The sequence below is a fragment of the Ruegeria sp. E5 genome, assembly GCF_056534105.1.
Map to the genome: position 1 here is coordinate 171,399 of NZ_JBQFPA010000003.1, position 387,132 is coordinate 558,530.

At 57.6% G+C, this 387,132-nt stretch carries 383 protein-coding genes, 6 tRNA genes, 1 other RNA gene, 3 pseudogenes and 1 riboswitch (1 of these 394 cut by a window edge); of the genes and pseudogenes, 200 read left to right on the top strand and 193 right to left on the bottom strand.

The genetic code is table 11. The features are described 5' to 3' along the window. Together ACR0BI_RS12780 and lgt are read right to left on the bottom strand one after the other, a co-directional pair. Nucleotides 1-306: the 5' end (the start) of an SAM-dependent methyltransferase gene (locus ACR0BI_RS12780; protein ID WP_170512487.1), read on the bottom strand. It extends 762 nt beyond the left edge of the window; only the first 306 of its 1,068 coding nucleotides appear in the window; its start codon is at nt 304-306; the stop codon falls past the left edge of the window. After that, entirely contained in the window at nt 303-1,190 is an 888-nt protein-coding gene (gene lgt / locus ACR0BI_RS12785; RefSeq protein ID WP_170512485.1) for a prolipoprotein diacylglyceryl transferase, read from the bottom strand. The genes ACR0BI_RS12780 and lgt overlap by 4 nt, the downstream gene beginning before the upstream one ends. A 97-nt stretch (nt 1,191-1,287) precedes the next feature. On the opposite strand from lgt, the gene ACR0BI_RS12790 reads away from it, so the two are divergent. The 5 genes from ACR0BI_RS12790 to ACR0BI_RS12810 all read left to right on the top strand — a co-directional run bounded on the left by ACR0BI_RS12790 (nt 1,288) and on the right by ACR0BI_RS12810 (nt 4,481). Then, a complete protein-coding gene (locus tag ACR0BI_RS12790) occupies nt 1,288-1,536 on the top strand; it encodes an accessory factor UbiK family protein (protein ID WP_170512483.1) in 249 nt (82 codons plus the stop codon). A 314-nt stretch (nt 1,537-1,850) separates the two neighbouring features. After that, nucleotides 1,851-2,351: a type III secretion system chaperone family protein gene (locus ACR0BI_RS12795; protein ID WP_010441802.1), complete on the top strand. Its 501-nt coding sequence runs from the start codon at nt 1,851-1,853 to the stop codon at nt 2,349-2,351. Nucleotides 2,352-2,384: 33 nt separating this feature from the next. Continuing rightward, nucleotides 2,385-3,200, top strand: a complete 816-nt coding sequence (gene proC / locus ACR0BI_RS12800; RefSeq protein WP_480562430.1) for a pyrroline-5-carboxylate reductase — start codon at nt 2,385-2,387, stop codon at nt 3,198-3,200. Continuing rightward, the gene (locus tag ACR0BI_RS12805; protein WP_170661813.1) at nt 3,193-3,531 is read left to right on the top strand and encodes a tRNA-binding protein; all 339 of its coding nucleotides are present in this window, start codon (nt 3,193-3,195) and stop codon (nt 3,529-3,531) included. Before proC ends, ACR0BI_RS12805 begins: the two co-directional genes overlap by 8 nt. Beyond that, nucleotides 3,531-4,481: a 2-hydroxyacid dehydrogenase gene (locus tag ACR0BI_RS12810; RefSeq protein ID WP_480562429.1), complete on the top strand. Its 951-nt coding sequence runs from the start codon at nt 3,531-3,533 to the stop codon at nt 4,479-4,481. The genes ACR0BI_RS12805 and ACR0BI_RS12810 overlap by 1 nt, the downstream gene beginning before the upstream one ends. Here ACR0BI_RS12810 and ACR0BI_RS12815 read toward each other — a convergent pair. Continuing rightward, complete coding sequence (locus ACR0BI_RS12815) at nt 4,478-5,056, bottom strand: thymidine kinase (RefSeq protein ID WP_480562428.1); 579 nt, start codon at nt 5,054-5,056, stop codon at nt 4,478-4,480. The genes ACR0BI_RS12810 and ACR0BI_RS12815 overlap by 4 nt on opposite strands. 355 nt (nt 5,057-5,411) lie before the next feature. Here ACR0BI_RS12815 and ACR0BI_RS12820 point away from each other — a divergent pair, with 355 nt between their 5' ends. Beyond that, nucleotides 5,412-5,873 carry a hypothetical protein gene (locus ACR0BI_RS12820; protein WP_170392365.1) on the top strand — a complete coding sequence of 154 codons (462 nt, stop codon included), beginning with the start codon at nt 5,412-5,414 and terminating at the stop codon, nt 5,871-5,873. Between the two features lie 121 nt (nt 5,874-5,994). On the opposite strand, the gene ACR0BI_RS12825 is transcribed toward ACR0BI_RS12820, so the two are convergent. Then, nucleotides 5,995-6,561: a hypothetical protein gene (locus ACR0BI_RS12825; RefSeq protein WP_480562427.1), complete on the bottom strand. Its 567-nt coding sequence runs from the start codon at nt 6,559-6,561 to the stop codon at nt 5,995-5,997. 157 nt (nt 6,562-6,718) lie between these two features. Further along, on the bottom strand, nt 6,719-7,843 hold the full coding sequence (locus ACR0BI_RS12830; protein WP_480562426.1) for a beta-ketoacyl-ACP synthase III: 1,125 nt from the start codon (nt 7,841-7,843) through the stop codon (nt 6,719-6,721). A 154-nt stretch (nt 7,844-7,997) separates the two neighbouring features. Between ACR0BI_RS12830 and ACR0BI_RS12835 the strand changes: the two genes are divergently transcribed. The 3 genes from ACR0BI_RS12835 to ACR0BI_RS12845 are packed head-to-tail and all read left to right on the top strand — an operon-like array spanning nt 7,998 to nt 12,551. Further along, the gene (locus ACR0BI_RS12835) at nt 7,998-8,465 is read left to right on the top strand and encodes a MarR family transcriptional regulator (protein ID WP_170564090.1); all 468 of its coding nucleotides are present in this window, start codon (nt 7,998-8,000) and stop codon (nt 8,463-8,465) included. Next, nucleotides 8,462-9,499, top strand: coding sequence for an efflux RND transporter periplasmic adaptor subunit (locus tag ACR0BI_RS12840; protein WP_480562425.1), 1,038 nt, complete (start codon nt 8,462-8,464; stop codon nt 9,497-9,499). Before ACR0BI_RS12835 ends, ACR0BI_RS12840 begins: the two co-directional genes overlap by 4 nt. Nucleotides 9,500-9,509: 10 nt before the next feature. After that, nucleotides 9,510-12,551 (top strand): efflux RND transporter permease subunit, encoded by a 3,042-nt coding sequence (locus tag ACR0BI_RS12845; protein WP_170594597.1) that lies wholly within the window; start codon nt 9,510-9,512, stop codon nt 12,549-12,551. On the opposite strand, the gene ACR0BI_RS12850 is transcribed toward ACR0BI_RS12845, so the two are convergent. After that, nucleotides 12,552-12,962 (bottom strand): VOC family protein, encoded by a 411-nt coding sequence (locus tag ACR0BI_RS12850; RefSeq protein ID WP_480562424.1) that lies wholly within the window; start codon nt 12,960-12,962, stop codon nt 12,552-12,554. It abuts the gene before it with no gap. A gap of 102 nt (nt 12,963-13,064) precedes the next feature. Further along, a complete protein-coding gene (gene carB / locus ACR0BI_RS12855) occupies nt 13,065-16,409 on the bottom strand; it encodes a carbamoyl-phosphate synthase large subunit (RefSeq protein WP_480562423.1) in 3,345 nt (1,114 codons plus the stop codon). Between the two features lie 177 nt (nt 16,410-16,586). On the opposite strand from carB, the gene ACR0BI_RS12860 reads away from it, so the two are divergent. From ACR0BI_RS12860 to aspS, 4 genes are all read left to right on the top strand, one after another. Next, nucleotides 16,587-17,714 (top strand): aminodeoxychorismate synthase component I, encoded by a 1,128-nt coding sequence (locus ACR0BI_RS12860; protein WP_480562497.1) that lies wholly within the window; start codon nt 16,587-16,589, stop codon nt 17,712-17,714. Beyond that, a complete protein-coding gene (locus ACR0BI_RS12865; RefSeq protein ID WP_480562422.1) occupies nt 17,669-18,316 on the top strand; it encodes an aminotransferase class IV family protein in 648 nt (215 codons plus the stop codon). The genes ACR0BI_RS12860 and ACR0BI_RS12865 overlap by 46 nt, the downstream gene beginning before the upstream one ends. Continuing rightward, entirely contained in the window at nt 18,313-18,984 is a 672-nt protein-coding gene (locus tag ACR0BI_RS12870; RefSeq protein ID WP_170609478.1) for a CPBP family intramembrane glutamic endopeptidase, read from the top strand. Before ACR0BI_RS12865 ends, ACR0BI_RS12870 begins: the two co-directional genes overlap by 4 nt. 79 nt (nt 18,985-19,063) lie before the next feature. Then, complete coding sequence (gene aspS / locus ACR0BI_RS12875; RefSeq protein WP_480562421.1) at nt 19,064-20,839, top strand: aspartate--tRNA ligase; 1,776 nt, start codon at nt 19,064-19,066, stop codon at nt 20,837-20,839. 232 nt (nt 20,840-21,071) lie between these two features. Here aspS and ACR0BI_RS12880 read toward each other — a convergent pair whose 3' ends face one another. Beyond that, nucleotides 21,072-21,788: a response regulator gene (locus tag ACR0BI_RS12880; protein ID WP_480562420.1), complete on the bottom strand. Its 717-nt coding sequence runs from the start codon at nt 21,786-21,788 to the stop codon at nt 21,072-21,074. Nucleotides 21,789-21,922: 134 nt separating this feature from the next. On the opposite strand from ACR0BI_RS12880, the gene mce reads away from it, so the two are divergent. Then, complete coding sequence (gene mce, locus ACR0BI_RS12885; protein WP_480562419.1) at nt 21,923-22,327, top strand: methylmalonyl-CoA epimerase; 405 nt, start codon at nt 21,923-21,925, stop codon at nt 22,325-22,327. A gap of 5 nt (nt 22,328-22,332) precedes the next feature. Further along, entirely contained in the window at nt 22,333-22,608 is a 276-nt protein-coding gene (locus tag ACR0BI_RS12890) for a DUF1467 family protein (protein ID WP_170392343.1), read from the top strand. A 1-nt stretch (nt 22,609) separates the two neighbouring features. On the opposite strand, the gene ACR0BI_RS12895 is transcribed toward ACR0BI_RS12890, so the two are convergent. The 3 genes from ACR0BI_RS12895 to ACR0BI_RS12905 form a co-directional block, all read right to left on the bottom strand. Continuing rightward, a complete protein-coding gene (locus tag ACR0BI_RS12895) occupies nt 22,610-23,308 on the bottom strand; it encodes an EI24 domain-containing protein (protein WP_170422392.1) in 699 nt (232 codons plus the stop codon). Next, nucleotides 23,305-23,883: a nitroreductase family protein gene (locus ACR0BI_RS12900; protein ID WP_170661835.1), complete on the bottom strand. Its 579-nt coding sequence runs from the start codon at nt 23,881-23,883 to the stop codon at nt 23,305-23,307. The genes ACR0BI_RS12895 and ACR0BI_RS12900 overlap by 4 nt, the downstream gene beginning before the upstream one ends. Nucleotides 23,884-24,019: 136 nt before the next feature. Beyond that, entirely contained in the window at nt 24,020-24,268 is a 249-nt protein-coding gene (locus ACR0BI_RS12905) for a hypothetical protein (protein WP_170392337.1), read from the bottom strand. Nucleotides 24,269-24,389: 121 nt separating this feature from the next. On the opposite strand from ACR0BI_RS12905, the gene ACR0BI_RS12910 reads away from it, so the two are divergent. The 5 genes from ACR0BI_RS12910 to ACR0BI_RS12930 all read left to right on the top strand — a co-directional run bounded on the left by ACR0BI_RS12910 (nt 24,390) and on the right by ACR0BI_RS12930 (nt 26,322). Continuing rightward, a complete protein-coding gene (locus ACR0BI_RS12910; protein ID WP_480562418.1) occupies nt 24,390-25,091 on the top strand; it encodes a M48 family metallopeptidase in 702 nt (233 codons plus the stop codon). Next, complete coding sequence (locus tag ACR0BI_RS12915; protein WP_170818817.1) at nt 25,091-25,459, top strand: YigZ family protein; 369 nt, start codon at nt 25,091-25,093, stop codon at nt 25,457-25,459. The genes ACR0BI_RS12910 and ACR0BI_RS12915 overlap by 1 nt, the downstream gene beginning before the upstream one ends. Nucleotides 25,460-25,527: 68 nt before the next feature. Further along, the gene (locus tag ACR0BI_RS12920) at nt 25,528-25,779 is read left to right on the top strand and encodes a DUF6455 family protein (RefSeq protein WP_170420623.1); all 252 of its coding nucleotides are present in this window, start codon (nt 25,528-25,530) and stop codon (nt 25,777-25,779) included. A gap of 17 nt (nt 25,780-25,796) precedes the next feature. After that, nucleotides 25,797-26,060 (top strand): DUF6455 family protein, encoded by a 264-nt coding sequence (locus ACR0BI_RS12925; RefSeq protein ID WP_480439149.1) that lies wholly within the window; start codon nt 25,797-25,799, stop codon nt 26,058-26,060. 4 nt (nt 26,061-26,064) lie between these two features. Next, on the top strand, nt 26,065-26,322 hold the full coding sequence (locus ACR0BI_RS12930) for a DUF6455 family protein (protein ID WP_170512454.1): 258 nt from the start codon (nt 26,065-26,067) through the stop codon (nt 26,320-26,322). Nucleotides 26,323-26,325: 3 nt separating this feature from the next. Here ACR0BI_RS12930 and ACR0BI_RS12935 read toward each other — a convergent pair whose 3' ends face one another. Next, nucleotides 26,326-26,568, bottom strand: coding sequence for a CDGSH iron-sulfur domain-containing protein (locus ACR0BI_RS12935; RefSeq protein ID WP_010441831.1), 243 nt, complete (start codon nt 26,566-26,568; stop codon nt 26,326-26,328). 215 nt (nt 26,569-26,783) lie between these two features. Between ACR0BI_RS12935 and ACR0BI_RS12940 the strand changes: the two genes are divergently transcribed. Both ACR0BI_RS12940 and ACR0BI_RS12945 read left to right on the top strand, forming a co-directional pair. Beyond that, entirely contained in the window at nt 26,784-26,972 is a 189-nt protein-coding gene (locus tag ACR0BI_RS12940; protein WP_255611743.1) for a hypothetical protein, read from the top strand. A 135-nt stretch (nt 26,973-27,107) separates the two neighbouring features. Beyond that, the gene (locus ACR0BI_RS12945) at nt 27,108-27,464 is read left to right on the top strand and encodes a diacylglycerol kinase (RefSeq protein WP_170401735.1); all 357 of its coding nucleotides are present in this window, start codon (nt 27,108-27,110) and stop codon (nt 27,462-27,464) included. 16 nt (nt 27,465-27,480) lie between these two features. On the opposite strand, the gene rimO is transcribed toward ACR0BI_RS12945, so the two are convergent. Next, a complete protein-coding gene (gene rimO, locus ACR0BI_RS12950) occupies nt 27,481-28,878 on the bottom strand; it encodes a 30S ribosomal protein S12 methylthiotransferase RimO (RefSeq protein WP_170564063.1) in 1,398 nt (465 codons plus the stop codon). Between the two features lie 93 nt (nt 28,879-28,971). Between rimO and ACR0BI_RS12955 the strand changes: the two genes are divergently transcribed. After that, complete coding sequence (locus ACR0BI_RS12955; RefSeq protein ID WP_170647865.1) at nt 28,972-30,900, top strand: AsmA family protein; 1,929 nt, start codon at nt 28,972-28,974, stop codon at nt 30,898-30,900. A 51-nt stretch (nt 30,901-30,951) separates the two neighbouring features. On the opposite strand, the gene ACR0BI_RS12960 is transcribed toward ACR0BI_RS12955, so the two are convergent. Genes ACR0BI_RS12960 through ACR0BI_RS12975 form a run of 4 tightly spaced genes read right to left on the bottom strand, consistent with a single transcriptional unit; the run spans nt 30,952 to nt 35,526 of the window. Further along, a complete protein-coding gene (locus tag ACR0BI_RS12960; RefSeq protein WP_480562417.1) occupies nt 30,952-32,448 on the bottom strand; it encodes a phosphomannomutase/phosphoglucomutase in 1,497 nt (498 codons plus the stop codon). A gap of 15 nt (nt 32,449-32,463) precedes the next feature. Beyond that, nucleotides 32,464-33,297, bottom strand: coding sequence for a 3-deoxy-8-phosphooctulonate synthase (gene kdsA / locus ACR0BI_RS12965; protein ID WP_480562416.1), 834 nt, complete (start codon nt 33,295-33,297; stop codon nt 32,464-32,466). A 5-nt stretch (nt 33,298-33,302) separates the two neighbouring features. Then, nucleotides 33,303-34,889 carry a capsule biosynthesis protein gene (locus ACR0BI_RS12970; RefSeq protein WP_170512443.1) on the bottom strand — a complete coding sequence of 529 codons (1,587 nt, stop codon included), beginning with the start codon at nt 34,887-34,889 and terminating at the stop codon, nt 33,303-33,305. Further along, nucleotides 34,867-35,526, bottom strand: a complete 660-nt coding sequence (locus ACR0BI_RS12975; RefSeq protein ID WP_170392311.1) for an ABC transporter ATP-binding protein — start codon at nt 35,524-35,526, stop codon at nt 34,867-34,869. Before ACR0BI_RS12975 ends, ACR0BI_RS12970 begins: the two co-directional genes overlap by 23 nt. A 208-nt stretch (nt 35,527-35,734) precedes the next feature. On the opposite strand from ACR0BI_RS12975, the gene ACR0BI_RS12980 reads away from it, so the two are divergent. Both ACR0BI_RS12980 and ACR0BI_RS12985 read left to right on the top strand, forming a co-directional pair. Next, nucleotides 35,735-36,322 (top strand): uracil-DNA glycosylase family protein, encoded by a 588-nt coding sequence (locus tag ACR0BI_RS12980; RefSeq protein ID WP_170512441.1) that lies wholly within the window; start codon nt 35,735-35,737, stop codon nt 36,320-36,322. Next, nucleotides 36,315-37,103 carry an SseB family protein gene (locus ACR0BI_RS12985; RefSeq protein WP_170401714.1) on the top strand — a complete coding sequence of 263 codons (789 nt, stop codon included), beginning with the start codon at nt 36,315-36,317 and terminating at the stop codon, nt 37,101-37,103. Before ACR0BI_RS12980 ends, ACR0BI_RS12985 begins: the two co-directional genes overlap by 8 nt. Nucleotides 37,104-37,112: 9 nt before the next feature. On the opposite strand, the gene yghU is transcribed toward ACR0BI_RS12985, so the two are convergent. Next, complete coding sequence (yghU, locus tag ACR0BI_RS12990; protein ID WP_480562415.1) at nt 37,113-37,988, bottom strand: glutathione-dependent disulfide-bond oxidoreductase; 876 nt, start codon at nt 37,986-37,988, stop codon at nt 37,113-37,115. 242 nt (nt 37,989-38,230) lie between these two features. Between yghU and ACR0BI_RS12995 the strand changes: the two genes are divergently transcribed. Beyond that, nucleotides 38,231-38,749, top strand: coding sequence for a YHS domain-containing (seleno)protein (locus ACR0BI_RS12995; RefSeq protein ID WP_480562414.1), 519 nt, complete (start codon nt 38,231-38,233; stop codon nt 38,747-38,749). Between the two features lie 61 nt (nt 38,750-38,810). On the opposite strand, the gene ACR0BI_RS13000 is transcribed toward ACR0BI_RS12995, so the two are convergent. Next, complete coding sequence (locus ACR0BI_RS13000; protein WP_170818809.1) at nt 38,811-39,473, bottom strand: J domain-containing protein; 663 nt, start codon at nt 39,471-39,473, stop codon at nt 38,811-38,813. A 203-nt stretch (nt 39,474-39,676) separates the two neighbouring features. Then, nucleotides 39,677-40,543, bottom strand: coding sequence for a methylenetetrahydrofolate reductase [NAD(P)H] (gene metF / locus ACR0BI_RS13005; RefSeq protein ID WP_170392298.1), 867 nt, complete (start codon nt 40,541-40,543; stop codon nt 39,677-39,679). 94 nt (nt 40,544-40,637) lie between these two features. Between metF and ACR0BI_RS13010 the strand changes: the two genes are divergently transcribed. Both ACR0BI_RS13010 and ACR0BI_RS13015 read left to right on the top strand, forming a co-directional pair. Continuing rightward, nucleotides 40,638-41,543 (top strand): LysR family transcriptional regulator, encoded by a 906-nt coding sequence (locus ACR0BI_RS13010; RefSeq protein WP_170392297.1) that lies wholly within the window; start codon nt 40,638-40,640, stop codon nt 41,541-41,543. A gap of 95 nt (nt 41,544-41,638) precedes the next feature. Then, a complete protein-coding gene (locus tag ACR0BI_RS13015; protein ID WP_170392295.1) occupies nt 41,639-42,424 on the top strand; it encodes an inositol monophosphatase family protein in 786 nt (261 codons plus the stop codon). A 59-nt stretch (nt 42,425-42,483) separates the two neighbouring features. On the opposite strand, the gene bhcD is transcribed toward ACR0BI_RS13015, so the two are convergent. The 4 genes from bhcD to bhcA form a co-directional block, all read right to left on the bottom strand. Beyond that, the gene (gene bhcD, locus ACR0BI_RS13020; RefSeq protein WP_170392292.1) at nt 42,484-43,449 is read right to left on the bottom strand and encodes an iminosuccinate reductase BhcD; all 966 of its coding nucleotides are present in this window, start codon (nt 43,447-43,449) and stop codon (nt 42,484-42,486) included. 72 nt (nt 43,450-43,521) lie between these two features. Beyond that, nucleotides 43,522-44,685, bottom strand: a complete 1,164-nt coding sequence (gene bhcC, locus ACR0BI_RS13025) for a 3-hydroxy-D-aspartate aldolase BhcC (RefSeq protein ID WP_170392290.1) — start codon at nt 44,683-44,685, stop codon at nt 43,522-43,524. After that, nucleotides 44,682-45,668, bottom strand: a complete 987-nt coding sequence (gene bhcB, locus ACR0BI_RS13030; protein WP_480562413.1) for a beta-hydroxyaspartate dehydratase BhcB — start codon at nt 45,666-45,668, stop codon at nt 44,682-44,684. Before bhcB ends, bhcC begins: the two co-directional genes overlap by 4 nt. 11 nt (nt 45,669-45,679) lie before the next feature. Further along, nucleotides 45,680-46,870: an L-aspartate--glyoxylate aminotransferase BhcA gene (bhcA, locus tag ACR0BI_RS13035; RefSeq protein WP_480562412.1), complete on the bottom strand. Its 1,191-nt coding sequence runs from the start codon at nt 46,868-46,870 to the stop codon at nt 45,680-45,682. Between the two features lie 203 nt (nt 46,871-47,073). Between bhcA and ACR0BI_RS13040 the strand changes: the two genes are divergently transcribed. Beyond that, nucleotides 47,074-47,895 carry an IclR family transcriptional regulator gene (locus tag ACR0BI_RS13040; RefSeq protein WP_170401678.1) on the top strand — a complete coding sequence of 274 codons (822 nt, stop codon included), beginning with the start codon at nt 47,074-47,076 and terminating at the stop codon, nt 47,893-47,895. A 7-nt stretch (nt 47,896-47,902) separates the two neighbouring features. On the opposite strand, the gene ACR0BI_RS13045 is transcribed toward ACR0BI_RS13040, so the two are convergent. Beyond that, nucleotides 47,903-48,646 (bottom strand): rhomboid family intramembrane serine protease, encoded by a 744-nt coding sequence (locus tag ACR0BI_RS13045; RefSeq protein ID WP_170392282.1) that lies wholly within the window; start codon nt 48,644-48,646, stop codon nt 47,903-47,905. A gap of 42 nt (nt 48,647-48,688) precedes the next feature. Continuing rightward, nucleotides 48,689-52,087, bottom strand: a complete 3,399-nt coding sequence (gene putA, locus ACR0BI_RS13050) for a bifunctional proline dehydrogenase/L-glutamate gamma-semialdehyde dehydrogenase PutA (protein ID WP_480562411.1) — start codon at nt 52,085-52,087, stop codon at nt 48,689-48,691. A 103-nt stretch (nt 52,088-52,190) separates the two neighbouring features. Between putA and ACR0BI_RS13055 the strand changes: the two genes are divergently transcribed. Then, a complete protein-coding gene (locus ACR0BI_RS13055; RefSeq protein ID WP_170401672.1) occupies nt 52,191-52,667 on the top strand; it encodes a winged helix-turn-helix transcriptional regulator in 477 nt (158 codons plus the stop codon). Nucleotides 52,668-52,707: 40 nt separating this feature from the next. Further along, on the top strand, nt 52,708-53,268 hold the full coding sequence (locus ACR0BI_RS13060) for a tetratricopeptide repeat protein (RefSeq protein WP_170392277.1): 561 nt from the start codon (nt 52,708-52,710) through the stop codon (nt 53,266-53,268). A 61-nt stretch (nt 53,269-53,329) separates the two neighbouring features. Here the strand turns inward: ACR0BI_RS13060 and ACR0BI_RS13065 are convergent, their stop codons facing one another. After that, a complete protein-coding gene (locus ACR0BI_RS13065) occupies nt 53,330-55,219 on the bottom strand; it encodes a PhoX family protein (protein WP_480562410.1) in 1,890 nt (629 codons plus the stop codon). Between the two features lie 142 nt (nt 55,220-55,361). Beyond that, a complete protein-coding gene (locus ACR0BI_RS13070; protein WP_170818802.1) occupies nt 55,362-56,894 on the bottom strand; it encodes a hypothetical protein in 1,533 nt (510 codons plus the stop codon). A 135-nt stretch (nt 56,895-57,029) separates the two neighbouring features. Between ACR0BI_RS13070 and ACR0BI_RS13075 the strand changes: the two genes are divergently transcribed. From ACR0BI_RS13075 to ACR0BI_RS13090, 4 genes are all read left to right on the top strand, one after another. After that, a tRNA-Gly gene (locus ACR0BI_RS13075) sits at nt 57,030-57,103 on the top strand. 156 nt (nt 57,104-57,259) lie between these two features. Next, nucleotides 57,260-59,080, top strand: coding sequence for an ABC transporter transmembrane domain-containing protein (locus ACR0BI_RS13080; protein WP_170392269.1), 1,821 nt, complete (start codon nt 57,260-57,262; stop codon nt 59,078-59,080). Nucleotides 59,081-59,240: 160 nt separating this feature from the next. Beyond that, entirely contained in the window at nt 59,241-61,130 is a 1,890-nt protein-coding gene (locus tag ACR0BI_RS13085) for an acyl-CoA synthetase (RefSeq protein ID WP_480562409.1), read from the top strand. Nucleotides 61,131-61,142: 12 nt separating this feature from the next. Continuing rightward, nucleotides 61,143-62,066: an alpha/beta hydrolase gene (locus ACR0BI_RS13090; RefSeq protein WP_170512444.1), complete on the top strand. Its 924-nt coding sequence runs from the start codon at nt 61,143-61,145 to the stop codon at nt 62,064-62,066. Nucleotides 62,067-62,072: 6 nt separating this feature from the next. On the opposite strand, the gene ACR0BI_RS13095 is transcribed toward ACR0BI_RS13090, so the two are convergent. From ACR0BI_RS13095 to ACR0BI_RS13160, 14 genes are all read right to left on the bottom strand, one after another. Next, nucleotides 62,073-62,909 carry an alkaline phosphatase family protein gene (locus ACR0BI_RS13095; protein WP_480562408.1) on the bottom strand — a complete coding sequence of 279 codons (837 nt, stop codon included), beginning with the start codon at nt 62,907-62,909 and terminating at the stop codon, nt 62,073-62,075. A 162-nt stretch (nt 62,910-63,071) separates the two neighbouring features. After that, the gene (locus ACR0BI_RS13100; RefSeq protein WP_480562407.1) at nt 63,072-64,709 is read right to left on the bottom strand and encodes an ABC transporter ATP-binding protein; all 1,638 of its coding nucleotides are present in this window, start codon (nt 64,707-64,709) and stop codon (nt 63,072-63,074) included. Beyond that, the gene (locus tag ACR0BI_RS13105; protein WP_170402849.1) at nt 64,706-65,521 is read right to left on the bottom strand and encodes an ABC transporter permease; all 816 of its coding nucleotides are present in this window, start codon (nt 65,519-65,521) and stop codon (nt 64,706-64,708) included. Before ACR0BI_RS13105 ends, ACR0BI_RS13100 begins: the two co-directional genes overlap by 4 nt. After that, on the bottom strand, nt 65,521-66,477 hold the full coding sequence (locus tag ACR0BI_RS13110; protein ID WP_170392259.1) for an ABC transporter permease: 957 nt from the start codon (nt 66,475-66,477) through the stop codon (nt 65,521-65,523). Before ACR0BI_RS13110 ends, ACR0BI_RS13105 begins: the two co-directional genes overlap by 1 nt. A 15-nt stretch (nt 66,478-66,492) precedes the next feature. Next, a complete protein-coding gene (locus ACR0BI_RS13115) occupies nt 66,493-68,079 on the bottom strand; it encodes an ABC transporter substrate-binding protein (RefSeq protein WP_170392257.1) in 1,587 nt (528 codons plus the stop codon). Nucleotides 68,080-68,413: 334 nt separating this feature from the next. Next, on the bottom strand, nt 68,414-69,517 hold the full coding sequence (locus ACR0BI_RS13120; RefSeq protein ID WP_170661879.1) for a DUF4147 domain-containing protein: 1,104 nt from the start codon (nt 69,515-69,517) through the stop codon (nt 68,414-68,416). Further along, on the bottom strand, nt 69,517-69,954 hold the full coding sequence (gene dtd / locus ACR0BI_RS13125) for a D-aminoacyl-tRNA deacylase (RefSeq protein WP_480562406.1): 438 nt from the start codon (nt 69,952-69,954) through the stop codon (nt 69,517-69,519). Before dtd ends, ACR0BI_RS13120 begins: the two co-directional genes overlap by 1 nt. A 22-nt stretch (nt 69,955-69,976) precedes the next feature. After that, a complete protein-coding gene (locus ACR0BI_RS13130; protein WP_170401643.1) occupies nt 69,977-70,645 on the bottom strand; it encodes a nitroreductase in 669 nt (222 codons plus the stop codon). A gap of 63 nt (nt 70,646-70,708) precedes the next feature. Continuing rightward, nucleotides 70,709-71,800, bottom strand: a complete 1,092-nt coding sequence (locus ACR0BI_RS13135) for a TFIIB-type zinc finger domain-containing protein (RefSeq protein WP_170392249.1) — start codon at nt 71,798-71,800, stop codon at nt 70,709-70,711. Nucleotides 71,801-71,835: 35 nt separating this feature from the next. Then, nucleotides 71,836-72,984, bottom strand: coding sequence for an SPFH domain-containing protein (locus ACR0BI_RS13140; RefSeq protein ID WP_170563990.1), 1,149 nt, complete (start codon nt 72,982-72,984; stop codon nt 71,836-71,838). Nucleotides 72,985-73,006: 22 nt separating this feature from the next. Further along, the gene (locus tag ACR0BI_RS13145) at nt 73,007-73,978 is read right to left on the bottom strand and encodes a DUF2927 domain-containing protein (protein ID WP_170609448.1); all 972 of its coding nucleotides are present in this window, start codon (nt 73,976-73,978) and stop codon (nt 73,007-73,009) included. After that, nucleotides 73,978-75,168 (bottom strand): toxic anion resistance protein, encoded by a 1,191-nt coding sequence (locus tag ACR0BI_RS13150; RefSeq protein WP_170392243.1) that lies wholly within the window; start codon nt 75,166-75,168, stop codon nt 73,978-73,980. The genes ACR0BI_RS13145 and ACR0BI_RS13150 overlap by 1 nt, the downstream gene beginning before the upstream one ends. A gap of 29 nt (nt 75,169-75,197) precedes the next feature. Then, the gene (locus ACR0BI_RS13155; protein ID WP_223116816.1) at nt 75,198-76,112 is read right to left on the bottom strand and encodes a 5-bromo-4-chloroindolyl phosphate hydrolysis family protein; all 915 of its coding nucleotides are present in this window, start codon (nt 76,110-76,112) and stop codon (nt 75,198-75,200) included. 175 nt (nt 76,113-76,287) lie between these two features. Beyond that, nucleotides 76,288-77,103 (bottom strand): pseudouridine synthase, encoded by an 816-nt coding sequence (locus ACR0BI_RS13160; RefSeq protein WP_480814335.1) that lies wholly within the window; start codon nt 77,101-77,103, stop codon nt 76,288-76,290. A gap of 61 nt (nt 77,104-77,164) precedes the next feature. Between ACR0BI_RS13160 and ACR0BI_RS13165 the strand changes: the two genes are divergently transcribed. Further along, entirely contained in the window at nt 77,165-77,617 is a 453-nt protein-coding gene (locus ACR0BI_RS13165; protein ID WP_170420696.1) for a nucleoside deaminase, read from the top strand. Here the strand turns inward: ACR0BI_RS13165 and ACR0BI_RS13170 are convergent. Both ACR0BI_RS13170 and ACR0BI_RS13175 read right to left on the bottom strand, forming a co-directional pair. Then, complete coding sequence (locus tag ACR0BI_RS13170; protein WP_170420698.1) at nt 77,614-78,780, bottom strand: M24 family metallopeptidase; 1,167 nt, start codon at nt 78,778-78,780, stop codon at nt 77,614-77,616. The two genes, ACR0BI_RS13165 and ACR0BI_RS13170, sit on opposite strands and share 4 nt — an antisense overlap. Continuing rightward, nucleotides 78,780-79,472 carry a metal-dependent hydrolase gene (locus ACR0BI_RS13175; RefSeq protein ID WP_480562405.1) on the bottom strand — a complete coding sequence of 231 codons (693 nt, stop codon included), beginning with the start codon at nt 79,470-79,472 and terminating at the stop codon, nt 78,780-78,782. The genes ACR0BI_RS13170 and ACR0BI_RS13175 overlap by 1 nt, the downstream gene beginning before the upstream one ends. 57 nt (nt 79,473-79,529) lie before the next feature. Here ACR0BI_RS13175 and ACR0BI_RS13180 point away from each other — a divergent pair, with 57 nt between their 5' ends. Further along, nucleotides 79,530-80,213 carry a ceramidase domain-containing protein gene (locus tag ACR0BI_RS13180; protein WP_480562404.1) on the top strand — a complete coding sequence of 228 codons (684 nt, stop codon included), beginning with the start codon at nt 79,530-79,532 and terminating at the stop codon, nt 80,211-80,213. Nucleotides 80,214-80,243: 30 nt separating this feature from the next. Here the strand turns inward: ACR0BI_RS13180 and ACR0BI_RS13185 are convergent, their stop codons facing one another. Continuing rightward, entirely contained in the window at nt 80,244-80,807 is a 564-nt protein-coding gene (locus ACR0BI_RS13185) for a DUF4202 domain-containing protein (protein ID WP_480562403.1), read from the bottom strand. A gap of 154 nt (nt 80,808-80,961) precedes the next feature. Continuing rightward, entirely contained in the window at nt 80,962-81,120 is a 159-nt protein-coding gene (locus ACR0BI_RS13190) for a hypothetical protein (protein ID WP_170401611.1), read from the bottom strand. 224 nt (nt 81,121-81,344) lie between these two features. Between ACR0BI_RS13190 and gatC the strand changes: the two genes are divergently transcribed. From gatC to rnpB, 5 genes are all read left to right on the top strand, one after another. Next, nucleotides 81,345-81,632: an Asp-tRNA(Asn)/Glu-tRNA(Gln) amidotransferase subunit GatC gene (gatC, locus tag ACR0BI_RS13195; protein ID WP_170392224.1), complete on the top strand. Its 288-nt coding sequence runs from the start codon at nt 81,345-81,347 to the stop codon at nt 81,630-81,632. Between the two features lie 3 nt (nt 81,633-81,635). Continuing rightward, nucleotides 81,636-83,123, top strand: coding sequence for an Asp-tRNA(Asn)/Glu-tRNA(Gln) amidotransferase subunit GatA (gene gatA / locus ACR0BI_RS13200; protein ID WP_170512419.1), 1,488 nt, complete (start codon nt 81,636-81,638; stop codon nt 83,121-83,123). Between the two features lie 41 nt (nt 83,124-83,164). Then, a complete protein-coding gene (locus ACR0BI_RS13205) occupies nt 83,165-83,869 on the top strand; it encodes a hypothetical protein (RefSeq protein WP_480562402.1) in 705 nt (234 codons plus the stop codon). After that, entirely contained in the window at nt 83,853-84,524 is a 672-nt protein-coding gene (locus ACR0BI_RS13210) for an N-acetylmuramoyl-L-alanine amidase (protein WP_480562401.1), read from the top strand. Before ACR0BI_RS13205 ends, ACR0BI_RS13210 begins: the two co-directional genes overlap by 17 nt. Nucleotides 84,525-84,648: 124 nt before the next feature. Then, an RNA gene (gene rnpB / locus ACR0BI_RS13215) (RNase P RNA component class A) lies at nt 84,649-85,042 on the top strand. A gap of 6 nt (nt 85,043-85,048) precedes the next feature. On the opposite strand, the gene ACR0BI_RS13220 is transcribed toward rnpB, so the two are convergent. Continuing rightward, entirely contained in the window at nt 85,049-85,381 is a 333-nt protein-coding gene (locus tag ACR0BI_RS13220) for a GYD domain-containing protein (protein ID WP_170392216.1), read from the bottom strand. 380 nt (nt 85,382-85,761) lie between these two features. Here ACR0BI_RS13220 and rpmG point away from each other — a divergent pair, with 380 nt between their 5' ends. After that, nucleotides 85,762-85,929 carry a 50S ribosomal protein L33 gene (gene rpmG / locus ACR0BI_RS13225; RefSeq protein WP_010441901.1) on the top strand — a complete coding sequence of 56 codons (168 nt, stop codon included), beginning with the start codon at nt 85,762-85,764 and terminating at the stop codon, nt 85,927-85,929. A gap of 207 nt (nt 85,930-86,136) precedes the next feature. Continuing rightward, a complete protein-coding gene (locus ACR0BI_RS13230) occupies nt 86,137-86,643 on the top strand; it encodes a membrane lipoprotein lipid attachment site-containing protein (RefSeq protein WP_170392214.1) in 507 nt (168 codons plus the stop codon). Between the two features lie 294 nt (nt 86,644-86,937). On the opposite strand, the gene ACR0BI_RS13235 is transcribed toward ACR0BI_RS13230, so the two are convergent. From ACR0BI_RS13235 to ACR0BI_RS13270, 8 genes are all read right to left on the bottom strand, one after another. Further along, a complete protein-coding gene (locus ACR0BI_RS13235) occupies nt 86,938-87,993 on the bottom strand; it encodes an ABC transporter ATP-binding protein (protein WP_480562400.1) in 1,056 nt (351 codons plus the stop codon). Then, the gene (locus tag ACR0BI_RS13240; protein WP_480503505.1) at nt 87,993-89,240 is read right to left on the bottom strand and encodes an MGH1-like glycoside hydrolase domain-containing protein; all 1,248 of its coding nucleotides are present in this window, start codon (nt 89,238-89,240) and stop codon (nt 87,993-87,995) included. Before ACR0BI_RS13240 ends, ACR0BI_RS13235 begins: the two co-directional genes overlap by 1 nt. A 5-nt stretch (nt 89,241-89,245) precedes the next feature. Further along, a complete protein-coding gene (locus tag ACR0BI_RS13245; protein ID WP_480562399.1) occupies nt 89,246-90,454 on the bottom strand; it encodes a carbohydrate ABC transporter permease in 1,209 nt (402 codons plus the stop codon). Continuing rightward, on the bottom strand, nt 90,454-91,686 hold the full coding sequence (locus ACR0BI_RS13250; protein WP_480562398.1) for a carbohydrate ABC transporter permease: 1,233 nt from the start codon (nt 91,684-91,686) through the stop codon (nt 90,454-90,456). The genes ACR0BI_RS13245 and ACR0BI_RS13250 overlap by 1 nt, the downstream gene beginning before the upstream one ends. A gap of 57 nt (nt 91,687-91,743) precedes the next feature. After that, on the bottom strand, nt 91,744-93,099 hold the full coding sequence (locus ACR0BI_RS13255) for an ABC transporter substrate-binding protein (protein ID WP_480562397.1): 1,356 nt from the start codon (nt 93,097-93,099) through the stop codon (nt 91,744-91,746). After that, nucleotides 93,096-94,256, bottom strand: coding sequence for a LacI family DNA-binding transcriptional regulator (locus ACR0BI_RS13260; RefSeq protein ID WP_480544541.1), 1,161 nt, complete (start codon nt 94,254-94,256; stop codon nt 93,096-93,098). Before ACR0BI_RS13260 ends, ACR0BI_RS13255 begins: the two co-directional genes overlap by 4 nt. 439 nt (nt 94,257-94,695) lie before the next feature. Next, nucleotides 94,696-95,433 carry a Bax inhibitor-1/YccA family protein gene (locus ACR0BI_RS13265; protein ID WP_010441904.1) on the bottom strand — a complete coding sequence of 246 codons (738 nt, stop codon included), beginning with the start codon at nt 95,431-95,433 and terminating at the stop codon, nt 94,696-94,698. Between the two features lie 195 nt (nt 95,434-95,628). Further along, the gene (locus ACR0BI_RS13270) at nt 95,629-95,847 is read right to left on the bottom strand and encodes a YjiS-like domain-containing protein (RefSeq protein WP_170512406.1); all 219 of its coding nucleotides are present in this window, start codon (nt 95,845-95,847) and stop codon (nt 95,629-95,631) included. Between the two features lie 127 nt (nt 95,848-95,974). On the opposite strand from ACR0BI_RS13270, the gene ACR0BI_RS13275 reads away from it, so the two are divergent. Continuing rightward, entirely contained in the window at nt 95,975-96,853 is an 879-nt protein-coding gene (locus ACR0BI_RS13275) for a LysR family transcriptional regulator (RefSeq protein WP_170392200.1), read from the top strand. On the opposite strand, the gene ACR0BI_RS13280 is transcribed toward ACR0BI_RS13275, so the two are convergent. Continuing rightward, nucleotides 96,837-97,805, bottom strand: a complete 969-nt coding sequence (locus ACR0BI_RS13280) for an NADPH:quinone oxidoreductase family protein (RefSeq protein WP_170392198.1) — start codon at nt 97,803-97,805, stop codon at nt 96,837-96,839. The two genes, ACR0BI_RS13275 and ACR0BI_RS13280, sit on opposite strands and share 17 nt — an antisense overlap. Before the next feature lie 337 nt (nt 97,806-98,142). On the opposite strand from ACR0BI_RS13280, the gene ACR0BI_RS13285 reads away from it, so the two are divergent. The 3 genes from ACR0BI_RS13285 to ACR0BI_RS13295 all read left to right on the top strand — a co-directional run bounded on the left by ACR0BI_RS13285 (nt 98,143) and on the right by ACR0BI_RS13295 (nt 100,799). After that, nucleotides 98,143-98,514, top strand: a complete 372-nt coding sequence (locus ACR0BI_RS13285) for a helix-turn-helix domain-containing protein (RefSeq protein ID WP_170343628.1) — start codon at nt 98,143-98,145, stop codon at nt 98,512-98,514. Nucleotides 98,515-98,558: 44 nt separating this feature from the next. After that, nucleotides 98,559-99,350: a histidinol-phosphatase gene (gene hisN, locus ACR0BI_RS13290; RefSeq protein ID WP_170392196.1), complete on the top strand. Its 792-nt coding sequence runs from the start codon at nt 98,559-98,561 to the stop codon at nt 99,348-99,350. Nucleotides 99,351-99,464: 114 nt separating this feature from the next. Beyond that, entirely contained in the window at nt 99,465-100,799 is a 1,335-nt protein-coding gene (locus ACR0BI_RS13295; protein ID WP_480562396.1) for an 8-oxoguanine deaminase, read from the top strand. A gap of 62 nt (nt 100,800-100,861) precedes the next feature. Here the strand turns inward: ACR0BI_RS13295 and guaD are convergent, their stop codons facing one another. Beyond that, a complete protein-coding gene (guaD, locus tag ACR0BI_RS13300; protein ID WP_170392193.1) occupies nt 100,862-102,154 on the bottom strand; it encodes a guanine deaminase in 1,293 nt (430 codons plus the stop codon). Between the two features lie 138 nt (nt 102,155-102,292). Here guaD and mgtE point away from each other — a divergent pair, with 138 nt between their 5' ends. The 5 genes from mgtE to ACR0BI_RS13325 all read left to right on the top strand — a co-directional run bounded on the left by mgtE (nt 102,293) and on the right by ACR0BI_RS13325 (nt 107,888). After that, a complete protein-coding gene (gene mgtE / locus ACR0BI_RS13305; protein ID WP_170401569.1) occupies nt 102,293-103,687 on the top strand; it encodes a magnesium transporter in 1,395 nt (464 codons plus the stop codon). Further along, nucleotides 103,684-104,250 carry a 5-formyltetrahydrofolate cyclo-ligase gene (locus ACR0BI_RS13310; RefSeq protein ID WP_480562395.1) on the top strand — a complete coding sequence of 189 codons (567 nt, stop codon included), beginning with the start codon at nt 103,684-103,686 and terminating at the stop codon, nt 104,248-104,250. Before mgtE ends, ACR0BI_RS13310 begins: the two co-directional genes overlap by 4 nt. A gap of 112 nt (nt 104,251-104,362) precedes the next feature. Further along, on the top strand, nt 104,363-105,175 hold the full coding sequence (locus tag ACR0BI_RS13315) for a TIGR00282 family metallophosphoesterase (RefSeq protein ID WP_170594671.1): 813 nt from the start codon (nt 104,363-104,365) through the stop codon (nt 105,173-105,175). A gap of 91 nt (nt 105,176-105,266) precedes the next feature. Then, nucleotides 105,267-107,045: an SLC13 family permease gene (locus ACR0BI_RS13320; protein WP_170392185.1), complete on the top strand. Its 1,779-nt coding sequence runs from the start codon at nt 105,267-105,269 to the stop codon at nt 107,043-107,045. Nucleotides 107,046-107,141: 96 nt separating this feature from the next. Then, nucleotides 107,142-107,888, top strand: a complete 747-nt coding sequence (locus ACR0BI_RS13325; RefSeq protein WP_480562394.1) for a YbaY family lipoprotein — start codon at nt 107,142-107,144, stop codon at nt 107,886-107,888. On the opposite strand, the gene ACR0BI_RS13330 is transcribed toward ACR0BI_RS13325, so the two are convergent. The 4 genes from ACR0BI_RS13330 to ACR0BI_RS13345 form a co-directional block, all read right to left on the bottom strand. Continuing rightward, on the bottom strand, nt 107,889-109,550 hold the full coding sequence (locus ACR0BI_RS13330) for an FAD-binding dehydrogenase (protein ID WP_170625250.1): 1,662 nt from the start codon (nt 109,548-109,550) through the stop codon (nt 107,889-107,891). A gap of 11 nt (nt 109,551-109,561) precedes the next feature. Then, nucleotides 109,562-110,419, bottom strand: a complete 858-nt coding sequence (locus ACR0BI_RS13335; RefSeq protein WP_480562393.1) for a bile acid:sodium symporter family protein — start codon at nt 110,417-110,419, stop codon at nt 109,562-109,564. A gap of 72 nt (nt 110,420-110,491) precedes the next feature. Beyond that, on the bottom strand, nt 110,492-111,226 hold the full coding sequence (locus ACR0BI_RS13340) for a glutamine amidotransferase (RefSeq protein ID WP_480562392.1): 735 nt from the start codon (nt 111,224-111,226) through the stop codon (nt 110,492-110,494). Between the two features lie 16 nt (nt 111,227-111,242). Then, complete coding sequence (locus ACR0BI_RS13345) at nt 111,243-113,015, bottom strand: SLC13 family permease (RefSeq protein WP_170732952.1); 1,773 nt, start codon at nt 113,013-113,015, stop codon at nt 111,243-111,245. Between the two features lie 110 nt (nt 113,016-113,125). Between ACR0BI_RS13345 and ACR0BI_RS13350 the strand changes: the two genes are divergently transcribed. Both ACR0BI_RS13350 and ACR0BI_RS13355 read left to right on the top strand, forming a co-directional pair. Continuing rightward, nucleotides 113,126-113,866: a YebC/PmpR family DNA-binding transcriptional regulator gene (locus ACR0BI_RS13350; protein ID WP_170392173.1), complete on the top strand. Its 741-nt coding sequence runs from the start codon at nt 113,126-113,128 to the stop codon at nt 113,864-113,866. 172 nt (nt 113,867-114,038) lie between these two features. Next, nucleotides 114,039-115,313 carry an MFS transporter gene (locus ACR0BI_RS13355; RefSeq protein ID WP_480503498.1) on the top strand — a complete coding sequence of 425 codons (1,275 nt, stop codon included), beginning with the start codon at nt 114,039-114,041 and terminating at the stop codon, nt 115,311-115,313. Here the strand turns inward: ACR0BI_RS13355 and ACR0BI_RS13360 are convergent. Continuing rightward, nucleotides 115,310-116,203: a LysR family transcriptional regulator ArgP gene (locus ACR0BI_RS13360; protein WP_170392170.1), complete on the bottom strand. Its 894-nt coding sequence runs from the start codon at nt 116,201-116,203 to the stop codon at nt 115,310-115,312. The genes ACR0BI_RS13355 and ACR0BI_RS13360 overlap by 4 nt on opposite strands. An 84-nt stretch (nt 116,204-116,287) precedes the next feature. On the opposite strand from ACR0BI_RS13360, the gene ACR0BI_RS13365 reads away from it, so the two are divergent. The 6 genes from ACR0BI_RS13365 (at nt 116,288) to ACR0BI_RS13390 (ending at nt 122,115) form a co-directional block, all read left to right on the top strand. After that, on the top strand, nt 116,288-116,887 hold the full coding sequence (locus tag ACR0BI_RS13365) for a LysE/ArgO family amino acid transporter (RefSeq protein WP_480562391.1): 600 nt from the start codon (nt 116,288-116,290) through the stop codon (nt 116,885-116,887). 40 nt (nt 116,888-116,927) lie between these two features. Next, nucleotides 116,928-117,860 (top strand): DMT family transporter, encoded by a 933-nt coding sequence (locus ACR0BI_RS13370; protein ID WP_170392166.1) that lies wholly within the window; start codon nt 116,928-116,930, stop codon nt 117,858-117,860. 57 nt (nt 117,861-117,917) lie between these two features. Next, entirely contained in the window at nt 117,918-118,490 is a 573-nt protein-coding gene (gene betI / locus ACR0BI_RS13375) for a choline-binding transcriptional repressor BetI (RefSeq protein ID WP_170392164.1), read from the top strand. After that, nucleotides 118,487-119,995: a choline-sulfatase gene (betC, locus tag ACR0BI_RS13380; protein WP_170594688.1), complete on the top strand. Its 1,509-nt coding sequence runs from the start codon at nt 118,487-118,489 to the stop codon at nt 119,993-119,995. The genes betI and betC overlap by 4 nt, the downstream gene beginning before the upstream one ends. Before the next feature lie 88 nt (nt 119,996-120,083). Continuing rightward, nucleotides 120,084-121,742, top strand: a complete 1,659-nt coding sequence (gene betA / locus ACR0BI_RS13385) for a choline dehydrogenase (RefSeq protein ID WP_170392160.1) — start codon at nt 120,084-120,086, stop codon at nt 121,740-121,742. A 133-nt stretch (nt 121,743-121,875) separates the two neighbouring features. Continuing rightward, complete coding sequence (locus ACR0BI_RS13390; protein ID WP_170392158.1) at nt 121,876-122,115, top strand: HP1242/YdcH family protein; 240 nt, start codon at nt 121,876-121,878, stop codon at nt 122,113-122,115. A gap of 56 nt (nt 122,116-122,171) precedes the next feature. Here the strand turns inward: ACR0BI_RS13390 and ACR0BI_RS13395 are convergent, their stop codons facing one another. Next, nucleotides 122,172-123,572 carry a helix-turn-helix transcriptional regulator gene (locus ACR0BI_RS13395; RefSeq protein ID WP_170392156.1) on the bottom strand — a complete coding sequence of 467 codons (1,401 nt, stop codon included), beginning with the start codon at nt 123,570-123,572 and terminating at the stop codon, nt 122,172-122,174. Between the two features lie 64 nt (nt 123,573-123,636). Then, on the bottom strand, nt 123,637-124,842 hold the full coding sequence (locus tag ACR0BI_RS13400) for a multidrug effflux MFS transporter (protein WP_170563891.1): 1,206 nt from the start codon (nt 124,840-124,842) through the stop codon (nt 123,637-123,639). A gap of 181 nt (nt 124,843-125,023) precedes the next feature. Here ACR0BI_RS13400 and ACR0BI_RS13405 point away from each other — a divergent pair, with 181 nt between their 5' ends. From ACR0BI_RS13405 to ACR0BI_RS13415, 3 genes are all read left to right on the top strand, one after another. Continuing rightward, the gene (locus tag ACR0BI_RS13405) at nt 125,024-126,556 is read left to right on the top strand and encodes an acyl-CoA carboxylase subunit beta (RefSeq protein ID WP_170392153.1); all 1,533 of its coding nucleotides are present in this window, start codon (nt 125,024-125,026) and stop codon (nt 126,554-126,556) included. Between the two features lie 28 nt (nt 126,557-126,584). Then, nucleotides 126,585-127,064: a DUF6497 family protein gene (locus tag ACR0BI_RS13410; protein WP_480562390.1), complete on the top strand. Its 480-nt coding sequence runs from the start codon at nt 126,585-126,587 to the stop codon at nt 127,062-127,064. Between the two features lie 136 nt (nt 127,065-127,200). Next, nucleotides 127,201-127,554: a hypothetical protein gene (locus ACR0BI_RS13415; protein ID WP_170392151.1), complete on the top strand. Its 354-nt coding sequence runs from the start codon at nt 127,201-127,203 to the stop codon at nt 127,552-127,554. Nucleotides 127,555-127,640: 86 nt separating this feature from the next. Here the strand turns inward: ACR0BI_RS13415 and ACR0BI_RS13420 are convergent, their stop codons facing one another. Next, nucleotides 127,641-128,792, bottom strand: a complete 1,152-nt coding sequence (locus tag ACR0BI_RS13420) for a DcaP family trimeric outer membrane transporter (protein WP_480562389.1) — start codon at nt 128,790-128,792, stop codon at nt 127,641-127,643. Nucleotides 128,793-129,442: 650 nt separating this feature from the next. On the opposite strand from ACR0BI_RS13420, the gene ACR0BI_RS13425 reads away from it, so the two are divergent. Together ACR0BI_RS13425 and ACR0BI_RS13430 are read left to right on the top strand one after the other, a co-directional pair. Beyond that, nucleotides 129,443-129,646 (top strand): hypothetical protein, encoded by a 204-nt coding sequence (locus tag ACR0BI_RS13425; RefSeq protein WP_170392147.1) that lies wholly within the window; start codon nt 129,443-129,445, stop codon nt 129,644-129,646. Between the two features lie 117 nt (nt 129,647-129,763). Continuing rightward, nucleotides 129,764-131,809 carry an acetyl-CoA carboxylase biotin carboxylase subunit gene (locus ACR0BI_RS13430; RefSeq protein WP_170401528.1) on the top strand — a complete coding sequence of 682 codons (2,046 nt, stop codon included), beginning with the start codon at nt 129,764-129,766 and terminating at the stop codon, nt 131,807-131,809. A 76-nt stretch (nt 131,810-131,885) separates the two neighbouring features. On the opposite strand, the gene ACR0BI_RS13435 is transcribed toward ACR0BI_RS13430, so the two are convergent. Beyond that, nucleotides 131,886-132,332 carry a DUF4174 domain-containing protein gene (locus ACR0BI_RS13435; protein ID WP_480562388.1) on the bottom strand — a complete coding sequence of 149 codons (447 nt, stop codon included), beginning with the start codon at nt 132,330-132,332 and terminating at the stop codon, nt 131,886-131,888. Nucleotides 132,333-132,502: 170 nt separating this feature from the next. Between ACR0BI_RS13435 and ACR0BI_RS13440 the strand changes: the two genes are divergently transcribed. From ACR0BI_RS13440 to ACR0BI_RS13470, 7 genes are all read left to right on the top strand, one after another. Then, entirely contained in the window at nt 132,503-133,318 is an 816-nt protein-coding gene (locus ACR0BI_RS13440; RefSeq protein ID WP_170647969.1) for a hypothetical protein, read from the top strand. Continuing rightward, complete coding sequence (gene scpA / locus ACR0BI_RS13445; RefSeq protein ID WP_480562387.1) at nt 133,315-135,441, top strand: methylmalonyl-CoA mutase; 2,127 nt, start codon at nt 133,315-133,317, stop codon at nt 135,439-135,441. Before ACR0BI_RS13440 ends, scpA begins: the two co-directional genes overlap by 4 nt. A 109-nt stretch (nt 135,442-135,550) precedes the next feature. After that, nucleotides 135,551-136,153 (top strand): VOC family protein, encoded by a 603-nt coding sequence (locus tag ACR0BI_RS13450; RefSeq protein ID WP_170732941.1) that lies wholly within the window; start codon nt 135,551-135,553, stop codon nt 136,151-136,153. Continuing rightward, complete coding sequence (locus tag ACR0BI_RS13455) at nt 136,150-136,674, top strand: N-acetyltransferase family protein (protein WP_480562386.1); 525 nt, start codon at nt 136,150-136,152, stop codon at nt 136,672-136,674. Before ACR0BI_RS13450 ends, ACR0BI_RS13455 begins: the two co-directional genes overlap by 4 nt. A 9-nt stretch (nt 136,675-136,683) precedes the next feature. Continuing rightward, nucleotides 136,684-137,364 (top strand): molecular chaperone DjiA, encoded by a 681-nt coding sequence (locus ACR0BI_RS13460; RefSeq protein ID WP_170392133.1) that lies wholly within the window; start codon nt 136,684-136,686, stop codon nt 137,362-137,364. Between the two features lie 3 nt (nt 137,365-137,367). Further along, the gene (locus tag ACR0BI_RS13465; protein ID WP_170594704.1) at nt 137,368-138,360 is read left to right on the top strand and encodes an endonuclease/exonuclease/phosphatase family protein; all 993 of its coding nucleotides are present in this window, start codon (nt 137,368-137,370) and stop codon (nt 138,358-138,360) included. Between the two features lie 37 nt (nt 138,361-138,397). Continuing rightward, on the top strand, nt 138,398-138,769 hold the full coding sequence (locus ACR0BI_RS13470) for a hypothetical protein (protein ID WP_170512319.1): 372 nt from the start codon (nt 138,398-138,400) through the stop codon (nt 138,767-138,769). Here ACR0BI_RS13470 and ACR0BI_RS13475 read toward each other — a convergent pair whose 3' ends face one another. The 5 genes from ACR0BI_RS13475 to ACR0BI_RS13495 all read right to left on the bottom strand — a co-directional run bounded on the left by ACR0BI_RS13475 (nt 138,770) and on the right by ACR0BI_RS13495 (nt 144,590). Then, on the bottom strand, nt 138,770-140,314 hold the full coding sequence (locus ACR0BI_RS13475; RefSeq protein ID WP_170732939.1) for a Ppx/GppA family phosphatase: 1,545 nt from the start codon (nt 140,312-140,314) through the stop codon (nt 138,770-138,772). It abuts the gene before it with no gap. 50 nt (nt 140,315-140,364) lie between these two features. Then, complete coding sequence (locus tag ACR0BI_RS13480; protein WP_170392125.1) at nt 140,365-141,054, bottom strand: HdaA/DnaA family protein; 690 nt, start codon at nt 141,052-141,054, stop codon at nt 140,365-140,367. Beyond that, nucleotides 141,055-142,128, bottom strand: coding sequence for an AI-2E family transporter (locus ACR0BI_RS13485; protein WP_170392915.1), 1,074 nt, complete (start codon nt 142,126-142,128; stop codon nt 141,055-141,057). Between the two features lie 90 nt (nt 142,129-142,218). Then, nucleotides 142,219-143,193 (bottom strand): isopenicillin N synthase family oxygenase, encoded by a 975-nt coding sequence (locus ACR0BI_RS13490; RefSeq protein WP_170401499.1) that lies wholly within the window; start codon nt 143,191-143,193, stop codon nt 142,219-142,221. Beyond that, complete coding sequence (locus tag ACR0BI_RS13495) at nt 143,193-144,590, bottom strand: FAD-dependent oxidoreductase (protein WP_170401496.1); 1,398 nt, start codon at nt 144,588-144,590, stop codon at nt 143,193-143,195. Before ACR0BI_RS13495 ends, ACR0BI_RS13490 begins: the two co-directional genes overlap by 1 nt. A gap of 132 nt (nt 144,591-144,722) precedes the next feature. Here ACR0BI_RS13495 and proS point away from each other — a divergent pair, with 132 nt between their 5' ends. Next, nucleotides 144,723-146,063, top strand: a complete 1,341-nt coding sequence (proS, locus tag ACR0BI_RS13500; RefSeq protein ID WP_170465087.1) for a proline--tRNA ligase — start codon at nt 144,723-144,725, stop codon at nt 146,061-146,063. A gap of 30 nt (nt 146,064-146,093) precedes the next feature. Here proS and ACR0BI_RS13505 read toward each other — a convergent pair whose 3' ends face one another. Continuing rightward, nucleotides 146,094-146,450, bottom strand: a complete 357-nt coding sequence (locus ACR0BI_RS13505; RefSeq protein ID WP_170392119.1) for a hypothetical protein — start codon at nt 146,448-146,450, stop codon at nt 146,094-146,096. Between the two features lie 392 nt (nt 146,451-146,842). Here ACR0BI_RS13505 and ACR0BI_RS13510 point away from each other — a divergent pair, with 392 nt between their 5' ends. Further along, nucleotides 146,843-148,129, top strand: coding sequence for a lipoprotein-releasing ABC transporter permease subunit (locus ACR0BI_RS13510; RefSeq protein WP_170512314.1), 1,287 nt, complete (start codon nt 146,843-146,845; stop codon nt 148,127-148,129). Next, a complete protein-coding gene (locus tag ACR0BI_RS13515; protein WP_170392116.1) occupies nt 148,122-148,808 on the top strand; it encodes an ABC transporter ATP-binding protein in 687 nt (228 codons plus the stop codon). Before ACR0BI_RS13510 ends, ACR0BI_RS13515 begins: the two co-directional genes overlap by 8 nt. Here the strand turns inward: ACR0BI_RS13515 and ACR0BI_RS13520 are convergent. Next, nucleotides 148,792-149,229, bottom strand: coding sequence for a DMT family transporter (locus ACR0BI_RS13520; protein ID WP_170661955.1), 438 nt, complete (start codon nt 149,227-149,229; stop codon nt 148,792-148,794). The two genes, ACR0BI_RS13515 and ACR0BI_RS13520, sit on opposite strands and share 17 nt — an antisense overlap. A gap of 97 nt (nt 149,230-149,326) precedes the next feature. Here ACR0BI_RS13520 and ACR0BI_RS13525 point away from each other — a divergent pair, with 97 nt between their 5' ends. Then, complete coding sequence (locus ACR0BI_RS13525) at nt 149,327-149,734, top strand: c-type cytochrome (RefSeq protein ID WP_170392112.1); 408 nt, start codon at nt 149,327-149,329, stop codon at nt 149,732-149,734. A 5-nt stretch (nt 149,735-149,739) separates the two neighbouring features. On the opposite strand, the gene ACR0BI_RS13530 is transcribed toward ACR0BI_RS13525, so the two are convergent. Next, nucleotides 149,740-150,426: a hypothetical protein gene (locus tag ACR0BI_RS13530; RefSeq protein WP_170392110.1), complete on the bottom strand. Its 687-nt coding sequence runs from the start codon at nt 150,424-150,426 to the stop codon at nt 149,740-149,742. Between the two features lie 42 nt (nt 150,427-150,468). Next, the gene (locus tag ACR0BI_RS13535) at nt 150,469-151,131 is read right to left on the bottom strand and encodes a DNA-3-methyladenine glycosylase I (protein WP_170563841.1); all 663 of its coding nucleotides are present in this window, start codon (nt 151,129-151,131) and stop codon (nt 150,469-150,471) included. 334 nt (nt 151,132-151,465) lie between these two features. Between ACR0BI_RS13535 and ACR0BI_RS13540 the strand changes: the two genes are divergently transcribed. The 6 genes from ACR0BI_RS13540 (at nt 151,466) to ACR0BI_RS13565 (ending at nt 158,547) form a co-directional block, all read left to right on the top strand. Continuing rightward, the gene (locus ACR0BI_RS13540; RefSeq protein WP_170392106.1) at nt 151,466-152,416 is read left to right on the top strand and encodes an ABC transporter substrate-binding protein; all 951 of its coding nucleotides are present in this window, start codon (nt 151,466-151,468) and stop codon (nt 152,414-152,416) included. A gap of 10 nt (nt 152,417-152,426) precedes the next feature. After that, on the top strand, nt 152,427-153,476 hold the full coding sequence (locus ACR0BI_RS13545) for a betaine/proline/choline family ABC transporter ATP-binding protein (protein WP_170392104.1): 1,050 nt from the start codon (nt 152,427-152,429) through the stop codon (nt 153,474-153,476). Next, entirely contained in the window at nt 153,473-155,536 is a 2,064-nt protein-coding gene (locus ACR0BI_RS13550; RefSeq protein WP_480562385.1) for an ABC transporter permease, read from the top strand. Before ACR0BI_RS13545 ends, ACR0BI_RS13550 begins: the two co-directional genes overlap by 4 nt. A gap of 105 nt (nt 155,537-155,641) precedes the next feature. Next, the gene (locus ACR0BI_RS13555; RefSeq protein ID WP_480562384.1) at nt 155,642-156,307 is read left to right on the top strand and encodes an NnrU family protein; all 666 of its coding nucleotides are present in this window, start codon (nt 155,642-155,644) and stop codon (nt 156,305-156,307) included. A 72-nt stretch (nt 156,308-156,379) separates the two neighbouring features. Further along, the gene (locus ACR0BI_RS13560) at nt 156,380-156,916 is read left to right on the top strand and encodes a DUF2478 domain-containing protein (protein ID WP_480562383.1); all 537 of its coding nucleotides are present in this window, start codon (nt 156,380-156,382) and stop codon (nt 156,914-156,916) included. A 158-nt stretch (nt 156,917-157,074) separates the two neighbouring features. After that, complete coding sequence (locus ACR0BI_RS13565; protein WP_480562382.1) at nt 157,075-158,547, top strand: ArnT family glycosyltransferase; 1,473 nt, start codon at nt 157,075-157,077, stop codon at nt 158,545-158,547. An 86-nt stretch (nt 158,548-158,633) separates the two neighbouring features. On the opposite strand, the gene ACR0BI_RS13570 is transcribed toward ACR0BI_RS13565, so the two are convergent. Then, a tRNA-Tyr gene (locus tag ACR0BI_RS13570) sits at nt 158,634-158,717 on the bottom strand. 116 nt (nt 158,718-158,833) lie between these two features. Here ACR0BI_RS13570 and rlmB point away from each other — a divergent pair. From rlmB to ACR0BI_RS13595, 5 genes are all read left to right on the top strand, one after another. Beyond that, complete coding sequence (gene rlmB, locus ACR0BI_RS13575; RefSeq protein ID WP_170625271.1) at nt 158,834-159,607, top strand: 23S rRNA (guanosine(2251)-2'-O)-methyltransferase RlmB; 774 nt, start codon at nt 158,834-158,836, stop codon at nt 159,605-159,607. 12 nt (nt 159,608-159,619) lie between these two features. Next, nucleotides 159,620-159,895: a hypothetical protein gene (locus tag ACR0BI_RS13580; protein ID WP_255612144.1), complete on the top strand. Its 276-nt coding sequence runs from the start codon at nt 159,620-159,622 to the stop codon at nt 159,893-159,895. Between the two features lie 175 nt (nt 159,896-160,070). Beyond that, a complete protein-coding gene (locus tag ACR0BI_RS13585; protein WP_255611718.1) occupies nt 160,071-160,442 on the top strand; it encodes a YHS domain-containing (seleno)protein in 372 nt (123 codons plus the stop codon). A 291-nt stretch (nt 160,443-160,733) separates the two neighbouring features. Further along, nucleotides 160,734-161,204: a CoA-binding protein gene (locus ACR0BI_RS13590; protein ID WP_170392089.1), complete on the top strand. Its 471-nt coding sequence runs from the start codon at nt 160,734-160,736 to the stop codon at nt 161,202-161,204. Nucleotides 161,205-161,324: 120 nt separating this feature from the next. After that, the gene (locus ACR0BI_RS13595; RefSeq protein ID WP_170392087.1) at nt 161,325-161,741 is read left to right on the top strand and encodes a VOC family protein; all 417 of its coding nucleotides are present in this window, start codon (nt 161,325-161,327) and stop codon (nt 161,739-161,741) included. Nucleotides 161,742-161,794: 53 nt separating this feature from the next. Here the strand turns inward: ACR0BI_RS13595 and ACR0BI_RS13600 are convergent, their stop codons facing one another. The 3 genes from ACR0BI_RS13600 to hisF all read right to left on the bottom strand — a co-directional run bounded on the left by ACR0BI_RS13600 (nt 161,795) and on the right by hisF (nt 163,488). After that, a complete protein-coding gene (locus ACR0BI_RS13600) occupies nt 161,795-162,343 on the bottom strand; it encodes a hypothetical protein (protein ID WP_170661969.1) in 549 nt (182 codons plus the stop codon). Between the two features lie 69 nt (nt 162,344-162,412). Continuing rightward, nucleotides 162,413-162,730, bottom strand: coding sequence for a phosphoribosyl-ATP diphosphatase (locus ACR0BI_RS13605; RefSeq protein WP_480562381.1), 318 nt, complete (start codon nt 162,728-162,730; stop codon nt 162,413-162,415). Then, on the bottom strand, nt 162,727-163,488 hold the full coding sequence (hisF, locus tag ACR0BI_RS13610) for an imidazole glycerol phosphate synthase subunit HisF (RefSeq protein ID WP_170392081.1): 762 nt from the start codon (nt 163,486-163,488) through the stop codon (nt 162,727-162,729). Before hisF ends, ACR0BI_RS13605 begins: the two co-directional genes overlap by 4 nt. A gap of 120 nt (nt 163,489-163,608) precedes the next feature. On the opposite strand from hisF, the gene ACR0BI_RS13615 reads away from it, so the two are divergent. Then, a complete protein-coding gene (locus ACR0BI_RS13615; RefSeq protein WP_255611717.1) occupies nt 163,609-164,055 on the top strand; it encodes a DUF302 domain-containing protein in 447 nt (148 codons plus the stop codon). A 1-nt stretch (nt 164,056) separates the two neighbouring features. Here the strand turns inward: ACR0BI_RS13615 and hisA are convergent, their stop codons facing one another. Then, the gene (gene hisA, locus ACR0BI_RS13620; RefSeq protein WP_170401433.1) at nt 164,057-164,776 is read right to left on the bottom strand and encodes a 1-(5-phosphoribosyl)-5-[(5-phosphoribosylamino)methylideneamino]imidazole-4-carboxamide isomerase; all 720 of its coding nucleotides are present in this window, start codon (nt 164,774-164,776) and stop codon (nt 164,057-164,059) included. 134 nt (nt 164,777-164,910) lie between these two features. Between hisA and ACR0BI_RS13625 the strand changes: the two genes are divergently transcribed. Then, complete coding sequence (locus ACR0BI_RS13625; protein WP_170563813.1) at nt 164,911-165,312, top strand: DUF2147 domain-containing protein; 402 nt, start codon at nt 164,911-164,913, stop codon at nt 165,310-165,312. A gap of 3 nt (nt 165,313-165,315) precedes the next feature. Here ACR0BI_RS13625 and hisH read toward each other — a convergent pair whose 3' ends face one another. Next, nucleotides 165,316-165,954, bottom strand: a complete 639-nt coding sequence (gene hisH / locus ACR0BI_RS13630; RefSeq protein ID WP_170401427.1) for an imidazole glycerol phosphate synthase subunit HisH — start codon at nt 165,952-165,954, stop codon at nt 165,316-165,318. Beyond that, complete coding sequence (gene hisB / locus ACR0BI_RS13635; RefSeq protein WP_480562380.1) at nt 165,955-166,542, bottom strand: imidazoleglycerol-phosphate dehydratase HisB; 588 nt, start codon at nt 166,540-166,542, stop codon at nt 165,955-165,957. 154 nt (nt 166,543-166,696) lie between these two features. Between hisB and ACR0BI_RS13640 the strand changes: the two genes are divergently transcribed. Then, nucleotides 166,697-166,936, top strand: coding sequence for an Lrp/AsnC family transcriptional regulator (locus ACR0BI_RS13640; protein WP_170325761.1), 240 nt, complete (start codon nt 166,697-166,699; stop codon nt 166,934-166,936). On the opposite strand, the gene ACR0BI_RS13645 is transcribed toward ACR0BI_RS13640, so the two are convergent. From ACR0BI_RS13645 to ACR0BI_RS13655, 3 genes are all read right to left on the bottom strand, one after another. Further along, nucleotides 166,933-167,799: a GNAT family N-acetyltransferase gene (locus tag ACR0BI_RS13645; protein ID WP_480562379.1), complete on the bottom strand. Its 867-nt coding sequence runs from the start codon at nt 167,797-167,799 to the stop codon at nt 166,933-166,935. The two genes, ACR0BI_RS13640 and ACR0BI_RS13645, sit on opposite strands and share 4 nt — an antisense overlap. 85 nt (nt 167,800-167,884) lie before the next feature. Then, a tRNA-Gly gene (locus tag ACR0BI_RS13650) sits at nt 167,885-167,959 on the bottom strand. Between the two features lie 33 nt (nt 167,960-167,992). Further along, a tRNA-Gly gene (locus ACR0BI_RS13655) sits at nt 167,993-168,067 on the bottom strand. Between the two features lie 118 nt (nt 168,068-168,185). On the opposite strand from ACR0BI_RS13655, the gene ACR0BI_RS13660 reads away from it, so the two are divergent. Then, the gene (locus ACR0BI_RS13660; RefSeq protein ID WP_170512283.1) at nt 168,186-168,368 is read left to right on the top strand and encodes a hypothetical protein; all 183 of its coding nucleotides are present in this window, start codon (nt 168,186-168,188) and stop codon (nt 168,366-168,368) included. A gap of 6 nt (nt 168,369-168,374) precedes the next feature. Here ACR0BI_RS13660 and ACR0BI_RS13665 read toward each other — a convergent pair whose 3' ends face one another. Together ACR0BI_RS13665 and ACR0BI_RS13670 are read right to left on the bottom strand one after the other, a co-directional pair. Then, the gene (locus ACR0BI_RS13665; RefSeq protein ID WP_170401416.1) at nt 168,375-168,758 is read right to left on the bottom strand and encodes an MAPEG family protein; all 384 of its coding nucleotides are present in this window, start codon (nt 168,756-168,758) and stop codon (nt 168,375-168,377) included. Nucleotides 168,759-168,829: 71 nt separating this feature from the next. After that, on the bottom strand, nt 168,830-172,267 hold the full coding sequence (locus ACR0BI_RS13670; RefSeq protein WP_170609399.1) for a pyruvate carboxylase: 3,438 nt from the start codon (nt 172,265-172,267) through the stop codon (nt 168,830-168,832). 293 nt (nt 172,268-172,560) lie between these two features. On the opposite strand from ACR0BI_RS13670, the gene ACR0BI_RS13675 reads away from it, so the two are divergent. Further along, the gene (locus ACR0BI_RS13675; RefSeq protein ID WP_170401408.1) at nt 172,561-174,957 is read left to right on the top strand and encodes a UvrD-helicase domain-containing protein; all 2,397 of its coding nucleotides are present in this window, start codon (nt 172,561-172,563) and stop codon (nt 174,955-174,957) included. 3 nt (nt 174,958-174,960) lie between these two features. Here the strand turns inward: ACR0BI_RS13675 and ACR0BI_RS13680 are convergent, their stop codons facing one another. Both ACR0BI_RS13680 and ACR0BI_RS13685 read right to left on the bottom strand, forming a co-directional pair. Next, entirely contained in the window at nt 174,961-175,251 is a 291-nt protein-coding gene (locus ACR0BI_RS13680) for a DUF1330 domain-containing protein (RefSeq protein WP_170401405.1), read from the bottom strand. Between the two features lie 374 nt (nt 175,252-175,625). Then, nucleotides 175,626-175,850, bottom strand: coding sequence for a DUF1127 domain-containing protein (locus tag ACR0BI_RS13685; RefSeq protein ID WP_170563787.1), 225 nt, complete (start codon nt 175,848-175,850; stop codon nt 175,626-175,628). Nucleotides 175,851-176,786: 936 nt separating this feature from the next. Between ACR0BI_RS13685 and mraZ the strand changes: the two genes are divergently transcribed. From mraZ to ACR0BI_RS13735, 10 genes are all read left to right on the top strand, one after another. Further along, nucleotides 176,787-177,254, top strand: a complete 468-nt coding sequence (gene mraZ, locus ACR0BI_RS13690) for a division/cell wall cluster transcriptional repressor MraZ (protein ID WP_480439182.1) — start codon at nt 176,787-176,789, stop codon at nt 177,252-177,254. Between the two features lie 4 nt (nt 177,255-177,258). Further along, nucleotides 177,259-178,251 (top strand): 16S rRNA (cytosine(1402)-N(4))-methyltransferase RsmH, encoded by a 993-nt coding sequence (rsmH, locus tag ACR0BI_RS13695; RefSeq protein ID WP_170662797.1) that lies wholly within the window; start codon nt 177,259-177,261, stop codon nt 178,249-178,251. Then, nucleotides 178,248-178,616 carry a cell division protein FtsL gene (gene ftsL / locus ACR0BI_RS13700; RefSeq protein ID WP_170392057.1) on the top strand — a complete coding sequence of 123 codons (369 nt, stop codon included), beginning with the start codon at nt 178,248-178,250 and terminating at the stop codon, nt 178,614-178,616. The genes rsmH and ftsL overlap by 4 nt, the downstream gene beginning before the upstream one ends. Then, on the top strand, nt 178,613-180,400 hold the full coding sequence (locus tag ACR0BI_RS13705) for a peptidoglycan D,D-transpeptidase FtsI family protein (RefSeq protein WP_480562378.1): 1,788 nt from the start codon (nt 178,613-178,615) through the stop codon (nt 180,398-180,400). Before ftsL ends, ACR0BI_RS13705 begins: the two co-directional genes overlap by 4 nt. 22 nt (nt 180,401-180,422) lie before the next feature. Then, the gene (locus ACR0BI_RS13710) at nt 180,423-181,904 is read left to right on the top strand and encodes a UDP-N-acetylmuramoyl-L-alanyl-D-glutamate--2,6-diaminopimelate ligase (RefSeq protein WP_480562377.1); all 1,482 of its coding nucleotides are present in this window, start codon (nt 180,423-180,425) and stop codon (nt 181,902-181,904) included. After that, complete coding sequence (locus tag ACR0BI_RS13715) at nt 181,901-183,319, top strand: UDP-N-acetylmuramoyl-tripeptide--D-alanyl-D-alanine ligase (protein ID WP_170563775.1); 1,419 nt, start codon at nt 181,901-181,903, stop codon at nt 183,317-183,319. The genes ACR0BI_RS13710 and ACR0BI_RS13715 overlap by 4 nt, the downstream gene beginning before the upstream one ends. After that, nucleotides 183,319-184,401 carry a phospho-N-acetylmuramoyl-pentapeptide-transferase gene (gene mraY, locus ACR0BI_RS13720; protein WP_480562376.1) on the top strand — a complete coding sequence of 361 codons (1,083 nt, stop codon included), beginning with the start codon at nt 183,319-183,321 and terminating at the stop codon, nt 184,399-184,401. The genes ACR0BI_RS13715 and mraY overlap by 1 nt, the downstream gene beginning before the upstream one ends. Then, nucleotides 184,398-184,928 (top strand): AAA family ATPase, encoded by a 531-nt coding sequence (locus tag ACR0BI_RS13725; RefSeq protein WP_170420824.1) that lies wholly within the window; start codon nt 184,398-184,400, stop codon nt 184,926-184,928. The genes mraY and ACR0BI_RS13725 overlap by 4 nt, the downstream gene beginning before the upstream one ends. Before the next feature lie 13 nt (nt 184,929-184,941). After that, a complete protein-coding gene (murD, locus tag ACR0BI_RS13730; RefSeq protein WP_480562496.1) occupies nt 184,942-186,336 on the top strand; it encodes a UDP-N-acetylmuramoyl-L-alanine--D-glutamate ligase in 1,395 nt (464 codons plus the stop codon). Between the two features lie 106 nt (nt 186,337-186,442). Further along, the gene (locus ACR0BI_RS13735) at nt 186,443-186,823 is read left to right on the top strand and encodes a glycine zipper family protein (protein WP_170392045.1); all 381 of its coding nucleotides are present in this window, start codon (nt 186,443-186,445) and stop codon (nt 186,821-186,823) included. Here ACR0BI_RS13735 and ACR0BI_RS13740 read toward each other — a convergent pair. Continuing rightward, complete coding sequence (locus ACR0BI_RS13740; protein WP_170594759.1) at nt 186,820-187,998, bottom strand: BaiN/RdsA family NAD(P)/FAD-dependent oxidoreductase; 1,179 nt, start codon at nt 187,996-187,998, stop codon at nt 186,820-186,822. The genes ACR0BI_RS13735 and ACR0BI_RS13740 overlap by 4 nt on opposite strands. A gap of 193 nt (nt 187,999-188,191) precedes the next feature. Here ACR0BI_RS13740 and ACR0BI_RS13745 point away from each other — a divergent pair, with 193 nt between their 5' ends. The 17 genes from ACR0BI_RS13745 to ACR0BI_RS13825 all read left to right on the top strand — a co-directional run bounded on the left by ACR0BI_RS13745 (nt 188,192) and on the right by ACR0BI_RS13825 (nt 205,506). Next, on the top strand, nt 188,192-188,527 hold the full coding sequence (locus ACR0BI_RS13745) for a cupin domain-containing protein (RefSeq protein WP_170392042.1): 336 nt from the start codon (nt 188,192-188,194) through the stop codon (nt 188,525-188,527). Nucleotides 188,528-188,779: 252 nt separating this feature from the next. Then, nucleotides 188,780-189,943: a putative lipid II flippase FtsW gene (gene ftsW / locus ACR0BI_RS13750; protein WP_170625282.1), complete on the top strand. Its 1,164-nt coding sequence runs from the start codon at nt 188,780-188,782 to the stop codon at nt 189,941-189,943. Continuing rightward, the gene (locus tag ACR0BI_RS13755) at nt 189,943-191,040 is read left to right on the top strand and encodes a UDP-N-acetylglucosamine--N-acetylmuramyl-(pentapeptide) pyrophosphoryl-undecaprenol N-acetylglucosamine transferase (protein WP_170625283.1); all 1,098 of its coding nucleotides are present in this window, start codon (nt 189,943-189,945) and stop codon (nt 191,038-191,040) included. The genes ftsW and ACR0BI_RS13755 overlap by 1 nt, the downstream gene beginning before the upstream one ends. Then, a complete protein-coding gene (gene murC / locus ACR0BI_RS13760; protein ID WP_170512296.1) occupies nt 191,037-192,443 on the top strand; it encodes a UDP-N-acetylmuramate--L-alanine ligase in 1,407 nt (468 codons plus the stop codon). The genes ACR0BI_RS13755 and murC overlap by 4 nt, the downstream gene beginning before the upstream one ends. A 4-nt stretch (nt 192,444-192,447) precedes the next feature. Then, on the top strand, nt 192,448-192,696 hold the full coding sequence (locus ACR0BI_RS13765) for a DUF2484 family protein (protein WP_170420832.1): 249 nt from the start codon (nt 192,448-192,450) through the stop codon (nt 192,694-192,696). After that, entirely contained in the window at nt 192,693-192,959 is a 267-nt protein-coding gene (locus ACR0BI_RS13770) for a DUF2484 family protein (protein ID WP_170392032.1), read from the top strand. The genes ACR0BI_RS13765 and ACR0BI_RS13770 overlap by 4 nt, the downstream gene beginning before the upstream one ends. Before the next feature lie 23 nt (nt 192,960-192,982). Then, nucleotides 192,983-193,276 (top strand): hypothetical protein, encoded by a 294-nt coding sequence (locus ACR0BI_RS13775; protein WP_170392030.1) that lies wholly within the window; start codon nt 192,983-192,985, stop codon nt 193,274-193,276. After that, the gene (gene murB / locus ACR0BI_RS13780; protein WP_170420834.1) at nt 193,273-194,199 is read left to right on the top strand and encodes a UDP-N-acetylmuramate dehydrogenase; all 927 of its coding nucleotides are present in this window, start codon (nt 193,273-193,275) and stop codon (nt 194,197-194,199) included. The genes ACR0BI_RS13775 and murB overlap by 4 nt, the downstream gene beginning before the upstream one ends. Nucleotides 194,200-194,307: 108 nt before the next feature. Next, entirely contained in the window at nt 194,308-195,225 is a 918-nt protein-coding gene (locus tag ACR0BI_RS13785; RefSeq protein ID WP_170392026.1) for a D-alanine--D-alanine ligase, read from the top strand. Continuing rightward, nucleotides 195,213-196,217, top strand: coding sequence for a cell division protein FtsQ/DivIB (locus ACR0BI_RS13790; RefSeq protein ID WP_170512290.1), 1,005 nt, complete (start codon nt 195,213-195,215; stop codon nt 196,215-196,217). Before ACR0BI_RS13785 ends, ACR0BI_RS13790 begins: the two co-directional genes overlap by 13 nt. Nucleotides 196,218-196,225: 8 nt before the next feature. Next, on the top strand, nt 196,226-197,560 hold the full coding sequence (ftsA, locus tag ACR0BI_RS13795; protein WP_170392023.1) for a cell division protein FtsA: 1,335 nt from the start codon (nt 196,226-196,228) through the stop codon (nt 197,558-197,560). Further along, nucleotides 197,547-197,966, top strand: a complete 420-nt coding sequence (locus ACR0BI_RS13800) for a hypothetical protein (protein ID WP_480562375.1) — start codon at nt 197,547-197,549, stop codon at nt 197,964-197,966. Before ftsA ends, ACR0BI_RS13800 begins: the two co-directional genes overlap by 14 nt. A 349-nt stretch (nt 197,967-198,315) precedes the next feature. Next, entirely contained in the window at nt 198,316-199,917 is a 1,602-nt protein-coding gene (gene ftsZ / locus ACR0BI_RS13805; RefSeq protein WP_170392019.1) for a cell division protein FtsZ, read from the top strand. A gap of 214 nt (nt 199,918-200,131) precedes the next feature. After that, nucleotides 200,132-201,052, top strand: a complete 921-nt coding sequence (gene lpxC, locus ACR0BI_RS13810) for a UDP-3-O-acyl-N-acetylglucosamine deacetylase (RefSeq protein ID WP_170392017.1) — start codon at nt 200,132-200,134, stop codon at nt 201,050-201,052. 126 nt (nt 201,053-201,178) lie between these two features. After that, nucleotides 201,179-202,042, top strand: a complete 864-nt coding sequence (locus tag ACR0BI_RS13815; protein ID WP_170392015.1) for an outer membrane protein assembly factor BamD — start codon at nt 201,179-201,181, stop codon at nt 202,040-202,042. Between the two features lie 36 nt (nt 202,043-202,078). Next, the gene (gene recN / locus ACR0BI_RS13820) at nt 202,079-203,728 is read left to right on the top strand and encodes a DNA repair protein RecN (protein ID WP_480562374.1); all 1,650 of its coding nucleotides are present in this window, start codon (nt 202,079-202,081) and stop codon (nt 203,726-203,728) included. 92 nt (nt 203,729-203,820) lie between these two features. Beyond that, nucleotides 203,821-205,506 (top strand): chloride channel protein, encoded by a 1,686-nt coding sequence (locus ACR0BI_RS13825; protein ID WP_170392011.1) that lies wholly within the window; start codon nt 203,821-203,823, stop codon nt 205,504-205,506. Here the strand turns inward: ACR0BI_RS13825 and ACR0BI_RS13830 are convergent, their stop codons facing one another. Then, nucleotides 205,507-206,877: a DUF3179 domain-containing protein gene (locus ACR0BI_RS13830; protein ID WP_480562373.1), complete on the bottom strand. Its 1,371-nt coding sequence runs from the start codon at nt 206,875-206,877 to the stop codon at nt 205,507-205,509. It lies immediately after the preceding gene. Nucleotides 206,878-207,067: 190 nt separating this feature from the next. Here ACR0BI_RS13830 and speB point away from each other — a divergent pair, with 190 nt between their 5' ends. Next, nucleotides 207,068-208,039 carry an agmatinase gene (gene speB, locus ACR0BI_RS13835; protein ID WP_170609383.1) on the top strand — a complete coding sequence of 324 codons (972 nt, stop codon included), beginning with the start codon at nt 207,068-207,070 and terminating at the stop codon, nt 208,037-208,039. Between the two features lie 30 nt (nt 208,040-208,069). Here the strand turns inward: speB and ACR0BI_RS13840 are convergent, their stop codons facing one another. The 8 genes from ACR0BI_RS13840 to ACR0BI_RS13875 form a co-directional block, all read right to left on the bottom strand. Then, nucleotides 208,070-209,290, bottom strand: coding sequence for an aminopeptidase P family protein (locus ACR0BI_RS13840; protein ID WP_170563736.1), 1,221 nt, complete (start codon nt 209,288-209,290; stop codon nt 208,070-208,072). A gap of 160 nt (nt 209,291-209,450) precedes the next feature. Then, nucleotides 209,451-210,662 (bottom strand): ABC transporter permease, encoded by a 1,212-nt coding sequence (locus tag ACR0BI_RS13845; protein WP_170392003.1) that lies wholly within the window; start codon nt 210,660-210,662, stop codon nt 209,451-209,453. Between the two features lie 5 nt (nt 210,663-210,667). After that, nucleotides 210,668-211,942, bottom strand: a complete 1,275-nt coding sequence (locus ACR0BI_RS13850; protein ID WP_170392001.1) for an ABC transporter permease — start codon at nt 211,940-211,942, stop codon at nt 210,668-210,670. A 70-nt stretch (nt 211,943-212,012) separates the two neighbouring features. Then, the gene (locus ACR0BI_RS13855) at nt 212,013-213,104 is read right to left on the bottom strand and encodes an extracellular solute-binding protein (protein ID WP_170391999.1); all 1,092 of its coding nucleotides are present in this window, start codon (nt 213,102-213,104) and stop codon (nt 212,013-212,015) included. Between the two features lie 101 nt (nt 213,105-213,205). Next, the gene (locus ACR0BI_RS13860; protein WP_480562372.1) at nt 213,206-214,306 is read right to left on the bottom strand and encodes an ABC transporter ATP-binding protein; all 1,101 of its coding nucleotides are present in this window, start codon (nt 214,304-214,306) and stop codon (nt 213,206-213,208) included. Between the two features lie 132 nt (nt 214,307-214,438). Continuing rightward, nucleotides 214,439-215,152 (bottom strand): aspartate racemase/maleate isomerase family protein, encoded by a 714-nt coding sequence (locus ACR0BI_RS13865; RefSeq protein ID WP_170401345.1) that lies wholly within the window; start codon nt 215,150-215,152, stop codon nt 214,439-214,441. Next, nucleotides 215,149-216,294 carry a M24 family metallopeptidase gene (locus tag ACR0BI_RS13870; protein ID WP_480562371.1) on the bottom strand — a complete coding sequence of 382 codons (1,146 nt, stop codon included), beginning with the start codon at nt 216,292-216,294 and terminating at the stop codon, nt 215,149-215,151. Before ACR0BI_RS13870 ends, ACR0BI_RS13865 begins: the two co-directional genes overlap by 4 nt. Further along, a complete protein-coding gene (locus ACR0BI_RS13875; protein WP_480562370.1) occupies nt 216,291-217,334 on the bottom strand; it encodes a pyridoxal-phosphate dependent enzyme in 1,044 nt (347 codons plus the stop codon). The genes ACR0BI_RS13870 and ACR0BI_RS13875 overlap by 4 nt, the downstream gene beginning before the upstream one ends. A 203-nt stretch (nt 217,335-217,537) precedes the next feature. On the opposite strand from ACR0BI_RS13875, the gene ACR0BI_RS13880 reads away from it, so the two are divergent. After that, nucleotides 217,538-217,623, top strand: a tRNA-Leu gene (locus ACR0BI_RS13880). An 8-nt stretch (nt 217,624-217,631) separates the two neighbouring features. Here ACR0BI_RS13880 and ACR0BI_RS13885 read toward each other — a convergent pair. Together ACR0BI_RS13885 and ACR0BI_RS13890 are read right to left on the bottom strand one after the other, a co-directional pair. Next, nucleotides 217,632-218,129 (bottom strand): hypothetical protein, encoded by a 498-nt coding sequence (locus tag ACR0BI_RS13885; protein ID WP_170391988.1) that lies wholly within the window; start codon nt 218,127-218,129, stop codon nt 217,632-217,634. Beyond that, nucleotides 218,122-218,883 (bottom strand): helix-turn-helix transcriptional regulator, encoded by a 762-nt coding sequence (locus ACR0BI_RS13890; protein ID WP_480562369.1) that lies wholly within the window; start codon nt 218,881-218,883, stop codon nt 218,122-218,124. The genes ACR0BI_RS13885 and ACR0BI_RS13890 overlap by 8 nt, the downstream gene beginning before the upstream one ends. 613 nt (nt 218,884-219,496) lie before the next feature. Here ACR0BI_RS13890 and ACR0BI_RS13895 point away from each other — a divergent pair. From ACR0BI_RS13895 to ACR0BI_RS13920, 6 genes are all read left to right on the top strand, one after another. Further along, nucleotides 219,497-221,944 (top strand): hypothetical protein, encoded by a 2,448-nt coding sequence (locus ACR0BI_RS13895; protein WP_170391975.1) that lies wholly within the window; start codon nt 219,497-219,499, stop codon nt 221,942-221,944. A 128-nt stretch (nt 221,945-222,072) separates the two neighbouring features. After that, the gene (locus ACR0BI_RS13900; protein ID WP_480562368.1) at nt 222,073-224,019 is read left to right on the top strand and encodes a type I secretion protein; all 1,947 of its coding nucleotides are present in this window, start codon (nt 222,073-222,075) and stop codon (nt 224,017-224,019) included. Nucleotides 224,020-224,055: 36 nt separating this feature from the next. Further along, nucleotides 224,056-226,362 (top strand): type I secretion system permease/ATPase, encoded by a 2,307-nt coding sequence (locus ACR0BI_RS13905; RefSeq protein ID WP_480562367.1) that lies wholly within the window; start codon nt 224,056-224,058, stop codon nt 226,360-226,362. A gap of 3 nt (nt 226,363-226,365) precedes the next feature. Next, the gene (locus ACR0BI_RS13910) at nt 226,366-227,706 is read left to right on the top strand and encodes an HlyD family type I secretion periplasmic adaptor subunit (RefSeq protein WP_170391969.1); all 1,341 of its coding nucleotides are present in this window, start codon (nt 226,366-226,368) and stop codon (nt 227,704-227,706) included. Between the two features lie 72 nt (nt 227,707-227,778). Continuing rightward, the gene (locus ACR0BI_RS13915; protein WP_170391967.1) at nt 227,779-228,171 is read left to right on the top strand and encodes a rhodanese-like domain-containing protein; all 393 of its coding nucleotides are present in this window, start codon (nt 227,779-227,781) and stop codon (nt 228,169-228,171) included. 83 nt (nt 228,172-228,254) lie between these two features. Beyond that, nucleotides 228,255-228,440 carry a hypothetical protein gene (locus ACR0BI_RS13920; RefSeq protein ID WP_170391965.1) on the top strand — a complete coding sequence of 62 codons (186 nt, stop codon included), beginning with the start codon at nt 228,255-228,257 and terminating at the stop codon, nt 228,438-228,440. On the opposite strand, the gene ACR0BI_RS13925 is transcribed toward ACR0BI_RS13920, so the two are convergent. Beyond that, complete coding sequence (locus ACR0BI_RS13925; RefSeq protein WP_480562366.1) at nt 228,441-229,199, bottom strand: alpha/beta fold hydrolase; 759 nt, start codon at nt 229,197-229,199, stop codon at nt 228,441-228,443. An 89-nt stretch (nt 229,200-229,288) separates the two neighbouring features. Here ACR0BI_RS13925 and ACR0BI_RS13930 point away from each other — a divergent pair, with 89 nt between their 5' ends. After that, on the top strand, nt 229,289-229,663 hold the full coding sequence (locus ACR0BI_RS13930) for a hypothetical protein (RefSeq protein ID WP_170391953.1): 375 nt from the start codon (nt 229,289-229,291) through the stop codon (nt 229,661-229,663). 69 nt (nt 229,664-229,732) lie between these two features. Here the strand turns inward: ACR0BI_RS13930 and glyA are convergent, their stop codons facing one another. Then, on the bottom strand, nt 229,733-231,028 hold the full coding sequence (gene glyA, locus ACR0BI_RS13935) for a serine hydroxymethyltransferase (RefSeq protein WP_480562365.1): 1,296 nt from the start codon (nt 231,026-231,028) through the stop codon (nt 229,733-229,735). A gap of 168 nt (nt 231,029-231,196) precedes the next feature. Here glyA and ACR0BI_RS13940 point away from each other — a divergent pair, with 168 nt between their 5' ends. Then, nucleotides 231,197-231,958: an NAD kinase gene (locus ACR0BI_RS13940; protein ID WP_170391948.1), complete on the top strand. Its 762-nt coding sequence runs from the start codon at nt 231,197-231,199 to the stop codon at nt 231,956-231,958. A 271-nt stretch (nt 231,959-232,229) separates the two neighbouring features. On the opposite strand, the gene ACR0BI_RS13945 is transcribed toward ACR0BI_RS13940, so the two are convergent. The 3 genes from ACR0BI_RS13945 to ACR0BI_RS13955 form a co-directional block, all read right to left on the bottom strand. Continuing rightward, nucleotides 232,230-233,669 carry an amidase family protein gene (locus ACR0BI_RS13945; protein WP_170391946.1) on the bottom strand — a complete coding sequence of 480 codons (1,440 nt, stop codon included), beginning with the start codon at nt 233,667-233,669 and terminating at the stop codon, nt 232,230-232,232. A 180-nt stretch (nt 233,670-233,849) separates the two neighbouring features. Continuing rightward, nucleotides 233,850-235,739 carry a propionate-CoA ligase PrpE gene (gene prpE / locus ACR0BI_RS13950; protein ID WP_480562364.1) on the bottom strand — a complete coding sequence of 630 codons (1,890 nt, stop codon included), beginning with the start codon at nt 235,737-235,739 and terminating at the stop codon, nt 233,850-233,852. Nucleotides 235,740-236,026: 287 nt separating this feature from the next. Continuing rightward, on the bottom strand, nt 236,027-238,300 hold the full coding sequence (locus ACR0BI_RS13955; protein WP_170401318.1) for an NADP-dependent malic enzyme: 2,274 nt from the start codon (nt 238,298-238,300) through the stop codon (nt 236,027-236,029). A 469-nt stretch (nt 238,301-238,769) separates the two neighbouring features. On the opposite strand from ACR0BI_RS13955, the gene ACR0BI_RS13960 reads away from it, so the two are divergent. From ACR0BI_RS13960 to upp, 7 genes are all read left to right on the top strand, one after another. Beyond that, a complete protein-coding gene (locus ACR0BI_RS13960) occupies nt 238,770-239,201 on the top strand; it encodes a hypothetical protein (protein ID WP_170420879.1) in 432 nt (143 codons plus the stop codon). Continuing rightward, nucleotides 239,164-240,267: a cupin domain-containing protein gene (locus ACR0BI_RS13965; RefSeq protein WP_170609371.1), complete on the top strand. Its 1,104-nt coding sequence runs from the start codon at nt 239,164-239,166 to the stop codon at nt 240,265-240,267. Before ACR0BI_RS13960 ends, ACR0BI_RS13965 begins: the two co-directional genes overlap by 38 nt. Before the next feature lie 104 nt (nt 240,268-240,371). Beyond that, nucleotides 240,372-240,764 carry a cytidine deaminase gene (locus ACR0BI_RS13970; RefSeq protein ID WP_170391936.1) on the top strand — a complete coding sequence of 131 codons (393 nt, stop codon included), beginning with the start codon at nt 240,372-240,374 and terminating at the stop codon, nt 240,762-240,764. A 4-nt stretch (nt 240,765-240,768) separates the two neighbouring features. After that, nucleotides 240,769-242,076, top strand: coding sequence for a thymidine phosphorylase (locus ACR0BI_RS13975; RefSeq protein ID WP_480562495.1), 1,308 nt, complete (start codon nt 240,769-240,771; stop codon nt 242,074-242,076). Next, complete coding sequence (locus ACR0BI_RS13980) at nt 242,073-243,284, top strand: phosphopentomutase (RefSeq protein ID WP_480562362.1); 1,212 nt, start codon at nt 242,073-242,075, stop codon at nt 243,282-243,284. Before ACR0BI_RS13975 ends, ACR0BI_RS13980 begins: the two co-directional genes overlap by 4 nt. Continuing rightward, nucleotides 243,281-244,267 carry an adenosine deaminase gene (locus ACR0BI_RS13985; protein ID WP_480562361.1) on the top strand — a complete coding sequence of 329 codons (987 nt, stop codon included), beginning with the start codon at nt 243,281-243,283 and terminating at the stop codon, nt 244,265-244,267. The genes ACR0BI_RS13980 and ACR0BI_RS13985 overlap by 4 nt, the downstream gene beginning before the upstream one ends. Continuing rightward, nucleotides 244,264-244,896, top strand: a complete 633-nt coding sequence (gene upp, locus ACR0BI_RS13990) for a uracil phosphoribosyltransferase (RefSeq protein ID WP_170391930.1) — start codon at nt 244,264-244,266, stop codon at nt 244,894-244,896. The genes ACR0BI_RS13985 and upp overlap by 4 nt, the downstream gene beginning before the upstream one ends. Before the next feature lie 3 nt (nt 244,897-244,899). Here the strand turns inward: upp and ACR0BI_RS13995 are convergent, their stop codons facing one another. Continuing rightward, nucleotides 244,900-245,913 carry a hypothetical protein gene (locus tag ACR0BI_RS13995; RefSeq protein WP_170420887.1) on the bottom strand — a complete coding sequence of 338 codons (1,014 nt, stop codon included), beginning with the start codon at nt 245,911-245,913 and terminating at the stop codon, nt 244,900-244,902. A gap of 147 nt (nt 245,914-246,060) precedes the next feature. Between ACR0BI_RS13995 and ACR0BI_RS14000 the strand changes: the two genes are divergently transcribed. Both ACR0BI_RS14000 and ACR0BI_RS14005 read left to right on the top strand, forming a co-directional pair. After that, on the top strand, nt 246,061-246,999 hold the full coding sequence (locus ACR0BI_RS14000) for a DMT family transporter (protein ID WP_480562360.1): 939 nt from the start codon (nt 246,061-246,063) through the stop codon (nt 246,997-246,999). 209 nt (nt 247,000-247,208) lie between these two features. Beyond that, nucleotides 247,209-247,985, top strand: a complete 777-nt coding sequence (locus ACR0BI_RS14005; RefSeq protein ID WP_255611709.1) for a Hint domain-containing protein — start codon at nt 247,209-247,211, stop codon at nt 247,983-247,985. 53 nt (nt 247,986-248,038) lie between these two features. Here the strand turns inward: ACR0BI_RS14005 and ACR0BI_RS14010 are convergent, their stop codons facing one another. The 8 genes from ACR0BI_RS14010 to ACR0BI_RS14045 all read right to left on the bottom strand — a co-directional run bounded on the left by ACR0BI_RS14010 (nt 248,039) and on the right by ACR0BI_RS14045 (nt 255,643). Next, nucleotides 248,039-250,240, bottom strand: coding sequence for a 3-hydroxyacyl-CoA dehydrogenase NAD-binding domain-containing protein (locus ACR0BI_RS14010; RefSeq protein WP_480562359.1), 2,202 nt, complete (start codon nt 250,238-250,240; stop codon nt 248,039-248,041). Next, the gene (locus tag ACR0BI_RS14015) at nt 250,233-250,721 is read right to left on the bottom strand and encodes a cupin domain-containing protein (RefSeq protein ID WP_170391922.1); all 489 of its coding nucleotides are present in this window, start codon (nt 250,719-250,721) and stop codon (nt 250,233-250,235) included. The genes ACR0BI_RS14010 and ACR0BI_RS14015 overlap by 8 nt, the downstream gene beginning before the upstream one ends. Further along, nucleotides 250,721-251,932: an acetyl-CoA C-acetyltransferase gene (locus tag ACR0BI_RS14020; protein WP_170625318.1), complete on the bottom strand. Its 1,212-nt coding sequence runs from the start codon at nt 251,930-251,932 to the stop codon at nt 250,721-250,723. The genes ACR0BI_RS14015 and ACR0BI_RS14020 overlap by 1 nt, the downstream gene beginning before the upstream one ends. A 12-nt stretch (nt 251,933-251,944) precedes the next feature. Next, nucleotides 251,945-252,583, bottom strand: coding sequence for a glutathione S-transferase family protein (locus tag ACR0BI_RS14025; protein ID WP_480562358.1), 639 nt, complete (start codon nt 252,581-252,583; stop codon nt 251,945-251,947). Between the two features lie 31 nt (nt 252,584-252,614). Further along, nucleotides 252,615-252,827: a hypothetical protein gene (locus tag ACR0BI_RS14030; protein WP_170391916.1), complete on the bottom strand. Its 213-nt coding sequence runs from the start codon at nt 252,825-252,827 to the stop codon at nt 252,615-252,617. A 53-nt stretch (nt 252,828-252,880) separates the two neighbouring features. Beyond that, nucleotides 252,881-254,662 carry an acyl-CoA dehydrogenase C-terminal domain-containing protein gene (locus ACR0BI_RS14035; RefSeq protein WP_480562357.1) on the bottom strand — a complete coding sequence of 594 codons (1,782 nt, stop codon included), beginning with the start codon at nt 254,660-254,662 and terminating at the stop codon, nt 252,881-252,883. Nucleotides 254,663-254,700: 38 nt separating this feature from the next. Continuing rightward, the gene (locus ACR0BI_RS14040) at nt 254,701-255,102 is read right to left on the bottom strand and encodes a MerR family transcriptional regulator (protein ID WP_039536426.1); all 402 of its coding nucleotides are present in this window, start codon (nt 255,100-255,102) and stop codon (nt 254,701-254,703) included. Nucleotides 255,103-255,274: 172 nt separating this feature from the next. Beyond that, entirely contained in the window at nt 255,275-255,643 is a 369-nt protein-coding gene (locus ACR0BI_RS14045) for a MerR family transcriptional regulator (protein WP_170391912.1), read from the bottom strand. Nucleotides 255,644-255,760: 117 nt separating this feature from the next. On the opposite strand from ACR0BI_RS14045, the gene ACR0BI_RS14050 reads away from it, so the two are divergent. Genes ACR0BI_RS14050 through ACR0BI_RS14060 form a run of 3 tightly spaced genes read left to right on the top strand, consistent with a single transcriptional unit; the run spans nt 255,761 to nt 258,019 of the window. Further along, nucleotides 255,761-256,180: a PaaI family thioesterase gene (locus ACR0BI_RS14050; RefSeq protein WP_010438901.1), complete on the top strand. Its 420-nt coding sequence runs from the start codon at nt 255,761-255,763 to the stop codon at nt 256,178-256,180. A 1-nt stretch (nt 256,181) separates the two neighbouring features. Continuing rightward, complete coding sequence (locus ACR0BI_RS14055; RefSeq protein ID WP_170391910.1) at nt 256,182-256,700, top strand: PaaI family thioesterase; 519 nt, start codon at nt 256,182-256,184, stop codon at nt 256,698-256,700. A 2-nt stretch (nt 256,701-256,702) separates the two neighbouring features. Then, nucleotides 256,703-258,019 carry an MATE family efflux transporter gene (locus ACR0BI_RS14060; protein ID WP_170391909.1) on the top strand — a complete coding sequence of 439 codons (1,317 nt, stop codon included), beginning with the start codon at nt 256,703-256,705 and terminating at the stop codon, nt 258,017-258,019. Here the strand turns inward: ACR0BI_RS14060 and arsC are convergent. Genes arsC through ACR0BI_RS14080 form a run of 4 tightly spaced genes read right to left on the bottom strand, consistent with a single transcriptional unit; the run spans nt 258,016 to nt 260,175 of the window. Further along, a complete protein-coding gene (gene arsC, locus ACR0BI_RS14065) occupies nt 258,016-258,357 on the bottom strand; it encodes an arsenate reductase (glutaredoxin) (protein WP_170420902.1) in 342 nt (113 codons plus the stop codon). The genes ACR0BI_RS14060 and arsC overlap by 4 nt on opposite strands. Next, complete coding sequence (locus ACR0BI_RS14070; protein WP_480562356.1) at nt 258,354-259,412, bottom strand: quinone-dependent dihydroorotate dehydrogenase; 1,059 nt, start codon at nt 259,410-259,412, stop codon at nt 258,354-258,356. The genes arsC and ACR0BI_RS14070 overlap by 4 nt, the downstream gene beginning before the upstream one ends. Further along, nucleotides 259,409-259,840: a DUF1330 domain-containing protein gene (locus tag ACR0BI_RS14075; protein WP_480562355.1), complete on the bottom strand. Its 432-nt coding sequence runs from the start codon at nt 259,838-259,840 to the stop codon at nt 259,409-259,411. Before ACR0BI_RS14075 ends, ACR0BI_RS14070 begins: the two co-directional genes overlap by 4 nt. Next, the gene (locus tag ACR0BI_RS14080; protein WP_480562354.1) at nt 259,837-260,175 is read right to left on the bottom strand and encodes a DUF952 domain-containing protein; all 339 of its coding nucleotides are present in this window, start codon (nt 260,173-260,175) and stop codon (nt 259,837-259,839) included. The genes ACR0BI_RS14075 and ACR0BI_RS14080 overlap by 4 nt, the downstream gene beginning before the upstream one ends. A gap of 108 nt (nt 260,176-260,283) precedes the next feature. Between ACR0BI_RS14080 and ACR0BI_RS14085 the strand changes: the two genes are divergently transcribed. Continuing rightward, nucleotides 260,284-261,867 carry a bifunctional metallophosphatase/5'-nucleotidase gene (locus ACR0BI_RS14085; protein ID WP_480562353.1) on the top strand — a complete coding sequence of 528 codons (1,584 nt, stop codon included), beginning with the start codon at nt 260,284-260,286 and terminating at the stop codon, nt 261,865-261,867. Between the two features lie 51 nt (nt 261,868-261,918). On the opposite strand, the gene ACR0BI_RS14090 is transcribed toward ACR0BI_RS14085, so the two are convergent. Continuing rightward, nucleotides 261,919-263,571 carry a tetratricopeptide repeat-containing sulfotransferase family protein gene (locus ACR0BI_RS14090; RefSeq protein ID WP_480562352.1) on the bottom strand — a complete coding sequence of 551 codons (1,653 nt, stop codon included), beginning with the start codon at nt 263,569-263,571 and terminating at the stop codon, nt 261,919-261,921. A 151-nt stretch (nt 263,572-263,722) separates the two neighbouring features. On the opposite strand from ACR0BI_RS14090, the gene mnmH reads away from it, so the two are divergent. Beyond that, nucleotides 263,723-264,775, top strand: a complete 1,053-nt coding sequence (mnmH, locus tag ACR0BI_RS14095) for a tRNA 2-selenouridine(34) synthase MnmH (protein ID WP_480562351.1) — start codon at nt 263,723-263,725, stop codon at nt 264,773-264,775. Here the strand turns inward: mnmH and selD are convergent. Genes selD through ACR0BI_RS14130 form a run of 7 tightly spaced genes read right to left on the bottom strand, consistent with a single transcriptional unit; the run spans nt 264,766 to nt 272,852 of the window. Then, entirely contained in the window at nt 264,766-266,925 is a 2,160-nt protein-coding gene (gene selD, locus ACR0BI_RS14100) for a selenide, water dikinase SelD (protein WP_480562350.1), read from the bottom strand. The genes mnmH and selD overlap by 10 nt on opposite strands. Nucleotides 266,926-266,930: 5 nt before the next feature. Continuing rightward, on the bottom strand, nt 266,931-267,317 hold the full coding sequence (locus ACR0BI_RS14105) for a Na+/H+ antiporter subunit G (protein ID WP_170401276.1): 387 nt from the start codon (nt 267,315-267,317) through the stop codon (nt 266,931-266,933). A gap of 7 nt (nt 267,318-267,324) precedes the next feature. Continuing rightward, nucleotides 267,325-267,594, bottom strand: a complete 270-nt coding sequence (locus tag ACR0BI_RS14110) for a K+/H+ antiporter subunit F (protein ID WP_170391889.1) — start codon at nt 267,592-267,594, stop codon at nt 267,325-267,327. Further along, nucleotides 267,591-268,088 (bottom strand): Na+/H+ antiporter subunit E, encoded by a 498-nt coding sequence (locus ACR0BI_RS14115; protein WP_170392908.1) that lies wholly within the window; start codon nt 268,086-268,088, stop codon nt 267,591-267,593. The genes ACR0BI_RS14110 and ACR0BI_RS14115 overlap by 4 nt, the downstream gene beginning before the upstream one ends. Then, on the bottom strand, nt 268,088-269,626 hold the full coding sequence (locus ACR0BI_RS14120; protein ID WP_170420919.1) for a monovalent cation/H+ antiporter subunit D: 1,539 nt from the start codon (nt 269,624-269,626) through the stop codon (nt 268,088-268,090). Before ACR0BI_RS14120 ends, ACR0BI_RS14115 begins: the two co-directional genes overlap by 1 nt. Beyond that, nucleotides 269,623-269,982, bottom strand: coding sequence for a Na+/H+ antiporter subunit C (locus ACR0BI_RS14125; RefSeq protein WP_170391885.1), 360 nt, complete (start codon nt 269,980-269,982; stop codon nt 269,623-269,625). The genes ACR0BI_RS14120 and ACR0BI_RS14125 overlap by 4 nt, the downstream gene beginning before the upstream one ends. Then, nucleotides 269,982-272,852 (bottom strand): monovalent cation/H+ antiporter subunit A, encoded by a 2,871-nt coding sequence (locus ACR0BI_RS14130; RefSeq protein WP_170420921.1) that lies wholly within the window; start codon nt 272,850-272,852, stop codon nt 269,982-269,984. The genes ACR0BI_RS14125 and ACR0BI_RS14130 overlap by 1 nt, the downstream gene beginning before the upstream one ends. 220 nt (nt 272,853-273,072) lie before the next feature. Here ACR0BI_RS14130 and ACR0BI_RS14135 point away from each other — a divergent pair, with 220 nt between their 5' ends. Beyond that, nucleotides 273,073-273,546 (top strand): rhodanese-like domain-containing protein, encoded by a 474-nt coding sequence (locus ACR0BI_RS14135; RefSeq protein WP_480562349.1) that lies wholly within the window; start codon nt 273,073-273,075, stop codon nt 273,544-273,546. Further along, entirely contained in the window at nt 273,543-274,358 is an 816-nt protein-coding gene (locus tag ACR0BI_RS14140; RefSeq protein WP_170391879.1) for a PHB depolymerase family esterase, read from the top strand. The genes ACR0BI_RS14135 and ACR0BI_RS14140 overlap by 4 nt, the downstream gene beginning before the upstream one ends. Here ACR0BI_RS14140 and mdoH read toward each other — a convergent pair whose 3' ends face one another. From mdoH to cbiE, 13 genes are all read right to left on the bottom strand, one after another. Further along, on the bottom strand, nt 274,359-276,230 hold the full coding sequence (gene mdoH / locus ACR0BI_RS14145; RefSeq protein ID WP_480562348.1) for a glucans biosynthesis glucosyltransferase MdoH: 1,872 nt from the start codon (nt 276,228-276,230) through the stop codon (nt 274,359-274,361). It lies immediately after the preceding gene. Next, a complete protein-coding gene (locus ACR0BI_RS14150) occupies nt 276,227-277,726 on the bottom strand; it encodes an OpgD/OpgG family glucan biosynthesis protein (protein ID WP_480562347.1) in 1,500 nt (499 codons plus the stop codon). The genes mdoH and ACR0BI_RS14150 overlap by 4 nt, the downstream gene beginning before the upstream one ends. Beyond that, entirely contained in the window at nt 277,723-278,940 is a 1,218-nt protein-coding gene (locus tag ACR0BI_RS14155; protein WP_170594865.1) for an OpgC family protein, read from the bottom strand. Before ACR0BI_RS14155 ends, ACR0BI_RS14150 begins: the two co-directional genes overlap by 4 nt. Before the next feature lie 33 nt (nt 278,941-278,973). Beyond that, nucleotides 278,974-280,344, bottom strand: coding sequence for a tetratricopeptide repeat protein (locus ACR0BI_RS14160; RefSeq protein ID WP_170609350.1), 1,371 nt, complete (start codon nt 280,342-280,344; stop codon nt 278,974-278,976). Nucleotides 280,345-280,524: 180 nt separating this feature from the next. Then, nucleotides 280,525-281,709, bottom strand: a complete 1,185-nt coding sequence (locus ACR0BI_RS14165) for a CoA transferase (RefSeq protein WP_170662080.1) — start codon at nt 281,707-281,709, stop codon at nt 280,525-280,527. Beyond that, complete coding sequence (locus tag ACR0BI_RS14170; protein WP_480562346.1) at nt 281,696-283,315, bottom strand: thiamine pyrophosphate-binding protein; 1,620 nt, start codon at nt 283,313-283,315, stop codon at nt 281,696-281,698. Before ACR0BI_RS14170 ends, ACR0BI_RS14165 begins: the two co-directional genes overlap by 14 nt. A gap of 79 nt (nt 283,316-283,394) precedes the next feature. Beyond that, nucleotides 283,395-283,859, bottom strand: a complete 465-nt coding sequence (locus ACR0BI_RS14175; RefSeq protein ID WP_170512176.1) for a DUF302 domain-containing protein — start codon at nt 283,857-283,859, stop codon at nt 283,395-283,397. Between the two features lie 76 nt (nt 283,860-283,935). After that, nucleotides 283,936-284,679 (bottom strand): precorrin-6A synthase (deacetylating), encoded by a 744-nt coding sequence (gene cobF, locus ACR0BI_RS14180; protein WP_480562345.1) that lies wholly within the window; start codon nt 284,677-284,679, stop codon nt 283,936-283,938. Beyond that, nucleotides 284,672-285,400 carry a uroporphyrinogen-III C-methyltransferase gene (cobA, locus tag ACR0BI_RS14185; protein WP_480562344.1) on the bottom strand — a complete coding sequence of 243 codons (729 nt, stop codon included), beginning with the start codon at nt 285,398-285,400 and terminating at the stop codon, nt 284,672-284,674. The genes cobF and cobA overlap by 8 nt, the downstream gene beginning before the upstream one ends. Beyond that, nucleotides 285,397-286,719 carry a cobyrinic acid a,c-diamide synthase CobB gene (locus tag ACR0BI_RS14190; RefSeq protein ID WP_480562343.1) on the bottom strand — a complete coding sequence of 441 codons (1,323 nt, stop codon included), beginning with the start codon at nt 286,717-286,719 and terminating at the stop codon, nt 285,397-285,399. The genes cobA and ACR0BI_RS14190 overlap by 4 nt, the downstream gene beginning before the upstream one ends. Continuing rightward, nucleotides 286,706-287,500, bottom strand: a complete 795-nt coding sequence (gene cobM / locus ACR0BI_RS14195) for a precorrin-4 C(11)-methyltransferase (protein WP_480562342.1) — start codon at nt 287,498-287,500, stop codon at nt 286,706-286,708. The genes ACR0BI_RS14190 and cobM overlap by 14 nt, the downstream gene beginning before the upstream one ends. Next, nucleotides 287,497-287,865, bottom strand: a complete 369-nt coding sequence (locus ACR0BI_RS14200) for a cobalamin biosynthesis protein (protein ID WP_480562341.1) — start codon at nt 287,863-287,865, stop codon at nt 287,497-287,499. The genes cobM and ACR0BI_RS14200 overlap by 4 nt, the downstream gene beginning before the upstream one ends. Next, nucleotides 287,862-289,061 (bottom strand): precorrin-6y C5,15-methyltransferase (decarboxylating) subunit CbiE, encoded by a 1,200-nt coding sequence (gene cbiE, locus ACR0BI_RS14205; protein ID WP_480562340.1) that lies wholly within the window; start codon nt 289,059-289,061, stop codon nt 287,862-287,864. Before cbiE ends, ACR0BI_RS14200 begins: the two co-directional genes overlap by 4 nt. Between cbiE and ACR0BI_RS14210 the strand changes: the two genes are divergently transcribed. Next, on the top strand, nt 289,060-289,791 hold the full coding sequence (locus ACR0BI_RS14210; protein WP_480562339.1) for a cobalt-precorrin-6A reductase: 732 nt from the start codon (nt 289,060-289,062) through the stop codon (nt 289,789-289,791). The genes cbiE and ACR0BI_RS14210 overlap by 2 nt on opposite strands. On the opposite strand, the gene cobJ is transcribed toward ACR0BI_RS14210, so the two are convergent. Genes cobJ through ACR0BI_RS14245 form a run of 7 tightly spaced genes read right to left on the bottom strand, consistent with a single transcriptional unit; the run spans nt 289,788 to nt 297,752 of the window. Further along, a complete protein-coding gene (cobJ, locus tag ACR0BI_RS14215; protein WP_480562338.1) occupies nt 289,788-290,546 on the bottom strand; it encodes a precorrin-3B C(17)-methyltransferase in 759 nt (252 codons plus the stop codon). The two genes, ACR0BI_RS14210 and cobJ, sit on opposite strands and share 4 nt — an antisense overlap. Next, nucleotides 290,543-291,271: a precorrin-2 C(20)-methyltransferase gene (locus ACR0BI_RS14220; protein WP_170401239.1), complete on the bottom strand. Its 729-nt coding sequence runs from the start codon at nt 291,269-291,271 to the stop codon at nt 290,543-290,545. The genes cobJ and ACR0BI_RS14220 overlap by 4 nt, the downstream gene beginning before the upstream one ends. After that, nucleotides 291,268-291,897 (bottom strand): precorrin-8X methylmutase, encoded by a 630-nt coding sequence (locus ACR0BI_RS14225; RefSeq protein ID WP_480562337.1) that lies wholly within the window; start codon nt 291,895-291,897, stop codon nt 291,268-291,270. The genes ACR0BI_RS14220 and ACR0BI_RS14225 overlap by 4 nt, the downstream gene beginning before the upstream one ends. Next, entirely contained in the window at nt 291,897-293,024 is a 1,128-nt protein-coding gene (cobG, locus tag ACR0BI_RS14230) for a precorrin-3B synthase (protein WP_480562336.1), read from the bottom strand. Before cobG ends, ACR0BI_RS14225 begins: the two co-directional genes overlap by 1 nt. After that, entirely contained in the window at nt 293,021-296,314 is a 3,294-nt protein-coding gene (cobN, locus tag ACR0BI_RS14235; RefSeq protein WP_480562335.1) for a cobaltochelatase subunit CobN, read from the bottom strand. The genes cobG and cobN overlap by 4 nt, the downstream gene beginning before the upstream one ends. 5 nt (nt 296,315-296,319) lie before the next feature. Then, on the bottom strand, nt 296,320-297,375 hold the full coding sequence (gene cobW / locus ACR0BI_RS14240; RefSeq protein ID WP_480562334.1) for a cobalamin biosynthesis protein CobW: 1,056 nt from the start codon (nt 297,373-297,375) through the stop codon (nt 296,320-296,322). Beyond that, nucleotides 297,372-297,752, bottom strand: coding sequence for a DUF1636 domain-containing protein (locus ACR0BI_RS14245; RefSeq protein ID WP_170609338.1), 381 nt, complete (start codon nt 297,750-297,752; stop codon nt 297,372-297,374). Before ACR0BI_RS14245 ends, cobW begins: the two co-directional genes overlap by 4 nt. An 85-nt stretch (nt 297,753-297,837) precedes the next feature. Next, a riboswitch (cobalamin riboswitch) is annotated at nt 297,838-298,044 on the bottom strand. Nucleotides 298,045-298,149: 105 nt separating this feature from the next. Here ACR0BI_RS14245 and ACR0BI_RS14250 point away from each other — a divergent pair. From ACR0BI_RS14250 to ACR0BI_RS14260, 3 genes are all read left to right on the top strand, one after another. Then, entirely contained in the window at nt 298,150-299,136 is a 987-nt protein-coding gene (locus ACR0BI_RS14250) for an NAD(P)-dependent oxidoreductase (protein WP_480439222.1), read from the top strand. A 114-nt stretch (nt 299,137-299,250) separates the two neighbouring features. Then, complete coding sequence (locus tag ACR0BI_RS14255; RefSeq protein ID WP_480562333.1) at nt 299,251-300,258, top strand: glycosyltransferase family 2 protein; 1,008 nt, start codon at nt 299,251-299,253, stop codon at nt 300,256-300,258. Continuing rightward, entirely contained in the window at nt 300,251-300,862 is a 612-nt protein-coding gene (locus tag ACR0BI_RS14260; RefSeq protein ID WP_170735385.1) for a class I SAM-dependent methyltransferase, read from the top strand. Before ACR0BI_RS14255 ends, ACR0BI_RS14260 begins: the two co-directional genes overlap by 8 nt. 124 nt (nt 300,863-300,986) lie before the next feature. Here the strand turns inward: ACR0BI_RS14260 and ACR0BI_RS14265 are convergent, their stop codons facing one another. The 3 genes from ACR0BI_RS14265 to ACR0BI_RS14275 are packed head-to-tail and all read right to left on the bottom strand — an operon-like array spanning nt 300,987 to nt 303,989. Continuing rightward, nucleotides 300,987-301,985: an ABC transporter substrate-binding protein gene (locus ACR0BI_RS14265; protein ID WP_170512179.1), complete on the bottom strand. Its 999-nt coding sequence runs from the start codon at nt 301,983-301,985 to the stop codon at nt 300,987-300,989. Beyond that, nucleotides 301,964-303,331, bottom strand: coding sequence for a sensor histidine kinase (locus ACR0BI_RS14270; protein ID WP_170420953.1), 1,368 nt, complete (start codon nt 303,329-303,331; stop codon nt 301,964-301,966). The genes ACR0BI_RS14265 and ACR0BI_RS14270 overlap by 22 nt, the downstream gene beginning before the upstream one ends. Continuing rightward, entirely contained in the window at nt 303,321-303,989 is a 669-nt protein-coding gene (locus ACR0BI_RS14275; protein WP_170391826.1) for a response regulator transcription factor, read from the bottom strand. The genes ACR0BI_RS14270 and ACR0BI_RS14275 overlap by 11 nt, the downstream gene beginning before the upstream one ends. 108 nt (nt 303,990-304,097) lie before the next feature. Between ACR0BI_RS14275 and ACR0BI_RS14280 the strand changes: the two genes are divergently transcribed. The 24 genes from ACR0BI_RS14280 (at nt 304,098) to eno (ending at nt 327,595) form a co-directional block, all read left to right on the top strand. After that, complete coding sequence (locus ACR0BI_RS14280) at nt 304,098-305,075, top strand: tripartite tricarboxylate transporter substrate-binding protein (RefSeq protein WP_170391824.1); 978 nt, start codon at nt 304,098-304,100, stop codon at nt 305,073-305,075. A 66-nt stretch (nt 305,076-305,141) separates the two neighbouring features. Then, a complete protein-coding gene (locus ACR0BI_RS14285) occupies nt 305,142-305,624 on the top strand; it encodes a tripartite tricarboxylate transporter TctB family protein (protein ID WP_170401217.1) in 483 nt (160 codons plus the stop codon). Between the two features lies 1 nt (nt 305,625). Further along, on the top strand, nt 305,626-307,137 hold the full coding sequence (locus ACR0BI_RS14290) for a tripartite tricarboxylate transporter permease (RefSeq protein WP_480562332.1): 1,512 nt from the start codon (nt 305,626-305,628) through the stop codon (nt 307,135-307,137). After that, complete coding sequence (locus ACR0BI_RS14295; protein ID WP_480562331.1) at nt 307,127-308,314, top strand: CaiB/BaiF CoA transferase family protein; 1,188 nt, start codon at nt 307,127-307,129, stop codon at nt 308,312-308,314. Before ACR0BI_RS14290 ends, ACR0BI_RS14295 begins: the two co-directional genes overlap by 11 nt. After that, nucleotides 308,311-309,084, top strand: a complete 774-nt coding sequence (locus ACR0BI_RS14300) for a citryl-CoA lyase (RefSeq protein WP_480562330.1) — start codon at nt 308,311-308,313, stop codon at nt 309,082-309,084. Before ACR0BI_RS14295 ends, ACR0BI_RS14300 begins: the two co-directional genes overlap by 4 nt. Nucleotides 309,085-309,638: 554 nt before the next feature. Beyond that, complete coding sequence (locus ACR0BI_RS14305) at nt 309,639-310,502, top strand: hypothetical protein (RefSeq protein WP_170449437.1); 864 nt, start codon at nt 309,639-309,641, stop codon at nt 310,500-310,502. 97 nt (nt 310,503-310,599) lie between these two features. Then, the gene (locus ACR0BI_RS14310) at nt 310,600-310,845 is read left to right on the top strand and encodes a helix-turn-helix domain-containing protein (protein WP_170449439.1); all 246 of its coding nucleotides are present in this window, start codon (nt 310,600-310,602) and stop codon (nt 310,843-310,845) included. Then, entirely contained in the window at nt 310,845-312,137 is a 1,293-nt protein-coding gene (locus tag ACR0BI_RS14315) for a type II toxin-antitoxin system HipA family toxin (protein WP_170449441.1), read from the top strand. The genes ACR0BI_RS14310 and ACR0BI_RS14315 overlap by 1 nt, the downstream gene beginning before the upstream one ends. A gap of 321 nt (nt 312,138-312,458) precedes the next feature. After that, the gene (locus ACR0BI_RS14320) at nt 312,459-312,656 is read left to right on the top strand and encodes a hypothetical protein (RefSeq protein WP_170449443.1); all 198 of its coding nucleotides are present in this window, start codon (nt 312,459-312,461) and stop codon (nt 312,654-312,656) included. A gap of 457 nt (nt 312,657-313,113) precedes the next feature. Further along, entirely contained in the window at nt 313,114-313,290 is a 177-nt protein-coding gene (locus ACR0BI_RS14325; protein WP_170449445.1) for a hypothetical protein, read from the top strand. 38 nt (nt 313,291-313,328) lie between these two features. Then, the gene (locus ACR0BI_RS14330; RefSeq protein WP_170449447.1) at nt 313,329-314,003 is read left to right on the top strand and encodes a GntR family transcriptional regulator; all 675 of its coding nucleotides are present in this window, start codon (nt 313,329-313,331) and stop codon (nt 314,001-314,003) included. Between the two features lie 290 nt (nt 314,004-314,293). Next, complete coding sequence (locus ACR0BI_RS14335; protein WP_170449449.1) at nt 314,294-315,331, top strand: TRAP transporter substrate-binding protein; 1,038 nt, start codon at nt 314,294-314,296, stop codon at nt 315,329-315,331. 6 nt (nt 315,332-315,337) lie between these two features. Continuing rightward, nucleotides 315,338-315,937, top strand: coding sequence for a TRAP transporter small permease subunit (locus ACR0BI_RS14340; RefSeq protein WP_170449452.1), 600 nt, complete (start codon nt 315,338-315,340; stop codon nt 315,935-315,937). Continuing rightward, complete coding sequence (locus ACR0BI_RS14345; RefSeq protein WP_170449453.1) at nt 315,930-317,273, top strand: TRAP transporter large permease subunit; 1,344 nt, start codon at nt 315,930-315,932, stop codon at nt 317,271-317,273. The genes ACR0BI_RS14340 and ACR0BI_RS14345 overlap by 8 nt, the downstream gene beginning before the upstream one ends. Before the next feature lie 10 nt (nt 317,274-317,283). Further along, nucleotides 317,284-318,102, top strand: coding sequence for an SDR family oxidoreductase (locus ACR0BI_RS14350; protein WP_480470252.1), 819 nt, complete (start codon nt 317,284-317,286; stop codon nt 318,100-318,102). A gap of 19 nt (nt 318,103-318,121) precedes the next feature. Next, nucleotides 318,122-319,063, top strand: a complete 942-nt coding sequence (kce, locus tag ACR0BI_RS14355) for a 3,5-dioxohexanoate:acetyl-CoA acetone transferase (RefSeq protein WP_170452987.1) — start codon at nt 318,122-318,124, stop codon at nt 319,061-319,063. 79 nt (nt 319,064-319,142) lie between these two features. Beyond that, on the top strand, nt 319,143-319,796 hold the full coding sequence (locus ACR0BI_RS14360; protein ID WP_170449455.1) for a 3-oxoacid CoA-transferase subunit A: 654 nt from the start codon (nt 319,143-319,145) through the stop codon (nt 319,794-319,796). Further along, on the top strand, nt 319,797-320,474 hold the full coding sequence (locus tag ACR0BI_RS14365) for a 3-oxoacid CoA-transferase subunit B (protein ID WP_170449457.1): 678 nt from the start codon (nt 319,797-319,799) through the stop codon (nt 320,472-320,474). A gap of 108 nt (nt 320,475-320,582) precedes the next feature. After that, complete coding sequence (locus ACR0BI_RS14370; RefSeq protein ID WP_170449459.1) at nt 320,583-321,524, top strand: 3-hydroxyacyl-CoA dehydrogenase; 942 nt, start codon at nt 320,583-320,585, stop codon at nt 321,522-321,524. 69 nt (nt 321,525-321,593) lie between these two features. Next, a complete protein-coding gene (locus tag ACR0BI_RS14375) occupies nt 321,594-323,120 on the top strand; it encodes an altronate dehydratase family protein (RefSeq protein WP_170449461.1) in 1,527 nt (508 codons plus the stop codon). 76 nt (nt 323,121-323,196) lie between these two features. Continuing rightward, nucleotides 323,197-323,712: a gamma carbonic anhydrase family protein gene (locus ACR0BI_RS14380; RefSeq protein WP_170449463.1), complete on the top strand. Its 516-nt coding sequence runs from the start codon at nt 323,197-323,199 to the stop codon at nt 323,710-323,712. A gap of 22 nt (nt 323,713-323,734) precedes the next feature. Continuing rightward, the gene (locus tag ACR0BI_RS14385) at nt 323,735-324,883 is read left to right on the top strand and encodes a DUF4147 domain-containing protein (protein WP_170756581.1); all 1,149 of its coding nucleotides are present in this window, start codon (nt 323,735-323,737) and stop codon (nt 324,881-324,883) included. Further along, complete coding sequence (gene pyk, locus ACR0BI_RS14390; protein ID WP_170449468.1) at nt 324,880-326,307, top strand: pyruvate kinase; 1,428 nt, start codon at nt 324,880-324,882, stop codon at nt 326,305-326,307. The genes ACR0BI_RS14385 and pyk overlap by 4 nt, the downstream gene beginning before the upstream one ends. 10 nt (nt 326,308-326,317) lie before the next feature. Further along, nucleotides 326,318-327,595 (top strand): phosphopyruvate hydratase, encoded by a 1,278-nt coding sequence (eno, locus tag ACR0BI_RS14395; RefSeq protein WP_170449470.1) that lies wholly within the window; start codon nt 326,318-326,320, stop codon nt 327,593-327,595. On the opposite strand, the gene ACR0BI_RS14400 is transcribed toward eno, so the two are convergent. Beyond that, nucleotides 327,596-327,760 carry a hypothetical protein gene (locus ACR0BI_RS14400; RefSeq protein ID WP_170449472.1) on the bottom strand — a complete coding sequence of 55 codons (165 nt, stop codon included), beginning with the start codon at nt 327,758-327,760 and terminating at the stop codon, nt 327,596-327,598. Nucleotides 327,761-328,219: 459 nt separating this feature from the next. Between ACR0BI_RS14400 and ACR0BI_RS14405 the strand changes: the two genes are divergently transcribed. The 8 genes from ACR0BI_RS14405 to ACR0BI_RS14440 all read left to right on the top strand — a co-directional run bounded on the left by ACR0BI_RS14405 (nt 328,220) and on the right by ACR0BI_RS14440 (nt 334,904). Further along, nucleotides 328,220-328,507, top strand: coding sequence for a hypothetical protein (locus ACR0BI_RS14405; protein WP_170449474.1), 288 nt, complete (start codon nt 328,220-328,222; stop codon nt 328,505-328,507). 383 nt (nt 328,508-328,890) lie between these two features. Further along, nucleotides 328,891-329,769 carry a zincin-like metallopeptidase domain-containing protein gene (locus ACR0BI_RS14410; protein WP_170449475.1) on the top strand — a complete coding sequence of 293 codons (879 nt, stop codon included), beginning with the start codon at nt 328,891-328,893 and terminating at the stop codon, nt 329,767-329,769. Beyond that, nucleotides 329,766-329,969 (top strand): hypothetical protein, encoded by a 204-nt coding sequence (locus ACR0BI_RS14415; protein WP_050673793.1) that lies wholly within the window; start codon nt 329,766-329,768, stop codon nt 329,967-329,969. Before ACR0BI_RS14410 ends, ACR0BI_RS14415 begins: the two co-directional genes overlap by 4 nt. After that, a complete protein-coding gene (locus ACR0BI_RS14420) occupies nt 329,966-330,190 on the top strand; it encodes a hypothetical protein (protein ID WP_170449477.1) in 225 nt (74 codons plus the stop codon). Before ACR0BI_RS14415 ends, ACR0BI_RS14420 begins: the two co-directional genes overlap by 4 nt. After that, nucleotides 330,177-330,458 carry a hypothetical protein gene (locus ACR0BI_RS14425; protein ID WP_170449479.1) on the top strand — a complete coding sequence of 94 codons (282 nt, stop codon included), beginning with the start codon at nt 330,177-330,179 and terminating at the stop codon, nt 330,456-330,458. The genes ACR0BI_RS14420 and ACR0BI_RS14425 overlap by 14 nt, the downstream gene beginning before the upstream one ends. 175 nt (nt 330,459-330,633) lie before the next feature. After that, the gene (locus ACR0BI_RS14430) at nt 330,634-331,224 is read left to right on the top strand and encodes a hypothetical protein (RefSeq protein ID WP_170449481.1); all 591 of its coding nucleotides are present in this window, start codon (nt 330,634-330,636) and stop codon (nt 331,222-331,224) included. Further along, complete coding sequence (locus tag ACR0BI_RS14435; RefSeq protein WP_170449483.1) at nt 331,211-333,019, top strand: relaxase/mobilization nuclease domain-containing protein; 1,809 nt, start codon at nt 331,211-331,213, stop codon at nt 333,017-333,019. The genes ACR0BI_RS14430 and ACR0BI_RS14435 overlap by 14 nt, the downstream gene beginning before the upstream one ends. Beyond that, nucleotides 333,012-334,904 (top strand): type IV secretory system conjugative DNA transfer family protein, encoded by a 1,893-nt coding sequence (locus tag ACR0BI_RS14440; protein ID WP_170449484.1) that lies wholly within the window; start codon nt 333,012-333,014, stop codon nt 334,902-334,904. The genes ACR0BI_RS14435 and ACR0BI_RS14440 overlap by 8 nt, the downstream gene beginning before the upstream one ends. A gap of 96 nt (nt 334,905-335,000) precedes the next feature. On the opposite strand, the gene ACR0BI_RS14445 is transcribed toward ACR0BI_RS14440, so the two are convergent. From ACR0BI_RS14445 to ACR0BI_RS14510, 14 genes are all read right to left on the bottom strand, one after another. Beyond that, the gene (locus ACR0BI_RS14445; protein ID WP_170449486.1) at nt 335,001-337,028 is read right to left on the bottom strand and encodes an ATP-binding protein; all 2,028 of its coding nucleotides are present in this window, start codon (nt 337,026-337,028) and stop codon (nt 335,001-335,003) included. Between the two features lie 226 nt (nt 337,029-337,254). After that, entirely contained in the window at nt 337,255-338,253 is a 999-nt protein-coding gene (locus tag ACR0BI_RS14450) for a TrbL/VirB6 family protein (RefSeq protein WP_170449488.1), read from the bottom strand. A gap of 20 nt (nt 338,254-338,273) precedes the next feature. Next, nucleotides 338,274-338,450, bottom strand: a complete 177-nt coding sequence (locus ACR0BI_RS14455; RefSeq protein WP_170449489.1) for a DUF4177 domain-containing protein — start codon at nt 338,448-338,450, stop codon at nt 338,274-338,276. Then, the gene (locus tag ACR0BI_RS14460) at nt 338,443-339,438 is read right to left on the bottom strand and encodes an ATPase, T2SS/T4P/T4SS family (RefSeq protein WP_170449491.1); all 996 of its coding nucleotides are present in this window, start codon (nt 339,436-339,438) and stop codon (nt 338,443-338,445) included. The genes ACR0BI_RS14455 and ACR0BI_RS14460 overlap by 8 nt, the downstream gene beginning before the upstream one ends. A 2-nt stretch (nt 339,439-339,440) precedes the next feature. Then, nucleotides 339,441-340,754: a TrbI/VirB10 family protein gene (locus tag ACR0BI_RS14465; protein WP_170449493.1), complete on the bottom strand. Its 1,314-nt coding sequence runs from the start codon at nt 340,752-340,754 to the stop codon at nt 339,441-339,443. After that, complete coding sequence (locus tag ACR0BI_RS14470; protein ID WP_170449495.1) at nt 340,747-341,442, bottom strand: TrbG/VirB9 family P-type conjugative transfer protein; 696 nt, start codon at nt 341,440-341,442, stop codon at nt 340,747-340,749. The genes ACR0BI_RS14465 and ACR0BI_RS14470 overlap by 8 nt, the downstream gene beginning before the upstream one ends. Nucleotides 341,443-341,445: 3 nt before the next feature. Beyond that, the gene (locus ACR0BI_RS14475) at nt 341,446-342,096 is read right to left on the bottom strand and encodes a VirB8 family type IV secretion system protein (RefSeq protein WP_170449497.1); all 651 of its coding nucleotides are present in this window, start codon (nt 342,094-342,096) and stop codon (nt 341,446-341,448) included. A gap of 3 nt (nt 342,097-342,099) precedes the next feature. After that, complete coding sequence (locus ACR0BI_RS14480) at nt 342,100-342,879, bottom strand: type IV secretion system protein (RefSeq protein WP_170449499.1); 780 nt, start codon at nt 342,877-342,879, stop codon at nt 342,100-342,102. Next, on the bottom strand, nt 342,876-344,024 hold the full coding sequence (locus ACR0BI_RS14485) for a lytic transglycosylase domain-containing protein (RefSeq protein ID WP_170449501.1): 1,149 nt from the start codon (nt 344,022-344,024) through the stop codon (nt 342,876-342,878). Before ACR0BI_RS14485 ends, ACR0BI_RS14480 begins: the two co-directional genes overlap by 4 nt. 143 nt (nt 344,025-344,167) lie before the next feature. Further along, nucleotides 344,168-346,534, bottom strand: coding sequence for a VirB4 family type IV secretion/conjugal transfer ATPase (locus tag ACR0BI_RS14490; protein WP_170449503.1), 2,367 nt, complete (start codon nt 346,532-346,534; stop codon nt 344,168-344,170). Beyond that, entirely contained in the window at nt 346,524-346,802 is a 279-nt protein-coding gene (locus ACR0BI_RS14495) for a VirB3 family type IV secretion system protein (protein WP_024096577.1), read from the bottom strand. The genes ACR0BI_RS14490 and ACR0BI_RS14495 overlap by 11 nt, the downstream gene beginning before the upstream one ends. A gap of 7 nt (nt 346,803-346,809) precedes the next feature. Beyond that, nucleotides 346,810-347,100 carry a TrbC/VirB2 family type IV secretion system protein gene (locus ACR0BI_RS14500; RefSeq protein ID WP_170449505.1) on the bottom strand — a complete coding sequence of 97 codons (291 nt, stop codon included), beginning with the start codon at nt 347,098-347,100 and terminating at the stop codon, nt 346,810-346,812. Continuing rightward, complete coding sequence (locus ACR0BI_RS14505) at nt 347,100-347,678, bottom strand: lytic transglycosylase domain-containing protein (protein ID WP_170449507.1); 579 nt, start codon at nt 347,676-347,678, stop codon at nt 347,100-347,102. The genes ACR0BI_RS14500 and ACR0BI_RS14505 overlap by 1 nt, the downstream gene beginning before the upstream one ends. 64 nt (nt 347,679-347,742) lie before the next feature. Further along, on the bottom strand, nt 347,743-348,060 hold the full coding sequence (locus ACR0BI_RS14510; protein ID WP_226892621.1) for a hypothetical protein: 318 nt from the start codon (nt 348,058-348,060) through the stop codon (nt 347,743-347,745). A gap of 202 nt (nt 348,061-348,262) precedes the next feature. On the opposite strand from ACR0BI_RS14510, the gene ACR0BI_RS14515 reads away from it, so the two are divergent. Next, nucleotides 348,263-348,520: a hypothetical protein gene (locus ACR0BI_RS14515; RefSeq protein WP_170449509.1), complete on the top strand. Its 258-nt coding sequence runs from the start codon at nt 348,263-348,265 to the stop codon at nt 348,518-348,520. A 759-nt stretch (nt 348,521-349,279) separates the two neighbouring features. On the opposite strand, the pseudogene ACR0BI_RS14520 reads toward ACR0BI_RS14515, so the two are convergent. Beyond that, nucleotides 349,280-349,375, bottom strand: a pseudogene (locus tag ACR0BI_RS14520) (IS630-like element ISSpo6 family transposase); the annotation flags it as partial. Between the two features lie 10 nt (nt 349,376-349,385). Here ACR0BI_RS14520 and ACR0BI_RS14525 point away from each other — a divergent pair. Next, a pseudogene (locus ACR0BI_RS14525) lies at nt 349,386-349,644 on the top strand (integrase core domain-containing protein); the annotation flags it as partial. Here ACR0BI_RS14525 and ACR0BI_RS14530 read toward each other — a convergent pair. The 10 genes and pseudogenes from ACR0BI_RS14530 to ACR0BI_RS14575 form a co-directional block, all read right to left on the bottom strand. Then, entirely contained in the window at nt 349,641-350,708 is a 1,068-nt protein-coding gene (locus tag ACR0BI_RS14530; RefSeq protein ID WP_170449511.1) for an AbrB family transcriptional regulator, read from the bottom strand. The pseudogene ACR0BI_RS14525 and the gene ACR0BI_RS14530 sit on opposite strands and share 4 nt — an antisense overlap. A gap of 9 nt (nt 350,709-350,717) precedes the next feature. After that, a pseudogene (locus ACR0BI_RS14535) lies at nt 350,718-350,978 on the bottom strand (hypothetical protein); the annotation flags it as partial. 149 nt (nt 350,979-351,127) lie between these two features. After that, nucleotides 351,128-351,955: a citryl-CoA lyase gene (locus tag ACR0BI_RS14540; RefSeq protein ID WP_170449515.1), complete on the bottom strand. Its 828-nt coding sequence runs from the start codon at nt 351,953-351,955 to the stop codon at nt 351,128-351,130. Further along, nucleotides 351,952-353,148, bottom strand: coding sequence for a CoA transferase (locus ACR0BI_RS14545; RefSeq protein WP_170449517.1), 1,197 nt, complete (start codon nt 353,146-353,148; stop codon nt 351,952-351,954). Before ACR0BI_RS14545 ends, ACR0BI_RS14540 begins: the two co-directional genes overlap by 4 nt. Next, a complete protein-coding gene (locus tag ACR0BI_RS14550) occupies nt 353,148-354,593 on the bottom strand; it encodes an aldehyde dehydrogenase family protein (RefSeq protein ID WP_170449520.1) in 1,446 nt (481 codons plus the stop codon). The genes ACR0BI_RS14545 and ACR0BI_RS14550 overlap by 1 nt, the downstream gene beginning before the upstream one ends. After that, entirely contained in the window at nt 354,590-355,282 is a 693-nt protein-coding gene (locus tag ACR0BI_RS14555) for a hypothetical protein (protein ID WP_170756582.1), read from the bottom strand. The genes ACR0BI_RS14550 and ACR0BI_RS14555 overlap by 4 nt, the downstream gene beginning before the upstream one ends. After that, nucleotides 355,282-356,292: an agmatinase family protein gene (locus tag ACR0BI_RS14560; RefSeq protein WP_170449524.1), complete on the bottom strand. Its 1,011-nt coding sequence runs from the start codon at nt 356,290-356,292 to the stop codon at nt 355,282-355,284. Before ACR0BI_RS14560 ends, ACR0BI_RS14555 begins: the two co-directional genes overlap by 1 nt. Beyond that, the gene (locus ACR0BI_RS14565) at nt 356,289-357,164 is read right to left on the bottom strand and encodes an arginase family protein (protein ID WP_170449527.1); all 876 of its coding nucleotides are present in this window, start codon (nt 357,162-357,164) and stop codon (nt 356,289-356,291) included. Before ACR0BI_RS14565 ends, ACR0BI_RS14560 begins: the two co-directional genes overlap by 4 nt. Further along, complete coding sequence (locus ACR0BI_RS14570) at nt 357,164-357,838, bottom strand: arginase family protein (protein ID WP_170449529.1); 675 nt, start codon at nt 357,836-357,838, stop codon at nt 357,164-357,166. Before ACR0BI_RS14570 ends, ACR0BI_RS14565 begins: the two co-directional genes overlap by 1 nt. After that, a complete protein-coding gene (locus ACR0BI_RS14575) occupies nt 357,831-358,580 on the bottom strand; it encodes an arginase family protein (protein WP_170449531.1) in 750 nt (249 codons plus the stop codon). The genes ACR0BI_RS14570 and ACR0BI_RS14575 overlap by 8 nt, the downstream gene beginning before the upstream one ends. 106 nt (nt 358,581-358,686) lie before the next feature. On the opposite strand from ACR0BI_RS14575, the gene ACR0BI_RS14580 reads away from it, so the two are divergent. Beyond that, nucleotides 358,687-359,394, top strand: coding sequence for an IclR family transcriptional regulator (locus tag ACR0BI_RS14580; RefSeq protein ID WP_170449533.1), 708 nt, complete (start codon nt 358,687-358,689; stop codon nt 359,392-359,394). Nucleotides 359,395-359,402: 8 nt separating this feature from the next. On the opposite strand, the gene ACR0BI_RS14585 is transcribed toward ACR0BI_RS14580, so the two are convergent. The 8 genes from ACR0BI_RS14585 to ACR0BI_RS14620 form a co-directional block, all read right to left on the bottom strand. After that, nucleotides 359,403-360,206, bottom strand: coding sequence for an ABC transporter permease (locus ACR0BI_RS14585; RefSeq protein WP_170449536.1), 804 nt, complete (start codon nt 360,204-360,206; stop codon nt 359,403-359,405). A gap of 10 nt (nt 360,207-360,216) precedes the next feature. Continuing rightward, nucleotides 360,217-361,119 carry an ABC transporter permease gene (locus tag ACR0BI_RS14590; RefSeq protein WP_170449538.1) on the bottom strand — a complete coding sequence of 301 codons (903 nt, stop codon included), beginning with the start codon at nt 361,117-361,119 and terminating at the stop codon, nt 360,217-360,219. Continuing rightward, nucleotides 361,116-362,204: an ABC transporter ATP-binding protein gene (locus tag ACR0BI_RS14595; protein WP_170449540.1), complete on the bottom strand. Its 1,089-nt coding sequence runs from the start codon at nt 362,202-362,204 to the stop codon at nt 361,116-361,118. The genes ACR0BI_RS14590 and ACR0BI_RS14595 overlap by 4 nt, the downstream gene beginning before the upstream one ends. A gap of 57 nt (nt 362,205-362,261) precedes the next feature. Next, the gene (locus tag ACR0BI_RS14600; RefSeq protein ID WP_170449542.1) at nt 362,262-363,320 is read right to left on the bottom strand and encodes an ABC transporter substrate-binding protein; all 1,059 of its coding nucleotides are present in this window, start codon (nt 363,318-363,320) and stop codon (nt 362,262-362,264) included. Between the two features lie 675 nt (nt 363,321-363,995). After that, complete coding sequence (locus ACR0BI_RS14605) at nt 363,996-365,030, bottom strand: zinc-binding dehydrogenase (RefSeq protein ID WP_170449544.1); 1,035 nt, start codon at nt 365,028-365,030, stop codon at nt 363,996-363,998. 127 nt (nt 365,031-365,157) lie between these two features. Beyond that, nucleotides 365,158-366,663 (bottom strand): tripartite tricarboxylate transporter permease, encoded by a 1,506-nt coding sequence (locus ACR0BI_RS14610; RefSeq protein ID WP_170449546.1) that lies wholly within the window; start codon nt 366,661-366,663, stop codon nt 365,158-365,160. Between the two features lie 3 nt (nt 366,664-366,666). Then, nucleotides 366,667-367,155 (bottom strand): tripartite tricarboxylate transporter TctB family protein, encoded by a 489-nt coding sequence (locus ACR0BI_RS14615; RefSeq protein WP_170449549.1) that lies wholly within the window; start codon nt 367,153-367,155, stop codon nt 366,667-366,669. Next, nucleotides 367,155-368,129: a Bug family tripartite tricarboxylate transporter substrate binding protein gene (locus tag ACR0BI_RS14620; protein WP_480470251.1), complete on the bottom strand. Its 975-nt coding sequence runs from the start codon at nt 368,127-368,129 to the stop codon at nt 367,155-367,157. The genes ACR0BI_RS14615 and ACR0BI_RS14620 overlap by 1 nt, the downstream gene beginning before the upstream one ends. Nucleotides 368,130-368,221: 92 nt before the next feature. On the opposite strand from ACR0BI_RS14620, the gene ACR0BI_RS14625 reads away from it, so the two are divergent. Next, on the top strand, nt 368,222-368,899 hold the full coding sequence (locus ACR0BI_RS14625; protein WP_170449553.1) for an IclR family transcriptional regulator: 678 nt from the start codon (nt 368,222-368,224) through the stop codon (nt 368,897-368,899). A 189-nt stretch (nt 368,900-369,088) separates the two neighbouring features. Here the strand turns inward: ACR0BI_RS14625 and ACR0BI_RS14630 are convergent, their stop codons facing one another. Beyond that, complete coding sequence (locus ACR0BI_RS14630; protein ID WP_170449555.1) at nt 369,089-369,289, bottom strand: hypothetical protein; 201 nt, start codon at nt 369,287-369,289, stop codon at nt 369,089-369,091. 2 nt (nt 369,290-369,291) lie between these two features. Then, a complete protein-coding gene (locus tag ACR0BI_RS14635; RefSeq protein WP_040103945.1) occupies nt 369,292-369,504 on the bottom strand; it encodes a helix-turn-helix domain-containing protein in 213 nt (70 codons plus the stop codon). 158 nt (nt 369,505-369,662) lie between these two features. Between ACR0BI_RS14635 and ACR0BI_RS14640 the strand changes: the two genes are divergently transcribed. Continuing rightward, entirely contained in the window at nt 369,663-370,304 is a 642-nt protein-coding gene (locus tag ACR0BI_RS14640; RefSeq protein WP_170574424.1) for a hypothetical protein, read from the top strand. Between the two features lie 2 nt (nt 370,305-370,306). On the opposite strand, the gene ACR0BI_RS14645 is transcribed toward ACR0BI_RS14640, so the two are convergent. Continuing rightward, the gene (locus ACR0BI_RS14645) at nt 370,307-370,621 is read right to left on the bottom strand and encodes an Arc family DNA-binding protein (RefSeq protein WP_040103946.1); all 315 of its coding nucleotides are present in this window, start codon (nt 370,619-370,621) and stop codon (nt 370,307-370,309) included. Between the two features lie 84 nt (nt 370,622-370,705). On the opposite strand from ACR0BI_RS14645, the gene ACR0BI_RS14650 reads away from it, so the two are divergent. From ACR0BI_RS14650 to ACR0BI_RS14660, 3 genes are all read left to right on the top strand, one after another. Then, nucleotides 370,706-370,900: an Arc family DNA-binding protein gene (locus ACR0BI_RS14650; protein ID WP_024096636.1), complete on the top strand. Its 195-nt coding sequence runs from the start codon at nt 370,706-370,708 to the stop codon at nt 370,898-370,900. A 24-nt stretch (nt 370,901-370,924) separates the two neighbouring features. Beyond that, entirely contained in the window at nt 370,925-371,116 is a 192-nt protein-coding gene (locus ACR0BI_RS14655; protein ID WP_024096637.1) for a hypothetical protein, read from the top strand. 83 nt (nt 371,117-371,199) lie between these two features. Then, nucleotides 371,200-372,144 carry a site-specific integrase gene (locus ACR0BI_RS14660; protein ID WP_480470250.1) on the top strand — a complete coding sequence of 315 codons (945 nt, stop codon included), beginning with the start codon at nt 371,200-371,202 and terminating at the stop codon, nt 372,142-372,144. Nucleotides 372,145-372,212: 68 nt separating this feature from the next. On the opposite strand, the gene ACR0BI_RS14665 is transcribed toward ACR0BI_RS14660, so the two are convergent. Further along, a tRNA-Cys gene (locus ACR0BI_RS14665) sits at nt 372,213-372,286 on the bottom strand. Nucleotides 372,287-372,511: 225 nt separating this feature from the next. Between ACR0BI_RS14665 and ACR0BI_RS14670 the strand changes: the two genes are divergently transcribed. From ACR0BI_RS14670 to ACR0BI_RS14680, 3 genes are all read left to right on the top strand, one after another. After that, nucleotides 372,512-373,165 carry a protein-L-isoaspartate O-methyltransferase family protein gene (locus tag ACR0BI_RS14670; protein ID WP_170401191.1) on the top strand — a complete coding sequence of 218 codons (654 nt, stop codon included), beginning with the start codon at nt 372,512-372,514 and terminating at the stop codon, nt 373,163-373,165. Between the two features lie 95 nt (nt 373,166-373,260). After that, complete coding sequence (locus ACR0BI_RS14675; RefSeq protein ID WP_480562329.1) at nt 373,261-374,679, top strand: TolC family outer membrane protein; 1,419 nt, start codon at nt 373,261-373,263, stop codon at nt 374,677-374,679. Nucleotides 374,680-374,752: 73 nt separating this feature from the next. Further along, nucleotides 374,753-375,490, top strand: a complete 738-nt coding sequence (locus tag ACR0BI_RS14680) for a hypothetical protein (RefSeq protein ID WP_170563579.1) — start codon at nt 374,753-374,755, stop codon at nt 375,488-375,490. 3 nt (nt 375,491-375,493) lie between these two features. Here the strand turns inward: ACR0BI_RS14680 and ACR0BI_RS14685 are convergent, their stop codons facing one another. Then, the gene (locus ACR0BI_RS14685) at nt 375,494-376,951 is read right to left on the bottom strand and encodes a cobyric acid synthase (RefSeq protein WP_480562328.1); all 1,458 of its coding nucleotides are present in this window, start codon (nt 376,949-376,951) and stop codon (nt 375,494-375,496) included. A 60-nt stretch (nt 376,952-377,011) separates the two neighbouring features. Between ACR0BI_RS14685 and ACR0BI_RS14690 the strand changes: the two genes are divergently transcribed. Continuing rightward, complete coding sequence (locus ACR0BI_RS14690) at nt 377,012-377,581, top strand: cobalamin biosynthesis protein CobQ (RefSeq protein WP_170391803.1); 570 nt, start codon at nt 377,012-377,014, stop codon at nt 377,579-377,581. 73 nt (nt 377,582-377,654) lie between these two features. Here the strand turns inward: ACR0BI_RS14690 and ACR0BI_RS14695 are convergent, their stop codons facing one another. Further along, the gene (locus tag ACR0BI_RS14695; RefSeq protein WP_008757056.1) at nt 377,655-377,975 is read right to left on the bottom strand and encodes a DUF6280 family protein; all 321 of its coding nucleotides are present in this window, start codon (nt 377,973-377,975) and stop codon (nt 377,655-377,657) included. A 219-nt stretch (nt 377,976-378,194) separates the two neighbouring features. On the opposite strand from ACR0BI_RS14695, the gene efp reads away from it, so the two are divergent. Further along, nucleotides 378,195-378,758 carry an elongation factor P gene (gene efp / locus ACR0BI_RS14700; protein ID WP_170391801.1) on the top strand — a complete coding sequence of 188 codons (564 nt, stop codon included), beginning with the start codon at nt 378,195-378,197 and terminating at the stop codon, nt 378,756-378,758. A gap of 44 nt (nt 378,759-378,802) precedes the next feature. On the opposite strand, the gene ACR0BI_RS14705 is transcribed toward efp, so the two are convergent. After that, nucleotides 378,803-379,738, bottom strand: coding sequence for an ABC transporter transmembrane domain-containing protein (locus tag ACR0BI_RS14705; protein WP_170391799.1), 936 nt, complete (start codon nt 379,736-379,738; stop codon nt 378,803-378,805). A 106-nt stretch (nt 379,739-379,844) separates the two neighbouring features. Further along, on the bottom strand, nt 379,845-380,582 hold the full coding sequence (gene ygfZ, locus ACR0BI_RS14710; RefSeq protein WP_480562327.1) for a CAF17-like 4Fe-4S cluster assembly/insertion protein YgfZ: 738 nt from the start codon (nt 380,580-380,582) through the stop codon (nt 379,845-379,847). A 73-nt stretch (nt 380,583-380,655) separates the two neighbouring features. On the opposite strand from ygfZ, the gene ACR0BI_RS14715 reads away from it, so the two are divergent. Continuing rightward, nucleotides 380,656-381,330, top strand: a complete 675-nt coding sequence (locus ACR0BI_RS14715; protein WP_480562326.1) for a TIGR04283 family arsenosugar biosynthesis glycosyltransferase — start codon at nt 380,656-380,658, stop codon at nt 381,328-381,330. An 844-nt stretch (nt 381,331-382,174) separates the two neighbouring features. Here ACR0BI_RS14715 and ACR0BI_RS14720 read toward each other — a convergent pair. After that, nucleotides 382,175-383,038, bottom strand: coding sequence for a MurR/RpiR family transcriptional regulator (locus ACR0BI_RS14720; protein WP_255611699.1), 864 nt, complete (start codon nt 383,036-383,038; stop codon nt 382,175-382,177). 128 nt (nt 383,039-383,166) lie between these two features. Here ACR0BI_RS14720 and ACR0BI_RS14725 point away from each other — a divergent pair, with 128 nt between their 5' ends. The 4 genes from ACR0BI_RS14725 to ACR0BI_RS14740 are packed head-to-tail and all read left to right on the top strand — an operon-like array spanning nt 383,167 to nt 386,941. Continuing rightward, nucleotides 383,167-383,958 carry an N-formylglutamate amidohydrolase gene (locus ACR0BI_RS14725; protein WP_480562325.1) on the top strand — a complete coding sequence of 264 codons (792 nt, stop codon included), beginning with the start codon at nt 383,167-383,169 and terminating at the stop codon, nt 383,956-383,958. Then, nucleotides 383,955-384,539, top strand: a complete 585-nt coding sequence (locus ACR0BI_RS14730) for a TRAP transporter small permease subunit (RefSeq protein ID WP_480562324.1) — start codon at nt 383,955-383,957, stop codon at nt 384,537-384,539. The genes ACR0BI_RS14725 and ACR0BI_RS14730 overlap by 4 nt, the downstream gene beginning before the upstream one ends. After that, on the top strand, nt 384,536-385,855 hold the full coding sequence (locus ACR0BI_RS14735; protein WP_170391787.1) for a TRAP transporter large permease: 1,320 nt from the start codon (nt 384,536-384,538) through the stop codon (nt 385,853-385,855). The genes ACR0BI_RS14730 and ACR0BI_RS14735 overlap by 4 nt, the downstream gene beginning before the upstream one ends. Before the next feature lie 51 nt (nt 385,856-385,906). Further along, nucleotides 385,907-386,941 (top strand): TRAP transporter substrate-binding protein, encoded by a 1,035-nt coding sequence (locus ACR0BI_RS14740; RefSeq protein ID WP_170391784.1) that lies wholly within the window; start codon nt 385,907-385,909, stop codon nt 386,939-386,941. The last annotated feature ends 191 nt before the right edge of the window (nt 386,942-387,132 follow it).

A 387,132-nucleotide genomic window follows, 5' to 3' on the forward strand; every position in this document is an offset into this window, starting at 1 on the left:
AGGAACACTTTGAGTGGCGCGCAGGATGTCTGCCATCAGGGTGCCACGACCAGGGCCAAGCTCGGCCAGAACAAACTTTTCGGGTTTGCCTTGTACCAGCCAGCATTGCGCCAGACACAGTCCTATTAGCTCTCCGAACATCTGACTGATTTCAGGCGCTGTAATGAAATCGCCCTGAGCGCCCAGCGGATCGCGGGTTATGTAGTATCCATGTTCCGGATGCATCAGACACTCGGTCATGTAGTCAGCGATGGTCATAGGGCCATCATTCTGGATGCGCAGGAGCAGACGATCCTTCAGGTTCATGATCTGCGTTGTGCCCGAAATGCGAACCAAAGGCCAAGTGCAATCATTGGTAGCGACAAGAGTTGCCCCATCGTCAATCCATATCCGCCAACATGCCACGCCAGCCCTAGCGGATTACCGGGCGATACAAATTGCGCATCGGGTTGACGGAAGAATTCGACAAAAAACCGCGATGCGCCGTAGCCAGCCAGAAATACGCCCATAACCAGACCTGGTTTTTGAAACGCGCCGCGCCGGTAGGCCAGCCATATCAGAATCGCCCCGAGGATCAGACCCTCGAGTGCTGCCTCATACAGTTGCGACGGGTGGCGGGCGCACATCCCCGCAACAACGCCGGGACAATCCTGGGCCGCAGTTCCGGGAAAGATCACCGCCCATGGCAATTCACTGGGTCGACCCCAAAGCTCGGCATTAGTGAAATTCGCCAATCGTCCCAGCAACAACCCGGGCGGCACTGTGTAGGCAACCAGATCTCCCAGCGAAAGAATCGGTATAGCGTGGCGCCTGCCGAACAGATAAGTGGCGATCACCACGCCCAACAGGCCGCCATGGAAGGCCATGCCACCCTGCCAAACCATCAGAATTTCCAGTGGATACGCAAAATAATATGCGGGTTGATAGAAAAGGACGAACCCCAATCGACCACCAAGAATTACACCCAGTATGATCCAGGTGACCAAATCCTCAAGCTGATCGGGTTGCATCGGTGGTGTGTCATCAGCCCAAAGCATAGGCCGCCTGAGCGCCATCAGCGCCATGCGCCAAGCAATCAGGATGCCGACGATATAGGCCAGCGCGTACCACCTGAGAGCAAACTCCATCCCGAACAGAGAGATCGAGAAAATTTCGGGTGACAGATCGGGGAAATTCAAAACAGCCTGCATGTGCGTCTCATTGCCCGGGGTTTGCGTGGCAAGTCAACCTTGAGCCCGGGCAAATCTTTACCCATATAGAGAGCAATCGCGAAATCGGAGAAAGCCCATGCAAACCCGTAACAAGATTCTGGACGATATGTCTCAACTGATGACCAATGCCATGGGTGTGGCGCAGGGGGCACGAGAAGAGGCCGAAAATGCGATGAAATCAATGATGGATCGCTGGCTGGCCGACCGGGATTTCGTAACCCGTGAAGAATTTGATGCTGTGCGTGCCATGGCGCAGAAAGCGCGCGAAGAGAACGGTGCACTTGAACAGCGAATTGCCGCGCTCGAGGCGAAGCTGGACAAATAACGTACGCAGGAATTTAAGATTTTGGGTAAAAGCATCCGCCGCGCAATCCGAACTTGGATTGTGCGGTGTTGTGCATTTTGCCGCTCTGCAGAAATTTATCAAGACAAAGCTGCATCCAATGCCAATATTTTGATCGGCGTTGCCAACTGTCCACAACTTATTGCTGTTATCCCCAATAAATAGGGTTGCCAGACCTGTGCTCACATCGCACCATATTTAGTACAGGCAGACTGGGGAAGCCCGGCTTGTAGAGCAGGCAACTAGCGCTGGGGCGCTGCCAGCCCCAAAATGCTAGAGATTAGTGAGGTGGCATTATGGCCCTTTCCGAGCAGTATCTCGAAGAAGACCTTCATCCGATCGACATTGTTGAACATCTTGCAGAACATCACGACTGGGATTTTGACCGGATCGGGGATGATCAGATTGCCATGGCTGTCGAAGGACAGTGGCGCACATATTCGATAACTTTGGCCTGGTCGAATTACGATGAAACGCTCCGCATGGTGTGTTCCTTTGAGATGGAGCCTCCGGCCGAGCGCGAAACCGAGCTTTATGAGCTACTGAACAAGATGAATGATCAGTGTTGGGCCGGGGCGTTTACCTACTGGGCCAATCAGAAATTGATGGTCTATCGCTATGGCTTGGTGCTGGCCGGTGGTCAGACGGCCAGCCCGGAACAGATCGATACCATGATCACCGCGGCGGTACTGAGCGCCGAGCGCTATTACCCCGCGATCCAACTGGTGACCTGGGGAAACCGAGACCCCGAAGAAGCGATGCAGGTCGCCATTGCAGAGGCCTACGGCCGCGCGTAAAGCTTTGCCCCGAACCATAGGGGAGGGGCAATCATGGATATCTCGCGCGTCGCCGAACAGGGGTTGGTGCTTCTGGGATGCGGCAAGATGGGTTCAGCAATGCTTGCGGGTTGGTTGGAACATGGCCTGCCCGCAGCATCTGTTTGGGTGATTGATCCTTACCCCTCGGATTGGCTGAAGGCGCAGGGTGTCAACATCAATACGCCTTTGCCCGAGTCTCCTGCGGTAGTTCTGGTCGCTGTCAAACCTCAGATGATGGGTGATGCATTGCCCGCCATTCAGGCGCTGGGCGGTGGTGATAGTCTGTTCATTTCGGTCGCGGCAGGTACCTCACTGGCCACCTTCGAAAACGTCCTCGGCGCGAACACACCGATCATCCGTGCGATGCCAAATACGCCTGCGGCGGTTCGGCAGGGGATCACGGCGCTGATTGGGAATGCCAACACCTCGAACGCGGATATCCTACTGGCTGAAGACCTGCTTTCGGCCATTGGTGAGACGGTTCGATTGGATGATGAGACGCAGATGGATGCCGTCACCGGGGTCAGCGGTTCGGGCCCGGCCTATGTATTCCACCTGATCGAAACACTGGCGCAAGCTGGCGAAGCGCATGGTCTGCCACCTGAACTGGCGATGAAGTTGGCCAAATCAACCGTCGCCGGGGCAGGGGCGTTGGCGATGGCCGCTGACGAACACCCCTCGCAATTGCGAGTTAACGTCACGTCTCCCAACGGCACCACTCAGGCCGCACTGGAGGTGTTGATGCATGAAGAAGAGGGTTTCCCAGACCTGCTACATCGTGCCGTCAAAGCTGCAACCGACCGATCCAAGGAGCTGTCTCGTGAGTGAGATTTCATTCGACGAATTTCTCAAAGTCGACATTCGTGTAGGTGAGGTGATACGCGCCGAGCCGTACCCGGAGGCCCGCAAGCCCGCGATCAAGCTGTGGGTCGATTTTGGCGGTGAGATCGGTGAGCGCAAAACTTCAGCCCAGATCACCGCGCACTACGATCCGGCGACGCTGGTGGGCAAGCAGGTGATGGCCGTGGTCAACTTTCCCCCGCGCCAAATCGGTAAATTCATGTCCGAGGTTTTGGTGTTGGGTCTTCCTGACGAAAACGGTGAGATCGTGTTGATAGGCCCCGATGGCGCTGTGCCCATCGGTGGAAGGATGCATTGATGAAACTGCTGATTGCCCGACCGATGACTTCGGCTGTCCAAGTGCGCGCCCGTGCCGAATTCGATGTGGAATTCCGCAGTGAAACCACGCCTATGACGCATGAAGAAATGTTGCGGGCGCTGACTGAATTTGACGTCGTGGTCCCGACGTTGGGCGATCAGTTCGTGGCAGAGATCTTTGCTCAGGTGCCAGAGCCTCGCTGTAAACTGCTGGCAAATTTCGGCGTTGGTTACAATCATATCGACGTGGACGCCGCACATGCTGCCGGAGTCGCGGTTACCAACACGCCGGGTGCCGTCACCGATGCCACCGCCGATATTGCCATGACACTTTTGCTCACGACGGCCCGCCGTTCAGGTGAGGGGGAAAGGTTGGTCAGGTCAGGCCAGTGGCAGGGGTGGCATCCCACACAGATGCTGGGCCAACATGTGACCAGCAAAAAGGTGGGCATCATCGGAATGGGCCGCATAGGTCAGGCCATTGCCCGGAGGTGTCATTTCGGATTCGACATGACCGTTGCCTATCAATCACGCAGTCCAAAACAGCTGGACTTCCAAGCAGAGTACATCCCTGAACTCAATGCATTGGCTGCGGCAGTGGATTTTCTTGTCATAGCCGTCCCCGGAGGAGCTGAAACACGACACTTGGTCAACGCGCAGATTTTGGCCTCGATGAAGCCCTCGGGCATTGTGATAAACATTGCGCGCGGTGAAGTTGTGGATGAAGCCGCCTTAATCCAAGCGCTTCATGCGGGTCAGATTGCTGGCGCTGGGCTGGATGTCTACGAGTTCGAGCCCAAGGTGCCGCAGGCCTTGTGTGACATGGAAAATGTGACTCTGCTGCCCCACCTCGGCACCGCGACCGAAGAGGTACGCACCGATATGGGTCACATGGCGTTGGACAATGTCGCGGCGTTCGTGGCCGGGCGAACGTTACCCAACCCGGTTTAGGAACCCACCGCCTCGCGCCAGTGTTTGCGGCAGAGCGAGACATAAGTCTCGTTCCCGCCAATCTGGACCTGCGCCCCTTCGGTGATGGTGTTTCCGTTTTCATCCTGACGAATCACCATCGTCGCCTTGCGCCCGCATTCGCAGATGGTGCGTACTTCGCGCATCTCATCGGCCAGAGCCAACAATGCTGCCGACCCGGGGAATAGTTTACCCTGAAAATCCACCCGCAACCCGTAGGTCAACACTGGGACCTTCAGATCATCTACGGCGCGCGCAAGTTGCCAGACCTGCTCTTCCGAAAGAAACTGGGCTTCATCAATGAATACGCAGGCGATGCCCCCTTGCGTAAGGCGGTTTTCGATCATGGCAAACACATTGTCGTCGGGACGAAACCTGTCCGCTCGTTCCGAGATTCCGATTCTTGATGCGATCCGCCCCTCACCGGCGCGTCCGTCAATGGCGGCTGTTATCAGGTAGGTATCCATGCCGCGTTCGCGATAGTTATGCGAGGCCTGTAGCAACACGGTCGATTTGCCCGCGTTCATAGTCGAATAGTTGAAATAGAGCTTTGCCATGCCGTGGGTCTAATTCGCATGTGCTGCCTGGGCAAGACGTCTCATGGGGGTAAATCGACGCCACCATCGCTACAGCTGAGGTTGAGCAAATGCTCTTGGGGATGGATTACCTCGCCTTCGCGACAGCGGCGTCGTCGGCCTACAAGTGGCCTATACAATGCAAGGCTAAAATCCTGCCCCGCATACACTCTTTACCGGCTCGAACGGCCGCCACTCACTCACAAAATCCCTGCATATCTGAGGGATAGTCAATTATTGCCATTTCAATTATGAATCGAATATGGGAAATTTCCCTACCCTTTCCCCCAGCATGGACAGGCAGAGGGGGCAGGGCGCAGGTAACAAGGGTAGCAAAATGGCAGATATCGGGGCCTATCTGAAAAAGCATACCGAAGCATTGGTTAAGGATGTCGGAATCGAAGCAGCGTGCGAGATCACCGGGAAATCCAAAGCCACGCTTGGCAGGTACTATTCAGACAACGCAGAACATTCTGACCGGTTCATGCCGGTGGATGCTGTTGCCCGGTTGGAAAACGCGGCTGCCTATCCGCACGTGACTGCGGCATTGGCGGATTTGAAGAATATCACGCTTTCTTACGATGGACGAAACTCGGACAGCCCACGTACGGGCGGGGTAAATTCCGATGTCATTGCGCTGAGCCAGCGGTTTGCCATGCTGATGACGGAATATCAGTCGGCGATAGAAGATGGCATCATCACGGTGAACGAGGCGAAGCGACTGTTGAAAGAAACCAGTATGCTGCAGCAGGTGCTGATTGAGATGAAGCTGCATCTGGAAGAGGAAAGCGTTAGCTGAATGTCCCGCACAGGGCAAATGGGAGAGCGCTATCTCGGTAAGTCGTCCCCATTCGTGACCAATAATGGGACCTGAGCCACTCGCGAGGCACAGATCCTTTCATTTCTGTCTTGGTTTCGGGCTACTTTTTACCCTTTCCCCCGCCTTTTCCGGGCTTGTCACCCCCGTGGTGACCACCTTTGCCACCGCCTTTACCGGGTTTGTCACCTCCGCCGTGGCCACCTTTGCCTCCACCGTCGCCTGGACTGTTTCCGCCATCACCCGGATCACTACTGCCGCCAGAGTTTCCTCCGCTGTTGCCTGGGCTACCTCCACTGTTGTCCGAACTTCCGCTTCCGTTTGCGTCACCCGAGTTGGAGGATGGATCGCTGCTGCGATCTTCCCCGGCATTCGTGTTAGAGATCGATGCTGTGGGCAGATCGCTCAATAGCTGGGTCAGCCCGGGACATTGCGCCGAAGTGTTCTGCAGAATCGAAGCAAAATCAGATCGTGTTTGCAGATGTGATACAAATCCTCGCGTTACCTGCGAACAGCCGCAGAGCGTGTCAAAATCGCCTTCATTGGCGGCAACACGCGCGGTGTTGACTGTACAGGTTTGCGGTTCTGCGATTGCCGCGCCGGTCGCCATGACCCCAATGAAAGGTGCAGCAACCAGCGCGGCCAGTCCAAAGCGAATATTATTTCCCATAACAGCGGGCTCCCATAACTACATCACTCGGATGCACAGGGCATCCGGGTTTCGATGTGTCGGTCAGAGATGAAGGAGCGGTTGAGCCCGTCTGAATAATTCTTGAGAAAGCGGTTTGGTCTTGCAGCGATTCCAGCAGCGCAGTTAAGGCGCGCGCTTATTGATGCCGTTTGACGATCACAGATCCCACCGAATACCCGGCCCCGAACGAGCAAATCAGGCCCACATCGCCCGCATCCAGATCATCGGAATGCTTTGAGAAGGCGATAATCGACCCGGCGGATGAGGTATTGGCGTAGTCTTGCAGAATGTTGGGTTGCTCACCCGGTTCTGGCTCACGCCCCAGAACCTTCTTACCGATGAAGTCGTTCATCGTCTTGTTGGCCTGATGCAGCCAGAGGCGTTTTAGATCATCACTACTGATGCCCTCTGCCTCCATATGGTCACTGATATGTTTGCTGACCATGGGCAGGACCTCTTTGAACACCTTGCGACCATTCTGCGTGAACTGCATGTCGCGGCGATCCACCAGACCATCGGGGCGCGATCGGCGGAGGAAGCCGTTATTGTTGCGGATATTGTTGGAAAACGCAGTTGCGCACCGAGTCGATACTATCTCGAAATGTGGGCCTCGGGCGTCTTCGATCCGCTCGATCAGAGTAGCGGTCGCGACATCGCCAAATATGAAATGGCAATCCCGGTCGCGCCACTCGAGATGACCCGAGCAGATCTCGGGGTTGACGACCAGCGCCGCCCGGACCGAGCCCGAGCGCACCATATCCGCCGCCGCCTGAATGCCGAATGTGGCCGAGGAACAGGCCACGTTCATGTCAAACCCGAATCCGCTGATCCCCAGTGCCTGCTGAATCTCGATCGCAATTGCAGGATAAGCACGTTCATGGTTCGAAGCGGCGCAGATCACCAAATCGACATCCTCGGCGCTGCGCCCCGCTTGTGCTAGCGCCTTAAGGCACGCATCCACCGCCATCTCGGTCATGATCCCAGGCTCGTCGTCGCTACGCTGGCGCAGCGCGGGATGCATGATCTCGGGGTTCAAAACACCGGTCTTGTCCATCACATACCGGTTTTCGATGCCTGATGCCTTCAGGATGAACTCTTCCGAGGAATACTGCATCGGTTCTATGTCGCCCGCTGCAATCGCATCCGCGTTTTCGACGTTCATCCGGTCGGCATAGGCATTGAACGCTTCCACCAGTTCAGCGTTGGTGATGATGTTTTCTGGTGTATAGACACCGGTCCCGGTGATGGCAGGAGTGTACATGGCTGGCCCTGAGTTCATGATCTGCACAAAATGCAGTCCCCATTAGTATTGATCAAGATGTGTTGACCCAAGGGAATGCATCGCCCCTCGCTTCATAACTTGAATAGTTCAAAATTCGAAGTATATTTCGCCGCGACTCGCTCGGAAAAGATTCATGTCAGACGATATCAGCATGCGGTTAGGACGCCTCAGCCCTGAGATTCAGGCGATGATGGGGGTCTACGCGCTTTATTGGAAACTGGAAGAGAGCTTTGACAGCATCGAAACAGACCTGAGCCATCAAGAATGCCACATGCTAATCAAGCTCGATGTGCCCAAACGTATGGGAGTGCTGGCCGCAGATATGTTGACAGTGCCGTCAACGATTACGGCGACCGCCGATGCACTTGAACTGGCGGGGCACCTGACCCGACAGCGTGATCCCGAAGACCGTCGCGCCTGGCTTTTGGTGCTGACCGAACAGGGCGAAGAGGCCCGCAATATGCTGGTGGCCGTGGCGGGTGAGCTTTTCCACAACGCATCGGGTCTGAACACCGAAGAAACCGCCGAGTTCGCACGGCTGGCTCACAAAATCCGTGACAACATTCTGAAAACCGGAATTCCCGAGGGATTGACGAAATGAAACTCCTGACCTCTGTTTGCCTCGCACTGTCCTTGTTGACTGCGCCTGCCATGGCGCAAGAGCCTGCCAAGCCTGTGAAACTGATGCAGGTAAGCGAAACCTCTCCCGGCTTTTCGCGCCAATTCTTTGGTCGGATCGCCGCTCGTCAGACCGTTGATCTGGCGTTTCAGGTCGCAGGGCAGATCGTTGAGATGCCTGTGACCGAAGGCTTTGTAATCCCAAAGGGTGAGTTGATTGCCCGCCTTGATCAGGAACCGTTCGAACTGCAGCGCGACCGGACGCGCTTGCAAAAAGATCAGGCGGATCGAACACTCGCCCGCCTGTCGCGTCTGCGTGGAACCGCAGCCAGCCAGGTTGCCGTCGATGATGCCGAAACAGCTGCGCAATTGGCTGCGATTGCTGTTCGAGATGCAGAGTATGAACTGGAGCATGCGACGCTGACCGCTCCGTTCGACGCGCTGGTTTCAAGCCGTGCAGTTGAGGCGTTTACAACTGTTTCTGCGGGTACTCCGATCGTGCGGATTCACGATATGTCTGAACTGCGTATTGAGGTGGATGTGCCCGAAATCCTATTTCAGCGGTCCGGACAGCAGGACGACATCACGATTACTGCCAAGTTCCCTGTCAGCGATGAGATCTTTCCGCTGGAAATAAGGGAATTCGATGCTGAATCCTCAAGCGTGGGCCAGACCTTTCGCATCCAGTTCGGTTTGACACCGCCCGAGGGATTGCAGATTCTTCCCGGTTCCTCCGTTACCGTCACGGTGCAGGTGCAGGATGAACGCACCGGTATCATCATCCCGCCAACGGCTGTAGTTGCTGTTGCCAGCGGCGCGCTGGGCGTTCTGGTCTTCTCGCCTGCTGGCGCCGACGAAGGCACCGTCCGCCGGGTTCCCGTGACTGTTGAACCTACGCAGAGCGGTGATGTCCGCGTGCTCACCGGCCTGATGGATGGAGACGAAATCGTCGTCGCCGGTGGGGGTGCATTGTCCGATGGTCAAACTGTCCGCCGCTTTGTCGGCTTCTCGAACTGAGGGCGGTTTCATGAGCATCGCACGCGCTTCGATCGACCGGCCTCTCTATACGTGGCTGTTCATCCTGATTGCCCTGTTCGGCGGCATTTGGGGTTTCACGTCGCTAGGTCGCCTTGAAGACCCGGCCTTCACCATCAAACAGGCGGTGATCGCCACGCAATACCCCGGTGCGACTGCCGAACAGGTGGCGCTGGAGGTTTCAGAACCGCTGGAATCTGCCATTCAGCAGATGGGCGAGGTGGATGTCATCACCTCGGTCAACCAGCCGGGACAGTCGCTGATCGAGGTTGAGATTAAATCCACCTATGACGGCAGTGAGTTGCCCGACATCTGGACCCGTCTGCGCGCCAAGGTGCGCGATGCAGCACGCGGTCTGCCTTCGGGCGTGGGTGCGCCTTATGTGAATGACGGGTTCGGGGATGTGTTCGGCCTGTTCTATGCCGTTACGGCAGAAGGGTTTTCTGACGCCGAGAAGCACGAACTGGCGACCTTCCTTCGCCGCGAATTGCTGACGGTAAGCGGTGTTGCAGATGTCGAGGTTCAGGGCTTGCCGGATGAGGCGATCTTTATTGAGCCGGACCTGTCGATCTCGGTCAATCAGAACGTTCCGCTGCAGGCGATCAACGAAGCTATCGCAAACGCGGACTCGGTCAACGCTTCGGGTTCGCTGCGATCCAATAGTGACCGCACCACGATCTTGACGGCCGAGGGCTCGGACAGCGTGTCGGCGATCGCCGGCCTGTCGGTTGGATCGCAGGGGCAGGTGATCAATCTGTTTGATATGTCAGATGTCTATCGCGGGCGGCAGAATGATCCCGATATCATGATCCGATTCAACGGCGCTGAAGCTTTCACGCTAGGTATCGCTGGGCTGGCCACTGAAAACATCGTCGAAGTCGGGCAGCGTGCAGATGCCAAACTGGCCGAACTGGATTCCGAAATCCCCTTTGGTGTCGAAATCCTGCCCATCTATCAGCAGCATGTTGTTGTCGATGAGGCCTCGAACGCCTTCCTGCTGAACCTCGCCATGTCAGTCAGCATCGTGGTCGCGGTTCTGGGCATTTTCATGGGCTGGCGCGCGGCCATCGTCGTGGGTTCCACACTGTTGCTGACCGTTGTGGGTACTTTGCTCTTCATGTCGATGTTCTCGATCGAGATGGAACGGATCTCGCTGGGCGCTCTGATCATCGCCATGGGGATGCTGGTCGACAACGCCATCGTGGTGGCCGAAGGAATGCAGATTTCGATGTTGCGGGGAAAATCCTCGCGCGATGCTGCGGAAGAGGTTGCGTCAAAAACGCAGATCCCACTTCTGGGCGCGACGGTGATCGGGATCATGGCTTTCGCCGGGATCGGGCTCAGTCCTGACGCGACCGGGGAGTTCCTGTTCTCGTTATTTGCCGTGATCGGCATTTCACTACTGCTGAGCTGGGTTCTGGCGATCACGGTGACACCTTTGCTCGGACACTATTTCTTCAAGCAGGGCAAAGAGGGTGAGGTGGATGCCTATGGCGGCATCCTGTTCCGCGTCTACGGTGCAATCCTGAACTGGGCGCTTCGGTTCCGATGGCTGGTAGTGGCCGGGTTGATCGGGGTCACAGTCGTCTGTTTTGCGGGCTTTGGACTGATGAAACAGCAATTCTTCCCAAACTCGAACACGCCGTTGTTCTTCGTGCACTACAAGCTGCCACAAGGCACGCCGATCGCCCGCACGGCGGAAGATATGGCCGTATTCGAGGGCTGGCTGGCCGAACGTGATGACGTCGTCTCGGTTGCCACATTCGTCGGGCAGGGGGCCACGCGGTTCATGTTGACCTATGCTGCCGAGAAGCCAAACCCAAGCTATGGACATATGATCATCCGCACCGAGGCTTTGGACGACATTCCTGCCTTGCAAGCCGATCTTGAGGAGTTCGGTTCAGCCCAGTTCCCCGAAGGCGAGTTCCGCACCAAACGCCTGATTTTTGGTCCCGGTGGCGGCGATCCAATCCAGGCTCGGTTCTCGGGTAGTGATCCGGTTGTTCTGCGTCAACTGGCCGAAGAAGCGGTACAGCGCATGTCAGCCGCATCTCCGAATGCGCTACATGTGCATCACGACTGGCGTGAGCAGGAATTGGCCGTGCAGCCGATCTATGCCACGGAGCGCGCCCAAACAGCAGGCGTATCGCGCGAAGACATTGCGGCTACGTTGCAGTTTTCGACCGATGGCATCACGGGCGGCGTTTTGCGCGAGCGCGACCGCCAGATCCCGATCATCTTGCGCCGTCCGGCGGATGGGGACTATTCGATCGTCGATCAGGTGGTTTACTCCGATCAGTCGGAACGTTTCGTTCCAATCGAGCAGATGGTGGATGGCTTCGACTACAAGGCGCTCAATACGTTGGTTCACCGCCGTGACCGAGTGTTGACCATCACGGTTGGAGCGGACATCCCCCCTGACATGACCGCCGCGCAGGTCCACTCCGAAGTACGCAGTGCCATTGAAGCGATGGAACTGCCGATCGGCTATCGTATGGAATGGGGGGGCGAGTTCGAGGATTCAGGCGATGCGCAGGCCAGCCTTGGGCGGCAGTTGCCGCTGAGCTTGCTGATTATGGTGTTGATTTCCGTATTGCTGTTCAATGCAATCCGGCAACCGGTCATTATCTGGCTACTGGTCCCGATGTCCGTAAATGGCGTGGTTATCGGTCTGCTTGGAACAGGCCTGCCCTTCACCTTCACAGCGCTATTGGGGCTGTTAAGTCTGTCAGGGATGCTGATCAAGAACGGCATCGTACTGGTGGAAGAAATCGATCTGGTCCGCGCTACTGGCAAAGCCCTGCGTCCTGCGATTGTTGAGGCCTCTGTCTCGCGTCTGCGCCCGGTAATGTTGGCGGCGATCACGACGATTCTGGGGATGGCACCGCTTCTGACGGATGCGTTCTTTGTGTCCATGGCAGTCACGATCATGGGCGGTCTGGCCTTTGCCACGATCCTGACCATGGTTGCCGCACCTGTCTTCTACATGTTGTTTTTCAACCGTGAAGAAAAGCGACGTCTGGCTGCTGGTTGATCAACCGCCCGCATCCTCCTTTGGATCATAATGGTAGTAAAAACAGGATAGCTTGTTGCCATCAGGATCACGCAGATAGGCCACATAGAAACCGGGCTCGTAATGAGGTCGGACGCCCGGTTTGCCTTCATCCGTGCCGCCGTTTTCCAGACCCGTGGCATGGAAATGCCGAACCTGAACGGCACTCTGAGCGGGAAAGGCGATCATCGTGCCATTGCCGGTACTGGCGGGGGCTCCATCAAAAGGTCTGCAGATCCAAAAGCCGGTCCCGCTGTCGGGATCGGCGCCCCATCCAGCCCAACCGTCGATCCATCCGGGCAGGCGTGGCTGACCAAGAACTGCGAAGATCGCATCATAAAAGCGGATAGCCCGCGGCAGGTCGTTGCTTCCGTATGTGGTGTAGAGGTCCATGAGCACTCCTTCCCCGCCCATCATGTGGGCGATGGGCAAGGAGGGGAAGAAAAAAGACCCCGGCCGAGGCCGGGGTCCATTCATTCATACCATTGCCGGGGCTTAGCCCTGCAGCGATTTCACCTCAACATCGCCTTCGGCCTGCGCCTTGATCGCCAGCGCGGCGGCATAGCTTGCTGCGGCTGTGGTGTAATAGGGGATCTTGTCATACAGCGCGATCGACCGGATTGATCGGCTGTCTTCCACCGCCTGTGCGCCTTCGGTCGAGTTCATGACCAGCTGCACGCCGCCGTCCTTCATCAGGTCGGTCACATCCGGGCGGCCTTCGTACACCTTGTTGACCACGCCGCACGGCACACTTTCTTCAGTCAGCCAGGCTTGTGTGCCGCGGGTCGCAACAAGCTCAAAGCCTTGCTCAACCAGAACACGCGCTGCTTCGAGCATATCCGGCCCTTTGTCCGCATCCTTGATCGAGATAAACGCACGACCTGCGCTGGGCAGCACCATACCGGCCCCCATTTGTGCTTTCAGGAAAGCGCGCGGGAAGTCGCGATCCCAGCCCATGACCTCTCCGGTCGAACGCATTTCAGGGCCCAGGATGGTGTCAACGCCGGGGAAGCGGGCGAAAGGCAAAACGGCTTCTTTCACCGAGAACCACGGCATGTTCGGGTCGGCCAGCGTCATCTGGTCGGCGATTTTGGTGTCATCGACCGTTTTGTACGGAGGGCGTTTCGGGAAGTTCGCCAGTTTCTCACCGGCCATTACACGCGCAGCGATAGAGGCAATGGCGCTGTCAGTGGCTTTAGCCACAAAAGGCACGGTGCGGCTGGCACGAGGGTTGACCTCAATCAGGTAAATCTCGTCATCCTTGATGGCGAACTGCACGTTCATCAGGCCGACGACATTCAGCGCCTTGGCCAGCTTGAACGCCTGATCCTTAATCTGTTCGATGATCTCTTTCGACAGCGAATAAGGCGGCAGCGAACAGGCCGAGTCGCCCGAGTGCACGCCGGCCTCTTCGATGTGCTGCATGATGCCTGCAACATGCACGTCGTTACCGTCGCACAGCGCGTCCACGTCCAGTTCGACCGCACCGGCCAGATAGCTGTCCAGAAGAACCGGGCTGTCGCCGGATACCACTACGGCCTCATTGATGTAGCGGCGTAGCTGATCCATATCGCGCACGATTTCCATCGCGCGGCCGCCCAGAACATAGGAGGGGCGGATGACCAGCGGGAAGCCGATATCTTCGGCAATCTCCAGCGCCTTTTCGTCGGTCGAGGCGATGCCGTTCTTGGGCTGCTTCAGGCCCAGTTCATTGACCAGCGCCTGGAAACGCTCACGATCTTCGGCGAGGTCGATCGCGTCGGGCGTGGTACCGAGGATCGGGATACCTTCAGCCTCCAACGCATTGGCCAGTTTCAGCGGGGTCTGCCCGCCAAACTGAACGATCACTCCATGCAGCGTGCCGGCTTCCTGTTCCTTCGTAAGGATTTCCATGACGTGTTCGAAGGTCAGCGGCTCGAAATACAAACGGTCCGAGGTGTCATAGTCCGTTGAGACCGTTTCGGGGTTGCAGTTGACCATGATGGTCTCATATCCGGCTTCGGTCAGCGCGAAACAGGCGTGGCAGCAGCAGTAATCGAACTCGATGCCCTGGCCGATCCGGTTCGGACCACCACCAAGGATGACGACCTTTTTGCGGTCGCTTGGACGTGCCTCGCATTCGACCTCACCCATCATCGGGGCTTCGTAGGTCGAGTACATATAGGGGGTCTGCGCCTCGAACTCAGCCGCACAGGTGTCGATGCGTTTGAAGACGGCGTTCACACCCAGATTGCGGCGGGCGCGGCGGACGTTGTCTTCGTCACGGCCGGTCAGATTGCCCAGACGCGCGTCGGTGAATCCAAGCATTTTCAGTTTGCGGATACCGTCCTCGGTAACCGGCAGACCATCTTTGCGCACCTGACGCTCGGCCTCGATGATCTCACGAATGCGGGCCAGGAACCACGGGTCGAACTTGGTGACGCCGAAAATCTCATCGTCGGTCAGGCCGTGACGCATGGCCTGCGCGATTGTGCGCAGACGATCGGGGGTCTGCTGGCTGATCGCCTTGATCACGGCGGCCTTGTCGTCGGCTTCTTCCCAGACTCCGACGTTCAGACCGGGGATTTCGATCTCATCAAAGCCTGTCAGACCCGACTCCATCGAGGCCAGAGCCTTTTGCATCGATTCGTGAATGGTGCGGCCGATTGACATCGCCTCACCCACCGACTTCATGGCGGTGGTCAGATAGGGTTCCGAACCGGGGAATTTCTCAAAGGCAAATTTCGGGATTTTGGTGACAACATAGTCGATGGTCGGCTCGAACGAGGCCGGGGTGACCTTGGTGATGTCATTGTCCAGCTCGTCCAGCGTGTACCCAACGGCCAGTTTTGCGGCGATCTTGGCAATCGGGAAACCGGTCGCCTTCGAGGCCAGCGCAGAAGAGCGCGATACACGCGGATTCATCTCGATCACGACCATGCGGCCATCTACCGGGTTGATCGCCCATTGCACGTTCGAGCCGCCGGTTTCGACGCCGATTTCGCGCAACACGGCAATCGAGTGATTGCGCATGATCTGGTATTCTTTGTCGGTCAGCGTCAGGGCAGGGGCCACGGTGATCGAGTCACCGGTATGCACGCCCATCGGGTCGACGTTTTCGATGGAACACACGATGATGGCGTTGTCAGCGGTGTCGCGCACCACCTCCATCTCGTATTCTTTCCACCCCAGAAGACTTTCATCGATCAGGATCTGACCGACGGGGGACGCATCCATACCCGAGCGGCAAATATGGATATAATCCTCGCGGTTATATGCGACACCGCCGCCGGTGCCGCCCAGCGTAAAGGCGGGGCGGATGATGGCGGGCAAACCAACTGTTTCGAGGGTTTCAAGCGCCAGTGCCACACCGGCGTCGAGATCTTTCTTGCCGTTCTCATCCTTGGGGGCCGTCACGATCTCGGCCTTGGGGTTTTCGATGCCCAACCTATCCATCGCCTCGCGGAACAGGGCGCGGTCTTCGGCCATTTCGATCGCGTCGCGCTTGGCGCCTATCATCTCGACGTTGAACTTATCCAGCACGCCCATCTCTTCCAGCGCCAGCGAGGTGTTCAAGCCGGTCTGTCCGCCCATAGTGGGCAGTAGGGCATCGGGGCGTTCTTTTTCGATGATCTTGGCGACAACTTCGGGCGTGATCGGCTCGATATAGGTCGCATCGGCTAGCCCCGGGTCGGTCATGATCGTTGCAGGGTTCGAGTTCACCAGAATGACCCGATAGCCTTCCTCGCGCAGCGCCTTACACGCCTGAGCGCCGGAATAGTCGAACTCGCAGGCCTGACCGATAACAATGGGGCCTGCCCCGATGATCATGATCGACTGGATGTCGGTTCTTCTCGGCATGGCTTGGCCCCTTCAATTGTCCGCGAGTCAGGGCACCGCCCCAGCGCCCAAATTGTCCTGCGTTATAGGGACCGCGCGAAAAGGTGCAAGAGGTATCGGAAACGGGTTTGAAATTGCCGCTTTCCCCTCTTTCCCTTGGCGCGCTATTCTCTATACCGCGCAGCACGGCAAATGAGGATGCAATTGCGTATTCGTTTCGATCAAGGACCAGCTGGGCGCGGAACCCGGTTTGAGCGTCCGTCCCGGATTATCCGCGCGGATAACGCGGCGGAGGTGCCCCAGGCTCTGGCAGCGCTGGATCAGGCGCGCGCGGATGGGGCCTGGCTGGCAGGGTACGCAAGTTATGAGCTGGGCTACGTGCTAGAACCACGTCTGGCAGACCGGCTGCCAGAAGGACGACGCCTGCCACTACTGTGTTTCGGTGTGTTTGACGCACCGGATCGCGTTGGACTGCCAAAGGCGTCGGGCAGTGTCACTGCGTTTCAGCCCCGCTGGGACGAGGCGCGATATACGCAGGCCTTTCGTACAGTGCATGAGGCGATTGGTGCGGGTGACATTTATCAGGCAAATCTGACCTTCCCAATTGATCTCGATGTAACCGGAGACAGCGTCGCGCTTTATGCGGCGCTTGCGGCTGGTCAACCCGTCGGCCACGGCGCCTTGGTTGAGCAGGAGGGGCTGCCTGATCTGCTGAGCCGCTCGCCCGAACTGTTTTTCCGAACCGACGCCGAGGGCCGGATCGAAACGCGCCCGATGAAGGGAACTCAACCGCGCACCGAGGACCCAGTCGAAGACGAGCGTCGACGCGCTTTTCTGTCTTCGGATGAAAAGAACCGGGCCGAAAATCTGATGATCGTTGATCTGCTGCGCAACGATATTAGCCGGGTCGCGCTGGCCGGATCGGTGAAAGTACCCGAGCTGTTCAAGGTTGAGACCTATGCGACTGTCCATCAGATGGTCTCGCTTGTGCAGGCGCAGTTACACCTTGGCGTAGGCCTTTCGGATATTCTGACCGCCCTGTTCCCGTGCGGATCAATCACCGGAGCGCCAAAGATTCGAGCGATGGAGATCCTGTCCGAACTGGAACCTTGGCCTCGCGATGTTTATTGCGGAACCATCGGTTGGGCGGCCCCGGACGGTCGGTCGGAATTCAACGTGGCCATCCGGACCCTCATGGTTGAAGGCGGCAAGGCGACCCTTAACGTAGGCGGCGGGCTGGTCTGGGACAGCACCGCGCCATCGGAATATGAGGAGGCGCTATGGAAAGCCCGCTTCGCCAACCAACTGAGCCTGATTTCCGTCTGATCGAAACTTTGGCCTACAGGCCGGGGCAGGGGTTCATCAGGCTTGATCGTCATTTGGCCCGCATGGCGCGCACAGCACAGAAGTTCGGCATTGATTTTGACCGAACCGCCGCTTGGACGATTTTGGATGCGAGTTTGGGTGAGATTGCATTGCGCTGCCGTTTGACCTTGGACGCGGATGGCAAATTTGAACTGACGTCCGGAGAATTGGCTGCCAATCCGTCGGTCTGGCGTGTGGATTTGGCCAAACAGAGACTATCATCATCGGATATCTGGCTGGGTTACAAAACGACCCGACGGGCCGTCTATGACATGGCGCGGGCGGGCTTGCCGCTAAGAGTTGATGAGCTTTTGTTTTTGAACGAACGGGATGAGCTTTGCGAGGGCACTATCACGAACCTGTTCCTGACCATGCCCGACGGCAGACGACTGACGCCCTCACTGCGATGCGGATTGCTTCCCGGGGTTTTGCGCGAGGAATTGTTGGATAATAAAGAAGTTACCGAATCCGTTCTGACCTTGACCGATCTAAAAAACGCGCAATCTATCCACTGTGGAAATTCCCTTCGGGGGCTGATCCGTGCGGAGCTTGTGGCACCTTGAGCAAAAATACCGAATGGGTGGAGACCCCTGTTACCAACTCACGCCTCAGGATTGAGTTTGTGCTCTTCTTTGTGGCGGTTCCCATAGCCATCGCGACATTGTTCCCGCCAAACTGGATGTTCCCCTCGCTTTTTGCGTTTACCGGACTGGGCATACTGCTGCTGCAGGATACGCCCGGTTTTTCCTGGGCGGAGCTTTGGTATGGCTGGCGAAACTGGTCGTGGACCGAAGTCTTTGCATTTACCCTGTTCATGGCTACCTTCTGTTCCGCCCTGGTGCTGTGGGCGCGACCGGATGCAGCCTTTGTTTTGCTGCTGCATCGGCCAGAGATGTTGATATTCATCTGTATCGGCTACCCGTTGCTGTCCGCTCTGCCACAAGAGCTGCTTTTCCGCTCTCTCTTTTTCCGACGCTATCACGCGATCCTACCTGAAGGGCGGGCCGCATACCTTTTGAACGCTGGCCTGTTTTCGCTTGCGCACCTCATGTACTGGAGCTGGGTCGTAGCCATCATGACTTTCTTCGGAGGCCTCCTGTTCACCTGGGCCTACCGCAAGCGCGGATCATTCTTTTATGCAGTTCTTCTGCACGCAATTGCCGGTAATATTATCTTTGCGGCAGGGCTGGGCGTCTATTTCTACTCGGGCAACGTGCAAAGGCCGTTTTGACGGCGCGACCCGCCTTGACTTTCCAAGCCTGACGGGGTGTATCGGCGCGACGAATTCTGCGCCCGAAGGGATATGATCCATGCACGCCTATCGCAGCCACACCTGCGCCGTTCTGACCGCCGCCAATGTCGGTGAAACCGTCCGCCTGTCCGGTTGGGTGCATCGTGTCCGAGATCACGGCGGCGTACTGTTCATCGACCTGCGCGACCATTTCGGTGTGACCCAGGTTTTGTGCGACGGCGATAGTGCGGCATTTGCTGAACTGGAAAAGGTACGGTCCGAGTGGTGCATCCGCATCGACGGCACTGTCAAAGCCCGCGACGCTGATCTCATTAACCCGAAATTGCCGACAGGCGAGATCGAGGTTTATGTGCGTGAGCTGGAGGTTCTTGGTGCTGCCGACGAATTGCCGTTGATGGTGTTCGGCGATCAGGAATACCCCGAGGAAACACGTCTGCGCTATCGCTACCTCGACCTAAGACGCGAGGCGATGCAGCAAAACATGACCCTTCGCTCGGACGTTGTCGCATCTATGCGCCGCCGGATGTGGGATCAGGGATTCCGTGAATATCAGACACCGATCATTACCGCATCGTCGCCCGAAGGCGCACGCGACTTTCTGGTCCCCTCGCGACTACATCCGGGCAAGTTCTACGCCCTACCGCAGGCCCCGCAGCAATTCAAACAGCTGATCATGGTGTCGGGCTTCGACAAATATTTCCAGATTGCACCCTGCTTCCGCGATGAAGACCCGCGTGCAGACCGATCGCCCACCGATTTCTATCAACTCGACCTAGAGATGTCGTTCGTCGAGCAGCAGGATGTGTTCGACACCATCCAGCCCGTGCTGACTGGTGTGTTCGAAGAGTTCGGGGGCGGGCGCAAGGTCGATCAGGAGTGGCCGCAGATTTCCTACAAGGACTCAGCCCTATGGTACGGCACCGACAAGCCTGACCTGCGGAACCCCATTAAGATGCAAGTGGTCTCTGACCACTTCCGCGGTTCTGGCTTCGCGATTTTCGCGAAGCTGTTGGAGCAGGAAGGCACCGAAATCCGCGCTATCCCAGCGCCGAGCGGTGGCAGCCGCAAATTCTGTGACCGTATGAACGCATTTGCCCAGAAAGAAGGTCTACCCGGCATGGGCTACATCTTCTGGCGTGATCAGGGCGAGGGTATGGAGGCCGCAGGTCCACTGGCCAAGAACATCGGCCCCGAACGCACCGAGGCGATCCGTCAGCAATTGGGTCTGGGCGTCGGTGATGCCGCGTTCTTCCTGGGTGGTAAGCCAAAAGCCTTTGAAAAGGTGGCCGGAAAGGCCCGTGACGTGATCGGAGATGAACTGAATCTCACCGAGAAAGACCGCTTTGCCTTTGCCTGGATCGTCGATTTCCCGATCTACGAGCAGGACGAAGAAACCGGTGCGATTGATTTCGAACACAACCCCTTCTCGATGCCGCAGGGCGGGATGGACGCTTTGCAGGGCAACCCTCTGGACGTACGCGGGTACCAATATGATCTGGCCTGTAACGGCTACGAATTGGTTTCGGGTGCCATCCGGAACCACAAACCCGAGATCATGCTGAAAGCCTTTGAACTGGCGGGCTATGGTGAAGACGAAGTGAAGTCCCGCTTTGGCGCACTGTTCAATGCCTTCCACTACGGCGCCCCGCCGCACGGCGGCTGTGCCGCAGGTATCGACCGGGTCGTGATGCTGCTGGCGGATGAGGCCAACATCCGCGAGGTCATGATGTTCCCGATGAACCAGCGCGCCGAAGACCTGATGATGGATGCGCCATCCGATCCGACCTCGGATCAGTTGATGGAACTGGGTCTCAGGATCATCCCGCAAGACTAAATCTAGCCGCCCGCCCTGAGCGGGCGGTTTACGTTTGGGGCAGTGCAATACAATCGGTGTATTCGCCGCGCCACGCAAATCTGAGTTGCGTGGTGGTCTCAAAACAAGCTCAACTCAATCCAGTGGATTTGCGGCATCCCGACGATTGCGGATGCTCCTGGCCGTCTGTCGTGTCAGGCGGTAGACCCAGATGCAAAGGATCGATGCGGTAATAAAGTACGCGGTCAGCATCTCAGATCGCCTCTTGCCGCTCGAGCCGATCCTGAACCAGACCCGCAATCCGTGCAGCCTGGGCGGTGACCGGTGTCCCCTGCGCACGAGATTGGGCAAGGTCCCGGGCTGCTTCGGCAAGCACAGTATCTTCGGCGTCTCGCGCAACGCTTTGCAGGAATTGTACCGCATAATCCAACGTGCGCTGATCAGTGGGGCCGGTAAGCACGTCGGCGATATGGGCCATGTCGTCCCGATAGGCCAGCGGATCGGGCTGAACGATATTATCCCTGACGGAATCCAGACCTCCTGGGCGGCGATCTTTGGGCAGAAGTTCAAGTATGGAGGTCTGGAAATAAGCGACCGAGGTCAGGGGTTTGGCCAGAAACCCATCTGCACCTGCGCGTCTGGCGATAACCTGCATGCTGTCATCGCCAGACAGCCCGAGAATGACACCGATGCGGGGTACAGCGTGGGTCATTTCGGCTATCAGGTCAGCGCCGGACCCGTCAGGAAGACCCATATCGACGATCAGGACCGAGGGACGATAGATTTGCAGATGGCGCCGCGCTGATTTCAGACAATCCGCACGACGGATACGCGCACCGCTATGCAAGCACATCAATCGTATTGCATCGCACGCATAGCGGCTGTCTTCGACCACAAGGATTGTTTGGCCCAGCAGCGGTCGCATCTTGGTGGCCAGCGCTGGAGAGGCGAAAGGTCCCGAATCGTCCATGGCAGAACTCCTGTTTAGCAGATGCCTCACGCTAGGAACTTCTGGCTAATACAGGGTTAACGACGATTTGGCGCACTTGTCCTTTGGGTATACTGCCCCCATAACCGCTGCAACGCAGAAGGAAGGAGAGTCCCATGATTGGTTGCCTGAACCACGTAGCCATTGCTGTTCCCGACCTAGAGGCCGCATCGGCCCAGTATCGCAATGCGCTTGGCGCCAAAGTCGGCGCTCCACAGGATGAGCCGGATCATGGGGTCACCGTGGTCTTTATTGAACTACCCAACACCAAGATCGAATTGCTGTATCCGCTGGGTGAGAACAGCCCGATCAACGGGTTTCTGGAAAAGAACCCATCAGGCGGCATCCACCATGTCTGCTATGAGGTCGAGGATATCATCGTAGCACGCGATCATCTGAAAGAGACCGGCGCGCGCGTTCTGGGATCGGGTGAACCCAAGATCGGGGCGCATGGCAAACCGGTGTTGTTCCTGCACCCGAAGGATTTCAACGGCTGCCTCGTTGAGCTGGAGCAGGTCTGAAGTCGATGACCATTACCGCCGCTCTGGTTCTTTTCGCTGTAATTTGGTTTCTGACCTTGCTGATTGTTCTGCCTGTGCGCATCAAAACGCAGGGGGATCTGGGGGATATTGTTCCGGGCACTCATGCGGGTGCGCCGGAAGTCCATCACATGAAGAAGAAGCTGTGGATTACCACCGGGATATCGGTGGTGCTGTGGGCGATCATTGCAGGCATCATTATCTCCGGCGTAATCAGCGTGCGCGATTTCGATTGGCTGAACCAACTGGAACCACGCGAGTAGCTCAGGTTCGGCTACCCGACAGACCGTGATAAATGTGTGTGAAGGTCGCCGCTCCTAGGATCGGGATCAACAGGTTGACCAATGGCACAGAGAGCGGGACCGCCATAAGAATACCGGCGACCCAAATGGTTGTCGCGTGCTTCGCGCGCAGCTTTCGCGCCCCCTCGCGCCCCAGTCGGCGCATCGCAGCCAGGGTGAAATATTCTCTCCCCAGAAGAAACCCGTTCATACCCCAAAAGATAAACAACGCGAATGGCGTGAAGAGTGCATAGAGGATCAATGCCAACAGGTTGGCAACAATCAGTACACCCAGAAAATTGAGCGTATCCCTTAGCGCATCGCCAAAGGGGATGCGCTGAGCCGGCGGCAGACCGGGGTAATGCTTATCCTCAACCGCCTGTGCGACCTCATCCAGAAACATCGAGGTGATGGCTGACGCAACGGGGACCATCAGAAACACCGACAGCACCATCATCAGCAGGAATGATGACACGCTGAGCAGGTCGTTCAACCATGTCACCTCACCCAGTATTGGCAAGGTGGCCTGATCGCCGACCAGCGCGTTGATCAGCCACAAAAATCCGGCATAGGCAGCCACCAACAACGCGAATGTCAGGCCAACACCCAACAGAAGTACCTTGCGGAATCTTGGGTCGCCGATCTGTCCCAGCGCCTGTAGAAACGACTGGATGATGATCATTCGGAAACCCATTGGGTTAGTGCCTCCACATTGGGGCGCGGTCGTTCGGGAGGGGTCGTACCTTCGGTTGCGATATGGATAAAGCCTGCAATCTTCTCGTTTTCGGCCAAGCCAAGCCCCTGTTCGCAAAACTCGCGATCATGCGATTGCCAGCCGGACAACCAATTGGCCCCCCAACCTGCGGCCAGCGCTGCGTTCAGCAGAGCCAGACATACCGCACCCGCTGAATAGGTCTGTTCAATTGCCGGTATCTTGTCAGAAGGTTTCTGCACCTCAATAACAGCAACCGCCAAATGGCCCATTTCGAATTGGCTGCGCGCCTTGGCGATATCTTCGGGCGATTTTCCCAAGGCGAGACCACAAGTTTCTGTAAGATCTGCAAGGCGTTGCATGGCCCCATGCTCGACAACAACAAAACGCCAGGGTTCCAGCTTTCCATGGTCCGGGCTGCGCGCTGCAGCAGTCAGCAGCGGCCTCAGCTCTTCCCGGGTTGGGGCCGGGGCTACCAGCGTTTTGGCCGGACGAGACCGGCGCGCGTGCAGAAAATCCAGCGCAGCTTGGTTCTTCAGGGTCATATGTTAACTTCCTTCACATGGCAGTCTGTATGTCGGAGGCATGCCGTTCTCTTTCAAGGGCAAACTGCTCATCAAAAGGCGACAAATTCAATCTGAATTGCTGCTTGTGATCAGACGCAAGATCCAAAAGGAACCATTAGTCTTTGGTGCTCTCGGACTCACGTATCTGATAAACGCCCTCGGGCAAATCCAGCGCAGCGGCCAGATCGCGTACCTGCTCTGGTGACAGGGTAATCTTCTGGATCTGATCGGTCCGCGGGTCCAACTGCTCAAGTGTGACGCATTCAGCGAAGTTGTTGATGACGACATCCTCTTGCAAAGGCTTTGCGCCTTCGTCCACCAGCGTAATCACCGTCGAGTCGAATTCGTGTTCAATTGAAAACATATGTGCAGAGTGCAGGGCATAAGATCGCAATGCAACCCGTTGCAAGCTGTAATCGGCTGTGGCCCGGCCTTAAATGCCGCGCTATGCTTGTCTGCCGACAGAGTGACCGAAAGGAATGTGAATGCGCCGTCTTGCCCTGTTGCTGGTGATGCTGTTGGCGGCTTGCGATATGTCGCCTGTTATCGCGATCCCGGCCGATCAATGGCAGCCATCGTCATCAGAACAAAAGGACAGGGCGCGCGTATTCGAGCAGGTCAGCCGGGCTGTCGGAACGACCGCAAGCCGGGAATGCCGCCGCCAATCGAGGACTGCCAATTGTGATTTTGTGATTTTGGTTGATCTCTCGTCAAAGGCCCCAGCGAATGCGTTTCAGACCTTGGACAAGGATGGGCGGCCGCTAGTCGTTTTTACACAGCCGATGATCGATGCAACGCAGAACGCGGACGAGATGGCCTTTGTCATGAGCCATGAGGCCGCCCACCATATTTTGGGTCACATCGCCCGGCAGGCGCAGAACGCCAAAGAGAGCGCGCGGATATTCGGTGAACTCGCGCGCAATCAGGGCGCGGACGATGCAGGGATTGAGCGCGCACAGGCGCTGGGTGCTGAGGTCGGGGTGCAGAACTACACGCGTGAGTTCGAATTGGAAGCGGATCGTCTGGGGACACAGATCACTTACGCGGCGGGGTATAATCCGCTGGTCGGGATGGCTTTCTTCCAACGCATTCCTGATCCGGGTGATCGTTTCCTTGCCACGCACCCTCCCAATGCCCAGCGGGTCGACGTTGTGTTGCAAACGGCGCGGGAACTGGGATTACGGTAATGGTCAACTTAACCCGATTGGGTGTCGTTCTCAGTGATCGCGGGTCGAAATATGCTGTGACCGGCGCGGGGGTCACCAGTCGTGCTGATGTCGATGCGGTGCTGGCGGAACTGAAATCCGACAAGGCATATGCGAAGGCAACTCACAACATGTGGGCAGCCATCTTGCCAAACGGTGCGCTCAAGGCCGATGACGGAGAGTCTGGCGCGGCAATGGTCATTTTGCGGATGATGGAGCGGGCCGAGCTGACGGATCACGTAATCATCGTGACACGCTGGTACGGTGGCAAGAAGCTGGGCGGGGACCGCTTTCGCCGCGTGCAGGACGCCACGCGGGCCTATCTGGACCAGCTGGCAACCGGGCATTGACCTGAGTCAAGGGCACTGTGCGGGGCATGCGTTACCCTTTCCATAGAGTGAATGGAAAAGGAAACCGCATGTCTGATCGTGAAACGCTGCGACGTCACGCCGACCTTGTAGATCGGATGGCCACGACGCTGGGCGTAGATTTGCAAGAAGTTGCCATCGAAGGGGCCTTACAGTTCGACGAAATCTCGGACGCGGTATTGCGGTGTACGGAATGCCCGAATCCGGGCCATTGCAAGGCCTTTCTGGCCAAGAACCTGACAGCGCCCGACACACCTGAATACTGCCGCAATCACGAGCTGCTGAACAGGCTCAAGCCGTAACGCCAAAGGGGGGTACCGTGCCACGACTTGGACGGATCATGACCCATCTTCGCCTTGTATTGCGAATGGCACAGGCGACGGGAACCGACCTTGCCACCGCACATCGCGACGGGCACCTGAGCCAACAGGAATGGGCAGATATGGTTCAGCTCTGCCGCGGGTGCGAATGGGCGCGGGCATGCCCAGACTGGTTGAACGAGAACGAAACGGCGGAAAGCGCGCCCTGCACCTGCCCAAACCGGCACAGGTTCGCCACCTTGAGGGTCAGCAAGCAAAGGTGATCAAATGGATCGAACATCACTGGGCGAGATCGAAAAACACTTTTGGCTGACACGCTCGGTCGCGCGATCCTTAGGGATTTCTCTGACCGAAGCAATGGCCGAAGGGAAACTGACACCTGCCGACTACGCTCAGATGGTGACCCGATGCCGGGGCGCAATATGCGACGAACGTTGTCAGATATGGCTTGCCGCACAACAAGGAATGGCTGAGAAAGCACCTGATTTTTGTGCCAATGCTCAGGTTTTGAACGACTTGACCTGACTTTCAGAGCTTATTGTGCGTTCCGTCGCACAACGGAGGATTGGCGCAGTGCTTACAGCCACAAAAAAACACCTTTTTGCTGGCCTCAGCCGTATATTTTACGGGTTCGAACGACGTATCTTTGTGCGAACCGTCGCAAAATGGTTGCCGCTTGGACTTGCCACAGGCGCACCAGAAATAGGTTTTTCCTTCGGTCACTTCGACCGGATAGGGCGATTTCTGGGCGATGATCGGGGCGTCTGACATGTGGCTACTCCGTCTTTGGCTGATGTCGAAGTCAAAGTTTAGGGCTCTTTGTCAAAAAAGGTAGACTGCGAATGAAAACCCGCCTTCCAGCGTGGTTTCGCCTTTATTCACGAATGCGTTATCGATTCGGTTGCCATATGAAATTCTTGGTCCTATTCTGATACCGGCCCCGAAAAACTGGGCAATATCAGAAAAGTAATAGAGGATTGATGGACATGAAACTGAAATTTGCTGCTATCTGCGCCACGGCCGTTGTATTGACTGCGTGCTCGCAGCAAGAGGAACCGACCCCGGTTTACATCCAGCCCGACTATGACAAGTTTGGTACACCCAGTTGCTCGGCAGGCTATGAACTGGCCACAACCGAAGCAGGCCAGACCGTATGTAACCCGGTCACCCAATAAGTATTAAGCAGGCGGTTCTGATCGCAGGGCCGCCTGCGCACCTCTAAAAAGAACACCGCCTTCGAGGCGGTTTTTTCTTGCCTTTCTGCTGTGGGTCGCGGACGTCTTCTTGCAGGACGACTGATAGGAATCCCCATGCGCAAATTCTTTGACCACCTAAAGGATCGTACCCGCTGGAGCTGGCAGGGCCTGGCTGCAACCTGGCGGCAAGAGTATTCGTTTCGTGGGTGGGTTTGGGCCAACCTGATTTCTGCTTTATTGGCGCTTGCACTCCCCCTAGGTACGGCAGAACGGGCGCTGATCCTTGCTCTGGGCATTCTGGTCTTGGTGGCCGAGCTATTTAATACGGCCATCGAGCGTGCCGTCGATCACACCTCGACCGAGCACCACGCGTTGGCGGGGCAAGCCAAGGATGCAGCAAGTGCAGCGGTGGCGTTGTCTGCAGTCGCTGCCGGAGTGGCGTGGATCGTGATTTTGATCGGCTTGCTCTAGGGACAGACGCCTTTCGTTACGCCGAGGGGTGCAAACGCCCCCACAAGTCGTATTCTCCGGCTTCATCTACCTCGACCGTGACGATATCCCCGGGTTTCAGGCCTTCGAAGCCTTCGTCGATAAACAAGTTACCATCGATTTCTGGAGCATCGGCCTTGGTGCGGCAGGTCGCGGCCTCTTCATCCACCTCGTCTACGATGACATCGAGTTTTTGGCCAACCTTTGCTGCCAGCTTGGCCTCAGAAATGGCCTGAGCTTTCTCCATGAAACGCTCCCATCGCTCTTGCTTGACCTCGGCCGGGACATGATCCGGCAGGTCGTTCGAGCGGGCGCCATCGACATTTTCGTACTGGAAACAGCCGACACGATCCAACTGCGCTTCGTCCATCCAGTCCAGAAGCGTCTGGAACTCTGCCTCGGTTTCTCCGGGGTAGCCGACGATGAACGTGGACCGCAAAGTGATATCCGGACAAATAGCGCGCCAGTTGGCAATCTCGTCCAGAGTTTTTGCCCCTGCGGCAGGGCGGGCCATGCGTTTCAGAACATCGGGATGCGCATGTTGGAATGGAATGTCGAGATACGGCAGCACATTGCTACCCGCATCTGCCATCAGCGGGATCAAATCGCGCACATGGGGGTAGGGATAGACGTAATGAAGCCTGACCCACGCATCGAATTGGCCGAGTTCCCGTGCCAGATCGGTGATATGGCTGCGCACCTCCCGATCTTTCCATGGGTTCACGTCATACTTACGATCCAGCCCATAGGCCGAGGTATCCTGTGAGATCACCAGCAGTTCGCGCACGCCGCTGTCGACCAGTTTCTCGGCCTCGCGCAGCACTGCATGGGCCGGGCGGCTTGCGAGTTTACCGCGCATGTCGGGGATGATGCAAAACTTGCACTTATGATTACAGCCCTCGGAAATCTTGAGATAGCTATAGTGGCGCGGGGTAAGTTTGACGCCCGAGGCGGGTAGCAGATCGACATAAGGGTTTGGGTCGGGTGGTACGGCTGCATGTACTGCGTCCAGCACCTGTTCGTACTGATGCGGTCCTGTAACCGCCAGAATGCGCGGATGGTGTTCCCGGATATAGTCAGGCTCAGCCCCCAAACAGCCGGTCACAATGACCTTGCCGTTTTCAACCAATGCCTCGCCAATTGCGTCCAGCGACTCGGCCTTGGCGCTGTCCAGAAACCCGCAGGTATTCACAATAACGGCATCAGCACCCGTGTAGTCCGGCGAAATACCGTACCCCTCGGCCCGCAACCGGGTCAGGATGCGTTCGCTGTCAACCAGCGCTTTTGGACAACCCAGCGACACCATTCCAAGGGTCGGTTGGCCACGGCGGGGTGTCTCGGCGATCCGGGCCTCTGGGGCTAGATCGGGGCGGAGGTTCGGTGGGTTCGTGCTCATGGCCGGGCATATAGAGGGGAAAGCTTCCCCTTGCAAATCCCGCCCGCTCGGGGCTGACTTGAAACAGAGCAGAAAGGCCGGAAAGGCAGACCCATGAAGTGGCTCATTCGTTTTCTATTTCTCATAGTTGCAGCCTTCGGGCTGGTCATTGGTGCCTTGCTGCTGATGCCAGGCGAAAAACTGGCGACAATACTTGCTGAACAAGTAAAGGCGCAAACAGGCCGCGATCTCGCGTTGACCGGTGACGTCAAACTGTCATTTTGGCCGGTATTGGGGATGGAAACCGGCCCTGTGACATTTGGCAATGCGCCTTGGGCCGGGCCGGAACCGATGCTAAGCGCCCAAAGCCTCGCGGTTGGGGTCGATGCCTCGGCGTTGTTGTCTGGGAATATCCGGATCAAACGGGTGTTGGCCGATAGCCCGGTTCTACGCCTTGAACGCGCCGATGGGCGCGGCAACTGGGAGCTGCATCAGCCAGGTAACTCCTCGCAAACGGGCGCTACGGCGCAAGCCGTTGAAAGCCGACCCATCACGCTCGAGCGGTTGGAACTGACCAATGCGCGCCTAATCTATCTTGAGAATGGCGCGGTTAGTATGGATTTTGCCGATGTCGATCTTTCGGCCCGCTGGCCTGACGTAACGGCCCCAATGGAAATGCAAGCCAGTATGTCCGTCCCCGGAGGCAGCGTCGCAGTGGACCTTACTATCCCCGACTTGCCCGCATTTTCCAGCGGCGCTGTCACGCCGTTGCAGCTGAGCCTAACCGCGCCTGGCGGAGATATTCAGTTCTCGGGCCGGGTGAATCTGGCCGGCGAAATGGATGGCAAGACGACGGTCACGGCCAAGGACACCCAAAGGATGCTGGCCGCGTTTGGTCAGGGAGGAGTCACCGTTCCGGAGGGACTAGGACAGGTCGCGAGCGTATCCGGGCAGATGACCTATACCCGGGACGGGCGGATTTCATTGCGCAACATGATCGCGGTTCTGGATCAAAACCGGCTTGAGGGCGAAGCTGATATCCAGATTTCAAATCCGCCCCAGATGACTGCGCGTCTGAACGCAGGTGATCTCGACTTATCGAAGGTAAGCGGAGGCAACGCTTCTGACGGCACCTCAGATACGGAAGGGTGGTCAAAAGCCCCAATTGATGCGTCGTTTCTGGCGCTGGCAAATGGCAAGATCCGCTTGCAAGCCACCTCGATTGCGGTTCCGGGTATGACCTTTGGCAAAAGTGATCTGACACTCAGCCTTGATCGGTCGCGGGCTGTATTGCAGATGCACCCGGCCTCGCTGTTCTCGGGGCAATTGAACGGCCAGGTGGTCGCCAATAATCGCAACGGTCTGTCGGTTGGTGGAAATCTGAAAGCCGCCAATATCGATATCAACGAAGCGCTCGAAACGCTTGGGGATATCAAACGGCTTTCGGGCACCGGTTCAGGCAATCTTGAATTTCTGGGCGTCGGACAGAGCGAAGATCAGATCATGCGATCGCTCAGCGGTAAAGGAGATATCGAGGTCGGGCGGGGCGTTATCTCGGGGCTGGATCTTGACCGCCTTATGGGGCGGGGAAAGGGATCGGGTGGTACGACCGTATTCAACAGCCTTACGGCCAGCTTTACGATGAAGAATGGCGACTTGACCAACAAGGACCTGTTGATGCAGCTGGATAATTTCCGGGCGGACGGTACGGGCCGCATTGGCTTAGGAGCTCGCGATATCGATTATCTGTTCACACCAGTCGCCCTGCGCGCCAACTCAGGGCAGGGGATATCGGTGCCTGTTCGGATCAAAGGCCCGTGGAGCGACCCGTCGATCAAGCCGGACCTTACCAAAGTCATAGAGGCAGCAGCCGAAGGCAAAGTTAAAGAACTGGAAGACGACGCAAAGAAGAAGGTTTTGGAAAAGGTTGGTAAAGAACTGGATACCACGGTGACGGATTCCGATCACATCGAAGACGCGCTGAAGAACAAGCTTGAGGATGAGGCCAAGAAAGGCCTGCTCAAGCTGTTTGGCGGGGATTGATCTAAACGCGATAACAAAGGGCGCCGAAATGGGCGCCCTTCATAGTGTCATTTAGATTGTCTGATCGTATTCGCCCACGCCGGGTTCAGTTCGAATGACGGCGTCGATATCTGCGAAGATCGCGCGCATTTCATCCTCGCTTTCGCTGCTTTCGCAGACGACGACCAGATTGGGTGTATTGGATGACGCGCGAACGAGGCCCCAACTGCCATTGTCCAGAATGACCCGGGCTCCATTGACGGTCACGACCTCTTTGATAGCCCGCCCTGCGAAGTGTTCGCCGGCGTCGGCCTTGGCAACCAATTTTCCGACCAGGCGCTGCAGTATATCGTATTTCTCCGTATCCGCTGCGTACGGAGACATGGTGGGTGTCGACCATGTCCTTGGTAGTGCTTTCCGAAGGTCTGACATGCTTTTGTCCGGGTTGCGGTCCATCAGTTTGCAGATTTCCACCGCCACGCGCATTCCGCAGTCGTATCCGCGCCCGACCGGTTCGGCCAAGAAATAGTGTCCCGATTTCTCAAACCCAGCCAGCGCACCGATTTCCTTGACGCGGCGCTTCATATGGCTATGGCCGGTTTTCCAGTAGTCGGCTTTGACCCCAAGCGCTTGCAACTCGGGATCGCTGGCGAACAGCCCAGTGGATTTCACATCGGCTACAAAGGTCGAACCTGGATGCAGCTTGGCCAGATCACGGGCCATGATGACGCCGACCTTATCGGCAAATATCTCTTCGCCTTCGTCATCCACAACACCGCAACGATCGCCATCCCCATCAAACCCTAGCGCCAGGTCCGCGCCGCTGGATTTGACTGTGTCGGCCATGTCATGCAGCATTTCCATGGCTTCCGGGTTCGGATTGTAATTGGGGAAGGTGTAATCCAGCCGTGTATGGCTGGGCACAACCTCAACCCCGATCCTTTCGAAAATCTCGGGCGCGAAGGCGGCGGCGGTGCCGTTGCCGGTGGCACAAACCACTTTCAGCGGACGCGACATTTTGAAGTCACCGACCAGATCGTCGACATAGGCTTCCTTCACGCCATCGACGAATTCATATGACCCGCCCGGGCGTGCAACACCTTCCCCGTTCAGGACGATGTCGCGCAGTTCCGACATTTCGTCAGGGCCGTGGGTCAATGGGCGGTCAAAGCCCATTTTGACGCCGGTCCAACCGTTCGGGTTATGGCTTGCCGTGACCATCGCAACCGCCGGTACGTCCAGATGGAATTGCGCGAAATACGCCATCGGGCTGAGCGCTGGGCCGATATCTTTCACCTGAATACCCGCCTGCATAAGTCCAACGATCAGAGCGTTTTTGATCGACAGGGAATAATCGCGATAGTCATTTCCCACTGCAATCACGGGTTCGATCCCGCGTATGAGCATCTGTGTGCCCAGACCCAAACCCAGGGCCGTCATGCCTGGCAGATTGATCTCATCGGGGTATTTCCACCGCGCGTCATATTCGCGAAAGCCCGTGGGCTTGATCATCGGATCGCGTAGAAAGCTCCAGGTGTTTGGGGTCACCTCAGGCAAAGGCTTGGTCATCACAAATCTCAATCGTTAAATCTGAATTGGGTTTTCTTTGGCCAGCGCATCAAATCGCATCAATGTGTCAACCAGATGGCCCATTTGATCCAGAGGGATCATGTTCGGCCCATCTGAGGGGGCGGTGTCGGGATCCTGATGGGTTTCTATGAAAACGGCTCCGACGCCCAGAGATACAGCGGCTCGCGCCATCACCGGCGCAAACTCACGCTGTCCACCCGAGGAACCACCTTGGCCGCCGGGCTGTTGCACCGAGTGTGTCGCATCCATGACGACCGGATATCCGGTTTGCGCCATCTGCGGCAGCGATCGCAGGTCCGCGACCAGCGTATTGTAGCCAAACGAAGTTCCACGCTCGGTCAGCAGGATGTTCTGATTGCCGGTGCTTTCGATCTTAGTGACGATATTCGGCATTTCCCACGGGGCAAGAAACTGCCCTTTTTTTACGTTGACCGCTTTGCCGGTATTGCCCGCCGCCAGCAGCATGTCCGTCTGACGACACAGAAACGCAGGGATTTGCAGAATATCGACGGCCTCAGCCGCAATCGCGCATTGCGCTTCGGTATGGACATCGGTCAGTACCGGTATGCCCATGGTTTTGCGGATATCTTCCAGCACCTGCAGCCCGGACTCAATGCCCATGCCGCGCTTGCCGGACAGCGAGGTCCGGTTGGCTTTGTCATACGAGGCCTTGAACACATATTGCGCACCTACGGTGTCGCATGCCTCTTTCATGGTGCCGGCGATCATTTGGGCGTGATCGGCGGTTTCAAGCTGGCAAGGGCCGGCAATGATGGTCAGCGGAAGGTCGTTGCCAACCGTCAGGTCGGCTATTTTTACATGTTTCATGAGTCTTACGAGGATACCTGTTCACGAAGGACCGACGCGGTAAGCGAGATCATCAGGTAGATACCAGCAAATAACAGGAATGCCAAAATCGTATTTTCGAACTTGCGCGGATAGCTGGGCTCCTGGCTGGCGACCGGGTTCACCGAGACGGTCAGATACCGCACTTTCCGATTGGCCTCGGTCCGCGTGGCTTCCATTTGCTGCATTGCCGTTTGCAGCATCATGTCACGCGCCGCCAGATCGGCCTGAGCCATCTGGATTCGCACGCTCAAACGCGCCAGCGAATTTTCGCCCGCTGATACGTCCAGCATCTCGGCATTCAACTCATCAAGGACCGCTTGCAGCCGCGCGATATCTGCCCGTGTACCATCCACCTTGGCCTGGTTGGGGCGCGTATTATCGAGAAGCGCGGCCAATTGTAGTTCTTTGTCCTGCAGCTCGAATTCGAACTGATCGATCCTTCCTCGCAGGCTGGCGATCACACTTTGCGGGTCCAGTATCGCACCTTGTAGCTGCAGTTCGATCAGGTCTTCCTGAGCCTGTCTGCGTGCCTCTTGCGCAGCCTCAAAACTCGCCAAGGCATCGCGCATCTGGTCTTCGCGTTTCAATTCAGTCAGACCATTGATGGTCTCTTCCGCGTAAGAGATAAGCCGCCTGGACAAATCGACCGCTATCTCGGGGCTCGGCGCTGCGACCTCCATTCGGATGACGCCGTCACTAGGATCATATCCGATTGTGATCATACGCTTATAAAGCTTGTAGGTTTCTTCAAGCGTCGCATCAGCCGGCAATCGTTGGATCGGGTCTATCCAATCCTGCCGAAAAAACTCAGTAAATCCGACATCACGCTCAAGCCGTTCCAATGCATCCTTGGATTCCAGAAATTCCTGAGTGGACACGGAATCCTGCGCCGTCGCAAACTGCGTGCCCGCCAGAAATCCACCGAACGAGGCACCGCCGCCATCCGCTTGCAGGATCGAAAACACCGAGTCGCTGGCATACATCGGTGTCGCCACGCGATAGAAATAGTAGCCCACGATGAACGTTGGAATGAATACGAACACCGTCAATCGTGCGAATAACCCGGCAAGCTTGCGGCGTCGGCGGCGGGCGATGTCTTTCTGAATCTGCCCGATTTCATATTCACGGCGTTCAGCCGGGCTGAGTTCCGGCCCCGGCAGGTTCTTCTGCGAGTCCCTGGTCGTTTGCGGCAGGTGAATCTTTATATTGTCTTGCGCGGCGTCATCACCAGTTGGCTTGCCTTTGTCGGGAGCTGCCAGATCAAGCAGGTTTGTGCGCTGAAACGGATCAATTCCTTTCTTTCGTAACAGCCGGACCGCATCGTAGTCAGACGTCGCCGCCAGCCCGTTCTTGTGCGCCAGACGCCGCGCGACGCGCAATTGCCTCCCTGTCAGACCTTCGCGTTTGATCGCATCCAACTCGTTGCCCGGTTGCTGAGTGTCGTCAGCCGAGTCTGTGCCTTGGGTCGCCTTTCGGATGCGCGAAATGGCGTCCGAGCGTGCCTCGGCAGTGCCAGAACCGCGTGCCGTGCGGTCGGGATTGTATTTCCTAGCCTTGGGTTTGGTAGTCATAGAGCTGCTTTGCCTCTTCCAAGGTTTCAAACATGTAAAGCTGGCCGTCTACCAATACCGCAGCCTGCCGCGCGAATTTTTCAAGAAGCGAAGGGTTGTGCGATACAATCACCAAGGTTGTCGTGCGCAGCTTCTCTTTCAGAATGTCGCCCGCCTTCTTGTTGAACTCGACATCGGTTGTCGAGGGCATCCCCTCGTCAATCAGATACATATCGAAATCTAGGGCCAGCATCAGTGCAAATGTAAACCGGGCCCGCATTCCGGACGAATAGGTTCCGAGCGGCTGGTCGAAATACTCACCCAAGTTGCACAGCCATTTGCAGTAGGCTTCGACATAGTCGGGATCCATGCCGTAGATCTTCGCGATATAGCGTGCGTTCTCCAGCGCGGACAGGCGCTTGGCCACACCTCCTGCAAAGCCCATGGGGAAGGATACGCGGCAGTCGCGCCGAATCACGCCTTCGTCGGGCTTTTCCAGCCCTGCCATCATGTTGATCAACGTGGTCTTGCCGGTTCCGTTCGGGGCCAGCACGCCAAGAGATGTTCCAAGCTCGACCCGGAACGAGACCCGATCCAGAATCACCTTGCGGCGGGTTCCGGTCCAGAAAGACTTGCTGACATTTTCGAATTCCAGCATGTGCGGCCTGCAGATCGCTCGGGGTTTTGACGGTTTGAGGATCGGTGTGCTACCGATCCATGTTGGCCACATTATGTCGAAATATGAAACAAATGATCAATGCGCATCCGCGTTCATGACATTGATGTGTTGCAAGGACGGTTTCATTGGCTCGAGGGTAGATGATGCCTATCCTCATCGATGAACATTGCGAAAGCCTGTTGATCCGATGAATTCGCTGATTGAGGACATCCAAGCCTGCCGTTTGTGCGCGGATAGGTTCGCGCAGACCACGACTGCGCACCAGCCGCGCCCGGTGGTCTGGTTTCGCCCCGGTGCGCGCATTTTGATCGCAGGTCAGGCACCGGGCGCGCGCGTCCATGCTTCAGGGAAGCCTTTCACCGACCCTTCGGGTGACCGGCTACGGGATTGGCTGGGACTGGATGAGAACGCATTTTATGACCGTTCGCGCGTATCCATCGTGCCGATGGCGTTTTGCTTCCCCGGATACAATGAGCGCAAGGCCGACCTGCCTCCGCCGCCGATATGCGGGCGCACCTGGCATGACAAGGTGATGGCTGCGTTGGGAGAAGTACCGTTGACGATCCTCGTCGGGGGTCATGCCCATAAATATCATCTTGGCGTGAACACACCGGTCACCGAGACTGTTAGTCTTTGGCGAGACCATGCGCCGCGCGTCTTTGCCTTGCCTCACCCGTCCTGGCGCAATACGGCTTGGCTGAAGAAAAACCCCTGGTTCGAGGCCGAGCTGTTGCCGGTGCTACAGAAACGGGTGCACGAGGTTCTGAATGACTGAAGCCACAGCTTTGGATGCTGCACATGACGCCATGCAGGCGGCCCCGGAAGACGACAACGCTCGACTACGCTTTTTCGAAAGACTGGCCGATAGCGAGCTGTTCCTGATGCTGACCGAGGAAGCGAAGGATGAAAACATCTCGCCCGAGCTGTTCGATGTGGCGGATGGTCGTTTTGTTCTGGTGTTTGATCTTGAAGAACGACTGGCGGCATTTGCGGGTCGGCCGGTCCCCTATGTCGCTCTGTCGGGTCGTGTTCTTTCAGGGATGTTGTCGGGGCAGGGGGTCGGGCTGGGTCTGAACCTTGATGTTGCACCGTCGTCGATGTTGATCCCCGCTGAAGCGCTCGGTTGGTTGTCTGACACGCTGCAGCATGGTCCTAAGGAGGTGCAGCAGCGACTTGCCGAATTCTATCCGCCCTCCGGTCTGCCAGATGTTCTGTTGACCGCGCTTGATGCAAAGCTGGCGACGGCTGCAGGTCTGGCTGCGGCGGCGTTTCTGGTTGGGACAAAGACTGAAGATGGGGGGCAGGGCCATTTATTGGGTTTTGTTTCAGCGGTCGAAGGTGCGCAGCCAGCGCTTGCACGCGCCGTATCCGAGGCATTGACCTTTTCGGGGATCGAGGCCGGAGCGCTGGATGTTGGCTTTTTTGAAGTGCAGGATCCGGCTACTTCTGCCTTGGCAAAGGTTGGGCTGCGGTTCGATTTGCCCCAGCCTCAAGCGCCCAAAATGGAAAGGGCCGCGCCGGGCAGTGATCCCGAGCGGCCCCCAATATTGAAGTAGCGCAGGACGTTAGTCTGCCGCTTCCAGTTTATCCTGCGTGCGCGTCTCAAAATCGCTGGCGTCATGGCGTTCGTGCAACTGCGTATGCGGCTCTCCAAACGCACGATTGACCATCCGGCCGCGCTGAACGGCGGGGCGAGCATCGATGGTTTTGGCCCAACGCATCACGTTTTCATAGCTTTCGACATCCAGGAATTCTGCCGCATCATATAGACGGCCCAGAACAAGCTGCCCGTACCACGGCCAGATCGCCATGTCGGCGATGGTATAGTCCTGACCTGCAATATAAGGCTTATCGGCAAGTTCCAGTTCCAGCACATGCAACTGGCGTTTGGCCTCCATCGCGAAACGGTCGATCGGATATTGCCATTTCTCAGGCGCATAAGCGTAGAAGTGGCCAAAGCCACCGCCCAGATATGGCGCGCTGCCCATTTGCCAGAACAACCAGTTCATCACTTCTGTCCGCTCGGCACCGCTGGCGGGCAGAAACTCACCGAATTTCTCAGCGAGATGCAGCAAGATGGAGGCGCTCTCGAAAACGCGCACAGATGTTTCACCTGAATGATCCCACAGCGCCGGTATCTTCGAGTTAGGATTGGCCCCGACAAAGCCCGAGCTGAACTGATCACCTTCACCGATGTTGATCAGCCACGCATTGTATTCGGCCCCGGAATGGCCCAATGCCAAAAGCTCCTCCAGCATGACCGTAACCTTGACGCCGTTTGGGGTGGCGAGCGAATACAGTTGAAGCGGGTGCTTCCCGACCGGAAGATCCTTTTCGTGGGTCGCACCGGCTATGGGCCGGTTTATATTGGCAAAGCGTCCTCCGCTTTCGCTGTCCCAAGTCCAGACCTTTGGGGGTGTGTAAGTGGATTGTTCGCTCATCTTTTGCCTTTCTGCATCATTTGGCCAAAACGCGCCGCCTTCACAGCTAATATTGCAAAACTCAAAGTCCAACCCCGGATGTGGCGAGATATTTGTAACATTGCGCCTCGTTCACCTCACAAAACCCCTCTGGTTTTCACAGCGGCGCGAGGGGGTCTTCGCGCCGGGCCAAAATTACCTATTGTTTGACCAGACCCGCAGTTCGGGTGACCAGAAACCGTAAGGACATGAGGACCAATCACATGAAACGCTTTGCGCTGACCCTTGCCGCGACGATGGCTTTTGCCGTGCCCGCGTTCGCCGGAGAACAATATGTTGATGGCACCGGATTTGCCGTATCGGGATACGACGTTGTTGCTTACCGCAGCCTGGATCAGGTTCCTGTAGGCCAGTCGCAACCCGAGGCTGTTCGCGGTCGGGCCGACATCACCGCAGGCTATAATGGTGTTACCTGGGCGTTTGCGACCGAAGAGAACCGTGACAAGTTTCTGGAAAACCCGACCTTTTACGCACCGCAATATGATGGCCATTGTGCATACGGCGTGTCGAAAGGCGGCAAGGTTCCGGGCAACCCAAATCTGTGGCGTATTGTCGATGACAAGCTCTATCTGAACATCACTGATGTTGTTGTTGGTTTCTGGGAAGAGGATGTTCCGGCCAACATCGACCTGGCGGAAGGCAACTGGCCCGGAATCGAAGGGGATGCCGCTTCGACCAGCGTGATCCCGAAATTCACATCAGAAGGCCCGATTTCCAACTGATTCCGATTAATGAAAGAAAGCCCGGCCACTAAGGCCGGGCTTTTTTCGCTGGCGGGTTCTCTCACCCCGCCAACTCGAACATATCCCGCATGTGTTGATCCGCTTCGAACCGTATTGTTACACTCTTGGCACCGGGAAATTTCCTCTCACGTATCGGGTCAGGAATGACAATCTCACCGGAGCCCGAGCCCTTGGACCGAAAGGTCAGAATCTCTGTTTCTGACTTGCGGTAGCCGGAAAGGACCGAGGTTGGCAATGCAACGCGGTTAGACCCTTCGCAGACTGACGATGCAACGAAGTAGGTAAGATCGCGCCCGAAGCATCCGATTGCATCAGGAACATGGTCCGAAGATTCGCGGGCGCTTTTGGCGGCGTCCGGTTCACCTAGTTCCGATAAATCCTTCAGCGCGCGTTCGGGTTTTAACAGATCGTGACAAGCTTTGATTTCATCTGCGGCCAGTTCGATTACGCGTTTCTTCAGACGAGGACGACGCGGTGTAGAAGAATCTAAACCGTTTTTGCGTGTCCTCCCTTCTTTACGCAAAAAATCATAGGCTGATTTAGCATCCGAAAAACCGGAATAATCACCGTCGGTATGATCAGGATGATCGTGGAACGCGATTTTGCGCCAGGCTTCACGAATCTCGTTTGCGTTTGCATTTGGGGGCAGACCAAGAACCTGCAACGCTTCGGCCCGAGCCTGTACCTTGCTCACTGGCTTCATACTCAAAACACTCATAAAAACTACAACGGGGTCAGATTGCCATTGATCACATTTTTGTCAAATTTTTTCAGGAATTAGACTGAGGTAGGGCAACAGTTGACGGGTGCATATCGAGATTGTCGCCTGCGCAGCGGTTGTCGCAAACGAGCATGACAGACGACTGCCATGCCCGGCGATACAGGGCAAACGCAAAAACTGTGGGATCAGGCGACGTTCTGCAATTCGGTCTGGGGTGTAATGCCCAGGGCAAAACAGACATCCCGAGTAAGCTCAGGTCGGTTGAGCGTATAGAAATGCAGTTTGTCCACGCCGCCTTCTATCAGGTCCGAGCAGAGTTCGGTGCATAGCGCCGTCGCCAGAAGATCTTCGCGATCGTCCCGGATTGCTTTGTCAAATGCGTTCTCGATCCAGTCGGGAATGTGGGTGCCACAGCGTTTTGCAAAGTTACGCGCACCCTTCCAGTTCTCGATGGGAAGAATGCCCGGTACGATAGGCTTGTCGATCCCCGCTTTTTCGCAGGCATCGCGAAACCGGAAGAAGGTTTCAGCCTCGAAGAAGAATTGGGTCAACGCCTCGTCCGCGCCCGCATCCAGCTTGGCCTTTAACCAATCCACATCAGCGCGAGCATTGCTTGCTTCGGGATGTTTGTCCGGATAGGCGCCGACACGGATGCTGAACATCTCGGTCTCGGCCAGTGCAGAAATCAGTTCTACCGAGTTGGTGAAACCATCAGGGTGGGGGGCGAACCGGTCTTGACCTTTAGGGGGGTCGCCACGCAGGGCAACGATATCCTGAACGCCTGCGCGCGCGAATGTGTCTGCGATCTCAAGCGTCTCCTGACGCGAGGCATCGACACAGGTCAGATGCGCAGCAACAGGCAGCCCCGAGGATTTGTGCAAGGTTGCAACTGCATCACGCGTCAGCTCACGTGTTGTACCACCAGCACCATAGGTCACCGATACAAACCGTGGGTTCAGCGGCGCCAAGGTCTGAACCGTATCCCAAAGGCGAAACGAGGCCTCCAGAGTCTGCGGCGGGAAGAACTCGAATGAAATCTCAGGCTTGGTCATGTTGGCCTCGTAGCTGTCATTTATGCCCTTGTGCCATCAGATGCATTGTGAGACAAACTCATATTGTTCAACAACAACATGAGTTGCGTGAGTAATGCATATCGAATTTCGCCACTTACGGACGATCAAAGCTATCCACGAATGCGGTGGGCTTGCGCGTGCAGCTGATCAGCTAAACATCACGCAATCCGCACTAAGTCACCAGATCAAGGGGTTGGAAGATCAGGCCGGGGTCGAGCTGTTTTTACGTCGATCCAAGCCGATGAAGTTGTCGGCAGCTGGTTTGCGGCTGCTGCGTCTCGCTGAACAAATTCTGCCTCAGGTCGAGGCGATGCAGGATGAGTTTTCATCGCTGCGCGACGGTCGCACCGGTCGGATGCACATTGCGATCGAATGTCACGCTTGTTTCGAGTGGCTGTTTCCGGTGCTTGAAGCTTTCCGTAAATCCTGGTCAGACGTTGATGTGGATATCCGCCCGGGCCTTGCATTCGACGCGTTGCCCGCCTTGCAGAAAGAAGAGGTTGATCTGGTGGTGTCCTCTGACCCCGAAGATCTGCCGGGTGTCGAATTTGTCGAACTCTTTGACTACCAGGCCGTATTTGTCGCGGCGTCTTCGCATCCATTGGCTGAAAAGCCCTATATCGAAGCTGAAGATTTCCGAGGTCAGACACTGATTACCTACCCGGTCGAACGAACCCGGTTGGATGTTTTCAGTCAGTTGCTGATCCCGGCCCGGGTCGAGCCTGCCACCATCCGACAGGTTGAACTGACCGCTGTGATCTTGTTGTTGGTGGCTTCGAATAGGGGCATATCCGTTCTTCCGGACTGGGTGGTGCGCGAGGTAAAGTATAGCTCGGACTACGTCACGCGCCCGCTTACCAAAGATGGGATTACCCGCAGGTTATATGCTGCGGTCCGCAGCGAAGACCTTGAAAAACCCTTTGTGCAAGAGTTGGTGAAACTGGCGCGGACCGAGGCGCGTAAGCTTCAGACTCATTAACACCGGACGCAGATCAGCCATGCGCATCATTCCTCTTGGCAAGGGCGCGTTGCCCCAGTATACGCGCGGCTTGACCGGACAGGAGCCTATGGAAAATGGTTGGCAGTGCAAATCTCAACATCATGATCAAGGCCGCGCGCAAGGCGGGGCGTTCTCTGGTCAAGGATTTTCGTGAAGTCGAGAACCTGCAGGTGTCGATGAAAGGTGCGGGCGACTTTGTGTCGAAGGCCGATATCGCGGCCGAAGCCATCCTGAAAGAGGAATTGCTGGGTGCCCGTCCGACCTATGGTTGGCTGGCCGAAGAGGGCGGCGCGATTGACGGCGAAGACCCGACTCGTCGCTGGATCGTCGACCCGCTGGATGGGACCACCAACTTCCTGCACGGTCTGCCGCACTGGGCCGTTTCTATCGCGTTGGAACATAAGGGCAAGATCGTTTCGGGTGTGATCTATGACCCTGCCAAGGATGAGATGTTCTTTGCCGAAAAAGGCGAAGGTGCGTGGATGAACGACATGCGCATCCGTGTGTCGGGCCGCCATCGCATGATCGAGTCGATCTTCGCGACAGGTCTGCCATTCGGTGGCCGTTCGGACCTGCCTGCGACCTTGCAGGATCTGGCCCGTCTGATGCCTGCCTGTGCAGGTGTTCGTCGCTGGGGTGCTGCCGCGCTGGACATGGCCTATGTGGCCGCCGGTCGTTACGAAGGCTTTTGGGAGCGTCGCCTAAACGCCTGGGATCTGGCCGCAGGCATCATCATCGTGAAAGAGGCGGGCGGCTTTGTTCAGGCGCTGAACCCCGAAGGCAGCGTGCTTGAGGATGGCGAAGTGATCTGCGCCAATGAGCCGATCTTTGACAATTTCGCAAAGGTAATTCGGGGCTGATATTCAACCCCGGTCATTTGATCATGGTACGCGCGTCCGGTCCGGGCGCGCGTTTTGGTTTAGAAGTCGACCTCGATCGCGATCCCTTGCTGGACCGCCAGATCAACTGCCGCGCTGGCCACCGCAAGATCTTGCAGCCCCACGCCAGTACCGTCGAACACGGTCACCTCAGCCTCGGACACACGCCCGGAATGGGTGCCGTTGATGACCTCTCCGATCTGCCGGATATCGCCTTCGGCTTTCATTCCGGCAGCCACGGCATGCTGGCTTTCACCCAATGTCACGGCCTGCGCGACCTCGTCGGTAAAGACGCTTGCGCGGGCGATCAGGTCTGTGGCGACCTCTTGTTTGCCGACGGTATCAGTGCCCATACATGCGATGTGTGTGCCGTCGGAGACGTGCTCGGACATCAGTGTTGGCGCGAAGGAGGAGGTGATGGTGACAATCACGTCCGCCTGCACCATGCCGGGCATATCCACAGCCTCAAAAGGCAGCCCCGCTTCAGCCGCGACCTTTTCGAGATTTGGCAGCATTTCTGGATGCAAGTTCCAGCCTATGACTTTCTCAAAGTCCCGCTGTTCCAATGCCGCGCGCAATTGGAATGTCGCCTGATGCCCGGCGCCAACCATTCCGATCACCTTGGCATCCTTGAGTGCCAAATGGTTGATCGAAACCGACGAGGCTGCAGCCGTGCGCAGCGCGGTCAGCAGGTTGCCCCCAACGATGGCCCGAACGCGACCCGTATCTGGATCAAACAAAAACACGGTGGATTGGTGATTGATCAGCCCGTGCGTTTCCAGATTGTTTGGCCAATACCCGCCTGCTTTCAGGCCAAGGTTCATGCCCGCGCGATCAAACCCGCCCTTGAACCCATAGAGCGCATCCGCATGACCTATGGCCTCGCGCACGACCGGGAAGTTATAGGCATCCCCAGCCGCCATCGCGGCAAACACCTGCTCAACCGCAGTATAGCTTTCCTGTCGGCCTAACAGAGCGCCGATTTCCTTTTCAGGAACGATGATCATCGCGTTTGTCTTTCTTTTTGATGGCATTAGTAAGGGCGGTGCTAAACGTCCGCCCTTGCATTCATCTGTAATTCAATAGGCCTTGCCACGGGCAGAGACCGGCCAAAGCGCTTCAACCTTGCCGCCGCGCACACCCACGTACCAGTCATGAACGTTGCAGGTCGGGTCACAGTGGCCGGGCACCAGCCGCAGCTTGTCGTTAACCTTCAACACCCCATCCGGGTCACCAATCACGCCGTGTTCGTCCGAACACTTTAGGTATTCCACATCGTCCCGCCCAAAGATGAAGGGCAGGCCGCTATCGACGGATTGCGCCTTCAGGCCCGCATCGCAGATTGCCTTGTCCGCTTTGGCGTGGCTCATAACGCTGGTCAGAATGAACAAGGCGTTTTCCCATTCACCCTGATCGATCCGTTGACCGTCCTTGTCCAGAATCCGACCGTAATCGGCATCCATGAAGGCATAAGAGCCGCACTGCAGCTCGTTATAAACGCCCGAGTTGCTTTCGAAATAATAAGACCCCGTACCGCCGCCCGAAACCAGCTCGCAGTCGATCCCTTCAGCCTTCAATCCGTCGACGGCATCCTTGACCATGGCGATTGCGGTATCCAGTTTTTCTTTGCGTGCCTCATACGTATCCAGATGCTGCATCGCGCCTTGATAGGCCTGAATGCCGGTAAATTTCAGGTTAGGGGCGGCCTCAACCGCCTTGGCGATTTCGATCACGGCGGGGGTCGTGGTGACACCACAGCGGCCCGCGCCGCAGTCGATCTCGACAAAAACCTCCAATTCAGTGCCATGCTTAGCGGCAGCAGCAGAAAGGTCAGCGACGTTGTCCACATCGTCGACGCAAACGATTGTGCGTGCACCAAGCTTCGTCAGGCGCGCCAGTCGGTCGATCTTGGCCGGGTCCCGCACTTGGTTCGAGACCAGAATGTCTTTGATGCCGCCGCGCGCAAACACCTCGGCCTCAGACACTTTTTGGCAGCAGACGCCGACTGCGCCGCCCAGTTGTTCCTGCAATTTCGCGACGTCCACGGATTTGTGCATTTTGCCATGCACCCGGTGCCGCATCCCATGTGCCTTGGCATAGTCGCCCATCTTCTTGATGTTACGCTCGAGCGCGTCCAGATCAAGGATCAGGCAAGGCGTCTGGATTTCGGATTCATCCATGCCGATCGCGGCAGGGATGTCATAGCCAACTTCGAATTGATCACTGTTCATCGGTTTGTTCATCCTGTTTCTCCTTGCCCTTTCAGCCAGGGCAGCTTGTCCAGATCCACGTTGCCGCCGGTGATGATGACGCCGACGCGCTTGCCCCGGAAGGTGTCGGGGTTCTTGAGAATGGTGGCCAGAGGAACGGCCGAAGACGGCTCCATCACCACGCGCAAGTATTTCCAGGTGAGTTTCATTGCGTCGATGATCTCTTGCTCGGACGCCGTGAAGATGTCGGTCACATTGTTCGACACAAAGTGCCATGTGTTTTCCTTGAGCGGGACCAACAGCCCGTCCGCCACCGTTTTGGGGGCATCGTCCGCAATGATATGACCCGCTTTGAAGGAACGGTACGCATCGTCCGCCTGCTCAGGCTCAGCCGCATAGATCGCGGTTCCTGGTGCCAGGTTCGAGACCGTCAGACAGGTGCCTGAGACCATCCCGCCACCGCCGATTGGCGCGATCAACGCATCCAGGCCATCGGTCTGCTCAAGCAATTCAGCCGAACATGTGGCCTGACCAGTGATAACACGAGGGTCGTTGTACGGGTGCACGAACTCTCCGCCTGTTCGGGCCTGCACCTCGGCAAACGTTGCCTCGCGGGAAGAGGTGGATGGCTCACATTCAGTGATCGTACCACCAAAGCGTCGTACCGCGTCTTTCTTGGCCTGCGGCGCGGTGCGCGGCATCACCACATTGCATGGAATGCCCCGGCGACCAGCCGCATATGACAGCGACAGGGCGTGGTTCCCGCTTGAGTGGGTGCAAACACCCTTGGTCGCCATTTCATCGCTTAGGCCGAAGACCGCATTACTGGCACCGCGCACTTTGAATGCACCTGCTTCCTGAAAGTTCTCGCATTTGAAGAACAGCTGTGCGCCGGTCAATTCATTCAGATAGTCCGAGGTCATTACCGGTGTGCGTCGGATGTGCGGCCCGATCCTTTCGTGCGCAGCCTGTACGTCGGCATAGGTCAGTTCGGCGACGGGGATTTGATCCAACATGACTGTCCTTCCTAAGCTGCGGCTTTTGCGTGGCTGGTTGAGCTGGCGCGATAGAATTCCTGCGCCGCAGCAACCCCGCTGCCAAGCTTCACTGGGTAGTTCAGATCGGCCATGGCCATCTCGACCGTGGCCAGCCCCGACAGGACCATAACATCGGTCAGGCTGCCCAAGTGGCCAATGCGGAACGCTTTGCCATTCAACTCACCCAGACCAATGCCGAAGGATACCCCATAGGTGTTGAAGGCATGGTCAGTCAGTTCGTTGCTGTCGAAGCCTTCGGGCACAAAAATGGCGCTGACGGTATCCGAGTAGAGGTCAGGAGATTGTGCGACCAACTTCAGGCCCCAGGCCGCAGTCGCGCGGCGCACACCTTCGGCCAGACGGGTGTGGCGGGCATACACATTGTCCAACCCTTCCTCGAACAACATCTTAAGGCTTTCGCGCATACCGTAGATCAGCTGCAGCGGCGGAGTATAGGGAAAGCCGCCAGACGCATTTGCCGACATCATATCACGGAAATCAAAGAAGGTGCGTGGCAGTTGCGCGGTCTCTATCGACGCCAGTGCCTTGGGGCTAACGCATAGGATTGCCATGCCGGTGGCCAGCATGAACCCCTTTTGCGACCCCGAGACCGCAATATCCACGCCCCACCGGTCAAACTCGAACGGCATTGAGGCCAGAGAGCTCACGCAATCCACAAACATCATGGCCGGGTGATGTGCCGCATCCATCGCATTGCGCACAGCGCTGATATCGGAACGCACACCTGTCGCGGTTTCGTTATGCGTCACCAATACGGCCTTGATTTCATGCGCTTTATCCGCGGACAGGATGGCCTCGAACCTGTCGGCTGGCGCGCCTGCTCCCCATGGGCATTCAACAATCTGAACGTCCAACCCGTGTCTTTCGCACAGATCGATCCAGCGATGGCTGAAGACGCCGTAGCGGGCGACAAGAACCTTGTCACCGGGGCTGAGCGTATTTGTAATCGCTGCCTCCCAACCGCCCGTTCCGCTGGCTGGAAAAGTGACGATCTGGCCTTCGGTGGTTCCAAAGACCTGTTTTGTATCCTCCAGTACCGGGGCGAAGGTTTCAACGAAGTCCGGGGCGCGGTGGTCTTGCGTCTGAACCTGCATGGCAAGGCGCAAACGATCAGGAATATTGGTTGGGCCTGGGATAAAGACCGGGTTTTGATGCGACATAACTCAATCCTCTGCTTTGGACCCAAGTGTCGCTTGAACGGTTGTGTGTTGCAATTTTCTTGAAAAATATTTTCATTTTATCCGTTAAATTGATAAGGTGCTGAAACGGATAGGAATTCAGTTTATCAAAATGATCTCGGAGAATTCCGGGCCAAAAAAATTGGTTCGGGTTTACGGGGGAAAGTCCGAAAGCCAGGTGAGAAATGGAAACGCAAAAGCGACCGCGCGGCAGACCCAAATCGCTGTTTAAAGAAAGTTCGGCCGGGACCATGCAATCATTGGATCGGGCGCTGGGCGTACTTACCACCGTTGCCCGGCTAGAGCGCGTCGCGCTAAGCGATCTTGCCCGCGAGGTCGATGTACCGACGGCCACCACGCATCGCATTCTTGTGACACTGCAAAAACACGGATTCGTATCCTTTGATGAGGAACGGCAGGAATGGCTGGTCGGGATCGAAGCATATCGGACCGGTGCGTCTTTCCTGCGGCGCAACAGCGTTCTGGAAATCGGCAGGCCGATCCTGCGGCGTCTGATGCAAGACAGCGGTGAGACCGCAAATCTGGCCGTACCCGATGGAGCAGAGGTGGTCTTTGTCGGGCAGGTCGAAACTCAGAACCCCATCCGGGCCTTCTTTCCACCCGGTGCGCGGACGCCCATGTATGCGTCCGGTACAGGAAAGGCTATTCTCGCTGCGTTGAGCGAAGAGAGTTTAGGCAAAGTTCTGGGCCGGATTGATCCGGTTGCTTTCACTGAAAATACGCAGTTGCCCGCTTCGGGCCTGTATGCAGATCTGGCTGAAACTCGTACCCGAGGTTGGTCTTACGATCACGAAGAACGGTATGAAGGTATGTCTTGCATTGGTGCGGCCATCTTCAATGACAGGGCTGAGCCTTGCGCCGGTATCTCGGTATCCGGACCCACCGTAAGGTTCAGCCGTGAACGCGCGCCCGAGTTGGGCGATCTGGTTATGCGCGCGGCGCAAGAGATCACCCACCTGAGCGGCGGTAGGCTACCCAAGAGCTGACGCTTGATTATTTGCGCGGCACTCTGGGGATGCGTGATTGCGAGAGTTTGTACTTGTGTTCCGGATGCGGTGGATGGCCGTGGGTGCGGTTCCAGAACCCAGTCCCTCCGCGCCTGAGCCATAGGGGGATGCACAGGATCAAACCAACAAAGAACCCTCCGGTATGCGCCCAATAGGCAACGCCACCTTCATCGGGATTGCTGGAGAGGCTGCCAAGGAATTGCAGGCCCAGCCAGACACCCAGCATGATAAAGGCCGGGATAGTGAAGATCCGGATATAGACGATCAGAATCAGCAGGATATCTACGCGCGCTTTTGGGAAAAGCAGAAGATAGCCGCCCATGACACCAGCAATCGCTCCAGACGCGCCAATTGTTGGCACCACCGAATCCGGTGCCGAAATGACGTGAATCAGCCCCGCTCCGATTCCCGCCAGCAGATAGAACACGAGAAACAGCACATGCCCCATTTCGTCTTCGAGGTTATCGCCGAATATCCACAGAAACAGCATGTTTCCCGCCAGATGCATCCAGCCCCCATGCAGGAACATTGACGTCACGAGTGTCTCGAACCCATAGCCGTCAGTTATCCGGGCAGGAATGACCGCGTAGTCAATATAAAGCTGATTGATCAGCCGCGCATTCTCCATGACACCCACATAGCTGAGGAAGATCAGTATGTTCGCAGCCATAAGGGCATAAACAACAAACGGAGTACGCCCCGAAGGGTTATGGTCTCGGATCGGAAACATGGCGCGACGCTGGGCTTTTCGCCGCCCAGCGTCAAGGTCCGGTTATGCCGCACCTCCCAGAAGGGCGGCGTTGCCTCCGGCGGCGGTGGTGTCGACACAGACATGGCGTTCCCCCAGCACCCGAGCACGGTCGGGCTGCCCGGGGATCAGCGGGATGATCGGGCCATCGCGCCGGGCCAAATGCTGTTCGATCTGGCGGGCAGTGTCGTCGTCGCCCCACCACAGAACGCCCGAGAAACCGGTCAGGTTTTCAAGCCGGTGCAGATCCAGCATGCCCGTCATACGGATCGCTGGGCCGCCCAACGCTTTGACCGCATCCGCCTGTGCTTCGGCTGCCTCAGGCCCCGGACCCATGCACAAAAGCGGGGGGCGGGCATATTCGGTCAGGCGGTTCGATTCACCGGTGGGGCCAGGCAGCGATTGGGTGCTGGGCGTTGCAGGTTGCCCTTCGGGCGCACCTGGTTCAGCCGAACTGTCCCAGCGTCCCGAAGCATTCTGCCGATCAGGCGCGCAGAATCGCGCCATATAGTTCGGGCCGCCGGCCTTGGGGCCGGTACCGGACAGACCTTCGCCACCGAAGGGTTGCGAGCCGACGATCGCGCCGATCTGGTTGCGGTTGACGTAAATATTACCGGCATGGATCGCCTCGGTCACATGCTGCACCCGGTCGTCGATCCGAGTGTGCAGGCCGAAAGTCAGGCCGTACCCCGTGGCATTGATATCCGCAATGACCTTGTCGATATCTTGCGCCTTGAACCGGGCGACATGCAGAACCGGACCGAACACCTCGCGCTCTAGCGCCGAGATGCCGGGTATCTCGATCAGAGTCGGTGCGATAAATGTACCCTCAGGAGGCGTTGTCATCTCCTTCAGTACCCGTCCTTCTGAGCGGGCCTGGGCCACGTGGTCCGCGATGATTTGCCGGGCTTGCGCGTCAATGACCGGGCCGCAATCAGTTGATATCAGCCAAGGATCGCCCACATGCAAAGCGCCCATCGCCCCTTGCAACATGGTCAGAACGTCCTCGGCAATATCCTCTTGCAGATAAAGACAACGCAGGGCCGAGCACCGCTGGCCTGCCGATTGGAACGCGCTTTCGATAATCGATTGGACCGCTTGTTCCGGCAAAGCGGTGCTGTCTACGATCATGGCGTTCAGACCGCCGGTCTCGGCGATCAATGACGTACCCGGCCGCATGTGCTGCGCCATTGCTGATCGGATTTTCAGCGCGGTCGCGGTGGAACCGGTAAAGGCCACACCAGAGACGCGTTCGTCCGAAGTTAGCGCCGCACCCACCTTCGGCCCGCCCGGAAGAAGTTGCAGCGCATCGCGTGGAACGCCTGCTTCATGCATCAGTTGAATGGCACGATGGGCGATCAATGGCGTTTGCGGGGCAGGGGCTGCCAGCACAGCGTTGCCGGTGGCCAACGCAGCCGATATCTGCCCGGTGAAGATCGCCAGAGGGAAGTTCCATGGGCTGATGCAGGTGAATATTCCGGCGGGTTTGGCGGCAGGAATATTGGCGGCGTAGTAGCGCAGGAAATCAACCGCTTCGCGCAGCTCGGCTACCGCATCGGGCACGGATTTTCCGGCTTCGCGGGCGAGCAGGGCAAACAGCTCTCCAAAATGCGCTTCGTAGAGATCGGCTGCTTTATTTAGAATGTCAGCGCGCTTCTCGGCTGAGGCCTGCCATGGGCAAGCGCTGGCCAATGCCAGTTCCACGTCTTCGGGGCTGGCCGCAGCAACCGAACCGGGACGATCCAATGGTTGCGCGGGATTGATCACGGGAGTGTCTGCCAAAGGCAGTGCATCATCCGACAGCAAAGGTCGGGCGTACCAATGATGGGCGCGGAAGGCGTCGCGTGCGATGTCAATCTGGTCCAGCGTCGGCGTATGGCGCAGATCAAAACCTTTCGAGTTTGGGCGTTCCGGTGCGAACAACTCAGGCCCGGTTGGCAGCGGTTTGCCAGGTGTTTGAACGGCCACGAACGGATCTGCGGCAACGGTTTCTGGGGCGACTTCCTCATCAACGATCTGATTGACGAACGAGGAATTTGCCCCGTTTTCCAGAAGGCGACGCACCAGATAGGCCAACAGATCCCGATGTGCGCCGACCGGAGCATAGATACGGCAGCGCGAGGTCCGCTTGTTGCGCACGATCTGATGCAGGGTCTCACCCATCCCGTGCAGGCGCTGGAATTCGAATGGCTGGCCGTCCGCCATATGTAGGATAGCGCTGACCGTATGGGCGTTATGCGTGGCAAATTGCGGATAGACACGGTCGGTCATTCCCAGCAGCTTGCGGGCGTTGGCGATATAGGACACATCCGTCGCCGCCTTATCGGTGAAGACCGGAAAACCATCGACGCCCTCGACTTGCGCGCGCTTGATCTCGGTATCCCAATAAGCGCCCTTGACCAGCCGTACCATCAGCTTGCGGTCGTGCCGCTGGGCCATCTCATAGAGCGTATCCAGCACCAACCCGGCGCATGGGCCGTAGGCTTGCACGACGATGCCGAACCCGTCCCAACCGGCCAGTGCAGGCTCTGCCATAACTTCTTCGATCACCTGCAGCGAGAGCGACAGGCGATCTGCCTCTTCCGCGTCAACGTTCAGCCCCATGCCCGCTGCCTTGGCCAGCAAAGCCAGCGCGCGCAGCCGGGGCACCAGTTCGTCCATCACCCGTTGTTCCTGTGCCAGCTCATAACGGGGGTGCAGGGCCGACAGCTTGACCGAGATGCCCGGATTTTCGCGAATGTCTTTATGGGTGCAGGCCTCGGCAATAGCGGCGATCGCGCGCGAGTAAGACAGGTGATAGCGGGCAGCATCGGCCTCGGTCCGTGCCGCCTCGCCCAGCATGTCGTACGAGTAGGTATAGCCCTTATCTTCCATTCCTTTGGCGCGCTTCATGGCGGATTGAATGGTTTCGCCCAAAACGAACTGACGCCCCATTTCTTTCATCGCACGACCAACGGCGGTGCGGATCACTGGTTCACCCAGCCGCTTGATGGCCCCGCGCAGCGCGCCGACGGGCGAGGATTTGTCTTCGTCCAGGACCCGGCCTGTTAGCATCAACGCCCATGTCGACGCGTTCACCAGTGACGAGGATGATTGTCCCAGATGTTTTCCCCAGTCTGACGGGGCGATCTTGTCTTCGATCAGTGCGTCAATGGTATCCGCATCTGGCACACGCAACAGCGCTTCGGCCAAACACATAAGCGCAACGCCTTCATCAGTGGATAGGCCGTATTCAGCCAGAAACACTTCCATCATGCCAGGCGACGTGCTTGAGCGGATGTCGCGCACCAGCTGTGCTGCAGCCTCACAAATGGCCGTTCGGTCGGCCTCTGACAGCTTGGCCTGAGAGATCAGCGCGTCCAGTACAGTGGACTGGTCGGCATAAGTTTGAGTGTCGATTTTGGTGCGTAGGCTGTGTGACATGTGTACTCCGGGGCTTTTGCCTAATATAACCGCCTATAGTCAGGAGAATGGACCGAATTTTCTCGAATTCTGGTCGAATTGGCTGAAATATAGGAGCTTAATCATGCAAAACGACTTGTCCAGCCTTGATCGCTTTGACCGCGCGATCCTTACGGCATTAGCTGAAGATGGCCGCATCTCAGTGACGGACCTTGCGCGCAGGATCGGCTTGTCAAAATCGCCGACACAGGCGCGGCTCAAGCGGCTTGAGGCTGACGGGATCATCACAGGCTATCGCGCCATGTTGGACCCGATCCGTCTGGGCCTTGACCATGTGGCCTTTGTCGAGGTGCGTCTCACAGATACTCGTGAAAAGGCACTGGCCGAGTTCAATGCAGCGGTGCGCAGAGTTGCTGAGATTGAACAGGCTCATATGATCGCGTCCAACTTTGATTATCTGCTTAAAATCCGCACCCGATCGATGACGGAATACCGCACGGTGCTAGCCGAGAAAATCTCATCCCTGCCGCATGTTGCCAACACCTCCACCTTCGTTGCGATGGAGGCGGTGAAAGAAACCGGGTTGCTGGCTCCGCTATAAAGCAGTTGACCTAAACGACTGATGGATCAGGTTAGAGAGGATGAAAAACGTACTTATCGTTGCCATACTCGCTGGTTCTGCCGCTCAGGCTTCTGCAGATTGCCCGGTTGCGCCGGATCATATCTCTGGCGTCGACGCCCTGATTACGCAAGCCCAAACCGCGTCGTCTGAGCGCGAGGCGCGGGGCATTTCGGGACGGATGTGGCAACTCTGGACCGATGCGCCGGACGCCCGATCTCAAACCCTGTTGGATCGCGGGATGTCTCTGCGCGAGTCTTGGGATTTGACCGGTGCGCTGGCCGAGTTTGACGCTCTGGTCGCTTATTGCCCGGATTATGCCGAGGGGTACAATCAACGGGCATTCGTCAACTATTTGCAGCAGGATTACGGTGCGGCCCTGATCGATCTGGATCGGGCCATTGAGCTGTCCCCGAACCATGTAGCGGCGCTTAGCGGGCGGGCATTATCGCTGTTGGGTCTCAAGCGGCTGGACGAAGCGCGAACGGCGCTGAACCATGCACTCGAACTGAACCCGTGGCTTTCAGAGCGTGCCTTGCTTGCGCCGGGCGGGCTGCTTGATCCACCGGGTGAGGATATTTGAATTGAGACGAAAAAGCGCCCCGGAACCGAAGTTCAGGAGCGCTTTTGATGCAAGGACTTGATTAGCCGACCAGCCCGTTGTCGGTGCGTTTGATCGCAATCACCGACGAACGCGGCGTACCGCCATCGGGCCAATTGCTGCCCGGATGCTGGATGCCAACAAACATGGTGCGCAGGTCGGTCGACCAGGCCAGACCGGTGACTTCACAGCCATTCGGGCCGGTCATGAAGCGCACAATCTCCCCGGTCACGGGATCGCCAACTAGCATCTGGTTATTGCCGTTTCCTGCGAATTCTCCCTCGTTGTCATCATTCCCGTCTGTCTGAATCCAGACCAGACCGGTCGAATCGATGGCCATGCCGTCGGGTGAGTTGAACAGGTTGCCTTCGTTCACATTTGCCGATCCGCCACGGTTATCCGAATGAACAGTTGGGTTTCCGGCCATGACATAGAGATCCCAATCAAAGCCAGTGGCCGCGTGATCTTCATCCGCTGGACGCCAGCGCACGATCTGGCCGTATTTGTTGGCCTCGCGCGGGTTAGGGCCGTTTACCGCAGTGTCATCGCCCCCAGCATTTGGCTTAACTCCACGGTTCTTGTTGTTGGTCAGGCAGCAATATGCCTCGACCGCAACAGGGCTTGAGGCCACCCATTCCGGGCGGTCCATTGTGGTGCCGCCCGCAGCCGATGCGGCCATACGGGTAAAGATCAGAATTTCGGCCGCGTCCATGCCGGTTGTTTCCGGCGTCAGCGGCAGCCATTCGCCGCTCATGTCGTCATTGAACTTGGCGACATATAGCGTGCCGTCATTCAACAAGCCCTGAGTGTCGACACCGGGCGCATAGGCCGCGTTCGAGACAAACCTGTAAAGATACTCGCCACGTTCATCGTCGCCCATATAGACCACGACACGACCGTCCGCAGCCAGCGCGACCTCAGCATTTTCATGCTTGAAGCGACCAAGGCCGGTGTGCTTGACCGGAGTGCTGTCGGGTTTGGTCGGGTCGATTTCAACGATCCAGCCTGCGCGGTGCGGCTCATTGGGGTTTTTTGAGGTGTCGAAGCGGGGATCAAACAGCTCGTAGCCATTCCAGCTTTCGGCCTTGATGCCATAGCGTTTCATGCCGTCTGCGACCTTCTGGTCATAGCTGGCGTTTTCGTCAGAGGAACCAAAGTAGCCGTTGAAATTTTCTTCACAGGTCAGGTAGGTGCCCCATGGTGTCTTGCCGGAACCGCAGTTGTTCATGGTGCCCAGCGACGCGGTTCCTGTCGGATCGGCCTCGGTCTTCAGTAGGTCATGACCAGCGGCGGGGCCGACGATCTTCATCGGAGTGTTATGGTGGATCCGGCGGTTGAAGGGGCTGTCCTTAACGACCGCCCAGCCCGTAGGGCCTTCCTTGATCTCCATTACTGTCACGCCCTGGATGTTCTGCAACTTCAAAACGTCATCGGCACTGGTCGGAACACCTTCCTGCGCGGCAGGCAGGTTGATCTTGCGGTTCGGGTACTCGTGGTTGATCGCAATCAGCTCGTGACCCCGGAACGAGAATGTCTCCATCCCATCCGTATTCTCGCCAAAAACCTTGTCCGAGTTTTCAACCTTACCGCCATCGGTCAAATCGTATCCATCGGCCTCGGAAAACAGCGGATCGCCCCAGCGCATTAGCATCTTCCACTCATAACCTTCCGGAACGTGGACTGTCCCATCGGTCTGGGCGGGAATCGGCGTGAAGGCAAAGCGTTGTGCATCGACCGCCTGTGCTGAAGTTGAGCCCAACAAACCAGCGCCCATCGCCGCAGCGCCCGACCCAAATGCCACAACTCCTGACAGGAAACCCCGTCGCGAGATAGCGCTTTCAACCACGCGGTCGAAGTCGTGTTCATCCGGGCGGGGGAAGTGCAACTCATCCCAATCGTCGGCGGAAAGGGTGGTGAGATCGACGTCTGTCATGGATAGCTCCTGGCTGTCTGAATTGGGTTTTGGTGAACAGCGTATATTCACGTAACATGACAGTTTGTTTTCAAACCGCAGGTTGAGTTATTCTCCATTTCGAAAACATCAGTTCAAAACAGGTAGTTTTCAATTGCTCCGCTCAATTTGGGTTGGCTGAGAACACTTGATATCCGCCCTCGTTGGCGAAAATAAGATTGATATCCCAGCCCGCAGTCTTGAAACTGTCTTCGATACGTCGCCAAAACGGTCGATCCAGAACAATGATGTAATCAATCTTACGTTCCCGCCCCAACACATCAAATGCTCGCCATCGTTCTTTACCATTCGAGGGGGCAGTGAATTCCTCGTGAAATTTGATCGCGGAAGGCGACTTCAAGCCGACAAGATCAACGAACCGAATGTTTTGATTCGAGACTGTTGAGGCGATCTTCCAGGGTATAAAGCCTGCGTCGTGAACACCTACTACAGAATTCGACGGTAAATTCTCAGTCATCCATTCCGCTGTAATAAGACGCTCTTCGCTACCCGATTTCCATTGTATGGTGTAGACTGGCCAACTGCTTGTCGCAAAAGCGTATACCGACAGGAGGGCACCGATCACAAAGACCGGGGCCGAAGAAACTTGACGCGCCGTCAGGACCGCTGTCCAAGATGCAATTGCAATTGGTAGCAACGGATACAGGTAGCGGAAATCGTTGTGATACAGAGCACCCGGTAGTTTCAGAGCTGATGAGAGCACAAAAATTCCGAAAAAAGCTAAGGCAACCCAGCCTCCCCTAAGGAATGGTGCGAAGACCAAGCCCGAGAAAACCACAAGCAGATTGGTCTCGACCACGGCGCGCAGAGCGACCATCAGTCGACTAGAGAAAACTTCACCTTTCTCTGCAAAAAAAGCCTCTTTCGCGCCGGCGGTATCAGGCCAAACACTGCCTAGAATCAGAACGCTCACAAGTGCCAAGATTATGTAGGCGGATGCGGAAATGAAAAAAATCTTGACGCAGTACGCGTAGTTGATCGGCTTCACGACGATGATAGAAATGAACAAGAGAGCAGAAAGAACGTAAAACTCCGGTCTGATAAAAGGCATTATGCCAATCAATATCGATAGCGCGACGTGGCGATTGGTTTGGCGTAGAAAAAAGGCCCAAGTGATGGCTGCCATTGCCATACCAGTCTCTAGGCCATTCATAAGGTGGAGCCACGCGAATCCTAATAAGAGACCCGCAATCGACCCAGATGCTGCAACAATCCGAGAGCCTGACACGGAACACAGTAACAACCATAACCCAATCATATATGCGCCGGCGCTTAGAACGCTCAAGGCCAAGCTGGCCTCTGGTGTAGTGGTGAATTGCGATAAAAAGGCCAGCACGAGAAAATGAACCAAGCTACTTGCGCCGGTCGGACCATCATTGCCGTAAAGATCTGAGCGCCCCGAAAGAAACAGATCCACGTTTCCGATTGTTATATAGGCATCATCCAAAGGCATCCATACGGGCGACTGCTGCGAGAGTGTCAACACGATCAGGCAAGTGAACACTAAGGCTGGGATAAGCACACATAGTGTTTTTCTCCAGTGTGAGTTAGATGCCGGAATCAAGTTACTTCCCTTGCGTTTGGTGGTGACCCAGATCTGTTTTCCATCGCTAATTAACGACCATTGAATTGCCACGACTTCCCTTTTTGCCGCCCATCTGAAAATTTCTTGAAGATCGTGTCATTGATGTCGTGCGCCGTATCTGAGGCTGAAAACACAACTTCGCGCTTGACGATGGTTGGTACATAAAATAATCAGCGCAAGCACTGAGCGGGTATAGCTTAATGGTAAAGCCCCTGCCTTCCAAGCAGGCTATGTCGGTTCGATTCCGTCTACCCGCTCCAACTCAGCCCCTCCATCTCTAACATTCTGGTCGAATGCGTCAAAAGGCCCGGATCGTGCCCCGAATTGCGCCCAAAGCTTGACCCCATTGTCCCACGCCGCCATGAAACGTTGATTGACGCCTGATAAAGGCTGCGACCAGAATACAAGGGCCAGATATGGCAAGAACACGCTCCGCCAATCCAGCAAATGCACAAGCGCCCGGCGCCTACGATGAACGGGCTAGGTCTAAAAAAATTGGCGTGCTGCGGTCATTGTGGCCGTTTATGAAGCCCTATCGACTGCTGATGATCGGCGCGACACTGGCGTTGATCCTGACGGCCAGCATGACGCTGACATTGCCCTTGGCTGTGCGGCGTGTGGTCGACAATTTCCGCATCGAAGATGGTGATTTGCTTGAATGGTACTTTCTGGCCGCCCTCGGTATAGCCGGGATTCTCGCCGTGGGTACGGGTATTCGCTATGCTTTGGTGACCCGGTTGGGTGAACGTGTGGTGGCCGATATCCGAAAGGCGGTTTTTGACCGCGTGATCGGGATGAGCCCCGAGTTTTACGAGCGCATCATGACCGGCGAAGTTCTGAGCCGTATCACCACCGACACAACGCTGATCCAATCGGTGCTGGGATCGTCTGTGTCCATCGCGCTCCGCAATCTTTTGATGTTCGTCGGCGGACTGGTGCTGATGCTGCTGACATCGGCTAAGCTGACTGGGATGGTGTTGCTACTGATTCCGCTGGTGGTTGTGCCAATATTGGTACTGGGCCGCAGGTTACGGGTGATCAGCCGGGAAAATCAGGACTGGATTGCGGCGTCCTCTGGAAATGCCGGCGAGGCGTTGGGTGCGGTGCAAACCGTGCAGGCTTTTACTCATGAGGACGCCAGCAGGACGCAGTTCGGAGAGATGACAGAAACTTCGTACGAAGTTTCTCTGCGTCGGATCCAGACCCGTGCGATTCTGACCGTCATTGTGATCTTTCTCGTCTTCTCGGGCATCGTTGGCGTGCTGTGGATGGGTGCGAATGATGTGCGTAACGGGGTTATGACCGAGGGCGTGTTGATCCAGTTTGTGATCTATTCGATCATCATGGCGGGTTCAGTCGCGGCATTGTCCGAAATCTGGAGCGAGTTGCAGCGCGCTGCAGGTGCGACGGAGCGTTTGGTCGAGCTGCTGAACGCTGAGGATACCGTCAATGATCCGTCGCAGGCCAAGGATTTGCCTGTACCCGTACGCGGAGAGATACGTTTTGACGATGTGACATTCCACTATCCCGCGCGCCCGGACGTCGTTGCGCTGGATCACTTGTCACTTCAAATCAAACCCGGGGAGACAGTGGCCTTTGTCGGCCCGTCTGGTGCGGGCAAGACAACAGTCATCCAGATGATTCAGCGGTTCTATGATCCCGATGCGGGACAGGTCAGTCTTGATGGGCTCGACCTGCGCGAGTTGAACCGTGACGACTTCCGTCAGCACATCGCGCTGGTCCCGCAAGACCCCGTGATCTTTGCCGCTTCGGCGCGCGAGAATATCCGCTTTGGCCGTCTGGACGCCTCAGATGCCGAAGTCGAGTCCGCCGCCCGAGCCGCCGCCGCGCATGAGTTCATCTCGGCTTTGCCCGAAGGGTATGACAGCTTTGTGGGCGAACGGGGCGTAATGCTGTCGGGTGGTCAGAAGCAACGTATCGCCATCGCACGTGCCATCCTGCGCGACGCACCGGTGCTGCTGCTGGACGAGGCGACCTCGGCTTTGGACGCAGAAAGCGAACGTGCGGTGCAGGGTGCGGTCGATAACATGAGGGCAGGGCGCACCACTCTGATCGTGGCGCACCGTCTGGCGACCGTTAAGAAGGCAGACCGGATTGTCGTGCTGGAAGCCGGGCGCATTGTGGCGCAGGGTACCCATAACGATCTGGTGGCGCAGGACGGTTTGTATGCCCGCCTCGCACGCTTGCAGTTCACCGACGGGGTGGCTGCAGAATAAAGTGACGCTCCGGCACATCTCGTTTCGCCGTAGCGTCATTCTACATAATCCCGAACCTGATCGCTAAGCCCTTGCTTGCGCATGGTGTGTTTTGCTTCCATCTTGGAGGTGACAAACAAGCCTGTGCGCGACACGGGAGACAGATCAGGGGAGGAGCCACATGGCCTTTGTGGGATTGGAAGACAAGGCGCGCATCGAGCAGGAGATGGCGTGGGAAGATCGGGACGTACCCGTCACCTTCCATCAACTGTTGTCGCGGACGGCGGGCAAGTTCCCGAACCATAAAGCGATCAGCTTTCAGTTGTTGTCCGGCCCGAGCGACAAAGCCGAGACGCTGACATGGTCCGAACTGCTGGGAAAAGTCAACCAAGCGGCCAATCTGTTCCGTTCCCTTGGCATCGGAGAAAACGATGTGGTGGCTTATGTGCTGCCCAACTGCAACGAGACGCTGGTCACCATGATGGGCGGTGCGGTGGCCGGGATCGTGAACCCGATCAACCCGTTGCTGGAGCCGGAGCAGATCGCGGCGATCCTGCGTGAGACCAAGGCGAAGGTCGTGGTCACGCTGAAATCCTTCCCCAAAACCGATGTAGCCCAAAAGGTTGAAGAAGCTGTGCGTCACGCTCCGGGTGTCAACACGATCCTTGAGATCGACCTGAATCGCTATCTGACGCCGCCCAAATCCTGGCTTGTACCGTTCTTGCGCCCAAAGATGGGTGATAAAGAAAAGCTGGCCCATGCGGATTACAAGAACTTCCTTGATGAGCTGAACAAGCAGCCTAAAACGCTGAACTTTGAGGATAGCCAGGAAGATCGGGTGGCGTGCTACTTCCACACGGGCGGCACTACGGGCATGCCGAAAGTAGCGCAGCACAAATACTCGGGCCTTATCTACAATGGCTGGTTGGGCAACACGCTGCTCTTTGACGAAAACGACGTCATCATGTGCCCTCTGCCGATGTTCCATGTCTTTGCGGTGCATGTCATCGTGATGGCGGCGGTGTCGTCTGGTGCACATGTGGTATTCCCGACGCCTGCCGGGTATCGCGGTGATGGCGTATTCGACAATTTCTGGAAACTGATCGAGCGCTGGAAGGTTTCGTTCATCATCACAGTGCCGACAGCGATTTCAGCCAAAATGCAGCGACCTGTGGATGCGGATATATCCAGCGTTAAAACAGCATTTTCGGGATCAGCTCCGTTGCCGGTCGAACTGTTCCGTCGGTTTGAAGAAGCGACTGGCGTTACTATCGTCGAGGGCTACGGCCTGACCGAGGCCACTTGTCTGGTGTCATGCAACCCCGTGGATGGGGAAAAGAAGATCGGCTCGATCGGCATCCCATTCCCCTATACGGACGTCAAAATCCTGCAGGACGGGCCGGATGGACCAACCGAGTGCGGCGTAGATCAGATCGGTGAAATTTGCATCTCGAACCCCGGCGTATACGCGGGAAATACTTATACCGAGACCGACAAGAATACGAACCTCTATCATTTCGATAAATACCTGCGCACGGGCGATCTGGGACGGTTTGATGAGGACGGCTATCTGTGGATCACCGGTCGCGCGAAGGATCTGATCATTCGGGGCGGACACAATATCGACCCTGCAGAAATCGAAGAGGCCTTGCTGGGCCATGACGCGGTCGCCTTCGCTGGGGCTATCGGTCAGCCCGATGCGCATTCGGGTGAGGTGCCTTGCGCCTTTGTTGAACTGGTCGAGGGGGCCTCAGTCACTGAACAGGAGCTGATGGACTATTGCAAGGTCCACGTCCACGAACGCGCGGCACAGCCCAAGCACATGACCATTCTGGATGAATTGCCGAAAACCGCCGTTGGCAAGGTTTTCAAACCCGAACTGCGCAAGCAAGCCATCACTCGCATCTACAACGGTGCATTGGACGCCGCAGGCATTGAAGCGCGGGTCGTTTCGGTAATCGACGACAAGAAGAGGGGTCTTGTCGCGCAGCTTGACGCGAATGGGTCTTCCGAAGACGATGTCTCAAAAGTACTGGGTTCGTTTACCCGGCCATGGGAGTGGTCTGAATAATTCGGAGGAACAATGGACTATGAACGTCTGATCGACGAGGAGACCTGGGGTTTCATCCGGCGCACAGCCGAGAGCTATCCGGATGATACAGTAGAGATGTCCATTGCTGACCAACGCCGGGTCTATGACGCGATGTGTCAGGACTTCCGCCAGCCGCGCCCACCTGGCATCGAGGTGCGCGACAGGTCCGCCGATGGCGTAGCGGTTCGCATTTATAGCGCCGGTGACCCCACCCGGACCGTCGTCTACATACATGGTGGTGGGTTTGTCGTCGGGGGCTTGGATAGCCACGATGATGTTTGTGCGGAACTCTGCGCCCAGACGGGCTATCGAATCGTTTCGGTCGACTATCGGTTGTGCCCTGAGCATGTGCACCCGGCGCAGTTTCAGGATAGCTGGACCGCCACGAACTGGGTGGTTCAGGAATACGGCGAGCCGATCGTGCTGGCCGGTGACAGCGCGGGTGGCAATCTGGCAGCAGCCGTTTCGCACCATGGTCGGAGTCGGTTGGAAAATGTGCTGGGGCAGGTCCTTATATATCCCGGCTTAGGCGGAGATATGTCGCAGGGGTCGTATATCGAACATGCCAATGCCCCGCTGCTGACATTGGACGATATCCGGTTTTATGAGACTGTTCGGTATCAAGGTACCACGCCCCAGAACGATCCTACCTATGCACCGTTGCATGACGTCGATTTCTCGGGGCTACCGCCGACGGTGGTGGTGACCGCCGATTGCGATCCGCTGCGCGATGACGGGCAAGCTTATTGCGACCGGATCACAGCCGCAGGTGGGCAGGCCCATTGCATCAACGAGGCCGGTTTGGTCCACGGATATCTGCGCGCCCGAACATCGGTCAGGCGCGCCGCGGACAGCTTTGAGCGGATTTCCGTGGCGATTGAGGCTTTGGGGCAGGGGATTTGGTCCTACGACTGAACCGCGTCAGGTCAGGAACGGCTTGGCTTTCATCGTATCCGCCACCGGTGCGCCCATGCGCTGAAGTATGGTTGGTGCAAGCTGTAGCTGGTCTATCACGGTATCGGGATCAGGGCCTTTGGCCTCTCCAAAGTAGTAAAGCGCTGTTTCCTGCTGCAACGGGCTGCGCCCTCCGTGATGGCCACGTTCGTCTTGTCCATGATCAGCCGTCACGATGACGTCATAGCCCAACTGCTGCCAGCGCGGAATGAACGGGGCCAGCATTTCGTCCATGACAAAACAGGCATGGTCCATCTCGGCGCAATCGTGGAAGAAACGATGCCCCATGCTGTCCAGTGTGCAAGTGTGCAGGATGCCATAATCCAGCCCAAAGCGCAGACACAGATTGGTCAGCAAGGCAAACAGATCGACATCACTGGGCGTCATCTGGTTCGCTTTGCCGTATCCCGTCATCGAATGAAATCGACCATGGTTGATGGTCAGGCTGTCGGGCTCGTCATATTCAACGTCGCGGACGTAGTCGAATGGGTGGCGATTGAAGAATTGAGACCAATAGCTGTGGGTGACCGCGCCGGTTATGCCACCTGCCTCACGCACCTGACTGAACACGTCCTTGTGGCTTAGTCGGAAGACGTTGCCGTTGCCTGTACAGCCATGCTCTTGCGGTGTAACGCCGGTATGGATCGACGCATAGCAACTGGCAGAGGTCGAAGGCAGTACAGAGCGAAGTTTCCAAACCCGGGCAGCACCGCTGTCGACCCACCCTTCAAGATTGCCAAACAGTCGACGAAAGTTGCGCCAGGGGACGCCGTCGAGGATGATCAATAGCAGTTTGCGGTCCATGTTCCGGCCCTTGTTTCTGAGTATTCGTTCCGGCGAACCTATGAGATTCGTCCGGCTATGGCTGCGCATTTGCGCCCCAAATAGCAAAATCCCGACGTCTGCTTGTGTTCAAAGCGCCGGGAATTTGAATGGTCTTCGGTGTTTCTTTGAGAAGGGTGCGGATCAGTTCCCCGCGCTCTCCATTTTGCGGTGAGCGACAACCTCTTCCAGCCAGCCAAGATGCATCTCAGGCACCGAGCTAAGCAGCAAGTCTGTATAGTCGTCGAATGGAGGGCTTAGCACCTGGCTCTTGGGACCGTAGCGAACCACCCGACCCTGGTACATCACCGCGATACTATCGCTGATCGCACGGACTGTCGCCAGATCGTGGGTGATGAACAGGTATGCCACATCCTCGATCTTTTGCAGATCCAGCAGCAGCTTGAGGATACCGTCCGCGACCAGCGGGTCGAGCGCCGAGGTGACCTCATCACAGATGATCATCTTTGGCTTGGCCGCCAGTGATCGCGCGATACAGACACGCTGTTTTTGACCACCCGACAGTTCCGCCGGATAACGATCGATGAACTTCTCGCCCAGTTCGATCTCATCCAGCAACTCGATGATCCGCTTGCGTTTCTCGGCGCCGCGCATGTTGAAGTAGAACTCGAGTGGGCGGCCGATAATCGTACCGACGGTCTGACGCGGGTTCATTGCCACGTCGGCCATCTGGTAGATCATTTGCAGCTCACGCAGGTCTTCACGCGTGCGGCCTTTCAGATCAGAGCTGAGCTTGCGGCCCGCAAAGGTAATCTCACCATCACGGGGTGGAAGAAGCCCGGTGATGACCCGTGCCAGCGTAGACTTACCCGACCCGGATTCACCCACAACCGCCAGTGTCTGGCCCGGATGAAGCTCGACGTTGACATTATGCAGCACGTCGAAATTCAAGCCTTTGTAGCGCGCGGTGATACCATCGACGCTCAGCACGGGTTCAGGAGTTGGTTTTTTCTCTTCGTGCTCGATTGAGCGGACCGAAACCAGCGCCTGTGTGTACTCTTCTTGCGGGCGGTTGATGATCTGGTCGGTATTTCCGTATTCGACCGTATCGCCCATCCGCAGCACCATGATGTCATCACTGACCTGGGCCACAACTGCCAGATCATGGGTGATATACAAGGCGGCAACGCCCGAGTCGCGAATGGCGTCTTTGATGGCCATCAGCACATCGATTTGGGTAGTCACGTCCAGTGCCGTGGTAGGTTCGTCAAAAACCACCAGATCAGGCTCAGGGCAAAGCGCCAGCGCCGTCATACAGCGCTGCAGCTGTCCGCCCGAAACCTGGTGCGGGTAACGATCACCGATATTGTCAGGGTCGGGCAGACCCAGCTTGGCAAAAAGCTCACGCGCGCGGGATTCAGCCTCTTTGCGCGAAAACTTCTTCTGCTCAACTGCGGCCTCGACCACTTGATCCATGATCTTCTTTGCGGGGTTGAACGATGCGGCGGCGGATTGGGAAACATATGTTACCTCACCACCGCGCAGTTTGCGGATGTCCCCATGAGATGTCTTGAGGATATCACGCCCGTTTACCCAAACCTCGCCCCCGGTGATTTTCACACCGCCACGGCCATAGGCCATCGAGGCCAGACCGATGGTAGATTTGCCGGCCCCGGATTCGCCGATCAGACCCAGCACCTTGCCTGGAGCGAGGTCAAAGCTGACCCCGTGCACGATCTCGATGTCATGGGGCTTTTCACCCGGCGGATAGACGGTCGCGCCGATTTTGAGGTCGCGGACCTTGAGAAGGATATCACTCATCCCCGGCCTCCTTTCAACGATGTGGTACGATTCAGGACCCAGTCAGCCACCAGGTTGACCGAGATGGCCAGCGTCGCAATGGCCACAGCGGGATAAAGCGCTGCGCCGATGCCATAGACGATGCCATCCTTGTTTTCCTTCACGATACCGCCCCAGTCAGCCAGCGGTGGCTGGACGCCCAGTCCCAGGAACGACAGGGTCGAGATGAACAGAACCATGAAGATGAACCGTAGCCCGAATTCGGCCACAAGCGGCGACAGCGCATTGGGCAGGATTTCCCGGAAGATGATCCAGGCGCGCCCTTCGCCGCGCAGCTTGGCGGCTTCAACATAGTCCATCACGTTGATGTCCACCGCTACAGATCGCGATAGGCGATACGGGCGGGTGGCATCCAGTAAGCCCATAACAAGGATTAGGATCGGGACGGTCACCGGAACGATGGCCAGAATGACCAGTGCCAGGATCAGAGTCGGGATTGACATGATCAGATCCACCGTACGGCTGAGCGCCTGATCAGCCCATCCGCCCAGTACAGCAGCCAGCAAGCCCAGCGACGTACCGGTCAGAAAGCTGAGCAGCGTCGCCGCTGCCGCGATGAAGATTGTCGTGCGCCCGCCATAGATCATGCGGGTCAGCAGATCGCGACCGATATTGTCAGTGCCTAGCAGATGTTCTGGGCTGCTCGGCTCCCAGACGTCGCCGACGACTTCTGCCATTCCATAGGGTGCAATCAACGGGGCGGCGATCGCCACGAAGAAATAAGCGAAGGTGAAGATAAGGCCAATCAGAGCCGAAAGAGGAATGTTCTTTATCATTTCGGATGCCTCAGTCTTGGGTTGGCAAGGATCGACACGATATCTGCAACCATGTTCAGACCGATATAAACGGCCGCAAACACCACGCCGCAGGCCAGAACAACCGGCACATCACGTTTGGTCACGGCATCCACAAGGTATTGCCCCATACCGGGATAGACGAACACAACCTCGACCACGACAACACCCACGACCAAATAGGCCAGGTTCAGCATGACGACGTTCACGATCGGTGAAATCGCGTTAGGAAAGGCATGGCGGGCAATAACCTGAAATGTGCTGAGGCCTTTCAATTCAGCGGTTTCGATATAGGCCGATTGCATGAGGTTCAGAATGGCCGCGCGCGTCATGCGCATCATCTGCGCCAGCACGACCAGCGTCAGAACAAAGGCAGGCAGTGCGATTGCATTCAACTTTTGTCCAAACGACATAGAATCATTGATCATCGCAAGCGACGAGAACCACCCCAATTTCACTGAGATATAGTAGATCACCACATAACCGATCAGAAACTCGGGGATCGAAACCGTCGTCAGGGTGATGGCTGAAATCAGTTTGTCGGGCCAGCGATTGCGGAACCGCACGGCAAGCAGCCCCAGAAAGATTGCAAGCGGTACGGAAACTATTGCTGCCACGCAAGCCAGGAACAGAGTGTTCCCAAGGCGTTTTCCAATACTCTCGGAGATATCAAGTTTGTTGGTCAGGGATTGACCCAGGTCACCCTGAAGTATGCCGCCCAACCACTCGAAATAGCGTGTAAGGGCAGGCCGGTTCAGGCCCATTTCTTCGCGTAGGTTTGCCAAGGCCTCTGGAGTTGCGGACTGCCCCAGGACGGCTTGCGCGGCGTCTCCGGGTAGGGCTTCGGTTAGGCCGAAAATCAGGGCCGAAGCGCCGAGCAGCAAAAGGAGTCCCAGCGCCAGGCGCTGGGAAACCAATTTGATGATGGGATGCATTATCCGTAGCCCGTTTTAGACGAACCACATTTTGCGGGATATGTTGCCGTTCATCATCTCTTGCGTTGGGTCAGATTCCCAGCCATCCAACTGGTTGCTGACGCCTTCGACAAAGTCGTTGAACATCGGGCAGATCAGGCCGCCTTCGTTGCGGACCATTTGACCCATCTGGCTATAGATGGCTTTGCGTTTCTCAGGGTCGAGTTCCGCCTTTGCTGCAAACAATAAGTCGTCAAACGCCTGAACCTTAAACCTCGTGTCATTCCAGTCTGCGGTCGACAGATACGCAGTCGAGTACATCTGGTCCTGAACCGGACGGCCGCCCCAGTAAGACGCACAGAAGGGTTGAACGTTCCAAACCTCGGACCAGTAGCCATCATTGGGCTCACGCTTGATTTCAAGCGGAATTCCAGCCTGTGCAGCAGTCTGCTGGAACAGAGCAGCAGCATCTACAGCACCTGGGAACGCACCATCGGCAACGCGCAAAATAATCGGAGAGCCATCATGTCCAGATTTCTTATAGTGCTCTGCAGCCTTTTCAACGCTGAATTCGCGCTGTTCGATGGTTTCATCAAACAATGGATAGGCTGAATTGATCGGCATATCATTCCCGATCGAGCCATAGCCGCGCAGAACTTTGTCAACCAATTCCGCTCGGTTGATGGCGTACTTCAGTGCGGTGCGCAGTTCATTGTTATCAAACGGAGCCGTGTCGCAATGCATGATGAAGACATAGTGACCGCGACCAGCGGTTGAATGCACCGTCAGGTTAGGCGCACGGCCCAACAGGTCGGCAACTTTGGGTTCAACGCGGTTGACGGCGTGGACCTGTCCGGACTGCAGTGCAGCGGTCCGTGCCGTCGCATCGTTGATCACAACAACTTCTACGCTGTCAAAATTGCCGAAATCGCTGTTCCAGTGGTTTTCGTTCTTGGTGAACAAGTGGCGGACGCCGGGTTCGTCCACTTCTAGTTTGTACGGGCCGGTGCCGATACCTGCCGCAGGATTATCCATGCCGCCATCGGGCTGAATGATGAGGTGATAGTCGGCCATCAGATACGGCAGGTCGGCGTTCGGCTCGGTCAGTGTGACCTGGAAATTGTCTCCATCGGCCTTCATCGACTCGATGCCTTTCATGATGCCCAAGGCACCTGATTTGGAATCCTCGTTCGAGTGGCGCTGCATAGTTTTCAGCACGTCTTCGCTGGTCATGGTCTTGCCGTTGTGGAACTCGACCCCTTGACGCAGCTTGAACGTCCAAACTTTGGCGTCTGCACTTCCTTCGACGCTTTCAGCAAGGCGCGGTTCGATGGTTCCGTCGGGCGCCACTTCGACCAGTTGGTCTCCGAACTGCTTGCCGTTCTGGAACGGGACTGAGCTTGCGTAGGTTGCCGGATCAAGTGAGTTGGTCGATTCACCACCCTGCAAACCGAATTTCAGATCGCCGCCCTTTTTCGGACCAGCGGCACGTGCGGCATCGGCAAACATAGTGCTTGCCATTGCGGCCGAGACACCCAGTGCCGCTGCTTTACCCATGAATTCACGGCGGGTCAGCTTTCCAGCTGTGACCTGCTTTGACATGTGAGTGAGTTGTTCGTTCATCCAGATTTCTCCCAGTTGATAGGATGTTCAGCCCGTTGGTGGGCTTTTTATTGACGCATGAGTCAACTTAGGTGCAATTCAGGGCAGCGGGCAAGTGCAAATCTCTTGAAATAATGGGGAGGTTCCGCCTTTGATCGCGCCAGTTGATCTTGTTATGAGCCTTTGGAAATCCAAAACCCCTTATTCCTAACTACTTACTCTGACCTGAACAAATTATCCGATAGTTGCCTGGTCAGTTTAGCATGAACTTTCGTTCCACAGATCAAACGCCATTCCGGCCTTTAAGTGATTCTATCTGGTGGGTTTTTCGGATGGGCGGGGTCAGGGTCTGGGATCAGTTTTTTATTGCAACAATCAGATCCATTACGTTTGTGCCTGTGGGTCCCGTGACCAACAGCGCCCCCGCCTTGTCGAGGAAACTGCCGCTATCTGCATTGTCCAGATACGCTTGCGCCTTATCAGACCAAGTGTCACCGGTAACGATGGCGCCTGCTGCATCTGTTGGCCCGTCGGTGCCATCTGTTCCTCCGACGATGACGGTCAAATCAGATTGCCCTGCGATTTCGCGCGCGAGTGCCAGAGCAAGGGCCTGATTGCGCCCACCGCGCCCTGGCGCATCAGGTAGGACCACGGTTGGTTCGCCGCCAAATACCATGGCGCCCTTGGGCATATTCCGCAGCCGATCTCCTAATTTAGCTGCAACCGAGAGATAGTCATCGTGCATCGCTTCTTCGTTGTCGAGGACCTTGATGCCTGAGTTCTCGGCCGCAAATGCTGCGGCGTCACGCGCGTGTGCATTTGATGCGATTATAGCGGTGTGGGCAGAAAACTCCGGTTTTTCGGGCAATGATCCGATACCGGAGCCAATAACGCCCAGATCATCACCCGGGACGTCGGAGATCGCCAGAACGATCACGCTTTTCCCCGAGAATGCCGACAACAAACCGCCACCCTTGATCCGGGACAGCTTGCGCCGTTCCGTGTTCATTGCACCGATGTCGAGACCTTCACTCAGCAGTCTTTGGTTGAGGGCCTCAAGATCATCCAATGTCGTACCGGCCACGAGGTCCTCGGCAAGCGAAGAAGCCCCTCCCGAAACTAGCAGAAGCAGTTTGCTGTCGGGTTTCATCGCCTCAACCGTTTCGCGCAATGCCTGCCCACCCTTCAGACTGCGGGCATCGGGAACCGGGTGTGCAGCTTCAATCACCACAATATGCTCAGGCAGGTCGTGGCCATGGCCATCCTTGGTAACCACCAGAGTGGGCATTGGGCCAAACCGTTCGACGGCGGCACGGGCCATGGCACCTGCGGCTTTTCCAACGGCCAATATCTGATCTGGGGCTTCGATCGCCTGAGTGGCCTCCAGCGTTGCGCGATATCCATCAACCGCCGCCACACCTGCGCGCCAAATGTCCTGTGCCTGTTGCGAACTCTGCATCAGCTTTCCATCCAAATTGTGACTGGTCCGTCATCGACCAACTCTACCGCCATGTCAGCTCCGAACGCACCTGTCTCAACCGGAATGCCCCGCGATGAAAGGTTGTGTACAAACGCCTCGTAGAGGTGTTCGCCCTCAGCCGCCGGGGCGGCCCCGGAAAACCCAGGCCTGTTTCCACGCGATGTGTCAGCTGCCAAGGTGAACTGGCTGACCACTAGGGCCGAGCCCTCAATATCCAATATCGACCGGTTCATCTTTCCCGCGTCGTCCTTGAAGATACGAAGCTTTGCGATCTTTTCAGCCAATTGATCAGCTTGTGTCTCTCCATCCCCCTGCATCGCACAAACCAGAATCATCAATCCGGGGCCCGATCGCCCGATCACTGATCCATCGACTTTGACCGAGGCACTGGAAATTCTTTGAAGTAAGGCGCGCATCTGCAGGTCCTGTATTTTATTGCTATTCGTGCCAATCGATCACTTCATCCAGCGCGGCACGTTCCGTTCTGAACGCGTTCGCCGGGTGATCCATATCCGCATATCCGAACGAAATCGCGCACAGAATCAAGCGATCTTCTGATATCCCGAAATAACGGTGAAGAAATGCGCCATGTGCCGCTACCGCTGCCTGCGGGATACAAGCCACACCCAGGGCCTGCGCCGCCAGTGAAAATGCGGTCACGAAGCCACCACAATCCATCGCGCCGTAAGGGCCCAGTTCAGCCGGGCTGGACAGTATGGCGCAATGTGGGGCGCCGAACAGAGCATAGTTTTCCATCATCTGTTGCGCCGAGGCCCTGCGATCACCTTTTTCGATGCCAACCGCTTTGTAGAGGGCCCAGCCACAGGCGCGACGGCGCTCTTGATAAACACCGGAATAGCCGGTTGGAAAGGGTAGGTCCGGAGCGGGCGCAACGTGCGAGGCTTCGTGTTGCAACGCGTCCCGAAAATGGTCTGTCTCGGCCCCGCTGGTGATGACGACCTGCCAGGGTTGCGCGTTGCACCAGCTTGGAACACGCGCAGCACTGGCGACGATCTGTTCAATCTGTTCGCGAGGCACCAGGTCCGTGCGAAAGGCACGGCAAGAAAAACGATCGGCCAAGAGCGCGTTCAGAGCGTCAAGGTGCAATTCAACATCTCCTTTCAGGCATGCCGAGGAGTAGGTTCCATGAGCGTGCTCTGTTTATCAGCGTTATTGCTGTCCAGTTGCCACCAGATACCCGACGCCGGCCGCAACGAGAAGGCCCAGAACCACGGCGATCGTAATCTTGATTGCGGACCAGGGACGCTCACCCTGAACGCGGCCGGTCCGGCCATTGACCACAAAACGATAGGTCTGGCCGCGGTATTTGTAGGCCGCCATCCAAACCGGCAAAAGGATGTGTTTGAATGTGACATCTCGCACTTCGGTGTCGACAGCGTGAATGCGCTGACGATCGCCTCCGATATCGAACCGCACGTCACGCTCGATCACCCGTGCCATGTGCGCGCGGGCCTCTTGATAACCTTCTCGCAGTTCGACCGTGTATGCCTCGGCGCGGAAACCGGCCAGATATTCCGGCTGATACGGTTCAAGCGCAGGCAAGTCCCATGGCTCCAGCGCATCGGTATAGGATTTGGGCAGCGATTGTGATGCCAACACCAGAACATCGTCAAAGAACCGTGCAACCCGTCCGGATTTTGGCGTCCAGCGCACTTTGGGAACCTGTTGCTGCACGCGCTTTCCATCACGCATCACAGTGCGAGTTTCGTAATACACCACACCGCGTTCCCCACGATAACTCGACTTGGTATCAGCGTCGAAGGTCCAATACGGGACATAAATGCCCTGCATCTTGCGTCCCTTTCGGGCGTATTCCTTCAACCCGTTGGGTGCAAACCACAGTCGGCCCAGCCAATCCCCCATTGCCTTGTGGGCCGAGCGTTCATCCAGTGCAAAGGGCAACACTCCTCGAGGTTTGATATGGCGGCTAACGCCTGTATCGGTCACAACCGGAGTGGCACAGAACGGGCACTCCGCAGCATGGGTGTTCGGATCAAACTCAACCTGAGCCGCGCAGTTCGGACAGGTCAGAACACGGGTTTCTTCAATCTCGCTGTCAGGCAAGCGATCCGCGATGGCGGCGTCGAAATCCAGCTCTCGCAGACTTGCACCACCCCATGGGCCAGCACCGATCGTTCTGGTGTTGCCACAATGATCGCAAGTCAGCGTTCCGTCACCGGGATTGAACCGATAATCCGCCCCGCATTGGTCGCAGGGGAAACGGTGTTCGTCTTTCGCCATGACAGAACCTCGAAATCAGGTTACCAAATGTCAGTTCACGCGCCCGGAGGCGGCGGAGGCAGGATCGTGAACAGCTGTGCCAGTTCCTGCACGTCGCCTGCCTTCTTCCAACCGTCCTGTCCGGCGGTCCAAACGTGGGTCTCGCGCGTTATCTCACCATCGGTCGCCATTCGGCCCATCTTGGCCTTGGAAAACGGCCCGCTGGTCTGACCATCCACTGCGATATGCCATACATGCTCGACGGGCGGAGGGGGCGGGGGTGCCGCAGGCGCCGAGGCCTGCGGGGCAGCGGGGGCGGAACCGCCCCAAGGGCCGCTCGGCTGACCCGCTGCCATGTTCGACATCTGCTGCGCCATCGCCATGCCCATTCCCATGCCAAGACCCGCGCCCATGCCGCCACCCTGGCCAGGGTTGTTGGCTGCCGCAGTCATCGCTTCGGCTGCGGAATACTGCGTGAACTTGCCCAGATCGCCCGCCAACCCCATCGATGTGCGTTTGTCCAGCGCGGCCTCGACCGCTGGTGGCAGCGAGATGTTCTCGATGTAGAACTCGGGCATGCTCAAACCATATCCGTCCAGCACCGGTGACACCTCGGCGGCAATCAGTTTGCCCAGATCGGCCGTGTTCGCCGCCATATCGAGAACTGGAATGCCCGAGCCTGCGATGACGCGGCTGAATTCCTGCACGATGATGTTTCTGATCTGAAAGCTGATCTCGTCCATGGTGAATTCACCATCGGTACCGACGATTTCGACCAGGAATTTCGCCGGGTCCTTGACCCGCACCGTATAGGTGCCAAATGCCCGGATGCGCGTTGGACCGAACTCAGGATCGCGCAGCATGATCGGGTTTTTCGTGCCCCATTTCAGGTCATTGAAACGGGTCGTGTTGACGAAATAGATCTCGGACTTGAACGGAGACTGAAAGCCGTGATCCCAATGCTGCAGCGTCGTCATGATCGGCATGTTGTTTGTCTCAAGCATGTAGAGACCTGGGGTGAAGACATCCGCCAACTGACCCTCATGCACAAAGACCGCCGCTTGACCTTCGCGCACGGTCAGCTTGGCGCCGTATTTGATCTCGTGTCCTTCACGCTCGAACCGCCAGACCATGGTGTCGCGCGTATCGTCGACCCAGTGGATGACATCTATGAATTCACCGGTCAGAAAATCAAAAATTCCCATTGGATTTCTCCTGTCTTCGGGGTCAGAGCGACTGCCCCATCAATTCGCGTGCAATGATACGGACCACTGGCCGCGCTTCGTCAGCTGTCATGCCTGGCTTGAGGCGCGGGTCGTATAGAATGGTTAGTAGTTTTTCATCATGGCTTGTGAGCAGGGCGAACTCGTCGTCATCGTTGAAGATTGATGGCCGGGCAGACGGGCTGTCATTCGGCAGCCCCAATCCCTGAGCGATCTCTTCGTGGACGCAACTCAGGCGCACCAGATCGGGATGTTCCGCCCGGATCAGGGCAACAGCCCGGGTATATGTCTGTGGCGCGCTGTTCGACGCCGAAGCGAATACAAAGCAATAGAAAGAGCGTGGCAGTTTGTCGAAGAGGTCAAGTTGTGCCTGCCCTATGCCCGGGATCAGTTGTCGCAGCCGGGCTTGCACATAAGCGGTATCATCTTCACCCGCCACGAAGACGTGGAAATTTGCATTCCGGGTGGTGGTTGAGACCGGGTGTCCAGTGAGCCGCGACAAGCGGTTGGCGTAGGCGTCAATTCGGGCGGCCTCTTGCTGGCGGACTTCAGGTGCAACCGATGGACCAAACTCGGGCTTTATGCGAACCGGCGACGACCAGCGACTAAGCTGTCGGCTGGTGCGACTGCTGCCGCTGGCAACGGCTTGCCCCGGATATTCATTATAAAACGCTATGGTCTCAAAGTTCCGAGCCAGATCATCGGCATCATAGGGCGTATCAGGGCCACCGCCATCGGTTCTCAGCAACCCGCGCGTCAGCAGGTTATTTTGTACGCTTTCATAGTATCGCGCGAGATCAAGGCTCGCTGGTGAGGGCGCTTGATATGCATTGCTCAGGCCTTGCGGCTGGGCAGGTTGAGGTTCAGGAGCGATCGTCGTCGTCAATGCCTCATCGCAGCCAGCAAATGCCAGCAGCGACAAGCCCAATACTGCAATCTTAGCGCGATGAAATGGCCGCACGCCCGCTGTTTCCATTATCCGGGAACAGCCGTTCCGGCATTGTCGCCGATCCCGTCCTGTCGCGCCTTGGCCGAGGCGAGCGTGTCGCGCAATTCGGCCTCCATCTTCTTCAGTTCTTCCTCGGCTGCGGCGCGTTTGGCCTTGCCTTCGTCTGCAATGGCGAGGCTTTCGTTGATGGTGCCGATCAGGTCTGCATTGGCTTGTTTGACGGCTTCGATATCGAAGACGCCACGCTCCATCTCTTCGCGGATCATTTTGTTGGATTCGCGCAAGTTGGCGGCGTTCGAGGTCAGCAATTCATTGGTCAGATCATTGGCATCACGTACGGCAGCGGCGGCCTCGGCACTGCGCTGTATGGTGACAGCTTGTGCCAGCTGGGTTTCCCAGAGCGGTACTGTGTTGACGAGGGTCGAGTTGATCTTGGTCACCAGTGACTTGTCATTTTCCTGCACCAGACGGATGGAGGGCAGCGATTGCATCGTCACCTGACGGGTAAGCTTCAGGTCGTGGACCCGGCGTTCCAGATCATCGCGCGCGGCACGCAAGTCGCGCAATTCCTGCGCTTTCATCACCTGTTGGTCTTCGGGCGCGGCCTGAACCTCGGCCTCTTTTTCAGGAATGTCGTGGCTGTCCAGCTCGGTCAGCTTCTCCTCTCCCGCTGCGATGTACAGTGCGAGTTCGTCGTAGAACTCCAGCGTTTTTTCGTACAGCAGATCCAAAGACTTGATATCTTTCAGCAGTGTATGCTCATGCCCCAGAAGATCATCAGTGATCCGGTCGATCTGGCTTTGAACGTCTTCATACTGCGCTGTGAACTTGGCAAAGGGCGCAGCGCGGCCCAGTAGTTTTTCCCACCAGCTACGCTCGCGACGTACATCCAGTTCGCTGACTGAGAATCCGCGGATCGTTGTTACGATGTTGCGAAGGCTGTCACCCGCCGGGCCCACATCCTTGTTGCGGACATCGGCCAGCATCGCCTGACTGATCTCTTGCAATTCTGCCTGTGCTGAAGACCCAAAGGACACGATCGAGTTTGTGTCGCCCATGTCGATCTCGCCCATCCGCTTGCGGATCTCGGCACCAACCGGTTCGTCGGCCTCTTCCAGCGGGACAATCTCGGCCTGCGGCTCGGGGAGAGCGACGGCGGTGACTTCCTGCACCAGCGTTTCAGCCTCGACTGCCTTGTTCTTGATCTCATCGGACATGGGGTAATCCTCGCTTACATAAAAGCCGGTCAGTCCAACCGGACGCCTTCGCGCTGCAGCCTGTCGCGCAGCACATCAATTTCAACCGTCAGATCACTGCGGTCATCCAATAGCATCTTTCGCGTCCGCGCCGCGAAATTCTGTTCAAGATCGTCCAGCAACGCCGAATAGTCCGCCAGCGCCTGCGCATCACGCGTCCGTGCATAGACGTCCGAAAACTTCACCGTCGCATCGCGCGCGCCCTGCAAATAAACCGTCAGGTATTTTCGGGCACTAGCCAGATCGCGCGGGTCTTCCTCGACCGTGCGAAACAGATCGCGGGCTGTATCCTGAAAGCGTTCGACCCGCGCTTCGATCCGGCGGTCACCTGCGCGTTTTATTGCATCTGTCATTTGGGTCAGATGGGTTTCGGCGTCCTCGACCACGCGTGCGACACGGTCCTGCTGGAAGGTGTCGACACCCTCCATTCCTTTGTCCTTCATTGGGTCGAGGCCGAAGGAAACCGAATGTAGAACCGTTGCAGCGGCGCCAAACAGGATGGGGGCCAGCAGGCTTACCTGTGATGCTGTTTCGGCGTCCAGAAATTCGGTCCGGTATGAGGCTAGCGCCGCCCCCAAACCGGTCAGAACGCTGGAAAATATCTTGCGGGGAAACGCAGGTCTGCGTGCGGTGCGGCGGGCGTTGTAAGCGGATTCGGCCCTTAAACCTTCGCGCAGCAGAAACGCGGCAGCGGTCAGTAGCCCTGCCGCAACCAGGCCTATGGTCATTCCGATCGCGCCATCGTTCAGAGACAGAAACACCAGTGGTATCGCCGGGACAAACAGGATGTTCGCGCGTGCACCTGCCGGTTCGACACGGGCACCATCGAATTGGCCACGCGATGGCTGATCCTGCGAGGAAACATCGCCTTCTGGGCTGAATTTGCCGCCGTACCGTTTGGCCATTTCGCTACAGGCCCCCCAACAGACCGGTGCAGACGCCGAACAACAGCACCAACAGGGCCGCATAGGCCAATTTTTGTACTCCGGTCCCGGACATGGCGCCCCCCAACTGTGACCATCAGGGAAAATTTAGGCGATACGAGGGCTTGGCGCTAGGGGGAAGGTTGAATAACCCGCGTCACTTGCGAGGTTTCTTGCCGATTGCTGGTCTTTTGCGCTGCGGTCGAGCATGGCGTTTGGCCGGGGGTATTCCGCTATCCTCAGCATCCAGCCCCAGTTGGTCGCGCATGACACGGCGGCGGATTTCTTCAACCTCGCCGGGTTTCAGGTTGCCCAGTTGGAATGGGCCGTAAGAAACCCGCAAAAGCCTGTTCACCACATAACCGATATCTTCGATAGCGCGGCGGATTTCGCGATTTTTGCCTTCGCGCAGGCCGATGGTCAGCCAAGCGTTCGCGCCCTGTTGCCGGTCCAGTGTCACGGTCATGGGCTGAAACCGCTCACCATCGATTACCAGGCCTTTGCGCAGCGGTTCGAAATCTTCGTCTTTGGGGCGTCCATTTACCCGCACCCGGTATTTGCGTAGCCATCCAGTTGAGGGCAGTTCCAGCTTGCGCTTGATGCCGCCATCATTAGTCAGCAGCAGCAATCCTTCCGAGTTCAGATCGAGTCGCCCGACGCTCATGACCCGGGGCATATCCTCGGGCAGGTCGTCAAAAATCGTCTTGCGGCCTTTTTCGTCACGCGCCGTCGTCACCAGTCCCGGTGGCTTGTGATAGAGCCACAGGCGTGATGGCTCGGGCTCGGATACTGGTTTACCATCGACGGTAATCCTGTCCTTGGCGGTTACGTTCAGCGCAGGGCTGTTGATCGCCTTGCCATTCACGGTCACACGTCCGGCTTCGATCATGCGTTCAGCTTCGCGGCGCGAGGCGACACCGGCGCGGGCCAGCACTTTGGCGATCCGGTCGCCGGGAGGAGGGGTATTGGTCATCCTCCGGCCATAACCCATCCCGGCGGCTTGCGAAAGACGGGTTTCTGAGGCAGTCAGAGGCATGAAGTTCAGATCCCACATGAAACAGGCGCTGGAACAGGCACAGGCGGCAGCAGACCGAGGTGAAGTGCCGGTCGGCGCGGTGATCGTCGCGCCCGACGGGCAGGTGGTGGCCGCAGATGGGAACCGCACCCGCGAGTTGAATGACCCCACTGCCCATGCTGAGATTCTGGCTCTGCGCGCCGCATGTGCCGCGGCCGGGTCCGAGCGTTTACCCGATCATGACCTTTACGTAACCCTTGAGCCTTGTGCCATGTGCGCCGCAGCGCTGGCCGCAGCCCGCATCCGGCGCATCTACTACGGCGCTTCCGATCCGAAATCTGGCGGTGTCGCGCATGGCGCGCGCGTGTTTTCACACCCACAGGCCCACCATCGACCCGAGGTCTATGACGGCATTGCCGCCGAAGAGGCTGCCGCGCTGCTGAAACGCTTCTTCGCGGCGCAGCGCGGTTAAGTTTTTACGACCATTTCACGTGGGATATCAGCCAGGGGCTTGCCCCCATCTGACGTCACCACAAAGCTTTCGGTAATCGCCAGTCCCCAGTCTGGGGTCCAGAGGCCGGGCATTAGGTGAAAGGTCATATTCTCTTGCAATTCCGTCGTGTCACCGGGTCGCAGGCTCATGGTGCGCTCGCCCCAGTCGGGCGGATAGCTGAGCCCGATGGGATAGCCGGTGCGGTTGGCTTTGACATACCCCGCGCGGGCGAAACTGTCATAGACACAAGCCGCGACCTCTTCGCAGGTGATGCCAGGGCGTGCGGCGGTCATTGTGTCGTCGATAGCGGTTAGAACGGCGGCTTCGGCCCGGCGGATATCATCCGGGGGATCACCCAGAAACAGGCTGCGACTGGCGGGGCAGTGATAGCGTCGATAGCAGCCGGAGATTTCGAAATAGGTCGCCTCATCCCGCGCCAGAGGTCGGTCGTTCCAAGTAATGTGCGAGGCAGAAGCCTCACGACCGGAGGGTGCAATCGGCACGATAGCAGGGTAATCTCCGGCTAGGCCGGGCAGTCCGGCGATGCCTGCCGCCTGCACTTCGGCGACAAGTTGGTTTTTGGGCAATCCTTCGCGATATGCGTCACGCAGAACTCCGTGCATATGTGCGGTCAGCTGACCCGCCTTGCGCATCATTGCGATCTCGGCATCGCTTTTTACGGCGCGCTTCCAATTCACAAGCCCTGTGGCGTCAATCAATGCACCGAAGGCGCGTTCGAGGATACGGTGGCTGGCGGCTGAGTAGTAATAGTTATCCATCTCTACGCCGATACCAGCGGTCCAGCCGCGATCCCGCAACGCAAGGACAAGGGCGTCGACCGGGTGGTGCTCCGGGTGTTGAACATGCTCTTCGGGCCAGTCCAGCAGGTCCTCGGGGTCCAGCCAGGTGGTCTGCGCAGCCCCCGCCTTGTCCTGCGTTCTGCCCCACCAAAGGGGCGATCCGCTGGCGGGCAGGATGACCATCTGCGGTACGTAAAAGCTCCAACCGTCATAACCGGTGAGCCACGCCATGTTCGATGGGTCCGTGATCAACAAGGTCTCGATACCCTGTTGATCCATCGCAGAACGGGTCTTGTGAATGCGGTCAGCGTATTCCTGCGCGCTGAAATCCGACGCGGGCATCAGAGAGAAATCGCCTGCATGACCTCGGGCTCGATTACATCGACACCGGGTAACCCGTCAGCCAATTCCTGAGCCGATTGCGCGAGAACCGGAAAGGTCTTGTAATGGCACGGGATCACTGTCTTGAAATTGAAATACCGCTTGGCAGCATAGGCAGTGCCCTTCATGTCCATGGTAAAGTGGCCGCCTGCCGAAAGGATGCCGATATCGGGTTTGTAATAATCACCCATCCACTCCATGTCGGCCATAATGTCGGTATCGCCCGAGAAATAGAGCATACGGTCCTCGGACGCGATCATATAGCCGACCTCGGTTCCACCCGTGCGCAGACCATCAGGCGTCGAGAAGGTCGAGCTGTGCGAGGCAGGCACCATCGTTAATTTGACACCGTTTAGGTCAACAGTGCCACCTTTGTTGAAACCGACCGTTTCAATACCTTCAGCCTCGGCCCAGTAGCCCATCAGGTCGTATTGCCCGACCACGGGCACGTTTAGATGTTTGGCCAGCGGCAGCACATCGACGACATGATCGAAATGAGTATGAGTCAGCAGGATATGCGTCGCGCCCGCAACGGCTGCGTCATGCTGATCTTCGGGCAAAGACGGGTTGCCCGTCAGCCAGGGATCGATCAATAGAACTTGTCCTGCTGTTTCGATGCGAAAGCTGCCATGTCCCAGCCAAATGATATCCATAGAGAATCCTCCCATTTTCCGCTTGGAGTTAGCCTAGCATCGGCTATGTAAAAATCTATGGATTGGACGCAGTATGTTGATGGATATTGTGAGAGGCTCTCACCCGCGTATTGGGCCGAGCCGATAAACGCGATTACCAATGCGGCCTTTCTTATTGCTGCATTTGTGATGTGGCAAAGGGCGCGGGGGCAGGGCGCACCTTTGGCGATGACTTTGGTTGTCATATTGGCGATGATAGGAATTGGCAGCTATCTGTTCCATACACATGCGCAGGTTTGGGCGGCGATCTTGGATGTGACGCCAATTCTGCTGTACATCCTCGTTTACATCTACGCAGTGAATCGCGATGTCTGGCGGCTGAGCAACAGATACGCGCTGGGTTTGACCGCGCTGTTCTTTCCATACGTGGCGCTGACGATCCCGCTATTCCAGTTGGTGCCTGGCCTTGGTGGCTCGGCGGCATACGCCCCAGTTCCTCTATTGATTCTGATTTATGCGGTCCTGTTGCGCCGGAAAGCCCCGGACACTGCGCGTGGGCTGACAATAGGAGCAACTGTCCTGATTACCTCGATCACCTTTCGATCACTAGACACTCCAATTTGCGGGTATCTGCCAACGGGGACGCATTTTATGTGGCACATTCTGAATGCAGTTATGCTGGGCTGGATGATTGAGGTTTATCTGCGGGCGATCCGAAATCCACCTGCCGGAGCTGCGGTGGCTGCAGGATCAGGACATTGATCAGAACCACCTAAGCATCATCCTGATTGGTTAATCCCTGAACGCAGCAGCCAAAGCCTCGGACAGATCAAATTCAGCCAATACGCGCGCGCGGCCTTCGGCTGACATCTTGAAAGCCGTTTTTTCAACAATGCGCTGGATTTTTTCGGCGGAGTGCTTGGCAGCAAAAGGTTCAAAGTACCATTTCAGAAAAACGAAACAGATCACGTCCTCAAGCGCCTGTACCTCGGCATTGCGCTTGATCCCCTGTTTGCGCAGCATTTGCCCGACGGCTTCTATATCGTCCGCACTATATTCAGCCTGTTCCATGAAACCTTGCACAACGTCAGCGTGATATACGCCTTGCGCCTTCCGCCAGGCCAGATACCCTGCACGTCCTTCGGGGTATTCAGTGCGCTTTAGCTTCCAGCGTTCGACATGCTGACCACGTGCGGCGATCTGTAAAGCATCCGACGCATCGGGAAATAGCCGATCCAGCTCTGCGCTCATGCGTTGGCCATAAAGCAGCTCGACCGGCTGGCCGTCCTCCATATTAGGGTCTTGCGCATTTGCTGCGTCAATTGCGTCCAGAACGGTTTGCTTGCGTGTGCTCATTCTCTGCTCCGTTAGCTCGCCTGAACAGCACCTGACGGGTGGTTCGGCGTTTGGTCCAAGACCATGCTAACGAGTTGTTGGAATGGGTGCAGCAGTCAATTGTAAAAAGCGCCGGATCGGGAGGGGGCATACTGATCCGGCGCGCAGGTCAGGGTTATTTGCCTGCCTGGGTGTGGTCCCTCGTCACGGGCTCCGAAACAGGCGCGGGGAAGCTAAGGTTTCGGGTCAGATTGTTCATATCTATACCCAAAGCCAGGGCGGGCGAGGTCAGAACCAGAGCGGACAAGATGAAGGCGGGAAGAAGGGTTTTCATGAGGTGTCTCCGATTTCTCGTTGCGTCACGATATTGAGGTGAACTGTTCGGTTCATTTATTCAATGGCAAAACTGAACTAATCGGTTTACTTATTTGCATATCAGCCATTCAAATATGCATGGCAGCTGGCGATATTGGGATTGAATCCGCGTCTGCCACCTGTCGCTCTTGCGAGTGTTGCGGCAGGCAGGTAAACGCCCCCTAACGTAGATGAGGGTTTCCGATGTCGATTGACCAAAGCACCGCCGCCAAGGTGGCCAAACTGGCCCGGATCAAGGTCGAGGATGATGCGCTGCCTGCGCTGGCGTCCGAGTTCAACAATATCCTCGGGTTTATCGAGCAACTGAACGAAGTGGATGTCGAAGGCGTCGAGCCGATGGTCTCGGTCGAGCCGATGCGCCTGAAGCGTCGTCAGGACGTGGTCACCGATGGAAACCAGCAGGACAAGGTCCTATCCAACGCCCCCGATGCGCGCGAAGGGTTCTTCGCTGTTCCAAAAGTTGTGGAGTAAGTCATGAGCGAACTGAACAAATTGGGCCTGGCCGAGGCCCGCGACGCGCTGCGTGCCAAAGATGTCACATCCGTTGAACTGACCGAGGCTTGCCTCAAGGCGATTGACGACGCCGACGCGCTCAACGCCTTTGTCCACAAAACGCCCGAGATCGCGCTGGAGCGCGCCAAGGCGGCGGATGAGCGGATCAAAGGCGATGACGCGCCTTCGATGTGCGGTCTGCCGATCGGCATCAAGGACCTGTTTTGCACTAAGGGCGTGCCCTCGCAAGCGGCCTCGAAAATTCTCGAGGGGTTCAAGCCCGAATACGAATCCACCGTGTCGCAACAATTGGCGGATGCTGGTGCTGTGATGCTGGGCAAGCTGAACATGGACGAGTTCGCGATGGGTTCGTCTAATGAAACATCCGTTTACGGCAATGCGGTCAGCCCGTGGCGGCGCGGCAATGACGATGCACAGCTGACACCCGGCGGCTCGTCCGGTGGCTCAGCCTCGGCTGTCTCGGCTGACCTGTGTCTGGCCGCGACCGGTACCGATACCGGCGGTTCGATCCGCCAGCCTGCTGCTTTTGTCGGTATCACCGGCATCAAGCCAACCTATGGTCGTTGCTCGCGCTGGGGCATTGTGGCCTTCGCCTCTTCTCTGGATCAGGCCGGTCCGATGACCAAGAACGTCCGAGACGCAGCGATCATGCTGGAAACCATGTGCGGTCATGACCCCAAGGATTCCACCAGCGCCGAGCTGGCCGTGCCAAATTTCGAGGCGATGCTGACCGGCGATATCAAAGGCAAGAAAATCGGTATCCCCAAGGAATACCGCATGGACGGCATGCCTGCCGAGATTGAAAAGCTTTGGGCCGATGGCACCGCTATGCTGAAAGACGCAGGCGCCGAAATCGTAGATATCTCGCTGCCGCATACCAAATACGCGCTGCCTGCCTATTACGTGATTGCTCCTGCCGAGGCGTCGTCGAACCTCGCCCGCTATGACGGTGTCCGGTATGGCCGCCGAGCGCAGTTGGCTCAAGGCGATGGCATCACCGAGATGTACGAAAAGACCCGCGCCGAAGGCTTCGGTCATGAGGTCCAGCGCCGGGTGATGATCGGCACCTACGTGCTGTCTGCAGGCTTCTATGACGCCTACTACAACCGCGCCCGCAAGGTCCGCACCCTGATCAAGAAGGACTTCGAAGATGTCTTTGCCGCAGGCATTGATGCGATCCTAACCCCGGCAACGCCGTCGGCCTCGTTCGGTCTGGGCGAGATGACCGAGGCTGATCCTGTTCAGATGTACCTGAACGATGTGTTCACCGTGACAGTGAACCTCGCTGGCCTGCCCGGTATTTCGGTTCCTGCTGGTCTGGACAAACAGGGCCTTCCGTTGGGTCTGCAGCTGATCGGCCGTCCGTGGGAGGAAGGCGATCTGCTCAACACCGCCTACGCGCTAGAGAGCGCGGCTGGGTTTGTGGCCAAGCCCGGAAAATGGTGGTAATCCTCAATCCTGACACGGCAATAAAGAACCGGAGCAGCCAAATGCGCAAATTGCTTCTGATCCCGGCCCTTGGGCTGATCGCGGCATGTGATACCGTTACCCCTGTTTCGGGTACCGGTTTCAATACGCCGGAATATCAGGCGCAGCGCGAGGCCGAACTGGCCGGGCAGGGTCTGGCCGGTAATCCGCTTGCGCCACCCGAGGCGGTTTCAGAGCAGCCGCTCTCGGCGCAGGGGGCTGTTGGTGCCGTACCAACAGGCGACGCCTCTGACATCGCCAACCAGACGGCCATTGCCTTGGCGAATACGTCGGGTCAAGAGACGCGCGTCGCGCCTCTGACTGCAACAAACAACCCAAGTATCTCTGATGAACAGGATTTTGAGGCTGTCTCAAACCGTCGCAGTATCGATGCCGACGCCGCTCGTATCGAACAGAATCGGCAGTCTTACGAGGTCGTCGCCCCTACTGCCGTGCCCGAGCGTGGCTCTGACGGGCAACCCAATATCGTGCAATACGCCCTAAGCACTTCGAACCCCATCGGTACCCAGTTGTACAGCCGAGCCGGATTTAACCTGCAGGCCAAGGCACAGCGCAACTGCGCTCAGTTCGCCTCTCCTGATCAGGCGCAGATTGAGTTTCTGTCGAATGGAGGCCCCCAGCGTGACCGCAAAGGGCTGGATCCGGATGGCGACGGTTACGCCTGCGGCTGGGACCCCAGCCCGTTCCGCAGTGCCGTCAAAAACTAAGCTCTCCCCCATCTGGCACCCATCGCCCAATTTCGGCCCCCGTCGGGATGGGCTGTCACCCAAGCTGATCGTGCTGCACTACACCGCAATGGAGAGCGCTGCTGCCGCGCTTGAACGTCTCAGCGATCCGGGTCCCGAGGTCTCCGCCCACTACCTGATAGGTCGTGACGGTGCGCTCTGGCAGCTTGTCCGAGAGGAAGATCGCGCTTGGCACGCCGGGGCAGGGGAGTGGCAAGGGCAAGCCGACATAAACTCCCGCTCGATCGGGATCGAGCTGGACAATGGCGGAGATCACCCGTTTGCCGAACCCCAAATGCGTGTATTGGAACAGCTTTTGCCCGAACTCATGCAGCGTTGGACCATCGCGCCAGAGGGTGTGATCGGGCATTCCGACATGGCACCGGGCCGCAAGTCCGACCCCGGCCCCCGGTTCGACTGGCAAAGGCTGGAACACCAGCGCCTTGCCGCTCGGCGTGGTACTGCCCTCGAACCGAACGTCAACTTCCGCGAGCTGGCGCAGAACCGGGGCTACACAGCGACAAGCGACGAGAAGACGCTCCTAAAATCCACACGCCTGCGCTATCGCCCCTGGGCCTCAGGCCCCTTGCACCCCGATGATCTCATAGCCCTCTGTCCGCTCCCAAAATCGACCTGATCCGCCCTTCATCTGGCCAAAAATATCTCGGGGATGAATTGGCCGTAGGCCAAGAAGGGGCTGGCCCCTTCACCACCCCAACCCCTCTTGACGCCATCACGCACAGAGCCTACCCAACCCACGCGCGGAGGGCCGGATGGCCGCTGGGGTCGTTAGGCCCGAGAGGAAAGTCCGGACTCCACAAGGCAACGGTGCCGGGTAACGCCCGGGCGGGGAAACCCGACGGAAAGCGCCACAGAAATCAGACCGCCACACATGTGTGGCAAGGGTGAAACGGTGGGGTAAGAGCCCACCGCGCCGCTGGCAACAGTGGCGGCACGGCAAGCCCCACCGGGAGCAATGCCGAATAGGGTCCCCGCGCGGGCCGGTCGGTGCAAACCGATACCGCCGCTAGGTACGCCTTGGCCGAGAGGGACCGGGTTGGCAGCTCGAGCCGCGCAGCAATGCACGGCCTAGAGGAATGGTCATCGAAGGGGGCAACCCTGGAACAGGATCCGGCTTACAGGCCCTCCGCGCATCTCCTGTTAACCGCCCGGAGGTGTGTAGGTGCCGCCAAGTGCTGCAGCTTTTTCGGCGACGGCAACAAATTCCTGCGCCGACCATGCGCGAACGGTCTCGATCCTCGAAACCGCACCCGTGCCCGCGACGGCCATGCCAATTGCCACAGCATCACTGCCTTCAGGCAGTTCGCTGATAACGACGACATCATTGCCTCCGGTGGTTATATAAAATGAGATCAGTCTGCCGCCTGCTTTCTCAAGCAAGGCCTTGACGGGACCGGTGCGATCTTCCGGTTTTGCCAACATTCCTTTGACCCCATCTTGCGAATAAGACGCATAGGTAATGAAAACAGGCATATTTCTCTCCCTTGGTTGCAGTTTATTCGGAGCGCTAAAAGCGGCCGACTCCTTGGCCGTGTCGCGTGCAGGATTGCGCGCAAACCGGAAAAGACCCGGCCAAATAGACAGCCGGGCGTTGCTATAGTTGTGAGCGGTGTTGTCCGCCGGAATTTACATCCGGCCCGGTATTACCTAAGTCCGCAAAACGGGCTTCGAAGGTTCCGGCGACACTATCACAGAATCGTGAGCGCTCCAAATCGACTGCTCTTGAAGCCGTGTCAGGAATTGTTCCCCTAACGCGGCGAATCCGGTTGACTTGGGCGCATGAGCGGTTAAAAGCGCACGCTCATAAGGATTCAACCGAAAGGCCCCTGCCTTTTCGGACGCAGGAGATAACCATGGCGAAGCCGACGACAATCAAGATCCGTCTGAACTCGACCGCGGGCACGGGCCACTTCTACGTGACCAAGAAGAACGCGCGCACCATGACCGAGAAAATGACCATTCGTAAATACGATCCGGTCGCTCGGAAGCATGTCGAGTACAAAGAAGGCAAGATCAAGTAATCTGCCCTCTGACATACTTTTTGAAGAAGGACTCTGCCATGCAGGGTCCTTTTTTGTATTGTTTTGGGGTATCTCTTGGTCGGCCTAAACCAAGCGGGGGCGTTGCAGGGGCGCATCAGAGGTTTGGGTGTTCTGAATCTCAGCGGCTTGCTTTTTCTAATCCCCTGCCGCTACGCTTCAGCAACCCTTTCCAAAATGTTGACCGCCATGAAAAAAATCTTGTTGCCCGCTCTTGCTGTTCTGACATTGTCAGCCTGCGAAGACCCCTTTAACCGCGAAGGTGTTGGTTTCACCGGGATTGATGGTGAACCGCGCACAGTGTCGGATGTAAAAGGCGCCGTAGCCTTTTTGCCGCCAGAAACCAACATCCCGGCGGAACTGGCCAAGCTACCAACGGTCCAGGTTACATCGGACAAAGCCGAGCTTGAAAAGATCGCGGGTGTCGCTATCGATAATGGCGGTCGCTCAGATGCGAATTCAGTTCAACTCACTGGCAGTGATACCAATCTGTACCTGAGCAATGTCAGTGTAAACGGTCAGTTGTTCGGCGTCCTGCGTACGGAAAACAACTCCACCAAAGTTGATACATCGGTGGGCTCGGCCTTTGGCGCTCAAACGGAACGCTTTACCGGATGCTTGCCCGCGGGTGATGTATACCGCAAAGGTTCGTCCGAGCGCAGTTCGGGTTTTGCAGTGCCACTGAACTGCCGTTAATTTAGCTTACACAATCTAAGTAAAAGCCCCCGCCATTGGCGGGGGCTTTCTAGTTTCAGTGTTTCTGCAAGTCTTACGAGACGCTGAACAAGGGCCCAAACCCAGCAGCGGTCATTCAATCCATGTGACACACCGGACGATGATCACGTGAGTTCAGAGGCCCCCGCCATCCGTTGGCATCCAAGCAAGCGCTATGCGTGTTCTCTATTTCGCCCCACCGCCAAAGAATAATCAGTGGTGAAACTCAGACCCGATCAGCAGAACTGTTTAACCTCAACTGATAGGAAGCAACGTTCATTGCTCTACCAATGCCTGCCCATTCTCGTCAAAGAAATGAAGTTTGTCGGTGGGAAAATGCAGGCCGATCTTTGCCCCAGGCTTTAGAGCGGTGTCCCCATTCAGGCGCACGGTAACCTTCTCTTCGGCGCCGCAATCCACGATCAGGAAGGTATCTGCCCCCAGATACTCAATCACCTCGATGATGCCATCACATTGCCCATCGCCCGACGATACAACATCGATGTGTTCGGGGCGAATGCCGAGTTTGCTTGCTACACCCGAGCGCGCGAAGTCGCCGCCTCTGCCATGTTCCAGAGTGTAGCCATCGTTCTGAGTCGTGCACGGCAATATGTTCATTTTGGGGCTGCCAATGAACTGTGCGACAAACAGATTGGCAGGGCGTTCGTAAAGTTCGCGGGGTGTGCCGACTTGCGCGATCTTGCCGTACTCAAGCACGACGATGCGGTCGGCCAATGTCATCGCTTCAACCTGATCGTGCGTCACGTAGATCATTGTGCGCTTTAGGTTCTGATGAAGTTTCGCGATTTCGTAACGCATTTCGACACGAAGCGCTGCATCAAGATTCGAGAGCGGTTCATCGAACAGAAACGCCGTCGGGTCGCGCACGATAGAACGACCAATCGCAACGCGCTGCCGCTGTCCACCGGACAGGTCCTTGGGGCGACGTTCCAGAAAAGGTCCCAGCTTGAGAACCTCGGCGGTTTTATTGACCTGCTCTGCTATCTCGGCCTTCGGAACACCCGCGACCTTAAGTGAGAACCCCATATTTTCGGCGACCGTCAGGTGGGGATAAAGCGCATAGGACTGGAACACCATCGTCAGACCCCGCTTGGAGGGTGGGTGATCCGTGACATCATTGCCGTTGATTAGTAGCGATCCGCGCGAGATATCTTCAAGCCCACCGATCATGCGAAGCAGGGTGGATTTTCCACAGCCCGATGGACCGACGAAGACGATGAATTCACCTTCATCAATCATTAGGTCAACGCCTTTGATGACCTGGGCCGAGCCAAACCACTTTTCGACGGATTTTAGTTCGATGCTGCCCATTAGTTCCTCCCTGCCCAATGCAGCCAAACCGCGGCTGTCCAGGTGAATGAATTCCCTCCGGCAGGGCTGCCGGTCAGAGGATCGTAGTATTCAGCGAAGCCGTTTGTTGCGATCAGCTGCGACGTTTTCTGGCGCAGTGCCTCGGCTTCTTCGAGGTGCCCCATATCCGCCAATCCAAACCCGATCAGCATATTCATGAACCCCCAAGTGGGACCCCTCCAGTACCTGCGTTGGTCGAAGTTGGGCATCGCGGGATCATAGCTGGGAACTGGAAAGGGTACTTTTGCAAGCGTCGCCTGCAGGCGCTCCAGCATGTGCTGTGAATCAAGTCCCCCAAACCAGCAAAGATACGACGCGTTAGAGATGCTTCCGGCCCAATCACCAGTCAGCGCATCACGCGAGTCGAACGAGCTCAGCGTTTCGTTCCACAAAGATCGCGCGCCCGCTTCGAGCCTTTGAATGTCGCTACTTAGTCCATCCGCAGCAATTCCAAGCCTTTCGCTGATCTCCTGCAGATCGCGTGCGGCGCGCAGAGTGATAAATGTCATCGTCGGATCTGCGACTCGGAAGGGATTCAGGCTCAGCAACTTCTGTTGATCCCAGTCGGCCTGACAGCCGATCTGAACCAATTTGATATAGCGGTCATAGTCGTATTTGGTCGGTCGGTCTGCACTGTTGACGTGGCTTGTGTCACGGCGCTGGTAGTCTCCGACACCTGTGGGATCTACGCCCTCCATTGCCTTGTCCCAGTCCGGTGCATTGTCGCGACCAGCTTCCCACGGATGCGTGGTGCAGACCGCGCCGTGTTCGTCGAGCCGCCATCTCATGATCCAGCGATGCCACGCCAGCAGAGATGGGAAGAGCGCGCGAACGCGGTCCGCGCCTGCATCGCCATCTTTTTCCCAGATCTTCCGCGCCACAGTTGCAGCCACCGGGGGCTGAATGATGCCAGAGGACGGGATCGGCCCGTGGCCACCCCAGACATCCGGGCCGGGGTAATATCCGTCATCCTGTTTGTGAAAAAGGATATGCGGCACCATTCCATCATCCCATTGGCCCGAGAACAGTGTTTCTAGTTCCACCCAGGCTCGATCAATGTCGAACTCGGCAAAACCAAGCGCCGCAATCGCGCTGTCCCAATTCCATTGATAGGGGTAAAGCCCTTCGGTCGGGATGGTGTAGCCGCCGCGATCATTGGCAACCAGGATGTTGCGCGCCTCGCGATCAGGGTTGGTATGTTGGTTCATCTCAGTCATCCTTTGACAGACCCGGCTGTCAGGCCTTTGGTCATGAAACGTTCAAGTCCCAAAAACAGCGCCATAATCGGAACAGTGGCGATCACCGCACCCGCCATCAGGTGTTGTCGGGGAATTTCCGAGGAGTTCAGCATCGTGACGCCTCGGGTCAGGGTAAATTTCGAAGGGTCGTCCAGCAGCATGAAGGCCAGCAGGAACTCGTTCCAAGCGATCATGAAGACGTAGAGCGAGACCGACGCCAGCGCAGGCAGGCTAAGCGGCAGCGTAATCTTCCAAATCACTGCCAGCCGCGACAGCCCATCCATGAGACCGGCCTCTTCCACCTCAGTCGGCAAACCACGGAAATAACCTTGCAGCATGTACAGCGCGACAGGGATCGTCGTGACCGGGTAGATCATCACGATGCCAAGTATCGAGTTGCGCAAGCCAGTCAGCGAGAACGCGATATAGATCGGCAGCGCCAGAACGATCATCGGCACCATGTAGATCAGCAGAATCGAGCGCGAGAATGCCTTTTGCCCTGAGAAACGGAACCGCGCTACCGCATAGGCTCCGGGAACGCTGAACAGCAGGGTGATAAAGACCGTCAGGACCGAGACGTAGAGCGAGGTCCAAAGATAGGTGCCGAAGTTGAAATCGCGAAACAGCTCGGTATAGCTGCGAAACAGCGCGGTGCCTTGTGACAGATCTACCGAGAAATTCAGCGGGTTCTGCAACAGGGCCTGTTGCGACTTCAGGCTGGTCATCACCATCACATAGAACGGAATGATCACGATCGCCGTGAAGAAGATATAGCCAAAGCCCGTGCAGAACCGGATCACGGCCTCTTCGTATTCGTGTCTGGTGAGCTCGCCGAACGGTGTCTCTTTCAGGATTGCAGCAACGGATAGGTGCATCACGACTGCCATCGCTACCGCGGTGACCAGTATTGCCTGCATGGATGTGTCAGAGCCGATCAGGACAGGCCCGACTCCGGTCAGGCAAGACAGGCCTAACAAGGCGGAAACACCCAGTCGGGCCGGTGCGCGTTGCGCCGGGAAGCGGACATACACCAGACCGGCAACAGCCCCCCACATCAAGCAGAGCAAGACCTGTGGCCGGAACGCAGCCCCGGTCGAGAATGACATGGTGATGGCGACAGTAGTGGCGATCACCACCAGCCAGAGCGCGCCTAGAATCGGGGCGGTTATATACCCTTTGCGCATCACAAACCCTCCTCACGACTGATGAAGCGGAAGAAGACGAAGCTGAAGGCGATCAGGCACATCAGGATCACAACGGCCACCGCTGCGCCTGCGCCGATGTTCGAAACCGCAAATGCCTGTTCATAGACATTTACGGTCAGAGTACGGGTGCCGGCATTGCCGCCGGTCAGCAGGAAGATGTCGTCGAACTTGTTAAACGTCCAAATGAAACGCAGCAGGAACAGTACCGACAGGATGCCCAGCAGTTGCGGGATGCTCAGTAGCCAGAATTTCTGGAATGGTGAGGCTCCATCCATATCTGCTGCTTCATACATGCTGGAGTCGATTGATTGCATCCGCGCCAGAATGAACAGGAACGACAGCGGGAAATAGCGCCAGATCTCGAACACCGTCACCATGATCAGCGCCAAAGGGCGTTCCCCGAAGAAGTTGATTGGTTCACTGCTTAGTCCCATCTGCACCAACAATGCGTTGGCAGAACCCGAGAACGGGTCGAACAAGGTGACCCATGTGAAGGCCACAGCGATGACCGGCGCCACATAGGGGAACAGATAGAGGCCGCGTATGAACCCTTGTCCTTTGAAGCTTTTGTTCAGCAACAAGGCTGCAAACAGGCCCATCACCAAAGCTCCAATGGTGCCGACCACGGTGTAGAACAACGTAACCCACAGCACGCCCCAGAACTCGTCTCCATCAAAGACACGGGCGTAGTTTTCCAGACTGAATTCAAGGTTGGTCAGGACGCTGGGTCCGCTCCCGGTCACGCCGGGCTCTGATCCTTCGAGCAGCTCTTCGAAAGCGTCCGGATCTCCGTCCAAGGTGACCGGAATACGGATGCGTTCGCGTTGACCGCCTTCCAGTGTGCCGAAATCGCAGAACAGGTCTTGCCCGTCCAGAACACAGGGACTTGCAACTTCGCGCGCCGTCACGCCGTCCGGTAGAACATCTGTCAGGGTGACGCCGACAACGGCGATGTCCTGACTTGAGTTGCGGACGCGGTATTCAATCCGCAGATCCTCGCCAGATCCGCGCAAGCTTTCACGCACCACAGGTGCAGGCGGACGAAGGTCAGACAGGGTGAAGGGCTTGAAGCTGATCCAGAAGATCGCCAGCAAGGGCAGGATCACCACAAGCGATACACTGATCACTGTCGGAGCCAGCAGCGTCCAGGCCAGACGCGCCTCGCGTTTGGCTAGCGCCCCGGTTCCGGTCGGTGGGGTGGCCGAAGACATGGGATACCTCGAAGGGTTGGGTGCAGCGGCGTAATCGCCGCTGCATGTGTCACAAGGTTACTGAACCTTCGCGAGCTCGTCGTTCATTGCGGCCACTGCAGCGGCGGCATCGATTTCATCGTCGATATATTGGCGCACGACCCGGTTAATTGCCTGGCTGTTGATCATTTTGGACGCCAAAGCCAGCTGGCCTTCAGCAACGCCCCAGCGCTGCGCCACGTCCAGACCGCCGACGATCTCATCGATCATCGCCTGATCATACAGCTCGCCCAACGGGGCTTTGCGGTCCACGCCAACAGGCAGCTCTGCCCATGCTTCCGAAAACGCGGTCGGGTTGTCAGCATTACCGCGACGGACCGGGAACTTGCCCTCGGGTGCGATGGCCAGTGTTTGAGTATAGCCGTCGTCCATGGCGAATTTCACGAACTCCATTGCCGCGTCGGTGTCAGCGTCGTTGGTGATGCCAAAGTAACGAACGTCACCCCAAGCCGCGCCATCCGGGTTCGATGGGCCCGAGAAGTTAGTGATGATACCGGTCTTCGAGGCCAGATCGCGCGAGGTCGGATCATCGTTGATCGTCGGCGGGGCGCTGTCGCGCAGACCGGCCAGTTCGTCAAGGATGAAGGGCGACCAGATGATCATCGCTGCTTTGCCATCAAAATACAGCTCGCGCGATTGTTTCCAGAATAGCTCACCCGGGGGCGAGGCTTTCGAGATCGCCTTGTAGAAATCCAATACCTCTATGGTCTTGGCTTCATCCAGCGGTTGGAAGCCGTCCGCGCCAACAGGGGTCACTCCATTGGCGAGGAACACATGCTCCAAAACCTGACTCATGAAGTTTTCATCAACTTTGGTTGCAGCAACGAAACCGTACATCTCGGGCGGGTTGTGCAACTGCTCCAGCGCAGCGACGACGTTGGCGAATGAGTTCGGGGCCTCAAGGCCAGCTTCATCAAACAGGTCTTTGCGGTAGACTACCATTTGAGTCCATCCATCGACCGGTACCGACGCGGTTTCGTCATTGAACGCCGCCATACCAAGCGCGCCGGGGGCGAAGGTGTCGGCGCCCAGTTCTTCGATCACTTCGGTGGCGGCTTCGGTGTCCAGAATGCCCGCTTCAGCCCATGGCAGGGCATATTGCAGCGGATGATAGACCACATCTGGCAGGTCTCCGGCGGCAAATGCTGCTGTGGCGCGTGTACCCAGATCACTTTCGGTGACCGGGATAACCTCGACCGTGGTGCCGGTTTCAGCCTTGAACTGGTCAGCCATTTCCTGTTGCTTGGCCAGCCGCTCGGGCTGTTCTTCGGTGGTCCAGAAGCGGATCGTATCCGCCTGAGCTGACGTCGCCGCCAATACTAGCGCAAGCGATGTTCCAAGCATCATTCGCGATGCTAAAGGTGCAAGTTTCATAGTCGGTTTCCTCCCCGGTTATGATCTTTTGAAAGTTGAATTTTTCGGGCCAGTTCCTCGGCTGTAACGCTTGGTGGCCCGTCGGAACTGCGTTCGATCAGAACGGCCTCACCAATCTCACGCAGATCTGCGGGCGCTTCACCGCGAGTCTGACTGATCAGCATCGTCGCAAGGCGTTCTCCTGCCCGCTTAGAATCGACGCTGAACGTGGTTAGACCAGGGCTGACATATTGGCATTCAGGGATGCCGTCATATCCCAGAATTGATACATCTTGCCCGACCTCGAGGCCCAGTTCTGTACAGACCGAGTAACACCCCAGCGCAGCCAGATCCGTTGCAAATACTATTGCAGTAGGTGGGTGATTCAGCGTCAAAAGCGCGCGTGCCTCAACCGCACCCTCCTCGCGCGTACGAGCACCTTCCCGGATCAACTCGGGATCGGCAAGCAAGCCCGCGATCTTGAGACCTTCGAGATAACCGTCACGGCGCAGATGGCTGTAGTTGAATTTCGGATCGCTACCGACATATCCGATACGCGTATGGCCAAAATCGACGAGCCGACCAACCGCATCACGGGTTGCAGATTCACCCGAAATGTCGAACCAGGATGTCTCATCCTGCCAGTCCGCCTGCCCATACCCCGTGCGGCCATACATGATGAAGGGAACCTTCAACTCTTGCAGGTATTTCACCCTCGCATCGTCGACCTCGGTCCGGGGCAGAATGAATCCATCGGCTTTGCGCTCTTCGACAAGCCGCCCCAATACATCAAGCATATCTTTTTCGGACTTCGCCGTAGAAATCGTCATCGTCCAGTCGGATGCGCTCGCCGCTTCGCATGCTCCGGCCAGAAAGTCCTGAAGAAATGGATTATGCCGGTCTGGTTCTTCGCTGTTGATGACCATGGCGATGGCGCGCACCCGCCCGGTTCGTATCGCCTGCGCATGGCTGAGTGGGCGATAGCCCATCTTTCGCGCCGTGGTTTCAACGCGCTTTCTCGTGGATTCCGAGATGTCGGTATATCCATTCAGGGCGCGGGACACCGTGCTCTTAGAAAGCCCAAGATGATCGGCCAATTGATCCAGTTTTACCCTGCCGGGGCCAGAATGACTCCGGGGGCGAGACTGCGGTTGCTGGAGACTTGGATTCGTCATCATTCTTCTATTTGTTTTCTCCGAAACCGGTTTCGGCAATCAAAATTATGAAATTCTTTGATTGGATCGACCAAGTACACGAACGTTCCAATGGCGAAAGGCACTGATGAACGCATATGCAAACTTGCAAACGCGGCTTTCAGAGTGGTGCAAAATTAGGGTTGCGCCAACATGGTTGACTGCCGACTGCTACAGTAACTGCAGGCTGATCATTGTTCGCGGAGCTTTGATGGGAATCGGTGAATTGAGCATGAGGACTATGCGTAAATACGGGCGACTATCCGGCTATGAGGGCGTGTAAAATTTGTGGAGGCAAAATAAACTAGTCGGAACATCATGCGAAGTCACCAAGGCTTGGTATGGGCTTTTGAAGAGCAACATAAAAAAAGCCCCGCTTAGCGGAGTGCTAAGCGGGGCTTTCTGTATTCTGTTGGAAGCAGTTTTATTCTCTGTTGCCCAGTAGTTGCAGCAGGAACATGAACATGTTGATGAAGTCCAGATACAGGTTCAATGCACCCATGATTGCCGCTTTGCCAAGCCATTCCTGATCGCCAGCATGAGCCATCTGCAGATAGGTGGTTTTGATCTTCTGCGTGTCATAGGCGGTCAGGCCGGCAAAGATCAGCACACCCAGGATCGACACTGCGAACATGATCGCAGGCGACTGCAGGAAGATGTTGATAACCATCGCGACGATCAGGCCGATAACGCCCATCATCAGGAAAGTACCCATGCCGGACAGGTCTTTCTTGGTCACATAACCGTACAGCGAAAGACCTGCAAACGCGATCGAAGTCACCAGGAATACCTGCGCGATCGAGATGCCGGTGAATGCTACGAAAATCCAGCTCAGCGACAGGCCCATGACGGCTGCAAATGCATAGAAAAACAGCTGTGCGCCAGATGCAGACAGCCGGTTGATCGCAGCGCCAAAGCCAAACACCATCGCCAAAGGTGCAAACATCACAATCCAGCCCAGGATATTGGGGCTCAGCGTGACCGGATCACGGAAGATCGACAGCAGCTGCGGGCTCGAGCCCACGGCCCATGCCACGGCAAATGTGATCAGCATGCCTACGGACATCGTGCCGTAGACTTTGTTCATATGGGCGCGCAGGCCCTCGTCTATCTCGGCAGCGCGCGCGCCGGACGCCGTCCGGATCGTGTCGAATTGTGCCATATAGGGGTCTCCCTTCAATATTCTGTTCGCAGCCCACGGATGCGAGCCGGTTTCCCGGTAAATATCGGAGAGTGTGGCCCTCGTTTCAAGGGTTTTAAGCCTGAAACTCAGCAAAACTGTCGGCAATTTTTGCAACTGTCGCCAAAAAACCGGCGGCTTGGTCGCCAAATCCCTCAAGCCGCCGGTATTTTCGAATTAATACAGATGTTTGTGCCAGCTGTCGGGCGCGTCCCAGAACGGGCGCTCTGCTTCGTTACGCGCGTCTTTGCGTGAAACGCCGATGTCATTCAGTGCATCATCATCAAGCTGGGCGAGGGCGCGCCGCTGACGAGCGAGGTTAAACAGGTCAAGTATCCGAGCACCAATCGCCTTACGCTTGATGCGACGATGAGTTGAGATGGCTATATGGGTCATGATCATTGCCCTTTCCTGATTGTTTGATGAAACCTAGCGCTTCAATCAATTTCCTTGATCTATATGGAGTAGTCTGACATATTTTGGAAATGAATGTTTATGACGAGTCTCATAAGGAATCTTGAACATGCGAAATTTGGACATCACTACATTGCGGTCTTTCGTAGCTGTTGCTGACCATGGAGGCGTGACGCGTGCCGCTGGATTTCTTCACCTCACACAATCTGCAGTCTCAATGCAGCTCAAGCGGCTGGAAGAGCTTTTGGGGCTGGAATTACTGGATCGATCCGGTCGAACCATCGCGCTAACGGCGTCCGGAGAGCAGTTGCTGGCTTATGCGCGGCGGATGATTGCGTTGAATGATGAGGTAATCGGGCGGCTGACGGATCAGGCGTTTGAGGGCGAGGTCGTGCTAGGCGTACCGCATGACGTCGTTCATCCGTTCATCCCGCGCGTGTTGAAGCGTTTCAATGCCAGCTTTCCTCGGGTCAGCGTAAACTTGGTCACTTCCAACACGCGGCACTTGAAAGAAGAGTTCGCACGCGGAAGCTTCGATCTGATTGTGACTACGGAATCGGGTGCGGGCGAAGGTGCCGAAACCCTGCACCATATGCCTTTGCGTTGGGTTGGCGCGCTGAACGGATCTGCCTGGCGCCAAAAGCCTTTGCGGCTGGGGTTTTGCCGGAATTGCATTTTTCGCCCAGTCGCGACAGCGGCGCTGGATGATGCGGGAATCGAATGGGATATGAGCATCGACAGCGATTCCGACCGCACCGTTGAAGCCACCGTCAGCGCTGATCTGGCTGTGGGAGTTTTGCTGGAAGGCACCCAGCCCAGCCATCAGGAACTGATTGACCATGCCGGGGTTCTGCCGGATTTGCCTGTGCAGTTCATCAACCTCTATGGTGCCGAGCGGGTACGTGAGGAATACGTATCAGAGCTTGCGAACCTACTGCGCCAAAATTTCAATCATCCAACGGCGCAGCCGCTTAAAGTGGCGAGTTGATGCGGATCACCACCTTGCCAGTGGATTTGCGATCGCGCAGCAGTTCCAAACCTTTTGCTGCATCCTGCAAGGGCAGGACGTGGCTGATATGAGGCTTTATCCGGCCCTCAGAATGCCAGCGGAACAAGGTGCTGAAGCTGTCGCGCACGATCTCGGGTCTGAAATTCAGATAGCCGCCGATATATACGCCGATCACGGTCAGGTTCTTGACCAATAGATGGTTGGCCGGGATCTGGGGCACCTCACCTCCCGCAAATCCGATCGGTAACAAGCGGCCTTCCGGGTTGGTCGCGCGGAAGGCGGCCTTGAAGACATCTCCACCAATCGCATCGTAGACCACGTCAGCACCACCCAGAGCGAGAACGCGGTCGCGCAGGTCTTCGCTTGCGTCAAGCAAATGGTCTGCACCAGCTTTTTGTGCCACGGCCAATTTGTCATGCCCGCGGGCTTGGGCGATGACTGTCGCCCCCATCAGTTTTCCGATTTCAACTGCGGTCAATCCCACGCCACCGGCGGCCCCGGTGACCAGCAGTGTCTCACCCGGTTGCAAGCGCGCCCGGTGTGCCAGAGCAATGTGGCTGGTGCCATAGGCGATCTGGATCGCGGCGGCGTCTTCGAAACTTGTGGAATCTGGAAGGGGAATAGCCCGGTCTGCATCAAAAACGCCTGATTCGGCCAACCCACCCTGGCCGGAATAAACCGCAACGCGATCACCCAGTTTCAAATGCGCGACATTGTTTCCAATTTCGGTGACAATCCCCGCGATCTCCATGCCCAGTGTATACGGCGCTTCGGGAGTATCCTGATACGTGCCTTTCTGCATCAGAAGGTCTGCAAAGTTCAGGCCGCAGGCGCGGATTGCGATACGAACTTGGTTCTCTTGCAGCGGTACTTCGCGTGTTTCGCATAGCTGAGCGGGTGCCCCTTTGGTCTCGATACGAAATGCCTGCATCATTGGTCTCCGCTCTTTTGTCGCCATAGGCCGTTTGGCTTGGCCGTTTGTCAATTCCATTCGCAATCTTCACAGCGTTAAACTGAATAGGGTGGATCAACTGTTTCCCATTTAGAAACTATTAATCTCTATGTTGGCCGTACAACCACAAACCACTGTTCGAATTCTCTGATTCAACCAGCTTGAAAAAATAACGGATTGCGGCAATATTGTACTATGGTGCTGTTCGGGGGGCACGATCCGAATTAGGGAGTTCTTAAGCAGCGACCCGCTAACTAAGCGGCGATGGCTGCTGTCGCGGTTTCCCGGACAGGTGTTTGTGTAAAGGAGACTACCAATGACCCATCACGTCGATGTCCATGTGGGCAAACGCGTCCGGCATCGCCGCTGGCTGATTGGCATGACTCAGCAGCAGTTGGCGCAGCAAGTTGGTATCAAGTTTCAACAAATCCAAAAATACGAAACAGGGGCCAACCGGATAAGCGCATCGCGTTTGTGGGACATTGCCGAAGCGTTGGATGTTCCCGTCAGCTTTTTCTTCGAGGGTCTTGAAGAGGCTCAGAAGTCGGATGCAGACAAGAAATCGGTTCCTGCGGATTTGATGGGTGACAAAGAAGCGCTTGATCTTGTTCGCTCGTATTATGCGATCCCGGAAAACCAGCGTCGCCGCCTGTTTGAACTGGCACGCGTGCTGAGCGACGTCGCCTGATACAAGCGCTTGACTTCGCGGGGTGTGGGGCGCACGGGTAAGCAATGCAAAACACCCTACGAAGCGATCTAGAGATTGCCGAAGAAATGGCCGACGCTGCGCGGGCGGCCATTCTTCCGTTTTTTCGCCAATCTAACCTGAAGACAGACAACAAACTCGATGCCGGTTTTGATCCGGTGACAGCCGCTGATCGCGAAGCAGAAAAAGCAATGCGTAGGGTGCTGGCTGATCACCGGCCTGAGGACGGTATCCTGGGGGAAGAGTTCGGTCATTCCGAGGGAACTACCGGACGAGTTTGGGTGCTGGACCCAATTGATGGCACGCGCGGTTTCATAAGTGGTACGCCCACATGGGGTGTTCTGATCGCCCTAAGCGATGAGACTGGACCGAAGCTTGGTGTGATCGATCAGCCCTATATCGGCGAACGTTTTATCGGAGATAAAGAGCACGCCTTTGTCAAAGGCCCTTTGGGACGCACCGAACTTGGGACGCGTGACACTCGATCTCTGGACCAGGCGATCATCTTCACCACCTTCCCGGAGGTTGGCAGCGCGGTCGAGGCCGCCGCCTTCAAGGCGGTTTCTCAGAAAACGAAGCTGACACGCTATGGGATGGACTGTTATGCCTACGCGTTGCTCGCTGCAGGTCAAACCGATCTAGTGGTCGAGGCCGGATTGAATTCCTACGATATCCAGGCCCCAATCGCGGTGATCGAGGCCGCGGGTGGTATTGTGACGGATTGGCAGGGTAATCCGGCTCATAATGGTGGGCGTGCGCTCGCTGCAGCCAATACTGAGATTCATGCGGCAGCGCTAGAAATTCTGAAGCAATACTAAACGGGTTGCCGACCCTTCTTTGCAACTTTAAACTGATCACGGCTGGTTCTTACGCCCGTTTTCCACCAGCCCATCACTCCATGCATGAGACGGGCAGTATGCGGGAGTGCGAAAATGACAGAATTTCTGATCCGTAACGCCAATATGATCCTGACGATGGATGATGATCGGCAAGAGCTTGCAGGCGCTGATCTGCTGGTTCGGGATGGTAAGATAGCCCAGATTGGCCACCGCCTTGCGAGCGATGGCGAAATACATGATGCCACTGGGTGTGTTGTGACCCCCGGTCTGGTGAACACCCATCACCATCTCTACCAAACGCTCACCCGCGCGGTTCCCGGCGGGCAGGACGCTTTGCTGTTTGGTTGGTTGCGAACGCTCTATCCCATCTGGTCCCGCTTTGGTCCTGACGAGATGTTTATATCTGCCCAGATCGGATTGGCCGAGATGGCACTGTCCGGCTGCTCGCTTAGCTCTGACCACCTTTACCTATATCCCAATGGCGCGCGGCTTGAACACACGATCCATGCAGCGTCAGAGCTGGGGCTGCGTTTTCATCCCACGCGTGGAGCTATGAGCATTGGCGAAAGTGATGGTGGACTGCCTCCTGATGCTTTGGTCGAATCCGAGCAGGCTATTCTGGAGGATATGATCCGCGTAGTAGATGCCTATCACGACCCATCTGAGGGTTCGATGTGTCGCGTTGGTTTGGCGCCATGTTCGCCGTTCTCGGTTAGTCGGGACCTGATGCGCGATGCCGCGCTGTTAGCGCGCGACAAAGGTGTGATGCTGCACACCCATCTGGCGGAGAACGATGAGGATATAGCCTATTCTCAAGATCAGTTCGGCTGTAGACCCGGCCAATACGCCGAAGAATTGGGCTGGACCGGTTCGGATGTCTGGCACGCTCATTGTGTCAAGCTGGATGGCGCCGAGATTGACCTGTTTGCACGTAGCCGAACCGGCGTTGCGCACTGTCCATGTTCCAATTGTCGTCTTGGTTCAGGTATCGCGCCAGTCCGAAAAATGCGTGATCAAGGCGTGCCAGTCGGGTTGGGTGTGGATGGATCAGCCAGCAACGACAGCGGCAATCTGATGGCCGAGGCGCGCCAGTCCATGCTGCTGCAACGAGTCGCAAACGGCGCTGACGCCATGTCGGCCCGTGAGGCGCTTGAGATCGCCACCCGAGGCGGGGCGGATGTGTTGAATCGGCCCGATTGCGGCCGGCTTATGCCCGGTAAACGAGCTGATATTGCCATTTGGGACGCGCAAGGAATTGAAAGTGCAGGCAGTTGGGACCCCGCTGCGCTCCTTCTGGCCGGACCAACGCGTGTCAAACACCTCTTTGTCGAGGGACGCCAGATTGTTCGTAACAGTCAGATCGCCACGATCGACCTGCCAAGGGTCATAGAAACCCAGAATCGTCTGGCACGCGCGCTGGCAGAATAGCGGATCCGCTCTTCATCTGGCTAAAAATACCTCCGCCGGAGGCATGGGCCATAGGCCCATTCCTATCGACCAGAAACAGCTCGTCCGGCGATCCAGGTATCGGTTACGGCACGGTCATCACCCATCATAATGGTCGGGAACACCGCTTCCCAAAGATCATCAGCATGAGCTTCGCGCTGGGCGATAGCAGGCGTCGATGCGAGGTTCAGGACCGCCAGATCGGCCTCCATGCCCACGGCGATGTTGCCAATACGGTCATCCATCCGCAGGGTACGAGCCGATCCCACCGTTCCAAGCCAAAGCAATTGCGAGGGGTGCAAGGGATGGCCTCGCAATTGACCAATCTCATAGGCCGCAGCCATTGTGCGCAGCATTGAAAAACTTGAGCCGCCTCCGGTGTCGGTGGCCAAGCCCACGCGGTGCCCTGAGTGGATCAGACCATTCATGTCAAACAGGCCAGAGCCGATAAACGTGTTTGATGTGGGGCAGTGGATCAGAGCTGCATCTACCTCGCGCAGACGATCGCGCTCCCGCTCTTCCAGATGGATCACGTGCCCGTAAAGGCCATTTCCACCCAGCAGCCCAAACTGCTCATAGGTGTCCAGATAGTCGCGCGCGTCGGGGAACAGGGATCGGACCCATTCGATCTCATCGGTCTGTTCGCTCAGATGGGTTTGCATCAGGCAGTCGGGATGCTCGGCCCAAAGCGCGCCCATCGCCTCCAGCTGTTCTGGCGTCGATGTCGGCGAAAATCGTGGAGTGATGGCGTAAGATATGCGATCAACCCCATGCCACTTTTCAAGCAGAGCTTTGGACTGGTCGTATCCGGTTTGTGCAGTATCTCGCAGCCCCTCAGGCGCATTGCGATCCATGCAGGTTTTACCCGCGACGACCCGCTGCCCACGCGCCTGCGCGGCGGTAAAGAAGGCATCAACACTCTCTGGATGAATGGTGCAAAAGCTGCACATGGTTGTGGTGCCATGGGCTGCGGTTAGGTCTAGATATCTGTTTGCAATTTCAGCGGCATAGGCGGGGTCGTCAAACTTCATCTCTTCAGGGAACGTGTAGCTGTTCAGCCAATCGATCAGCCGCTTTCCCCAGCTCGCGATCATCGCCGTCTGCGGATAGTGGACATGAGAATCCACAAATCCCGCCATGATCAGCTGATCGCCATAATCCTTAATGTTGGCTTCGGGATGCGCGTCAGACAGGTCGGACGCCTGGCCCAGTGCCGCGATGCGGCCATCTTCGATCAGGACGGCTTGGTGAATTTTGGTCGCATCGGTGGGCTCACCTTCGAACGGTGATCCGTTGAAGCTAAGCACACGTCCCTTCAGAAGCGTCTTTTGCGCCATTTGTTCTGTTCTCCGCCTGTTTTGGACCGCCAACCAGCATAGGGGCGCGAAAGATGCGGGTAAATTGGACCATTGTCATTGTTTTCCGGTAGCTGCTTCTTCTATCTAGGGGCAATCGACAAGATAGAGGGGCAGCGCATGACGACAGGCAACGACGAAGCCAGACCCGATCAGCCCCGTGACGAAGACGCCTATGCGCTGGACCCGCGAACCGTTGCAGCCATCCTGTATGCGGTTGATGTCGAAGATCGCGCCAAGCTGATTGAGCTGATGGAGCCGCTGCACGCGGCCGATATCGCTGACCTTCTGGAACAGATCAATCCTTACGACCGTGCGCGCCTGATCCGGCTGTATGACAAAGAGTTCGACGGCGATATCCTGTCGGAGCTCGACGAGTCAGTTCGGGAAGAAGTAATCAATGTCCTGAAACCGGACGTTCTGGCTGAAGCCGTTCGGGATATGGAAAGTGATGACGTTGTTGACCTTCTGGAAGATCTTGAAGAGCCGCAGCAAGAAACCATCCTGGGCGCGCTTGAAGACTCCGAACGCGTCGCGGCAGAGCAAGCCCTATCTTATCCAGAAAACTCTGCTGGCCGCCTTATGCAGCGCGAGGTGGTCATGGCGCCCGATCACTGGACCGTGGGGCAGGCCATCGATTTCATGCGTGCCACCGACGATTTGCCGGAACAGTTCTATCACGTCATACTTGTTGACCCGCGATTGAAACCGGTTGCTCAGGTCACGCTGGGCAAGTTGATGGCAACCCGGCGCGAGGTGCCGCTGCAGGACATTGCCGAAGATGAATTCCACACCATCCCCGTCGAACAGGATGAAGAGGACGTAGCCTATGCGTTCAATCAGTATCACCTGATTTCGGCTCCCGTCGTGGATGGCGACGGTCGTTTGGTCGGTGTCATCACCATCGACGATGCGATGGTGGTCCTGGACGAAGAATACGAAGAGGATATGCTGCGTCTTGCGGGCGTCTCGGACGAAAGCTCTCTGTCCGATAGTGTAGCGGCAACCAGTAGGCGCCGCTTGCCTTGGCTTGGTGTCAATCTGGTTACGGCGATTTGCGGATCGCTGGTGATTTCTCAGTTTGAGGCCGCGATTGATCAACTGGTGGCGCTCGCGATCCTGATGCCGATCGTCGCCTCGATGGGGGGCAATGCCGGGACCCAATCACTTACCGTTGCAGTGCGGGCGTTGGCAACACGCGACCTGACCGGCTCGAACGTAGGGCGCGTAATCCGGCGAGAACTGCTGGTGGGAATGCTCAACGGGCTGTGTTTCGCTATCGTGTTGGGAACCGTCGGGATGATGTGGTTCGACTCCCCGCTGCTGGGTGTCGTGATCGGATCGGCGCTGGTCGTGAACATGATCATCGCGGGCTTTGCTGGTACGGTAGTACCGGTAGTGCTAGACCGTCTGGGTGTTGACCCGGCGCTGGCGTCAGGAACCTTTGTGACCACGACAACGGATGTCATGGGGTTCTTCATCTTTCTGGGGCTTGCCAGCGTGGTGCTACTGTGAACGAGACAACCGATCTGACCGAAATCAAGGCCACAGCGCGCAAGGCGGCATTCGTGCGACGCAAGGTAGCGTTTGATATGCGCATCCCTGGCGCGGCCGGGCGCTTGTCCGAGGTTCTGGCGGGTCATCGCGGTGTTCCCATGTCTGGCTATATGCCGATCCGCACCGAAATCGACCCGCTGCCTGCAATGGCCGAGGCTTCTGCATATGGCCCAGTGGGCGTGCCTGTCATTCAGGCCGCAGGGCAGGCCTTGCGCTTCTCTCGATGGACGCCTGAGGGCATGCTGAAAGATGGACCCTTCGGCGCGAAAGTTCCCGAGATCGATGACTATTTCGACCCGGAAATCCTGATCGTGCCACTGGTTGCCTTTGATGCGCAGGGTGGTCGCTTGGGGTATGGCGGCGGCTTCTATGATCGCACGCTTGAAGGGTTGCGCGCCAAGCGCCCGACGCTTGCCATAGGATTTGCTTTTGATGCGCAGGAAGCCGAACACCTGCCGCTGGAGCCGACTGATCAACCACTCGATATGGTGATTACTGAAAGCCGGGTGCTAACTTTCTAAGTTATCCCTCGCTATGCGCGATCGCGATTTCCTTTACATTGGCAGCCTTCAGGCTGAGTGATTGTTTGCTTCTGCCTTGTTATTGCCACTTCCAGCCCCTAGGACCGCAATCATGAGGATTTTGTTTCTTGGTGACGTCATGGGGCGCTCGGGTCGCGCCGCCATCCAACAGCATTTGCCACGTCTGCGTGACGAATGGCGGCTGGATTTTGTCGTTGTCAACGGCGAGAACGCCTCGAACGGAATGGGGCTGAGCGGGGATCACGCCAAGTTGCTTTTGGACGCGGGGGCCGATTGTATCACCTTGGGCGATCATGCTTTCGACCAGAAAGACATGCTGCAGTTTATTGAGAAAGAACCTCGCATCGTGCGTCCGTTGAATTATGCCAAAGGGGCACCGGGGCGGGGGCATCGACTGTTCACCGCGCCGGGCGGTCGCAAGGTTTTGGTGGTGCAGGTGTTAGGGCAGGTCTTCATGAAACGCCCCTTTGACGATCCCTTTTCGGCCATTGAACCGATCCTGAAATCGCACCCACGCGGCGGCCAGGCGCAGGCGATCATCGTCGACATGCATTGCGAGGCAACGTCCGAGAAAATGGCGATGGGCCATTATTGCGACAAACGCGCAAGCCTTGTGGTTGGGACGCATACGCATGTGCCTACCGCGGATGCGCAGGTATTGCCGGGCGGTACAGGATACCTGACCGATGCCGGGATGTGCGGCGACTATGACTCGGTCATCGGAATGGACAAGCAGGAACCGATGCGCCGGTTCATAACCGGGATGCCCAAGGCGCGGTTTACGCCTGCGACCGGTGAGGCGACCTTGAGCGGAGTTTTTGTCGAAACCGATGACCGCGATGGAAGCGCAAAATCCGTGCAGATGATTCGTGTTGGCGGGCGGTTGCAGCAGTCTACACCCTGAAAAGCACGTCAGACTTGCCCCGCCGCACGCAATACGTGAAACTACCTATTAGGCGCGTATGCCAGATCAGGGTTCGGACAGAATACCAAGAATGCAATTCCTTCAACTGACAGAGATGGGCAGCGCAATTCTGGCGCTGATGATCGTAGCGGGCATGTTCATCATGTTTCTGCGCGAGGTCTATCCGACCGAAGTTGTCGCCATCGGCGGGGCGGCCCTGATGCTGGCAACCGGTATCCTGCCCTATCAAAGTGCGCTTGCAGTCCTTTCGAATCCCGCGCCGTGGACCATCGGCGCGATGTTCATCATCATGGGTGCCTTGGTGCGCACCGGAGCGCTTGATGCCTTCACCTCGCTCGCGCAGAAGCAGGCGCAGGTGAACCCTCGGTTTGCTATCGGGTTATTGATGGCGTTTGTCGTCGTCGCTTCGGCGGTGGTGTCGAACACACCGGTTGTTGTTGTAATGATCCCGGTCTTTATCCAGATCGCCCGCACGCTGAACGTTTCGGCGTCCAAATTGTTGATCCCGCTCAGCTATGCGGCGATCCTTGGGGGTACGCTGACGCTGATTGGCACCTCGACTAACCTGTTGGTCGATGGTGTGGCCCGCGCACAGGGTATGACGGCGTTTTCAATCTTCGAGGTTACCCCGCTGGGCATCGCGCTGGTGATCTACGGTATGGTGTACCTGCGCTTCATTGCGCCACGACTGCTACCCGAGCGTGACAGCATGGCTGAGATGCTCAGCGACCGGTCCAAGATGAAGTTCTTTACTGAGGCGGTTATCCCACCCGACAGCAATCTGATCGACCGCGAAGTGACCGGTGTTCAGCTGTTCAAGCGCCCCGGTGTGCGCCTGATCGACGTCATCCGAGGCGATGATTCACTGCGGCGGAACCTTAAGGGGGTGACGCTGAAAGTGGGCGACAGGGTAGTTTTGCGCACCGAGATGACCGAATTGCTGAGTCTTCAAAGCAACAAGGAACTCAAGCGCGTGGATCAGGTCTCAGCTGTTGAGACCAAGACGGTTGAGGTTCTGATCACGCCGGGCTGCCGTATGGTCGGTCGAACGCTTGGTGCGATGCGGTTACGTCGCCGATATGGTGTCTACGTCCTGGCGGTTCATCGCAGGAACCAGAATATCGGGCGTCAGTTGGATGCTTTGACCGTGCGCGTCGGGGATACGCTGCTGTTAGAGGGCTCGCCTGCGGATATCCAGAAGCTGGCCGCCGATATGGATATGGTCGATGTTACGCAACCTTCGGCACGAGCGTTTCGCCGCAGCCATGCGCCCATAGCCATCGGTGCGCTGGTCGGGATCGTCGCCCTGGCGGGGTTGGGCGTGGCACCGATTTTGCTGTTGTCGATCATCGCCGTTGCTGTGGTTTTGCTGACCCGATGTATCGACGCGGATGAGGCGTTCTCATTTGTCGAAGGCCGATTGCTGGCCCTGATCTTCTCCATGCTCGCAATTGGGGCTGCGCTCGATAAATCGGGCGCGGTTACACTGATTGTCGAAGCGGTCGCACCGGCGCTTGGCATGTTGCCACCTTTCTTGATCATATGGGCCGTATATCTGTTGACCTCGGTGCTAACCGAATTGGTTTCGAACAACGCCGTGGCGGTGGTGGTCACTCCGATCGCGATCTCTCTGGCTCAGGCTGTAGGAATTGATCCGCGCCCGCTGGTGGTCGCGGTGATGGTGGCGGCATCGGCATCCTTTGCGACGCCGATTGGCTATCAGACCAACATGATGGTGTATGGCCCGGGTGGGTACAGATTCACCGATTTTCTGAAAGTTGGTGTGCCGCTGAACCTGACTGTGGGTCTGCTGGCGTCACTTCTTATTCCGTTCATCTGGCCGCTCTGACACTGGCACGGATTCGCCGACCTGGTGTTTCGGGCCTTGTAAATGTCGATATCGTCACAATCTTTTTGCCTAAGATGAATGTGAAAGGATGGGATCATGCCTTTTCCAAAACTCGGGCAGGCCATTGTGGCCGGAGCAATCGTATTGGCCTTGCTGGGCAGCCAAAGCTCGGCAGGAACAGTCACTGGCACGGCAACCTACCGTGAACGGATCGCCCTGCCACCGGATGCGACGCTATTTGTCGAATTGCAGGATATCTCTCGGGCCGATGCGGCAGCGGTCACGCTGGCGGCGCAACGCTATGCGTTGAACGGAGTGCCCTCGGAATTTGAACTGACTTTTGATGACGCGCTGATCCGCGAGGGGATGACCTATGCAGTACGCGGGTCGATCTATCGCGGGGGTGAGCTGTTGTTTACGACGGATACGGTCCATACCGTGCTGACCAACGGCGAAGGCAATTCGGCTGATCTTGTGCTGGTGCAGGCCGGTGCTCAGAGCCCCGCGACCCTGGAAGGGACTGAGTGGACAGCCATCGGTATCGGTGGAACCGTGCTCGACACAAAACGGCCGCCCCAGCTTTCCTTCGCTCAAGGTGGTGCGTTCGGTGGCACGGGCGGTTGCAACCGGTTTTCTGGGCAAGCCGAGATCACCGGCAACAGCCTTGAGTTTCCAGACAATATGGCCGCGACTTTAATGGCGTGCCCGCCAGAACTGGACGAGGTCGAGGATCAGTTCTTTGCTGCCCTGCAAAACGTGACGAACTATGCCGTTGCCGGCGACAGCATGGTTTTGCTCGATGCTGCAGGTGAGCCGATACTGAAATTCGTGCGCACCCAGTAATCAGGCCACTGCGCGGGACCTTCCTGCGTTGCGACCCGAGAAGATGCAACCGCCCAGAAACGTGCCCTCTAGCGCGTTGTACCCGTGATAGCCGCCGCCGCCAAAGCCCGCGACCTCTCCGGCTGCAAACAAGCCGGGGACGATTTGTCCATTGGCGCCGATCATCTGACTGTCCAGATTGGTCTGCAGCCCGCCCAGTGTCTTGCGGGTCAGTACGTGCAGCTTGACCGCGATTAGCGGGCCGTTTGATGGATCGAGGAACTTGTGCGGTTTGGCCGTCCGGATCAGCTTGTCGCCCCGATAATTGCGTGCGGCAAGGATGGCCATCATCTGGGCGTCTTTGGAAAACGGATTGTCGACCTGAGAATCCCGTGCCTCGATCTGGGTGCGCAAATGCGTCTCGTCTATCAGACCTCCGCCTAATTGGTTCATGCCGCTGACCAATTCAGTCAGCGTGTTGGCGACGACGAAATCCTCGCCCTTTTCCTTGAACGCCTCGACCGGGCCGGTCGCCTTGGTGCCAGACAGGATGCGCTGACGGATCACCTCTTTCCAGCTGCCCGAAGTGAAATCCGGGTTCTGCTCGGACCCCGATAGTGCAAATTCCTTTTTGATGATCTTCTGGGTCAGAACGAACCAGCTGTATTCATATCCGGTTTTCAGGATCTCTTTCAGCGTTCCCAGCGTATCGAACCCCGGCAGGCAAGGGGGTTGCAGGCGATTGCCGCGCGCATCGAACCACATCGAACTTGGGCCGGGTAGAATACGTATACCGTGCGCGGGCCAGATCGGATCCCAATTGCGCACCCCTTCGGTGTAATGCCACATTCTGTCGCCGTTGATGACATGTCCGCCAGCTTTCTCGCTGATCGGGATCATGCGGCCATCGACATGAAACGGAACGCCTGCCACCATCTCTTTGGGCGGTTCACCCAGCCGGTCGCGGGGCCAGTTCTGTCTCACCATCTCAAAATTCCCACCGATCCCACCAGAGGTGACAATAATCGAAGGGGCATAGACTTCGAATTCGCCTACTTCGTCCCGGTTGGTCTTGCCACCTCTTTGAATGCCGTCATCGGCCAGGACTTCCCCTGACACGCCTTTGGCAGAACCATTTTGCATAATGATGTGGCTGACTTGGTGACGGAACTTCAATTGGATCAAGCCGGCGTCGACATGCGCGCGGACGCGGCGGATAAAATGCTCAAGTACACCTGGGCCGGTTCCCCAAGTGATGTGAAAGCGCGGGACCGAGTTGCCATGTCCGTCCGCATAAGAACCGCCGCGTTCGGCCCAGCCCACGACGGGAAACCAGCGCAGCCCCATGTCATGCAGCCACGGACGCATTTCACCTGCGGCGAACTCGACATAGGCTTCAGCCCATTTGCGGGGCCAGTTGTCTTCATCGCGGTCAAACTGCGCGCTGCCCATCCAGTCGCGCAGGGCCAGATCGTGGCTGTCGCGGATGCCCATGCGGCGCTGCTCGGGGGTGCCGATCATGAACAGGCCGCCGAGGCTCCAAAACGCCTGTCCACCCAGAAAATGCTCGGGCTCCTGATCCAGCACGATCACCCGCTTGCCCCGGTCGCCCAATTCGGCCGCCGCCGAGAGGCCCGCAAGGCCGCCTCCGATCACGATCGCATCTGCGGTGTTATTGGTCATCGGATGTCCTTTCAGCGGCTGCGGAACCAAAGGATGAAGGGGGTTACGACCACATACATCGTGATGCCATAAACGGCGGCAGGAACGGCAAGTGGGCTGAAGCCGGTCGTGGTGCCGGTGATCAAAGCTGCCAGCGTAATTCCCATCGCCGAATTCTGAATGCCAGTCTCGACCGAGATCGTTTTCGCCTCACTCCATGTCAGATTGGCGATGCGCGCCAGCCCCAGACCGATCAGCAACAGCGCAACGTTCAACGCGATCAGAGCTGCCCCAATCGAGCTGAGGTTTTGGATGAAGAACTGCCAGTTTCCGGCCAGTGCCGCCGCGACGATCAGCACGAACAGTATCGATGCGAGCGTCGAAAGCGGGCCGTCGACCCGAATGGCGAACCCCCTTGCAAAGTGACGTATGGCGACACCAATGGCGACTGGAAGGGTCGTGATCAGGAACAGCGCGGTGGCTAATGCGCTGATCGAAACTTTGGGTGCGGCCTCGCCCATGAAATGATCTATGGACCATGCGGCGAGAATGGGGACGGTCACGATGGACAGCAGGCTGATCACCGCTGTCAGGCTGACCGACAGCGCCACATCACTTTTGGCAAACTTTGCTAGGATGTTGCTGGTGACCCCACCGGGGCAAAAGCTTAAAAGCATGACACCCACGGCGATTTCAGCGGGCAATCCGAACAGAGTGACCGTCGCGAAGGCAGCCAATGGTATCAGCACAACTTGACTGATGGCGCCAATGGCGAAGGGGTACCCCCGCGCCAAAACCCGGCGGAAATCGGCGGCTTCTAGCCCGATCCCCAGTGACAACATGATAATGGCCAGCGAAATGGGCAGGCCAACGTTGATAAGCAGGTCCAAGAACAACTCCTCCCAAAGTCATTCGGGCCAGCCTATGCGAGGGGTCGTAGATCAGGCAACAACGCCGTTGGGTCACCCGTAGCGTTGAGCAAACCGGCGCAGGATTTCACCCGGCTGCGTAACGTCTGCGGCATGGCACATATCGATCAAGCCTTGCGCATCCTCAGGCGGAAAATAGCCGTGGTCCTTGTAGATGTTGATCCGCTGCTCAAAATCTTTGGCGTCCGCTTCGGGGTGGAACTGGGTGGCATAGACATTCTGCCCCCAGCGGATCATCTGAAACGGGCAGGGGTCAGACGCTACCAGATGAACGCAGCCATCCGGCAGTAACTGCACGGCTTCCTTATGTCCCACAAACGCTTCGAATTTCGGCTTTAGGCCTGCGGTCAAGGGGTCTTGGGCGCCATCCTCTGTCAGACGGCAGTCGGACGGTCCGACCGGTTCGCCAAATTGCCGTTTGCTGACATCTCCACCCAGATGTGCGGCGAGAATACCCAAGCCATAGCAGCAGCCCATGAACGGGTGATCTTTCGCAGTGATCTGGGGCATCAGTCCCATGATTGCGCCTTCGATCTTTGCATCCAGCGCGGATTTGGTGGTCGGATCGTCGCTAACGCAGCCGGGACCCCCACCCACGATGACACCAGCGTAATCGACGACATCCAACCCTTCGGGCAGGTCTTCGCAATCCAGCCGGATGCGATGAGTTTGCGCAGGGCTCAGCCCGGTTTTGTCCAGTATCGAGGCATATTCGGCATCCGATGCATCGGTTTCCGGGCGCAGTTGCAGGATCAGAAAGCGTTTCATAAACAGCCTTTAGCCATCAAAGCGGCCAGAACACAAGGATCGCGGGGATCGAGACCGCGATGATCAGGATTTCCAGCGGCAGCCCCATGCGCCAGTAATCACCAAAACGGTATCCTCCGGGACCAAGCACCAGCGTATTGTTCTTGTGCCCAATGGGCGTCAGAAACGCGGCAGACGCCGCAACGGCCACCGTCATCAGAAACGGATCGGGCGACACCTCAAGCGTGCGCGCCATCTGAATGCCAACCGGGGCGGCGACAATGGCGGTGGCTGTGTTGTTCAACACATCGGACAGGGTCATCGTCACGACCATCAGTACGGTCAGGATTGCCCAGGCGGGCAGGCCGTTGGTCAGCTGAATCAAGGCGTTGGCGATCAACTCGGTTCCGCCCGAGGTTTCAAGCGCGCTGCCCAATGGGATCATTGACCCCAGCAATACAACCACCGGCCATTCGATGTGGTTGTAGATATCCGCAATCGGCATGATCTTGGTCAGCACATAGGCGACGACCACGAACCCCAGTGCGATCGGCAGATAGATCAGCCCGATACTGGCCGCCAACACGGCTGCGGCAAACAGGCCGATGGCAAGCCAGGCTTTATCATTCGCGGTTACATTCAAGCCGCGCTCGGCCAGGGGCAGGCAGCCGAGCCACTCGGTGACATCGGGTGCTCGGTCGCGCGGGCACAGCAGCAATAAGATGTCGCCGGGCTCGACCTCGGTTTTGCGAACCTGACTGGTGATCCGGCGCCCTTGGCGTGAAATGCCCATCAGGACTGTACTCTGTCGCCAGGCCAGTCCTAACGCCTGCGCAGTTCGCCCAGTGATGCGCGCGCTTTCGGGGACAACGACTTCAACCACTTCCAGCCCTTCGCCTTCGGCAGTCAAAACCTCCTGCCGACGGGCGTCCGAGAAATCCAGATTGAGCGCGGCGCGGAACTCATCCAGCGCTTCGGGGCGTGCTTCCAGAACAAGCGCATCGCCTTCATGCAGGGTTGCGTGGGTTGATCGACCATAGCGTCGCTTTCCGTCCCGGATCAGGCCGATGATAGCGACGTCAGATTTCTCGGCGGCCTCATAAAGCTCACTGACCCGTTTCCCGATATGGGGCGATTCAGGCGGGATCGTCAGTTCGGCGATGTATTCGGCCAAAACTTCCGAGGTTTCTTCCTGCGCGCCGCGATTGGGAATGAGGCGCCAGCCGATCAGCGCGACGAACGCCAGCCCCGCAATTGCAGCCAATCCGCCCACCGGTGCGAAATCGAACATGTGAAACGGTTCGCCCAGTGTTTCAGCCCTGATCGAGGCGATGATGATATTTGGCGGCGTACCAATCAGCGTGGCCATCCCTCCCAGGATCGTCGCAAAGCTGAGCGGCATCAGGCTAAGGCCGACCGGGCGCCCCGCTTTGCGCGCGGTCTGGATATCGACTGGCATCAGTAGCGCCAGCGCCGCGACGTTGTTCATGAAGGCCGATAGGATCGCCCCGATGCCGCCCATTAGCGCGATATGCGCGCCCAATCCGCGCGATGCGTCGACCAGTGTGCGCGTGATCATGAACACTGCACCCGAGCGCACCAGACCGGCAGAAACCACCAGCACCAACGCCACGATGATCGTGGCCGGGTGCCCGAACCCGGCAAAGGCATTGTCAACGGGCACCACACCCAGCGTGACCGCGATCATCAAGGCGGTGAATGCTACAAGGTCATAGCGGAACCGCCCCCAGAGCAGCATTCCGAAAACGGCGATGAAAAGGGAAAAAAGAATGATCTGATCTGTCGTCATACCGCCACCATAGTCACGGGCGAAGACAGGGCAAGCCGCTCTCTTGATCCTTTGCCCCGCAAACGTCTATATGAGCGCCAAACACGCAATCACGATGACGAGGACGCACCATGGCAGGCCACTCCAAATGGGCCAATATCCAACACCGCAAGGGACGTCAGGACGCCGCGCGGTCCAAACTGTTTTCCAAGCTGTCGAAAGAGATCACGGTCGCCGCCAAGATGGGCGACCCCGATCCCGACAAGAACCCGCGCCTGCGTCTGGCGGTGAAAGAGGCCAAGTCGAATTCGGTGCCCAAGGACGTGATCGACCGTGCGATCAAGAAGTCCGTAGCAGGCGAGGGCGATGAATACGAAGAAATCCGGTATGAGGGCTATGGTCCCAACGGTGTGGCCGTGATTGTTGAAACGATGACCGATAATCGGAACCGTACCGCCTCGACTGTTCGTTCGACCTTTTCGAAGAATGGTGGAAACTTGGGTGAAACCGGCTCGGTCGGGTTCATGTTCGACCGCAAGGGCGAAGTTGTGTATCAGGCAGACGCAGGCGATGCGGATACGATTTTCGAAGCCGCGATCGAGGCCGGGGCAGAGGATGTCGAAAGCTCGGATGACGGTCACATCATCTGGTGCGCAGATACGGATCTGAACGATGTGTCAAACGCGCTGGAAGAGGCGCTGGGCGAATCCGAATCCACCAAGCTGGTCTGGAAGCCGACAACGACGACCGAGTTGGGTCTGGAAGACATGCAAAAGCTGATGAAATTGGTGGATGCATTGGAAGACGACGACGACGTTCAGCGCGTGACCACTAACTTCGAAGCGACCGACGAGGTTATGGCGCAGCTCTGATGTATCGGACACACGCCAGATGAACCAAACCCGGCCCAGCGGCCGGGTTTTTCTGTTGCAGCTGCGCGTTTTACACAAGCCTTGGTCCTGAAGCCTCTTGCGATTAAACTCAGATCATTGAGGCTGAAGGACCTGAAAGGCAACCGTAGGCACATCATGCAGAGCATCGCAAATGGCGAGTAAATCGACTGATCCGGCCCGACGAAATGTCCCGGTTCTGGCTAGCCAAAGTATCCTTTCCCAGGTGGCGTGGACTTTGGGCAGCCCGTCTATCGTATTGCCATTCCTTGCGGTCTCGCTGGAGTTACCGATGTTCCTTGCCGGCGCATTGGTGTCGATCCGCATGGTTGGCAGCATGATCTCGGACGTGTTTTTCGCCCGCTCCATTGCTGCGCAGGCGCGGAAGAAACGCGGGATTGCCCTGACCGAGATCGGAATTGGCGGTTGCCTTCTGATGGCCCTTTTGATCGCGGCCACCGGCAGTGTCTCATTGACGGCCATTGCCTTTGTGATCGCCTTTTTCATGATTGGGCTTATTGAAGAAAGCCAATCCCTGATGCTGTCTGACTTGTTGGGCGATCATCTGAAATCGAAATCCCGGATGGTTATCCGTTATCTCCAATTGGGCGCGGGAGGTCTTTGTGCCATCGGCTTGGTGTTGCTGATACACGAGATCACGAAAGAGTACCCGCCATTCTCGCGGCATTCCGCGGTGATTGCGGCCTCGGTCGTGTTTTTCTTGTTTTCAGCATTATGCATTCTCGGCATGGCCGAGATCGCCCCCGATGAGTCCTGTAATGGAAAACCCAAAGGTGCAGGGCGTCAATCGCTGCAGAACATCATCTCCGGCATCGTAAGTATGTTCGAACAGCCATGGTTCCGGCGCTATATGGCTCTGCGGCTTCCTTTGGTTGTCGTGTCGCTGTCGGTTCCGTTTTTTGCGCTCATCGCTGCCGAGGCACATCACAACTCGGCCAAGGGTTTGACGGCCATGATCATCTCATCCGCGTCCGGCTATCTGGTCTCGGCACCCTTGTGGCAACTGGTGAACATGAAATCACACCGTACCGTGATGGTCGCGGGCAACTTGTTGGTCGCAGTGACAGGGATCGTTTTGTTGGCGTTCCACTATGCCGGTATCGATCACGAAGTTCACTTGCACGCCATTGCCCTGTTTGTCGTCTCGGTGGCGACAACTGGAATTTCCAGTGCGCGCCAGCTGTATTTTTTAGATGTTGCGCCCAAGGAACAACGTATTCAGGGCGCAGCAGCCATCAAATCCATCTGCAGACTCGCTGCCGTTGCACTGTCTGCAATTTTGGCTGCGGTTGCACATATGCACGAGGTTGCCGCTGCCATCGTGTTTATCGTGCTGGCCAGCATCTGGGCGGCATTTAGCTGTTACCGCATCGCGAAACCGCAAAAGGCTGCAGAGTCGCAGGCCTAATGTGCCGCTGGCGCGATCAGTTGCTGCGTTGCCGCGCGGCGTACCGCTTGGGTCAAGGGTGCAAGGGCAGGGGCAAGGACGCGCCCGATCTGCCAGGTCAGTTCGATATCGAGCGGCGCATCGGGGATTACTTCGCAGATCTGCCCATTTGCGATCGCTCTTCTTACAAGGCTTTCGGGGTTCATACCCCATCCTAATCCGGCGATTGCCGCGTCAACAAAGGCATTTGTGGACGGCAGAAAGTGAGACGGTGGCGAAAGACGGCTGCCTGTCTGGGCATATATCCAGGATTTCTGCAGATTATCCTTGCGGTTAAAGGTCAAGCAGGGGGCCTGTGCCAGGGATTTGGCGGAAACCCCATCAGAAAACCACCGTTGCATGAAGCCGGGGCTCGCGGTCGGCAAATAGCGCAAAGTGCCCAACGCAATGGCATCGCATCCGGTAATGTTTTGACCACCCACCGTTATCGCCGCACTTACGTCGCCACGCCGCAGCCAGTCAGCCGAATGGTCCTGATCGTCAATTACAAGGTCGAACAGTATGTCTTCGGCGCGCGCCATCGCGTCGATAAACCACGTGGCCAGACTGTCAGCCGGTAGCGCGACGCGAACCCGTACCGGACCTTCACGCTGATCCAAAGTCAGCTCTCGCGCCAGCTTTGCCTCCAACAGGCCGATATCTTCGGCATGACGGGCGATCCGCAGACCCGCCGGAGTGCCGATGCATGGGGTGCCGCGATGAATAAGGGCCGCACCAACACGATCCTCCAGCGCCTTGATCCTCTGCGAAATAGCCGACGGGGTGACGGATAGCTCTGCGGCTGCGGCCTCAAAGCTGCCGTGTCGCAAGATCGCCGCCAATGCTGATAGCTGATGAGGATCGAGGAGCATTAGAGTTACTTAATCTGGGTAATCATCATTAATTTGATAGATTCATACCGGCCATGTAGTCAACGAGCATCGACAGGAGGCTGCATGTTCCCATCAATGATTGCGGGGTTTGCCCTGAGTTTTAGCCTTATATTGGCGATAGGCGCTCAGAACGCCTTTGTTCTGCGCCAAGGCCTGCGGCGCGAGCATGTCTTTGCACTGTGCCTGACCTGCGCAGTGTCTGACGCGATACTGATCGGGGCGGGTGTTGCAGGGTTCGGCACCCTGGCTCAGGCCGCGCCGTGGTTTGAAACGGTGATGCGCTATGGTGGGGCAGTGTTTCTGATTTGGTACGCCCTACGAAGTTTTGGGTCTGCCTGGCAGGGAGGGGCGGTGATGGATACCGCAACAGGGCAGCACACCAGTCTGCGTGCGGCCATGCTGACCGTGCTGGCCTTCACTTGGCTCAACCCCCATGTATATCTGGATACGGTCGTATTGATCGGGTCGATATCGGCCCAATATCCAGATCGCATGGGGTTTGCGATAGGGGCGATGACTTCGAGTTTCGTTTTCTTCTTTTCGCTCGGCTACGGTGCCAGAGTGCTTTCACCGATTTTTGCCCGCCCGCGCGCATGGCAGATTCTTGATTTTATCATCGGAATCGTGATGCTTATGATCGCGTTGAAACTTGTTATCATGTGAAGGGTTGTCCCGGATCAGAATTCGGTGTTCAACCGTTTGTATGACCTCACCTAATGATCAGCACCGCCCGCTTGTTGGCATGTTTTGGATGCTTGCGGCCGGGCTGTCCTTTGTGGGCATGAATGCGCTGGTGAAGGTGCTGGGAACCAGCATGAACCCCATTCAAGCGGCATTCTTGCGCTATGTCCTGGGTCTGGTGTTTCTTTTGCCCGCAATCCGGGCGATCCTCGGAACTCCATTGACCCCGCGCAATCTAACGCTGTTTGGACTACGCGGAATGGTCCACGCCATCGCCGTCATGCTGTGGTTTTTTGCGATGACGCGCATCCCCCTCGCCGAGGTGACCGCGATGAATTACATGACACCTATCTACGTCACGGTGGGTGCGGCACTGTTTTTGGGTGAAAAGCTAGCTTTTCGTCGTATCGCCGCGATTGGGGTCGCTGTGATCGGAGTAGTGATCATCCTGCGCCCGGGCTTTCGCGAGATTTTGCCCGGTCACATAGCGATGCTGGGGGCTGCACTAGCGCTTGGTGGTTCCTATCTGCTGGCCAAAGTGATGGTCCGTGATATCCGTCCCTCAGCCGTTGTTGCCCATCTTTCGATATGGGTCACCATCGCGCTTATCCCTTTCGCCGTCGCGGTTTGGGAGCCGCCCAGCCTGCGCGATCTTGGTATACTTTTCATCGTCGCCAGCTTTGCGACTGCGGGGCACTATTTCATGACGCTTGCATTGCAGGCTGCCCCGGTGGCCGTGACCCAGCCGGTGACGTTCCTGCAGCTGATCTGGGCCACTTTGCTCGGCGCTTTGGCCTTCCATGAACGCATCGACATTTGGGTAATTGCAGGAGGCACTCTGATCCTGGCTGCCGTCAGCTTCATCACCTGGCGTGAAGCCGTGCTGAGCCGTGGCGGCACACCGCCGCAAGGTTCTGAGACCCCACCGGCGAAACCAAGAACCGTTATTGATTGACGAGTCAATAAAAACCGCTTAGCCTTCCTTGCACTCAGGTATGGCGAAGAGGCGAAGATGCCAAAACTCGGAATGGAGCCGATCCGGCGGGACGCGATCGTCAAGGCGACGATCGCCGAGCTTGGCGCGCAAAAATCCCTTGATGTCACCGTTAGCCAGATCGCCAAACGCGCAGGGATGTCCAGTGCATTGGCGCATCATTACTTTGGGGGCAAAGAACAGATATTCCTAGCCGCGATGCGGCGTATCCTGACGGATTTTGGATCTGAAGCGCGCGCGCAACTCAGCACGGCAGATCCGGAAGAGCGCGCACAGGCCATCATTCGTGCCTGTTTCGCGCCATCATGTTTCACACCGGATGTTATCGCAGCTTGGATGACTTTTTATGTTTTGGCTCAAACCAACGATGATGCGCTGAGGCTCTGGCAAATCTATCAGGCACGCATCCGCTCGAACCTGATCCATGCGTTGCGCCCACATATGAGTGACCCGAGCGAGGCTGCCGAAGGTATGATCGCGCTGATCGATGGGTTGTACATCCACTCTGCACTGAATTCCCCACAAGAGCCGCAGCGGGCAGTCACCCATGCGCTGCGGGTACTGAGAGTTTTCCTAGAGGCCGAAAAATGACAAAGCCGAATATTCTGATCCTGATGGTGGATCAGCTCAACGGGACCCTCTTCCCCGACGGTCCTGCAGAATGGTTGCATGCGCCGAACCTGAAGAAGCTGGCGGCAAGATCAACGCGTTTCGCAAATGCATACACTGCTTCGCCGCTCTGTGCTCCGGGACGTGCGAGCTTTATGTCGGGTCAACTGCCATCGCGCACTGGCGTCTATGACAACGCCGCCGAGTTCAGCAGCGATATCCCGACCTATGCCCACCACCTTCGTCGTGCAGGATATTACACCTGCTTGTCCGGCAAGATGCACTTTGTTGGCCCAGACCAGTTGCACGGGTTCGAAGATCGTCTGACTACTGATATCTACCCGGCAGATTTCGGTTGGACGCCGGATTATCGTAAACCCGGTGAGCGCATCGACTGGTGGTATCACAATATGGGCTCGGTCACTGGGGCAGGCATTGCCGAGATTTCCAACCAGATGGAATATGATGACGAGGTCGCTTATAACGCCAAGGCCAAGCTATATGACCTTGCACGCGGCAAGGATGATCGCCCCTGGTGTGTGACCGTCAGCTTCACGCACCCACACGATCCTTACGTGGCGCGACGCAAGTACTGGGATCTGTATGAAGATTGTGAGCATCTTGAGCCACAGATCGCGGATCTGGGATATGACAATCAGGACCCGCATTCCAAACGTATTTTCGATGCCAATGACTGGCGCAGCTTCGACATAACGACCGAGGATATTCGCAAATCCCGTCGCGCCTATTTCGCCAATATCTCATATCTGGATGACAAGATCGGTGAGATACTGGAGGTTCTGGAAACGACGCGTCAAGAGGCGATCATACTGTTCGTGTCCGACCACGGCGACATGCTGGGTGAGCGCGGGTTGTGGTTCAAGATGACTTTCTTCGAAGGCTCTTCCCGCGTGCCGCTCATGATTTCGGCCCCCGATCTTCCAGTTGGTCGCATCGATACACCAGTTTCGACGATCGATGTGACACCGACGCTTGGTACGCTGGCGGGCGTCGATATGGCTGAAATCTCACCTTGGACGGATGGTGAGGACCTTGTTCCGTTGGCAAAGGGCACAGACCGAACCGCGCCGGTTGCAATGGAATATGCCGCCGAGGCCTCATACGCTCCTTTAGTCTCTTTGCGTTATGGCAAGTGGAAATACAATCGCTGTACATTGGACCCCGATCAACTGTTCGATCTCGAGGCTGATCCGCATGAGATGGAAAATCTCGCTGGTCTGCCCGAACATGCAGGCACCTTGCAAACACTGCGTGCTAAATCCGAGGCGCGATGGGATTTGGATCGCTTTGATGCCGATGTGAGGGCCAGCCAAGCCCGGCGCTGGGTGGTTTATGAGGCATTACGGCAGGGTGGCTATTATCCTTGGGACTATCAGCCTCTTCAGAAAGCGTCTGAACGGTACATGCGCAATCATATGGACCTGAACGATGTCGAGGATAGCCAGCGTTATCCACGTGGCGAGTAATCCTTTACATTTTTGAAATTGCACCCGTCGGAAATGCGGAGATTTTTCGTCGAAAAATCTTGCCCCGAAGGTGAACGGAGACACGAATATGGAAGCAGATTTTGTCATTGTTGGCGCCGGTTCTGCTGGTTGCGCGATGGCTTACCGTCTGAGTGAGGCCGGAGCCTCGGTTCTGGTGATCGAGCATGGCGGCACAGACGCCGGACCCTTCATCCAAATGCCTGCCGCCCTAAGCTATCCGATGAATATGTCGCGATATGACTGGGGCTACAAATCCGAACCCGAACCACATCTGAACAATCGTCAACTTGCTTGCCCTCGGGGCAAGGTGATCGGAGGGTCTTCTTCGATCAATGGCATGGTCTATGTGCGCGGTCACGCGCGAGATTTTGACACCTGGGCCGAGATGGGCGCAGATGGATGGTCTTACGCAGATGTGCTGCCGTACTACAAACGCATGGAAACCTGGCATGATGGTGGCCATGGCGGTGATCACACCTGGAGAGGCACGGATGGACCTCTGCACGTGTCGCGAGGGCCTCGTGAAAATCCGCTGTTTAAGGCGTTCGTCGATGCAGGTCAGCAGGCTGGATATGAGGTCACTGGCGACTATAACGGTGAGAAACAAGAAGGTTTTGGGCCGATGGAGCAGACCGTCTGGAAAGGACGGCGCTGGTCGGCGGCGAATGCGTACCTTAGGCCAGCGCTCAAGCGGCAAAACTGCGAAATCATCCGGGGTCTTGCGGCGCGCGTGATTATTGATTCTGGGCGCGCATCCGGGGTCGAATTGATACGGGGTGGCAAACGGGAAGTGATCACAGCGCGGCGCGAGGTTGTATTGGCGGCTTCGTCTATCAATTCGCCTAAGTTGCTGATGCTTTCGGGGGTTGGACCCGCGGCGCACCTGGCTGAGCACGGTATCAAAGTGGTCGCCGACCGCCCTGGCGTCGGCGCCAATCTGCAGGATCACCTAGAACTTTATATCCAACAGGCCTCGATACAACCGATCACGCTATACAAGCATTGGAACCTGATCAGTAAGGGGATGATCGGGGCGCAATGGTTGTTTACCAAAACCGGCCTTGGCGCATCGAACCAGTTTGAAAGCGCCGCCTTTGTGCGTTCGAAACCGGGTGTGGAATATCCTGACATACAATATCATTTTCTGCCGATGGCGGTTCGCTATGACGGGCAGGCGGCAGCCGAAGGGCACGGATTTCAGGCGCATGTGGGGCCAATGCGGTCGCCCTCGCGCGGCGCTGTGACTCTGCGATCTGCCAAAGCCGAAGACGCGCCGGTGATCCGGTTCAACTACATGAGCCATGATTCGGATTGGGAAGACTTCAGAACCTGCATTCGCTTGACCCGAGAGATCTTTGGACAGCAGGCGTTCAAACCCTTTGCCGGTAAAGAGATCCAACCGGGGGCGGAGGTTCAGTCGGACGATGAGCTAGATGCCTTTATCGCCGAGCATGCCGAAAGCGCCTATCACCCTTGCGGGACTTGCCGCATGGGCCGTGCGGATGACAAGGATGCCGTTGTCGACCCGCAAGGGCGTGTGATTGGGGTGGATGGATTGCGCGTCGCCGATAGCTCGATTTTCCCGCAAATCACCAATGGCAATCTGAACGCGCCGTCGATCATGGTGGGTGAAAAGATGTCGGACCATTTGCTGCAGAAAGACCCTTTGCCCAAAGCGAACGACCAACCCTGGATAAGTCCGAGATGGGCAACGGCACAGCGCTGACACATCCAAAACCCACGGCGTGCATTTATCCTGAAAGCTGGTTGATTGCGCTCAGAATTTGATCGGCGTCAAAGCGGAGTGCGACAGTCATGTTTAGCCTTGGGATGTAACGCTGAAACAAGGAGCCAACTGGATGTCTCATACCCCGCATGAACTGGCTGAAGAGTTCCCCGACAAGCTCGAAGTGATGAGCCAGCTCAAGCAAACGGATGCGCATTTTGCCCGACTTGCGGATGAGTATCATGAGGTCAACCGCACCGTGCATCGGGCTGAAACCAATGTTGAGCCGATGGAGGAATTGGCCGAGGTTGATTTGCGAAAGAAACGCGCGGCGCTCAAGGACGAGATCTGGGCGATCTTGTCAAAAAGCTAAGGATTAGGCGGGGGCTCTGCCCCCGGACTCGCAGGATATATATGGCCAGATGAAGATCAGGTGACCTCATAAGGCAGGGTGCCGCGGCTATGGGCGTCGATGGTCAGGCGGCGCTCTAACGGTGGGACCGATCTTTGGTGGCAGGTCTGGCGCTCGCAGATGCGGCAGGATATGCCGATGGGCTCGTAAGCGCTCGCGTTGTTTATGTCGAGATTATCGGCGTAGACCAATGCTTCGGCATGACGAACCTCACATCCCAAGGCGATGGCATAGCGGCGGACAGGAGCACCGAACGAGCCTCCGGATTTTGAAACATCACGAGCCAATGAGATATAGCGGACGCCATCCGGTGTCTCGGCTAGCTGTTGCAGGAAATGACCCGGGGTCTCGAATGCCCGGTGGACATTCCAGAGTGGGCAGGCACCGCCGAAACGGGCAAATTGCAAGCGCGTAGCTGAATGGCGTTTGGTGATCGTTCCGGCCTGATCGACACGGACAAAAAAGAACGGAATCCCCTTTGCGCCGGGGCGCTGTAGCGTGGACAGGCGGTGCGCCACCTGTTCAATCGACGCCCCGAACCGGTTGCTGAGCAGCTCCAAATCGTGCCGATAGTCCTGCGCTGCGGATAGGAAAGCGCCGTAAGGCATCAGCGAAGCCCCGGCAAAATAGTTGGCGAGGCCAATCTTGGCGATGGCTCGGGCCTCATCGCTTTGGAAACGGGCGAAATCTAGCGTTGCTTCAAGCAGCTTATCCTGACTGATCAACGCCACCTGCAGCAGCAGTTGGAAGACCTGCGTTTGTGGTGCGGCGCGCGAGGAAAGGCGCAGGGTTTTGTCACCAGCATTGTAGCTGCGTAAGGTTTCTGTGTCGGCGAAAGTGACGTGAATGCCGCGTTCTGACAGGCTGTTCAGGGCGACTTGCCGAATATCGCTGGTTTCATCGGCACGGCTGGCGAAGCGTTCGGCGGCGCGGTCAACGGCGTCAATATAATTGTCGCAGTAGTGAAAGAAATCGCGCACCTCTTCCCATGGGCTGGCCTGAATACGGGCATCCTCGCGGCCCAATGCCTCGTCGAGCGAGGCGAGGCGTTCATGGGTCTGGCGATAGGCGCGGTGTAACTCGATGAACGCGCGTGCAAGCGCGGGCGCATTTGAGGCGGTGAGCCTGAGATCAGCCAGAGGGGGCGCCGTTTCGGCGAACACCGGATCGGCCAGTGCTTCGCGCATATCCGAAACCAATCGTTCGCTATCCCCTGTGCTGAGTTCGGTCACATCCATACCAAACTCTTGCGCTAGTGCCAGAACAACGGTCGTCGAAATCGGCCGGTTGTTATTCTCCATCTGGTTCAAATAGGGCAGTGAAACGCCCAGTTTTGCGGCGAAATCCTTCTGCGTGAGGGTCAGGCGTGTGCGCATTTCGCGCAGCTTGGCGCCAGCGTATAGTTTCTGAGTGGCCATGGCGGTTCTTTGCAGCTTTACTGAATCTGCAGGCTAACTTTGCAAACCCTGTCGCGCAAGCCGTCTACAGACCCAATTGCCGTTCGCGCCAGATAACAACGCTGATCGCGCAGATTGCCAGGGCGGCGGTTGCCAGCATCAGCCAAAGCAGAGGCATCGCGCCTGTCTCATGCGTCAGCAATGCGCCTGCCAATGCGCTGAGTGCCGCGCCGCCGCCCAACATGATCGCACCGCTCAAACCAGAGGCTGTAGCCGCAAGATGCGGGCGGACCGAAAGCGATCCGGCGGTTGCATTTGGGATCGCCATGCCGTTGCCCAACCCGACGAAGGTCATCAGGCCGAAGAAGCTGAGAGCCGTTCCCAAATCCACTAGGAACAACAAAGCTGATAGGGCCACGCCAATTGCATTCAGCCAGCATCCCCAGCGCACCATTCGGTTGACACCGAAGCGAACCGAGAATCGACCGCTGATGAAGTTACCGAAGAAATAGCCAATCGCAGGCGCACCAAAGTAGATGCCGACCTCGGCGGCTGTCATGCCGAACACTTCGGTCCCGATAAAGGGTGCGCCCCCGAGATAGGCAAAGAACGCACCTGAAGAGAACGCTGAGGACAGGGAATAGCCCCAGAAGCGGGGCGATTTCAGCAGTTCAGGGTATTCGCGAAATTGCTGCATCAGTGTTTTGCCGCTTGCGGCGGCGGTTTCGCCAAAATCTTGGTAGGTCAGCGCCAGCGCTAGTGCCGCAAGGGCAAAGGGTAGCCAGAAATTGGCTTTCCAGCCAAAAGTTTCTTCGAGAAGCCCGCCGACAGCAGGGCCGATCATCGGGACGACTGCCATCCCCATGGTGACATATCCGAGCATCGAAGCAGCCTGGTCCTGTTCGTACATGTCCCGCACAGCCGCACGGCTTAAGACAATACCAACGACAATGACGGCCTGAAACATTCTGAAGGCCAGAAAGGTTTCGACATTTGGGGCGTATATACACCCGAGCGTTGCCAGCAAAAAAAGGGCGAGTCCCCACAGCAGTACAGGCCGACGTCCGGCCTTATCGGCGATGGGTCCTATTAAGATTTGCAGTGCCGCGTTGACCAGAAGATAAAGCGCGATCGAAAGCTGCATCACCTTGTAATCAGTCTGAAAATACGTCGCCATAAAGGGAAGGCTGGGCAGATACAGATTCATGCTCAGCGCCGACAATCCTGACAACAAAACGAGTGTTGCAAGCGTGGGGGGCGTGCGGCTGACAGAGGGTGAACTGAACTGCATGGTTTACCTTTAGACCCTGATCGCGCGAAATGCCATCGGCAGTTTGGCTTGTTGTGTTAATTAACAAATTTGCAGTTATCTCAAATAGTGTTGCCAAATATTTGCAAATTTGCCGAAAACTTCTTTGGCCGCCGATCCCAACTCGTTATGGTCGCGCAAATTCTCTTGGGAGACTACCGACATGAAAGACATCCTTTCCGAGCTCGAAGGCCGTCGCAACAACGCGCGATTGGGTGGCGGGCAAAAACGCATCGACTCGCAACACGCCCGCGGAAAGCTGACGGCACGCGAACGGATCGAGTTGCTGGTAGACGAAGGCAGCTTTGAAGAGTTTGACATGTTTGTCAGCCATCGCTGCACTGATTTCGGGATGGAGAAACAAAAGCCTGCTGGTGATGGGGTGGTCACAGGCTGGGGTACGATCAATGGTCGAATGGTCTACGTCTTCAGCCAGGACTTCACCGTATTCGGCGGCTCGCTGTCAGAAACCCATGCGCAGAAGATTTGCAAGATCATGGACATGGCAGTTCAAAACGGAGCGCCGGTGATCGGGATCAACGACTCGGGCGGCGCGCGGATTCAGGAGGGCGTCGCTTCATTGGCCGGATATGCTGAGGTGTTCCAGCGTAATATCATGGCCTCAGGCGTTGTTCCGCAGATCAGCGTGATTATGGGGCCGTGCGCAGGTGGTGCGGTTTACAGTCCTGCAATGACCGACTTCATCTTCATGGTCAAAGACACCTCGTACATGTTCGTGACCGGCCCAGACGTTGTGAAGACCGTCACCAATGAGGTCGTGACGGCGGAGGAACTGGGAGGGGCTTCGACCCACACCAAAAAGTCGTCGGTCGCTGATGGCGCGTTTGAAAACGATGTGGAGGCGCTGGCCGAGGTGCGCCGTCTTGTCGACTTCCTTCCGCTCAACAATCGCGAGAAACCGCCGGTTCGTCCGTTTTTTGACAGCCCTGACCGGGTCGAGACATCGCTGGATACGCTGATCCCGGACAATCCGAACACGCCGTACGACATGAAGGAACTGATCACCAAAGTGGCGGATGAGGGTGATTTTTACGAGATTCAGGAAGACTACGCTAAGAACATCATCACCGGTTTTATCCGGCTTGAGGGGCAGACCGTGGGCGTCGTGGCCAACCAACCCATGGTATTGGCAGGATGTTTGGACATCGATAGTTCCCGAAAAGCGGCCCGGTTCGTGCGGTTCTGTGATTGCTTTGAAATCCCGATCCTGACGCTGGTAGATGTGCCGGGCTTTCTGCCGGGGACGTCGCAGGAATATGGCGGCGTGATCAAACATGGTGCGAAGCTGTTGTTTGCCTATGGTGAGGCAACGGTTCCGAAGGTTACGGTGATCACGCGTAAAGCTTATGGTGGTGCGTATGATGTGATGGCGTCGAAACACCTGCGCGGCGATTTCAACTATGCCTGGCCCACGGCTGAGATCGCGGTGATGGGTGCAAAGGGCGCGACCGAAATCATCCACCGCGCCGATCTCGGCGATTCCGATAAGATCGCGCAACACACTCAGGACTATGAGGACCGGTTCGCAAATCCCTTCGTTGCGGCCGAGCGCGGCTTTATCGACGAGGTGATCATGCCACAATCGACCCGCCGCCGTGTATCACGTGCATTTGCGAGCCTGCGCGGCAAGCAACTGAAGAACCCTTGGAAAAAGCACGACAATATCCCGCTGTAAATGCCCGCCGAGGAGGCCCGAGCCGTAAATGCCCCGATTGACCGGACATAAGACCGTGCAGGTTGCAACCACTCTGCACGCTCCCCCGGAGGAAGGAGGCCGCCGCTGGCGGATCCGGGGATGCGCCGGGGTTATTACGTTGCTGGTCGGAGTAGGTTCGGCGCTGGCCTCAAACCTGCTGCCCGTGCCATCGGGTCAACCGGTCGAGCTTAGCGATGTGCTTCTGGACACCAATCCGGGTGAGCTTTGGGTGCGGTTTAGGTTCATTGCACCCAAGATCGGATCGACTGCAGGTCGTATCACATATGATGTCGCCGTAGTCGACATGGAGCATTTGTGTGAAACACTGGCGGTGCCTTACGTGGCCCAGCACGAATTGCAGCCTGCCCGGATTGTGATTTCGTTTTCGGACAGACCGGTAGCGTTCGGCACCTCCGAACCTGACGCAACGCAGTTCTTCGAAGCCTACCGGCTGGATCAATCCCGGTGTATCTGGGAGGGGCTCTGACCATGAACCAACAATGTCACAGTCTCAGAGTGTCCCGATACAGTGATGCAGCTCTGGAGGTTCGCATGATCACTTCAATCCCGCAGGCATGTCCGATGGCCTGCCATATCTGGAACTTGTCCGTTGAGGTTTCGCAATGCTGAAACATCGCGGTTTCCCCGGACGTTTGCCCGGAACAGACTTCCAGTTCACCATTCGGCGGGCCAATCCCAAGGGCGTTACGCCGCTGACCCAGCGAGAACGCTTTCGCGATCGCAAACCCGCCGATAAGCGCGCAGATGTCGCGTTTATCGAGGCGTTATGGGCGCATTTTGGTGATCAGCCCTTTGAGCGAGGCAATCTGGACGCGGGCCGTCTAAGTTGGCTGTTCGGGCGTGAGGTTGTCGCCGCCGAAGACCCGTTTGATCCTGCAAGCTACGATGCTCTGCTGGTGATCAATCTGGACGCCGCGCGCCAATCTTTCCCTGACGTGTTCGACGGAGTGCGCTGATTGTGACCGGGGCTGCCGCACATAACACTCAGATGATCAGTGACACTGGAACCCTGCCCGCTAATGGGCAGGGTAGGCTGTTTTCATCAGAAGTTGAGTTGCGCGGCCAACTGGACACGATTGCCGTCGAATGTGTCGCCGGAAATTGTGTCGTTCCGCTCGCCATAGATGTATTCGGCGCTGAGCGTCAGGTTGTCTGTCGCCTTGTAAAAGGCATTGACGTGGATCGTCTCAAGCTCGGTGAACGACAAAGTACCGGTCGATGTAGGCAGGTCGTAGTCTTCCTTGCCATAGGCGATGCCGACGTTCCATTTGGAACTCAGGTCCTGACGGAATTCGATGGTGTAGCCTTCAACATCGTTGGCCTGACCCCCGACGACTGCGTCGCCCAAGCCGATCAGGTAGGGGCCAAGTGCCTCGCCGTTGACATAGTTGACCTGGAACAACCCACCTTCCCACGGTCGGATCGAGCCCGACAAAGAGAAACCGGTCTGATCGACCTCGACGTCGCCGGATTGCGCCTTGCCGTAGAGCGCCGAGGCACGAGCGATGTATTTGCCATCGTTGTATTCGACCGAACCAGTCAGCACAGGATCATCCGAATCCGAGCCGCCGACGTTTTCTTCAACGGAAACGGCGAAGGTGGTATTCGATCCGATATTGTTGGTGTAGCGCACCTGCGGTACGCGCGCGAAAGCGATCCCGACCGGCCCGTTAAATTCCACCGAGGTCGGGTAGGTGTCCAGAGGTTGGAAATTGGTCCAGTATTGTCCGATCAGCCATTGTTCCCCAATTCGGATATTGGCATGACGAATTCGGAATTCGGCGGTTCCGTCCGAGCCGAAGGCATCGACTTCGATCTGGCCCTGAATGTCACCGATTCCCGAAGGCGTGCTGGTGCGCAGCCCGATACGAGACTGACGGACTGTGGCGCCAAACGTTCCATCCGTCTCGGCCGAGGGTTCACCAATCACGTTTACGAATGCGGTGTCGCCCTGATCGTATTCGAAGTCATAGAAGAAGTCGGCTTTGACATAACCGTAGACGTCCAGAGTGGTGTTGCCGATCTGCAGATCCCCAGTGCCAGACCCGGGATTGGAGGATTCCAGCGCTTCGACCCGGGCGCGCAGTGCAGCCAATTCAGCCTGAGTTTGTGCATCTTGCGCCAAGGCTTGCATACCGGTCACGGAAAGCGCGCTGGCAGCAAGCAGGCTGGCGGTTTTACCCTTTGTTATCATATGGATAGTTCCTTGTGTGCGAGTGTGCAGGGGCACCGTTCCACGCAACTGAATTCTTGGGAAATCACCAAGTTGAGAGAAGATGCTCTCAATTTTTCAAGCAAAAGTGTCGGTAGACATGTGACGTTTCACACTGCGGTGAAACCGGAATCTAAGTTACTGTCACCGGAAGGATTTTTGCGTGAGTTTGTAGTGATGTTGCGTGAGGTGCCTCGCGCACTGCCTCGCTACAAGTCTTCGATTTGTAACAGGAACGTGACGGATTTCAGACGTAGTCGTCGCTGTCCGGGCGATTACGACGTCGGCGCAAATCTGCGTGGTGCCGCGCTGGATGGGCAGGTTTCAGCCGGAATCTCAGATGGAAACAATAACTGGTTGGCGGCCAGAATTGTGCTGTGCACAGTGATTGGGCCGTGCGGCTCTACTTTGCCTGCGTCGCACAAGCACCTACTATTCCGTACCCCTTCCTTCCGCGGGCAGGCTTGTGTTCCCCACAGAGTTCTGTCCGCGGTTTTCTTTTTGTCAGGTTTGGACAAAAAACGGCAAAAACCTGCGCAATTCGCAAGTTTGTGGTCCGTGTTATTGCATAACAAGGCGCGAAATCGGCATCTGCTCTCAAAGACTGCAAAAAATCTAGAAGGGCAGAAACCATGCGAATCAAACGAATTTCTCTTGCGTTGGCAACCTGCGCGGGTTTGGCGGCCTGCGGTGGCTCGACCGGTGAACAGGCGATCCTTGGCGGCGGTGCGGGGGCTCTGGGGGCGGCGGTCCTCAGTGCAGATCCGCTGCTTGGGGCGGCAGTCGGGGCTGCGGGTAACGTGCTTTACTGCAAGACCCAGAACAACTGTAACTAAAGCTGAATTTAACGGGGCTGGAAAAGTCCCGTCCGTCATTGCGCATCACGCCGTCGTGGGGTCAACGCCCCGCGGCGGCGTTTTGCGTTTCCAGAACATCAAGCCAAAGGACGTTCCATGTTCAACAAGATCCTGATCGCAAACCGGGGCGAGATTGCCTGCCGGGTCATCAAGACCGCCCGCAAGATGGGCATTGGCACGGTTGCCATCTATTCAGATGCTGACAAGAACGCCCTGCATGTTTCAATGGCGGATGAGGCCGTGCATATCGGCCCACCGCCCGCCAACCAGTCATACATCGTCATCGACAAGGTGATGGATGCCATCCGTAAAAGCGGCGCGCAGGCGGTCCATCCCGGTTATGGCTTTCTGTCCGAGAACTCCAAATTCGCCGAGGCGCTGGATGCCGAAGGCGTCGCCTTTGTCGGCCCCCCGGTCGGTGCGATCGAAAGCATGGGGGACAAGATCACCTCGAAGAAGATCGCGCAGGAGGCCGGGGTTTCGACGGTGCCCGGTTACATGGGCCTGATCGAAGACGCCGATGAGGCAGTGAAGATTTCGAACGACATTGGCTATCCGGTGATGATCAAGGCCAGCGCTGGCGGCGGTGGCAAGGGCATGCGGATTGCGTGGAATGACGAAGAGGCGCGGGAAGGTTTCCAGTCATCCAAGAACGAGGCCGCGAACTCCTTCGGCGACGACCGGATTTTCATCGAGAAATTTGTGACTCAGCCGCGCCACATCGAGATTCAGGTGCTCTGTGACAGTCACGGCAATGGCATCTATCTCGGGGAACGCGAATGCTCGATCCAGCGCCGGAACCAGAAAGTTGTGGAAGAGGCGCCATCGCCGTTCCTTGACCCTGAAACCCGCAAGGCGATGGGCGAACAGGCGGTCGCGTTAGCCAAGGCTGTGAACTATGCCAGCGCCGGTACGGTCGAGTTCATCGTGGATGGCGAAAAGAACTTCTACTTCCTCGAAATGAACACCCGCCTGCAGGTGGAACACCCGGTGACCGAACTGATCACTGGTGTCGATCTTGTCGAACAGATGATCCGTGTGGCCGCTGGTGAAAAACTGTCGATCACGCAGGATGACGTCACCCTGACAGGCTGGGCGATTGAAAACCGTCTTTATGCAGAGGACCCGTATCGTGGCTTCTTGCCCTCGATTGGCCGCCTTACCCGTTATCGCCCGCCGCAGGAGGTCGCAGCCGGCCCGCTGCTTGTGAATGACAAATGGCAAGGTGATGCGCCTAAAGGGGATAGCGCTGTGCGTAACGATACCGGCGTCTATGAGGGCGGCGAGATCAGCATGTATTACGACCCGATGATCGCCAAGCTGTGTACCTGGGCACCGACCCGCGAACAGGCGATTGAAGCCATGCGCGTGGCGCTGGACAGTTTCGAAGTCGAAGGCATCGGTCACAACTTGCCATTCCTGTCAGCGGTCATGGATCACCCGAAATTTGTAAGTGGTGAAATGACGACCGCTTTCATCGCCGAGGAGTATCCGGACGGGTTTGAAGGCGTCGACCTTCCCGAAGAAGATCTGCGTCGCATCGCAGCCTCGTGCGCTGCCATGCACCGGGTTGCCGAAATCCGTCGCACCCGCGTATCGGGCCGGATGGACAACCATGAACGGAAGGTCGGCAAACGTTGGAATGTCGCTCTGCAAGGGCAGGATTTCAGCGTCAAGGTTAAGGCTGACAAACAGGGCGCGACTGTCAAATTCAAAGACGGGTCAGCTCTGCGTGTGTCCTCTGACTGGACGCCGGGTGACCAACTTGCGGTGTTGGACGTGGATGGCAGCCCGTTGGTCTTGAAGGTTGGAAAGATATCGGGCGGGTTCCGTATCCGAAACCGAGGGGCTGACCTCAAGGTACATGTGCGCACCCCGCGTCAGGCCGAACTGGCCCGCCTGATGCCCGAGAAGCTGCCGCCTGATACATCGAAAATGCTGCTCTGCCCAATGCCGGGCTTGATCGTGAAGATTGATGTGGAAGTAGGTCAGGAGGTGCAGGAAGGTCAGGCACTTTGTACCGTTGAGGCGATGAAGATGGAGAACATCCTGCGCGCCGAGAAAAAGGGCGTTGTCTCCAAGATCAACGCGGGCCCCGGCGACAGTCTGGCCGTTGACGATGTGATCATCGAGTTCGAGTGATGATGCGCGCACCTGCGACATATCTTTCAAAGTTCCCAGCGGCTTCCGCCGGGATCTTGAGGCATGTCGCAGGTGCTCAGCCGCCCTCACGTCGTTCGCGGATTTCGCGTTCGCGCAAAGGCGTCTTGTCAATGGATCGGCCAATCTCACGCACGCTCCATGGGCTGGGTTTGCGCAGTTTGACGACACCATCCTTGTCGACAAACACCAACTGGAATCCACGTGGTCGCAGTTTTGATCGGATCGATGATCGCGCCGCCGGATCAGTATCGGTCAAGACAATCACGTCGCGATCCCGCATTGCGTCCTCACCTTCGAGTAACATGTCAATCTGTTGCTGGAATCTTGGGTCTGCCGGGGTATCGGCAAAAACGACGATCGGGCGATGCGTCCAGAGAAAATCGCTTAGATCGCTGTCAGCTACTGGACGAACAAGGCTGTCATCCGCAGGGGCAGTCGCGTCGGCGGCCAAGGCGGCCAACGGCAATAGTGCCGAGAAAACAAAGGCAAGCGTGCGTGTCATGAGGCCTCCTGTTGTCATGAATATAGCCTCTGCTGGGGCGAATGCGACTGACGAAATGCGTGTGATCACCAAAAATTTGCTTCGTGGACGCCGCACCCACCCATGCGTATTTATCAATTTGCCTACAAAACGCGCCGTTCCCGCGGCCTTCGCGTTGGGAGAGTAGGCCGATGGAAGTGATCCTGCATTGCGGCGCACATCGATGTGCAAGCACCAGTTTCCAGAACTATCTGAGCCGGAACGTGCAGGTCCTTGCAGATCAAGGTCTGGCGTATTGGGGGCCGGAGCGAACACGCTCCAATGGCCTCAACAGCTTGAACAAATTGACGCCAGAGGTCTGTGATGGATTACGCCGCGAGTTGGACGTATGTCAGCAAGACGGCGCGACGCAGCTATTGGTCAGCCAAGAGAATTTCGTGGGCTCAATGGAGCGCAATATTGCCTTTGCCTCGCTCTATCCAGGCATGCGGGAACGTGGGCAGCTTTTGGCAAGGGCATTTGATGGAAGAGTCACTAAAATTGCTTTGAATATCCGCGCGTTGGATATGTATTGGTCTTCCGTGGCCGCCTATAAGTTCAAACGTGGCAGCGCCCCATTAGAGCCCACAAAGTGGACCCGCATCGCGCAAAGCAAGCGGAGCTGGCGAGACGTCATCACCGATATTAGCCACGCCTTCCCGGGCGTCCCATTGCTCGTTTTGCCGTTTGAGGAATTTGCGGGTCATCAACAGGCGCAGCTTCAGGCGCTGACGGGTCGCACCGCGCCCGAATTCAGCGATGGCCTTGCGTTGAATGCTGCGCCCAAAGCCACGCCCCATGGTCTGACCGCTGAACAGGCGATGCAGCTTTGGGCTGATTATGCCGATGATCTGGAATGGCTTGCCTCGGGCGCCGATGGGAGGGCTGAACTGATCTGCCGGACAGATAGCAATGCACGCGGGGTCGCCCCCGCCGAAACCAGAATTGAACAGAGGAAATCGACATGACCGACACCAACGACTGGCAGGTGCTGGCTGAAAAAGAGCTGCGCGGCCGACCTTTGGGCGATCTGACCAAAGAGACGCTGGAAGGCATCGACGTCAAACCGCTTTATACTCAGGAAGACACGGCTGATCTGCCGCATATGGGCTCGCTTCCGGGCTTCGGTCCGTTTACGCGCGGCGTAAAGGCGACGATGTATGCAGGGCGCCCTTGGACGATCCGTCAATATGCAGGCTTCTCGACGGCTGAAGAATCGAATGCATTTTACCGCCGCAATCTGGCAGCCGGCCAGCAAGGTGTATCGGTCGCCTTCGATCTGGCGACTCACCGGGGGTATGACAGTGACCATCCCCGTGTGGTGGGCGATGTCGGCAAGGCCGGTGTGGCCATCGACAGCGTTGAGGATATGAAAATCCTGTTCGACGGTATCCCGTTGGACAAGGTTTCAGTCTCAATGACGATGAACGGGGCGGTGATCCCTGTTCTGGCCAGCTTCATTGTTGCGGGTGAAGAGCAGGGGCATGACAAATCCGTGCTGTCGGGCACCATTCAGAACGACATTCTGAAAGAGTTCATGGTGCGTAATACTTACATCTACCCGCCCGAGCCATCGATGAAGATCATTTCGGACATCATCGAATACACCTCGAACGAGATGCCCAAGTTCAACTCGATCTCGATCTCTGGCTATCACATGCAAGAGGCTGGCGCGAACCTGGTACAGGAATTGGCATATACGCTCGCCGATGGCCGCGAATATGTGCGTGCTGCGACGCAATCGGGTATGGACGTGGACAAGTTCGCGGGTCGTCTGTCGTTCTTCTTCGCCATCGGCATGAATTTCTTCATGGAGATCGCGAAACTGCGTGCCGCGCGCACCCTATGGCATCGCGTAATGACCGAGTTTGGTGCGAAATCCGAACGGTCGAAAATGCTGCGGACACATTGCCAGACATCCGGTGTTAGTCTGCAGGAGCAAGATCCCTATAACAACGTGGTCCGTACCGCCTATGAAGCCATGAGCGCGGTTCTGGGCGGCACCCAATCGCTGCACACCAACGCATTGGACGAGGCGATCGCGCTGCCAACCGATTTCTCAGCACGTATCGCGCGAAACACGCAGCTGGTGTTGCAAGAGGAAACCGGCGTGACCGATGTGGTCGATCCGCTGGCGGGCTCTTACTACGTCGAAAGCCTGACCAACGAGTTGGTCGAAAAAGCCTGGGCTCTTATGGAAGAGGTCGAGGAAATGGGCGGTATGACCAAGGCCGTTGCCAGTGGCATGCCCAAGCTGCGGATCGAGGAAAGCGCTGCGCGCCGTCAGGCCATGATCGACCGAGGCGAAGAGGTCATCGTCGGCGTCAACAAGTACCGCAAAGAACAGGAAGACCCGATCGACATTCTCGATGTCGATAACGTCGCCGTGCGCGAAGCTCAGGTGGCACGGCTGGAACGTATCCGCGCCACCCGTGACGAGGCTGCGTGCCAGCAGGCGCTGGACGCCCTGACCGCGACCGCCCGCGAGGGTGGCAACCTTTTGGCCGCCGCCGTCGAGGCCGCCCGAGCCCGCGCATCCGTAGGAGAGATCAGCATGGCAATGGAGAAAGAGTTCGGCCGCCACCGCGCCGAAGTGAAGACCCTGGCCGGTGTTTATGGCGCGGCATATGAGGGTGACGAAGGCTTTGCCGCGATCCAGAAATCCATCGAAGAATTCGCCGAGGCCGAGGGGCGTCGCCCGCGTCTGCTGGTGGTCAAGATGGGGCAGGACGGCCACGATCGAGGTGCCAAGGTGATTGCCACTGCCTTTGCCGATATCGGGTTTGATGTGGATGTCGGCCCTCTGTTCCAGACGCCTGCAGAAGCCGCACAGGACGCGGTGGACAATGATGTGCATGTGATCGGGATCTCTTCGCAGGCTGCGGGGCATAAGACATTGGCGCCTCAGTTGGTTGAGGAACTGAAAAAGGCAGGGGCTGAAGAGATCATAGTCATCTGCGGTGGGGTCATTCCGCAACAGGATTACCAGTTCCTTTACGATCACGGTGTGAAGGCTATCTTTGGTCCGGGAACGAACATCCCTGAAGCGGCCCAAGACATCTTGCGTTTGATCGGCGAAGCCAAAACCTAACGCCGGTGCCAAGATTTTTCGTACGAAAAATCTTGTGATTTAGCCCCTTTGCGGAAAACATGCGACCAGACCCAAATGGTCTGGTCGTTTGTCATCAGGAGGCGTCTTCATGTTACTGGATCATCTGGCTGTTGCGGGCGAAACGCTTGAAGAAGCTTCTGACCATATCGAACAGGCGCTGGGCGTGCGGCTTCAGGACGGCGGCAAGCACGAAAAATTCGGAACGTATAATCGACTTCTGGGCTTGCGGGATGGGCTCTATCTGGAGGCGATTGCGATCGACCCCGAAGCCTCCAAACCGCAAAGGACGCGCTGGTTCGATCTGGACCGATTCACCGGATCACCCCGCCTGACCAACTGGATTTGCCGGGTTCCGGATATCGAAGCGTCACTGACCGTTTTCCCCGACGGCGTCGGACAACCTATCGATCTGAACCGAGGCGCGCTGCGCTGGCGTATGGCAGTCCCCCCAAATGGACGTCTGCCATTTGACAACCTCTTTCCGGCGCTTATCGAGTGGCAGGGTGATCTGCATCCGGCGCAAATGCTTCAGGACAGTGGCTGCCGGTTACGCCGCCTTATAGTGTGCCATCCGGATGCAATCGACTTAGCCAAGGGTTTGGGGGCGTTGGAGTATGTCGCGTTTGACAGCGGCCCGGCTGCATTGCGCGCTGAAATCGAAACACCGCACGGGTTGCGCGTGCTGGAATGAACATCCGGCAGGCCAGAGCCCACGATGCATCCGCGATTGCGGCGATAGCAAACGTGATTATCCGTGATACGCTGGTCACTTTCACCACCGATGAACGCAGCGTTGAAAGCGTGGTGGCAGAGATCGAAACCAGAGGTCCCGCCTTCTTGGTCGCCGAGCGCAGTGGTGCCGTCGAGGGGTTTGCGACCTATGGCACCTTCCGCTCGGGACCGGGATATGCGCAGTGCCGCGAACATTCGATACAGTTGGCACCCGAAGCCAGAGGCCAGAATGTTGGCCGTTCGTTGATGGAGGCTCTTGAAGCCATCGCGCGGGAGGATAACGTGCATGTCTTGGTGGCGGGCATTTCATCGGCCAACCCTGCAGCCATCGCCTTCCATAAGGCAATTGGCTTCAAGCAGGTGGGACGCATGCCTGAAGTGGGGTTCAAATGGGGGCAGCGGCTGGATCTTGTCCTGATGCAGAAAATACTCGGCCCGCAGTCATCTGTCGCACCTGACAGTCGTGACAAGGCACGCTAGGGTGCGCCCATGTCGATCTGGTCCAGAATAGCCGACGCGCTGAACGCGCTTGCCCAGGGCGAAAGCCTGACTGCGGTGTTTGAGAAACTGCGCACGCCGCCAGAACGTTCGGTGGCCTTTGCGATTGCTGTCGTGGCGCTTGGCGCCAAGATGGCCAAGGCCGACGGTCAGGTGACGCGGGATGAGGTGACGGCTTTCCGTGAAGTGTTTCAGATCGCGCCCGAAGATGAAGACGGGGCGGCCAAGGTCTTTGACATGGCACGGACAGACGTTGCTGGATATCAGGACTATGCCCGCCGGATTGCCCGCATGTTCGCCGAAGATAGCACCACCCTGTGCGATTTGATGGAAGGGCTGTTTCACATTGCCATGGCGGACGGGTTCTACCATCCGAACGAAAACGAGTTTTTGGAAGAAGTCAGCCGCATTTTTGGCCAGACCGACGCTCAGTTCATGGCCCTGCGCGCGCGTTTCGTACCGGATGCGCCGAAAGACCCCTATACGGTTCTGGGCGTTCCCCGCGACGCTCCTCTGACCGAAATTCGCAAGGTTTGGCGGCAACTGGTGAGAGAAACTCATCCCGATGCGATGCTGGCACGCGGCGTTCCGGAAGAGGCGGTGCGGCTGGCCGAGAAAAAGATGATCGATATCAACCGCGCCTGGGATGAAATCAACGGCGCTCGGGTCTGATCCGTGCGGTTGGCGACCTACAATATCGAATGGTTCGCCAACCTGTTTGATCGCAATGACAGCCTGATTGTCGATGGCAGCTGGTCAGGGCGTCACGATGTGACCAAGGCCCGGCAGGTTGAGGCGATCGCAAAGGTGCTGACGGCGATCGATGCCGATGCGATGCTGATCGTCGAAGCCCCCAACACAGGCAAGTCTCAGAATACCGTCCGTGCCTTGCAGCGATTTGCCGAGGCGTTCGGTCTGCGTACAAGCCATGCAATCATGGGATTTCCCAATGATACACATCAGGAATTGGCCCTGCTTTATGATCCCGAAATTCTTACAGCCAAACACGACGCAAGGGAGGCCGAGAACGCGCCGCGTTTCGATGCCGAGTTCCGGATCGACCTGGATGTGGATGCGACCGAGGATCTTGTGCGGTTTTCAAAGCCTCCGATGGAATTGGCGATCCAAACAACCTCAGGGCAGGAGTTTCGACTGATCGGGGCGCATCTGAAGTCCAAAGCGCCCCATGGCGCTGCATCGCGGGATGAGATGATACGAATTTCGATTGCCAATCGCCGTAAGCAGTTGGCGCAGGCGGTATGGCTGGGTCGACGGGTCCGACATCATTTGACGGAGCAAGAGCCGGTGATTTTGCTGGGCGATCTCAATGACGGACCCGGACTGGATGAGTTCGAACACCTCTTCGGTCGATCGTCGGTCGAGATATTGTTGCAGGCGGGGCTCTATGATCCTCATGCAGCAAGGGCATTGGAACTGCGCCCCGGTTCCGTCCCAGCAACTGCACGATTTGCGCGGCCGAATGAGGGACGGTATCTTGAGGCGTTGTTGGACTACATCATGATTAGCGAGGATTTGCGCGCCCACCACCCGAACTGGCGCATCTGGCATCCGTTTCGCGATGCCGCCTGCTGGGGCAACCCCGAGCTGAGGGATGCCTTGCTAACCGCATCCGACCACTTCCCGGTGACGTTGGATATCGACCTCTGACCTTTCAACACTCGGCACGCTCGCTTATATTCAAGCTATGCTACGTCTCATGCTGATCAGCGCTATTTGTACCGCCTTGGCCCTGCCTGCCCAAGCACAGGACGATTCGGGTAAGTCGCTGATGGAGCGGGGTGCCGAGTTGTTTCTGGAAGGCTTGCGGCAAGAGATGGAGCCCACGATCGAAGACCTGCGTGGATTTGCGGACCAATTTGGTCCGGCTTTGCAGTCTTTCATGCGGGAAATGGGTCCGGCGCTGGCTGAGTTGGCTGCTCAGGTGCAGGATTGGAGCGCGTATGAATCGCCCGAGATGTTACCAAACGGCGACATTATCATCCGCAAGAAGCCCAAAGATCAGCCCGAAGAAGTTGTGCCGGAAGAAGAGACTTCTAACGGTTATACCGATATCTGATTATCCGCGAATGATCACTTTGGGTTCTGATTTCAGCGCGCCGGCCAACGAGTTAAAACGGGCCTCGGCGACTTCGTTGAACAATGCGCCTGCCGATTTGGGCAGACGCAGTTCGAGCTTTTGTTTTTTGGGATAGTAACGCATCTTGCCCATGGCTGCGTCGTGCTGCATCCAAAGCATCGCTCCGAACCGTAGTGCTTTGCCTAGGATTTCGGCCTGTTCTTGGCCGCGTTCTTCGAGCAGTTCGTAAAGCTCGGTAAAGCGGCTCCCTTCACGTTTGTTGCGATATCGGTGTTGCAAAGCGAGCCCGATAAAGATCCGCTCGGAATGTTTGATCCCGCTCATGTTGGCGCGGGTGACATATTCGAAACAAGCCTCGGCCCGGTAATCTGGATGCGCACGCCAACTGACGTCGTGCAGCAGACAAGCTGCCTTGATCAGGCGCAGCATCGGTTCCGGCGCCGAACGGAACAAGGGCATGACAAAATCGAACAGGTGTTTGCCGAAACCGGGCAAGCGCGCGTCTTTCGCTTCGGCAAACCGGCAGGCTTCGATCAAAGGATCCCGGTCGCGCAGGCGTTGCGGCATCTGTTCATACAGCAATCCTTCGCGGATGCCGTAGCTTGAAATCGCGATGTCCTTTGGTTTGAACGTGCGGATCAGGCGTGAAAGCACATCCATTGCATAGGGGATCAATGCCATACGCGATCCCGACACACCGGCCAATGCGCGCAATTCATCAGGATCATTCTGTTCGATGAACTTGATGGTCTCGCGTACCTGACTTTGTGTCATGCGGTATTCGTGCAGCACGTTCAGCGGATAGCCTCGGCGCAACATGTCCAGACGTGCGAAGGCGCGCCAACTGCCGCCGACCAGAAACAGCCGATCACGTTGAGGGCCCATCCGGTCGCGCATCTCTTCCAGCGTCTTCTTGATATGCTCCTTACGCGCCCGGCGACCGCCTTTGATATCGCGCAGCTTGAGCGGCCCCAGGGGCGAAGTCATGCGACGTCCGACCTTGCCGCCTCCGATCTCAGCGAGTTCGACGGACGAGCCACCGATGTCGCAGATCAGCCCATAAGCTCCGGGCCAACCCAGCAGCACGCCCTGAGCTGAGAGCCGTGCTTCTTCCTCGCCATCGACAACGTTGATGATCAGGCCGGTTTCGGCTTTTGCCTGCGCGCAGAAATCCGGTCCATCGCTGGCCTCGCGCACCGCAGCGGTGGCGACCGCGTGCAGGGCGGGCAGGCCGAGGTCTCTGGCAAGATGCTGAAACCTGTGCAAGGCAGCCAGCGCCCGTTTGCGACCTTCAGGGTTCAGTCGGCCGGTCTCTGACAGGCCGGCGCCCAGTTCGCACATCACCTTTTCATTGTAGAAATAGGCCGGTGAGCGCGCCGCGCCGTCAAAAATCACCATCCGGACCGAGTTCGATCCGATATCGACAACCCCGACCCGGGAAAGTGCACGGGCGCCCGGATCTTCGAACAGCGGCCTTCCGAACAGCCCGTGATCCGGGAAATCAGTCTCGGCAATCTTGGTCATGGTGTCCCCAGGTCTTTTGCGCGACAGGATGCGAGATCACCCTTGTCCGGTCAATTGCAGGCATCCGATTGTTCGGCTTCTGTGTTCAATAGACGCACCGCCAGCGCACGGGTGATGTCGCGTTTTTCGGTCAGCGCAATTTCGTCCAGCTGTTCGACGACGCGGGCGGCGGTTTCAAAGCTGCGATTCATGTGCTTGACCAGATAGGCTATGACATCAGGCCCCGGATTGAGCTGCCGGTCGGTGAATAGCTTCGCCAGCACTGCGCCCAGCAACGCATCGTCCGGTCCTTCAAGCGACACATGATGCGCACCTTCGGCTCGGCTTTGCAGATCGGCCAGCGGCAGATGCCACAGTTTCGGCGTCGTGCGCCCGGTCATCAGCAAGGCGTGGCCCTCGGCCAGAACCAGATTGTGCAAATGGAACAGAGTTTTCTGCTGCTCGACGTCCGCCGCGATTACTGGCACATCTTCGACCGCCACCGGACCGCGCGCCAGGTCCGGCACGTCGTCATATCGAAGCGCGGCGGCTTGTACGATTCGACCGCCGGTCTCGCCGGCCCAGACATGCGCCAGATGGGTCTTGCCCGATCCTGCAGGGCCGCTCAGCACCAGTTTGTTGCCAGGCCATGAGGTGGCAGAGATCATCGCAACAGCTAGCGCATTAGCAGGCGAGACGAAAAAGTCTTCGCGGCCCAAGGCAGTCTTGGACGGCAGATCAAAGCTGAGCTGCATGGCCATTTATTCGTCTTCCTGATTGAGCCCTTCAAGCCCGGTATATAGGCGGCTGTGCAGATACTGCTCGGTCGCAAACCGTGCCAGCACGCCCAAGGCAGCCGCTACAGGTACTGCGATCAGCATTCCAACAAAGCCGAACAGCGCGCCGAAGACCGACAAGGCCAGCAGCAGCCAGACCGGGTGCAGGCCCACCGAACTACCGACGAGTTTGGGCGTCAGGAAGTTGCCCTCGGTCACCTGTCCGATAGCAAAAATACCGGCGACCAAACCGATATGTGCCCAATCCCCCCAGAACTGAAACAGGGCCAGGCCTATGGCCAGGGTGCCTCCGATCAGGGCGCCCAAATAGGGGATGAAGGTTACCAGTCCTGCAATGAAGCCGACGATCAGGCCGAATTGCAGACCGACCAGCATCAATGCGACAGCATAGTAGGTGCCGAGGATCAGGCAGACGGTACCCATTCCACGCACGAATGAGGCAAGAACGGCGTCGATTTCACCAGCAAGTCGTTTGATCGTGGGGGCGTGATCACGCGGCAAGAGCTCTCCGATCCGGGTGATCATGCGATCCCAATCCATCAGCAGATAAACCGCGACAACCGGTACGATAACCAGCAGGACGACGACATTTATTGCTGAACCCAATGAGGCCAGAACGGTTTGCAGCACATCGCCGGTTTTTGATTTCAGCGTCTCGCCAAATGACACCAGCATCTGGTGGGTATTTGATTCGCGATCGAGCAAAGCCGGGAATTGTTTCTCAATAAAGGCGCGCAGTTCTTTAAAAAGGCTTGGCAAAACATCAATCAGATCCAGTAGCTGTGTGATCAACGCGGGCACAACCATAAGAATCATCAAAACAAAACCAAACACGCCGACAACGGTAATGATCCCGGTCGCAGCCATGCGCGAAAGGCCGAGTGTTTCCAGGCGGTCCGCAACGGGATCAAGGAAATATGCAATCGCACCACCGATCACAAAGGGCAGCAAGACATCGCCCAACAGGTACAAAAGCAGCACGAAAACAGCGGCGGCAATGCCCCAGTATCTAAGCTGATCCTTCACCGGCAAGGCCATGGCGCAATCCCTCGTTTGCACAGCATTGCCGTGTTCTTGGCCCATGACGCCCGGCGATGCAAGCGGTTCATGGCGCGCGGTTTTTTTACCCTAGTCTGTCAGAGTACCCAGTTCCGGTGTCTCACCTGTGGCCATTTCATCAGGCCAGTTGGTGCGCCAGATTTCCGCCGACCAGTGTCCGCAATGTACCTTCGGGCGATCAAAGCCGGGCAGGGCAGGCAGCAGTGGCGCAACCACCACATCGTGGCGCGGAACGGCGAAATAAGGGAAGGAATAGCGTTCACGCCCGGATCGATTAACCACGCGATGCGGGGTCGATTTCAACCGCCCGCCCGACCACAGTTCCAGCATGTCGCCGATATTGACCACGAAGCCGCCGGGCGGGCAGTCCGGTGTGATCCAGCCGCCGGTGCGGGTCTGCACCTCAAGTCCTCCGACCGGATCGGGAGCGATTATTGTCAGCGCGTCGGTGTCCTTATGCGGATGAATTCCATAGCCAAGCTCATCCGGGGATTGTGGCGGATAGTGTAGCAGGGTCATGTTGGTCATCGGGTCGCGGAAGGCGTCGCGTAGTGTGTTGGGCGGGATTTTTAACCCCACTTCCAATGCACCCAGCAAAAGATCTGTCACGCCATCAAGCTGTAGCCAGTAATCCAGTATTACCGCGCGGGCCTGGGGCACTTCTCGGGGCCAGATATTCGGGCCGTAAAGTGCGCATTCAACCCGGATCGGCGCATCTTCGGCTGCTTCGAAATGCAGCTTGTACCCTTCGTACTTATCCGCCGCGCCCGAGCCGTCATTGGGCGTGAAGAACCCCATCGGAATGTACCCACGATAGTTTTCGCGGGTGATGGCCTGATCCCATTTTCGGGCCTCGTCGATATCAAAGATCGCACTGACACACTCGCGCACCTGCTCGATGTGCTCAGGCGCGATGCCTGTCCCTGTGATCGATAGAAACCCGATGCTGGTGCAGGCATCCATGATCTGCGCGACCGTTGCCTGATACAGCGGACCAGAAGGATCAGTCAGCGGGCTGATATCTATGGTTGGAATACGCTCCATCAGTTAATTCTCACGCCTTGCCGTTCCAGTTCCTTATGCACAGGAGCAAGGTTCATACTGTCGAGCTCCTGATTGCTTTTCAGCGATAAGGCCGCCGCGATCCCTGCGCCCTGACCCATCACTGCGCAGCAGGACATGTTGCGCGTCGCGGCGTGAGCGACCCGATCCGCGCCATGGGACCGGCCCGCAACCAACAGGCCCTTGATCCCTTTGGGAAGCATCGAGCGATACGGAATCTGCATATATCGCCCCGTGGTCGGCAAGATCAGAATGCCGTAGCCATCGATGAATTCAGGGTAGATACCGATGGAATCCTCGAACCGGCCCTGATGTCGGGCATCGGTTTCGGTCATGTTGTAGACGGCATCGATCTTGCGCGTATCCCGAATGCCGATGGTCATTCCGAAATTGCGTAGACGTGCGTTTTCGCACCCCGGCATGAAACGGCGGAGGGCATCAATGGCCAGCATCGCCTGTCGGCGGCCTTCGATTTCACCAAAGGTCAGGCTTTCGGGGTCGGTTCCATCGATCTGGTCCATATGAATCAGGTTCATATAGGTCAGTTCTCCGGTATCGTGCATCGCCCCCCAGGTCCCCGCGATCGTGTTCAAATGAGCCGGTATCAAGCCCTCATCAATCGCCTGCTGGAAGGGTTTCTTGACGAAGGGCGAGAACATGTCGTCCTCTTTGCCCGAGGTTTCGATATTCCATTCGCCTCCGCCACCCCAGTCTTTGTAGGTCTGCGGGTCGGCTTTGACACCTTCAATAAAGGCCCGTTTGTCGACACCGGCCAGATGGAACATCACTGAGGCCGCCATCATGTCCTCGCGTGGCGTCTTGTGCGTCGGGGCGCCCGCGCGATGCGCTACATCTGCATCCCCTGTGGCGTCGATAACAACCTTGGCCAAGATCGCCTCACGCCCCGCTTTGGATTCGGTAATCACCCCAGTGATGCGATCCCCCTCCATGATCGGGGCGACGAATTGCCGGTGCAACATCGGATGGACGCCAGCCTCTTCAACCAGCTTGTCGGCCACCAGCTTGAAGCCCTCGCTGTCCAGTTCGTAGCTGAGCGATTGGCTTTCAGGCACTGCTGCACCCATCTCTTTGGCGCGGGTTTCGAACTCCATGCCGATGCCTCCGGCCTCGACAGTTTGTTCGTGGCGATACCAGGCAAAGCCTTCGACGCCGACTGCCGTAATATTCCCACCCATGCAACCGAATCTATCCATCAAGGAAACTTCGGCCCCAGCGCGTGCGGCAGCCAGCGCTGCTGACAATCCAGCGGGGCCCGAGCCGACAACCAATACGTCTGTCTGATGAACAACGGGGATCTGGCGGGCGGGTTCGGTGATTGTTTGCATTGCTGCCTCGCGGTTTAAGGTTTGCGCCAACATTGAAAACCCCAACGCTCGGGTCAATCAAAAAACCGACTGCGCATGGGTCGCAAAACACCGATGTGCGATTGCCCCCGGCTAGGCTTTGGAATAATCACCTTGCAGCGAAATTCTCACCCGTAAGGTTACGTTATGCGCCTCAGCCGTTACTTTCTGCCCGTTCTTAAGGAAAACCCCTCGGAGGCTCAGATCGTCAGCCACCGGCTGATGCTGCGTGCCGGGATGATCAAACAGGCCGCCGCCGGGATTTATTCTTGGTTGCCATTGGGCTTCAAGGTTCTGCGCAAGCTGGAGAACATTGTGCATGAAGAACAGGCGCGGGCTGGGCACATCGCGATCCAGATGCCGATTCTGCAATCAGCCGACCTGTGGCGCGAATCCGGTCGTTATGACGATTATGGCCAGGAAATGCTGCGCATGCAGGACCGCCACGGTCGCGATATGCTGTACACGCCAACCGCCGAGGAACTGGTGACCGACATCTTCCGCGGCCACGTGAGCAGCTACAAAGACCTGCCGCTGACGCTCTATCAGATTCAGTGGAAGTTCCGCGATGAAATCCGCCCACGTTTCGGCGTGATGCGGGGGCGCGAGTTCTACATGAAGGACGGATACAATTTCGATCTGACCAAAGAAGACGCGCTGCACGCCTATAACCGCCACTTGGTCAGCTATCTGCGTACTTATGAGCGGATGGGTCTGCAAGCCATCCCGATGCGCGCTGATTCTGGACCTATCGGCGGTGACTACACGCATGAGTTCCTCGTACTGGCCGATACTGGCGAATCCGAGGTCTTTTATGACAGCGCGGTCACCGATCTGACCTTCGGCGATCGTGAGATCGACTATGATAACCGCGAACAGTGTCAGGCGATCCTCGAAGAGTTCACTTCTAAATACGCCCGAACGGACGAAACCCACGACGAAGCCCTGTTTGACCAAATCCCCGAAAACCGCCGCCGCGTGGCGCGTGGTATCGAAGTGGGGCAGATCTTTTATTTTGGCACCCAGTATTCCGAAGCTCTTGGAGCGACTGTGCAAGGCCCCGATGGCAAGCCGGTTCCGGTGCATATGGGCAGCCACGGCATCGGCGTTAGCCGCCTGATCGGTGCGATCATCGAAGCCAGCCATGACGATAAGGGCATCATTTGGCCCGAAGGCGTGACTCCATTCCATTGCGGCATTGTGAACTTGAAGCAAGGTGATGAAGAGGCGGACGCGGCGTGCGATAAACTCTACAGCGCGTTGACTGCGTTGGGGCTTGAGCCGCTTTATGATGATCGGAATGAACGGGCAGGGGGCAAGTTTGCCACCATGGACCTGATCGGTCTGCCGTGGCGCATCACTGTGGGTCCGCGTGGATTGAAGAATGGTGTTGTCGAACTCACCAGCCGCCGTACCGGCGAAAGTGAGGAACTCAGCCCCGAAGCGGCCGTCACCAAGATCGCAGAAATCTATGAGGGCATCGCCTGAACAAGGCGGTGCAACCTTCGGCGGTTTAGCTCAGGAAGCTGAGGTCGGACGTGCGGTCAGGAAATCGCCGTCCGCTTCGCTGCCGCGTGCGACCACGATCGGGCGACCAAAGCGGCGTACAAGTTCCGCCAGTTCGAAGCCCAGAAACCGCAATCCACAGACGCGTTCGTCAGTGGCGCGATCCGTGATGCACAGCCGCCCCTGCCGGAAAGCAAGGCGATAGCCTTTGTCCCGCAGTATGTCGGCCAAACCGGCCCAGCTTGCTGCGCTTGTGAAAACTGGCCTGATCGCTGCCCGCAACAATACGGCGCTTTCGCAATCCAGTTCTGTTGCTGCTGAACGGGCAGTAATCGGGCCCGTACCTTCCATATGTTCTTGAATACCCATGAGCGTGCCTCCGCCCTTAAACTCTTAAAATGTGTCCCCCACACAAATAGGGTGACAAAGTTTCTCACACTAATCAATTTGTGAAACAATATTTCGCACCTGAATGTTGCGATTGTGACTCAGTCGGGTGCTGATATCTCACATTGACTTCATAACTGAAACAATAAGCCCTTGTCTGTGAAGGGGTTCACAACCATTGGTATAATTTGCGGCCAGTGATTTCTCGCGCTGCCGCTGATGAGTTGGCGCTTGGGGCAAATGATTCGTTTCAAACTGTTCTTTTCGCCCCTTTATCGGGCGCAGTAACGCCGAACCGGTGTCCGCACGATAACTGGCTTGACCATCCGGCGAAATGTCGAAAGGGTCGCGAAAAATCTGAACCCGAGGCAGGAATGGCCAAATCTCCCCCGCCCTTTGCCCCTTTCGAATGGAAAATCGCCTGGCGATACCTCCGAGCCCGTAGGGCCGAAGGGGGCGTTAGCGTGATGACCTGGATCTCGTTGATCGGGATTACGCTCGCTGTGTTCGCTCTGATCGCGACGCTGGCTGTTCGGTCCGGATTCCGGTCAGAATTCGTGGGCACTATTCTTGGGGCCAACGCACATGTCACGGTGTATTCCGCCGGAGAAATCGATGCGCAGGGGCGGCTAGACCGCACCATCACGGATTTCGATGGAATGGCCGAGCGGATCGCGCAGGTGCCGGGGGTCGAACGGGCAGCACCGCTTGTCAAAGGGCAGGTGCTGATCACCAATGCGGACCGCAGTTCAGGCGTGCAGGTCTTTGGCATTCGTCCCGACGATCTGGCCGAGTTGCCCGGTATTGCAGAAAGCGAAGAGGCCTATGGTGACCTGTCCCGGTTCCCGGACGGCATCGCCATCGGCTCGGGCGTGGCGCGGGCCATCGGGGCGACGGTGGGGGATCGGGTCAAACTGACCTCGCCCAACGGTGTCAAAACCGCATTTGGCACATCTCCCCGCGTGAACGCTTATGAGGTGGTCTATGTCTTTTCTGCCGGGCGCTATGACATCGACCGCACGCGCGTCTACATGCCGTTTGCCGAGGCGCAAAGCTTTTTCAACCGTGAGGGCGTGGCGGACGAGATCGAAGTGATGGTCGAGCGCCCCGAAGAGCTGACCCCGATCCTGATTCCGATCCTTGAGGCCGCAGGTGAGCGCAGCCAGATATGGACTTGGCAGGATGCCTCTGGAGGATTCCTGCGGGCGCTGGAGGTCGAAGACAATGTGATGTTCATCATCCTGTCGATCCTCGTGCTGATTGCAGCAATGAACATCGTCTCGGGGTTGATCATGCTGGTGAAGAACAAAGGGCGCGACATCGGTATCTTACGCACCATCGGGCTCAGCGAAGGATCAGTGCTGCGGGTGTTCTTCATTTGCGGGGCCTTTACGGGAATCATCGGAACAGCGATGGGCGTCGTACTGGGCTGCCTCTTCGCTATCTATATCGATCCGATTTTTTCCTTCGTGAACTACGTCATGGGTGGCGGCGTCTGGGACCCGTCCATTCGCGGCATCTACGCATTGCCCGCCGAATTGCACCTGTCTGACGTCATGAAAGCGATAGGGCTGTCACTTGGCCTGTCTTTCCTTGTCACTTATTTCCCGGCTCGTCGCGCAGCGCGGCTGAACCCGGTTGAGGCGCTGCGCTATGAGTGATGTGACTTTGAGGCTCAGCGGTCTGACCAAGACCTATCTGCAAGGCACCCCAGGAGAGGTGCAGGTTCTGCGCGGTGCCGATCTGGAGCTGCGCGCGGGTGAGGCTGTGGCACTGGTTGCGCCATCCGGGGCGGGCAAGTCGACCCTACTGCATATCGCGGGCCTGCTGGATATCCCGGATACCGGCGAAGTCGAAGTCGCAGGGCAGGGCGCGACGGGCAAAGGGGATCGCACGCGCACAGCGATCCGTCGGCGCGATGTTGGCTTCGTCTATCAGTTCCACCATCTGTTGCCTGAGTTTACGGCGCTGGAGAACATCGTGTTGCCGCAACTGGCAAACGGTGCTTCCGAGAAAGCAGCGCAAGCCCGTGCGATGCAGTTACTTGATCGCGTTGGCGTCGCTCCGCGCGCAGATCACCGGCCAGCAGCCTTGTCGGGCGGAGAACAACAGCGCGTGGCCTTCTGCCGGGCACTGGCAAATCAGCCACGTGTGCTGCTGGCGGATGAGCCAACCGGCAATCTGGACCCCGATACCTCGGATCAGGTGTTTGCGGCCCTTATGGCGCTGGTCCGGGATGAGGGGCTTTCGGCGCTGATCGCGACGCATAACCTTGATCTGGCGGCGCGGATGGACCGGATGTTGCGGCTGGAGGGTGGCGTGCTCAGGCCAGCTGAGTGATTGCGACCCCGATTGCCATCACCGTAATGCCTCCGGCCCGCATTAATGTCAGCGGCGTAACCTGAGCGCCGAACAGACCGAAATGGTCAATCGCAGCTGTGCTGATCAACTGGCCGAGCAAGACGAAAAACACCGCATTGCCCACGCCAAAATGTGGGGCCACATGGGTGATTGATAGCACATAGAAGGCGATTAATACGCCGCCCAGCAGCAGATGTTTGGGGGCTTGGGTGAGTTTGGCAAAGGCATCGGATCCACCGAGTACCAACAGCGCCAGCGCTGAAGCGACAAAGGCGATCGCGAACAGGACGACGGCGGCCGCATTGGGTGAGCCGATCAACCTGCCCAAGGCTGCATTCAGAGCGGCGAGGATGGGAACGCCGATCCCGGCGGCCAGCATGATGGCTGCGTATTGTGTCATTGCCTTTTGTCCCTGCGCCTATTTCGTTGATCTGGATCATTGCGCCAGCGAGAACTCCCGGCAAGTCTCGATTTGCCAAGCAGGAGGGAGAAAAGTGATGATCCGATCAATACTTGGCGCGGGCGCGCTGACTGTACTTACCATGATACCACAGGCCTCTTCAGCTCAGGACGTGGAGACCGGGGCCGAGCTGTATCAGCACTATTGCGCTACCTGTCATGGGTTGGATGCAACGGGGCATGGGCCAATGGCCGGGGTGCTGGTGATCCAGCCAACAAACCTGAGAACGCTGGCCGATGCAAATGGTGTATTTCCGACAGCGCGCGTCGTGGCGCGGATTGACGGGCGCGAACCGTTGGTCAGCCATGGCAGCCCGATGCCGGTTTATGGCCCCTATTTCGAAGGTAACGACACCGCGATCAAAACGCCGGAAGGGCAGCCAATCCTGACCAGCAAGCCAATCGTGGATCTAGTGGCTTACCTGAAGACCCTGCAAGTAAACTAACAAGCTCAGCGACAGATGCCATTAATCTCTGCGCCCGCCCAGGGTATCAGGACGGAGCTTTCACGCCTGTTACCGGGCAATTTCGAGACTTCGAATTGCGCGCTTAGCATATCGTGCAGGCGCTTGGTTCGAGGTGCGTCGGGGTCGAGCGCCCGGCAGCAAACATATTCCTCGACGATGGCGCCCTGCTGTTCGTAGCCATAGGCCAGAAAATCGGGCGAAGTATCAAGGTCGAACAGGTAAGGATCGTCCTTCCGGCCATGCTCTGCCGCAGCGCGGAACGGGTGATAACCAGTTGTCTTGCGATTTTGCCACTGCCAGACATGGGTTAATTCATGCGCAAGCAACATTGCCCCGATCAGGTTCACCTGATCGGGGTACTGGCTCATGTAGTCGTCCAGATACCAGTCCTTCGTGAAGTATACATGATTGAACAGCGCAACGCCCGCGGGTTTGCCGGTCACGGTTTCCTCTTTGACAGGTGGTAAGATCCGTTCACGGCAGGCAACCCGAGGGCGGGCTTTGCGGGTAAATGTAACCGCTGCGACGGGGGCACCCTCTACCAATCGCACACGATCCAGATTCAATGTGTCTCCGTGGATTTTACTGACAAATGCGCGCTCGTGATCGGTTAGAGGTCGACCACAGGCTACACATAGAAACAGCAATGAAATCAACAGGGGGCGGATCATGGCATTAAGCCTAATGCGGCAGCTCGGCGCTGCAAGTCGTTTTCAAAGGCTCATCGCCAGAACCCGGCTGATTTCCGTCAGCGATCGCCCGGATTGTCCCATCCATGTATTGAACGCGGCCTGCACCGCGGCCATTGCTTTTTTGGAGGTTGCAGGTTTGTCGATAACGCCCTCAGCGATCAGACGAGCTGTTACATCTTGGGACAGAATAAAGCTGTCCCGTCCGGCAAACCGCATAGCATACTGCGCCGAAGCACCGCCAAGCCGTGATCCGCGCTTGGCGAGCATCTGTAGCAAGCCGACATAATCCTGTGATGGCCACCCGCCCAGAATTTGCCCGACGCCACCTTCCGCGCGGAGTTCTAGCAGAAACGCGGCATTGTCGCGCACTGTGGCAATCTTAGTTCCGTTGCGGACAATGCGGGTGTCCTGCAGCAGTGCGTCGAATTTCTCGTCATCCATGAATGCGCAGCGTCCAATGTCGAAGCCGTCAAATGCCGTTTCGAATCCGTCCCACTTCGATTCGATCACTTTCCAGTTAAACCCTGCCTGGAACACGGTTTTCGTAATAATCGATAACCAGCGATCATCTGACATCGACACCAATTCGGCGATTGGTTTAGGCTTGCTTAGCTTGCTTTCCAGTTCGGCGGGGCCGCCGTGGCGATCAGCCGATATCTGGTAGATCTTTTCAAAGTGACGCATCTCCCAGACCCTCCCTTATCCAGATGCTGCCTTATTAAGAAGATTTGACAAGGCAAATCAGATCTTGAGATGAAGCGCGTGTTTTATATTGACTAGTCAATCAATATCTTTGACGGTTCCGAACTGACGGTGTTAAGTGTATGTATTGCCGAGTGGAGCAGCAGGGATGGGTCGTGGTTTCACGCTAGATGAAGCGCGTCGGACCCGGAACAACTGTTCCCTTTCCTTTTTCGGCTAAACTTGTGCATGTTGCGAAATGTGCTGTGACCACAAATGATCCTGGGCGGGCTCGATATCGCCATGGGGCAAACGTAAAAAACAGGGAGTTGTTGTTATGAAAAAGCTAAGCGTAAGCTTTTTGGCTATCGCAGTGGCCGGGGCGGCCCATGCCGCAGATATGGGCGCGGTCGATGAACCGATCAAGCTGGCGATCAACGAATGGACCGGTCAACATGTGACCACCCATGTGGCAGGTGAGATGCTGAAGGCCGCCGGTTATAACGTAGAATACGTGACCGCCGGGATGATGAATCAGTTCCAGGCGTTGGCCGATGGGGACATTGACGCGACATTGGAAATTTGGTCGTCCAACGTGTCCGACGAATATGCCAAGAAGATTGATGAAGGCACCGTTGTTGAAATCGGCGATCTAGGGCTTGATGCCAAGGAAGGCATTGCCTACCCGGCACATGTAGCGGAGCTGTGCCCGGGCCTGCCTGCGTGGGAAGCGCTGAAAGAGTGTGCGCAAGTTTTTGCTACGGCTGAAACTCTGCCCGGTGGCCGTCTGGTCGATTACCCAGCGGATTGGGGTACGCCCGGCGCGGATCGTATGACCGGTCTTGAATTGCCGTTCAAAGCGGTCCCCGCGGGTTCCGAGGGCGCTTTGATCGCCGAATTGCGCGCCTCGACCGAGCGCAAGTCGCCGTTGCTGATCACCTTCTGGCAGCCACATTGGGCGATGTCGGCATATGACGTACAGTTTGTCGAACTGCCTGCAGGCGAAGAGGCGTGCTTTAACGATCCGTCTTGGGGCCCGAACCCCAACGCAGTGAATGATTGCGATTTCTCGCCGTCACGTATCTTCAAGGCCGGTTGGAGCGGCATGGCAGACAAGTGGCCCGCTGCCTATGAAATCCTTACTAACTATCAGCTTTCGGTCGAAGACCAGCAGCCAATGATGGGGGCGATCGACGTAGATGGTGGCGCGGTCGAAGAAGTCGTCGCGGCATGGATGGCCGAGAATGAAGACAAATGGCGCCCCGTCGTTGACGCGGCAACGCAGTGAGTCCGCTTAAGTGACTGAAGCGAATACGCCAGCCATCGCCTGCCAGAATCTCTGGCAGGTGTTTGGCCAAGGTGCCGACAAAGCTCTGACCGACGCGCTGTCTCGGTCAGGGAGTGACGCTGACAAAGCCGCCGCCGATTTGCGCGAACAGGGGTTTATCCCCGCTGTTCAGGATGCCAATTTCGAGGTCAAAGAAGGCGAGCTTTTTGTCATCATGGGCCTGTCCGGCTCGGGCAAATCGACGCTGATTCGTTGCATTTCGCAACTTCTGCCCGGTACGGGCGGCGAGATCCGTGTGGATGGCGAGAATGTCATCGGTGCATCGAAGAAGACCCTGACTGAACTAAGGCGCAAGAAGCTGGGCATGGTTTTCCAGCATTTTGGCCTGTTCCCTCATATGACCGTGGCCGAAAACGTGGCTTATCCGCTGCGTGTGCAAGGCGTCGGTAAAAAGGAACGTTTGGCGCGTGCGCAGGAAGTAATCTCGCTGGTCGGCTTGGAAGGCCGCGAAGATAGCTTTCCCCGGCAGCTTTCGGGTGGTCAACGCCAACGCGTAGGGATCGCGCGCAGCCTTGCGGTGAATCCCGATATCTGGTTTCTGGACGAGCCGTTCTCGGCCCTTGATCCTTTGATCCGCCGCCAGCTGCAGGATGAATTCCTACGCATCCAGGCGACGTTGAAGAAATCCATCGTCTTTATCACTCACGACATTCAAGAGGCGCTGAAACTGGCCGACCGCATCGCAATTATGCGCGATGGCAAAATCGTTCAGATCGGCACGCCGACGGATATCGTGCTGCGTCCCGTAGACGACTACGTGCGCGAATTTTCTAAGGACGTCGCCAAAGGCCAGCATGCTAAGGTTGCTTCGGTCATGCGTGATGATGCTGAGCGTGGGCCGGATGATCCGGGCCTGACCACATCCATGACGCTCGACGCGGCGCTCGCGCATTGCATGGAGCTGTATGAACCCGTTCCTGTCCGTGATGCAGACGGCAATATTGTCGGTACGGTTCATCCGTCCGATCTCGCCGCAGCTTTGCAGGTGGATGAAGCATGACCGCTGTGACGGATATCCCCGCGCGGCAGGCCCGCCTGACGGCTGGGGCGCAGGCCGCGCTGATTACCCTTGTCGTTGGCGCGGTTTGCCTTGCGCTGGAAGGCGTCGCCCCATGGCTGGTCACATGGCCCAAAGAATGGGAACTGCCTGCAACGCAATGGGTTGGGGCGTTTCTCGACTGGTTTCTGAATGGCATTAAACCGGCGATGCGGTTGTTCTCGGACCTGATGACGTATCCGATGAATGCTGCAAACTACGTGCTCGGCAGCACGCCCTGGCCGATCTTGATTGGGGTCGTCACTGCGCTGGGTTGGTATCTGGGCGGTTTGCCGATGGCGGCGCTGGGGTTCTTTGGCCTCAGCTTCGTTCTGGCTTCAGGCTATTGGGCCGAGAGCATGAATACGCTGGCCCTTGTCGCCGTGTCTGTCCCCGTGGCGCTGATTATGGGCGGGGCTATCGGTATTCTTGCCAATGAAGTGCCACGTGTGAAGGCCTTTGTTCAGGCCGTACTGGACATCATGCAAACGGTGCCGACTTTTGCCTATCTGACGCCGCTGCTGCTTCTGTTTGGCTTCGGTCCGGTGGTTGGCCTGATCGCCTCGGCCATCTACGCCGCGCCACCTATGGCTCGCAACGTTATGCTGGGGCTGGAACGGGTAGAGCCCGAAATCAAAGAAGCTGCGATCATGTCCGGCGGGACGCGCTGGCAGCAGCTCTTTCAGGTCGAAATTCCTGCTGCCACGACTCAGATCATGGTTGGTGTGAACCAATGCCTGATGGCCGCGCTGTCGATGGTGATCATCGCCGCCGTCATCGGCGGCTTCAACGACATCGGCTGGGAAGTTCTGTTAACCATGCGCAAGGCGCAGTTCGGTGAATCCCTCATGGCCGGTTTGGTCATCGTTGTCTTCGCAGTGATCATCGACCGGATGAGCGGCACTTTGGCGACCGAGCGCAAGCGATATGACAGCCGCGTTGTCTGGGCGATGCTGGGCTTTGCAGTGCTGTTTACCGCTGCCTTCTGGTCCCGGTTGCCGAACCCGTCTGACCTTACAGTTCTGGACCCGATGGCCGAGGCGATTGACACCGGCCTGACCTCATTTACGCAGGCTAACGGGCCTTGGCTGGACGCACTCAAGAACAACTCTCTCTTCTATGTGTTGTTGCCCTTGCGGATCGGTCTGGACCAGGCTGTACTACCGTTCACCTGGGGGTTCCAGTGGACCCCGAGCATGAGCTGGGGTCTGTTCGCCGCTGGTGCGGCTATCGCTCTGCTGATGGCGTGGCGCGGGCATCTGACCGGCGGTCTGATCGTTCTTATCCTGATCGGCATGCTGGAAACCGGCATATCAAACCTGCCTTGGCCGTTTGTCCTGACGGGCGCGGCTGCGCTGGGTTGGGTCGCGGGTGGCTGGCGTCTTGCGGCGCTGTCGGTTGGGCTGCTGTGTACCATCCTCGTTTCAGGCCTGTGGGAGCGGGCACTCCTGTCGCTCTACCTCAGCGGTGCCGCAGTGTTTTCCTGCGCAGTGGTCGGAGGGCTGATCGGTCTTGCCAGCGCAGTTTGGGGGCCGGTCTGGAAAGTGGTTCGCCCGATCTGTGATATGCTGCAGACGATCCCACTGTTTGTGTTCCTGATCCCGGTTCTGATGGTGTTTCAGATCGGTGAGTTCTCGGCCTTCCTGGCGATCTGTGCCTACGCGATCGTCCCGATGATCCGCTACACGCGACACGGGCTGGTCAACACACCCGAGGAAATGATGGAAGCCGCAATCTCCAGCGGCGCGACCGAATGGCAGATCATGCGCGACGTCCGCGCGCCCTATGCCGCACCGACCATCCTACTGGGGCTGAACCAGACCATCCTCTATGCCTTTGCCATGCTGGTGATTGCGGCACTGATCGGGACAACCGGTCTGGGCCAGTCGATCTATCTGGCGCTGGGGCAGGCGGATGTGGGGCTTGGCATCTCGGCCGGTGCCGCCATGGCGATTTTAGCACTGATCGCTGATCGTATGGTGCAGGGTTTTGCCGAGGAACGCCGCAAGGCGCTGGGCCTGTAAGACAGGGCAGGGGCGGGTAACCGCCCCTTTGCCCTCACTTGATTTCGGACAAAGACCAGCGCGCTGTCACGGCCTAAACCGGGCGCAACACGTTCGGAGATTACGATGACTGGTTGGGGCCTCTTCCTCGCAGCACTTGCCACATTCCTTCTTAGCCACATGATTCCAGCACGCCCCGCAGTGCGCGGCTGGCTGATCGGTACGATGGGAAAGCGCGCATATTTCGCCAGCTATTCAATGATTTCTCTAGCAGTTTTGGCCTGGTTGATCATCGCCGCCGCAAATGCGCCCTATGTCGAAGTGATCCCGCCGCTTCCAATCTTTCGCTGGGTGCCTTTGCTGGTCATGCCTATAGTCTGCTGGTTGGCCATTGCGGGCCTGTCGATCCGGAACCCGTTCTCATTCGGAGGGCTGGGGCACCGTCCGTTCGATCCCGAAAACCCTGGAATCCTGCACACGACGCGTCATCCGATACTTGCGGCGTTGATGCTATGGGCTTTGGCACATCTGTTGGCCAATGGAAGCCTGTCGCATGTCATCTTGTTCGGCTTGTTTGCTGGCTTTGCGGCGATGGGCATGGCGCTCATTGATCACCGCACCGCGCGCAATTTGGGGACGGAATGGGTACGCCTTTCCCGCAATACGGCGCGCCTGTCACTCAGCGCGCCCCGCCCTTGGCCCAGCCTTTGGGTCTGGTTGACTGCTTTGGCTTTTTACGCGGTTCTCCTCCACCTGCACGCATCGGTGATCGGGCTTTCTCCACTGCCTTGATGGATGAAGGTGGTCGGACAAGCCGACGCGTGCTATCTGAAACGTCACCAATTGAACTTTGAGGTCCAAAAAATGCATCTGGCCTATGTTACGACAACCGATCGCGGCGCAACCGATCGCCTGCTTAGCGAATTTGCGGATGGTCTTGTGCAGGCCGGAACACCGATTGCCGGGGTTGTGCAGACCAACACCGAATGTGCCGACGGATATAAATGCGATATGGATCTGAAAGTCTTGCCGACCGGGGAAACCATTCGCATCTCACAATCCCTTGGCAAGAACGCTCGGGGTTGCCGTCTGGATCCGGCTGAATTGGAACGGGCCGTCGGCCTCGTGACGCGGTCGCTTGAGGATAGCCCTCAATTGCTGATCATCAACAAGTTCGGAAAGCACGAGGCGGACGGGCGGGGCTTTCGCCCGATTATCGCCGACGCTCTTGAACGTGAAATTCCCGTCTTGGTGGGCGTCAATAAATTGAACATTGAAAAGTTTCAGGAATTCGCCGGCGGCATAGCCGAGGCGCTTGGCCCCGATGTCAGCAGCCTGACTGAGTGGTTTGACAAAATATCCCAAACCGACGTGCAACACGCCGAGGCATCTGGCAACTAAAGCCCGCGCTTCGACCGACTAAGCGAAGCACTTCGTTTCACGCGCCCAACTGCCGCAAAAATGGTGGACTTGAGCCCACACATCGGGTCTAGCTTCGGTCAAAGTTGCAATCCGGCGGCCAGGTATCCTGGGCGAGTGCCGACGAAATGGGCTTATCCATGATCGAAGATCAGTGCGTCTCAGATGAGCGATCTCTGGAAGCCGCTTGCGGGGTCGATGACCCGGCAGCGAAGCAATCCCGTCTTGATGGGTTGATGTCGACAGATCGCTTCTGGTTAAGCATAGTAACGGCTTACTTTCTGCTTCATGTCGTATTGCGAGTTGCAACCGGCGGCGCGCTTGGTCTGGATGAGGCTGAGATACTTCTTGATGCGCGCCGCTTGGAATGGGGCTACGGCCCGCAACTGCCACTTTATGCCTGGCTGCAATGGGGCATCTTTCAGATAACCGGTCCCGGCATATTAGGGCTGTCACTGCTGAAGAACGGGATGCTGCTGGCGACGGTTGTCGCGCTGTACCTGACCATACGAACCCGTCATGCGCCACTGTGGGCAGGGCTGTCGGTCCTGTCACTTCTGATGCTCTATCAGTTTAGTTGGGAGGCGCAACGCGCGCTGACGCATACCGTTCTGGCCAATCTCTGCTCGGTTCTGACCTTCGCGGTGATTTGGGGGCTAATTCGCAAACCGACGACTTGGGGATTCGTCTTGCTGGGCGTAGTCGTGGCAATGGGAAGTTTGTCAAAATACAACTATGCGATCGCGCTGCTGGCCATGTTGCTGGCGGCTTTCAGTGCATCTGAGACGCGCAAGCCTCTCTGGTCGCCTCGACTGCTGCTTTCGTTGGGTGTCGCCGCATTGCTTGTCACACCACCGATGCTATGGGTTCTGAACAATCCCGAACACGCATTTGCAAGCGCGCGCAAGTTGGACATGAGCAGCGATGGCCCAACCACATTGATCGCGCTGCAAGGCTTGGTTGAGCTGGCCTTGGCGTCGGCTGGGTTTGTATCGCTCTTGCTGATCGTACTGGGCGTCCTTTGGTCGATCTATCTCAGGCAAGGGGTGGCCGCCAAAGGCGATGATCTGTGGCGATTGATGACGCGTACACTGGTCTGGGCGTTGTTACTTATGGCGGCTGTAGTGCTTGTGAGCGGAAGCACCAACGTAAAGGATCGCTGGCTGCAACCGATTTTGATTTATGCCGGCCCCGTACTGTGTTTGTGGCTACTACCCAGAACAGGTCGTAAAGGCGTAAACCGATTTGCTCAGGTCAGCGCCGTTCTAGCGGTGTTTATCGGACTGGCGATGCTGCATCACAATCTGGCAGGGGATGCCAAACGCGCGGCCCCTTTCGCTACTTTGACCTCTGAGATAATCGCGCAAACAACGCCCGAAAGTGCAATTGTTGCTGACAATTGGATTTCCGGAAACATGGCCTATTTTGCGCCCGATCAGCCTGTTTACAGCGATCGGGACCCGCGCGCGCCAAATGCTGCTCTTCGGGTTTGGGAATCGGCTCGAAATGTCCCGAAGGACGTCGACCCAGCACAGGTGAAAACCTTGGTAGCGCCATACCGCTTTGACAACAACGAAGAGATGACGCTGTCATTTGGACCTGTGTCGCAATAGCGCGGGGACCATGGAAGTTGACATCGAACGTTGCTATCACCCAGATATCGGCCTGAACGAATGGCTCAATTTTTTCGGTGAGTAAGTGGTGGGCGACCCTGGAATCGAACCAGGCGTGCGTCTCCGCGAGGGAGTTACAGTCCCCTGCCACACCTTGCGGCCTGTCGCCCACTGTCAGGCGTTGCACCTGACGTGGAGGCGTGATTACTAGCGCGTCTAAAGGGCGTCAACAGGAAAATACCGCTTTGACGCAGGAAACCGAATTCCCGGCCCGGAGGCCCGTATCATGAAGAAACCAAAGTGGGTCGTTGAGAAGGAACAGGCGCGCAAAGCGGCTGCGGCAGAAACCGTCTGGCTGTTCGGTCTACACGCCGTACGCGACGCGCTGATGAACCCGAAACGGCAGAAGCTGCGCCTGATTGTGACGCGCAATGCCCGCGACAAACTGCTGGAAGCTATTGAATTTGCGGAGATTGTACCCGAGATCGTTGATCCGCGAAAATTCACCGCACCGATTGATCCGGGATCGGTTCATCAGGGCGCGGCACTTGAGGTCAAGCCGCTGGAATGGGGTGGGCTTGCCGAGAATTGTATCGGGCAGGAAAACCCACGTGTGCTGCTGCTGGACCGGGTGACAGACCCACATAACGTCGGGGCGATTCTACGCTCGGCAGAAGTGCTGGGCGCCAGCGCCGTCATTGGCACCCGCCACCATTCAGCGCCCGAGACCGGCGCTTTGGCAAAAACTGCCAGCGGCGCGTTGGAACGACAACCCTATCTACGCGTGCGCAATTTGGCCGATACGATCATCGAGCTGCAGAACATGGGGTATTTAGTCCTGGGTCTGGATGGTGAGGCCGAACAGACGATAGAAGCCACGCTGGGCGACAAGCGTGATCGCCCGGTGGCGCTGGTGCTGGGGGCCGAGGGGCCCGGGTTGCGGCAGAAAACCAAAGAAACCGTCGATCAATTGGTAAAAATTGACGCGGCGGGGGGATTTGGTTCTCTGAACGTCTCAAATGCCGCGGCTATCGCACTATATGCATCCAAACCCAGATGACAGGAGGCCCCCATATCCACTCCACATAAAATTGCCACCTGCTGCTATTGCGGTACCCGTGCCGCATTGGTTCTTCGGGGAAAGCAACAGCACGAGCTGAGTTGCGCAAGCTGCGGCGCACCCCTGCATAATCTCAAGATGGTGCCAAAAGCCAAACTGGCAGATCGGCCGATCAAAAGTTACCAGCCGGCACAGAAGCACAAAAAATACAAAAAGAAGAAAAAGCGGGGTCTGTTCTCAAAGGTGTTGGACGAAGCCTGGGACGTGATCGAAGACGTTTTCGATTAACAACCGCACGCCAGTTCACATCGGCGTCATGGGGGTTTCAGATACGGTTTGAAATATGCATCTTGAAGCCCTCTAACCGCAATCCAGTGAATCACCTATGTTGTCTCGACGTTCCTTCTTGATCAGTCTCTCTTGTACCCCGTTTGCCTCTGTCGTCGGTGCGCAGGAAATGCCCATGTTCTACGTGGACGATGGGATGGCGGTCTCAGGCTATGATGCGGTTTCTTATTTCAAGGCTGGAGCACCAGAGTTGGGTCAGCCCGACATAGCGCTGATGTGGAAGGGTGCGATTTGGCGGTTTGCGTCAGAGGAAAATCGCGATCGATTTGAACGCAATCCGCGCGCCTATGCCCCGCAGTTTGGTGGTTACTGCGCCTATGCGATGGCGAAAGGTCTGCTAAGCAGTACCGATCCCATGGCATGGCAGATTGTGGATGGGCGGTTATATCTGACCCACTCGGAAGCGATCGAACGTATCTGGGAACGCGATGTCACCAATTACATCCGCGAGGCCGAGGGGCATTGGCCTGCGGTTCTTTACCAATAAAGCCTATTGCTCTTGGCTTTAGACCGGCGCGCGGCTTATGTAACGAGCCGTTCTGACCATGATCGCCGAAGGAAATGCGCACGGTTTCATTCGGCGGCATTCCGCCTTTTGTGAAGTGTCATCACAAAAATGCGCGCGACCTCTTTTTTTTAGAAAACTCATGCTTAAATGTCACAGTGACCGCGGAATGGAACTGCCGCGGGTCATTTCACTGTCCCTCGTTCCAACAACTGGCGCTCAGGAGTTTCCTGGGCGCTTTTTTCTTTGCATGCGCTTGCTTATGGTGTGCTCATGAATGACTACTCCGACGATGTTCTGACCCAAATCCTTAGGCGCACCAAAGTGGTTGCGGTGGTTGGGGTTTCAATGAACCCGGTGCGGCCCAGCTATTACGTGGCGCGGTATCTGTCGCTCAAGGGATATCGGGTGATTCCGGTCAATCCGGGCCATGCAGGCAAGATGCTGTTTGGCCAGACGGTGCAGGCTTCGCTGTCCGATATTCCCGAGCCCGTCGATATGGTTGACATCTTTCGCCGCTCCGAGGCCGTGCCACCCATTGTCGACGAGGCGCTGGATGCGTTTCCCGACTTGCGCACCATCTGGATGCAGATCGGAGTTGAACATGCCGAGGCCGCTGCTAAAGCGCAGGCCCGCGATATCGACGTAGTCATGAACCGCTGCCCCAAGATCGAATATCAGCGCTTGTTTGGCGAACTGCGTATGGGTGGGTTTGCGACTGGAGTGATTTCGTCCAAGCTGTGACGGCCCTGACGTTTGTGTCTACGTCCCGGCCTGAATTGAACAGAAATGGTGCATTTGTTGAGGGGGAGGTCCAATTGACCTATACCCATTCAGCAAACCAATAAGACAGGACCATGCGGAATGATTGCTTATGTGACTGTTGGTGTTGACGATATCACGCGTGCCGAGCGGTTTTATTCGGCGTTCCTGCCCGCCCTTGGTTATGCGTTGGAGCGGTATCACGGAGACTTGAGCTATGCGCTGCCAGTGCCGCCGGGGCAATCCCCGGTTCAGCCCGAGTTCTATGTAAAATCACCCTTTGACGGAGGCGCGGCTTCGGCTGGCAACGGGTCCATGGTGGCGTTTGAGGCGCGCACCCAACAGCAGGTTCGCGACCTTCACGCCGCTGCGCTTGCCGCAGGCGGGTCTGACGAAGGCCAGCCGGGCTTTCGCGCCTCGTATGGTCCGAATTTCTATGTCGGCTATCTGCGCGATCCTCAGGGCAACAAAATCGCGCTGTTTTCCAGCAATCCAAACGAGCCTGGGCGCGACGGGTAACGCTTTCGTCGGGTCGCTGTGGCGCTTCGATCGCTGCTCGCAGAAGCTCAGTCTCACAGGCTGGATGCTTGTTCCTGTCGCCGCTTTTCCAGAACCACTTCGCGTGGAACCCACTCGTAACGGGTGTCCTCAACCAGGGGCGACCAGAATAGCACTCCGCCATAGCGCCAGGGATCCAAGACGACGCCTTCGTACATGCTCTCTCCCTTGCGGCTGATAATGGCAGTGCTGTGGTCGATGCGGAACGGGTTATCCGCGTTGGCGATGGCGCGGTGCATTTCCAGAGTGCGGAACTGCTCCTGATCCAGTCGCCGCTCAATATCTTCAGCCCAGTGCCAGCACAGACCACGCGGACGCAGACCCTTGTTGACCTTGGCGTTATGGATAAGCGGAGGGTCGGTGATCTCGTATTCCTGCGCCAGTTGCGCAGTATAGGCATAGGCGATGCGGGCGGCGCGGGTGGCCTCTTCCGGGTCGATATCGGGGCCGAGGCTTTGGATTTCAGCCGCCAGCCGCTGGACCTCATCTCCGGAAGACGGGGGAGGGGTGGCACAGGCGGCGAGGGTGGCAAGCGCTGCCGCGAACACCAAAGCTCTGATCATCTGCGCGTCCTTTGCCTCAATGCACCCGAAGCCGCAGTATAGCGGGCCGGGTCATCGCACGAAACCCGCTTAGTCTTTTGGTCGGGATGCCTTTTCCGTGATGCCGCTGGTGCCCTGTCGACGGGCCAGTTCGCCCAGCACATCATCCAGCGCAACATCGCGCGCAGCCAGCATCACTAGCAGGTGATAAAGCACATCAGCCGCCTCGGAGGTCAGTTTTTCCCTGTCCCCATTGGCGGCTTCGATGATTGCCTCAATGGCTTCTTCGCCGAATTTCTCGGCACATTTCTCGGGACCTTTGGCCAACAGCTTGGCGGTCCAGCTGCTGTCTGGGTCTGCCCCTTTACGGGCTTCAATCGTAGCCGCCAGATCGTGCAGAATGCTCATGTCAGCCTCATCGGAATGCCAGCGGCGGCCATATGCTCTTTGGCCTCGTGGATGGTGTATTCGCCGAAATGGAAGATCGAGGCGGCAAGCACCGCGCTGGCCCCACCTTTAGTCACACCTTCGACAAGATGGTCCAGATTGCCCACGCCCCCGCTGGCGATCACCGGCACTTCCACCGCGTCACTGATCGCGCGGGTCAGAGGCAGGTTGAACCCGGCCTTGGTACCATCGCGATCCATCGAGGTTAGCAGGATTTCCCCCGCGCCCTTGGCGACAACGGTTTTGGCAAATTCAACCGCGTCGATGCCTGTTGGCTTGCGCCCGCCATGGGTGAAAATCTCCCACTTGCCGGGGCTGACGGTCTTGGCGTCAATGGCGCAGACAATGCATTGGCTGCCGAACTGATCCGCTGCTTCGGCGATGACGTCCGGATTCGCGACGGCGGCCGAGTTAAAGCTGACCTTATCAGCCCCCGCCAGCAACAGGGCCCGCACGTCATCTTTGGTGCGCACGCCACCACCTACAGTCAGAGGCACAAAGCACTGCTCTGCCGTGCGTTGGACCACATCGAACATCGTGCCGCGGTTCTCATGCGTCGCATGAATGTCCAGAAAGCAGATCTCATCCGCTCCGGCGGCGTCGTATGCCTTGGCCGATTCCACGGGGTCACCGGCATCGCGCAGGCCAACGAAATTCACACCTTTGACCACACGGCCATCGGCGACATCCAAACAGGGAATGATGCGGGTTTTCAGCATGGGCTTTCCTTTGCTCGGGGCACCTGTACCGGCAAAGCCCCGCCGATGCCAGACTTGTGATTGTGATCTGTCGCGAAGCCATGGAAATTAGGGGTGAAATTTATGAAAAGGATTACCCAGATGCGACAACTTCTTTTGGCTTCAATTCTCACATTCGGAGGCGCCCTGTCCGCCATGGCTGACGACATCATCAAAGTGGAAACCAACAAATCCGTGGCCGAGGCGCTGGACGCGCTGGAAGCCGCCGTGGGTAATGCGGGCGCCACCGTGTTTGCCCGCGTGGATCACGCGGCGGGGGCGGAAAAGGTCGGAACGCCAATCCCGGCCAATCAGGTGCTGATTTTCGGCAACCCTGCTCTGGGCACTCCCGCCATGCAGATCGACCCGCGCGCGGGGCTGTTCTTGCCGCTGAAGGTGCAGGCCTACGAAGACGCAAACGGACAGGTCTGGCTGGCTTATGAAGATCCGAAAGAGACGATGGACGAGCTCGACGAAGTAGAGAAATCCCCCATCATCGAAAAGATGCGCGGCGCTTTGGCGAAACTGACCGCCGCCGCTGCTCAATAACTCAGTTCAGGGCGCGAATGGCCTCTTTTAGGTCAATCGCGCCATCATATAGCGCGCGGCCAGAGATCGCGCCGTTCAACTCGACGCCACAATCACGCAGGGCGATCAGGTCGTCCAGTGAGCTGACGCCGCCCGAGGCAATTACCGGAATCGAAACCGCCTGCGCGAGCGCCGCCGTGGCTTCGATATTCGGACCCTGCATCGCACCGTCGCGGTTGATGTCTGTATAGATGATCGCTGCCACGCCAGCGTCCTCGAAACTGTGCGCCAGATCGGTGACCTGTACGTCGGTCTCTTCGGCCCAGCCCTTGGTGGCAACCATGCCGTTTCGTGCATCTATACCGACGGCTACCTTGCCCGGGAAGGCTTTGGCAGCTTCGCGCACCAGATCTGGGTTTTCGACTGCAACGGTGCCCAGAATCACCCGCGCCAGACCTTTTTCGATCCAGGTCTCGATTGTGGCCATGTCCCGGATACCACCACCCAGCTGAGCGGGCACATCACAGGCTTTCAGAATTGCCTCAACGGGTGCCGCATTAACAGGCTCCCCGGCAAAAGCACCGTTCAGATCAACCAGATGCAGCCACTCGCAACCAGCCTCGACAAAGGCGCGGGCCTGCGCAGCAGGGTCTTCGTTAAAGACCGTCGCCTTATCCATTTCACCACGCAGCAGGCGCACGGCGTTGCCGTCTTTCAGATCGATGGCGGGGTAGAGGATCATGTCGGGCGGCCCTATATCACTGTTACACGCGCGGGATATCGCACAGGCAGGGCAGGGGCGCAACGCGACGCTAAGTCATTCTTGCCCGGTGCCGAACGGCAGGTCAGACTGACCGGAAAGACAGGGAGATAACCATGAAGACATATTCTCTTGCAGCGGTCTTCGCTGCGATGGCCACCACCGCCTTTGCTGCCGATCCAGTAGACGGGCTGTGGAAGACCGCTCCGGGCGATACGGGCGGCTATTTGCATGTGTCGATTTCGGAATGTGGCAGCGCCATCTGCGGAACTATCGACAGCGCATTTGATGCTCAAGGCAACCAACAGCTGGAGTACGAAAACCTTGGCAAGCAGATCATCTGGGACATGATCCCCGAGGGCAACGGCAGCTATGACGACGGCAAAATCTGGGCCCCGGATCGCGACAAAACCTATAGCTCGAAAATGACGCTGGACAGCCAGAACAAACTGACCGTTAAGGGATGTGCCGTTGGGGGTCTGGTCTGCCGAGGTCAGGTCTGGACACGGGTTCAGTAAATCTCAGGGCTTCCAGGTCAGGAAATTGCCGATCATCCGCAGGCCAACGTCTTGGCTTTTCTCAGGGTGAAACTGCATCCCAACCATAGTGTCGCGGCCAATCACGGCCGTGACCTCTTGCCCGTAGTCCACATAGGCCAGCCGTTGCGCCGGATCCATCACCCGGAAGTGGTAGGAGTGCACAAAATAGGCGTGATCGCCTGATTTTATCCCGTCAAAGACCGGATGGTCGCTTTCCAGAATCAGATCGTTCCAGCCCATATGTGGCACCTTGAGCGCGCTGTCCGAGGGCTCGATCTTCACAACATCACCTGCGACCCAGCCCAGACCGTCGGTCTCAGCATATTCATGGCCCTTGGTCGCCATCAGCTGCATTCCGACGCAGATGCCCAGAAACGGGCGGCCTTTCTGCTCGACGGCTTCTACCATAGCGTCATAGATGCCTTTGTGGCCGCGCAACTCGGCGGCGCATGCCGGGAAAGCGCCATCACCGGGCAGAACCAATCGATCAGCCCGCGCGACAACATCTGCATCCGATGTCACGACGACCTCGCCCGCATCCAGTTCGCGGGCCATCCGTTGAAACGCCTTCTCCGCCGAGTGCAGGTTACCGCTCTCGTAGTCAATGATGGCTGTCAGCATCTACAGCGCGCCCTTAGTCGAGGGAATCGCATCCGCCTTGCGTGGGTCGGTTTCGACCGCATCGCGCAAAGCACGGGCAACGGCCTTGAAGGCGGCCTCGGCAATGTGGTGGCTGTTGAAACCATGCAACTGATCCATATGCAGGGTGATCCCGCCATGGGTGCTGAGCGCCTGAAAGAACTCGCGCACCAGCTCGGTGTCGAATGTGCCAATCTTTTGCGTCGGTAGATCCACGTTCCAGATCAAGAACGGACGGCTCGAGAGATCCAGCGCACAACGCACCTGTGCGTCATCCATCGGCAGGTGGCATTCTCCGTACCGACGAATACCTTTTTTATCCCCTAGCGCCTGCGTCAGTGCCTGACCCAGCGCAATCCCGGTGTCTTCGACCGTGTGGTGGTCGTCGATGTGGTAATCACCCTTGGCACGGATCGTCATGTTGATCAGCGAATGCCGCGCCAATTGATCCAGCATGTGGTCAAAGAACCCGACGCCGGTCTGGTTGTCATACTGGCCGGTGCCGTCCAGATTGACCTCGACCGAAATCTCGGTTTCGGCGGTCTGACGGCTGATCTTAGCGCTGCGCATGGGCGAATTCCTTTTGCTACAGGCGCGCTTATAGACCCGGATGGGCGACCTATCCAGACCGCTTCAAGCCTTCGTCGCAAACTGTTGCAGGGGATTGCACCCGGACGCGGCCCGTGCCAGCCTGCGGGCAACACGAACCAACAAGGCCCGGCCCATGTCCACCTGCGTTTTCATCCAGATCCGTTGTAAACCCGGCACCACTTACAAAGTCGCCGAAGAGATCGCGCTGCGTGAAATCCATTCCGAATTGTATTCCACAAGCGGCGAATACGACCTGCTGCTGAAGCTCTACATCCCCGAAACCGAGGATGTGGGCCATTTCATCAACGAAAACCTGCTGGTGATTCCCAATATCGAACGCTCGCTGACCACGATGACGTTCAAGGCGTTCTAACCCAGTTCAAACGTCGTGATGCCATATATCCGGTCAAGGTCGATGTCCGGCGCGTGACTGGAATACATACGCCCCGTTTCAAATACCTTGGCCAGCCCCAACTGTTTGGCCAATTCCATGGCTTGTGCGTTTGGATTAGGCTTGTCGATGAATACCTCGGCCTTTGCCTGATCGGCGGGTAGCGTCGTCAGAAGGGAAACCAAAAGCGCCTGCGCGATTTGTGGATTGTCGGCAAACAGAGGCCCGACCTTGTACCCGCTCAGGCAGCGCCGCAACGTTGCATAGCCTTTGATCCGCCCATTTTCCTCAAACACCCGCGAAACGTGGCTGGGTGCCTCCAACCAGCCGCGCAAGAACGTGTCGCGCGCGGCGGGGAACAGGCCTCGGTCATACGACTTTAGATCATCGGTTAGTGCGTTGATTGGACGAACCCGAGTGTCCTCCACACGACCCAGGGCATCCAGGATGCCGCCGACGGTGCCCGCGAATCGATAATTGTCATACGCCAGTTCAAAACCGAATTTCCGATAGTTGTCCTGCTGTTCGACCACACCATCCATGCCCATGTTACGATCCTGGCAATGTGCCTTGACCGCTTCGGCGACCTGCAATCCGTATCCCGAGCCGCGAAACTCGGGACGCACGATGTAGAAGCCAAGAAATGCGTAGGCATCATCGTAGTTCACGGCGGATGCGGACGCGATCATCTGGCCGTCCAGGAAACCGCCCTTGAACCCTTCGGGGTCCGAACTGCGAAAACAGACCGCGTCGTGCAGCCCGGGGTTCCAGCCTTCCTGACCCGCCCAATCAACGGCGGTTTGAAGTTCGTCTGCTGTTAAGGCGCGAATGACGTAATCGGGCATATCCGCATCTCCGTCGTAATTTCATGTGCAGCAAAGATGCCGCAGCAATCGCGAAAGAGCCAGCATGTTCGGAGAGTTTGGTATCTGGAGCGGGCGAGGCGATTCGAACGCCCGACCCTAACCTTGGCAAGGTTATGCTCTACCCCTGAGCTACGCCCGCATCAGATACTTATATGGTCCGTAGACCTCTCAATGGAGCGGGCGAGGCGATTCGAACGCCCGACCCTAACCTTGGCAAGGTTATGCTCTACCCCTGAGCTACGCCCGCGCCGTTGAGTGAGGAGGGATGTATAAATTCCCAAACGAGGCTGCAAGCGGAAAAACACAAAATACAGCAAAAATCTTTCGACGGAAATTCGGGGCTGCGGTGTTCAAGAGATATAGCAATGAACGAAATAAGGGATTGGGCAGAGGAAATGAAAGATATTGCAGACATTAAAATGGCGGCATTGGCGGCGCTGATTGTTCTTACCACCGTGATCTACAGTCAGAGCGATGAAACACTGGCAGAGGCGCAGCCTAGCCTCCCGCATGCTCCTTTGATCGAGACGCAGGTTTTGACGGGCTAAACGTTCTCATACAGCCAGAACAAGATTCGCCATGGCCGCCAGCAATATGGCCGTAAAGGTCAGACCCATTCCGATCTGGCGCAGGATGATGATCTGTGGGGTCTTGCCAAAACCATAAGCGTGCAGAAGCCTGCCTGCCAAAAGTAACATCCCCAGCAGGTTCACAAGCCAGCCGCCAGCATCTTGCAGTTCGACCATGGCGATAAGCAGCAAAGCAAAGGGAGCGTATTCGGCGCAGTTCGCATGCGTTCGCATTGCCTTGATCATGGCCTTGTCGCCATGATCCCCGACCGATATTTTGCCCACCCGGCGTTGCCGAATGACATTCACGCTGAGTGCGACGTACAGAAATGCGATCAACGCGGCGTAGATCGGGGTGATGGTCAGCATGCGGCCTCCTGATGTTGAAAGGGCCGCCCGGTTCCCCGAACGGCCCTTATTAGCTTAGAAGGCTAAACCGGTTATTCCAGTTCGACCAGCAGATCCTTGGCGTCGATTTGACCTCCGGGCTGGACGTGAACGGCCTTGACCACCGCGTCGCGCTCGGCGTGGATACCTGTTTCCATCTTCATCGCTTCGATGGTCAGCAGCAGATCGCCTTCTTTGACTTCTTGACCTGTGACAGCGGCAACAGTTGCAACGACACCCGGCATTGGCGCGCCGATATGGTTGGGGTTACCAACTTCGGCCTTTGGCCGCTGAGCGGTTGATGCTTTCACCAAACGGTTCGGCACGCGGATCACGCGGGGCTGACCGTTGAGTTCGAAGAACACGCGAACCTCGCCATTCTCGTCCGTCTCGCCGATGGCCTGACAGCGAATCTCCAGCGTCTTGCCTGGATCGATCTCGGCGGTGATCTCCTCGCCCGGCTCCATGCCGTAAAAGAAGGTACGCGTGGGGAGAGTACGGACCGGGCCATAAGTGCGGTGACGGCCCATATAGTCGAGGAACACCTTGGGATACATCAGATATCCATTCAGGTCCTCGTCATCGATCTCTTTGCCCTCAAGCTGTTTGGACAAATCGGCGCGGGTGGCCTCGAGATCGACCGCTTCGACATGCTTGCCGGGGCGTTCGGTGTTGGGGGCCTCGTCCTTCAGGACCTTCTGGATGATGGTATCGGGGAACCCGCCCGGAGGCTGACCCAGATTGCCGCGCATCATGTCCACCACCGAGTCGGGGAAGGCGACATCAGTGTTCGGGTCTTCGACCTGCGCGCGGGTCATGTTCTGGCTGACCATCATCAGCGCCATGTCACCGACCACCTTGGACGACGGCGTCACCTTGACGATATCGCCGAACATCTGGTTCACGTCCGCATACATCTGAGCAACCTCGTGCCAGCGTTCTTCGAGTCCAAGCGAACGCGCCTGTGCCTTGAGGTTGGTAAACTGACCACCAGGCATTTCGTGCAGATATACCTCGGAGGCCGGGGCCTGCAGGCTGGACTCGAAGGCCGCGTACTGGCCGCGCACTGCCTCGAAGTAATCGCTGATTTCACGGATGGCTTTGATGTCTAGTCCGGTGTCACGCTCGGTATGGCGCAACGCCTCGACCACGGTGCCGAGCGTTGCCTGAGAGGTGTTGCCGCTGAAACTGTCCATCGCGCAATCCACCGCGTCCACGCCGGCCTCGGAGGCGGCCAGAATGGTGGCGCTTGCAATGCCTGCGGTGTCGTGCGTGTGGAAATGGATCGGCAGCCCGACCTCTTCCTTCAGCGCCCGGATCAGGATCTTGGCGGAGGCCGGTTTCAGAAGCCCCGCCATATCCTTCAGACCCAGCACATGTGCGCCCGCGTCACGCAGTTCCTTGGCCATGCCGACATAGTATTTGAGGTCATACTTAGCGCGGTCCGGGTCCAGAATATCGCCGGTATAGCAAACGGTGCCTTCACAGATCTTGTTGTTCTCGATCACCGCATCCATGGCGACGCGCATGTTCTCGACCCAGTTCAGCGAATCGAACACGCGGAACACGTCGACACCCTTGGCCGCCTGACGCACAAACTCCTGCACCACGTTATCGGGATAGTTGGTATAGCCAACCCCGTTCGCCCCGCGCAGCAGCATCTGGGTCATCAGGTTCGGCATCGCCTCACGCAGATCACGCAGGCGCTGCCAAGGGCATTCCTGTAGGAAGCGATAGGCGACATCGAAGGTTGCACCGCCCCAGCATTCGACGCTGAATAGCTGCGGCAAGTTCGCAGCATAGCTGGGTGCTACTTTGATCATATCGATCGAGCGCATCCGGGTTGCCAGCAGCGACTGGTGCCCGTCGCGCATGGTGGTGTCGGTGATCAGCAGCTGACGCTGCGCCTTCATCCAGTCAGCCACCGCCTGCGGGCCTTTTTGTTCCAGCAGGTTGCGGGTGCCCATCTGCGGTTCGGCCTTGGGCGCGGGGGGCCTGGCCTCTTTCAGGTCGGGGCGCGGCATCGGGCGATCCTTGGTTTCGGGATGCCCGTTCACAGTGATGTCGGCGATATAGTTCAGAACCTTGGTGCCCCGGTCGCGGCGCTTCTTGAACTGGAACAGGTCCGGTGTCTCATCGATGAACTTGGTGGTGTATTCATTCGACAGGAAAGTCGGGTGCTTTAGCAGGTTTTCGACAAATGCGATGTTGGTGGAAACACCGCGCACACGGAATTCCCGCAGCGCACGGTCCATCCGCGCAATCGCCTTTTCTGGCGTTGGGGCCCAAGCGGTCACCTTGGTCAGCAGCGAATCGTAATACCGCGTGATCACACCGCCTGCATAAGCGGTGCCGCCATCCAGACGGATGCCCATGCCGGTGGCCGAGCGATAGGCGGTGATGCGGCCATAATCGGGGATGAAGTTGTTCAGCGGGTCCTCGGTTGTCACGCGGGTCTGCAACGCGTGGCCGTTCAGGCGGATATCGTCCTGGCTGGCTTTGCCGGTGGCCTCGGCCAGCGTCTTGCCCTCGGCAATCAGGATCTGAGCCTGCACGATGTCGATGCCGGTGACTTCCTCGGTGACGGTGTGTTCCACCTGCACGCGCGGGTTCACTTCGATGAAATAGAACTTGCCGGTGTTCATATCCATCAGGAACTCGACTGTGCCCGCGCACTCATAGTTCACATGGGCGCAGATACGGCGGCCCAGCTCGCAGATTTCGGCGCGCTGTTCTTCGGTCAGGTACGGGGCAGGCGCGCGTTCCACGACCTTCTGGTTGCGGCGCTGGACCGAACAATCGCGTTCATAGAGGTGGTAGATCTCACCATGCTTGTCGCCCAGAATCTGCACTTCGACGTGACGGGCGCGGGTGATCATCTTTTCCAGATAACCCTCGCCATTGCCGAACGCCGCCTCGGCCTCGCGGCGGCCTTCCAGAACCTTTTCCTCCAGCTCATCCTCGGACAGGATCGGGCGCATACCACGGCCACCGCCGCCCCAAGACGCTTTCAGCATCAGCGGATAGCCGATCTCGGCTGCCTCGGCCTTGATGGCTGCCATGTCGTCGCCCAACACCTCGGTCGCCGGGATAACCGGAACGTCGGCGGCAATCGCCACTTTCCGGGCGCTGGCCTTGTCGCCAAGCGCGCGCATGGTCTCGGCCTTGGGTCCGATGAAGGTGATGCCGTTCTGAACGCAGGCATCCACGAAATCCGGGTTTTCGGACAGCAAACCGTAACCAGGGTGGATCGCATCTGCGCCGCTTTCTTTGGCCACCCGGATGATCTCGTCAATCGACAAATACGCCGCAACCGGTCCCAGATCTGCGCCAATGCGATAGGCCTCATCCGCCTTGAACCGGTGCAGGCCCAACTTGTCCTCCTCGGCGAAGACCGCGACGGTGCGCTTGCCCATCTCGTTGGCTGCCCGCATCACACGGATGGCAATCTCGCCGCGATTGGCAATCAGGATTTTCTTGAAGTCTGTCATTTCAGGTCCCGGTCTTAATGGCTGTGGCCTTGTGCATAGGCGGACAATACGGCCACGTACATATGTAGTTCTGGGTAGAACCGGCATGTTAACGCTCGCAAACGCCGCCCTTTTGCGCAAACTTATTGCACATGCTGCATTGCGGCATCAATCCCTCGTAGAAAAGAGCAGATTATGCCCGTTTCCCCGAATATCTTCGCTGCGCCCTTTGGAGGGATGATTCTATTTGATTTGAGCGAACAAGCCGTGAACAAACCCTTTCCCTCCGCGCCCATCCGGCGTAGTTTACCGGCATGAGCAGTTTTGACGAAATGGACGCCTTCGAAGGCGCATCGCTGTCGGCGCGGGCGATGCCTGCGACCTCGGCTGAGTACCTCAACGATCTCAACCCGGCGCAGCGCGAAGCGGTTGAGCGGCTGGATGGTCCGGTGCTGATGTTGGCTGGTGCGGGCACGGGCAAAACAAAAGCTCTGACCGCTCGGATCACCCATCTGCTCAGGACACATAGGGTGCGTGAGAATGAGATTCTGGCGGTGACCTTCACCAATAAGGCCGCGCGAGAGATGAAAGAGCGGGTAGGGCGGATGCTGGGCCGACCCGCTGAGGGGATGCCGTGGCTTGGCACCTTCCACGCAATTTGCGTCAAGCTGCTGCGTCGCCATGCGGAACTGGTTGATCTGAAATCGAACTTCACAATTTTGGACACTGACGATCAGAAACGGCTGCTAAAACAGCTGACTCAAGCCGCCAACATTGACGACAAGCGCTGGCCCGCTCGGATGCTGGCCGGGATCATCGATGACTGGAAAAACCGAGCCCTGACGCCCGACAAGGTGCCTGCTGCGGATGCGGGGGCCTATAATCACAAGGGTATCGAGCTTTATGCCCAATACCAGACCCGCCTACGCGAGCTGAATGCGGTGGATTTCGGCGACCTGTTGCTGCACATGGTCACGATTTTCCAAACCCACCCGGACGTGCTGGAGCAATACCAGCGCTGGTTCCGTTACATCCTTGTGGACGAGTACCAGGATACCAACGTCGCCCAATATCTCTGGCTTCGTCTGCTTGCAGGGGGCCACAAGAACATCTGTTGCGTCGGCGATGACGATCAGTCGATCTATGGCTGGCGCGGGGCCGAGGTGGGCAACATTCTGCGGTTCGAAAAGGACTTCCCTGGCGCCTTCGTGGTCCGGCTGGAACAGAACTACCGCTCGACCCCGCATATTCTGGCCGCTGCGTCCAACGTCATTCGTGGCAATGAAAGCCGCTTGGGCAAAGAGCTTTGGACCAACCGCGAAGAGGGTGAAAAGGTCCGTCTGATCGGCCATTGGGATGGCGAGGAAGAAGCGCGTTGGATCGGAGAAGAGATCGACGCGATGCAAGGTGGCACGCGCGGTGTGCGGCCGATGAACCTTGATGAGATCGCGATCCTCGTACGCGCTTCGCACCAGATGCGGGCGTTTGAGGATCGGTTTTTGACCATTGGTCTGCCTTACAAGGTGATTGGCGGCCCTCGATTCTATGAGCGGATGGAGATTCGCGATGCCATGGCCTATTTCCGGCTGGTGGTCAGCCCCGAGGATGATCTGGCCTTCGAGCGGATCGTGAACACACCCAAACGCGGCCTCGGCGACAAGGCGCAGCAAACGATTCAGGTGGTGGCGCGCGAGAATGGCGTGTCTCTGGTCGAAGGGGCACGGATCGCGGTCGATAACAGCCTGATCAAGGGCAAGGGTAGCAAGGCGCTGCGCGAACTGATCGACGGGTTGGCGCGGTGGAATGCAATGACGCGTGGGCCTCGGATCGAGGTGGACGATGATACGGTGATTGATGACGGTGTTTCACCGATCCGATACGGCGCGCCCGAGCATTCGCATATCGAGCTGGCGCAGATCGTCTTGGACGAATCCGGCTATACCGCGCATTGGCAGAACGAAAAGACGCCCGAGGCGCCGGGGCGGCTGGAAAACCTAAAAGAACTGGTCAATCAGCTGGACAATTTCGAAAACCTGCAAGGGTTTCTGGAGCATGTCAGTCTGGTGATGGATAACGAGCAGGACAGCGACGGGGCCAAAGTCTCGATCATGACGCTGCACGCGGCCAAGGGGCTGGAGTTTCCCGCGGTTTTCCTTCCGGGGTGGGAGGATGGATTGTTCCCCTCTCAGCGTTCGATGGACGAATCCGGTCTCAAAGGCCTCGAAGAAGAACGAAGGCTGGCCTATGTCGGTATTACCCGTGCAGAAGAGGTCTGTACGATTTCCTTTGCAGCCAACCGACGGGTGTTCGGACAATGGCAGAATTCGATGCCGTCCCGGTTCATTGATGAGTTGCCCGAAGATCATGTGGAAGTGCTGACACCTCCGGGGCTCTATGGTGGTGGTCAGCAGGCAGCCGGGATCGAAACTCGCGCAGCCGAGGCGAATGTCTATAACTCTCCGGGCTGGAAGCGGATGCAGGCGCGGCAGGGGCAATATGGCATGTCTCAGCCAAAAGAAAGCCGGAATACTGTGATTGATGCGACAGCCGTGGCCAGCTTTACGCTGGGCGAGCGAGTGTTTCACCAGAAATTCGGCTATGGCGCAGTGATCGGCATCGAAGGTGATAAAGTCGAGGTCGATTTCGACAAGGCAGGGGTGAAGAAAGTGGTCTCGCGCTTTCTGACCAACAAGGATGACGTGCCGTTCTGAAGCTTACAACCCTTCGACCAGCACAAGATTCGCCGTCGCCGTTTTTTGCCTGATCTTGGCCAATTCGACATAGTCCGGATCGTCCTTCCACGCGTTTGCGGCAGCCATATCCGGAAACTCCATCAGGACGATCCCATCTTCTTCCCAACTGCCTTCGATCACTTCAACGGGTTTTGAGGATACGGTTAGAAGCCTTCCGCCATGCCGGTCAAAGATCGGCATGAATCCTTCGAGGTATTTCTGGTACCCATCCGGGTCATGAATGGAAATCTGGGCGATGAAATAAGCGGCCATGGGAGACTCCTGACAAAGCGTTCACGACCCCAGCCTACATCTTGTGCGCAAAAAACGAAAAACGGCGGTTCCCAGGGAGGAGGAGAGGAACCGCCGTTCTTTTCTACATCAGGGCAGGGAGGAGGAAGCCCCGATGTATCCGAACCCGGGTTTGATCCCGGTATGAGGAAGACGCGGCGACGTCAGGGAGGAGGAAGACGTCGCCGCGCGCTTTCAACATCGAGGCAGGGAGGAGGAGAGCCCCGATGTATCAGGTTCCGGCGGTCAGGGCCGGTATTAGGTGCGGCAACGTCAGGGAGGAGGAGAGACGCTGCCGCTGAAATACAGGTCCGAAAGGGAGGAGGACGGACCTGATCTCGGTGTTCTTGTTGCGCTTACCGCGCGATCTGCTCTTCGGTGGCCTGTTGGGCCAGCCGGCGGATCATCGAGCGGTGCAAGCCCAGATCAGCCAATTCCCGATCTGACAGTCCCGACAATTCGTTGACTGTCTGACGGTACAGGCGATAACGAGCAACCCGGGTTTTCACGGTCTCAACCAGCATTGAGATTCCATTTGCCGGTGTGCCTTTCAGAGCTGTTTGTGTGCTTGCGACTGCCATCTTCATGATCCGTTCATTCTTACTGTTGCCGGCATCGTCCGGCGTTTGCTTGAGACTGAAGATAGGCAAATGCTGCGATTGCACAATAGTTCGCGTCGTCAATGCTGCTATGCAGCAAATGCATGGATTGGCAGGATAATCCGGTACGCCCCAATAATTGCCTTTAAAATACTGGTTTTCACGTGCGGTTGACGTTTCGTGTGTCCAGACCCTGTGATGGTGACCGCTTATCTATTGAGCGGAATTGGTGTTTGTTTGGGCATGTTGTGTCAACTCAGGAGGGGGCAAATCTTCTCGCCGCAGGTCCGGCGCCTGGGGTGATGGTGCTATGGGAAAGCATGGGTCGCCTATGGGAATGGCCTGTAAAAGGACCGCGATTCGTCCTCTTCGGCTGTCATTCATGGGTGTCTGCGCCATATAATGCATAATTCTAAAAATTATTGGGAATTCATGGGAGGAATAATCTAGGCGTCAATTCTTACATATTTAGTGTTGTTGAGCATCGGGGGCACAATTTGTGGCATATCTGATCCAAGTTTCGATTGTATTAGTCTTGATCTGAAGCCTGCATCAGGCCTCCATATGCAAATTTCCTATTGATTTCCATGAATTCCCATGGCATCCCTTGTGTACCCGATGAGGGCGAGGACAGTTGAGGGGCACCAAACGACCCCGAACCAAAAATACAAAAACAGGTTTCATACAGGCATCTCGCTTTCATCACTTAACAGATCCGGCGCGCGGGCGAGCAGACATCCCCCCAGGTGGCGCGCGCAGCTGGACATCCCGCAAAGCGGGTCAATGCGGCGGGTTGATCAGTGGCAGCAGATCAACCCGCCGTTTTACTTCCGGGGGGGACGTGAATTTTGAGGTGGGGCGCAAGCGAAAGGGACAGTCGTCTTGGCGCGCAGGTTTAGAGGCGAAAGCCAGCATAAGGTGGATACGAAGGGCAGGGTTTCGATCCCGGCCTCGTTTCGTCGTGTGCTTGAGGCCTCGGACCCCAGCTGGCAACCCGGTGACAATCCTGAACTCGTGATTGTCTATGGCGACCACCGCCGCAAATACCTTGAATGTTACACCATGGAAGCGATCGACGAGGTGGATGCCAAGATCGATGCGCTGCCACGTGGCTCGATGCAGCGTCGGATGCTTCAGCGGATGTTCCATGGTCAGTCCTTCCCGACCAATGTGGACGAAACGGGTCGTTTGGTGCTGCCCGCAAAGCTGCGCAACAAGATCGACCTTGAGAACGAGGCGTTCTTTATCGCTGCCGGTGATACCTTCCAGATCTGGAAGCCCGAGACATACGAGGCCGAGGAACTGGCCACGACCGAGGAATGGCTTGACGATCTGCCGGATGATTTCGATCCGATGCAGTATCTCGATGGCATCGGGGATGGGTGACGGCATGGCCGGCGCTCAGACCTCATCGGACAAACCTCATATCCCCGTACTGCTGCGCCCGTTGCTGGCCGCTGTGGCGCCGGTATCCGGTGCCTGGCTGGACGGCACATTCGGCGCAGGCGGCTATACTCGTGCGTTGCTGGAGGCCGGGGCCGAGAAAGTCATTGGCGTCGATCGCGACCCACTGGCATTTGAAATGGCCGCTAACTGGGCTGGGGAATACGGTGATCGGTTGGTGATGCAGCAGGGCGTGTTCTCTCGTATGGATGAATATGCACAGGATTTGGACGGCGTGGTGCTGGATCTTGGTGTCTCATCCATGCAGTTGGATCAGGCTGAACGCGGTTTTTCCTTCATGAAAGACGGTCCGTTGGACATGCGGATGAGCCAAGATGGTGAAAGCGCAGCTGATCTGGTGAATGCGGCAACCGAGACGCAATTGGCCGACATCCTGTTCCATTTCGGGGAGGAACGCGCCAGTCGTCGTATAGCAAAGGCCATCGTCAAGGCGCGGGCCGAAGAACCGATCAAAACAACTCTGCGGCTGGTCGAGATTATCGAATCCTGCCTGCCGCGCCCCAAACCGGGCCAATCGCACCCGGCGACGCGCAGCTTTCAGGGGCTACGGATCGCGGTGAACGCAGAATACGAAGAACTGTTTCAGGGGCTTATGGCCGCCGAGCGCGCTTTGAAGCCGGGGGGGCAACTGGCCGTTGTGACTTTCCATTCCATAGAAGACCGGATGGTGAAGCGGTTCTTCCAATCGCGCGCGGGCAAAACCGGACGCGCCAACCGTTATGCGCCTGAGATGGAGCAGGAGAAGCCGCAATTCACACTCAAGACCCGCAAGGCCGTTGGGCCGGATGAGCAGGAACTTGAAGAAAACCCACGTGCACGCTCGGCAAAATTGCGTGTCGCGATAAGAACGGATGCCCCGGCAGGGGAAATTGAGGCCCGGGCCATCGGCATGCCGCAATTGGGGGGAAGGGCAAGATGAAGAGTATTCTGTATGTGTTGACTGCACTATCCGTGTTCGGGCTGGCGCTTTGGGCTTATCAAGAGAACTACCGCACGCAGCAGGTGCTGAAGGAAACGCAGTCGCTGCAAGGCCAGATCGGTATGGCGCAGGCGCGACTCGCCGTGCTGAATGCTGAATGGGCCTATCTAAACCGGCCTGATCGTTTGCGTGAGCTGGCGGACTTGAATTTCGAACGTCTCAGCTTGCTGCCTCTGCGGGCTGAGCAGTTTGGTCGCGCCGATCAGATTTCCTATGGCGAGGACCCGGATCTGCCCATCGTCGACCCGCTTGAAATACAGGACGTCACTGACATTCAGGCACTGATCGAGGTGCAGGTCCCATGACCCGTACACCACTTCGCCCTCTGGCCCGAATCCTCGACGCCCGTGCAAAGGGTGAAAACCCCAAGGCGATTGAGCGAGAGAACATCCGCAAACGCCACGAAGACATGAAAGACCGCGCCCGCGCGCGCGCCGAGGGCCGCCTGTTGGTGTTGGGTCTTTTCTTCTTTTGCGCCTTTTCGGTCGTAGGCTTTCGTATGGGCGTTCTGGCGACATCCGAGGCGCAAGAACCATTGGCAAGTGCGCCGGGGGCCTCCATCGCCATGCAGCGCGCCAATATCGTGGATCGCGAAGGCCGTATTCTGGCAACCAATCTGGACACCTATTCTGTCTATGCGCAGCCACCGCTGATGATTGACCCGATCGCCGCAGCCGAGCAACTGGTCGCTATTTTCCCTGATCTGGAAAAAGAGCGTTTGGTCAAAGACTTCACCGGTAAGCGAAAATTCCTGTGGATCAAGAAGCGCATCTCGCCCGAGCAGAAGCAGGCGGTGCATGACATCGGTGATCCCGGCATCCTGTTCGGCCCGCGCGAAATGCGGCTATATCCCAATGGCAGACTCGCGGCGCATATTCTGGGCGGCTCGGGCTTTGGCCGCGAAGGTGTCAGCGCAGCCGAGGTGATCGGCGTAGCTGGCGTCGAAAAACAGTTTGACGGCTATCTGCGCGACCCGGCCAACGGCAACAAGCCGCTGCAACTGTCGCTGGATCTGACCGTTCAAGCGGCGGTAGAACAGGTGCTTTATGGTGGCATGAAGATCATGAACGCCAAAGGAGCCTCGGCGGTTTTGATGAACGCCCATACGGGCGAGGTCGTCTCGGCCGCGTCGTTGCCGTCTTTTGACCCCAATGACCGTCCGCGCCCCCCGACCTCGGGCTTTGATCCCTCGGACAGCCCGCTGTTCAATCGCTACGTACAGGGTGTCTATGAGCTGGGTTCGGTGTTCAAGATCTTCACCGCCGCGCAGGCGGTGCAGCTGGGTCTGGTGAACTCCAACACCATCATTGACACTTCCGGCCCGATGAAAATCGGGCGCTTCCCGATTGGCGAGTTTAACGGCAAGAATTATGGTGAGATCAGTGTCTCGGATGTAATCAAGTACAGCTCGAACCGAGGCACCGGGCGGCTGGCCTTGCAAATCGGGGCCGACCGGCAACAGGATTTTCTGAACGCGCTAGGCATGTTCGACCCAACGCCATTCGAGATTGTCGAGGCCAAGGGCGGGCAACCGCTCAAGCCCAAGAAATGGGGTGAGTTGAGCACCGTGACGATTTCTTATGGCCACGGCCTTTCGACCAGCCCCATGCATCTGGCCGCTGGTTACGCAGCGATTGCCAATGGCGGGTACTATGTCAGCCCCACGATCCTGCGTCGCAATGGCCCGCAATACGGCCCTCGCGTGATGTCCGAAAACACCGCCAAGCAGGCGCAAAATATGCTACGCAAAGTGGTCACGGATGGCACCGCCAGCTTTGGTGATGTCAAAGGGTACGAAGTGGCGGGAAAAACCGGTACTGCCGATAAACCCAAGCCGCGTGGCGGGTACTATGAGGACAAGGTGATTGCCACCTTCGCCACCATCTTCCCGGCTTATGATCCGAAATATGTGCTAATCGTCACGCTGGATGAACCGTCCATCGTGGCCTATGGCGAAAAGCGCCGCACGGCGGGTTGGACTGCCGTTCCCGTTGCTGCCGAACTGATTGGACGGGTGGCGCCGCTATTGGGTCTCAGACCCCGGCTTGAGCCTGAGGCGCGCGCTGCTATAACGCTGACCTCAAATTAGGCTGTCCAGCGAAAGGTGGGTCATGGGCAATCGGTCAAAGAAACTCAGCGAACTGGCCCTGACCGCACGGGGAGGGGCCAATCCCGAAATCACCGGTCTGGCTGTTGACAGCCGCGAGGTCAAAGACGGTTTCCTCTTTGCAGCCCTTCCCGGCACCCGAGTCCATGGTGGAGACTTCATCCAATACGCCTTGCGCATGGGGGCCGCCGCGATCCTGACGGACGCGAAAGGGGCCGAGATCGCCACCGACGAACTGGCCGCATCCGATGCTGCGCTGATCGTCACGGAAGACCCCCGTCAGGCACTGGCAGGGGCCGCCGCCCTATGGTTTGGCGCGCAACCGCAGACTATCGTGGCGGTCACCGGCACCAATGGAAAAACCTCGGTCGCCAGTTTCGTCCGCCAGATCTGGACCGAGCTTGGACTTGCCGCCGTCAACCTGGGCACCACTGGGGTCGAGGGCGCATGGACTGCGCCGCTGGCCCATACCACACCCGAGCCGATCACTCTGCACCGCTGTCTTGCCGAGGCTGCCGAAAATGGCGTGACCCATGCGGCGATGGAGGCCTCCTCGCACGGGCTTGAACAGCGTCGCTTGGACGGGGTGCATCTGACCGCTGCCGGGTTCTCGAATTTCACGCAGGATCATCTGGACTATCACGACACGTTCGAGGCCTATTTCGCAGCCAAGGCGGGTCTGTTTGATCGTGTGCTGCCCGAAGACGGGGTCGCTGTGGTCAACCTTGGTGATCCCAAGGGTGCTGAGATGCGCAAGATCGCCGAGGCACGCGGCCAGAATATCATCACCGTAGGCCCTGAGGGTTCTGATCTTTGTCTTCTGAATCAACGCTTTGACGCGACCGGGCAGGATTTGCGCTTTTCATGGAAAGGCAAGGCCTATCAAGCCCGCCTGAATCTGATCGGCGGCTTTCAGGCCGAGAACGTTTTGCTGGCTTGCGGATTGGTCATCGCGGCGGGCGAGGACCCCGACCGCGTGTTCGATACCTTGCCGCACCTGATAACCGTGCGCGGGCGGATGCAGCTGGCTGCCACACGTGACAACGGCGCGGCGGTGTTTGTCGATTACGCTCATACGCCGGATGCCGTGGCCACTGCACTGAAGGCGATGCGCCCGCATGTCATGGGACGTCTGATCGCCATTGTTGGTGCAGGCGGTGACCGAGACGCCACTAAACGCCCATTGATGGGGCGGGCCGCTGCTGAAAACGCCGATGTGGTCTTTGTTACCGATGACAATCCACGCAGCGAAGACCCGGCCACCATCCGCGGTGCTGTCATGTTGGGCGCACCCGAAGCCACGGAAGTCGGCGACCGGGCCGAGGCCATCCTGCGCGGCATCGACGCGCTGCAACCGGGCGACGCTCTGCTGATTGCGGGCAAGGGACACGAAACCGGCCAGATCGTCGGAGATCAGGTCCTGCCCTTTGACGATGTGGAACAGGCCAGTATCAGCGTTGCCGCGCTGGACGGGAGGGTCGCATGACGCTCTGGACCGCAGCCGAGGCCGCAGAGGCTACCAACGGGCGCGCCACCACCGATTGGCAGGTGAACGGCGTCTCCATCGACACGCGCACCCTGCAGCCGGGTGACCTGTTCGTTGCGTTGAAGGCTGCCCGCGACGGCCATGATTTCGTCGCCCAAGCGCTTGAAAAAGGCGCAGGCGCAGCGCTTGTGTCGCATATTCCCGAAGGCGTGCCCGAAGATGCACCGCTGTTGATCGTCGACGATGTGCAGACGGGTCTAGAGGCGTTGGGGCAGGCGGCTCGCGCCCGGACAGGTGCACGCGTGGTGGGGGTGACTGGCAGCGTGGGTAAAACCTCGACCAAGGAAATGCTGGCCAGCATTCTGGAGACGCAAGGCAAAACTCATGCCAGCGTCGCCAGCTACAATAACCATTGGGGCGTGCCTTTGACGCTGGCGCGAATGCCGCGCGACACCGAGTTCGCAGTGATCGAGATCGGCATGAATCATCCGGGCGAAATCGCTCCGCTGGCGCGTCAGGCGCAACCGCATGTGGGGCTGGTGACCACAGTAGCCGCCGTCCACCTCGAAGCCTTCGACTCGGTTGCGGGTATTGCTTTTGAAAAGGCTGCGATCTTCGACGGGCTGGCCGAGGGCGGCACCGCTATCGTCAACGCCGATATCGAACACGCGGGCATCTTGCGCGACTGCGCCGCTGCGCATGGTGCAAGGATCGTCGAATTTGGCCACAAGGCGCGGGACTATGCGCTGACCAACGTGCTCCAAGGCCCTGACTCGGTGCGGGGACACGGTATTGTCGGCGGCGCAGACATCACATTCGATGTCCAATCCGCGGGAACTCACTTTGCTATGAATGCGCTGGGCGCTCTGGCGGCCTGTGTCGCGCTGGGGGTCGATCTGGATCAGGCGATTGCCGGTCTGCGCGGCTGGTCTCCGGTCAAAGGGCGCGGTGTGCGCGAGGTGATCGCGCTGCCAGATGGCGGGCAGATTGAACTGCTCGATGACAGCTACAACGCCAATCCAACCTCGATGGAGGCCGCTCTCGACGTGCTGTCTGCGTCGGCGGGCAAACGCAAGATCGCGTTTCTGGGCGACATGAAAGAGCTTGGTGCGCAAGAGCAGGCGATGCACGCCGCCATGGCCGAGGTGCCTGCGATGGCGCATGTCGATCAGGTTCATTGCATCGGCCCGTTGATGCAAGCGCTGCATCAGGCTCTGCCCGAGGGCAAGCGCGGGTTGTCGACGGAAACCAGCGATGAGATGGCCGCCCATCTGCCGGAATTGATCCGTAGCGGCGATGTAGTGATGGCCAAGGGCTCTCTCAGCATGGCTCTGGCGCAGATCGTTGACGGTCTGCGGCAAATGGGGCATGGCAGCGCGCCAGAGAGCCGCCGTATTGTGAGAAAGGTTTTGTAATGCTCTATTGGTTAACCGCCCTGTCGGACGGAGGGGATTTCTGGAACCTCTTCCGCTATATCACCTTCCGGGCAGGGGGCGCCTTTCTGACTGCGCTGATCTTTGGGTTTTTGTTCGGAAAACCCTTGATCAACGTATTGCGCAAACGGCAAGGCAAAGGTCAACCGATCCGCGATGACGGCCCCGAAGCGCATCTGTCCAAGGCTGGAACCCCTACCATGGGCGGGCTGCTGATCGTGGGTGCGCTGGTCACCTCGACCCTGATCTGGGCGCGCTGGGACAATCCATATGTCTGGATGGTACTGTTCGTGACGCTGGCCTATGCGGCCATCGGCTTTGCGGACGATTATGCCAAGGTCTCAAAGCAGAACTCCAAGGGCGTTTCCGGTAAAATGCGGTTGGCGCTGGGGATCATCATCGCCGTGCTGGCGTCACTCTGGGCGACGCTGCACCATCCCAGCGATTTGCAAAACCAACTGGCTCTGCCGGTGTTCAAGGATACGCTGATCAATCTTGGCCTTTTCTATATCCCCTTTGCGGTGATCGTCATTGTGGGTGCGGCCAACGCGGTGAACCTGACAGATGGTCTGGACGGGCTGGCGATCATGCCCGCGATGATCGCGGCCTCGACCCTTGGTGTGATTGCCTATGCGGTTGGGCGGGTCGACTTCACCGAGTATCTTGATGTTCACTATGTGCCTGGCACCGGTGAAATCTTCATCTTCACTTCAGCGCTGTTCGGTGCGGGGCTGGGATTCTTGTGGTACAACGCCCCTCCGGCGGCGGTTTTCATGGGTGATACCGGATCACTGGCTCTGGGTGGTGCGCTGGGCGCGATTGCCGTGGCTACCAAACACGAGTTGGTATTGGCAGTCGTGGGCGGGCTGTTCGTGGTTGAAGCTTTAAGTGTGATCATCCAGGTTCTATATTTCAAACGGACCGGAAAGCGCGTGTTCCTGATGGCGCCGATCCATCACCATTATGAGAAAAAGGGTTGGGCTGAACCCACCATCGTGATCCGGTTCTGGATCATTTCACTGATCTTAGCGATGATCGGGCTGGCGACGCTGAAAGTCAGATGAGCCCGCGTTGCATCGTGCTTTCTGGATGCTCCGGTGGTGGCAAATCAACACTGCTGGAGGAGATGGCCCGACGCGGATATTCAACAGTTTCCGAGCCGGGTCGTCGTGTCATTGCCGAGGAAAGACAAGGTGGTGGTCGCGCTCTGCCTTGGGTCAACTCCGAGGTATTCTGCCGCAGGATCATTGAACTTGCGATATCTGACTTCAGCAATGCCAAAGATGATCTTGTGCTATTTGATCGTTCGGCATTGGACGCGCTGATTTGGTTTGATCGAACCGGTACACCGTTGGAGACCAAAGTGCGTGAACAGATACTACACTTGGGCTACGACCCATGCGTGTTTCTCTTTCCTCCTTGGCCTGAGATATTCGAACAGGATGATGACCGGCGGCACAACTTGGCCGCAGCTATTGCGGAATACGATGCTTTGTGCGACCGGTTACCAGACTATGGGTTCGTAATAGAAAACGTTCCAAAAGGGCCGGTCTCTTGGCGGGCGGACTGGCTGGAAGAGCGGCTCGGATAGAAGGTGTATGGCAATGATCCCGGTCAAAGGGTTTTCAGGGCAGAAAGTAGCGGTTCTGGGGCTAGGTCGGTCGGGTCTGACCACCGCACGAGCGCTGCGCGCTGGCAGGGCTGAGCCGATCTGCTGGGATGACAACCCCGCCGCGCGTGAAGCGGCAGAGGTCGAGGGATTCTCGTGTGTCGATCTGCGCCGCCACGGGGCGTTTGACGATATTGCCGCACTAATTGTCTCGCCCGGCATCCCTCATCTCTACCCCGCGCCGAACTCGGTTGTGGCCGCTGCATTGGAAGCCGGAGTTCCGGTCGACAATGATATAGGTCTGTTCTTTCGCTCTTTCGCAGGCCCTGAATGGAACAACTACGACATCCCACCGCGCGTCATCGCGGTGACGGGATCGAATGGCAAATCAACCACCGCTGCGTTGATCCAACACATCCTGACCGAGGCCGGGCGCGACTCGCAACTGGCGGGTAACATTGGGCGCGGCGTGCTGGACATCGACCCAGGTGGCGATGGATCTGTCGTGGTACTGGAGCTATCGAGCTACCAGACCGAACTGGCCCGCGCACTGACGCCGGATGTGGCGGTTTTCACCAATCTTTCACCTGATCACTTGGATCGACATGGTGGAATGGGTGGTTACTTTGCCGCCAAACGTCGCCTGTTCGCCGAAGGCGGCCCGGACCGCGCCGTGATCGGCATCGATGAAGCCGAGGGCGCGTTTCTGGCCGGGCAACTGGCCGAGGGGCCGTCGGATGACCGGGTGATCCGCGTCTCGGTGGCGCGCAAGCTGACCGGGGCGGGTTGGCAGGTCTTTGCCCGCAAGGGTTTCCTGTCGGAATACCGCAAGGGCCGTCAGGCCGGATCGATCGACCTGCGTGAGATCAAGGGCCTGCCCGGTGCGCATAATCACCAGAACGCATGTGCTGCCTATGCCGCCTGTCGCTCATTGGGCCTTGCGCCGCGCGTCATAGAAGATGCGCTGCACAGTTTCCCCGGTCTGCCGCATCGTAGCCAGATCATCGCCGAGGCGGATGGCGTGACCTATGTGAACGACTCGAAAGCTACCAACGTAGATAGCGCCCTCAAAGCCTTGAGCGCGTTCAAGAAGATACGTTGGATCTGTGGCGGGCTTGAGAAAGAAGGCGGGCTTGAGGCGCTGAACGGGGCAGGGGACCACGTAATCAAGGCCTACGTCATCGGGCGTGAGGCGGCGAGCTTTGCAATGCAGTTGCAGGCCGATGCGCAAGTCTGCACCACTATGGAAGCGGCGGTTATGCAGGCCATGGCCGATGCGCAGCCCGGTGAAACCGTTCTATTGGCACCTGCTGCGGCCAGTTTCGACCAGTATGACAACTTCGAACAACGTGGCGATGACTTCGTGGTTCAGGTTAAAAAACGCCTCTGAAAGCAATGCGTTTGCAATAGATCGCCGGTTCGGCGAAGCTGTGGGCCTATCTGCTTGACGCACTGCCTGCATTGGTTTTTGCCTTCAGGAAATTCAACACGAGGTCATGAATATGCCAAACCGTAAACTTCTTCTGGTCGTTCCAGCGCTGCTGGCTGCTGCGGCTTGCACCAATACCGGGGCCAACTATCAGCCCGTGATCGATGGCCCGGTAGGCCCTAACTACAACTCGGACCTGTATCAGTGCCAGCAACTTGCAGCCTCGCAGGCCAGCGTTGACGGATCGACCGCAGGTAATGCCGCAATCGGCGCTGCAGGTGCTGCAGCCGTCACCGGCATCGTTCAGGACAGCAGCGACAACCTGGGTCGCGCCGCCGTTGCCGGTGCGTTGGTTGGAGCAGGCGCTGACGTGATCAACAAGAACCAGAACAAGGAAGTCATCGTGCGCAACTGTATGCGCGGACGGGGTTACAACGTCGTAGGCTAACGGCTTGCGATGGCACTTCCGGCGGCGTGACCCGAGGACCACGCCCATTGGAAGTTGTAACCGCCAAGCCAGCCGGTGACATCCACCGCTTCACCAATGACATAGAGGCCGGGGACATCCCTGGCCTCCATGGTTTTGGACGACAGCCCGTCAGTGTCGATCCCGCCCAGAGTGACCTCGGCGGTGCGATAGCCCTCGGTGCCCGACGGCGTAAGCCGCCAGTTGGACAATGCGGCGATCAGTTCCGACAGCGCCGTGTCGGACTGATCCGCAAGATTGCCCTTCATCGGGATATGGTGTGCGAGGTATTCCACCAGACGCGTGGGCAGGTGGCGTGCCAATTCGGTGGTCAGCGCCTTGCGCCCAACAGCCTGCCGCTGATCGCGAAGCAGATCGTATAAAGGCAAATCGGGGATCAGGTTGACCCATATTGCCTCACCCTCGCGCCAGTACGAAGACAATTGCAGCACCGAAGGACCGCTCAACCCGCGATGGGTGAACAACAACGCCTCGTCGAAACTGCTGTGCTCGTTTGACAGTCGAGCGGGCAAAGAGACGCCGGACAAATCCTTGAACCGTCCGTCCGAGAAGGTGAACGGCACCAGCGCCGCCCGTGTCTCGGTTATCTGCAGCCCGAATTGCTGCGCGATGTCATAGGCCAACCCCGTTGCGCCCATTTTGGGGATCGATTTGCCACCCGTGGCCAGAACCAGATTGCAACAGGTCAGAGGGATATGCTTGCCATCGCGTTCGACATCCAAAGCGAAACCGCTTTCGGTTTTGCGCAAGTTGCGCAGCGACGTCTGCACCCAAAGCTCGGCCTCGGCCTTGGCCATTTCATTCAGCAGCATCTGGACGATCTGTTTCGAAGACCCGTCGCAGAACAATTGCCCAAGCGTTTTTTCATGCCATGCAATGCCATGGCGATCGACCAGTTCGATGAAGTCCCACTGTGTATATCGCGCCAGCGCTGATTTGCTGAAATGTGGATTCTGAGACAGGAAATTGCCCGGTCCCGCATACATATTGGTGAAATTGCATCGTCCACCACCCGAGATGCGGATCTTTTCTCCGGGAGCTTTTGCATGGTCGATCACCAGCGCTTGGCCACCGCAATGGGCTGCGCACATCATGCCGGCCGCGCCAGCACCGAGGATGATCGTCTCGAAATCCATATGCTGCGCATGGCGTGGATTGTGAGCGATGGCAAGAGCGCAGACCAAAACGGTGTGGGTTTGGCCCACAGAATTTCTCAGCGGCACTTGGGTTTGTGCCATATGGTATGTGGATTTTTAGTCGTAGTGCATTCTGACATGCTAGGCTCTGTGCTAATGCTTGCCGGTTAGATCCATTTAAAGGGATAAAAATATGCGCTTTCCAAACTTCATTACAGACTTTCCAAGACTAGACGTGCCATTTCCCGAAGACGTCGTGCAGACGGCAGTCATTCGATCTGATGCTGGTTTGGTTGCCTTTTTTACTTTTCTTAAAGAAATGGAACTCCCACTACATTCACATGGTGCCCAATGGGGTACGGTGGTGGAAGGAGAAATTGAACTCACCATTGGCGGAGAGACGAAAGTTTATCTGCCCGGCGACAGCTATTCTATCCCAGCCGGAGTGGAGCATGGCGGGCGCATCAAGGCGGGTTCCCGAGTGATCGATGTGTTTGAAGAGCCTGACAGATACCCCATCAAAGACTGACGATTTACTTTTTGAACAATGACGTTGGGCGCGGTTGATATTTGGATGAACTCAAACCGAGCCTCAACGGGCCGTCGATCAGAACAGGCAGCATGCGCTGCTTGAATGCATGCGCGTTTGTCAACGGCGGCTCATCGTTCCGGAATTCCAGTTCTGCCTGTCATTCTGCTAGCCCAAATGTAAAAATCCCTGTAGACTCTCAATCAGATCCCAAAAACGGGACGTTAACGAGGCAGATAGTGGCGGTATCTCATGACTGAGATGGTGTATGGCGCGGTCCAGGACCAGCGCGGAGAACCGATTCTTCCGAAGTGGTGGCGAACGATTGATCGCTGGACGATGTCCTGCGTTCTGATCCTGTTTGTCATCGGGCTTTTGCTTGGGCTGGCCTCGTCGCCGCCACTGGCGGGGCGTAACGGGTTCGATCCTTTCCACTATGTAGAACGTCAGGCGATCTTTGGCGGGCTGGCGCTGGTCGCGATGCTGCTGACCTCAATGATGTCGCCGACACTGGTGCGGCGGCTGGCGATTCTGGGCTTTCTGGCCTCGTTCGTGGCGCTGGCCTTCCTGCCGGTCTTCGGTACAGACTTTGGCAAAGGCGCGGTGCGCTGGTATTCGCTGGGTTTTGCCTCGTTGCAGCCATCCGAGTTCCTCAAGCCCGGTTTTGTCGTGGTGGCCGCATGGCTGTTGGCCGCATCACAGGAAATCAACGGCCCGCCGGGGCGGTTGTGGTCCTTTGCACTGTGTATTTCCATCGTGGCAATGCTGGTGATGCAGCCCGATTTCGGGCAGGCCTGCCTTATCCTTTTTGGTTGGGGTGTGATGTATTTTGTCGCCGGAGCCCCGATGCTATTGCTGGTCGGCATGGCCGGGGCGGTCGTTCTGGGCGGCATGTTTGCCTATTCCAATTCCGAGCACTTTGCCCGTCGTATCGATGGTTTCCTTAATCAGGAACTCGATCCGACCACCCAGCTTGGGTATGCCACCAATGCTATCCGCGAAGGCGGTCTGTTCGGCGTCGGCGTGGGTGAGGGGCAGGTCAAGTGGTCTCTGCCTGATGCGCATACGGATTTCATCATCGCGGTCGCGGCCGAAGAATACGGGCTGATTTTGGTGCTGATTATCATCGCGCTGTACTCGCTGATCGTTGTGCGTTCGCTGCTGCGGCTGATGCGCGAACGCGACATGTTCATCCGTCTGGCTGGCACTGGTCTGGCCTGCATGTTTGGCGTGCAGGCTATGATCAACATGGGCGTCGCCGTGAGACTTCTGCCCGCCAAGGGCATGACGTTGCCCTTTGTCAGTTATGGCGGATCGTCTCTGATTGCTGGCGGCATCGCGGTTGGCATGTTGCTGGCCTTTACCCGAACCCGCCCGCAGGGCGAGCTGGGCGACATTCTGCGCGGACGAGGCTGATGGGCAAACCTTATCTACTAGTCGCAGCAGGTGGCACCGGGGGCCACATGTTCCCCGCGCAGGCGTTGGCCGAGGCGATGCTGCAGAAAGGCTGGCGTGTGCGCCTGTCCACCGACCCGCGCGGAGCGCGCTATACCGGCGCGTTCCCCGCAGACGTCGAGATTGTCGAGGCATCCTCGGCCACCTTCGCCCGAGGCGGATTAGCGGCCAAGATGTTGGTTGGACCCAAGATTGCTGCTGGAGTCACTGGCATGGCTGTGCAGATGATGCGTGACAAGCCGAATGTGGTGGTGGGCTTTGGCGGCTATCCGTCGATACCGGCGCTGGGCGCGGCCATCCTGCTGAAGCTGCCGCGTATGATCCATGAACAAAATGGCGTTCTGGGCCGGGTAAACCAACTGTTTGCCACCCGTGTGGCTCAAGTGGCCTGTGGTGTCTGGCCCACCGATTTGCCTGAAGGGTCCAAGGGCATACACACTGGTAACCCGGTTCGCGCCTCCGTTCTTGAACGCGCTGCTGCCCCCTATATCCCGCCTGGGGAGTACCCGATGTCCGTCCTGGTGATGGGCGGCTCTCAGGGCGCACGTATCCTCAGTGACGTGGTGCCGGGTGCCATCGCTGCGCTGCCTGAAGATCTGCGCGGGTATATCCGCGTCTCGCATCAGGCCCGCGATGAGGATGGTGAACGGGTCAAGGCCTTTTACGCCGATCACGGCATACGCGCCGATGTACAGCCTTTCTTTGACGACGTACCTCGCCGTATGTCCGACGCGCAGCTGGTTGTCAGCCGGTCAGGTGCCTCCAGTATCGCCGACATTTCCGTGATTGGCCGCCCGTCGATTTTGATCCCGCTTGCCACGGCTGCCGGAGATCATCAAACAGCCAATGCGCGTGGATTGGTTCAGGCAGGCGGTGCGATCATGATCCCCGAAAACGCCCTTGACGTTCCCGCGCTGACACAGCAAATGACCACGGTTCTCACCAACCCCGAAGCCGCACAGCAAATGGCCCATGCCGCGCTATCGGTCGGGGCACCGGACGCCACCGAGCGTCTGGTCGCCCTTGTCGAGCAACTGGCGCAGAAGGAGACCTCATGAATCCAGCAACCAAACTGCCGCAGGACGTCGGACCGATCCACTTCGTGGGCATCGGTGGGATCGGGATGTCGGGTATCGCAGAGGTGCTTTTGAACCTTGGCTACCGTGTACAAGGTTCGGACTTGAAAACCTCGAAGATTACTGACCGGCTGGCTGGGCTGGGTGCTGAGATTTTCGAAGGCCAGCGTGCCGAGAACTTGCAGAACGCCGCCGTGGTCGTGGTCTCAACTGCGATCAAACCGGGGAACCCGGAACTGGACGAGGCACGCGCGCAGGGCCTGCCCGTCGTCCGTCGCGCCGACATGCTGGCGGAACTCATGCGCCTGCGCTCGAACATTGCCATCGCCGGAACTCACGGTAAGACCACAACAACCACTATGATGGCGGAACTGATGGTCGCCGGCGATTTCGATCCCACCGTCATCAATGGCGGCATCATCCACGCCTATGGGAGCAACGCCCGCATGGGGCAGGGCGAATGGATGGTGGTTGAAGCGGATGAGAGCGACGGCTCATTCAATCGCCTGCCTGCAACCATCGCCATCGTCACCAATATCGACCCCGAGCATATGGAGCACTGGGGCGATTTCGACCAACTGCGCGACGGGTTTTACGAGTTCGTCTCGAACCTGCCGTTTTATGGCTTGGCCGTCTGCTGCACAGATCATGCCGAGGTGCAGGCGCTTGTTGGCCGCATCTCCGACCGCCGCGTGCGCACCTATGGTTTCAACGCACAGGCCGATGTGCGGGCCGAAAACCTGACCTATAAGGGTGGCGTCGCCCATTTCGACATCCACCTACGCCATGAAGACAAGGTGATCGAAGGTTGCACCTTGCCAATGCCCGGCGACCACAATGTCTCTAATGCGCTGAGCGCCGTGGCCGTGGCCCGTCATCTGGGCATGAAGGCCAGTGAAATCCGCGATGCGCTGGCCGATTTCGGCGGCGTCAACCGCCGCTTTACCAAGGTCGGGGAAATTAACGGCGTCACCATCATCGACGATTACGGCCACCACCCGGTCGAAATCGCCGCCGTTCTCAAGGCCGCACGTCAGGCCACCGAGGGCCGCGTCATCGCAGTCCACCAGCCGCACCGCTACTCCCGCCTGTCCGACCTGTTCGACGATTTCTGCACCTGCTTCAACGACGCCGACGTGGTCGCTATTGCGGAGGTCTTTGCTGCAGGCGAAGATCCGATCGAAGGTGCCAGCCGTGACGATCTTGTGCAGGGCCTGATCCGCCACGGCCACCGCCACGCGCGCGCGATCTTGAACGAAGAAGACCTGGCCCGCCTTGTCCGTGAACAGGCCCGCCCGGGCGATATGGTCGTCTGCCTCGGCGCAGGTACGATCAGCACCTGGGCCAACGGTTTGCCTGACCGGTTAATCGCCAAAGCGAGCTAACCTCGTGGCGCTATCGCTCATACTCGCCTGCGTCTGGGTCTTCGCTTCCACCATTGTGGCGATGCTGCCGATGCGCCTGCAATTCCCACCGGGTGTTGTACTGTTTGCCAGCGCGCCTGCTCTGATTCTGTGGCTGAGTTTAGACTATGGCTGGTTCGTCGGAATCCTGGCTGCTGGCGGTTTTGTTTCGATGTACCGCAACCCGATCCGCTACTACTGGCGCAAGTGGACGGGTAAAGAGGTGTCGGAATGAACTGGTCGATTGCGCTTGCCGGTCTGTGGGGTGTTGTCGCCAACGTGTTGGCGATGTTGCCCAGCAAGGACAACCATTGGCGGCGCGCCTATTTCCTGATCGCCGTTGGCGTCCCTATCCTAGGCTATGTCACCTATGAAAATGGTCCATGGATCGGGCTGCTGGTTCTGGCTGCAGGTATGTCAGTTCTGCGTTGGCCGGTGATTTACCTCACCCGTTGGACAAAGGCGAAAATGCAGGGCATGAAGGCGGCGAACAAGTAACTGGCCATTTTCAGGAGGCCCCCATGGTCGACATCGCCACTTTCGCCTATTTGCCGCTGATTACCCTGATCCTCGGGACGCTTGCGGGTTTTGTCGCCGCGCGCTGGATCGGCCTCAAGGCACTGCTGTGGCTGATCGGGCTGACCTCGGCCCTTGGTCTGGTACTGATCATAATGCTGGCCAGTGTCGGCACCGGGGAAGAGGAACAGGCGTTCGGCCCCTTCGTCTGGCTGACCGGTGCGGTCCTGCCCTTCCTGTTTGCGGTGATCATGGGTGGAGTAGGCGGGCGCAGCCTTGCATCCCGGGAAGGCGCATGAGCGAGCTGCCCGACGTCCGTGGCCGCCTGTCCGCGGCGCGTTCTCTTTCCGAACTCACCTGGCTGCGCGTCGGCGGACCAGCGGATTATCTGTTTCAACCCGCCGATACCGAAGACCTTCAGTCGTTTCTGCGTGATCTGCCTGCGGATGTTCCCATCTTTCCTATGGGTGTCGGATCCAATCTGATCGTCCGTGATGGTGGTCTGCGGGCGGTGGTGATCCGATTGGGGCGCGGGTTCAATGGTATCTCGGTCGACGGCAATACCGTCAGCGCGGGTGCCGCCGCGCTGGATGCGCATGTGGCGCGTAAAGCAGCGGATGGAGGTGTGGACCTGACTTTCCTGCGCACGATACCCGGGTCGATCGGCGGGGCCGTGCGCATGAACGCGGGCTGTTACGGCAGCTATACTGCGGATGTGCTGCAAAAGGCTACCGTAGTCACCCGCGCCGGAGAGATCGTGGACCTGACCCCGCAAGACTTCAGCTTCCGCTATCGCCAGTCCGACCTGCCCGAAGGCGCGGTGCTGATCTCGGCGACGTTTCAAGGCCCCTCGGGCGATCCAGCTGAGCTGCACGCTCGCATGGAGGCGCAGCTAAAAAAGCGCGACGAAACTCAACCCACCAAGGACCGCAGCGCCGGGTCGACCTTCCGTAATCCAGCCGGGTTCTCGTCGACTGGGCGCGCGGACGATGTGCATGACCTCAAGGCGTGGAAAGTGATCGATGACGCGGGTATGCGCGGGGCCACCAAAGGTGGTGCGCAGATGAGCCCCAAGCACTCGAATTTCTTGATCAACACGGGCGATGCGACCGCCGCGGACCTGGAAGGTCTGGGTGAAGAGGTGCGAAAAAAGGTTTACGAAACAAGCGGCATCACGCTAGAGTGGGAAATCATGCGGGTCGGTGATCCGCTGAAAGAATAAAGCCCCGACCGTCAGACCATAACAGGCAAATTAGGACGACGGATCAAAGGCATAAACGCAGTACGGACCACCACATAAGGTCCGGGGACATTGAGGCGCACATTGGGTATGTCGAGCAGGACAAACCCCAAAGTGGCGGTGTTGATGGGCGGCCCCTCGGCGGAACGCGAGGTGTCTCTCAGCTCTGGGCGCGAATGCGCAGCCGCTCTTGTGGGTGAAGGCTTTGAAGTGGTCGAACTGGACGCAGGTCCGGACCTTGCTGCTCGCCTTACCGATATCCAACCCGATGTGGTGTTCAACGCCCTGCATGGACGCTGGGGCGAGGATGGCTGTGTGCAGGGGCTACTGGAATGGATGCGCATTCCTTACACGCATTCCGGCGTGCTGGCTTCGGCCCTTGCGATGGACAAGCAACGCAGCAAAGAGGTCTACGCCGCCCAAGGATTACCTATCGTACCCAGCCTGATCGTTCCCAAGGTCGAGGTGGTCGAGGTCCATGTGATGGAGCCGCCCTATGTGGCTAAGCCCAACAACGAAGGTTCCAGCGTCGGCATCTATATCGTGCATGAAAATGCCAACGGCCCGCCGCAACTGGACGAGGCGATGCCTGATCAGGTGATGGTCGAGAAATACGTCGCGGGCCGTGAACTGACCGTGACCGTGATGGGCGATCGCGCCCTGACGGTGACCGAGATCATGACCGATGGCGGTTGGTACGATTATGATGCCAAGTACAAGCCCGGCGGCTCGTGGCATGTGCTGCCCGCCGAGATCCCGCAGGATATCTTTGACCGCTGCATGGACTATGCGGTTAAGGCGCATAATGCGCTGGGGTGTCGCGGCGTGTCCCGCACCGATTTCCGCTGGGATGACAGCAAGGGTGCCGACGGGCTGTTCCTGCTGGAAACCAACACCCAGCCCGGCATGACGCCGACTTCGCTGGTGCCCGAACAGGCCGAGCATCTTGGCATCAGTTTCGGCCAGCTCTGCGCCTGGATGGTGGAGGATGCCTCATGCGACCGCTGACCGCCACCCGCGCGCCGGTGATCCACCGGACCAAACCGTTGGCGGGGCCGGATGCCGATTTCACCGCCGCGCCAAGGCCCGAGCCCAAAACCGAACCTAAGCTGCATTTGCGCGGGGCGCGTCTTTTTGGCCGCGCGCGCAACGCGGACCCCGCGCCCTCGCGCCTCAGCTACCGCTTTCAGCGCTGGATGCTCACCCCCGGCATCCGGCGCGGGCTAAAAATTGGCCTGCCGGTTCTGGCCGTCTTTGGTTTGGTGGGTGGCTTCTTTGCCGCCGAAGAACGTCGTGAGGCGGTCAGTACCTATATCGCCGACATCAAGACCTCGATCCAGGAGCGCCCCGAATTCATGGTCAACTTGATGGCCATCGACGGGGCAGGAACCGCACTGTCTGAGGATATCCGCGAGATCGTGCCGCTCGATTTCCCGCTCAGCTCGTGGGATCTGGATGTGGAGTTGATCCGCGACACCATCACCGGGCTTGACCCGGTGAAATCGGCAACCGTACGCATTCGCCCTGGCGGGATTCTTCAGGTTGATGTGGTCGAACGCCAGCCGGTCATCGTCTGGCGCACCCGAGACGGGATCGAGCTATTGGATGAAACCGGAGCTCATGTTGACCGTGTTTCAGCACGCGCCGATCACGCAGCCCTGCCACTGATCGCAGGGAAGGGCGCGAACAAACATGTCCCCGAGGCGCTGCAAATCCTGACCACAGCCCGCAGCTTGGGCGAACGCGTGCGCGGTTTGGTGCGCGTTGGCGAACGGCGCTGGGATCTGGTGCTGGATCGAAACCAGCGCATCATGTTGCCGACCGAACGTCCGGCGCGCGCGCTGGAACGCGTGTTGGCGGTGAACGAGGTTCAGGACCTTCTGGAACGTGACGTGGCCGTGGTCGACATGCGACTGGGGCAGCGACCGACCATCCGAATGAACAAAACGGCCAGCGAAGACTGGTGGAACACAAAAGTAGATGTGAGTAGCGGGCAGTAACGACCATGATGACCGATCTTTATCAGTCCCAAAGGGCTATGCGGCAGATGCGCCGACAGGCAATGCAACGCGGTGTAGTTGCTATCCTGGATGTCGGCAGCTCCAAAATCGCTTGCCTTGTATTGCGCTTCGACGGGACGGGGCGGTTGTCCGAGGATAACTCGATCGGCTCGATGGCCGGACAAACCGGTTTCCGGGTCATTGGCGCTGCGACCACCCGTTCGCGCGGGGTGCAGTTCGGCGAGGTTACCGCGATGCAGGAAACCGAGCGCGCCATCCGCACCGCGCTGCAGGCGGCGCAGAAGATGGCCGATATCCGCGTCGATCACGTGATTGCATCCTTCTCAGGGGCGAACCCGCGTTCCTACGGGCTGGATGCGCAGGTTGATCTGGAAGGCCAATTGGTTACTGAAGCCGAGGTCGGTCGTGTCCTGAACGCCTGCGACGTGCCCGATTACGGCGAAGGGCGCGAGGTACTGCATGCGCAACCGGTGAATTTCGCGCTCGACAACCGCTCGGGACTAATCGATCCGCGTGGACAGTTGGGGCAGAGCCTTGCAGTGGATATGCACATGCTAACCGTCGATGCGGTGGCGATCCAGAACATCGTCCGCTGCATCAAGCGCTGCGATCTGGAGCTGGCAGGGATTGCGAACTCAGCCTATGTCTCGGGCATTTCCGCATTGGTCGAGGACGAACAGGAGTTGGGCGCGGCCTGTATTGATTTGGGCGGCGGCACCACCAGCATCTCGATCTTCATGAAGAAACACATGATCTATGCCGATTGCGTGCGCATGGGCGGGGATCACGTGACCAGCGACATTTCGATGGGCCTCGGCGTGCCCGCAGCGGTGGCCGAACGGATCAAGACCTTTAACGGTGGCGTTCACGCGACCGGAGCCGATGATCGCGACCTGATCGACATCGGTGGCGATACTGGCGATTGGGAGCATGACCGCCGTACCGTCAGCCGTGCCGAGTTGATCGGCATCATGCGCCCCCGCGTCGAGGAGATTCTCGAAGAGGTGCGTACTCGTCTGGACGCTGCCGGTTTCGACCACCTGCCAAGCCAGCAGATCGTTCTGACTGGTGGTGGCAGCCAGATCATGGGGCTAGACGGGCTTGCCAGCCGGATTCTGGGTCAGCGTGTTCGTTTGGGCCGCCCGCTGCGCGTTCATGGCTTGCCGCAATCCGCGACCGGACCCGGTTTTTCTTCGGCAGTGGGGCTTAGCCTGTTTGCGGCGCATCCTCAGGACGAATGGTGGGATTTTGAGATCCCGGTCGACACCTATGCCGCGCGCCCGTTCAAGCGCGCCGTGCGCTGGTTCCGTGACAATTGGTAATGCCCTGCGTGGTGCAGCCGTTGGCGCGGCCCTTGGGCCCGCTGCGGCCCCGGCTCAAACCCTGATTACGCCAGAGGCGTTTCTGAGCGCCGTCGTTGGCAAAACGATCACCTTCCATGAAATCCGAAGCGGTATGTTGGTCGGAACTGAGGAATTTCTCAGCCCGACTCTCTCGGTCTGGCGGATGGAGGGGCGGGGCTGTGTCTATGGCCAGATCACCACGCCAAATGGCCAGATCTGTTTTCTGTACGATGATGCGCCCGATGGCCTGCTAGTCTGCTGGTGGCCCTACCTGTACAATGACCGGCTGATGGTGCGGCTGGCGCGCTTCGTCGGCAGCGAAACGCAAGAGGTCCGTAGCATCTCTGAAGATGGCCTGAATTGCCCAAGTGCCCCGGTAGGCTAAAGAAATCAGTTGCGGCAACTGCCAAATTGCCGCAAAATAAGGTTCAAGGCCCGGCAGAGGCCCAGCGGCAGGACATTGAGCAGTTTTCCGCGACCAAACGAGTGACTAAAAGTTTTCGCATCCCCTCAAGGCGGGTGGGGTCTTTCCGTGTGTAGTGGCGCATGAGCCTTTCGCCGCAACATGTCGCGGTAACAGCGAAATGCCGCTGTTTGCTGCCTTATTTCCTCCATATTTTGTGGATTCGTGCGATTTTTCTGGTGACGTTTCCGAAATGACACAGTAAAATCGACTGTGGATAGGTCAGAAAAACCGCATTTTGCGGCAACATAAAAAAACAGGCGGACAGAGCATGACATTAAATCTTTCGATGCCCGGGCACGACGAACTCAAGCCTCGGATTACCGTATTTGGCGTTGGCGGCGCTGGGGGCAATGCTGTCGACAACATGATTGAAAAACAGTTGGACGGCGTAGAATTTGTCGTCGCCAACACAGACGCACAGGCGCTGCAGCAAAGCCGTTCGTCGGCGCGGGTGCAGCTGGGCGTCAAAGTCACCGAAGGGTTAGGTGCAGGTGCGCGTCCGACCGTGGGTGCTGCAGCAGCTGAAGAAAGCATCGAACAGATCGTCGATCACCTGGCGGGCGCACATATGTGCTTTATCACCGCCGGCATGGGTGGCGGCACAGGCACCGGCGCAGCCCCGATCATCGCGCAGGCAGCGCGGGAGCTGGGTGTCCTGACCGTTGGGGTTGTCACCAAACCCTTCCAGTTCGAAGGCGCCAAGCGTATGCGTCAGGCCGAAGACGGCGTTGATGCGCTGCAGAAAGTCGTTGATACGCTGATCATCATTCCGAACCAGAACCTGTTCCGTCTGGCCAACGAAAAGACCACATTCACTGAGGCGTTTTCGATGGCCGACGATGTCCTGTATCAGGGCGTCAAAGGCGTAACCGACCTGATGGTGCGTCCGGGTCTGATCAACCTCGACTTCGCCGACGTTCGTGCCGTGATGGACGAGATGGGCAAGGCGATGATGGGCACAGGCGAAGCGACCGGTGAAGATCGCGCCATTCAGGCAGCCGAGAAAGCCATTGCCAACCCGCTGTTGGACGAAATCAGCCTCAAGGGTGCCAAGGGTGTGCTAATCAACATCACCGGTGCGCACGATCTGACCTTGTTCGAACTGGACGAGGCCGCCAACCGCATCCGCGAGGAGGTGGACCCGGAGGCCAATATCATTGTCGGTTCGACCCTGGACACCGAAATGGAAGGCGGCATGCGCGTTTCAGTTGTTGCCACCGGTATCGATGCCAGCGAGAAAATCGAAGATGTACCGGTCGCCCGCCGTTCGATGTCGGCTCCGCTGACACGCACGGTTTCGGCAGAAGACTCCACGCCTGAACAAATCGCTGCAGATGAGGCCCCGGCTGAGGACAACATTGCGCCCACGCTCTTCGAGTCCATCGAAGATGTCGAGTTCAATGAAGGCTGGCAAGACGAACAACCCGCTGCCGAGAAGGACGATGACGGGCTGCCCCCGCCCGCCTATCAGCCTCAGGTCGCGCAGTTCGAACCGCAACCCGAAGTCGAAGAGACAGTCGACTCCTACGTCGCACCGCGTGCCCAGACCCCCGGCACACCGTCTCCGGAAGCGATGCAGCGGTTGCAGGCCGCAGTTCAGAAAGTACCTTCTAACCGGCTTCGTCCGACGCCTGAGGCGCCTCGCGAACCGGCTCCTCAGCCGCAGCAAGCGACCGAGGATCGCCCGCGTTTTGGCTTCAACCGATTGATTGACCGGATGACCGGCCATGCGGCCGATACGCCCGCTCAACCGGTACGCCAACAGCCTGCGATGCGGTCGGTTGACGCAACGGCACCTGTTCAGGATGAAGCCGATCCTGATCAGGAGCGCATCGAAATTCCCGCCTTCCTAAGGCGTCAGGCCAACTGATCGCGGTAACAAAATCATCCCGAAGGGCCGCCATCGCGCGGCCCTTTTTTGTGGAAACACAAAGTGTTGAGCTGGAGTAAGCAGGGATTTGCCGATGTGTCACATTCATGTTTCATTCGGTTGCAAAAGGTGAGTTGAGCCTTAACGCCCCCTTCCTTAGTTGAGGGTGCAACACAGCCCCTGATAGGCTGGACACAACTCACCGAGGCTCACATTGCAACATACGCTCAAATCTTCAGTCACGTTTGTGGGCACTGGGCTGCATAGCGGCAAGCCTGCGACGATGGTTCTGAAGCCTGCAGCGGCAGGTCATGGAATCTGGTTCAAACGGACTGATATCGAGCTGGGCAATGCGTTGATCCCCGCTATCTATGATGTTGTTGAGCGGACGCCTCTTTGCACACGATTGGTTAACGATGCGAATGTGTCGGTATCGACTGTGGAACACATCATGGCGGCACTTGCCGGATGTGGTGTGCATAATGCACTGATTGAAATCGACGGTCCCGAAGTCCCGATCATGGATGGCTCGTCCGTGGCCTTTGTTCAGGGCATCATGGCCAAAGGCGTTCGTCGTCAGGCCAGTCCGGTACTGGCTTATGAGGTGCTTAAACCCATCTCAGTTGAACGCGAAGGCGCAAAGGCATCGATCGCGCCTGCGGAAGGTCTGGAGATCGAGTTCCACATTGATTTCGAAGATGACGCCATTGGCAGCCAGACAAAGGTTTTGGACATGCGCAATGGTTCGTTTGCGCGTGAACTCTGCGACAGTCGCACGTTTTGCCGCCGCACAGATGTTGAAGCGATGCGTGAAAACGGATTGGCCTTGGGCGGCACATTGGACAATGCGGTAGTCGTACAGGGCGACGAAGTCCTGACCCCGGGTGGCTTCCGTCACACGGATGAAGCGGTGCGCCACAAAATGCTGGACGCTCTGGGTGATCTCTATCTTGCAGGCGGTCCGATTCTGGGGCGCTTTGTCGGCGAGAAGTCGGGGCATTCGATGACCAACACATTGCTGCGCAAACTGTTCGAAACACCGGGCGCTGTGCGTCCGATCCTTTGTACCCCTGAACAAGCCGCGCGTCTGCCCGGCCAGGGCCTTGTGCGGAGCGAAATCCCGCAGGTTGCGTGATCTGATCAACTCTGACGACATTTGCGCCATGAGGGTGGATAAGGCGTTTTGCACTGGAATTTTATGTGCTAGACCGAGGCCCGATCAGGGGTAATTCCCGCTAAGTAGACGACAAGGATGGGCGGAATGGTTGGCAGCAAAGCGGCAGTCAGAATCGCAGGTGCGCTTCTTCTGGCAGCAACTTTGACGGCATGTGGCAATGCCGGAGGTCTGTTTGGTAACCGTGGGGCAGACCGCAGCCAAAACCTCGAAGGTTTCACACCTGAACAGATTTACACCCGCGGTGAATATGAGCTGTCGCAGAATCGCTCGGACGACGCGGCTTGGTATTTCTCTGAAGTAGAGCGGCTTTATCCTTATTCCGATTGGGCGAAACGTGCGCTGATCATGCAGGCGTTCTCATTCCATTCGGACCAGAACTATGAAGAAAGCCGCGCCGCCGCGCAGCGATATATCGATTTCTATCCCACTGACGAAGACGCCGCCTATGCCCAGTATCTTCTGGCGCTCAGCTACTATGATCAGATCGACGAAGTGGGTCGTGATCAGGGGCTGACCTTTCAGGCACTGCAGGCGCTGCGCACGGTGATCGAAGTCTACCCAGACAGTGAGTATGCCACATCTGCCGTACTGAAATTCGACCTTGCCTTTGACCATCTGGCTGGCAAAGAGATGGAGATCGGGCGCTATTATCTGCGTCAGGATCACTTCACTGCGGCGATCAACCGATTCCGCGTGGTGGTCGAGGATTTTCAGACCACATCTCATACCGCCGAGGCGCTCTATCGCCTGATCGAGGCGTATCTGGCGCTGGGACTGGTGGACGAGGCGCAGACCGCGGGTGCGATTCTGGGTTACAACTATCAGTCCTCGGAATGGTACGACGCGGGGTACACGTTGCTGACGTCGCGTGGTCTCGATCTAAAGAGCCGAGGTAACAATTGGCTCAGCACGATCTATCGCCAGACCGTCAAGGGTGAGTGGTTGTAACGGCCATGGCTAAAGGCTTGGGACGCTAAAGACCCGATGCTGCGCGCCCTTGATATCCGCGACATGCTGATCATCGACCGGCTGGAGCTGACGTTTCAGCCGGGCTTGAATGCTTTGACCGGTGAAACCGGCGCGGGCAAGTCGATCTTGCTGGATTCGCTGGGCTTTGTGCTGGGCTGGCGAGGGCGCGCCGAGCTGGTTCGTCAGGGGGCCGCACAGGGCGAAGTTGTGGCCGAGTTTGAACTGCCTGACGATCACCCTGCCCATTCGATTCTGGCCGAGGCGGGTCTGCCCGGTGGCGAGGAGCTGATCCTGCGCCGCGTCAACACGGCCGAGGGACGTAAGACTGCATGGGTCAATGACCGCCGTTGTTCGGGCGAAGTGTTACGGGCGCTGTCGGAAACTCTGATCGAACTACACGGCCAACATGATGACCGAGGCCTGCTGAACCCACGCGGGCATCGCGCAACGCTGGATGCCTATGCCGGGGCAGGGGATCAGTTGGCCGCCGTGCGTGCCGCATGGGGCCAGATGTCCATCGCCCGCAAAGCTCTGGCGCAGACTGAGGCAGCGCTGGAGGCTATGCGTGCCGAAGAAGAGTTCCTGCGTCATTCCGTTGCCGAGTTGGATCAGCTTGACCCGCAACCGGGCGAGGATGCCGATCTCGACGCCCGCCGCCGCATGATGCAAGGGGCCGAACGGATTCGCGACGACGTGGCCCGTGCCTTTGCCTTGCTAGGCGGCGACGGGGCCGAGGGCGCGATGGCCGATGCCGTGCGCTGGCTGGAAGGCGTGTCGGACAATGCGGGTGGCCAGTTGGAAGGCCCCATTGCAGCGCTGGGTCGCGCCCTGATCGAACTGGGCGAGGCGCAGGATGGGGTCAACGCCTGTCTGCAAGCGCTCGATTTTAACCCAGCGGAACTGGAACAGGCCGAGGAACGCCTCTTTGCCATTCGCGCGCTGGCACGCAAACACGATGTGGCCCCCGATGATCTGGGCACCTTCGCCGATACCTTGCGCGACCGCCTGAACCGGCTGGATGCGGGTGACGCCGACCTCAGCAACAAACGCGCTGCTGTGGACGCGGCACAGGCTGCGTATGACAACGCGGCCACCGCGCTTGGCGAAACGCGCCGTAAGGCCGCCAGTGCGTTGGACACCGCAGTAATGGCTGAACTCGCGCCCCTGAAAATGGAACGCGCCGTGTTCCGGACCGAGATCACCGCGACCGACCCGGGCCCCGAAGGCATCGACGCGGTGGCCTTCACCGTCGCCACCAACCCGGGGGCGCCGTCAGGGCCGCTCAACAAAATCGCCTCGGGCGGCGAACTCAGCCGCTTTCTGCTGGCGCTTAAGGTCTGCCTAACGGGCGAAGACAGTGCCCGCACGATGATCTTTGACGAGATTGACCGTGGTGTCGGCGGTGCTACGGCGGACGCGGTGGGCCGCCGTCTGGCCGCACTCGCGCAGGGCGGGCAGGTGCTGGTCGTCACCCACTCGCCGCAAGTGGCCGCACGGGCGGCGCATCACTGGCGGGTGCAGAAACAGGTCACCGGCGATCAGACCCTGTCCACCGTGATCCCGCTGGCCGACCCCGACCGCGTCGACGAAATCGCCCGGATGGTCGCAGGCGACACCATTACGGATGAGGCACGTGCCGCTGCCCGTGCCCTGTTGGATGCATGACGCGCATTCTGTGAGCATCTTGTCGTGAACCGACTTTTCTAAGGCGCGCGCGTGGCTTACTAAGGGTCAGGCGACCACCCCAACGAGGGCCAATGACCCAATCGACCCGCACCGTGCTGCGCAATCAGCTCAATCAAGCCCTCTCGGCGCTGCGGGATGCATGGCGGGTAATGCTTCATCGTGGCCCCAGCCAGATTCAGTTCTGGTTTATTGCTCTGGTCATCGGGATCGCTGCAGGCTTCATGGCGCTGGGATTCCGGATGGCGATCTCGTCGTTGCAGGCTTATCTCTACAACACCGAAGATATCCTGTTCCTGCACAGCCATGCTGAGAAGCTGCATTGGCTCTGGATTTTCCTTACACCTGTGGTCGGCGGGTTGGTCGTCGGGATCATCCTGAACAGGTACACCGATGATGGCCGTGTGCGTTCGGTCGCTGATGTGATCGAGGGTGCGGCCATCACTGATGGACGGGTCGAAAAGAAGGCCGGTATCGCATCTTTTTTCGCTTCGCTGATCACGCTCAGCTCTGGCGGATCCACGGGGCGGGAAGGACCTGTTGTGCATATGGCCGGGGTCATCTCGACTTGGGTCAGCGACCGTATCCACGCCGACGGCATCACCGGGCGCGACCTATTGGGTTGTGCTGTGGCCGCTGCTGTTTCGGCCAGTTTCAATGCTCCCATCGCCGGGGCCTTGTTTGCGCTTGAGGTTGTGCTGCGCCACTTCGCCGTTCATGCCTTTGCGCCCATTGTCATCGCCTCGGTCGCGGGGACCGTGATCAACCGGCTGGCTTATGGTGACGTGACCGAATTCACGCTGGATACGCCCGGGTCGTTGCAATTCTATGTCGAGCTGCCCGCCTTCCTGATCCTAGGCCTGATTTGCGGGCTGGTCTCGCTGCTGCTGATGCGATCGATCTTCTTCGCCGAGGATATCGGCACGCATATCCAAAACCGCTTGTCTCTGCCGCGCTGGCTGCGCCCCGGTGTTTCGGGCGCGATGCTCGGCCTGTTGGCGGTCTGGTTTCCGCACATCATCGGCGTGGGATACGAAACCACGATCCGTGCCTTGACCGGGGACCTCGTGCTGACGACCGCGATCCTGTTCGCGGTCATCAAAACCGTCGCAGTGGCGATTACCATGGGCGGTCGCATGGGTGGTGGTGTGTTTTCCCCTTCATTGATGATCGGAGCGCTGACCGGGTTGGCCTTCGGCCTGATCGCCACCGGATTGCTGCCAGATGTGTCAGGCACCCATACGCTCTATGCCTTTGCCGGGATGGGCGCGGTGGCTGCCGCGGTGCTGGGCGCACCAATCTCGACCACGCTCATCGTGTTTGAATTGACCGGAGACTGGCAGATCGGCCTCGCCGTGATGGTTTCGGTCTCGATGTCCACTGCGCTGGCCTCGCGCCTTGTGGACCGGTCCTTCTTCCTGACCCAGCTGGAACGACGCAATGTGCACCTTGCCGCCGGGCCGCAGGCCTACTTGCTGGCAATGCTGCGCGCAGGCGCAGTAATGCGCCCGCTGGGGGACGCGCGTTCGATCTCCAAGGAAGACGCGCAGGCATTGATCGAACAAGGCCTATGCGTCAAGGCCAGCGCCACGCTTGAGGCCGCGATGCCATATTTCGACCGCGATGACATCCCTTGCATCCCGGTGGTGATCATCGACAAGGACGGCTGTGAAAACCCCGTTGGCGCGCTCTATCACATCGACGCGCTGAAAGCTTACAACCGCGCGCTGGCCGCCACAGCGGCCGAGGAACATTCTTGATCAGCGTCCGTAAACGCTGGCTGCGTCGCCCAGATAATTGTCCCAGACAAACCAATACGAGATATGTCCCGCGACGCGCGGCAACTCTGCGCCATCCGGGCCAATCAGTGCCTCTTCGGTGACGCGCCACTTTTTGCCCGTTTCATCTAGCAGCCCGCCATCAGTGGTCGCGCGGAACTGGCGCGATCCACGCTCGTAGGCGCGCACGCTGCGCTTGTCCGGGTCGCCCATCAGCATCAGTGCCCGCCCGCCAATCGCATCGTTGATCACCGGCTTGCCCTTGAACGCGTCCAACGGCCACGCCCGCGCTGCGCCGAACTGGCGCACGGCGAACACGTAGTCCTTCTGGCGATGCCGACTTTGATCGACCAAGGCCGGGAACATCAGATCGGGTGAGGCAAAATAATCGCGATACACAACGCCCGAGCCATAGTTGCGCCGATGACCGGTGCTGAGCGACAGCACCTGCGTATCCGGATGCGACGCCTTCCAGCTGTCCCAGCGGGTGATCACCACAGGACGCTGCTTCAGCTCGATCCCACTGTTGACCAGCGGTCCGACCACGGGCTTGCCCGTATATTGGTTCCATAACGAATGCGTCTCACGGTCGAACATCAATTTGTTCGACCGATACAGGAACCCGGACGAGCCAAATACAAACGGCTTCCGCCGCCCCTCGACCTGCGTTTCAAACAAAATCCCCGATCCGCACAGCGTACAATAGGCCAGTGCTACCGAAACGCCTCCGATCACCTCGTTGAACATCTCGTGCCAGCCCATGATGCGCAGCGGATAAGCGCGTACATCGCCGTTGATCGAGACGCCAAAGACCAGATCGTCGTCTTTCATGTAGTCCGCCCGCGCCGCAGGGATCAGCTTGGGATTGTCCAGCGAAGGGATACCGTCCTTGCGCACACCACCCCAACTGATCTCTTCCAGCCGAATCTTCATGTTGTCGCGTTGCAAATATTCGGGTTTCAGGAACACATCGAAGTTCTGATCGATGCCCAAAAGAACTTCGCGTTTGAACGGTATCAAAGATGGATGAGGTACAATCTGAGCGTTCCGTTCTTGCCATAGCATCCATTCGAACCAGTCTGTGCCGTGGCGCGCGCCGCTCAACGCTTCCATGACTTTGGCAATGTCTCGCTCTCGCCTTCTGCCATAGCGCATCGCCGTCAAAAGCGCGGGCACAACGTCCGGGTTGCCGCGCTCGGTCAGGAACGCCATCCCGGCTTCGAAATCGGTCCGACTGCCATACAAAGTTGAACGTACGGCATCGTAAACAGGGTCATCCTGCGCCCAAAGAGCGCGAGGTGCTACGGCGCTTGCCCCCAACAGGCCGACAAAGCTGCGACGTGGAATCGACATGGCATCCTCCGATCGGGTTCATATTCGATCTTGCCTGCAAAGCAGATCACATACACGCAACACTCGCGTGAGTGGCTCGAAATACTGAAGCTGCACGCCGGGCATCTCGACATTGGTCCATCCTGAGCACAAGATGCTGCTGCGATTGATGTCATCGAACGTGACAGTGGCAATGAAAAAGGAAATACCCATGCAAGACCATGGTTATAAGGCGGGGCGACTAAACCTGCCTTTTGTCGGCATCTCAACCTTCGCCAAATCTCCATATGTTGAGAATTGGGATGAGATAGAGGCGGATATCGCCGTTCTCGGCGCGCCCTTCGATTTCGGGACCCAATGGCGACCGGGGGCGCGGTTTGGACCTCGGGCCGTGCGCGAAGCCTCGACCCTGTTCAGTTTCGGCCACGCCGGGGCTTATGATCACGAAGATGACGCAACCTATCTGGATGGCTCGGTGCGGATCGTTGATCTGGGGGATGCGGATATTATCCATACCAAGACCGACGAGAGCCATGCGAATATCGCCTTGGGGGTGGGCAAGATCCTGAAAGCAGGGGCCTTGCCGGTGATAATTGGCGGGGACCATTCGATCAACATCCCCTGTATCAATGCCTTCGCCGAGGATTGCGCGCAGAACGGCCCGATCCATGTGGTGCAGATCGACGCGCATCTGGATTTTGTCGATGAACGCCACGGAGTGACCGCCGGACATGGCAACCCGATGCGGCGGGCGATTGAGAAAGACTATGTCTCGGGCATGACGCAGTTGGGCATCCGCAATGTCTCATCCACTGCGAAAGAGGGCTACGAGGACGCCCGCGCGCGGGGCTCGGATATCCTGTCGGTGCGGCAGGTGCGCAAACTGGGGGCCGAGGCAGTGCTGGCGCGTATCCCGCAGGGGGCACGGTATTACGTAACGATAGATATCGACGCTTTTTGCCCTTCAATCGCGGCGGGCACAGGTACGCCCAGCCATGGCGGGTTTCTCTACTACGATGTACTGGAAATTCTACAGGGTCTGGCCAAACGCGGGGATGTTGTGGGCATCGATCTGGTCGAAGTCGCGCCTGCTTACGACCCGACGGAAAGTACCCAAATTCTGGCGGCGCAGCTATTGCTGAACTTTCTGGGCTTCATCTTTCACGAACGCGCCCAGCGATAGAAGGTGGGGCATGTCGCCCCACCCGTTTTTTCATGGATCGATGATGTTGTGGCCGGGACCATAGGGGAAGCCGGTGATGTTCTCGGCCCCGTCTTCACCAACCACAAGGATATCGTGTTCACGATAGCCGCCCGCGCCGGGCTGGCCTTCGGGGATCCACAGCATCGGCTCGATCGAGACGACCATGCCGGGTTCCAGCACCGTGTCGATATCTTCGCGCAGCTCCAGACCGGCCTCGCGCCCGTAATAGTGGCTGAGGATGCCGAAGGAATGGCCGTACCCGAATGAGCGGTATTGCAGCAGGCCCTCATCCGCGAAGAAGCGGTTGATCTCAGCCGTGATGCCCGAACAGGTCGCGCCGGGTTTGATCAGGCTTAGGCCCAGCTCATGCGCGGCAACGTTGGCCTTCCACAGGCGCAGGCTGTCGGCGTCGGGTTCGCCCAGGAACAGCGTGCGTTCCAGCGCGGTGTAATAGCCCGAGATCATCGGGAAGGTGTTCAGCGACAGGATATCGCCCTTTTGCAGCGCGCGTTTAGTCACCGGGTTATGTGCGCCGTCGGTGTTAAGCGCCGACTGGAACCAGACCCATGTGTCGCGGTATTCGGCATCCGGGTAGGCGCGGGCGATTTCCTCTTCCATCGCGTCGCGTCCAGCCATGGCGATCTCGATCTCGGTGGCGCCTTCACGGATAGCTGCGTGAATGGCGGCCCCACCCACGTCAGCGGTGCGCGCGCCGCCTTTGATCAGCTCGATCTCTTCTGCGGATTTCACCATGCGGGCAAACATCGTGTCAGGTGCGATATCGATCAGTTCCGGTCCGCCCAGCATGTCCAGCGCCGTGTTGCGCGCCGCCAATGTCATGTGGTCGCCTTCGATCCCGATCCGTTTGGCCCCGCCGATGAGGCTGGCCACTGCGCGCCAGTAATTGTCGCGCTTCCAGTCGGTGTAGATGACGTTGTCCTCAACCGAGCGCCGCCACGGTTGGCCCGCGTCGATGTTTGCCGAGACAGTGGTGCAAGCGTCCTGTGTTACCACGCAGCCGTAGGGGCGGCCGAAAGAGCAGTACAGAAAGCCGGAATAATAGGCGATGTTCTGCATCGAGGTCAGCAGGACGGCGGGGATGTCATGCTTGGCCATGATTGCGCGCAGGGCGCTAAGGCGGCGGTCGTATTCGCCCTTGCTGAACGGCAGGGGCGCTTTGTCGCCATTGTGGCAAATGAAGAATTCGGGGCGTTTTGTTGTGTCTGTCATGACTTGGTCTCTCATCATTGCCGGGCGGCAAACCCGGCCACTTGTCCCGGCGTTCAGGACAGGCGGTCTCGGGGTCCGAGAGCCGATCATCCCAGTGCGTCCGCGACGCCATCGCGGCTGGGATGAACAGGTGAATCGTTAGATCAGACCTAGGCCTGCGTCAAGCGGGGGAAAGGCCCCGCAGGCGCTCGGACCGGCGGCGCAGCAGCTCGACCGTGGTCAGCAGCGCAATCGAGATCACCACGAGGATCGTGGCCACCGCCAGAATGGTCGGGCTGATCTGTTCGCGCAGGCCGGTGAACATCTGCCATGGCAGCGTTTTTTGGCTAGCCGAGCCAACAAACAGTACCACGACCACCTCGTCGAATGAGGTGATGAAGGCAAACAAGCCACCTGAGATCACACCCGGCAAGATCAAGGGCATCTGAATCTTGAAGAATGTCCGCACTGGACCCGCGCCCATATTGGCAGCCGCCCGCGTCAGCGAGCGGTCAAAGCCCACTAGCGTTGCGGTCACGGTGATGATGACGAATGGAATACCCAGAACGGCGTGAGCGAGGATCACTTTCACATAGCCCACAAAGTTCTTGTTCATGCCCAGTGTTCCCTCCATGAAGCGGCCGATATCGCTGTAGAAGAAGAACATGCCTGTGGCTGAAATGATCAGCGGCACGATCATTGGCGAGATTAGGATGCCCATGATGGCGCGGCGGCCTGGAACGTGGCTCTGGCTGAGGCCAATGGCCGCCAGCGTGCCCAGCGAGACCGAGATGATCGTCGCAATCGGCGCAATGATGAGCGAGTTCTTGAAGCTGCGCTGCCATTCATTGTTGGTGAAGAAATCGCGGTAGTGCTTTAGCGAGTACCCTTCCGGGTCCAGACGCAGCATTTCTGGCGTGAAGGTAAAGAAGTCCTGCGCGTTGAACGAGAGCGGCAAAACCACGAGGATCGGGGTGATCAGGAACACGAAGATCGCGCCGCAGATCACCCGGAACAAGTAGTGATAGAACACTTGTTTCGCGGTCAGATAGGGCAACAGTTTTTGGCGATATCGACCTTCGTACAGCCAAAAGATAAACCAGACGAAGAACCATCCACCCAACAGGCCCAGAACGCCGCCCATTGGGCCAGAGAACAGAAAACCGACGATGCCAAAGCCAAGGATATTGATCCATCGTGCCAGTTTTTCGTTCTTGAGTATCGTGATGTAGACCCAGGCCACAGCGGCGATCAAGGCTGCACCGCCAATGATGCCGAGGAAGACCGAGCCATTGCCCGCGCCGACAAAGATACCGGCGAAGGCGCCTGCCAGCGCAACGCTTGGCAAAACCATGGACAAAGGTTTGCGGGATATCGGAGTAAGTGCGGCCATGTCGATTATCCCAGCTTCACGTTATCAATGCCGACAATCTTGTCGTAGCACCAGTAGAGCAGCAGTACGACGCCCAGAAGGATCGTTCCCAATGCCGCGGCCAGCCCCCAGTTCAGTGAGGACGAGATGTGATAGGCAATCCGGTTCGAAATAAAGACACCTTTGGTGCCGCCAACGATTTCAGGCGTGATGTAGTAGCCGATCGCCAGAATGAACACGAGGATTGAGCCCGCGCCAATGCCAGGAATGGATTGCGGGAAGTAGATGCGCCAGAATGTCGTCCAGTTGGTCGCGCCCATGGATTTTGCGGCGCGGGTGTACGAGGGCGGTATGGTCTGCATCACCGAATACATTGGCAGGATCATGAACGGCAGCAGGATATGCGTCATAGCTATGATCGTGCCGATCTGGTTGTTGATGATCACCAGCCTGGCGTCGTCGGCGACCAGTCCCAGCCAGACCAATGTTTCATTGATCACGCCCTGTTGCTGCAACATCACCTTCCACGCCGAGGTTCGCACCAACAATGACGTCCAGAAGGGCAACAACACGAGGATCATCAGCAGGTTCGACACCCGCATCGGAAGTGTCGCCAGCAAATAACTGACCGGATAGGCCAGCAGGATACAGGACGCGGTGATCACCAGCGACATGAACAAAGTGCGCCCGAACAGCTTGATCAGGATCTGCTTGTCCTCGGGCTGCGCCTGCGCGCCCTCGGGCGTGCGGCGCATGTCCACAGCGTTCAGAAAATAGCCATTGGTGACAGCGGGCGAATGCGTCTTGATAACCGCCCAAGTCTGCGGTTCACCCCAGCCGTCGTGAATCTCGATGACCTGGTCTTTGAACGGCCCATCGGTTTCGGGGTCCAGCTTACCCATTTTCCGACCCGAGCGGCGGAACATCGAAGACATGCCTGTCTCTTCGTAGTTCAGACGCGAACCCAGCCGGGTGTGTGTCTTGTTATCGACGGCCACGACCATATCGCGGACAAAGGCGTCATAAACGGCTTCGTCGGGCAACTCGCCGCTGGTTTCATCCCAGCTTTGCAATGCTTCAACCGTCAGGGGCAGTGTCTCTTGTACGATGCTGTTTTCCACAGATCGGAACAGCATCGCCGCAATAGGCACGATGAACGAGAACATAACGAACAGCAGCAGTGGGGCGACCAGCATCAGGGCCCGCAGCTTTTGCCGTCGCAGAGACCGGGCCAGCGATTGCTTGAGTGGCGTGCCGTCCGCGGCCAGCATGGGACCAGTATTTTGGGTGGCGTCAGTCATCGGTACCCCTTGGGTATTTTTGGGGTCGGGGGCGATAGGCCGCCCCCGACAATCTCAGGAAATCAGACGCTTATTGCGCCAGCCAAGCCTGGAATTTGGCGTCGATATCGTCGCGGTAATCCGCCCAGAACTCGTAGTTATACAGGAACGTGTTCTTGGCGTTTTCCGGATCGGTCGGCATGTGTGGTGCCATGTCGATGCCCAGATCGGCGTGCTGACCCACCAGCGGAGCAGAGGAAGCACGAGCCGGGCCGTACGAGATGTACTTGGCCTGATCTGCCAGACGCTGCGTGTCAGTTGCGAACATGATGTAGTCCAGCGCGCGCTGTTGACGCTCTTCGCTCAGGCCAGCCGGAATGATCCAGCCATCAAGATCGAATACCTGAGCATCCCACAGCATCGCTACCGGCTGCTTTTGCTCTTCGATCACGCTGAACAGGCGACCGTTATAGGTCGAACCCATGACAACTTCACCATCAGCCAGCAATTGTGGCGTGTCGGCACCGGCAGACCACCAGACGACACTGTCCTTGATGGTGTCCAGTTTGGCCAGGGCCTGGTCCTGACCTTCAGCAGTGGCCAGAACGTCGTAAACGTCGTCTTTTGCAACGCCGTCACACAGCAACGCCCATTCCATGTTGTTGATCGGGCGCTTTTCCAGCGAGCGCTTGCCGGGATAGGCTTCAAGATCGAATACTGCGCAGATGTCGGTTGGCGGAGTATCACCGACCAGATCTGTGCGATAACCGAAAGTGGTTGAATAGACGATCTGCGGGATAAAGCAGTCGCTGACCAGAAGGTCACCGAAATCTTCGGAGGCAGGCGTGCCATCGGGGGCAGGGGCCAGTTGAGTGTCGAAATCGATCTCAAGTGCCAGACCTTCGTCGCAGAGGCGGATCGCGTCCGCCGCAACCACATCAACCACGTCCCATGTGATGTTGCCCGCTTCGTTCATCGCGCGCAGTTTGGCGACGGCCTCGTTCGAGCTGTCATCATTCAGGATGGTGACGCCGGTCTTCTCCGAATAGGGCTCGTGATAAGCCTTGAGCTGCGATTTGGAATAGGCGCCGCCCCACGAGACGATGGTCATCTCTTCGGCGGAAACGCCGCCAGCCGCTGTCGCAATAGCAGCTGCTGTCAGCAGTGTTTTGGTAGTTTTCATGTGTTACTCCCAGTACTTCCCGTTTGTTGTTTGGTCAGCTGACGCACGGGTTTTCGCCAGCTGGTCCCTCGGTAAGCCACGTTTGTACCGCGCGGCTTGGTCTATGCGTCGAGCGCACGACAATCCTTTGCAAGCCAGCCGATCTCGATTTCCTGTCCGGGATTCAGACGGATGGCGTCGGGGGCATTCCGTGTTTTGACGATGAACTCGTCATTGCCCGCCACCGACATGCGGAAGCGGAACACGTCGCCCATATAGATGAATTCCTTGACCGTTGCTTTCAGCGTATGTGCATCGGCATGCAGTCGGTTTTTATTGAATTCTACGCGCTCGGGCCGGATCGAGACCTTGGTACGTTCGCCCGGATTGTGCACGTTGATCGGCACCGCATCGATTTCCGAGCCGTCATCCAATTGCACAAGGCAGGTATCTCCATCGATGGATTTAACAACACCTTCCAGGGTATTGTTTTCACCGATGAATTGCGCCACGAAACTGTTGTCGGGTTCTTCATACAGCTGATCCGGCGGGGCCAGTTGCTGAATGCGGCCATCGTCAAACACCGCAACACGGTCGGACATGGTCAATGCCTCGGTCTGGTCGTGGGTCACGTAGACGGTGGTAATGCCCAGTTCATGCGCCAGACGGGTGATTTCGAACTGCATATGCTCGCGTAGTTGTTTGTCCAACGCACCCAGCGGTTCGTCCATCAAAACCAGTTCGGGCTCGAACACCAGCGCACGTGCCAGTGCGATCCGTTGCTGCTGACCACCCGACAACTGCGCGGGGCGACGATTGCCGAAGGCACCCATCTGCACCATGTCCAGCGCGCGCTTGACCTTCTCCTCGCGCTCGGACTTACCCAGCTTGCGGACTTCCAGCGGGAACGAAAGGTTCTCGGCTACAGTCATATGCGGGAACAGAGCGTAGTTCTGGAACACCATCCCGATGCCACGTTTGTGCGGAGGGATATTGTTGATGGGTTTTCCATCCAGAAGAATCTCGCCATGTGTGGCGGTTTCGAATCCGGCAAGCATCATCAGGCAGGTCGTCTTACCTGATCCGGACGGCCCAAGCATGGTCAGGAATTCGCCCTTTGGCATTGCCAGGTTGAGATCTTTGACGACGAGGTTCTCGCCATCATAAGACTTTTGAACGCGTTGAAATTCAACAAACGCGGCGTCGCTATTTGTGTCGGTCACAAGACCCCCTGTTGCGTCAAATGATTACCCGGTTGGTCCGGGCCTCATTGATCTTCTCGTGCATTGATGACGAGGCTAACAAATGGTCGCAAGCCCGTAAAGCAATTGGAGTCGCGTAAACGCCGCATTTGCCTAATTTTGCGACACGTTCAGTTGTTTCATATGCCAGGCCAAACTCTGGTTGCTTGACAGGACAGGCTTGCCGATCTGCGCTTCGATCCTCGGGATAGCCGTCAGTGTCCGAAGGTTCGTACAACTTAAGAATACGGCGTCGACTGTTGAATCTCTTCCCAGCCGCACGGCGGCATCGACCACGGAATCGGTTGAGATCCGCACAACTTTGGCTTCTTCGGATTCGCCGAAAGTGCCAAACACATCCATCGAGATGCCTTGTTCTGCAAACGCGCGTCGCAACGGAGTGTTTACTTCTTCAATGTAGGGCGACAGCAGTGCAAATTTTGAGACGCCCAAATGTCTCGCGCAGGCAGAGGCTGCCCGCAACGGGTTGGTAACGGTCGATGTATTACAGGTCTGCATGACCATCTGCTCAACCCGATCCGAGCCGATAACCGAACTGGCTGACGTACATCCATAGCCAACAACTCGATAGGGCCGCGCCTTTGGCAGCAAATCAGCCGCTGCAGGCAAGTCGGTCTCCATCTGCGCCAGCGTGTCGGTGTTAACCTCGGCCCCGCTGGGAATGCGGCTGACATAAAGAGGGCTTTTGTCATCGATAAAAAGGCTACGAAACTCAGGTTCGATTGTCTCGTCAGTCTGTAAAACGATCAGCCCCATTGGTACGGCCGAGGGATCGTCAGGATCCAGTGTGTACGGCAACGTGCTCATATCTCGGCAATCTCCGGTCCTATCCGGGGGCTGAGGAATTCGGGCGCGCCTTCGGTTATCAGGATGTTTTCTTCGTGCACGAGAATTTTGCCATCGACCGCAATACCCGGTTCAAGCGTCAAAACCATTCCTGGTTGCAGTTCAGTATGATCATCCGGAATAAGCGAAGGCCATTCGGTCAACGACATTCCTAACCCGTGGCCCAGACGCCCTGCATCGGTTCCCGCGCTGCCATCGGTAAGTATGGTGTTCATCGTATGAAAAAGCTGAGAAGCCGTCACGCCGGGACGGGCTTGATCAAACGCTGCATTCGAAGCCTCGACCAATCTGGCATGTGCATCGCGTACCGCCTTGGTCGCTGGGCCGACGGACCAATTGCGATCATAGTCGCAAAAATAGCCATCGTGAACGAGGCCGGTGTCGAGCATCAGCACATCGCCTATGCGAAGCGGGATCTGTGTCGCGGGTGAGATTACATCCGAGTACCCGCCTTGCTCGGCCCCTCCGGCCAGATAGGGCACCCAGTCTGCACCTTCTTCAAGGCAGAGTCTCTGAAAGTTTCGAAATATCTGATCCAACGGTGTCCCTGCTGAGGCAATCTCGGGCACTCGTGCAAAGGCGTGGGAACCAATCTGACAGGCAGTTCGAATCTTTGCGATCTCGGCGTCAGATTTCACCATGCGCAGCGCCCGTAGGATGCCATGGTCACCCGTAATTTGGCGCGCTCCAATTGCGGATTCGAGATGCCTTAGATCGGCCAGTGGCATCCTTACATGGGTCTCATGCCCGTCGGGGCAGCCGATTGAGGCGTTTTCAGGCGTCAACTCTCTCAGTGTATCGGCCAGCAGGGATACCCCATCATCTTCAAGGTCGGGTGCACTCCAGGTTCGAATGTCGTCGATCCATGTCTGTGCCATCAATGCAGCACCGATGGATGGGATTACTGCAACCGGCTTGCCAGAAATCGGAACGATCAGAAACCAAGGCCGCGTTGGGCTTTCCCAGAAACGGGTGAGATAACCTGTGAAATAGCGAAGCTGGGGCTCAGTCGTAAGCAACAGGGCCGATAGACCGGTTTCTTGCATCCGATGCTGGGCGCGTGCAACGCGGGTCGCGAATTCCTCTGGTGCGAAACCTCTCATGCAGGTTGCTCGCTCAAGATACAGAGCACTTTGGAATTCGGTCCAATACCCAGTTCACTACGGATCGCGTCGTTCAGAACGGCCGCAATGCCAGCACCGCCCGAAGCGCTGGTTTCCAACCCGGCCTTCGCCATAGCCGGAAGCTGTTCTTCGACAGTGTCATCCTCGATTGTCACAAACAGATCGGCATCTCGGGCCAAGCCGTTCAAGGCGATCAGCGAGGGCTCTTTGCAATCCAGTCGCCCCATGATGCTGTCGGGCCCGTCAGCAAACACACAATGCCCCGCTTCGATACTGGCCTGCAGCGCCGGGGCAGAGGTTGGCTCGACAACGATGATCTGCGGAGCATCTCCCCAAACGACCCGCGCATAGGCAGCGACGGCTCCGGCCATGCCGCCAACACCGGCTTGCAGAAGAATGTGCGTTGGTGCCTCATTACATTGCTCGGCGGCTTCGACCGCCATTTGCAGATACCCTTCCATCAGCAAGTACGGTAGTTCAGTATACCCCTCCCAGGAACTGTCCGAGAGCAAAGTCCAGCCATTGTCCCGCGCCGCTTGACTGGCTGCTTCCATGCTGGCGGCGTAATCCGCACCCGCCCGGACCACTTGTGCGTTTTGAGCGCGCAGGCGATCTGCAAAGCTTTCTGGAACTGTTTCTGCGATGTAAACAACTGCATCAGCTCCGAAAGTGCGCGCGCCCGCGGCCATGCTCATCCCGTGATTGCCCGCGCTTGCCGTAACATAGGTGCGCCCTTTGAGCGTGTTACCATCTGGCGTGACCGAGATGTCATTCGCTTCGCAGGCGATCACATAAGCCGCACCCAGCGCTTTGAACGATCCCAGGCCCATACGGCTTCGCTCATCTTTAACCCAGAGATTCGCAACGGGTGCCAGCGCCGATGCATTCACAAGGGGCGTTTCGACAAAGTCAGGGCAGAAGAATCGATGCCGGCCCAACCCATCTGTCTCTTCGGAGGGATAAGGGGCCTGATCCGAAAGCTTAGAACCACCTCGAAACGGGTTACTGACTAGTTTCATCGCTCGCTCCCTGATCTTGTGTTGCGCCGACGTGAACGAATTGGCCGAAGGCTGTCAAGCTCGGCCTTGATTCAGCAGGATTGTGTTCGTGTTCTGCATGCATCCCTGGTTCTGATGAATGAGTATCTTTTCAATCGTTTTGGTTGGTTGTAAGTGTCTGCACACGACATCGGCGCGGCGAGACAAAACTTCGACGATGATGTGCGGGCGTGATGGAATGGTAGACATATCGGACTTAAAATCCGAAGGCCTTAGTGCCGTGTGGGTTCGAGTCCCACCGCCCGCACCAGTACCATCTCAGACAGGGAAACCCAGTTGGGTGATCAATTTCCAGATATCCCTGTTGGCATTCGAGAGCTGAGTGACAACATCCTCGATTTCTTTCATTGCTTTGTCGTCGACTGTGTCTTCACGACCAAGTTTGATGTCAGTCTTGCGATCAGCAATGCGCATCAGGATGGTCTTTGGATTTCCGCTTTCCTGATCGAAAGAATAGATGCAGTGATTGTACTTGTTTCGAATAGAGGACAGGCGCGACAACCGCTGGGTGTGTTCGAGAATCGGATCGCGGATTTCAGGGGGGCGACCCTCCATCTTGGCGAGACGTTCGACCAGATCGATACGGGCACGTGTGGTGTTAAGCGTCAGGAATATGATGACCGCAACATCTTTGTTGGCTCCGGTCAGACCTGCGATCAGGTGGATCAGCAGGCTTTCCGTGTTCGTCCACATATAGTTGAGCCGACCCACCAACAGAATGAGCCGGTCGAACCGGGTTTCGAATGCCTCATCCAACGGGCGCGTTGCGCGCTTCGTTCGGCGCGACCTCAAAGAAAAAATGCGCAGCTTCAGTCCGGTTGCTCACATCGATCTTGCCCGAGACATTGTGCATATGCAGTTTTACGGTGTGTTCGGTGATGCCCAGATTCGACGCAATGGTCTTGTTGCTCTTGCCTTGCGATACCAGCCTCAGGACTTGCTTTTCGCGGCGCGTCAGCTTTGAGTATCGCAACAGTTTGTCAGGCGACCGGGTTCTGGTTGCAGGCTGTTTTTCGATAGGTGTGCCTGGCGCACTTTGTGTTGCGTTCATGCTGTCGGCCAGAAAGCAGGGCAGGTGCAGCTCTTCGTGCATCAGAAGCCGCAATATTGCGCGCCAAACATCCGGCGCCACGTTCATTGGCAAATACCCGACACTGCCGAAACGGGTACGATCCCAGCGTTCGAACAGAACCCGGGCCGGACTTTTCTTGCGATAGGCGAAGGCCAGACATCCTGTCTCGGCGAGCCGGGAATAATCAGCGGGCCGCGCCAACAGATCTTCGAGCATCATCTGATCCACGACAATGATGCGCTCGGAGGGAACAGAGTTCCCACTCTCAGCCAGCAGGTCGTCAAGGCTTTCATATCTTGATGCACGAACGCCAAATTCGCTTTGAACACTTCTCAGGGTTTGGTTCGAGTAGAACAATTCCTTGCCGATAAAAATGATCGACAGCTCTTCGGGATATTCAATCTGATCACGGGCGTCTTCTTGCAATGAAATATTCATTGATCTTCCCCCCACTAATACAATCGCCGCCCTCTGAAACTTTAAATCGGGCACAGAACTGGGTGGCGCGAAACATTAACTTTGAACTCAAATAGTACCTTATCATAGCTGAAAGTACGTGTTTCAGCAACCAAAGGCGGGTTCCGCAATACCGCGTACTAGAACCTTTGATCAGGTTTTTCGTATATAGTTTTAGCGTAACTTTATGAAATTTCAGGGTTAATAATCCTATATGTTTGCGCATGATTGTTTCTGAGGCAAATCTGGTGCGAAATACGCCAGAATTCGAAAAATATATATATTAAACAGCTAATTACGGAAAATAGCCCTTTCGGCCAGCTATGCACATCCCCTTATCGCTGCAACCATGCCCAAGCTTCAATTTGTGAAGTGATCTTAGACCTGACGTGCCTGCGGTCCGCGTATTTCTGCGAATTCTCCGTGGTCATGGAATCGGCTTAGCCGAGAAAGGGGGGCAAACCAAACAGAAGACCTTCACGGCCGCGCGAGTGTCCAGATTGACACGTTGCGCGCAAAGTCTGTTTCAAACCGCGCCTGTTACCGCTTTGTAGATGAATGGCGGTCTGGTGCTTCAGTAAAAGTGGAACTTATTATGGAACGCAGATTAGCTCCAATCACCGATGTCCAAGAAGTTATCGACGATCAGGATCCTGTTGTAGACGAACCGCAGCTGGAAGAAGAAGAGATGGCTGTTGAAGATTTGAACCAACAGCAACAGCAGCAGCAACAACAGCAGGGCGACGACAGCAACACCAACGGTGGTAACGACAGCAACACCAACGGTGGTAACGACAGCAACACCAATGGTGGTAACGACAGCAACACCAATGGTGGTAACGACAGCAACACCAATGGTGGTAACGACAGCAACTCACAGACCAATGGCGGTGACGACAGCAACACCAATACCGCGACCGTAGATATCGACTTCGGCGGCGGAGAGTGGATTCCGCGCGACGATGACAAAGTCGACGTTGATATTGAGGACGTCGAAGGTGATGTCGGCGACGTTATTACTGCCGGTGACGATGTAAATTACGATCCCGGCGACGACGTCAACATTGATATCTCGCAAGATGGTCCCGGAAATGATTTCGCGTCGATCAACCAGCAGTTTGCCAGCCTGGAAGACAATGACAGTTTGGGTACAGCAAGTGTCGAGAATTCAGGCGACTTCACACAAAGCGGTGACGCCAACGGCGGTGAAGCCTATGCTGAAGATGGTATCGACGTAAACAACGACGGTGGCTCCTCTGGCGATGGCGGCATGAGCTATGGTGGTGAAGCCTATGGCGACACCAATGGCAGCCATTCGCTGGCCTTTGGTGGTCATTCAGGAAATGCTGATAGCGCTGCGACAGGTGGAGATGGCGCATCTTCGGGTGATACCTATAACGCAAGCCTGGGTCTTGGTCATTCGAGTGCCAGCGCAGACGGTGACAGCACCGGCGGCGAAGGCGGCGCAGCAGACAGCGAGTCTAATGCCGACAACCACGGCGAAGCGAGTTCCGATAGTGACTCGACTGGTGGTAACGGTGGTAATGCCGGATCGATTGGCCTTGGTCTTGGTCTTGGTTTGTCCGGAGCGAACGCCGATGGCGATGCAGACGGTGGTGACAATACATCTGGGGCATTAGCTGCTGGCCTTGGTCTGGCAGGCACCGATGCTTCCAACGACGGTGCCGATGGTGGCGCTGGTGATGCCGATAACGATGGTTCGGCAGACAACTCTAGCGACGGAACCAACGAAGCCAACGAGTCTTCCTCTGGAGGCAATATTGGTTTGGGTCTGGCTGGCGCTGGCGCGATGGGTTGGAATGATGCCGATGGCGGTAGCGGTTCCGGCGGCGAAGGCTCCGGCGGCGAAGGCTCCGGTGGCGAAGGCTCCGGGGGCGAAGGCTCAGGCGGTGAAGGCTCAGGCGGTGAAGGCACTGGTGGCGAAGGCTCCGGTGGCAATGCCAACGGTGGCGACGGCACCGGCGGAGATTCCGGCTCGGTAGAAGAAGCCTTCCCATTCCCGGTACTCCTTGTGGAAGAGGAAGATCCTGACGGAGACGAAGAAGCTGCAGCAGCTGGTAACTCGAACGGTACCGGCGGAGACGGTGGTACTGGTGGTGCAGGTACCGGCGGTACGGGTACTGGCGGTACAGGTACTGGTGGTACGGGTACTGGAGGTACTGGTACTGGTGGCACAGGTACTGGCGGACCGGGTGCTGGCGGTACAGGAACCGGTGGTGCAGGCGGCGGCTACGTTGACACGGATGCTGATGCGCAAGGTGTTGGTGACCAAGATGCTGCCGGCCCTGTAATCACGCAGTCACCTGGTGATATCGATGGCTCTGCCGACAATGATCAGGACGTTGACGGTTCTGGTGGTAATGGTGGTACCAACACAAGTAATGGATCAGCAGACGCCAGCGGCGATGGAATGGCATCGGCTGAAGGTACTGGTGGCGCTGGCGGTACGGCCAACCCCGAGGCAAGCTCGGCCGGAAGCGGTGCTGGTTCAGCTGACGCAACCAACGAAGCCGGAAACGGCGGTGACTCTGAAGCATGGGCCGATTCAGCCAACGATGGTTATGCCGAAAGCCTTGCCGAAGCGATTGCCGGATACGGTGGAGATGCTTCGTCCGATAATGATGCGGACTCGATGGCTTCAGGTGATGCAACAGGTACTGCGATGTCAGGTGACGGCGGTGCCGGTGGTGCAGCGGCATCGACTGGCGGTACCAGCGGCGACGTCATGGGCTCGTCTACTGGTGGTGCAACCACAGGTGCAATGAACACCGGTGGTGAAGCATCCGGTGCATATTCGGGTGCCGGTGGTGCTGGCGGTAATGGCGGTACCTGGGGTTCGGATAATGGTGGCGATGGTATCGTCAACGGCGAGTCTTATGCATCCGCAGCAGCAGTCGTCGATACGAACGCCTTCAACCAATCGATCGTACAGGGTGCCAACGTGCTTGGTAACTCGGTCGATACGACCATGGTTGGCGGTTCGATGACCTCGACTTATTCGAGCGACGACACCGAGGTCTAAGACCAATTCGCGGGGGCCGCATTATCGGCCCCCGTTCAATGAAATCGCCGGGGCCGCGTAATGTGGCCTCGGCCCAGCAAATCCCGAACCGGAAATTTTAGTCGGCAAGGGGGCAAGGGATCATCGAAATGTCATTCGATAGTGTTACCGAAAAGATTGCACACTTTATTGGATCTTTTGATCTTACGATTGAAAAAGCCCGGTTGAGGGATCAGTACGAAGAGTTCACCGCCATGCGGCGCAAGGCGGAACTGGACGAACTGGAAGAACCCGCAAAGATCCGGATCAAGGCAGATCTTGAATTGGACCCAGGCAAATATGGTCCGCTTTCCTATCGGTTTGACACCCCCCCCGCCACTCCTGAACTTCCACCCCCAACCGACGGCCCTGAATTTGAAACGGTCGTTGTACTTGAACCACCACTCTCAGACGGTCCGCCGTTACCCGAAGCGACAACCGGCCTAGGTGCAACGTTTGTGATCGAGCAGCAGCTGGAGATTGTGACAGAGCTTATCGGGTCTGCTGTGACCTACACGTTCCAGACGATTTTCCTACGCGACAATGACGTTGTCGGCGAGGGAGATTTCCGCGATGTCGATCAGTTGATCGCATTGGCCGAGGCGGCTGCGCAGGTCGCAGCATCGATGCACGCGTTTGCCGTGCCCTCGTTCTCGATCTCGGACTACTTGTCGGTTGAATACGTCGAGTCTTTGGCCGAAGCGATGTTGGCCCCGATCAATGTCGAAGTTGAAGGCGCGGTTGTTTATCAGTTCCACGGCGAAGACGCGATGGGCGTGATCGTCAATGGTGAGTATGTGGACGAAGCCCCGGAATGGGAAGATCTTCTGCCTGCGCATCATAGACCGGACGAGGAAGAGGACGACGAAACACCCGATATGATGCCCGCAGAATGGGCTCAGGACGAGGAAGACGAATTTGCCGAAGGTCACACGGTGATCGCAGGCGGCAACCTTGCGATCAACGAGATGAACGCAACTGTGGCCTGGGTCGATGCGCCTTATATTGCGGTCGGTGGAAAAGCAATCGAACTGGCCATGGTGAGCCAGGTCGCCGTTGTATCTGACACAGACAAGGGCACGAATGGCGGCTCGGGCACCAATGTGGTGCACTCGTCGACGATCGAGGTCGAAGGCAACTCAGCCCCTTGGCTTAAGACAGGTTCAAGTGAAGACGATGCCCCGGCATATGTGCATGTTGATTGGATTACGACCGACCTGATCGTTGCTAATTTTGTCAAGCAGGACATCGACGCAACGGATATCGATCATATTGATACCGAGATTAACGCGACGACCACGCTGTACGCATTGGGCGACAACGAGTTGATTGATGTCACCAATATTCTTCAACTTGGCAGTTATTATGACCTGATCATGATCGAAGGTGACATGATATCGGTCGATGCGTTTGTCCAGACGCACGTATTATTGGATGACGATGTGGTGATGGGCGGATTGCCCGGACCCATCGATGGATCGGACGCAAACCTGGTTATGAACGAGGTTTCTCTCAAGAAAGAAGGCGAAGATACGTATCAGGCGATGCACGACTCCATGGCCGACGCCATGACCATGGGCGAGGACGACATGGCAGCGCTGGAAGAGGCGCTAATGAACGATCCGATGTTTGCTGGCATGGAGCAGATGCGGGTCCTCAAGATCGATGGATCGCTGGTTCAGGTCAACGTGGCCGAGCAATCGACGATGCTTGCCGATCAGGATGACGTATATCTGAATGGTCCCCACGCGGACGAGACCGAGGTTCTGGCAGGCAGCAATGCGATGCTGAACGCCGCCAATGTAACCAAGGCCGGCGTGGATTCGGTTGTTATGGCTCAGGATGGGGCATTTTCTGACCTGCTACTGCATCAGGCAAGCCTGCTTGACATGCCCACGAATGAGGACATCGCCGAGATGACCAACGAGGCAATCGCCGCCATCATGGAAGAGGCGGGTATGCCAGGTCACGACAATGGCATTGGGCCTAACGGTAACGATCTCACGCCAAGCGAAATGGCGAATTCCTCCGATGGCCTGCAGACCATGCTGGCCTAATATTTCCTGATTTACGAGTGACCGGAAGGTTAGTTTATGTCGATCGTTTTTTCGTCGCGCCGCACCCGTTTTGCAAGTCCATTGGACCGGCACGGAGGCGGAGGCCCATTGACCCTGGAACTCCGAAATCGGGTAGCAAAACCAAATGAAAGTAAACTTGCAAAAACAGCGTCCCGCCTGCGTTTGACAAGTGATATGCAACTGGCGGAACCCGAAACCAAACCAGAGACCCCGGAAGCAAGTGACACCCCGGTTGCCGGGCCCGCGAAACGATCGCGGCAATCAGAAGCGCCTCAGGCGACGACACAACCGGATAATCCGGGGCAGACCCAGGCAGAGCAGTTGGATCAAACATCACAACCGCGCGCTGGTTCTCCCCTTCGGCGCGCGTCGTCGCGGCCCGCGCAAGATAAGGATCCTGCGGGTGGCGACACTGGGGTGGCCGATACCGAAGCCCCCGATTGTGAAACCGCCGACCAATCGACTGCACGCATGACCCCCTCTGCGCCGTCGGATGGTAAAGACCGCATGGGCACCACGATCGAGGCCAAGGCCAACCAACCCTTGCTGCGCCCGGGGACGGGTGGTGGCGATGGCAAGGGGCCACCCCAAACATTCCACAAACGCACGCCGCCTGAAGATTTCCAGAAGACGCTGCGTACCTCACTGCGCGCGATTTGGCGCAATCTGGCTTTCGTGCTGGTACTGACCTGCGCGACCAACGTCCTGATCCTAGCGATCCCGATCTACCTGTTTCAGATCAGTGACCGGGTTCTGACTAGTCGCTCGCTGGATACGTTGATCATGCTGACGGCAATCGTTGCCGGAGCAGTCATTTTTCAAGCCGCATTTGATGCCGTTCGTCGGTTCATGCTGATGCGTACAGCGGTCGAGGTCGCCGCCCGTCTTGGGGCCCCGGTTCTTAGCGCTGCGGCCCATGCCTCGCTGCACGGCAACGGACGCGAATATCAGACACTTGGGGATCTGCAACAGGTGCGGGGCTTTCTGGTCTCGGGCACTCTGATCTCATTTCTGGATGTACCATTTGCACCGCTGTTCATCCTGATGATCTTTCTGGTGCATCCGCAACTTGGGATGATTGTGGTGACGACGGCCGTGATTCTGATGATCATCGCGCTGATCAACCAGAAAATGACCGCCAAGCCCTTTGCCAAGGCCAATCAGGCGCAATCAATGGCGAACCAGCATCTGGATTCAATGTCGCGCAACAGTCAGATCATCAACGCTTTAGCGATGATCCCCGAGGCAGTGCGCATCTGGGGGCGTGACACCGCACAATCGCTGACATGGCAGGTCAAGGCGCAGGATCGTAACGTGATCTTCGCGGCCATTTCACGTGCCGTCCGTCTTTTGACGCAGATCGGCATTCTGGGCTGGGGCGCCTTTCTGGCCCTTCAAGGTGAAATTACCGGCGGTATGGTCATCGCCGCCTCGATCATCGCGGGGCGGGCTTTCGCGCCGATCGAAGGATCAATCGAGGGTTGGAATACCTTCCTGCTTACGCGCGGCGCTTTTGGGCGGATCAAGGCTCTGCTGTCGAACTCGGCCCTGCAATATGAAAAACTGCGCCTACCACGACCTGAGGGGCGGTTGGATGTCGAACGCCTGCTATATGTCCCAGGCGGCACCAAGCGGGTGGTTCTGAACGGGATTACCTTTGCGCTGAACCCTGGTGAAACTCTGGCGATCATCGGGAATTCAGGCGCAGGCAAAACGACACTTGGTAAAACGCTGGTGGGTTCGATCCTGCCGACCTCGGGCAGTGTGCGGCTGGACCTGATGGATATCCGCAACTGGGATCCCCGCCAGTTTGGCGAAAATATTGGCTATCTGCCGCAAGACGTACAGCTATTCCCCGGCAGCATCAAAGACAATATTGGCCGGATGCGTGCCGATGCCACGGATGAGCAGATCCACGATGCTGCCGTTTTGGCCGACGTGCACAACATGATCGCAACGCTGCCGCAGGGGTATGAGACTGTTGTGGCCGCCGACGGCTCACCTCTCTCAGGTGGCCAGAAGCAGCGTATTGCTTTGGCGCGTGCCTTCTTCGGCAACCCGCGTTTGGTTGTTCTGGATGAGCCGAATTCGAACCTCGACGTGGCAGGTGACAAGGCGCTTGCGCGCGCAATTCAGCAAGCAAAGGAAAGCAAGATCACCGTTGTAGTGATTACGCAAAAGCCGACTCTGTTGAATGTTGTCGACAAGATCATGCTGCTGACCGATGGGCGCGTGGCGCTGTTCGGGCAGCGCGAACAGGTGCTAGAACAGCTCAACGGGCCGCGCCAGCAACCGCCCGAAATACAGGGCAAGGGGGATTAAGCGATGAACGACGTGGCACGCACCGATGAAGGCGGTCTTTGGTACTCTGAGGTTCCGCGCTCGATCACCAAATTCATCGTGATTGGCTTTATCATGCTTATTGTCTGTTTTGGCGGCTTTGGCGTCTGGTCCTTCCGTGCACCTCTGGCCGCTGCAGTCATCGCGCAAGGCAGCTTTGTCGCGACCGGCCGCAACAAGATCGTGCAGCATTTGGAAGGCGGTATCATCGAGAACATTCTGGTCTCGGAAGGTGAATCTGTTCAAGCCGGACAGATCATGATGACTTTGGATCAGACCTCGGCCGAGGCGAGTGAACGCGAATTGTTCATTCGCAAACTTCGCCTTCAGGCCATGACCGAACGGTTGCTGGCTGAGCATAGCGAACAGGAAACCCTCGTGTTTTCGCCCGGATTGATCGAAGCATCGGACGACGTCGAGGTCATGACGATCCTCGACAATCAGAAACTCAGCTTTGATGTATCGCGCAAGACACTGCTGAACGATATTGCTTTGCTGCAGCGCAACATGGAGGCGTTGAAAATTCGTGCGTCAGGATTTGAAGCACAATTGGTCAGCATGGAAAGGCGATCAGAGATTCTCGAGGAAGAATACGAGACCAAATATTCGTTGTTTGAAAAAGGATTAGTGCGCAAAGGTGATCTGAATACGATCCGCCGGGTGCAGGCCGAAGCCGAAGGTCAACTGGCGCGTTTGCGCGCAGAAACGGCTGAGGTAAACCAGATGCTGCTGAAGTATGAAGAGCAGATTCTGCGCACCCGCTCAGCCTACCGCGAGGCTGCGCTGGACGAGTTGGGCGTTATTGAAGCCGATCTTGAAAGTGTGCGTGAAAAAGCCCGTCAGGCCCGTAGCGTTCTGGCCCGTGCCGTTGTGCGTGCACCGGTGACAGGCACAGTGGTGCGACTTCATCACCACACGCCGGGCGGGGTGATCGAAACTGGCGAACAGATTGCTGAGATTCTGCCCGCCGATGCGCCATTGATCATCGAAGCGCAGATCCCGCGTACCGAGATCGACAGCGTGGTCACCGGGCAGATCGCGACGGTGCGCCTAGTCGCGCTCAATCAACGGACAACCCCAGTGCTTGAGGGCGAGGTCTATTACGTCTCGGCTGACTCGCTTGTCGAGGATTCTGCCGGTATGCCGCAAGAGGTCTATCTGGCGCGCATTTCTCTGACCACGGAAGAGATGGGTCGCGTGCGGGGCTTCGTGCCGACACCCGGAATGCCCGCCGAGATCATGATCCAGACCGAGGAACGCACCTTTGCGGCCTATATCGCCAAGCCGGTGGTTGACAGTATGTCGCGTGCTTTCCGCGAACATTAAGGGTCTGAACGTCTACACCTTCAATTTTCTGCATGTTAGCCTTGCACGGATTCATTTCCTGGAGGGGCGCAAATGCCATTGACGGTCAAAGACATGATGCAAGCTGCAAACGCGGTGGTTGAGCGTATCGACGCCAGCCGGGCCAAAGAACTGATCGGGCAGGGTGCCTTGTTGTTGGATATTCGCGATGCGCCTGAACTGGAAAGGACAGGGCGCGCGGTCGGTGCGCATCATATCCCGCGCGGTATGCTGGAGTTTCGGGCCGACCCCGAGTTGCCTTCCCATGATGCAGAACTGCGCAGGGATCGGGTGATCATCCTGCATTGTGCGTCTGGCGGAAGGGCAGCGCTGGCTGGAAAACTGCTTAAGGAAATGGGATATTTACACGTCTACAATCTGGGTGGCTTTGCGGATTGGGTGAATGGCGGTGGTGAGGCGACCGGGCCCATGGATCGCGGGATGTAGCTACATATCTGACCCAAATCAAAGTCACACATATTCCGTTGCTGTAATGTAAAGGCCAGAAGCTTAAACACAGGATACTGGCCATGATACGCCTAGCAGCCACGCTTTATTCTTTGATCGCCACAGCCATCGCGGGTTCTGCCGTGATTGCGGTCCTAGCGGTTGGAATGGTGACCTGGATGGCCATCGTTTCCGCCGCAGCAGCAGGGGCGGTTGTTGCCGCGCCGGTGTCGTGGCTGGTGGCAAAACGCCTGTATCAAGGCGCTTGATTAAGCGTTCAAGAAGGTCCTGACTGCAGCTTCGAATTCGCGGGGTTTCTCGGCGTGCAGCCAGTGCCCCGCACCGGGAATTTTGGCGAAGCGAGCTGCAGGAAACAGGGTGCGAATCTGCTCTCGGTATTCGGGCTGCACATAATCTGATGCTGCGCCGGACAGGAACAGAGCGGGGCCGTCCCAATGGGTCGAAATCTCGGGGAAGCCCATGATCTTTGGCATTTCGCTGGCCAGTACATCTAGGTTCAGCCGCCAGCGGCTTCCCTCAACATCCAAAGACTGCGTAAAAAAGCTCTGCAGCGCCTTTTCGACGCCCAGATCGGCCAGCTGTGCTTCGGCATCTGAACGACGCTGAACGCGGGACATATCTACCGCCCGCATTGCCTCGATGAATTGAATCTGGCTGTGGCTGTATGCCACTGGTGCGATGTCTGCGACGACCAGCTTGCGCACCAGATCGCCATATTCCAGCGCCAGCACCATCGAAGCTTTTCCACCCATGGAATGCCCGACGATATCGGCGATGCCGCCAACGCTGTCGATGACCTTGGCCAGATCATGCGCCAAATCCGGGTAGCCATGCTGAGCATCCCAAAAGCTGTAGGCGTGATTGCGCATATCGACGGCGATCACCTGTCTTTCGTTCGACAGTCGCCGCGCAATGACTCCCCAGTTGCGCGCCGAACCATAGAGGCCATGCGCTATCAGCAGGGGCGGATGATCGGTCGGGTCGCCATGGATGATCGTATTTAGCATGCTTCTGTGATACGCGTCACCGCGCGGAACAACCAGCCCCATTGCCGCCGGTGTGACGCGCGGCTACATTGTCCCGTCAGGAGGCGCCAATGACGCAGGAAATCGATATCCAGACCCGGATCGCAGAGACCATTCGGTTGCTGCGTAAAAAGCTTGGCGTGAAAGACAAGACCCTGATTGCCTCGGTCCGGCGCGCAAAGCGGCGTTTGCCGCGCAAGGTCTATAAACAGGCCTTGGTTCTGGCAGAGGCCGAGCAGATGGCCGAGCATCCCAAACTGCGGATGGTTTTGGATATGCCCCGGCTCGAAAAAGCGTCGGACGAGGTGCAAGGCCACCTGAACGCGATCAATCTGGCAGATCGACGTTGGGGATGGTTCCTGAGCTTTCTTGGTTCGCTTGCGTTGGGCCTGATCGTGTTGGCGGCGTTGGCTGTGTTCGTACTACGATGGCGCGGGTATATCTGACCGCTGCACGCCTCAAAGAAAAACGGCGCCGATCAGGGCGCCGTTTTCTGTTCTAAGATCCGTATTGGATCAGAGATTCGGATAAAGCGGGTAGCGCGCGCAAAGTTCGGCGACTTCGGCTTTAACTTTGGCTTCGACCGCACCGTTTCCGTCTTCGCCATTTGCGGCCAGACCGTCGACCACTTCGATGATCCAGTCTGCGATCTGGCGGAACTCGGCCTCACCAAAACCGCGGGTGGTTCCGGCGGGCGAGCCCAGACGGATACCGCTGGTTATCGTGGGCTTTTCGGGGTCGAACGGCACACCGTTCTTGTTGCAGGTGATATGTGCCCGGCCCAAAGCTTTCTCGGTTGCGTTGCCTTTAACGCCTTTGGGGCGCAGGTCGACAAGAACCACATGGGTATCGGTGCCGTGGGTCACAGTGTCCAGGCCACCCTTGATCAGCTGATCTGAAAGGGCCTGCGCATTCACAACGACCTGCTTGATATAGTCCTTGAACTCAGGACGCAGTGCCTCGCCAAAGGCAACGGCCTTGCCAGCAATCACATGCATCAGCGGGCCACCCTGAATGCCCGGGAAGATCGCCGAGTTTACCTTTTTGGCAATCGCTTCATCATTGGTCAGGATCATGCCGCCGCGCGGGCCGCGCAGGGTTTTATGCGTGGTGGTGGTGGCCACATGCGCATGCGGGAAGGGCGAAGGGTGCGCGCCTGCGGCAACCAGACCGGCGATATGGGCCATATCCACATGCAGATAGGCGCCGACCATTTCAGCGATTTCACGCATGCGGGCAAAATCGATGACGCGCGGGATGGCCGAGCCTCCGGCGATGATCAGCTTGGGGTTATGTTCCTTTGCCAGCGCTTCGATCTGATCATAGTCGACCAGGTTGTCCTGCTTGCGCACGCCATAATGTACCGCGTTGAACCACTTGCCTGACTGGTTCGGCGCCGCACCATGGGTCAGGTGACCACCTGCATCCAGCGACATTCCTAGAATGGTGTCACCGGGCTTGATCAGCGCCTGAAATACACCTTGGTTCGCCTGCGATCCCGAATTCGGTTGGACGTTGGCAAACTCACACCCAAACAACTGCTTGGCACGGTCGATAGCCAGGTTCTCGGCAATGTCGACGAACTGACAGCCGCCATAGTACCGGCGGCCCGGATAACCTTCGGCATATTTGTTGGTCATGACCGAGCCCTGCGCCTCCATCACGGCGGCAGAGACGATGTTCTCCGAGGCGATCAGTTCGATCTCGTCGCGCTGGCGGCCCAATTCAGATGTGATCGAGCCGAACAGCTCGGGGTCACGATCCGCGAGGGACTGGGTGAAAAATCCGTTGTCACGAAGATTGGCGTTCATGTGCGCTCCGCATGGCTGGGGTGTATCTGGCGGATTTCCTATCGGAAACGACGTGTGTCAGAAAGGTTGTAAAGCGACGAAATGGCCCTCTATGGCGTCAACTCTGGCCTATTGCGGAAAGGTATGTTTGTTTCGGAACCAAATGTGCAGCACTGGAAACTATAAAACATGACAAAGAGAATCGCCTTTCTGGCCAGCGATGCCAAGGTTGCGCAGACCGCCCGGGATGCGCTTGTGGCGCGCTACGGAAATGCAGCGCCGAGAGACGCAGATGTTGTGGTGGCGCTGGGTGGTGATGGCTTCATGCTTCAGACGTTGCAGGGCGTCCAGCACCTGGATAAGCCGGTTTATGGAATGAATCGCGGTACCATCGGGTTTCTGATGAACGAATATGCCGAAGTTGATCTGATGGCCCGGCTAGCAGAGGCAGAGGAAGAAGTCATCAATCCATTGGCGATGACTGCAATGGACCAGGCGGGCCAAAAGCACCAAGCACTTGCAATCAACGAGATTTCGCTGCTTCGTGCGGGGCCGCAGGCAGCGCGGTTGCGGATCAGCGTTGATGGGCGGGTACGCATGGCCGAACTCGTGTGTGATGGTGCATTGCTTGCCACGCCGGCGGGTTCGACCGCATATAACTATTCCGCTCACGGACCCATTGTACCCATTGGCGCGGACGTTCTGGCATTGACGCCAATCGCCGCGTTTCGCCCCCGGCGGTGGCGTGGCGCCTTGCTGCCGAAAGTTGCGAAAGTCAGATTCGATGTGATCGAGGCTGACAAACGCCCGGTTATCGTTGCGGCCGATTCCATATCGTTTCCGGATATCGATTGGGTCGAGATCAGGTCTGAGATTGCGATCCAGCATCGTATTCTATTTGACCCTGGCCACGGCCTGGAAGAACGATTGATCTCCGAACAATTTACTTAAATCTCAGCGTGTTGATCATTTTTCCACCGCTTGTGTGAACCAGTTCACATGCAACGCGATAAGGGTTTGTTAACTTCAAGTTGCCCGGAGAACACGCCGAGGTGGAAGTGAGTGGCCATCTAAAGGTGTTTTCGAATGGTTGCGCAGTTTTCGCGCTGGCGAGGGTGGGTGGTGCTACGCTCGTCATCTTAATCCGGGCATATTTTAGTATGCGGACCCCGGGACAAAATCCCGGGGTCTATTTCATTTGTGAGGCCTGAGTGACGATGTCTCAGGTTTGCGCGCTCATTCGATCCCACAGAATCGGAGCCATCTGCCCCACACGCGCTTCGATCGCGACCGCTGCATCCACCGCCATATCCTCACGCCAGCGTCGAGCAGCAATCTGAACATTGATCGGTTGCGGCCCATTCGGCAATTCGGCCAAGCGTGCGGGAACGCTGGCGGCGGGCAGCCCGAGGAAATTCATCGCATAAGAATAGACCGCGCATCCTAACACCTCATGAACGCCTTCCGCACCTTCGGTATCGCGATCAGGTCTGAAGAACGGTTGCGGCAGGAATGGAGACAGGACCAAAGGATATTTCTGCATGAATAGCGACCATTGGCGCGCAAAATGGCTGCGTTGCGCCAACGCCTGAATCAGTTCGTCGCCTACGATCGGAGGAAACTCCTGAAAATAAACCTCGAAAATATCACGGATGGTTTGAGACCCGACTGCCTCGATATCGTTTTTCATCAACGTCAGCACTTCACCCATCAGCGCGCGATAGCCGATGCGCCCACATTCGAACACATCCGGCGGATCAATGTCTTCAACTATATATCCGGCATCTACCAGCGCCTCCCGAGCGGTACTTAGCGCTTTGTCCACTTCGGGGTGCAAAGCGTATTCGAACGAATTTTTGGTGAACGCAACTTTGATTGGGGTGTCCGGCCCCGCGCCGCGCCAAGGCATTGGCACATGGAAGGGGTCGCGGGCGTCCGGGGCGATCAGGCTGGGCATCGAAAGGTGCAGGTCCTTTGCGCTTCTTGTGAGCAAGCCCTGTACCGACATCGATTGTGCCAGCATCCCGCGTTCCACCTTCTGGCTGGGGTTCCAGGCCGGTACGCGGCCCAGCCCCGGTTTCACTGTAACCGCACCATTGGCCGCTGCCGGAAAGCGCAGACTGCCTCCGATATCGTTGCCATGAGCCAGGGCACCGATGCCCGCCATGACCGCAGCCCCCGCGCCCCCGGACGACCCACCGGGCGAGATATGGCGGCCCCAAGGATTGTGCGTGCGCCCATGAAGTGGATTATCCGTGTCAGCGCGGAACGAGAATTCGGGCGTATTGGTCCGCCCGATGACAATGGCCCCCGCCTTATGCAAGTTTGAAACCACCGGTGCGTCATCAGGGGCAATGACATCCTTCAAGGCAACCACACCATTTGTGGTGGCATGGTTCTTCTGGTCGACATTCACTTTGATGGTCACGGGTACCCCGTGCAGCGGTCCAACCGAGGCACCATTGCGGCGCGCCTGATCAAGCGCAGATGCACGCTCTAACGCTTCTGTGCCCAGATCGTCCACGACAGCATTCAGCGAGGGATTTACCTGATGCATCCGCTCCAATGCATCACTGATCACCTCTTCTGCGCTCAACTCGCCAGCTTGGGTCAGCGCAGCCAATTCTGTTGCATCAAAACGCCAGATATCGCCCTGTGTCATGCTCGTCCTCCTCACCTCAAACTGAGGTGAGGAGGACCCAATGACAAGCCCCGCAATCGCAAAACGGATCCAACCTTCATCTGGCCAAGAATATCTCGGAGCGCGAGGCAGAGCCTCGCACACGCGCGACAGCGCAAATCGGTTGCGCCGTAAGGCGCTCCGCTTGATCGTACCGTGAAATTACTGCGCGTAGCCGATAGTTTGCAGGGCCACCGTGATCTCGTCCAGAATTGCTGGGTCATCGATTGTGGCAGGCATTTTATACGCCTTGCCATCCGCGATCGACACCATCGTACCACGCAGGATCTTGCCCGAGCGTGTCTTGGGCAGACGATCCACCACTACGGCTTTCTTGAACGCAGCGACTGGGCCGATTTTGTCACGAACCATCTGGACCACATCGGTTACCACCTCCGCGTGATTCCGATCGGATCCGGCATTCAGGCACAGGAAACCGACAGGCATCTGGCCTTTCAGTTGATCAGATACCCCAATCACAGCGCATTCTGCCACATCGGGGTGAGCGGCCAACACCTCTTCCATCCCGCCCGTCGAAAGTCGGTGCCCGGCGACGTTGATCACGTCATCGGTACGGGCCATGATATAGAGATACCCATCTTCGTCGATCATGCCCGCATCACCGGTTTCGTAATAGCCGGGAAAATGCTCAAGGTAGGATTTTCTGAAGCGCGCCTCAGCATTCCACAGGTTTGGCAATGTGCCTGGCGGAAGCGGAAGCTTGACTGCGATCGCGCCCAACTCGCCCGGTCTCATAGGATGGCCGCCTTCGTCCAGAATCTGAACGTCATAGCCCGGCATAGGCTTGGCAGGTGATCCCAGCTTGACCGGAAGCTCTTCGATTCCGAGCGGGTTGCCAGCGATGGTCCAGCCAGTTTCGGTTTGCCACCAATGGTCGATGACCGGAACTTTCAGCGCATCCTGCGCCCAGATGATCGTATCTGGGTCAGCCCTCTCTCCTGCAAGATACAGAGCCTTAAGGCAGGATAGATCGTAATTCGCCATCAATTCTGCGCTTGGGTCTTCGCGTTTTACGGCACGAATGGCGGTTGGGGCGGTGAAGAAGCTTTTGACCTTGTGTTCGGATATCACGCGCCAGAAAGTTCCGGCGTCAGGTGTTCCGACGGGCTTGCCCTCAAAAACAATCGTCGTGTTGCCGTGGATCAGCGGGGCATAACAGATATAGGAATGGCCAACGACCCAGCCGACATCCGAAGCCGCCCAGAACACATCTCCCGGATCGACATTGTAGATGTTTTTCATCGTCCAGTTCAGTGCGACCAGATGGCCGGCAGTCGGGCGCACGACGCCTTTGGGCGCACCAGTGGTGCCGGATGTATAGAGGATATAGGCTGGATCATTGCCGCTGACTGGTACACATTCTGCGGGCTCCGTACCGTATTGGAAACCGTGCCAGTTGACGTCGCGCCCCTCGATTAGTTGTGCGACTTCCTGCTCGCGCTGGAATATTACGCAAAACTCGGGTTTGTGGGTGGCCAGATCGATCGCGCCATCCAGCAGAGGTTTGTAGTGCACAACGCGTCCCGGCTCCATCCCGCATGAGGCAGCGATGATCGCCTTGGGTTTCGCATCGTCGATACGTACGGCCAGTTCGTTGCTGGCAAAACCGCCGAATACCACTGAATGCACTGCTCCTAGTCGGGCGCAAGCCAGCATTGCCTCCAGCGCTTCGGGGATCATAGGCATGTAGATGATGACGCGGTCACCTTTCTCAATACCTTTTGCACGAAGTGCGCCGGCCAGATTAGCAACCCGATTGCGTAACTCGACGTATGAGATTTCGCGTTTGGTATGAGTAATGGGGCTGTCATAGATGATCGCGGTTTGCTCACCACGACCATTTTCCACATGGCGATCAACCGCGTTCCAGCACGTATTTACCTTGGCATCACTGAACCATTCGTAAAGAGGCGCATTGTTGTCAAACAGAGCTTTGCTGGGCGCTTGAACCCAATCGATCCCCTTGGCTGCATCCATCCAGAATGCTTCGGGGTCGTTCTTCCAGCTCTCGTAGACGTCCTGATATGCCATGATGGCCTCCTCCCAAATTCCTTGAGCTATGTGTTAGGCATCGTGGATGTTTCGAGCAAGCGATGCGCATAACGGCGCGTCAGTTTATCGCAAAATCTTTGCAGAACCTTGCAGTTTGGCTTGCAAATTTTTGCAAATCCTCTGATCTGAGCAGATTTCTGAGTGTCACACGCAAAGATTTGCAAATCTGCAAATTTATTGCTGCAAATGTGCTGGCGCTAACAGAATCAAACCGGGCACCTAATCTGGTGCCCGGTCATGTATACGTAATGATATAGGCGCTAGGCTTATCCGTAGTGCGCGACTGGCGTACCTGCGATGGCCGCCATGTTCAGCAGTCCCCTGGCCGTAATCGAGGGCGTTACGATATGCGCCTTGTTTCCCATTCCCATGAGGATTGGACCTACCTCAAGCCCGTCCGCTTTCATCTTCAAGATATTGCGCACACCGCTTGCCGCATCCGCATGGGCGAAGATCAGGACATTTGCAGAGCCTTCCAAACGCGAGTTCGGGAAGATACGTGCACGCAATTCAGGATCCAAAGCCAGATCAAGGTTCATCTCGCCTTCATAGCTGAAGTCGCGTGGCTCGGAATCGAGAATCTCAAGCGCAGCCCGCAGCCGCTTGCCTGATCCCTCGGCCTGATTGCCGAATTGCGATTGCGAACAAAATGCGATCTTGGGTTCCAACCCGAACCGCCGCACGTGACGAGCAGCTCCAATGGTGGATTCGGCAAGTTCTTCTGGTGTCGGCAATTGTCTTACATGCGTGTCTGCAATGAACAGAGGGCCATCTTCCAGAATCATCAGCGAAAGCGCGCCATGCGGGCGCAAATCGCCATCATCCAGAACCTGTTCGACATAGTTAAGATGCCAGCGATACTCACCAAAAGTGCCACAGATCATGCTGTCCGCCTCACCGCGATGCACCATGATTGCTGCAATGGCGGTGTTGTTGGTGCGCATGATGGCCTTGGCCAGATCCGGAGTGACCCCCCGACGCTGCATTATTTGATGGTACGAATTCCAATAATCGTAGTAACGGGGATCGTCCTGAGGGTTCACGATTTGAAAATCCTGCCCCGGTCGTACTGTCAGGCCTAGCCTTTCGCAACGTGCGCTGATCACGTCCGGTCGCCCGATCAGGATCGGGGTTTCCGTGGTTTCTTCCAATATCGCTTGCGCAGCCCTTAAAACACGCTCGTCCTCCCCTTCTGCGAAGACAATTCTACGCGATGCGACGGCTGCGGCTTCGAACACTGGCCGCATCAACAGTGCAGATTTGAACACGGTCTGGTTCAGGCGCTCTTTATAGGCTTCGAGGTCATCAATGGGTCGTTTTGCGACCCCGCTCTTCATAGCAGCCTGTGCAACCGATGACGAAACGACCCCCACTAGGCGCGGGTCAAAGGGTTTTGGGATCAGGTAATCTGGACCAAAAGTCAGCTGCTCACCCTTATAGGCCGCCGCGGCTTCGGCGCTGGTCGTCGCGCGGGCCATGTCGGCGATGCCGTCGACGCAGGCGATCTGCATCTCGTCGTTGATTTCAGTCGCACCTACGTCCAGGGCACCTCGGAAGATAAACGGGAAGCACAACACGTTGTTCACTTGGTTCGGAAAGTCGCTGCGACCGGTCGCAATGATCGCGTCAGGGGCAACTTCGCGCGCCGCCTGTGGCAGGATTTCCGGAGTGGGGTTGGCCAGCGCAAAGATGATCGGGGTTTTGGCCATCTTCTCGACCATCTCAGGCTTGAGCACATTTGGTCCGCTCAGCCCCAGAAACAGATCGGCACCTCCGATCACATCATCCAGAGTGCGCAGATCGGTTTTCTGCGCAAACTGATCCTTGTGCGGGTTCATATCCTCGGCGCGACCTTCATAGACCAACCCGTGAATGTCGCAGAGCCAGATATTCTCGCGTTTGACGCCGAGCTTCACCAACATGCTGAGGCAGGCGATCCCGGCAGCACCGCCGCCGGTCGAAACTACTTTGATATCCTCGAAGCTCTTTCCTGCCACATACAGGGCGTTCTTAGCTGCGGCACCAACAACGATTGCCGTGCCGTGCTGATCGTCATGAAACACCGGGATGTTCATCCGTTCCCGGCACAGTTTTTCGACAATAAAACAATCCGGTGCCTTGATATCTTCAAGGTTGATCGCGCCAAAAGTAGGTTCCAGGGCGCAGACGATATCTGCCAGCTTTTCTGGGTCAGGCTGATCCACCTCGATATCAAAGCAATCGATGCCTGCGAACTTTTTGAACAGGACGGCCTTGCCTTCCATCACCGGTTTCGAGGCCAATGCGCCTATATTCCCAAGGCCTAGAACTGCGGTGCCGTTTGACACAACCGCAACAAGATTGCCGCGGGCCGTGTATTTCTCAGCATTGGCGGCGTTGTCCTTTATCTCAAGACTGGCTTCGGCGACGCCTGGCGAATATGCCCGCGCAAGGTCCCGACCATTTGCCATTGGTTTGGTTGCCTTGATCTCAAGCTTTCCGGGCTTTGGATGCGCATGATAGTCAAGCGCGGCCTGTCTCAGGTTCGGTGTGTCAGACATAGGTAATACAACTCCGTTCCAATATTCGTTTGATGGTTAAACTATTTCTCAGCGCTTGGCTATGTCGCCTCGGACCGCAGTCAGAGACAGGCCTCACGGATACGTTAACGAAACGTTGGTTGAGAGTTGCTGCATCGTTTTTATGTACAGCCAATTCCGGGGAACCTGACGGACACCAGAAGCGGCGGACCTTATCATGCGTCATGAAGACAAAGCTTGTGCTAGTGCGCAATTTGCCAACCCTTCAATCAGGATTGGTGCCAATCGGAATGTCTTCTTTGTTGTGCTTGTTTCGGCGGTTTCATTTCTTTGCGTAGTTGTGATTTGGCACCAACCGGCAGCAACTTTCATCCAAGAAGGCGGGTTGATTGAGACGATATCGGCCTCTGCGTTACTGGCTGCCGGTTTGGTCGCGTTGGTACGCTTCCGAGGCGTCTCGCGGCTTTACATCGCGGTGGTCTGCCTGCTGTTGGCCGAGCGCGAATTGGAGGCGGAGGTGTACACAGAAGGCAGCGCGCCTTTCGTGGTGCTAAACTGGGTTGATTTATTGCTTGATGTGACTGCAGTAAGGATCGTTTTGGCTGCGATCGTCATTGGTGGTTTGCTCTGGCATGGGATACCGAACGGAATTAAGGCACTTAAAATCCGCGCGCCTTTTCTGATGATTTTTTTCCTGGCCGGAAGTGTTGCGGTGCTGGCTCAGCTTCTTGAGGAAATCAGCGGATTGTTCGACGAATACCTTTCGGTTGCGATGGTTACACGTTTGTTCGTGATGGAAGAAACGCTGGAGATGTACTTTTCGATTGGCATTTTGGCTGCTGTTCTGATCGGATGGCCAAAACCAAAATCCGAAGAGAAACAGAATGACCAGCAATACCGGCGACTCCCTCACGCGCGCTGAAATCCGACTGCCGACGCAGGAACTGCGCAACGATATCCCGTTTTATACCAAGGTACTGGGGATGCGGATGGATATGATCTATCCGGCAGATGACCCTCGGGTTGCCGTGTTCTCTGGTCACGGTCTGCGCTTGCGGATCGAGAAAGATGCAGCTGAAGCGGCGGGAACGTTGCGCATTCTGACATCCGATCCAGATGGTTTTGCAGACGGTCAACGAAGTCTTGTAGCCCCAAACGGCACCCGGATCGAGATTGACGAGTTGAACCCGCCGCTGGTCATGCCGGATACCGTCCACTCTTTTGTTGTTCGTAGGCTCAAGGATCAGGCGCCGTGGATCATTGGACGGGCAGGGATGCACTATCGCGATCTCGTGCCGGACCGGCTTGGCGGATCGATTATCGCCAGCCATATACGTATCCCAGATGGTGGTCCTGTGCCCGACATGGTGCATTTCCACAAAGTCGGATTTCAGCTGATCTTCTGCATCCACGGTTGGGTCGATGTGGTCTACGAAGATCAGGGCGACAAGATGCGCCTGACGGCAGGCGATTGCTTTATTCAGCCGCCTGAAATCCGCCACCGCGTGCTGGAAGCGTCAGACAACGTTCAGGTGATCGAGATTGGTGTCCCAGCCGAGCATGTCACGGAGATTGATCATGAGATGGAACTACCCACCCCGCATTTCCGCCCGGATCGGGAATGGGATGGGCAGCGGTTCGTTTACAATCAGGCGAAAGATTCCGACTGGGTGCCATTCCGTTTGCCCGGTTACATCTGTCGTGACACGACGATTGCCGAGAATACCAAAGGCGTGGCGGGCGTTCAGGTCGTGCGCCGGGGCGAGGGTAACCCTCAATGGGCCAGCCACGACACCGACATACACTTTACCTTCGTGATGACCGGCGAGGTGACGCTTGAGGGTGAAGGGCGCGAGCCCTATCGGTTGGAACAGGGCGATGCCTTCGTCATCCCGCCGGGAATGCGAACACGGCTGTCAGACCCCTCGCGGGATGTGGAACTGCTTGAGGTGACTTTGCCGGGGACCTTCAACACGACGTTGGGTTAGGGCCAAGAAGAAGTGGATAATGGCGTCAAGGGGGCTTCAATTCCCCCGTCGCTTTCCAGTAGGGTATGATATTCTGACCAGATGATCAAAAATTGGGATTCGCCATGTCTTTGAAAGATGCAGCTTTGGCCGTTCGGGAAAATGCCCACGCGCCTTATTCGAATTTCAAGGTCGGGGCGGCGATCCGGTCCAGTTCAGGTGTGATCTATTTTGGCTGCAATGTCGAAAATATTGCTTACCCCGAAGGTACGTGCGCCGAGGCCGGGGCAATCGCGGCAATGGTCGCCGCTGGTGAAAAAGAACTGACCGAGGTCTACGTGGTCGCCAGCAGCCCGCAGCCGGTGCCCCCATGTGGTGGATGCCGTCAGAAACTGGCCGAATTCGGCAACGGGGATGTGGTCGTTACGATGGCAACGGTTGATGGTCTGGAAACCAAAACCACGATTGCCGATCTATTGCCGGGTGCGTTCGACGCGTCGCATATGGAGGATGTCTGACTTCATGGATGCGCGCTCGATCATCGCCAAACTTCGCCGTCAGGAAGTACCAACCGGCGACGAACTAATGTGGTTCGCGCAAGGCCTGGCCGATGGTGGCGTCAGTGACGCGCAGGCCGGGGCCTTTGCAATGGCTGTCTGTATGGGCGGTCTGGGGGCCAATGGGCGGGCTGATTTGACTGTTGCCATGCGCGACAGCGGCGAGGTGCTGACGTGGGATTTGGACGGGCCGGTGGTCGATAAGCATTCGACCGGTGGGGTCGGCGATTGCGTCAGCCTGCTGCTTGCTCCGGCTTTGGCGGAATGCGGGGCGTATGTGCCGATGATCTCGGGGCGTGGTCTGGGCCATACCGGGGGCACTCTGGACAAGCTCGAGGCCATACCGGGAGTGACCACTCAGATCGGGCAGGCGCGACTGACGCAAGTGCTGAAAGACACAGGGGCAGCCATCGTGGGGGCAACGGGCCAGATCGCCCCTGCGGACAAGCGGCTGTATGCGGTGCGCGATGTGACGGCGACGGTGGAGAGCCTTGACCTGATTACGGCATCAATCCTGTCCAAGAAGCTGGCGGCTAGCCCGGATGCGTTGGTTCTGGACGTTAAGGTGGGCAGCGGCGCGTTCATGAAGACACTCGATGAGGCACGCAATTTGGCGCAGGCCTTGACCGAAACGGCTAATGCCGCTGGTTGCCGTACATCCGCAGTGATCACCGACATGAGCCAGCCCCTTGCGTCCGCGCTGGGCAATGCGCTGGAAGTGGCCGAGGTGATGAAAGCTTTGACCAGCGGGCAGGGATCACCTTTGGCGGAAATCTCGGCCGAGTTGGGGGGCGTTCTCATGGCGGATGCCGGTATGTGCGCTTCGGCAGAGGAAGGGAACGCCAGAATAACCCAAGTGATCCGCGATGGTCGTGCAGCCGAACGGTTCGGACGCATGATGGCTGCCGTGGGTGGACCGGTGCATTTCGTTGACACATGGGATCGGTTTTTGCCGGAGGCCAATGTGATCCGGGAAGTTCATGCTCCGCATGGCGGATATGTCTCGTCTATTGATGGCGAGGCGCTGGGCCTCGCAGTCGTGGCCCTAGGCGGTGGGCGCCAGATCGAGAGCGATGAGATTGATCCGGCGGTTGGCTTGTCGGGCATTCTGAGGGTCGGAGATAAGGTGACCAAAGGCGCTCCGTTGGCGGTTGTTCATGCGGGGCGGGAAGATGCGGCGCAAAGGGCTGCGGCGGTGGTACTGGATGCTATTTCGCTGAGTGACGAACTGGTCGCGCAACCGCCGCAAATCCATGAAAGGATCTGCGCATGAGCCGCGCTTTCCTTGTGGTGATGGACTCGGTGGGTATCGGCGGCGCGCCGGATGCCGATCAGTTTTACAACGGCACCAAACCCGATACAGGCGCGAATACATTGGCCCACATAGCACAAGCTTGTGCCGAGGGGCGTGCGGAAGAAGGGCGGAGAGGACCGTTGCAACTGCCCAACCTGGATGCCATGGGGCTTGGGGCGGCGACCCGTCTGGCCTCGGGCGCACCGACGCCGGGCCTTGAGGCCGCGCCGACGGGCTTGTGGGGTTGCGCACGTGAATATTCTCCGGGAAAGGATACGCCCTCAGGGCATTGGGAACTGGCGGGTTTACCTGTGCCATGGGACTGGCGTTATTTCCCGGATCGCGAGCCAGCGTTTCCCGAAACGCTAAGCAAGGCTGCCGCCGAGGCAGCGGGGACCGACGGAATATTAGGCGACTGCCATGCCTCGGGGACGACGATCATCTCAGAACTGGGGGCCGAGCATATACGTACCGGCTGGCCGATCTGCTACACGTCTGCCGATAGCGTATTCCAGATTGCCGCCCATGAAGACAGCTTTGGGCTCGACCGCCTGCTGGATATGTGCCGCACCCTTGCGCCGCGATTGCACGAGATGAAAGTGGGCCGCGTTATCGCCCGGCCGTTTGTCGGAACGCCCGAAAAGGGGTTCACCCGGACAACCAACCGCAAGGATTTTGCCATCGTTCCACCTGAACCCGTTCTTACGAATTGGGCACAGGATGCCGGTCGCCGTGTGCATGCGGTGGGCAAGATTGGCGATATATTTTCAATGCAGGGGATCGACACGCTGCGAAAGGGTTCGGACGCAGAGTTGATGCACCACCTTTCGGACCTCGTTGATGAGGCGGAAGAGGGCAGTCTGACATTTGCAAACTTTGTCGAGTTCGACAGTCTGTATGGCCATCGGCGCGATATCAGCGGCTATGCCCGTGCGCTGGAATGGTTCGATCGTGAAATTGGCGCGATCCTACAAAAACTGCGCCCCGGTGATCTGATGCTATTGACCGCAGACCACGGCAACGACCCCAGTTGGAGCGGCACTGACCACACCCGTGAACAAGTGCCCGTGCTGATCGCAGGGCAGGGCATGGGCGAGATCGGTCCCGTGAACTTTGCCGATATCGCCGCCAGTATCGCGCACCACCTGAACATACCGGTGCAAGGGCCGGGAAGGACTTTTATATGACAGTCGCTGACCTGCCTAAGATCGAATTACATTTGCACCATGAAGGCGCCGCTCCGCCTAGCTTCATACGCCAACTGGCCCATGAGAAACGAGTGGACCTGAGCGGGATATTCAAACCCGACGGCTCTTATGATTTCCGCGACTTTGCCCATTTCCTTAGCGTTTATGAGGCTGCGTGCGAGGTGCTGAAAACACCTGAAGATTTCCGCCGCCTGACGCTGGCCCTTCTGGAAGAGAGCGCCGCGAATGGTGTGGTGTATTCCGAAACATTCCTTAGCCCGGATTTCTGCGGCGGTGGCGATTTGCATGCATGGAAGGATTACCTGACTGCGATTCAGGACGCCGCAGACGAGGCCGAGCGCAAATTCGGGATCACCCTGCGTGGTGTCATCACTTGCGTGCGCCATTTTGGACCCGAGCAAGCCAAGGCCAGCGCCCATTGTGCGGCTGAAACCGCAGGTGACTGGATTACCGGATTTGGTATGGGCGGCAACGAATCCGTCGGAACGCAGGGCGATTTCAAATGGGCCTTTGACTGCGCGCGCGAGGCTGGGTTGCGATTGACGACCCATGCCGGTGAATTTGGCGGTCCAGAGAGTGTTCGGGATGCCGTCCGTGATTTGGGGGTCGAGCGCATAGGCCATGGCGTCCGCGCCATCGAAGACCCGGATCTTGTGTACGAGTTAGTTGACCGGGGCATAACGCTTGAGGTCTGCCCGGGTTCAAACGTGGTACTGGGCCTGTTTCCTGATTTTGCCGCACATCCCATCGCTAAATTGCGTGATGCAGGCGTCAACGTCACGGTATCCACTGACGATCCGCCGTTTTTTCATACCACGATGCGGCGCGAATATGAGATGCTGAATGCAGCGTTCGGCTGGCAAGCCGAAGATTTTGCTGCCCTGAATGAAACAGCCCTGAACGCGGCCTTTTGCGATGAAGAGACCCGCGCGCGGGTCAAGAAAAGACTGGAGACATCATGAGCGATCACCTGACCGTCGTCGACCACCCACTGGTGCAGCACAAATTGACGCTCATGCGGGACAAAGGCACCTCAACCGCTGTGTTCCGGCAGTTGCTGCGCGAGATCACGCTTTTGCTGGCTTATGAGGTCACCCGCGAGATGCCGCTGACCACCCGCCATATCGAAACCCCGATGGAAGAAATGGACGCACCCATTCTGGCGGGCAAAAAATTGGCGCTGGTATCGATCCTGCGGGCTGGAAACGGGATGTTGGACGGCGTGCTGGAGCTGATCCCCTCTGCCCGAGTGGGCTTCGTGGGGCTTTATCGGGATGAAGAGACGCTGAAGCCGGTCCAATACTATTTCAAAGCTCCCGAGGGTTTGACGGACCGTTTGGTCATTGCTGTTGATCCGATGCTGGCAACCGGCAACAGCTCGGCTGCGGCCATTGATTTGCTGAAAGAGCAGGGGGCGAAAGATATCCGCTTTCTATGCCTGCTGGCTGCCCCCGAGGGCGTCGCGCGCATGAAAGAGGCGCACCCAGATGTCAAAATCGTCACGGCCGCGCTTGATCGTGAACTGAACTCAAAGGGTTACATTATGCCTGGACTAGGTGACGCTGGCGACCGGATGTTCGGGACCAAATAGGTGCTATTGCCCGCAGATATTCTGTAGCCGGACCCAATCGCGGTCGGGCAGTACCTGTTCCAAAGTACGACCCGCCATCGGATCGGCTTCTATCAATCCAAGAACGGACTCGCCTGTGATATCAAGCGCATAGGCGTATGGGGTCGAGGGTAGGGCGGTCTGTGCAAAAACCGCGAGCAGCACGTCATCGCTTAGCTGCGGCTGTGGACCGGATAGAACCTGCTCGGTGTAGGTGTCCACGATCTCGGGCGTCAATTCGCCGGTGGTTAGCAACCGAAATGCGGCACTCGGGCCTGTACGGTCCAACAGATCGTCCAGCGGTTCCTGCTGAGTTGCCCGCGCGCGTGCGGCTATGATGTATCCGGCGGCAACGGCTGGGTCTTCGTGATCTTCGACCAGTGCCCGGTTTAGCAGCACGGTTCCACCCGGCAGGCTCAGGCTGTCAGGCAGACCTGCTGGTAGGATCACGATTTGGCGGACACCGGTGCGGCGCGCCAGCTGATCCAGCGACGCTTGCGCATCAGGCGAAGAGCAAGCCTTGCCTGATACCCTTTCGATCCGCTGCAGGATTGCATCGCCGATTTCTTGTTGCTTGACCTCTGGCACTACCGAAACAACATGGCGCTGCAATGCACTGGGTAGCCAGAACAAAAGCACCGCCAAAACCGCCAGCACAACCCCTGCAACGCTGAGCCAACGCAGCCGTCCGGGATGTGGTCTGGCACGGTCGATGGCGCGCTGCAGCCTGTCAATTGCTTCGATCATTGTGGTTTCAGATTCTGCAAGCTCCAGTGTTTCGCCGGGATCGCCGTCGGGATTGAATATCGCGGGATAGGTTCCGGGGTTTTGTCGCTCTAGCGCCGCCAGCGACCAATGGGTCAGCGCGCTGTCATTGAAGTCAGAAATCGTCAGAGTGGCTTCACCAATCGATACGACTACTTCGCGCCGTTGCTCATCGGGCGAGGGACGCCACAGACCGGTGGCTTCGATCCGCTGGTACTGTTTGAGTGCGGTCATCGGGTAATGCTGCTCGAATATTATTTTGCGCCAAGCTTAGCATGGCGAAAACCAGCGGCGCAAACCTGTTGCGCAGTGTTTGTGAAATGTGCTGAGTGTGCCGGGTAAGTTTCGGCCAGAACGGGCTGATTAAGGGCAGAGGCGCGGATGCAGTCACAACAACAAACCCATTCAATCATGGCGTCGTTGCTGATGGTTGCGGCCATGTCCATTATCGGCGTGATCGACAATTTCGTGATCCGCGTGGCCGAGAGCGTGGGGCTTTGGCAGTTTCACCTAAGTCGCGCCTTACTGATGCTGCCGCTGATCGCGGTGTTGTCGATATTGGGTTTGGGCACCTTGAGGCCCCGGCGGATTGGTGTCGTCGCGGTGCGCAGCGTGTTGATCACGCTGGCGATGCTCTTCTATTTCAGCGCGCTGGCATTGATGCCCATCGCTCAGGCGCTTGCCGGGTTATTCACATCGCCGATATTCGTGCTGTTGATTTCGGCCCTTTTGTTGAAACAGCGCATAGGTCCCTGGCGGATCGTGGCTGTTTTATTGGGGTTTTCGGGAATTCTGTGCGTATTGCAACCGGACCCGACATCGTTTGATGTAAAGACGCTGCTGCCAGTCGCTGGTGGCTTCTTTTACGCACTCAGCGCTGTTGTAACGCGCACCCACTGTTCCGATGAAAGCACTGTTGCGCTGCTGGCGGCGATGGTTGTCACACTGGGGCTTGCGGGGGCGATCGGACTGATCTGGCTTGCCCTGTTTCCGGTTGACGTGCCAGTCGGGCCGGATGGCTTCGCGATGCGCGGTTGGGTTTGGCCGATGCAAGACGCGTTGCCTTGGGTTGTGGTTCAGGCCGTGGGCTCAACAATTGCCGTTTTTATGCTGATCAAAGCCTATCAACTGGGTGAGCCATCATATGTCGCAGTCTTTGAATACTCGGTCATGATATTTGGCCCGCTCTTTGCCTGGGTGGCGTTTGGGCAGTCCGTCGGGCAGATGCAAATCATCGGCATTGGCATGATCGCCTCTGCCGGAGTGCTGCTTGGGTGGCGGGAGCGGCGGTTATCCTCGCTGCAGCATGCGGCGCAGTAAGAACGGAATAGAATCGGCTTGTATCCCTCTTAGCATCGTTTCGAAATGCATATCAAAGCTCGCTCGGAATACTGATTTGTTTATTCAAAACCAGTAAATTGCGGCGAAACTGACCTAATTTGGCCTCAAATGTGGCAAAACTAAGTCCAATTGAGGCACAACTCTAAGACCTTCTGAGTTGTGTGAAGGTGCCAACAGGGGGACGGCACGTGTTAGAGTTAGTGAGTGTTTCGGGGTATTCGAAACGTGAAGTTAAAGGCCGACAGGCCTTTGTGGGACAGGCCGCATCAGCGCGTCGTGGGGGATTGCTGCACGGAACCAAAGTGTCCACAACAGGGGGCTGGAAACGGGTCGAAAGACTAGTTGCAGGCGATCTGGTGCGGACCCGGGACCATGGGTTCAAAGAACTGAGGCGCGTTTGCGTCGACCGGATCGTGGTGCCGGGAGACGAACGCAGGCCCGAGCATCTGCCGATCCTTGTGCCATCCCGAGCAGCTTATAATGGGCGCCCAGTCTGGCTGATGCCGGAACAGGGTATGGCATTGGATCAAGGCAAGCTTGGTGTTGGAATCGAGGGGGTTTCGATCATTCCAGCTCGAACGCTCAGCGGGGTGGGGCGTATTGAGTCCAGCACGCCTGCGCAGTCATTCGATGTCACGTCATTATTCTTTGACGAGGATGAGCTGGTTTTTATCGAGGGCGGATTTCAGGCTTATTGCCCGTCCGGTCGCATGAATACCGGGTCAAGTCGAAACCCTGAGGCCTATGAAGTCGCGGATGCTGAACACGCCGATCTTCTGATCGAGGCCGTGACCGGCAAAGGGAACCTTTCGGCTTTAACCAACCCGTTGGCTGCGTTACCTGCACCCATTCCGCAAGAGCCAATTTTCCCGATCCGACCTGCATTGGGCGTACGTCGACCCGGGCGACCGGGGCGGCCCAATATGCCTGCGCTGTTCCTGCGGCCTGAATGGCAGCTGCAATAGTAGGTGTTTGAGTATGAAGCAGGCGCATGGGCTCATGCGCCTGCTGTCTTTGTTCAGGCGGCCTGTGCTTCGGGGTTGAAGCGGCCATAGAAGCTCTGACCTTTTTCCGCCATCTCGCGCAGCAGCGGCGGGCAGGTAAAGCGCTCACCATAGGCTTCGGTAAGTTGATCGCAGCGTTCGGCGGCGTAGGGCGTACCAATGATGTCCAACCAGCTGAGCGGGCCACCGGACCACGGCGCAAAGCCCCAGCCAAGTATCGCACCCACGTCGCCCTCGCGGATATCTTCCAGAACACCTTCTTCCAGCGCACGGACGGCTTCCAGAACCTGCGCGAACATCAGACGTTCCTGCACTTCGATCAGGTCGGGCTGGTTTGCGGCATGTGGGTATTTGTCCTGCAGGCCCTTCCAATACTCGACACGTTTGCCCTTGTCGTCATAGTCGAAGAATCCTGCATTGGCCTTGCGACCCAGACGACCTTGTTCTTCCATCCAAAAGATCAGATCATCGCCCGGATTTTCCGGGTAAGCGTTGCCCATAGCTGCCTTAGTAGCGCGGGCGATCTTGGCCCCCAGGTCAATCGAGGTTTCGTCGTTCAGCTGAATGGGTCCTACGGGGAAGCCCAACTGACGCGCCGCATTGTCGATCAGAACAGGGCTGACGCCTTCGGTGATCATCCGCAGACCTTCGTTGATGTACGGAATAATGCAGCGGTTGGCGTAGAAGAAGCGCGCGTCATTGACCACGATCGGTGTCTTGCGGATTTGGCGCACATAGTCCAGCGCCTTGGCGACAGCACGATCGCCGGTCTCCTTGCCTTTGATGATCTCGACCAAGAACATCTTCTCGACCGGTGAGAAGAAGTGGATGCCAATGAATTGCTCGGGCCGTACGCTGGCCCTGGCCAGATCTGTGATCGGTAGGGTCGAGGTGTTCGACGCAAAGATGCAATCCTTGGGGATGATCGCCTCGACCTTCTTGGTCATTTCAGCCTTGACGCCGGGGTCTTCGAACACGGCTTCGATGATCAGGTCGCAGCCTTTCAGGTGCTCCAGATCGGGCGTGGCGGTAATGCGGTCCAACAGGGCTTCTTTCTTCTCAGCCGTCGCTTTGCCGCGCTTGATCCCTTTATCCATGTAGCTTTCGCTATAGGCTTTGCCCTTGTCGGCAGCCGCCTGATCGCGGTCGATCAGAACGACCTCCATCCCGGCCTGTGCCGAGACTAGCGCGATACCAGCCCCCATCATGCCGGCACCCAGAACGCCGATCTTCTTGACCCGCTGATCGGGCACGTCCTTGGGCCGCACTGCGCCTTTCTCCAGCGCCTCCTTGTTCAGAAACAGCGACCGGATCATCGCTGACGAAGACGGGTTCATGAGCACGTTGGTGAACCAGCGCGCCTCAATCTTCAAGGCGGTGTCAAAGTCAACCAATGCGCCTTCGTAGATTGAACTCAACAGAGCCTTGGCCGCTGGGAAGGCACCTTGAGTCTTGCCGTTCACCATGGCGCTTGCGCCGACGAAGGTCATGAAACCTGCGGGGTGGTAGGGTGCGCCGCCGGGCATCTTGTAGCCCTTGGCATCCCACGGCTTTACCAGATCAGCTTCCTTGGCGTTCAGTACCCATTCCTTGGCCGCCGCAACCGGATCATCCGCCACCGCGTCGATCAGTTGTGCGCCTTTGGCCTTCTTCGGGTCCATCATCTTGCCTTCAAGCAAGACGGGTGCCGCTGCCATTGCGCCGACCATACGGCTGTAGCGCATGGTGCCGCCTCCACCGGGGAAGATACCCAGCAGAATCTCAGGCAGGCCGATCTTGGATTTCGGATTGCTGGTCATCACACGGTGATGACAGGCCAATGCGATCTCGGTCCCGATCCCTGCGCAGGTGCCGTTGATGGCACAGGCGACCGGCTTGCCGCCTTTTTTGGACTTGGGGTCCATGCCTGCCAGTTCCAGCCGACGCAGGATGTTATGGCCACTCATGACGAAATCGAACAGTGCCTGCGCGGGTTCGTCGCCGGCCTCCTGTCGGATCGTGGCGAGCGTGCTCAAGTCCATGCCGCCTGCAAACGACCCTTCTTTTCCACTGGTGATAACGATGCCCTTGATCTCATCATCCGCCAGCGCCTGATCGATCAGATCACCGACCAGAGTGAAGGCCTCGCGCGACAGGACGTTCATGGATTTGCCGGGAACGTCCCAGGTGATGAAGGCGACGCCATCGGCGTCTTTGCTGAGGGTGAAATCAGTCATTGTCATCTCCAATCTGGTCAGCCGTCAGCGGGCTGCCATCCTTGCGAGTGAAAGAGAATCCGTTCTCATCATCTTTCACCATCATGTCTATATCGCTGTAATAGCCGGTCTCGGTCGGGGTCCGGGTGCCCACCACCAGAAAGGTTGCGGGCGTGTCGGTTTTGTTCACAAGGTGATGGCCATTGGCCTCACCTGCAGGCCAAGCGGCGCAGTCACCGGGCAGCATCTCATGCTCGCCATCATCATCGATCAGAATGCATTTGCCGCTGAGCATGATGGCAAACTCGTCCTGCTCCATGTGGTAATGGCGCAGCGAGGATAGCCCCGAGGGCTCCAAACGCACGATGTTGACCCCGTATTGGGTCAGCCCGCCTGCATCTCCGACGCGCTGGACAAAACGACCCGCGGTGGCCTCGGCTAACTTGCCGGGATAAGATGAACCGCCTTTGAACGGTATCTGAGAAAGATCCAGTTTGGGCATCAGACGCGCTCGATAATTGTTGCCGCGCCCATACCGGATGCGATGCAGAGTGTGGCCAGACCGGTTTCCTTGTCCTGACGCTCAAGCTCATCCAGCAGCGTACCGATAATCATCGCGCCGGTTGCACCCAGCGGGTGACCCATCGCGATCGAGCCGCCGTTCACGTTCACCAGCGCCGGATCGACGTCGAACGCCTGCTGGAAGCGCAGCACGACCGAGGCGAAGGCTTCGTTCACTTCGAAAAGGTCAAGATCGCCGATTTTCATTCCGTTGTCGGCCAGAATTTTCTCAGTCACCGGAACCGGACCGGTCAGCATTATTGTCGGATCGGTGCCGATCTTGGCAGTTGCTTTGATGCGCGCGCGCGGCTTCAGGCCGTATTTCTCGCCGAACTCCTTATTGCCGATCAGCACAGCCGCCGCACCGTCGACGATGCCCGAGCTGTTGCCCGCGTGGTGGATGTGGTTGATCCGCTCAAGATGCGGGTATTTGATCATCGCAACCTTGTCGAAGCCCGGCATTTGTTCACCCATCATGGCAAAGGACGGGTTCAGCGCGCCGAGGCTCTGCATATCTGTTCCGGGGCGCATATATTCGTCGCGGTCCAGAATGGTCAGGCCGTTTTGATCTTTGATTGTGATGACCGATTTCTCGAACCGGTTGTCCTCCCACGCCGCTGCAGCGCGTTTCTGAGATTCAACGGCCAGCGCATCCGCGTCATCGCGGCTGAAACCATATTCGGTCGCGATAATATCTGCCGAGATACCCTGCGGCACAAAATAGGTTTCCATCGCCAAAGACGGGTCGACGGCAATCGCCGCACCGTCGCTGCCCATGGCCACCCGGCCCATCATCTCGACACCACCTGCGATATAGGCTTCACCCGCGCCACCTTTGACCTGGTTTGCCGCCAAGTTAACAGCTTCCATGCCCGAGGCGCAGAAACGGTTGATCGCCAGACCGGGGATCGATTCATCTAGATCCGAAGCCAGAACTGCCGAGCGCGCCAGACAGCCACCTTGCTCCATCACCTGCGTGACGTTGCCCCAGATCACATCCTCGACGGCGTGACCTTCCAGATTATTGCGCTCTTTCATTGCGTTCAGGGTCAGGGCGGACAGGCGCACCGTGGTTACCTCGTGCAGGCTGCCATCCTTGCGGCCCTTGCCGCGCGGCGTGCGCAGGGCATCATAGATATAAGCTTCGGTCATGGGGTCTTCTCCTTAAGCTCGATCCGACGGGTTGCCGGGCATCAGGTCGTAGGGGTGTTTCCAACCGGGCTGTTCGCCAAGGCGCGTCAGCCAGGCATCGATGTTGGGCCAGTCGGCGCGATCAAAGCCAAATGGTTCGGGATAATAGAGGTAGCCGCAGCAGCTGATGTCGGCATTGGTCACGCCGTCACCAACGATCCAGTCGCGGCCTTCAAGATGGGCGTTCAGTGTCTGATAAGCAGCCTTGAGGCGACCCTGATTGAACGCGATAACATCCGGATTGCGGTGCTTTTCGGGCAGGAAGTTGATCAGAAAACGAGTCAGTCCGGCCATCGAGCTAAGCTTGTGGTTGTCCCAAAGAACCCATCTGAAAATCTCGTAATTTTCGTCACGATCCTTGCCGCCGAATTTTCCGGATTTCTCGGTGACATAGGCCTGAATTGCTCCGGACTGGCTGGTGCGAAAATCGCCATCTACCAGTACGGGTGCTTCGCCCATTTCGTTCACTTCGGCCCGGAATTCAGGGGTGCGCGTTGCGCCGTTGAAAAAGTCGACAAAGACCGCCTCCCACTCCAGACCCGACATCTCAAGCGCCAGAGCGGCTTTGTAGCTGTTTCCGCTTTCACCGAAGCAATGCAGTTTGATGGTCATTTGGGCGCCCCTCCCAAGGCGTATTGCGCGTTCAGCGCTTTCTTGCGTCCAGCTCGGAGTTGAAGATGCGCAATCTGTGCGTCAGGTTCTCGTGATCAATCACGCTATTGAAATTCTCGAACAGGAACGACAAAGCCTCACCTTCATCCAATCCCGCCTCTCGCGCGAAACCGCGGAGTTTGCGATAGCCATCCTCGGTCATGGCGACGGGAAAGCGGCGGGTCAGGCGAAAGCGTTTTGGCATCTTGTCTCCTCCAAGGGTGGGTTCGGGCTACGACGCCCAAGCCCACACTGAGATCAGAAGTTCGCTGCGTCCAGCGCCATTACCGTGTCCGCTCCGGTTTGGATGCGCGCCAAATGCATGGCTGTCGCGGGCAGGCGACGGGCCATGTAGAAGCGACCGGTATTGATCTTGGTCTCGTAGAACTCTTTGTCCGAGGCGCCACCATCCAGCGCTTCGCGAGCGGCTTTCGCCATCTGAGCCCACATCAGGCCCAGGCAAACATGACCAAACATGTGCATGAAGTCATACGAACCGGACAGCGCGTTGTTAGGGTTCTTCATGCCTTCCTGCATGAAATACATGCCAGCGGCTTGCAGGTCCTTGGACGCGGCCTTCAGCGGTTCGATGAACGCTTTGTCATAAGCTTCATCCTTGCCGGCATTTTCATTGCAGAAGGTTTTAACCATCTCAAAGAACGCCATGACATGCTTGCCGCCATCCTGCGCCAGCTTCCGGCCAACAAGATCCAACGCCTGAACGCCGTTTGCCCCTTCGTAGATCATCGCGATGCGGGCGTCGCGGGTGTATTGCGACATGCCCCATTCTTCGATGTAGCCATGGCCGCCATAGACCTGCTGCGCCTGAACGGTCATGTCGTAGCCTTCATCCGTCAGGAAGCCCTTGATGACCGGTGTCAGCAGCGAGATCAGCCCGTCCGCATCCTTGTCACCCGAGCGGTGCGCCTTGTCGATCATGGTTGCGCCCCACAGGATGAATGCGCGTGCGCCCTCGGTGAAGCTTTTCTGATCCATCAGGTTGCGGCGAATGTCGGGGTGTACGATCAGCGGATCGGCGGGGCCGTCCGGGTTCTTCACACCTGTTACGTCGCGGCCCTGCAGGCGGTCTTTGGCGTATTCGACGGCGTTTTGATACGCTGCCTCGGCCTGAGACAGTCCTTGCATGCCCACACCCAGACGCGCTTCGTTCATCATCGTGAACATGGCGCGCATGCCTTTGTGTTCGTCGCCCAGCAGCCAGCCGGTGGCCTCGTCATAGTTCATGACGCAGGTCGAGTTGCCGTGGATGCCCATCTTTTCCTCGATCTTGCCGACCGAAACACCATTACGCTCGCCAGGAGTACCGTCTTCGTTCACGATAAACTTCGGGACAATAAACAGCGACACACCTTTGATGCCCTCGGGTCCGCCTGGAATTTTGGCCAGCACCAGGTGAATGATGTTGTCGGCCATGTCGTGATCGCCCGCCGAGATAAAGATTTTCTGACCGGAAATCTTGTAGCTACCGTCGCCCTGAGGTTCCGCCTTGGTGCGCATCAGGCCCAGATCGGTACCGCAATGCGGTTCGGTCAGGTTCATGGTGCCGGTCCATTCGCAGCTGACCATGTTGGGCAGGTACGTGTTCTTTTGCTCATCCGAACCATGCGCGAGGATTGCCGAGGCTGCGCCGTGGGTCAGGCCCTGATACATCACAAACGCCTGGTTCGCGCCCGAGAACATTTCGCCCACCGCAGTACCCATCACATAAGGCATGTTCTGGCCGCCATACTCTTCCGGCATGTCGAGGCCAGTCCAGCCGCCTTCTTTCATCTGCTCGAAGGCATCTTTGAAACCTGTTGGGGTGTACACAATCCCGTTTTCCAACCGGCACCCTTCGATGTCGCCAACCACGTTCAGCGGGTGCAACACATTGGTGGCAACTTTGCCCGCTTCTTCCAGAACCGCGCCGGTAAACTCGGCCTCCAGTTCATCATAGCCGGGGATATCCGACTGCGAGACTTTCAGAACATCGTGCAGGATGAACTGCGTATCTTTGGTTGGCGCGTTATAGACGGGCATGTGAAGCTCCCTTAATTCATATGTCCGAAAGGCCGGGCTTATTCGGCGGCCTTCTTTTCCTGTTTCATCGAGGCGATAACCTTTTCGCCCCAGCGCAACTGCTCTTTCAGTTCGTCAATGGCCTGCGTCAGCTCTTCGCGGCGCGATTCCATGTCAGCAAGACGCTCGCACGCGATTTCATAAGTGCGGGACATCTGGGTCAGCTGCTGGTCACCCACGTGGTACAGGTCCAGAAGCTGGCGGATCTCTTCGAGGCTGAAGCCAAAGCGCTTGCCGCGCAGGATCAGTTTCAGGCGTGCACGATCCCGTTTGGTGAACAAGCGCTTTTGGCCCTCGCGGATCGGAAACAAAAGCTCTTTGGCCTCGTAGAACCGCAATGTGCGGGGCGTGACATCATATGTCTCGCACATTTCACGGATGGTCAGCAGATCTTCGGTCATGGTTCAAACTCTCATCACTGGCGTCATGCAATCTGAGTTGCGCAGTCGATGAGCGTTTTACAACACACAAGTGACGTTTACGTAATGCGGACGCTGCGTCACAAAATAGTTGACGTAACATCCAGTCGCGTAAGCAGGGGTTTCGGCAATTTTCTTGCCGTAGGGGAAGGAGCTATTTCAGCAGGCCGACGGTCTGATCGCGCAATTGCTGAAGCGCATCCATTGCTTCATCCAACTGCGCGCGCTGCTGGCGCAGCTCTTCCATTTGACGATCGGCCATCTCGATAAAGGTCGCCATCTGCGCCTGATTGCCCTGATCTTCGTAGATCAGCAGCCACTGGCGAATCTCTTCCAAAGGAAATCCGAACTTTCGACCACGCATGATCAGTTTCATCCGGGCGCATTCACGAGGCCCATAAAATCGCGACCTGCCTTCACGGTCAGGCTGCAGCAATTCGATGTACTCATAGTAGCGCAGGGTGCGTGGGGTCACGTCGAACTCGGCGCACATTTCTTTGAATGACAAACGGGTGTCGGACATTCCGGGTCTCCTTGGCAGCAACCTAGGGCGTCGTTGCGGCAAGCGCAACAGGTGGGCTTGCCCTTGGTGTAAACGCAGGCCCATAAAGGGGCAGGTACAAGGACAGGACCCAACCCCATGGTCGATAAGACAGTTTTAGCGCGGCAATTCATCGAGGCGATTCCGCACGCCAAGGCCTTGGGGCTTGATCTGACCCACATCGGAGAGGGCGAGGCTGAAATCTCGATGCCCTATAACGAGCAACTGATCGGCGACCCTCGGACTGGCGTGATCCATGGCGGGGCTGTGTCGGCCATGCTGGATACCTGTTGCGGTGCCGCAGTGATGAGCCACCCCTCGGCCCCGGGAGGAACCGCCACCATCGATCTGCGTATTGATTACATGCGGGCCGCAACGCCGGGTCAAAGTATCCGGACCCGCGCGACCTGCTATCACATCACGCGCAACGTGGCTTTTGTGCGGGCGACGGCGACGGATGATGACAGCGACCGTCCCGTTGCCACCGCTTCAGGTGCCTTCACTGTGGAGGGTCGCTGAGATGGCAAGACCTCGCCCAGAACCTATGCAGGTGGTCAAGCAACGCCGTGATGCCGCATTGACCGCGCTGGTCGAAGGTGTGCCGTATATTCGGTTCCTCAATATAACATTCGACCGGCGGGGGGACGAACTGACAGGCGTTCTGAATTTCGATGAGAAGTTGATCGGTAATCCTTTTCTACCCGCTATCCACGGTGGGGTGACAGCGGCGTTTCTGGAAGTCACTGCCGTAATCACGCTGAGTTGGGAACATATGTTTCCCAGGATTGAAAGCGGTGAGATCGGTGCGGAGGACATCCTGACTGACGTGAATATCCGCTTTCCCAAAACCATCGACTTCACGGTCGACTACCTGCGGTCGGGCCTGCCGCGAGACGCCTATGCGCGCGCTTTCATCAACCGCTCGGGTCGACGTTATGCCTCTGTCCGGGTCGAAGCCTGGCAAGACAATCACGCCAAACTCTTTGCGCAAGGTACGGGGCACTTCCTGATGCCGCAATCTCCGACATCGAAAGACTAAGGATGGAGGACGCCTCAGCGCCCATTACCCATCGGCGCGTTTTGAAAATCGCGTTGCCGATCGTGCTGTCAAACGCGACCGTACCGATCCTCGGGGCAGTGGATACCGGCGTTGTCGGTCAGATGGGGCAGGCCGCCCCCATCGGGGCTGTGGGCATGGGTGCGGTGATCCTGTCTGCGATCTACTGGATTTTCGGCTTTCTGCGGATGGGCACCACCGGGCTGGCGGCACAGGCGCGCGGTGCAGGTGACACTGCAGAAACCGGAGCGTTGCTCATGCGAGGCTTGCTGCTGGGCGGAACAGCAGGATTGGTCTTCATTGCCGCGCAGGTTTGGGTATTCCTTGGAGCTTTTGCACTGTCGCCCGCCAGCGCCGAAGTCGAGTCTCTGACGCGCGCCTATCTGGAGATTCGCATCTGGGGCGCTCCGGCCACGATTGCCCTTTATGCGGTGACAGGCTGGCTGATCGCAGTCGAACGCACGCGAGGTGTATTCATCCTGCAGATATGGATGAATGGGCTGAATATAGCGCTGGATCTATGGTTTGTGCTTGGCCTGGGCTGGGGTGTCGAGGGCGTTGCCATCGCGACACTGATTGCCGAGTGGACGGGTCTTGCCCTGGGTTTGTGGCTTTGTGGTGATGCGTTTGGCGGCAAGCAATGGCGGGATTGGCCGCGTATTTTTGATGCCGCACGGCTGCGCCGGATGATGCAGGTGAATGGCGATATCATGGTGCGCTCGGTTCTGTTGACCGGAGCATTCACCACGTTTTTGTTTGTCGGTTCCGATCTGGGCGACGTGAATTTGGCGGCCAATCAGGTGTTATTGCAGTTTCTCGAAATCACCGCGTTCGCTTTGGACGGCTTTGCTTTCTCGGCAGAAGCTCTTGTTGGAGGAGCCGTCGGTGCTCGTGACCGCCGGAAGGTCCGGCGCGCGTCGGTCATGGCTTCGCAATGGGGCGTTGGCGGGGCCATCGGGCTTGGGCTGGTGTTTTACCTGGCAGGGCCCGCGCTGATCGATCTGATGTCGACATCGCCTGAAGTTCGTATGACGGCACGCGAGTATCTGCTCTGGGCTGCTCTGGCACCGATCATCGGAGTGGCAAGCTGGATGTTCGACGGTATCTATATCGGCGCCACCTGGACCCGCGATATGCGCAACGCGATGATCCAGTCAGTCGCGCTGTACGTGGTTGCGTTGTTCGTGCTGGTGCCAACGATGGGCAATCATGGGCTTTGGGCCGCGCTGATGGTGTTGAACATCGCACGGGGCCTTACGCTTGGTTGGCGCTATCCACGACTTGAGGCACAGATCGCCTAAAGCAAGTCCAGCAGGTTCTCGGGCGGGCGTCCGATAGCGGCTTTGTCGCCCGCGATGGCCAGCGGACGTTCGATCAGGATCGGGTGTTCGGCCATGGCCTGAACAAGCTCCTCATCGGGCGAGGTCTTGGCCAGACCAAGCTCTTTGAACGTTTTCTCTCCGGTGCGCATCATGCTGATCGCCGGGATATTCAGCTTGGCCAGAACCGTCCGGATTTCATCGGCCGAGGGCGCGTCTTCGAGGTATTTGCGCACCTCAGGATCTGCGCCGTTTTCCTGCAGCAACGCCAACCCCGCGCGGGATTTGGAACAGCGCGGATTGTGCCAGTATTCGATCATAGCCAGTCCTCTCGTTTGCTGCCCACCGCCTGTGCGACCGAGGCGAAGCCGTCGCGTGCCAGCAATGCATCCAGCCCCTGCGCGATGTCAGCGGCCAGGGAAATCCCGCCATAGACCATCGCCGTGTAGAACTGCACTGCGGACGCTCCGGCGCAGATCTTGGCATAGGCCTGTTCTGCCGTGCTGATGCCGCCGACCCCGATCAACGGGATATCTGCGCCCGTCAAATGGCTGAGCTGCGCCAGCACCCGCGTCGATTTCTCGAATAACGGCGCGCCGGACAGGCCTCCGGCCTGATCCTTGTGCGCACTGCGCAGGCCATCGCGCGACAGTGTGGTGTTGGTGGCGATCACCGCGTCCACGCCGGTTTCACGGGCGACAGCGGCGATATCCTGCAATTCGTGCTCAGTTAGATCCGGGGCGATCTTCAGGAAGATCGGGATCGGGCGGGGCAGGGCGTTTCGGGTTTCGATCACACCGCTCAGCAACGCAGTTAGCGCCGCTTTGCCCTGCAAATCTCGCAGCTTTTCGGTATTGGGCGAGGACACGTTGACGGTGGCAAAGTCCAAATGCGCAGCGCATTGGGCAAGCACTTTTGCGAAGTCTCCGGGCCGATCATCACTGTCTTTGTTGGCCCCAAGGTTCAAACCGATCACCGCGTCCTTTGGACGCTGCGCCAGACGCGCGGCCATGACCTCCATTCCCTCGTTGTTGAAGCCAAAGCGGTTGATGGCGGCGCGATCTTCGGTCAGGCGGAACAAGCGCGGTTTAGGATTGCCGGGCTGCGGACGGGGTGTCACCGCCCCGACTTCGATAAACCCGAACCCGGCGCGTGAAAGCGGCAACAGTGCTTCGCCATTTTTGTCAAACCCTGCGGCCAGTCCGACGGGGTTGGGCAAATCCAGACCCGCGACTCGGGTCTTCAGCCGGTCCGATGTGACCGGCCCAGGCGTCGGTGCAAGCCCCGAGGTCAGGGCCTTGATCGAAAGCCCATGCGCGGTTTCCGGGTCAAGACGGTGCAGCGCAGCGAGCCCAAGTTTTTCGGTCAGTTTCATCCGAAGGAATCTCCACCCTCTGTCGGCGCGCAACGTATCAGGCGCGAGGTTTCAACGGCGGCCTGCCCGTGTATCACCGCGGCGCGATAGGCAGGGTCGGTCACCATCTCAAGAAATGCGTGGGCGGTGGGGTAGCGGGCGATGAACACAGCATCCCAAGCCTCATTTTGTGGACCGATCAGCATAGTCTGAAATGCGCCGCGCCAAAGGATCGACGCTCCTATGCGGGCGACGATAGGCGCGGTTTCAGACCCGTATTTGCCATAGGCCTGTGCGCCGGTCAGATGTGCGCCGGCCAGTGCGTGATCGGACGGATACTGAGCTGTTTCGCGAAACTTCACCAGATTGAGCATCTCGATAGGATGGTCTCGATCGAGGGCCTTAAACGCCTCGAACTGTTCGCGTTCGGGATCGATGAAGCGTGTCATTCCATCTCCTGCGGGAACTGGTGCGCCTGACCGTCAAAGGGCAGATCGCGTGACCAGACCACATCCGACATTCGAATCTGTCGGTAGAGATGGGGGAACAATGCGCCGCCGCGCGAGACCTCCCATTTCAGATCATCGCCCATTGCTTGGCTATCACAGGCCAGGAGGGTCAAGCCCTCGACCCCGGCAAAATGCTTGGCTGCGGTTTCAGCGGCCTGTTCTGCGGTTGAGAAATGAACGAACCCGTCCGACACATCAATCGGCGCGCCATCCGAGGCCCCTTGCGCCTGCAGGGTCGCCCATTCGTCGGCGCGGAAAATCTTGTAAATCAGCATAAAGCCCTGATGCCCCGCGCGACGGGTAGAATCAAGCTGGATTTCCCCCTTTGACTCTTCGTCGCGCAACGCGCACCATCGCGCAAAACAATCACAGGGAGTTTCAAGATGTTCACGCGTTTTCTGGCTTCGGCTGCGGTATTGGGGCTCAGCGCCGGTATGGCGGCTGCCGAATACAAGCTTACGATTCTGCATACGAACGACATTCACAGCCGCATCGAGTCGATCAACAAATACGACTCGACCTGCGACGCGGAAGGTGAGGCCGAGGGCAAGTGCTTTGGCGGCGTCGCGCGCCTGAAGACCATGGTGGATTCAAAGCGCGGCGAACTGGCAGATGAAAATGTCCTGCTGCTGGACGCTGGCGATCCGTTTCAGGGCTCGTTGTTCTACACCACCTACAAGGGTGCAGCCGAAGCCGAGTTCATGGAAGCGATCGGCTACGACGTGATGGCGGTAGGCAACCACGAATTCGACGACGGCCCCGCAGGTTTGGCCGCTTTCGTTGACGCGGTCAGTTTCCCAGTGATTTCAGGTAATCTGGACCTGTCTTCGTCGGCGGAACTGAAAGGCAAAGTGGACAACCACGTCGTATTGGATGTCGGCGGTCAGAAAGTTGGCATCATCTCAGCGCTGGCCACGGATACCGTTGAAACTTCGAGTCCCGGCAAAGATGTCGTCTTTCAGGATGAGATCGAAAGCCTTCAGGCCGATGTGGCTGCCCTGCAGGACGAGGGCGTGAACATCATCATCGCGCTGACCCATGTGGGTCTGCCCAAAGATATCGAGATCGCCGAGAAAGTGCCGGGACTGGATCTGGTGGTTGGCGGACACTCGCACACCTTGCTGTCGAACACGGATGAGGACGCCGCAGGTGCGTATCCGACGATGGTTGGTGATGTTCCGGTCGTGCAGGCCTATGCCTATTCGAAATACCTGGGTGAGATCACGCTGACCTTCGACGATGACGGCAACCTGATTTCGGCAGAGGGTGAGCCGATCCTGCTGGACGCCTCGGTCACGCCGGACGCGGATATCGCGGCGCGCGTTGCGGAGATGGGTGCCCCGATTGAAGAGATGAAACAGCGTGTGGTGGCCAATTCTGGCGCAACCATCGAAGGCTCGCGTGATGTTTGCCGTGTGCAGGAATGCGAAATGGGCAATCTGGTTGCGGATGCCATGCTTGCCCGTGTGGCGGATCAGGGCGCTCAGATCGCGATCGCCAACGCGGGTGGGTTGCGTGCTTCGATCGATGAAGGCGAAGTGACCATGGGTGAGGTGCTGACGGTTCTGCCGTTCCAGAACACGCTCTCGACTTTCGAGATCAGCGGTCAGGGTGTCATCGACGCGCTTGAAAATGGGGTGAGCCAAGTTGAAGAGGTCAAAGGCCGCTTCCCTCAGGTGGCAGGAATGACATTTACCTGGGATCCATCGGTTGCCCCGAATGAGGGCCGGATTGTTGAGGTCATGGTCGCCAAGGATGGCGGTTTCGAAGCTATTGATCCCGCGGCGACATATCTGGTGGTGACAAACAACTATGTCCGCAATGGCGGCGATGGTTACTCTGTGTTCTCAGGTGATGACAAGAACGCCTATGATTTCGGGCCTGATCTGGCGGATGTTACGGCGGAGTATCTAGCCGAGAACGCCCCGTATCAGCCTTATCTGGACGGGCGCATCAAACAGAAGTGATGTGACCGGAGAAGCAAAAAAAGGCCGTCTCTCGGGGCGGCCTTTTTTTGGTCAATCGAACCTGTATTCGGGCCACAACGCCTGATCCAGCCCATCCAACATCGGCTGAATTTGATCCGCAACCTCTTGCCAGCCACCAATTGACCCGGTTGAGATTTTCTTGCGCACCTGATCGGTGCTGGCGGTGCGGACTTTCATGGTATTTTTCTCAGGGGTCATCATCCGCTCATCCCAGTCGATACCGCAGAAGGCGGCGACTTGTTGGATACAGGTTTTGGGGTCGACTACCAGGTCCTCATATCGAACCGTCAGAATACGATCACCGAACAGCTTTTCCCAATGAGAAAGATAGCACCGGTACAGGTTGGCTGAGTGGGCAATCGATTCAAGATTGGATGCATAGCGCATACCCGGTGAGTGAAAACGCCTGATCCATTTTGATAGCCCCACATCCCTTGGATCGCGCAACATGTTGATCACGCGGGCATTCGGGAACGCTGACATTATGAAGCCGAGCCGCTGATAGTTATGTGGCATCTTGTCAACGAATGCGGTCGAACTTTCGGGTAAGGGTGGCATCAGCCTGCGAAACTCTGCTGCACATTCAGCAGCTGCGTCTGCGTCAAATGGTTTGCCGCTCTCTCTGACCTTCTGGGATAATTCACCTGCAATCGTCAGCTCTCCGCAGCCGGCGATATCCGGTGCCGAACTAAGCATCATTTCCATCAGTGTTGTGCCTGATCGTGGCTGTCCGACCACGAATATCGGCTTGGGCCCATCGCTTACGCCTGCTGTCGCAGGGGGTACATTCAGGGGAAAAAACGCGCTGATTTCTTTGAACCGTTTCTCTTCTTGCGTACTGTCATAGGGATTCACGTTGTGTTGAATGGCATTGGCCCGCGCAAAGTGGGGGAGCGCCGAGAACAGCCCATCACGTTTGGAGATCAAGTGCGCCTTTGCGAATTCAAGCACCGAGTTGGCGTGATCACTTTCTGAAATTGCGGTGTCGACAGCACGCGCAAGGCTCTCGGCATGGTCATTGTCCACCATTAGAGACATTTGGTAGAGTGCCGCCGCGCAAAACTTGTTTCTCTCGAGTACAGCGCGCAAAATGGTTTTTGAGCCCTCTTTGTCGCCCGATTGATACAAGTCTACGGCTTTTGACAATGCGATTTTTTCATTTTCAGATGCGATCCCATAAGCGCGGGCAATGTCCTGAGAGCTGTGATCGGAGAATCCGACCTCTCCGTAGGCGCGGGCCCGCAACCAAAGCAAATCTGCATTGTCAGGGTCTTTTTCCAGTTTGTTCGTCGTATGGTCGATGATCAGGCGCCAATTCTGTCCCTTGAGTTGAATTTCATCAATGACGCGGACCAGTTCTTTGTTATTCGGGAAGCGTTCAAGTTTCTGCTCGGCATAGGATAGCGCACGCGGAATTTGACCTGTCTGCATTAACGCGTTGGCGAGGTTTTCGACAAATTGAGCATCGTCCGGTTTCATTCGCGATGCTTCAGCGAAGTGTGGAATGGATTGCTTGTACCGCTTCATCTCGGTCAGGACAAAGCCTGCGATTGCTTGGTAATCGGCATCCTTGGGGTGTTTCTTGATGCCAAGCTGCGCTTTTTTCAAGGCCTGCGGCAACTTCCCTGTCTCCAGATCAGCCAATGCTTTGCTCTTGAGGGAATTTGCGGTCTGCTGTGCCATTTGTGCGCACGTCCCATGCCAATAAGAAACCAGTATCGATGGTTCATTACCCAAGCGAAGATGGTTTGCAATGGCTGTTCAGTATTATGGTCTGGTACCTTCAACGGCGGCTTGGGTTTTCTTCCGGCACCATGCGGGATAGACCGTTGATATGGTTTTGAAAGTCTCCAGCCTGCAGCAATTCTACAACTACACGTTTGATACGATTATCGACGTGCGTAGCCCGGCTGAGTTCGCCGAAGACCATATGCCGGGCGCTATCAATCTGCCGGTTCTGAACAATGAAGAACGGGCACGGGTCGGTACTATCTACGTCCAGCAAAGCCCGTTTCTGGCCCGCAAGCTGGGTGCTGCGCTGGTGTTTCGCAACGCGGCAGGCCATATCGAGGATCACCTGAGCCATCATGAGGGCGACTGGAAACCGCTGGTCTATTGCTGGCGTGGCGGGCAGCGATCAGGATCATTTACCTGGATGTTGCAACAAATCGGCTGGCGCGCCGAGGTGGTTGAAGGCGGCTATCGCAGCTATCGCCGACTGGTAAAGCAGTTCCTCTATGATGAAGTGTTGTCATATCGATTGGTCGCGCTGGATGGCTATACCGGGACGGCTAAGACGGACTTATTGGGTCATCTAAAGGCGCAAGGCGCGCAAGTCCTGGACCTTGAAGGGCTGGCCAATCACCGAGGTTCATTGCTGGGCGAAATGCCGGGCGGGCAACCCAGTCAGAAAGCCTTCGAATCCGCGCTTGCCGCTTCCTTGGGCGAGCTGGATGCAGCGCGTCCGGTGGTTGTTGAAGCAGAATCATCCAAGATCGGAAACCTGATCCTCCCGCCCAGCCTGTGGTCGGCCTTGTGTTCTGCACCTCGCATCCAGATCACAGCACCGATTGCTGCGCGCACCGCGTATCTGGTGTCTGCCTACGATGACATCCTGTCGGATAGCGAACGGCTACGTGATCGATTGTCTCCACTGCGCATTCATCGCGGTCATGAGGTTGTGGATGGTTGGCTGGAATTGATCAATGCCGGCGACAAGCGTGGACTGACACAGGCATTGATGGAACAGCATTACGACCCGGCCTATGCCAAATCGCGTAAGGCGCAGCGTGCCGAAGTGATCGCGCAGATTGAGGCACCGTCACTTGATGATGCCGGGCTGTCGGCCACGGCGGCTCGGATCAAGAATGTTCTGGATCAGCTGTGAACACGCAGGCCTGTTGTCGCGTCGATGTGACCAATCAGGGCGGCAGGGTAACCGGCGGCACGTAGTTCCGAGCATACTTGCTCGGCTTCGTTGGCATCGACGGCCGCCAAGAGACCTCCCGCAGTCTGAGGATCGAATAATAAATCCGCCTTGCCGCCGGTCGGAAGGCCTAGGGCGATGGCACGGTTGTCGGTGTAGATTGTAGATCGAATGCCCTGATCACTGAGCTCTGCCGCACCTTCCAGAGCTGGAATCGCGTCCAAAGACAGGGTTGCCCCGCAGCCAGATGCTTCGCATACCCCTTGCAGGTGACCCGCCAGACCAAAACCGGTGACATCCGTCATCGCATGGGCATTTTTCAGGATGCGGGACGCCTCACCCTGCGGCTGTATCATTTGCGCGAAAGCTGCCGCGACCCAGGCGCCTTCCGCCTTGCCCGCCATTTCGGCCGCCATCAAAACACCGCTGCCCAACGGCTTTGTCAGGATCAAAGCGTCATTAGGTTTTGCGCCACCCAGCGTGATCGGTTCAGCATCACAGAGCCCGGTCAGAGTGAACCCGATGGTCATTTCGTCACCCATTGAGCTATGGCCGCCGACGATCTCAGCCCCGGCTTGGTGCATGACGTCGCTGGCAATATGCATGATCTCAGCCATTGTGCGCTGCGGCAACTCAGCTGACATGCGCGGCAGGATGATCGTTGCTGTGGCAGCCTGCGGACGAGCGCCCATTGCCCAGATATCACCAAGCGCGTGGACAGCGGCGATACGCGTCATCAAGGCGGGATCGTTGGTGAAGCTGCGTAAGTGATCCGATGTCATAACCTGTCGCGTGCCACCGGTTAGCAGCACCGCCGCATCGTCACCGGGCAGGGGTGTAATGTCGGGCCTGTCGAGCTGCGGCAACTCCTGCAATGCGGCCCGCAAAGCGCCTCGACCCACCTTTGCACCACACCCGCCGCACATTGGTTTTTCTCCCAACGCCTCTTGCAGCCCTGCTGCGTGATGACGGGGCAATGCGGTGGTGGGCATTTGGGGCAGTTCACGGAACCGGTTCATGAACTTCTGATCGATATGGTTTTTCCATTGCCACATGAGCGGCCCGCTGAATGATGTTCCCAATCGCTCGGCCAGTGCGGATTTTCCACCCAGAGAGATGAGTTTCAGGTAATCCTTCTGCGGCATATAGCGCCGCATTTTCCCAGACCCTAGCGCGGCGCGCAAATTGTCATACAATATTGGTGCCTCGCGCACTGCGTAGACCCCTGCCTTGGGGCGCGGGTTCTCGGACAGATGGGCGCAATCTCCCGCGGCGAAAATCGCCGGATCGCTGGATTGCAGGGACGCGTTCACTTTGATGAAACCGTCATGCAGCGCGAGGCCGGTATTGGATATCCACTCATAGGGCCGCGCGCCTGCAGCACCGGTGATGAAATCGGCTGGTATCTGGCGACCGTCCGTTAGCTCGATTTCGCCCGCAGAAATCTTCTGGATTGATGTGTTTTCCAGAACTTCGATCCCCAGGTGCGCCATCGCCTGCCGGATGGTGGCGGATGCCTTCGGGACAGTCGCTGTAAGGGCTGTTGCACTGTCGATCAACGTAACCTGCGCTTCACGTCCTTTGGAACGCAGTGCATGGGCCATCGCCATGACTAGCTCTACTCCCGCAACGCCACCACCGATCACCGCGACCGAGGCGCGGCCCGTCCCTGAAAGATAGCTTTGCCATTGCGCGGCGAAGAGGCCGAGCGGCTTGGCCGGAACGGCATGCTCGGCGAATCCCGGCAATGCTGGCATATCCGAGGTGATCCCGACATTGACCGAGGCCACGTCAAACGCCACCGGCGGGCGTCCGGGCACATGGATTTGGCGTGTGTCCGGGTCAATACCTTCAACTGCGCCCAGTATCACCCGCGCACCGGCAAAGCGGGCCAGACGCACCAAATCAATATCAAGCTCCCACCGCTGATAGTGACCAGCGACAAATCCTGGCAACATGCCCGAATAGGGTGCGGTGGGACCGGGGTTTATCAACGTAACCCGCGCGCCGGACAGCGGTTTCATGCCCCATTTGCGCAGCAGCAGCGCGTGCGTGTGTCCTCCGCCTATCAGAACCAGATCGCGGGTTAGGGGCAGCAGAGGTGTGTGCATGGGTCTCAGTTCGTACTGTGGTCCGGGACGTCCTCGACCTGTTCGACCGCGTGGGTGGCCCAAAGCTCATCCTCGCCTGCGTCTGGCAGATCGCTGGGCTTTTCATGGCGATGAATGTGCCATTTGGCAATGAAAAGGGCCGTGATCGGGGCCGTCAGGAACAGAAAGAGCGTGATCAACAACTCGTGCATCGACAGTTTGCCCTCAAGCAAAACCGAATGCGCGATCGAGGCCAGCAGGACGCCGCCCACGCCCAGCGTAGTTGCCTTGGTGGGTGCGTGCAGGCGGGACATGGGGTCTTTCAGCTTGATCATGCCGAATGATCCGACAAAGCCGAAAATGCCCGATACGATCAGGAAGAATGCGATGAGCAGTTCGAAGATAAAGGTCATGCCACGCTCATTCGATGATATTGCCACGCAACATAAAGCGCGCATAAGCCACGGTTGAGACAAAGCCGAGCATGGCGATGATCATGGCGGATTCAAAGAAGATCTCGGTCTCGATACTCAAGCCGTAAAGGATAAGCAGAGCAATGGTGTTGATCACCATGGTATCTAGGGCCAGAACACGGGTACCGACACCGTCGGCAGTAATGATACGCCACAAGCACATCATGATCGCAGCGCCGAAGCAGGCAAAAGCAAAGTAGATCGCATAGGTGATCATTCGAAAATCTCCTTCAGGCGGCGCTCATAGCGTTGTTTGATCTGGTCGCGCACCTCTTCGGGGTTCGGTGCATCCAGACAATGAACCAGCAGGTAGTGCCCTTGTGCGGACAAATCGCAACTGACGGTGCCGGGGGTCATGGTGATGGTTCCGGCCAGAACTGTGATGGCCTCGGGCGTGCGCAGTTCCAGCGGCACGCTGACAAAGCTTGGCTGGCGGTCTGCGTCGCGTTTGAACAGGATGATCCGGGCCACCGCGATATTGGCCATCACGATATCCCATAAGACAACCAACATGTATTCCGCCACCATCGGCCAATTGCGCAGTTTCGGGCGATCCGGCCAATAGGGCTGAGTGATAAACGGAATGATGATGCCCAGTAGCAGGCCAAAGACCACCGAGTTCAAAGACCCGGTGTTTGCCAGAAACACCCACACCAGTGTAAGTAGTGCGGTCAGATGGGGATGCGGAAATATACGGTGCAGAAGCTTCATCATTCTTCCCCTCCCAGCACGGCCGAAATGTAATCTTCCGGCGCGAACAGTTGCACGGCCGTGTTGCTGGCATATTGCAGCGCCGGACCTGCAAACAGTGTCAGCAGCACAAGTCCCAGAACCGCGCCGAACACCGAAGTAAAGGCGAGGCCCGGATAGGGCTCGGGCGCGGTTGGTGGGCTGGCTTCTTCGGTTGGCTCAGGCGTAACATTATGTTGGGCGTCGTGACTTTTCCAGAAGATCAGCGTTCCCGCGCGGGCCAGACCCACGATTGTGACGAACGACCCGATCAAGATCACGGCCCAGACCGCATTTGCATCGGGCGCGCCACGTGAGGCGTCCAGTACCAGCAGCTTGCCCACAAAGCCCGATAGCGGCGGCATGCCAGCCATCGCGATGGCGCCGACAAAGAACAGGGCTGAGATCAGACCGGATTGCGGCATCGGCGTCGAAGGGGCTATGGCTCCGCCACGGCGCTCCATTACCATGTCCGCGACTAGGAACAGCAGCGCCGTCGCCAGCGTCGAATGGAAGATATAGTAGAGCGCTGCCGCCGTCGCGGCCTCGCTAAACAACGAGATCGCAATCAGCAATGTGCCCATCGACGCGATGGCGCAAAAGGCCACCATTCGCGCGATATGTTGCGAGCCCAGAATGCCAATAGCGCCAACGGCCAATGTCAGCAGCGCTGCAGGTTGTAGCCAACTACCGACTAGCCCTTCGGTTGCGGCTACATTGGGCCCAAAGACCAGCGTATAGACCCGCAGGATCGAATAAGCACCGACTTTGGTCATGATCGCGAACAGCGCCGCAACGGGCAGCGGCGCATTTGCGTAGCTTGCAGGAAGCCAGAAATGCAGTGGCAACACTGCGGCCTTGATACAGAAAACCAGTAATAGCAAGACTGCTCCAACCCGCAGCAAGGCGGTGTCTTCGGGTGGGATATCGGCCACGCGAACGGCCAGATCAGCCATGTTGAGCGTGCCGGTCACAGCATAAATCGTACCCAATGCAAACAGGAACAAGGTCGAGCCGAGCAGGTTATAGGCGACGTACTGAACCCCGGCCTTCAACCGCACTGCGCCACCTGCATGCGTCATGAGGCCGTAAGAGGCAATCAGCAGGACCTCGAAAAACACAAAGAGGTTGAAGGCGTCGCCGGTGAGAAAAGCACCGCAGACACCCATTAGCTGAAAATGGAGTAGAGCATGGAAGTGTTTGCCTCTCTCATCCCAGCCAGAGCCGATGGCATAAAGGACAACCGGCAGGGCCAGCAGGGCCGTCAACAACACCATCATGGCCGAAAGTTTGTCCAACACCATTACGATGCCGAACGGTGCGGGCCAGTTGCCGAGCTCATAGACCTGAACCTCGCCACCCGATGCCTGGGCGGTAATGGTCAAGGCGATACCCAGCAATCCCACGACGCCGGCGACCGAGAAGATGCGTTGAAGGTCCAAATGATATCGCAACACCATAATGATAAACGGGGCCAGGATCGCGGGCAGGACGATCGGCGCGACGATCCAATGGTTCATGCGTCTTCTCCCGGCGCGTCCACGCTATCGCTTGCGCTCATATCGATATGGTCATCCTTCGAGGACAGATAGGCGGACAGCGAAATCATCACGATCACCGCCGTCATCCCGAATGAGATCACGATGGCCGTCAACACCAGCGCCTGCGGTAGCGGGTCGGTATAGGGGACATCTTCATATTTGTTCAGAACGGCAGGTGCGTTCAGCGCCAGCCGCCCGGTGGCGAATAGGAACACGTTCACCGCATAGGTGATCAGGGACAGGCCCAGAATGACTGGGAATGTACGACGGCGCAGGATCAGAAATATCCCGGCGGCGGTCATCACGCCGACTGCAGAGGCTACGAGCGCTTCCATCAGGCCTGCTCCTTCTCGTTATCTTCATCCTGAGGGCTATCCCGCAGCGGGTTGATATCCATCGGGAATTCTTGTGCCATTCCCGGCTGCCACGCGAAGCGCGACAGGCTGTCGAGCGCCAGCATCACAGCGCCCAGTACCGCAAGGAAGACGCCGGTATCGAACAGAATCGCGGTGGCCCATTCGAATTCTTCCAGCGGGGGCCAGTGGATATAACCGAAATCGCTGGTCAGGAACGGGCGTTCATTGAACCATGCACCCAGACCAGTGGCAGCGGCGATCAGAACGCCCCAACCGATGGTGCCGTGATAGTAGAACCGCTGCCGTTCAATCGCCCAGGTATAGCCGCTGGCCATATATTGCATCAGGAAGGCGATCGCGACGATGAGGCCTGCGATGAAGCCGCCGCCGGGCTGGTTGTGGCCTCGGAAGAAGATATAGGCCCCGACCATTAATGCGATGGGCATCATCACGCGGGTGACGACCACCATCATCAATGGGTGAGAGTCACCCGACTGCGGCCAATGTGGTTTACGGTTCAGCAGGTAACTGCGCACATTGGTGCTCAGCACTGCTTCGGTCAGGGCGTAGATGATCAGGGCTGCGATGCCCAGCACGATGATCTCGCCAAAGGTATCAAAACCCCGGAAGTCTACGAGGATCACGTTCACGACGTTGGTGCCACCGCCACCTTTGTACGAATTGGCCAGATGGAATTCCGAGATCGTAGGGAAAGCAAAATCCCGCATCATCAGCGCATAGATCAAAGCGCCTGAGCCGATCCCGGCAACCACCGAAATTGCCGCATCACGCCAACGCCGTGCCGCGCTGCTGTCCCAGGGTGTATCGGTCGGCAGAAAGTTCAGCGACAACAACAGCAGGATCATCGTCACCACTTCGACCGAAATCTGTGTCAGCGCCAGATCGGGGGCAGATAGGTAGTTGAATGCCATCGAAACGATCAGGCCAACCACCCCGATCAACACCAGCGACAGCAGGCGGTTGCGGTGGAACCACATGATCGCCAGCGTCGCACCCACCAGACAGATCCAGCCGATGATCGGGATGACCTGAGCCTCAAGCGGTACGCGTGTTTCAACGCCAATGGTGCCGGTGGTGTAGGCGTAGTAGCCAAGCCCAACGACAAAAGCCACGAAGATGATCGCATATCGGCTGAGCACACCATTATGCAGCTCGTCCGTAATCCAGCGGCTGAGACGGGTCAGCGCGTCGATGATTGCCTCGAAGATCGCCTTTGCCTCGGGCCGGGGCAGGGCGTTCCATATCTGGTCGCCGCGTTTGTGCAACGACAGCAGGAACAGGCCTCCCAGCGTCGCGACCACCGACATGTAAAGCGCAGGTGTAAAGCCGTGCCACAGTTTCAGCGAGTAATAAGGCAGCTTCTCGCCCCCGATCACGGCGCTGGAGACAACCGCGACAAGCGGGCCAACGATGGCAGCAGAATAGAGGCCGATTAGGACGACCAGCACCACAAGGAACGCCGGCGCCAACCAAAGACCGACAGGCGGGTCATGCGGATGCGCGGGGTAATCGTCCCGCTCGGGCCCAAGGAAGACATGGCTGACAAAGCGAAAGGAGTAGGCCGCTGAAAATAGCGCAGCCAGAAGCGCCAAGCCGGGTACCAAGTAAGGCGAGTTAAGCCAAGTCGTGTGGACTGTCTCTTCCAGCATCATCTCTTTCGAGAGGAAACCATTCAGCGGTGGCAGACCGGCCATCGACAGGGCAGCGATGGTGCCGATAGTAAACGTGATCGGCATCAGATGCCGCAAACCACCCAGCCGTTTGACATCGCGTGTGCCGGTCTCGTGGTCCACGATCCCGGCGGTCATGAACAAGGCCGCCTTGAACGTCGCGTGGTTGATGATGTGGAAGACGGCTGCAACAGCGGCGATCGTCGTGCCAAAGCCCAGTAGCATCGTCACGAGACCCAGATGGGACACCGTCGAAAACGCCAACAGCGCCTTTAGATCATCCTTGAACAGCGCAATCACGGCACCCAGCAGCATGGTGATCAAACCGGTAGTGGCGACGATGTAGAACCACGCATCCGTACCCGCCAGAACCGGCCACATCCGGGCCATCAGGAACAGGCCTGCCTTCACCATTGTGGCCGAGTGCAGATAGGCCGACACTGGCGTCGGAGCCGCCATCGCGTGCGGCAGCCAGAAATGGAACGGGAATTGCGCCGATTTGGTGAAACAGCCAAGCAAGATCAGGATCAGCGCAGGAAGGTAGTACGGCGAGGACTGGATCAGCTCTTTGTTCTGCAGAATGACACTCAGGTCATAAGATCCCACGATATTGCCGAGGATAAGCATCCCTGCGATCATCGCCAGCCCGCCCGAACCGGTCACGGCCAAAGCCATACGCGCGCCTTGACGACCCTCGGGCAGGTGCTTCCAATAACCAATCAGCAAGAATGAACTGAGCGACGTAAGTTCCCAGAATATTAGCAGAAGCAGGATATTGTCAGACAGAACAATTCCCACCATAGCGCCCTGAAACAGCAGCAGGTAGGTATAGAACTGCCCCATCGGATCCTCGCGCGACAAGTAGAATCGTGCGTAGAGGATGATCAGAAGACCGATGCCCAGGATCAGCAGGGCGAACAAAAAACCCAGGCCGTCCAGCATGAAGTTCGCGTTTAGGCCAAGCCCGGGTATCCAGTCGAACCGCGCGGTCACAACATCACCGCGCATGACGCTGGGAATGTGGATCAGCAATCCCATCAACGCGAGGAAGGTGGTCAACCCAGCCGCTGATGCTGCTGCGTTTCGTCCTGCCCGGATCAGGAGGGCCGGAAAGACAGCTCCGAGGAAGGGAAGGGCCGCGATAAGGAATAGGGACAAGTGCGATACTCCGGTCTGTGCGGTCAATATGACTGAATTACTAGGGATAATTTATTGACTGTCCGGAAATTGCAAGGTTCCGAAAGGTCCTAAAGCGCACATATTGGACGTGATCTACCTGTGTAACTATGACGCGAACTTGATCTTAGGGTTGGATTTCCTGAAAGCGTCGCGAATTGCCGTATGATAATACCGATCTGACAATGCAGGAGAGTGCCGCATGGCAGAAGGGAAACGCCGAACCCGCAGATGGGTCCTATTGGGCGGAGGGGCCGCTATTGCAGCGGGTTTCGCAATCCGCGAATACCGGTTGATCCCGCAGGCCTATGCTGGTGGTCAGATTGCGGTGGCCACGGCCCATCAACAGGTTCTCGACGGCGCGATCCATCTTATCGATATCCGAACCCCACGCGAATGGCGGGCGACCGGGGTTGCCGAAGGGGCGTATCCGCTCGACATGCGCCGCGAGGATTTTGTGCAGGCGCTGGACCACCTGCTCGGCGGGGACCGATCTGCACCTGTCGCACTGATCTGTGCACGCGGGGTGCGCTCGGCCCGATTAAGCAATCGACTGACCGAGGCTGGATTTACCAATATCATCGACGTGCCCGAGGGCATGCTGGGTTCGGCGGCCGGGCCCGGTTGGGTGCGGGCTGGGTTGCCTGTCAACGATTATGAAGAGGAAACGGGATGAGTGTCAGACACTGGTTGGCCGCGTGCTTTGTTTTTGCCGGGCAACCTGGCCTTGCGGCTTGTGGCGATACCGAGGGGATGTGCGAAACCGCATCAGGCGGATATCACATCGAACTGCCGAAAGCGGAGAACCCTCCGCTGGTTGTGTTCCTGCACGGCTATGGCGGCAGCGCCACCGGTACGCTCAAGAATCGATCCATGGTCGAGCCGTTGCTGGCGCGCGGCTACGCGGTGATGGCACCGGAAGGGTCCGAGAGAAACGGCCGAAAAAGCTGGAACTTCTTTCCCGGTTGGGAAGGTCGGGATGAACCCGCTTTTCTTCGTGAAGTAGTGCAGGACGCCGCCGACCGGTTTGATATCGACCCGGATCGCGTGGTGCTGGGCGGCTTCTCGGCTGGCGCGTTCATGGTTTATTACCTCGCCTGCGCTGCGCCGGATTCATTTTCTGCTTATGTCCCGGTTTCAGGCGGGTTCTGGCGGCCACATCCCGAAAGCTGTGATGGTCCGGTACGCATGTTCCACACCCATGGTTGGACGGACAATGTGGTGCCGCTGGAGGGCCGCCTTTTGGGCGGAGGCCGTTTCCACCAGGGCGATATCTTTGCCGGATTGGAAATCTGGCGGGTCGCCAATGAGTGTGCCGATACCAAGCCCAGCGGGTTTTCTACCACGGGCCAGTTTATGCGTCGCAACTGGATGGGGTGTGCCGAAGGCAGCGCCTTGGAATTTGCTCTGTTCCCGGGTGGCCATACGGTGCCAAACGGCTGGGCTGATATGATGGTGGACTGGTACGAGGGCTTGCCCGGCGGGTGATCATTCCGCCGGTGTGATCACGCCTTTGCCTTCGATCAATCGCTTCAACTCATCGCGATAGCGCCGGGCCGAGCGTGTAATTGCAGGCTCACTGACATCTTCGCGCATACCAACCATACGGCGCGCGGTGCCTGCCGATACGCCGCTGAGCGCAGACAATGGGATCGCCAGTGCCAGGCTGATCGCAATCGGGGCCAGCCAGACCGAGACCAGACCGGCGAGGATGCCAACGCTAAGCGCGACGCCGATGATAGTCTCAAGGCTGTGGCACAGGATCAGCGTGCGCAGCCCGTAGCTGCCACCATCGCGCGCTTGCGGGGACCAGCCCTTTTGAATGCCCAACGCGGTGCGGAACACTGCAATCATCTGCTGCACCATAAGTATAGGGGCATAGAGGATCGACAGGATGACTTCGGACAGAAATGAAGTGAAGAATTTTCGCGCTCCGCCGAAATCGGAATAGCGCACACCGCTGAGGGGCAGGGCAGCGACGCCCAAAACCTTGGGCGCCAATAGCATCGCATACATCACCAGAATGATCAGCACATGCCGTGTTTCGGACATTTCTGGCCATTGCGGGAACAGCGGATTGTCCGGGCTGAAGTAATGCAGGACCGAGGCGTCCTTGCCCTGACCGATCAAGGCCCACATCACCAAAAGTGCGAACCATAGCGGCGACATCAGATATCCGACCGCTCCGTGGAACATATGGAACCGCGAGACTGCGCGGAAGCCGGTCGAACCCAGCAGTTTCAGGTGCTGCAGGTTGCCCTGACACCAGCGGCGATCGCGCATTGCGTGGTCAATGAGGGTGGGGGGCGTTTCTTCATATGATCCGCGTATGCGCGGCAGAAAGCGCACGGCCCATCCTGCGCGGCGCAGCAATCCGGCCTCGACGAAATCGTGGCTCATGATCAGCTTGTCTTGTCCGTTGAGCGACCGCAACTTGGGCAGACCTGCGCTAGAAGCAAATGCACAGGTGCGAATGATGGCGTTGTGGCCCCAATAATTGCCTTCTTGCCCGCACCAGCGCGCGAGGCCTTCGGCAAAGGCGATACCATAGACGCCGTTGGCAAACTGCTGCATCCGGGCAAAGACCGATTGCGCGCCAATCAGCTGCGGATAGCTTTGGATCAGGCCTGCGCCGGGATCGCGGGCCAAAGCATCGGTCAGGCGCGAGATCGCGCGACCCGTCATCAGGCTGTCGGCATCCAGCACCAACATCGCATCCCAGTCCGCGCCCCAGCGGCTGACCCAATCGGCAATATTACCGACCTTGCGATCCGTATTCTGGGGGCGGCGGCGGTAATAGAGTTCAAGCCCCGGTGCCAGCGTGGTCCGCAACGCCTCAACGCTGGCCTGTTCCTGCGCGGCGATCTCGGGGTCGCGCGTGTCGGATAAAATGAACATGGCATAGTGGTGCTGACCACCGCGTTTCTGCAGGTCTTCCAGCATCGTACGGGCGTTCCCCAGCACGTTCCACGGCACTTCGTTATAGACAGGCGTCAACAGCGCCACGCGCAACGGTTGCGAGCGTCCTTCACGCTTTGGCTGCTCTTGCCGGGACAGCGAGACCATGCCCAGCAGCACGGTGCAGACCGTGAAGGAAATCCAGAAGAAATTGAACGAGATTAGCGTCAGCAGGATACCTTCGACCAGATTAATCCCTTCGGCGCTGAACCAGTCGGACATGACCCAGAGCAGACCCAAAGCCGCCGCCATGGCAGGTGAGAAGACCAGCGCGCGCCAGAACCCGACGGAAGGAATTCGACCTCCGGCAGGTACCTGCGCATCGCGGAATCCCTGCGCAAAGTTCTGCGCTGGCATCGCCAGAGGGGCCTCGGGCGGCATGATATGAAGATCGCGGTTCATATGGTCCAACGGTAAAGCCAGACTTCAGAGGCTGGTTGTTTGTCTTTCAGCAACTGCGCGCGCAGTTCCACGTGGTTGCGTTCGCCTGGTTCGAATGAGAACGCCAGCCGCAACCCGCCCGTGTCTGGGTTACGCTGCAGAACGCCTTCTGAAGTTTCGGCATGGGGCGAGTCGACAAACACCGTGATGGCCTCGGGATCGTCAAGCAGCTCACTGGCTTCGAAATCAATCACAGCCAAACGGCCCTCGCCGAACGTGTTGTCGCCCATCGCGGTGTTGATCACGCGGGCCATAGGGGTGTGCTGCGGTTCCTCGCCCCAGATCAGGCGATAGGACAGATCAATCTGGCTGCCTGCTGCGTAGGGTTCCATCGGGCGCCAATAGGCGACGATGTTGTCATAAATCTCCTGATCCGCTGGGATTTCGACAAGCGTGACAGTGCCTTTACCCCAGTCTTCGCTGGGTTCGACCCACAAGCTTGGGCGTTTGTGATAATTGGCTTCAAGATCCGCATAGTCCGAGAACTTGCGCTTGCGTTGCATCAGGCCAAAGCCGCGGGGGTTTGTGTCGACAAAAGACGAGATCTGCAGGCGAGTCGGGTTCGCAAGCGGGCGCCACAGAACCTCTCCTGCGCCGTTGCGGATCATCAACCCGTCACTGTCGTGCACTGCGGGGCGAAAATCATCGAAACGGCTGTGATTAGTCTGATCGAACAGGAACATAGATGTGCCGGGCGCGATGCCGACATGGGGCAGTTCGGTACGTGGGAACAGGGTGGCTTCAATATCCATCACGCAATCTGAACCGGCGGTAACGTGGAAGCGATAGGCCCCTGTAACGCTTGGGCTGTCCATGAGCGCATGAACGACCATGTTACGTTGATCCGGTTCTGGACGCTCCAACCAGAAACGAATGAATTCGGGGAATTCCTCGCCATCTGGATCGCCGGTCTTCAAGGCGAGCCCTCTGGCCGAAAGGCCATAGACTTCGTGCAAACCGATGGCGCGGAAATAGCTGGCCCCTTGCCAAACGCAGAACTCGTCTGTCTCGCCAGGGCGGTGCATCTCAGTACGCAGGCGTAGACCTGAAAAGCCCAGCGTGTCGTCAATGGGCAGCTCAGGTACGTCTTCAGACTTATCGAACATGGCCAGATCAAAGGCGACCGGCTTGGTCATACCGTCCTCGACGGTCGATACTTTCACTGTGCGTGGAAAATACAGGCCCGGCGTGAAAAAATCGACGTTGAAGGGCGTCTCGGTCTCGTACCACAGCGCGCGACCCAGCCGGAACCGTATTGAACGGTATTGCTGATACGTCAGGTCCTGCCACTCCTGCGGAACCATCTCACGTTCGGCATAATCACGGCTGGCCAGGTCGCGGGCCATTGCGATGACGTCGTCTCGGCTGAACGGGGTCTCTCCACCTGTGGCATATGCCGCTGGGGCGAAGGCCAGAGCCGTTGATGAGGCGAGAAAAGCGCGACGTGTAAAGTTCATTTCTTTGATTTCCAAGGTTGTGACTTGAACCAGGCGGCCAGATAAGCCACGCCGATGATCATGGCAAAGCCAATCATGTTGGCGATGAACACACTGGCAACATCCCGCCCACTCAGGTCCAGTCCGACGCCGATAAGTCGTGCTGCTGCCATAGAAAATACGAACACCGCGAGCGATTGCTGACCCACTTTGGTGATGATGGTCAGCAGGAACTGCCAGACCTTTGCGGCTGCCCCATGACCGGTCGCTATCAGGCGACGGCCATGCTCACCGGCGATAACCCAACCCAGATAGGCAAGCGACAGAAAATGCAGATATCGGAATAGACCAAAGTCGGTCTTGTCGCGAAATTCTTTGGTCACTGGCCAGACCTTGCGAATCTCATCAGCCAGATCAGGGGCTGCTGCATTGATCCAAGTGAATACCTTCCACGAGCCGAACGGCATCGAGAAGATCAAAAACAATGCTGCCGCCCAGATCAGAGTTTTCGACACCGGCGGCGCTGGAATCCAACCTCGCATGAACGCAAAGCCGGTGAAGAACAGCAATTGCCACCCGAATGGGTTGAAGAACCACTGGCGCTCTGACCAGGGCTCGGCCGGCAGGTCAAGGTAGTCGAATTGTGCAACGAGCCAGATCGTGACCGAGGCCATGGCGACCGCCCAGAATCCGATACGATATAGCCCCATAAACAGGGGCATCATCGCCAGTACCACCAGATACATCGGTAGAATATCGAAGTAGTTCGGCACATAGGTCAGGGTGAACAGTCCGACGATCTGTGACGCCGGATCGTTGAAGAAATGCTGTAGATTGAGAGAGGAGATATAGTTTTTCTCGAACAGCCCACTCTGGTTCAGGGCCGCCATTGTCATCGCGACAAAGAAGAACAGGCAGATATGCGCCCAGTAGACCTGCCAGATGCGAAAGCTCACGCGTGCGGTGCCCATCCACCAGCCTTTGCGCATGAACGCCCCCCCAAAAGCAATTGCCGAAGCCATGCCTGAACAGAATACGAAGATCTCGGTTGCGTCCGAAAAGCCAAAGCGGGCAGGTATCCATTTGGCCCACGGATCGTTCGGAATATGGGCAATCAGGATGATGAACATCGCGATGCCGCGATAGAAATCCAACCGCGGATCGCGCGTAGCGGCGGGGGCGGCGACCTGAGACGCCACCGGAGCAAAATCAGAAGCGGGCGATGCGGTCGCCATACGGTTTCTGTCCTTCTTGGTCTTTTATTGTTGTTATTCGGCGGGGACGCTTTGTGCGTCGCCGCTGTCGCGTGCGGCCTCGATCAATTCTCGGCGGGCGAGGGCGTAATTGTCCTCTCCCCCGGCACGTTTGGCGCGGCGGTCGTCCAGGATGCGCTCGACAGCATCCAGGCGGCCAGCGCGCAGGCCGGAATCAATGGTGATACGCTCGAATACATCACGTTGGGCGTGGCTGCCACCCGCCAGTTGCATCCCACCCCGGGCATTTGAAAGAAAATCAAAGGCTTGGCCGTAAAGGCCTTCTCCAAAGGCCTCAAGCCCCTTGGCGGCGGCAATGCCCGGGTCGGACATGCGGATCGGCGTGTCACCCTGATTGCGCTGGGCGTCATTTTGAATACGCTGCAGCATATTTGCTGTAGCCTCCGAACGATTGTCCCCGGTCAATGCCAGCAAGTAGTGAAGATCGGCGAAGATCAAGCATCCGTCTTCGGTTCGTGCTGCGCTGAGATCGGCCAGTTCTTCCCAGCGGTTGCCAACATCAACGCCCTCAAGCTCTAGCCGGGACAGCAGCGAGGTTGCATTCGAGATATCGCGATAGTCGTCGGTTTTGTCCTGGCGGATGTGATGATCGTAAAGCGCCATAACTTGATCGACTTGCCCCAAATCCAGATGCATCAGCGCCTTGTGCCACCAGACATGATAGCGGAAATTGTTGCAATGCGCCCAAGCGTCCTCGCGTCCCGCGAGCCAGTCCAGTCCCAGCTGCGCGTTGCCCGTCATCTCGTGCACGTGCGCTACAGCGTGCAATCCCCAGGCGTCGTCCGAAACCATCCACAAGGCCTGACGACCGGCGATCTCGGCTTTCTCGTAGGCGCCGGTTTCCTCCAGCGCGAACGAGTGGCACCCCAGCAAGTATCCACGTCCGGCGTGGTCGGGTTCATACGCTGGCATCACCCGTTCGATCGACCGACGCATCCCCGCAGCATCGCCCAGAACGAAACGCGTCGCATGGCTGAGCTTCATGGCCAAAGTATCAGTTGGGTGCGCTCGCAGAATCTCTTCAAATTTCTGAACGGCCTGTGATGGAAGGTCGGCCATATACAAACCCAGCGCCTCGACATATAGCCTTTCCCGGGCTGAAACGGGCTGACGCTCCATCGCTGCATTCGCGGCACTCAGCGCTTCGGCAGCGACCGCGATCATCTCACGCCGGCCCAGCAGAACCATGAACAGCCCCTTGACCGCATGGCCCAGCGCAAAGTCCGGCTCAAGCTCCAGCACCTTGCCCAGATGTTGCGGTGTGACAGCGGCATGCGCCATGAACCCAAGGAGAACACCATCCCATGCCTCGACGCTTGCGGGCTGGTTCAGGGAGTTCATCTGTCCAAAGACGTCTTGTTTCATACTCGGGTCCAATCTGATTGCGACGTTCTACACTGTTCGATGTAACAGAGTGTGCAGCCGGGTCGTAACAGTATCGACCCTGCTCTCGAATTGGTGAAATCCCGTGTGTGAGAAACGCGAAAAAAACCGCCGATTCAAGGGCATGTTTCAGCAACTTGCCGCCTAAACGGGCAGAGTGTTTCAATCTTCGAAGGGGTTTTCCGCTTTCAGAACAGCCTGTGTGTCAGCCCCACAGACCGGTGGTGCGCTGCGATATGTTACAGGCGTGCGTGATAGGTTCAGGGGGTTCCCGATCAGTTGCACCTCGCCAGGCTCAGCTTGCATCGAGATCTGCATCTGGCGGGCAGCGACCTGATCCGAGGCAAAAACCTGATCGAGCGTCCGCACCGGGCCAACAGGGACTTTCAGCTCTTCAAGCCCTGCGATGACGCTGCCTGTATCCAGCGCCTGAACTGCCGGGCGCAGGATCGCATTCAACGCATCCCTATTTTCAAGACGGGCCGGGTTGGTGGCAAATCGGGGATCGTCGGCAAGCTCTGGCTTTTCGATGAAGCTGCAAAATCTTTTGAACTGACTGTCATTTCCAACGGCCAGAATCACGTGCCCATCCGCCGTCTGATAGACCTCGTAAGGCACAATATTGGGATGCCCGTTGCCGCGCCGCTGAGGCACTTCGCCCGAGGTCAGATAATTCACGCCTTCATTGATCAGCCAAGCGATCTGTGCATCCACCAGCGCCAGATCGATCTGCTGACCCTCGCCAGTCATATCGCGATGACGCAGCGCAGCCAGAATACCAACGCAGGCATACATACCACACATCACGTCAGCAATTCCGACGCCTACTTTCATCGGCGCGCCGTCGGCGTCTCCGGTCAGAGACATGATCCCGCCATATCCTTGCGCCATAAGATCATATCCGGGCTTCGATGAGTTTGGGCCTGTCTGCCCGTAGCCTGAGATTGAACAGTAGACGAGGTCGGGAAACTCATTGGACAAGGTTGCGTAGTCGAGCCCGTATTTCGCCAGTCCACCGGGCTTGAAATTCTCGATCAGTATATCAGCGTGCGAGGCTAGGCGTCGGACTTCTGCCTGTCCTTCGGGTGTTGCGATATCCAAGGCGACCGATTTCTTGTTGCGGTTGGAGGACATGAAATATGCGCTCAGGTCTGAGCGGTTGCCATCCGCATCCTCGGCGTAAGGAGGGCCCCATTGCCGCGTATCATCACCACCGGTCGCCGGGTTTTCGACTTTGATGACGGTAGCGCCAAGGTCGCCCAACAACTGCGTACAAGTGGGTCCTGCCAGAATGCGAGACAGGTCCAGTACCTTGACGCCTTTCAGCGGTCCTTCAGATGCGGCCATCATATCCTCCACGGTCAATTTCCGCAGCAATGACAGTGAACTTGTCTGCTTTCAACGCTTGATCCAATGCAGCCCGCAAATCGTCGCGGCTACGAACTGTGTGACCATAACCGCCGAATGCGCGGCCTAAAGCCGCAAAGTCATGGCGGTCAAAATCCACTCCGCGATTGCCCATCTGGCGCTGGCGTTGTTTCAGCTCGATCAGCGCAAGGCTGGCATCGACAAAGACCAAAAAGATTGGGTTGCCACCCAATTCGGCGGCAGTCGACAGCTCTCCGGCAACCATCAGAAACCCGGCATCGCCTGAAAAGCTGATCACGGAGCGATCCGGTTCGGCCAATTTCAGACCGATCGCCATCGGAACGGCACACCCCATGGTGCAGAGCGCCGAGGACTGGATCAACCCGCGTGCCTCCGAACACTCCCACATCTGACTGAGCAGAATGCGATGCGCGCCGCTGTCGGCCGTGGCGAGCGTCTCGGGTGGCAGAACGGCACGAGTTTCTGCGATGATCGCCGCCGGTCCCCAGTCTTCATCTGTCGGAAAAGCATTCGCCAGCGCAGCCTTGACCTGTTCAGGCTCACCATTCGGCCAAGTCTTGCCGGCAGGATTGCCCTTGGCAATGGCCTCAAGCGTTGCGCCGGTGTCGGCGACCAGATTTAGCCCAGCCTGATGCATGTAATGATCGTTCACCACGGCTGATATGTCGATCACGCGCTTGGTTTCTGGGTCCCAGATCTCGCGCCAGCCGGGGCGCATCTCGATAGGGTCATATCCCAAACACAGTACCAGATCAGCCTGTTCCACCAGCGGGACTAGGTGCTTATCGGCCAGCGGAGACAAACCCGCCCCGCCCAGGCAGAGTGGATGATCCTCGGGCACCACCCCCTTGGCCTTGTAGGTGGTGACAAAGGGAATGTTGAAATGCTCTAAAAATGCTCGCACCACACAGCGCGAGTCGTCGTAAAGAACATCAAGACCGATGATCGCCAAAGGTCGCTCAGCCTCGGCCACCCAGCGGCGGGCCTTTTCCAGACATTCCGCGCCAGGCGCGACAGGAGCAACTTTTGCCAGTCGACGACGTTTAACCCCTGATACGCGCGTATCGGCCACCGAGATAGGCACATCGATGTGTACCGGGCCGGGGCGCGCTTGGTTGGCAAGCGATACCGCCTTGTCGGCGATGATATCGGCCCCGTCGGCCGTCAGCATAAAGCTGCCTTTGGTGATCGAGCGATAGACTTGCGCGTGATCCATCACTTGATGGGTGTAGGTCAACGCCTCATCCGCGTCGACACATCCGGTCAGCACGATCATCGGCACCCGATCCTGCAGGGCGTTGGCGACCACATTGATCCCGTTCATCGCTCCGGGCCCGAGTGTGGCCAACAGAATCGCAGGCGCGCCATCGCGATGATGAACGGCTTCGGCCATGAAACCGGCGGCGTTTTCATGCTTGGCCAGATGAAAAGTGATGCCTGCGCTTTCCAGCGCATCCAACAATGTCAGAACCTCGCCACCGGGCATACCGAACGCGTGGCGGCATCCGGCCTCGAAAAGGCGTTGTGCCAACAAATCCGCAGCGCGGGGAGACAAGTCCTGCATTAATCAAGCTCCGACAAAGTTATCTGCCAGCAGATTGCGGAGGACGCGTCCGGACGCAAGCAGGTTCACGTCAGTGTGACTATTTGACGGCGTTTTCCGCCACGGCCTGAAACTTTGCGTCCAATTCTGTGGCAATCTCGCGCAGAGCGTCTCCGCCCTCGTCTGCGTAAGGGGCAAAGACGAAGCTTGGTGTCTTGTAAGAAAGGGTTGCAGTGCCGTCCTCGTTCTCGGTCACGTAGAAACGGATGGGCGCTTCGATCATCGCGTTGGTCGAGGTTTCAAGAACCCGAACTGCGTAATCGTTGTTGAATGCGCCAATCACCCGGTTGCCCGGAATGGTGATACCGCGCGAGGCCGCCGCTTTGGTCGGCCCGGCCTGTGTCACAACGATCAGGCCGTTTTCCTTTACCGCGGCCTTTGTGTCATCCACGAGGGTCTCATAGCTTTTTCCGCTGGAGTAAACCGCCCATCCAGTAAGAGGTTCGATGCCGTCGGCCCAAGCAGGCATCGCCAGCAGGCAGATCGCAGCCCAAAGCGCCCTCATGTTCTTTCCCTTCCTGTTGACTGGGGAATTGATGACAGAAAAGCGCTGAAACGGGGCTCACAATCCTGTGCGCGCGTCAGGCCGCACGTTTCTTCAGCAGATAGATATCCATGATCCAGCCGTGATCAGAACGGGCCTGCGCGCGGGTATCCAGAATGTCTTGCGCCACATCCGCCAATGGGCCTTTGATCAGAATCTCTTCTTTCATGCCCACATATGCCCCCCACCAGATGTCATAATCGGTCATCTTCAGGCTCTGGAACGAGCATTCGCCATCCAGCATTACGGCCACTTTCGACGCCGTTTCAGGCCATCCATCATCGCGGATGCGACGGCCTGTGGTCACGACATAGGGCGCGCCCAGATCATTGATCGGGATCGCATGGGCTGCAGTCAACGCCTGTAACGCTGTGATTCCCGGCATAACCTGGACTCGCGGTTGCGGGTCCAGCCGCGCTGCAATTCTTAGCGAACTGTCATACAGCGACGGATCACCCCAGATCAGCAACGCCACCTTCTGCGCGTCCGGGTAGGCTGAAATCGCCTCGTGCCAGCGCAGGGCAATTGCGTCGTGCCATTCGTCGACGCCTCGGAGATAGCCGTCATCTGCCCGGCGTTTGGGAACGTCGAAATAGGCGATCCGTGCAGGTTTGTCGGTGACCTGCGAGATGATGTCTTCGCGCAAACCGGCCAGATCAGCTTTGTTCTCTCCTTTTCGCGGAATCAGGATCAGGTCCGCTGATCTGATCGCCTTCGCCCCCTGAAAGGTCAGGTGGTCGGGATTACCCGTGCCGATTCCGATCAGAATCAGTTCAAACATCTTCGAACTCTGCCAGCGGGCCATACAGGATCAGGGCCGGGGCGGTTCCAACCTCGGATCGCAGCTTGTCGGACAGGTCTCCGATTGTGGAGCGCTCCAAGGATTGCTCGGGAGTTGAAACAGATTCGGCCATCAATGCAGGCGTGTCCAAAGGCAAGCCATGCGCGCTCAGGGCTTCGACCAGCAAGGGAAAAGTGCGCTTGCCCATAAATACGACCGTCGTCGCGCTAGCATCAGCCAGGGCGGGAAGGTTCAGATCGGTCGGCAATTTGCCACTTACGTCATGCCCGGTGACGAATTGAACACGACGTGCAGTCAGGCGTCGGGTCAGAGGAATACCAGCGGCAGCTGCCGCCGCGACGGCAGAGGGGATGCCGGGAATGATCTCATATTTGATGCCGGCTGCCTGCAACGCGACCAGTTCTTCTTCCAGTCGACCGAACAATCCTCCGTCACCGGATTTCAGGCGTACCACCTGCTGACCGGTCTGCGCATACTCCACCAACAATCGGCTGACGTGATCCTGCTTGGGCGAAGGGCGACCGGCACGTTTGCCAACACCAACCAGATCAGCATCGTCACGCACGTGGGTCAGGATCGGGCCGCTGCTGAGATCATCAAACAGCACTGCATCGGCTTTCTGCATCCGGTCTACGGCCTTGAGCGTTAGTAGCTCCGGATCACCCGGACCGGAGCCAATGAAAGAGACAAAACCGGTCATGCCGAGGCCTCTGCAATAAGATGGAAAAATGTGCCGGTGACATTGCCACGTCGCGATCCTGTCTGAGGGCCTTCGGCCCCCTCGGCATCGAAGACTCGCGCAAGAGGAGCGTCAGGTTGTTCGATGATCGAGGAATAGTGGAACTCATGTCCGCGCAAGGCTGTACCCTTGGCAAAGCCCGGCATCGACGCCAAAAGCTCAGCCCTGCGATAACCAAGGTTGAATTTGCGCTTTTGGTATGAGGTTTGCAGACCCAACAATCCTGCCATCTGATGTGGGGCGCCTTCCTTGTCGACCAGAACTTCCCCCAATGCCATGTACCCCCCGCATTCACCATGCACGGGCCGCGTTTCCGCGTGTTTACGCAGCCCCGACAAGAAAGTATCTGCTGCCGCCAATATTCCTGCGTGAAGCTCGGGATAGCCCCCTGGTAGCCAGACCAGTTCAGCGTCTGCAGCTGGCGCTTCGTTTGCCAGTGGCGAAAAGGGCAGTATTTCTGCACCGGCGCTGCGCCACCCTTCCAGCAGATGCGGGTAGGTAAATGAAAACGCTGCATCACGGGCCAGTGCGATCCGCTGCGCCGGGGGTCGCGGCAGCGCGGCTGACGATGGCCCAGCAGGGCCTGAGGAGGCCGCCCGTTTGATCGCAACCAAATCGACATGTTCACGCAGGAATGCGGCATATCCGGCGATTGCCGTTTCCAGATCCGGATGCTCAACCGCCTGGATCAGGCCTAGATGCCTTTCGGGCAGGGTCAGATCACCTCGGCGCGGAAGAACGCCCAGAACCGGCAATCCAGCCCGTTCCATGCCCAGCCGCGTCAGCCGCTCATGTCTTGGGCTGGCACAGCGGTTCAGGATCACCCCGGCAAAAGGTAGATCGGGGTTATACATCTGAAAGCCAAGAGCGGTCGCCGCCGCCGATTGCGCCTGTCCTCCGACATCCAGGACCAGAACGACCGGCCATCCCATGCGCAGCGCCGTTTCAGCGCTCGACCCATGCCCCAGCTCTCCGGGTTTGGCGACGCCATCAAACAAACCCATTGAGCCTTCGGCCACCACAATATCCGCGCCCGTGGCCTGCTCAGAGATCGCGCTTAGCAGCGGCTCCCCCATCGCCCAGCTATCCAGATTGAACGAGGCACGGCCCGCTGCAGCGCGGTGAAACGCCGGATCTATATAGTCCGGCCCGCTTTTGAACGGTTGTACGGTCAAGCCGTCCTCGGCCAAAGCCCGGAGCAATCCCAGCATGACAGTGGTCTTGCCTGTACCCGATGACGGAGCGGAAATCAGTATTCCGGGGGGGTTAGTCATCACCATGGCTCCAGCTCGACCACGGACTGTCGGCGCTTTGAGGGCGATAGCGGCGGTCATATGTCTTGGAATACAGACAGCTTTCGTCAAACCCTTCACCTGCAAGCGCCGGACCAACCATGATCAGTGCGGTGCGCGAGATGCTGTTGTCCAGTGACTCCTTCAACGTGGCAAGCGTTGCGCGGATGATCTTCTCATCCGGCCAACTAGCGCGGTAGACCACGGCGACCGGGCAGTCTGTCCCATAGGCAGGTGTCAGGTCGGCGATGACGTTATCCAGATTTCCGATCGAAAGGTGGATAGCCAAAGTCGCACCTGTTTTAGCGAAGTTTTTCAGTGTCTCGCCTTCCGGCATCGAAGACGCACGCCCGGGCGTGCGGGTCAAGACCACTGATTGCGCCAGACCGGGCAGTGTCAGCTCGGTCCCGAGCGCTGCAGCCGCAGCCGCAAACGAGGGTACACCGGGCGTGACGCTGACCGGGACACCCATCTCTTTCAGACGTCTGATTTGCTCACCCATCGCCGACCAGACCGAGAGGTCCCCGGAATGCAGCCGCGCCACGTCCTGTCCAGCTTTATGCGCTGCTTCGATTTCGGCCATGATCTGATCCAGATCCATGGGTGCGGTGTTTACGATCTTCGCGCCTTTGGGGCAGTGGCCCAGAATCTCCTCGGGTACCAATGAACCCGCATAAAGGCACACCGGGCAGGAGGCGATGATATCGCGCCCGCGCAGGGTCAGCAGGTCGGCGGCGCCCGGTCCGGCGCCGATGAAATGAACGGTCATGTCTGTCCTCCGATGGCGACGGCGCAGGTTGCAAGCCGGTCGTGCGAGAATTGTCTGGGTGAAATCAGCCGCGCGCCATGTCCGGCGGCAGCAAGAGCGGATGCTTCGGCCACGCTGCCGGTGCCATATGTGGCGCGACTGCGGGTTGAGCAAGTAAGTGTGCGTTGTTCGGCAAGATCATTTGCCGGAATGAAATGTACCGGCAGCTCAGTTGCTTCTGCAAGCGCGGCAAGTGCGGTGTGTCCTTGCTTGTCCGCAACAGTCGCAAGGGCATCGACAGTTTTTCCTGTCGAGGCAAGCTCGAAAGCGGCACGAAGACTGGCCAGCGTAGCAGAGGATGAGAAACCTAACCCCGCGACGATCATAACGTGAGGCTCCACTGCACCACTGGGTAGGCAGATTTCCAGCCTCGCCGTGGACCAAGCGCAGCTGCCTGCGCCAGTTCGATGCGCAGCAGGTCTCCGCCGAGCTTGTCGTGCCATTCGGCTAGTAACGCTTCGCTTTCCAATGTCACCGCGTTGGCGATCAGCCGCGTGCCGGCCTGAAGATTAGCGTGTAGCCAGTTCAGCAGATCCGCACTCAGACCGCCACCGATGAACACCACATCGGGTCGGTCAAGATCAACCAACGACTCTGGTGCAGAACCGTGCACAACGCACAACCGATCCTGCCCTAACGTATTGGCATTGCGGCGAATGCGTTCGGCCCGATCAGCACGCGGCTCGATAGTCGTTGCAGTTAGCGTCGGATCGCACATCAGCCATTCGATGCTGATCGAACCAGTGCCGCCGCCAATATCCCACAGATGCTCACCCCGCTGAGGGGCAAGCGCCGACAGGGTTAGCGCGCGAATGGGGCGCTTGGTGATCTGGCCGTCGGTTTCAAAGATGTCATCGGGTTTTCCCGAGGCTTTGGGAAAGGCACGCCCAGTACCCGCGACATCAAGACCGACACAAACCGGATGTTCGAATGTTCCAAGCAACGCCTCGGTCAGCGACACGCTGCGCGCGCGTTCACGGGGGCCACCGAGCGCTTCCATGACGTGCAGAGTGCAATCGGCAAAATCGGTTTCGCCCAGATAGGTCGCAAGCTCGGCTACGGCTTTGCCGTCGCGCAGCAAGAGAATCGCGCGCAGGCCGGGTGCCAAGTGAGGGCGAAGGCGCGTCAGAGGCGCGGCATGTAGCCCGAAGGTCAACGTGTTTTCAAGCGGCCAACCAAGCCGCGCAGCAGCAAGCGAAAAGGTCGACTGGCCGGGTAGGGCAATCCATTCGTTCTCGTCGAAATTACGCGCGATCACGGAACCGGCTCCGAACCAGAACGGATCACCCGAGGCCAAAACAACGGTCTGCCGACCTCGCAATCCGGTCAGAATCGGAAGACCATCGGCAAATGGGGCTGGCCATTCAATCCGTTCCGCCGCGCTGTCTGGGATCAACGACAGGTGGCGTGTCGGACCCATGACAATCTCAGCGCGGTCCAGCACTTGACGGCTTGCAGGGGACAGGCCATCCAGTCCATCTTCGCCCAAACCCAATACAGTCAGCCACGGAGTTTCAGACATGCCCAACCTCCTGATTCTTGGTGGCACGACCGAGGCGAATGCTCTGGCAAAATCGGTTGCCGATCAAGGCATTCCCGCTACATATTCCTACGCTGGACGTGTCGATAACCCGCGCTCGCAACCCGTGCCGATGCGCGTGGGCGGGTTTGGTGGTGCAGCGGGACTGGCGCGGTACATTCACGAGCACGGCGTCAGCCATGTTGTCGATGCGACTCATCCCTTTGCGGCACAGATGAGCCGAAATGCGGTGGAAGCCTGTGCGGGGGGCGCAACGCCCTTGGCCGCTCTGACCCGGCCTGCCTGGGTCGCGCAAGACGGGGACAACTGGCAGCACGTACCGGATATTGAAGGTGCGGTTGAAGCTCTGACCGGTCCAGCCCGCCGCGTCTTCCTGGCAGTTGGCCGCATGCATCTTCATGACTTCGCAGCCCAACCTCAGCATCACTATCTTTTGCGGCTTGTAGACGATCCGGACGCATTGCCGCTTCCGAAAAGCGATGTGATCGTTTCGCGGGGCCCGTTTTCTGTTGAAGAGGACCGGGCCTTGATGGAACGTCACCATACGCAATTGATTGTATCCAAGAATGCGGGTGGCACCGGCGCGCGGGCCAAACTCGATGCCGCCAGGGCGCTGGGCTTGCCGGTTCTGATGATAGACCGTCCGACCCTGCCGAAGCGGACCGAGTTGGCAAATGTCACGCAGGTCTTGGACTGGCTGGCGCATACTTAATCCTTGGCCAGCGTGAATCTCGGGGTGTAGACGATCGGGGCGGTGTTGCGCTCGACTATGCGGGTCAGGGACGAGCCGACGATGACGACGGTCTGCATGTCCGCCATATCTGCCGTGGCTTCTTCCAGAGTTGAAATCCGCAAAGCCTCATCCTCGCGGGATACAGCGCGTGCAAACAGGATCAGGCGTTCCGGCTCACATTCTTCCCGCAGGATTTCCAGCGTTTTTTCAAACCCTTCCGGTCGAGACTTCGAGCGAGGGTTATAGAACGCCATGGCGAAATCGCCCTGCGCGGCAAGTCGCAGGCGTTTTTCGATCAGTGGCCATGGCTTCAGGTTGTCGCTCAGGTTGATGGCGCAGAAATCATGCCCTAATGGTGCCCCGGCACGGGCCGAAGCCGCCAGCATCGCAGTGATCCCTGGCAACACTTCGATCTGTATGTCGCGCCAGTCATTCGGCCCGTTTTCAAGCGCTTCAAACACCGCTGCGGCCATCGCAAACACGCCGGGATCCCCTGACGAGACTACAACGACGCGTTTACCGTCGGCCGCCATTTGCAAAGCGTGCTGAGAGCGGTCGATCTCGACCCGGTTATCGCTGGCGTGCAGGGTCAACCCCTCTCGCTCGGCCACCCGAGCAACATAAGGGATGTAGCCAACCACGTCCGTCGCTTCTGCCAGCGCGGCAGTGACTTCGGGAGTGACCAGTGCTTCGTTTCCAGGCCCGAGGCCAGCGATCTTGACCCAACCGCTCATGGTCGGCGTCCCTGTCCATGGACCAAAATGATTGAGAAATAGGGCGTGATCCCTTCGCAATTATCAGACAGTTTGCAGACCCGTTGGTTCGGCATCTGAGCGTATTCGACGATCCACGCGCGGTCATACAGCCCGGCCTGTTTCAGCGCGCGCTTTACCTTGTCGAAGTTCCGCCCGATCTTCATGACAACCAGCGCGTCGGTCTGGGTCATGCGTTCAGTCAGCGTATCCTCGGGCAAGGTTCCAACAAGAACCGTGAGGACATCGTCGCCCCAAGTTATCGGGTCACCGGTTGCGGTCCAGGCGCCGGACATGCCGGTTATGGCAGGTACGACTTCGACTTCAGATATGTCTCGTAGTCGATTGTAAAGGTGCATAAATGATCCATAGAAGAACGGATCGCCTTCGCACAGAACCACTACATCCTCACCATTTTCGGTAAGTGATTTCAGATGTGCGGCACAGTCTTCGTAAAACACCGAAAGGAGTTCATTATACCTTGGATCCGTCACCGGGATTTCGGTTGTTACCGGGTACTCCATTGGAAACTCGATGGCGTCGCCGGGGATCATTCCATTGACGATCTTGCGGGCCTGACCTGTGCGGCCAGGTTTGCGAAAAAACGCCACATGGCGGGCATTGCGCAGCAGGCGGTCCGCACGGACACTCATCAGGTCCGGATCGCCGGGGCCGAGGCCCACGCCGTATATTTTACCCCCGCTCATTCCGTGCGGCTCGCGATAGCATTGATGGCAGCAACTGTGATCGCACTGCCTCCCAAACGGCCTTTGACGATACAGGATGGTACTGGCTGCGCTTCCCACAAGGCATCCTTGGACTCGACCGCTCCGACGAAGCCCACCGGGCAGCCGATAATGGCAGCGGGGCGTGGGCAGTCGGGATCTTCCAACATGTTCAGAAGGTGGAAAAGCGCGGTAGGGGCGTTACCGATCGCGACCAGTGCTCCTTCCAGATGCGGACGCCACAGCTCTAGCGCGGCGGCAGAGCGCGTGTTGCTCATTTCGGCAGCCAGAGGTCGAACACGCTCGTCATGCAGGGTGCAGATCACTTCGTTGTCAGCGGGCAGGCGAAAGCGGGTGACGCCTTCGCTGACCATGCGGGCATCACACAGGATCGGCGCGCCATTTTCCAGCGCGGAACGCGCTGCCGAGACAAAACCGTCCGAGAAATGGACGAACTCTTCCAGCCCGACCATCCCTGCGGCGTGGATCATCCGAACGGCGACCTGTTCTTCATCGGCATCGAACCGGGCCAGATCAGCCTCGAATCGGATGGTGGCAAAGCTCTGCTTGTAGATCGCCGCGCCGTCGGTTTCGTATTCATAGGGCATCAGGTGAAGTCCATGGTCATGAGTGTTTCTTCGGTCAGGCCGCGTTGGCAGGGCTCATCCCCCGCACGGCCTTGTTTGACAAGGTCAAATCGTCCGGAATTGCCAACCAAAGTGACATCGGCCGGACCCATTCGGGCGCATCCCTTGGCGCAGCCCGATACATGCAGGCTGCCTGCAACGCGCGCGGCCAGGGCGCGCGCCACACCGCGGGTTTCGACCTGCGCCTGCGGGCAGTATGGCGCGCCGGGGCAGGCGTCGGTTGTTCTCAGCGGGTCGGTGCCATCTGTGACAAAGTCAAGGGCGGGTATCGCCGCCCCGCCTTCCAACAGGAACAGCCGCCATGGTGTGACCCGCAGGGCAGTGGCGTTGCTGTTTTCGATCAGCAAATGGAGTTGCCGCGCCGGTAGCTGCCCAAAGGCAGCGCCATAGAGTGTCCCCCGCGCGCAGGCTCCCGGTTGAAGAGGCACGCCAATGGGGCCGGGCGCGCTGCCTTGCCACTCGTTGGGCAAACCATATGTGGCAACGGTCCGCGCCATGCGGCGGGTCTCGGTTGTGTGGGTTTGCGCAAACCACTTCGCCAACGCGATCACTTGGTCGATGGCTTGAGCTTCCGACACCACTCGCCCGGTTTCGGCCCCGTCCGCGCGCAGGATCAGGCTGCCCGAACCGAGTTCAAGCCGGATATCCGCCGAGTCATCGGCCAATAAACGCTCGGAACCTGTGTCGATGGCAAAGCCGAACTTGGCAGGTAAATCCGGAAGCTCGGCCAGACGCTGGATCAATTCCTGTGTCAGCCGAGCGGTCAGATCACCGGCTTCATAGAGTGGCGAGACCAGAATGTTGCGGCGAATTTCGATTCCGGGTTCGGCGTCCAGCAGGTTCAGCGAGGAAAGCGCGGCCAACAAGGATTGATGGTCGGTTTCCTTTACTCCACGCAGCTGAAGGTTGGCGCGGTTGGTAAGGTCGATCGTGCCATTGCCGAACCGTTCCGCCAATTCGCACAGCCCTATCGCCTGTTGGGCATCCAGGCGCGCCAGCCGAGGGCGCACACGCACGACCAGCCCATCACCGGACATCATCGGGCGATGGGCACCGGGGCACCAGCCCTGCACGATGGGCGCACTCATCCCAACCCCTCCAGGTCGGCGCGGATCGAGTTCCGGCGGGTATGCCATAGCCCTGCCTCCAGCAGTGCACGGAACCGATCCTGCATGGCCTGATGTGCTCGCGGGTTTGCCTGTTGCAGGAAGGCGTCGACCTCTTCATTGCCCAGCGTGGCGTCGTGGTACAGATCGAACAGATGCGGTGCGACTGTGCCGGACAGATGCGCGAAAGATGCCATATGATCCAGCGTCGCCGCGATTTCAGCGGCACCCCGAAACCCGTGCCGCTGCATTCCGGCAATCCAGCCCGGGTTGGCGGCGCGGGCATGAACGACGCGGCTGATTTCCTCGGGCAGGGTGCGGGCGCGCGGGTTGTCCGGGTTGGTATTGTCCAGATGATAAAGCTGTGCAGTACCGCCGGTGATTTTCTTGGCGGCAGCAAATCCGGCCTCGTGCGTGGCATAATCATTGGCCAGCAACAAGTCCGTCTCGGTCAGGTCCTGTAGGTGCACAAAGCTGTCGGCGTTGGCGACGCGTTGCGAGATACCGTCCTTATCCTGCGTGATGTGTTCACCTTCCAAAGCGAAGGAACTGGCATCAAGCCAAGCCTCACCCGCTTGCACGCGTGCCTCATCCGTATAGGTTTCGGACAGATGACTCATGTTCAGACCATAGCTGCCGGGGGCTGGCCCATAGACCCGCGCCGCAGGCTCCTGACCGGCGTAAGGATTCCAGTCGGGTGCTTCATCTCGTTTGGTCAATGCGCGGACAGCCTGACCGTACAGCGCCGAAAGCGTCGGGAACACGTCCCGGAAAAGACCTGAGACGCGCAATGTTACGTCCAGACGCGGGCGGCTGAGATCGGTGATTGGCAACACTTCGATGCCCGAGACCCGCTCAGACCCTTTATCCCAAACCGGCTTCACCCCCAGCAGATGCAGCGCCATGGCGAATTCCTCGCCCGCTGTGCGCATAGTGGCCGAACCCCATAGATCGACGATCAAGCCCTTGGGGTAGTCGCCTTCTTCCTGCAGATGCCGCCGAACCAGCTCTTCGGCGAGCTTGACGCCTTGTGTGTAGGCCGCGCGCGTGGGAACCGAGCGTGGGTCGGTCGTATATAGATTCCGCCCGGTCGGCAAAACATCCGTACGCCCGCGATAGGGGGATCCGGACGGCCCGGCCTCGATCCGTTTGCCCGCTAAAGCGTCAATCAGCGCAGAGCGTTCAGCTTGGGCTGAGGGGGCAGTGTCGAAATTGCCCGTCACATCGGGGACGCGCCCAAAGATATGCAGCCCATCACCGAACTGGCTTTCCTTGATGTCACAGACAAATCGGTCAATGCGCGTGATCGCCTCGGCGGTACAGGTGGCCTGATCGAGGCCAAGATCGCTTTCCAGCCCGATCGCCTGCGCCTCGTCCCGGATATCTTCCTGCAGGCGATCGCGGCGTTTGGGGTCTAGCCCGTCCGCGTTCGAGAACTCGTCCAACAGCGATTCCAGCCGCACCATGCGATCTGGTGTGCCGCTTTCCTTCATCGGGGGTGGGATATGGCCCAACGTAACCGCCCCGATCCGACGCTTGGCCTGCGCGGCCTCGCCGGGGTCGTTGACTATGAAGGGGTAGATCACCGGCAGATCGCCGATTAACGCCTCGGGCCAACATTCGTTGCACAAGGCGACTGATTTTCCCGGCAACCATTCCAGCGTGCCATGTGCGCCGATATGGATCAGCGCATCCGCGACCAATCCTTTGCGCAGCCACAAGTAAAAGGCGACGTAGGCGTGGCGCGGTGTGCGCGACAGATCGTGATAGTCGTCATCGCGCAGTTCGGGTGTGCCGCGCTCGGGCTGCAGCGCGATCAGAGCCTTTCCGCGACGCAGCGCAGTGAAGTGGAACGCGCCATTTGTGAAAGCAGGGTCGTCTTCGGGAGTGCCCCAAACCTTATTGAGATCGGCGCGGAGTGTTTCCGGCAGCGCCGCCAGCGCCGCCTGATAATCCTCTAGCGGCCATGAAATCCGGGCATCAAGAAGAGTTTCAGCAATCGGCTCGGCAGGCGCGGTGTCATACCCTTCGCCTTGCAGATCGAGCAACATTGCCTCAGCCGAGGCCAGCGCATCCAGACCCACTGCATGTGCCATCTGCCAGTCTTTGCCGGGATAGGTCGATAGTACCAGCGCCGGAACCTGCTCCGCTTTGGGTTTGTCGTGAAGGTTCAGCCAGCCGGAGATGCGGTTGATGATGGCTTCGATCCGTTCGGGTTCAGCCCGATGAGCGAAGCGAGAATACTCGAGATGCGGGTCGCGTTTGCCCGGCTCTTTGAAGGATACGATGCCCGCGTTGATCCGCCCGTCCACTTCCGGAAGGACCACATGCATGGCAAGATCAGCTGGTGAAAGGCCACGTTCCGCTTCGGCCCACGCTTTGCGGCGTGACGTGGCCAGCGCGACCTGAAAGACCGGCACCTCTGCCACATCGAGAGGTGAGGTGCCTGATGCGCCCTTGCCTGAGAATGAGGTGGCGTTGACGATCGCCGAAGGCTTCAGCGCCACAATAGTCTCGCGCAGCCAATCGGCGGCATTTGGTGCTTTGAGCGACGGGGCAAACAGGCCGACGGCCTCAAAACCTCGCGCGCGCAAGCTGCGGATCAGCGCTGCGATTGGGGCTGTGTCCGCCGAGGTCAGATAAGCACGATAGAAGGTTACGATGATACGTTTCGCATCACCGGGCAGAGCGTTTTCTGCAGGGATCACGCCGCGATCTGGGCACCAGGCACCGCATTCAGGGATGGTCTTCGCGCCCATGACCGGACCTGCATACAACCCCGCAGCCAGTGCCATCTGCGCCAGAGCGGCCTGCGCTGCGACCTCACCGCCGGTGTCGCACAGATGCGCCAGCCGCCGCAGGGTCGAGACAGGCAGGGTAGAGTAATCATCCAGCCGCGTATCCTCGCGACCGTCTGCGGGCAGCACGGCCAGTGCAATCCCTTTGGCCTGCGCCAGCGCCAGAACCTGCTGCAAGCCGTAGGCCCAATAGGGCACTCCACCGATCAGACGGATCAGGATGCCCTTTGCGCCCTCCAGTGTCTGCTCGACATATGTGTCGACTGAGAGGGGATGCTTCAGCGCCGTCAGATTGGCCAGCCGCATCGTTGGCATGCGTCCTTCAGGCCCACTTCCACGATGCCATCCCGCCGCGAAAGCGCCAAGGTCACTGTCGGAAAAGGACAGCACCACAAGGTCCGCCGGGCTCTGACCCAGATCGGTCGGGGTCTCGGTTTCTTCGAGCCCATGGCTTTCGCGGAAGACGACGTGCATAAGTCTTACTCGGCAGCCTCGGTTACACCCACGAGGATATCGCGGATCTCGGCCTCTTTGATATCGTCATGCTCGGCAATGACCACAAGGCGCGAGCGACGGTCTTCGCCGGACTCCCACGGGCGGTCATATTGGTGACGCACGCGCGCACCGACGGCCTGAACCAGTAGGCGCATGGGCTTGCCCTGAACGGCGGCATAGCCTTTGACGCGCAGGATATTCAACTCGTTGGCCAATCGTTCAATCTTGGCGACCAGATCAATCGGATCGATTTGCTCGGGCAGTTCAACGATGATGCTTTCGAAATCGTCATGCTCGTGATCGTGATGGCCGTCGTGATGGCTGGGACGCGCGTCCATGTCATCCTCGGCCGCGGCTTCTAGACCCAGCACGACGCGGACGTCCACGGCACCCTCGGCCACTTCGACCACGGGCATGGGGCGGGGCGCTTCGGCGGCGATGATCTCTTTCGCTTTCGCAACGCCTTCCGGGCCAGCCAGATCGGGCTTGGTCAGCAGAATGATGTCGGCGCAGGAAATCTGATCCTCGAACACCTCGGACAAGGGAGTTTCATGATCAATCGAGTCATCTGCCATGCGTTGCGCATCCACCGCCTCGACATTCGGAGCGAACCGACCAGCGGCCACGGCCTCGGCATCGGCCAGAGCAATCACGCCATCGACGGTGATTTTCGAGCGGATATCGGGCCAGTCGAACGCCTTTAGCAGCGGTTTTGGCAGGGCAAGACCGGAGGTTTCGATCAGGATGTGATCGGGGCGCGGCTCTAGTGCCATCAGGGCTTCAATGGTCGGGATGAAATCATCGGCCACGGTGCAGCAGATGCAACCATTGGCCAGTTCCATGATGTTTTCCGCCGGGCAATCAGGAATGGCGCAGGACTTCAGGATATCGCCATCGACGCCGACATCGCCGAATTCGTTGACGACCACCGCCAGACGCTTGCCCTGCGGGTTCTGCATCAGATGGCGCACCAGTGTGGTTTTGCCCGAGCCCAAAAAGCCGGTGATCACAGTGACGGGGAGTTTCTCGAGATTGCTCATTTCAGGGCTCCAATCGGGGGAATGCGGGCCGCACAGTTTTTGCGGAAATGTTCGGGACGTTCGCGCCATTTGACCAAACCGTCCTCGGTGGCGAGGTATTTGGCTGCGCCTTCGACGATGGTTTCGACATGGTCGATCTCGTTCAGATGCTCATACACGAAAGTCCAGCGATCCGGTCCTCCGCGTAGCACGATCGAGCAGCCTTCATCGCAATTCGACAGGCATTCCACAGCTTTCAAGGTAATGCCTTCGGGCAGGCCCGCCTTTTCAAGCGCCTTGTGAAGCAACGTGCCGGGGCGCTGGGCGTCATCCTCGACAGGCAGCCCGCGACGGCAGGTAGTGCAAACCAGCAGTTCGACCGGTGCGGTCTCGGTCATGTCTCTCATCCCCCCAAATCCTCTTCGTGGGGGACGGGGTTTCATGCGGGCCGATCACAGCCCCACACCGGAACACCCCGTCCGGTTTCATCTTCGGGCGTTGGCAGGTCTCCCGGCTTGCGGATGTCAGAGGAGGCCTCTGTCGGATGTCCCGCCTTCCCGGCCATACTGCCAGTGGCTTTGGGCACCCTCTCCGGTCACGGTCGCGGGGGCGGCTGCGTTTGACGGCAAAAACCGCTGACGCATTCCCTTTTCATCTGCTCTCGCAGACACCAACGAAAGGGACATGCGGCAGGGCAGGGTTGCTTGTCAAGCGAGTCGCGCCGATCCGTGAAAAAGCGGATAAAAAGCGACCTGTCGGGGTCGCTGGGCGGCATGATACTTCTGCAACGACGTGCTGGCATGGCAGCAAGATGCGAACAGGAGGATACCGCGCATGAAAGTAGGGTTTATCGGGCTGGGGAATGTAGGGGGCAAGCTATCTGGATCGCTGCTACGAAACGGTATCGATCTGACGGTTCATGACCTGAACCCGGATCTGGTGACCGAATTCGTCGCCAAGGGTGCCAAAGCCGCCAAAAGCCCGGCGCAACTGATGCGCGATTGCGATGCTGTTATAACCTGTTTGCCTTCTCCTGCGGCCTCGGATGCGGTGATGCAGGAAATGTTGCCAGAGGTCGGCCCTGGCAAAATCTGGATGGAAATGTCGACCACCGACGAAGCCGAAGTCAAACGCCTTGGCGCAATGGTCATCGAACGAGGCGGCGCAGCGGTGGATTGCCCGGTTTCGGGCGGATGTCACCGGGCAGCGACGGGTAATATCTCGATCTTCGCAGGCTGTGATCGTGAGACTTTTGAACGTATCCTGCCATTCCTGACCACCATGGGGCGGCGCATTTTGCACACGGGCGATCTGGGCTCGGCCTCTGTTCTGAAGGTGTTGACCAATTATCTGGCTACCGCCAACCTGATCACCTGCGCCGAGGCATTGGTGACAGCCAAGGCCGCCGGCATGGACCTTGGAACCACCTATGAGGCGATCAAGATATCGTCAGGCACATCCTTCGTGCACGAGACCGAAAGTCAGGTCATCCTGAACGGCTCGCGCGATATTTCCTTCACCATGGACCTGGTGAAAAAAGATATCGGTCTGTTTCAGGAGGTCGCCGACCGTGCCGGAGTTCCCCTTGAGATAAACCCATTGATGATCAAGATTTTCGAAGATGGCATCGCGCGATATGGTGAGCGTGAACTGTCCCCGAACATCATCAGGCGGCTAGAGGACGCGACCGGACTGGAGATCCAAGCGCCAGGGTTCCCAACCGAGATGCTGGACGACGAGCCAGAAGAACCGGGTTATGAGGTGATCCCGCAGAATCGGTAGATCGATTAATCGGCAAGCATTGCGGCTGTCTGGCGACCTGGTTGGACAAAATTCTGGTGCTATTCTAAATAGGTCGACAGGAGTCCGACACCGGCACAGGCAAGAGAACAACTTATGACGAATGAGACCTTTCTCATCGTAACAACGATGAAAAACGAAGGGCCTTTCATGATCGATTGGGTGGCCTACAACCACGCAATCGGTTTTGATGACATTCTGATTTATACCAATGATTGCGCTGATGGTACCGATGCCATGGGCGAACGGTTGCAAGTGCTTGGCTGGGCTCACCACCAACGAAACAGACTGGGTCCGCGCGCCGCGCCGCAGGTTCGTGCATTTTCGCTTGCGCGGAACCACCCAAGCTATCTGTCTTCGGATTGGATTCTCAGTTTGGATGTGGACGAGTATATCAATATCCGTTTGCCCAATAGTGATATAAGAAGCCTCGTTGAGGCCAGCGGCGTGGCGGACGCGATCTCGATCTGCTGGCGCATGTTCGGAAACGCGGGTCAGAACGATTTCGTTGATCGACCTGTACCTGAGACTTTCTTTCTGGCCGCCACGGAAGACGGCTATCCGCATCACCGGACCAAAGGGTTCAAAACGCTGTTCCGCAACAACGGAAAATTCAGCCGTTTTCGCGCCCATCGTCCCAGGATCAATCCAGAAGATGCACCGAACCCTGACGCGCCATACGAAGGCGTGTTGTGGCGGGATTCGGGCGGGAACCTCTACCCAGCAGACCAAGTGAAATGGAAAGCATGGCGTGGTTTCAGCCATGAATTCGCGCGCATTCATCATTATGCTGTGCGCAGCACTGATAGCTTTTTAGTCAAGCGCGACCGTGGGCGCACCAATCATGTGGGGCAGGATCAAGGGCTCAAATACTGGCTCATGATGAACCACAATGATGTTGAGGATCGCTCAATTCTGGAACACATGCCGGCTATGCACGACATCAAAGCTGAGATGATGGCAGATCCGCAATTGGCAGACCTTCATCATAAAGCATGTGAGTGGCACAGGTCGAAAGCCGAAGAATTGAGAGCCAGACCGGATTGGGTTGATCTGGTTGAAGCGTTGCAAAATTCCTCAACCGGAGAAGACGTCTATGGGTGAAGCTGTATCTGCTGAGGATCGCCGCAAGAAGCAAGCTGAGCAGCGCGAGCGGAAGGATTCCCTGCGGCGCGAAATGCTCAAGACCATGCCGCATGGACGGCTGAGCGTTGAAATTGGCGTTTGGAAGGGCGAATTTTCGCGGATTCTGCTGGAAGAGCTACAGCCCTCGAAATTGTGCCTCATCGATCCCTGGCAAGTACAGCAAGACCCGGATGGCGGTGCTTCGCTTGCCGGAGCGCGCTCGCAAAAGGATATGGATCGAATTTACGAGGCAGTGACGGGCAAATACAGCACCGAGATTGCCAAGGGGCAAATTTCGATCATTCGCGACTATTCGCAACCGGCGCTGAGTCTGTTTGAAGATCAAAGCATCGGGTTTGCCTATTTGGACGGCGACCATTCCTACGAGGGCGTAAAAACGGATCTGGATGCTTTGCTGCCCAAGATGATCGAAGGCGGCGTAATCATGCTTGACGATTATCACAGGCGAGGGTGGTGGAAAGATGACGTGATGCGTGCGTTCCACGAATTCCTCGGGGCACATTCTGCGGGGCTGCGGCTCAAGGCCATCATGGGGGCGCAAGTGGCCGTCGAGAAACTTTGAGCCGAGATCATTTTTCTGATTATAGATTCGTGCGAAGTAACCTGGGCTGGCTGATGTCTTCCAGCGTCAACAGAGTTAAGCAACAAGTTCAGCGATGACGGATAGGGTTGATGTCTAAGTCCGATCATCTTTGAATAGCGGCACTTTCCCAGGCAGACAGGAACTTTCTGCGCTTCAGCGTATCGAGGAACGTCAACAGCGCAGGGTCCAGCGCTATCGCTGCGCTTTCGGTCGTGGAATCCTGCGTGTCCAGAAGTGGCAGTGCTGCCATTGATTCCGGATTCAGCGTGGTCAAGTGCCGGACAAAGGTTTCCGCTTCCTCCGGCAAGCGGCTTTTGCCAGTTACCATGGCGGTTCGCATCATCGTCGTCTGAAAATCCGAAGGCAGAATGATCTGAAGGGCATCCTTTCCTTCTGTTCGTACCGCCGCATAACTGCCAAGCACGTTGTAGGCCACCGCGATTGTACCATCCGCCAGGTCGTTAATCATGTCGCCCGAACAACAATACAGCCGCACATCCAGGCCGCCCAAAACCTCCATCAAGCGCCAATAGGTTTCCGAGGCGCGGGCGTCCTGCGTGGCGAACAAATAGCCCAATCCCGACTGGCGCACGTCATAAGTGCCGACTTTGCCCCGAAAATCATCCGGGCGGGCGCGCAGCGCTTCGATCAGTTCCTGCCGCGTTTGCGGCATTGGTTGTCCTTCGAACGCGGTGCGATTAACAACGATGGTTGCGGGTTCCGAAGTGAAGGCGAACAGACTTTGATGCCATTGCGCCCAAGGGGGGTGCGGAAGATCGTTAAGCGCCAGCGCATATCCGTCATTCGCGAGCTTCAGTTGCAGGTCCATCGCGCTGGAAACGACCACGTCGAACGCTTCTGGCGTGGCTCGGACGCGTCGATCGATATCTGCCGTGCCTGTCACCAGATATTCGACCGATATCGCCGGATTCTGGGCGACGAAATCCTCGATCAGCGGCGCAAACAGGGCGGTATCGGTGCTGGAAATGACCCGCAGTCGGGGGCCGTCGGCACTTTCGTTGAATATTTGTCGGTCTTCCCAATCCTGAGCCCCTGCGCCGCTGGCGAACAGGCACAGGATCAGAGTGACAAGATAACGCATGCGCCGCCCTCCGCTTTGTTTGACAGTACCAGCGTGCCGCCATGGGCGACCGCGACGTCCTGGGCAATGGTTAGCCCGAGGCCCGATCCGATGGTTCCCGCCGCGTTCTGACCACGTTCGAAACGTCTTGTGAGCGTTTCGATTTCATCTGGCGGAAAGCCTGGCCCCTGGTCACTGACCGTGATCCGGGCTGTGGGTGACCCTGCGACATCGATGACTACGGTACTGTCCGCTGGCGCATATTTAAGCGCATTGTCTACCATGTTCCGCACCGCATTTTGGATGAGGATAGGGTCGCCCGAATACATGACCTGCGGATCGCCGCTCAAAGCAAGCGAAAGGTCTTTCATTTCAGCGATGGGCGTCAAGCGCTGGACAAGCTCTCTGATCAGAGTCACCAGATCGATATCCTCGCGCTCCAGATGGTCGGCGCGGAATGTGATCATGGCGTGATCCAGTAGTTGCCCCGCAGCCCGAGAGCTTTCGTCGATAGCGCGCATCATTGATCGTAACGCCTCGCGGTTGTCTTCTCTCTCGACCCGTTGCAGCGTCGCCTCGGCATAAGACCTGACCGTTGCCAGCGGGGTGCGGACCCTATGGGCGGCCTCGGCGATAAAGTCCTCGGATTGGCTGAGAGACTGGTCCAGGCGTCCCATAAGCGAATTCAGCGATGACACCAAAGGCGCCATTTCACGCGGTACTGGTTTTTTGAATGGGCTGAGATCTTGCGGTCCCCGACGGGTGACGGATGTCGTTAATCTGTCGAGCTGACCAATGGTGGCCGAACTCACCCAGAAGGACAATACAGCCGCAAGTACAAAGAACCCCAATCCCAAAAGGCCAGCATTGCGTGAGATTTGATCCAGCGTCTCCGATAGCGCATCTTGGGTCTGTCCCAAGGCCACTTCGATTTCTGTCTGATTTCCCAGCCCAACCAGTGTGCGGCTGGCACTGACCTGACGAACGTTTTCACCGCGCACTTCACCGAAGCGAAAGGTCCATTTTCCATCAGCGGGTCCTTGAGTAGGGGTCAGGTCTTCGTAGCCGGACAAGAACTCGCCATCCTGAAAAATCGCATAAAACACTCGGTCGTCCGACGGCGTGCTCAGCATTGAAAAGGCAGCATAGGGGATATCGACTTCAAGCTCGCCTCCACGCAACGCCGCGGCGTCGAGGATCGAGGTGACTGAGGCACCCAGAATGTTGTCCTGACCTTGCTGGGCAACCTGAACTGCATAGTCGCGGACAGCAAAGAACAGCACAAGGGCCAGAATCGCGGCACCGCCGATTAGCGTTAGCGCAAGACGGTTTCGCAGTGATCCGGAAACGTTTGGATTAGTTGCCATGATCCAGCCTGTAGCCCAAACCGCGCAACGTTGTGATCCTGAGCTCCGATTTTTCCAGATGCTTGCGCAGTCGGCCGACATAGACCTCGATGGCATTGTCCGAAACATTGTCGTCGTAGGAGAACAACCGGTCCGCCAGCTTCTGCTTAGAAAACACCTGACCGGGGGCGTTGATCAGCAGTTCCAACAAGCGCAGTTCGCGGTTGCGAAGCGAGACGATGTCGTCGCCCACCGTCAAATGACCCGCAACCGGATCAAAGACGACGCCGCCAATTTCAATCGTCGTTTTGGTCTTGCCGGATTTGCGTCTCAGCACTGCGCGGCAGCGCGCCTCAAGTTCGGCATGGTCGAAGGGCTTGGTGACATAATCGTCCGCCCCAAGATCGAGTGAGCCGATTCGATCCGACACTTGACTGCGGGCGGTCAGAACGATGACAGGTGTGTCCAGATGGCTGGCGCGATGCCGTTTGAGGAAATCGCGCCCGTCCCCGTCGGGAAGCATGATGTCCAGCAGGATCAGGTCATACTCATCGATTTCAACAAAGGCCACAGCATCTTCTATTTTCTCTGCGTGATCAACCACATGCCCGTCCAGTCGCATGCGCGAACTTATGGCATTGGCGAGGTCCAGATTGTCTTCGACCAAGAGGAATTTCATCGGGATCCAATAGTAATTTCACCCATGACAGGTTGATGTCAGGTTGATGTGTTTAGGTTTCGAATAATCTGAGCCGCACTGCGGCCGGTTGTCAAACGGGAGGAATTCATGACGACAATCAAACTGGGCCGTCGCGCCCTGATCGCGGCTGTGACCGCTATTGGTCTGGCTGGACCGACTTTCGCTGAAGAGGTCGTAGATAGCATCCACTTTCTGATCCCCGGTGGCGCAGGAGGCGGCTGGGACGGCACGGCCCGTGGCACTGGTGAGGCGCTGACGAATGCGGGTCTCGTGGGAACTGCATCCTACGAAAACATGTCGGGCGGCGGCGGTGGTAAAGCCATCGGATATCTGATCGAAAACGCCGACAGCAACCACGGCACGCTCATGGTCAACTCGACCCCGATCGTGATCCGCTCTCTGACCGGAGTGTTCCCGCACAATTTCCGCGACCTGACACTGGTCTCGGGCACGATCGGTGATTACGCGGCGATTGTTGTGGGCAAAGACAGCCCCATCAATTCAATGGCGGACCTGCTAGCCGCGTATGACGCCGATCCAAGTACAACGGCCATCGGCGGCGGTTCTGTGCCGGGTGGGATGGACCATCTGGTCGCGGCGATGGTTATGGAAGCGGCAGGCAAGGACGCTTTGGGCGTGAAGTACATCCCCTATGATGCAGGTGGCAAAGCGATGGCCGCGCTTCTGTCCGGTGAGATTGCCGCGCTGTCGACCGGTTTCTCGGAGGCTGTCGATCTGGCGAATGCGGGTGAGGTGAAGATCATTGGCGTCACCGCGGAAGAGCGCGTGGATGCAGCCCCTGATGCGCAGACCATGAAAGAGCAGGGCATCGACACAACTTTCGTGAACTGGCGTGGGTTCTTTGCTGCTCCTGGTCTGCCCGAGGACAAGCTGGTCGCTTATCAAGAAGCCATCGCCAAGATGTATGACACACCTGAATGGGAAGAGGTCCGCGCCCGTAACGGTTGGGTGAACATCCACAACTCGGGTGCTGATTTCCAATCGTTCCTGGAACAGCAGGAAAAGCAGATCGGCGATCTGATGAAAAAGTTGGGTTTCCTGTAAGGATACCTCGGGCAGAGCGGGCAACCGCTCTGCCTCAACCAACAATAAATCAAAGGAGGGGGAAACATGGCGCTGGATCGCTGGATCGCGCTCGTTTTGCTGGGCATATGCCTGACATATGGCTACACCGCCTGGTTCACGATGGATGGCAGTCTGCCCCCCTTCATGCAGCGCAACCCCATTTGGCCGAGCACCTTTCCCAAGGTGCTGTCGATTTTGGGGATAATTGCCACAACGATTATTCTGCTGGGCTTTGAAAAGGCTGAGCCCAAAGAGGCTGATATCGATTATAGGAGGCTGGGCGAATATCACCTGGGCCAGGCTTTGCTGTTGCTGGCTTTGATGGTTGCCTATGCGCTGTGCCTACGTCCGGTTGGATTTCTGATCTCGACATCCGGGTTCCTGATCCTCGGTTCTTTCATTCTGGGCGAACGCAAATGGCACGTCATGCTGCCGGTTGCCGTAATCGCTACAGGTTCAGTCTGGTACCTCGTGCAAGAGGTTCTTGGCATCTACATGCGACCCTTGCCGGGCGTTTTCGGAGGCTGACATGCTTGAAGGATTGTTGATCGGCCTACAAACGGCATTCTCCATCCAAAACCTGTTGATGGTCATAGCGGGCTGTCTGATTGGTACATTCATCGGCATGCTGCCCGGTCTTGGGCCGATGTCGATCATCGCCATCATGATTCCGGTCGCCATTTCGATGGGCGATCCGTCCGCCGCACTGATCCTGCTTGCCGGTGTCTATTACGGCGCGATCTTTGGTGGCTCGACATCTTCCATTCTTCTGAACGCGCCGGGGGTCGCGGGAACCGTGGCCTCAAGCTTCGACGGCTATCCGATGGCTCGTCAGGGCAAAGCCGGGAAGGCGCTCACAGTTGCCGCTATCGCCAGTTTCGCCGGGGGTACGATAGGAGCGCTGCTGCTGATGGTCTTTGCGCCTGCATTATCCTCGGTCGCACTGCTGTTCCACTCGGCTGAGTACTTTGCCTTGATGGTAGTGGGTCTATCCGCCATCGCCGCCTTTGCGGGAACCGGGCAGGTGGCCAAGGCAATTGTCATGACCATTCTCGGGCTGATCATGGCCACTGTCGGCGAGGGCGCGCTGTTCAACTTGCCGCGTTTCACGATGGGGATCATGGATCTGCAGTCCGGCTTTGGTTTCATCACGCTTGCAATGGCGATGTTTGCCCTGCCCGAAGCGCTGTTTCTGGTTCTCAAACCCAAGGACCTGCAAGGCGACGAAGGCGAAATCAAGGACCTGCGCATCACAGGATCCGAGGCGAAGGCCATCGCTCCGGTGGTTGGTCGCCAATCTGTCCAGGGTTTCTTTATCGGTGTGCTTCCAGGGGCAGGGGCAACGATTGCCAGTTTCCTTGGCTATGCGGTTGAACGCAATATTGCACCGAAAGAAGAGCAGGAGGAGTTCGGCAAAGGCTCGATCAAAGGTCTGGCAGCACCCGAGACAGCTAACAATGCTGCCTGTACCGGTTCCTTTGTCCCGTTGCTGACGCTCGGCATTCCAGGTTCCGGAACTACGGCCATTTTGTTGGGCGCCCTGATCGCGCTGAATGTGACACCGGGTCCGCGCCTGATGATCGACGAGCCACAGGTATTCTGGGCTGTCATCATGTCGATGTTCATTGGCAATCTGGTGCTGCTGATCCTGAACCTGCCGTTGATCCCCTATATCGCCAAGGTGCTTGCAGTACCGCGCAACTATCTGATCCCGTTCATTTTGTTCTTCACCCTCATGGGGGCCTATATCGGGCAGAACAATGCCACGGAACTGCTGATATTGGTCGGCTTTGGCGTCTGCGCCACAGCACTGAAATTTGCCGATTACCCTCTGGCACCGCTGCTGATCGGTTTCATCCTTGGCGGCATGATGGAGGATAACTTCGCCCGTTCCATGCAGCTGTATGACGGCATCGCCTTTGTCTGGGAACGTCCGATGACGCTGGGCCTGTTGGTGATTGCCCTCCTTCTGGTGCTGTTGCCCAGTTACCGCGCACGTCGCGCCAAGGCGCGAGCGGCAGGCGTGGCCGATGGCGACTGAGCCACTTTCAGGCATTCGGGTTCTTGACCTGACTAATGTCCTGGCCGGGCCGTATTGTTGCTACCAACTGGCCCTGATGGGGGCCGAAGTGATCAAGGTCGAACGCCCCGGCAGCGGAGATCTGGCCCGTGTGCTGGGGGCGGATCCTGATCGGAACAAGGCCGGCATGGGCATCAGCTTTCTGGCGCAGAATGCAGACAAGAAATCCGTGACTCTGGATATGAAGGCTGATCGGGGAAAGGCTCTGCTCAAGCGGCTGGTCAAGACTGCCGATGTGCTGGTCGAGAACTTCCGGCCCGGCGTGATGGACCGGCTTGGGCTGGGGTATCAGGTTCTGCGCGCCGAGAACCCCAGACTGATTTATTGTGCCATCAGCGGGTTTGGTCAGGATGGACCACGCCGGGACGACCCGGCCTATGACCAGATCGTGCAGGGGATCAGCGGTGTCATGTCAATCACAGGTGCGTCGGATACCGCGCCTTACCGGGTTGGCTATCCTCTGGCAGATACCGTCGGCGGGATGACGGCGGCCTTTGCCATAAGCGCGGCCTTGAATGCCAACCCGCGCGGGGCATTCCTTGATGTCGCAATGAGCGAGGCGGTAGTTTCGACCATGGGGTGGGTGGTGTCCAACTATCTGGTCGGTGGCGTGATACCTGCGCCGCATGGGAACGAAAACACAACGTCGGCCCCGTCCGGAACTTTCGCCACATCCGACAACCCTATAAATATCGCCGCCAATCGCGACGAACAATGGCATGCGCTCGCCCAACATCTGGGCCGCGCCGACCTTTTGACGCATCCGGACTACCTAACCCGCGAGGATCGCAAGACCAACCGGCATGAATTGCGCCAAGAACTGGAACGCACGCTTTCTACCCGTCCATCCAGTGATTGGGTCCAAGAGTTGAATGCGTTGGGTGTACCGGCCGGGCCGGTTATGACGGTGCCGCAGGCTTTGTCCGACGATCAACTCTCAGGTCGCGGGCTGATTGGAACTCTGTCGGCGTACGGAGAGAGTTTACGCCTTGCGGGCAGCCCAGTGGTCATTAATGGCGCACGCCGCATGCCACGATCCGCACCACCGGATCTTGGGGCCGACAACCTCTCAATTTGGGCCGAGCTTGGACTGTCGGACGCAGAGATCGAAACGTTGCGACATGAGAGGGTGATATGAGCGATGTTGCCGATTGGTGGCGCACCGCCATCATCGATATGGAGCCCGGGCGCATTGAACTGCGTGGCCAGCCGATTCAAGACCTGATCGGCAATCTGGGTTTCGCTGAAATGATTTGGTTGGTGGTGCGGGGTGACAGACCGACACCTGCGCAGGCTCGATTGTTCGAGGCCGCTTTGGTCGCCGCCGTGGATCACGGCCCGCAAGCCCCCTCGATCGCGGCTGCACGAATGGCGGTGACCTGCGGGCTGTCTCTAAACAACGCGATGGCGAGTGCTGTTAACATGCTGGGTGACATCCATGGTGGTGCCGGCGAGCAGGCGATGGAGCTTTATCACTTTGTAGACGCCCATGCCGAAGGCCCAGAACAGGCATTAGACGACTGGATCGCCGAACGCGGGAAGATACTGCCGGGTTTCGGGCATCGGTTCCATACACCGACGGACCCGCGCGCACCCCGGCTGATGGCCCTGGTCGCTGATGCGGTCGAACAGGACGCCTGCGAGGGTCGGTTCATGAAAGTCGGGCAAGCCGTGGAAACCGACCTGATGCGCCGGAAAGGCAAGCCGGTGCCGATGAATATCGATGGTGTCACGGCAGTGATCTATGCAGAGCTAGGCTTTGCCCCGCCATTGGCACGAGGCTTATTTTGCCTTTCGCGGTCGGTCGGCATTCTGGCCCATGCCTGGGAGCAGACCCAGCAAGGCGGACGCAACAAAGGCCCTACGCCGCCCCACTATCGCTGGACATATCTAGGCGATGGAAGTTGAGGTATGCCGCCTGTCGTTTCTCATGGCTTCGGATGCCTTTTATCCAGATTCTGAAACACAGCGACATAGTTTGTGGCTAGAGCCTTCGCCTTGCGGCCAACATCGTCCAGAACTGCGTAGTACAGGAGCTGGATAATTTGGGTGAAGTGACGTCGCAGCTGACACAGGTAGGACTGGCGTAGCGTGTTGTCGTTTTCCAGGAAAATGCGCACAAGGCGGACAACGTACTCGCCCTAAGTCAATGATCTAGAGTGAATTGGAGGCGAGTACCGGAATCGAACCGGTGTACACGGATTTGCAATCCAGAAAGAGATAAAGCAAAAACAACGACTTAGGGGTGCAAAATGCCCCCTGACAAAAAGTGAACAAAAAGCGAAAGTTTCAAAGCCAAGTTCGCCGGTTCAAAACGAAAAAGGCCCCGTCACAGCGGCAACTGTGAACCGGGGCCAAATAGAAAAAGCCTGTCAGCTTTCGAAAGACATTAGCACGGGCCACTACCGCTCCGCAAACGCTCAGTCGGCTTTTTCCTGGCCTCTGACCGGTGAGGTGATCCAATGAGCTGGCGCATAGCGAATGAATGCGCCGAGCGCCGCTTTGGCAGCGCCGCCCGCAAGCAGATTATCATGTTCCTGGCCGACAAAGCGAGCGATGACGGCTCCGGCATCTGGTGTTCCAAGGGGACGATCCAGCGCCACACAGAGCTTAGCGAGAGCACGGTCAAGCGCACCATTATCGATTTCCTGCGAGAAGGCATTCTGATTGAGACGGGGCGGCGGCACTGCAAGAATGGCTACACCGTCATTTACCGCATCGTTCTGGAGCGCGTGGCCGCGCTCGAACCCACGGCTGAACCCGATATTGAGACGGGGGTCACTGTGAACCCCGTCCAGCCTGAACCCGGTACGGGGTCCACCGTGAACGGGGTACGGGGTTCACGGTGGACCCCAAACCATCCTAAAACCATCCATAAACCACCTACGCGCAGGCGCGAGGCGGCGGAGGAGGTTGAAGATCTTGAAGCTGAGAAGATCTTGGCGGCCTATCCCGAAGACAGGATCCGAGACCGGCGAACCAGTCTGCGCCTGATCGCAGCGGCTGTGAAAGCCGGGGTAGAGCCCGATGATCTGAAGCAAGCGATCAAAGCCTATGCCAAGGAAAGCGAGGGATACACGCGCAGCAAGGTCTGTTTTTCGGACAATTGGTTCAAGATGCGCCGATGGGAGAAGGGGCTTGCCCAGTTGCAAGCCGACCGCGAGAAGGCGCGAGAGGCCGAAGCCAAAGGTCGCGCCAGCCTCGCCGAGTGGATCCACGAGCGCCATCCCCTGTGCCGCCACATCACAAACCGGCAGATCGAGGATTTGGTTGCAACGAAGCTGGTGACGCCTGAGCAGGTTCGAGCTGCGGGGCTGCAGGCATGAGTGCGGCTCGATTGTTACGCTATGGCGTAAAAATTGAATATTTACGTTGCAGCGTAATTTATTTTGATTTACGCTGTGCCGTAAAAGGAGCCACGTCATGGACCTCACAGCACGAACGGCCGAGCAGATCGGCGAGGCACTCCGCCGGACGCGCAAAGCGCGCGGCTGGACCCAAAGCGATATCAGCGCGCGTACGAATTTGCGCGTCGCGACAATTTCGTCGCTCGAGAATGGCGACACGGGAGCGAAGCTCGCCACAGTGCTCGCTGTCATGGCGGCACTTGGGCTTGAGTTCCGATTGGTGGAGCGCGGTGGCTCGCTTGAGATTGAGGATATCTTCTGATGGCCAAACACGGGCGTAGCGGAACGATGCAAGTGCTTCTGAACGGGCGGTCGGTGGGGGCTTTGCGTCTCGCTGGTTCAGGCGCGATCAGCTTTACCTATGACCCGGAATGGTTGGCATGGGAACATGCCATGCCCATCTCGCTTTCGCTGCCTTTGCGTGAAGAGGCACACCAGGGCGGCCCTGTTATCGCCTACTTGGAAAACCTGCTGCCGGACAATCAGGCGATACGAGAGCGCGTTGCTGCACGGGTGCGTGCGGGCGGCACGGACGCGTGGCACATGCTGGAGAAAATCGGGCGCGATTGCGTGGGGGCCCTGCAATTCGTCTCAGGTGAGATTCCAGAGTTTGCCGCGCTCGAGGGAGAGCCCGTATCTGAGGCACAGATTGCGGATATGTTACGCAACCTCACAAGCGCTCCGCTAGGCTTGGATGAGGAAGACTACTTCCGCATTTCCATCGCCGGGGCGCAGGAGAAAACGGCTCTGCTACGCCACGAGGGCTCGTGGATCCGTCCATCGGGGCTCACCCCTACAACCCATATCCTCAAGACCCAGCTTGGTGTTCTGCCCGCAGGGATAGATTTGTCGGACAGCGTCGAGAACGAATTTTTCTGCATGAGCTTTTGCCGCGCCATGGGCATGGACGTGGCGGAGGTCGAAATTGCCGACTTCGAAGATGTGCGGAGCCTTGTTGTGACACGGTTTGATCGGCGCTGGACCAAGGATGGTCGGTTGATCCGACTCCCCCAGGAAGACTTTTGTCAGGTGCTCTCAGTGCCCCCAAGTCAAAAATACCAAATGGATGGCGGGCCAGGTATCACCGAAGGGATCGGGTTGCTGAATGGTAGTGATGACCCTGAAACAGATCAGCGCGCGTTCTTCCGTGCGCAGGTGCTGTTTTGGCTCTTGGGCGCGACAGACGGGCACGCTAAGAATTTCAGCATCGCATTGCGCCCTGGCGGGTTCCGCATGACCCCGCTCTACGATGTGCTGAGCGCTCAGAAAGCCGTGGATGACAGTCAAATCCGCCAGAACCGGATGCGCCTCGCGATGGCCGTCGACGGACACTACCGGATCAACGAGGTGGTGCCGCGTCATTTCCTGCAGGCTGCGAAGGCGGCAGGTTTTGGTGTGGCGCTAGCGGAAGAGATCTTGTCGGGCGTCGCGTCTGAGCTTGAACCCGCCTTGGACAAGACACTAGCAGACCTGCCGGATGGGTTTCCACAGCCTTTGGCGGAAGCCATCGCTGCTGGCATACGGCGTCGGGCGGCAGCCTTTCATGCCGTATGATCCGCAGATCATATTTCCGTTTTATGGTCGGTAGATCATATTTACTGCGCGCAATCTGCAGGCCCAGCACAGTAGTTGCAGCGTTTCAGGCCAGCTTTGACGGGCCAGCCCAGAGAATGATGGCCAAACTCAGATCCTCAACGCCGTGTTTCTGATTGCTGAACATAAGCGGGCAGCCGTGTCAGACGCGGGACAAACCCCACTTCAACAAGAAAATTCCCCTGCGCCAGCGCATTCCTCGCGAAGCAAGTTTCTCGCTGACAGCCCCTTGGTGCCAGCCTTGGTCATGTTCATCGAAACACTCAAAGTGAGGATCAAAAAATGGCTACTCAAACTCTGAAACTGAACGTCAAATCCGGCGAAAAAGACGGCAAGAACTTCTGGGCCCGCTGCGGCATCCTCTTCGTCAACACCGACGACCGCGGCAACATCACGTCGATCAACGTCAAACACAGCATGTTCCCCGACGTCGAAATGGTCGCCTTCCCGCGCCGCGATGACGACCCAGTCACCGAATGACTGCGGTGCCGGGGCGGGTAGCCCGCCCCGGGTGACCCCGAAGTTAGGTGTGGATCGCTGTCAATTGGACTTCCACAAGCACCCGATGTCGCTTCAGTGCAACTCTTCGGACCGGACTTTCGCTGCAAGTGCAGAACCGGCAGTTGGGGGAACTGGTGCTAAGCGGGACTTTTCCGCCGTTGCCCTTCCGGGTGTTTGCTGACGCAGCATATAATCGCAGGCGCGGCGCGCTCATCGCTGCGTTGCAGCCGATCTCGCAAAAGCAGTCATTGAAAGCCACTCTGAGGGTCGGGTGGCCAAAGGTCCGCTACGGTATCAGGTTTCTTGTGAAATATAGATCACTGATTTTTAATCAAAGGTCAATTATCTTTGAATGATGGAAGACTTTGCGTAATAATGGAAAGCATCTTAGGGAAACAAAAATGAAAACATCTTTGAACGCCGTCAAACCCGTGCAATGCAAGACGCTTCAGAAGGAAGTGGAACAATAGCTTTGCCAACTAACTTTGGGGTCAAGCTGGCAAAAGGTGAAGAGATCACAGCCGCCACTATCACCCAGACCTTCGGTGTTTACCCAATGCCCTTGTGCGAGGTGATTGCCCGCCTGATAGCAACTGGCAACTGCAAAAGTTAGGTAGATTTCCACGCCGAGTTTATGCGATTAGGTGAAACATGCTTAAGAACGCCAAACCGATTCAGAAAGATAAGTTACACGACCAGGTGTATGACCAGCTGTGCACGCTTCTACGCGAAGGTGAGTTCACACCAGGCCAGGCGGTTCATGTTGCGCGTGTTGCCGAAGCCTTCGGCGTGAGCGCTATGCCTGTGCGTGAAGCGCTGACGCGGCTCCAAGCGATAGGGGTCGTGGCGAATGTTTCGGGCCGCTCACTCGGGGTGCCGAGCCTAGGATACGAAGAACTGACGGACCTGCGCAATGTGCGTCTGGAAGTAGAGGCGCTGGCTGTCAAATGGGCTGTGGTGAATCGGGATGACGCTTTTGTCGCGGACCTCGAGAAGCTGCTGAAGCGTCTGGAAACGACCGAGCTATCCGGCGATGTGCAGGGCTATATCAAAGCCAACTATGAGTTTCATCTGCGGATCTACCAGCAGTCGAACTCTCCGGTTCTGATCGATATCATCAACACGCTATGGCTGCGTGTCAGTCCGCACCTGTATCAGCTGGAACGGGAAAATCAGTACAAGGTTTCCAACATTCATCACCGGAAAATAGTACGAGCTGTCCGGGAAGGCGACGAAGCAACTGCCAAACAGGAGCTTGTTCTGGATATTTCCGAGGCCTACAGCGTTCTTGTTAGAACCTTGTTTTCGAACAACCCTTCTCGCTGAAAGTAACAGCAAGCGAATACCCGGCCGAGACCGTATTCTAATATGTCCGAATACCGGGCTGGCTGTATTCCAGTCCTTTGAACGTCCCTCAACGCCGTGAAATCTGAGATTTCTTGGCTGATTCGGATTCTCCCAAGCTATCAAAACTCACGCAACCAACTGAAATTTATCGAAAAATGGAGAACAAAAAAGCCTATTGATTTTTGATCAATTATCAACTCTTATTGAACTTGCCCCACAAACCGACCGCTATGGTCGTTCGTGACGGGCACAGTCACGGGAGGAATACAGTGAAATATTCGAAAATTGCCGCGACCTTGGTTGCTGGTTCTCTAGCCTTTGGTGCGTCTTCTGCTTCGGCCGATATCCTGGATGTCCACATGAGCATCCCCAAGGATCTGACTTTTTTGGCGGACAGTGCAAAATTGATGGATGAGTCCCTGCGGAACATGAGCGGCGGCGACATTGGCCTTCAACTCTATGGTTCCGGAGAGTTGGTCCCTGCAGGTGAAATCCTGGAAAATGTAAGCTCTGGTGCCATTCCGGCTGGGTGGAGTTTTCTTGGACAGTGGGGCGGCAAAGTACCCGTTGCCCAGATCGGTGCAACGCCATTCGGTGCGGGACCTGAAGCCCTGGCAGCTTGGTTGCACGTCGGTGGCGGACTTGAAATTGTTCAGCGTGGTTTTGACGACTTGAATGTCAAAGTTCTTGCTTGCCACATTACTGCGCCAGAACCTGGTGGTTGGTTCAACAAGGAAATCACTTCGATTGAAGATTTCAACGGTCTCAAGATGCGCATGGCCGGTGTCGGCGCGCGCGTGCTGAACGAATTCGGCGCCTCGGCGCAGTACTTGCCTGCAAGCGAAATCTACCTCGCCCTGGAACGAGGCCGTATCGATGCAACTGAGTTTTCGTTGCCAATCATCGACAAAGACTTTGGTTTCAACCAGATCGCAAAATTCCAGTACTATCCGGGTTGGCACCAGCCTGGCAGCGTCGATGTATTGATGATCAATATGGACGTTTGGAATGGCATGGATACAGGCGAACAGGCCATGTATGAGGCGGCGTGTCAGACCAGCCTGGCCTGGACACTGCAATACGCTCCGGCAGCTCAAACACCACAGATCGAAGTATTCGAAGAGGGCGGCACAATCGTCAAATCTTTCCCAGATGAAGTTCTGGCAGAATTGCGGGTTGCGACGGAACGTGTTCTGAATGCTGAAGCCGAGAAAGATGCGCTTTATGGGGAAGCGTACCACTCGATGAAGGCTTTCGTGGCATCGTCAGGACGTTGGACCAATCTTCAAACTCTCCCTGCCGAGTAAGCCAACATGGTACACGATATGGACACTCCGCCGAGTGATCCAAATCGTGGCACCGGCCCTGTCCATACGGTTCTTCGCGGGATCGTATGGATAGGCCAGGCCGCGGCTTGGCTCATCGTTCCCATCCTCGTTCTTGTAATGATCGGTGTCACGCTGTCAGCCGCCAAGATTGGCACGATCGTTCGGTGGGAAAACGACGTTTTCTTATTTGGATCGAAGCTGACTCTTGCAAGCATTGGCGATCTGCAATGGCATCTGTTTGGGATCATGCTAATGCTCACAATGCCCGCAGCGATCGTTAAAGACAGGCATGTGCGTGTCGATTTTCTGCGACAGCGCTTTCGTGAAAAGACAAAAAATATCATTGAAATCATTGGTTTTTTTGTTCTGCTGGCGCCCCTTTGCTACATTGTCGTTCTCCATGGTTACGACTTCACCATGCGATCATTCACTATGGGCGAAGGGTCGGACTACGACGGAATGTATGACCGGTTTGTCCTGAAAGCATTCGTTCCAATTGGGTTTGGTCTGATGCTGATCGCTGGCCTCGGTCTGACAATCCAAAAACTTCGTATTTTGTTCGGGAAGCAGAAAACCCATGATTGAACACATCATTCCCCTATCGATGGTCGTTTGCCTGCTCTTAGGTATTTTCAGCGGCTACCCGGTTGCTTTTGTTCTTGGCGGCATCGGCATTGCGTTTGCCTTCATCGGTGGATTGCCTTTTGCATTCCTCAAAATCGGCGTCTCGCGGATTTACGCTGGCGTTATCGAGAACTGGCTTCTGCTCGCGGTGCCCTTGTTCGTCTTTATGGGCGCCATGCTTGATAAATCCGGTTTGGCGCAGAATTTGCTTTATTCGCTTGAGCGCGCCTTAGGACGCAGGCGCGGTGGACTGGCCATTTCCGTTGCATTGCTGGGCATCGTCATGGCGGCCAGCACAGGTATCGTTGGCGCATCGGTGGTTATGCTGAGTACTTTGGCTCTGCCCATCATGCTGCGCGAAAAATACAAACCAGAGCTGGCAGTTGGTACAATCGCTGCTTCGGGTACACTAGGTATTTTGATCCCGCCTTCGATTATGCTCGTGCTCGTTGGCGACATTCTGCAGATCTCTGTTGGCGAATTGTTTGTTGGGGCGATGATCCCCGGCCTGCTTCTGGGTGGTCTATATATTGCCTACATCGTCTTCGTCGCGCTAACGAAACCAGGTGATGCCCCTGTTTCGACCCAAGTGCCGGCAGAAGGGTCGCTGGCACTGGCGCTCGTGCGTGATCTCTTTGCTCCGCTTGTTCTTATTCTGACTGTACTTGGTTCCATTGCGACAGGCACGGCAACACCAACTGAGGCGGCAGGACTAGGTGCGATCTGCGCCATGATCTTGGCGGCGATCAACCGCAAATTGACCATGAAGACTATGTCCAGCTGTGTTCGTGAAACTGGCTATACCTCCGCTATGATCTTGGGTGTTTTGGTTGGTGCTACGGTCTTTGGAATGGTGTTCAAGGGTCTCAAGGGCGACAAGATGATCGAGAACGCCATCCTGTTCTTCGATCTGGGCGCTTACGGTACGCTGGGCATCTTGCTACTGCTGATTTTCATCATGGGCTTCTTCCTGGAGTGGGTCGAGATCAGCTTTATCGTTTTGCCACTCTTTGCACCTATCGTTGCAGGATTGGACTTCGGACTTGGGATTTCGCGTGAACAGCAACTGCTGTGGTTTGCCATGCTTGTGGCGGTTAACTTGCAGACCAGTTTTCTAACGCCACCTTTTGGATATTCCCTGTTCTACGTCAAAGGTGTGGCTCCACCCGAAATATCGATCCGAACCATTTATCGCGGGATCATTCCGTTTGTCGCGCTGCAACTGCTTGGTCTTGCATTGCTGATCGTCTGGCCGAGCCTCGTGCTTTGGGCTCCGTCCGCCGTGTTCGGAAACTAGTGGGGGAAATATGACGGACCTATCTCCCAAAATGCCCTCACCGCTGGCTGGATTTAATTTGCCAGGTCTTAAAGGCAAAAAAGTTGTGATTACTGCCGGCGCAAGCGGGATTGGATTAAGTATTGCCCGCTTGCTGCACGCACAAGGTGTTCAGATCGCGATCTGCGACGTCGATGCAGACGCCTTGCGCAGGGCCTGCGTTGAGCTTGAAGGCTGTGTCGCCGTCGAGGCTGATGTGTCTGACGAAACAGCGGTGGATACATTCTTTGACACGGTGCAGGACACCTTTGGAGGGTTGGATGCTCTGGTAAACAACGCAGGGATTGCTGGGCCAACCGGCAATCTCGAAGACCTATCTCCCGATGACTGGCGGCGGTGTATCGACATTTGCCTGACAGGGCAGTTTCTGTCGGCACGTCGGGCCATACCGATGATTAAGGCGGGCGGCGGCGGCGCTGTGGTTAATATGTCCTCGTCAGCTGGCAAACATGGATACGCCTATCGCACTCCCTACTCGGCGGCCAAATTCGGCGTAATCGGACTGACACAAAGCCTCGCCAAGGAGCTGGGTCCTAACAATATCCGGGTCAATGCCGTTCTGCCCGGAATTGTTGAAGGACCCAGAATGGAAAAGGTGATCCGCGATCGTGCAGACACCGCCGGTACTAGCTACGCCGAAATGAAGAACGACTACCTCAAGAATATTTCCATGCGTCGGATGGTGACCCCTGAAGACGTCGCTGCGACCGTTGCATTCCTGATCTCGGATGCTGGCGCCAATTTGTCGGGGCAATCCCTTGCCGTCGATGGAAACGTGGAAACGCTTTGAACTCAATTGGAAAATTAAGATGAGTAAAGACAACAACAATGCAGGCAAGGTGATCATCACCTGCGCGGTAACCGGCGCCATTCACACGCCTTCGATGTCGCCACACCTACCGGTAACACCGGAAGAGATCATCAGCGATTCCCTTGCAGCCGCCGAGGCGGGTGCAGCGATCCTTCACCTGCACGCCCGCCATCCTGACGGCCGGCCGGACCAAAGTCCTGAAGGGTTTGCTGCGTTTTTGCCGCAGATCAAGCAGAGCACAAATGCCGTGGTCAACATTACCACGGGCGGTAGCCCTTACATGAGTGTTGAAGAACGCGCGGCGCCAGCGGCGACCTATCAGCCGGAACTTGCCTCGCTCAACATGGGGTCAATGAATTTCGGACTCTACCCGATGCTCAACCGGTTCAAGGAATTCAAGCATGACTGGGAGCGGGAGCACCTCGAAGGGTCCAAAGATCTTGTCTTCCGCAATTCGTTTAAAGACATCGAGTATGTGCTGGAGACGTGTTACGGCAACGGGACGCGGTTTGAGTTTGAGTGCTACGACACATCACATCTCTACAATCTGGCGCATTTTGCCGATCGCGGCTTGGTAAAGGCCCCATTCTTCGTACAATCGGTTTTCGGCCTGCTCGGCGGCATTGGACCGCACCCCGAAGACGTGTTGCACATGAAGCGCACGGCGGACCGGCTGTTCGGTGACGATTTCCGTTGGTCCGTCCTTGGTGCGGGATCCAACCAGTTTCGGATTGCGGCGCAGGCGGCGGCGCTCGGTGGAAACGTGCGGGTCGGGCTGGAAGACAGCCTTTGGGCCGGTCGCGGTGAACTGGCAAAATCCAGCGCCGTTCAAGTCAAGAAGGTGCGCGCTATTGTCGAAAACCTGGGCATGCAGATCGCGACCCCGGATGATGCCCGCGACATTCTCGGCCTCAAGGGCGGCGATCAGGTGGCTTTCTGAGAATGCGCTGCGACATCGATCATAATGGGCTAGTTTCGGCATGTGCGGACGGTCGGGCCTGCACCTATGAGGCCGCCGCATGAAAAAAGCGCTCTCACCCAAGGCCGTCGCTGATCTCGTGCCGGATGGCGCGCGCATCATGATCGGTGGGTTCATGGGGGTTGGCACTCCTGCCAAGATCATTGATGCGCTTGTTGCCGCCGGGAAAAAGGACCTGACGCTGATCGCCAATGATACGGCACTTCCGGGGCGTGGCATCGGAAAGCTTGTCGCGGCCGGCGCCCTCAGGCGCGTTGTCGTGTCTCACATCGGCCTGAACCCGGAAACCCAGCGCCAAATGAATGCTGGCATCCTTGAAGTGGAGCTTGTTCCGCAGGGCACGCTGATTGAGTGCATTCGTGCCGGAGGCGTGGGGCTTGGCGCGGTTGTCACACCGACCGGTCTTGGAACTCCTGTTGAGGAGGGAAAGCAAGTTCTGGAAATCAAGGGGAAAAAATTCCTTGTTGAGGAACCCATCCGCGCCGATTTTGCCTTCATCGCGGCGCGGCAGTCCGACTACCTCGGCAACCTGGAATATTCGCTGACCGCGCAGAACTTCAACCCGACCATGGCGATGGCCGCCGACACTGTCGTCGCGGAACCGGAGCATATCGTGCCCGTGGGCGTGATCCCCCCGGACGCAGTGCGCACCCCAGCCAGTCTGGTCGACCACCTGATCGAAAGGTCGACATAAATGCAGCGCAAAGAACGCATCGCCCGCCGCGTCGCCCGCGAGATCGCGCCCGGAACGCTGGTCAATCTTGGGATCGGGTTGCCCAGTCTCGTGGCGGGTTTCGTCCCTTCGGATGCGGGCGTTTTCTTTCAATCTGAAAACGGTGTGATCGGTCTCGGTGCGCGTCCACCCGAAGGCATGGAAGAGCCCGACTTGACCGATGCCGGCGGCGGTTTCGTGACCGCCGTTCCCGGCGCGGCAGCCATCGATAGTTCGATGAGTTTTGGCCTGATCCGGGGCGGACATATTGATGTGACGGTGCTGGGTGGCCTGCAGGTCGACGAACGCGGGTTTCTGGCAAATTGGATGATCCCCGGCGCCATGGTGCCGGGCATGGGCGGGGCGATGGACCTCGCCACCGGAGCCCGCAGGGTCATCGTGGCGATGCAGCACATGGCGGGCGGAAAAAGCAAGATCGTCCGCACATGCGATCTGCCGCTGACATCCTCGCGTGCGATTGACCTGCTGGTTACGGACCTTGCGGTTTTCAAAGTTGCCGGGTCCGGCCTGATGTTGACGGAAATTGCGCCTGAGGTAACCGTTGAGGAGGTCCAGGCCTCGACCGAGGCACGGTTTGAGATTTGCGGTGACCTTAAGCGCATGGACGAAACCCGACCCGCCAAGGCAAGGGCCCGATGAAGCAACATGCCGTGAATGTTGCGTCGATAAATCCATCCAGAGTCGACGAGTTTTATTTTGGCCGCCGGATTTACTGAGCCGATTTCCGGACAAAGAGAGATGAAAAACATGGAAAAGATTGCCGTAATTGGCTGCGGACTAATTGGACAGGGCTGGGTGGCGGTATTCGCCCAGGCCGGTTTTGAGGTTGCGATGTACGACATCTCGGCAGAGGCCGCACAGCGCGGGTTGAAAGCCATGGAGAAACGGATTTCCGATCTCACCGAGTTCAATCTGGTCGCTCCGTCCGATGCACCCCAGATCCTGCAGCGCATCAAGTTAGCGGCCAGCCTCGAAGAGGCGCTGGACACAGCCATATATGTTCAGGAAAACGGTCCGGAAGACGTTGAAATAAAGAAACAAATCACTGAAACGCTGGATGCAATCGCGGCCAGCGACGTGCCTATCGGAAGCTCTACATCAGGCATTTCTGCATCGCGCTACTGCAAGGATATTGAGGGACGCCATCGGTGCCTTGTGGTGCATCCCATAAACCCGCCCCATCTTCATCCCGCGGTCGAAATCGTTCCATCGCCATGGACGGATCATAGCATTGTCTCAAAGGTGAATGAGGTGATGATCAAATGCGGGCGCGAAACCATCGTGTTGAGCGAAGAGATCGACGGGTTTGTTGTGAACCGTCTGCAAGGCGCGCTTCTGGAAGAGGCATTCAAGCTTGTGGGCAGCGGCATCGTGTCGGCCGAAGATCTGGACAAGGCTATTTGTGATGGCCTCGGGTTGCGCTGGTCCATTATGGGCCCGATGCAAACCATTCATCTGAACGCTCCCGGAGGCGTGACTGACTACGTTGCGCGATACGGAAAAATGTATCGGGATTTTGGTCTTGGCTCTTACGAGGGCATCGACTGGGCCAGTGTTGCAAAGGAAAAAATCGCACCCGAAATGGCCGAAAGAATGCCCGTCGCCAAAATTCCTGAAGCGCAGATCGAGCGGGACAGAAAACTGATGGCTCTGTTACGTCACAAAGCTCAGTCCCAATCAGGCACCTAGACGAATTGAAGCTGTTAGATCTGACACGCAGGCCTGCCTCAACAATCGGCCAAAAAGGACGGTAACATAATGACTTCTCGAAAAATTCTCTCGCTCAGTGACGATGACAACATAGCAGTGGCGCTGCAGCGGATCGAACCGGGCGCAGAGCTGTCTCAATCCGACCTGATTGCCCGGGACCTGACCCCGTCAGGCCACAAGATCGCCGTGAGCCCCATCGCTTCCGGTCAGAAAGTCATCAAATACGGCCGCGTCATCGGTGTCGCCACGCAAGACATTGGGCGCGGTGAGCATGTTCACGTCCACAATGTCGCAATGACGAGTTTTCGACGTGATGAGAACTACGGGCAGAGCGCCCAGGATACCAACATTTTGGCCCTGTCTGAACGGGCGACATTTCAGGGATACCGTCGGGCAAACGGCGAAATCGGAACTCGCAACTATGTGGGTATTGTTACCTCTGTGAATTGCTCGGCTTCGGCGGCAAAGCTACTAGCGCGAGAAGCCGAGCGCGCGGGTTTGTTGGAAAAATACCCCGGCGTTGACGGGATTGTGCCAATTGTTCACGGCGCGGGGTGCTGCATCGGGACCGATGATGAAGCCTTCCGCAAGCTTCAGCGGGCGATCTGGGGCTATGCCACGCATCCGAATTTCGCGTCGGTGTTGATGCTTGGTCTGGGCTGCGAAGCCAACCAGATCCCGCTGATGCTGGAAGCCTATGGCCGTCCTCAAGACGAAAGCTTCCAATACTACACGCTGCAAGATGCGGGCGGGACGCGCAAATCGATTGAAAAAGGCTTGCAGTGGCTTGAAACGGCACTGGAAGCGGCTTCAAAAGCGAAGCGGGAAACTGTGGATGCGTCTCATCTGAGTGTCGCGTTGCAGTGCGGCGGCTCGGACGGATATTCCGGGATCACGGCCAATCCCGCGCTCGGCTATGCCGTGGATCTTCTGGTCAAAAACGGCGGGACGGCGGCGCTGGCGGAAACCCCCGAGATCTATGGCGCAGAGCACCTTTTGACAGATCGCGCGGCGTCACCCGAAGTCGGTCAGAAGCTGGTGGATTTGCTGGAGTGGTGGGAAGACTACGCCGCCAAGCATGGCTCGGAAATGAACAACAATCCGACGCCGGGCAACAAGGCAGGCGGCCTGACTACGATCCTCGAAAAATCCCTCGGCGCGGTGGCCAAGGCGGGCAGCACGAATTTGAACGGGGTCTATAGGTATGGCGAGAAGATCACCGAGAAGGGCTTGGTCTTCGTTGACAGCCCCGGTTACGATCCGGTTTCTCTCACCGGAGAGGTCGCCTCGGGTTGCAACATGATCTGCTTCACCACCGGGCGCGGCTCCTGCTATGGCAACAAACCGGTTCCGTCGATCAAAATCGCCTCGAACAGCGCGATGTTCGATCGGATGCAGGGCGACATGGATATCAACTGCGGCACGATTGCAGACGGCAGCGAAACTGTGGCCGAAGCCGGGGAGCGGATATTCAACGCAATCCTGAAGTCAGCCTCGGGGCATAAAACGCTGTCCGAAGAGCTGGATATCGGCGACGCGGAGTTCGCGCCCTGGCAGACCTACGCTCAGATGTAGACTAGGAATTCACAGCAGCGCCCGGGCGGAAAACCGGGCGCGAACAGAACCACCAGAAAATTGAGAAGGAAATCCAGTGATTTACAGTTTGGGATCGATCACGCCGAAAATCGCCAAAGACGTGTTCATCGCCCCAGGATCATTTGTTGTCGGGAATGTTGAGATCGCATCCGGTGCAAGTGTCTGGTTCGGGGTCGTAATTCGCGGAGACAATGAACCAATGATTATCGGAGAGGGCAGCAATATTCAGGACAATTGCGTTCTCCATTCCGATCCCGGGTTTCCACTGTCGATCGGGCGCAATTGCACAATCGGGCACAGCGCGATTGTTCATGGGTGTACGATCGGAGACGGGTCGCTGATTGGCATGGGCGCCACTGTATTGAACGGAGCAGTTATTGGCCAAAACTGCCTGATCGGAGCCGGCGCGCTGGTCACTGAGAATACGAATATTCCCGATAATTCTCTGGTTGTTGGGTCTCCTGCGCGTGTCAAACGGGAATTAGGCAAGGAGCAGATCGAGGGTCTTCACCAAAGCGCACTGCAATATCAAGCTAATTCAAAGCGGTTTGCCCAAGAGCTTTCCAGCTAGATTGTCCACGTTGGAATTCGACATGACCATTGCCCACAGAAATACACTTTTGAACCTTTTCCGCGCAGCGGTTTCTTCAGTGAAGGGTGACATCAGCGTGCGCAATTGGGTGTCGCACCACGATGTCAAACCTCCAACGCATATTGTTGCCGTCGGAAAAGCCGCCACCGCCATGTTCGAGGGCCTGCCAGACGACTGGCGCAACACGATACCCACCTATCTTGTCACAAAGACTGACCATCTGGGCAACGGGGAGTTCGGCAGCAACGTCGAGGCATTCGAAACCAGCCACCCGATACCGGATCAGTCTTCGTTGAAGGCGGGTAAAGGCCTGCTAGACTTTGTGGCCGGATGCCCGACTGGCAGTCGTTTGATGATGCTTGTTTCAGGAGGCGCATCGTCGCTTGTCGAGCATCTGAAACCAGGTGTCAGCAGCGCTGATCTTGTGGCTCTGACGAAAGCCGCTCTGGCCGAAGGTGCGGATATCGGAGAAATTAACAAGCGTCGACAAGCCGTCTCCGCAGTCAAGGGAGGCGGGCTGTTGGCGTCGTTCAAAGGCCAACAAGTCGATGTCCTTGCCATTTCGGACGTAGCGGGAGACAGCATCTCGGTCATCGGTTCCGGGATTGGCGCGGCGCCCGAGAGTGCCGGTCTTGGCTACAACTGCAGCGTTGTCGCCTCAAACGCTGTTGCGCGGGAAGCCGTCGTGCGAAGCGCAAAATCGATTGGGATCAAGACCATCACCAACCAAGAGAGCATGTATGCGGATGTGAATGAGATTGCCGCTCAGATCGCGCATGAGATCACGGAAGGCCCCGACGGCTTATATGTCTATGGCGGAGAGCCAACGGTTGTTCTTCCCGAAAACCCCGGCAAAGGCGGTCGCAACCAAGCCCTTGCACTGGAAATTGCAAGGCACGTTCAAAACCGATCCGAAATAACCGGCCTCGTCGCAGGGACGGACGGCACCGATGGTCCGACGAATGCAGCGGGTGCGTTCTTGGATGGCGATGCCTTTTCTTCGGAACCTGGTGCAGAAGATGCGCTACGCAGCGCTGATTCTGCCTCTTTTCTGGCCCGCACGGGCAATCAGATTATCACCGGGCCAACCGGCACGAATGTGATGGACCTCGCGATTTTTCTCAAACAAAGCAGAAGGCGCACATCATGACCACTCATAATCAACTGCCCCGGCAAACGAAGATCGTAGCCACGTTGGGCCCCGCGTCCAATTCATACGACAAGATCAAGGCACTCGCCGAGGCGGGCGCGAACGTCTTTCGAATGAATTTCAGCCACGGAACCCACGAAGACCATGCTAGGGTTCATGCAGCCATTCGCAAAACAGAGAGTGACCTCGGTCGATCCATCGCCATTCTCGCGGATCTGCAGGGGCCGAAGCTTCGCATCGGTGTGGTGCCAGGCGGGGAAAGACCGCTAGCCATCGGCGACCGTATCCGGTTGGTCTGTGATCCCGCCCGGGAAAACGACGTACCTCTGCCTCATCCTGAGATTTTCGGCACTGTTGGGGTTGGCCATATGATTCTCATCGACGATGGCCGCATCAGGTTGCGCGTTGTTGAGAGCCATGACGACGCTATCACTGCCGAAGTTCTCAACAAAGCGACCTTGCGAGACCGAAAGGGGATCAACTTTCCGGACACCACGCTGAAGCTGGACCCGATCACGCCAAAAGACCGGAACGACTTGCGGTTTGCGCTCGAACTGGGGGTTGATTGGGTGGCAATGTCCTTTGTGCAGACCGCAGAGGACATTAAGGGGCTTCGCCGGTTGACCGGAGGCTTGGCAAAGATCGTTGCCAAGATCGAGAAACCCGTTGCTGTTCAAGATATCGACGCAATTCTCCACGCCACTGACGCTATAATGGTTGCGCGTGGAGACTTAGGCGTTGAGTGCGATTGGCACGTTTTGCCGGCCATCCAGGCATCACTGGTGGCAACGGCCCGGTCACACGGCAAACCAGTTATTGTGGCCACCCAGATGCTTGAAAGCATGATCTCAGCACCTCTGCCCACTCGGGCGGAAACATCGGATGTTGCCAATGCGGTGTCCCAGTCCGCAGACGCGGTCATGTTGTCAGCAGAAAGCGCAGCGGGGGAATATCCGGTTGAAGCCGTTACGGCGATGGCCGAAATTGCCCAAGCGACCGAATCTGCCTCTCGTTCATTGAATTCGAACGTCAACACCGCTCTGATTGATGCCCCGGACGATTCAAGCTCAATCGCAAGTGCGGCCAGCACCCTTGCAGATTTGAGGAATGCGAGCTGCATTGCCACGTTTACGACAACCGGGGCCACGACGCTGCGGGTGTCGAAGAATCGTAGCGCCATCCCAATTCTTGCAATCTGTCACTCGGAGAAAGTCGCGCGAAGCCTTTGCCTTGTCTGGGGGGTAACGCCTATCGTCAGTACCAGCGTGGAAGAGTTCTCTTCCAGCCGCGAAGGCCGTATCCCGTCGCATCTTGCCCCCGAATACCTGGTTCGGCCTGGTCGCCCGGTTATTGTGACATCCGGATCGGTGCATGGCCAAGCTGGCGGCACAGACTCGCTAAAGATCGCCTATCTCGGCAGATAAGGATACACCAATGAGCACCATTATCGACATCCACGCCCGCGAAATTCTCGACAGCCGCGGCAACCCGACCGTCGAAGTCGACGTGATCCTTGAAGACGGCACCATGGGCCGCGCTGCCGTACCTTCGGGCGCGTCGACCGGTGCCCACGAGGCGGTGGAAAAGCGCGACGGTGACAAGGACCGTTACCTGGGCAAAGGCGTTCTGGAAGCCTGTGCCGCCGTCAACGGCGAGATTGCCGAAGCGCTGGTCGGCATGGACGTGACCGAGCAGGTAGCGATTGACGCTGCTATGATCGAACTTGACGGCACCCCGAACAAAGGCCGCCTCGGCGCCAACGCCATCCTTGGCGTGTCGCTCGCCGTTGCCAAGGCTGCAGCCGACTTCACCGCTCAGCCCCTGTTTCGCTACGTGGGCGGCACCTCGGCCCGCGTGTTGCCGGTGCCGATGATGAACATCATCAACGGCGGTGAACACTCAGACAACCCGATCGACATCCAGGAATTCATGATCATGCCGGTGTCAGCCGCGAACATCCGCGAAGCCGTGCGCATGGGCGCCGAAGTCTTCCACACCCTGAAAAAGGAGCTTTCCGCAGCGGGCCTCTCGACCGGCATCGGTGACGAAGGCGGCTTTGCCCCCAACATCGGCTCGACCCGCGACGCACTGGACTTCATCAAGAACGCCGTCGAGAAAGCCGGCTACAAGCTGGGTGACGATATCTACCTCGCCCTCGATTGCGCCTCGTCGGAATACTACAAGGACGGCAAATACGAGCTGAAAGGCGAAGGCAAATCGCTGACCTCGGAAGAGAATGCTCAGTATCTGGCCGACCTTTGCGCCGACTATCCGATCATCTCGATCGAAGACGGCATGGACGAAGACGACTGGGAAGGCTGGAAGCTCCTGACCGACAAGATCGGCGACAAGGTTCAGCTGGTCGGTGACGACCTCTTCGTGACCAACCCCGCCCGTCTGGCCGATGGCATCGCCCAGGGCGTTGCCAACTCGATGCTGGTCAAAGTGAACCAGATCGGCTCGCTCACCGAGACCCTGAAAGCCGTCGATATGGCCCACCGCGCGCGCTACACGAACGTGATGTCGCACCGCTCGGGCGAGACCGAAGACGCCACCATCGCCGACCTGGCTGTGGCCACCAACTGCGGCCAGATCAAAACCGGATCGCTGGCACGCTCGGACCGGCTAGCAAAATACAACCAGCTGATCCGCATCGAGGAAATGCTGGGCGCATCGGCTGAGTTCGCCGGTCGCTCTGTCCTGCGCGGCTGATCAGCCCACGGTTTGAAAACGCGCAGGGCGGAAGGGGTCCAGCAACTCTGCCGCCTTGCCCTCCAGTATCTCGGCGGCCAGCGCCTCTGCAATGCCTGCGGCAAGCGTTACACCGGAATGCATGACCGCCAGGTAGAGCCCTTCGGGCCCGGCAGCCCAACGCATGGCAGACCGTCGGCCGACACGGGGCGCGATGCAAGGGCGACCATGCTCCAGCGCAATTCCGGGCGCCCCACGAGCCTGCCAAGGCAGCTCGCCGTCTCGCGTCGAGGTCTTCGCCGGACTGGTCGACCTGCTCGGATCGGTATAACCTGCTACGCCAGCGAAAGTTCCACACCACATGAGCAAATGCGTTCTGCGGGAGCATCAGTTACGTAAGAAACGGTCCTGCAAGTCCGCTTCTTGCCAGTGCAATCTCGGCGCAACGAATAACGGTAAAGGATTCGGCAGGTCGGTGGTGCCGGCCAATGACCGGTCTGGGGAAGTTCGCCATGCCGGCGAACTCGCATTGCTGCAATCGCGAAGGTCGGTGGCAAGTTTCTCGCGGTCGCACTGGCCGCACTTGCAAGCGTCCAGAAAGTCCGCGATCTGTGAATTGATCCCCCTCGGCTTGCTGCAACTTGCATGAACGACGCCTTTTCACATCGCGGCGCAGCACGGTTAATCACGCAGTTGCAGCAAAAATCGTGCCGCGTGCGCTCGCAGCGAGAATTTCAAATTCACAAGATGGGCTCCAAGCGGACATGCGGCAGCGCAACGAAATATTCGATTTCGAAGAAGTTTCAATGTCGGCTTCAGGTGGTTCAGCATGAAAGGCTCCCACCTGCCGAGTTTCATTCTTTCCGACGGTCTGAAAAAATCATCTACCCGAGTTTGGAAACGAGCCTGCGCTTTGGTGCGCGGGCGAAATAATCCCATAGACTAGATTGCGGCTCAACGGGCTAGGGCCCGCTCACCCCAATCCAGGCATCTTTCTATTTGTTTGGTCCGCCCAACATCCCTGACCGTGGCGGTCAACCTTAGTCCATCCCCAAAATCAGCCACCAATTTCCCCTGTCTCGCGGGCGAGCCATTCCTCGCGCGGCAAATTGGTGTCTGATTTTGGCGCAGACATTTTCTTCGCAAATGTGGCCGATTGACAGCCCCGCTCAGGGCCGTGGGTCGGGCTTTGCCCTCTCCCACTCTGTTCCGCCGAATACATGCGTATTCGGTCAGATCAGGTGGCCGAGGCGCAGCCCATCGGCGGAAGGGGGCACGAGGCCTCACCCGCGTCACTTTGATCGAGGAGGCCACAAATGGCACCGAAGTTTGATGTTTATGCCCATGTCACCGACACCATTATTGCCGAGATCGAGGCAGGCACGCCGCCATGGCGCAAGCCATGGACCGGGAGTGCGTCCGGCATTGCCCTGCCGAACCGACACAGCGGCGAGGAGTATCGCGGGATTAATGTCCTGATGCTCTGGGTCATGGCGGCCAAGCATGGCTATGTTTCGAGCCGCTGGATGACCTACAAGCAGGCGCAGGAACTGGGCGGCCAAGTCCGCAAAGGCGAAACGTCGTCGACCGTGGTCAAATACGGGACGTTCACCCGAGAGAACGAATTGGGCGTTGAGGAAGAGCTGCCCTATGCGCGCGCATACCGCGTCTTCAACGCGGATCAGATCGAAGGTTTGCCGGAGGAGTACTACATCCGTCCCGAGGCCCCGCGCGATCTTGGCACTGAAGCTGATCCCGAGCTTGAGGCGTTTTTTGCTCGCACGGGTGCGGAGATCGTGACCACCGATGAGCCGCGAGCCTACTACAGCCCGTCCAAGGATCACATCCATATGCCGCCCGTGGCGACCTTCCTTAGTGCGAAAGGGTATTTTGCGACCCTTGCTCATGAATCAATTCACTGGACCGGTAGCGAAAAGCGGCTTGAGCGGATCAAGAAATTTGCGAACCGTGAAGCCTATGCCTTTGAAGAGTTGGTGGCGGAAATCGGTGCTTGTTTCCTCGGTGCTCAGATTGGGGTCACGCCGGAATTCGACCAAAGCGCCGCCTATGTTGAAGAGTGGTTAAAAGCGCTCAAGGAGGACAAACGTGCGATTTTCCGCGCGGCGTCCGAGGCGCAGAAGGCAGCCGATTTTGTCCTTGCAGCGGCAGGTCAGAGCAAGGAGGTGGCAGCATGATCCCCGACTATCACAGCGATGATTTTTCGACGGCACGTCTGGAAGATACCGTCAGTTTGCGAAGCGCCGCCCGTGAGGCGCGCGCCACGCTTTACGCGGTGTTGAACCGGCTGGAGCTGAACGATCTGGAAGGCGAAGAACAGCCCTACATCGACGATTGTCTTGGGGCTCTCGCAATCCTTGAGGAGGCGTTGCGATGACCGTGGAAGACATCAAAGCAGCAGTGGCCGCGGGTAACCGCGTTCATTGGGTCAACAGGGGGTATGTCGTTACGCGTGATGACCTCGGGCAATACCTCATCACATTCACGCGGAACGGTTCGGCTATCGGTTTGACCAGTTGGGATGGCACCCGTCTGAACGGCGAGCCTGACGAATTTTTCATCGAGGAAAGTGCAGAGGTTCGCCATGAAGTATTCTGACATCAGGCAGGCGGCCCGAGAGGGCCGCGCCAGCGTGCATCTGCATGGGTTCTGCAATCTGCCCGATGGCGGGCAGGAGTATTGTGATGATCCAGCACTGATCGATGGCTGGGCGATCTATGTCCGAGTTGAGACCCCGGACGACCCGCAACAGCCCTTTGATTTGCACGAGCTGCCCGATCATCAAACCTATACCAGCGCCCAAGGCGCGGCCCGCGCAATAGCGCTGCAATTGCTTGGCGATGCTGAGGCATGGAACCACGATTAGTGGTGCCATGCCTTGCGCATGTGGCCGGGGCTTTGCCCGGCGGTCGCAGCCTATGGCTGCTCCAAACGGAATACAGGCAGTTGATGCAATATTATAATATTGCATCAATTATGGCGAAGTACCATAACAGGGCTGCCTGTATGATGCTGGCAAGAAATAGGGGTGATTACTTCACATGGGCCGACCGCGCGCACCACGGCACAAGCGACTGACGCAGAACCAGCGTTTTGCCATCGTGCGCAAGCGTGCCGAAGGTGTGCCAATCGAGGATCTGGCCCATGAATTCGGCGTCACGACCCGCAGCATCTTCTACACGTTGAAGGCCGATCAAAGCCGCAAGTTGGATGCACGCGTGCGTTCAGAACTGGTGAATGTCCGTCTCACGCCAAGAGAGCTTGCGAGCTTTGATGCGGTGCTGACGCGGCATGATATCAACAGCCGCGCCGACGGGTTGCGGCGGCTGATCTATGCGTCGAACGATCTCTTCGTTCCTGAAGATGAGCTGGCCAACCAGATGCAGGGGTTATCGGCTTCGCTCAATCGCACCGGCAACAATATCAACCAGATCGCGCAGCGCCTGAACGAGGCAAAGCGCCAGGGAAAAATGCCGCCCTATGGCAACTCTGCCCATGGCCAGGTTCGTGCTTTGGCAGGGCTGATTTTCGACATCGCGGACCAGGTTCAGGACATGGCGCAGCGCCGCCGAAGCGCGCTGTCCGGCGAGGTTGCTCGCGTACTGGGAGGCTTTGCCGATGGCCCGGAATAGTGCCGTTGCCGCCGCGCAAGAGGCCTTCTTCGATCGCGACTGGAGCCGCATTCGCGGAAGCGTGCCGCGTACCCGTGCCAAGCAAATGGCCCGCGCCGCCATGGGGCATTCCCCAGCGATCTTCAAAGCCATTCGCGACGGCGGCACTCACAACAAAGCGCAGCTGCGCAACCAGTTGGAATACCTGACCACCAAGTCGAGCTTCATTATCGACAGCCGTGGCACCTATGACGGCCAAAGCGTTCTGTCAGCTAAAGAGATCGAGCAGGTCGCACGCCGGTTTTCAGCGCAGTGGAATGAAGGGTTCCATCCCAAGCTGGGGCATACTTCGCACCTCTTGATGGCCTTCCCAATTGGCACGCGCGGCGAGGATGTTGCCGAGATCACGCGCGAGATTTGCGAGAGGTTCTTTCAGGGCGAAGGCAGCCATTTTGATTACATCGCAGCCGTGCATGAGGACCGGGATCACCCGCACGCGCATATCGTTTTGAACCGACGCAGCAAGGATGGTGAGTTCTTCTTTCTGAAAGAAGGGCACCACTTTAACTACGACAGTTTTCGCGAGGCGATGGTGGAGGTGTCGGACCACTATGGGCTGCGGCTTGAGGCGACGCGAAAGCTCGAACGTGGTGTGACGACAAAGACGCCAAACGATGTAGATGAGCGCCGCGCGGAAGCCACGGGCCAGAAGCTGACCGAGCGTGAGCGCGCAGGGCCAGAGCTCGAACGCGCATTGGCTGAAGTCGCCCTGAACGCGCGGCTCTATCGCGGCCTTGCGGCCGAAGCCTCGCGCGAGAACCAGCATGACATCGCGGCGGCCTTGGACAAGGCGGCGACGCTTTTGCGGCAGGGCAAACCAATTGAAGCAGATGGAAAGGTATATGGTGTGGCCGAAGAACAGCATTCGTTTGATGAGGTCGTGGATGCCTTTCACGACAAGATCAACCAAGCCGAACGCATTGTGGCAGGCGCTCCGGTTGAACGGCGGGCGGCGCTCGAGCATGAGCTGAACGACATCTATCGCTCTCTGTCGCATCTCAGCCCAATGGGAACGCAGTCCCACACATTGCTCGAGGATGCGTCCAAGAGTGGGATTTATTCTGCCGCAAATATCCAGGCCGAAGCTCAAGAAGCGTTACAGGATCCAGCTCTGGCAGAACGTCTTCAGCATGCTTTGAAAGGTACAGGAATTGACGCGCAAGAGGTGACGCGCCGCGTTGAAATCGGTGCGGGCAATGCCGCGCTCGAGCGGCAGTGGCTTGGACAGGATTTGAAGGCGATTGCCGAGAAGGACGGTTTTGACCTGTCACGCGCCGATGAGCTTGAGAAAGCGATTGACCGCCTTGACCAGGTGCATGGTGATCTGGGCCGTGTGTTGGCAGATGCTGAGGTGCTCAAAGACAGTGGGGCGGTGGAAACCGACCGGCAGGAAGCCTTGGTCGACAGGCTGCCGCCGACCACTTCTGATATCCTGAGCCGTATGCGGGACGACCCAACCGCAGATCCTTTCCGCAGCGATCTGGAACGCGAGACCTTGCGTGCCGAGCTGGAGGAACTGGTCGGTGAGGAGCAGGCCCCCGACTTGGCAATCGGCGATGAAACCGCGCTCGAGGAACACGTGAGCGATCGGCTGGACCGGCTCCATGCGGCCAAGGCCTATCTGCAGAGCGATGCCGCTCAGGCGAACAGCGTGGCGATGGAGCATGTCCTCGACGAGATCGCCAATGAGGAAATAGACCTCCAACGCGAGCGGCATGTCGATGCCGACGGCGAAAAGGGCGTGACGCATGGGTAAGGCGCGGATCGCACTTGGCGTCATGAGTTTTGCTCTTCTCGGCGCGGTGCTGGGGTATGTTCTGGTGTCGGCCTTTCTGACGTTCCGCTGGTTCGGGGTCGGGGCGGATATCGATTTCTTGATGCTGGCACGTAGCTATGGGGGGCTCCGCACGACCCATCCGGCCGATGTGCAGATTGTTCACTTGATCGTGGGGATCAGCACTGGTGCCGGTGTTTTGCTCAGTGCGGTCTTGATGAACGATGCGCTGACCAAATTTGGGGAAACCCATTGGCAGCAAATGTCCGAGATGAAGCGCAACGGTTTCTTCGGCAAGCCTGGCCACGGCTTTGTCCTCGGCAAAATGGGTAAGCCCAGGAGCCGCAAACCATTCGTGATGTCTAAGGTATTCCCCCATGCCCTGATCGTCGCCCCGACTGGACGTGGCAAGACCACGGGCTTCGTCATCCCGAACCTTCTGACCTATCAGGGCAGTGCGGTGGTGCTTGACGTGAAGGGCGAGAATTTTGAGGCGACGGCGCGCCACCGGGCGGCGCAGGGCGACAAGGTGTTCCGGTTCGCGCCCACCGATTGGAAGGACGGCCGATCGCACCGATACAATCCATTGCTGCGCATCTCGGCGCTGGAAAACGTCGACCGCCAGCAGATGGAGCTGCAACTCCTGGCTTCGCTGTTCCTGCAAGCTGATAATGATCGGGTTCAGGGGCTTCTTGATGGCGGCATTGACTTATTCGTGGCGGCAGGACTTTTGGCGTTCGAGCGCAAGCGGCCGACCCTGGGCGAGATCTACCGCATCACTGCGTCTGGCGGGGACAAGCAGAAGGAATATCGCCGCCGCGCCGATGAAGTGTTCAATCCAGCCGCCAAGCTGATTTTCATGCGCATGGCCTCGACCAACAACGACACGCTGACCTCCTACCTGTCACTGTTGATGACATCTGGCCTCAAACAATGGTCGAACCCTGCCATCGATCGCGCAACCGCGACCTCAGACTTCGATTTCCGCGATATCCGCAAGACTCCGTTTTCGGTCTATCTTGTGGTTGAACCGCTCATGGTGAAACCTCTCGCGCCCTTGATCCGTCTGTTCTTCTCGGATTTGCTGGCATCTCTGCAAGACCATGAACCCGGCAAGGACGAGCCTTGGCCGGTGATGATTATGCTCGATGAGTTTAACCGCTTGGGCAAAATGCCCATCGTTCTGGACAGCATTGAAACACTGCGATCTTACCGGGCGAACCTCGCGATCGTCACACAGACGATCCCGGCGCTGGACGAAATCTACGGTGAAAACGCCCGCCGCGCCTTGCAGGGCAACGCGGGTATCAAGCTCTATCTGACGCCCTCGGATGAGAAGACCATCGAAGAGCTTAGCAAAGCCGTCGGCAAAACAACCAAGCGCGTCGTGACCCGTTCGCGGCCGATCGGCCGCAACCCATTTGCCGGGCGCAGCATGTCTGAACGAACCGAAGAAACCGCGTTGTTACCTGAGGACGAGGCGCGGCGCATGGATCTTGATGACATCGTACTGGTGGTCGACGCGCAAATGCCTGTGCGAGCCAAGCGGATCAAATACTATGAGGATCGGTTTTTTAAACAGATCTTCGACAAGCAGACCGGCAATCTGCCATATCCCTCAGCCGGTGACCAGATGCGTGGCCTGCAAGGGCAAATCAAGGCGTTGGAGGCGAAGATCGGGGCGCTTGAGATGCCGAAGGTGGTGCCCTTTGAGGGATCTGAAAGTAGCGGGAAGCGACGTGAAGAGATTGATGACTTGGCCAGCGAAGAGCGAGAATTGACGTCAGAAAACAAGCCTAGTTGGGGCGAATATCAGGCCGGAACAGATCGGGTGGAGAGATTTTTGGAGGAGGCAGCTCGGGGATGAGATGGGGCGAGCAAACACTCTCCCGCGGCCGCACGAAAAAAGAAGGGCGTGAGAAAGGAAACCGGGAATAACGGCTTCAATTCGATAGGCCGCCCTTCAATTTTCAGCCACTTCCGGCTCCAGCGCTTCCGCGTGCTCTTCTGCGACTCCAACAAGATGCTTCTCGTAAGTCTTCTTGAGGTATTTTAAGGCACTGTCCGTATCGACGTTGGCGTTCAGTTTATCCTGCACAAACTTCATTCGCGATTTGCATGCATCCAGAACCTCCGCCCAGCTTTTCACCCACACTTCCACCATGCCATCATCCGATGCATAGATGCGACCGGGTGGACAGTTTAGCTGACGGGTCTTCCTCTTGGCGCTGGCGTCCAGTTCATTGGAAACTACCCAGAAGCTCCATCGCGTATTCAAATGCCGAAAACGCTCATCCTCGATCACAGCGAACGCATAGTCTTCGATCTGGTTGATCTCTGCTGAACCAATTTTGCAACTAGGTCTTTTTAGTTCCACAATGAGATGCTCACATTCGCCTTCCCGACGCTGTGGAAGCGCTCTGGATAACATCAAGTCGACGATGCCCACCTTTCCATCCACCCGAGTAACGGGGCGATCGATGACGGTATCCTTTCCGATTATCTTTTGGTGCTTCCGTAGCACCTCAGTCAGCGACTGGTCATCGACAGTCAGGTTGAACTCTTCTCCGAATATCCATGTGTTGTTTTCGGCGATTAAGCGGTGCAGTTGGCTGCGCTCTTTAAGGTGTTTTTTCGTATCAGGGTGAAATATCAGTGCTTCCAACCCAGTAGCGAACCTGAGCCGATCAGATACCAACCTCGCGGCGCTGATAACGTTGGCTAGATCAGCTTCTTCAAGCAGCTTGGACATTTCCTTCTGGGTTTTTGGCGGAAGCTCCAGGACTTCAGTCAAAATATGCTGTAGCTCGTCGGGGCCTTTCTCGATGGCCTGTCTGAGCATACGCATCTGGAACGCCCTACTCTTGGAACTTTGAACCTTGAAATCCGGAAGGTGTTTGTTGACGTTCAGCGCCACAATATCGAAGACCTTGCGCTCAGCCACTTCGACGGGGGATTGCGGCTCGAGCCTATAGGGGTAGACCTCTTCTTCTTTCCACTGCTGAATCTCTGTTTGCGCCGCCTCCGCGTCCTTGTTTTCAAAGTGCCTTTTAATAACTTCGGCGGCGGCATCCTGCGCTTCTGATAGTGCCGGTGCGATCATCTCGGCTAGTTCCAGTTCACCGCGTTCCTGAAGCTCATCGATAAAGCTGGATTTTAAGTAAGCTGAAAACTGGTGTCCTGGCGCGTGGAAGCGTGGCTTGACACGTTGAAACGGAAAACCGTGCTGCCCACAAAGGAAGAACCAGCGTTCGGTCGCTGCCTTCCACTCAATAAGATCAAGGGAAACTGGGTAGGCCTTGGCGTTGTCGCCTTCACCGTCGATGATAGGATCTAGGTCGATGTTGACCTTCTCTTTGATGGCCTTGTTCGGGTCCAGCTTGTCTGTCTCGACATAGATCGACACATCCTTATAGTCCGTCAAATAAAGTGCAAAGACCTCGGACAGCGACTGTACCGATCTTTCCGGTTCGAGGGACCGATAGTTCTTATCGAGCTCTGCCACTTTGACTTCCACACCGGTGCCAAGGGCAGGATCGGCTTCCTCCGGTTCAGTCACACGAACATCGACAAGATCATCCCTTAGAAGGGAAACCTTGTATCCGAGCAGTTTGCCTTTGCCGCCTTCGTCCCTGTAGCGCACAATCCACTCAGCCGATCGCCCGAGCGCCAAAGCCTTCAAGCGACCTTTACCTTCCTTGCCATGCAGGATTCGCTTCTTACCCCTAGAGCGGCTTCCGTGGCGCTTCCAAGACCCGCCGATGCTACCGAAGAGTTGTTTGATTTCCTCGTGTGGAATGCCGTGGCCGTTGTCCCGGACAGTGATTGAGCGCATGCTGATATCATCATTCTCAATTTCAATGTCCACGCGAGAGGCGTCAGCATCGACTGAGTTCCATATCAATTCCGACAAAGCCTTGACGGCGTCTGCGCTTGCCAGCTTTTTAAGGTGGTCCTTTTCGACCTGCACTCTGAAATGGGCGTCCGCCATGAAATTATCTGGCCTCATAGTTCTTTCTTAAATCTCGATTATCCTAACCTGTCCTTTGCGGATAGCACAACTTTTCAAGCAACCCCGAGTTGAAGCTAAGACCAGATATCACCTCCACGGATTTCGAGGCTGCTTTCATGGGCTGCAGTTGCAAAGGTTGTCTGCTTCGAAAGGCCGTGTTGAGGTCTCCGACCTTCTCGACGCAAAGTGGTTTTGGGCCAATTTTTTACTCCAACCGCTTCGCTCGTTCTGCCACCCGCTGAACCATAGAAACAGTCGCACCGCCTGCCTGCCGTATTCCAGCACCTGCGATCTCAGCATTTGACCTGGTCCCAAACCGCGCCCGCGCTCGTGACCCCTTGGTGCCGATTAAGCCTTTGGCGAAACCGCCGGGACCCGGAATGCTTGGCGGTCCGGCCATCATGAAATTGCCCGAGATGGAGCGCACGATCAGCGGGGTGGCGATGATCATGCCGCCTGCGAGGAACATCATCATAAAGAAGGGCACAAGTGCACCGATGTTGCTTGCTCCGGACGGATCTCCGAGTTCGGTCATCAGCGAGCGCGACATCCCGACGACGGTGGAAAACACCCCGGCGATCACGAGGGGATAGAGCGCATAGGATACCGTGCTGGACAGCCAGCGGTGGAAATAGTCCTTGCTGACATCAAACAGGGAAAGCGCGATCATGATTGGGGCGATGCCAATCATGAAGGCCAGCATGATCTTCGCGAAGATCAAGACAAGGCCGCAGAGCGCGCCGATGACACCCAGAAGGAATGCACCAATCGCGCCGATCAGGGCTCCGGCCATCCAATGCATGTTGTCACCGGCCGCGTTCAGGTAGTCGCCAAATTCCTCGATGAGATCGTCGAAGGCCTCAGCAAAGTAAGATGCGCCTGCACCGCCACCGCCAAGCCCCGCCACCATGCCGCCCGCGAGTTGGTCGAGCCCGTCTATGAGAGCGCTGGCTACTGCGTTGAATTGGACCCAATTCATTGCAAAGAGGGAGATCAGCATGAGCTTGAGGGCGAACCAGAAGGCGGTCCGCCCATCCATGGATTTGTACTGAAACACTATGTTGAGGAAGATGCCGATCACCGCGAGCGTCGAGGCCACAGCGATGACACCCCCGAGCTGCCCGGCGACGTTGCCAAAAGTGGTTTGGGCCGCGTCGTCCAAAAAGTTGTCGGTTGTCTCAACCATCCAGGTGACAACGCCCATCAGTTCCTCCTCGGTTGGATTTAGGCGCTGTCACCAGTGCGACGTTTCAGGAATGCCTTCAAGATGTGCTCGCCGTCGAAATCCGGCACGACTGAGACCAGCTCCCAGCCGTCTTGGCCAAGAGCGGTCAGCTGCGCTTCGATCTTCGGTGGCTTTGTCTTGGCGGTGTTGATCTGTTCAATTTTGTATTCAAACATGGGTTGTTTCCTTTGAATGGGCCGGATTAACCGGCAGGTAGAATTCGGTGATGCCGCGCGCGCCTTCATGACGACCGGCCTGGATGATCACATCGATCGAGCGGGTGATGTAATCGTTAATGTCCTGGTAAGTCATGGGCACATCGGTTTTTAGGGCGGCGATGGCGAGACGCTGAACCGCCAGCTGAGGTGTTTCGGCGTGCAGGGTGGTGAGTGAGCCACCATGGCCGGTGTTGATAGCCTCAAGGAAGGTCATGGCCTCTTTGCCGCGCACTTCGCCCAGGACGATACGGTCCGGTCGCATGCGGAGCGTAGAGGTTAGCAAGACATCAGCGCTGCGCGTGGCCTCATCGCGGTCAGACATCAACGTGACGACATTGGGCTGCATCGGACGCAACTCGGCGGCCTCTTCGATGGTAATGATGCGCTCGTCGGCGGGCACGAAGGAGAGAATCTTGCGCGCCGTAACGGTCTTGCCGGTCGAAGTCCCGCCAGACACGATCATGTTGAGCTTGTGCGTGACGCAAAACTTGATTGCGGCATCGATGTCACCGGTGGTCACGACATCCCGCAGCTCGGCATTGCGCTTGCGTCTTGCACCTTCGTTGCTGCGCTCTTTGCCGAAGAGAAAGGACAGCTTGATCCGCTCCAATGGCAGGTCGGCGAAGAACCGCAGGGAAATCGCGTAACCGCCATCAACGGCGGGGGGCTGGATGACTTGCGCCCGGATTGGGCGGTCTCGGTAGGTAATGCTGACCGAGACGATGGGCTTCGTTCGGCTGAGCGTGGTGTTCGCGGCGGAGGCAATCTGATTGCCCAAGTCTTTGATCTCATTGGGCGAGAGTCGTCGATTGACGCGCCGCATGAAGTGATCCCCTTGAAACTCAGCCCACAGCGAGCCGTCGGGGTTGATGCAAAGCTCGATCAGCTTTGCATCACGCGCCTCGGCAATCTTGTCCATTGAACTTTGTAGATAGCTGGCCGCCATGATCAGAAGATCTCCAGATCGCGGTCGACCATCACTGTGACGCGGGCTCCTTGGTCGACATAGATCACAGGCGAGACGGAGAGGTATTCGCCAATCACGCTTTGCGCGCTGTCCTGAAGGTCTTCGCCAATGCCTTCCAGAACATCAGAAGTGATCTCATCTTCGGTGTTCTGGGCTGCCACGGCGGGCAATGCTCCGATCAGAGATATCAGGGCGGCTGACCCAAACCGCGTGCCAAAGCGGCTGTCGACAAAGCCGGTCGTGCCAGACCGCCCCAGTTCATCACCACCGAAAGCGCTGATTTCAACGGTCTGGTTGCTGGGCAGAATGATCCGGTCCCAAGCGATGGTCACGCGTTGCTGCGCAATATCGAGGCCAGAATGATACCTCCCGATCAGACGCGCGCCGCGTGGGATAAGGATCCTTGAGCCGTCATAAGCGTGGACATCTTCCGATACCATCGCACGGACCTGACCGGCGAGCGAGCTGTCGATTGCGGTCTCAAGCACGGCCTGGATCATCGTGCCCTGAACAACTGTGTTTGACGGGTTCACGATCAACTGGGCCTGCGTCACCTCAGCGGGTTCAGCGCCATTGCGGACAAAGTCTGTGTCGCCATCAAGCCGCCGCTGCTGGGCGGCGGTCTCTGCATTGCCGGTGCCCGAACCGCCAAAGGCGATAATTGGGCTAGCAATACGGGCTTGCAGTTCCTCAAGTTCGGCTTGCCGCCGCCGCTCGAGCTCCTGAAGACGCAGTTTATCGGCCGTGGGGCCGGTTGGTGCGGGCGTGCGCGGGGTTTCCAGGCGTGCAAGCTCTAGATCGTTCTGTAGCCGCTGGATTTGCCGTGCGCGTTCCTCCAACTCCTCGCGCAACGCGGCTTGCGTTGCGGCTGCCTCGCTGCGCAGAGCGTCAATCTCTGCGCCCAAGTTATTCAGCGCTTCAGTGTCGATGGTTGGGGCTTCAGGTGCTGGTGCGTTGCGTAGGGCTTCAAGCTCGGACCGCATGGCGTCCATTTGCGCGCGCAACTCTACTGTTTCGCTGTCTGGTTCCGGCTCCGGGGGTGGGGATGTGTCGTTCGGTGCTGGCGTGGGATCTAGCGCGCCAAAACCCGGTCCAGCCGCCTGAAATTCATCTGGTGAGGCGGTCTCGAGGCTGTCGGGTTCAGCGCCGCCAGAGAACAAAATCAAGAGGCCGCCAAGGGCCACGATCGCCCCAATGCCAAGGGCAATAGTGACAGCGGACGGCCACGATTTTCGGTTTTGTGGTTTTCCTTCAAGCGCTTCGAGGCGTTTCTTAAGCTCAGCTGTTTCACTCATTGTGATCTGCCTCGCTCATCTCTTGGACGCAGATCTCGATCTCACCAAGTCTTAAAACCCATCGATCGCTGACACCTGACACGCGGATCACGCCGTCCGGCCGCGCGAGCGCATTCACGCTGCGCTCATTGCCGCCGGACCAGCGAAAGATTGCGGGCAACGGCGCGTTCGCAGCAAAGCGGAAGTAGGTGAAGGTTCCGTCGTCCCAGATTTCGCGCGGGGTGATCTCGGATCGTGCGCTGACGCCGTAGGCATGGTTTGCTGGCGCAGTGGCAGCCACACGCGTTTGCCGAGGAGCCGCTTCGGGATAGGTGAAGCGGATGACATAGAACGTCGGTGAACTCGCCTCAGTGACATTGAAGTAGTAGCTGCGTCGGTTGGTATAGACGGTGATGTTGGTATGTGCGCCGCGTGTAACGGGCTTGATTGCAAAGGCCTGGCCTCCGGGCACGCCGTCGAGAAGGAACCCTTCTGTGTCACCTGCAATGATTGAGCGGATTGTTTCGCCTTGGCCAAATTCGATGCTGGTGACATGGGTCAGGCTGGTGCGGATGCGATAGACCTGCCCATCCTGATAGGTAGCCAGCCTGACGCGGGCATCATAGGGGCCTTGGCGAGGCTGGATTTCTGCATAGGCGGTGCCAGCAAGTGAAATTAGGAAGGCGAGGGTCAGGAACAGGCGGCGCATTGGCTACTCCAATCGATCCGAGCGGATCGCATATTCAGTGACAGTGAAGCCGAAAGGATTCTGCCAGACATCGTCGATCGACCGGCTGTTCTCAGGCCGAAACTCAAACATCAGGGTTGCGGTGAAGAGCCCGTTTTGACTGCCGCGCGGTGAATTTAGCCGCTTACGCAGACGCACCTGGGCACGGTTGGCGCTGATATGAGTGATCGACAGAACCTCAACATCAAGCCGCGCATCTGTGCCGTAGCTGTCCGGTGGATAGGCCTCATGGCCGCTGGTCCAAAGAGCGCGCAGCCCTGCAACGGCCGCGCCGTCCGACTGGTCCAGGACCCGCCGCACGCGTACGTCATTGTCGAGCTGATTGTATGTCTCTCGATCGATGACATAGCGGTAGACCTGCGCCTCGATGATAGCGGGGCGTTCCGTGAGTGAGACCGCTTCAACCACGGCATTGGGGAGGGCCATGCCGGTTTCGCTATCAAAGGGCACGATCATGGGCGGCGGGTCCACGTCGAGCAGGGCGACAAGAGCAGCGGAGAGGCAACCTGCCATGCCAAACGCCATGCCTGTCAGCCCCAGCTTCTGCCACAAGAGCTCGCGTCTTCGGGCGCCGTAGACGAGCTCTTCTTCGATGATTTCTGCCTCGCTGCTCATGGATCAGTCCGCGCGCAGATCTGGCAGGGTGAAGTCCATATAGCGCCGCTCTTCGGCCAGGGTGGCGGCATCCACCACCCCGGATTGTCCCGCGCCAACGGTCTGTATGGCTTCAAGTTCCCACATGCGGGTCATGGCGATGGCCAGCTCAGCGGTGACGCGGGTGTTGTGGTCGACCGCTTCCTTGAGCGTTTCCATGTCGGGGATCAGTGAGACCAGTTGCTCGACCCGTTCAAGGGATTGCGCGGCCTCGTCATAGCTGTTCTCAGCGGCTGCGGACATCACTGCCCCGGTGCCCGCCTGGCTGGCAATGCGTTCCGCGCCCGGATTGCCGCTGCTGGCCATGTCAGACAGGCTGTCTTGGTCAAAGCCTGCGTCTTCCAGGGCTTGCGTCATGCGGCCTTCCATCTGAGGGGCCGCGTTGCCGATGAGGCCGCTGAAATCGCCGCTCTGGATTTGCCGTATGGTGCCAAGAAGATCGCCGAATTCTTGGTCTAAGAGACCATCCAGATCACCGCCCATGGCCATCTCGATGATATCCGTCGCGCCGGTCAGGGCTGCGTAGGTCTCGTTAAGCGTGTCGAGTTGCTGCTGCACCAGATCGAGCTGCTCGAGAAGCGTGTCGAGCTGGTCGGTCTGGATCCCGAAATCCTCCAGCATCTGCTGCAGTTGACGAATTTCCTGCGCGATGTTGCGCGTGTCGACCGTGGGGACACCTTGGGCAAATAGGGGTGAGGCAACCAGCAACGCGCAGGTGGCTACGGCAGAAAGAAAGCGGATCATCGGAGTACCTCCAGATCGAATTGCATGAAGTCTTGTTCGCGGGCCTGCGCGGCCGCCATGGCCAGCCCTGCTGCGCTGAGCGGGCGGGTGTGGGCGGCCTTGAGGCGCGTGCGGATGGCGATCAGGCGGGCGAGTTCGGCCCGCGCGTAGGTGTTGAGCGACATCGCCGCGTGAATGTCATCTGTCTCGCCAATGCGCCTGATGATGTCCTGCACGCGCAACGCGGCCGCTTGCACGGAGACCAAGGAGTAATCGCCATAGACCCCTGCGCCGAATGAGGTCAGGTTCATTGTGGAGTTGGCGAGCAAAACTGGATCAATGGTGCCAAGCGCGTCGACGCCGCCCACGCGGGCAAGGTAGAGATTAAAACGCTCGGGGATCACCTGAACGTAGTGTTGGGTTTCAGCGAAGGGCGGAACACCGCCGTAGCGCTGCACATTGCCGGGACCGGCATTGTAGGCGGCCAGCCCGTGAATGATGTTGCCATCAAACATGGCCAGCATCTGCGCCAGATAGCGCGCGCCGCCGGTGACCTGGATGTACGGGTTTTCGTAGTAGGCCGGGTAAATCCCGAGATCCTGCGCCGTACCGGGCATGATCTGGGTCAGGCCAAATGCACCAACAGGCGAGCGCGCGCCGATGGTGAAGCGGCTTTCTTGCCAGATCAGCGCCTGCAACAGACAGCGCCATTGCTTGGGCGACAGACCGGCAGCGCGCACGCCGGACATATGGTGCGTTTCTTGGGCGGCACGAATGATCAGCTGCTCAATCGAACCGGAGGCATCGCCGAACATCTGGGCTGCGCCGGGGTTCGGATCGACCGAACCATAGAGCGTGCCTGCGGCGCTTTCAGGTGTTGAACCAGCTTCTAGGCTTGCGACCAGTGCGCCTGAGTTCCCGCTGGCCAACGTCGTGGCATCAAGGATGTCTTCCAGCACCTGGAGTTGTTCCTGCTCGAGCTCTTCAAGCTCTTCCTCTTTGGTCAAACGATCCCGCTGCAGTGCCAGATCTTGTTCGCCCTGCTGCAACACGCGCTCGCGCTGAAAGAACATGCCTGCATCAAAGGTGGGCACACCTTGGGCACAGGCCATTGGCGCGTTGAGCCACACCAAACCCGCAAGGATATGCGGGCGGAGGCTATTCATGCAGCGAACCAATCGGCCCGAGCAACTCGAAATTGCAGTTACTGCGGCTGACCTCGGCAAAGGAGTTGAAGCATTCAGCTTCTGACGGCCGGTATTCCGCGCAGGCTGTCAGGGTCAAAAGGGTGAGGGTTAGAACGCACAGTCTACGCATCAATCTGTCTCCAAAAATCGGGGTTTTGGCGGTAATCCGCGCCGACCAGCGCTTCGCCTTTTTCCATGCCGCCAAGGATCGTGAGGTAGGGGCCAAGGGCGCTGAGATCAGCGTCGATCACCACCGAGCCCAGGTCATCGCGCACCAGAGCCAAGCGTGAGTTGCTGCCCGTGCCAAGCAAAACGCTGAGCTCTTTCTCAGAAAGTCCCAGCATGGTGTAATCGCTGGCCGAGGCCCGAATGTTGGGTAGCAGAAGCTGCGTCGGCACAGCCTCGACGATCGTTTTGCCGGTGCGGGTTTTCTCAAGCTGGCTTGCGTATTGGGTCATCATCACGACGACGGCATTCTGTTTCCGTGCCGTGACCAGCCAGTTGCTCAGCCGGTCGGCAAAATACGGGTTGTCGAGCGCTTTCCAGGCTTCATCAATGATGATCAGTGTCGGCTTGCGGTCCTCGATCACTCGTTCGACCCGCCGAAACAGGTAAGAGAGGACCGCCATGCGTTCCTTCTCGCTTTCGCTGTCGAGAATGCCGGTCAGGTCGAACCCCACGACATCTCCGTCGAGCGAGAAGGTATCCTCAGCGCTTTGACCGAAGATCCAGCCATAGCGACCATCTGCGGTCCATTCCTGTATCCGCTCGAACAGATCCCCTTCGTCAGCTCCCGCTACAAATAGCGACGCCAAATCCTGCCAGTTACGAAGGGCGGCATCGCTCGCCCCGGCGTTCTGGCGCACTACCTCTTGGACGCGGTTGATCTGAACCGGGCTCAAGGGCTTGTCGGCGCGATGCATCAGCGTGGCGAGCCAATCGGACAGCCAGGCTTGCCCGCGCCCGTCGATTTCAGTGCGCAGTGGGTTGAGGCCGGTCGCTTCACCCGCCTTGATGGCGCTGTAGCGCCCGCCATTGGCCCGCACGGCCATTTCCATGCCCGCGCGATAGTCAAAGACAAAGACGCGTGCGTCGCAGCGACGGGCTTGGGTCATGAGGAAGGCCGACAGCACTGACTTGCCTGAGCCAGGACGGCCGAGGATCAAGGTGTGCCCGCCCGTCGGCTCTTTGTCTGGCTGACCCATCTCATGGTAGTTGAACAGGAAGCCCGAGCGTTCAGGTGTTGGAAACAGGGTAATCGGCTTACCCCAAGGCACTCTATCACCCGGCTTGCCCAGTTGACCGCGATGTAGTGCCGCGAGGTCGGCAAAGTTCGTGTTGGTGATGGCGGCCTTACGGCTTCGCATCTGCCCATTGCCCGGATGCTGCGCGAAATAATGCGTCCGAGCCGCAAAGCTCTCATTCACCAGATTGACGCCTTCACTGGCCGCGATGTTGCGCACCTCGGCTGCAATGGCTTCCAGTTTTTCCTCGGTCTCGGCGAAAACCGTCACTGTCATGTGATGATCGCCAAAGCTGAGGCGCCTGGATTCCAAGTCGTCCAGCGCGTCGACCAGTTCTTCGGCGAGGGAAATCGCGCCGTCATCGCTGGCCTTCATTAGGCGCTGTTGGCGCTTGATCCGGCTGGCCATGATGTTGCTGTTGATAGGTGTGAAAGAATGCGAAACCACCATGTCGACAGGCAGGTTCAGCTCATCGAACATCGTGCAGCTGGTTTTGGCCGGGTAGGTCTTGATGGCAAAGCTGGTGCCGAACCGCTTACCTGCCGTCCCATCGTCCAACGTGAAGCCTCGCCCCTGAAACGTGACGCGGGTGTTGGCCACATCCTCAGCGATGATGCCAAAGCGGGATTTTGCGAAGAGCGGTCGTTCCTGGCCAATATTGAGCGCCCCAAGGAACCCGAGTAGCTCGCCGCTTTCGGCCCCAAGCAGATGCGGGTTCATTTCTGCAAAAGACGACAGCAGAAACCCGACGACCTCCTCGAGCTTACGCATCTGCTTGGCTGTCCGGTCTTTAATTTGTGTGATTGAGTCTGATCGCTTCAGGCGCAGCCGTGCACCGAGGGGAGGACGTTTCAGCACCGTGAGCGTGAGGGTCTTGTCCCGCAGACCCGCCCGCGCCATCGCCGTTTGCCAGCGGGTATCCAGCGCTTGCGCAAACCCTTCCTCGCGAACCGGTGGCAAGGCGGTCTCGATCGCTTTTGAGACCTTGTGAATGTAGAAACTGTACTCTGGTCCGATCTGCGCGATGATCGCCGCGAAAAGCGCGCGGATCTTCTCCAGATGCGCGTCATCGCTGGTCATGCTGTTGACCCCATCGAGGCGGAGGCATTGGAACAAAGCATTGCCGCGCGTGCGGATCGTCACGTCATTCACCAGGCTGACATAGGGCAGCATGCTGGCCATCGGGCGCTCTTTGCGCGCCCAGTCTGGCAGCGTTGCAAGATCATCCGAAGGATCACGGAGCATAGCTGTCCCCCGAATGGATCTTTCGATTTGGCGTCGGGGGCGTTTCTTGCAGGGCAGTGACCATCACCTCAAGAAAGGCCGGATCCCAATCCGCCGCTTTCCAAAGCGCGGGATAGGCCAGAGCGGCGATGATGATCACCGGCCAGCTCTGAACCCAAAGAAACAGCAACACAAACCCGAAGAGCCAAACCATGGCATACATGATCGGCAAGCCGATGAGCTTTGGCGGCCGGATCAGGCCCAGGAAGAGGCGGGTTTGCGTTGCCATGTCAGATTTACGCGCCCCAGATCGCGGTCACGATGGTCGGTGCAGCCGCGATCCCCGCAATGGCGACCAGCACCCAAAGAGCCTGGCGGAAATCCAGAATGCCGAAGAGCCAGGAGAGGAACACACCGATCAGGGCCAAGGTGCCGATGACTATGCCCAAGGGGCCGGTGATCGTGTCGACAATGCCTTGCAGCAGGTTTTGCACCGGGGAGAGGTCGATGCTTTGCGCAAAGGCGGGGTTGGCAAACATCAAGCTGACCAGAGCCAGCGACAGGATCGTGCGGAATTGAATGTGCATCAGGAGGCTCCAGTCAGTCGGTCACGCACAGCCATGACCCGGCGCACGTGGTTTTGGGTTTCTCGGTAAGGAGGGATGCCGCCATAGCGCGCGACCGCGTCTGGTCCGGCGTTATAGGCAGCGAGCGCGAGTTCGGGCGTGCCGAACTGCGCCAGCATCATCAGAAGGTAACGGGCGGAGCCATCCAGATTGGCCTGCCAGTCATGCGGATCGACGCCGAGCTGCGCGGCCGTCGCTGGCATCAGCTGTCCGAGGCCGATAGCACCTGCGGAGCTGCGCGCATTCGGGCGATAGGCGCTTTCAATCTCAATATTGGCTTGGAAGAGCACCTGCCACTCCGTCACGGACAGGCCAGCGCGGCGTAGTGCGGGGTGTCCGCCATAGCGTTGCGCGGTGCTTTCAAGGGCTGTGAGGATCTCGGGGCGGGGAACCGCGCGGGTGGATGCAGGAGGCGGATCTTCAGGCTGAGGCGCTGCGAACACGATCAGCTCTGATGGGTTTGCTCCAATCCCGTCGACATAGCTTTGCGCAAAACCTGATTGGGGGGATTTGGTCTCCAGCTGGCCATCGGCTCGCATGGAAAGCACGAAGCCTTCGGAATAGGCCGGGGCAGCTAGGAATGCTGCGAAGACGGCAAGTGGCTTAGCCCGCGTCGTCCAACTTGTGAGAGGCGATCTTGCCTTCGAACATGGGGATCGAGACGATCGAAACACCAAGCCCGGCGAGGAAGCTGGATAAGCCGTTGATTGTCTTAAACTCTCGGGCCGCCATGTTGTTACGCGCGGTGACGAGCAGGCGACGCGTCTCGCCATCTGGCGAGACGCAATGCACGGTCCAAACTCCGGACCACTGAGCACCTGTACGTTTGGGCGTAACCCGGCACACAACATCCGCCGAATGACCCTCGGCAAGTAGTGTGCGCAGCCCGTCTTCACTGACAACATTAGGGGCGTCTTGCATCAAATTCATAGGATCGAGCCTTGCAGAATTGTGCATTAGCCCGGCAGTCCCTCATGGACTACCGAACCGATACAATATTATAATCTTGCAATCAATAGGTGCAATTTGAGTTATTGCGCCCTTCATGCGTTGAAACAAATTTACTGCAACGGAGTGGCTTAGCCAAGATAATATGGGGCTTTTGAAACAAACATGGGCGGTTATGGCCGTTCTGAGCTGGGGGTCTGCCGCGATCGCGGGCAGTTGCCTGCCGCCTGCGCCGCCCTGGATGCCGACCAATGCCGATCATGTTAGGGCCTTTGCGGACCTTTTGAGGCGGGATGCGGAGACGTATTTCACCGATGTTGAGCAGTACTTCCGATGCCTAGATCAGCAGCGGCGTGAGGTCTTCGAACAAGCGCGCGAGGTCAGTGGAGACTATGCGCGCGTTCTGGAGTTCCTGGACGACCTGAGGAAATGATACCCGTCCTCACGTAGAGAAAGCTGCCGTTCAATAAGGCTGCCGCGAAGGTCGCCAACGCGGACTTTGCCGACATTCCGTTTTCGGCCTTCGCTGTTGCAGCATTGCTTCGCGCATGCGACGTACACGTCGCTGCGATGCAGCCCGTTTCACCAAAGCAGCCGCTCAATCTCGTCTTGAGACGCCAAATCAAGAAAAACCCCTTCGCAGCACGGAGCCGGAATCAGCGAGGCGTGGACAAACTAGATTTTCGTTGCTGTCTTTGCGATGGCTGTTTTTGCGGAATCCAATCGAGGGCTTCTTTGGTGGTTAGTTCCGATATCTGGTGCATGGGATTAGGATGAAATGTTGCAAACAATCGCCCATTTCATAAGTCCGTAAAGGCGAGAAGATTTGCCACGCAGAGGACACCTGTCAGCAAGATCAAACCCCATGGGCTCTGATTATTAAACCCATAGGCTGGATGACGCCGAAGAAGTTCATTCAGACCGACATGGACGATGGAGAAGATTGCCAACCCGAACCGGATCGCATTTTCCTGGTTGTCGTCTCCGCCCCGAGGCGAACGGCAAAGGCCGTTCGCCGATTGGTTTGATGTCAATCTTCTCCGCGATGCTAAGGGCATCTTCGTGCTCGACGCCCAAGTATAGAACTGTGCTGTCGACCCTCGTATGACCAAGCAAAAGCTGGACTGCGCGGAGGTTCCCCGTTTTGCGGTAGATCTCCGCAGCTTTTTGTACGGCGCATCGAATGTGTGCCGTAGAGGTCGCAAATTTCAGCGACTGCGTCGAACATCACGGTGAAGGTCCGCGCCCCGATCCTACGCAGGTGTGCTTTGAGCTTTGAGAAGGCCATCTAGATCGGGTTCACGGCCAAGGACACCCGCATCTTTGCCCGCCAGCTAGGGTTGAAGCCCTGCTTCACGCCGGTGGCCAGTCCGCAGTCCAACGGCTTGTGAAGACGCTCAAGCGCGACTACGTCCGTGTGAACCCTTGCCTGATGCAGAAACCACTTAGAAATTGATAGGAGACTGGATCGAAGACTATAACGAAAACCATCCACACAGCGGCCTGAAATGGAAATCGCCTCACGAGTTCTTCAGGGCCAAAACCGAAACCGCTTAGGTGTTCGGTGAAACGGGGGCAGGCTCATCCCGCACCCGCGCGGCCATGAACGGGATGAGCACGCTCAGAACCAGCAGTCGGCCCACATGGCAGGCTGCGACAAAGCCCGGGTTGGCGCCAAGCACCGCCCCCATGACTATCATGGTCTCGAGCCCCCCGGGTGCAAAAGCGACCAAAACATGGGGCAAGGGCATATTCAAAAACATCGACACTGGGACCGCGAACCCGACAGAAAGCGCCGTGGTCAACACCGTGATCGCCACCCCGCCGCCCGCATATCGAAACAGCATCACAGGTCTTGTGCCGCCAAAGCGGCAGCCAATTAGTGTGCCCATCAGCACCAAACAAGCCATAGTAATTCTTGGCTCAAGAATACCGGGAGAGAGATCTGACAAATGCCCCACAGAGGAAACTAGCATTGCGCCGATGAGGAGCGGCGCAGGGACGCGGAATCGCTCCAGCACCCAACCTGCGATTAGAGACAGAACGACCAACGCCGCGATATAGCCTGCGCTCAGAGTATCCCCATCCGGGGTCATGCCCTGAGACAGGTCCAACCCCATCAGCGCTGCGAGCGCCGGAACTGCTAGTGTTAGCAGCAGTACCCGTACTGATTGTACAACAGTTACCTGCGTCAGATTTACGCCGTGAGTCTCGCCCAAGGCTATCACGAAACTTAGGTGGCCCGGTGCAGACGCCAAAACCGCACTGCGCTGATCAAATCCGAATCCATTCACCAACAAGGTGCGGCACAAGATCATGGCCAGAACCAGCATGATTGCCAATGCCACAAAGGCAAGCGGCCAACTCAGCATCGCAGCTGCCGCCTCTGCATTCACGCCGGCCCCAATACCAATTCCTATAAACAGGAATGCGATGTCGCGCAGCAGCGGCGCAATACCAAGGCGCATCCCGAACAGCGACAGGACCGAGACCAGCACCGCTGGTCCCGTCAGCATATAGAGCGGGAGATTAACCAAGTAGCCAACCAAAGCTCCGGCAGCACCAACCGCAAGCGATAGAACCGAGAGCCCGAGGGCTGGCAATGTTGGCAGTGTTAGCATGGCGTGTCCCTATCTATTTTTCCACTTCTTTTGGAAAGTGGAAAGCCTGCCAGCTGCGTCGGCGCATGTCGGGTTTGAAGTAGGTCCAAGGGTCCCCGTGGGCAACGGGCCTTTGTTCCGACTGCCTTGCTGGGTCTTCTCCCAGGCGTGTACCAGGATGCCCACTGACCGAGACTGGCAGAACAGCCCACGCGCGAGTTGGGCTTTAAAGCCAAGCTCGGCGTAAATTGCGGCGGTCGCGCCATCGATGTTCATAGCGATTACGCGACCTTTGATACCTGACAGGTGCCCCTCGATCTGCGGTGCGCAGCCTGGCACAGGCCACAACTTCAACCGCGTCATATTTTGCCAGTGTTTTAAAATAGATGTCGCTGATCCGACCGCAAACGATAACTGCGGTCTTCAGAGGTTTCATCGGTTTAGCTCTCCGATTTGACACCAATGTATTCCGGCAGATACCGCGGGGGCATTGGCCCTTTGTTCCGGCCGCCCTGCTGCATTTGTTCCCAGCCATGAGACAAGACGCCTACCGAGCGGGAGAGACAGAACAGACCGCGGGAGAGCGGGGGTGGAAAGCCCAGCTCGCAAAAGATAACAGCCGTGGCCCCATCTATATTCATTGCGATCTCAGTACCGCGCTTGCGTCCGATTTCCGCCTGAACCGCCTCACCGATGTCGGCAAACCGCCCATCCACCGTACCAGACTTCGCGGCCTCGCGTACCAGCTCCATCAACCTTGGTGCGCGGGGATCGACGGGTTTGTGGAACCGGTGGCCAAAGCCCGAGACAATTTTGCCATTTTCCTCACGCCAGACGGCGATACCGTCGCGGACGGCAGCGTCCTGTTCGGCGCCGTCATCGATCCGTTTGGCGACGTCGAGATAAAGTTCGGCGCATTGTTCACCAGCGCCGCCATGCACGTCACCCAACATGTTGACCCCGGTGGCCATGACGTTGTTGAGCCCAAGCCCGCAGGTCGCTGCCATGCGGGCGGCAGCTATCGAAGGCGCTTGCGGACCGTGATCCACGCCCGCCACCAGCGCACATTCAAAAAGTGCCGCCTGTTCTGACGTGGGCATATCGCCCCGCACCATGAGCCAGATCATCTGAGCAAAGCTGACATTTCCTATAAGGTCCTGGATCGGGTGGCCGCGAAAGGCGATCCGCCCTGGCGCCATGTCGATAATTGCGGTGCGCCACCAGTGGCGCATGTCATCGGCATCTTTGCGTCCTGCGGTGTCCGTCATATCGCGCCTTCCTTTGCCAGTTTTTCAATGTCTTCCGGTGAAAGCCCTAACTCACTCCAGATTTCAGTGTTGTGCTGCCCCAACGTGGGCGGTGGCGCATCGACGGTGGGCGCGCTGCCGTCCAGTTTGATGCCGGTCGTGGCGACCTGAATGTCTCGTCCGACGCCGGGTACATTTTCAAACTGGCCAAGAAATCCGCGGTCTGCAACCTGCGGCATTTCCAGTACCTCCGGCACTGTCAAAACCGCTCCCGAGGGCACGCCGATACTATTGAGCTCCTTGGCCCAGTCGCGCGGTGGTCGGGTCTTTAGCACGGCCTCAAGCTCCGTTTTCAGAGCCAGCCTGTGGCGTTTGCGATCCTCACGCGTGGCATATTCAGGACGTTCGCGCAACGCGGCCAAACCCAGGTGGTCAGTCAGAAGCTCCCATTGCTGGTCCTTGTTGGCGGCGATGTTGATCAACCCGCCCTTTGCCTCAAACGCGCCGGAAGGCGCCGAAGTGGGATTCTCATTGCCGTTGGCGGTCGGATTGACGCCTGCGATCAGATAGTTCGACACCACCCAGCCCATTGTCGCCAGCACCGATTCCAGCATCGAAACATCAATGAACGTACCGCGCGGATTGGCGTTTAGAGCAGATGAAATCGCGAATGCTGCGGTGATACCGCCCACCGTGTCTGCCACCGGATACCCAACGCGCAATGGCGCGCTTTCGCCACCGCCGGTGATCGACATCACACCCGAGGTGCCCTGGATGATCTGATCATAGGCCGGGCGGCGGATCCACGGGCCCTCCTGGCCAAAGCCCGAGATGGCACAGTAGACCAGCGTCGGATTGACCTCTTTTAGGGTCTCGTAGCCCACGCCAAGGCGCTTCATGACACCGGGCCGGAAGTTTTCCACCACAACATCTGCCGTTTCGACGAGTTTTAGAAAAATCTCTCGGCCCCGTGCGTTCTTCAGGTTGACTGTGACCGATTTCTTACCCGCGTTCTGGGCCAGAAAAGACACACCCATGTTGGCCTTGTTCAGCTCTGGGTCAGCCCCCAGTTGGCGGGCGAGATCGCCCCGCCCAGCGGCCTCAACCTTGATAACTTCGGCCCCCAAGTGCGCCAAGTGGTGGCAGCAGAACGGACCGGCCAGCACATTGGTCAGATCAAGAATGCGAATGCCCTTCAAAGGTGCCTGCGTCATTATCCGCGCCCTTCGTGTACAACTTTGGCTGCCGTGAAAAACTCGCGGCAATAGCTGCCTTTTTCCGGCGCGCCATAGGATGATCCTTTTCGGCCGGTAAATGGCGCGTGAAAATCCATGCCTGCTGTGGGCAGATTAACTTGTATCATGCCTGCCTCGGCGTTCTGTGTGAAATGTTCGATCTTGGCCGCATCCCGCGTGACGATGCCCGCTGACAAACCAAATTCGCAGTCGTTGGAGGTAGCAAGGGCAGCATCATAGTCCGACACGCGCAATACAGCGGCGATGGGTCCAAAGATTTCGTCCCGCGCCACGGCTGCCTGTGGTGACACACCCGTAAACAAGGCCGGAGCAAAGTAATGTCCGGGGGTTTTGGATCTGACTTCGCCGCCACCTGCGGCAAGCGTTGCGCCTTCATCCATGGCTTGAGAAACGTATCGTTTGTCGATAGCCAGCTGCGCCTCGCTGGCCACCGGGCCAATCTGGGTTTCTGGCCCGCGCGCATCACCGATCCTGAGATCTTTCATGGCCGCACAAAGACGGTCGACAAATGCGTCGTGAATTCCCTCAGTGACGATCAGGCGGGACGACGCCGTGCATCGTTGCCCGGTCGAGAAAAAGCTACCCTGTAAAGCGCAGTGAACCGCCAGGTCCAGATCCGCATCATTGAGGACAACCAGCGGGTTCTTGCCCCCCATTTCAAGCTGCATTTTGGCCCCGCGGGCGAACAGCGCAGCCCCCATATTGCGACCGACAGGTGTGGAGCCGGTGAACGTGACCCCAGAAACTTTGGGGTGTGAAACGATCGCCTCCCCGACCTCACGGCCTTTGCCCATTACAAGGTTGAACACACCCTCGGGCAGGCCCGCACGGGCAATGATGTCGGACAACATCCACGCAGAACCGGGCACCAGTTCGGCAGGTTTGAACACGACCGTATTGCCATAGGCCAGAGCGGGCGCAATTTTCCATGCCGGGATCGCCAGTGGGAAATTCCAGGGCGTAATCACGCCGACGACGCCGATCGGCTCGCGTACAACCTTAAGCGACACACCTTCGCGCAGAGATTGGTAAGCGTCGCCCGTAGCACGATACGCCTCAGACGCGAAATATTTGAACAAATGCCCGGCACGATGCGCTTCGGCCTTGGCCTCGGACAGGGTTTTGCCCTCTTCGCGGGCCAGCATGTCGCCCAGTTCGTCCACACGGGCAAGGATTTCCGACCCAATCCGGTCCAGTGCTTCGAACCGGACCAGAGGCGATGTCGCGCGCCATTTCGGAAAGGCGGCAGCCGCGGCTTCGATCGCTTCAACCGTCTGGTTGGCACTTGCCTGCGCGTAATTGCCAATCGTGTCATTCAGGTCAGATGGGTTGATGTTTGGAACAGCATCGCTGCCAGCGGCCCATGTTCCGGCGATATAGTTGGGAAAGGGGTCTACAGTCATTGCACTTCCTCAAGAACTGGTCGCCAACCGATATCTTCATGCCGGTGGTCTACAGTGTTCACATAAAAATAGGTCGGGCCGTGATAGCCCCGGCATACCCGCCCATCGGCACGGTTGGCGACAGGTTCGGCGGTCCAGCTGACCGCCCCGAACCAATTCCACAAACGGTTATGAGGTGAGGTCAGGTGATCCGGGCGAAGCGGGGCTGCACCATTGGCTGGGTCCGGTTGGGGCGCGTTTGACACGGCGGCACCGCCCACCAACGCATCCCATTCATTGGGCCCAGTCGCACCCTGATAGGGGTCATTTCGGGGCGTATCACCACCGGTCAGCAACCGGCATCGAAACGTAGTGCCATCGATGGACACCTCTGTGCCATAGACATACCCGGCATCGTCCAGATCCTGCCAGCTAACGCGGCTCATTAGCATCCGGTCGGCCACCAGATACCGGGTGCCTCCCTGTTGAAACACATGCCAGTTCAGGCGTTTGGTCGGGTCTTTTGGACTGTCAGTGAGCGCCCAGTTGTCCCAATCCGGGTCATGTTCAAATTCCGGGAGGTTACCGGGTTGCAGACCCTCGTAGGGGCAAAGCGCTGCAAGATCCGTGATCCAGGGTCGGGTTGCCGGGGCAAGGATTTGCCCTACATGTGATAGCCCACCCAGTTGACGGGTTCCGATATAGTCCATCATTGCTCTGTCACCAGCCCTTTCAAAGGTCGAGTGCGGAAGCGGCGCAGAACCCGGAACAGCATTTCCGCCGAAAGGAATTCCGTGCGCTGTGAGGGATCAAGCGGGGGTGAGACCTCGACAATGTCCAACCCGCCCAAGGGGGCCTCGGCCAGTCCATCCAGCAGATCGTAATACTGACGCGGTGTAATGCCGCTATGCACGATGGAGCCTGTGCCGGGAAGGTAGCCCGCGTCCATCGCGTCGATGTCGATGGACAGATAAAGCTCGTCACAGCCCTGCATGGCATGCGCAAAGGCCTGGCGCATCACCTCGGGCGCTCCGAGTTTTTGCACATCGCCAGCTGAAAACACCCGACCGCCCTGTTCTTCGATGAGCGCGAGATCACCGCCATCGACCCAGCCCGTGATGCCGATCCAGACCATATTGGACACATCAATGTTGGGCAGTTCAGAAATCCGGCGTGCATTGGTTGCGTGGTTGTGGCTGCCCCACGCGCCCAGCCGGTCGGAGAAATCCAGATGACCGTCGATCTGGATATAGCCAAAACGCGCGTTTGGTGCACGTTTAGCCAGCCCGCGGGAATAGCCCAGACAGGCCGGGAAGCTATTGTAGTGATCACCACCCAATGCCAGAGGGATCGCCCCTGCAACGGTCAGCGTTTCAGTCATTGTGGCGATGGCTTCGGTCGTTGCATCAACGTCTTGCGCTGTGATCTCTGCGTCGCCGCAATCGATCAGCCAGTCGGTCGCAGGCACGGTGCGGCGGCTTGTGTCTGGATCAAAGCTGGCTCCCTGCGGACGCAAAGATTGCAGAAGACTTGTCGCCCTGCGCAATGCTTCGGGGCCGAACCTTGTGCCAAGGCGGCTGGAATGTGTCCAGTCGCTCGGCATGCCCACCACGCCGATCTGATCCGCATTGACGTCGGTCACGTCACGCAAAGGCCCATCAAACAGCCGATATCCCGGTTGAGCCAGGGGCGGGTGGAATGTTGTATTAGCTGCAGTCATGTCAGTACATTTTCCTTGGAAGTTAGGCGACCCGGATGCTCAATCCCAAATCCGAGGCGCGCATAGATAAATGCCAGAAGAGCCGTAACCATCAGTCGTTGGCCAACCTTCACCACACCCATTCCGGGCCTGTTCGGGTTCAGACCGGTCAACATGATGGCACTGACCTCGTGCTGACCCAGAGCGCTGAGCCATTGCACCACCGTATCCAGATCAAGCCCCCCCAAACGGGGCCGATCACACAGCGCGCTGATCGACGTTTCAAACACCGAGAGATCAAACCGCACAAACAGCGGCTTTGATATATCCCGCCACCTTGAATACGCTGCAAGCTCCGCAGCAGTATCCAAGCTGCAGGTCATACCCGCCCCATTTGGCAAGGGTGCCACATGAAAGTCGCGCGCATTATCTGGCGTACCGCCAAGCTGCGCTGTCTGACAATGAGGCAGCGCGCTCTGCACTGTCTCGGACATGCGATCCGACCCACCCAGTATTATGGCGCAGGCACCATTGCGGCTGATCTGACGCGTTGCTGCTCTCAATGCCGCGTGGATCGCGTCCTCAGACCCTGCTGCTATATCTCCGAGGTCACAGAGCCGCTCGTGCAGACCGTCGGTACTGATGTCCTGACGTGCATCGACATCTACCGGGTGACTGAATTGTGGGTTTGCATGCCAACCGAAATAGACCGAGGTTTCGCGCAACGCACGCGGCGCCAGGGACTGCCCGGCATGCGGCGCGCTGGTGTCTTCAAACGGGACGCCCAGCACTGCCAGATCGCCGGGCCTGACTTCTCCGATTGCTTTGGTTTGTGCGCGCATGAACGACAGTTGCCCTGCCATGCGCGGCAATGGGGCCGATCGTAAAGGCATCAGCCAGCTCCTTTCTCAAGACGCTCTGTCACCGCCTGTAAGATCGCCAGCGCGGCGCAGGTTTCAGTTCTGCCACGATCGTCCAACGCCGGGGCAAGTCCGAAAACTGCTGCGGCGGTGACATTGCCTGGGGTAGTGTCAATTTGCGCGATCATCTGTGCAGGTGACATCCCGGTCAGGCGACGTGGGTGCGACACCCATTTGCCCGCAAGCTCTTGTAAATCCACAGAAAGGATGACCGGTTGAGCGTGAGACAATTGCCCCGCAACGCCCCCTGTGACCGGAATAACAGGAACATCCGCACCTGTGACTTTTTGTGTCGCGATGCTAAGCGCCTTCAGTCCGCTGGAATCTCCGCCAACCAGCACCATCCGCGCACCGGTTTCCAGAACCGCCTCGCATTGCGAGACAATTGCGGAAAAATGCTTATCCGGCTCAAGCGGAAATACATTCACGTCCCCCAGGTCAATGGCATTCGCGGGGGCCTTTCCGGGCCGGGAGGCGTATCGTAATTGCCTCGCGAGGTAGCGTTGCTCTGCCGCTGGTCGGTCGAGATTGTCACAAAAATATCCTGCTACCGCGACTTGCCCAGGCACGAGGTCTTCCAGATCGCCAACAGGCATGCCCAGAAAACTGGGGATCCCGTCAAACTGTATTTGCGCCGCATCACCCATGACGCAAAGCCGCGTTCAGGGTTTCAATGGCCGCCAATTCCGACATGCCACGCGTGTCGCGGGCAGGCGCAAGGCCAGTGATCACAATCGCCTGCCAGCGGCAGGACATTGCCCCAATGACGGAAACCAAGGTTTCGGGTTTCATTCCGCCGGGGTTAAGGCCGATAGCACCGGCTGCATGCCCCAGATCAACGACCGATATGTCGATCCAGAGAACAGTGCGCTCGGGCGTGTCAGAAAAGTCTGCGTGCCCTTCATCCAACCGCCGGGCGGTACGCCAATCCATCGTGCGCTGAGCGATCTGATCCCAAACATCGGCAGGTTGCCCGCCATTCAAACCCACCCAAATCGTGTTTGCTGGTCGTTCTGTAAGATCACGCCGAGCCAGTGGCATGGCCGCGACAACCGGCAGATCAGGCAAGGCCCCCAGTACAGCAGAGGCGACATCAGACGCGCCACCCAGAACGACGGGCACAATGCCGCGATCCACCATTTGCGCCACAAGCTGTTTCAATACGCCGGACCAATCGCCCGACAGGTCCAGATTACCCAGATCCCGGCCGTTTACAGGCAGGCTAGTTCCAAGCTGTCCGGTCATCTTGCGCAGCGCATCCGGTGCCAAGGAGGCGCCGGAACGTGGCCCGCTATCGACTTCGCTTGGAACACCCAAAAGCCCGACAGATCCTGCATCGCATTGCGAAATCTCGCCAAATGGCAGGCCAGCATAACCAGTTGTTATCATTTGTTTCTGCGCGCTATTCATTGCCAGATGCCTTCATTATTTGCGATTTCCAATTGCGTTCAAACCAGCTATAAAAAGTGACGGATTTGCGTCGAAAGGTCTGCCCATGCCCGACAAGCCCCGAACCCCCGACACGAATGGTGGTGTCGAAGCGGTCGAACGCGCATTGCGTGTGCTGGACAGCTTTGAGCCCGGCGATGCGGGGCTGTCTCTGAAAGAAGTTGCGGACCGTAGTGGCGTCAATAAAGCAACAATCTTGCGGCTGAGCGTCTCTCTTGAAAAGTTTGGCCATATCACGCGAGACGGCGAAGGCCTGTTTCACCTCGGCCCGTCTTTGTGGCGTCTTGGATCCGTATTTCGCCAGAACCTCCGCATGGGGCCTATTGTGCGCCCTGTGCTGGCGAACCTGGTGAATGCAACGGGGGAAAGCGCGTCGTTTTATGTGCAACGCGGCAACTCCGGCGTTTGCCTCTACAGAGTCAACTCGCCTAGGCTTGCGCGGGATCATATTCAGGAGGGCGAGGTCATTCCGCTGGGCATTGGCTCGTCGGGCCGAGTGCTGGATGCCTATTCTATCAGGCAAGGCAAACAGGCCGCCAACATTCGGAAGGCCGGCTATTATCTCAGCCTTGGTGAACGTGATCCGGACGTTGCTGGATTGTCGGTTCCGGTTCTTGGGCTTGAGGGCGAGCTGCTGGGTGCAGTCAGCCTGTCGGGCCTGCGCGTTCGCTTCGACGAAACCACTGTCGAAGGCTATCGCGCCGCGGTGCTCGATGCCGCCCGCCAGATCCGGGCCGAGATTGGTCAGATATAAAGAGCCCATCATTTGTCAGCATTCTTGCTGCGGCCAATCAACTGCACGCCGATGAGCGCCGAGATTGACACGATAATCAGGCAGGTCGAGATCGCTGCAATGGTCGGATCTAGCTGATCGCGCAGCGAATTGAACATGCGACGAGTGATTGTGGCCTTTTCGCCACCCGAGACCAGCATCGAAATCACCACCTCGTCCAGCGATGTGATGAAGGCCAGAAAGGCCCCGGTCTGGATCGAGAATTTGACCTGCGGCACAGTCACCGTCCACAACGCGTAGGCTCGGGATGCACCCAGGCTGCGCGCCGCCAGTTCCTGATTGAAATCGTAGTTCTGCAAACCCGACATCACGGTCACGATCACAAAGGGAAGCGCCAGCGCGGTATGGGCGATCACGATTCCGGTCAGCGTGTAGTTGAGGCCCAGCTTGGCATAAAGACTGAACACGCCGACGGCGATCAGGATCACCGGTACGACGATGGGCATGATCACGAGGATCTGCGCAGCGCTCCTGATCCGTGGGGCAGAGCAATGCAGGCCATATGCACAAAGTGAGCCCAAAGGTGTTGCGATCGCCGTGGTCAATACAGCCGCGATCAGTGAGGTCTTTGTGGCGCTCATCCATTCTGCGGAGGTGAAATAGGCCGTGTACCAGCGAAACGAAAATGACGTTGGTGGGAACTCCAGATATGAGGCCCCCGAAAACGACATCGGGATCACAATTAGCGTTGGCAGGATCAGAAAGAACAGTACCGCGATGCCGACCACAGTCAGCCACAGACCGTCGATTTTACGTTGTCCGACTTGTTCCATTTTCAGTTCCTCAGCGCATAAAGAGTTTGTCGAGCCCGAAGACACGGTTCATCAGCCAGATCATCGCCAGAGCCAGCAGCAGCAGGACAACGCCCAATGCGGATGCTGCACCCCAATTGGAATAGACCGTGATTGTGCTTTCGATGCGTTGCGCCAGCATCTGCACGCGGCCACCGCCCAGCAAAGCAGGTGTGACGAAGAACCCAAGTGACAGGATGAAGACCAGCACGATGCCGGCAAAAAGGCCCGGCAGGGACATCGGGAAAAACACCCGCCAGAATGCCCCGCGCGGGCTGGAGCCAAGCCCCACAGCGGCCCGAACCAGGTCGGTGTCAATGTTGCGCATGGTGGCGTAGAGCGGCAAAACCAGAAACGGCAGCATGATATGTACCATGCCAATGATTGATCCCGTGAGGTTGTGCGCCAGTTGCAGCGGTTCCTCGACGATGCCAAGCGACATCAGCGACGAATTGATGATGCCATTCCGCTGCAACAGCACCAGCCAGGCATATGTCCGCACCAGAACCGACGTCCAGAACGGGACCAGCACGAAAACCATCAAAATGGCAGCCGTTCTGTTCGGCATCCTGGTCAGCCAGTAACACAGCGGATATCCCAGAAGGACACAAATCACCGTCACAGCGATGCTGATCTGAAAGGTGACAACAAAGGTCCGACGGTACAAAGCGCTTTCAAAGATGCGCGCGTAGTTTTCCATGCTCAACTCGCCCGCCGCATTGTAAAACGAGAGCGAAGACAACCAGAAAATTGGCAGAAACACGACAACAAGAATCGTCACAACCGCGGGCATCGAAAGCCCAAAAAACGTCAATCTTTCGCGGCGTTCTTCAGTTTTGAGCGTGCTGGCGTTCTGAAGCGTCCCTGCACCTTCATAGACCTCGGCGATACTCATGCCACATGCTCCGGTACGATGATCGTGTCTTCGGGATGCAGGGCAAGGCCAATTTGCTCTCCTTTGGAAGGCAGCCCGGTTTGGCCAGCGCGATTGGCAGGGACACGCAAGTTGATCTCGCCTGCGCTGTCGTGCTGAACGATAACCAGCACACTGTCGCCTTGATAAATGATGTCTTTGACCCGGCCGGACAGATCATTGGCAGTTTCAGGTACTGCACCCGCGGTGACCTCCAGCAATTCGGGCCGGATCACCAGGCGGTGGCCACCCCGTCCCTGGGCGATGGGTGAATTGGATTTCAGCAAACGCCCACCAAGCTGCGCCGCATCATTGGCTACCTTCACCGGCGCCGAAATGGATTCGCCGATAAAATCCGCCACAAAGAAACTGTGTGGCTGGCGATACAGCCGCTCGGGTGTATCGATCTGCTCGATCCGACCGTGATTGACCACCGCAATCCTGTCTGACATCGTCAGCGCTTCGCGCTGGTCATGGGTTACGTAGACAACGGTCGCATCCAATTTTTCATGGAGCGCCTTCAGTTCAATCTGCATATGTTCGCGCAGCTTTTTGTCGAGCGCGGACAGGGGTTCATCCATGAGGATGATCTGCGGCTCGAAAACCATGGCGCGGGCAAGAGCCACACGCTGTCGCTGGCCGCCAGACAATTGAGTGATACGCCGATCTCCATAGCCGCCAAGCTGTACCGTATCCAGCGCACGTTCGGCTTGGGTCTTTTGATCGCTTTTGGAAACCCCGCGGATTTTCAGCGGATAGGCCACGTTTTCAGCCACCGTCATGAATGGGAACAACGCATAGCTTTGGAAAACCATGCCGAGGCCGCGCTTATGGGGCGGCGTCGCAATCATTTCCTGACCGCCAAAACGGAGCGATCCGCCATCTGGGCGTACAAAACCGGCCAGTGCCATCAAAAGCGTCGTTTTGCCCGAGCCCGATGGCCCAAGCAGTGTCAGGAATTCACCTGCAGAAATATTCAGCGATACGTCATCGAGCGCTTTGACCGCACCGTAGGCCTTGCAAAGGTTGGAAATGTCGATGGGAAGGGATTGGGCAGCAGGTGACATAGGGGCTCCTAACCTGACGAAAAAGGCGCAGCACGAGATGCACTGCGCCAAATTGGATTATTGCTGGATCAGCGTGTCGAACTCTTCGGTCAACTCACCCAACTGGCCGATATAGAAGTTCGGATCGACCAGAAGTTGCTTGCCGTAGTTGTCGGGATGGGTGTTGACCTTGACCGCCATCTCTTCCGAGATAATCCCGGCATCGAATGCACCCGTGTTGACCGGGCCCAGCGGCATTGTCACGGCCAGCCGCGCCTGCGCTTCGGCACTCAGCAATTCATTGATCAGGCGCATCGCATTTTCGACGTTCGGCGCGCCTTTGGGCACCAGCAAGCAATCGACATCCATCGTGCCACCATCGAATGCATATGCAACGTCAATGCCTGATGCGATCACACTTTCCACGCGGTTATGGCCCATGTGAATCACGTCTACTTCACCATCACGCAGCAATTGTGCGGATTGTGATCCGCCACGATACCAAACGGTAACTTCGGGTGCGATCTCACCCAACTTGGCCCAGGCGCGCTCCATGCCCTCGTCCGTGGCCAAAATGTCGTAGATTTCTGCCATAGGCACACCATCGGCCATAAGGGCGGCCTCAAGATTGTAGTTCACCTTGCCGTGCATGCCGCGCTTGCCGGGGAAGTTTTCCAGATCCCAGAACTCTGCCCAGTTGGACGGACCATTGTCGCCAAAGGCATCCTTGCGATAGGCAATCACCTTGGTGAAGTTGATGAAGCCGATGTAGTTTTCGTGGATCAGCTCCTCCGGGATACCCGTCGTGTCGACAACCGAATAATCAATCGGCTCAAGAGCACCTTCACGGCTGAGCGTCTCGCACGAGGGCAAGTCCTGCTCGGTCACATCCCAGGCGACGGCACCCGCTGTGATCTGTGCGCGCACGTCCTGGATGCCGTTTGTCGTATCTTCCTTGACCGTGACATTCAATGCGCTGGCTGCGGGTTCCAGCATGGCGGAACGCAAGGCATCCTGAAAGGAGCCTCCCCAGGATGAAAACACCACCTCGCCTTCGGCGAAGGCAGGCGCAGCCATTGCCAGACTGCTAACCACGAGACCCGCAGTAAGCGTCAATTTTCGGTTATCTTTAATCATGTCAGGCTCCTCCCTAACTGTTGGTTGGCTTGCGGGTCCGCGATATGAGCGACTCCGCATTTTATCCCTCAGCGTTTCACTCTTCAAAACGCTATTTCATTTTTACTAGAGCTGATGTTGGAATTGGTCAAGGATTCTTTTGACTCCGTAGGATTACCCCTCTCGTTTCCGGAGCCTCAGAGCCGAACAAAACGTCATATTTCGCGCTTATGAGCTGTGTTTATCTCGTTTCGATCTTGCGAAGATGGCATCGGAAACGATCTTTACCTGCCCCCAAGTTCATTGCCGCCGAGTGAAGCTTTGGGGGATTGAGCGGAACGCAATCTCTCACTTGCATACCGTTGATCCGCAAATGTGAATGGCAGCTTCTATAACAGTTAGCGCCACTTGAACCTTGCCGCAGCATTCGGCGCTTTGGGCTCTGAGCCGCCATGAAATCCCGCAGCGATCCGCGATGCCGTCGCATGCTGAGACCGGCCTTTCGCCAGGTCTCGGCGTTTTCCGGCGAAACATCGGCAAATGCACGGGTTTCCCGAATAGTCATGATGATCGTGGGACGTTCGCGATCTGGCGCCAGGCATCCCGGCAAGCAGCGGCGAATGCTGAGAAAGAGCTCATTACTGTATTCCATTTTCCTTGCTAAGAGTATTCAGCCTTGGCTTTTAACATTTTAGTTTATTTCAGAAAATTGGTGATAACTGCCGTTCCCGGAGGCGTAGGCCCCTTCATTGCGCGCAATTCCGTGCTTGCCTCTGAGAGCGCGATTTCTCTTGCGACCATTGGGCTGAGATCGACGCTCCCGCGTTCGATCATGCTAAGGAGGTTTGGATACTTCCATGATGGCATGCCGCGTGTCCCAAAAAGGGACAGCTGCTTAGAGTAGATCGACCGAACACTAATTTGCATTAGGCCATCGCCTGATGGCGCGCCGATTTGAACGTGCCGGCCTAACATCGCAAGGCATTCCAAAGATGCGTTTGTTGTGGCTTCAATTCCGAGGGCTTCGATTGAGACCTGCGCGCCGCCGCCCGTGATTTCCCGAATTGCCTCTGCGGCGTCGTTTTTGGCTGCGTTCACCACCGCGTCGGCACCGTGTTGCTTGGCAAATTTTAGTTTTTCTTCAACGATATCAACGACGACAACCTGCGCACCCAGCATTTTTGCCAGAAGCAAAGCCGAGAGGCCGATCCCGCCCGCTCCGTGGACCGCGACCCAGTCACCCGCCTGAACACCGGCGCGATCGGTCAACGCATGCCACGCGGTCGTGATGCGGCATCCCAATCCTGCGGCCAACGCGGGGGGTAAACTGTCCGGCAGGTAAACCAAATTGTGGTCAAGCGGCACAGCGACATATTCGGCATAGGCTCCCGGCGTCCCAAATCCGGGTACGATCTGATTTGCGCATGTGTTGGAAACGCCGGTGTTGCAGGCCAGGCATTTGCCACACCCAAGAATGAACGGTGCGATTAGCCGGTCGCCAACTTTGTATTGTGCCTGCGGGCCAGCCTCTACAACGGTTCCGCAGTATTCGTGTCCCAAGATAGATCCGTTCTGCACCTTGGGATGTCCGCCTGACCAACCGCGGTAATCTGATCGACAAACCCCGCAAGCCGCAACTTTCAGAATGACCCCGTTGTCTGGGCAGGCCGGGTCGTCAACCTTTTCGATAGAGAGATCTTCATTGAAATCTCGAACAACAGCTGCTCGCATTATCGTATCCTTGTTTCAAAGCCAAAGCAGATAGCTCTGTGGCCGCTGTTTCAAACCGGCCGTTCGCTTTTGACTGCGAGGGATCGTCAGGTTCCCAACAACCTGACGATGCCCGGTGATGTGATCCTCAGTCGGTGATCGCCTGCGGCTTTCGCAGAATGTTGCGCAGGAACATTGGCGCGATGAAGCCAGCAACCGCCGCCGCCCACAGCCCGATCGCAATCGGGGACGAGAACAGATAGGCCACGTCGCCGTCTGACAGGGTCATAGCGCGGCGCAAGGCGTCCTCCATATGGCCGCCCAGCAGGATGCCAAGGATCACGGGCACCGTTGGGATATCCAGTTTTCGCAGGATGTAGCCCAGCATCCCGAAGCCGACCAGCATCAGCAGATCAAAGTAGCTGCCAGTGAGTGCGAAGATCCCTGTGGTCGAGATCATTGTGACACCCGGCAGCAGGATCCACGCAGGCACTGAGAGGACCTTTACGAAGATTTTCACCATCGGCACGTTCATGATCAGCAACACAACGTTTGCGATCAACAGCGATGCGATCAGGCCCCAGACAACATCTGGGTTGTCACGAAACAACGTCGGTCCCGGTGTGATGTTCAATGTCATGAGCAACGCCAGCAGAACGGCCGTTGTGCCAGAGCCTGGTACGCCAAGCGTCAACATAGGCACCAGCGCTCCGCCCGCGGCCGAGTTGTTGCCTGCCTCGGGGGCGGCAATGCCCTTGGGCGCCCCGGTGCCAAAGCCGCCCTTTTCGCCGGCGATGGATTTTTCTGTCATGTAGGCCAGGAACGATCCCAATGAAGCACCGGCACCGGGCAAAACACCTGCGATGAAACCGACGCCAGATGAGCGCAGCATCGTCCATTTCGTGTCTCGGATGTATTTCCAAGGGATCGAGACTTTGTCCAAAACCACACCGATGGATGATCCTTTGCCATGGCTTTCGACAAAGAAAAACAACTCGGCAATGGCAAAAAGTCCGACGATGGCCACCAAGAAATCAACGCCGTCATAAAGGTGCAAGTTGCCGCCTGTCAGGCGCGGCAGGCCAGACGAGGAATCTACCCCGATCACCGCGATACCAAGGCCAATGCAAGCGGCGATGGCTGACTTTGCTTGGTTGTTCGAGGCCATACCACCCAGCGTGCAGAAGGCCAGCATATAAAGAGCAAAATATTCGGCCGGTCCGAACAGAAACGCTACTCGCGCCAGCACGGGGGCCAGGAGTATCAGGCCGACAGTGGCCAGAAATGCACCAACGAAAGAGGCCGCACCAGACAGAACCAGCGCGTTGCCAGCTTCGCCTCGCTTGGCCATCGGGTAGCCGTCCAGCGTTGTCATCAAAGCAGGTTCATCACCTGGAATATTCAGCAGAATGGAACTGATCCGCCCGCCATACATTGCGCCGTAGTAAACGGCGGTCATTAAGACCAAAGCTGCGGTCGCATCAAGACCAAGTGCAAAGGAAATCGGGATCAGAATGGCGACGCCATTCGATGGGCCCAGACCAGGCAGGGCGCCGATGATGGTACCAATAAAGCAACCGATCACGGCCAGCATCAAAGTGTAAGGCGACAGTGCCACCGAAAAGCCAAGGGCGAGATTTGCGAGGGTTTCCATGGATCAGTGCCCCACGAATGGAATAAGAATTGAGATTGCTTCCCATAGCTTTGCAGGCGTTGGGATGCGGTATGCGACGATGTTTCCCAGCATCAGAATGAACTTGAAGACAACGAACAGACCGAGCGACAGACCGATCCCAGCAAGGATGGCTTTCTTGCGGTTCGGTGAAATTTGGTAACTTAGGATTGTGGCCGCTACTGCTGTGGGCAGGATGAAACCAAGTGGTGACATCAGCACCGAATAGAAAGCCAACACAATCACTGCGACCAACAGGTTGCCCCATGTTCGGCCGTCGGGCCATTCGGGGTCTGGATCGGGTTTGAAGACCAAAACCAAAGAGGCAATTGCTGCGACACCGCCAATCAAGAGCGGGAACAGCTTGGGTAAAAACTCGCCCGAGAATGGGTTGGTCTGGATCTGAGTGGCAGCCGCGATATACGCGACCGCCGTGATCAGAGCGATCAGACCAAAAATCCGATCAGAGGCCATTACTGGATAACCCCCAGTTCTTTCGACATCTGGCGAATGTCGACGATCAGGTTATCGACATAGCCCTGGAAATCATCTCCAACCATGGTAAACGGTGCCAGGCCGTTAGCAGCCATGGCTTCGGCCCAATCAGGACTGTCAGCAACCTGCTGCAGCTTGCCAGCCCACATCTGGAACGTGTCGTCAGAAACACCGCGCGGAATGTAAAGCCCACGCCAGTTACCAGCAACGACGTCGTAGCCCTGTTCCTTGGCGGTCAGGATGTCCTCAAACCCCGGCACGCGCTCTTCGGTCAGCACCGCGATCACGCGGAGATCGCCATTGGCCAGGAAACCCACAACTTCGGACAAATCGCCGGTCATCACCTGCGTAAATCCGCCCACGGTCTGTGTGATGGCATCGGCGCCGCCGTCCATCCCGATATATTTCACCTTGGTGATGTCGGTAAAGCCGCCCTCCTTCAGGACCATCAGCGGTTTCATGTGGTCGAACCCGCCTGTGGATGAACCGCCGGCAAACGCGACCGAGCCTGGATCGGCTTTGACCGCCTCGACCAGATCACCCAGCGATTGGTACGGGCTGTCGGCGGCCACGGCCAGTATGCCCGGATCAATCCCGATAGCGCCGACAAATCGCACCTGATCGGCAGTCATGCCAGCATAGGCGTTCTGCGCCAGACGGGTGCTGGTCGCCGACGACGCTGCCACGATCAGGTCGGCATCATCGTTGCGGTCGGTGACCACATGGGTAAAGGCCAGGCCGCCGCCGCCACCGGGCATGTTGGTAACCTGTACAGGTTTATCGACCGCGCCGATGTCGTACAGGATCTTGCCGATCTGACGGCAGGTGAAATCCCAGCCGCCGCCGGGGTTGGCCCCTGCGACGCATTCCGTGGCCTGCGCCGGAACCGCGAAAGTCATCACGGCCGCGGTCGCCAGTGCAGCCTTTGCTGCGAATAGTTTGCTTAATTTCACTTCAGTTCCTCCCTAAAAGATGAGCCGGAGGGTAGACAAGTTGTTGCGATGCTGGCAACATTATATAAACGTAGTTGCGCAGAGTGGAACAAATGAAGCAGGCCCGCGTCGAGTCCGTCGAAAAGGCGTTGTCAATTCTCGAAGCTTTCTCGACAGAACGACAAATGTTGACGTTGACGGAAATCGCTTCGGAAACAGGGCTTCACAAAAGTAACATCAGCCGCCTTGCGGCGTCTCTGGAACGATATGGCTATCTGAAACGCGGTCCAGACAGGCGTTTTCGTCTTGGGCCAGCATTGTGGCGGCTTGGCGGATTGTACCGCCTGAATTTCGAACTCGGCGAATCCGTGCGCCCCGCCTTGCGCAAACTTGTTGGCGAAACCGGCGAGACGGCTTCGTTCCATGTTCCCGATCAAGATGAGCGGGTATGCCTGTATCGTGAGAATTCACCCGATCCGGTACGGCACCACCTTGAAGAGGGCACGCGCCTGACCATGCGTTCAGGAGCGTCAGCTCATATTTTGGCTGCCTACTATCTGGGCAACAGTGCCGCAAAAGCGCGTCTCGCGGCGGACGGAAGCTGTATTTCGCAAGGCGAGCGGAATCCCCATGTCTCGGCTGTCGCTGCTCCGGTCATAGACGCGACCGGACAGTTTTACGGGGCTCTCGCGGTGTCTGGGCCGCGCGAAAGGTTTGACTATGAAGCACTTACCAAGGCACGTGCCGCCGTTGTGTCGACTGCGAGAGCCTTGGGCCAAGCCCTGGCTTGAACAAGCCCCGATTTAGGGTGGCCTGAAAGGCAATTCAGCCATTTCCGTTGACGAATTCACCGTCAGAGGTGCGAGTGACCGTTATTCCTGCTGCAGCACAGCAAGGATCTTCGCTGTAATTTTATGACGAAAGTTCTGCGAGCGCGCACAGCGAGAGAACCGAATTCACAGGATGGCTCTTTCCGGGCGTTAGCTGCGTTTTGCACCAAGGTCCGGTTCAGCGGGGTGATCTGAGCGGTGTGGTGTTTTAGGATGGCCGCCATCGTATAACGCTGCCTGCGTCTCGCCGTTATCCCACTGATACAGCAGACCGATTTCTTCGCCAGTCTTGATACACGTAATGCGACCGATGGCTTCGGCCGTCGTGCGAACACTCTCAAGTTCGGGCAAAACTAGCCCCTCTCGTTAAACAGTTCCTTGGGAGCGATGTCGAGAGCATGGGCAATCCGCTCCAGAACATCGATCGATGCTGAGAATTTCGCGAGTTCGATCTCGCTGATGTAGCTACGATCCAGGTCGGCAGCTAATGCTAATTGTTCTTGGCTCAACCCTCTGGAATTTCTTAGATTCCGGATATTTAACCCTACTTGTTCCCGTAATTTCATGGCCTGTATTCGGCCAGATCACAAGAACCGCTCTACGGAATATATTCCACAAAACGCGCGCGAACATCATAAACCCTATGCTCGCATATGGTGTGAAGGTTGAGGTTGGAGCTAGTGTATCAATAATGCAGTAATGTAGTCAGAAGGCATTTATTGATATGTGGTGCAGACTTATCAGAAATTTGAGCGCCGGAGCTGTCGTGGCTCTTCTTTCAACCGTGGCCCCGCAGGCGGCAAAGGCCTATCAGGTCGATTGCGCCATTCTGCTTTGCCTGGCCGGTGGTTGGCCCGCGTCAGCAGAATGTGCCCACGCCCGAGCAGTGTTTATCCGCCGGATCACGCCCTGGCCGATTGAGCCGCCGTTGCAAATCTGGCGCTGCCCGATGGGGGTTTCTGAGCGCGCGCCGTTGCAAAGTATTGCCCCTAAAGTCTGGGAGGCCAGCAACCAATCAAGTCAGACGCTTGGCCAAGTCATCCTGGCTCAGGTGGTCGAAGACGGTGCCGATATCGACATCAGTGGTCTGGAATTCGATTTTGTGCGCTCGATCCGTGTTTGGGATGTTCGGCACTACAGCCATCGCGAACGTGGCCGCGACGATGATTGTTCTGAGAGTTATAACATGCGCCTCGGGACCTACGGCACACAAGGCGAATTTGGCTGGCAACGCACGACACCAACGGCCGCCCCGCAATGGGTTCTGCCGTCACGGCGCTGTTCGTCGTCAAGCTGGCGTCGCGGGGTCGGTGTCGAATGGGAAGATCACGAAGGCAACCATGGATATGAGTGGGTGGCCTACTAAGGCTATTCGCCGATGTCCTTCATACGTTCCGCGATATCGCCCGCAATGCGCTCATACAGGGCGGCTTGCTTATCTCTGGGAGTTCCGGGCTTCGGGTTCCTTCTGCGGATGCGTTTGGCGAGCCAAAACAACAGTCGCGCGGCGGGGTCGTCCAGTTTTTCCGGCACTGGGGCCGGATAGTTTTCTTCGAGTAGGGCAACGACCTCAGCATTCATACTGCGATGGTTGGCCTCGGCTGCGAGGCGTATTCGATCGCGCAGGCCGTCTGGCAGCCGCACGATGAATTTATCCTGATTTTGAGAGCTTTGTTCTGGCATGGTGGCACTGTGCCATAAAAAGCGATTGACGCAATAGTGGCTAAATGCCACTAGTTGAATATGGTTTCAACCTGGAGGCGTTTCATGAACAGTCGTAAACCAATGCAGCTTCGGCTTCCGCAAGAGCTCAAGGAGTGGATCAAAGCGGAGTCCGATCGCAATGGAAACTCCCAAAATTCAGAAGTGATCCGCGCCATTCGCGCGGCGAAAGACAGACGTTCTACGCGCGGAGCAATCGGAAATATCAATATGGATCAGGGTGATAATGCGCGTTGTTAACGAGGTGAGAGAGGTGTCGATAAGATGACCAAAGCTAGTGCACAGACAAAGGCGAAGCAGGCAGCCTCGGCCTTCATCCGTGAGGCGCGGGAGGCAGGCTGGCAGCGCGCGAAGTTCGAGATTAAGCCTGACGGCAGCGTCATCGTCGATGCCAACATGGTCGCGCCAGAGGCAGCCGACGACTTTCTCAATAGTGACTTGAGAATGGGCGAATGACCCGAAAGAGCCTGCCAAAATACGTCTATAATGACAGGGGCTACCTACGGTTCATGCGGCGTTCACGCGGTATCTCGGTCATGATGCACGAGGAAGCGGGCACGCCGGAATTTTGGGATCATTACAATCGCCTGCTGAAGGGAAAACCAGCGCCAGCGCCGGTGAAACGCAATTTTGAGGCGTTGATTCTTAGCTACTACGAGAGCGACGCCTACAAGAAGCTGAAGCCCCGTACGAGATCCGACTATCGGCGCTATATCAGCCACATTCGTGAGATCTGGGCCGACAAAGACCCGGCTAGGATCGAAACCCACCACATTTATGAACTGCACCGGGCAAATGCGGATCACTGGCGGCAAGCCAACTATCTTGTCCAGGTCATGGTCGTCTTGATGAATCACGCCCGGTTGATCGGCTTCATCAAGAAAGAGCACGGCAATCCGGCGAAGGGCATTCCGCTCTTCAAACAGCAGAGTGATGGCTGGGAACCTTGGCCAGATGATGTTCGTGAAGAGTTCGAAGTGCTGGCTTCAAAGCGGGCGCGGCTGGTCTATGAGCTTTGCGTTGGTACAGGCCAGCGTATCGGCGATGTAGTGAAAATGAAGTGGGCACACTTTTCCGACGCAGGGTTCGATTTCACTCAGGGTAAAACCGACAAGCCGCTGTGGATCCCGCTTACCGACCGGCTGAAGGCCCATCTCGACGGAATTGCGCGAACAGACGGCACTGTTGTGACCGACGCGAAGGGTCGACCAGTGAGCTACCGTATAGTCGCCGAGGAAATGCGTGCCATCAAAAAGAAGATGAAGCACGAGAAGGCGAGCTACTACAAAACGCACGGGCTCAGAAAAAACGCAACGATCGAGCTTTATCTGGCTGGATGCGATGACGAGATGGTCAAAGCTGTCACCGGTCATTCAGGCGTTGAGATGCTGAAAAAATATGGCGGGCCGATCCGGCAAAGAGAGCTGGCGAAGCGCGCCCAAGAGGCAAGAAATCAAATGGAACGAAGCAAGACCGAAACGTGAAAGTTTCAACGCTTGTTTCAAAAATGGCAGTGAAGGAGAAGGGGAATGACGCAAGTCATTGATTTTATTGGAGGCGAGTACCGGAATCGAACCGGTGTACACGGATTTGCAATCCGCTGCGTCACCACTCCGCCAACTCGCCTTTTTAAGCAATATCAATAACTTGCCGTGGTGTGAGGGGCGTTCTATCAGCTTTCAGGATGAACGTCCATAGCCTTGAGGGCGATTATTTCTGTCTTGTTTGGAAATTTGACAATACCCCAATGGTACGTTTTTGCCGCGCCCGGAAATGCAATCTGGCCCGTTGCTGCAGGCAGGCGGATGTGGCAAAAGCCAGATAACAGTCTGATAAGGAATGAGCGATCACATGACAGATTTCGCAGCCCGGCGCCTTACGATGGTTGATACTCAGGTCAGGCCCTCGGATGTGACCAAGTTCCCTATCATTGATGCGATGCTGAGCGTTGCGCGCGAAAATTTCGTGCCGGATGCGCAACGTGAGGCAGCCTATGTTGGTGATCTGGTCGAGTTGGGTGATGGACGTTGTCTGCTTGAGCCCAGGACGCTGGCTAAGATGTTGGACGCAGTCAACATTTCCAATGATGAAGTGGTGCTGGATATCGCTCCGGGGCTGGGTTACTCAACCGCAATTGCCGCGCGAATGGCAGAGTTGGTTGTGGCAGTGGAATCCGACCCGGCATTGGCGGCCGAAGCTCAGACGCTTCTGATGGAAGCTGACGTAGACAACGCTATTGTTCATGAAGGACCGCTTGAACAAGGCGCGGTTGAGCATGGACCCTACGATGTGATCATGATTCAGGGTGGGGTCGAGCAGCTTTCAGACACTTTGCTGGATCAACTCAAGGATGGGGGCCGGATCATTTGCCTGTTCATGGAGGGTGATCTTGGCACGGTTCGTATGGGTCTCAAGTCCTCAGGCCGTGTCTCGTGGCGATTTGCATTCAATGCTAGCGCACCGATTTTGCCCGCATTTTGCGCTGAGTGTGCATTTTCGCTATAGTTGGCAATAGAAGTATTTTGATGCCTTGATTACTTGAAAACACCGGCGCAAACTGCGCTGGTGGTTGCGTAATTTCGATTTGAGAGGACTTAGTTATGCGCGGGATGACGACAGGAAAGCTGGTCAAAGGCCTGACTTTGGCTGCTGGTGTTGCATTAAGTGTGATGCCCGGAAGGTCGGTTTGGGCAGATAATCTGACCGATGCATTCATCGGCGCGTATAACACCAGCGGCCTGCTTGAGCAGAACCGTGCCTTGTTACGCGCAGCGGATGAAGATGTCGCCATTGCGCTCTCAGCGCTGCGTCCGATCATCAACTGGACCGTGCGGGTGAGCCGGGATTACACGCGCACCAATACGAGCAGCTTGATCACGACGCGCGAGCCTTCGAGCTTTTTTTCCGGTCTCACGCTGAGCCAGTTGATCTATGACGGTGGCGCTTCCATCCTTGGCAAGCAATCGGCGCAGGAAACTGTGCTATCCACCCGTCAGTCTCTTATTGATATTGAACAACAAATCCTGATCAGAGCCGCGAACGCCTATCTAGGTGTTCTGCTGCAGGAAGAAACGGTTGCGATCCGCCAGAACAACGTGGAAGTGTCGGCGGAAGAACTGCGCGCATCACAGGATCGCTTTGAAGTAGGTGAGGTTACACGTACCGACGTTGCCCTGTCCGAGGCACAATTGGCCAGCTCTCAGGCTGATTTGGCGGTCGCACGTGGTAACCTGAGCATTGCTCAGGCTGAATACGTAAACGCCGTTGGCAAGACACCTGGGCGGACGGCTGGTCAGCCAAGGCTGCCCAACCTGCCGCGTTCAGAGGCGGATGCGGTGAATTTGGCTCAGCGGAACCACCCTGCGATTCTTTCCGCACAGCATCAGGTGCGTGCGCTGGACCTGATCGTGCAGCAGCAGCGTGCAAATCTGGGTCCGAATGTCAGCCTGAATGCGGATGCGGGCATTACCGAGAGCTACGACAATGACGATTACATCAACGATGCGACGATCTCACTGAACTTCAATCAGCCGATCTATTCCGGTGGCGGTCTGGCGGCAGCGGTGCGTCGTGCGATGGCAACTCGTGATGCGTCGCGTGCCAACCTTCTGAACGTTCAGAAAGACATCACACAAGGTGTTGCCGATCGCTATGCTGCGTTTCAGGCGGCAACTGCAAGCCTGCGGGCGTCAACAGAACGGGTTCGTGCTTCGCAGGTGGCGTTTGACGGTATTCGTGAAGAAGCAACGTTGGGTGCACGGACGACCTTGGACGTCCTGAATGCCCAGCAGGATTTGCTGGACGCGCAATTGGCCGAGGTAGCATCCCGGACCGAGCGGTCGCGGGCTGCATATGAACTGCTGCAAGCCCAGGGGCTGTTGACGGCAGAGCGTTTGGGTCTTGCAGTGCAGATCTATGATCCGACCCTGTATTACAACCTCGTGAAAAAGGCGCCGTCGCAGGTCAGTAAGCAAAGCCGCGATCTGGATCGAGTGCTCAAGGCATTGCGCCGCGACTAAAGGGCATCGCTACCTGTTGTGGCGCTGGCTCAGATTGGCTACAATCGGGCCTAGGTTAGAGCGGTAGAAAATAATGTCAGATCGTGTTGTAAGCGCCAATATTCAGGACGTTCTTTCGTCGGTTAAGCGAATGGTCGACGAGGACGCGCATGACGAATCAGAATTCATATTTGTTCCGACGGCCCCGGCTGCCAAGCCGGGCCGGTTGGTTTTAACGGATGCGCTGCGCGTCAGCAATGAACCGCTGATCGCCAAGAAGGCCGCGCCCTTGAAACTGATGCCCCAGCATAGCGCGGGTGACAGTACCCCAAAGCAGGCCGCAAATGCGCCAAGCAACCCTGCCGAACCGATGCGGCTGCAACCCAGCGATATTGTGCGCGCTGGTGATGTCGACGCCAAGGCAGACGCACCAAAGCGCGACCTAGCGGGAAGCCTCAGCGCCAAGATTGAAGCTTTGGAAGCTGCTATCGCGCGCACCGAGGATCAGTGGGAGCCCGATGGCGAGAGCGATGACGACTACTCTGGCACCAAGACGCAGGCTGTTGAATGGCCGGCAGACAGAGCTTTTGCGCAGTCTCAGGCGGCTGAACCAAAATCCGAAGCCACATTTATTCGCGACCCGGAGGTGGTGGAAGATATGGCACAGAAGCCGACCGATGCGACAATCGGAGAAGAGGAATTGCGCGAACTCGTCGCCCAGATCGTCCGGGAAGAGCTGCAGGGCGCGCTGGGCGAACGGATCACGAAAAACCTGCGCAAGATGGTTCGGCGTGAGATCACGCGGGCGATCGCCGCAGCGGATGTTGACTGAGGTCTAAATGGTGCGTGGCGTCTGCGCCATCGCGAGAAGCAGATCCAGATCCATATGCTGTTCCAGATGGTCAGCAAGGTCGTCCAGCACTTGTTCGACGCCGTCTTCGTAAGCTGTTTCCGATGTCACGCCCAGCTCTGCCAGATAGCTGGCGCGAAACGTGTCCGAGGTGAAAATCCCATGCAGATAGCTGCCGCGTATGCGCCCATTGGCGCTGGCGGCACCTTCCGGGCGACCTTCGATCTGCAGCCAGGCCCGAGCGCAATCCGGGCCATCAGTACGGCCCATGTGGATCTCATATCCGCTGACGGGTTCATGACCGGGCAGGGCGGTTGCTGAGCGCAGGATAACCTGCTTTTCTCCGGCCATTGTGGTGCTGACATCCAGCAATCCCAACCCTTCGACCTGACCGGGGCGTCCATCGACGCCATCGGGGTCCGAGATGGTTTTGCCCAGCATCTGATAACCCCCGCACAGGCCCAGAACATGACCCCCGCGGCGGACATGGGCATAAAGGTCGATATCCCAACCCTGCGCCCGGAAATAGGCCAGATCGCCGATTGTAGACTTGCTGCCCGGCAACAGCACCAGATCAGCATCTCCGGGCAGGGGACGGCCTGCTGGGATGATCTGGACCGTAACGCCCGGTTCGGCGGAAAGCGGGTCGAGATCGTCGAAATTGGCCATCCGCTCAAGCTGAGGCACAGCGATCTTGCATGCCCCTCCGGTATGAGAGCGGATGTCCATCATGTCTTCTGCCGGCAGCTTCCATGCATCATGGAACCAGGGCACCACGCCCATACAGGGCCAGCCGGTCCGGGATGCGATATCGTCGCGCCCTTCATCGAACAGGGAGACATCGCCTTTGAAGCGGTTGATGGCAAAACCCCGGATCATCGCAAGGTCCCCGGCCTCCAAGACGGCTTGCGTCCCCACGATCTGAGCGATCACGCCACCCCGATGAATGTCGCCCACCAGAACCACCGGAACCTGTGCGGCACAGGCAAATCCCATATTGGCGATGTCACCCTTGCGCAGATTAGTTTCTGCCGGACTACCCGCGCCTTCGATCAACACCAGATCAGCGTCGCTGCAAAGCCTTTCAAAGCTTTCCAGAGCTGCCCCCAGCAGCTTGGACTTGTCCTTGCGATAATCGCCCGCTTTCATCGTGCCTGCGCGCTGGCCCTGAAGAATGATCTGCGCGCCGGTATCGGTTTCGGGTTTGAGCAGGATTGGGTTCATATCCGTATGCGTCGGTCGTTTGGCCGCCCGCGCCTGCAGGGCTTGCGCGCGCCCGATTTCGCCGCCGTTTTCCGTAACAGCGGCATTGTTCGACATGTTCTGCGGCTTGAACGGAGCCACGCGCAACCCGCGTCGCGTATAGGCACGGGCCAACCCGGCCACCAAAACCGATTTGCCGACATTGCTGCCGGTGCCTTGAATCATGATGGACCGCGCCATGGCCTGTCTCCTATGCTCGGGCGCAGATGACCTGATTTAAGGCCAAAGGAAAAGCCCCATATGAATACGCCTGCGCATCTTTTGATCGGTGCTGCTGTTTTTGCGCGCCCAGCCCGGGGCGCGACGCTATGGGCAGCTCTGTTTGGGTCCTTGTTGCCGGATTTGTCGCTATACCTGATGGCCGGCGTTTCGCTGCACATCCTGAACATCCCGGCACAGGTGGTGTTTGATCAGCTTTACTTTTCACCCGCGTGGCAAACCGTATTCGCCATCGATAACTCGTTCATTTTGTGGGGAGTGGCACTTGCACTCGGGTTGTGGCGCGGCTGGCACCTGCTGACCATTGGCGCATCCGCAGGGATACTTCATTTGGTGATGGATTTCTTATTGCACGCAGGCGATGGCCGACCGCAGTTCTGGCCGATCAGTTCATGGGTCTTTCACAGTCCGATCAGCTATTGGGACAGCACACATCATGCAGCTTGGATCGCGCCGATCTCAGTGACGATTTGCATTGCCGCCTATGTGGTGCTTTGGCAGCGCGGCCTGTCGGTTTCGGCAAAACTGTTCTTTGCGCTGTTACTGGCGGCCGAGCTTTGGGTGGCGTGGCAATGGATCATGTATTTTTGATCTGACCAATCAGCCCAAAGAAAAACGCGCCCCGATGTCAGGGCGCGTTTTTTCAATCGGATGCGAGCGTCAATCAGGCCGCTTCGGCCTGCTGAGCCGCATTCCGGCGCTCGCTTTCTTCGCGGGACAGCGCGACAGACGTCCGCACACCGCGGCCAACAAATTCCATTAGCCCGCCAACAACCCGCTCATTCGGGTCGATGCCGGCGCACGATAGTACTTCGCGCCCATCGCGCGAACGTGCCCAACGGGCAATTTGTTCCGGTCCGTTGCCATACTTCTTGTCGTCGGCGATGGCATCATCCAGAGCAGCCAGTACAACGGCTGCGAAAAGTTTGCGTGCACGATTGCCTTGTTCGTTGTTAAAGGCAGTGCCGTCAACGAAATCTCTCATCTCGTCTTTCCTGTTTTTCTTGCTCTTGCAATTTTCGGCGTGACGGTCCTTATGACCTATTACATGCGATTCGGATACACCTAAAATGCATAGTTGCGTTGCGTCATTTGCATGGCTCGCTGCAGGTGCAGCACTAGGTTTCGTTGTCTTGTCAGGTGTAGTCACGCCAGATATAGGGACGAGAACTGACGCATCAACCGTTTGTGAAGGATTTAAGTCATGCCCAAGATAAATGGGAACGAAATTCGCCCCGGCAATGTGCTTGAGCATAATGACGGACTGTGGGCGGCGGTCAAAGTGGATCACGTAAAGCCCGGCAAAGGCGGCGCTTTTGCCCAGGTCGAGCTGCGCAACCTGCGCAATGGCTCAAAGCTGAACGAACGCTTCCGTTCGGCCGACAAGGTCGAACGCGTGCGCCTTGAGCAGAAGGATCAGCAGTTCCTGTACGAATCCGATGGCATGCTGGTGTTCATGGATTCCGAGACCTACGAGCAGATCGAACTGCCTTCGGAACTGCTGGGTGAGCGCCGCCCGTTTCTGCAGGACGGCATGACCATCGTAGTGGAGTTTTATGAAAGCGAGGCGCTGAACGCCACGCTGCCCCAAAAAGTGACCTGCAAGATCGTCGAGACCGAGCCGGTTGTGAAGGGTCAGACTGCGGCGAACTCGTTTAAGCCAGCGGTTCTGGACAATGGCGTCAAGGTCATGGTGCCACCTTTTATCGGGCAGGATGAGATGATCGTAGTGAATACCGAGACTATGGAGTATTCCGAACGCGCGTAAGCGGACGATAGTTCGGTGCAAAAGGGTCGCTCTGCGGCCCTTTTTTAGGTCCGAATGCGATAGCGCTCGGGATGATCTCCAAACAGCTCCAGCATCAGTTCGTACTTGATGCGATTGGCGCTGACCTGTCGGTAGAACGCGATCAAGAAAGCGGTCGGGCCTTGAATGCGTCCGAGACCGCTTATCGCGGCCACGACTGTGCCGACATCGGTTTTACCCTGCAACACCAGCCAGCCGCCCAGCATCAGAATCCCAACAGTCCCTGCGCCATTGATGACACTCAGCAGGAACTTGGCCGAGAGTTTCCAGATGAACATCTTGCGGCGGGTCTCGAATATCTCGTCAAACTGTTTCTCAATCGCTCGCGATGCCGCCTCGATATCCTCGTGCGTCAAGCGGTCGGTCGCGCTGCGCAGGATTCGAACACGCTCGGCCACGAAGATGTTCACTTTTCGCTGAGAGGCCAGAACGATAATGATCTGCGGAACGATCATGGAAAGTGCGATCAAGCCCAGCCCCGGTTGGGTGGAAGAGATGTAGCCGATTACGCTGATCAATGTGCCGATTTGCACTACAGGATCGGAAAACGCACCGCCTGCGAACTTGCCCAGCTCTTCCGCCTCAGCAGATACGGCCGTTGTCATCGTGCCCGAACGAAGGTCTTGCCCCTCTTCGCTGAGATCGATTGATCGGGCAAGCAACCGTCCCCGGATCAGTCGGATGATGTCCTCGCCCAGCGTTCCAGAGCGATACCCGAGCACCCATTTCAACGTAAGGCTCAACAGGATGACGCCCATCATCCCGGCGCCCAGCAACAGCAGGCGATCCACTTCGATGCTATCAGATGTCAGGTGATTGACGATGTCGCGCTGGAACTCAAGCGGAGCAGCCGCCAGCGCAGCCACCGCCAATGACAGCAGAATAAGGATGATTTGCCGTCCGGCGCTGACACGCCATATCGCGGTATAGAGGCGAAACATGCACGTATCCCGTTAGGCCAATTGCAGTCAGTGATAGCGCGCGGCCCGGCAGCGTCAAATACGCAAACAGTTTCAAAAGAATGGGCGTGCCGGTTCAGCAACAAAATCAACCTGGCAGTTTTAGCGTCGCGCCACCCGCCTGCATGTCGTCCCCCGCGCGATCCAGCCGAAGGTATGCGATCGCCTTTCCGCCAGACTGTGTAAACAACACCCCGGCGGGTTTACCACTGGAGTGAATCTCGGTCCCGACCGGAGCGGTGCCCGCGATCTCGACAACGCGCAGACTTTTGCGCAACTCGGTCTTGTGCTTCATGCGCGCGGTGACCTCTTGTCCGACATAGCAGCCCTTCTTGAAGTCCAAGCCATTCAGCGCCTCGAACCCGGACTCAAGAATATAGCTGTCTGGCGTCAGTTCGATGCTGGTTTCGGGGATACAGTGACGGACGCGTATCGCATCCCAGTCCGTACCGTCATCACCTTCCGGAGCGGTAGAATAAGCGCGCCATCCCAGATCAGGATGCCGCGGGTCGGGTAGGGCGCCTTCGGGCGCGGGGCCGGTGCCGCGTTGTACGTTCAGGTCGGTCTGGTCGATGGTCACATCTGCACGCAGCTTGTACATCGTCAGTCGTTTGGCAAGCCCGTCGGCCAGCACTTCGGCCACATCCAGCAGCACCGACTCACCGTCTCGTTTGAGAAAGAAGTCAGCCAGGTACTTGCCCTGTGGGGTCAGAAGGGCGGCGTAGACCAGCCCGTCGTCCAGCCGCTGCACGTCATTTGTGATCAGCCCCTGCAGAAAGCTATCAGTATCCTTGCCGGTCAGGCGCAGAATGCGGCGATTGGACATGGGTTGATCCTCGTCAATTCGTCTGGCTTCGTGATATAGGAAATCGCGCCGCCATGACCAGAGGGTTTCAGACGTGTCCGCCCCGATCAGCATCGTGATTCCGACCCTTAACGCGGGGCATTCCCTGCCGGGAACGCTGCAGGCTTTGATGGAAGGGCTTCATTCGGGCCTGATCCGAGAGTTAATCGTGACCGATGGCGGCTCAGAGGACCCAACACTTGAGATGGCGGATGAAGCCGGAGCCATGATCGTAACAGGTCCGGCGTCAAGGGGAGGGCAGTTGCAAAGGGGGTGTGCCAAAGCATCTGGCGACTGGCTGCTGATCCTGCATGCCGACACCGAGTTGCAGTCAGGCTGGAGCGCCATCGTGGCAGAGCATCTGCGTTCGCACAGGCCAGCAGCCTTCCGATTGCGGTTTCGCGTCAGTGGGATTGGTGCCCGCTGGGTTGCTGGTTGGGCCAACCTGCGTAGCAGAGTGTTTGGTTTGCCCTACGGCGATCAGGGGCTGTTGGTACGCCGCAGGGATTATGACTCTGTCGGAGGATTCCCAGATCAGCCACTGATGGAGGATGTCGCCTTGATCCGCGCTTTGCCGCGCCCGGTGCTGTTGAAAGCAGACGCGGTTACGAGTGCGGAACGCTATATCCGTCAGGGTTGGTTTCGGCGGGGCGCGCGGAACCTTTGGACTCTGGCGCGGTACTTTCTGGGGGCTGATCCGCATCTGCTGGCGCAGTCGTATCGGCGTTGAAAGCTGTGCGTAGCTCAACGATGGATTTGCCCAGACGGAACGGTGCAGCAAAGCTTACCAGACATAGGGCAATGATCTGCAGTACCAAAATATGCGCATTCGCCTGCAGATATTCCCATTCATCCTTGAGCTTGCCGACCTGTTCGATCAGATCGTCATAGCTTTGGGCCAGGATCAGATAATCACCGGCAATCGCAGGCACCTTGCGCCGCATGTTGTCAATAGCGGTTTGTGTATCATCGTCCAGAGATGTGAAGACGAGAAATTGATCGATGCTGAAGGCATCCGCTTTCGCGGCCATCTCGCGGGCCTCATCCATGTCATCACTCGACGTGCGGCCGAATAGAAAATGCAGGCCTTGAAGCGGGGCTACTTCGTTCGTGACCGCGATGAACAACGGTAAATCGGCATTGCTTGCGGTTGAGGCGGACAGAAACTCTACCTTTTCGCACAAAACAGCTGTATCCGGGTCGTAAGCGGGGTCACAGAACCTCAGCCGAAACCGCGCGGCATCACGGTCGAATGCAAGCGTGGCGGCATAAGCAACGTCGATCTGCCGGTCCAGCCGCGAACTGTCCGAGGTGTAAAGACCGGCCAACACGGCGACCAGTGCACCGATCCCACCCAATACGACCCAGACCAGATCCGCCAGTTTCCATGCCCGATGCCCTGCAGGTTTGCGGAAAAGAAATCCTGTGCCAAACAGGCCGATCATAAAGGCCAGTATCAGCAGAGGTAATTGGTTTTCAGCGATGAATGTCATACGCCGGAGTGTACGGTCTGCGCAGCGTCTGACAACAGGGCTCACGCGCAGTTGTACCTTATGAAACGTCGCTACCTGACGTCAGGACCCCGAGCTTTGGCCGAACTTGCGAAACAGCTTCGTCCGGTCAAAGGCCTGCTCTAACTCGTCCGTGCGCTGCTTGACACTGTCCCAGAGACGTTCCTGCATTTCGGCAATGGCGCATTCCAATAGCACCATTAGCGAAGTCATGGAATCCCAGGCCGAAGGCACTGCGATCCTTACCGCAAAGGTGTGTTTCGCCAGCCGGTGGATGGGGGATCGCCATTGATCCGTCAGCAGGACAACCTCGGCCCCGCGTTCATGGCAAAGCTGCCCGATCAACAAAGTAGTGTTCTCATAACGCCGCACATCCAAGGCCACCAGCACGTCGCCTTCGCGCACTTCGAGCAGATCGTGAGTCCACGACGCTGCATCTGACAGCAGCTTCACATCAGGACGGATCATCTGCAGGTGGAGGTAGAGATATTGCGCCAGGGTCCCGGTTATGCGTCCGCCGGTGATGAAAACACGCCGTTTAGGATCGCAAAGCATACGGCAGAAACTGTCAAACTCATCCGGGTCGACCTCATCAATCGAACGCCGCTGGTTCTCAAGCGCTTGGCGGGAGTAGCGGTTGAGAATGTGTTCTTCAGGTAAGTCATTCTGCCAGACATCCCGTTTGGCGACGGGCCCCGAGATCATCTCTTTCACTTCGCTGCGTATCGCGGACTGAAACTGCGGATAGCCATCAAAGCCGGTTTTCTGAAGCATCCGCGCAACCGTGGCGGTCGAAACCGAGGCGATACTGGCCAGCTCGGTAATGCTGCCAAGCCCTGCCATGGGGTAATCATCCAGCAGCACGTTGACCAACTGCCGCTCGGTCGGTGTCATCATTTCGCGATGCGCAAGGAGCCTTTCTGTCACTCGCACGGAATACTCCTTTCCCTTTCTACCCATGTTTATGTGGAAAATTTGACAATGCAATCTGACTTGGGGAATTTTATACAGGAAATTTATTGACAGGTTAAGAACCTCTGTGGAATTTTTTCCAAATGGAATCACGTAGCGCCACTCTCACCTCTGCTCAGCTTGATTTCGGTCCTGTCGTTCACATCGACGACGCGCCGGAAGAGCCTTCGGTTGTGGTGGTGTGCGAACACGCCTCGCATCGTATCCCGGACGGACTGGGGGACATGGGGCTAAGTGCCGAGGCACTGCGCAGCCATATCGCGTGGGACCCGGGCGCGCTACCGGTTGCACAGGCACTGGCCCAGCAGTTGAACGGCGTGCTGGTGCATGGTGGGGTGTCGCGGCTGGTTTATGACTGCAACCGCCCTCCCGAAGCAGCCGATGCTATGCCGGAATGCAGTGAAGACACACCAATCCCGGCGAACCTTGAACTGAGCGCCAATGCGCGTCAGCAGCGGATCGAAGGCGTATATGTGCCGTTTTGCCAAGGGCTGGAGGATGTTCTGATCCGTCATCACCGCACGCTAAAACTCATGGTGACGGTTCATAGTTTCACGCCGATATACCGCGGAACACCGCGCGATGTTGAGCTTGGTTTGCTGCATGGCCAGGACGCCCGCTTTGCCAAGGCGATGTTGGCCAGCGCCGCGCACGAGCTGCCCCTGGTTACTCGATTGAACGAACCCTATTCGGCGGCAGACGGGGTGGCGCACACTTTGGATCTTCACGCAGCGCCCAACGGATTGTTGAACGTCATGATCGAGATCCGGAATGATCTGATTCAGACGGCCGAGCAGCAGCGGGTCATGGCCGATTGTCTGGCCCCGTGGATCAATCGTACCATTGCTCCGTTTTGTAGCGGGGTGGGCGAATGATCAAGGCAATGTCAGCATATGTGCGTGTAGTCGATGCGGTGAACTACCGGATCGGGCGGGTCATGATGTGGGGCCTGTTCGTGATGATGGGCATCCTGCTGTGGTCCTCGATCTCGAAGACCTTCTTTCTGCCTTCGCTCTGGACGCTAGAAATGGCGCAGTTTGCGATGGTGACTTATTACATCATGGGGGGTCCGTATTCGATCCAACTGGGTTCGAACGTGCGAATGGATCTGTTTTATCATAATTGGAGCCATCGCCGGAAAGCCTGGTTCGATGCCTTCACGGTACTGCTGCTGATCCTTTATCTGGGTGTAATGTTCTACGGTGGGCTTGGATCCACGGCGTACAGCCTGGGCTATTGGGGTGATGAGCCTGTCGCCTATTTCACAGGCCTTCTGACCGGCAGCGAAGAGGTCGGACGGCTTGAACGATCCTCCACCGCGTGGCGGCCATACATCTGGCCGGTCAAGGCGATCATGGTCTTCGGCTTCTTCCTGATGCTGCTGCAGGCGATATCAGAATTTTTCAAAGACATTGCGCGGATCAACGGGCAAGAGATCGGGGCAGCGCGGGCATGAGCCAGGAATTTATCGCAATCTTCATGTTCGCTTCGATGATGCTGATGCTGTTCACCGGGCAGCGCGTCTTTGGTGCAATTGGTGCCGTCGCAGCCATTGCGGCACTGGCGCTCTGGGGGACAGGCGGGCAGGACATTCCGTTTTCGGCGGCGATGAAGCTGATGAAATGGTACCCGCTGCTGACCCTGCCGATGTTCATCTTCATGGGCTATGTCCTGAGCGAAAGTCGTCTGGCCGATGACCTCTATCGCATGTTCCACGTCTGGATGGGGCCGGTGAACGGTGGGCTTGCCATCGGCACCATCGGTCTGATGGTGCTGGTCTCGGCGATGAACGGGCTTAGCGTGGCCGGTATGGCCATCGGGGCGACGATTGCGCTGCCTGAACTGCTGCGGCGCGGATACGACAAGACCATGGTGACGGGGGTCATTCAGGCCGGGTCGAGCTTGGGAATTCTTGTGCCGCCCTCGGTAGTTCTGGTGCTTTATGCCATGATCGCGCGGCAACCCGTCGGTCAACTTTGGCTGGCAGGCATTGTGCCGGGGCTGCTGATGGCGTCTTTGTTCATCCTCTACATCTGGATTCGTTGCCGGCTTCAACCGCATCTGGGACCAGCGATGGAAGACGCGCACGAGGTCCCGAGGTCCGAGAAACTCCGTCTGCTCTGGGCCGGGGCACTGCCATTGATGATTTTCGCTGCGATGATGCTGCCGTTCGTGAACGGTTGGACCTCATTGGTAGAAAGTTCGGCCATCGGAGCGTTGGCGGCGCTTGTGGCGTCAGTCCTCAAACGTCGGATGACGTGGAAGATTTTCGAGGACTGTACCAAGCAAACCTTGGCCATCTCGTGCATGTTCATGTGGATCATCCTTGCGGCGCTGGGCTTCGGCGCGGTGTTTGACGGGCTGGGCGCGGTCAAGGCCATCGAGAACCTGTTCACCGAGCAGTTGGGGCTGTCACCGTGGCTGATCCTGATCCTGATGCAGCTCAGCTTTATCATCATGGGCACGTTCCTGGACGATACCGCAATGCTCGTCATCGTGGCGCCACTCTATGTGCCGCTCGTGGGGGCGCTTGGCTTCGATCTGATCTGGTACGGTGTACTTTACACCATCACCACCCAGATCGCGTACATGACGCCGCCCTTCGGCTATAACCTGTTCCTGATGCGCGCAATGGCTCCGCCAGAAATCAGTCTGCGCGACATCTACCGCTCAATCGTGCCCTTTGTCGGGGTGATGATCCTGGCGCTCGCAATAATCATGATATTCCCCGAGATCGCCTTGTGGCTGCCCGGGTATGTTTACGGAAACTAACCAGAAGGCCCGACACACGGGCACCCAAACTTAAACGGAGAGGAAATTGACATGACGACAAGACGTAAGTTTCTGAAAACTGCGGGGGTAGGGGTTGCGGCGGCACCTTTGGCAACGCCTGCACTGGCGCAAAGCACGATCACATGGCGGATGCAGACATATGCCGGTCCTGCACTGGCCGAGCATGTGATCGACCCGGCTATCAAGATGTTCAACCAGATCGCCGGTGACCGTATGCAGATCGAGCTGTTCTACGCCGATCAACTGGTCCCGACCGGAGAGCTGTTCCGCGCTATGCAGAAGGGAACCATCGACGCGGTTCAATCGGATGATGACTCGATGGCCTCGCCCACCGAAGTCACTGTTTTCGGCGGCTACTTCCCGTTCGCTTCGCGCTATTCGCTGGACGTGCCGGTGCTGTTCAACCAGTGGGGCCTGAACGAGATCTGGGATGAAGAGTATTCGAAGGTTGGCGTTAAACACATCAGCGCCGGCGCGTGGGACCCGTGTCACTTTGCGACCAAGGATCCGATCAATTCGCTGGAGGATATGAAGGGCAAACGCATCTTCACCTTCCCGACAGCAGGCCGGTTCCTCAGCCAGTTTGGCGTTGTTCCCGTCACGCTGCCGTGGGAAGACATCGAAGTTGCAGTTCAAACCGGCGAGTTGGACGGTATTGCCTGGTCGGGCATCACCGAAGACTACACCGTGGGTTGGGCGGATGTGACTAACTACTTCCTAACCAACAATATTTCGGGGGCCTGGGCCGGCCACTTCTTTGCCAATATGGATCGCTGGAACGAGCTACCGGAAGATCTGCAAACTCTGTTCAAGGTCTGCTGTGACCAGTCGCACTACTACCGCCAGTGGTGGTATTGGGGCGGCGAGGCCAACCTGCGGGTTAACGGTACCAAGATGCAATTGACGACCATCCCGGATGAAGAGTGGGCGACGGTTGAAGAAGCTGCTGTTAAGTTCTGGGACGAAATTGCTGCGGAATCCGAGACCAAGGCAAAGGTCGTGGATATCTTCAAGCGCTACAACGCCGAAATGCTCAAGGCCGGGCGGCCCTATCGTTACGGATAAAACACTGGACCGGCCCGTTCTTTCGCGGGCCGGTCGTTACAGGGACAAAGAATTTTCGTCGAAAATTCTCGCATATCACAGAGGTATTGCATGCTGACATTTGAGCATTTGAAGGCTGAGGTTTCGTCTGGCGAGATTGATACGGTATTGGTTTGTCTGGTTGACATGCAGGGCCGTTTGATGGGCAAGCG

Excerpts from the sequence above, each read along its gene's own strand:
- lgt (WP_170512485.1), bottom strand. The coding sequence starts at position 1,190 with ATGCAGGCTGTTTTGAATTTCCCCGATCTGTCACCCGAAATTTTCTCG.
- ACR0BI_RS12790 (WP_170512483.1), top strand. The coding sequence starts at position 1,288 with ATGCAAACCCGTAACAAGATTCTGGACGATATGTCTCAACTGATGACC.
- ACR0BI_RS12795 (WP_010441802.1), top strand. The coding sequence starts at position 1,851 with ATGGCCCTTTCCGAGCAGTATCTCGAAGAAGACCTTCATCCGATCGAC.
- proC (WP_480562430.1), top strand. The coding sequence starts at position 2,385 with ATGGATATCTCGCGCGTCGCCGAACAGGGGTTGGTGCTTCTGGGATGC.
- ACR0BI_RS12810 (WP_480562429.1), top strand. The coding sequence starts at position 3,531 with ATGAAACTGCTGATTGCCCGACCGATGACTTCGGCTGTCCAAGTGCGC.
- ACR0BI_RS12815 (WP_480562428.1), bottom strand. The coding sequence starts at position 5,056 with ATGGCAAAGCTCTATTTCAACTATTCGACTATGAACGCGGGCAAATCG.
- ACR0BI_RS12820 (WP_170392365.1), top strand. The coding sequence starts at position 5,412 with ATGGCAGATATCGGGGCCTATCTGAAAAAGCATACCGAAGCATTGGTT.
- ACR0BI_RS12825 (WP_480562427.1), bottom strand. The coding sequence starts at position 6,561 with ATGGGAAATAATATTCGCTTTGGACTGGCCGCGCTGGTTGCTGCACCT.
- ACR0BI_RS12830 (WP_480562426.1), bottom strand. The coding sequence starts at position 7,843 with ATGTACACTCCTGCCATCACCGGGACCGGTGTCTATACACCAGAAAAC.
- ACR0BI_RS12835 (WP_170564090.1), top strand. The coding sequence starts at position 7,998 with ATGTCAGACGATATCAGCATGCGGTTAGGACGCCTCAGCCCTGAGATT.
- ACR0BI_RS12840 (WP_480562425.1), top strand. The coding sequence starts at position 8,462 with ATGAAACTCCTGACCTCTGTTTGCCTCGCACTGTCCTTGTTGACTGCG.
- ACR0BI_RS12845 (WP_170594597.1), top strand. The coding sequence starts at position 9,510 with ATGAGCATCGCACGCGCTTCGATCGACCGGCCTCTCTATACGTGGCTG.
- ACR0BI_RS12850 (WP_480562424.1), bottom strand. The coding sequence starts at position 12,962 with ATGGACCTCTACACCACATACGGAAGCAACGACCTGCCGCGGGCTATC.
- carB (WP_480562423.1), bottom strand. The coding sequence starts at position 16,409 with ATGCCGAGAAGAACCGACATCCAGTCGATCATGATCATCGGGGCAGGC.
- ACR0BI_RS12860 (WP_480562497.1), top strand. The coding sequence starts at position 16,587 with ATGCAATTGCGTATTCGTTTCGATCAAGGACCAGCTGGGCGCGGAACC.
- ACR0BI_RS12865 (WP_480562422.1), top strand. The coding sequence starts at position 17,669 with ATGGAAAGCCCGCTTCGCCAACCAACTGAGCCTGATTTCCGTCTGATC.
- aspS (WP_480562421.1), top strand. The coding sequence starts at position 19,064 with ATGCACGCCTATCGCAGCCACACCTGCGCCGTTCTGACCGCCGCCAAT.
- ACR0BI_RS12880 (WP_480562420.1), bottom strand. The coding sequence starts at position 21,788 with ATGGACGATTCGGGACCTTTCGCCTCTCCAGCGCTGGCCACCAAGATG.
- mce (WP_480562419.1), top strand. The coding sequence starts at position 21,923 with ATGATTGGTTGCCTGAACCACGTAGCCATTGCTGTTCCCGACCTAGAG.
- ACR0BI_RS12890 (WP_170392343.1), top strand. The coding sequence starts at position 22,333 with ATGACCATTACCGCCGCTCTGGTTCTTTTCGCTGTAATTTGGTTTCTG.
- ACR0BI_RS12895 (WP_170422392.1), bottom strand. The coding sequence starts at position 23,308 with ATGATCATCATCCAGTCGTTTCTACAGGCGCTGGGACAGATCGGCGAC.
- ACR0BI_RS12900 (WP_170661835.1), bottom strand. The coding sequence starts at position 23,883 with ATGACCCTGAAGAACCAAGCTGCGCTGGATTTTCTGCACGCGCGCCGG.
- ACR0BI_RS12905 (WP_170392337.1), bottom strand. The coding sequence starts at position 24,268 with ATGTTTTCAATTGAACACGAATTCGACTCGACGGTGATTACGCTGGTG.
- ACR0BI_RS12910 (WP_480562418.1), top strand. The coding sequence starts at position 24,390 with ATGCGCCGTCTTGCCCTGTTGCTGGTGATGCTGTTGGCGGCTTGCGAT.
- ACR0BI_RS12915 (WP_170818817.1), top strand. The coding sequence starts at position 25,091 with ATGGTCAACTTAACCCGATTGGGTGTCGTTCTCAGTGATCGCGGGTCG.
- ACR0BI_RS12920 (WP_170420623.1), top strand. The coding sequence starts at position 25,528 with ATGTCTGATCGTGAAACGCTGCGACGTCACGCCGACCTTGTAGATCGG.
- ACR0BI_RS12930 (WP_170512454.1), top strand. The coding sequence starts at position 26,065 with ATGGATCGAACATCACTGGGCGAGATCGAAAAACACTTTTGGCTGACA.
- ACR0BI_RS12935 (WP_010441831.1), bottom strand. The coding sequence starts at position 26,568 with ATGTCAGACGCCCCGATCATCGCCCAGAAATCGCCCTATCCGGTCGAA.
- ACR0BI_RS12940 (WP_255611743.1), top strand. The coding sequence starts at position 26,784 with ATGAAACTGAAATTTGCTGCTATCTGCGCCACGGCCGTTGTATTGACT.
- ACR0BI_RS12945 (WP_170401735.1), top strand. The coding sequence starts at position 27,108 with ATGCGCAAATTCTTTGACCACCTAAAGGATCGTACCCGCTGGAGCTGG.
- rimO (WP_170564063.1), bottom strand. The coding sequence starts at position 28,878 with ATGAGCACGAACCCACCGAACCTCCGCCCCGATCTAGCCCCAGAGGCC.
- ACR0BI_RS12955 (WP_170647865.1), top strand. The coding sequence starts at position 28,972 with ATGAAGTGGCTCATTCGTTTTCTATTTCTCATAGTTGCAGCCTTCGGG.
- ACR0BI_RS12960 (WP_480562417.1), bottom strand. The coding sequence starts at position 32,448 with ATGACCAAGCCTTTGCCTGAGGTGACCCCAAACACCTGGAGCTTTCTA.
- kdsA (WP_480562416.1), bottom strand. The coding sequence starts at position 33,297 with ATGAAACATGTAAAAATAGCCGACCTGACGGTTGGCAACGACCTTCCG.
- ACR0BI_RS12970 (WP_170512443.1), bottom strand. The coding sequence starts at position 34,889 with ATGACTACCAAACCCAAGGCTAGGAAATACAATCCCGACCGCACGGCA.
- ACR0BI_RS12975 (WP_170392311.1), bottom strand. The coding sequence starts at position 35,526 with ATGCTGGAATTCGAAAATGTCAGCAAGTCTTTCTGGACCGGAACCCGC.
- ACR0BI_RS12980 (WP_170512441.1), top strand. The coding sequence starts at position 35,735 with ATGAATTCGCTGATTGAGGACATCCAAGCCTGCCGTTTGTGCGCGGAT.
- ACR0BI_RS12985 (WP_170401714.1), top strand. The coding sequence starts at position 36,315 with ATGACTGAAGCCACAGCTTTGGATGCTGCACATGACGCCATGCAGGCG.
- yghU (WP_480562415.1), bottom strand. The coding sequence starts at position 37,988 with ATGAGCGAACAATCCACTTACACACCCCCAAAGGTCTGGACTTGGGAC.
- ACR0BI_RS12995 (WP_480562414.1), top strand. The coding sequence starts at position 38,231 with ATGAAACGCTTTGCGCTGACCCTTGCCGCGACGATGGCTTTTGCCGTG.
- ACR0BI_RS13000 (WP_170818809.1), bottom strand. The coding sequence starts at position 39,473 with ATGAAGCCAGTGAGCAAGGTACAGGCTCGGGCCGAAGCGTTGCAGGTT.
- metF (WP_170392298.1), bottom strand. The coding sequence starts at position 40,543 with ATGACCAAGCCTGAGATTTCATTCGAGTTCTTCCCGCCGCAGACTCTG.
- ACR0BI_RS13010 (WP_170392297.1), top strand. The coding sequence starts at position 40,638 with ATGCATATCGAATTTCGCCACTTACGGACGATCAAAGCTATCCACGAA.
- ACR0BI_RS13015 (WP_170392295.1), top strand. The coding sequence starts at position 41,639 with ATGGTTGGCAGTGCAAATCTCAACATCATGATCAAGGCCGCGCGCAAG.
- bhcD (WP_170392292.1), bottom strand. The coding sequence starts at position 43,449 with ATGATCATCGTTCCTGAAAAGGAAATCGGCGCTCTGTTAGGCCGACAG.
- bhcC (WP_170392290.1), bottom strand. The coding sequence starts at position 44,685 with ATGAACAAACCGATGAACAGTGATCAATTCGAAGTTGGCTATGACATC.
- bhcB (WP_480562413.1), bottom strand. The coding sequence starts at position 45,668 with ATGTTGGATCAAATCCCCGTCGCCGAACTGACCTATGCCGACGTACAG.
- bhcA (WP_480562412.1), bottom strand. The coding sequence starts at position 46,870 with ATGTCGCATCAAAACCCGGTCTTTATCCCAGGCCCAACCAATATTCCT.
- ACR0BI_RS13040 (WP_170401678.1), top strand. The coding sequence starts at position 47,074 with ATGGAAACGCAAAAGCGACCGCGCGGCAGACCCAAATCGCTGTTTAAA.
- ACR0BI_RS13045 (WP_170392282.1), bottom strand. The coding sequence starts at position 48,646 with ATGTTTCCGATCCGAGACCATAACCCTTCGGGGCGTACTCCGTTTGTT.
- putA (WP_480562411.1), bottom strand. The coding sequence starts at position 52,087 with ATGTCACACAGCCTACGCACCAAAATCGACACTCAAACTTATGCCGAC.
- ACR0BI_RS13055 (WP_170401672.1), top strand. The coding sequence starts at position 52,191 with ATGCAAAACGACTTGTCCAGCCTTGATCGCTTTGACCGCGCGATCCTT.
- ACR0BI_RS13060 (WP_170392277.1), top strand. The coding sequence starts at position 52,708 with ATGAAAAACGTACTTATCGTTGCCATACTCGCTGGTTCTGCCGCTCAG.
- ACR0BI_RS13065 (WP_480562410.1), bottom strand. The coding sequence starts at position 55,219 with ATGACAGACGTCGATCTCACCACCCTTTCCGCCGACGATTGGGATGAG.
- ACR0BI_RS13080 (WP_170392269.1), top strand. The coding sequence starts at position 57,260 with ATGGCAAGAACACGCTCCGCCAATCCAGCAAATGCACAAGCGCCCGGC.
- ACR0BI_RS13085 (WP_480562409.1), top strand. The coding sequence starts at position 59,241 with ATGGCCTTTGTGGGATTGGAAGACAAGGCGCGCATCGAGCAGGAGATG.
- ACR0BI_RS13090 (WP_170512444.1), top strand. The coding sequence starts at position 61,143 with ATGGACTATGAACGTCTGATCGACGAGGAGACCTGGGGTTTCATCCGG.
- ACR0BI_RS13095 (WP_480562408.1), bottom strand. The coding sequence starts at position 62,909 with ATGGACCGCAAACTGCTATTGATCATCCTCGACGGCGTCCCCTGGCGC.
- ACR0BI_RS13100 (WP_480562407.1), bottom strand. The coding sequence starts at position 64,709 with ATGAGTGATATCCTTCTCAAGGTCCGCGACCTCAAAATCGGCGCGACC.
- ACR0BI_RS13110 (WP_170392259.1), bottom strand. The coding sequence starts at position 66,477 with ATGCATCCCATCATCAAATTGGTTTCCCAGCGCCTGGCGCTGGGACTC.
- ACR0BI_RS13115 (WP_170392257.1), bottom strand. The coding sequence starts at position 68,079 with ATGAACGAACAACTCACTCACATGTCAAAGCAGGTCACAGCTGGAAAG.
- ACR0BI_RS13120 (WP_170661879.1), bottom strand. The coding sequence starts at position 69,517 with ATGCAGAGTTCGCAACAGGCACAGGACATTTGGCGCGCAGGTGTGGCG.
- dtd (WP_480562406.1), bottom strand. The coding sequence starts at position 69,954 with ATGCGCGCCTTACTTCAAAGAATTTCCAGTGCCTCGGTCAAAGTCGAT.
- ACR0BI_RS13135 (WP_170392249.1), bottom strand. The coding sequence starts at position 71,800 with ATGGCGAAAGACGAACACCGTTTCCCCTGCGACCAATGCGGGGCGGAT.
- ACR0BI_RS13140 (WP_170563990.1), bottom strand. The coding sequence starts at position 72,984 with ATGGGAATTTTTGATTTTCTGACCGGTGAATTCATAGATGTCATCCAC.
- ACR0BI_RS13145 (WP_170609448.1), bottom strand. The coding sequence starts at position 73,978 with ATGGAAACAGCGGGCGTGCGGCCATTTCATCGCGCTAAGATTGCAGTA.
- ACR0BI_RS13150 (WP_170392243.1), bottom strand. The coding sequence starts at position 75,168 with ATGTCCGATGAGATCAAGAACAAGGCAGTCGAGGCTGAAACGCTGGTG.
- ACR0BI_RS13155 (WP_223116816.1), bottom strand. The coding sequence starts at position 76,112 with ATGGCCAAACGGTACGGCGGCAAATTCAGCCCAGAAGGCGATGTTTCC.
- ACR0BI_RS13160 (WP_480814335.1), bottom strand. The coding sequence starts at position 77,103 with ATGACCAATACCCCTCCTCCCGGCGACCGGATCGCCAAAGTGCTGGCC.
- ACR0BI_RS13165 (WP_170420696.1), top strand. The coding sequence starts at position 77,165 with ATGAAGTTCAGATCCCACATGAAACAGGCGCTGGAACAGGCACAGGCG.
- ACR0BI_RS13170 (WP_170420698.1), bottom strand. The coding sequence starts at position 78,780 with ATGCCCGCGTCGGATTTCAGCGCGCAGGAATACGCTGACCGCATTCAC.
- ACR0BI_RS13175 (WP_480562405.1), bottom strand. The coding sequence starts at position 79,472 with ATGGATATCATTTGGCTGGGACATGGCAGCTTTCGCATCGAAACAGCA.
- ACR0BI_RS13180 (WP_480562404.1), top strand. The coding sequence starts at position 79,530 with ATGGATTGGACGCAGTATGTTGATGGATATTGTGAGAGGCTCTCACCC.
- ACR0BI_RS13185 (WP_480562403.1), bottom strand. The coding sequence starts at position 80,807 with ATGAGCACACGCAAGCAAACCGTTCTGGACGCAATTGACGCAGCAAAT.
- ACR0BI_RS13190 (WP_170401611.1), bottom strand. The coding sequence starts at position 81,120 with ATGAAAACCCTTCTTCCCGCCTTCATCTTGTCCGCTCTGGTTCTGACC.
- gatC (WP_170392224.1), top strand. The coding sequence starts at position 81,345 with ATGTCGATTGACCAAAGCACCGCCGCCAAGGTGGCCAAACTGGCCCGG.
- gatA (WP_170512419.1), top strand. The coding sequence starts at position 81,636 with ATGAGCGAACTGAACAAATTGGGCCTGGCCGAGGCCCGCGACGCGCTG.
- ACR0BI_RS13205 (WP_480562402.1), top strand. The coding sequence starts at position 83,165 with ATGCGCAAATTGCTTCTGATCCCGGCCCTTGGGCTGATCGCGGCATGT.
- ACR0BI_RS13220 (WP_170392216.1), bottom strand. The coding sequence starts at position 85,381 with ATGCCTGTTTTCATTACCTATGCGTCTTATTCGCAAGATGGGGTCAAA.
- rpmG (WP_010441901.1), top strand. The coding sequence starts at position 85,762 with ATGGCGAAGCCGACGACAATCAAGATCCGTCTGAACTCGACCGCGGGC.
- ACR0BI_RS13230 (WP_170392214.1), top strand. The coding sequence starts at position 86,137 with ATGAAAAAAATCTTGTTGCCCGCTCTTGCTGTTCTGACATTGTCAGCC.
- ACR0BI_RS13235 (WP_480562400.1), bottom strand. The coding sequence starts at position 87,993 with ATGGGCAGCATCGAACTAAAATCCGTCGAAAAGTGGTTTGGCTCGGCC.
- ACR0BI_RS13240 (WP_480503505.1), bottom strand. The coding sequence starts at position 89,240 with ATGAACCAACATACCAACCCTGATCGCGAGGCGCGCAACATCCTGGTT.
- ACR0BI_RS13245 (WP_480562399.1), bottom strand. The coding sequence starts at position 90,454 with ATGCGCAAAGGGTATATAACCGCCCCGATTCTAGGCGCGCTCTGGCTG.
- ACR0BI_RS13250 (WP_480562398.1), bottom strand. The coding sequence starts at position 91,686 with ATGTCTTCGGCCACCCCACCGACCGGAACCGGGGCGCTAGCCAAACGC.
- ACR0BI_RS13255 (WP_480562397.1), bottom strand. The coding sequence starts at position 93,099 with ATGAAACTTGCACCTTTAGCATCGCGAATGATGCTTGGAACATCGCTT.
- ACR0BI_RS13260 (WP_480544541.1), bottom strand. The coding sequence starts at position 94,256 with ATGATGACGAATCCAAGTCTCCAGCAACCGCAGTCTCGCCCCCGGAGT.
- ACR0BI_RS13265 (WP_010441904.1), bottom strand. The coding sequence starts at position 95,433 with ATGGCACAATTCGACACGATCCGGACGGCGTCCGGCGCGCGCGCTGCC.
- ACR0BI_RS13270 (WP_170512406.1), bottom strand. The coding sequence starts at position 95,847 with ATGACCCATATAGCCATCTCAACTCATCGTCGCATCAAGCGTAAGGCG.
- ACR0BI_RS13275 (WP_170392200.1), top strand. The coding sequence starts at position 95,975 with ATGCGAAATTTGGACATCACTACATTGCGGTCTTTCGTAGCTGTTGCT.
- ACR0BI_RS13280 (WP_170392198.1), bottom strand. The coding sequence starts at position 97,805 with ATGCAGGCATTTCGTATCGAGACCAAAGGGGCACCCGCTCAGCTATGC.
- ACR0BI_RS13285 (WP_170343628.1), top strand. The coding sequence starts at position 98,143 with ATGACCCATCACGTCGATGTCCATGTGGGCAAACGCGTCCGGCATCGC.
- hisN (WP_170392196.1), top strand. The coding sequence starts at position 98,559 with ATGCAAAACACCCTACGAAGCGATCTAGAGATTGCCGAAGAAATGGCC.
- ACR0BI_RS13295 (WP_480562396.1), top strand. The coding sequence starts at position 99,465 with ATGACAGAATTTCTGATCCGTAACGCCAATATGATCCTGACGATGGAT.
- guaD (WP_170392193.1), bottom strand. The coding sequence starts at position 102,154 with ATGGCGCAAAAGACGCTTCTGAAGGGACGTGTGCTTAGCTTCAACGGA.
- mgtE (WP_170401569.1), top strand. The coding sequence starts at position 102,293 with ATGACGACAGGCAACGACGAAGCCAGACCCGATCAGCCCCGTGACGAA.
- ACR0BI_RS13315 (WP_170594671.1), top strand. The coding sequence starts at position 104,363 with ATGAGGATTTTGTTTCTTGGTGACGTCATGGGGCGCTCGGGTCGCGCC.
- ACR0BI_RS13320 (WP_170392185.1), top strand. The coding sequence starts at position 105,267 with ATGCAATTCCTTCAACTGACAGAGATGGGCAGCGCAATTCTGGCGCTG.
- ACR0BI_RS13325 (WP_480562394.1), top strand. The coding sequence starts at position 107,142 with ATGCCTTTTCCAAAACTCGGGCAGGCCATTGTGGCCGGAGCAATCGTA.
- ACR0BI_RS13330 (WP_170625250.1), bottom strand. The coding sequence starts at position 109,550 with ATGACCAATAACACCGCAGATGCGATCGTGATCGGAGGCGGCCTTGCG.
- ACR0BI_RS13340 (WP_480562392.1), bottom strand. The coding sequence starts at position 111,226 with ATGAAACGCTTTCTGATCCTGCAACTGCGCCCGGAAACCGATGCATCG.
- ACR0BI_RS13345 (WP_170732952.1), bottom strand. The coding sequence starts at position 113,015 with ATGACGACAGATCAGATCATTCTTTTTTCCCTTTTCATCGCCGTTTTC.
- ACR0BI_RS13350 (WP_170392173.1), top strand. The coding sequence starts at position 113,126 with ATGGCAGGCCACTCCAAATGGGCCAATATCCAACACCGCAAGGGACGT.
- ACR0BI_RS13355 (WP_480503498.1), top strand. The coding sequence starts at position 114,039 with ATGGCGAGTAAATCGACTGATCCGGCCCGACGAAATGTCCCGGTTCTG.
- ACR0BI_RS13360 (WP_170392170.1), bottom strand. The coding sequence starts at position 116,203 with ATGCTCCTCGATCCTCATCAGCTATCAGCATTGGCGGCGATCTTGCGA.
- ACR0BI_RS13365 (WP_480562391.1), top strand. The coding sequence starts at position 116,288 with ATGTTCCCATCAATGATTGCGGGGTTTGCCCTGAGTTTTAGCCTTATA.
- ACR0BI_RS13370 (WP_170392166.1), top strand. The coding sequence starts at position 116,928 with ATGACCTCACCTAATGATCAGCACCGCCCGCTTGTTGGCATGTTTTGG.
- betI (WP_170392164.1), top strand. The coding sequence starts at position 117,918 with ATGCCAAAACTCGGAATGGAGCCGATCCGGCGGGACGCGATCGTCAAG.
- betC (WP_170594688.1), top strand. The coding sequence starts at position 118,487 with ATGACAAAGCCGAATATTCTGATCCTGATGGTGGATCAGCTCAACGGG.
- betA (WP_170392160.1), top strand. The coding sequence starts at position 120,084 with ATGGAAGCAGATTTTGTCATTGTTGGCGCCGGTTCTGCTGGTTGCGCG.
- ACR0BI_RS13390 (WP_170392158.1), top strand. The coding sequence starts at position 121,876 with ATGTCTCATACCCCGCATGAACTGGCTGAAGAGTTCCCCGACAAGCTC.
- ACR0BI_RS13395 (WP_170392156.1), bottom strand. The coding sequence starts at position 123,572 with ATGGCCACTCAGAAACTATACGCTGGCGCCAAGCTGCGCGAAATGCGC.
- ACR0BI_RS13400 (WP_170563891.1), bottom strand. The coding sequence starts at position 124,842 with ATGCAGTTCAGTTCACCCTCTGTCAGCCGCACGCCCCCCACGCTTGCA.
- ACR0BI_RS13405 (WP_170392153.1), top strand. The coding sequence starts at position 125,024 with ATGAAAGACATCCTTTCCGAGCTCGAAGGCCGTCGCAACAACGCGCGA.
- ACR0BI_RS13410 (WP_480562390.1), top strand. The coding sequence starts at position 126,585 with ATGCCCCGATTGACCGGACATAAGACCGTGCAGGTTGCAACCACTCTG.
- ACR0BI_RS13415 (WP_170392151.1), top strand. The coding sequence starts at position 127,201 with ATGCTGAAACATCGCGGTTTCCCCGGACGTTTGCCCGGAACAGACTTC.
- ACR0BI_RS13420 (WP_480562389.1), bottom strand. The coding sequence starts at position 128,792 with ATGATAACAAAGGGTAAAACCGCCAGCCTGCTTGCTGCCAGCGCGCTT.
- ACR0BI_RS13425 (WP_170392147.1), top strand. The coding sequence starts at position 129,443 with ATGCGAATCAAACGAATTTCTCTTGCGTTGGCAACCTGCGCGGGTTTG.
- ACR0BI_RS13430 (WP_170401528.1), top strand. The coding sequence starts at position 129,764 with ATGTTCAACAAGATCCTGATCGCAAACCGGGGCGAGATTGCCTGCCGG.
- ACR0BI_RS13435 (WP_480562388.1), bottom strand. The coding sequence starts at position 132,332 with ATGACACGCACGCTTGCCTTTGTTTTCTCGGCACTATTGCCGTTGGCC.
- ACR0BI_RS13440 (WP_170647969.1), top strand. The coding sequence starts at position 132,503 with ATGGAAGTGATCCTGCATTGCGGCGCACATCGATGTGCAAGCACCAGT.
- scpA (WP_480562387.1), top strand. The coding sequence starts at position 133,315 with ATGACCGACACCAACGACTGGCAGGTGCTGGCTGAAAAAGAGCTGCGC.
- ACR0BI_RS13450 (WP_170732941.1), top strand. The coding sequence starts at position 135,551 with ATGTTACTGGATCATCTGGCTGTTGCGGGCGAAACGCTTGAAGAAGCT.
- ACR0BI_RS13455 (WP_480562386.1), top strand. The coding sequence starts at position 136,150 with ATGAACATCCGGCAGGCCAGAGCCCACGATGCATCCGCGATTGCGGCG.
- ACR0BI_RS13460 (WP_170392133.1), top strand. The coding sequence starts at position 136,684 with ATGTCGATCTGGTCCAGAATAGCCGACGCGCTGAACGCGCTTGCCCAG.
- ACR0BI_RS13470 (WP_170512319.1), top strand. The coding sequence starts at position 138,398 with ATGCTACGTCTCATGCTGATCAGCGCTATTTGTACCGCCTTGGCCCTG.
- ACR0BI_RS13475 (WP_170732939.1), bottom strand. The coding sequence starts at position 140,314 with ATGACCAAGATTGCCGAGACTGATTTCCCGGATCACGGGCTGTTCGGA.
- ACR0BI_RS13480 (WP_170392125.1), bottom strand. The coding sequence starts at position 141,054 with ATGGCCATGCAGCTCAGCTTTGATCTGCCGTCCAAGACTGCCTTGGGC.
- ACR0BI_RS13485 (WP_170392915.1), bottom strand. The coding sequence starts at position 142,128 with ATGGCCTTGCCGGTGAAGGATCAGCTTAGATACTGGGGCATTGCCGCC.
- ACR0BI_RS13490 (WP_170401499.1), bottom strand. The coding sequence starts at position 143,193 with ATGGAGCGTATTCCAACCATAGATATCAGCCCGCTGACTGATCCTTCT.
- ACR0BI_RS13495 (WP_170401496.1), bottom strand. The coding sequence starts at position 144,590 with ATGTTGGCGCAAACCTTAAACCGCGAGGCAGCAATGCAAACAATCACC.
- proS (WP_170465087.1), top strand. The coding sequence starts at position 144,723 with ATGCGCCTCAGCCGTTACTTTCTGCCCGTTCTTAAGGAAAACCCCTCG.
- ACR0BI_RS13505 (WP_170392119.1), bottom strand. The coding sequence starts at position 146,450 with ATGGGTATTCAAGAACATATGGAAGGTACGGGCCCGATTACTGCCCGT.
- ACR0BI_RS13510 (WP_170512314.1), top strand. The coding sequence starts at position 146,843 with ATGGCCAAATCTCCCCCGCCCTTTGCCCCTTTCGAATGGAAAATCGCC.
- ACR0BI_RS13515 (WP_170392116.1), top strand. The coding sequence starts at position 148,122 with ATGAGTGATGTGACTTTGAGGCTCAGCGGTCTGACCAAGACCTATCTG.
- ACR0BI_RS13520 (WP_170661955.1), bottom strand. The coding sequence starts at position 149,229 with ATGACACAATACGCAGCCATCATGCTGGCCGCCGGGATCGGCGTTCCC.
- ACR0BI_RS13525 (WP_170392112.1), top strand. The coding sequence starts at position 149,327 with ATGATCCGATCAATACTTGGCGCGGGCGCGCTGACTGTACTTACCATG.
- ACR0BI_RS13530 (WP_170392110.1), bottom strand. The coding sequence starts at position 150,426 with ATGATCCGCCCCCTGTTGATTTCATTGCTGTTTCTATGTGTAGCCTGT.
- ACR0BI_RS13535 (WP_170563841.1), bottom strand. The coding sequence starts at position 151,131 with ATGCGTCACTTTGAAAAGATCTACCAGATATCGGCTGATCGCCACGGC.
- ACR0BI_RS13540 (WP_170392106.1), top strand. The coding sequence starts at position 151,466 with ATGAAAAAGCTAAGCGTAAGCTTTTTGGCTATCGCAGTGGCCGGGGCG.
- ACR0BI_RS13550 (WP_480562385.1), top strand. The coding sequence starts at position 153,473 with ATGACCGCTGTGACGGATATCCCCGCGCGGCAGGCCCGCCTGACGGCT.
- ACR0BI_RS13555 (WP_480562384.1), top strand. The coding sequence starts at position 155,642 with ATGACTGGTTGGGGCCTCTTCCTCGCAGCACTTGCCACATTCCTTCTT.
- ACR0BI_RS13560 (WP_480562383.1), top strand. The coding sequence starts at position 156,380 with ATGCATCTGGCCTATGTTACGACAACCGATCGCGGCGCAACCGATCGC.
- ACR0BI_RS13565 (WP_480562382.1), top strand. The coding sequence starts at position 157,075 with ATGATCGAAGATCAGTGCGTCTCAGATGAGCGATCTCTGGAAGCCGCT.
- rlmB (WP_170625271.1), top strand. The coding sequence starts at position 158,834 with ATGAAGAAACCAAAGTGGGTCGTTGAGAAGGAACAGGCGCGCAAAGCG.
- ACR0BI_RS13585 (WP_255611718.1), top strand. The coding sequence starts at position 160,071 with ATGTTCTACGTGGACGATGGGATGGCGGTCTCAGGCTATGATGCGGTT.
- ACR0BI_RS13590 (WP_170392089.1), top strand. The coding sequence starts at position 160,734 with ATGAATGACTACTCCGACGATGTTCTGACCCAAATCCTTAGGCGCACC.
- ACR0BI_RS13595 (WP_170392087.1), top strand. The coding sequence starts at position 161,325 with ATGATTGCTTATGTGACTGTTGGTGTTGACGATATCACGCGTGCCGAG.
- ACR0BI_RS13600 (WP_170661969.1), bottom strand. The coding sequence starts at position 162,343 with ATGATCAGAGCTTTGGTGTTCGCGGCAGCGCTTGCCACCCTCGCCGCC.
- ACR0BI_RS13605 (WP_480562381.1), bottom strand. The coding sequence starts at position 162,730 with ATGAGCATTCTGCACGATCTGGCGGCTACGATTGAAGCCCGTAAAGGG.
- hisF (WP_170392081.1), bottom strand. The coding sequence starts at position 163,488 with ATGCTGAAAACCCGCATCATTCCCTGTTTGGATGTCGCCGATGGCCGT.
- ACR0BI_RS13615 (WP_255611717.1), top strand. The coding sequence starts at position 163,609 with ATGCGACAACTTCTTTTGGCTTCAATTCTCACATTCGGAGGCGCCCTG.
- hisA (WP_170401433.1), bottom strand. The coding sequence starts at position 164,776 with ATGATCCTCTACCCCGCCATCGATCTGAAAGACGGCAACGCCGTGCGC.
- ACR0BI_RS13625 (WP_170563813.1), top strand. The coding sequence starts at position 164,911 with ATGAAGACATATTCTCTTGCAGCGGTCTTCGCTGCGATGGCCACCACC.
- hisH (WP_170401427.1), bottom strand. The coding sequence starts at position 165,954 with ATGCTGACAGCCATCATTGACTACGAGAGCGGTAACCTGCACTCGGCG.
- hisB (WP_480562380.1), bottom strand. The coding sequence starts at position 166,542 with ATGCGCAGCGCTAAGATCAGCCGTCAGACCGCCGAAACCGAGATTTCG.
- ACR0BI_RS13640 (WP_170325761.1), top strand. The coding sequence starts at position 166,697 with ATGTCCACCTGCGTTTTCATCCAGATCCGTTGTAAACCCGGCACCACT.
- ACR0BI_RS13645 (WP_480562379.1), bottom strand. The coding sequence starts at position 167,799 with ATGCCCGATTACGTCATTCGCGCCTTAACAGCAGACGAACTTCAAACC.
- ACR0BI_RS13660 (WP_170512283.1), top strand. The coding sequence starts at position 168,186 with ATGAACGAAATAAGGGATTGGGCAGAGGAAATGAAAGATATTGCAGAC.
- ACR0BI_RS13665 (WP_170401416.1), bottom strand. The coding sequence starts at position 168,758 with ATGCTGACCATCACCCCGATCTACGCCGCGTTGATCGCATTTCTGTAC.
- ACR0BI_RS13670 (WP_170609399.1), bottom strand. The coding sequence starts at position 172,267 with ATGACAGACTTCAAGAAAATCCTGATTGCCAATCGCGGCGAGATTGCC.
- ACR0BI_RS13675 (WP_170401408.1), top strand. The coding sequence starts at position 172,561 with ATGAGCAGTTTTGACGAAATGGACGCCTTCGAAGGCGCATCGCTGTCG.
- ACR0BI_RS13680 (WP_170401405.1), bottom strand. The coding sequence starts at position 175,251 with ATGGCCGCTTATTTCATCGCCCAGATTTCCATTCATGACCCGGATGGG.
- ACR0BI_RS13685 (WP_170563787.1), bottom strand. The coding sequence starts at position 175,850 with ATGGCAGTCGCAAGCACACAAACAGCTCTGAAAGGCACACCGGCAAAT.
- rsmH (WP_170662797.1), top strand. The coding sequence starts at position 177,259 with ATGGCCGGCGCTCAGACCTCATCGGACAAACCTCATATCCCCGTACTG.
- ftsL (WP_170392057.1), top strand. The coding sequence starts at position 178,248 with ATGAAGAGTATTCTGTATGTGTTGACTGCACTATCCGTGTTCGGGCTG.
- ACR0BI_RS13705 (WP_480562378.1), top strand. The coding sequence starts at position 178,613 with ATGACCCGTACACCACTTCGCCCTCTGGCCCGAATCCTCGACGCCCGT.
- ACR0BI_RS13710 (WP_480562377.1), top strand. The coding sequence starts at position 180,423 with ATGGGCAATCGGTCAAAGAAACTCAGCGAACTGGCCCTGACCGCACGG.
- ACR0BI_RS13715 (WP_170563775.1), top strand. The coding sequence starts at position 181,901 with ATGACGCTCTGGACCGCAGCCGAGGCCGCAGAGGCTACCAACGGGCGC.
- mraY (WP_480562376.1), top strand. The coding sequence starts at position 183,319 with ATGCTCTATTGGTTAACCGCCCTGTCGGACGGAGGGGATTTCTGGAAC.
- ACR0BI_RS13725 (WP_170420824.1), top strand. The coding sequence starts at position 184,398 with ATGAGCCCGCGTTGCATCGTGCTTTCTGGATGCTCCGGTGGTGGCAAA.
- murD (WP_480562496.1), top strand. The coding sequence starts at position 184,942 with ATGATCCCGGTCAAAGGGTTTTCAGGGCAGAAAGTAGCGGTTCTGGGG.
- ACR0BI_RS13735 (WP_170392045.1), top strand. The coding sequence starts at position 186,443 with ATGAATATGCCAAACCGTAAACTTCTTCTGGTCGTTCCAGCGCTGCTG.
- ACR0BI_RS13740 (WP_170594759.1), bottom strand. The coding sequence starts at position 187,998 with ATGGATTTCGAGACGATCATCCTCGGTGCTGGCGCGGCCGGCATGATG.
- ACR0BI_RS13745 (WP_170392042.1), top strand. The coding sequence starts at position 188,192 with ATGCGCTTTCCAAACTTCATTACAGACTTTCCAAGACTAGACGTGCCA.
- ftsW (WP_170625282.1), top strand. The coding sequence starts at position 188,780 with ATGACTGAGATGGTGTATGGCGCGGTCCAGGACCAGCGCGGAGAACCG.
- ACR0BI_RS13755 (WP_170625283.1), top strand. The coding sequence starts at position 189,943 with ATGGGCAAACCTTATCTACTAGTCGCAGCAGGTGGCACCGGGGGCCAC.
- murC (WP_170512296.1), top strand. The coding sequence starts at position 191,037 with ATGAATCCAGCAACCAAACTGCCGCAGGACGTCGGACCGATCCACTTC.
- ACR0BI_RS13770 (WP_170392032.1), top strand. The coding sequence starts at position 192,693 with ATGAACTGGTCGATTGCGCTTGCCGGTCTGTGGGGTGTTGTCGCCAAC.
- ACR0BI_RS13775 (WP_170392030.1), top strand. The coding sequence starts at position 192,983 with ATGGTCGACATCGCCACTTTCGCCTATTTGCCGCTGATTACCCTGATC.
- murB (WP_170420834.1), top strand. The coding sequence starts at position 193,273 with ATGAGCGAGCTGCCCGACGTCCGTGGCCGCCTGTCCGCGGCGCGTTCT.
- ACR0BI_RS13785 (WP_170392026.1), top strand. The coding sequence starts at position 194,308 with ATGTCGAGCAGGACAAACCCCAAAGTGGCGGTGTTGATGGGCGGCCCC.
- ACR0BI_RS13790 (WP_170512290.1), top strand. The coding sequence starts at position 195,213 with ATGCGACCGCTGACCGCCACCCGCGCGCCGGTGATCCACCGGACCAAA.
- ftsA (WP_170392023.1), top strand. The coding sequence starts at position 196,226 with ATGACCGATCTTTATCAGTCCCAAAGGGCTATGCGGCAGATGCGCCGA.
- ftsZ (WP_170392019.1), top strand. The coding sequence starts at position 198,316 with ATGACATTAAATCTTTCGATGCCCGGGCACGACGAACTCAAGCCTCGG.
- ACR0BI_RS13815 (WP_170392015.1), top strand. The coding sequence starts at position 201,179 with ATGGTTGGCAGCAAAGCGGCAGTCAGAATCGCAGGTGCGCTTCTTCTG.
- recN (WP_480562374.1), top strand. The coding sequence starts at position 202,079 with ATGCTGCGCGCCCTTGATATCCGCGACATGCTGATCATCGACCGGCTG.
- ACR0BI_RS13825 (WP_170392011.1), top strand. The coding sequence starts at position 203,821 with ATGACCCAATCGACCCGCACCGTGCTGCGCAATCAGCTCAATCAAGCC.
- ACR0BI_RS13830 (WP_480562373.1), bottom strand. The coding sequence starts at position 206,877 with ATGTCGATTCCACGTCGCAGCTTTGTCGGCCTGTTGGGGGCAAGCGCC.
- speB (WP_170609383.1), top strand. The coding sequence starts at position 207,068 with ATGCAAGACCATGGTTATAAGGCGGGGCGACTAAACCTGCCTTTTGTC.
- ACR0BI_RS13840 (WP_170563736.1), bottom strand. The coding sequence starts at position 209,290 with ATGACAGACACAACAAAACGCCCCGAATTCTTCATTTGCCACAATGGC.
- ACR0BI_RS13845 (WP_170392003.1), bottom strand. The coding sequence starts at position 210,662 with ATGGCCGCACTTACTCCGATATCCCGCAAACCTTTGTCCATGGTTTTG.
- ACR0BI_RS13850 (WP_170392001.1), bottom strand. The coding sequence starts at position 211,942 with ATGACTGACGCCACCCAAAATACTGGTCCCATGCTGGCCGCGGACGGC.
- ACR0BI_RS13855 (WP_170391999.1), bottom strand. The coding sequence starts at position 213,104 with ATGAAAACTACCAAAACACTGCTGACAGCAGCTGCTATTGCGACAGCG.
- ACR0BI_RS13865 (WP_170401345.1), bottom strand. The coding sequence starts at position 215,152 with ATGAGCACGTTGCCGTACACACTGGATCCTGACGATCCCTCGGCCGTA.
- ACR0BI_RS13870 (WP_480562371.1), bottom strand. The coding sequence starts at position 216,294 with ATGAGAGGTTTCGCACCAGAGGAATTCGCGACCCGCGTTGCACGCGCC.
- ACR0BI_RS13875 (WP_480562370.1), bottom strand. The coding sequence starts at position 217,334 with ATGAAACTAGTCAGTAACCCGTTTCGAGGTGGTTCTAAGCTTTCGGAT.
- ACR0BI_RS13890 (WP_480562369.1), bottom strand. The coding sequence starts at position 218,883 with ATGAATATTTCATTGCAAGAAGACGCCCGTGATCAGATTGAATATCCC.
- ACR0BI_RS13895 (WP_170391975.1), top strand. The coding sequence starts at position 219,497 with ATGGAACGCAGATTAGCTCCAATCACCGATGTCCAAGAAGTTATCGAC.
- ACR0BI_RS13900 (WP_480562368.1), top strand. The coding sequence starts at position 222,073 with ATGTCATTCGATAGTGTTACCGAAAAGATTGCACACTTTATTGGATCT.
- ACR0BI_RS13905 (WP_480562367.1), top strand. The coding sequence starts at position 224,056 with ATGTCGATCGTTTTTTCGTCGCGCCGCACCCGTTTTGCAAGTCCATTG.
- ACR0BI_RS13910 (WP_170391969.1), top strand. The coding sequence starts at position 226,366 with ATGAACGACGTGGCACGCACCGATGAAGGCGGTCTTTGGTACTCTGAG.
- ACR0BI_RS13915 (WP_170391967.1), top strand. The coding sequence starts at position 227,779 with ATGCCATTGACGGTCAAAGACATGATGCAAGCTGCAAACGCGGTGGTT.
- ACR0BI_RS13920 (WP_170391965.1), top strand. The coding sequence starts at position 228,255 with ATGATACGCCTAGCAGCCACGCTTTATTCTTTGATCGCCACAGCCATC.
- ACR0BI_RS13925 (WP_480562366.1), bottom strand. The coding sequence starts at position 229,199 with ATGCTAAATACGATCATCCATGGCGACCCGACCGATCATCCGCCCCTG.
- ACR0BI_RS13930 (WP_170391953.1), top strand. The coding sequence starts at position 229,289 with ATGACGCAGGAAATCGATATCCAGACCCGGATCGCAGAGACCATTCGG.
- glyA (WP_480562365.1), bottom strand. The coding sequence starts at position 231,028 with ATGAACGCCAATCTTCGTGACAACGGATTTTTCACCCAGTCCCTCGCG.
- ACR0BI_RS13940 (WP_170391948.1), top strand. The coding sequence starts at position 231,197 with ATGACAAAGAGAATCGCCTTTCTGGCCAGCGATGCCAAGGTTGCGCAG.
- ACR0BI_RS13945 (WP_170391946.1), bottom strand. The coding sequence starts at position 233,669 with ATGACACAGGGCGATATCTGGCGTTTTGATGCAACAGAATTGGCTGCG.
- prpE (WP_480562364.1), bottom strand. The coding sequence starts at position 235,739 with ATGGCATATCAGGACGTCTACGAGAGCTGGAAGAACGACCCCGAAGCA.
- ACR0BI_RS13955 (WP_170401318.1), bottom strand. The coding sequence starts at position 238,300 with ATGTCTGACACACCGAACCTGAGACAGGCCGCGCTTGACTATCATGCG.
- ACR0BI_RS13965 (WP_170609371.1), top strand. The coding sequence starts at position 239,164 with ATGACCAGCAATACCGGCGACTCCCTCACGCGCGCTGAAATCCGACTG.
- ACR0BI_RS13970 (WP_170391936.1), top strand. The coding sequence starts at position 240,372 with ATGTCTTTGAAAGATGCAGCTTTGGCCGTTCGGGAAAATGCCCACGCG.
- ACR0BI_RS13975 (WP_480562495.1), top strand. The coding sequence starts at position 240,769 with ATGGATGCGCGCTCGATCATCGCCAAACTTCGCCGTCAGGAAGTACCA.
- ACR0BI_RS13980 (WP_480562362.1), top strand. The coding sequence starts at position 242,073 with ATGAGCCGCGCTTTCCTTGTGGTGATGGACTCGGTGGGTATCGGCGGC.
- ACR0BI_RS13985 (WP_480562361.1), top strand. The coding sequence starts at position 243,281 with ATGACAGTCGCTGACCTGCCTAAGATCGAATTACATTTGCACCATGAA.
- upp (WP_170391930.1), top strand. The coding sequence starts at position 244,264 with ATGAGCGATCACCTGACCGTCGTCGACCACCCACTGGTGCAGCACAAA.
- ACR0BI_RS13995 (WP_170420887.1), bottom strand. The coding sequence starts at position 245,913 with ATGACCGCACTCAAACAGTACCAGCGGATCGAAGCCACCGGTCTGTGG.
- ACR0BI_RS14000 (WP_480562360.1), top strand. The coding sequence starts at position 246,061 with ATGCAGTCACAACAACAAACCCATTCAATCATGGCGTCGTTGCTGATG.
- ACR0BI_RS14010 (WP_480562359.1), bottom strand. The coding sequence starts at position 250,240 with ATGACTGATTTCACCCTCAGCAAAGACGCCGATGGCGTCGCCTTCATC.
- ACR0BI_RS14015 (WP_170391922.1), bottom strand. The coding sequence starts at position 250,721 with ATGCCCAAACTGGATCTTTCTCAGATACCGTTCAAAGGCGGTTCATCT.
- ACR0BI_RS14020 (WP_170625318.1), bottom strand. The coding sequence starts at position 251,932 with ATGACCGAAGCTTATATCTATGATGCCCTGCGCACGCCGCGCGGCAAG.
- ACR0BI_RS14025 (WP_480562358.1), bottom strand. The coding sequence starts at position 252,583 with ATGACCATCAAACTGCATTGCTTCGGTGAAAGCGGAAACAGCTACAAA.
- ACR0BI_RS14030 (WP_170391916.1), bottom strand. The coding sequence starts at position 252,827 with ATGCCAAAACGCTTTCGCCTGACCCGCCGCTTTCCCGTCGCCATGACC.
- ACR0BI_RS14035 (WP_480562357.1), bottom strand. The coding sequence starts at position 254,662 with ATGCCCGTCTATAACGCGCCAACCAAAGATACGCAGTTCATCCTGCAC.
- ACR0BI_RS14040 (WP_039536426.1), bottom strand. The coding sequence starts at position 255,102 with ATGACCGAAGATCTGCTGACCATCCGTGAAATGTGCGAGACATATGAT.
- ACR0BI_RS14045 (WP_170391912.1), bottom strand. The coding sequence starts at position 255,643 with ATGTCCGACACCCGTTTGTCATTCAAAGAAATGTGCGCCGAGTTCGAC.
- ACR0BI_RS14050 (WP_010438901.1), top strand. The coding sequence starts at position 255,761 with ATGGTCGATAAGACAGTTTTAGCGCGGCAATTCATCGAGGCGATTCCG.
- ACR0BI_RS14055 (WP_170391910.1), top strand. The coding sequence starts at position 256,182 with ATGGCAAGACCTCGCCCAGAACCTATGCAGGTGGTCAAGCAACGCCGT.
- ACR0BI_RS14060 (WP_170391909.1), top strand. The coding sequence starts at position 256,703 with ATGGAGGACGCCTCAGCGCCCATTACCCATCGGCGCGTTTTGAAAATC.
- arsC (WP_170420902.1), bottom strand. The coding sequence starts at position 258,357 with ATGATCGAATACTGGCACAATCCGCGCTGTTCCAAATCCCGCGCGGGG.
- ACR0BI_RS14070 (WP_480562356.1), bottom strand. The coding sequence starts at position 259,412 with ATGAAACTGACCGAAAAACTTGGGCTCGCTGCGCTGCACCGTCTTGAC.
- ACR0BI_RS14075 (WP_480562355.1), bottom strand. The coding sequence starts at position 259,840 with ATGACACGCTTCATCGATCCCGAACGCGAACAGTTCGAGGCGTTTAAG.
- ACR0BI_RS14080 (WP_480562354.1), bottom strand. The coding sequence starts at position 260,175 with ATGCTGATTTACAAGATTTTCCGCGCCGACGAATGGGCGACCCTGCAG.
- ACR0BI_RS14085 (WP_480562353.1), top strand. The coding sequence starts at position 260,284 with ATGTTCACGCGTTTTCTGGCTTCGGCTGCGGTATTGGGGCTCAGCGCC.
- ACR0BI_RS14090 (WP_480562352.1), bottom strand. The coding sequence starts at position 263,571 with ATGGCACAGCAGACCGCAAATTCCCTCAAGAGCAAAGCATTGGCTGAT.
- mnmH (WP_480562351.1), top strand. The coding sequence starts at position 263,723 with ATGGTTTTGAAAGTCTCCAGCCTGCAGCAATTCTACAACTACACGTTT.
- selD (WP_480562350.1), bottom strand. The coding sequence starts at position 266,925 with ATGCACACACCTCTGCTGCCCCTAACCCGCGATCTGGTTCTGATAGGC.
- ACR0BI_RS14105 (WP_170401276.1), bottom strand. The coding sequence starts at position 267,317 with ATGACCTTTATCTTCGAACTGCTCATCGCATTCTTCCTGATCGTATCG.
- ACR0BI_RS14110 (WP_170391889.1), bottom strand. The coding sequence starts at position 267,594 with ATGATCACCTATGCGATCTACTTTGCTTTTGCCTGCTTCGGCGCTGCG.
- ACR0BI_RS14115 (WP_170392908.1), bottom strand. The coding sequence starts at position 268,088 with ATGAAGCTTCTGCACCGTATATTTCCGCATCCCCATCTGACCGCACTA.
- ACR0BI_RS14120 (WP_170420919.1), bottom strand. The coding sequence starts at position 269,626 with ATGAACCATTGGATCGTCGCGCCGATCGTCCTGCCCGCGATCCTGGCC.
- ACR0BI_RS14125 (WP_170391885.1), bottom strand. The coding sequence starts at position 269,982 with ATGGAAGCGCTCGTAGCCTCTGCAGTCGGCGTGATGACCGCCGCCGGG.
- ACR0BI_RS14135 (WP_480562349.1), top strand. The coding sequence starts at position 273,073 with ATGGCAGAAGGGAAACGCCGAACCCGCAGATGGGTCCTATTGGGCGGA.
- ACR0BI_RS14140 (WP_170391879.1), top strand. The coding sequence starts at position 273,543 with ATGAGTGTCAGACACTGGTTGGCCGCGTGCTTTGTTTTTGCCGGGCAA.
- mdoH (WP_480562348.1), bottom strand. The coding sequence starts at position 276,230 with ATGAACCGCGATCTTCATATCATGCCGCCCGAGGCCCCTCTGGCGATG.
- ACR0BI_RS14150 (WP_480562347.1), bottom strand. The coding sequence starts at position 277,726 with ATGAACTTTACACGTCGCGCTTTTCTCGCCTCATCAACGGCTCTGGCC.
- ACR0BI_RS14155 (WP_170594865.1), bottom strand. The coding sequence starts at position 278,940 with ATGGCGACCGCATCGCCCGCTTCTGATTTTGCTCCGGTGGCGTCTCAG.
- ACR0BI_RS14160 (WP_170609350.1), bottom strand. The coding sequence starts at position 280,344 with ATGAAACAAGACGTCTTTGGACAGATGAACTCCCTGAACCAGCCCGCA.
- ACR0BI_RS14165 (WP_170662080.1), bottom strand. The coding sequence starts at position 281,709 with ATGGCCGCATCTGAAGGACCGCTGAAAGGCGTCAAGGTACTGGACCTG.
- ACR0BI_RS14170 (WP_480562346.1), bottom strand. The coding sequence starts at position 283,315 with ATGCAGGACTTGTCTCCCCGCGCTGCGGATTTGTTGGCACAACGCCTT.
- ACR0BI_RS14175 (WP_170512176.1), bottom strand. The coding sequence starts at position 283,859 with ATGAGGGCGCTTTGGGCTGCGATCTGCCTGCTGGCGATGCCTGCTTGG.
- cobF (WP_480562345.1), bottom strand. The coding sequence starts at position 284,679 with ATGTTTGAACTGATTCTGATCGGAATCGGCACGGGTAATCCCGACCAC.
- cobA (WP_480562344.1), bottom strand. The coding sequence starts at position 285,400 with ATGACCGGTTTTGTCTCTTTCATTGGCTCCGGTCCGGGTGATCCGGAG.
- ACR0BI_RS14190 (WP_480562343.1), bottom strand. The coding sequence starts at position 286,719 with ATGGTGATGACTAACCCCCCCGGAATACTGATTTCCGCTCCGTCATCG.
- cobM (WP_480562342.1), bottom strand. The coding sequence starts at position 287,500 with ATGACCGTTCATTTCATCGGCGCCGGACCGGGCGCCGCCGACCTGCTG.
- ACR0BI_RS14200 (WP_480562341.1), bottom strand. The coding sequence starts at position 287,865 with ATGATCGTCGCGGGGTTAGGTTTCTCATCCTCTGCTACGCTGGCCAGT.
- ACR0BI_RS14210 (WP_480562339.1), top strand. The coding sequence starts at position 289,060 with ATGCCCAACCTCCTGATTCTTGGTGGCACGACCGAGGCGAATGCTCTG.
- cbiE (WP_480562340.1), bottom strand. The coding sequence starts at position 289,061 with ATGTCTGAAACTCCGTGGCTGACTGTATTGGGTTTGGGCGAAGATGGA.
- cobJ (WP_480562338.1), bottom strand. The coding sequence starts at position 290,546 with ATGAGCGGTTGGGTCAAGATCGCTGGCCTCGGGCCTGGAAACGAAGCA.
- ACR0BI_RS14220 (WP_170401239.1), bottom strand. The coding sequence starts at position 291,271 with ATGAGCGGGGGTAAAATATACGGCGTGGGCCTCGGCCCCGGCGATCCG.
- ACR0BI_RS14225 (WP_480562337.1), bottom strand. The coding sequence starts at position 291,897 with ATGCCCTATGAATACGAAACCGACGGCGCGGCGATCTACAAGCAGAGC.
- cobG (WP_480562336.1), bottom strand. The coding sequence starts at position 293,024 with ATGAGTGCGCCCATCGTGCAGGGCTGGTGCCCCGGTGCCCATCGCCCG.
- cobN (WP_480562335.1), bottom strand. The coding sequence starts at position 296,314 with ATGCACGTCGTCTTCCGCGAAAGCCATGGGCTCGAAGAAACCGAGACC.
- cobW (WP_480562334.1), bottom strand. The coding sequence starts at position 297,375 with ATGAGCAATCTCGAGAAACTCCCCGTCACTGTGATCACCGGCTTTTTG.
- ACR0BI_RS14245 (WP_170609338.1), bottom strand. The coding sequence starts at position 297,752 with ATGACCGAGACCGCACCGGTCGAACTGCTGGTTTGCACTACCTGCCGT.
- ACR0BI_RS14255 (WP_480562333.1), top strand. The coding sequence starts at position 299,251 with ATGACGAATGAGACCTTTCTCATCGTAACAACGATGAAAAACGAAGGG.
- ACR0BI_RS14260 (WP_170735385.1), top strand. The coding sequence starts at position 300,251 with ATGGGTGAAGCTGTATCTGCTGAGGATCGCCGCAAGAAGCAAGCTGAG.
- ACR0BI_RS14265 (WP_170512179.1), bottom strand. The coding sequence starts at position 301,985 with ATGCGTTATCTTGTCACTCTGATCCTGTGCCTGTTCGCCAGCGGCGCA.
- ACR0BI_RS14270 (WP_170420953.1), bottom strand. The coding sequence starts at position 303,331 with ATGGCAACTAATCCAAACGTTTCCGGATCACTGCGAAACCGTCTTGCG.
- ACR0BI_RS14275 (WP_170391826.1), bottom strand. The coding sequence starts at position 303,989 with ATGAAATTCCTCTTGGTCGAAGACAATCTGGACCTCGCCAATGCCATA.
- ACR0BI_RS14280 (WP_170391824.1), top strand. The coding sequence starts at position 304,098 with ATGACGACAATCAAACTGGGCCGTCGCGCCCTGATCGCGGCTGTGACC.
- ACR0BI_RS14285 (WP_170401217.1), top strand. The coding sequence starts at position 305,142 with ATGGCGCTGGATCGCTGGATCGCGCTCGTTTTGCTGGGCATATGCCTG.
- ACR0BI_RS14290 (WP_480562332.1), top strand. The coding sequence starts at position 305,626 with ATGCTTGAAGGATTGTTGATCGGCCTACAAACGGCATTCTCCATCCAA.
- ACR0BI_RS14295 (WP_480562331.1), top strand. The coding sequence starts at position 307,127 with ATGGCGACTGAGCCACTTTCAGGCATTCGGGTTCTTGACCTGACTAAT.
- ACR0BI_RS14300 (WP_480562330.1), top strand. The coding sequence starts at position 308,311 with ATGAGCGATGTTGCCGATTGGTGGCGCACCGCCATCATCGATATGGAG.
- ACR0BI_RS14305 (WP_170449437.1), top strand. The coding sequence starts at position 309,639 with ATGAGCTGGCGCATAGCGAATGAATGCGCCGAGCGCCGCTTTGGCAGC.
- ACR0BI_RS14310 (WP_170449439.1), top strand. The coding sequence starts at position 310,600 with ATGGACCTCACAGCACGAACGGCCGAGCAGATCGGCGAGGCACTCCGC.
- ACR0BI_RS14315 (WP_170449441.1), top strand. The coding sequence starts at position 310,845 with ATGGCCAAACACGGGCGTAGCGGAACGATGCAAGTGCTTCTGAACGGG.
- ACR0BI_RS14320 (WP_170449443.1), top strand. The coding sequence starts at position 312,459 with ATGGCTACTCAAACTCTGAAACTGAACGTCAAATCCGGCGAAAAAGAC.
- ACR0BI_RS14325 (WP_170449445.1), top strand. The coding sequence starts at position 313,114 with ATGCAAGACGCTTCAGAAGGAAGTGGAACAATAGCTTTGCCAACTAAC.
- ACR0BI_RS14330 (WP_170449447.1), top strand. The coding sequence starts at position 313,329 with ATGCTTAAGAACGCCAAACCGATTCAGAAAGATAAGTTACACGACCAG.
- ACR0BI_RS14340 (WP_170449452.1), top strand. The coding sequence starts at position 315,338 with ATGGTACACGATATGGACACTCCGCCGAGTGATCCAAATCGTGGCACC.
- ACR0BI_RS14345 (WP_170449453.1), top strand. The coding sequence starts at position 315,930 with ATGATTGAACACATCATTCCCCTATCGATGGTCGTTTGCCTGCTCTTA.
- ACR0BI_RS14350 (WP_480470252.1), top strand. The coding sequence starts at position 317,284 with ATGACGGACCTATCTCCCAAAATGCCCTCACCGCTGGCTGGATTTAAT.
- kce (WP_170452987.1), top strand. The coding sequence starts at position 318,122 with ATGAGTAAAGACAACAACAATGCAGGCAAGGTGATCATCACCTGCGCG.
- ACR0BI_RS14360 (WP_170449455.1), top strand. The coding sequence starts at position 319,143 with ATGAAAAAAGCGCTCTCACCCAAGGCCGTCGCTGATCTCGTGCCGGAT.
- ACR0BI_RS14365 (WP_170449457.1), top strand. The coding sequence starts at position 319,797 with ATGCAGCGCAAAGAACGCATCGCCCGCCGCGTCGCCCGCGAGATCGCG.
- ACR0BI_RS14370 (WP_170449459.1), top strand. The coding sequence starts at position 320,583 with ATGGAAAAGATTGCCGTAATTGGCTGCGGACTAATTGGACAGGGCTGG.
- ACR0BI_RS14375 (WP_170449461.1), top strand. The coding sequence starts at position 321,594 with ATGACTTCTCGAAAAATTCTCTCGCTCAGTGACGATGACAACATAGCA.
- ACR0BI_RS14385 (WP_170756581.1), top strand. The coding sequence starts at position 323,735 with ATGACCATTGCCCACAGAAATACACTTTTGAACCTTTTCCGCGCAGCG.
- pyk (WP_170449468.1), top strand. The coding sequence starts at position 324,880 with ATGACCACTCATAATCAACTGCCCCGGCAAACGAAGATCGTAGCCACG.
- eno (WP_170449470.1), top strand. The coding sequence starts at position 326,318 with ATGAGCACCATTATCGACATCCACGCCCGCGAAATTCTCGACAGCCGC.
- ACR0BI_RS14400 (WP_170449472.1), bottom strand. The coding sequence starts at position 327,760 with ATGCGTTGGGCTGCCGGGCCCGAAGGGCTCTACCTGGCGGTCATGCAT.
- ACR0BI_RS14405 (WP_170449474.1), top strand. The coding sequence starts at position 328,220 with ATGAACGACGCCTTTTCACATCGCGGCGCAGCACGGTTAATCACGCAG.
- ACR0BI_RS14410 (WP_170449475.1), top strand. The coding sequence starts at position 328,891 with ATGGCACCGAAGTTTGATGTTTATGCCCATGTCACCGACACCATTATT.
- ACR0BI_RS14415 (WP_050673793.1), top strand. The coding sequence starts at position 329,766 with ATGATCCCCGACTATCACAGCGATGATTTTTCGACGGCACGTCTGGAA.
- ACR0BI_RS14420 (WP_170449477.1), top strand. The coding sequence starts at position 329,966 with ATGACCGTGGAAGACATCAAAGCAGCAGTGGCCGCGGGTAACCGCGTT.
- ACR0BI_RS14425 (WP_170449479.1), top strand. The coding sequence starts at position 330,177 with ATGAAGTATTCTGACATCAGGCAGGCGGCCCGAGAGGGCCGCGCCAGC.
- ACR0BI_RS14430 (WP_170449481.1), top strand. The coding sequence starts at position 330,634 with ATGGGCCGACCGCGCGCACCACGGCACAAGCGACTGACGCAGAACCAG.
- ACR0BI_RS14435 (WP_170449483.1), top strand. The coding sequence starts at position 331,211 with ATGGCCCGGAATAGTGCCGTTGCCGCCGCGCAAGAGGCCTTCTTCGAT.
- ACR0BI_RS14440 (WP_170449484.1), top strand. The coding sequence starts at position 333,012 with ATGGGTAAGGCGCGGATCGCACTTGGCGTCATGAGTTTTGCTCTTCTC.
- ACR0BI_RS14445 (WP_170449486.1), bottom strand. The coding sequence starts at position 337,028 with ATGGCGGACGCCCATTTCAGAGTGCAGGTCGAAAAGGACCACCTTAAA.
- ACR0BI_RS14450 (WP_170449488.1), bottom strand. The coding sequence starts at position 338,253 with ATGGGCGTTGTCACCTGGATGGTTGAGACAACCGACAACTTTTTGGAC.
- ACR0BI_RS14455 (WP_170449489.1), bottom strand. The coding sequence starts at position 338,450 with ATGTTTGAATACAAAATTGAACAGATCAACACCGCCAAGACAAAGCCA.
- ACR0BI_RS14460 (WP_170449491.1), bottom strand. The coding sequence starts at position 339,438 with ATGGCGGCCAGCTATCTACAAAGTTCAATGGACAAGATTGCCGAGGCG.
- ACR0BI_RS14465 (WP_170449493.1), bottom strand. The coding sequence starts at position 340,754 with ATGAGTGAAACAGCTGAGCTTAAGAAACGCCTCGAAGCGCTTGAAGGA.
- ACR0BI_RS14470 (WP_170449495.1), bottom strand. The coding sequence starts at position 341,442 with ATGCGCCGCCTGTTCCTGACCCTCGCCTTCCTAATTTCACTTGCTGGC.
- ACR0BI_RS14475 (WP_170449497.1), bottom strand. The coding sequence starts at position 342,096 with ATGAGCAGCGAGGCAGAAATCATCGAAGAAGAGCTCGTCTACGGCGCC.
- ACR0BI_RS14480 (WP_170449499.1), bottom strand. The coding sequence starts at position 342,879 with ATGATCCGCTTTCTTTCTGCCGTAGCCACCTGCGCGTTGCTGGTTGCC.
- ACR0BI_RS14485 (WP_170449501.1), bottom strand. The coding sequence starts at position 344,024 with ATGAATAGCCTCCGCCCGCATATCCTTGCGGGTTTGGTGTGGCTCAAC.
- ACR0BI_RS14490 (WP_170449503.1), bottom strand. The coding sequence starts at position 346,534 with ATGCTCCGTGATCCTTCGGATGATCTTGCAACGCTGCCAGACTGGGCG.
- ACR0BI_RS14495 (WP_024096577.1), bottom strand. The coding sequence starts at position 346,802 with ATGGCAACGCAAACCCGCCTCTTCCTGGGCCTGATCCGGCCGCCAAAG.
- ACR0BI_RS14500 (WP_170449505.1), bottom strand. The coding sequence starts at position 347,100 with ATGCACATTCAATTCCGCACGATCCTGTCGCTGGCTCTGGTCAGCTTG.
- ACR0BI_RS14505 (WP_170449507.1), bottom strand. The coding sequence starts at position 347,678 with ATGCGAGCCGATGGCCAGCTGGAGACCAAATCCCCCCAATCAGGTTTT.
- ACR0BI_RS14510 (WP_226892621.1), bottom strand. The coding sequence starts at position 348,060 with ATGCAAGACGCCCCTAATGTTGTCAGTGAAGACGGGCTGCGCACACTA.
- ACR0BI_RS14515 (WP_170449509.1), top strand. The coding sequence starts at position 348,263 with ATGGCCGTTCTGAGCTGGGGGTCTGCCGCGATCGCGGGCAGTTGCCTG.
- ACR0BI_RS14530 (WP_170449511.1), bottom strand. The coding sequence starts at position 350,708 with ATGCTAACACTGCCAACATTGCCAGCCCTCGGGCTCTCGGTTCTATCG.
- ACR0BI_RS14540 (WP_170449515.1), bottom strand. The coding sequence starts at position 351,955 with ATGACGGACACCGCAGGACGCAAAGATGCCGATGACATGCGCCACTGG.
- ACR0BI_RS14545 (WP_170449517.1), bottom strand. The coding sequence starts at position 353,148 with ATGACGCAGGCACCTTTGAAGGGCATTCGCATTCTTGATCTGACCAAT.
- ACR0BI_RS14550 (WP_170449520.1), bottom strand. The coding sequence starts at position 354,593 with ATGACTGTAGACCCCTTTCCCAACTATATCGCCGGAACATGGGCCGCT.
- ACR0BI_RS14555 (WP_170756582.1), bottom strand. The coding sequence starts at position 355,282 with ATGGACTATATCGGAACCCGTCAACTGGGTGGGCTATCACATGTAGGG.
- ACR0BI_RS14560 (WP_170449524.1), bottom strand. The coding sequence starts at position 356,292 with ATGACTGCAGCTAATACAACATTCCACCCGCCCCTGGCTCAACCGGGA.
- ACR0BI_RS14565 (WP_170449527.1), bottom strand. The coding sequence starts at position 357,164 with ATGCCTTTACGATCGGCCCCATTGCCGCGCATGGCAGGGCAACTGTCG.
- ACR0BI_RS14570 (WP_170449529.1), bottom strand. The coding sequence starts at position 357,838 with ATGGGTGATGCGGCGCAAATACAGTTTGACGGGATCCCCAGTTTTCTG.
- ACR0BI_RS14575 (WP_170449531.1), bottom strand. The coding sequence starts at position 358,580 with ATGATAACAACTGGTTATGCTGGCCTGCCATTTGGCGAGATTTCGCAA.
- ACR0BI_RS14580 (WP_170449533.1), top strand. The coding sequence starts at position 358,687 with ATGCCCGACAAGCCCCGAACCCCCGACACGAATGGTGGTGTCGAAGCG.
- ACR0BI_RS14585 (WP_170449536.1), bottom strand. The coding sequence starts at position 360,206 with ATGGAACAAGTCGGACAACGTAAAATCGACGGTCTGTGGCTGACTGTG.
- ACR0BI_RS14590 (WP_170449538.1), bottom strand. The coding sequence starts at position 361,119 with ATGAGTATCGCCGAGGTCTATGAAGGTGCAGGGACGCTTCAGAACGCC.
- ACR0BI_RS14595 (WP_170449540.1), bottom strand. The coding sequence starts at position 362,204 with ATGTCACCTGCTGCCCAATCCCTTCCCATCGACATTTCCAACCTTTGC.
- ACR0BI_RS14600 (WP_170449542.1), bottom strand. The coding sequence starts at position 363,320 with ATGATTAAAGATAACCGAAAATTGACGCTTACTGCGGGTCTCGTGGTT.
- ACR0BI_RS14605 (WP_170449544.1), bottom strand. The coding sequence starts at position 365,030 with ATGCGAGCAGCTGTTGTTCGAGATTTCAATGAAGATCTCTCTATCGAA.
- ACR0BI_RS14610 (WP_170449546.1), bottom strand. The coding sequence starts at position 366,663 with ATGGAAACCCTCGCAAATCTCGCCCTTGGCTTTTCGGTGGCACTGTCG.
- ACR0BI_RS14615 (WP_170449549.1), bottom strand. The coding sequence starts at position 367,155 with ATGGCCTCTGATCGGATTTTTGGTCTGATCGCTCTGATCACGGCGGTC.
- ACR0BI_RS14625 (WP_170449553.1), top strand. The coding sequence starts at position 368,222 with ATGAAGCAGGCCCGCGTCGAGTCCGTCGAAAAGGCGTTGTCAATTCTC.
- ACR0BI_RS14635 (WP_040103945.1), bottom strand. The coding sequence starts at position 369,504 with ATGAAATTACGGGAACAAGTAGGGTTAAATATCCGGAATCTAAGAAAT.
- ACR0BI_RS14640 (WP_170574424.1), top strand. The coding sequence starts at position 369,663 with ATGTGGTGCAGACTTATCAGAAATTTGAGCGCCGGAGCTGTCGTGGCT.
- ACR0BI_RS14645 (WP_040103946.1), bottom strand. The coding sequence starts at position 370,621 with ATGCCAGAACAAAGCTCTCAAAATCAGGATAAATTCATCGTGCGGCTG.
- ACR0BI_RS14650 (WP_024096636.1), top strand. The coding sequence starts at position 370,706 with ATGAACAGTCGTAAACCAATGCAGCTTCGGCTTCCGCAAGAGCTCAAG.
- ACR0BI_RS14655 (WP_024096637.1), top strand. The coding sequence starts at position 370,925 with ATGACCAAAGCTAGTGCACAGACAAAGGCGAAGCAGGCAGCCTCGGCC.
- ACR0BI_RS14660 (WP_480470250.1), top strand. The coding sequence starts at position 371,200 with ATGCACGAGGAAGCGGGCACGCCGGAATTTTGGGATCATTACAATCGC.
- ACR0BI_RS14670 (WP_170401191.1), top strand. The coding sequence starts at position 372,512 with ATGACAGATTTCGCAGCCCGGCGCCTTACGATGGTTGATACTCAGGTC.
- ACR0BI_RS14675 (WP_480562329.1), top strand. The coding sequence starts at position 373,261 with ATGCGCGGGATGACGACAGGAAAGCTGGTCAAAGGCCTGACTTTGGCT.
- ACR0BI_RS14680 (WP_170563579.1), top strand. The coding sequence starts at position 374,753 with ATGTCAGATCGTGTTGTAAGCGCCAATATTCAGGACGTTCTTTCGTCG.
- ACR0BI_RS14685 (WP_480562328.1), bottom strand. The coding sequence starts at position 376,951 with ATGGCGCGGTCCATCATGATTCAAGGCACCGGCAGCAATGTCGGCAAA.
- ACR0BI_RS14690 (WP_170391803.1), top strand. The coding sequence starts at position 377,012 with ATGAATACGCCTGCGCATCTTTTGATCGGTGCTGCTGTTTTTGCGCGC.
- ACR0BI_RS14695 (WP_008757056.1), bottom strand. The coding sequence starts at position 377,975 with ATGAGAGATTTCGTTGACGGCACTGCCTTTAACAACGAACAAGGCAAT.
- efp (WP_170391801.1), top strand. The coding sequence starts at position 378,195 with ATGCCCAAGATAAATGGGAACGAAATTCGCCCCGGCAATGTGCTTGAG.
- ACR0BI_RS14705 (WP_170391799.1), bottom strand. The coding sequence starts at position 379,738 with ATGTTTCGCCTCTATACCGCGATATGGCGTGTCAGCGCCGGACGGCAA.
- ygfZ (WP_480562327.1), bottom strand. The coding sequence starts at position 380,582 with ATGTCCAATCGCCGCATTCTGCGCCTGACCGGCAAGGATACTGATAGC.
- ACR0BI_RS14725 (WP_480562325.1), top strand. The coding sequence starts at position 383,167 with ATGGAATCACGTAGCGCCACTCTCACCTCTGCTCAGCTTGATTTCGGT.
- ACR0BI_RS14730 (WP_480562324.1), top strand. The coding sequence starts at position 383,955 with ATGATCAAGGCAATGTCAGCATATGTGCGTGTAGTCGATGCGGTGAAC.
- ACR0BI_RS14735 (WP_170391787.1), top strand. The coding sequence starts at position 384,536 with ATGAGCCAGGAATTTATCGCAATCTTCATGTTCGCTTCGATGATGCTG.
- ACR0BI_RS14740 (WP_170391784.1), top strand. The coding sequence starts at position 385,907 with ATGACGACAAGACGTAAGTTTCTGAAAACTGCGGGGGTAGGGGTTGCG.